This window comes from Citrobacter amalonaticus (assembly GCF_002918555.1).
Lineage (GTDB): Bacteria > Pseudomonadota > Gammaproteobacteria > Enterobacterales > Enterobacteriaceae > Citrobacter_C > Citrobacter_C amalonaticus_A.
Genome location: NZ_PQMB01000001.1, coordinates 172,481 through 633,853 on the forward strand (window position 1 = coordinate 172,481; position 461,373 = coordinate 633,853).

At 51.3% G+C, this 461,373-nt stretch carries 432 protein-coding genes, 9 tRNA genes, 10 pseudogenes, 2 riboswitches and 1 other annotated feature (2 of these 454 only partly in view); of the genes and pseudogenes, 172 read left to right on the plus strand and 279 right to left on the minus strand.

Annotated features, from left to right (window positions below):
- From yebS to C3432_RS00885, 6 genes are all read left to right on the plus strand, one after another.
- Window positions 1-460, plus strand: the end of a protein-coding gene (gene yebS, locus C3432_RS00860; protein ID WP_103774822.1) for a membrane integrity lipid transport subunit YebS. The gene continues 824 nt to the left of window position 1, outside the view; the window shows 460 of its 1,284 coding nt (coding positions 825-1,284); its start codon lies off the left edge, out of view; the stop codon is at window positions 458-460.
- On the plus strand, window positions 429-3,062 hold the full coding sequence (locus C3432_RS00865) for a PqiB family protein (protein ID WP_103774823.1): 2,634 nt from the start codon (window positions 429-431) through the stop codon (window positions 3,060-3,062). The genes yebS and C3432_RS00865 overlap by 32 nt, the downstream gene beginning before the upstream one ends.
- Window positions 3,063-3,315: 253 nt before the next feature.
- Window positions 3,316-4,710 (plus strand): 16S rRNA (cytosine(1407)-C(5))-methyltransferase RsmF, encoded by a 1,395-nt coding sequence (gene rsmF / locus C3432_RS00870; RefSeq protein ID WP_219816715.1) that lies wholly within the window; start codon window positions 3,316-3,318, stop codon window positions 4,708-4,710.
- 115 nt (window positions 4,711-4,825) lie between these two features.
- Window positions 4,826-5,062 carry a DUF1480 family protein gene (locus C3432_RS00875; RefSeq protein WP_103775604.1) on the plus strand — a complete coding sequence of 79 codons (237 nt, stop codon included), beginning with the start codon at window positions 4,826-4,828 and terminating at the stop codon, window positions 5,060-5,062.
- Window positions 5,063-5,166: 104 nt separating this feature from the next.
- Complete coding sequence (locus C3432_RS00880; protein WP_103774825.1) at window positions 5,167-5,358, plus strand: YdfD/YebW family protein; 192 nt, start codon at window positions 5,167-5,169, stop codon at window positions 5,356-5,358.
- A gap of 726 nt (window positions 5,359-6,084) precedes the next feature.
- Entirely contained in the window at window positions 6,085-6,276 is a 192-nt protein-coding gene (locus tag C3432_RS00885) for a DUF3950 domain-containing protein (RefSeq protein ID WP_103774826.1), read from the plus strand.
- 276 nt (window positions 6,277-6,552) lie between these two features.
- Here C3432_RS00885 and C3432_RS00895 read toward each other — a convergent pair.
- The 4 genes and pseudogenes from C3432_RS00895 to yobA form a co-directional block, all read right to left on the minus strand.
- A pseudogene (locus C3432_RS00895) lies at window positions 6,553-6,752 on the minus strand (hypothetical protein); the annotation flags it as partial.
- Window positions 6,753-7,276: 524 nt separating this feature from the next.
- Complete coding sequence (locus C3432_RS00910; protein ID WP_181012872.1) at window positions 7,277-7,618, minus strand: YebY family protein; 342 nt, start codon at window positions 7,616-7,618, stop codon at window positions 7,277-7,279.
- Window positions 7,619-7,631: 13 nt separating this feature from the next.
- The gene (copD, locus tag C3432_RS00915) at window positions 7,632-8,504 is read right to left on the minus strand and encodes a copper homeostasis membrane protein CopD (protein ID WP_103774830.1); all 873 of its coding nucleotides are present in this window, start codon (window positions 8,502-8,504) and stop codon (window positions 7,632-7,634) included.
- 2 nt (window positions 8,505-8,506) lie between these two features.
- Window positions 8,507-8,881 (minus strand): CopC domain-containing protein YobA, encoded by a 375-nt coding sequence (gene yobA, locus C3432_RS00920; protein WP_103774831.1) that lies wholly within the window; start codon window positions 8,879-8,881, stop codon window positions 8,507-8,509.
- A 137-nt stretch (window positions 8,882-9,018) separates the two neighbouring features.
- Here yobA and C3432_RS00925 point away from each other — a divergent pair, with 137 nt between their 5' ends.
- The 3 genes from C3432_RS00925 to exoX all read left to right on the plus strand — a co-directional run bounded on the left by C3432_RS00925 (window position 9,019) and on the right by exoX (window position 10,698).
- Entirely contained in the window at window positions 9,019-9,249 is a 231-nt protein-coding gene (locus C3432_RS00925; protein ID WP_103774832.1) for a DNA polymerase III subunit theta, read from the plus strand.
- Between the two features lie 106 nt (window positions 9,250-9,355).
- A complete protein-coding gene (locus C3432_RS00930; protein WP_103774833.1) occupies window positions 9,356-10,012 on the plus strand; it encodes a carbon-nitrogen hydrolase family protein in 657 nt (218 codons plus the stop codon).
- Window positions 10,013-10,035: 23 nt separating this feature from the next.
- The gene (exoX, locus tag C3432_RS00935) at window positions 10,036-10,698 is read left to right on the plus strand and encodes an exodeoxyribonuclease X (protein WP_103774834.1); all 663 of its coding nucleotides are present in this window, start codon (window positions 10,036-10,038) and stop codon (window positions 10,696-10,698) included.
- On the opposite strand, the gene ptrB is transcribed toward exoX, so the two are convergent.
- The 4 genes from ptrB to yebG form a co-directional block, all read right to left on the minus strand.
- A complete protein-coding gene (gene ptrB / locus C3432_RS00940) occupies window positions 10,695-12,755 on the minus strand; it encodes an oligopeptidase B (protein WP_103774835.1) in 2,061 nt (686 codons plus the stop codon). The genes exoX and ptrB overlap by 4 nt on opposite strands.
- Before the next feature lie 75 nt (window positions 12,756-12,830).
- Window positions 12,831-13,490, minus strand: coding sequence for a tellurite resistance TerB family protein (locus tag C3432_RS00945; RefSeq protein WP_103774836.1), 660 nt, complete (start codon window positions 13,488-13,490; stop codon window positions 12,831-12,833).
- A 94-nt stretch (window positions 13,491-13,584) separates the two neighbouring features.
- Complete coding sequence (yebF, locus tag C3432_RS00950; protein ID WP_103774837.1) at window positions 13,585-13,941, minus strand: protein YebF; 357 nt, start codon at window positions 13,939-13,941, stop codon at window positions 13,585-13,587.
- A gap of 68 nt (window positions 13,942-14,009) precedes the next feature.
- The gene (gene yebG, locus C3432_RS00955; RefSeq protein WP_103774838.1) at window positions 14,010-14,300 is read right to left on the minus strand and encodes a DNA damage-inducible protein YebG; all 291 of its coding nucleotides are present in this window, start codon (window positions 14,298-14,300) and stop codon (window positions 14,010-14,012) included.
- A 132-nt stretch (window positions 14,301-14,432) separates the two neighbouring features.
- On the opposite strand from yebG, the gene purT reads away from it, so the two are divergent.
- A complete protein-coding gene (purT, locus tag C3432_RS00960; protein ID WP_103774839.1) occupies window positions 14,433-15,611 on the plus strand; it encodes a formate-dependent phosphoribosylglycinamide formyltransferase in 1,179 nt (392 codons plus the stop codon).
- A gap of 74 nt (window positions 15,612-15,685) precedes the next feature.
- Here purT and kdgA read toward each other — a convergent pair whose 3' ends face one another.
- The 4 genes from kdgA to C3432_RS27360 all read right to left on the minus strand — a co-directional run bounded on the left by kdgA (window position 15,686) and on the right by C3432_RS27360 (window position 20,435).
- On the minus strand, window positions 15,686-16,327 hold the full coding sequence (gene kdgA / locus C3432_RS00965; protein WP_103774840.1) for a bifunctional 4-hydroxy-2-oxoglutarate aldolase/2-dehydro-3-deoxy-phosphogluconate aldolase: 642 nt from the start codon (window positions 16,325-16,327) through the stop codon (window positions 15,686-15,688).
- Between the two features lie 245 nt (window positions 16,328-16,572).
- Window positions 16,573-18,384 (minus strand): phosphogluconate dehydratase, encoded by a 1,812-nt coding sequence (gene edd / locus C3432_RS00975; RefSeq protein ID WP_103774842.1) that lies wholly within the window; start codon window positions 18,382-18,384, stop codon window positions 16,573-16,575.
- Between the two features lie 233 nt (window positions 18,385-18,617).
- Complete coding sequence (zwf, locus tag C3432_RS00980; protein WP_103774843.1) at window positions 18,618-20,093, minus strand: glucose-6-phosphate dehydrogenase; 1,476 nt, start codon at window positions 20,091-20,093, stop codon at window positions 18,618-18,620.
- A 105-nt stretch (window positions 20,094-20,198) separates the two neighbouring features.
- Window positions 20,199-20,435, minus strand: a complete 237-nt coding sequence (locus tag C3432_RS27360; protein WP_146050893.1) for a hypothetical protein — start codon at window positions 20,433-20,435, stop codon at window positions 20,199-20,201.
- A gap of 14 nt (window positions 20,436-20,449) precedes the next feature.
- Here C3432_RS27360 and hexR point away from each other — a divergent pair, with 14 nt between their 5' ends.
- Both hexR and pyk read left to right on the plus strand, forming a co-directional pair.
- A complete protein-coding gene (hexR, locus tag C3432_RS00985; protein WP_103774844.1) occupies window positions 20,450-21,319 on the plus strand; it encodes a DNA-binding transcriptional regulator HexR in 870 nt (289 codons plus the stop codon).
- 123 nt (window positions 21,320-21,442) lie between these two features.
- Window positions 21,443-22,885, plus strand: coding sequence for a pyruvate kinase (pyk, locus tag C3432_RS00990; protein WP_103774845.1), 1,443 nt, complete (start codon window positions 21,443-21,445; stop codon window positions 22,883-22,885).
- Window positions 22,886-22,931: 46 nt separating this feature from the next.
- On the opposite strand, the gene lpxM is transcribed toward pyk, so the two are convergent.
- From lpxM to znuA, 3 genes are all read right to left on the minus strand, one after another.
- A complete protein-coding gene (gene lpxM / locus C3432_RS00995; RefSeq protein ID WP_103774846.1) occupies window positions 22,932-23,903 on the minus strand; it encodes a lauroyl-Kdo(2)-lipid IV(A) myristoyltransferase in 972 nt (323 codons plus the stop codon).
- Between the two features lie 118 nt (window positions 23,904-24,021).
- Window positions 24,022-25,344, minus strand: coding sequence for a murein DD-endopeptidase MepM (gene mepM, locus C3432_RS01000; RefSeq protein WP_103774847.1), 1,323 nt, complete (start codon window positions 25,342-25,344; stop codon window positions 24,022-24,024).
- Between the two features lie 15 nt (window positions 25,345-25,359).
- Window positions 25,360-26,304, minus strand: a complete 945-nt coding sequence (gene znuA / locus C3432_RS01005) for a zinc ABC transporter substrate-binding protein ZnuA (RefSeq protein WP_146050894.1) — start codon at window positions 26,302-26,304, stop codon at window positions 25,360-25,362.
- Window positions 26,305-26,382: 78 nt separating this feature from the next.
- Here znuA and znuC point away from each other — a divergent pair, with 78 nt between their 5' ends.
- Both znuC and znuB read left to right on the plus strand, forming a co-directional pair.
- Window positions 26,383-27,138: a zinc ABC transporter ATP-binding protein ZnuC gene (znuC, locus tag C3432_RS01010; RefSeq protein ID WP_103774849.1), complete on the plus strand. Its 756-nt coding sequence runs from the start codon at window positions 26,383-26,385 to the stop codon at window positions 27,136-27,138.
- On the plus strand, window positions 27,135-27,920 hold the full coding sequence (gene znuB / locus C3432_RS01015; protein WP_103774850.1) for a zinc ABC transporter permease subunit ZnuB: 786 nt from the start codon (window positions 27,135-27,137) through the stop codon (window positions 27,918-27,920). Before znuC ends, znuB begins: the two co-directional genes overlap by 4 nt.
- A gap of 43 nt (window positions 27,921-27,963) precedes the next feature.
- Here znuB and ruvB read toward each other — a convergent pair whose 3' ends face one another.
- Both ruvB and ruvA read right to left on the minus strand, forming a co-directional pair.
- A complete protein-coding gene (gene ruvB, locus C3432_RS01020) occupies window positions 27,964-28,974 on the minus strand; it encodes a Holliday junction branch migration DNA helicase RuvB (RefSeq protein WP_103774851.1) in 1,011 nt (336 codons plus the stop codon).
- A gap of 8 nt (window positions 28,975-28,982) precedes the next feature.
- Window positions 28,983-29,594 carry a Holliday junction branch migration protein RuvA gene (ruvA, locus tag C3432_RS01025; RefSeq protein WP_103774852.1) on the minus strand — a complete coding sequence of 204 codons (612 nt, stop codon included), beginning with the start codon at window positions 29,592-29,594 and terminating at the stop codon, window positions 28,983-28,985.
- 288 nt (window positions 29,595-29,882) lie between these two features.
- Between ruvA and C3432_RS27880 the strand changes: the two are divergent.
- Window positions 29,883-30,122, plus strand: a pseudogene (locus C3432_RS27880) (hypothetical protein); the annotation flags it as partial.
- Between the two features lies 1 nt (window position 30,123).
- Here the strand turns inward: C3432_RS27880 and ruvC are convergent.
- From ruvC to aspS, 4 genes are read right to left on the minus strand one after another with little or no spacing between them, the layout of a single operon-like run.
- Window positions 30,124-30,645, minus strand: a complete 522-nt coding sequence (ruvC, locus tag C3432_RS01030; RefSeq protein WP_000022509.1) for a crossover junction endodeoxyribonuclease RuvC — start codon at window positions 30,643-30,645, stop codon at window positions 30,124-30,126.
- A 34-nt stretch (window positions 30,646-30,679) separates the two neighbouring features.
- Window positions 30,680-31,423, minus strand: coding sequence for a YebC/PmpR family DNA-binding transcriptional regulator (locus tag C3432_RS01035; RefSeq protein WP_103774853.1), 744 nt, complete (start codon window positions 31,421-31,423; stop codon window positions 30,680-30,682).
- A gap of 27 nt (window positions 31,424-31,450) precedes the next feature.
- A complete protein-coding gene (gene nudB, locus C3432_RS01040) occupies window positions 31,451-31,903 on the minus strand; it encodes a dihydroneopterin triphosphate diphosphatase (RefSeq protein WP_146050916.1) in 453 nt (150 codons plus the stop codon).
- On the minus strand, window positions 31,896-33,668 hold the full coding sequence (aspS, locus tag C3432_RS01045; RefSeq protein ID WP_103774855.1) for an aspartate--tRNA ligase: 1,773 nt from the start codon (window positions 33,666-33,668) through the stop codon (window positions 31,896-31,898). The genes nudB and aspS overlap by 8 nt, the downstream gene beginning before the upstream one ends.
- A 263-nt stretch (window positions 33,669-33,931) precedes the next feature.
- Here aspS and C3432_RS01055 point away from each other — a divergent pair, with 263 nt between their 5' ends.
- The 5 genes from C3432_RS01055 to cmoB all read left to right on the plus strand — a co-directional run bounded on the left by C3432_RS01055 (window position 33,932) and on the right by cmoB (window position 37,662).
- Window positions 33,932-34,498 (plus strand): hydrolase, encoded by a 567-nt coding sequence (locus tag C3432_RS01055; protein ID WP_103774857.1) that lies wholly within the window; start codon window positions 33,932-33,934, stop codon window positions 34,496-34,498.
- Window positions 34,495-35,313, plus strand: a complete 819-nt coding sequence (locus tag C3432_RS01060) for a DUF72 domain-containing protein (protein ID WP_103774858.1) — start codon at window positions 34,495-34,497, stop codon at window positions 35,311-35,313. Before C3432_RS01055 ends, C3432_RS01060 begins: the two co-directional genes overlap by 4 nt.
- Window positions 35,314-35,516: 203 nt before the next feature.
- Window positions 35,517-35,912: an MAPEG family protein gene (locus tag C3432_RS01065; RefSeq protein ID WP_103774859.1), complete on the plus strand. Its 396-nt coding sequence runs from the start codon at window positions 35,517-35,519 to the stop codon at window positions 35,910-35,912.
- A gap of 41 nt (window positions 35,913-35,953) precedes the next feature.
- Window positions 35,954-36,697, plus strand: coding sequence for a carboxy-S-adenosyl-L-methionine synthase CmoA (gene cmoA / locus C3432_RS01070; protein ID WP_103774860.1), 744 nt, complete (start codon window positions 35,954-35,956; stop codon window positions 36,695-36,697).
- On the plus strand, window positions 36,694-37,662 hold the full coding sequence (gene cmoB, locus C3432_RS01075; RefSeq protein WP_103774861.1) for a tRNA 5-methoxyuridine(34)/uridine 5-oxyacetic acid(34) synthase CmoB: 969 nt from the start codon (window positions 36,694-36,696) through the stop codon (window positions 37,660-37,662). Before cmoA ends, cmoB begins: the two co-directional genes overlap by 4 nt.
- A gap of 156 nt (window positions 37,663-37,818) precedes the next feature.
- On the opposite strand, the gene cutC is transcribed toward cmoB, so the two are convergent.
- Window positions 37,819-38,565, minus strand: a complete 747-nt coding sequence (gene cutC / locus C3432_RS01085; RefSeq protein ID WP_103774863.1) for a copper homeostasis protein CutC — start codon at window positions 38,563-38,565, stop codon at window positions 37,819-37,821.
- Between the two features lie 2 nt (window positions 38,566-38,567).
- Window positions 38,568-39,137, minus strand: a complete 570-nt coding sequence (locus C3432_RS01090) for a VOC family protein (RefSeq protein WP_103774864.1) — start codon at window positions 39,135-39,137, stop codon at window positions 38,568-38,570.
- A gap of 238 nt (window positions 39,138-39,375) precedes the next feature.
- Between C3432_RS01090 and argS the strand changes: the two genes are divergently transcribed.
- From argS to C3432_RS01115, 5 genes are all read left to right on the plus strand, one after another.
- Window positions 39,376-41,109 carry an arginine--tRNA ligase gene (argS, locus tag C3432_RS01095; RefSeq protein WP_103774865.1) on the plus strand — a complete coding sequence of 578 codons (1,734 nt, stop codon included), beginning with the start codon at window positions 39,376-39,378 and terminating at the stop codon, window positions 41,107-41,109.
- Between the two features lie 182 nt (window positions 41,110-41,291).
- A complete protein-coding gene (gene mrdA, locus C3432_RS01100; RefSeq protein WP_103774866.1) occupies window positions 41,292-43,133 on the plus strand; it encodes a penicillin-binding protein 2 in 1,842 nt (613 codons plus the stop codon).
- A 385-nt stretch (window positions 43,134-43,518) separates the two neighbouring features.
- The gene (locus C3432_RS01105) at window positions 43,519-44,709 is read left to right on the plus strand and encodes a hypothetical protein (protein WP_103774867.1); all 1,191 of its coding nucleotides are present in this window, start codon (window positions 43,519-43,521) and stop codon (window positions 44,707-44,709) included.
- 80 nt (window positions 44,710-44,789) lie between these two features.
- Window positions 44,790-48,713: an RHS repeat protein gene (locus C3432_RS01110; protein ID WP_181012857.1), complete on the plus strand. Its 3,924-nt coding sequence runs from the start codon at window positions 44,790-44,792 to the stop codon at window positions 48,711-48,713.
- Between the two features lie 54 nt (window positions 48,714-48,767).
- The gene (locus tag C3432_RS01115) at window positions 48,768-49,991 is read left to right on the plus strand and encodes an RHS repeat-associated core domain-containing protein (protein WP_103774869.1); all 1,224 of its coding nucleotides are present in this window, start codon (window positions 48,768-48,770) and stop codon (window positions 49,989-49,991) included.
- A 155-nt stretch (window positions 49,992-50,146) separates the two neighbouring features.
- Here C3432_RS01115 and C3432_RS01120 read toward each other — a convergent pair whose 3' ends face one another.
- The 22 genes from C3432_RS01120 to flhD all read right to left on the minus strand — a co-directional run bounded on the left by C3432_RS01120 (window position 50,147) and on the right by flhD (window position 74,339).
- Complete coding sequence (locus C3432_RS01120; protein WP_103774870.1) at window positions 50,147-50,989, minus strand: LysR family transcriptional regulator; 843 nt, start codon at window positions 50,987-50,989, stop codon at window positions 50,147-50,149.
- Between the two features lie 322 nt (window positions 50,990-51,311).
- Window positions 51,312-52,451, minus strand: coding sequence for a beta-galactosidase BglB (bglB, locus tag C3432_RS01125; RefSeq protein WP_103774871.1), 1,140 nt, complete (start codon window positions 52,449-52,451; stop codon window positions 51,312-51,314).
- Between the two features lie 4 nt (window positions 52,452-52,455).
- Entirely contained in the window at window positions 52,456-54,039 is a 1,584-nt protein-coding gene (locus tag C3432_RS01130; protein WP_103774872.1) for an MFS transporter, read from the minus strand.
- A gap of 416 nt (window positions 54,040-54,455) precedes the next feature.
- Entirely contained in the window at window positions 54,456-54,848 is a 393-nt protein-coding gene (gene flhE, locus C3432_RS01135; protein ID WP_103774873.1) for a flagellar protein FlhE, read from the minus strand.
- Complete coding sequence (gene flhA, locus C3432_RS01140; protein WP_103774874.1) at window positions 54,848-56,926, minus strand: flagellar biosynthesis protein FlhA; 2,079 nt, start codon at window positions 56,924-56,926, stop codon at window positions 54,848-54,850. Before flhA ends, flhE begins: the two co-directional genes overlap by 1 nt.
- Entirely contained in the window at window positions 56,919-58,067 is a 1,149-nt protein-coding gene (gene flhB, locus C3432_RS01145; protein WP_103774875.1) for a flagellar biosynthesis protein FlhB, read from the minus strand. The genes flhA and flhB overlap by 8 nt, the downstream gene beginning before the upstream one ends.
- A 146-nt stretch (window positions 58,068-58,213) precedes the next feature.
- Window positions 58,214-58,858, minus strand: coding sequence for a protein phosphatase CheZ (gene cheZ, locus C3432_RS01150; protein WP_103774876.1), 645 nt, complete (start codon window positions 58,856-58,858; stop codon window positions 58,214-58,216).
- A 10-nt stretch (window positions 58,859-58,868) separates the two neighbouring features.
- A complete protein-coding gene (cheY, locus tag C3432_RS01155; RefSeq protein WP_103774877.1) occupies window positions 58,869-59,258 on the minus strand; it encodes a chemotaxis response regulator CheY in 390 nt (129 codons plus the stop codon).
- Between the two features lie 17 nt (window positions 59,259-59,275).
- Complete coding sequence (locus tag C3432_RS01160) at window positions 59,276-60,325, minus strand: protein-glutamate methylesterase/protein-glutamine glutaminase (protein ID WP_103774878.1); 1,050 nt, start codon at window positions 60,323-60,325, stop codon at window positions 59,276-59,278.
- Window positions 60,322-61,188 (minus strand): protein-glutamate O-methyltransferase CheR, encoded by an 867-nt coding sequence (cheR, locus tag C3432_RS01165; RefSeq protein ID WP_103774879.1) that lies wholly within the window; start codon window positions 61,186-61,188, stop codon window positions 60,322-60,324. The genes C3432_RS01160 and cheR overlap by 4 nt, the downstream gene beginning before the upstream one ends.
- Window positions 61,189-61,380: 192 nt before the next feature.
- Window positions 61,381-63,042, minus strand: a complete 1,662-nt coding sequence (tar, locus tag C3432_RS01170) for a methyl-accepting chemotaxis protein II (protein ID WP_103774880.1) — start codon at window positions 63,040-63,042, stop codon at window positions 61,381-61,383.
- Window positions 63,043-63,123: 81 nt separating this feature from the next.
- Window positions 63,124-64,086 (minus strand): Csu type fimbrial protein, encoded by a 963-nt coding sequence (locus C3432_RS01175; RefSeq protein ID WP_103775605.1) that lies wholly within the window; start codon window positions 64,084-64,086, stop codon window positions 63,124-63,126.
- The gene (locus tag C3432_RS01180) at window positions 64,086-66,476 is read right to left on the minus strand and encodes a fimbria/pilus outer membrane usher protein (protein WP_103774881.1); all 2,391 of its coding nucleotides are present in this window, start codon (window positions 66,474-66,476) and stop codon (window positions 64,086-64,088) included. Before C3432_RS01180 ends, C3432_RS01175 begins: the two co-directional genes overlap by 1 nt.
- Window positions 66,452-67,207, minus strand: coding sequence for a fimbrial biogenesis chaperone (locus C3432_RS01185; protein ID WP_103774882.1), 756 nt, complete (start codon window positions 67,205-67,207; stop codon window positions 66,452-66,454). Before C3432_RS01185 ends, C3432_RS01180 begins: the two co-directional genes overlap by 25 nt.
- Window positions 67,208-67,222: 15 nt before the next feature.
- A complete protein-coding gene (locus tag C3432_RS01190) occupies window positions 67,223-67,699 on the minus strand; it encodes a Csu type fimbrial protein (protein ID WP_258041587.1) in 477 nt (158 codons plus the stop codon).
- Between the two features lie 75 nt (window positions 67,700-67,774).
- Window positions 67,775-68,344, minus strand: coding sequence for a Csu type fimbrial protein (locus C3432_RS01195; protein ID WP_103775606.1), 570 nt, complete (start codon window positions 68,342-68,344; stop codon window positions 67,775-67,777).
- 559 nt (window positions 68,345-68,903) lie between these two features.
- Window positions 68,904-69,407: a chemotaxis protein CheW gene (cheW, locus tag C3432_RS01200; RefSeq protein WP_103774884.1), complete on the minus strand. Its 504-nt coding sequence runs from the start codon at window positions 69,405-69,407 to the stop codon at window positions 68,904-68,906.
- Between the two features lie 21 nt (window positions 69,408-69,428).
- Window positions 69,429-71,453, minus strand: coding sequence for a chemotaxis protein CheA (gene cheA / locus C3432_RS01205; protein WP_181012874.1), 2,025 nt, complete (start codon window positions 71,451-71,453; stop codon window positions 69,429-69,431).
- Window positions 71,454-71,463: 10 nt separating this feature from the next.
- Window positions 71,464-72,393, minus strand: a complete 930-nt coding sequence (motB, locus tag C3432_RS01210; protein WP_103774886.1) for a flagellar motor protein MotB — start codon at window positions 72,391-72,393, stop codon at window positions 71,464-71,466.
- Window positions 72,390-73,283 (minus strand): flagellar motor stator protein MotA, encoded by an 894-nt coding sequence (gene motA, locus C3432_RS01215; protein ID WP_103774887.1) that lies wholly within the window; start codon window positions 73,281-73,283, stop codon window positions 72,390-72,392. Before motA ends, motB begins: the two co-directional genes overlap by 4 nt.
- A gap of 124 nt (window positions 73,284-73,407) precedes the next feature.
- The gene (gene flhC, locus C3432_RS01220) at window positions 73,408-73,986 is read right to left on the minus strand and encodes a flagellar transcriptional regulator FlhC (protein WP_181012873.1); all 579 of its coding nucleotides are present in this window, start codon (window positions 73,984-73,986) and stop codon (window positions 73,408-73,410) included.
- 2 nt (window positions 73,987-73,988) lie between these two features.
- The gene (gene flhD, locus C3432_RS01225; RefSeq protein WP_103774889.1) at window positions 73,989-74,339 is read right to left on the minus strand and encodes a flagellar transcriptional regulator FlhD; all 351 of its coding nucleotides are present in this window, start codon (window positions 74,337-74,339) and stop codon (window positions 73,989-73,991) included.
- Window positions 74,340-75,340: 1,001 nt separating this feature from the next.
- On the opposite strand from flhD, the gene uspC reads away from it, so the two are divergent.
- Window positions 75,341-75,769 carry a universal stress protein UspC gene (uspC, locus tag C3432_RS01235; protein ID WP_103774890.1) on the plus strand — a complete coding sequence of 143 codons (429 nt, stop codon included), beginning with the start codon at window positions 75,341-75,343 and terminating at the stop codon, window positions 75,767-75,769.
- Here the strand turns inward: uspC and otsA are convergent.
- The 6 genes from otsA to C3432_RS01270 form a co-directional block, all read right to left on the minus strand.
- Window positions 75,766-77,187, minus strand: a complete 1,422-nt coding sequence (gene otsA / locus C3432_RS01240; RefSeq protein WP_103774891.1) for an alpha,alpha-trehalose-phosphate synthase — start codon at window positions 77,185-77,187, stop codon at window positions 75,766-75,768. The genes uspC and otsA overlap by 4 nt on opposite strands.
- On the minus strand, window positions 77,162-77,965 hold the full coding sequence (gene otsB, locus C3432_RS01245) for a trehalose-phosphatase (RefSeq protein WP_103775607.1): 804 nt from the start codon (window positions 77,963-77,965) through the stop codon (window positions 77,162-77,164). Before otsB ends, otsA begins: the two co-directional genes overlap by 26 nt.
- A gap of 176 nt (window positions 77,966-78,141) precedes the next feature.
- Window positions 78,142-79,122, minus strand: coding sequence for an arabinose ABC transporter permease AraH (araH, locus tag C3432_RS01250; RefSeq protein WP_103774892.1), 981 nt, complete (start codon window positions 79,120-79,122; stop codon window positions 78,142-78,144).
- A 14-nt stretch (window positions 79,123-79,136) separates the two neighbouring features.
- Entirely contained in the window at window positions 79,137-80,651 is a 1,515-nt protein-coding gene (gene araG / locus C3432_RS01255; RefSeq protein WP_103775608.1) for an L-arabinose ABC transporter ATP-binding protein AraG, read from the minus strand.
- Window positions 80,652-80,728: 77 nt separating this feature from the next.
- Entirely contained in the window at window positions 80,729-81,718 is a 990-nt protein-coding gene (gene araF, locus C3432_RS01260) for an arabinose ABC transporter substrate-binding protein AraF (protein ID WP_103774893.1), read from the minus strand.
- A 318-nt stretch (window positions 81,719-82,036) separates the two neighbouring features.
- Entirely contained in the window at window positions 82,037-82,594 is a 558-nt protein-coding gene (locus tag C3432_RS01270) for a DJ-1/PfpI family protein (protein ID WP_103774894.1), read from the minus strand.
- A 512-nt stretch (window positions 82,595-83,106) separates the two neighbouring features.
- Here C3432_RS01270 and C3432_RS01275 point away from each other — a divergent pair.
- Complete coding sequence (locus C3432_RS01275) at window positions 83,107-83,610, plus strand: non-heme ferritin-like protein (RefSeq protein ID WP_103774895.1); 504 nt, start codon at window positions 83,107-83,109, stop codon at window positions 83,608-83,610.
- A gap of 307 nt (window positions 83,611-83,917) precedes the next feature.
- Here the strand turns inward: C3432_RS01275 and C3432_RS01280 are convergent, their stop codons facing one another.
- Window positions 83,918-84,169, minus strand: a complete 252-nt coding sequence (locus tag C3432_RS01280; protein ID WP_103774896.1) for a DUF2766 family protein — start codon at window positions 84,167-84,169, stop codon at window positions 83,918-83,920.
- 121 nt (window positions 84,170-84,290) lie between these two features.
- A complete protein-coding gene (azuC, locus tag C3432_RS01285; protein ID WP_103774897.1) occupies window positions 84,291-84,374 on the minus strand; it encodes a stress response protein AzuC in 84 nt (27 codons plus the stop codon).
- Between the two features lie 212 nt (window positions 84,375-84,586).
- Between azuC and C3432_RS01290 the strand changes: the two genes are divergently transcribed.
- Window positions 84,587-86,005 carry an MFS transporter gene (locus C3432_RS01290; RefSeq protein ID WP_103774898.1) on the plus strand — a complete coding sequence of 473 codons (1,419 nt, stop codon included), beginning with the start codon at window positions 84,587-84,589 and terminating at the stop codon, window positions 86,003-86,005.
- 46 nt (window positions 86,006-86,051) lie between these two features.
- Here C3432_RS01290 and C3432_RS01295 read toward each other — a convergent pair whose 3' ends face one another.
- Window positions 86,052-86,690: an RpiB/LacA/LacB family sugar-phosphate isomerase gene (locus C3432_RS01295; RefSeq protein ID WP_103774899.1), complete on the minus strand. Its 639-nt coding sequence runs from the start codon at window positions 86,688-86,690 to the stop codon at window positions 86,052-86,054.
- A gap of 251 nt (window positions 86,691-86,941) precedes the next feature.
- On the opposite strand from C3432_RS01295, the gene yecR reads away from it, so the two are divergent.
- Window positions 86,942-87,277 (plus strand): YecR family lipoprotein, encoded by a 336-nt coding sequence (gene yecR, locus C3432_RS01300; protein WP_103774900.1) that lies wholly within the window; start codon window positions 86,942-86,944, stop codon window positions 87,275-87,277.
- 175 nt (window positions 87,278-87,452) lie between these two features.
- A complete protein-coding gene (gene ftnA / locus C3432_RS01305) occupies window positions 87,453-87,950 on the plus strand; it encodes a non-heme ferritin (RefSeq protein ID WP_103774901.1) in 498 nt (165 codons plus the stop codon).
- 33 nt (window positions 87,951-87,983) lie between these two features.
- Here ftnA and C3432_RS01310 read toward each other — a convergent pair whose 3' ends face one another.
- Window positions 87,984-88,223 (minus strand): YecH family metal-binding protein, encoded by a 240-nt coding sequence (locus C3432_RS01310; RefSeq protein WP_103774902.1) that lies wholly within the window; start codon window positions 88,221-88,223, stop codon window positions 87,984-87,986.
- Between the two features lie 204 nt (window positions 88,224-88,427).
- Between C3432_RS01310 and tyrP the strand changes: the two genes are divergently transcribed.
- Window positions 88,428-89,639: a tyrosine transporter TyrP gene (gene tyrP / locus C3432_RS01315; protein ID WP_103774903.1), complete on the plus strand. Its 1,212-nt coding sequence runs from the start codon at window positions 88,428-88,430 to the stop codon at window positions 89,637-89,639.
- Window positions 89,640-89,670: 31 nt separating this feature from the next.
- On the opposite strand, the gene C3432_RS01320 is transcribed toward tyrP, so the two are convergent.
- The 8 genes from C3432_RS01320 to C3432_RS01355 all read right to left on the minus strand — a co-directional run bounded on the left by C3432_RS01320 (window position 89,671) and on the right by C3432_RS01355 (window position 100,628).
- Entirely contained in the window at window positions 89,671-90,336 is a 666-nt protein-coding gene (locus C3432_RS01320) for a YecA/YgfB family protein (RefSeq protein ID WP_103774904.1), read from the minus strand.
- Window positions 90,337-90,769: 433 nt separating this feature from the next.
- Window positions 90,770-91,951 carry a restriction endonuclease gene (locus C3432_RS01325; RefSeq protein WP_103774905.1) on the minus strand — a complete coding sequence of 394 codons (1,182 nt, stop codon included), beginning with the start codon at window positions 91,949-91,951 and terminating at the stop codon, window positions 90,770-90,772.
- A 103-nt stretch (window positions 91,952-92,054) separates the two neighbouring features.
- Entirely contained in the window at window positions 92,055-93,182 is a 1,128-nt protein-coding gene (locus tag C3432_RS01330) for a PD-(D/E)XK nuclease family protein (RefSeq protein WP_101827225.1), read from the minus strand.
- 103 nt (window positions 93,183-93,285) lie between these two features.
- A complete protein-coding gene (locus tag C3432_RS01335; protein WP_071698775.1) occupies window positions 93,286-93,777 on the minus strand; it encodes a hypothetical protein in 492 nt (163 codons plus the stop codon).
- Window positions 93,778-93,818: 41 nt separating this feature from the next.
- Entirely contained in the window at window positions 93,819-94,574 is a 756-nt protein-coding gene (locus C3432_RS01340; protein ID WP_103774906.1) for a M48 family metallopeptidase, read from the minus strand.
- Window positions 94,571-97,855, minus strand: a complete 3,285-nt coding sequence (locus C3432_RS01345; protein WP_103774907.1) for a type I restriction endonuclease subunit R — start codon at window positions 97,853-97,855, stop codon at window positions 94,571-94,573. The genes C3432_RS01340 and C3432_RS01345 overlap by 4 nt, the downstream gene beginning before the upstream one ends.
- A 21-nt stretch (window positions 97,856-97,876) precedes the next feature.
- On the minus strand, window positions 97,877-99,115 hold the full coding sequence (locus C3432_RS01350; protein WP_103774908.1) for a restriction endonuclease subunit S: 1,239 nt from the start codon (window positions 99,113-99,115) through the stop codon (window positions 97,877-97,879).
- Window positions 99,105-100,628: a type I restriction-modification system subunit M gene (locus tag C3432_RS01355; RefSeq protein ID WP_103774909.1), complete on the minus strand. Its 1,524-nt coding sequence runs from the start codon at window positions 100,626-100,628 to the stop codon at window positions 99,105-99,107. The genes C3432_RS01350 and C3432_RS01355 overlap by 11 nt, the downstream gene beginning before the upstream one ends.
- 306 nt (window positions 100,629-100,934) lie before the next feature.
- Here C3432_RS01355 and C3432_RS01360 point away from each other — a divergent pair, with 306 nt between their 5' ends.
- From C3432_RS01360 to C3432_RS01395, 8 genes are all read left to right on the plus strand, one after another.
- On the plus strand, window positions 100,935-102,167 hold the full coding sequence (locus C3432_RS01360) for a hypothetical protein (protein ID WP_308457663.1): 1,233 nt from the start codon (window positions 100,935-100,937) through the stop codon (window positions 102,165-102,167).
- Window positions 102,168-102,666: 499 nt separating this feature from the next.
- Window positions 102,667-103,797, plus strand: a complete 1,131-nt coding sequence (locus tag C3432_RS01365; protein WP_103774911.1) for a hypothetical protein — start codon at window positions 102,667-102,669, stop codon at window positions 103,795-103,797.
- A 143-nt stretch (window positions 103,798-103,940) separates the two neighbouring features.
- Entirely contained in the window at window positions 103,941-105,071 is a 1,131-nt protein-coding gene (locus tag C3432_RS01370; RefSeq protein ID WP_103774912.1) for a tyrosine-type recombinase/integrase, read from the plus strand.
- A gap of 150 nt (window positions 105,072-105,221) precedes the next feature.
- The gene (locus C3432_RS01375) at window positions 105,222-105,422 is read left to right on the plus strand and encodes a helix-turn-helix transcriptional regulator (RefSeq protein WP_000281555.1); all 201 of its coding nucleotides are present in this window, start codon (window positions 105,222-105,224) and stop codon (window positions 105,420-105,422) included.
- Window positions 105,412-106,050 carry a hypothetical protein gene (locus C3432_RS01380; RefSeq protein WP_103774913.1) on the plus strand — a complete coding sequence of 213 codons (639 nt, stop codon included), beginning with the start codon at window positions 105,412-105,414 and terminating at the stop codon, window positions 106,048-106,050. The genes C3432_RS01375 and C3432_RS01380 overlap by 11 nt, the downstream gene beginning before the upstream one ends.
- A 46-nt stretch (window positions 106,051-106,096) precedes the next feature.
- Window positions 106,097-108,697 carry a hypothetical protein gene (locus C3432_RS01385; protein ID WP_103774914.1) on the plus strand — a complete coding sequence of 867 codons (2,601 nt, stop codon included), beginning with the start codon at window positions 106,097-106,099 and terminating at the stop codon, window positions 108,695-108,697.
- Window positions 108,698-109,462: 765 nt separating this feature from the next.
- Complete coding sequence (locus tag C3432_RS01390; protein ID WP_103774915.1) at window positions 109,463-110,365, plus strand: helix-turn-helix transcriptional regulator; 903 nt, start codon at window positions 109,463-109,465, stop codon at window positions 110,363-110,365.
- Between the two features lie 62 nt (window positions 110,366-110,427).
- Window positions 110,428-111,246, plus strand: a complete 819-nt coding sequence (locus C3432_RS01395) for a DUF726 domain-containing protein (RefSeq protein WP_103774916.1) — start codon at window positions 110,428-110,430, stop codon at window positions 111,244-111,246.
- Window positions 111,247-111,858: 612 nt separating this feature from the next.
- On the opposite strand, the gene C3432_RS01400 is transcribed toward C3432_RS01395, so the two are convergent.
- The 4 genes from C3432_RS01400 to C3432_RS01420 all read right to left on the minus strand — a co-directional run bounded on the left by C3432_RS01400 (window position 111,859) and on the right by C3432_RS01420 (window position 114,871).
- Window positions 111,859-112,293, minus strand: coding sequence for a DUF2787 family protein (locus C3432_RS01400; RefSeq protein ID WP_103774917.1), 435 nt, complete (start codon window positions 112,291-112,293; stop codon window positions 111,859-111,861).
- Between the two features lie 87 nt (window positions 112,294-112,380).
- A complete protein-coding gene (locus C3432_RS01405; RefSeq protein ID WP_045889625.1) occupies window positions 112,381-112,896 on the minus strand; it encodes a hypothetical protein in 516 nt (171 codons plus the stop codon).
- Window positions 112,897-112,921: 25 nt separating this feature from the next.
- Window positions 112,922-113,293 carry a hypothetical protein gene (locus C3432_RS01410; RefSeq protein WP_258041579.1) on the minus strand — a complete coding sequence of 124 codons (372 nt, stop codon included), beginning with the start codon at window positions 113,291-113,293 and terminating at the stop codon, window positions 112,922-112,924.
- Window positions 113,294-113,668: 375 nt separating this feature from the next.
- Window positions 113,669-114,871, minus strand: coding sequence for a site-specific integrase (locus C3432_RS01420; RefSeq protein ID WP_103774919.1), 1,203 nt, complete (start codon window positions 114,869-114,871; stop codon window positions 113,669-113,671).
- A gap of 80 nt (window positions 114,872-114,951) precedes the next feature.
- On the opposite strand from C3432_RS01420, the gene C3432_RS01425 reads away from it, so the two are divergent.
- The gene (locus tag C3432_RS01425; protein WP_103774920.1) at window positions 114,952-115,692 is read left to right on the plus strand and encodes a hypothetical protein; all 741 of its coding nucleotides are present in this window, start codon (window positions 114,952-114,954) and stop codon (window positions 115,690-115,692) included.
- Window positions 115,693-115,935: 243 nt separating this feature from the next.
- Here C3432_RS01425 and C3432_RS01435 read toward each other — a convergent pair.
- The 6 genes from C3432_RS01435 to uvrY all read right to left on the minus strand — a co-directional run bounded on the left by C3432_RS01435 (window position 115,936) and on the right by uvrY (window position 119,488).
- Window positions 115,936-116,022 (minus strand) — tRNA-Leu (locus C3432_RS01435).
- Between the two features lie 12 nt (window positions 116,023-116,034).
- Window positions 116,035-116,108 (minus strand) — tRNA-Cys (locus C3432_RS01440).
- Between the two features lie 53 nt (window positions 116,109-116,161).
- Window positions 116,162-116,237 (minus strand) — tRNA-Gly (locus C3432_RS01445).
- A gap of 151 nt (window positions 116,238-116,388) precedes the next feature.
- Window positions 116,389-116,937, minus strand: coding sequence for a CDP-diacylglycerol--glycerol-3-phosphate 3-phosphatidyltransferase (gene pgsA, locus C3432_RS01450; protein WP_103774922.1), 549 nt, complete (start codon window positions 116,935-116,937; stop codon window positions 116,389-116,391).
- A 56-nt stretch (window positions 116,938-116,993) separates the two neighbouring features.
- Entirely contained in the window at window positions 116,994-118,835 is a 1,842-nt protein-coding gene (uvrC, locus tag C3432_RS01455; RefSeq protein WP_103774923.1) for an excinuclease ABC subunit UvrC, read from the minus strand.
- The gene (uvrY, locus tag C3432_RS01460; RefSeq protein WP_103774924.1) at window positions 118,832-119,488 is read right to left on the minus strand and encodes a UvrY/SirA/GacA family response regulator transcription factor; all 657 of its coding nucleotides are present in this window, start codon (window positions 119,486-119,488) and stop codon (window positions 118,832-118,834) included. The genes uvrC and uvrY overlap by 4 nt, the downstream gene beginning before the upstream one ends.
- A gap of 336 nt (window positions 119,489-119,824) precedes the next feature.
- Between uvrY and C3432_RS27885 the strand changes: the two genes are divergently transcribed.
- A complete protein-coding gene (locus tag C3432_RS27885; protein ID WP_445432935.1) occupies window positions 119,825-119,929 on the plus strand; it encodes a hypothetical protein in 105 nt (34 codons plus the stop codon).
- Window positions 119,930-119,948: 19 nt separating this feature from the next.
- Window positions 119,949-120,173 carry a DUF2594 family protein gene (locus C3432_RS01470; RefSeq protein WP_103774926.1) on the plus strand — a complete coding sequence of 75 codons (225 nt, stop codon included), beginning with the start codon at window positions 119,949-119,951 and terminating at the stop codon, window positions 120,171-120,173.
- 69 nt (window positions 120,174-120,242) lie between these two features.
- Here the strand turns inward: C3432_RS01470 and sdiA are convergent, their stop codons facing one another.
- The 9 genes from sdiA to C3432_RS01515 all read right to left on the minus strand — a co-directional run bounded on the left by sdiA (window position 120,243) and on the right by C3432_RS01515 (window position 129,007).
- Window positions 120,243-120,968 (minus strand): transcriptional regulator SdiA, encoded by a 726-nt coding sequence (gene sdiA / locus C3432_RS01475; RefSeq protein ID WP_103774927.1) that lies wholly within the window; start codon window positions 120,966-120,968, stop codon window positions 120,243-120,245.
- 219 nt (window positions 120,969-121,187) lie between these two features.
- Window positions 121,188-121,940 carry an L-cystine ABC transporter ATP-binding protein TcyN gene (tcyN, locus tag C3432_RS01480; protein ID WP_103774928.1) on the minus strand — a complete coding sequence of 251 codons (753 nt, stop codon included), beginning with the start codon at window positions 121,938-121,940 and terminating at the stop codon, window positions 121,188-121,190.
- Window positions 121,937-122,605 (minus strand): cystine ABC transporter permease, encoded by a 669-nt coding sequence (gene tcyL, locus C3432_RS01485; protein ID WP_103774929.1) that lies wholly within the window; start codon window positions 122,603-122,605, stop codon window positions 121,937-121,939. The genes tcyN and tcyL overlap by 4 nt, the downstream gene beginning before the upstream one ends.
- Before the next feature lie 14 nt (window positions 122,606-122,619).
- Entirely contained in the window at window positions 122,620-123,606 is a 987-nt protein-coding gene (dcyD, locus tag C3432_RS01490) for a D-cysteine desulfhydrase (protein WP_103774930.1), read from the minus strand.
- A gap of 107 nt (window positions 123,607-123,713) precedes the next feature.
- Window positions 123,714-124,514, minus strand: a complete 801-nt coding sequence (tcyJ, locus tag C3432_RS01495) for a cystine ABC transporter substrate-binding protein (protein WP_103774931.1) — start codon at window positions 124,512-124,514, stop codon at window positions 123,714-123,716.
- 165 nt (window positions 124,515-124,679) lie between these two features.
- A complete protein-coding gene (gene fliZ, locus C3432_RS01500; protein WP_103774932.1) occupies window positions 124,680-125,231 on the minus strand; it encodes a flagella biosynthesis regulatory protein FliZ in 552 nt (183 codons plus the stop codon).
- Between the two features lie 56 nt (window positions 125,232-125,287).
- Window positions 125,288-126,007 (minus strand): RNA polymerase sigma factor FliA, encoded by a 720-nt coding sequence (locus C3432_RS01505; protein ID WP_103774933.1) that lies wholly within the window; start codon window positions 126,005-126,007, stop codon window positions 125,288-125,290.
- 195 nt (window positions 126,008-126,202) lie between these two features.
- Window positions 126,203-127,408: a flagellin lysine-N-methylase gene (gene fliB, locus C3432_RS01510; RefSeq protein ID WP_103774934.1), complete on the minus strand. Its 1,206-nt coding sequence runs from the start codon at window positions 127,406-127,408 to the stop codon at window positions 126,203-126,205.
- A gap of 78 nt (window positions 127,409-127,486) precedes the next feature.
- Window positions 127,487-129,007, minus strand: a complete 1,521-nt coding sequence (locus tag C3432_RS01515) for a FliC/FljB family flagellin (protein WP_103774935.1) — start codon at window positions 129,005-129,007, stop codon at window positions 127,487-127,489.
- A gap of 256 nt (window positions 129,008-129,263) precedes the next feature.
- Here C3432_RS01515 and fliD point away from each other — a divergent pair, with 256 nt between their 5' ends.
- From fliD to amyA, 4 genes are all read left to right on the plus strand, one after another.
- Entirely contained in the window at window positions 129,264-130,667 is a 1,404-nt protein-coding gene (gene fliD, locus C3432_RS01520) for a flagellar filament capping protein FliD (RefSeq protein WP_103774936.1), read from the plus strand.
- Window positions 130,668-130,682: 15 nt separating this feature from the next.
- Window positions 130,683-131,090 carry a flagellar export chaperone FliS gene (fliS, locus tag C3432_RS01525; RefSeq protein ID WP_103774937.1) on the plus strand — a complete coding sequence of 136 codons (408 nt, stop codon included), beginning with the start codon at window positions 130,683-130,685 and terminating at the stop codon, window positions 131,088-131,090.
- On the plus strand, window positions 131,090-131,461 hold the full coding sequence (fliT, locus tag C3432_RS01530; RefSeq protein ID WP_103774938.1) for a flagella biosynthesis regulatory protein FliT: 372 nt from the start codon (window positions 131,090-131,092) through the stop codon (window positions 131,459-131,461). Before fliS ends, fliT begins: the two co-directional genes overlap by 1 nt.
- A gap of 69 nt (window positions 131,462-131,530) precedes the next feature.
- On the plus strand, window positions 131,531-133,018 hold the full coding sequence (gene amyA, locus C3432_RS01535) for an alpha-amylase (protein WP_103774939.1): 1,488 nt from the start codon (window positions 131,531-131,533) through the stop codon (window positions 133,016-133,018).
- A gap of 39 nt (window positions 133,019-133,057) precedes the next feature.
- On the opposite strand, the gene yedD is transcribed toward amyA, so the two are convergent.
- Window positions 133,058-133,471, minus strand: a complete 414-nt coding sequence (gene yedD / locus C3432_RS01540) for a lipoprotein YedD (RefSeq protein ID WP_103774940.1) — start codon at window positions 133,469-133,471, stop codon at window positions 133,058-133,060.
- Between the two features lie 164 nt (window positions 133,472-133,635).
- Here yedD and yedE point away from each other — a divergent pair, with 164 nt between their 5' ends.
- Both yedE and yedF read left to right on the plus strand, forming a co-directional pair.
- Window positions 133,636-134,862 (plus strand): selenium metabolism membrane protein YedE/FdhT, encoded by a 1,227-nt coding sequence (gene yedE, locus C3432_RS01550; RefSeq protein WP_258041588.1) that lies wholly within the window; start codon window positions 133,636-133,638, stop codon window positions 134,860-134,862.
- On the plus strand, window positions 134,859-135,092 hold the full coding sequence (gene yedF, locus C3432_RS01555; RefSeq protein WP_000790504.1) for a sulfurtransferase-like selenium metabolism protein YedF: 234 nt from the start codon (window positions 134,859-134,861) through the stop codon (window positions 135,090-135,092). Before yedE ends, yedF begins: the two co-directional genes overlap by 4 nt.
- A 193-nt stretch (window positions 135,093-135,285) precedes the next feature.
- Here the strand turns inward: yedF and fliE are convergent, their stop codons facing one another.
- The gene (gene fliE / locus C3432_RS01565; RefSeq protein WP_103774942.1) at window positions 135,286-135,600 is read right to left on the minus strand and encodes a flagellar hook-basal body complex protein FliE; all 315 of its coding nucleotides are present in this window, start codon (window positions 135,598-135,600) and stop codon (window positions 135,286-135,288) included.
- Window positions 135,601-135,816: 216 nt separating this feature from the next.
- On the opposite strand from fliE, the gene fliF reads away from it, so the two are divergent.
- The 14 genes from fliF to rcsA all read left to right on the plus strand — a co-directional run bounded on the left by fliF (window position 135,817) and on the right by rcsA (window position 147,362).
- Window positions 135,817-137,514 (plus strand): flagellar basal-body MS-ring/collar protein FliF, encoded by a 1,698-nt coding sequence (gene fliF, locus C3432_RS01570; RefSeq protein ID WP_103774943.1) that lies wholly within the window; start codon window positions 135,817-135,819, stop codon window positions 137,512-137,514.
- A complete protein-coding gene (gene fliG / locus C3432_RS01575) occupies window positions 137,507-138,505 on the plus strand; it encodes a flagellar motor switch protein FliG (RefSeq protein ID WP_103774944.1) in 999 nt (332 codons plus the stop codon). The genes fliF and fliG overlap by 8 nt, the downstream gene beginning before the upstream one ends.
- A complete protein-coding gene (fliH, locus tag C3432_RS01580) occupies window positions 138,498-139,211 on the plus strand; it encodes a flagellar assembly protein FliH (RefSeq protein WP_103774945.1) in 714 nt (237 codons plus the stop codon). Before fliG ends, fliH begins: the two co-directional genes overlap by 8 nt.
- Complete coding sequence (gene fliI / locus C3432_RS01585) at window positions 139,211-140,581, plus strand: flagellar protein export ATPase FliI (RefSeq protein WP_103774946.1); 1,371 nt, start codon at window positions 139,211-139,213, stop codon at window positions 140,579-140,581. The genes fliH and fliI overlap by 1 nt, the downstream gene beginning before the upstream one ends.
- A 21-nt stretch (window positions 140,582-140,602) precedes the next feature.
- Window positions 140,603-141,046: a flagellar export protein FliJ gene (gene fliJ, locus C3432_RS01590; protein ID WP_103774947.1), complete on the plus strand. Its 444-nt coding sequence runs from the start codon at window positions 140,603-140,605 to the stop codon at window positions 141,044-141,046.
- A complete protein-coding gene (fliK, locus tag C3432_RS01595) occupies window positions 141,043-142,269 on the plus strand; it encodes a flagellar hook length control protein FliK (RefSeq protein ID WP_103774948.1) in 1,227 nt (408 codons plus the stop codon). The genes fliJ and fliK overlap by 4 nt, the downstream gene beginning before the upstream one ends.
- 104 nt (window positions 142,270-142,373) lie before the next feature.
- The gene (fliL, locus tag C3432_RS01600; RefSeq protein ID WP_103774949.1) at window positions 142,374-142,841 is read left to right on the plus strand and encodes a flagellar basal body-associated protein FliL; all 468 of its coding nucleotides are present in this window, start codon (window positions 142,374-142,376) and stop codon (window positions 142,839-142,841) included.
- A gap of 4 nt (window positions 142,842-142,845) precedes the next feature.
- Window positions 142,846-143,850: a flagellar motor switch protein FliM gene (fliM, locus tag C3432_RS01605; protein ID WP_103774950.1), complete on the plus strand. Its 1,005-nt coding sequence runs from the start codon at window positions 142,846-142,848 to the stop codon at window positions 143,848-143,850.
- Window positions 143,847-144,260 carry a flagellar motor switch protein FliN gene (gene fliN, locus C3432_RS01610; protein ID WP_103774951.1) on the plus strand — a complete coding sequence of 138 codons (414 nt, stop codon included), beginning with the start codon at window positions 143,847-143,849 and terminating at the stop codon, window positions 144,258-144,260. The genes fliM and fliN overlap by 4 nt, the downstream gene beginning before the upstream one ends.
- Window positions 144,261-144,262: 2 nt before the next feature.
- Window positions 144,263-144,637: a flagellar biosynthetic protein FliO gene (fliO, locus tag C3432_RS01615; RefSeq protein WP_103774952.1), complete on the plus strand. Its 375-nt coding sequence runs from the start codon at window positions 144,263-144,265 to the stop codon at window positions 144,635-144,637.
- Complete coding sequence (gene fliP, locus C3432_RS01620; protein WP_103774953.1) at window positions 144,637-145,374, plus strand: flagellar type III secretion system pore protein FliP; 738 nt, start codon at window positions 144,637-144,639, stop codon at window positions 145,372-145,374. The genes fliO and fliP overlap by 1 nt, the downstream gene beginning before the upstream one ends.
- A 9-nt stretch (window positions 145,375-145,383) precedes the next feature.
- Entirely contained in the window at window positions 145,384-145,653 is a 270-nt protein-coding gene (gene fliQ / locus C3432_RS01625; protein WP_103774954.1) for a flagellar biosynthesis protein FliQ, read from the plus strand.
- Window positions 145,654-145,662: 9 nt separating this feature from the next.
- Window positions 145,663-146,457, plus strand: a complete 795-nt coding sequence (fliR, locus tag C3432_RS01630; protein ID WP_103774955.1) for a flagellar biosynthetic protein FliR — start codon at window positions 145,663-145,665, stop codon at window positions 146,455-146,457.
- 281 nt (window positions 146,458-146,738) lie between these two features.
- Window positions 146,739-147,362: a transcriptional regulator RcsA gene (gene rcsA, locus C3432_RS01635; RefSeq protein ID WP_103774956.1), complete on the plus strand. Its 624-nt coding sequence runs from the start codon at window positions 146,739-146,741 to the stop codon at window positions 147,360-147,362.
- A gap of 45 nt (window positions 147,363-147,407) precedes the next feature.
- Here the strand turns inward: rcsA and dsrB are convergent, their stop codons facing one another.
- Window positions 147,408-147,596: a protein DsrB gene (dsrB, locus tag C3432_RS01640; protein ID WP_003030419.1), complete on the minus strand. Its 189-nt coding sequence runs from the start codon at window positions 147,594-147,596 to the stop codon at window positions 147,408-147,410.
- A gap of 134 nt (window positions 147,597-147,730) precedes the next feature.
- Between dsrB and yodD the strand changes: the two genes are divergently transcribed.
- Window positions 147,731-147,958: a YodD family peroxide/acid resistance protein gene (yodD, locus tag C3432_RS01645; RefSeq protein ID WP_103774957.1), complete on the plus strand. Its 228-nt coding sequence runs from the start codon at window positions 147,731-147,733 to the stop codon at window positions 147,956-147,958.
- A gap of 283 nt (window positions 147,959-148,241) precedes the next feature.
- On the opposite strand, the gene dgcQ is transcribed toward yodD, so the two are convergent.
- The 3 genes from dgcQ to C3432_RS01660 all read right to left on the minus strand — a co-directional run bounded on the left by dgcQ (window position 148,242) and on the right by C3432_RS01660 (window position 151,217).
- Window positions 148,242-149,930, minus strand: a complete 1,689-nt coding sequence (gene dgcQ, locus C3432_RS01650) for a cellulose biosynthesis regulator diguanylate cyclase DgcQ (RefSeq protein WP_258041580.1) — start codon at window positions 149,928-149,930, stop codon at window positions 148,242-148,244.
- 110 nt (window positions 149,931-150,040) lie between these two features.
- Complete coding sequence (locus C3432_RS01655) at window positions 150,041-150,223, minus strand: YodC family protein (RefSeq protein ID WP_103774959.1); 183 nt, start codon at window positions 150,221-150,223, stop codon at window positions 150,041-150,043.
- A gap of 76 nt (window positions 150,224-150,299) precedes the next feature.
- Window positions 150,300-151,217 (minus strand): DUF808 domain-containing protein, encoded by a 918-nt coding sequence (locus tag C3432_RS01660; RefSeq protein WP_181012875.1) that lies wholly within the window; start codon window positions 151,215-151,217, stop codon window positions 150,300-150,302.
- Between the two features lie 170 nt (window positions 151,218-151,387).
- Here C3432_RS01660 and yedA point away from each other — a divergent pair, with 170 nt between their 5' ends.
- Window positions 151,388-152,296 (plus strand): drug/metabolite exporter YedA, encoded by a 909-nt coding sequence (gene yedA / locus C3432_RS01665; protein ID WP_103774961.1) that lies wholly within the window; start codon window positions 151,388-151,390, stop codon window positions 152,294-152,296.
- Window positions 152,297-152,299: 3 nt separating this feature from the next.
- Here the strand turns inward: yedA and C3432_RS01670 are convergent, their stop codons facing one another.
- Genes C3432_RS01670 through drpB form a run of 4 tightly spaced genes read right to left on the minus strand, consistent with a single transcriptional unit; the run spans window position 152,300 to window position 155,249 of the window.
- Window positions 152,300-152,767 carry a very short patch repair endonuclease gene (locus tag C3432_RS01670; RefSeq protein ID WP_103774962.1) on the minus strand — a complete coding sequence of 156 codons (468 nt, stop codon included), beginning with the start codon at window positions 152,765-152,767 and terminating at the stop codon, window positions 152,300-152,302.
- Window positions 152,748-154,178, minus strand: coding sequence for a DNA cytosine methyltransferase (locus tag C3432_RS01675; protein ID WP_103774963.1), 1,431 nt, complete (start codon window positions 154,176-154,178; stop codon window positions 152,748-152,750). The genes C3432_RS01670 and C3432_RS01675 overlap by 20 nt, the downstream gene beginning before the upstream one ends.
- Window positions 154,179-154,228: 50 nt before the next feature.
- Window positions 154,229-154,927 carry a phosphohydrolase gene (locus tag C3432_RS01680; RefSeq protein WP_103774964.1) on the minus strand — a complete coding sequence of 233 codons (699 nt, stop codon included), beginning with the start codon at window positions 154,925-154,927 and terminating at the stop codon, window positions 154,229-154,231.
- Between the two features lie 52 nt (window positions 154,928-154,979).
- Entirely contained in the window at window positions 154,980-155,249 is a 270-nt protein-coding gene (gene drpB, locus C3432_RS01685; RefSeq protein WP_146050917.1) for a cell division protein DrpB, read from the minus strand.
- Between the two features lie 678 nt (window positions 155,250-155,927).
- Here drpB and ompC point away from each other — a divergent pair.
- On the plus strand, window positions 155,928-157,028 hold the full coding sequence (gene ompC / locus C3432_RS01690) for a porin OmpC (protein WP_103774966.1): 1,101 nt from the start codon (window positions 155,928-155,930) through the stop codon (window positions 157,026-157,028).
- Between the two features lie 98 nt (window positions 157,029-157,126).
- Here ompC and C3432_RS01695 read toward each other — a convergent pair whose 3' ends face one another.
- Window positions 157,127-157,636 (minus strand): DedA family protein, encoded by a 510-nt coding sequence (locus C3432_RS01695; protein WP_103774967.1) that lies wholly within the window; start codon window positions 157,634-157,636, stop codon window positions 157,127-157,129.
- A gap of 755 nt (window positions 157,637-158,391) precedes the next feature.
- Here C3432_RS01695 and C3432_RS28215 point away from each other — a divergent pair.
- Together C3432_RS28215 and C3432_RS01705 are read left to right on the plus strand one after the other, a co-directional pair.
- Window positions 158,392-159,453 (plus strand): methyl-accepting chemotaxis protein, encoded by a 1,062-nt coding sequence (locus tag C3432_RS28215; protein ID WP_181012859.1) that lies wholly within the window; start codon window positions 158,392-158,394, stop codon window positions 159,451-159,453.
- A gap of 86 nt (window positions 159,454-159,539) precedes the next feature.
- Entirely contained in the window at window positions 159,540-160,136 is a 597-nt protein-coding gene (locus tag C3432_RS01705; protein ID WP_103774968.1) for a dienelactone hydrolase family protein, read from the plus strand.
- A 350-nt stretch (window positions 160,137-160,486) separates the two neighbouring features.
- Here C3432_RS01705 and dcuC read toward each other — a convergent pair whose 3' ends face one another.
- The 3 genes from dcuC to C3432_RS01720 form a co-directional block, all read right to left on the minus strand.
- Entirely contained in the window at window positions 160,487-161,848 is a 1,362-nt protein-coding gene (gene dcuC, locus C3432_RS01710; protein ID WP_103774969.1) for a C4-dicarboxylate transporter DcuC, read from the minus strand.
- Window positions 161,845-163,101 carry a peptidase T gene (gene pepT / locus C3432_RS01715; protein WP_103774970.1) on the minus strand — a complete coding sequence of 419 codons (1,257 nt, stop codon included), beginning with the start codon at window positions 163,099-163,101 and terminating at the stop codon, window positions 161,845-161,847. Before pepT ends, dcuC begins: the two co-directional genes overlap by 4 nt.
- 1,097 nt (window positions 163,102-164,198) lie before the next feature.
- Window positions 164,199-164,288, minus strand: a tRNA-Ser gene (locus C3432_RS01720).
- 93 nt (window positions 164,289-164,381) lie between these two features.
- Between C3432_RS01720 and mtfA the strand changes: the two genes are divergently transcribed.
- Window positions 164,382-165,179: a DgsA anti-repressor MtfA gene (gene mtfA / locus C3432_RS01725; protein ID WP_103774971.1), complete on the plus strand. Its 798-nt coding sequence runs from the start codon at window positions 164,382-164,384 to the stop codon at window positions 165,177-165,179.
- A 100-nt stretch (window positions 165,180-165,279) separates the two neighbouring features.
- Window positions 165,280-165,355: transfer RNA gene (locus C3432_RS01730), tRNA-Asn, on the plus strand.
- A gap of 69 nt (window positions 165,356-165,424) precedes the next feature.
- Here C3432_RS01730 and cbl read toward each other — a convergent pair.
- On the minus strand, window positions 165,425-166,375 hold the full coding sequence (gene cbl, locus C3432_RS01735; RefSeq protein WP_103774972.1) for an HTH-type transcriptional regulator Cbl: 951 nt from the start codon (window positions 166,373-166,375) through the stop codon (window positions 165,425-165,427).
- 101 nt (window positions 166,376-166,476) lie between these two features.
- Window positions 166,477-167,394: a nitrogen assimilation transcriptional regulator NAC gene (gene nac, locus C3432_RS01740; RefSeq protein WP_103774973.1), complete on the minus strand. Its 918-nt coding sequence runs from the start codon at window positions 167,392-167,394 to the stop codon at window positions 166,477-166,479.
- A gap of 327 nt (window positions 167,395-167,721) precedes the next feature.
- Here nac and C3432_RS01745 point away from each other — a divergent pair.
- The 5 genes and pseudogenes from C3432_RS01745 to C3432_RS01760 all read left to right on the plus strand — a co-directional run bounded on the left by C3432_RS01745 (window position 167,722) and on the right by C3432_RS01760 (window position 173,406).
- A tRNA-Asn gene (locus C3432_RS01745) sits at window positions 167,722-167,797 on the plus strand.
- Between the two features lie 145 nt (window positions 167,798-167,942).
- Window positions 167,943-168,044 (plus strand): annotated as a pseudogene (locus tag C3432_RS27900) (Arm DNA-binding domain-containing protein); the annotation flags it as partial.
- A 675-nt stretch (window positions 168,045-168,719) separates the two neighbouring features.
- A complete protein-coding gene (gene shiA, locus C3432_RS01750) occupies window positions 168,720-170,036 on the plus strand; it encodes a shikimate transporter (protein WP_103774974.1) in 1,317 nt (438 codons plus the stop codon).
- 117 nt (window positions 170,037-170,153) lie between these two features.
- On the plus strand, window positions 170,154-171,608 hold the full coding sequence (locus C3432_RS01755) for an AMP nucleosidase (protein ID WP_103774975.1): 1,455 nt from the start codon (window positions 170,154-170,156) through the stop codon (window positions 171,606-171,608).
- Window positions 171,609-171,627: 19 nt separating this feature from the next.
- Entirely contained in the window at window positions 171,628-173,406 is a 1,779-nt protein-coding gene (locus C3432_RS01760; protein WP_103774976.1) for an aminopeptidase P family protein, read from the plus strand.
- A 262-nt stretch (window positions 173,407-173,668) separates the two neighbouring features.
- Here C3432_RS01760 and C3432_RS01765 read toward each other — a convergent pair whose 3' ends face one another.
- Window positions 173,669-174,247, minus strand: a complete 579-nt coding sequence (locus C3432_RS01765) for a MarR family winged helix-turn-helix transcriptional regulator (protein ID WP_103774977.1) — start codon at window positions 174,245-174,247, stop codon at window positions 173,669-173,671.
- 162 nt (window positions 174,248-174,409) lie between these two features.
- Here C3432_RS01765 and C3432_RS01770 point away from each other — a divergent pair, with 162 nt between their 5' ends.
- Window positions 174,410-174,649, plus strand: coding sequence for a thioredoxin family protein (locus C3432_RS01770; protein ID WP_103774978.1), 240 nt, complete (start codon window positions 174,410-174,412; stop codon window positions 174,647-174,649).
- A 147-nt stretch (window positions 174,650-174,796) separates the two neighbouring features.
- On the plus strand, window positions 174,797-175,339 hold the full coding sequence (locus C3432_RS01775) for a redoxin domain-containing protein (RefSeq protein ID WP_103775612.1): 543 nt from the start codon (window positions 174,797-174,799) through the stop codon (window positions 175,337-175,339).
- Window positions 175,340-175,735: 396 nt separating this feature from the next.
- Here C3432_RS01775 and C3432_RS01780 read toward each other — a convergent pair.
- Both C3432_RS01780 and C3432_RS01785 read right to left on the minus strand, forming a co-directional pair.
- Window positions 175,736-175,811 (minus strand) — tRNA-Asn (locus tag C3432_RS01780).
- A 99-nt stretch (window positions 175,812-175,910) separates the two neighbouring features.
- A complete protein-coding gene (locus C3432_RS01785) occupies window positions 175,911-177,398 on the minus strand; it encodes an EmmdR/YeeO family multidrug/toxin efflux MATE transporter (protein WP_103774979.1) in 1,488 nt (495 codons plus the stop codon).
- A 158-nt stretch (window positions 177,399-177,556) separates the two neighbouring features.
- Here C3432_RS01785 and C3432_RS01790 point away from each other — a divergent pair.
- Window positions 177,557-177,632 (plus strand) — tRNA-Asn (locus C3432_RS01790).
- Between the two features lie 190 nt (window positions 177,633-177,822).
- Here the strand turns inward: C3432_RS01790 and C3432_RS01795 are convergent.
- A complete protein-coding gene (locus C3432_RS01795) occupies window positions 177,823-179,286 on the minus strand; it encodes a T3SS effector OspC family protein (RefSeq protein WP_103774980.1) in 1,464 nt (487 codons plus the stop codon).
- Window positions 179,287-179,713: 427 nt separating this feature from the next.
- On the opposite strand from C3432_RS01795, the gene C3432_RS01800 reads away from it, so the two are divergent.
- Window positions 179,714-180,934 (plus strand): ADP-ribosyltransferase domain-containing protein, encoded by a 1,221-nt coding sequence (locus C3432_RS01800; RefSeq protein ID WP_146050898.1) that lies wholly within the window; start codon window positions 179,714-179,716, stop codon window positions 180,932-180,934.
- Window positions 180,935-181,028: 94 nt separating this feature from the next.
- Here C3432_RS01800 and C3432_RS01805 read toward each other — a convergent pair whose 3' ends face one another.
- The 8 genes from C3432_RS01805 to C3432_RS01840 all read right to left on the minus strand — a co-directional run bounded on the left by C3432_RS01805 (window position 181,029) and on the right by C3432_RS01840 (window position 190,998).
- A complete protein-coding gene (locus C3432_RS01805; RefSeq protein ID WP_103774982.1) occupies window positions 181,029-181,280 on the minus strand; it encodes an acyl carrier protein in 252 nt (83 codons plus the stop codon).
- A gap of 18 nt (window positions 181,281-181,298) precedes the next feature.
- Window positions 181,299-183,107: a hypothetical protein gene (locus tag C3432_RS01810; protein ID WP_146050899.1), complete on the minus strand. Its 1,809-nt coding sequence runs from the start codon at window positions 183,105-183,107 to the stop codon at window positions 181,299-181,301.
- Between the two features lie 20 nt (window positions 183,108-183,127).
- Entirely contained in the window at window positions 183,128-183,814 is a 687-nt protein-coding gene (locus C3432_RS01815; protein WP_103774984.1) for a hypothetical protein, read from the minus strand.
- Window positions 183,804-184,955: a hypothetical protein gene (locus C3432_RS01820; RefSeq protein ID WP_103774985.1), complete on the minus strand. Its 1,152-nt coding sequence runs from the start codon at window positions 184,953-184,955 to the stop codon at window positions 183,804-183,806. Before C3432_RS01820 ends, C3432_RS01815 begins: the two co-directional genes overlap by 11 nt.
- A gap of 207 nt (window positions 184,956-185,162) precedes the next feature.
- Entirely contained in the window at window positions 185,163-186,257 is a 1,095-nt protein-coding gene (locus C3432_RS01825) for an IpaC/SipC family type III secretion system effector (protein ID WP_103774986.1), read from the minus strand.
- A 327-nt stretch (window positions 186,258-186,584) separates the two neighbouring features.
- A complete protein-coding gene (gene sctE / locus C3432_RS01830; protein WP_103774987.1) occupies window positions 186,585-188,516 on the minus strand; it encodes a type III secretion system translocon subunit SctE in 1,932 nt (643 codons plus the stop codon).
- On the minus strand, window positions 188,497-189,042 hold the full coding sequence (locus C3432_RS01835; protein WP_258041581.1) for a SycD/LcrH family type III secretion system chaperone: 546 nt from the start codon (window positions 189,040-189,042) through the stop codon (window positions 188,497-188,499). The genes sctE and C3432_RS01835 overlap by 20 nt, the downstream gene beginning before the upstream one ends.
- Before the next feature lie 372 nt (window positions 189,043-189,414).
- Window positions 189,415-190,998 (minus strand): cell envelope integrity protein TolA, encoded by a 1,584-nt coding sequence (locus tag C3432_RS01840; RefSeq protein WP_103774989.1) that lies wholly within the window; start codon window positions 190,996-190,998, stop codon window positions 189,415-189,417.
- 446 nt (window positions 190,999-191,444) lie between these two features.
- Here C3432_RS01840 and C3432_RS01845 point away from each other — a divergent pair, with 446 nt between their 5' ends.
- Window positions 191,445-192,185 (plus strand): hypothetical protein, encoded by a 741-nt coding sequence (locus tag C3432_RS01845; protein WP_103774990.1) that lies wholly within the window; start codon window positions 191,445-191,447, stop codon window positions 192,183-192,185.
- Window positions 192,186-192,332: 147 nt separating this feature from the next.
- On the opposite strand, the gene C3432_RS01850 is transcribed toward C3432_RS01845, so the two are convergent.
- The 23 genes from C3432_RS01850 to C3432_RS27365 all read right to left on the minus strand — a co-directional run bounded on the left by C3432_RS01850 (window position 192,333) and on the right by C3432_RS27365 (window position 213,893).
- Entirely contained in the window at window positions 192,333-194,918 is a 2,586-nt protein-coding gene (locus C3432_RS01850) for a hypothetical protein (protein WP_146050900.1), read from the minus strand.
- Between the two features lie 76 nt (window positions 194,919-194,994).
- Entirely contained in the window at window positions 194,995-195,858 is an 864-nt protein-coding gene (locus C3432_RS01855; protein WP_103774992.1) for a hypothetical protein, read from the minus strand.
- Between the two features lie 120 nt (window positions 195,859-195,978).
- Window positions 195,979-197,076 (minus strand): flavodoxin-dependent (E)-4-hydroxy-3-methylbut-2-enyl-diphosphate synthase, encoded by a 1,098-nt coding sequence (gene ispG / locus C3432_RS01860; RefSeq protein WP_103774993.1) that lies wholly within the window; start codon window positions 197,074-197,076, stop codon window positions 195,979-195,981.
- A 225-nt stretch (window positions 197,077-197,301) separates the two neighbouring features.
- On the minus strand, window positions 197,302-197,967 hold the full coding sequence (locus C3432_RS01870; protein WP_146050901.1) for a response regulator transcription factor: 666 nt from the start codon (window positions 197,965-197,967) through the stop codon (window positions 197,302-197,304).
- 180 nt (window positions 197,968-198,147) lie between these two features.
- A complete protein-coding gene (locus C3432_RS01875; RefSeq protein WP_103774996.1) occupies window positions 198,148-198,471 on the minus strand; it encodes a hypothetical protein in 324 nt (107 codons plus the stop codon).
- A 20-nt stretch (window positions 198,472-198,491) separates the two neighbouring features.
- Window positions 198,492-199,361, minus strand: coding sequence for an IpaD/SipD/SspD family type III secretion system needle tip protein (locus tag C3432_RS01880; protein ID WP_103774997.1), 870 nt, complete (start codon window positions 199,359-199,361; stop codon window positions 198,492-198,494).
- A 104-nt stretch (window positions 199,362-199,465) separates the two neighbouring features.
- On the minus strand, window positions 199,466-200,164 hold the full coding sequence (locus tag C3432_RS01885; RefSeq protein ID WP_103774998.1) for a lytic transglycosylase domain-containing protein: 699 nt from the start codon (window positions 200,162-200,164) through the stop codon (window positions 199,466-199,468).
- Window positions 200,165-200,185: 21 nt separating this feature from the next.
- The gene (locus C3432_RS01890) at window positions 200,186-201,271 is read right to left on the minus strand and encodes an EscU/YscU/HrcU family type III secretion system export apparatus switch protein (protein ID WP_103774999.1); all 1,086 of its coding nucleotides are present in this window, start codon (window positions 201,269-201,271) and stop codon (window positions 200,186-200,188) included.
- Between the two features lie 3 nt (window positions 201,272-201,274).
- Window positions 201,275-202,042 carry a type III secretion system export apparatus subunit SctT gene (gene sctT / locus C3432_RS01895; protein WP_103775000.1) on the minus strand — a complete coding sequence of 256 codons (768 nt, stop codon included), beginning with the start codon at window positions 202,040-202,042 and terminating at the stop codon, window positions 201,275-201,277.
- Window positions 202,043-202,053: 11 nt separating this feature from the next.
- Window positions 202,054-202,314, minus strand: a complete 261-nt coding sequence (gene sctS / locus C3432_RS01900) for a type III secretion system export apparatus subunit SctS (RefSeq protein ID WP_103775001.1) — start codon at window positions 202,312-202,314, stop codon at window positions 202,054-202,056.
- 12 nt (window positions 202,315-202,326) lie between these two features.
- Complete coding sequence (locus C3432_RS01905) at window positions 202,327-203,010, minus strand: EscR/YscR/HrcR family type III secretion system export apparatus protein (RefSeq protein ID WP_103775002.1); 684 nt, start codon at window positions 203,008-203,010, stop codon at window positions 202,327-202,329.
- A 10-nt stretch (window positions 203,011-203,020) separates the two neighbouring features.
- Complete coding sequence (locus tag C3432_RS01910) at window positions 203,021-203,947, minus strand: FliM/FliN family flagellar motor switch protein (RefSeq protein WP_103775003.1); 927 nt, start codon at window positions 203,945-203,947, stop codon at window positions 203,021-203,023.
- Window positions 203,944-204,777, minus strand: a complete 834-nt coding sequence (locus C3432_RS01915; protein ID WP_103775004.1) for a SpaN/EivJ family type III secretion system needle length determinant — start codon at window positions 204,775-204,777, stop codon at window positions 203,944-203,946. Before C3432_RS01915 ends, C3432_RS01910 begins: the two co-directional genes overlap by 4 nt.
- Window positions 204,778-204,833: 56 nt before the next feature.
- Window positions 204,834-205,286, minus strand: coding sequence for a hypothetical protein (locus C3432_RS01920; protein ID WP_103775005.1), 453 nt, complete (start codon window positions 205,284-205,286; stop codon window positions 204,834-204,836).
- Entirely contained in the window at window positions 205,276-206,577 is a 1,302-nt protein-coding gene (gene sctN, locus C3432_RS01925) for a type III secretion system ATPase SctN (RefSeq protein WP_103775006.1), read from the minus strand. The genes C3432_RS01920 and sctN overlap by 11 nt, the downstream gene beginning before the upstream one ends.
- Entirely contained in the window at window positions 206,577-206,981 is a 405-nt protein-coding gene (locus C3432_RS01930; protein ID WP_103775007.1) for an InvB/SpaK family type III secretion system chaperone, read from the minus strand. Before C3432_RS01930 ends, sctN begins: the two co-directional genes overlap by 1 nt.
- Before the next feature lie 11 nt (window positions 206,982-206,992).
- Complete coding sequence (locus C3432_RS01935; RefSeq protein WP_181012876.1) at window positions 206,993-209,056, minus strand: EscV/YscV/HrcV family type III secretion system export apparatus protein; 2,064 nt, start codon at window positions 209,054-209,056, stop codon at window positions 206,993-206,995.
- Between the two features lie 13 nt (window positions 209,057-209,069).
- On the minus strand, window positions 209,070-209,387 hold the full coding sequence (locus tag C3432_RS01940; protein ID WP_103775008.1) for a hypothetical protein: 318 nt from the start codon (window positions 209,385-209,387) through the stop codon (window positions 209,070-209,072).
- On the minus strand, window positions 209,380-210,522 hold the full coding sequence (locus tag C3432_RS01945; protein WP_103775009.1) for an HrpJ domain-containing protein: 1,143 nt from the start codon (window positions 210,520-210,522) through the stop codon (window positions 209,380-209,382). The genes C3432_RS01940 and C3432_RS01945 overlap by 8 nt, the downstream gene beginning before the upstream one ends.
- Window positions 210,523-210,528: 6 nt before the next feature.
- Window positions 210,529-212,289, minus strand: coding sequence for a type III secretion system outer membrane ring subunit SctC (sctC, locus tag C3432_RS01950; RefSeq protein WP_181012860.1), 1,761 nt, complete (start codon window positions 212,287-212,289; stop codon window positions 210,529-210,531).
- The gene (locus tag C3432_RS01955; RefSeq protein ID WP_103775011.1) at window positions 212,261-212,530 is read right to left on the minus strand and encodes a hypothetical protein; all 270 of its coding nucleotides are present in this window, start codon (window positions 212,528-212,530) and stop codon (window positions 212,261-212,263) included. Before C3432_RS01955 ends, sctC begins: the two co-directional genes overlap by 29 nt.
- Complete coding sequence (locus C3432_RS01960) at window positions 212,520-213,266, minus strand: helix-turn-helix domain-containing protein (protein WP_103775012.1); 747 nt, start codon at window positions 213,264-213,266, stop codon at window positions 212,520-212,522. Before C3432_RS01960 ends, C3432_RS01955 begins: the two co-directional genes overlap by 11 nt.
- A 3-nt stretch (window positions 213,267-213,269) precedes the next feature.
- Complete coding sequence (locus C3432_RS27365; RefSeq protein ID WP_146050902.1) at window positions 213,270-213,893, minus strand: hypothetical protein; 624 nt, start codon at window positions 213,891-213,893, stop codon at window positions 213,270-213,272.
- Between the two features lie 50 nt (window positions 213,894-213,943).
- Here C3432_RS27365 and C3432_RS01970 point away from each other — a divergent pair, with 50 nt between their 5' ends.
- The 6 genes from C3432_RS01970 to C3432_RS01995 all read left to right on the plus strand — a co-directional run bounded on the left by C3432_RS01970 (window position 213,944) and on the right by C3432_RS01995 (window position 217,989).
- Window positions 213,944-215,251, plus strand: coding sequence for a PrgH/EprH family type III secretion apparatus protein (locus tag C3432_RS01970; RefSeq protein ID WP_103775014.1), 1,308 nt, complete (start codon window positions 213,944-213,946; stop codon window positions 215,249-215,251).
- A gap of 22 nt (window positions 215,252-215,273) precedes the next feature.
- Window positions 215,274-215,552, plus strand: coding sequence for a type III secretion system needle filament subunit SctF (gene sctF, locus C3432_RS01975; RefSeq protein WP_103775015.1), 279 nt, complete (start codon window positions 215,274-215,276; stop codon window positions 215,550-215,552).
- A 15-nt stretch (window positions 215,553-215,567) separates the two neighbouring features.
- On the plus strand, window positions 215,568-215,888 hold the full coding sequence (gene sctI, locus C3432_RS01980; RefSeq protein ID WP_103775016.1) for a type III secretion system inner rod subunit SctI: 321 nt from the start codon (window positions 215,568-215,570) through the stop codon (window positions 215,886-215,888).
- On the plus strand, window positions 215,885-216,622 hold the full coding sequence (gene sctJ, locus C3432_RS01985) for a type III secretion system inner membrane ring lipoprotein SctJ (RefSeq protein ID WP_103775017.1): 738 nt from the start codon (window positions 215,885-215,887) through the stop codon (window positions 216,620-216,622). Before sctI ends, sctJ begins: the two co-directional genes overlap by 4 nt.
- A 94-nt stretch (window positions 216,623-216,716) precedes the next feature.
- A complete protein-coding gene (locus C3432_RS01990; protein ID WP_146050903.1) occupies window positions 216,717-217,307 on the plus strand; it encodes a hypothetical protein in 591 nt (196 codons plus the stop codon).
- Window positions 217,300-217,989: a hypothetical protein gene (locus C3432_RS01995; protein ID WP_103775019.1), complete on the plus strand. Its 690-nt coding sequence runs from the start codon at window positions 217,300-217,302 to the stop codon at window positions 217,987-217,989. The genes C3432_RS01990 and C3432_RS01995 overlap by 8 nt, the downstream gene beginning before the upstream one ends.
- Window positions 217,990-218,183: 194 nt before the next feature.
- Here the strand turns inward: C3432_RS01995 and cobT are convergent, their stop codons facing one another.
- The 22 genes from cobT to pduF all read right to left on the minus strand — a co-directional run bounded on the left by cobT (window position 218,184) and on the right by pduF (window position 237,508).
- Complete coding sequence (cobT, locus tag C3432_RS02000) at window positions 218,184-219,248, minus strand: nicotinate-nucleotide--dimethylbenzimidazole phosphoribosyltransferase (RefSeq protein ID WP_103775020.1); 1,065 nt, start codon at window positions 219,246-219,248, stop codon at window positions 218,184-218,186.
- Between the two features lie 25 nt (window positions 219,249-219,273).
- Complete coding sequence (gene cobS / locus C3432_RS02005) at window positions 219,274-220,017, minus strand: adenosylcobinamide-GDP ribazoletransferase (protein ID WP_103775021.1); 744 nt, start codon at window positions 220,015-220,017, stop codon at window positions 219,274-219,276.
- On the minus strand, window positions 220,014-220,559 hold the full coding sequence (gene cobU / locus C3432_RS02010; protein ID WP_103775022.1) for a bifunctional adenosylcobinamide kinase/adenosylcobinamide-phosphate guanylyltransferase: 546 nt from the start codon (window positions 220,557-220,559) through the stop codon (window positions 220,014-220,016). The genes cobS and cobU overlap by 4 nt, the downstream gene beginning before the upstream one ends.
- On the minus strand, window positions 220,556-222,076 hold the full coding sequence (locus C3432_RS02015; RefSeq protein WP_103775023.1) for a cobyric acid synthase: 1,521 nt from the start codon (window positions 222,074-222,076) through the stop codon (window positions 220,556-220,558). The genes cobU and C3432_RS02015 overlap by 4 nt, the downstream gene beginning before the upstream one ends.
- A complete protein-coding gene (locus C3432_RS02020; protein ID WP_103775024.1) occupies window positions 222,073-222,888 on the minus strand; it encodes an energy-coupling factor ABC transporter ATP-binding protein in 816 nt (271 codons plus the stop codon). Before C3432_RS02020 ends, C3432_RS02015 begins: the two co-directional genes overlap by 4 nt.
- 11 nt (window positions 222,889-222,899) lie before the next feature.
- Complete coding sequence (locus C3432_RS02025) at window positions 222,900-223,577, minus strand: energy-coupling factor ABC transporter transmembrane protein (protein ID WP_103775025.1); 678 nt, start codon at window positions 223,575-223,577, stop codon at window positions 222,900-222,902.
- Window positions 223,564-223,845: an energy-coupling factor ABC transporter substrate-binding protein gene (locus C3432_RS02030; RefSeq protein WP_103775026.1), complete on the minus strand. Its 282-nt coding sequence runs from the start codon at window positions 223,843-223,845 to the stop codon at window positions 223,564-223,566. Before C3432_RS02030 ends, C3432_RS02025 begins: the two co-directional genes overlap by 14 nt.
- 1 nt (window position 223,846) lies before the next feature.
- Window positions 223,847-224,584 (minus strand): cobalt ECF transporter S component CbiM, encoded by a 738-nt coding sequence (cbiM, locus tag C3432_RS02035; RefSeq protein WP_103775027.1) that lies wholly within the window; start codon window positions 224,582-224,584, stop codon window positions 223,847-223,849.
- Window positions 224,581-225,294, minus strand: a complete 714-nt coding sequence (locus C3432_RS02040) for a cobalt-factor II C(20)-methyltransferase (protein WP_103775028.1) — start codon at window positions 225,292-225,294, stop codon at window positions 224,581-224,583. Before C3432_RS02040 ends, cbiM begins: the two co-directional genes overlap by 4 nt.
- A complete protein-coding gene (gene cbiK / locus C3432_RS02045) occupies window positions 225,291-226,085 on the minus strand; it encodes a sirohydrochlorin cobaltochelatase (RefSeq protein ID WP_103775029.1) in 795 nt (264 codons plus the stop codon). The genes C3432_RS02040 and cbiK overlap by 4 nt, the downstream gene beginning before the upstream one ends.
- A 10-nt stretch (window positions 226,086-226,095) precedes the next feature.
- On the minus strand, window positions 226,096-226,881 hold the full coding sequence (locus C3432_RS02050) for a cobalt-precorrin-6A reductase (RefSeq protein ID WP_103775030.1): 786 nt from the start codon (window positions 226,879-226,881) through the stop codon (window positions 226,096-226,098).
- Window positions 226,878-227,603 (minus strand): precorrin-3B C(17)-methyltransferase, encoded by a 726-nt coding sequence (locus tag C3432_RS02055; RefSeq protein ID WP_103775031.1) that lies wholly within the window; start codon window positions 227,601-227,603, stop codon window positions 226,878-226,880. The genes C3432_RS02050 and C3432_RS02055 overlap by 4 nt, the downstream gene beginning before the upstream one ends.
- Window positions 227,603-228,658: a cobalt-precorrin 5A hydrolase gene (gene cbiG, locus C3432_RS02060; protein ID WP_103775032.1), complete on the minus strand. Its 1,056-nt coding sequence runs from the start codon at window positions 228,656-228,658 to the stop codon at window positions 227,603-227,605. The genes C3432_RS02055 and cbiG overlap by 1 nt, the downstream gene beginning before the upstream one ends.
- Entirely contained in the window at window positions 228,639-229,412 is a 774-nt protein-coding gene (locus tag C3432_RS02065; protein ID WP_103775033.1) for a cobalt-precorrin-4 methyltransferase, read from the minus strand. The genes cbiG and C3432_RS02065 overlap by 20 nt, the downstream gene beginning before the upstream one ends.
- Complete coding sequence (locus C3432_RS02070) at window positions 229,405-229,974, minus strand: decarboxylating cobalt-precorrin-6B (C(15))-methyltransferase (RefSeq protein ID WP_103775034.1); 570 nt, start codon at window positions 229,972-229,974, stop codon at window positions 229,405-229,407. Before C3432_RS02070 ends, C3432_RS02065 begins: the two co-directional genes overlap by 8 nt.
- Window positions 229,964-230,569, minus strand: coding sequence for a cobalt-precorrin-7 (C(5))-methyltransferase (locus tag C3432_RS02075; RefSeq protein ID WP_103775035.1), 606 nt, complete (start codon window positions 230,567-230,569; stop codon window positions 229,964-229,966). Before C3432_RS02075 ends, C3432_RS02070 begins: the two co-directional genes overlap by 11 nt.
- Window positions 230,563-231,702: a cobalt-precorrin-5B (C(1))-methyltransferase CbiD gene (cbiD, locus tag C3432_RS02080; RefSeq protein ID WP_103775036.1), complete on the minus strand. Its 1,140-nt coding sequence runs from the start codon at window positions 231,700-231,702 to the stop codon at window positions 230,563-230,565. Before cbiD ends, C3432_RS02075 begins: the two co-directional genes overlap by 7 nt.
- Window positions 231,699-232,331, minus strand: coding sequence for a cobalt-precorrin-8 methylmutase (locus C3432_RS02085; RefSeq protein WP_103775037.1), 633 nt, complete (start codon window positions 232,329-232,331; stop codon window positions 231,699-231,701). Before C3432_RS02085 ends, cbiD begins: the two co-directional genes overlap by 4 nt.
- Before the next feature lie 12 nt (window positions 232,332-232,343).
- A complete protein-coding gene (cbiB, locus tag C3432_RS02090; RefSeq protein ID WP_103775038.1) occupies window positions 232,344-233,303 on the minus strand; it encodes an adenosylcobinamide-phosphate synthase CbiB in 960 nt (319 codons plus the stop codon).
- Window positions 233,300-234,679: a cobyrinate a,c-diamide synthase gene (locus C3432_RS02095; RefSeq protein ID WP_103775039.1), complete on the minus strand. Its 1,380-nt coding sequence runs from the start codon at window positions 234,677-234,679 to the stop codon at window positions 233,300-233,302. Before C3432_RS02095 ends, cbiB begins: the two co-directional genes overlap by 4 nt.
- A 231-nt stretch (window positions 234,680-234,910) precedes the next feature.
- Window positions 234,911-235,085, minus strand: a riboswitch (cobalamin riboswitch).
- Window positions 235,086-235,573: 488 nt separating this feature from the next.
- Entirely contained in the window at window positions 235,574-236,491 is a 918-nt protein-coding gene (gene pocR / locus C3432_RS02100) for a transcriptional regulator PocR (RefSeq protein WP_103775040.1), read from the minus strand.
- 207 nt (window positions 236,492-236,698) lie between these two features.
- Window positions 236,699-237,508, minus strand: a complete 810-nt coding sequence (gene pduF, locus C3432_RS02105; protein ID WP_103775041.1) for a propanediol diffusion facilitator PduF — start codon at window positions 237,506-237,508, stop codon at window positions 236,699-236,701.
- A gap of 524 nt (window positions 237,509-238,032) precedes the next feature.
- On the opposite strand from pduF, the gene pduA reads away from it, so the two are divergent.
- The 21 genes from pduA to C3432_RS02210 all read left to right on the plus strand — a co-directional run bounded on the left by pduA (window position 238,033) and on the right by C3432_RS02210 (window position 254,825).
- Window positions 238,033-238,317, plus strand: a complete 285-nt coding sequence (gene pduA, locus C3432_RS02110; RefSeq protein WP_050195840.1) for a propanediol utilization microcompartment protein PduA — start codon at window positions 238,033-238,035, stop codon at window positions 238,315-238,317.
- On the plus strand, window positions 238,314-239,126 hold the full coding sequence (gene pduB / locus C3432_RS02115; protein WP_103775042.1) for a propanediol utilization microcompartment protein PduB: 813 nt from the start codon (window positions 238,314-238,316) through the stop codon (window positions 239,124-239,126). Before pduA ends, pduB begins: the two co-directional genes overlap by 4 nt.
- Window positions 239,127-239,144: 18 nt before the next feature.
- Window positions 239,145-240,809 (plus strand): propanediol dehydratase large subunit PduC, encoded by a 1,665-nt coding sequence (pduC, locus tag C3432_RS02120; RefSeq protein ID WP_103775043.1) that lies wholly within the window; start codon window positions 239,145-239,147, stop codon window positions 240,807-240,809.
- Between the two features lie 10 nt (window positions 240,810-240,819).
- Entirely contained in the window at window positions 240,820-241,485 is a 666-nt protein-coding gene (pduD, locus tag C3432_RS02125; protein ID WP_103775044.1) for a propanediol dehydratase medium subunit PduD, read from the plus strand.
- A gap of 13 nt (window positions 241,486-241,498) precedes the next feature.
- Window positions 241,499-242,020: a propanediol dehydratase small subunit PduE gene (gene pduE / locus C3432_RS02130; protein WP_103775045.1), complete on the plus strand. Its 522-nt coding sequence runs from the start codon at window positions 241,499-241,501 to the stop codon at window positions 242,018-242,020.
- A 54-nt stretch (window positions 242,021-242,074) separates the two neighbouring features.
- Window positions 242,075-243,907 carry a diol dehydratase reactivase subunit alpha gene (locus tag C3432_RS02135; protein ID WP_103775046.1) on the plus strand — a complete coding sequence of 611 codons (1,833 nt, stop codon included), beginning with the start codon at window positions 242,075-242,077 and terminating at the stop codon, window positions 243,905-243,907.
- Window positions 243,897-244,247, plus strand: coding sequence for a glycerol dehydratase reactivase beta/small subunit family protein (locus tag C3432_RS02140; RefSeq protein ID WP_103775047.1), 351 nt, complete (start codon window positions 243,897-243,899; stop codon window positions 244,245-244,247). The genes C3432_RS02135 and C3432_RS02140 overlap by 11 nt, the downstream gene beginning before the upstream one ends.
- Window positions 244,248-244,266: 19 nt before the next feature.
- On the plus strand, window positions 244,267-244,542 hold the full coding sequence (gene pduJ, locus C3432_RS02145; RefSeq protein ID WP_004853788.1) for a propanediol utilization microcompartment protein PduJ: 276 nt from the start codon (window positions 244,267-244,269) through the stop codon (window positions 244,540-244,542).
- Between the two features lie 23 nt (window positions 244,543-244,565).
- Window positions 244,566-245,015 carry a BMC domain-containing protein gene (locus tag C3432_RS02150; protein ID WP_103775048.1) on the plus strand — a complete coding sequence of 150 codons (450 nt, stop codon included), beginning with the start codon at window positions 244,566-244,568 and terminating at the stop codon, window positions 245,013-245,015.
- An 11-nt stretch (window positions 245,016-245,026) separates the two neighbouring features.
- On the plus strand, window positions 245,027-245,659 hold the full coding sequence (locus tag C3432_RS02155) for a phosphate propanoyltransferase (protein ID WP_103775049.1): 633 nt from the start codon (window positions 245,027-245,029) through the stop codon (window positions 245,657-245,659).
- Window positions 245,656-246,147, plus strand: a complete 492-nt coding sequence (gene pduM / locus C3432_RS02160; protein WP_103775050.1) for a microcompartment protein PduM — start codon at window positions 245,656-245,658, stop codon at window positions 246,145-246,147. The genes C3432_RS02155 and pduM overlap by 4 nt, the downstream gene beginning before the upstream one ends.
- 3 nt (window positions 246,148-246,150) lie before the next feature.
- Window positions 246,151-246,426, plus strand: coding sequence for a propanediol utilization microcompartment protein PduN (gene pduN / locus C3432_RS02165; RefSeq protein ID WP_103775051.1), 276 nt, complete (start codon window positions 246,151-246,153; stop codon window positions 246,424-246,426).
- Between the two features lie 9 nt (window positions 246,427-246,435).
- On the plus strand, window positions 246,436-247,446 hold the full coding sequence (gene pduO, locus C3432_RS02170; protein WP_103775052.1) for a two-domain cob(I)yrinic acid a,c-diamide adenosyltransferase PduO: 1,011 nt from the start codon (window positions 246,436-246,438) through the stop codon (window positions 247,444-247,446).
- A complete protein-coding gene (gene pduP / locus C3432_RS02175) occupies window positions 247,443-248,828 on the plus strand; it encodes a CoA-acylating propionaldehyde dehydrogenase PduP (RefSeq protein WP_103775053.1) in 1,386 nt (461 codons plus the stop codon). Before pduO ends, pduP begins: the two co-directional genes overlap by 4 nt.
- A gap of 10 nt (window positions 248,829-248,838) precedes the next feature.
- Window positions 248,839-249,951 (plus strand): 1-propanol dehydrogenase PduQ, encoded by a 1,113-nt coding sequence (locus tag C3432_RS02180; protein ID WP_103775054.1) that lies wholly within the window; start codon window positions 248,839-248,841, stop codon window positions 249,949-249,951.
- Entirely contained in the window at window positions 249,948-251,303 is a 1,356-nt protein-coding gene (locus tag C3432_RS02185; RefSeq protein WP_103775055.1) for a 4Fe-4S dicluster domain-containing protein, read from the plus strand. Before C3432_RS02180 ends, C3432_RS02185 begins: the two co-directional genes overlap by 4 nt.
- A gap of 2 nt (window positions 251,304-251,305) precedes the next feature.
- Entirely contained in the window at window positions 251,306-251,860 is a 555-nt protein-coding gene (gene pduT, locus C3432_RS02190; protein WP_103775056.1) for a propanediol utilization microcompartment protein PduT, read from the plus strand.
- Entirely contained in the window at window positions 251,860-252,210 is a 351-nt protein-coding gene (gene pduU, locus C3432_RS02195) for a propanediol utilization microcompartment protein PduU (protein ID WP_103775057.1), read from the plus strand. Before pduT ends, pduU begins: the two co-directional genes overlap by 1 nt.
- A gap of 4 nt (window positions 252,211-252,214) precedes the next feature.
- Window positions 252,215-252,667, plus strand: coding sequence for a EutP/PduV family microcompartment system protein (gene pduV, locus C3432_RS02200; RefSeq protein WP_103775058.1), 453 nt, complete (start codon window positions 252,215-252,217; stop codon window positions 252,665-252,667).
- On the plus strand, window positions 252,652-253,866 hold the full coding sequence (locus C3432_RS02205; protein ID WP_103775059.1) for an acetate/propionate family kinase: 1,215 nt from the start codon (window positions 252,652-252,654) through the stop codon (window positions 253,864-253,866). The genes pduV and C3432_RS02205 overlap by 16 nt, the downstream gene beginning before the upstream one ends.
- A 92-nt stretch (window positions 253,867-253,958) precedes the next feature.
- A complete protein-coding gene (locus C3432_RS02210) occupies window positions 253,959-254,825 on the plus strand; it encodes a GHMP family kinase ATP-binding protein (RefSeq protein WP_103775060.1) in 867 nt (288 codons plus the stop codon).
- Window positions 254,826-254,857: 32 nt separating this feature from the next.
- On the opposite strand, the gene C3432_RS02215 is transcribed toward C3432_RS02210, so the two are convergent.
- The 4 genes from C3432_RS02215 to dacD form a co-directional block, all read right to left on the minus strand.
- Window positions 254,858-255,193, minus strand: a complete 336-nt coding sequence (locus C3432_RS02215) for a DUF496 family protein (RefSeq protein ID WP_024130204.1) — start codon at window positions 255,191-255,193, stop codon at window positions 254,858-254,860.
- 355 nt (window positions 255,194-255,548) lie between these two features.
- Window positions 255,549-256,607: an FUSC family protein gene (locus C3432_RS02220; protein ID WP_103775061.1), complete on the minus strand. Its 1,059-nt coding sequence runs from the start codon at window positions 256,605-256,607 to the stop codon at window positions 255,549-255,551.
- A 101-nt stretch (window positions 256,608-256,708) separates the two neighbouring features.
- The gene (gene sbmC / locus C3432_RS02225; protein WP_103775062.1) at window positions 256,709-257,176 is read right to left on the minus strand and encodes a DNA gyrase inhibitor SbmC; all 468 of its coding nucleotides are present in this window, start codon (window positions 257,174-257,176) and stop codon (window positions 256,709-256,711) included.
- Window positions 257,177-257,298: 122 nt separating this feature from the next.
- On the minus strand, window positions 257,299-258,468 hold the full coding sequence (gene dacD, locus C3432_RS02230) for a serine-type D-Ala-D-Ala carboxypeptidase DacD (RefSeq protein ID WP_103775063.1): 1,170 nt from the start codon (window positions 258,466-258,468) through the stop codon (window positions 257,299-257,301).
- A gap of 230 nt (window positions 258,469-258,698) precedes the next feature.
- Between dacD and sbcB the strand changes: the two genes are divergently transcribed.
- Entirely contained in the window at window positions 258,699-260,123 is a 1,425-nt protein-coding gene (gene sbcB, locus C3432_RS02240) for an exodeoxyribonuclease I (RefSeq protein WP_103775064.1), read from the plus strand.
- A gap of 37 nt (window positions 260,124-260,160) precedes the next feature.
- Here sbcB and tsuB read toward each other — a convergent pair whose 3' ends face one another.
- The 6 genes from tsuB to C3432_RS02270 all read right to left on the minus strand — a co-directional run bounded on the left by tsuB (window position 260,161) and on the right by C3432_RS02270 (window position 265,104).
- Window positions 260,161-260,388 carry a thiosulfate utilization sulfurtransferase TsuB/YeeD gene (gene tsuB, locus C3432_RS02245; protein ID WP_103775065.1) on the minus strand — a complete coding sequence of 76 codons (228 nt, stop codon included), beginning with the start codon at window positions 260,386-260,388 and terminating at the stop codon, window positions 260,161-260,163.
- 16 nt (window positions 260,389-260,404) lie between these two features.
- Window positions 260,405-261,463 carry a thiosulfate utilization transporter TsuA/YeeE gene (tsuA, locus tag C3432_RS02250; protein ID WP_103775066.1) on the minus strand — a complete coding sequence of 353 codons (1,059 nt, stop codon included), beginning with the start codon at window positions 261,461-261,463 and terminating at the stop codon, window positions 260,405-260,407.
- A gap of 211 nt (window positions 261,464-261,674) precedes the next feature.
- The gene (locus C3432_RS02255) at window positions 261,675-263,036 is read right to left on the minus strand and encodes an APC family permease (protein WP_181012861.1); all 1,362 of its coding nucleotides are present in this window, start codon (window positions 263,034-263,036) and stop codon (window positions 261,675-261,677) included.
- Window positions 263,026-263,088, minus strand: a complete 63-nt coding sequence (gene yoeI, locus C3432_RS02260) for a membrane protein YoeI (protein ID WP_099433339.1) — start codon at window positions 263,086-263,088, stop codon at window positions 263,026-263,028. Before yoeI ends, C3432_RS02255 begins: the two co-directional genes overlap by 11 nt.
- 215 nt (window positions 263,089-263,303) lie before the next feature.
- Entirely contained in the window at window positions 263,304-264,233 is a 930-nt protein-coding gene (locus C3432_RS02265; RefSeq protein WP_103775068.1) for a LysR family transcriptional regulator, read from the minus strand.
- A 46-nt stretch (window positions 264,234-264,279) separates the two neighbouring features.
- Window positions 264,280-265,104: an SDR family oxidoreductase gene (locus C3432_RS02270; RefSeq protein WP_103775069.1), complete on the minus strand. Its 825-nt coding sequence runs from the start codon at window positions 265,102-265,104 to the stop codon at window positions 264,280-264,282.
- 160 nt (window positions 265,105-265,264) lie between these two features.
- Between C3432_RS02270 and hisL the strand changes: the two genes are divergently transcribed.
- From hisL to hisIE, 9 genes are all read left to right on the plus strand, one after another.
- Window positions 265,265-265,315 carry a his operon leader peptide gene (gene hisL / locus C3432_RS02275; RefSeq protein ID WP_001364200.1) on the plus strand — a complete coding sequence of 17 codons (51 nt, stop codon included), beginning with the start codon at window positions 265,265-265,267 and terminating at the stop codon, window positions 265,313-265,315.
- Window positions 265,291-265,414, plus strand: a sequence feature (His leader region). Its footprint overlaps the gene before it by 25 nt.
- 68 nt (window positions 265,415-265,482) lie before the next feature.
- The gene (gene hisG, locus C3432_RS02285) at window positions 265,483-266,382 is read left to right on the plus strand and encodes an ATP phosphoribosyltransferase (protein WP_103775070.1); all 900 of its coding nucleotides are present in this window, start codon (window positions 265,483-265,485) and stop codon (window positions 266,380-266,382) included.
- Between the two features lie 5 nt (window positions 266,383-266,387).
- Window positions 266,388-267,692, plus strand: coding sequence for a histidinol dehydrogenase (gene hisD / locus C3432_RS02290; RefSeq protein ID WP_103775071.1), 1,305 nt, complete (start codon window positions 266,388-266,390; stop codon window positions 267,690-267,692).
- Window positions 267,689-268,768 carry a histidinol-phosphate transaminase gene (gene hisC, locus C3432_RS02295; protein ID WP_103775072.1) on the plus strand — a complete coding sequence of 360 codons (1,080 nt, stop codon included), beginning with the start codon at window positions 267,689-267,691 and terminating at the stop codon, window positions 268,766-268,768. The genes hisD and hisC overlap by 4 nt, the downstream gene beginning before the upstream one ends.
- On the plus strand, window positions 268,765-269,832 hold the full coding sequence (gene hisB / locus C3432_RS02300; protein ID WP_103775073.1) for a bifunctional histidinol-phosphatase/imidazoleglycerol-phosphate dehydratase HisB: 1,068 nt from the start codon (window positions 268,765-268,767) through the stop codon (window positions 269,830-269,832). The genes hisC and hisB overlap by 4 nt, the downstream gene beginning before the upstream one ends.
- Window positions 269,832-270,422, plus strand: a complete 591-nt coding sequence (gene hisH / locus C3432_RS02305; protein WP_103775074.1) for an imidazole glycerol phosphate synthase subunit HisH — start codon at window positions 269,832-269,834, stop codon at window positions 270,420-270,422. Before hisB ends, hisH begins: the two co-directional genes overlap by 1 nt.
- On the plus strand, window positions 270,422-271,159 hold the full coding sequence (hisA, locus tag C3432_RS02310; RefSeq protein ID WP_103775075.1) for a 1-(5-phosphoribosyl)-5-[(5-phosphoribosylamino)methylideneamino]imidazole-4-carboxamide isomerase: 738 nt from the start codon (window positions 270,422-270,424) through the stop codon (window positions 271,157-271,159). Before hisH ends, hisA begins: the two co-directional genes overlap by 1 nt.
- Window positions 271,141-271,917, plus strand: coding sequence for an imidazole glycerol phosphate synthase subunit HisF (gene hisF / locus C3432_RS02315; protein WP_103775076.1), 777 nt, complete (start codon window positions 271,141-271,143; stop codon window positions 271,915-271,917). Before hisA ends, hisF begins: the two co-directional genes overlap by 19 nt.
- Window positions 271,911-272,522: a bifunctional phosphoribosyl-AMP cyclohydrolase/phosphoribosyl-ATP diphosphatase HisIE gene (gene hisIE / locus C3432_RS02320; protein WP_103775077.1), complete on the plus strand. Its 612-nt coding sequence runs from the start codon at window positions 271,911-271,913 to the stop codon at window positions 272,520-272,522. The genes hisF and hisIE overlap by 7 nt, the downstream gene beginning before the upstream one ends.
- Before the next feature lie 70 nt (window positions 272,523-272,592).
- Here hisIE and wzzB read toward each other — a convergent pair whose 3' ends face one another.
- From wzzB to C3432_RS02500, 36 genes and pseudogenes are all read right to left on the minus strand, one after another.
- The gene (gene wzzB / locus C3432_RS02325) at window positions 272,593-273,576 is read right to left on the minus strand and encodes an LPS O-antigen chain length determinant protein WzzB (RefSeq protein WP_103775078.1); all 984 of its coding nucleotides are present in this window, start codon (window positions 273,574-273,576) and stop codon (window positions 272,593-272,595) included.
- 141 nt (window positions 273,577-273,717) lie between these two features.
- A complete protein-coding gene (ugd, locus tag C3432_RS02330) occupies window positions 273,718-274,884 on the minus strand; it encodes a UDP-glucose 6-dehydrogenase (RefSeq protein ID WP_103775079.1) in 1,167 nt (388 codons plus the stop codon).
- Window positions 274,885-275,119: 235 nt separating this feature from the next.
- Window positions 275,120-276,526 (minus strand): NADP-dependent phosphogluconate dehydrogenase, encoded by a 1,407-nt coding sequence (gndA, locus tag C3432_RS02335; RefSeq protein WP_103775080.1) that lies wholly within the window; start codon window positions 276,524-276,526, stop codon window positions 275,120-275,122.
- 118 nt (window positions 276,527-276,644) lie between these two features.
- Window positions 276,645-277,727, minus strand: coding sequence for a DUF1972 domain-containing protein (locus C3432_RS02340; RefSeq protein ID WP_181012862.1), 1,083 nt, complete (start codon window positions 277,725-277,727; stop codon window positions 276,645-276,647).
- Window position 277,728: 1 nt separating this feature from the next.
- Window positions 277,729-278,970, minus strand: a complete 1,242-nt coding sequence (locus C3432_RS02345) for an O-antigen ligase family protein (protein ID WP_103775081.1) — start codon at window positions 278,968-278,970, stop codon at window positions 277,729-277,731.
- Entirely contained in the window at window positions 278,971-280,083 is a 1,113-nt protein-coding gene (locus tag C3432_RS02350) for a hypothetical protein (protein WP_103775082.1), read from the minus strand.
- Window positions 280,084-280,138: 55 nt separating this feature from the next.
- Entirely contained in the window at window positions 280,139-281,413 is a 1,275-nt protein-coding gene (locus tag C3432_RS02355) for a nucleotide sugar dehydrogenase (protein WP_103775083.1), read from the minus strand.
- Window positions 281,414-281,429: 16 nt separating this feature from the next.
- The gene (locus C3432_RS02360; protein WP_103775084.1) at window positions 281,430-282,581 is read right to left on the minus strand and encodes a TDP-N-acetylfucosamine:lipid II N-acetylfucosaminyltransferase; all 1,152 of its coding nucleotides are present in this window, start codon (window positions 282,579-282,581) and stop codon (window positions 281,430-281,432) included.
- A complete protein-coding gene (locus C3432_RS02365) occupies window positions 282,568-283,137 on the minus strand; it encodes an acyltransferase (protein WP_103775085.1) in 570 nt (189 codons plus the stop codon). Before C3432_RS02365 ends, C3432_RS02360 begins: the two co-directional genes overlap by 14 nt.
- A 1-nt stretch (window position 283,138) precedes the next feature.
- On the minus strand, window positions 283,139-284,242 hold the full coding sequence (vioA, locus tag C3432_RS02370; RefSeq protein WP_103775086.1) for a dTDP-4-amino-4,6-dideoxy-D-glucose aminotransferase VioA: 1,104 nt from the start codon (window positions 284,240-284,242) through the stop codon (window positions 283,139-283,141).
- Window positions 284,243-284,269: 27 nt separating this feature from the next.
- Window positions 284,270-285,697, minus strand: coding sequence for a lipopolysaccharide biosynthesis protein (locus tag C3432_RS02375; RefSeq protein WP_103775087.1), 1,428 nt, complete (start codon window positions 285,695-285,697; stop codon window positions 284,270-284,272).
- 6 nt (window positions 285,698-285,703) lie between these two features.
- On the minus strand, window positions 285,704-286,243 hold the full coding sequence (rfbC, locus tag C3432_RS02380; RefSeq protein WP_103775088.1) for a dTDP-4-dehydrorhamnose 3,5-epimerase: 540 nt from the start codon (window positions 286,241-286,243) through the stop codon (window positions 285,704-285,706).
- 3 nt (window positions 286,244-286,246) lie between these two features.
- Window positions 286,247-287,125 (minus strand): glucose-1-phosphate thymidylyltransferase RfbA, encoded by an 879-nt coding sequence (gene rfbA / locus C3432_RS02385; RefSeq protein ID WP_103775089.1) that lies wholly within the window; start codon window positions 287,123-287,125, stop codon window positions 286,247-286,249.
- Window positions 287,126-287,177: 52 nt separating this feature from the next.
- Window positions 287,178-288,077, minus strand: coding sequence for a dTDP-4-dehydrorhamnose reductase (gene rfbD, locus C3432_RS02390; RefSeq protein ID WP_103775616.1), 900 nt, complete (start codon window positions 288,075-288,077; stop codon window positions 287,178-287,180).
- On the minus strand, window positions 288,077-289,162 hold the full coding sequence (rfbB, locus tag C3432_RS02395; RefSeq protein ID WP_103775090.1) for a dTDP-glucose 4,6-dehydratase: 1,086 nt from the start codon (window positions 289,160-289,162) through the stop codon (window positions 288,077-288,079). Before rfbB ends, rfbD begins: the two co-directional genes overlap by 1 nt.
- A gap of 377 nt (window positions 289,163-289,539) precedes the next feature.
- Window positions 289,540-290,433 carry a UTP--glucose-1-phosphate uridylyltransferase GalF gene (galF, locus tag C3432_RS02400; RefSeq protein WP_103775091.1) on the minus strand — a complete coding sequence of 298 codons (894 nt, stop codon included), beginning with the start codon at window positions 290,431-290,433 and terminating at the stop codon, window positions 289,540-289,542.
- Between the two features lie 165 nt (window positions 290,434-290,598).
- On the minus strand, window positions 290,599-292,002 hold the full coding sequence (gene wcaM / locus C3432_RS02405; protein WP_103775092.1) for a colanic acid biosynthesis protein WcaM: 1,404 nt from the start codon (window positions 292,000-292,002) through the stop codon (window positions 290,599-290,601).
- A 10-nt stretch (window positions 292,003-292,012) separates the two neighbouring features.
- Window positions 292,013-293,233: a colanic acid biosynthesis glycosyltransferase WcaL gene (gene wcaL, locus C3432_RS02410; RefSeq protein WP_103775093.1), complete on the minus strand. Its 1,221-nt coding sequence runs from the start codon at window positions 293,231-293,233 to the stop codon at window positions 292,013-292,015.
- A complete protein-coding gene (gene wcaK, locus C3432_RS02415) occupies window positions 293,230-294,510 on the minus strand; it encodes a colanic acid biosynthesis pyruvyl transferase WcaK (protein WP_103775094.1) in 1,281 nt (426 codons plus the stop codon). The genes wcaL and wcaK overlap by 4 nt, the downstream gene beginning before the upstream one ends.
- Before the next feature lie 39 nt (window positions 294,511-294,549).
- Window positions 294,550-296,028, minus strand: a complete 1,479-nt coding sequence (gene wzxC / locus C3432_RS02420) for a colanic acid undecaprenyl disphosphate flippase WzxC (protein WP_103775095.1) — start codon at window positions 296,026-296,028, stop codon at window positions 294,550-294,552.
- 9 nt (window positions 296,029-296,037) lie between these two features.
- Window positions 296,038-297,432: an undecaprenyl-phosphate glucose phosphotransferase gene (gene wcaJ, locus C3432_RS02425; RefSeq protein WP_103775096.1), complete on the minus strand. Its 1,395-nt coding sequence runs from the start codon at window positions 297,430-297,432 to the stop codon at window positions 296,038-296,040.
- 56 nt (window positions 297,433-297,488) lie between these two features.
- Window positions 297,489-298,859 (minus strand): colanic acid biosynthesis phosphomannomutase CpsG, encoded by a 1,371-nt coding sequence (cpsG, locus tag C3432_RS02430; RefSeq protein ID WP_103775097.1) that lies wholly within the window; start codon window positions 298,857-298,859, stop codon window positions 297,489-297,491.
- Between the two features lie 190 nt (window positions 298,860-299,049).
- Complete coding sequence (cpsB, locus tag C3432_RS02435; protein WP_103775098.1) at window positions 299,050-300,486, minus strand: mannose-1-phosphate guanyltransferase; 1,437 nt, start codon at window positions 300,484-300,486, stop codon at window positions 299,050-299,052.
- Between the two features lie 3 nt (window positions 300,487-300,489).
- Window positions 300,490-301,713: a colanic acid biosynthesis fucosyltransferase WcaI gene (gene wcaI / locus C3432_RS02440; RefSeq protein WP_103775099.1), complete on the minus strand. Its 1,224-nt coding sequence runs from the start codon at window positions 301,711-301,713 to the stop codon at window positions 300,490-300,492.
- Between the two features lie 125 nt (window positions 301,714-301,838).
- Window positions 301,839-302,312 (minus strand): annotated as a pseudogene (locus C3432_RS02445) (GDP-mannose mannosyl hydrolase); the annotation flags it as partial.
- A gap of 2 nt (window positions 302,313-302,314) precedes the next feature.
- Window positions 302,315-303,280 carry a GDP-L-fucose synthase gene (gene fcl, locus C3432_RS02450; protein ID WP_103775100.1) on the minus strand — a complete coding sequence of 322 codons (966 nt, stop codon included), beginning with the start codon at window positions 303,278-303,280 and terminating at the stop codon, window positions 302,315-302,317.
- A 2-nt stretch (window positions 303,281-303,282) separates the two neighbouring features.
- A complete protein-coding gene (gmd, locus tag C3432_RS02455; protein WP_103775101.1) occupies window positions 303,283-304,404 on the minus strand; it encodes a GDP-mannose 4,6-dehydratase in 1,122 nt (373 codons plus the stop codon).
- A gap of 11 nt (window positions 304,405-304,415) precedes the next feature.
- Complete coding sequence (gene wcaF / locus C3432_RS02460; protein WP_103775102.1) at window positions 304,416-304,982, minus strand: colanic acid biosynthesis acetyltransferase WcaF; 567 nt, start codon at window positions 304,980-304,982, stop codon at window positions 304,416-304,418.
- A gap of 45 nt (window positions 304,983-305,027) precedes the next feature.
- A complete protein-coding gene (wcaE, locus tag C3432_RS02465) occupies window positions 305,028-305,774 on the minus strand; it encodes a colanic acid biosynthesis glycosyltransferase WcaE (RefSeq protein WP_103775103.1) in 747 nt (248 codons plus the stop codon).
- A 70-nt stretch (window positions 305,775-305,844) separates the two neighbouring features.
- Window positions 305,845-307,059, minus strand: a complete 1,215-nt coding sequence (gene wcaD / locus C3432_RS02470) for a colanic acid polymerase WcaD (RefSeq protein WP_103775104.1) — start codon at window positions 307,057-307,059, stop codon at window positions 305,845-305,847.
- On the minus strand, window positions 307,034-308,251 hold the full coding sequence (wcaC, locus tag C3432_RS02475) for a colanic acid biosynthesis glycosyltransferase WcaC (protein ID WP_103775105.1): 1,218 nt from the start codon (window positions 308,249-308,251) through the stop codon (window positions 307,034-307,036). The genes wcaD and wcaC overlap by 26 nt, the downstream gene beginning before the upstream one ends.
- Entirely contained in the window at window positions 308,248-308,736 is a 489-nt protein-coding gene (gene wcaB / locus C3432_RS02480; protein WP_103775106.1) for a colanic acid biosynthesis acetyltransferase WcaB, read from the minus strand. The genes wcaC and wcaB overlap by 4 nt, the downstream gene beginning before the upstream one ends.
- Before the next feature lie 2 nt (window positions 308,737-308,738).
- Complete coding sequence (gene wcaA, locus C3432_RS02485; protein ID WP_103775107.1) at window positions 308,739-309,581, minus strand: colanic acid biosynthesis glycosyltransferase WcaA; 843 nt, start codon at window positions 309,579-309,581, stop codon at window positions 308,739-308,741.
- Between the two features lie 85 nt (window positions 309,582-309,666).
- Window positions 309,667-311,829 (minus strand): tyrosine-protein kinase Wzc, encoded by a 2,163-nt coding sequence (gene wzc / locus C3432_RS02490; RefSeq protein WP_103775108.1) that lies wholly within the window; start codon window positions 311,827-311,829, stop codon window positions 309,667-309,669.
- Window positions 311,826-312,275 carry a low molecular weight protein-tyrosine-phosphatase Wzb gene (gene wzb, locus C3432_RS02495; protein ID WP_103775109.1) on the minus strand — a complete coding sequence of 150 codons (450 nt, stop codon included), beginning with the start codon at window positions 312,273-312,275 and terminating at the stop codon, window positions 311,826-311,828. The genes wzc and wzb overlap by 4 nt, the downstream gene beginning before the upstream one ends.
- 5 nt (window positions 312,276-312,280) lie before the next feature.
- A complete protein-coding gene (locus C3432_RS02500) occupies window positions 312,281-313,420 on the minus strand; it encodes a polysaccharide export protein (protein WP_103775110.1) in 1,140 nt (379 codons plus the stop codon).
- Between the two features lie 935 nt (window positions 313,421-314,355).
- Here C3432_RS02500 and C3432_RS02505 point away from each other — a divergent pair.
- Window positions 314,356-315,939: a TerC family protein gene (locus tag C3432_RS02505; RefSeq protein WP_103775111.1), complete on the plus strand. Its 1,584-nt coding sequence runs from the start codon at window positions 314,356-314,358 to the stop codon at window positions 315,937-315,939.
- Between the two features lie 68 nt (window positions 315,940-316,007).
- On the opposite strand, the gene asmA is transcribed toward C3432_RS02505, so the two are convergent.
- The 3 genes from asmA to udk all read right to left on the minus strand — a co-directional run bounded on the left by asmA (window position 316,008) and on the right by udk (window position 319,197).
- Window positions 316,008-317,861, minus strand: coding sequence for an outer membrane assembly protein AsmA (gene asmA / locus C3432_RS02510; RefSeq protein WP_103775112.1), 1,854 nt, complete (start codon window positions 317,859-317,861; stop codon window positions 316,008-316,010).
- A gap of 21 nt (window positions 317,862-317,882) precedes the next feature.
- Entirely contained in the window at window positions 317,883-318,464 is a 582-nt protein-coding gene (dcd, locus tag C3432_RS02515) for a dCTP deaminase (RefSeq protein WP_103775113.1), read from the minus strand.
- Window positions 318,465-318,555: 91 nt separating this feature from the next.
- Window positions 318,556-319,197, minus strand: a complete 642-nt coding sequence (udk, locus tag C3432_RS02520; RefSeq protein WP_103775114.1) for a uridine kinase — start codon at window positions 319,195-319,197, stop codon at window positions 318,556-318,558.
- A gap of 316 nt (window positions 319,198-319,513) precedes the next feature.
- On the opposite strand from udk, the gene C3432_RS02530 reads away from it, so the two are divergent.
- Entirely contained in the window at window positions 319,514-322,843 is a 3,330-nt protein-coding gene (locus C3432_RS02530) for a diguanylate cyclase (protein ID WP_103775116.1), read from the plus strand.
- Here C3432_RS02530 and alkA read toward each other — a convergent pair.
- Entirely contained in the window at window positions 322,811-323,680 is an 870-nt protein-coding gene (gene alkA / locus C3432_RS02535; protein WP_103775117.1) for a DNA-3-methyladenine glycosylase 2, read from the minus strand. The genes C3432_RS02530 and alkA overlap by 33 nt on opposite strands.
- A 196-nt stretch (window positions 323,681-323,876) precedes the next feature.
- On the opposite strand from alkA, the gene yegD reads away from it, so the two are divergent.
- Window positions 323,877-325,229 (plus strand): molecular chaperone, encoded by a 1,353-nt coding sequence (gene yegD, locus C3432_RS02540; RefSeq protein ID WP_103775617.1) that lies wholly within the window; start codon window positions 323,877-323,879, stop codon window positions 325,227-325,229.
- A gap of 99 nt (window positions 325,230-325,328) precedes the next feature.
- On the opposite strand, the gene C3432_RS28290 is transcribed toward yegD, so the two are convergent.
- Window positions 325,329-325,442 (minus strand): type I toxin-antitoxin system Ibs family toxin, encoded by a 114-nt coding sequence (locus C3432_RS28290; protein ID WP_146050904.1) that lies wholly within the window; start codon window positions 325,440-325,442, stop codon window positions 325,329-325,331.
- Window positions 325,443-325,666: 224 nt separating this feature from the next.
- Between C3432_RS28290 and C3432_RS02545 the strand changes: the two genes are divergently transcribed.
- The 7 genes from C3432_RS02545 (at window position 325,667) to trhP (ending at window position 338,132) form a co-directional block, all read left to right on the plus strand.
- Window positions 325,667-326,914, plus strand: coding sequence for an MdtA/MuxA family multidrug efflux RND transporter periplasmic adaptor subunit (locus tag C3432_RS02545; protein WP_103775118.1), 1,248 nt, complete (start codon window positions 325,667-325,669; stop codon window positions 326,912-326,914).
- Window positions 326,914-330,036 (plus strand): multidrug efflux RND transporter permease subunit MdtB, encoded by a 3,123-nt coding sequence (mdtB, locus tag C3432_RS02550; RefSeq protein WP_103775119.1) that lies wholly within the window; start codon window positions 326,914-326,916, stop codon window positions 330,034-330,036. Before C3432_RS02545 ends, mdtB begins: the two co-directional genes overlap by 1 nt.
- Window positions 330,037-333,114 (plus strand): multidrug efflux RND transporter permease subunit MdtC, encoded by a 3,078-nt coding sequence (mdtC, locus tag C3432_RS02555; protein WP_103775120.1) that lies wholly within the window; start codon window positions 330,037-330,039, stop codon window positions 333,112-333,114.
- Window positions 333,115-334,527, plus strand: a complete 1,413-nt coding sequence (locus tag C3432_RS02560) for an MFS transporter (RefSeq protein ID WP_103775121.1) — start codon at window positions 333,115-333,117, stop codon at window positions 334,525-334,527.
- Entirely contained in the window at window positions 334,527-335,930 is a 1,404-nt protein-coding gene (gene baeS, locus C3432_RS02565) for a two-component system sensor histidine kinase BaeS (RefSeq protein ID WP_103775122.1), read from the plus strand. The genes C3432_RS02560 and baeS overlap by 1 nt, the downstream gene beginning before the upstream one ends.
- Window positions 335,927-336,649, plus strand: a complete 723-nt coding sequence (gene baeR / locus C3432_RS02570; RefSeq protein ID WP_103775123.1) for a two-component system response regulator BaeR — start codon at window positions 335,927-335,929, stop codon at window positions 336,647-336,649. Before baeS ends, baeR begins: the two co-directional genes overlap by 4 nt.
- Window positions 336,650-336,770: 121 nt before the next feature.
- On the plus strand, window positions 336,771-338,132 hold the full coding sequence (gene trhP, locus C3432_RS02575; RefSeq protein ID WP_103775124.1) for a prephenate-dependent tRNA uridine(34) hydroxylase TrhP: 1,362 nt from the start codon (window positions 336,771-336,773) through the stop codon (window positions 338,130-338,132).
- 327 nt (window positions 338,133-338,459) lie between these two features.
- On the opposite strand, the pseudogene C3432_RS02580 reads toward trhP, so the two are convergent.
- From C3432_RS02580 to C3432_RS02590, 3 genes and pseudogenes are all read right to left on the minus strand, one after another.
- Window positions 338,460-338,567 (minus strand): annotated as a pseudogene (locus tag C3432_RS02580) (ogr/Delta-like zinc finger family protein); the annotation flags it as partial.
- Window positions 338,567-338,831: pseudogene (locus C3432_RS27905) on the minus strand (phage baseplate assembly protein V); the annotation flags it as partial. The pseudogenes C3432_RS27905 and C3432_RS02580, both read right to left, overlap by 1 nt.
- A gap of 335 nt (window positions 338,832-339,166) precedes the next feature.
- Window positions 339,167-339,904, minus strand: a complete 738-nt coding sequence (locus C3432_RS02590) for a hypothetical protein (RefSeq protein ID WP_103775125.1) — start codon at window positions 339,902-339,904, stop codon at window positions 339,167-339,169.
- Window positions 339,905-339,983: 79 nt separating this feature from the next.
- Between C3432_RS02590 and C3432_RS02595 the strand changes: the two are divergent.
- Window positions 339,984-340,278, plus strand: a pseudogene (locus tag C3432_RS02595) (tyrosine-type recombinase/integrase); the annotation flags it as partial.
- 131 nt (window positions 340,279-340,409) lie between these two features.
- Entirely contained in the window at window positions 340,410-341,309 is a 900-nt protein-coding gene (gene yegS / locus C3432_RS02600; RefSeq protein WP_103775126.1) for a lipid kinase YegS, read from the plus strand.
- 68 nt (window positions 341,310-341,377) lie between these two features.
- Here yegS and C3432_RS02605 read toward each other — a convergent pair whose 3' ends face one another.
- The 8 genes from C3432_RS02605 to fbaB all read right to left on the minus strand — a co-directional run bounded on the left by C3432_RS02605 (window position 341,378) and on the right by fbaB (window position 349,218).
- Window positions 341,378-342,151: a DeoR/GlpR family DNA-binding transcription regulator gene (locus tag C3432_RS02605; protein WP_219816711.1), complete on the minus strand. Its 774-nt coding sequence runs from the start codon at window positions 342,149-342,151 to the stop codon at window positions 341,378-341,380.
- Window positions 342,152-342,320: 169 nt separating this feature from the next.
- Complete coding sequence (gene gatD / locus C3432_RS02610) at window positions 342,321-343,361, minus strand: galactitol-1-phosphate 5-dehydrogenase (protein ID WP_103775128.1); 1,041 nt, start codon at window positions 343,359-343,361, stop codon at window positions 342,321-342,323.
- Between the two features lie 49 nt (window positions 343,362-343,410).
- Complete coding sequence (locus C3432_RS02615) at window positions 343,411-344,766, minus strand: galactitol-specific PTS transporter subunit IIC (protein ID WP_103775129.1); 1,356 nt, start codon at window positions 344,764-344,766, stop codon at window positions 343,411-343,413.
- A 3-nt stretch (window positions 344,767-344,769) separates the two neighbouring features.
- Entirely contained in the window at window positions 344,770-345,054 is a 285-nt protein-coding gene (gene gatB, locus C3432_RS02620; RefSeq protein ID WP_103775130.1) for a PTS galactitol transporter subunit IIB, read from the minus strand.
- 189 nt (window positions 345,055-345,243) lie between these two features.
- The gene (gene gatA / locus C3432_RS02625) at window positions 345,244-345,696 is read right to left on the minus strand and encodes a PTS galactitol transporter subunit IIA (RefSeq protein WP_103775619.1); all 453 of its coding nucleotides are present in this window, start codon (window positions 345,694-345,696) and stop codon (window positions 345,244-345,246) included.
- Window positions 345,697-345,758: 62 nt separating this feature from the next.
- Window positions 345,759-347,024, minus strand: coding sequence for a tagatose-bisphosphate aldolase subunit GatZ (gene gatZ / locus C3432_RS02630; RefSeq protein WP_103775131.1), 1,266 nt, complete (start codon window positions 347,022-347,024; stop codon window positions 345,759-345,761).
- A gap of 82 nt (window positions 347,025-347,106) precedes the next feature.
- Window positions 347,107-347,961, minus strand: a complete 855-nt coding sequence (locus C3432_RS02635) for a tagatose bisphosphate family class II aldolase (protein ID WP_103775132.1) — start codon at window positions 347,959-347,961, stop codon at window positions 347,107-347,109.
- 204 nt (window positions 347,962-348,165) lie between these two features.
- Window positions 348,166-349,218, minus strand: a complete 1,053-nt coding sequence (gene fbaB / locus C3432_RS02645; RefSeq protein WP_103775134.1) for a class I fructose-bisphosphate aldolase — start codon at window positions 349,216-349,218, stop codon at window positions 348,166-348,168.
- A 251-nt stretch (window positions 349,219-349,469) separates the two neighbouring features.
- On the opposite strand from fbaB, the gene C3432_RS02650 reads away from it, so the two are divergent.
- From C3432_RS02650 to C3432_RS02660, 3 genes are read left to right on the plus strand one after another with little or no spacing between them, the layout of a single operon-like run.
- Window positions 349,470-350,747: a nucleoside permease gene (locus C3432_RS02650; RefSeq protein ID WP_103775135.1), complete on the plus strand. Its 1,278-nt coding sequence runs from the start codon at window positions 349,470-349,472 to the stop codon at window positions 350,745-350,747.
- Window positions 350,744-351,748 carry an ADP-ribosylglycohydrolase family protein gene (locus tag C3432_RS02655; RefSeq protein ID WP_103775136.1) on the plus strand — a complete coding sequence of 335 codons (1,005 nt, stop codon included), beginning with the start codon at window positions 350,744-350,746 and terminating at the stop codon, window positions 351,746-351,748. Before C3432_RS02650 ends, C3432_RS02655 begins: the two co-directional genes overlap by 4 nt.
- On the plus strand, window positions 351,745-352,734 hold the full coding sequence (locus C3432_RS02660) for a PfkB family carbohydrate kinase (RefSeq protein WP_103775137.1): 990 nt from the start codon (window positions 351,745-351,747) through the stop codon (window positions 352,732-352,734). The genes C3432_RS02655 and C3432_RS02660 overlap by 4 nt, the downstream gene beginning before the upstream one ends.
- A gap of 56 nt (window positions 352,735-352,790) precedes the next feature.
- Here the strand turns inward: C3432_RS02660 and C3432_RS02665 are convergent, their stop codons facing one another.
- From C3432_RS02665 to thiM, 3 genes are all read right to left on the minus strand, one after another.
- Complete coding sequence (locus C3432_RS02665) at window positions 352,791-353,537, minus strand: GntR family transcriptional regulator (protein ID WP_103775138.1); 747 nt, start codon at window positions 353,535-353,537, stop codon at window positions 352,791-352,793.
- A gap of 163 nt (window positions 353,538-353,700) precedes the next feature.
- Complete coding sequence (gene thiD, locus C3432_RS02670; protein WP_103775139.1) at window positions 353,701-354,501, minus strand: bifunctional hydroxymethylpyrimidine kinase/phosphomethylpyrimidine kinase; 801 nt, start codon at window positions 354,499-354,501, stop codon at window positions 353,701-353,703.
- Window positions 354,498-355,286, minus strand: a complete 789-nt coding sequence (gene thiM, locus C3432_RS02675; RefSeq protein WP_103775140.1) for a hydroxyethylthiazole kinase — start codon at window positions 355,284-355,286, stop codon at window positions 354,498-354,500. Before thiM ends, thiD begins: the two co-directional genes overlap by 4 nt.
- A 31-nt stretch (window positions 355,287-355,317) precedes the next feature.
- Window positions 355,318-355,415, minus strand: a riboswitch (TPP riboswitch).
- Window positions 355,416-355,857: 442 nt separating this feature from the next.
- Here thiM and rcnB point away from each other — a divergent pair.
- Window positions 355,858-356,196, plus strand: coding sequence for a Ni(II)/Co(II) efflux transporter accessory subunit RcnB (gene rcnB / locus C3432_RS02680; RefSeq protein ID WP_181012863.1), 339 nt, complete (start codon window positions 355,858-355,860; stop codon window positions 356,194-356,196).
- Between the two features lie 513 nt (window positions 356,197-356,709).
- On the opposite strand, the pseudogene C3432_RS02685 reads toward rcnB, so the two are convergent.
- Window positions 356,710-356,916, minus strand: a pseudogene (locus tag C3432_RS02685) (fimbria/pilus outer membrane usher protein); the annotation flags it as partial.
- Window positions 356,917-357,023: 107 nt separating this feature from the next.
- Entirely contained in the window at window positions 357,024-358,133 is a 1,110-nt protein-coding gene (apbC, locus tag C3432_RS02690) for an iron-sulfur cluster carrier protein ApbC (RefSeq protein WP_103775141.1), read from the minus strand.
- Between the two features lie 277 nt (window positions 358,134-358,410).
- Here apbC and metG point away from each other — a divergent pair, with 277 nt between their 5' ends.
- Entirely contained in the window at window positions 358,411-360,444 is a 2,034-nt protein-coding gene (gene metG, locus C3432_RS02695; protein ID WP_103775142.1) for a methionine--tRNA ligase, read from the plus strand.
- A gap of 324 nt (window positions 360,445-360,768) precedes the next feature.
- On the plus strand, window positions 360,769-361,227 hold the full coding sequence (locus C3432_RS02700) for a YehR family lipoprotein (RefSeq protein WP_103775143.1): 459 nt from the start codon (window positions 360,769-360,771) through the stop codon (window positions 361,225-361,227).
- 59 nt (window positions 361,228-361,286) lie between these two features.
- Here C3432_RS02700 and C3432_RS02705 read toward each other — a convergent pair whose 3' ends face one another.
- The 3 genes from C3432_RS02705 to C3432_RS02715 are packed head-to-tail and all read right to left on the minus strand — an operon-like array spanning window position 361,287 to window position 364,199.
- A complete protein-coding gene (locus tag C3432_RS02705) occupies window positions 361,287-361,751 on the minus strand; it encodes a YehS family protein (protein ID WP_103775144.1) in 465 nt (154 codons plus the stop codon).
- A gap of 46 nt (window positions 361,752-361,797) precedes the next feature.
- Window positions 361,798-362,517, minus strand: a complete 720-nt coding sequence (btsR, locus tag C3432_RS02710; protein ID WP_103775145.1) for a two-component system response regulator BtsR — start codon at window positions 362,515-362,517, stop codon at window positions 361,798-361,800.
- Window positions 362,514-364,199: a sensor histidine kinase gene (locus tag C3432_RS02715; protein ID WP_103775146.1), complete on the minus strand. Its 1,686-nt coding sequence runs from the start codon at window positions 364,197-364,199 to the stop codon at window positions 362,514-362,516. Before C3432_RS02715 ends, btsR begins: the two co-directional genes overlap by 4 nt.
- A 222-nt stretch (window positions 364,200-364,421) precedes the next feature.
- Between C3432_RS02715 and mlrA the strand changes: the two genes are divergently transcribed.
- Together mlrA and C3432_RS02725 are read left to right on the plus strand one after the other, a co-directional pair.
- A complete protein-coding gene (gene mlrA, locus C3432_RS02720; protein WP_103775147.1) occupies window positions 364,422-365,153 on the plus strand; it encodes an HTH-type transcriptional regulator MlrA in 732 nt (243 codons plus the stop codon).
- Between the two features lie 59 nt (window positions 365,154-365,212).
- Window positions 365,213-365,320, plus strand: coding sequence for a protein YohO (locus C3432_RS02725; protein WP_003027354.1), 108 nt, complete (start codon window positions 365,213-365,215; stop codon window positions 365,318-365,320).
- Here C3432_RS02725 and C3432_RS02730 read toward each other — a convergent pair.
- The 8 genes from C3432_RS02730 to bglX all read right to left on the minus strand — a co-directional run bounded on the left by C3432_RS02730 (window position 365,301) and on the right by bglX (window position 375,994).
- A complete protein-coding gene (locus C3432_RS02730) occupies window positions 365,301-366,032 on the minus strand; it encodes an ABC transporter permease (protein WP_103775148.1) in 732 nt (243 codons plus the stop codon). The genes C3432_RS02725 and C3432_RS02730 overlap by 20 nt on opposite strands.
- Window positions 366,016-366,963: an ABC transporter ATP-binding protein gene (locus C3432_RS02735; RefSeq protein ID WP_103775149.1), complete on the minus strand. Its 948-nt coding sequence runs from the start codon at window positions 366,961-366,963 to the stop codon at window positions 366,016-366,018. Before C3432_RS02735 ends, C3432_RS02730 begins: the two co-directional genes overlap by 17 nt.
- Window positions 366,956-368,071, minus strand: a complete 1,116-nt coding sequence (locus tag C3432_RS02740) for an ABC transporter permease (RefSeq protein WP_103775150.1) — start codon at window positions 368,069-368,071, stop codon at window positions 366,956-366,958. The genes C3432_RS02735 and C3432_RS02740 overlap by 8 nt, the downstream gene beginning before the upstream one ends.
- A gap of 67 nt (window positions 368,072-368,138) precedes the next feature.
- Window positions 368,139-369,056 carry a glycine betaine ABC transporter substrate-binding protein OsmF gene (osmF, locus tag C3432_RS02745; RefSeq protein ID WP_103775151.1) on the minus strand — a complete coding sequence of 306 codons (918 nt, stop codon included), beginning with the start codon at window positions 369,054-369,056 and terminating at the stop codon, window positions 368,139-368,141.
- A gap of 70 nt (window positions 369,057-369,126) precedes the next feature.
- Window positions 369,127-370,374 (minus strand): MFS transporter, encoded by a 1,248-nt coding sequence (locus C3432_RS02750; protein WP_103775152.1) that lies wholly within the window; start codon window positions 370,372-370,374, stop codon window positions 369,127-369,129.
- Window positions 370,375-370,421: 47 nt separating this feature from the next.
- A complete protein-coding gene (locus tag C3432_RS02755) occupies window positions 370,422-371,978 on the minus strand; it encodes an MFS transporter (RefSeq protein WP_103775153.1) in 1,557 nt (518 codons plus the stop codon).
- 2 nt (window positions 371,979-371,980) lie between these two features.
- Window positions 371,981-373,321, minus strand: coding sequence for a glycoside hydrolase family 28 protein (locus C3432_RS02760; RefSeq protein ID WP_103775154.1), 1,341 nt, complete (start codon window positions 373,319-373,321; stop codon window positions 371,981-371,983).
- 375 nt (window positions 373,322-373,696) lie between these two features.
- On the minus strand, window positions 373,697-375,994 hold the full coding sequence (gene bglX, locus C3432_RS02765) for a beta-glucosidase BglX (RefSeq protein WP_103775155.1): 2,298 nt from the start codon (window positions 375,992-375,994) through the stop codon (window positions 373,697-373,699).
- Between the two features lie 216 nt (window positions 375,995-376,210).
- Between bglX and dld the strand changes: the two genes are divergently transcribed.
- Window positions 376,211-377,947: a D-lactate dehydrogenase gene (dld, locus tag C3432_RS02770; RefSeq protein WP_103775156.1), complete on the plus strand. Its 1,737-nt coding sequence runs from the start codon at window positions 376,211-376,213 to the stop codon at window positions 377,945-377,947.
- A gap of 79 nt (window positions 377,948-378,026) precedes the next feature.
- Here dld and pbpG read toward each other — a convergent pair whose 3' ends face one another.
- Both pbpG and C3432_RS02780 read right to left on the minus strand, forming a co-directional pair.
- Complete coding sequence (gene pbpG / locus C3432_RS02775; RefSeq protein ID WP_103775157.1) at window positions 378,027-378,974, minus strand: D-alanyl-D-alanine endopeptidase; 948 nt, start codon at window positions 378,972-378,974, stop codon at window positions 378,027-378,029.
- 173 nt (window positions 378,975-379,147) lie between these two features.
- On the minus strand, window positions 379,148-379,735 hold the full coding sequence (locus C3432_RS02780; RefSeq protein WP_103775158.1) for a Yip1 family protein: 588 nt from the start codon (window positions 379,733-379,735) through the stop codon (window positions 379,148-379,150).
- Window positions 379,736-379,898: 163 nt separating this feature from the next.
- On the opposite strand from C3432_RS02780, the gene C3432_RS02785 reads away from it, so the two are divergent.
- A complete protein-coding gene (locus C3432_RS02785) occupies window positions 379,899-380,471 on the plus strand; it encodes a DedA family protein (protein WP_103775159.1) in 573 nt (190 codons plus the stop codon).
- A 25-nt stretch (window positions 380,472-380,496) separates the two neighbouring features.
- Here C3432_RS02785 and mdtQ read toward each other — a convergent pair whose 3' ends face one another.
- A complete protein-coding gene (gene mdtQ, locus C3432_RS02790) occupies window positions 380,497-381,936 on the minus strand; it encodes a multidrug resistance outer membrane protein MdtQ (protein WP_103775160.1) in 1,440 nt (479 codons plus the stop codon).
- Between the two features lie 168 nt (window positions 381,937-382,104).
- Here mdtQ and C3432_RS02795 point away from each other — a divergent pair, with 168 nt between their 5' ends.
- Together C3432_RS02795 and yohP are read left to right on the plus strand one after the other, a co-directional pair.
- Window positions 382,105-382,839 carry a class I SAM-dependent methyltransferase gene (locus tag C3432_RS02795; protein ID WP_103775161.1) on the plus strand — a complete coding sequence of 245 codons (735 nt, stop codon included), beginning with the start codon at window positions 382,105-382,107 and terminating at the stop codon, window positions 382,837-382,839.
- Window positions 382,840-382,908: 69 nt separating this feature from the next.
- Window positions 382,909-382,992 (plus strand): small membrane protein YohP, encoded by an 84-nt coding sequence (yohP, locus tag C3432_RS28505; protein ID WP_087855921.1) that lies wholly within the window; start codon window positions 382,909-382,911, stop codon window positions 382,990-382,992.
- Window positions 382,993-383,024: 32 nt separating this feature from the next.
- Here the strand turns inward: yohP and dusC are convergent, their stop codons facing one another.
- The 6 genes from dusC to mhbT all read right to left on the minus strand — a co-directional run bounded on the left by dusC (window position 383,025) and on the right by mhbT (window position 389,014).
- Entirely contained in the window at window positions 383,025-383,975 is a 951-nt protein-coding gene (gene dusC, locus C3432_RS02800) for a tRNA dihydrouridine(16) synthase DusC (protein WP_103775162.1), read from the minus strand.
- A gap of 61 nt (window positions 383,976-384,036) precedes the next feature.
- Window positions 384,037-385,230 carry a 3-hydroxybenzoate 6-monooxygenase gene (locus C3432_RS02805; RefSeq protein WP_103775163.1) on the minus strand — a complete coding sequence of 398 codons (1,194 nt, stop codon included), beginning with the start codon at window positions 385,228-385,230 and terminating at the stop codon, window positions 384,037-384,039.
- Window positions 385,231-385,244: 14 nt separating this feature from the next.
- A complete protein-coding gene (gene maiA, locus C3432_RS02810; protein WP_103775164.1) occupies window positions 385,245-385,889 on the minus strand; it encodes a maleylacetoacetate isomerase in 645 nt (214 codons plus the stop codon).
- A gap of 8 nt (window positions 385,890-385,897) precedes the next feature.
- Window positions 385,898-386,599 (minus strand): fumarylacetoacetate hydrolase family protein, encoded by a 702-nt coding sequence (locus tag C3432_RS02815; RefSeq protein ID WP_103775165.1) that lies wholly within the window; start codon window positions 386,597-386,599, stop codon window positions 385,898-385,900.
- Window positions 386,600-386,613: 14 nt separating this feature from the next.
- Window positions 386,614-387,651 carry a gentisate 1,2-dioxygenase gene (gtdA, locus tag C3432_RS02820; protein WP_103775166.1) on the minus strand — a complete coding sequence of 346 codons (1,038 nt, stop codon included), beginning with the start codon at window positions 387,649-387,651 and terminating at the stop codon, window positions 386,614-386,616.
- A complete protein-coding gene (mhbT, locus tag C3432_RS02825; protein WP_103775167.1) occupies window positions 387,644-389,014 on the minus strand; it encodes a 3-hydroxybenzoate transporter MhbT in 1,371 nt (456 codons plus the stop codon). Before mhbT ends, gtdA begins: the two co-directional genes overlap by 8 nt.
- 126 nt (window positions 389,015-389,140) lie before the next feature.
- Here mhbT and C3432_RS02830 point away from each other — a divergent pair, with 126 nt between their 5' ends.
- From C3432_RS02830 to C3432_RS02855, 6 genes are all read left to right on the plus strand, one after another.
- Window positions 389,141-390,049, plus strand: coding sequence for a LysR substrate-binding domain-containing protein (locus C3432_RS02830; protein ID WP_103775168.1), 909 nt, complete (start codon window positions 389,141-389,143; stop codon window positions 390,047-390,049).
- A 132-nt stretch (window positions 390,050-390,181) separates the two neighbouring features.
- Entirely contained in the window at window positions 390,182-390,580 is a 399-nt protein-coding gene (locus C3432_RS02835) for a CidA/LrgA family protein (RefSeq protein WP_103775169.1), read from the plus strand.
- The gene (locus tag C3432_RS02840) at window positions 390,577-391,275 is read left to right on the plus strand and encodes a CidB/LrgB family autolysis modulator (protein ID WP_103775170.1); all 699 of its coding nucleotides are present in this window, start codon (window positions 390,577-390,579) and stop codon (window positions 391,273-391,275) included. Before C3432_RS02835 ends, C3432_RS02840 begins: the two co-directional genes overlap by 4 nt.
- 277 nt (window positions 391,276-391,552) lie before the next feature.
- A complete protein-coding gene (gene cdd, locus C3432_RS02845) occupies window positions 391,553-392,437 on the plus strand; it encodes a cytidine deaminase (protein WP_103775171.1) in 885 nt (294 codons plus the stop codon).
- Window positions 392,438-392,562: 125 nt separating this feature from the next.
- Entirely contained in the window at window positions 392,563-393,282 is a 720-nt protein-coding gene (gene sanA / locus C3432_RS02850; RefSeq protein ID WP_103775621.1) for an outer membrane permeability protein SanA, read from the plus strand.
- A 73-nt stretch (window positions 393,283-393,355) separates the two neighbouring features.
- Window positions 393,356-393,595 (plus strand): DUF2542 family protein, encoded by a 240-nt coding sequence (locus tag C3432_RS02855; protein WP_103775172.1) that lies wholly within the window; start codon window positions 393,356-393,358, stop codon window positions 393,593-393,595.
- Between the two features lie 45 nt (window positions 393,596-393,640).
- Here the strand turns inward: C3432_RS02855 and mglC are convergent, their stop codons facing one another.
- From mglC to folE, 6 genes are all read right to left on the minus strand, one after another.
- Window positions 393,641-394,651, minus strand: coding sequence for a galactose/methyl galactoside ABC transporter permease MglC (gene mglC, locus C3432_RS02860; protein ID WP_103775173.1), 1,011 nt, complete (start codon window positions 394,649-394,651; stop codon window positions 393,641-393,643).
- 15 nt (window positions 394,652-394,666) lie between these two features.
- Window positions 394,667-396,187 (minus strand): galactose/methyl galactoside ABC transporter ATP-binding protein MglA, encoded by a 1,521-nt coding sequence (gene mglA / locus C3432_RS02865; RefSeq protein WP_103775174.1) that lies wholly within the window; start codon window positions 396,185-396,187, stop codon window positions 394,667-394,669.
- 114 nt (window positions 396,188-396,301) lie between these two features.
- Complete coding sequence (gene mglB, locus C3432_RS02870; protein WP_103775175.1) at window positions 396,302-397,300, minus strand: galactose/glucose ABC transporter substrate-binding protein MglB; 999 nt, start codon at window positions 397,298-397,300, stop codon at window positions 396,302-396,304.
- 491 nt (window positions 397,301-397,791) lie between these two features.
- Entirely contained in the window at window positions 397,792-398,814 is a 1,023-nt protein-coding gene (gene galS, locus C3432_RS02875) for an HTH-type transcriptional regulator GalS (protein WP_103775176.1), read from the minus strand.
- Between the two features lie 142 nt (window positions 398,815-398,956).
- A complete protein-coding gene (yeiB, locus tag C3432_RS02885; RefSeq protein WP_103775177.1) occupies window positions 398,957-400,114 on the minus strand; it encodes a DUF418 domain-containing protein YeiB in 1,158 nt (385 codons plus the stop codon).
- Between the two features lie 11 nt (window positions 400,115-400,125).
- Window positions 400,126-400,797, minus strand: coding sequence for a GTP cyclohydrolase I FolE (gene folE / locus C3432_RS02890; protein ID WP_103775622.1), 672 nt, complete (start codon window positions 400,795-400,797; stop codon window positions 400,126-400,128).
- Window positions 400,798-401,118: 321 nt separating this feature from the next.
- Here folE and fghA point away from each other — a divergent pair, with 321 nt between their 5' ends.
- Window positions 401,119-401,955: an S-formylglutathione hydrolase gene (fghA, locus tag C3432_RS02900; protein WP_103775178.1), complete on the plus strand. Its 837-nt coding sequence runs from the start codon at window positions 401,119-401,121 to the stop codon at window positions 401,953-401,955.
- Between the two features lie 280 nt (window positions 401,956-402,235).
- Window positions 402,236-404,221: a ligand-gated channel protein gene (locus C3432_RS02905; RefSeq protein WP_103775179.1), complete on the plus strand. Its 1,986-nt coding sequence runs from the start codon at window positions 402,236-402,238 to the stop codon at window positions 404,219-404,221.
- Window positions 404,222-404,441: 220 nt separating this feature from the next.
- Here the strand turns inward: C3432_RS02905 and C3432_RS27910 are convergent, their stop codons facing one another.
- The 3 genes from C3432_RS27910 to yieE form a co-directional block, all read right to left on the minus strand.
- On the minus strand, window positions 404,442-404,714 hold the full coding sequence (locus C3432_RS27910) for a hypothetical protein (protein ID WP_258041583.1): 273 nt from the start codon (window positions 404,712-404,714) through the stop codon (window positions 404,442-404,444).
- A gap of 340 nt (window positions 404,715-405,054) precedes the next feature.
- Window positions 405,055-406,530 (minus strand): lysine-specific permease, encoded by a 1,476-nt coding sequence (lysP, locus tag C3432_RS02915; protein WP_103775180.1) that lies wholly within the window; start codon window positions 406,528-406,530, stop codon window positions 405,055-405,057.
- 188 nt (window positions 406,531-406,718) lie between these two features.
- Window positions 406,719-407,582: a DNA-binding transcriptional regulator YeiE gene (yieE, locus tag C3432_RS02920; protein WP_103775181.1), complete on the minus strand. Its 864-nt coding sequence runs from the start codon at window positions 407,580-407,582 to the stop codon at window positions 406,719-406,721.
- 98 nt (window positions 407,583-407,680) lie between these two features.
- Here yieE and C3432_RS02925 point away from each other — a divergent pair, with 98 nt between their 5' ends.
- The 3 genes from C3432_RS02925 (at window position 407,681) to C3432_RS02935 (ending at window position 410,912) form a co-directional block, all read left to right on the plus strand.
- Complete coding sequence (locus C3432_RS02925; RefSeq protein WP_103775182.1) at window positions 407,681-408,730, plus strand: YeiH family protein; 1,050 nt, start codon at window positions 407,681-407,683, stop codon at window positions 408,728-408,730.
- Between the two features lie 227 nt (window positions 408,731-408,957).
- Window positions 408,958-409,815, plus strand: coding sequence for a deoxyribonuclease IV (gene nfo, locus C3432_RS02930; RefSeq protein WP_103775183.1), 858 nt, complete (start codon window positions 408,958-408,960; stop codon window positions 409,813-409,815).
- Between the two features lie 2 nt (window positions 409,816-409,817).
- Window positions 409,818-410,912 (plus strand): sugar kinase, encoded by a 1,095-nt coding sequence (locus C3432_RS02935; protein ID WP_103775184.1) that lies wholly within the window; start codon window positions 409,818-409,820, stop codon window positions 410,910-410,912.
- Window positions 410,913-410,936: 24 nt separating this feature from the next.
- Here C3432_RS02935 and C3432_RS02940 read toward each other — a convergent pair whose 3' ends face one another.
- Both C3432_RS02940 and rihB read right to left on the minus strand, forming a co-directional pair.
- Entirely contained in the window at window positions 410,937-412,187 is a 1,251-nt protein-coding gene (locus tag C3432_RS02940; protein ID WP_103775185.1) for a NupC/NupG family nucleoside CNT transporter, read from the minus strand.
- A 105-nt stretch (window positions 412,188-412,292) separates the two neighbouring features.
- The gene (gene rihB, locus C3432_RS02945; RefSeq protein WP_103775186.1) at window positions 412,293-413,225 is read right to left on the minus strand and encodes a ribosylpyrimidine nucleosidase; all 933 of its coding nucleotides are present in this window, start codon (window positions 413,223-413,225) and stop codon (window positions 412,293-412,295) included.
- A gap of 129 nt (window positions 413,226-413,354) precedes the next feature.
- Between rihB and C3432_RS02950 the strand changes: the two genes are divergently transcribed.
- The gene (locus tag C3432_RS02950) at window positions 413,355-414,053 is read left to right on the plus strand and encodes a transcriptional regulator YeiL (RefSeq protein ID WP_103775187.1); all 699 of its coding nucleotides are present in this window, start codon (window positions 413,355-413,357) and stop codon (window positions 414,051-414,053) included.
- A gap of 34 nt (window positions 414,054-414,087) precedes the next feature.
- Here C3432_RS02950 and C3432_RS02955 read toward each other — a convergent pair whose 3' ends face one another.
- The 6 genes from C3432_RS02955 to fruB form a co-directional block, all read right to left on the minus strand.
- On the minus strand, window positions 414,088-415,338 hold the full coding sequence (locus C3432_RS02955) for a NupC/NupG family nucleoside CNT transporter (RefSeq protein ID WP_103775188.1): 1,251 nt from the start codon (window positions 415,336-415,338) through the stop codon (window positions 414,088-414,090).
- Window positions 415,339-415,434: 96 nt separating this feature from the next.
- Entirely contained in the window at window positions 415,435-416,370 is a 936-nt protein-coding gene (locus C3432_RS02960; protein WP_103775189.1) for a pseudouridine-5'-phosphate glycosidase, read from the minus strand.
- A complete protein-coding gene (locus tag C3432_RS02965; protein WP_103775190.1) occupies window positions 416,358-417,299 on the minus strand; it encodes a pseudouridine kinase in 942 nt (313 codons plus the stop codon). The genes C3432_RS02960 and C3432_RS02965 overlap by 13 nt, the downstream gene beginning before the upstream one ends.
- Before the next feature lie 288 nt (window positions 417,300-417,587).
- On the minus strand, window positions 417,588-419,276 hold the full coding sequence (fruA, locus tag C3432_RS02970) for a PTS fructose transporter subunit IIBC (RefSeq protein WP_103775191.1): 1,689 nt from the start codon (window positions 419,274-419,276) through the stop codon (window positions 417,588-417,590).
- A 16-nt stretch (window positions 419,277-419,292) separates the two neighbouring features.
- The gene (gene fruK / locus C3432_RS02975; RefSeq protein ID WP_103775192.1) at window positions 419,293-420,231 is read right to left on the minus strand and encodes a 1-phosphofructokinase; all 939 of its coding nucleotides are present in this window, start codon (window positions 420,229-420,231) and stop codon (window positions 419,293-419,295) included.
- Window positions 420,231-421,361 carry a fused PTS fructose transporter subunit IIA/HPr protein gene (fruB, locus tag C3432_RS02980; protein ID WP_103775193.1) on the minus strand — a complete coding sequence of 377 codons (1,131 nt, stop codon included), beginning with the start codon at window positions 421,359-421,361 and terminating at the stop codon, window positions 420,231-420,233. Before fruB ends, fruK begins: the two co-directional genes overlap by 1 nt.
- Window positions 421,362-421,730: 369 nt before the next feature.
- Here fruB and setB point away from each other — a divergent pair, with 369 nt between their 5' ends.
- Window positions 421,731-422,912 (plus strand): sugar efflux transporter SetB, encoded by a 1,182-nt coding sequence (gene setB / locus C3432_RS02990; RefSeq protein WP_103775195.1) that lies wholly within the window; start codon window positions 421,731-421,733, stop codon window positions 422,910-422,912.
- On the opposite strand, the gene C3432_RS02995 is transcribed toward setB, so the two are convergent.
- On the minus strand, window positions 422,909-423,163 hold the full coding sequence (locus C3432_RS02995; protein WP_103775196.1) for a YkgJ family cysteine cluster protein: 255 nt from the start codon (window positions 423,161-423,163) through the stop codon (window positions 422,909-422,911). The genes setB and C3432_RS02995 overlap by 4 nt on opposite strands.
- 142 nt (window positions 423,164-423,305) lie before the next feature.
- Here C3432_RS02995 and yeiP point away from each other — a divergent pair, with 142 nt between their 5' ends.
- Entirely contained in the window at window positions 423,306-423,878 is a 573-nt protein-coding gene (yeiP, locus tag C3432_RS03000) for an elongation factor P-like protein YeiP (protein ID WP_103775197.1), read from the plus strand.
- A gap of 56 nt (window positions 423,879-423,934) precedes the next feature.
- On the opposite strand, the gene torD is transcribed toward yeiP, so the two are convergent.
- The 3 genes from torD to torC are packed head-to-tail and all read right to left on the minus strand — an operon-like array spanning window position 423,935 to window position 428,198.
- On the minus strand, window positions 423,935-424,567 hold the full coding sequence (gene torD, locus C3432_RS03005) for a molecular chaperone TorD (protein ID WP_103775198.1): 633 nt from the start codon (window positions 424,565-424,567) through the stop codon (window positions 423,935-423,937).
- On the minus strand, window positions 424,557-427,055 hold the full coding sequence (gene torA / locus C3432_RS03010) for a trimethylamine-N-oxide reductase TorA (protein ID WP_103775199.1): 2,499 nt from the start codon (window positions 427,053-427,055) through the stop codon (window positions 424,557-424,559). The genes torD and torA overlap by 11 nt, the downstream gene beginning before the upstream one ends.
- Window positions 427,056-427,058: 3 nt before the next feature.
- Entirely contained in the window at window positions 427,059-428,198 is a 1,140-nt protein-coding gene (gene torC, locus C3432_RS03015; protein ID WP_103775200.1) for a pentaheme c-type cytochrome TorC, read from the minus strand.
- Window positions 428,199-428,364: 166 nt separating this feature from the next.
- Here torC and pdxR point away from each other — a divergent pair, with 166 nt between their 5' ends.
- The 10 genes from pdxR to yejF all read left to right on the plus strand — a co-directional run bounded on the left by pdxR (window position 428,365) and on the right by yejF (window position 441,784).
- Entirely contained in the window at window positions 428,365-429,837 is a 1,473-nt protein-coding gene (pdxR, locus tag C3432_RS03020; RefSeq protein ID WP_103775201.1) for a MocR-like pyridoxine biosynthesis transcription factor PdxR, read from the plus strand.
- A 290-nt stretch (window positions 429,838-430,127) separates the two neighbouring features.
- Window positions 430,128-431,594, plus strand: a complete 1,467-nt coding sequence (locus C3432_RS03025) for a mannitol dehydrogenase family protein (protein WP_103775202.1) — start codon at window positions 430,128-430,130, stop codon at window positions 431,592-431,594.
- 118 nt (window positions 431,595-431,712) lie between these two features.
- Window positions 431,713-432,699 carry a CobW family GTP-binding protein gene (locus C3432_RS03030; protein WP_103775203.1) on the plus strand — a complete coding sequence of 329 codons (987 nt, stop codon included), beginning with the start codon at window positions 431,713-431,715 and terminating at the stop codon, window positions 432,697-432,699.
- 37 nt (window positions 432,700-432,736) lie between these two features.
- Window positions 432,737-433,450 carry a phosphatase PAP2 family protein gene (locus C3432_RS03035; protein WP_374755459.1) on the plus strand — a complete coding sequence of 238 codons (714 nt, stop codon included), beginning with the start codon at window positions 432,737-432,739 and terminating at the stop codon, window positions 433,448-433,450.
- A gap of 414 nt (window positions 433,451-433,864) precedes the next feature.
- A complete protein-coding gene (gene mepS / locus C3432_RS03045) occupies window positions 433,865-434,431 on the plus strand; it encodes a bifunctional murein DD-endopeptidase/murein LD-carboxypeptidase (RefSeq protein WP_103775205.1) in 567 nt (188 codons plus the stop codon).
- 190 nt (window positions 434,432-434,621) lie between these two features.
- Window positions 434,622-436,178 carry a cyclic di-GMP phosphodiesterase gene (locus tag C3432_RS03050; protein WP_103775206.1) on the plus strand — a complete coding sequence of 519 codons (1,557 nt, stop codon included), beginning with the start codon at window positions 434,622-434,624 and terminating at the stop codon, window positions 436,176-436,178.
- Between the two features lie 80 nt (window positions 436,179-436,258).
- Entirely contained in the window at window positions 436,259-438,073 is a 1,815-nt protein-coding gene (locus C3432_RS03055) for an extracellular solute-binding protein (RefSeq protein ID WP_103775207.1), read from the plus strand.
- Window positions 438,074-439,168 carry a microcin C ABC transporter permease YejB gene (locus C3432_RS03060; RefSeq protein ID WP_103775208.1) on the plus strand — a complete coding sequence of 365 codons (1,095 nt, stop codon included), beginning with the start codon at window positions 438,074-438,076 and terminating at the stop codon, window positions 439,166-439,168.
- Window positions 439,168-440,193 (plus strand): ABC transporter permease, encoded by a 1,026-nt coding sequence (locus C3432_RS03065; protein ID WP_103775209.1) that lies wholly within the window; start codon window positions 439,168-439,170, stop codon window positions 440,191-440,193. The genes C3432_RS03060 and C3432_RS03065 overlap by 1 nt, the downstream gene beginning before the upstream one ends.
- A 1-nt stretch (window position 440,194) precedes the next feature.
- Window positions 440,195-441,784 carry a microcin C ABC transporter ATP-binding protein YejF gene (gene yejF, locus C3432_RS03070; protein WP_103775210.1) on the plus strand — a complete coding sequence of 530 codons (1,590 nt, stop codon included), beginning with the start codon at window positions 440,195-440,197 and terminating at the stop codon, window positions 441,782-441,784.
- 3 nt (window positions 441,785-441,787) lie between these two features.
- Here the strand turns inward: yejF and C3432_RS03075 are convergent, their stop codons facing one another.
- The 3 genes from C3432_RS03075 to rsuA form a co-directional block, all read right to left on the minus strand.
- Window positions 441,788-442,132: a YejG family protein gene (locus C3432_RS03075; protein WP_103775211.1), complete on the minus strand. Its 345-nt coding sequence runs from the start codon at window positions 442,130-442,132 to the stop codon at window positions 441,788-441,790.
- A 329-nt stretch (window positions 442,133-442,461) separates the two neighbouring features.
- Complete coding sequence (locus tag C3432_RS03085) at window positions 442,462-443,652, minus strand: Bcr/CflA family multidrug efflux MFS transporter (RefSeq protein WP_103775212.1); 1,191 nt, start codon at window positions 443,650-443,652, stop codon at window positions 442,462-442,464.
- Between the two features lie 44 nt (window positions 443,653-443,696).
- Window positions 443,697-444,389: a 16S rRNA pseudouridine(516) synthase RsuA gene (gene rsuA / locus C3432_RS03090; protein ID WP_103775213.1), complete on the minus strand. Its 693-nt coding sequence runs from the start codon at window positions 444,387-444,389 to the stop codon at window positions 443,697-443,699.
- Window positions 444,390-444,546: 157 nt separating this feature from the next.
- Between rsuA and C3432_RS03095 the strand changes: the two genes are divergently transcribed.
- On the plus strand, window positions 444,547-446,307 hold the full coding sequence (locus C3432_RS03095) for a DEAD/DEAH box helicase (RefSeq protein WP_103775214.1): 1,761 nt from the start codon (window positions 444,547-444,549) through the stop codon (window positions 446,305-446,307).
- Window positions 446,308-446,431: 124 nt separating this feature from the next.
- Window positions 446,432-446,716: a 50S ribosomal protein L25 gene (gene rplY, locus C3432_RS03100; RefSeq protein ID WP_103775215.1), complete on the plus strand. Its 285-nt coding sequence runs from the start codon at window positions 446,432-446,434 to the stop codon at window positions 446,714-446,716.
- A 142-nt stretch (window positions 446,717-446,858) separates the two neighbouring features.
- Here rplY and yejK read toward each other — a convergent pair whose 3' ends face one another.
- Window positions 446,859-447,866: a nucleoid-associated protein YejK gene (gene yejK, locus C3432_RS03105; protein WP_103775216.1), complete on the minus strand. Its 1,008-nt coding sequence runs from the start codon at window positions 447,864-447,866 to the stop codon at window positions 446,859-446,861.
- A gap of 172 nt (window positions 447,867-448,038) precedes the next feature.
- On the opposite strand from yejK, the gene C3432_RS03110 reads away from it, so the two are divergent.
- From C3432_RS03110 to C3432_RS27385, 5 genes and pseudogenes are all read left to right on the plus strand, one after another.
- A complete protein-coding gene (locus C3432_RS03110; RefSeq protein WP_103775217.1) occupies window positions 448,039-448,266 on the plus strand; it encodes a YejL family protein in 228 nt (75 codons plus the stop codon).
- Window positions 448,267-448,285: 19 nt separating this feature from the next.
- On the plus strand, window positions 448,286-450,046 hold the full coding sequence (gene yejM / locus C3432_RS03115; RefSeq protein WP_103775218.1) for an LPS biosynthesis-modulating metalloenzyme YejM: 1,761 nt from the start codon (window positions 448,286-448,288) through the stop codon (window positions 450,044-450,046).
- 73 nt (window positions 450,047-450,119) lie between these two features.
- Window positions 450,120-450,196 (plus strand) — tRNA-Pro (locus C3432_RS03120).
- A 209-nt stretch (window positions 450,197-450,405) separates the two neighbouring features.
- Window positions 450,406-450,519, plus strand: a pseudogene (locus tag C3432_RS27380) (DinI family protein); the annotation flags it as partial.
- A gap of 322 nt (window positions 450,520-450,841) precedes the next feature.
- A complete protein-coding gene (locus C3432_RS27385; protein WP_146050906.1) occupies window positions 450,842-451,141 on the plus strand; it encodes a hypothetical protein in 300 nt (99 codons plus the stop codon).
- Between the two features lie 4 nt (window positions 451,142-451,145).
- Here C3432_RS27385 and C3432_RS03125 read toward each other — a convergent pair whose 3' ends face one another.
- Window positions 451,146-452,540: a colicin-like pore-forming protein gene (locus C3432_RS03125; RefSeq protein WP_103775219.1), complete on the minus strand. Its 1,395-nt coding sequence runs from the start codon at window positions 452,538-452,540 to the stop codon at window positions 451,146-451,148.
- Between the two features lie 280 nt (window positions 452,541-452,820).
- Window positions 452,821-452,976: pseudogene (locus C3432_RS03130) on the minus strand (transposase domain-containing protein); the annotation flags it as partial.
- A 266-nt stretch (window positions 452,977-453,242) separates the two neighbouring features.
- Between C3432_RS03130 and narP the strand changes: the two are divergent.
- Window positions 453,243-453,890 (plus strand): nitrate/nitrite response regulator protein NarP, encoded by a 648-nt coding sequence (gene narP, locus C3432_RS03140; protein WP_103775220.1) that lies wholly within the window; start codon window positions 453,243-453,245, stop codon window positions 453,888-453,890.
- An 87-nt stretch (window positions 453,891-453,977) separates the two neighbouring features.
- Here the strand turns inward: narP and C3432_RS03145 are convergent, their stop codons facing one another.
- The 10 genes from C3432_RS03145 to napB form a co-directional block, all read right to left on the minus strand.
- On the minus strand, window positions 453,978-455,027 hold the full coding sequence (locus C3432_RS03145) for a cytochrome c-type biogenesis protein CcmH (RefSeq protein WP_103775221.1): 1,050 nt from the start codon (window positions 455,025-455,027) through the stop codon (window positions 453,978-453,980).
- Window positions 455,024-455,581, minus strand: a complete 558-nt coding sequence (dsbE, locus tag C3432_RS03150; RefSeq protein ID WP_103775222.1) for a thiol:disulfide interchange protein DsbE — start codon at window positions 455,579-455,581, stop codon at window positions 455,024-455,026. Before dsbE ends, C3432_RS03145 begins: the two co-directional genes overlap by 4 nt.
- Window positions 455,578-457,521: a heme lyase CcmF/NrfE family subunit gene (locus C3432_RS03155; protein ID WP_103775223.1), complete on the minus strand. Its 1,944-nt coding sequence runs from the start codon at window positions 457,519-457,521 to the stop codon at window positions 455,578-455,580. The genes dsbE and C3432_RS03155 overlap by 4 nt, the downstream gene beginning before the upstream one ends.
- Window positions 457,518-457,997, minus strand: a complete 480-nt coding sequence (ccmE, locus tag C3432_RS03160; protein ID WP_103775224.1) for a cytochrome c maturation protein CcmE — start codon at window positions 457,995-457,997, stop codon at window positions 457,518-457,520. The genes C3432_RS03155 and ccmE overlap by 4 nt, the downstream gene beginning before the upstream one ends.
- Entirely contained in the window at window positions 457,994-458,206 is a 213-nt protein-coding gene (gene ccmD, locus C3432_RS03165) for a heme exporter protein CcmD (protein WP_103775225.1), read from the minus strand. Before ccmD ends, ccmE begins: the two co-directional genes overlap by 4 nt.
- On the minus strand, window positions 458,203-458,940 hold the full coding sequence (locus C3432_RS03170) for a heme ABC transporter permease (protein WP_103775226.1): 738 nt from the start codon (window positions 458,938-458,940) through the stop codon (window positions 458,203-458,205). Before C3432_RS03170 ends, ccmD begins: the two co-directional genes overlap by 4 nt.
- A 40-nt stretch (window positions 458,941-458,980) precedes the next feature.
- The gene (ccmB, locus tag C3432_RS03175) at window positions 458,981-459,640 is read right to left on the minus strand and encodes a heme exporter protein CcmB (RefSeq protein WP_103775227.1); all 660 of its coding nucleotides are present in this window, start codon (window positions 459,638-459,640) and stop codon (window positions 458,981-458,983) included.
- Window positions 459,637-460,257 carry a cytochrome c biogenesis heme-transporting ATPase CcmA gene (ccmA, locus tag C3432_RS03180; protein ID WP_103775228.1) on the minus strand — a complete coding sequence of 207 codons (621 nt, stop codon included), beginning with the start codon at window positions 460,255-460,257 and terminating at the stop codon, window positions 459,637-459,639. Before ccmA ends, ccmB begins: the two co-directional genes overlap by 4 nt.
- Before the next feature lie 20 nt (window positions 460,258-460,277).
- A complete protein-coding gene (gene napC, locus C3432_RS03185) occupies window positions 460,278-460,880 on the minus strand; it encodes a cytochrome c-type protein NapC (protein WP_103775229.1) in 603 nt (200 codons plus the stop codon).
- A 156-nt stretch (window positions 460,881-461,036) separates the two neighbouring features.
- On the minus strand, window positions 461,037-461,373 hold the 3' portion of the coding sequence (gene napB, locus C3432_RS03190; protein ID WP_103775230.1) for a nitrate reductase cytochrome c-type subunit. It continues 113 nt past the right edge of the window; only the last 337 of its 450 coding nucleotides appear in the window; its start codon lies beyond the right edge, outside the window — the gene reads right to left on this strand; its stop codon occupies window positions 461,037-461,039.

Genomic DNA, 461,373 nt, shown 5'->3' on the forward strand with positions numbered 1-461,373 from the left:
CTTCCTTTTACCTGCTAATCTGATGCCAATTTCTATCATTTACGTCAACGGTGGACGTCAGGAAGATACGATCTTTTCCGGGATTATGTCACTGGCAAACAGCAATATCGCCGTTGCCGCCGTGGTATTTATCGCCAGTATTCTGGTGCCTTTTACCAAAGTCATTGTGATGTTTACTCTGCTGCTCAGTATTCAGTTCAAATGTGAGCAGGGTTTGTCTACGCGTATACGACTTCTGCGGCTGGTCACCTGGATTGGTCGCTGGTCAATGCTGGACCTCTTTGTTATTGCATTAACAATGTCGCTGATAAACCGCGACCAGATACTCGCTTTTACTATGGGACCGGCTGCGTTTTATTTCGGCGCAGCGGTAATATTGACTATTCTTGCTGTGGAATGGCTGGACAGCCGCTTACTTTGGGATGCACATGAGTCAGGAAACGCCCGCTTCGCAGACTGAAGCGCAAATTAAAACCAAACGTCGTATTTCACCTTTCTGGCTGTTACCGGTTATCGCTTTGCTGATTGCGGGCTGGCTGGTCTGGAACAGCTATGAAAATCGCGGCAATACTGTAACCATTGACTTTCAGTCTGCCGACGGCATCGTGCCGGGACGTACCCCTGTTCGCTACCAGGGCGTTGAAGTCGGCACGGTGCAGGATATCAGCCTGAGCAAAGATCTGCGCAAGATTGAAGTCCGCGTGAGCATCAAGTCGGATATGAAAGATGCCCTGCGGGAGGAGACGCAGTTTTGGCTGGTCACGCCGAAGGCATCACTGGCAGGCGTTTCCGGACTGGATGCGCTGGTCGGCGGGAACTACATCGGTATGATGCCCGGTAAAGGCGAAGAGCAGGATCACTTTGTGGCGCTCGATACCCAGCCCAAATACCGTCTGGACAACGGCGATCTGATGATTCATCTGCACGCGTCGGATCTTGGCTCGCTCAACAGCGGCTCGCTGGTCTATTTCCGTAAAATTCCGGTAGGTCGGGTTTACGACTACGCGATCAATCCGAATAATCAGGGTGTCACTATTGATGTGCTGATCGAGCGGCGCTTTACTAATCTGGTTAAAAAAGGTAGCCGTTTCTGGAACGTCTCCGGGGTGAATGCGGATGTCAGCCTCAGCGGCGCAAAGGTGAAGCTTGAAAGCCTGGCCGCGCTGGTCAATGGCGCAATTGCCTTCGACTCCCCCGACGACTCCAAACCTGCCGCGGCGGATGATGCGTTTGGTCTGTATGAAGATCTGGCCCACAGCCAGCGCGGCGTCATCGTTAAGCTTGAGCTGCCGAGTGGCGATGGTCTGAAAGCGGACTCCACTCCGTTGATGTATCAGGGGCTCGAAGTAGGTCAGTTGACGAAGATAGACTTAAATCCGGGGGGAAAAGTCACTGGCGAAATGACGGTTGATCCCAGCGTGGTCACTTTACTGCGCGACGGCACTCGCATTGAATTGCGTAGCCCGAAACTTTCTCTCAGCGATGCGAATATCAGCTCACTGCTAACAGGTAAAACATTTGAACTGGTCCCGGGCAAAGGTGAACCGCGCAGTGAGTTCATCGTGGTTCCCGGCGAGAAGGCTCTGCTTCATGAGCCGGAAGCAACCACATTTAACCTGACCGCCCCGGAAAGCTACGGTATTGACGCCGGACAGCCGCTTGTGCTGCACGGAGTGCAGGTCGGACAGGTTATCGAGCGCAAGTTAACCAGCAAAGGCGTGACTTTTCTCGTTGCTATCGATCCCCGGCATCGGGCGTTAGTCCAGGGTGACAGCAAATTTGTTGTTAATAGTCGTGTTGATGTCAAAGTTGGTCTTGATGGCGTGGAGTTCCTCGGCGCCAGCGCCAGCGAATGGATTAACGGTGGGATTCGGGTCCTGCCGGGTACAAAAGGCGAGATTAAACCCAGCTATCCGCTATATGCCAATCTGGAAAAAGCGGTTGAAAACAGTTTGAGCGATCTCCCGACCACCACGCTCAGCCTCAGCGCCGACACGTTACCTGACGTCCAGGCCGGTTCCGTTGTGCTGTACCGCAAGTTTGAAGTGGGTGAAGTGATATCCGTTAAGCCGCGTGCGGACGCCTTCGATATCGACCTGCATATTAAACCGGAATATCGCAATCTGTTAACCAGCAACAGCGTATTCTGGGCGGAAGGAGGCGCTAAAGTTCAGCTTAACGGGAGCGGCCTTACCGTGCAGGCCTCTCCGTTGTCGCGCGCGCTGAAAGGTGCTATCAGTTTCGATAATCTCAGCGGCGCCAGCGCCAGCCAGCGTAAGGGTGATAAGCGGATTCTGTATGCCTCAGAAACGGCCGCACGTGCGGTAGGTGGCCAGATCACGCTGCATGCGTTTGATGCCGGAAAGCTGGCGGCGGGTATGCCAATCCGCTATCTCGGGATCGATATTGGTCAGATTCAGACGCTTGAATTGATTACCGCCCGCAACGAAGTACAGGCTAAAGCGGTCCTGTATCCAGAGTATGTGCAGACCTTCGCCCGTAGCGGCACCCGTTTCTCAGTGATCACTCCGCAGATATCCGCTGCTGGTGTGGAACATCTTGATACTATTCTCCAGCCATACATCAACGTTGAACCTGGCCGCGGCAATCCGCGCCGCGACTTTGAGCTGCAGGAAGCCACCATCACCGATTCGCGCTATCTCGACGGGCTGAGCGTCGTTGTGGAAGCGCCAGAAGCGGGTTCACTGAGTATCGGGACACCGGTGCTGTTCCGGGGAATCGAAGTGGGAACGGTAACCGGCATGACGCTGGGGACGCTGTCTGACCGCGTGATGATTGCCATGCGCATCAGCCAGCGCTACCAGCACCTGGTGCGCAATAACTCTGTTTTCTGGCTGGCATCGGGCTACAGCCTCGATTTCGGCCTGACGGGTGGCGTGGTTAAGACCGGGACCTTCAATCAGTTCATCCGCGGCGGTATCGCTTTTGCAACGCCTCCCGGTACGCCGCTGGCACCAAGAGCTCAGGCAGGTAAACACTTCCTGCTTCTTGAGAGCGAACCCAAAGAGTGGCGTGAATGGGGAACCGCTCTGCCACGCTAATGTTCCCGCTCCGGCGTGCTCGCGCCGGAGCATTTAGCCCCGTCATACGTCAAAATGCCTGAGCGTTGGCGTTGTCACTCAGCACTGCGGGACCGCTGCAAGCCGCGTTCTAATCTGCTCACGACAGATTTGTCCCCCACTGAAAACCGCCTTCCTGCAACTCGAATTATTTAAGGTATATGCTACACTGCGCGCCTGTTTTATTGCCGGTGATACACAAGTGGCCTATTTCCCCGATGCCTTCCTGACGCAAATGCGTGAAGTCATGCCTTCTGCGCTCTCTTTTGATGATTTTCTCGCAGCCTGCCAGCGCCCACTGCGGCGTAGTCTTCGCGTCAACACATTGAAAATTTCTGTAGACGATTTTCTCGCATTAACGTCCCACTACGGATGGTCGCTCACACCGATTCCCTGGTGTGCCGAAGGTTTCTGGATCGAACGCGACAATGACGCTTCGCTCCCGCTGGGCAGTACCGCAGAGCACCTGAGCGGCCTATTTTATATCCAGGAAGCCAGTTCAATGCTGCCAGTTGCCGCCCTTTTCGCCGATGATACTTCTCCACAGCGGATTATGGACGTCGCGGCTGCTCCGGGATCTAAAACCACGCAGATCGCTGCCAGAATGGGCAATCAGGGGGCGATTCTGGCCAACGAATTTTCCGCCAGTAGGGTGAAGGTTCTGCATGCCAACATGAGTCGCTGTGGGATCGGCAACGTAGCGCTGACTCATTTTGACGGGCGCGTCTTTGGCGCAGCCTTACCAGAAATGTTTGACGCGATCCTGCTGGATGCGCCCTGTTCTGGTGAAGGTGTGGTACGCAAGGACCCGGACGCCTTAAAGAACTGGTCCGTCGAAAGCAACCTTGAAATTGCCGCCACGCAGCGCGAGTTGCTCAATAGCGCGTTCCACGCTTTGCGTCCGGGCGGCACCCTGGTCTATTCCACCTGCACGCTCAATCGGGATGAAAACGAATCGGTCGTGGAATGGCTGCTGGAGACCTGGCCGGAAGCTGTCGAAATTTTACCATTGGGCGATTTATTCCCGGAAGCAGAACGCGCACTCACCGACGCGGGATTCCTGCATGTCTTTCCACAGATTTATGATTGCGAAGGTTTTTTCGTCGCTCGTCTGCGTAAGACGCAATCCATACCTCCCCTGCCGGCACCAACATACAAAGTCGGCAAATTCCCCTTCAGCCCGATGAAAAATCGTGAAGCAGAAAACATCATCCTGGCCGCAAATGCGGTTGGCATACAGTGGAATGAAAATCTCCACCTCTGGCAACGTGACAAAGAGGTCTGGCTGTTTTCAACAGAGATTGAACCCCTTATCGGCAAAGTTCGTTTTTCCCGCCCCGGCATCAAACTGGCGGAGACCCATAACAAAGGCTATCGCTGGCAGCATGAAGCGGTGATTGCTCTGGCCAATCCTTGTCACGACAACGCATTTGAGCTTTCCTCGCAGGAAGCCGAAGAGTGGTATCGCGGGCGCGACGTCTACCCACAACGTTCGCCAGCCACCGACGATGTGCTGGTTACCTTCCAGCATCAGCCCATCGGACTGGCAAAGCGGATCGGATCGCGACTAAAAAACAGCTACCCCCGTGAACTGGTTCGCGATGGCAAACTGTTCACCGGTAATGGCTGAGACGTATAAAAATACCGCATTTTTTTACTGGCGCTTTTGCCTGCGTTGACTACGCTGAAAAATGGACAACCTAACTGGTCATACCACAATCAGCGAATAAACGGAGAGCACGATGATGAAAACCAGTGTGCGCATTGGCGCCTTTGAAATCGACGATGCCGAGTTACGCGGCGAATCGCCGGGAGATCGAACGTTAATTATACCCTGTAAATCTGACCCGGATTTATGCATGCAGCTGGATGCCTGGGATGACGAAACCAGTATTCCCGCCCTATTGAATGGTGAACATTCCGTCCTGTTCCGTACCCACTACGATCAAAAGTCTGATGCCTGGATCATGCGTCTTGCCTGATTCAAAAAGAACCCGTCGCCCTGGCGGGTTATTTACTCCTCTGATTTCCCGCTTACGCTAACCTCTCCTACACTATCGGTATGGCAGTACAATTTGAGGATGGAATGTTCACGCTGGTACTTTTTGTTTGCTATCTGGATGGGGGTTGTGAAGACATCGTGGTGGATGTTTACAACACGGAGCAACAGTGTCTGTACTCAATGGAAGATCAGCGAATTCGCCATGGCGGCTGTTTTCCGGTAGAAGATTTTATTGATGGATTCTGGCTTCCCGCACAGCAGTATAGAGATTTTTGATGCCTGTAGCTGCGCCAGCCTCAGCTTTTTGCCCAAAACAGCAGGTGTCAGGATATGGGGTTAGCTGAAAAACTTACAGAAGACCTCCCTTTGAATACCGCAGCCAATAACCAACCAGATAAAGTCTGTCATGACGTCAATTTATACCAACTAATATGTACTCTAAATAATTCGAGTTACAGGACAAGACGCGTAGTCGTTTTGAACAGCGCTTGCGCTGGCCCCGCAGGGGCGAGACCCAGGGTTCGGCCGGGTAATAAAGCCAGCGCATCTGCAACTTGAAGTGCGACAAGTATAGACTGGCGATGACTTGCAAACAGGATAGAGCCGATGGCATTCCTGTGGTAACGGTATTATCAATTCTAAGAATACAGCAATATCAATACTCTTCGTGCGTCCTTTGCTTATCTTTCCTGGTTGTCTCTCCAGACTCATTTTGATATATATTAGTTAATCGACATTTATCAGAAAAATATGCTATTAAAATTAATTTAGTTAACGTTTTTGTCTGTCTGCGACAGGTTAAAAAAATTAAACAATGCAGAGAACGCTCTGAACATGAACAATATTCAGCAAGTCATTATGCAGGCATTTATTGTTGCGACGCAATTCACAACCAGGACAACCACTCACCATCATTGTTGATTTCATTGATATAAATCAATTTTCTTTACATTCAGTTACGCGAAAGTAACGACAGTGTAAATGGGTTGCGGAAATTATCTTATGTCGTTAAAAAATCTCACTGGCAAGACAGTGATAAAAAATATCCGATTTTCATACACTTTACTCAAACAAATTGAGCAAGTCATGGAAAAGGAGAATACCCGGAACTTTTCTGCATGGGTTAAAGAAGCATGTCGTGAAAAAGCCCTGCAATGCAATAGTTCCAGAGAAGTAAAGAAAACAAAAAATTAACTATTTATAGCTGTGATTAAAATGAAAAGAAGCATATTTGTTAGTAAGTACACCTTTATCCTGATATCACTTGGGAATGTTATCTATTTCATTTTGAACTATCATTTTTTGGACGCTGTATTGATCACCCTATTCTATGTCGCACTGATTTTTACTCCCGTCATTCTTATCCTGCGAGCCTTTTCTACACAGCATGAGTAAGTCATTACCTTAACACCCTCATGCACAACTGAGATAGCCCACCAGGTGGGCGGAGTATTCATTGACAAAGTAAAATCATGACACAAGCATATAAAAATCAAAGGTACGAAATATTTCTGAAAGATTAAATTTTTATACACATTTTCTTTTATATTGCCATTGGATATCATTTTATTTATTTCGATAACAAAATAATTAATGTCATCACATTTGTTATTGTCAGGTAAATCAGGGCAATTATAATTCCACCACTTTATTTTTAATAACACTGATACCGTCTTATACGGTAACTGTGGCCTGTCAGCGACTGGGGCTGGCGAGGTGTCCAGGCGATTGAGGTGCACCCGGTATCGCGTCCATACAACCAGTGGTTCACGCGGAGAGGAATTTGCTCAGAAAAACCAGATGCCACGGCGCTGTGATTTTTTTGTTTTTAAAATGTTAAATTATTTTTTGTTGTGGTATAACGGAAAACGATCGGATACGCAAATTCGAGAGTTTCGGGAAGATTTCTGTAAGCATTTGATATGGCTTACAAATAAAAAGAGACCGAATACGATTCCTGTATTCGGTCCAGGGAAATGGCTCTTGGGAGAGAGCCGTGCGCTAAAAGTTGGCATTAATGCAGGCTAAGTCGCCTTGCCCTTTAAGAATAGATGACGACGCCAGGTTTTCCAGTCCACTACGAAAGCGGTCGGAAAAAAAGGACGATTGTCACTCACTGATACGTCAAAACCGCAAGATCTTCGGCCTGAAGCTTGCGGTTTTTTATTGGAAATCAAAAGGATATTTCTGGTAATTAACAGAGCTTTTCCGCACGTTCAATAAACGACGTCAGGCTCATTTTTTCGCCGGGTTTAGCCGGGTCGTCGATCTGAATGATCGAGATGGGTTGAGCGTTCGTTTTACCGCTTTCAACCTGCTGCTGCGCAATGTCATTAAGCGGATATTGCACCAGAGTGCCTGGGTTAATCACATACAGCGCCTTGCCCGGTCGACAGGTTAGCATCACCTCTTCGCGATTAAACGCCCACTTATCTTTACCCACTTCAAAACGGCTCACGGTAATAACCTGAGGCGCGGCCAGCGCGGCGCCGGAACTTGCCAGCAGTAGCAGAGAGAGAATAATTTTTTTCATAATTTATGCTAATCCATCAAAACGGCTCCAGGGTCGCGAGCAAACTGATCGTCACTAACACCACGGCTCCGATGCTCCATTCGAGCTTTGTCATCCAAATAAAATAGAGATTTGCGCGCCGACTATCCTGACGCATGCGTGGTACGAGAACATACCGATTCATAAGCGCAATTGCCACCATTAGCGCCACAAGGACACATTTGAGCAAAAGCAGCGCCCCCCACGTGGTGTGCCAGAAGGGAGAAAAGCCACGAATAAAGACAACGTTGGCAATGCCGGTGAGTAATACCCCCGCAACAGCAAAATGGCCATAGCGGGAGAATCGCATCATGGTGTAGATTGCCTGCTGGTGCCAGCGGCCTTGCGCCATTCGCATGCACCAGATAACCGGCAGCAGACCACCAAACCAGGCAGCCGCGCAGATAAGATGCAAAGCATGATTTATCTGCTGAAAGGCCCCAACAACCCCCACATTTAGCGTTGCATGCCCTACCCCTGCCAGCACGATAAATTGCGCTATGGAAAGCATCAGCAACAGACGCGGCAGGCTGCGCGGCACAATTAGCGCCGCCGCCAGCGTCACCAGCGCAAGAACAATCTGCCATATCCAAACGGCACCAAACCGGGTTTGCAGCACTGCCCCCCAGACTGAAACGGAGAAAACATCCGTCCAGCCCGATCCCATAAGCCCTCCCTGTATTGCCAGCATCACCAGCGCACTGATAAAACTCCAGCAGGCAGCATGTTGTTGCAAACGCAGGAATCGGCGCAACATCAAACGGCGCATTGATACAGGCGCCAGCCAGGCGCTGTAAAGCGCGCAGCCGAATAGCAACATCAGCGCGATGAAATGGATGAACCGTAGCGCAATCCAGGTTAACGTCAGCATGATCACTTCACGCTAAAAGTATATTGTCCTTTCGTTTTGTGCCCGTCGACAGACACCACGTACCAGTCAACCGTATAACTCCCCGAATTAAGCGATTCATCAAGGGGGATTATCATTTGCGTTTCGTCCTGTTGATTACGCTTTGCTGGCTGCGTTTTAATCTTTTCCTGCTTTGGACCGGTGATTGTCGCACCGCTAAATCCAGGTTCAATCCCTTCAGAAAAATTTAACGTCAGAGCCTGAGGAGCAGAGCTGACCTCCGCTTTAGCCGCGGGATATTGGCTCGTGAGATGCGCATGGGCCCAGGCAACAGGTGCCGTCATGGTGGCTGCGAGGGCCAGGATTGCATAGCGTAAAGAATGTGCAGTGAAAACCATATTAACTATTCCTTTTTGTTATGTCTTAGTTACAGAGAATAACCTTCTATAATGAACGAGTCGAGAATCATCATTTCCGGCTTGCCATTAAGGCGTACTCTTAGTAACTTTTGCCCGCCATTGAAAAGGAGAAGCGCATGAAAACAAATCTGGCTCAACTTGAACAAGCTGAAATGGATAAGGTAAACGTTGACCTGGCCGCCGCGGGCGTGGCGTTTAAAGAGCGCTACAACATGCCGGTAGTTGCGGAAGTGGTTGAGCGTGAACAGCCGGAACATCTGCGTAGCTGGTTTCGTGAGCGCCTGATTGCCCATCGGCTGACGTCCGTTTCCTTGTCTCGCTTGCCTTACGAGCCGAAACTTAAATAACACTGATATAAAGTTACACTTTCTTACATATTGGATGCTACTGCATAAGCGGATTCTTAATCTATGCTTAAGAGAGGATTGTAGACAATATGAAAAGGAAGTCATTATGTCGCACTGGAAAATTGCTGCTGCACAGTACGAACCACTAAACGCCACCCCAGCCGAGCATGTCGCGAACCACCTGCAATTTATAGAGGTAGCCGCCAGCCAGGAATGCGAGCTGTTGGTTTTTCCATCATTGTCGCTAATGGGGTGTGGCGATCTGAAGCGTTCTCTCCCTGCCCCGCCCGATGAGTCTCTGCTGCAACCTTTGGCCTATGCCGCGGCTTCTTGCCGCATGACAATTATTGCCGGTCTGCCTGTTGAACATAACAACCGTTTTGTCAGGGGGATTGCTGTATGCGCACCATGGATGACCTCCCCACGTCTTTTTCATCAAAGCCATGGCGCCTGTCTTGCCAGGCATCTGAAAGCCATCAGCGTCGTTGACAAGCAACCTGAAGGTATCGATATGGACCCGGCCTTCTCTCTGTTTACCACCTGTCAATGCGTCGCAGAGCCGGAGTTGCTCGCCTCAACGTCAAAATTACAAAGTTTCTCACATCAGTATGCCATCGCCGTATTGATGGCCAACGCCCGGGGCAGTAGCGCCTTATGGGATGAAAGAGGGAGACTTATTGTGCGTGCCGACCGCGGTTCACTGTTATTGACAGGTCAGCATACGCCTCAGGGTTGGCAAGGTGATATCATTCCATTACGCTAGTCGTTTTCGGTCTGGAGCTTGTCATGTTGCGCATTATCGATACAGAAACCTGTGGCCTGCAGGGCGGCATCGTAGAAATTGCCTCTGTGGATGTGGTTGACGGTAAGATTGTTAATCCCATGAGCCATCTGGTTCGACCCGATCGCCCTATCAGCGCGCAGGCGATGGCAATTCACCGCATTACCGAAGCCATGGTCGCCGACAAGCCGTGGATAGAAGAAATTATTCCGCACTACTACGGTAGCGAATGGTATGTGGCGCACAATGCCAGTTTTGACCGTCGCGTTTTGCCGCAAATACCTGGCGAATGGATTTGCACTATGAAGCTCTCGCGGCGCCTGTGGCCAGGGATAAAATACAGCAACATGGCGCTGTATAAATCACGCAAACTCAGCGTCCAAACGCCCCCCGGTTTACACCATCACCGCGCGTTATATGACTGCTATATCACGGCGGCATTGCTGATTGATATCATGAACACCTCTGGCTGGACCGCGCAGCAGATGGTCGATATTACCGGTCGTCCCGCATTGCTCACCACTTTTACCTTCGGTAAGTATCGCGGTAAAGCGGTGTCAGAGGTTGCTGAGCGAGATCCGGGCTATCTGCGCTGGCTGTATAACAACCTTGACAGCATGAGCCCGGAGCTGCGCTTAACGCTTAAGCATTATCTGGATAATAATTAAGACTCAGCCTGCCCTGGCAGGGTTCCCTGGGCAAGAGCAATGAGGAAGGTATATTCCAGCGCCACGCCTTCATATGACTTAAAGCGTCCTGATTTTCCGCCGTGCCCGGAGTCCATATCGGTACACAGTAGCAGCAAGTGGTTGTCCGTTTTCAGCTCACGCAGCTTTGCGACCCATTTTGCCGGCTCCCAATACTGAACCTGGGAGTCATGTAACCCCGTGGTGACCAGCAGATGCGGATAAGCCTGCGCTTTTACGTTATCGTACGGGCTGTAGCTTTTCATATACGCATAATATTGCGGATCCTGCGGATTCCCCCACTCCTCAAATTCTCCTGTTGTGAGCGGAACAGATTCATCCAGCATCGTGGTGAGCACATCCACAAACGGCACCTGGGCAATGATACCGTGAAAAAGCTCAGGGCGTTCGTTCACCGCTACCCCCATCAACATCCCGCCGGCGCTGCCCCCCATCCCGTAACAGAATGAGGGCGAACCATATCCCTGATTCAGCAGGACATCGCAGGCATCGAGGTAGTCGTTAAAGGTATTTTTCTTCTTCAGGAATTTGCCATCTTCATACCACTGTTGGCCCAGCTCACCACCGCCGCGCACGTGCACAATAGCGTAAACAAAACCGCGATCCAGCAGACTCAACCGGCTGCTGCTGAAGTCCGCGTCCATACTGGCACCATAAGAACCATAGCCGTAAACCAGCAGCGGATTTTGCCCACGGCGAAAATGTTTCTGGTGATACACCAGTGAAACGGGAACCTCAACACCGTCGCGCGCCACAATCCACAGATGTTCACTGCGATAGTTAGCGGCATCAAATCCGGGAACCTCAGTCTGCTTAAGTACACGACGTTCACCGGTATCCATATCAAGTTCAAACAACGTATCCGGGGTCGTCATCGACGAGTATCCATAGCGAAGACGGGACGTTTCCGGCTCTGGATTATAAGCAAGCCAGGTGACATAAGCGGGATCGTCGAAGGCAATCCCCACCACTTCACGCGTTTTACGGTTAATTTGTCGCAGGCTGGTGAGTCCGCGTTGACGTTCTTCCACCACCAGCCAGTCGGTAAAGAGCGTAAACCCTTCCAGCATAACGCTCTCTCTGGGTGGAATCAGCTCTTCCCATTGCTGCTCGTCGCGCACGCGGGTGCGGTACAAACCAAAGTTTTTCCCATTACGGTTAGAGCGCAGATAAAATTTGTGTTGATAGTGATCCAGACTGTACTCGTGATCTTTCCGTCTCGGCAGGAAGATCAGTGGCTCAGCATCCGCCAGCTCCGCGTCCAGGAGTCGCGCTTCACTGGTGGTGGCGCTGGCCAGATAGATCACGACATAGTGCTGCGAAGTGGTCTTATGTAGGCTGACGTAAAAGGTGTCGTCTTTTTCTTCATAGACCAGCTCATCACGGGTAAACGGCGTGCCGACAGTATGCCGCCACACCTGATACGGCAACAGCGTGACGGCGTGCTTACGCACGTAATAGAACGTTTGTGAGTCATTTGCCCAGACCAGTTCCGGCTCTACATTATCCAGCAGTTCCGGATACCAGTTACCGGTTTCCAGATTACGAAAGCGGATCCCATACTGACGGCGGGACAGATAATCCTCCGCCAGCGCCATGATGGTGTTATCCGGAGAAATCGCCAGCCCACCCAGGGTATAAAACTCGCTGTGCGCCGCCCGCTGGTTGCCATCCAGCAATGTCTCCCATTCATCCCACTCTTCACTGAGCGCCGACTGGCGCTGCCAGACGGCATATTCGCACCCCGGCTCATAAATATGCCGATAGCGATAGCCGTTCTTCACATAAGGAGCGGAGACTTCTCTGGGCGGGATACGGTCGATAATCTCCTTCAGCACGCGATCCTGTAGCGCCTGCTGCGAAGCCATCACCTGATGTCCGTAGGCATTTTCCTGTTTCAGATAGTCAAGAACGTCAGGCTGCGAACGGGTATCGTCCCGCAGCCAGTAATAGTTATCGACACGTGTATCGCCATGAAAGGTCATGGTGAAGGGAATACGGTTAGCTTTTGGTAGCATCTCTTTGTTCTTTTGCTCAAACATTCTTTAATGGTGGCAAAAGTCAGTCATGATGCAAGCGAAACATGCTCTCCGCTATTCTGACAAGGTGAGTTTTTGCTGCTTCAGATCCTGTTCAATACCGTCGCGAACATCCTGAGGGATCTTCAGCGCATCGCCCAGCGCATTCAGATAACTTCGCTCCATAAAGTGGTCAATCTCAATCGCCGCGCAGCTCAGGAAATAAATTTCCAGCGCCTCTTCTTCGTTGCGGATCCCCTGTGCCAGACGCTGCGGGTCAAGCGGTTGTTCAATAGCCTGCTCAATCAACGCACGCCCCTGCTCTTCCACTCCCGCTTCACGCAGTTGCTGCTCGATGGCCGCACGCTCTTTTGCATCAATATGACCATCGCTTTTCGCTGCAAAAACCAGCGCAAGGATCAGTCGTTCCGTACGTACGTCCAGTGGCGTACTTTGTGCACCAAACTGCGGTTCATCCTGATGTGCTGCACGCACCTTATCCTTGTATTTATTCCACAAAACGGTACCCGCTACCGCGCCGCCCCCCACCAGCAGCGCACTGGTGCCATATTTGGTCAGTAATTTACGTGAAGATTTATTGGCAACCAGTAAACCGGCCAGGCCACCTAACGCACCGGGCACCAGCAGTTTACTTAATCCTTGTTCGCCTGAAGATGATGAAGAAGATCCTTTCTGTCCGAGAAGAGATTGTAATTGATTCAGCCAGCTAGCCATTTTGCCCCTCGAGTAATGACGATGAATCGTCAAAGCATACCCGAGGGGATGTCAAAAAGTGTCTGCGTTGGCAAAAGATGCGAAAATAGTGCGGCTAGCGGGGCTGATACTCCGCCGTGCCTGCCTTACAGTCGACCTTCACCTGATAATGAATATCCGCGCTTTTCCCACGAACGGTAAGCGGCACCGTCCATTGGTCATCTTTGCCGGTGATATCCCTGGAAGTAACCCACACAACGGGATCGACCTGACCGACCCGCTTTTGATCGTCTGCCCAGCGGACAATGCGATTCTGTTGATAATCGCGTTTCACACTCGCGGCAATACCATCCGCATTCAGGCCCTCACAGCCAGGAAATTTAACCGTCTTACTTTCCGTATTTGCAGCAAAGGCCGATACGCTGGCAGATAACAGCATCAGGCTCCACAGAACGCCACTTGTTTTATTCATACTTTTTTCCTTTAGCACAATGATTCAGGAAAAAGCATGGTACAAAACGTCAGGAGCGCAAGTCTGGGTCAGGCAGCCTGGGTATCTTCGTCATCAGAGCGTTCATTTTCAACAACCTGGGGCGATGGGAGCTTACCGGTTTTAAGAATAGAGCTCAGTACATCTTTCTGTTCAGCCAGCCACAGAGAAAGCGCTTCACGCTGTTCGTCTTCCATCGCGACGGGGGACTGTTCCAGCCAGGTGTCGAGCAGATCTGCCGTATCAAGCATTTTGTCGTAAGCATCGGCTTCCTTTTTGCTGGTAAATGACATCTTTTCCTCACCTTCCCGAATGACTACGTATTTAACTTCAACCGCCATTTTGCAGCCTCACAACATTACTGTATTTATGTACAGTATATTACTTTTCAGGCTTTAAATCAACCTGGCAATAAAGACAGACGCAAACGTTTTCGTATATACTGCCGCCGAATTTATCAGGGGATACTTTTTATGACGTTATTAGGCACAGCGCTGCGTCCGGCAGCGACGCGGGTGATGTTATTGGGCTCAGGTGAACTGGGCAAAGAAGTGGCCATTGAGTGCCAGCGTCTGGGCATTGAGGTGATCGCGGTGGATCGTTATCCCGACGCCCCGGCCATGCACGTAGCCCATCGTTCTCATGTCATTAATATGCTCGATGGCGAAGCGTTACGTCGTGTGGTTGAACTGGAAAAACCGCATTATATCGTGCCGGAAATTGAAGCTATCGCCACGGACATGCTGGTTACGCTGGAGCAGGAGGGTCTGAATGTCGTGCCCTGCGCCCGCGCGACTCAACTGACCATGAATCGTGAAGGCATCCGCTGTCTGGCCGCCGTTGAGCTGGGCCTGCCGACGTCCAGCTTCCGCTTTGCCGATAGCGAGGCAAGCTTCCGCCAGGCTGCGGCTGAAATTGGTTTTCCCTGCATTGTGAAACCGGTGATGAGCTCTTCCGGAAAAGGACAGAGCTTTATCCGCAGCGCCGAACAGCTGTCACAGGCGTGGGATTACGCCCAACAGGGCGGCCGTGCGGGCGCAGGCCGCGTGATTGTGGAAGGTGTGGTTAAATTCGACTTCGAAATTACCCTGCTGACCGTCAACGCCGTCGATGGCGTCCATTTCTGCGCGCCGGTTGGACATCGCCAGGAAGACGGTGATTATCGTGAATCCTGGCAGCCGCAGCAGATGAGCGCACTGGCGCTGGAGCGGGCACAGGATATTGCCCGTAAAGTGGTGCTGGCTCTCGGAGGTTACGGGCTGTTTGGCGTTGAGCTGTTCGTGTGCGGCGACGAGGTTATCTTTAGCGAAGTCTCCCCGCGACCGCATGATACTGGCATGGTCACACTGATTTCGCAGGATCTCTCAGAGTTTGCCCTGCACGCGCGGGCGTTTCTTGGCCTGCCCGTTGGCGCCATCCGTCAGTATGGCCCTTCTGCCTCCGCCGTTATCCTGCCGCAGCTCACCAGCCAGAATGTAACGTTTGATAACGTGCAGCACGCGTCAGGCGCGGGTTTACAAGTGCGTTTATTCGGTAAGCCAGAGATCGACGGAAGTCGTCGCTTGGGCGTCACGCTGGCGACCGGAGAGAGCATTGATGAGGCGGTTAAGCGTGCGAAGAGAGCTGCCGGACAGGTGAAAGTCTCCGGATAAAAAAAGCCCGGTGATGCTGTGGCATACCGGGCCTGCAAACGCAATGCCCGATATTATTATCGGGCATTTTTTGCTTACTGCTTCGCGCCTTCTACCGCTTCGCGAGCCAGCTTAGTGATGCGATCGTAATCGCCCGCTTCCAGCGCGTCAGTCGGAACCAGCCAGGAGCCGCCAATGCACAGCACGCTTTTCAGCGCCAGGTAATCACGGTAGTTCGCCGGGGAGATACCGCCAGTCGGGCAGAAACGTACCTGAGAGAACGGACCCGCAATGGCCTGCAGCGCTTTCGTACCGCCGTTAGCTTCTGCCGGGAAGAATTTAAATTCTTTCAGACCGTAGTCCATACCCAGCATCAGTTCAGAAACGGTGCTGATACCCGGAATCAACGGAATGGTACCTTCCGTAGCCGCTTTCAACAGAGGCTCGGTCAGACCTGGGCTGATTGCAAATTGCGCGCCCGCTTCTGTTACTTCCGCCAGCTGTTGTGGGTTCAGTACGGTACCTGCACCCACGATCGCGTCCGGCACTTCCCTGGCGATCGCACGGATAGCATCCATCGCGCATGCGGTACGCAAAGTCACTTCCAGTACACGCACGCCACCTGCAACCAGCGCTTTTGCCATTGGCACCGCGTGTTCCAGTTTATTTACCACAATCACCGGGACAACCGGGCCGGTGGTCAGGATTGCTTCTGCACTTGTTTTCCAGTTTTTCATCAGAGTTTTTCTCTCGCCTGATTACAAAATCGAGCCTATTCAGGTAGGCATTATTGGTGCAGCCAGTCTGGACACGGACAGCGCGAAACAACCGCCACGTACACGCAGTACGTGAGGATGATTCGCAGCGCTCACCCTTCAGGCCGCCGCAAGCGGCGTTCAAAACTCCGTCGGGTTTTGTGTGAGCACTGCCCAGGTTCAAAATGGCAAACAAAGTCGCCTGATGAAACAGGCTCTTGTTCGTCTTAAAAAGTGATACAGGTCGCGCCCTGTTCCGCACCGGACAGTTTCTCGCGCAGCGCGCTGAACATCTCACGGCCTGTACCTACACGCGATGCGCTCAGATCAGGAATGTGAGGCTGGCGAGCGGCAAGTTCCGCTTCATCAACCAGTAGCGTTAATTCACCTGTCTGTCCGTTCACACGAATGATGTCGCCATCGCGTACTTTCGCCAGCAGCCCACCATCGTAGGCTTCTGGTGTTACATGGATTGCTGAAGGTACTTTACCTGAAGCACCGGAAAGTCGTCCATCGGTAACTAACGCAATTTTGAAACAACGGTCCAATAATACACCAAGAGGCGGCATGAGTTTATGTAATTCTGGCATTCCGTTCGCTTTTGGTCCCTGATGCCGCACCACCACGACGCAATCTTTGTCCAGCAGACCCGCCTCAAAAGCGGGCAACACGTCATGTTGACTTTCAAAGACGACGGCTGGCGCTTCAATCACCTGATTTTCAACCGGAACGGCGGAGGTTTTCATCACCGCACGTCCGATGTTGCCGCTCAGCACTTTTGTTCCGCCATGGTGTGAAAACGGTTTATCAAAGGTGGCTATGACATTGCTGTCCAGCGATTTCGCGGCACCTTCACGCCAGTCCAGTTCCCCGTTGTTCAGCCAGGGTTCAGAGGTGTAGCGAGAAAGCCCAAATCCGGCCACGGTATTGACATCCTCATGCAGCAAACCCGCATTCAGTAGCTCACGCATAAGAACCGGCACACCGCCAGCCGCCTGGAAGTGGTTGATATCGGCCGGACCATTCGGATACAAACGCGCCATCAGCGGCACCACGTCAGACAGATCGGAGAAGTCATCCCAGTTGATCAGAATGCCCGCTGCACGCGCCATCGCCACCAGGTGCATGGTGTGGTTGGTTGAACCACCGGTCGCCAGCAGTGCCACAATACCGTTGACCACTACTTTCTCGTCGATCATTTTGCCCATCGGCATCCACTCATTACCGTTACCGGTCAGGCGGGTGACCTGGCGGGCGGCGGCGGCGGTCAGCGCTTCACGCAGCGGCGCATCCGGATGAACAAAGGAGGAGCCAGGCAACTGCATCCCCATGAACTCCACCACCATCTGATTGGTATTCGCCGTACCGTAAAAGGTACAGGTTCCCGGGGCATGGTAAGAGGCAGCTTCAGACTCAAGCAGCGCCTGACGGTCTACTTTACCTTCCGCATAAAGCTGACGGATCCGTACTTTCTCTTTATTGGGTAAACCGCTCGCCATCGGACCAGACGGAACAAAGATGGATGGCAAATGACCGAATGACAGCGCCGCCATTGCCAGCCCAGGAACAATCTTGTCGCACACGCCGAGGAACAGCGCGCCATCAAACATATTGTGTGACAACCCTATCGCCGCAGACATGGCGATCACTTCACGGCTAAGCAGGGAGAGTTCCATCCCGTCCTGCCCCTGAGTGACCCCATCGCACATCGCAGGAACGCCGCCCGCGACCTGGCCGACAGCGTTCACGGAATGCAGCGCTTTACGGATGATATCCGGGTAATGTTCGTAGGGCTGGTGCGCAGAGAGCATGTCGTTGTAAGAGGTGATGATCCCAATATTGTTACGCAACATGCTTTTCAGCGATGCTTTGTCGTCAGGCTGACAGGCGGCAAAGCCATGCGCCAGATTGCCGCAGGCCAGTTGCGAACGATGAACGGTCGACGTTTTCGCTTGCTCAATTCGGGCGAGGTAGGCTGAACGAGTTTGATGTGAACGTTCGACAATGCGTTTTGTTACGCGTAACAAATCTGGATTCATAAAGGCTCCTGAAATTTATCTGTCAGCGCTGCCGTTTAACAAAGAGTTTCAGGAAAGTTAAATATTACTGAATCGCCTGTTAGCTGGTGCGCCGGGGCAAAATCGCTTCAGGCAGTGTAATAAAAAAAGCCTCGCGGGTGAATCCACACGAGGCTTAAAAGTGCAAAAATTGTTCTACAATCTGTGTTAGATCATGTTACCGGTAAAATAACACATCAGGAGTAGATGAAATCTTACTCAAACTCGTTCCAGGAACGACCATCACGGGTAATCATCGCCACAGACGCAACGGGTCCCCACGTGCCCGCCTGATACGGTTTCGGCGCATCGTTGTCCATCGCCCACGCTTCAGTAATGGAGTCAACCCACTTCCATGCTTCTTCCACTTCATCGCGGCGAACGAACAGCGCCTGAATACCACGCATGGTCTCAAGCAGCAGACGCTCGTAAGCGTCGGCAAGGTGCGTTTGATTGAAGGTTTCGGAGTAGCTCAGATCCAGTTTGGTGATCTGCAGGTTGTGCTTATGATCCAGCCCCGGCACTTTGTTAAGCACCTGGATATCCACCCCTTCATCAGGCTGCAGACGGATTGTCAGCTTATTCTGTGGCAGATCCTGCCATGACTCTTTGAACAGGTTCAGCCCTGGCGTTTTGAAGTAGACGACAACTTCAGAACATTTAGTCGGCAGACGCTTGCCGGTACGCAGATAGAACGGTACGCCAGCCCAGCGCCAGTTGTCGATATCCACGCGGATCGCCACAAAGGTTTCGGTGTTGCTGCTCTTGTTTGCGCCCTCTTCTTCCAGATATCCCGGCACTTTTTTGCCCTGAGCGAAGCCGGTGGTGTACTGACCGCGCACGGTTTTTTCACGCACGTTAGAGCGATCGATGCGCCGCAGTGATTTCAACACCTTCACTTTCTCATCGCGAATACTGTCGGCGGTCAGGTCAGACGGCGGCGACATTGCGATCATGCACAGGATTTGTAGCAGGTGGTTCTGGATCATGTCACGCATCTGACCTGCCTGGTCAAAATAACCCCAGCGGCCTTCAATCCCGACCTCTTCTGCCACCGTAATTTCTACATGATCGATCGTGCGATTATCCCAGTTGTTCACAAACAGAGAGTTGGCAAAGCGCAGCGCCAGCAGGTTGAGTACCGTCTCTTTACCCAGATAGTGGTCGATACGGTATACCTGGCACTCCTCAAAATACTCGCCAACCTGGTCGTTAATTTCACGGGACGTCGCCAGAGAGGTGCCCAGTGGTTTTTCCATCACTACGCGTGCCGGTTTGGCGTTAAGCTTCGCCTCGCCCAGCCCTTTACAAATCGCACCGAAAGTGCTCGGCGGCATTGCAAAGTAGTTGATGGTGGTACGGTTTTTTTGGTCCAGCATTTTGCCCAGACGGGTGAATGCGGCGGTATCGTTAACGTCCAGATTGCAAAACTCCAGGCGACCGCTCAGGGTATCCCACAAACCTTCATCAATTTTTTCTTTCATGAACGTTTCGAGCGCTTCGCGAACCACTTTGGTGTAGGCATCTTTATCCCAGTCGGCACGCCCTACCCCAATGATGCGGGTTTCCGGGTTGATCTGACCGGCTTTTTCCAGTTGATACAGGGAAGGCAGCAATTTACGACGCGCCAGGTCGCCTTTCGCGCCGAAAATGACCAGGTCACATGCCTGGGCTGTTTGCGTTACCGCCATGTCATTCTCCTTAGTTAGCTAACCCGGTACTTATGCCTGGGTATACTTGTAATTTTATTACAGTGCACTGTACTGCTTTTACGTAATTCCGGAAACAGCAAACGCTTAACCGCCCGTGCTGTTACGGAAAACAGCGTGTTTTTCGGCGCAAGACAGCGCAAAATGGATAAAAAAGCGGTCGTTTTTGTACAAATGATCACCTGCCAAAATCAGACAGCGATCATGTAATGAAAAAAAACAACGGCTATTGTGTCCATTTTGCCCCACAGGCGGACCTCCGGAGGTAATATCTACCAAAATTGCCTCTCGATTTCCTGTATTACTGAAATCGTCGTTACCCATGAGTTATCGACATCATGAATATGCTGGAAAAAATCCAGGTACAACTGGAACATTTAAGCAAGTCAGAACGCAAAGTCGCCGACGTCATTCTTGCCTCTCCCGATCGTGCTATTCATTCGAGCATTGCCCTGCTTGCCCAGGAAGCTAACGTTAGCGAACCTACTGTAAACCGCTTCTGTCGCAGCATGGAAACCCGCGGGTTCCCTGATTTTAAACTGCACCTGGCACAAAGTCTGGCAAACGGTACTCCTTATGTTAATCGTAACGTGGATGAAGATGACAGCGTAGAGTCCTACACCGGGAAAATCTTCGAGTCCGCGATGGCCACTCTTGACCATGTTCGCCAGTCGCTGGATAAATCTGCGGTTAACCGCGCCGTCGATCTGCTGACCCAGGCGAAAAAAATTGCCTTCTTTGGCCTGGGTTCTTCCGCCGCCGTGGCCCACGACGCGATGAATAAATTTTTCCGCTTTAATGTACCAGTGATCTACTCCGATGATATCGTCCTGCAACGAATGAGCTGTATGAATTGTAGTGATGATGACGTGGTTGTGCTCATTTCTCACACCGGCAGAACGAAAAGTTTAGTGGAACTGGCACAACTGGCGCGCGAAAACGATGCGATGGTCATTGCGCTCACCTCCGCCGGTACTCCACTGGCGCGTGAAGCAACGCTGGCAATTACGCTCGACGTACCGGAAGATACAGACATTTATATGCCTATGGTCTCTCGACTTGCTCAACTGACCGTGATAGATGTGCTGGCAACTGGATTTACTTTACGCCGCGGGGCAAAATTCAGAGATAACTTGAAGCGTGTCAAGGAAGCGCTCAAGGAATCGCGTTTTGATAAAGAATTACTCATTAAGAGTGATAACAGCTAAAAGCAATAACAATGTTCTACCCTTTTCCTCATCCGGGTGCGTTCATTTACTACCGTTAAGGTCTCAGAACGACCGGATCAATGTTCACGCAACACCAAGTTGTTTCAGTCAACGGAGTATTACATGTCCAGAAGGCTTCGCAGAACCAAAATCGTTACCACGTTAGGCCCGGCAACTGACCGCGATAACAATCTTGAGAAGATTATCGCTTCGGGTGCCAACGTTGTACGGATGAACTTTTCTCACGGCTCGCCTGAAGATCACAAAATGCGCGCGGATAAAGTTCGTGAAATTGCCGCAAAACTGGGGCGTCATGTGGCGATTCTGGGGGACCTCCAGGGGCCTAAGATTCGTGTTTCGACCTTCAAAGAAGGCAAAGTATTCCTGAATATCGGGGACAAGTTCCTGCTGGACGCTAACCTGGGTAAAGGTGAAGGCGACAAAGAGAAAGTGGGCATCGATTATAAAGGCCTGCCGGCAGACGTTGTTCCTGGTGACATCCTGCTGCTCGACGATGGTCGCGTGCAGCTAAAAGTCCTGGAAGTTCAGGGGATGAAAGTCTTTACCGAAGTCACCGTTGGCGGCCCGCTTTCCAACAATAAAGGCATCAACAAGCTGGGCGGCGGCCTTTCTGCTGAAGCGCTGACCGAAAAAGACAAAGCGGATATCCAGACTGCTGCGCTGATCGGCGTTGACTACCTGGCCGTTTCCTTCCCGCGCTGCGGCGAAGATCTGAACTACGCCCGTCGTCTGGCGCGCGATGCGGGCTGCGATGCAAAAATCGTGGCTAAAGTCGAACGAGCAGAAGCTGTCTGCGATCAAAATGCAATGGATGACATCATTCTCGCGTCTGACGTGGTGATGGTGGCGCGTGGCGACCTCGGCGTTGAAATTGGCGATCCGGAACTGGTTGGCATTCAGAAAGCGCTGATCCGCCGCGCTCGTCAGTTAAACCGTGCCGTCATCACGGCGACCCAGATGATGGAGTCGATGATCACCAACCCGATGCCGACGCGTGCAGAAGTTATGGACGTGGCGAACGCCGTGCTGGATGGTACCGATGCGGTAATGCTCTCGGCAGAAACGGCGGCGGGTCAGTATCCGGCTGAAACCGTTGCGGCAATGGCGCGTGTGTGTCTGGGTGCGGAAAAAATCCCCAGCATTAATGTCTCTAAACACCGTCTGGATATTCAGTTCGACAATGTCGAAGAAGCCATTGCAATGTCCGCGATGTATGCAGCGAACCACCTGAAAGGCGTGACCGCAATCATCACCATGACCGAATCTGGTCGTACCGCCCTGATGACCTCCCGCATCAGCTCCGGGCTGCCGATTTTCGCGATGTCGCGTCATGAGCGCACGCTGAACCTGACCTCACTGTACCGTGGCGTGACGCCGGTTCATTTTGACAGCGCGGTTGACGGTGTGGTTGCAGCCAATGAAGCCGTCAACCTTCTGCGTGACAAAGGCTATCTGGTATCCGGCGACCTGGTCATCGTGACTCAGGGCGACGTGATGAGCACCATTGGCTCGACTAACACCACGCGTATTCTGACCGTTGAGTAATAAACAGAAACGGTAAACCAGGAGCCTCTCTTTCGAGAGGCTTTTTTTATTTGATGGGGTATAAGTCTTTACGCTTGTACGGCTGGATCTCTCCGGGCCTGCGGGTCTTAAGCAGCTTTAGGATCCAGGTATACTGCTGCGGATGCGGGCCGACAAAAATCTCTACCTCTTCGTTCATCCGTCTGGCGATGGTGTTATCGTCCGCCGTCAGTAAATCGTCCATTGGCGGGCGTACCTGTATAGTCAGTCGATGCGTTTTACCGTCATAGATCGGGAAAAGCGGTATCACCCGGGCGCGGCACACTTTCATTAACCGGCCAATCGCCGGTAGGGTTGCTTTATAAGTGGCGAAGAAATCCACAAACTCGCTGTGTTCCGGGCCGTGATCCTGATCCGGCAGATAGTATCCCCAGTATCCCTGACGTACCGACTGAATAAACGGTTTGATACCATCATTGCGCGCATGCAGGCGACCACCAAAGCGACGACGCACCGTATTCCAGACATAGTCAAATACCGGATTCCCCTGATTATGAAACATTGCCGCCATCTTCTGACCTTGAGAGGCCATCAGCATTGCCGGAATATCAACGCCCCAGCCGTGTGGCACCAGAAAGATCACTTTCTCGTTATTGCGTTGCATCTCATCAATAATTTCACGCCCCTGCCAGTCAACTCGTGACTGAATTTTCTCCGGGCCACGCATCGCCAGCTCTGCCATCATCGCCATAGCCTGCGGGGCTGTGGCAAACATTTCGTCAACGATAGCTTCGCGTTCCGCTTCACTGCGCTCAGGAAAACATAAAGACAGGTTAATCAGCGCCCGACGACGTGAGCTCTTCCCCATTCGTCCGGCAATTCGGCCCAGTTTAGCCAGCAAAGGGTCACGAAAGGACGCCGGTGTCAGCGCAATCCCCGCCATCGCCGCAACACCCAGCCATGCGCCCCAGTAGCGCGGATGGCGAAAGGATTTTTCAAATTCAGGGATATATTCAATATTATTTTTTTTGGTTTCCATGCTTACCCGGTGCCTGATGACGCAAAAATAAATCTGTTGATAGTTTAGCGGCGCACTCCACGACGCACAAAATAAAAAAGCCGGCACACATCGCGTACCGGCTTTAAAAGCGTATTAATTAATCAAAGCGTAATTGCGGCAGAACTTCTTTCACCTGCGCCAGATAATCACGACGATCGGAACCAGTCAGCCCTTCGGTACGCGGCAGTTTCGCCGTCAGAGGGTTAACCGCCTGCTGGTTGACCCACACTTCATAGTGCAGATGCGGGCCGGTTGAACGTCCGGTGTTTCCTGAGAGCGCAATGCGATCGCCACGCTTAACCTTCTGACCCGGTTTCACCAGCAGCTTACGCAGGTGCATATAGCGGGTGGTATAGGTTCGACCATGACGAATAGCGACATAATAGCCTGCTGCGCCGCTGCGCTTCGCCACCACGACTTCACCGTCGCCCACGGAAAGCACTGGCGTTCCCTGTGGCATCGCGAAGTCCACACCTTTATGCGGCGCAACGCGCCCCGTGACCGGATTCAGGCGACGCGGATTAAAGTTGGAGGAGATGCGGAACTGTTTCGCCGTCGGGAATCGCAGGAAACCTTTCGCAAGGCCAGTACCGTTACGATCGTAAAACTTACCGTCCTCAGCGCGGATTGCGTAATAGTCTTTACCGTCGGAGCGCAAACGCACGCCGAGCAACTGACTTTGCTCCCGCCTGCCGTTCAGCATTTCACGGGACATCAGCACAGAAAACTCATCGCCTTTTTTCAATTTGCGGAAGTCCATCTGCCATTGCATCGCCTTAATCACTGTGCTGATTTCAGAACTGGTCAATCCGGCATCTATGGCGCTGGAAACAAAACTCCCGCCAACCGTGCCTTTCATCAGGCTGTTGACCCAGTCGCCCTGCTGCGTTTCGCTGCTCATCTTAAAGCCGTTAGCGGCCGTGCGATCGTAGGTGCGCGTTTCGCGACGGGACATTTCCCAGGTCAGACGCTGTAAATCACCATCAGCCGTCAGTGTCCAGGAGAGCTGTTGACCAATTTTCAGGTTACGCAACTCTTTGTCCGCTGCGGCCAGCTGGGCGATATCACCCATGTCAATACCGTACTGATTAAGGATGCTACTTAGCGTATCGCCTGTGGAAATAACATATTCATGCACCCCCGCCTCACCTGAGGTTTTATCATCCAGCTCATCTTGCGGAATTGCTTCATCTTCTTGCGCAGCCTGATCGATTGGCTCACTGGCCTCAGGTAGCAGAGAACGAATTTCGCTTTTTTCCAGCTCAATAGTTTTAACAATAGGGGCTGCGTCGGGATGGTAAACATATGGCCGCCAGACGGCGACGGCCAGGGTGAGAACAGTAAGCGACCCCAGCATAACGCGGTGGGGTCTGGGCAGATTATTAAACGCCAGGGCGACAGAGCGGGCTATCTGTTGCACGTAATCACTTCCTCATTAATCTCCTTTCAGGCAGCTCGCATACTGGTTCGCTAATTGAGTCAGAAACGCCGGATAGCTCGTTTTTCCCAGTTTGATGTTCGTCCCGAGGGGATCCAACGTTCCCATTCGAACGGATGTCCCTCTCGCAACGGCTTCAACGACCGCTGGCCTGAACTGTGGCTCAGCAAAAACGCAGGTTGCTTTTTGCTCAACCAACTGTGTTCTTATTTCATGTAAACGCTGCGCACCAGGCTGTATCTCAGGGTTGACGGTAAAGTGACCGAGTGGGGTAAGTCCGTAGTGTTTTTCGTAATAGCCGTAAGCGTCATGAAAAACGAAATACCCTTTGCCCTTGAGCGGTGCGAGCTCGTTACCTACCTGTTTATCGACTGCGGCTAATTGTGCCTCAAAATCCTTCAGGTTGGCGTCAAGTTTGGTTCGACTTTGCGGCATAAGTTCCACTAATTTTTGATGGATTGCAACCGCTGAGGCCCGCGCTATCTCTGGGGAGAGCCAAAGATGCATGTTGTAATCACCGTGATGGTGATGTACGTCACCTTTTTCGCTATGCGCATCACCGTGATCGCGATCGTCATCATCATCGTCCCCCCCTTTCATGAGCAACGGTTTCACGTCCTGTAACTGCGCAATCGTTACCTGTTTATTCTGGGGGATATTGCTGACTGACTTCTCCATGAACGCTTCCATTTCCGGGCCGATCCAGACGACTAAGTCCGCGCCCTGCAAGCGTTTTACATCAGATGGGCGTAATGAATAATCATGTTCTGAAGCCCCATCCGGCAGTAACACCTGGGTATCAGTTACCCCATCAGCAATCGCCGAAGCGATAAAACCAAGAGGTTTAAGAGAGGCAACCACAGCGGCACTGGCAACCTGTGTTGCGCTCCCCAGGAGAGCGGCGGATAATGCTGCGAAAAGAAACGTTTTATTATGTAACATAATGCGACCAATCATCGTAATGAATGCGAGAATTGTGATATTATAACATCCTATAACTTCTGCAAGACTAAAATTGACATGACGACTTTGGTTTCACTGGAAAACGTCTCGATCTCTTTCGGCCAGCGCCGCGTCCTGTCTGACGTTTCGCTGGAGCTCAGACCTGGGAAAATTTTAACGCTTCTCGGCCCTAACGGCGCAGGAAAGTCAACGCTGGTTCGGGTCGTTCTTGGGCTGGTAGCCCCCGATGAAGGCGTGATCAAGCGTAACGGCAAATTGCGTATCGGTTATGTTCCACAGAAGCTTTACCTTGATACGACGCTGCCGCTTACCGTCAGTCGTTTTCTGCGCCTGCGTCCCGGCACGCATAAAGACGATATTATTCCGGCCCTGCAGCGCGTGCAGGCCGGACATCTGAATGATGCTCCCATGCAAAAACTGTCAGGAGGGGAAACGCAGCGCGTTCTGTTGGCCCGTGCGTTACTTAATCGGCCGCAGCTACTGGTGCTTGATGAACCAACGCAAGGCGTGGATGTTAACGGCCAGGTCGCCCTGTACGATCTTATCGACCAGCTACGCCGCGAGCTAAACTGTGCCGTATTGATGGTTTCTCACGATCTGCACCTGGTAATGGCGAAGACCGATGAAGTGCTGTGCCTGAATCACCACATCTGCTGCTCCGGAACGCCAGAAATTGTCTCTATGCATCCGGAATTTATCTCCATGTTTGGCCCTCGAGGGGCGGAACAACTGGGTATTTATCGCCATCATCATAATCATCGCCACGATCTCCAGGGTCGTATTGTTTTACGTCGGGGAAATGGTCACTCATGATTGAATTACTACTGCCCGGCTGGCTTGCCGGGGTCATGCTGGCCTGTGCTGCTGGGCCGCTGGGTTCGTTTGTCGTCTGGAGAAGGATGTCTTATTTTGGCGATACGCTGGCGCATGCTTCCCTGCTGGGTGTTGCTTTTGGGCTGTTGCTGGATGTCAATCCGTTCTACGCCGTTATCGCCGTCACGCTGCTGCTGGCGGCAGGCCTGGTATGGCTGGAAAAGCGCCCCCACCTCGCCATTGATACACTGTTAGGTATTATGGCGCATAGCGCTCTGTCGCTTGGTCTGGTGGTTGTCAGCCTGATGTCCAACATCCGGGTGGATTTGATGGCTTATCTGTTTGGTGATTTGCTGGCCGTAACGCCGGAAGATCTGATCTCCATTGCTATCGGCGTGGTTATCGTGCTGGGTATTTTGTTCTGGCAATGGCGCAACTTACTGTCAATGACCATCAGCCCGGATCTGGCGTTTGTCGATGGCGTGAAGCTACAGCGCGTTAAACTACTGCTAATGTTAGTGACGGCATTAACAATCGGAGTGGCGATGAAATTTGTGGGGGCGCTGATTATTACGTCATTGCTGATTATTCCTGCCGCAACTGCGCGTCGGTTTGCCCGCACGCCGGAGCAGATGGCAGCCGTCGCCGTAGCGGTGGGCATGATTGCAGTGACTGGCGGACTGACGTTCTCTGCCTTTTACGACACCCCGGCGGGTCCGTCAGTGGTACTGTGCGCTGCACTGCTGTTTATCTTCAGCATGATGAAGAAACAGGCGAGCTGAGGATATCTTGCCCGGTAGCGTAATGCTTTCCGGGCAAATATCATCACGGCATTTCCGGAGGAGTGATGCCAAAGTGGTTCCACGCACGGACCGTAGCCATTCGTCCACGCGGCGTACGCTGAAGAAACCCCTGCTGAATCAGATAGGGTTCTAGCACATCCTCGATGGTTTCACGCTCTTCACCAATCGCCGCCGCAAGGTTATCTAATCCAACGGGTCCGCCAAAGAATTTATCAATCACCGCCAGCAACAGCTTGCGATCCATATAGTCAAATCCTTCAGCATCGACGTTAAGCATATCCAGCGCCTGAGCGGCAATATCCTCTGAAATGGTGCCGTCGTGCTTCACCTCAGTAAAATCACGTACTCGTCTGAGCAAACGGTTGGCAATACGCGGCGTACCGCGCGCGCGGCGGGCGATTTCCAGTGCGCCCTCTTCACTCATCTCCAGCCCCATAAAGCGGGCGCTACGCCCGACAATATGCTGAAGATCGGGCACCTGGTAAAACTCCAGACGCTGAACGATACCGAAGCGATCGCGCAGTGGCGAGGTCAGAGAACCTGCACGGGTAGTTGCGCCAATCAGGGTGAAGGGCGGCAGATCAATTTTAATCGATCGCGCCGCTGGCCCTTCGCCGATCATGATATCCAGCTGGTAGTCTTCCATCGCCGGATAGAGCACTTCTTCCACGACCGGCGAAAGACGATGGATCTCATCAATGAACAGCACGTCATGAGGTTCAAGGTTGGTGAGCATGGCGGCCAGGTCACCCGCTTTTTCCAGTACCGGGCCAGAGGTGGTGCGCAGGTTCACCCCCATTTCGTTTGCAACGATATTGGCAAGTGTTGTTTTACCCAGACCCGGCGGACCAAAAATCAGCAGATGGTCGAGCGCGTCACCGCGCAGTTTTGCCGCCTGAATGAAAATTTCCATCTGCGAGCGCACCTGAGGCTGACCAATATACTCCTGGAGCATCTTCGGGCGAATGGCGCGATCGGCAACCTCTTCCGCGATAGTGCTGCCTGTTGAAATCAGACGATCTGCTTCTATCATCCTTTACCTCATAACGCGGCGCGGAGCGCTTCGCGAATCAGTGTTTCACTGCTGGCGTCAGGACGAGCGATTTTGCTCACCATGCGACTGGCTTCCTGAGGCTTATAACCCAGCGCCACCAGTGCCGCAACGGCTTCCTGCTCGGCATCGTCCGTTGCCGGGCTGGCCGGAGACGTAAGTACCAGATCGGCTGCTGGCGTAAAGAGATCGCCATGCAGACCTTTGAAGCGGTCTTTCATTTCGACAATTAAACGCTCAGCGGTTTTCTTACCAATGCCCGGCAGTTTCACCAGTGCGGCGGGATCCTCCCGCTCAACGGCATTCACAAACTGCTGCGCCGACATACCGGAAAGGATCGCCAGCGCCAGCTTCGGGCCGACGCCGTTGGTTTTAATCAGCTCTTTAAACAGGGTTCGTTCCTGCTTGTTATTAAAGCCGTACAACAGTTGGGCGTCTTCGCGCACCACAAAGTGGGTGAAGATAATCGCTTCCTGCCCGGCTTCCGGCAGCTCGTAAAAACAGGTCATCGGCATATGCACTTCATAGCCTACACCGCCCGTCTCCAGAAGAACCAGTGGGGGTTGTTTTTCGAGAATGATGCCTCTGAGTCTGCCTATCACACGACGCTCCTGCGTTATGGCTTATGATATAAGCGTGTATCATAAAAAAATGCTGGATAGATATCCAGCGAGATTTTTGCAACACCAACGATTCTCGAAGCTGTACGCAATTTTACCTTTCTGTTTCTTCTGTTATTGCGACTTATACGCACTGAGCAACAAATACTCTAAATAATTCGAGTTACAGGACAAAACGCGAAGTCGTTTTAAACAGCGCTTGCGCTGGCCCCGCAGGGGCGAGGCCCAGGGATGAGCCGGATAATAAAGCCAACGCACCAGCAACGTGAAGTGTGGCGAATATATAAAGAGGTATTATCAATTAATATTGGTTCGGTCGAAACATTCAATGAATTATTGAATAGCAATCCTGATGCGAAATGACGTTTCCGGAAGCGTTGGTTTCTGGGTAACATTCTCCGGGAAAGGCCAGCAAGTTTGTGGCATCACAACGCATTGTCCCTAGTACAGGCGAGCCATCCCGAAGAGATGATTCAGCCGCAGAACGCAACTGCGGCTGAAACGGTATGACTTAACGTAACCTTCCGCGTGCCAGGTTGAGGCGGCTTTCGCTCATCTGCATCGCGTTCTGGCTGACGTGGCAATGGGTAATCGCAATCGCCAGCGCATCTGCTGCGTCTGCTTGCGGATTGGCAGGGAGCTTGAGCAAGGTTCGCACCATATGCTGAACCTGGCTTTTCTCCGCACTACCGATCCCGACGACGGTCTGCTTTACCTGTCGCGCTGCGTACTCAAACACAGGGAGTTCCTGGTTTACCGCAGCGACAATCGCCACACCGCGTGCCTGCCCCAGTTTAAGAGCGGAATCCGCGTTCTTTGCCATAAAGACCTGCTCGATGGCAAAGTAGTCCGGCTGGAACTGAGTGATGATTTCCGTCACCCCGGCGTAGATGAGCTTCAGGCGGGAGGGTAAATCATCCACTTTGGTACGGATACATCCGCTCCCCAGGTAGGTCAGTTGCCTGCCCACCTGGCGGATGACACCATAACCGGTGATGCGCGAACCTGGGTCAATGCCGAGGATAATAGACATTACGCGTCTCCGGTTATAACAGGTTTAAACCACGTCATTCTAACGTAGCCGCTACCTCATCAGAAATCTCACCGTTGTGGTAGACTTCCTGCACATCGTCACAGTCTTCCAGCATGTCGATCAGACGCAGCAGTTTTGGCGCCGTTTCGGCATCCATATCCGCTTTCGTCGACGGGATCATGGAAACTTCAGCCGTATCCGCTTTCAGTCCGGCCGCTTCCAGCGCATCGCGCACTTTACCCATCTCTTCCCACGCGGTGTATACGTCAATCGCACCATCGTCGAAGGTCACAACATCTTCGGCACCCGCTTCCAGCGCGGCTTCCATGATGGTGTCTTCATCGCCCTGCTCGAAGGAGATCACCCCTTTCTTGCTAAACAGATAAGCCACCGAGCCGTCGGTGCCCAGGTTACCACCACATTTGCTGAACGCATGACGAACTTCAGCAACGGTACGGTTACGATTATCAGACAGGCATTCAACCATTACCGCAGTACCACCAGGACCGTAACCTTCATAGATGATGGTTTCCATGTTCGCATCATCATCACCGCCAACACCACGCGCAATCGCACGGTTCAGAGTGTCGCGGGTCATGTTGTTGGCCAGTGCCTTATCCACTGCCGCGCGCAGACGCGGGTTAGCATCCGGATCGCCACCGCCCAGCTTGGCCGCGGTCACCAGCTCACGAATGATTTTGGTGAAAATTTTACCGCGCTTAGCATCCTGCGCCGCTTTACGATGTCTGGTGTTGGCCCATTTACTATGACCTGCCATAAATATTTCCTCAAAAAGCACGCCCTCTCAGGCGATGTTAATTACAAATTCTTCAATCGCCTGCCGGTTGCTCCACGACTTAGTAAGCGCCGCCGCAGCAGGTGCCTCAAGCCATTGGTACGTCAGATGCTCAGTGAAGACCACCTGACGCTCGTGCGGCAGCGCAAGACAGAACCAAAATTCTGTATTACGCGTCACACCCGGCGCATAGCGATGACGTAAATGTGAAAAAATCTCAAACTCCACCGTGCGCTGACAGTCGATTAAGGTCAGTTGCTCTGATGCAACGTCGATGGTGACCTCTTCCTTTACTTCACGCATGGCGGCCTGCGACGCGGTTTCCCCCTCTTCAAGGCTGCCGGTGACCGACTGCCAGAAATCAGGATCGTCGCGTCGCTGTAACATCAGCACTCTCCCGGTGTCCTTTGCATAAATCACGACTAACACCGAGACAGGCTGTTTGTATCTCATATCAGTTATTCTCGGCCTTCTTAACAACCTGAATGCTCAGTTCCGCCAGCGCTGCTTCGTTAGCAAAGCTTGGCGCTTCGGTCATCAGACACGCCGCAGCGGTAGTTTTCGGGAATGCGATTACGTCACGGATGTTGTCGGTACCGGTCAGTAGCATAGTCAGGCGGTCCAGGCCAAATGCCAGACCGGCATGCGGCGGCGTACCATATTTCAGGGCATCCAGCAGGAAGCCGAATTTCTCACGCTGCTCCTGTTCATTGATACCCAGAATGCCGAACACGGTCTGCTGCATGTCGCCATTGTGAATACGCACAGAGCCACCGCCCACTTCGTAACCATTGATAACCATATCGTAGGCGTTGGCGACCGCATCTTCCGGCGCGGCTTTCAGCTCAGCGGCGGTCATGTCTTTCGCAGAGGTGAACGGGTGGTGCATCGCGGTCAGGCCGCCTTCACCATCGTCTTCAAACATCGGGAAGTCGATAACCCACAGCGGCGCCCATTTGGACTCGTCAGTCAGGCTCAGGTCTTTGCCCAGTTTCAGACGCAGCGCACCCAGCGCATCCGCAACCACTTTCTTGTTGTCGGCGCCGAAGAAAATCATATCGCCGTCTTGCGCAGCGGTACGTTCCAGAATCGCTTCCACAATCTCCGCGTTCAGGAATTTCGCTACCGGGCTGTTAATCCCTTCCAGACCTTTCGCACGCTCGGTGACTTTAATGTAAGCCAGGCCTTTCGCGCCGTAGATTTTAATAAAGTTGCCGTAGTCGTCGATCTGTTTACGGCTTAAGCTGGCGCCACCCGGCACGCGCAGAGCCGCCACGCGTCCTTTCGGATCGTTCGCCGGGCCAGAGAAGACCGCAAACTCTACGGATTTAAGCAGGTCGGCAACGTCCACCAGCTCCATCGGGTTACGCAGATCCGGTTTATCTGAACCGTACCGACGTTCAGCCTCAGCAAAGGTCATGATGGGGAAATCGCCCAGGTCCACGCCTTTCACTTCCAGCCACAGATGACGGACCAGCGCTTCCATCACTTCACGCACCTGCGGTGCGGTCATGAAAGAGGTCTCGACGTCAATCTGGGTGAATTCAGGCTGACGGTCAGCACGTAAGTCTTCGTCACGGAAGCATTTCACGATCTGGTAGTAACGATCAAAGCCAGACATCATCAACAGCTGTTTGAAGAGCTGCGGAGACTGCGGCAGCGCGTAAAATTTACCTTTATGAACGCGCGAAGGCACCAGGTAGTCACGCGCACCTTCCGGCGTGGCCTTAGTCAGCATCGGGGTTTCAATGTCGAGGAAACCGTGATCGTCCATGAAGCGACGTACCAGGCTGGTGATCTTCGCACGGGTCTTCAGTCGCTGCGCCATCTCCGGACGACGCAGATCCAGATAGCGGTACTTCAGACGCGCTTCTTCAGTGTTGACGTGGTTGGAATCAAGCGGCAGAGAGTCTGCGCGGTTGATGATAGAAAGGGAGGACGCCAGCACTTCGATTTCACCGGTCGCCATCTCGCTGTTAATGTTTTTTTCGTCACGCGCACGCACGGTGCCCGTAACCTGGATGCAGAACTCATTACGCAGTTCAGAGGCCAGCTTTAACGCGTCCGCACGATCCGGATCGAAAAATACCTGCACAATACCCTCGCGGTCGCGCATATCGATAAAGATCAGGCTACCAAGATCACGACGACGGTTGACCCAACCACACAGAGTCACCTGCTGCCCCACGTGGGACAGACGTAGCTGTCCGCAATATTCTGTACGCATGAGATATCCCTTAACTTAGCTGCAGGCGGATGTCGCCTGCCTCGCAGGTGACGAAGTCGCAGCTTTAGCTGAATGTCACAACTGAATGAAAAAAGGCGGCTATTATACTGGAAATTCTGCCGCACGATAAGTCCGGTACTGACTGTACGCCTGTTTCCTGGACGGGCATTGCGTATTCTCACAAAAAATAACAAAAAAAGTCGCCCCTTTCACACAGAATCGCGATTAAGGTGTAACGGGATACATTCTTTATGGGAGTCAATATGCTGCAACTTAACGCTAAAACAACCGCTCTGGTGGTGATCGATCTCCAGGAAGGGATCCTGCCCTTCGCCGGAGGCCCCCATTGTGCGAAGGATGTGGTTGCCCGTGCTGCGCGCCTGGCGGAAAAATTTCGGGCCAGCGGTTCTCCTGTCGTTATGGTACGTGTGGGCTGGTCTGATGATTACGCCGACGCGCTGAAACAGCCGGTTGATGCACAGGCTCCGGCAAACGCGCTGCCAAAAAACTGGTGGGACTATCCGCAAGCGCTGGGTAAAACGGACGGCGATCTGGAAGTCACCAAACGCCAGTGGGGCGCTTTCTACGGCACCGATCTGGAACTGCAGCTGCGCCGCCGCGGTATCGACACCGTGGTGCTGTGCGGGATCGCGACGAATATTGGCGTAGAGTCCACGGCGCGCAATGCCTGGGAATTGGGTTTTAGCCTGATTATTGCTGAAGATGCCTGCAGCGCCGCCAGCGCTGAACAACATCAGGGGAGCATGGAGCATATTTTCCCGCGGATTGCCCGCGTGCGCAGCGTGGAGGAGATTGTCAGCGCATTATGATTTATCTGGGTCTTCCACAGTGGTCGCACCCCAAATGGGTACGCCTCGGTATTACAAGCCTTGAAGAGTATGCCCGCCACTTCAACTGTGTGGAGGGTAATACTACGCTGTACGCGTTGCCGAAAGCGGAGATTGTCGAGCGCTGGCAGGCACAAACGACAGACGCGTTCCGCTTCTGTTTTAAATTCCCGGCAACGATTTCTCATCAGGCCGCATTGCGCAACTGCGACGATCTGGTGCAAGAGTTTTTTACTCGCCTGTCGCCGCTGGAAAACAGAATCGGTCAGTACTGGTTACAGCTGCCTGCCGCATTCAGCCCGCGCGATCTTCCTGCCCTGTGGGCTTTTCTCGATGCGCTACCCCCCTCTTTCACCTATGGTGTAGAAGTACGCCATCCGGTTTTCTTTACCAAAGGGATCGAAGAACAGCAGCTCAACAGCGGTTTACATCAGCGCGGGGTAAACCGGGTGATACTGGATAGCCGTCCGGTTCATGCTGCCCGCCCGCATAATGAGGCGATTCGCGAGGCGCAGCGTAAGAAACCTAAAGTCCCCGTCCATGCGGTAGTCACCGCAAAAAATCCGATGGTACGCTTTATCGGCAGCGACGATATGCGCCAGAATCAGGCTTTTTTCACCGACTGGCTTAAAAAACTACCGCTCTGGGAACAGAACACCACGCCATATCTTTTTTTACATACGCCGGATATCGCTCAGGCCCCGGAGCTGGTTGATACCTTATGGAATGGTCTGCGCGTCGTGTTGCCAGCGCTCGGATCTGCACCGTCTATTCCACAACAATCTTCTCTTTTCTGAAATTGCCACCTATCATAGTCGGTGCTATCAGCCATTTTGTTCACTCCGTCATTCGGGTTGCAGGAAGGCGGCAACGGAAAGACAAATTCGACAGCAACGAATTTGAGCAGCCGGAGACAGTCTTCGGTGGGGGCACGGACGACCCGAATATCAAACAGCCAACGCACAAGCAATTTAAAGTATGACGAGTAAAGGGAGTTTGTATGGTAAGCGCGCTTTATGCCGTTTTGGGTGCGTTGTTATTGATGAAGTTCTCTTTTGATGTTGTTCGCCTGCGGATGTTATACCGCGTTGCTTATGGCGACGGCGGGTTTAGTGAACTCCAGAGCGCAATTCGTATTCACGGCAACGCGGTGGAATACGTTCCCGTTGCATTAGTGTTGCTGCTTTTTATGGAGATGAACGGCGCTGAAACATGGATGGTGCATATTTGCGGCATCATTCTGATCGCCGGACGACTGATGCATTACTATGGTTTTCACCACCGTCTGGTCCGCTGGCGACGTTCCGGCATGAGCGCCACCTGGTGCGCATTGTTGCTGATGGTGCTGGCGAATCTCTGGTATATGCCCTGGGAGTTGGTTTTCTCCCTGCATTAGCGCACAATACGCCACTTTATTTTTCCCGGATTTTTAACGTTATGTCTCACCGCGACACGCTTTTTTCTGCGCCAATCGCCAGTCTGGGCGACTGGACCTTCGATGAACGGGTAGCTGAAGTCTTCCCGGATATGATCCAGCGCTCCGTTCCCGGCTACTCCAATATTATCTCCATGATTGGCATGCTGGCCGAACGCTTTGTACAACCCAATACGCAGGTTTACGATCTGGGCTGTTCTCTGGGCGCGGCGACGCTCTCGGTGCGTCGCAACATTCATCATGACAATTGCCGGATTATCGCTGTCGACAACTCTCCGGCGATGATTGAACGCTGTCGCCGCCATATCGACGCTTATAAAGCGCCGACCCCGGTTGACGTTATTGAAGGCGATATTCGCAACATTACTATCGAGAACGCCTCGATGGTGGTGCTGAATTTTACCCTGCAATTCCTTGAGCCACCTGAGCGCCAGGCGTTGCTGGATAAAATTTACCAGGGGCTGAATCCCGGCGGCGCGCTGGTGCTGTCTGAAAAATTCAGTTTCGAAGACGCTCACGTTGGCGAGCTGCTGTTCAATATGCATCACGATTTCAAACGCGCCAACGGCTACAGTGAACTGGAAATCAGTCAAAAGCGCAGTTTGCTGGAAAATGTCATGCTGACCGACTCTGTCGAAACCCATAAGGCGCGTCTGAGTCAGGCGGGTTTTGAACACAGCGAGCTGTGGTTCCAGTGCTTCAACTTCGGTTCTCTTGTGGCGCTAAAAGCTGAGGCTGCCGCATGATTGATTTTGGTAACTTTTATCAGCTGATCGCGAAGAACCACCTCTCCCACTGGCTGGAAACCCTGCCAGCGCAGATCGCCACCTGGCAGCGCGATCAGCATGGCTTGTTTAAGCAGTGGTCAAATGCCGTCGAGTTTCTGCCCGAGCTGACACCGCATCGCCTGGACTTACTGCATAGCGTTACCGCCGAAAGCGATGAGCCGCTCGGCGAAGGCCAGCTTAAGCGTATTGATACCCTGATGCGCAACCTGATGCCCTGGCGCAAAGGTCCATTCTCCCTCTATGGCGTCAATATTGATACGGAATGGCGTTCAGACTGGAAATGGGATCGCGTGCTGCCGCATCTGTCCGATCTGACCGGTCGTACCATTCTGGATGTCGGCTGCGGCAGCGGTTACCACATGTGGCGCATGATCGGCGCAGGGGCGCATCTGGCCGTCGGTATTGACCCCACCCAGCTGTTCCTGTGTCAATTTGAAGCGGTGCGTAAGCTGCTGGGAAACGATCAGCGAGCGCATCTGCTGCCGCTGGGTATCGAGCAGCTTCCGGCGTTAAATGCGTTTGATACCGTCTTTTCGATGGGCGTGCTTTACCATCGTCGCTCTCCGCTGGAACACCTCTGGCAGCTGAAAGATCAGCTGGTGAAGGACGGCGAACTGGTACTGGAAACGCTGGTAGTGGAAGGCGATGAAAACACCGTGCTGGTCCCCGGAGACCGCTATGCGCAGATGCGCAATGTCTACTTTATCCCTTCCGCGCTGGCGTTGAAAAACTGGCTGGAAAAATGCGGATTTGTTGATGTGCGGATTGCTGACGTGTGCGTTACCACCACTGAAGAGCAGCGTCGTACTGAGTGGATGATCACCGAATCGTTGGCCGATTTTCTCGATCCAAACGACCAGAGTAAAACGGTTGAAGGTTACCCCGCCCCGCTGCGCGCCGTGCTGATTGCACGTAAACCGTAGTCTTTTTTACCGGTTAGCACTGTTTCTCCAAAATAGTTCAGGTTGCAGTTGCAGACCGAAATATGCAGGAGAAAGATAAAAAAAGGCCCCTGTTGAAATGGCAGGGGCCTGGTACGAGCAAGCATCATATTGGGCGACATGATGCAACGGTAAAAATCAGTTGGCCTGATGGCGTACGATCGCTCCTTTCATTTCAGCCACCGCCGCGCCATCGACTCTGTAGCGGGAATATTCATCCGCCTGCACGTCTGCTGACATCGACAACCCAGGGTTACGATAACGCATCGGCGAAGCGAGGAAGGTTCCGGCGGAACTGTGTACTTCCTGTACCCCGGCATCCAGGAAATTCTGCAGGTTGCCTGCACGAACCCCCGCTCCGGCCATAATGATTGGAGCATCGGCCTGCGCAATAAGTTCCATAATTTTTGCTAAACCTTGCACAGCGTCAGATTTTTGCCCTGACGTCAGCACCCTGGCGACCCCCAAATCGGCCAGATTCTTGAGTGCAGTTAATGGATTAGCACACATATCAAAGGCACGATGGAAAGTGACGGCCAGAGGACCCGCAGCGGCCATAACCTGCGCCATACGGGGCATATCTACGTGCCCCTCAACGTCTAACACCCCCGTAACCAGCCCAGGAAAGCCCAGCTCCCGGACGGTGCGGATGTCTTCCAGCATGGCGGCAAACTCACCCTCGCTGTAGCAGAAGTCCCCCCCACGCGGACGGATAATAGGATGCACGGGAATCGAAACATGCTGGCGTACTGAGCGTAGCACGCCCAGTGAAGGGGTTAACCCCCCTTCTTTCGGCGCCGCGCACAGTTCAATGCGATCCGCGCCGTTTTGCTGCGCCGTCAGCGCACATTCCATGCTGTAACAACAGATCTCCAGCAACGTCATCTTCACTCCTTTTGCTGTTCGCTGGCCACAATGTCTTCAATTGACCAGGGATGAAACTTAATGGTGACCTGACCGTCGGTAACGGCCAGCGTCGGATTGGGTAAACGCTCGCGCTCCCCGTGCGGCGAACTGGTTTTGACGAAAATCCCCGGCTGACTAAGCCCCTCATCGGAAAGCAGCGCCAGTGCGCGGGCATTTAACGTGTCAGGCTCCCCCGGCAGAACAATTTCAATATGCTCCCACCCTTCATGAGGATAGCGCTTCTCCCCCGGCCACGGTAATTCAACAACGGAAAACGACCAGTGCTCAACACAAACCGGCGCATGCAGTTTAAACAGGCAGATCGGCCTGCCGTTGATGATGTTTTCTGACAACAGCTCAGCGCACTGTTCAAAACCACGACGCCAGCGCTCTGCAGTCGCATTCTGATGACAGCGCAAAGAAATGTGATCGGCGTCAAGTTGTGCGAAATCCAGACCGAGACGGGTGGAAAGTTCTCTTAACGCCAGGGTGAATCGCGGTAAATCTGCGGAAATATCATGCAGTTCGTCGATGGATTGCCAGTTCGCCATACGGTGGACTCTTATTGCTGTTTAAAGCCGCTAATTTACTCTGTTGGCCTCCGGCAACCAACCGCAGATTTCAGGATCTGCTGAATGCATGTTTATGCACTCTTTCTCCGCTTATTTTCTGCGCGTTCTACAGGCCCCGCGATGCTGACGCCCGCGGGCATTTGCAGTATACTCCCGCCCTAAATTCTTAAACTGGTGCGGTGAACGACGACCCGCTTCATAAACGTAAGGTATTCCGGTGAATATTCAGGCTCTTCTCTCAGAAAAAGTCAGTCAGGCCATGATTGCTGCAGGCGCGCCTGCAGATTGCGAACCACAGGTTCGCCAGTCAGCAAAAGTACAGTTCGGCAACTATCAGGCCAACGGCATGATGGCAGTTGCCAAAAAACTGGGTATGGCCCCCCGACAACTTGCAGAGCAGGTGCTGACTCATCTGGATCTCAACGGTATTGCCAGTAAAGTGGAAATCGCCGGGCCTGGCTTTATCAATATTTTCCTGGAACCGGCATTTCTGGCCCAGCACGTTGAGCAGGCGCTGGCCTCTGACCGTCTGGGCGTGGCAAAACCGGCGAAACAGACCGTGGTCATCGACTACTCTGCCCCTAACGTGGCAAAAGAGATGCACGTCGGCCACCTGCGCTCGACCATCATCGGCGACGCTGCGGTGCGTACGCTGGAGTTTCTTGGTCACCACGTGATCCGCGCTAACCACGTCGGCGACTGGGGTACCCAGTTCGGTATGCTGATTGCGTGGCTGGAAAAACAACAGCAGGAAAACGCCGGTGAAATGGCGCTGGCTGACCTCGAAGGCTTCTACCGTGATGCCAAAAAGCATTACGACGCCGACGAAGCGTTCGCCGAGCGGGCGCGTAACTACGTGGTGAAACTGCAGGGCGGCGACCCGTACTTCCTCGATATGTGGCGTAAGCTGGTCGACATCACCATGACGCAAAACCAGATCACTTACGATCGTCTGAACGTCACGCTAACCCGCGATGATGTGATGGGTGAAAGCCTGTACAATCCGATGCTGCCGGGCATTGTTGCCGACCTGAAAGCAAAAGGCCTCGCCGTTGAGAGCGAAGGCGCAACCGTGGTGTTCCTTGATGAATATAAAAACAAGGAAGGCGAACCGATGGGCGTCATCATTCAGAAAAAAGATGGCGGCTATCTCTATACCACCACTGACATCGCCTGTGCGAAATACCGCTATGAGACGCTGAATGCGGACCGCGTGCTTTATTACATTGATTCCCGCCAGCACCAGCACCTGATGCAGGCCTGGACCATCGTACGTAAAGCCGGTTACGTCCCGGATTCCGTACCGCTGGAACACCACATGTTTGGCATGATGCTGGGTAAAGACGGCAAGCCGTTTAAAACCCGTGCGGGCGGTACGGTGAAACTGGCCGACCTGCTGGACGAAGCGCTGGAGCGCGCGCGTCGTCTGGTGGCGGAAAAGAACCCGGATATGCCGGCGGATGAGCTGGAAAAACTGGCCAATGCCGTAGGTATCGGCGCAGTGAAATATGCGGATCTGTCTAAAAACCGTACCACTGACTACATCTTCGACTGGGACAACATGCTGGCGTTTGAAGGTAACACGGCACCCTATATGCAGTATGCCTATACCCGCGTACTGTCCGTGTTCCGTAAAGCCGATATTGAAGAGAGCGCCCTGGCTGCCGCCCCGGTTATCCTTAGCGAAGATCGCGAAGTCCAGCTGGCGGCCCGTCTGTTACAGTTTGAAGAGACGCTGACCGTTGTTGCGCGTGAAGGGACGCCGCACGTGATGTGTGCTTACCTGTACGACGTTGCCGGTCTGTTCTCCGGCTTCTACGAGCACTGCCCGATCCTGAGTGCAGAAAACGAAGAAACGCGTAACAGCCGCCTGAAGCTGGCGCTGCTGACGGCCAAAACGCTGAAGCTGGGTCTGGATACGCTGGGTATCGAAACCGTAGAACGCATGTAAGTTTACCCTTAGATTGGGCCTGAGCCGGAATACGGTCTCAGGCCTTTTTTATTGGCGTAAACCATCCTCTGTAACAACTCACAAGGAATGACACATTTCCGTAGAGAGATGGAACATCTTTTGCCTGTCATATCGTTGCCGTCTCCGTATCATAATGCGGCAAATTAATCGGGTACGGGCCAATGACATTCAGAGATTTCGAGGCGGAAGAAAAGCTCTTCCACAGACGCGTAGTGGTGGCCTTTGGCCTGGTGGTCATCTGCTTTGGCATCCTGATTTACAATCTCTACAATTTACAAATCCGTCAGTATCAGTATTACGCAACCCGCTCGAATCAAAATGACATCAAGATGCTGCCGGTGGCACCGACCCGCGGCATAATCTACGATCGCAACGGTATCCCGCTGGTGCGTAACGTCACCTGGTACGATATCTCTGTGATGCCGTATAAAATCCACGATATGAACGCCCTGCTGCGGCAGCTTGCCCCTGTCGTTGACCTGAGTGCAGATGATATCGATCGGTTTCGCCATGCCCTGAAGGCTGGCAGCCGCTATCGTCCGGTCGTGCTAAAAAACGCGTTGACCGATGTCGAGATTGCCCGTTTTTCTGTCAACCAGTTCCGCTTTAGCGGCGTCACCATCAGCAGTTATGAAGACCGCCAGTATCCCTATGGCGCTGAACTGGCGCACGTCCTCGGCTATGTCTCAAAGATCAACGACAGCGACCTGAAGGTGCTGGATAAAAAAGGAATTGCCGAAAACTATGCCGCTGACCACAATATCGGTAAGCAGGGGATTGAACGTTATTATGAAAATGAGCTGCACGGGAAGACCGGTTATCAGGAAGTGGAAGTGGATAACCACGGACGTATCATCCGTCTGCTCAAGGATGTTCCTCCTGTCGCCGGGAAAGATATTCATCTGACGCTGGATCTGCACCTGCAGGAATATATTGAAAGCCTGTTGGTGGGACAGCGCGCAGCGGTGCTGGTGGAAGATCCCCACGACGGCGCTGTGCTGGCGATGGTGTCCAATCCCAGCTACGATCCCAACCCGTTTGTCAAAGGCATCAGCTATCAGGACTACAACACGCTGTTGCAGGATAAAGACCTGCCGTTAATTAACCGGGTGACTCAGGGACTGTATCCTCCCGCTTCAACCGTTAAACCGTACATGGCAATGTCGGCTCTGCTCAACGGCGTCATCACGCCCAAAACCACCTTCTTCGGTGCGCCCACCTGGACGCTACCGGGAACCAGGCGCCATTACCGTGACTGGAAAAAAACCGGCCACGGGATGCTGGATGTGACCAAAGCCATTGAAGAATCAGCCGATACCTTTTTCTACCAGGTCGCGTATATGATGGGGATCGACCGTATTAACACGATGCTCAGCCAGTTTGGATACGGGAAACCTAGCGGTATCGACCTTAATGAAGAATACAACGGCCTGTTGCCCAGCCGTGACTGGAAACAGCGGGTACACAAAAAGATGTGGTATCAGGGCGACACCATTTCCGTCGGCATCGGTCAGGGATACTGGATTGCCACGCCAATCCAGATGGCGAAAGCGATGGTGGCGTTAATTAATAATGGAAAAGTGATCTCTCCTCACCTGCTGAAGGATGTGGAGTCGGGGAAAATAATTATCCCCTATCACCCCCCCGTCGCCCCGGCGCAAATTGCTAATCCTTCTTCACCATACTGGGGGCTGGTACGCCAGGCCATGTTCGGGATGGCCAACGCAGCAAACGGTACCGGCTATAAATTCTTTCATACCGCCCCGTATGGGATCGCCGCCAAGAGTGGCACATCGCAGGTATTCAGTCTGAAAGAGAACCAGACCTATAACGCGAAGATGATCCCCATTCGCCTGCGGGATCATGTTTTCTACACCGCCTTTGCCCCCTACAAAAATCCGCAGGTAGCCGTGGCGCTGATTCTGGAAAATGGCGGCAGCGGCGGTGTCACCGCCGCGCCGGTCATGCGACAAATCCTCGATCATCTGTTTGCCACTCAGTGAGAGAACAGCATAAAATCTCAGGTTGAGCCTGCCAGCCAGACTCTGCGGTAATTATCAATCAGCTGAGTCGCCGCATGTCAGTGGCAGTCTCAGCGCCGAACCGCTCACCCAATATATAAAACATAATCCTTAGTCGGTTCGTCTATCCGCATAGATTTTAGGCCTGGATCACTACGCCTTCGTACAAGAGCAATTGTTCAACGGGCATTATTTGCTTCACTCAGAACGGAAAAATTTAGTGCCCATTGTTGAGTCTCTACGTATCAATAATGCACATATACAACATCCCAGATAGTGATATATCTATTAACGTACAGTGCATGGATATTTTTAAGCATCACTGAAATAATAATTTTCACATTCTTTAATAATAAACGGGGTGAATATGTTAATTTATAAAGATGAAGTAACCAATAACTGGGATAATGTCGCCAGTGTATCTGCGGTTGCCATTTTAAGTAATAATAACACGACAAACTATGGAACACTTTTTTTGAATGAAAATCATCGATTACCCGTGACGGTTCTGCTCTCATTTCAACTCAAGAACACCAGTTTATCCGGGCCAACAGAACAGGAGATAGAGGATGCGCTAACCTTTATAAACTATGTTGATGAATCCGAGATCGCAGACCTCTCATTCTACACAGAAAATAGCGAGGATTTTGATTCCACGTATAATATGTATTACTATCAGGATGCGGAGAGTGTTTCCAGGAAAGCTACCCCCAATACTGCATATCAATATGAAATCAGCTATCAAATAGTACCTGTAGCCAATATTATGGTGGGTGAGCGTTACAGGTTAGCCATTAAATTAGTCGCAACAAAATCTGATGGTTCAACATTTACTTTTAACTCCGGTTCTGGGGCCAGTTCAGTTCAGGCAGAGTACGATCTTAATTTTGTGCCTGAAAAAGTCTATTTAAAGCCTGTGGATGGTGCAGTATCAACACTTTCATACCATTATCTAAAATGGCAGGAGGCAAAAAATATTCCGTCCATGTTCACTAAATATGGTAATCCAGACTTCAATAATCTCACCGCAGATTTATATCATATCACCATTGATCCGGCATTTATTGATGGATTCTCATTTCATTTTAATGATTTTTTTGAAATTAGTGGTTTTAAAGTATTAAGCACTTCAGAATGTAGCAACTCCTGGTTTCTCCCAAGCTATCATACAAATAAAAAAGAAAGTGTAGAATTCAATGATTTTTTAGAATTAATTTTCTGGACGTATGAAAACAAATACCGGGGGGATATAAATAACATTATGCTCACAAATAAAGGAATAAATAATGGAACTACTATAGCATCGATCATAATCATTAATAAAGATGGATATTGTAAATATGCAGGATATGTAACAGTCACGGAAGATATTCCTGCCCCAGATTATAATTTCACGCTAGTACACACAGCCACAGATTTCCAGCATACGGGTGATACCAGAGCAACATTTGGCGATAGCCAATATACCGTTCCGCTGATTGATAACTATGGAAATAACATTAAAGTTACTGTTGGTATAAATTCAGACGCGTCAGCTTTCATTCAGGAAGTAAACTAATCTCCACTATGCATGTAAAATAAAAGTCGCTTCAGGTATCTGAAGCGACCGTTCTACAATGGATGCTTCAGAGGCTTATCATGTCAAAAAACTATTACACTCACACCCCAAATTTTATCAGTTCCGCGTCTGAAGATGTTGATCCACGAACTCGTTTATTTGGATTTCAGCATCACCTTGGAATAGTCACTGGTAATAACGGAATGGGTCCTGAATTAGAGTTAACAATGAGTTACTCGCCAACCACGTCGAAGGATTATTATTTACTTGGCATTGGCGTTTCGCCTGGACTAACAACATACGACAAAAATAGTTTCACACTCAATATTAACACTGGTGAACAATACATAACCAGTGAGAATGTTGATTCAGATGATGATTATTTTGAAATAAAGCAGTGCAAGATAAAATCATTCATCGCAGAAAAACTGGACAAAAATAATTATCGCATTATTGACCATGATGGTAACACAACCAATCTGCAGGACGTGAGTAGTGGTGTATGTCTACCTGTCAGCATTTACTCCCCTCTTGGTCGGGGACTTTATCTGGAATGGAACTATGATGATTACGGACGTATTTATCTGCAAAGTGTTACGGATGATAATAGTGATACGCTTTATTATTCTGAATATGACAAGAATAACAAAGGGCTGATAATTAAATTTTTACCCGAAAGTCAGGAACACGATGAGAGCTATACATTAACATTCTCTACCAGTAACGGATATCTGACTCATGTGGCTCATTCTGCGCTCTCATATAACACGGGCTGGAATTACACATATACCGATGTAGGCGTCAGTGGTTTATTAACGCTGACCAAAATTCAAACCCCAACGGGTTTAACAAAAGAAGCTGTTTACAACGGGGGATTAACCAACTGTATTATGATGTTCCCTGATGGGTCCGGGCAGGCTCCCTTACCGGCAGTTACACAGCTTACCGTTACACCTGGATTCAATCAGCCACCGCAAATTACCACCTTCGCCCCGGTCGAAGGCCCATTCAAGAACTATCTTGGATGGGGTGGACAGATGGGAGCCGCCTGGTCTCCCGACAGCGATAATTTGTATAATGTCCTGGATGAGAATTATCAATACCAGACAGTAGAAACACTTGTATCCGGAGATCCTGACGAGGCGGACATCGTCACCACCTACATTTACAATAGCTATCATCTGTTGCTCTCCAGGGTTACGACGCAGGCAGAAACGACCTATCAAGTGGATCTGACTTACTACGCTTTGCCCGGAAACAGTTTTGATCAGCAACCACCGCAGTTTCAGTTCCGTAAATTACAGAAAGAAACGTGGTCAAACGATGAGGGCTCTTATAGTAAATATACGGGTTCCACGTACGATGAAGACGGTAACCTGACTAAAAAAATTGACTTATGCGATGCCGACGGCGCGGCTACGGTTAACAGCACTATCACCGATTCAGTTTACTATAGCGTCAATGGAGAAAGTGATAGTGCCGATATGTCCGCGGGTTGTCCGGCTGATCCCGTGGGCTTTCCTCGCTGGTTAAAAAGCGAAACCATCACCTCCCCGGTAGTGAGTGGTTATGATGATGTCCCAGTTATCACCACCCTGTATCGCTATCAGAAGTTTGACGTTCTCAGTAGTGCTATACCGCTAAGCTACGCTATTTTTCCTGTGCAAGAAACGCACACCAGTTCTGCAGCCCCCTCTCCATCTGGGCGTTTATTGAGCAAAATCATGTCGTATTATGCCGATTCATCATCATCAGATTATGGACGTCCGCTTCAGCAGCAGCTAAATACTTACGACATTAATGATAACAGTGGCAACACATACTACAGCCAGGCTATCCATTTCAGTTGGCAGATAACGGGAGATATGCTCAGCCAGAGTCAAATTATCACTACACATGACGGCAATACTGTTACCAATTCAATGACCAGTTCGCGTTTAACACAACGCGTATGGTCTGTTACTGATGCAGCAAAAAATATTACTGAAATAACCTATGACCCGTTGGGTCGGGTGATTTCTGAAGTTCGCAATAAGGGGACTGAATATGAATCAATCAATACCTCTTCATATTATCTTGAAACCCTGAATAACAGTATCTCTGCGATTTATACCATCAAGAGTGACGATCTCGGAAATGCTTCCCGTATTGATCATGACAGTATGGGACGGCTGATTAAACATCAGCGAAATGCACCTGATTTTAATGCACCTGATACCTGGAGCATTATCAGTACCACAAACTGGGATAGTTTTGGACGTCAACACGATTCGACCAGTCAGGACTATACCGATCCCAGTATAGACAATATTAATGCAAACTATAGTGTGACGGCTCAGGCTCAATTCGATCACTGGGGGCAACAGTCACTTACTATACTCTCTACCGGGCAAAATCAGTTCAGCGCTAACAACCCGGTATTAAGATCCACTCGTTCACAACTTCAGGTTGCTGACCAAAGCCTGCTCCTGGGTTCTGCCCTTTCAGAATATAATGTTTTCGACACCTTATGGAGACAAAGTACTCTGGATAGCAGTGGAAAAGTTTATGCACAATCTATTTACGAATATGACGGACTGGGTCAGCTACGAAAAGAAACGGATCCGCTACAACGAGTAACAACTTACACCTACGATCCTTTTGGTCGAATAGCGACGAAGACATTACCAAATGGTGATGTTCTGGGATGGACTTACGAACCTTTTTCTTACGCCGCACTTGCAAATCAAATTAAACTTAATAACAGAGTTATGGGATCGCGGACATTTGATGGGCTGGGACGGATATGGAATACAGCCAGCGGCGGTCGTCAGAATTCTGCAACCTATAGTGGTGAAAAGACGGTTCCGGACACCGCGACCAACGCCCTGGGGCAGACACTTAGTTTTTCCTATATCAGTGAACTCAATAATTCACTTCATACGGTCAATGGCGCAACGATTTCTCAGAGCTACGCCTATGAAAAGAAAACTGGCCGTTTGCAGGCAATGAAAGAATCAGGTAGTCGAAGCAACACATTCAGCTGGTATCCTTCGGGACAAGCATATGAACCCACGTTTACCAATACTGCTGGCGTCGTTCGTTCAACCTCCACCAAATGGACATTGATGGGGCAACCTCTCAGCTATCGGGATGTTGGTCTCAGGGAGTCATCGTTGCACTATGACGACTTTGGTCGTCTGCACGTTTATGAGGATCCTCAGGTTACGATAACGTTGACGCCAGATCCTGCAGGGCGTTTATCCACGCAGAAGGTGGAGGCTAAAAATAATTCTGATTCACTGCTTACGACCCTTTACTGGGATGATTTCAGCCGCGAGCAAGGACGAGAAATTAAGCCATCTTCAGGAAGCACTCTTTATATTGGGCAAACCTTTTATCTTAATAATCAGCTTGAGACCCGCACGATCACGTTAAAAGGGGAAACTGAAAAGGACGATATTATTCTGCGCAATGAGAGCTTCCTTTACGATGAAAGAAGTCGTTTGACTAAATATACCTGCATCGGCAGCGAACTACCGGTAGATGCTTACGGTAATTCTTTTACTGAACAACATTTTGAACTGGACAGTTACAGTAATATTTTGTCATGCCTGACCACACTTAGTGATGGAAGTGTTGATACCGCCATATTTAATTATGAAAATGAGAAAGACCCCTGCCAGCTAACATCAGTCAGCCATTCACTTTCCGGTCTCTATCCTGATTATGTTGAACTGCATTACAACGATGCGGGTTACATGACTACAGATGAAGCGGGACGAACACTAACTTACGACGAAGCTGGACGACTGACCAGCGTCACGGGAACTGACGGAGGTAGTGAATATGCTTACGATGCGTTTAACCAGCTGGTGATGCAGTCTCTGGGTAATCAGGATATTTGTGAATTGTATTACAATGGTGAACGATTAATGAGCGAAATTAATACCAACAAAAATCAGATCACCCGCAATATTCCAGGCGTGTCAGGAACATCAGCCATTAGCACAGAACCATTATAATGTTCTGTAATCCAGGGCTGCCGTAAGTCGGCCCTCAAAGACGAGGAATATATTATGACATTGCAATTAACCGGGAATTATTCCCTGGGTAGCCCGTTGCTTTCCCTCTCTGGAGGCGTCAGTACCCGATTTAGCTGGAGCCCATTTGGTGAAACGGCTCAACGGGACGGCGACGCAACAGCATTACCCGGGTTCAACGGGGTGCGTGCTGACCCACTCACCGGGGTTTCCCATCTGGGGAACGGCTACCGGGCTTATAGCCCTGCCCTGCATCGCTTCACCTGTCCGGACAGTGAGAGTCCATTTGGGGTTGGCGGTATCAACCCGTATGCCTATTGCGAGGGGGACCCGATTAATAATACTGACCCGAGCGGACATGGCCTGATCACGCTGATGCTGCGTATCATTACCCGCGTGGCGGTACGTCTTTCCTGGATGCTGGAAACAACAGCCGGAACGGTGGTGAGTACGTCTCTGAAGATAGAAACCGGACTGGCCTTAGCCAGCCTGGCGACAACGGGTATTGCTGCCGGCGTGGCGAAAGCACAAGGTCACACGAAAGTGGCTCAGTCTCTGGGATGGTCGGTACTGGGACAAGTTGGTGGTTTCGTTGTCGGAGCAACACTGGGGCATTTGTTTCAAAAGACATCCGGACTCATCAAAAAGGTTGTCAGACCCGCCTCCACAATTAGTGATCCAGAAAACTTCAGACTCCGTCAGAAACTTTTTTGCTTCGAAAATATTCCGGGACTCGATCCTGATATCGAACTTACACGGTTTACTAAATTGGCGAATGATTTTAATGGAGAGGGTTCGTCCTTACTCGATCTTCATGGGACTTTAACTGCTGATGGAAAGTCTGCTCAACTTTTTGAACATCCAGTTTTTAAGGAAAAAAAAGGGGCTACTGGTATTGATGATATTTTGGATATACTGGAAACACTGGCTATAGATCTTGCTGAGAATAGAGGACAACTCGATATTGTCACATGTGAAGCTGGAGGATTTACCCAGGATATCCCGACGCTGGGGGATGAACTAAGTGCAGGATTTGACAGGACAGTCATTACCTATGGAACTCGCGGAAAAAATGCATCTGTGGGTGTTATAGAACGTGCCGTATTGACATTTCTTCACAAAGGTTTAAACAAAAATATTTTTCGGGTGCGAATGTTGAACAATGAGCTTCCACAGAATAAAGTCAATGCGTTAAAAAATAAACACCATCCGGATCGGTCAAGGGACAGATTATCACGAATGATTTATAATCGGGTTTAGTGTCATCGGTAATATAACATGCTGAGGGCTGCCGTAAGTCGGCCCTCAAATATGAGGAACATAGCACCTGCCAGAGGGGGAAACCGGTAAGAAATAAATGGGTAAGATATATGGATGATCATCTCCATCGATAAATAAATTTATAACGTATATATTTACATTACGCAATTCGTGATGAGGCCACAAATTAATTGACTGATGTTTTTTCCTGCGGTCCTTTTTCTTAACAGATACATAGTCATTTTATGTGTCATAAAATAGCTTATTTTAATATTATCATTTATTTTCAGGACATCCAGAAAAGAACGGGTTGCGATCAAGGCACCATGCCCTTGATTTACCTCATCAATAATATTTATTATATTTTTATAATCTATTTTCACATGTTCTTTTTCTGGAAATTGACAATTCAGTTTCTCATTAATATATTTATTATACTGGAAATTATGATAAATCACGGTAATGCTTTCGAAACTGTTGGAATCATCAGGCTTTGATACTAAAAAAATATCAAAATCATAATCCTGACTGTATGCGTTATCTATTTCAAGATCGGTAATGGAGAATAATATATCATAAAAATTTTTAAATGATGTAAAATTCTCAATATTATCAAGATCAATAAAGCCAACACTCACATCAATATCATTATTTATAAAAATATTTTTAATACTATTAACCATAGAGACTGGAATGTCTGCCGAAAATGCTACCCTGTGTATTTTCCTGTCTATTTCCTCCCTGGCATTTCTTTCTATTTCCAGCAGTTCTTCATACAGAGGAGCGATTCTGTTATAGAGTTTTGTACCTTCTTCACTGGGTATCATTCCCGCTTTACTTCGAATAAAAAGCTCGAAACCAAGATAAAACTCTAAATCTGCAATGGCTCTGCTCATCGGTGTTCTGGATATATTTTCCTTTTGCGAGGCACGTGAAACGCTACCTTCAGCCATTACAGCCATAAAATATTTCAACTTAGTTGAGATAAAAACATTCATTTCCCTCTCCACATTGAATTTAACCGTATTTATCTATCCTGGCAAAAATAGTAAAACGATAAAACAATAAATATGTGTTTTTTTGTAACAGCTAAAACTTAGTGGAAATGAAAAATATAATAAAGCTCGAATGATCACATATCAAAAAATAATAATAAAAAGCATTACAAACAGGAGGCGCTGCGTTTTTTGCCCGATGCAGCAGCCGCCTGTTGGCGGACGTTTTCAAAGGGAGTTTTCCAGTCGGACTGAAGATGTCAGTCGGAGGCGGGTTGAATCTGCCCTGAGAGAACCTGATGCAGGTTCTCTCAGGGTATAGCCATCAAAAATACTTACGCAGATACTCGGTCAGGCAAAGCATCGCCATCGCCTGGCCGTACGGCATTGAGGTCAATGGGATATTGCGGTAGAAATCGAGATCGTGCCCCATCCCCGTACCAAATGAGGTTTGCAGCAGTTCACCTTCCGGCGAAATGTGTTTAACAATACCTCTGATGGCCTTTTCTGCGACCTCCGCGTATTGCGGGTCCACATAGCGTTTGCGCACAGCTTTCAGGATACCGTAAGCAAAACCCGCCGTTGCCGAGGCCTCCAGATACGACTGAGGATCGTCGAGCAGCGTATGCCATAATCCGCTTTCATCCTGACCGTTTGCCAGCGCGGCGATTTGCGCATTGAGCACCTGGAGCAGATAACGGCGCACCGCGCTCTTTTCTGGTAAATCAATCAGTTCCAGAAAATCCGGGATCACAATGGTGAGCCAGCTGTTGCCGCGCGCCCAGCGCGCGTTGGCAAAGTTATGGTGTCCATCGTAGCTCCAGCCGTGGAACCACAAACCGCTCTCTTTATCCATCAGATTCTGCACGTGCAGCAAAAACTGATAAGTCGCCTCTTCCACATAATCCGGGCGGTTGAGCAACTTGCCAATTTTCGCCAGCGGCAGCACCGTCATCATCAGCGTGTCATCCCACATTTGCTGATGATTCTCTTCCGCCAGCGTGATGTGCTGCATTCCGCCATGATCGGTACGCGGCATCTCATTCATCGCCCACTCGGCCCATGTGTCGAGCCACGGCAGATATGCCGGATTACGCGTCTCTTCATAACGGTACGCCAGGGTCAGAAACGGCGCCATGGTGTTGACGTTTTTGGTGGTCGCGCCTTCCGCAAAACGATCCGTAAACCAGTTGTCGATGATATCGCGCATCGTCTCATCACCGGTCTGCTGGTAGTACTGATACATCCCATACAGCCCCACACCGTGCGTCCACTCCCAACCGGCCCACCCTTTGGTATCAATCACGCGGCCATCATCCAGCCGTAGCAGAAATTGACCACTCTCATCCCTGATGTTCACCAGATTGTTCGTCACCGTCTGAATCAATTCTTTCAGCGCTTCCCGGGAGATAAAACGCTCCGGCTGACGTAATAATGGGCTATGTTTGACGGGCCAAACTTTCATCTCTTTAACCTCTGTTGTATGTCGAATTCAATGTTGCGCCCTGCTTCAGCGAAGGTGCAGCAGGTTTATTACGGTTCAGGTAACCAATATTGTTGTTACCCCACAGCGATTCATAAGGCATCCCGGAGAGCATCTCGACGGTGGCACGCGCCTGGGGCGTAATATTTTCCGGCATGACGTGGCCTGATTCGCGCATTTTTGCCGTCTCTTCGCGCAGGGTGCTGTGAGTGTGTAAATTCAGTTTGAAGCGCAATGAAACCAGGAAGCCACAGGCCAGAACCAGCAGCGTACCGCAGCTTAAAATCAGCAGAATGGTATGGCTGACCGATTCAGGTTGCGTACTCTGTCCCGACACGAAGCCCGACATCTGCATCACAATCCCGACCAGCATCACCGCGCCAGCCTGAGACGCTTTACGCGTCAGGGTCATGATCCCCGCAAAAATCCCTTCACGGCGTTGACCGGTGATCACTTCATCCACATCGGCGATATAGGTATAGGTGTTCCATGGAACATAGTTGATCCCGCCGCGTCCCAGTCCTGCAACGGCAGACACCAACAGCAACAGGGAATAGATATCACTCAGCCCCGCATAATAAAGAACGGCATAAGAGAGCGAGCTCAGACCAAACAGCACCACCACCATTCGGTAAGACGGCGCAGGCCCAAAACGAATACAGAGTGGGATCATGGCGATAACCGCGATGAACTGGAAGATAGCCATCGTTCCGAGCAAATTTGACGCCATAGAGGCTTCCTGCATCAGGACAAAAACGACGTAATAGGTGAAGACCGCGTTGAATACGTCCTGGGCAATATATCCCCCCAGATACATCCCCAGATGCTGGCGGAAGATTTTGATGCGTAACGTTGAGCTAAGCTCCACGAACAGACGGTTCATACTCTGTTTAAACGTCAGGTTCTTCTTCTCTTCTTCGGCACGCAGCGCCGCTTCCGTCCACTCTTCACGCGGGCGTTCCCAGGTGAAGAACCACACAAACGTCAGCATCAGCGCACACAGCACCGAAAACACGATACTGGCGTAGAAGAATGAGATCGGGTTGTCTTTACCAAACGCGGTCAGCAGGATCCCCGGCAGGAATGAGGCCAGAATGGCGGACATCTGCGCCATGCCGATGCGGGCGCCGGAGAATTTGGTCTTCTGTTTGAAATCATCGGTCATTTCCGGCACCAGCGTCTCATAAGGCACCAGGATCATGGTATAGACGATATCAAACACCAGATAGGTCAGCAGGTAGTACCAGAAGCTCATATCGCCAACCCACATCAGCGAGTAGCTAAAGACGCACGGAATACCCAGCAGAATAAAGAACTTGCGACGACCAAAGCGTTTGCCCAGCCATGTCGAACCAAAGTTGTCGGTCAGAAAGCCCATTAGCGGACTGACAACCGCATCCAATACCCTGGCCGCCGCGAAGATAAATGTCGCCTCGATAGGCGTCAGCCCGCAGAAGGTTGTATAAAAATAGAGTAGCCATGCCGCCGTCAGGGCCGTCGTTCCGGCCCCTAAAAAGTCGCCTGAGCCATAGGCGAAATAATTCACTAACCCAATTTTCCGTGATTTCATTGCTCTTAACCCTGCAAATTGTTGGGCCCCTGACATCCTGGTTTCGCCAAAGGGAGTTTTTACACGGCTACAGTAAAAGCATCAGGAAAGTGAAACCTTTTCTTTTTTGCCACCTGCGAACGTGAAATGGCAAAAATGCAAAGAGTCCGGCAACACGTGTCACTGATTTATAAAACAGTGTTTCTATTCAATCAAAAGCACAGGTCAAAAATGCGAATCCGCCAGCAATTTCCTCTGTGTTCTCCATAATTCAGGTTGCGGGACACGCTTGTCAGGAACGAATTTGAACAGCCAAAGGCTGCCTTTGGTGAGGGATAAGGATGAGGCGGGTCACAGAACCAACGTCCCCACCGCCTGAAGTATGACGAGGATGCTGGCTGTACGAATGGTGGAGAGTTAGCGAGAGTCAGAGATAGTTAGCGATAGTTCACAATCACCTGATTACTCAGGACTTTCAGTGCCGGGATCAGGCGACCACCGCCGGGAACTTCCCAGATAAAGTGCATGGGTTCTACCGCAGGAACATGACTGAAAGCGAGGGTGGTGCCACTCTGCCCGTCCAGCTCCACGCAGCGAGACTGCGAGCATAAACGCACCCGTAACCCCGCCGGTGTCGGGCCAATTAGCTCATAGCGCCAGGCCACCAGCGTCATCAAGCCGGAAACCGGCTGGCCGGGTGAGAGTGGCGATGAAGACATTGATTCACCGCGATAATTGAGGGTAACGCCCGTACTGCTGGCCTGCCACGCGCCATCTTCCGCGGCGTGTGCTGCAAGCGGCAACAGTAACAGCCAAACAAACTTACGCATTATTTACCTCCAATGGTCGCCGTCATACGAATGTTACGGTTATCGGAAAGCTCCATATTCGACAGCACCGCCAGCTGCGGCAGGCTCCGGCGGAGAAAGCGCGACAGCAGTGGACGCAGCGCATGGTTAACCAGCAGCACCGGCGGCGCCCCCAGCATCTCCTGGCGTGACAACGCTTCCTGCGTCTGCGCCAGCAGGCGATCGGCCAGACCAGGCTCCAGGCCGCCACCGCCCTGCAACGCCTGGAGCAGCAAACGTTCCAGCGACGCGTCGAGGCCAATGACGTTCACTTCTTCATTGCCGGGGAACCATTGCTGAGTGATGGCTCGCCCCAACGCAACGCGCACCACGGCAGTCAGTTCATGCGGATCGCTTTGCAACGGCGCATGTTCCGCCAGCGTTTCCAGAATCGTACGCATATCGCGGATTGGCACTTTTTCACCCAGCAGGTTCTGCAATACCTTATGCAGGGTGGTGAGCGTAACGACGCCCGGCACCAGATCTTCCGTCAGTTTCGGCATCTCCTGCGCCACCCGGTCCAGCAGTTGCTGCGCCTCCTGACGGCCAAACAGCTCTGCGGAGAACTGACCGATGAGATGGTTAAGATGCGTTGCCACCACCGTACTGGCCTCCACCACGGTAAAGCCCTGAATCTGCGCCTGCTCTTTCAGGGCGCTCTCGATCCAGATCGCCTCAAGGCCAAAAGCCGGATCGACGGTTTGCTCGCCGGGCAACGTCCCCGCCGCCGTGCCCGGATTGATTGCCAGCCAGCGCCCTGGATACGCATCGCCACTGCCGATCTCCACCCCTTTCATCAGGATGCGGTAGCGGGCAGGCTGTAGATCCATATTGTCGCGAATGTGGACGACGGGGGGCAGGAAGCCCATATCCTGGGCGAATTTCTTGCGGATACTACGAATGCGGCCCAGCAGCTCGCCATCCTGCTGAAAATCCACCATGGGGATCAGACGATAGCCAACCTCCATCCCCAGCGAATCCTCCAGCTGAACGTCATTCCACGTTGCTTCCACCACCGAATTATTTTCCGGCATTTTCACCGGTGCTGGCTCAGCAGACGCTTTTTGCTCACGCCCGCGCACCCACCAGGCCAGGCCTAATAACGCAGCGGTAAACAGCAGGAAGACCAGGTTGGGCATCCCCGGAACAAGCCCCAGCAGACCCAGGACTGCCGCACTAAGCAACATCACTCTGGGGTTACTGAACAGCTGCCCGACCATCTGCTCGCCCACATCCTGGTCAGTACTGACGCGGGTTACGATAACGCCCGCGGCGGTGGAGATAACCAGCGCCGGGATCTGCGCCACCAGGCCATCACCGATGGTCAGCAGGGTATAACTTTCCGCAGCATGTCCCATGCTCATACCGTGTTGCAGCACGCCCACTAACAGGCCGCCCACCACGTTAATCACCATGATTAAGATCCCGGCGATGGCGTCACCACGCACGAACTTACTCGCACCGTCCATAGAGCCGTAGAAATCGGCTTCCTGAGTGACCTCCGAGCGGCGTTTTTTCGCTTCGTCTTCACCAATCAGACCGGCATTCAGGTCGGCGTCGATCGCCATCTGTTTACCCGGCATCCCGTCGAGGACGAAACGTGCGCCCACTTCCGCGATACGTCCGGCACCTTTGGTGATCACCATAAAGTTAATGATCACCAGAATCACAAACACCACGATCCCGATAGCAAAATTACCGCCGACGAGAAAGTGACCAAACGCTTCGACGACCTTACCCGCCGCCGCCGCGCCGGTATGCCCTTCCATCAGAATGATGCGGGTAGACGCCACGTTCAGCGCCAGGCGTAATAAGGTGGTAAAGAGCAAAATGGTCGGGAAGGCGGCAAACTCCAGCGTCCGTTGGGTGAACATCGCCACCAGCAGGACCATGATCGACAGGGCGATATTGAAGGTAAACAGCAAATCGAGGATGAACGCGGGCAGCGGCAGCACCATCATCGACAAAATAAGCAGGATGAGGATCGGCCCGGCAAGAATTTGCCATTGCGTGGATTTCATGTTGCCGGGCAGGCGCAGCATCGCGACCAGATTAGCCATCAGTATTCTTCTCGTTCATAAAATCCAGTGCGTCAGGCACAGGAAGATTTGCAGGTTGCGGTGGACGTTGACCGCCGGCGAGTCGCCAGCGTTTAAGTTGCCAGACCCAGGCCAGGACTTCCGCCACGGCGGCATACAGTTGCCCAGGAATTTGCTGACCAATCTCAGCGTGTCGATAGAGCGCCCGCGCCAGCGGGGGCGCTTCCAGCGTGGGGATCCTGTGCTCTGCCCCAATTTCGCGAATACGCAGCGCCACCAGCCCCGCGCCCTTGGCCACCACTTTTGGCGCACTCATTTTGTTTTCGTCATATTGCAACGCCACCGAATAGTGGGTCGGGTTGGTGACAATCACGTCGGCTTTGGGGACATCGCCCATCATGCGCCGCCGCGCCGCCGCCCGCTGCATCTGTCGGATGCGCCCCTTAACGTGTGGATCGCCCTCGCTCTGCTTAAACTCATCGCGAATATCCTGACGTGACATACGCAGCTTTTTCAGATGGCTGAAGATCTGGAAGAAGACGTCAAATCCCACCATTGGAAGAACGCCCAGCACCACCAGCAGTGCGCATAATCCGACCAGATCCAGCGCATTTCCCATCGCCGCTCTGGGTGATTCCGCCATCAGTCGCATCATCTCCGGCCAGTTATGCCAGAGATAAAAACCGGTCACGCTGCCGACCAGCGTCGATTTCAGCACCGCTTTGAGCAGCTCGGCGCCGGTCTGCGCCGAGAATAAACGTTTGATACCCGGTAGCGGATTCAGTTTTGAAAATTTCGGCTGCAGCGACTTACCGCTGAAAATGAGCCCGCCAAGCAGCACCGGAGAGATCAGTGCCACCAGCACCACGCCGGTGATAAGCGGCAGGAGCGCCAGCATCGCCTCTTCAATCAGCAAAATAATCTGCCCGAGGATCAGATTCGGGTCGTTGACCAGGCTGTGATCAAACCGTAACCCCGCAGAGAGCATGGCGGATAACCTGCGCGCCAGCGACTCACCGCCAATCCAGATAATGCAGACCCCCACCAGCAGTATCAGCATTGAGGTAAGCTCTCTGGATCGGGGGACCTGCCCTTCTTCCCTGGCTTTCTCAAGTCGATGGGGGGTGGGGGCTTCGGTTTTGTCGTCGTTCTCTTCAGACACGCATCAGTTCCTGAGCAGGCACATAAGCAGGAATGATGCCAGAACCGCAATGGGTCAATGGGCAGAGTAAACGGTAAAAAAGGCGGGGTTTATGGCTTTAAGGCAGACAGCCGGAGGGCGGCGCGCGCCCTCCGGCAAAATGAACATCAGAACCCCAGGCTGTCCAGCAGATCGTCGACCTGGTCCTGACTGGCTACCACGCCCGCTTTGGAGGTGTCCACCTGCGGGCCGTTGAGCAGGCTTTCGTGCTCGCGTTTCGGGCGAGCCCCCTGTTCGGGGATATTTTCCAGCAGCACCATCAGGAGCTGACGTTCAATTTCCTGAATAACATCCATCATGCGTTTGATCACCTGACCCGTGAGGTCCTGAAAATCCTGCGCCATCATGATGTCCAGCAACTGCGCATTGGTGAAGCTGGTATGCCCCGGCACGTCGCCAAGATATTTGCGCGTATCGGTGACCAGTTCGCGGGCATCGGAAAGCGCAATCGGGTTTTCAAACCACTCATCCCAGCGTTTGGTCAGCGCCTTCGCCCCTTTTTCCATTTCATCCTGGTGCGGCTGCGAGGCTTCCACGCTGTTGAGCGCACGCTCGGCCGCCTGCGCGGTCATCTGAACCACGTAATCCAGACGGTCCCGGGCATCGGGAATCGCCTCCGCGGCTTCGGCAATCGCCTGATCCAGCCCCAGTTCACGCAAACTGTCGCGCAGCATTCGGGTCAGACTGCCGATGCGCGCAATGATGTCTCCTGCTGAACGCTCATCAACAGGCTTTATTTGTGGTTGCATCATCATAAGCCCCTCACATGCCCAGTTTTTCAAAGATTTTGTTGAGCTTCTCTTCCAGCGTCGCCGCCGTGAACGGTTTGACCACATAACCGCTGGCGCCCGCCTGAGCCGCGGCAATGATATTCTCTTTCTTCGCTTCCGCGGTCACCATCAGTACCGGCAGCGAAGCCATGCCACCGTTCGCACGAATGGTTTTCAGCAGCTCAAGACCGTCCATATTCGGCATATTCCAGTCAGAGATGACAAAACCAAAGCCCCCCGTCTGGAGCTTGTTCAGCGCGTCAACCCCATCTTCCGCTTCTTCAACGTTGTTAAATCCCAGCTCTTTTAGCAGGTTACGCACGATGCGCCGCATGGTGGAAAAGTCATCCACAACCAAAAACTTAAGCTCTTTATCCGCCATCTAAAATTACTCCCGATTCAAATACGTATTGCCTGTCCGGCACTGATTTTCGCCAGCATCTGCTGGCTTACCTGGCTAAGATCGACCACTTCGCTCACACCACCCATATTGATGGCCTCGCGCGGCATGCCGAACACTACACAACTTGCTTCATTTTGCGCGATGGTCCAGGCTCCGGCCTGATACATCGCTAACATACCGGCCGCGCCATCGTTGCCCATCCCCGTCAGGATCACCCCAACGGCGTTGCGCCCCGCATGTTTCGCTACCGAATGAAACAGCACATCAACCGATGGCCGGTGCCGGTTAACCGGCGGACCATCGTGAATTTTGATTTGATAGTTCGCCCCGCTGCGCGCCAGCTCCATATGCTTATCGCCCGGTGCAATGTAGGCGTGACCGGGGAGGACACGCTCACCGTCTTCTGCCTCTTTTACGCTAATCTGACACAGTTTGTTCAGCCGCTCGGCAAAAGAGCGGGTGAATCCCGGCGGCATATGCTGGGTGATGATCACCGCCGGACTGGAGAGCGGTAGCGGTTGCAGCACGTGTCGAATCGCCTCGGTGCCACCGGTGGAAGCGCCAATCGCGATCAGCTTTTCTGAACTGAGCAGCGGCCCGGCCTTTAACGTCACGGGAGCCGCCACAGGCTTATGCGCCGTCAGACGCGCCCGTGACGCCGTGCGAACTTTCTCGGCGATCGTCTCGCTGTAGGCCAGCATCCCTTCACGGATCCCCAGCTGCGGTTTGGTGACAAAATCGATGGCGCCCAGCTCCAGTGCCCGCAGCGTCACTTCGGACCCCTTCCCGGTCAGTGAGGAAACCATCACCACCGGCATGGGGCGCAGACGCATTAATTTTTCAAGAAAATCAAGGCCATCCATCCGTGGCATCTCAACATCGAGCGTCAGCACGTCTGGATTGTATTTTTTGATTAAGTCACGGGCCACCAGCGGATCGGGCGCGGTGGCGACCATCTCCATATCGCTATGGCTGTTAATAATTTCCGTCATGATCTGGCGCATCAACGCAGAATCATCGACCGACAACACCCTGATTTTACTCATGCTTTATCCTTACTTAGCGCATACACCGTCTGTCCGCGCAGGCTAAAGTCGCGCACGAGGTTGCTAAAGTTCTCTGAGTGACCGGCAAACAGCAGTCCATCAGGCTTAAGGAGAGGAACAAAACGATGCAGAATGTCCTGCTGCGTCGTTTTATCGAAATAGATCATTACGTTACGACAAAATATTGCGTCAAATGGCCCCGGTACGTTGTACTGCTTGTCGAGCAGGTTGACGCCAGAGAATTCAACGTGGCTGGTCAACTCCTGACGCACGCGCACCAGCCCTTCATGCGGCCCGGTCCCGCGCATGAAATAGCGCTGTAGCTGCTGTGGCGACAGCGTTTTCAGCTCGCTAAGGCGATAAATTCCGCTGCGCGCTTTCTCCAGCACTTCGGTGTCGATGTCGCTGGCAAACACTTTCCAGCGTCCCGCCCCCGTCCCGAGCGTGTCAGCCAGGGTAATGGCAATGCTGTAAGGTTCCTCTCCGGTTGACGCCGCCGCGCTCCAGACGCGGTACTCCCCTTTGCAACGACGCGCATGTTCGGCCAGCACCGGAAAGTGATGGCCTTCGCGAAAAAAAGCAGTCAGGTTCGTGGTCAGCGAGTTAATAAAAGCCTGCCACTCCGCACTGCTCTGGTTAGCTTCCAGGATGCTGAGATAGCGGCCAAAGTCATCCAACCCCAGCGTTCGCAATCGACGCACCAGGCGGTTGTAGACCATATCCCGCTTGTGGTCCGCCAGCACGATCCCCGCCCGCTGGTAGATTAACTGACATATCCGACGAAAGTGCGCGTCGGACAGCGCAAGGCGCTGGGTCATCTGTAACAATAATGACGTTTGCCCTGTAGGCAGAGATGAAGTCATGGCGCCTTCTTTATCACTTTCATTGTACAACTGACGCGGCCTGCGGCTGCGTCGATTCTGGTTGTGTTACGGCCTGTTCTTCAGGCTTAAATATCGTCTCTGTTTCGCACCCGGCGCGGTGGCGGCTTGCCGGGCCACCGTCATCCACGTTTGACGATCATCAGGCGGCGAAGGCCGCGCGAACGATGACGGTCAGAATGTTTCCCAATGGGTATCGTGCGGCGTGTTTACCGATGGATTCGGTAAGGGGCGCGGCGCATCCGCGACGGGACTGACTCCCCGTGGTTTTATTGCCAAAGGACGTGCGGCAAGGCGAAACGCAGACACGGCCTGGGTTAAACGGCTGGCCTGTTCTTCCAGCGCGGCGGCGGCAGTGGCAGACTCCTGAACCAGCGAGGCGTTCTGTTGTGTCACGCGATCCATTTCTGAAACCGCCAGCGCCACCTGATCGATACCCCGGCTTTGCTCATCAGACGCAGAGGCGATTTCGCCCATGATGTCGGTTACGCGGGTCACGGCATTCACGATGTCGTTCATGGTTTCACCGGCGCTTTCCACCAGCACCGAACCGGTATCGACGCGGGAAACGGAATCTTCAATTAATGCTTTAATCTCTTTTGCCGCCTGGGCGCTACGGCTGGCGAGATTACGCACCTCCCCTGCAACCACGGCGAATCCACGCCCCTGCTCACCGGCTCGCGCCGCTTCAACCGCCGCGTTCAGCGCCAGGATATTGGTCTGAAAGGCAATCCCGTCAATGACGCTGATAATGTCGGCAATTTTCTTTGAACTGTCGGCAATCTCGTGCATCGTTTTCACCACGCCGTCTACGACTTTGCCGCCATGCTGGGCGGTATCCGACGCGCTGCGGGCCAGTTGCGACGCCTGACGGGCGTTATCCGCATTCTGTTTCACGGTTGCGGTGAGCTGTTCCATGCTGGCGGCGGTCTCTTCCAGCGCCGAAGCCTGCTGCTCGGTACGGGATGAGAGATCGGTATTTCCTGCCGCTATCTCGCTGGTGCCGGCGTAAATCGCGTCGGATCCCTCCCGTACCTGCGTCACGGTATCAATCAGCGAACGCTGCATATGATCAACGCTGCCTGCCAGTTCACCGATCTCATTACGTCCGGCAACGGTCAGCTTGTTGGTCAGGTTGCCGCCGGCGATTTCACGGATATGCGCAATAACCCGGGCCAGTGGATTGAGCAACATCTGGCGAATGCCGTACCACACCACCACCAGTATCGCGACCAGCACCACGGCCAGAATAGCCAGCTGCCACTGGGCGAAGCGATAATCCCGCGCGCTTTGATCGAATGCTTTGCTGTAGAGTTTTTCGCTCACGCTGGCATATTGCCCTAACGCTTCCCTCATCGCGTTCTGCATCCCCTGGGTTGGCTGTGCAAAGTACGCATCCATGTTGCCGTTTTCCAGAAACTGAATCAGTTCGGTCAACGCGGCAAAGTACTGCTGATATTTCTCATCCACCGTGGCGCTGGCCTGCGCCATTTCCGCCAATGGCTCTATCGCTTTAAAGTTTTTGTAATGCCCGGCGGCCTGCGCCAGCGTGCTTTTCGCATTTTTCAGCAGCTCATTTTTGGCGCTACTCTGCTGGTTAGAGGCATCCATGATCATGCGCACCGAAGAGCGGCTCAGGTTGATGCGCGTCTGCAACATGAGGTCCCATGTTGAGGTCAGTTCACTCTGCTGCTGGCGTAAATCGTTTGAAATAACAAAACTTTGTTGGTTCTGCTGTAATGACGAAAATAACAGACCACCGGAAACAAGCTGTAGCAGTGCGAAAACCCCCAGCACCATCATCAGCATTGTGACAACGCGGATACGGTTAAACATAAGGCACCTTCCTGAAAACGAGTTATCAACGTTATCGGCACCCTGGATGAGAACTTTACATTTGCGAAAGGGAAAAAAGATTCAGAAGGCGATATCCACTACCACGGTATCGGTATAGGTTCCGGCGGGGGGCGTTGCCTGAGTTTGCAGGATCCGGGCGGTGTAGTTGTAGGTCCGCATCAGGCCATCGGAGCTGACTGATGATGCGCCACTGCTGGCCCAGCGCTCGCTGCCAATGCTGCCCCAGCGGCTGGTGGTGCTGGCTTTATAGATTTCATAACTTAATCGATTACTGCCGCTGGCCATATTTCTGACATTGCCGCTGGCGTAACTACCGTTGTTAATCCCGATGGTATAGTTGCTGCCTTTGGTGCAGGTCACTGAAACCATCTGCGAGATGGACGGAAAATTTTTCACTAACGGCGCGCTGCCGAAGTTCACGTCCGGTGCCGTGATGGTAATGCAATCGTTGGTTACCGTGAGATTGAGTGGCAACGTTGCCGGCAGCGTACCGGTTTGCGGCGTAATGCAGGCCCCCAATAACCCAACCTGACAAATATTGTAAGCGACGCTGAAATTGAGTGTGACCTGATACGGCCCGGCACTGACGTTTTGTCCGGTGACGGTGCGAAAATAGAGCGGTAGCGTGTAGCGTGATGAGCCGAGCAGCGCCAGCAACGTGCTGCCGCTCCAGGTATAGCTGCCGTTAATCGCAATTTCACTATTGCTGGCGCAGCCTGACTGCGAACACATCCTGACCGGGATGGTGTCCGGTACGCTGGTATCGTCGGTCCGCTTCAGCGTGGCCCGGCTGCTGGCCTGCACCGTAGCGCCGGTGTAAGTCAACGTCACGGTGTCGTTGTTCAGTAGCCCCAGTACAACGTCACACTGCACCACCAGGGTGGCGCTCGTCGCCTGCTCCGTGCTGTTTACCGTAAAAGAAGAGACGCTGCCAAACGCGCCGCTGGTGGTACTGACGGAACACGCCGCCCACCCTTTTGCGGACAATATGAGTAAAATCAACAGGTACAATACTCGCCGCATCATACGCCATCCTCGCGGCAGACCAGCGGCCCGTACGTTTTCAGCTTATGAGCCGGATTGGGCGTCAGGGTTAACGTGACCCGACAGCGTTTTCCCTCCGGTGTGACGACCTGCAGCGGATTGACAGCATCAAGATTTTCCAGCCAGACAATCCCGTCATACCCCACCACGGCGGTTCCTCTCTCCCCGCGCATCACCTGGCTGGCGACGGGTAATACCCGTCCCTGTTCATCATGCAGAATGAGACTGGCCACCTGCTCCTGCTCCATGGGGAAATCAACGAGATAGCCGCTCAGACGTCGCAGTGCGACCTTGCGTTCGGTCTCTTTCAGACGGGTGTCGGCAGGCAGGTTAAGCGTATTGATACTGTAGCGGGCAGGATAATAGGCAGAGACTCCGCTAATTAACAAATACCCGTGTTCGTTGGTTTTCCCCACCGGCTGATTTTCATAATTGACCGGGACATTGGCCTGCCCATCGGTACTGACCACAACAAACGCATCGTTAATCTTATTGGCGGCAAACAGCTGGTTATCCATCAGCACCAGCGAGCCCATCGCCTCCCCCCACCAGGTCATCTGGTCGCTTTCACCGTAAGTCCCCCCCTGAAGTTCAATACTGTTATTGCGCCAGCCCAGCGTCGCCTGTTGATAGTTACTGTCCTGTGACTGTCGCGCCCAGGCCAGATTCCAGCTCAACCCACCGTCTGTCGGCATGGAGTGGTTGTAGTTGATGCGCTGAGTCTGTCCCGCGTCCGGCGTTTTTTCCATGCTGAAGGCGGCACTGTCCCGCTCGCCCAGCGGAATTTGCACCGACATCGCCAGCGTCCAGTCGCCCTGCTGCTGGTCACGGCTGGCCGCCAGATAGAGGCTGCTGCTTCCCCACAGGTTGCGGCTCCAGGAGAGGTTCAACAGCTCTGTTTTTTGCGCATCAAAACTGCGGATGCCAATCCAGGCCGCGCCAATATTGCCGAACGTCCCCATATTCACGGTCAGCGAATACTGATCGCTTCGCTGGCTGAGCGACGCCAGAGGCTGATTATCGTCATCCGTCATCGCCGACCGATCGTACAGCGCCAGATTGCCAAAACCGCGCTCACGCCGGGTGTGCTGCGTCGCCACGCTGAATGCCGCCGTGTTGTACTGATATCCCCAGTTGATCTGGTTGCCGCGGTTACCGCGCATCCGGCTTTCACTCCATGCGCCGTTCACCACGCCAAATTGCCCCAGTTTAACCAGCGCCCCGCCCCCGCCCAGCGCCAGGGCTTCGGCACCTTCGCCGTGTCCTTCGAGCGTCAAAAAATCCGTCGCGCCATAGCGATACGTTGCACTTCCCACCGCCGGGCCGTAATCAAAATTCTCAATGCCATAGTTGCGTCGCAGGCTGCCAACCGTCAGCGCGCCATCGCTGATGCCGGACCTGAGCAGATTGCTGGCGACATAGAATGGCAACGTGGTGCTCACCTGCCTGCCCAGTGCATCACGGGTAACCAGCACGGCATCACCCGCACCGTTAATATAGGGCAGATTGGTCAGTGTAAAAGGGCCGGGCTGTAAGTTGGTTGACCCCGCACGATAACCGTTGATAAACAGATCGGCTGCCGTCGGTACTGCCGCCTCACCGGAGAATTCCGGCAGCGGCCAGGTCACCAGGTCGGGACGGAGTGTGAAATCCCGCCCCCAGGAAAGACCGCCGACGCGCACGCTATTGCTCCAGCTCAGCGCGTCGCTTATCACATCACCTGCCCGCCACTGGGTGGCATTTTCTTCTTCTGTCACGGTAAAAACCGTGTCATAGCGGACATACCCCTCCTGCTGAGTGTCGCTCCCCGCCAGATTCTGGCGCACATATCCTGTCGAGGAGAGCGAACCGGCATCATTGAAAACGCGCAGCTCATGCCAGAGTGAAGCCTGCCCCTCTCCCTGCTGCGTATGGCTGGTATAGAAGTCATAGTTGAACAGCGCGCCGCTACCGTTTTGCGCGACGCTTTCCGCGGCTTCGCCGCCAAAGGGGGTAATGCGCGCCGGGAGCCAGTCACGCGGGACGGTCAGCAACAGTCGCTGACCGCTGCTGTCATACTCAGCCTTAACCTGCGCCATCCGCGAGAGGTTTATCTCTCCGGGCGGCAGCTTATCCGCGGGCAATCCGGCCTGCTTAAGATCGGCGCTGGCAACAATATAATCGCCGTCTCTGTGGATAACCGATATCACCTGCTGCGTATCGTAATGGTTAACGATTAGCCCCAGATGAAAGACCGCTTGTTCATTGATGCTGCGGGCATCAGGCGGCGGGGGTAACGCATCATCCCCCGGTTCTGCACGGCAAAGCGTGGTGCTGGTTAATAGCGCTGTCATCACCACGCCGCTCAATTGGCGGGACCAGACTGCCATTTGCCATCCTGAGAGTTAATGGCAGCGGTTAGCCCATCGGGACGGGTCGCGCCGGTCGGCAGCGGCCAGCGCCGGAAACTGCCCGGCAGAACATAGCCCAGCAGCCCATCTGCCATGGTATGCCGGGAACCGCCCTGGCGCAGCGAGACTTCGCTCAGCCGGACATGAACATCGCTCTGATTACTGACCTCCAGCTGCGGTTTGCCATTCTCCTGCACCACGCGCCAGTGCAGCTGAGAGGCGTTGACTCTGGCGTGATGTTCACCTTCCTGCCATGTCGCAATCCCCTGACCGTAAACAAACAGCGGCAGCGAATAGCGCATCTGTACCTTCAATCCCATCTGCGCCTTATCGGGACTGCCCGTCTGCGGAATTTCATCCACAATAATCCGGTAAGCCTGTTCAATGCCGGTCGGCACGGCAGACTGTTTAATCAGCCGGATCAGTTGCTTACTGCCCTTATCAATGCGGACAATGGGCGGGCTGGCAACCACATCCTGTTGGTTTTGATAGCGTTCAAAACCGTCATTTTGTTGCCAGCGGACGATTCTCACCTGCATCGTTGCAGGCTCAGTGCCTTCATTCTGGATCCACAGCTCCGTGGCGTGACTGTCGGCCGCAAGCCACGGATCGATAGGCCAGAGTAATACCGTGGCGGCCCCCTGCGCTCCCGTGGAAAAGAGCGTCCCGGCAAGCGTGAGCAGCGCAAATGATGACATCATTTTTTTCATCGCAATTCTCCCTGACTACCATGACAACGTCACGGTAAGCTGATCTGAATAACTCCCTGCCGGGCTGAACCCGGTCAGAAACGCGGCGCCAAACAGCGGTATTGCGATATTGTTGCTGTCGCTATAGAGCACCGAAATTGTCTGGTTAACGCCTATCTCACTGTTCGCCGCCAGTGAGGCGGTGCGATACAAACGGTATGCCACCCGTTCCGTTCCGCCAGCACGAACCATATTGCGCACCGTGGTGTAGTTGCGTCCGCCGTCAATGCTCATACTGAGCGCCACGCCCGGAGTACAGGCCAGGGACAGCGCCGCGTTCGGCACGAAACTGGTATTAACCTGCTGCGTCACCACCCCGCTGTAGCTGCCGAAGTTAAGGGTTCCCAGCGCGCCGCCGCTGCCGGTGGTTACCGAACATCCCGGCGTAATCGTGGCGCTAAGCTGGAAAGATTGGGTGGTCACCGCCTGTAGCGGAAATACCGCGCAAGCCATGACCGCGAAAAAAAGACGTAGCCGTCCCCCGCTCCCGCTCAGGAAGCCCGCTGGCTGGTTGCTCATCGGTTGTTGTCAGTAAATAACGCTGACGTTGATGGTATCGGTATAGGTTCCGGGCACCACGGTGACGCTGTTGCCTCCGCCCTGAATCCGACCGTAGAGCGTGTAACTGTCCACGCCCCCGCTGGTGGAGGCTTTAGGGATTGGGGTGTTGTTGCTGATGATGTTGCTAAATCCGCCGTCGCTGTACAGGCTGTAGGCCACCCCTTGCGTGGCATCGGTTGAACTGATCAGATAGCGGCCCGGCGTACCCGGCGTGCCGACAACGGTGCCGGGGGCTGTGGCGTTAGTATTGCCCGTAATTTGCACCGTGTAGCTGGCGGTGGTGCATTGAATAGTAAAGCTGTTTCCACCGCTGGCACCGGTGAGCTGGGTGGTCAGCGTGGCGAAGGTGGCGGGATGCGTGCCGAAATCGAGAGTACCAAAGTTAATCCCGTTTTGGCTCGGTGAACCGTTAATCAGGCAGCCATTGGTTAACGTTAGCGTTGCGCCAATGGTACCGCTGCTGGTCACGGCAAATGCCACAGGCGCAGGGAGCAGTAATGCGCCGATCGTACCCAGCAGCAGGGATATTTTGTTCATCATGCCACCTCCAGAAATCGCAACTTCCGACAACCTTCCTGACCGCCTGCAGACGGTCTAAAGGCGCAGACAAGATATAACGAACTGATATCCTGAAATTTAGATTACGCCAGAGAAAACAACCACTGCCGCCGTGTTCAACCATACGGGTGGGTGATTGACATAAAAAGATTATGTACATCAAAACGTTAACATCATTTATTTGCTAAACCTGCGCAATTTCTGGAGGATATATTCATTCTTATGTGATCTAAGTCACATATTCATGCCCGATGGACACAACAAAAGCGCTAATTAATTAAAAATTCTGCATCCCTTAAGACATTAATGGAATGGTGAACCTCCAGGACCTGGGGATCCGCAAGAAACGGCTGAAGCCAGCTTCACGGTGGCTAACAGGTGTCTGAAAGGTTTTTCCCCGTATTGCAGGGCGACGGTGAACAGCGGAAATCATGAAGGGTTGCCCGATGCGGGTCATCAGCAAGCGGCGTCACCGCAAACGGAAGCCCAGGCGTAAAACTTACCGGATGGGGAGAGCGCCACCATCCGGTAAACAGACTTATGCGACGTGAGAGGCGGCAACGTCCAGCAGCGCCATTTCGTCGCTGTTGAGTAATTTTTCAATGTTAACCAGAATCAGCATCCGCTCGCCAAGTGCGCCCAGCCCGGTCAGATATTCCGTAGAGAGGGTCACGGCAAACTCTGGCGCCGGACGGATCTGCTCTGCGGTCAGTGACAGCACGTCAGAGACGCCGTCAACCACGATGCCCACCACGCGCTGTCCCAGATTCAGGACAATCACCACGGTGTTGTCGTTGTAGTCCACGTCGCCCTGGCAAAACTTCACGCGCAGATCGACAATCGGGACAATCACGCCGCGCAGGTTGGTCACCCCTTTGATAAATTCAGGCGTGTTGGCAAGGCGCGTGACCTGATCGTAGCCACGAATCTCTTGTACTTTCAGAATGTCGATGCCGTACTCTTCATCCCCCAGCGTAAACACCAGGAACTCCTGTCCTGACGGCTCGCCGGCCAGTTTGGTTACATTAGTCATACCGGTCATAATTTACCCTTTCTCACTCAATCAGGCGGCGGTGATCGCCATACGTTGTTCGCGGTTTAAGCCCTGAAGTGCGGAGACGTCCACAATCAGCGCCACGCTGCCGTCACCCAGAATCGTTGCGGCGGAGATGCCAGGAACCTTGCGATAGTTGCTCTCCAGGTTCTTAACCACCACCTGGTGCTGACCAATCAGCTGATCGACCAGCAGCGCGTAGCGACGTCCGCCACTTTGCAAAATCACCACGATGCCCTGGGTGGCCTCCGTTTTCGCCCCTTCCACATCAAAGACTTTCCACAACTCCACCAGCGGCAGGTATTCGCCGCGAACCTCCAGCACGCGTTCGCCCCCGGCCAGCGGGTGCAGATCGTCTTCGCGCGGCTGCAACGATTCCATTACCGCGTTCAGCGGCAGAATAAACACCTCGTCCGCCACGCGAACCGACATGCCGTCGAGGATCGCCAGCGTGAGCGGCAGCAGGATACGAATGGTGGTGCCGGTCCCCTGTTTTGACTGGATCTCAACGTGACCGCCCATCTCCTGGATATTACGTTTCACCACGTCCATCCCTACGCCGCGACCGGAGACATCGGTCACCTGTTCGGCAGTGGAAAACCCTGGCGCAAAGATCAGCATTCCAACTTCGTCATCGGTCATGTTTTCATTGACCGCCATGCCCTGGGAGATGGCCTTCGCCAGAATCCGTTCACGATTCAGACCGGCACCGTCGTCAGTCACCTCAATGCAGATGTTGCCGCCCTGATGCTCTGCGGAAAGGATCAGATTCCCGACGCTATTTTTGCCGGATGCAAGACGCTTTTCCGGTAGCTCAATCCCGTGATCGAGGCTGTTACGCACCAGATGGGTAAGCGGATCGATAATGCGCTCGATCAGGCTCTTGTCGAGTTCCGTTGAGCTACCGACCAGCGTCAGCTCGACCTGTTTATCCAGCTTGCCCGCCAGGTCACGCACCAGCCGCGGGAAGCGGCTGAAGACGTACTCCATCGGCATCATTCGGATTGACATCACCGACTCCTGCAAATCGCGGGCGTTACGTTGTAACTGCCCCATGCTGGTGATGAGATCGCCATGATTTACCGGGTCGAGTTCACTGGAACGCTGCGCCAGCATGGACTGGGTGATCACCAGTTCACCCACCAGGTTGATAAGCTGATCGACCTTTTCCACCGCCACGCGAATACTGGTGGACTCGCTGGCACGAGCCGGTTTTTCACGTTCGGCGCGCCCGCCATGCGCTTCGTTAGCCGCCGCTTTGGTCACCGGCGCGACAGCGACCGGCGGTGGCGCGGGAACCACTGCGGGTGCTTCATCGCGTACGGCTGGGGCTGGCGCCGTCACTCTCTCGAAGGCGATTTGATCGGCTTCAATCACGAAACAGAGCACCGCGATAATGTCGTCTTCCGAAATGCTGCCATCGAGGGTTGCCGACAGCGAGTCGCTGCCTTTTACCACCTCCGTCAGCGTCGCCAGATTGGCTAACTCCTCTTCCAGCAAACCCACTTCATTTGCCTTCAGACGGGAGAGCACGATGCGCAGTTTGCTCTCTTCCGGGCGGGTGTCTTCTGTTGCGCGCTCCTCTGCTTCAGCACTATCCACCACGCTCAGTTTGGCCGAATTCACCACCACTGGCGCCGTTTCACCTTTCGCTTCCAGAGCGAGCTGGCGTAACGCATTGCAGATATATTCAAAGCTTGCGGCATCCGGCTCTTCCGAGCTTTTATAGGCGTCGAGCTGTTCCTGCATAATATCTTTCGTTTCCAAAAACAGGTTGATAATGTCGGTATTGAGCTGCATCTCACCGCGCCGGGCCTCATCAAGAAGATTTTCCATCAGATGGGTGGTTTCCTGCAGGATGGTAAAACCAAAGGTGCCCGCGCCGCCTTTTATGGAGTGCGCCGCACGAAAAATGGCATTCAGTTGCTCAGAGTCTGGCGCCTCAGGCACCAGGTCCAGCAGATGTTGCTCCATGTCAGCCAACAGTTCGTCAGCTTCATCAAAAAATGTCTGATAAAAATCGCTAATATCCATGCTCACGCTATCACCTCGGATTGGCTGGTGGCGATGTGGGAACGCTCGCCTGCGGGTTCGCCTCAGGCTGTTGTAATACACTTACCGGCTCATTCTGGCTTTCAGCGTTTTCATGCAAAATGGCCTGTTCCGCCTGCCTGTTCAGCACGAGCAGGCTGATGCGGCGGTTGATGGCGTCATCAGGTCCCCGGTCGCCGAGACGCATCGTGGCGGCCATGCCGACCACCCGTAATACTTTCCCTTCATCCAGGCCGCCCTGCACCAGTTCACGGCGCGACGCGTTGGCGCGGTCGGCGGACAGTTCCCAGTTGCTGTACCCCTTTTCACCGCTGGCGTAGGGATAATCATCCGTATGCCCGGAAAGACTCACGCGGTTAGGAATACCGTTCAGCACCGGCGCAATTGCCCGCAGAATGTCGCGCATATAAGGCTCAACGTCGGCGCTACCGGTCTTGAACATCGGGCGATTCTGGCTGTCGATAATCTGAATTCGCAGCCCTTCCTGCACCAGATCAATCTTCAGGTGCGGGCGCAGCGCCCGCAGCTTCGGATCGGATTCAATGAGCTGGTCGAGATCGCCGCGCAGTTTGCTCAGGCGATTTTGTTCCATCCGTTTTTTCAGCTCATCGATGTTCGGTTGCTTATTCACTTCCCCCTGCTGCTGGGTGTAGTCATCCCCGCCGCCGGGAATGGGACTCTGGCTGTTTGAGATCCGGTTTCCGCCCGTTATCGCCGTTGCCAGGGGGGTACGAAAATATTCGGCAATCTGAATCAATTCTTTAGGGCTGGAGATAGAAATCAGCCACATCACCAGGAAGAAGGCCATCATTGCGGTCATAAAGTCGGCGTAGGCAATCTTCCACGAGCCGTGCGCCCCGCCTTTGTGCCCTTTATGTTTCCGGCGTTTTACGATAACGACAGGATGCGCCTGATTCTTCATGCTTCCTCGGTGGTCGTCTGCTGTTGCTGGTTCGGATTTCTCACCGCCCGGACATGCTCTTCCAGTTCAAGGAACGAGGGGCGTTCGCTGGAGTAAAGTGTCTTACGACCGAATTCGACGGCGATCGGTGGCGCATAGCCGTTCAGGTTCGAGAGCAGCGTGACCTTGACGCACTGCATCATTTTGCTGGTTTCGGCGCTCTTCTGGCGCAGCACGCTGGCCAGTGGGGAAATAAAACCGTATGCCAGCAGAATCCCCAGGAATGTCCCCACCATGGCATGCGCAATGAGCGCGCCCAGTTCCGCCGCAGGACGGTCAGCAGAGGCCAGCGCGTGCACCACGCCCATGACCGCAGCCACGATGCCAAATGCGGGTAAAGAGTCGCCCACCGCCGCCAGGCTTTCAGCCGGGACTTCCGCTTCCTGCTCATGGGTCTCGATTTCTTCGTCCATCAGCGCTTCAATTTCGAAAGTATTCATGTTGCCGCTGATGATGAGACGCAGGTAGTCGACGATAAATTCGAGCATCGTCGCATCGGCCAGGATCCGCGGATAGCTGGCAAAAATCTCACTCTCTTTCGGGTTTTCAATATCGCGTTCCAGCGAGAACATCCCCTGCTGGCGGGACTTCGCCATCAGGCGATACAGCAGCGCTAACAGATCCATGTACATGGTTTTGGTGTATTTCGACCGACGAAACAGCAGCGGAAGCGCCTTCAGCGTCCCTTTAATCGCTTTACCGTTATTGCCGACGATAAATGCCCCAATACCCGCGCCACCGATAATAATCAGTTCTGATGGCTGATAGAGTGCTCCCAGGTGTCCGCCGGTCATGACATAACCACCGAGCACTGTACCAAGAACGACCAGGTAACCTAATACGATAAGCACGACATCATCCTTCCACTGTTGACCATGACAGGATGCGCAGTCGTGGGTTAACGCGAACGCGGGGTAAAAAAAAGCAGCGGTAATCGCTTACCGCTGCTGGAGTGTTTCACCCACACCGTGTCGGTTAAACAGCCTGTTCGATCTGTTCATCCAGCAGTTGTGGGATAATATCGGCAGCATCCTGGGAAAGTTTACGTCTTTTTACGGCGCGAGAAGGCGGCTGACATAAACTACAGGCAAAGCTGCCAGGAGGCTGGTGGGCGTGGGTAATGAAATTTCCGCCACAGCAGCTACAGCTCGACAACTGAAGCAATCCGCTCTCAACAAAACGCACCAGCGTCCAGGCTCGGGTCAGCGCCAACAGCGGCCCCTCTTCCGGTTGCGGACACTGTTCAAGGTACAAACGATAAGCCTTAATCACCGCGTCCACGCCGCTGCACAAACCGGTTTTAAGTAAAAACTGCCAGGCATTGCAAAACATGGAAGCATGGATGTTTTGCTCCCAGGTCATAAACCAGTCAGTAGAAAACGGCAGCATCCCTTTCGGCGGAGGGCTGCCGCGTAGCTCTTTGTATAATTTGATGAGACGACCACGACTGAGCTGTGTTTCGCTTTCAAGCATTTGCAAACGGGCACCCAGAGTGATCAATTCCATCGCCAACTGGATATCACGAGCTTCCTGAACAATGCTTTTTTCACTCATCATCAAGCCCTCTTCTTGCGGGATGCTTCATCAGCCTGGTTAACATCGTTTAACAGGCGTGTTGAAAGCATAATGCCAGTATGGATTTGCTGAAGATCGTCGACCCGGGAATCCTGAGTCAGACGGGTGATTGTCTGATGGCTGTCAAAACGGAAGTGGCACACAAGTTGGTTCGTTTCGGCCAGTTTGACCATCTGAGGTAAGGTCAGCGCACCCAGAGAATTGGCCATCTCTTCGTTGATGCCGAGACGAAACATGGCGGACGCTTTGTCCTGAACAATCAGACGTTGTGCGAGGAGTAAATATGACAAATTGATGTCATAAATGTGTTTCAGCAACTCGGATGTATGCATTATTCCCATCCAGAATAACCAACTTTATTTTTATGCGGCGAAACCGCACCCCGTGATGTCGCCGGGAATACCCGGTAAAAAAAACCCAAAAGGTCAAATACATAGCCGCACTCAGGCTCGGAAACGCACGGTTTAAGCCTTCCTGTACAGGAGGCTATACCGTCAACACGTTTACATGGTTTCTTACAAATACCTAAGATTTTTCCTAATTCGACGCAACTCTACTCGTCAGTCCCATCACATACAACAAACCCACGTAGCGATTTTGAAAAATATGTGATCAACATCACATAAATTAACCTAATTATTAACATTAATCCATCAGTTGGGCTTTTATTTTGGTGGGTTATTGAGCATCAAATCAGAATGCGCATTTTCTGAGCAGTACGAGTTCAGAGAAAAAATACCAAAAAAAATAATTCCACAATCTAAAAATAACGGGATGAAAAGATAAGTGAATTATAAATTTCTCATTTAGAAACAGAATTAAATAATTTAGTTAAAACAATATGTTAAAAATTAAAACTTTAAATTTTATAAAGTAAAATATTCATAGCATGTTATTAATAACGCTAATGAATTTATTAAACGTTTATTTTATTGATCGTATAATTTGATTTAAGTACCGCGTAATTGCCTATAAAACCAGAAATACCGCCCCGAAATTAATAAGCATGATTTATATATGTGTATATTTGTTTTTACATTATTGTAATATTAAGAGTCTGGTCCGATCGCCGTAACTGATGCAGACAGTTTAAGCACGGACAGAACAAAGCAACAGGAGCGTACACGGCATACGTGAAGATGATTCGCAACGCTCACCTTTCGGACCGCCGCAAGCGGCGTTCAAAACACGGTTGAGTTTTGTGCGAGTGCGGTCCTGGTTTAAAATGGTAAGCAAAATAGTTTCATAAGCCAGGCGCTAAGCATTGCAGTCGCAACACGATCGGAGTAATGCTGAAGTTCCCTCTCATACTCTTGCAAATAAGGAGCGAGTTATGAGTTACACCAACATACTTGTCGCCGTCGCCGTCACTCCTGAAAGCCAGCGGTTGCTGGCAAAAGCCGTTTCTATCGCCCGTCCGGTCAATGGTCGCATCAGTCTGATCACCCTCGCCTCCGACCCGGAACTCTATAATCAGTTTGCCGCGCCCATGCTGGAGGATCTGCGTGCGGTAATGCATGAGGAGACTCAGGATTTTCTGCAGCACTTAGCCGCCCAGGCAGACTATCCGATTGAGCACACATTCATTACCTACGGTGAGTTGAGCGAACACATTCTGGACATCTGCCGCAAGCACAAGATGGATTTAGTGATTTGCGGCAACCATAACCACAGCTTCTTTTCGCGAGCCTCCTGCTCAGCGAAAAGTGTGGTTGGCGCAAGCCAGGTCGATGTGTTACTGGTGCCACTGGCGAGAGATTAAGCCAGCTTAGGGAACGTCGCCACTTTCTGGCGTTGCTGACTTTCAGCGCTCGCAGGCGTGATGGCTTTCAGGTCGCTAATAAAGCGCTCCTGCCAGTGGTTGATGTCGTTTTTAACGATGACTTCCAGCATCTCTGCGTGGCGAGAAATACGCTCAGCAAGCGGCATGGTTAGCGCACGATCCATCGCGGCAGCAACCTCATCCCGATCGTAAGGATTGACGATTAACGCCGAAGTCAGCTCATTGGCCGCACCGGCGAACTGCGACAGGATCAGCACCCCGGGGTTGGCAGGATCCTGAGCGGCAACAAACTCTTTCGCGACCAGATTCATACCATCGCGCAACGGCGTAACCAGGCCAACGTCTGAATAGCGAAACACCTTCATCAGCAGTTTGCGATCGAAATGCTGATTGAGATAATAGAGCGGCGTCCAGCCCAGCTGCCCATATTTGCCGTTAATTCTCCCTGCTTCGGTTTCAAGCTGATGACGAATATCCTGATAGGCCTGGACGTCGCCACGGGAAGTGGGCGCAATCTGCGTATAGCGAATTTTACCGTGATGCCGGGGATAATGTTCCAGCAGCGCCTCATAAGCCTGAAAACGTTCAGGCAGCCCCTTAGAGTAATCCAGGCGTTCCACGGAAAAGATGTTCTGTACATTCTTCAGTTCGGCTTTCAGTTGCGCCAGTTTAGGGGGCAACGGGCCAGCAGCCTGTTGTGCAATCTCAGCAGGCTCAATACCGATAGGATAGACTTCAGTGTGAAACGCTTTGCCGTACGCCGTGTGGCTGCGCGTGCCGCGCGTCGTCACCCGGGTCTGTCCGGCCAGGCTGTCGAGAAACGACAGGCGATCGTTTTCCGTCTGGAATCCCAACAGGTTGAAATCGCAAAGCTGTTCCAGCAATACGTCCGACGGCGGCAAAGCGTTGAAAATCTCCGGCGTCGGAAAAGGGATATGCAGAAAAAATCCGATACGGTTATTCACGCCGCGCCTGCGCAGTTCGCTGGCAAAGGGCAGCAGGTGATAATCATGCACCCAAATCATGTCATCATCTTTAAGCAGCGGCAGCAGCTTGTCCGCTAACAGGGCGTTGACTCGCTGATAGCCCTCCCAGGACGAACGCTGAAAGTCCACCAGATCCAGACGATAATGGAATGCCGGCCATAATACGGCGTTGGAGAACTGGTTATAGTACTCTTCATGATCTTGTTCACTAAGATTAAAAGAGGCCCAGGTGATGTTCCCCCTGGTCACTTTTTTTAGCGGTTTATCTTCGTCACCCAATTCGCCACTCCAACCAAACCACAGCCCACCGGCGGCTTTCAGCGCGCCCAGCACACCGACCGCAAGGCCGCCAGCGCTGGTTTTATTGTCCGGGGGAGCAATTCGATTAGATACTACGACTAAACGACCCATAGCCATCTCTCCTGTCACTCATTACTTTTTGTTTTTGTTGTCGATTATTGATATTTTCCAGCCAGCGCCAGACGGCAGGTACGTCCGCCAGCCGCCATCTGGCCTGGGTTTCGCCCGCGCCGATTTTTATACTTAGCCCACAGGCCTGGTTCACCACGTTAAAACCCGACTCATCGGTCAGGTCATCCCCCAGAAATACGGGAATACGTCCCGCAAAGGGGGCTTCTTGCATAAACGCGGCAATCGCATCCCCTTTGCTGATCCCCTTAGGCTTGATCTCCACAACGCATTTCCCTTCCTGTAACGCCAGCTGAGGCCAGGTCTGGATAATGCGGCGGGCCAGGTTAAGCAGCGCGGCTTCATGCTCCGGCGCCTGTCGATAGTGCAGCGCAAAAGCCATCCCTTTGGTTTCAAGCTCCGCTCCCGGCAAATTCGCCAGGGCGGTACTGAGCTGGAAGCGAATTTCACGTTCAACCGCCTCAGGCAGATGCACGATATGCGTCTTACCGTTGATGTCACGGCGCTCTGCTCCGTGTACTCCAGCCAGGGGGAAGTGAAAGGGTTTCGCCAGCGCATCCAGCTCAATCATTGAGCGCCCTGAAATCAATGCCAGAGCACCTGCATTGTGCTCTGCAAGATTGTTGAGTAACTGCAGGATTGCCTGCGGAACGACGACCTGGTCCGGGTGCGGCTTTATCTCCGCCAGGGTTCCATCCAGATCGAAAAAGTAGGCATAGTTTGCTGACAACTCAGGGATTACAGTTAACGGCTCAGCCACCCTGTTATCCTCCTTATCACTGTTTTTGCGCCGCGCGGATCGCGTCGCATAAGCCATGTAAGTATAGACAGTGTGACATCGCTCGCCATTTAGAAACGTCAACGCCAGCCAAAGTAGCGGCTGGCGTTGATAAGAAACTAGACTTAAAAGTTGGGTTTAAATCATGAAACGCTATGCTACACGGTACGCTTCGCTTTTTGCTTGTAACGGTCAAAGATCACCGCCGCCAGCAGGATTAACCCGCGAACCACATACTGCGCAAACGGAGAAATATTCAGCAGGTTCATCGCGTTCTCGACGGTGCCCAGAATGAGTATCCCCGCCACCACATATGAGATTTTTCCGATGCCTCCTTTAAGGGAGACCCCCCCCAATACGCAGGCGGAAATCACAATTAACTCATAACCGATCGAGGTCATTGGCTGTCCGCTCGTCATCCTGGAGGCAAGAATAATCCCTGCCGCAGCAGAAACCAGACCGGAGAGAACAAAGATAATGATTTTGGTTCGCACCACCGGCACACCGGCGAGCCGCGCCGCCTCTTCATTACCGCCGATCGCCAGCGTATTGCGGCCAAACGTGGTTTTGTTGAGCAGCAAACCAAAGATGATAAGGCAGGCCACCGTCAGCCAGATTGGCGCAGGCAGACCAAACCAGTTAGCGTAACCCAGAGCAAAGAAGCGTTCATCCTCGATCCCTACCGCTTTTCCGTCAGAGATGATGTAGGCCAGCCCACGGACAATCTGCATGGTGGCAAGCGTGGTGATTAACGCATTAATTTTTAAGCGCGCAATCACAAAACCATTGACCAGGCCGCAGAGCACGCCCAGTAACAGCCCGGCCCCAATGCCAATCCACAGGCTTTCCGTCACGTTGATAACCACCGCCGTTGTGACCCCGGCGCAGGCAATCACGGACGCGACGGAGAGGTCAAAATCGCCGGAGGCCAGACAGAACAGCATCCCGCAGGCCACCATACCCGACATGGAGATGGCAAGCCCTAACCCCTTCATATTGATGAACGAGGCAAAGTTTGGCACAAAGATCGCACAGGCCAGAAACAACACAGCAAATACCACCAGCATGCCGTACTGATCCCAGATACGACCCAGGCTTAACGGCGACTTCGTTGCGCCGGATGTAGTTACAGAAGACATCATAGACTCCTTACTCAGGCGACAGCCTGGCTGACTTTAGGCATTGCGAGGCTCAGCGCCTGGCGTTCATCCGCCTGTTCATGAAGCAATTCACCGGCGATCTCGCCTTCGCGCATCACCACAATACGATCGGCAACGCCGAGGACTTCCGGCAGGTCGCTGGAGGCAAACAGCACCGCCACACCGCGCGCCGCCAGGGCGTAAATCACGTTATAAATTTCGTGCTTCGCGCCAACGTCAATCCCACGCGTGGGTTCATCCAGTAAAATGACCTTCATCTCTTCCGATAACCAGCGCCCCAGAATCGCCTTCTGCTGATTACCGCCGGAGAGATTCATAATGAGCTGCTCAGCGCCTGGCGTTTTAATATTCAGGGAACGGATATGGTGCTCGGCATTTGTCTCCTCCCAGCCGTTGTTGATCACGCAGCCCCCCAGCAGATGCCTGCGCCGCGCGCTGATATTGATGTTATCGCGCACCGAGTGCACCGGAATGATGCCTTCCGCTTTCCGGTCTTCCGGGCACAGCATCATCCCCGCCGCGATCGCATGACCGGGTTTACGAATGTCGATCGCGTTTCCATCGATATACACCTGCCCTTCCGTGATACGCGTGCCGCCAAACAGCCCCTTCATCAGTTCACTGCGTCCGGCACCGACCAGGCCAAACAGCCCGACAATTTCCCCACCCCGCACTGAAAGGCTAACCGGCGTGCGCACGCCCGGCGCTTTCACTTCGTGCAGGCGCAAACGCTCGCTCCCGTAAGGGCGGGGCTGCCAGCCGTATATATCACCCAGATCGCGTCCGACCATCGCCTGCACCAGCGTGTCGTGGTTTACCTGCGCCATATCAGAAAACGTTTTGACGTAGCGACCATCTTTAAAGACGGTGATGGCATCACTCAGGGCAAAGATCTCTTCCATACGGTGCGAAACATACAAAATGATCCGTCCTTCTTTGCGCAGTTCGCGGATCACCCGGAACAGATTTTCAATCTCCCTGGCGGAGAGTGAGCTGGTCGGTTCATCGAAGGCGATAATTTTGGCATTCCGCGCCAGCGCCTTGGCGATTTCCACCATCTGCCACTGACCAATAGAGAGATATTTCAACGGCGTATCCGCTGGTATATCCATTCCCAGATGTTGTAACTGCAAACCCGCTTCATAATTGAGTAGCGTACGGTTCACAATCCCGCCTTTATGCGGGAGCTGGCCGAGATAGATATTTTCCGCGACGGTCATTTCCGGCACGAGATGCAGTTCCTGGTAAATAATCGCGACACCGGCATTCAGCGCAGCCGTGGTGTCCGCAAAGGAGACCTCCTGCCCGCGAATGACCAAAGAACCCGTGGTTGGCGCATAGTTACCGCTGAGAATTTTTAAGAGTGTCGATTTCCCGGCGCCATTTTCCCCCATCAGCGCATGTACCTGACCGGCATAACAGTCGAAGCTGATATCCGAGAGCGCCTTAACTCCAGGGAAAGTTTTTCCAATGCCGCGAAATGAGAGATACGGGGTAGACTGTTGCATAACGTCTCCGTGAATCAGAATCATTCAGATTGTTTGCCGAATGGCCTGACGCCATCCGGCATGTCACGCCTTGCCGCCTACTTGCCGCCTAAGCCTTTCTTCGCCAGCTCTTCTTTGAAGTTGTCACGGGTGATCAGTACCACGTCGGTCACTTCGGTGAATTTTGGCGGTTCCGCGTCTTTGGTTACCCAGTTGTAAAGCATTTCGCTGGATTTATAGCCATGCACGTCCGGGCTTGGCAGCAGGGAGCCGTAGAAACCGGTGGCCTGTGCCTTCGACAGTTCACTCACCGCATCAACCCCGTTAATGCCGATACCGATAACGTCCGGCGCTTTAAAGCCCTGCCCTTCCGTCGCACGTACGCCGCCGAGTACCGTGTTATCGTTCATGCCGACAATCAGCCAGTGTTTCACTTCCGGGTGCTGAACCAGCATGGAGTTGGCCGCATCGAATGCGCCCGGAATATCGTTGGATTTCGTTGGTACCTGGTAGATCTGTTTTTCCGGGAAGCCCGCGGCTTTCAGCGCTTCCATTGAGCCAGAAGTGCGACGACGCGCCGTATCCAGTTCGTTGGAGGTAATCGCCATGACGGCGCTCTCTTTCACATCCCAACCGCGTTTTTGCATCTCTGTGTACAGTTCCTGCCCCTGACGTTCGCCAATTTTGGTCGCGGCCATCATGACCAGCGGCACGGTATCCATCGGGTTACCTTTGGCGTTGACGAACTGATCGTCAACGGCAATGACTTTCATATCGTAGCCACGCGCTTTCGCGACAATGGCCGAACCGAGTTTCGGGTCTGGCGTACAGATAACAAATCCCTTCGCGCCGCTGGCGGCCAGGCTGTCGATCGCATTCAGGGTCTTTTCACCATCGGGTACAGCAATTTTTATCACCTCAAAGCCCAGGTCTTTCCCGGCTTTATCGGCGAATTTCCATTCCGTCTGGAACCAGGGTTCCTCCGGTTGTTTCACTAAAAAACCCAGCTTCATGTTTTCGGCGATAGCGGATTGCGACATAACAGCAGCCAGACCGATGGCTGCCAGCGCTTTAGTAAATTTATACATAGTTAACTCCAGCTTTAACGTCATTTTATGTAGGGTAAAATCGGACGCTCATTTGTAATTCAGACGAAAAACAAGGCATTACCCTTTTTCGTCAGATAATTTCTAATGCTGGAATACGTTTTAGCGGGAAAATGATTCTCCATAGGAGAGCAATATCACATCGCAGAATTACAGTAATTGCGTACATAAATTCAGTGGAAAATGACATAACAGAAGCGGTAATTGTCAGACAAATAGGCAGGGGAATAGCAGATTAATCCATAACGTCAGCCCGCAAATCCTGTTCCCCGAATACCCGCGTATTCGGGGAGCGGTTATTTACCAGGCATAATAAATATGGTCGGCGTGATCGCGAACAGGGGTTTCGTCCCCAATAAGTCGGGCAGAGAGGGTCAGCGCAAAATCAAAAACATGTCCTAATCCCTTGCCACTGATCAGATTGCCGTCTTCAACCACTGGCGCATCAACATATTCGCCGTCGTTCACATTCTGCCAAAGGTCGCCAGAACAAACGTAGCGACGCCCCTTCAGCAGTCCGTTGCCACCGAGTACGCGCGCAGCGGCGGAGCAGATCGGGCAAATCAATTTACCTGCGCTGTCATGGCGGGAGACAAAATCAATCACCTGCGCACTGGCAGCCAGATTCACACTCCCCTGCGGCCCCCCCGGTAAAACAACGGCGTCGTACAGCGTATCCAGACGCCCTGTCAGAGTATTATCCGCCACCATCGGGATATCGTGATAACTCACCACGGCACGAGATTCGGCACAGGCCAGCGTTTCAACTTCAATATGCAGTCGGCGCAAAATATCGATCGTGACAATGGCTTCAGCTTCCTCAAAGCCTGGCGCCAGCAGAACTGCTACCTTTTTCATTTACCACTCCTCGGTTCACTCGTCCCCATCACACCAAAATAAACATGGGTTTCTTCGGTGAGATATGAATATTCACTAATATGATCTGGCGCAAGTATTGCGGATAATTTGGTCAGAATAACGTTGCCAGATAATTATTTTTTCAATTCAGAGATGATTATCGAAAATTCGATTCTAACACGTAAAATGATCCATTTTTGTGATATGAAACATCATTTCAAAATAATATTATGTTGTTAAATCCTATAGAATCAATCAGATATATGGATATCTATTATATTAGCGAACTTGCACACCGAATCCACTTCCATAAGTAAAGTGTAAAAAAATATAAACACATAAAGTTAAGGATTTTCTCATTAAAAGATTACCACTATGCTTATTTCGCAAGAGTCAGGAATTGACTACTGGATCACATAAAGGACCGGCAGAACGGATTTACTCTGCTAACAGTATTGATTGTGCGGACAATCGTCACGCACATCATCTTTTCTGGAAATAAGGATATTGGTATGGCTGCATCAGGCATTGTCTATAAACTAAACACCTCAATGAATCTTGAGTTTTATGCTTCCAATCTCTACCTTCATCTGAGTGAGTGGTGTTCCGAGCACAGCCTGACGGGCACGGCAACGTTTCTGCGAACCCAGGCTCAGGGCAACATCACGCAAATGATGCGCATGTTCAATTATATGAAAAAAGCAGGCGCCAACCCTGTCGTTAAAGCCATCGATGTGCCGGGCGATGAACTCAATTCACTGGAAGATCTGTTTCAAAAGACGCTGGAAGATCACCAGCAGCGTTCCAGCACGCTTTCGCTTCTGGCAGATGAAGCCAAAGCCGTGAATGATGCGCCAACCATGGATTTTCTCAATACCCTGGAAAAAGAGCAGCAGCAGGATGGCCTGTTATTACAAACCATCCTTGATGAAGTGCGCAGTGCGAAACGCGCAGGACTGTGCATGGCGCAAACCGACAAGCATTTGCTTAACGTTGTCCACTACCAGCAGCACTAAACACCGTGTCGCCGGATGACGCTGCGGCGCCTTATCCGGCTGACAGGCGCATCATATTGCCTGCTTTATCACTGGCGGGCTCCACATTAATCGCTTCCTGAGGCTTAACGTCTCCTGCGGAAAACCCGCAAGTACGTCACGATACCTGCGGCACCCACCTCACCGTCTGGCGACAGGGACACGTTCGTCACCTGACGCTTCCTTCGCCTGAAGACGCACAGCCGGATATCCTCGCCTGGAAAGATGCCTCCCACTTTTGGGAGGCATCATAAAAATTTGTTTCTATTATCTGAAACAACGGTTTATTTTAATGAGCTTCGCCCTGCGGCGTGAACTTCAGTTCAATGAGCGCGATCGCTTTTTGGATGGCACGCCGAGTGACAGGATCGGACGCGGCGGGATGACTGGAGAAATCGATACTTTTTAGCTGACTGGACATTTTTTCACGTACTTCGACGGGGGCAATCACGTCGATAACATCCAGAATTTGTTTGATAACCAGCTGGCAGGCGACAACATCAGAGACCAGTTCCTGATCGGCATTCAATGGCTGGGACATGCTAAGCTCCTGAAAAAAGAGAAAGGTTGCAATACTACAGATTCAGGCGCAAAAACGATAGCCGCACAGCGGGCAGTGTGAATTGCAGACATAAAAAAACCTGCCGAAGCAGGTTTTTTTATCAGAACATAGCGCCTGGCGGTACGTCTTTGAAAGTTTTGCAATAATTTTCAAACATGCTTTTCAGGATTTTGCGCAGTGTCATAGCAGGACTCCAGTTTTTTGTTGTGCAGGTGTTATTGCCTATGCGCATATAATATGACAATCATCACAAAAAACAACCATTATGTGATATACATCACACTTTAAAATTAACAAATTTTTTCCATTTACACCTGTTTTTCTGCTAAATCAGCTAGCTACATCACTATCAGTTCCAGTAAATTTTTATAATTTTTTTTGAATGGCAAGCAAAAAATGAGCGAACACGTAGCAACAGAGAGCAAGCGGGGCGTTTCCCCCGCCGCATTGCTCGTCGCCGGTGCCTTCTTCATGGAGTTTATTGACGGAACGGTCATCGCAACCGCCCTGCCCGATATGGCCAAAAGTTTTGGCGTGCAGGCGGTCGATCTCAATATTGGTATCAGTGCCTATCTGATCACGCTGGCGGTATTAATCCCCGCCAGCGGTTGGATTGCCGATCGCTTTGGCGCCCGTAAAGTTTTTACCCTGGCGCTGGCGATATTTACCCTGGCATCGATCTTCTGCGGTCTGTCCACCAGCCTGGAGGCCTTTCTGTCGATGCGTATTTTACAAGGCGTCGGTGGTGCGCTGATGGTGCCTGTAGGACGTCTGGCAGTGCTGAGAACCACGCCAAAACATCAATTGATTACGGCTATCGCCACCTTAACCTGGCCCGCGCTGGCCGCGCCGATTATTGGTCCTCCGCTCGGCGGGTTCATCACCAGCTACGCAAACTGGCGCTGGATTTTCTTTATCAACGTCCCGCTCGGTTTGCTGGCTATGGTGCTGGCGCTGCGTATTATCCCGAACATTAAGGATGATGAGCGTCGTCCGTTTGATTTACCCGGCTTTCTGGCGACGTCTGTCGCAATGGTCAGTCTGGTATATGCAATGGAGTTACTGGGAGCACAGCACCCCCAGGGCTGGCTGACCGCTGGGCTGTTGGTTACTGGCGCACTGACCTTCCTGTATGCCCTGCGTCATTTCCGTCGGACGGCTTTTCCGATGATTCGACTGGATGCCATGCGCGTCCCGACGTTTCGCGTCACAATGTACGGCGGGTCGCTGTTTCGCGCCTCTATCAGCGCAGTGCCTTTTCTGCTGCCGCTGATGTTCCAGGTCGGTTTTGGCATGAATGCGTTTCAGGCGGGTTCATTAGTGCTGGCGGTGTTCGTTGGGAACCTGACGATCAAACCGGCGACCACGCCGCTAATACGCTGGCTGGGATTTAAAAAATTACTGCTGATTAATGGCGCGCTGAATGTGCTGGCGCTGCTGGCCTGCGCACTGCTTACTCCCGCCACCCCAGTGTGGATGATTTTACTGGTGCTGTACCTGGGCGGCGTATTCCGCTCTGTTCAGTTTACCGGTATCAGTACCCTCGCCTTTGCTGACGTTCCTGCCGCGCAAATGAGCTATGCCAATACCCTGTTCAGTACCGCGACGCAGCTGGCTGTTGGGCTTGGTATCTCATTGGGGGCGATTGGGATCCGCATTGGCGCAGATATCAGCGAATGGCTGAATATCACCGCAGTTCCGGGCATTAGCTTCCGTCTGGCTTTCGTGGCTATTGCGCTTATTTGTCTGGTGGGAATGATTGATACATTAAGGCTGGCGGGCAATGCCGGTCATGCGGTATCGACCAAAAAGTGATTTGCTAATGCCGGATGACGAGCGCCACCCGGCACAGACTCATAAATTAAGCGAGGATTTCGCGTACAAACGCTTCAATCTCTTTGTTCTGGCAGTTTTCAAAGAAGCACTGCTGGAAGCGCGGACCAGAAACTGCGGTTTTCACGAGCTCCGGATCGATCGCACGCAGCGTATCCAGATAGTTCTCTTTCACCACAGCGGCTTTCACCTGATTGAGGATCCCGGCGTTACGTACCTGCGGCTCTTTACGCTCTGGCGGATAACCTTCACCATTACGGCCGGTAAACGCTTTTTCAAAAATGAAGCGGACGTTCAGCTCTGCCCCCCAGCCAAAACCTTTCGCAAACGGCAGCGACAGCGCGTTACCGTTGTTGATCTGGGCGAACAGGAAGGCATCAGCAGGATCAATGCAGTAACCGCACACCACGCCAGGGTGAATGTTCAGCGACATCAGCGCACCCTGCCCGGTACCGCAGCCGGTCACAACAAAATCAACCGCTTTGGAATTCAGCAAAATGCTGGCCATGATGCCAAGATGAATATACGTCAGGTGGTGGTCATTCTCGTCGCTCATCCCAACGTTGAAAACCGGGAATCCTTTTTCATCAGCGACCGCTTTTAGCTCATTATGAATGATGGCGTTTTTGCTGGCCTGGCTGTTTTCCATCATCAGTGCAATTTTCATTCTATATTCTCCTGAATGCGATGCGGGTACTCCCGCCGTGAGTCAATGACGTTCAGGTAACATTACTACTTAACAAACATACTTTCAAATTAATTGAAAAATGGTTTTAAAAAATTGAGATAGCTTCACACTTTTACCGAATGGCCACGCGTCGTTGTGATTAATCAGCGTGGATCTGTAACCTATTCAGGCTATTGAGTATCTGCTACATCCATTAAGATAATCCATCACCGAACTTGCAGAGCGATATCATGAAGACCTTATTCCTTACCCTCTCACTGATGCTCCTGACAGGATGCAGCGTCACGCGGCAGGCTCAGGTTAGCGACGTCGACACCGCGAATGGGGTTGTCCGTCTCAGTTATGGCCAGGCTATATTGCAAAACGCGCATACGGACGGCTATCTCGCCCAGGGCACCGCAAATCGTGAATGTCAGCAGCAGGGCTATGCCACAGCCATCAGATTCGGTCAGCCAGTCGAGACCTGCAGCGTTTTCGCGGGTTCACTATGCCTGAACACTAATATCACGATTTCTTACCAATGCCAGGGTGTGGCGGTCGTGCAAAGCGCTTCCTACTCTTATTAATTCTCCAGGCCAGCTATTACGACTGGCCTGAAATTCACGACAATAGCGTTAATGCGTTTTATTCCCATTCGTATTTTTAATAATTAAATTTATTATTTTACCTTTTGCAAATAATTAAATAACAAATTATAGTGGCGCCACAACAACATATCACCAACGTTCGTGGAGCAGAACCATGCTGAAAACAGAAATGATTGATAAATTGAATGAGCAAATGAATCTGGAATTATATTCTTCTCTGCTCTACCAACAGATGAGCGCGTGGTGCAGCTATCATAGTTTTGAAGGGGCGGCAGCATTCCTGCGCCGTCACGCACAGGAAGAGATGACGCACATGCAGCGCCTGTTCGATTATCTGACCGACACGGGCAGTCTGCCACGCATTAATAACGTTGCCTCTCCATTTGCAGAATATGATTCTCTGGATGCGTTATTCCGTGAAACCTATAAACACGAGCAGTTAATTACCCAGAAAATTAACGAACTGGCCCACGCAGCAATGACCAGCCAGGATTATCCAACCTTTAATTTCCTGCAGTGGTATGTTGCGGAACAGCACGAAGAAGAGAAATTATTTAAATCTGTCATTGATAAATTAACGCTGGCAGGGAAAAGCGGTGAAGGTCTGTACTTCATCGATAAAGAGCTGTCGACTCTTGATACGCAAAATTAATTTCAAACGGTGAGGCTTGCCCTCACCGTTTTCTTAATGACGGCAGATCTTGCTTTCATGTGTAGAAAATCCGTCATCCTGCGCAATAAACTTCCCTTTTGCCGCCAGAAAAGCCACCAGCTCTCCGGCTGTCATATCCGACGCCGAGCAGGTATGAAAACGCGTCTCTTCACCAAAGCGCGCTTTAATCGCCGCCTCCAGGCTGGCCTTAGAATACTTTTCGCCAGACTCAATCATCATCTTCAGTACGTTATGACCGTGGACAGATTCCATCGTTCCTCCTCAATAAAGTTCATAGCCTAATGCGAAGAGGTGAACGCTGCTTTGCGCTAACGCAGGTAACTGCTATACCTCACCTTCACTAAACTCGTAAAGATAAATATACAAGCATTGTAACGGTCATTTGACGAAAATAGCGTAATGCCTTAACCTGCGCCGCAGATATAACCTTTGAATATCTCTGGGGCAGTAGAAAGCGTGAAAAACAGAACTCTGGGAAGTGTTTTTATCGTGGCGGGAACCACTATTGGCGCAGGTATGCTGGCAATGCCGCTTGCTGCCGCCGGTGTCGGATTTAGCGTTACGTTAACGTTGCTGATTGGGCTGTGGGGGTTGATGTGCTATACCGCACTGCTGCTTCTGGAAGTGTATCAACACGTTCCGGCGGATACCGGACTGGGCACACTGGCAAGACGTTATCTTGGACGATACGGGCAGTGGGCGACCGGCTTTAGCATGATGTTTTTGATGTACGCCCTGACGGCTGCCTACATCAGCGGCGCTGGCGAGCTACTCGCCTCCAGCATCAGTGACTGGACCGGCACAAACATGTCACCCACAATGGGGGTTCTGCTGTTCACTATTGTTGCCGGCGGCGTGGTTTGCACAGGAACTTCGCTGGTCGATCTCTTTAACCGCTTTTTGTTCAGTGCAAAAATCATTTTTCTGGTGGTTATGCTGGCATTGCTAATGCCACACATTCACAAAGTTAATCTGCTCACCCTTCCGCTGCAACAAGGGCTGGCGCTTTCCGCGATCCCAGTGATTTTTACCTCTTTTGGTTTTCACGGCAGCGTTCCCAGCATCGTCAGCTATATGAGTGGTGATATTCGCAAGCTGCGCCGGGTATTCATCACTGGCAGCGCGATCCCCCTGGTGGCCTATATTTTCTGGCAGTTGGCAACGCTTGGCAGCATCAACTCAACGACCTTTATGGGACTTCTGGCCAACCATGCCGGATTAAACGGTCTGCTACAGGCGCTGCGGGAAGTTGTCGCCTCGCCGCACGTGGAGCTGGCCGTGCATCTGTTTGCCGATCTGGCACTGGCAACATCATTTCTCGGTGTTGCGCTGGGACTTTTTGATTACCTGGCAGATCTTTTCCAGCGCCGCAATACGGCCTCGGGACGTCTGCAAACCGGCGCAATTACCTTTCTGCCTCCGCTGACCTTCGCCCTCTTCTATCCGCGCGGTTTTGTGATGGCATTAGGTTATGCAGGCGTCGCGCTGGCGGTTCTGGCGCTGCTTATTCCTTCGCTGCTGGCCTGGCAAAGCCGTAAACACAACCCGCAGAGTGCGTATCGTGTCGTGGGCGGCGCTCCGGCATTAGCGCTGGTATTCCTGTGCGGGATTGTGGTGATCGGCGTTCAATTCTTTATTGCCGCCGGACTGCTGCCCGAAGTGGGTTAAAAAGAACAAAGGGGCTTAACGCCCCTTTCTTTTAGTGCAGGCAGCACTGCTTAAATTTCTTACCGCTTCCGCACGGGCAGGGATCGTTACGTCCGACCTTCACGTCGGCTTTTACCGGCATTTGTACCGGTGTCTCCTGCGGATGCGCCATCCAGTAAGCATGTAAATCCAGCGCCGCAAGACGAATTGCCTCCACGCTCTGTTCAAACTCTTCCGGAGACAGTTTTTCAACGATCTCAAAGTTTTCTTCAGTGCCGTGCAGAGCGATGACATCCAGCGCTGGCCGTAGCGTATCCGGCAGCGCGGACCAGTCAGAAAGCGCCACGCCGCGCATGTAGCCAAAACACCACTCTTCGACGATGGTCAGTTCATGTCCATCGATATCACGCAACCCAAACAACGGTTCAAACTGTTCAGGAAAATCATTGAGCCGGTCGGCGGTGTCGGCCATATGCTGAAACGCAAGGTTCATAAAGCGCGTCATCTCCTTCTCAGAAGACCAGCGAGGAACGTGCTGCGCCCCACCCCAAACGGCCACCAGCCACTGCTCTGGCTCAATTTCACGCGGAGAACTCAGTACCGCTGTCAGCAGCCCATCCAGCTCCGACACATCCAGAATTGCATGATCGGTGTTGTACTTGGTCAGCACATCATCCAGCCATTCCAGTTCGCTTTCGTTTAACGGTCCCGTTTTCATTTCGCTCTTCCTCAGTGAACACCCACTATCGTTGACCATCTTACATGGTGAATGGGGTGACGGATACTTCCGGGGGGATGAGCAGTTCACAAAACCACTCAATTGAAATATCAGAAATAACAGGCACAAAAAAACCACCCGTAGGTGGTTTCACGACACTGCTTATTGCTTTGATTATTCTTGTCTTTCCCATGGTACCCGGAGCGGGACTTGAACCCGCACAGCGCGAACGCCGAGGGATTTTAAATTCTACGCAGGATCAATGAGTTACATAGCAGTGCATTGCGAAACTTTGCTGTAATTGTTTACTCATTTTACTGTAATTGGCAGTAAATAGATAGACTTGGATAACTTTGAGGACAGAATCTGCACAGGTAAGTCCCCCTCTCACGGAGGCCTACCTGTCCTTTGCTATATCTATATGGCTGCAAAGTTACGAGTTTGACTGGAAATCTTCAATTATCTTCTGATTGTAATCATCCAGATACTTTTGCAGTTCATCCCTGTCGATCAAACGTACCAAGGCTGATTCAGCTAATTCTTTGGCAGAGCGTGTGAAGTAGGAATTAGTCACTACCATCGCCTCATCACAACCATAGAACGTTTTAGCCGAGATCACCTGCTGCACCGCCGAGTTACCTACAGAACCAGAATAATTTTTCGCCTGAATAACCATATCCTTACCAAATCGAGTGACGAAAAGATCTGCACCCTGATCTTGCGTTCTCTTGGTTTCTTTGACGTCATAACCCATAGTCTGGAATATTTCCACAAGGAAATCTTCGAACTGGAAACCATCCATTGCATCAACTAAATACATGGTGACGAATTTATTAGGGTTAAAATGCTCAAGGCGTGTAGCTAATCTATCAACCAGAATATCAAAATAAATACGTTCGCACACTGCCAAGTATTTTTTAACTTCCTCAAATAAAACCAAAGGGACACCAGGCGTGGCCTCTGCTTTTTCATTGAATTCTACTGATGAGAACTCTATATTATTACTCCATATATAGAATAGAAATAATGAAAGATCTGCCCGAAAAGTGGTGCCCGCTTCCTCAATCCATGACTTCAAGGATTCAGTAAGTGTAGATTTAATATGCCGTTTAACTTCCTTAGCGAAACCATAATAAAGAGCGTTAAATGACGTGGTAAGGAGTAATTTATCTAATAGCTCAGGTAACTCCTCAAGCTCATTGAACCCTTTTCTGACCAACACCTCACGGAAAAGTTGTAATTCGGAGTATGTGCCATTATCTGTTGAGAAATCTGCTTCAGATTTATTATTATGTGAGAATCTGGAAGTGTAAATGAAGTTAGTAAAATATGGATCTTTTAAATTGGAGTATTTTTCGAGAACATTTTCAAGCAATTGATTAAGCTGAGTTTGTTCTTTCTTTTTCCCAAATAGATCTTTAAGAACACCCTTTGAACGATACTGAAATTCGGGATAAAACGATGGATTCAATGGTGTCATACGTTGTATATCTATTGCTTGTGAGGTCGATGATGCTGAACCCCATGCAGACGTTTTTACAGGCGAAACTCCACTACACCATGGACAATTAATCTCAAAAGTCGTTCTACTGCAAGTATCACACTGATAAATCATTTGAATATTCTCCTTTTATTCCAATATCTGTCTATTCGGCGCTTCAATTACCAGCCTAATAATCCACAATTTAAAAAAATCGTCATCACTCAGTCATATTACTTTATGTTCTTATTTTTGAGTCCATCCACTTAGTCATATCCTTAAGAAGAACCAGTGCATCTTTTTTGCTTCTCGTATTCCCCCAAAAACTCAGTTCAAGCACTTTCCCCTTCCCAGTAATTGATACTTCATAGTCCTCAGGGCTAGCTGTTGGAATGAAATCTCCAGCACTTAAAGCAACTCTTATTTCTTCTTTTAGTGCATTAACTTCAGGGTAATCATCTGAATGTATCCATCCATATACGTAGAACTCAGCTTCATCTCGTCCATCCTCTGAAGGGCGATAAACTAACGTAATTCCTGTTTTACCTTGCCCCCAGCATCCCGGCATCAGATGAATTGCTTTATAGTAACCCTTCCAGTTATTAATACCTGTTGCAATATGAATATCAGGCAATACCTCTGAGACAACCGATTTAGCTTCCTCGGTGATAGCATTTTGGTACATTTCCAGCAGTTGAACCGATTTTATCAAAGCTGAGAAATTTTCAGTGACAAACTCCACATTTTTATCAGATACCTTATCCATACTAACCTCACTCAATTTTTTAAGATGACTTAAAAACTCCTGATAAAAAACAGTCCACTTGCTGAACTCTTGATTCATCATCTCCAACCCCAGACGTCGAATGGCGGTTTCCAGCAGCAGTGAATAATTGATCAGTTGCCAACCGTCTACGCCTTTAGCACTGTTACCGTCAGGCTTTAATATACAGCGAAATAGATTTTGATTGTTGCCGCCGTAACTATCAATGAGACTTACATAGCTGGGAAAAGGATTATATGTATCAGCCAAAACTTTATGCTCAATACCTATGATGAATTCATCATGTCTGATAAGAATATCAAGATATTTCCCATCCTCTGTTCTGGCCTCTCTCATTAATTCCAGAGAGGTGAAATCAATTTCATCAACATCGAGGGAATCATCCAGGCAACATAACAATGCTTTTAGCAACCATGGCGGCACCATTTTCTGGGCTCCCATAAACAAAGCCATCAAATCCGTTGTTGGGTTTTCGAGATATCCGGAACCTCCCAATTCAAAAAAATTGAATTCAACATCATCCTCAACCGAGATGCCTTTCAGTTGTTCAATAAATTCGATAGCCAACGCTTCAGAATGCAATTCAACCTCCCTTTAACAATCATGTTTACTATGCCATTTGTTTGATATTTTAGTTATTGAAAACTGTCACTGTTAATCAATATCCATGCAGAAAACTCAAACATTATTCATTAATCCTCTTGCGGGCAATATCTATCTCTATCGCCATTTTAATTTCATCTTTCTGGGATTCTATAATCCTGATATCTTTTTCCATACTTTCAATTAAAGCATTAAGTGTTTTTCTTTTTTCAGGGTCACTTTCATATTTTAACTTTACCTCCGGCTCAATCATTTTCATTCTTATTGCATGAATTTGTTCGTTAAGAGGTTTTGTTTTTTCATTTATGATTCTGTTTTTCTCATTGAACCAGTGCATGCCTTCATTAAAACGTTCCAGCCCGACATTTGTATCATTGAGCACCCTGGCTACAACATTTGATACTTCTCCTGATTTACTCTTTCTTTTACCGAGAAGTTTCATTAATAATCCAGAAACAACAATCACCGGAATAGCCACATAAGTTAAATAGACACCAACATAGCTGACAGTTAGTAATGTCAGGACATAAAGAATCAGAGTGGTATAAAAAACATACTTCGATAGCGAATACATAACTTCCCCGGTTAGTTTCTAAATGAAAATCAGCCCCAAAATCACATATCCGCCAACAACATCCCAGCCATACCATCCAGTCGCTTCTTAACCTTTTCCCAGCCCGGCATAACCTGCCCCATCAGACGGTAAAACTCCTCGCTGTGGTTGTGCTCAGCCACATGGCATAACTCATGCAACAAGACATAATCGATGCATTCTGAGGACGCTTTCACCAACCACGGATTTAAGGTCAGACAGCCTTTTGCAGAACAGTTACCCCATTGCGTTTGCATCGCCCGCAAACGTATCGGCGGACGCTCATTAACCCAAAGGGTCTGCGGTATCAGTAAATCTAGCCTGCGCTGAAAGACATCTCTGGCACGATCCCGATACCATTCAGCCAGCAATGCTTTAACTTTTTCAGCCGATTTGTGTCTGACAGTCACTTCCAGACGCCCACGCAACATTTTCACTTGTTGCGGTACATTAGCGTCTTCTGTCACTTTCAACTGATATTGTTTACCGAGATAATAATGACTTTCTCCGCTGACATACTGACGCGGAACAATGTGCGTCTGTTGCTCCCTGAAATCACGCAGTTGCTGATATATCCAGCGCCCTCGTTTTTTCAGCGCAGACAACACCTCGCGCTCAGGTGTTTCTGGTGGTACAGAGGCAACAACACGACAGTCCGGATGCACCTTGATGAGCACCCTGCCCTTAACGACCTGACGCGAAACACACTGTACGACGATGACCTCATCACCATAGACAATGCGTATTGCTTTCATTGCTGGCGACTCTTTTTCACTCATGATTTCATTAAACCAACGCGCAGTATCTGGATGATAGTTTCCACAATACGGTTTACCTGGTTCATTCCGGCACCTATTTCCCGGCAGGCCGTAAACAGCAGCGGTAAGAGATTTGTCTTGACTGCTTTCTCGATATCCTGAGGGTTCAGGGAGTTTTCTTCCACTGCTTTCACGATGATACTGTCCAATTCAAAAGCCAGCTTCGTCCACTTCTCCTGCACCTGAATGTCGTTAATCGCAAAAACCTCCGGTAGCTCTTTTTTAAATACACCGTAATACGCCTGAGCATGCTTGTTTACCGCCAGTGCATCCGGGATATCGCTGAGCTTACGGGCTTCAACTTTTTCTTCAAACTCACGGAATAAGAGATACTGTTTCAGTGGGTGGTCGAATAGTTTTTCGGCCTCTTCGATAGCAATACGCAGGAGTTTTGAAAAAGCCTCCTGAGCATACGGGTCATCACGCAACTCCTGCTCAATCATCTTCGTCACACGGGTTTTAATGATGTCGGTTTCATTGCGGGTTTTATTGTTGTCCCACTCTTCGGGCTTTTCGCTCTTGCCCATTTTACCGACTTCATACACACCATCCGGTTCACGAACCTCAACGCCGGTGACATGCTTATCCAGCAGTTTTTTCACCTGCTCAGCGTAGTCGTCATAATTGACCTGCTCTCCACTTACCTGCATCGCCCACTGGCGAAGGCTGGACATCTGTTTTACGGTTTCTTTATAGAGATTTCGGTCTTGTTCCGTAAAACTCTTGTCGGTGAAGAAGGTGGCGGACTGTAGTGCTATTTTCAGACACCCGGCAAAGGCCGTTAACGCCTCGAAGAAATCATCACGGGTTTTCTGATGGATATCGACCATCTCTCCGTCACGTTCTTCCATTTTTGGCACCAGTACTGCACGTAATTGCTCAGTATCATTCTTGTTTTTGACACCGGCAAATATGGCCCACAGCTGGGTATACAGATGCGGCAGCCGCTTGTATTCAGAACTCATCGCGCTGTACAGCCCGTCAATATCCTTGATGTCGTATCCTCCCTGCGTTCGGGAGGCGAGATCCTGATATTTACCGATCGTCGTGTCCAGTTCAGCAAGAATGCCGCGATAATCAATCAGCAGGCCAAACTTTTTCAGTGGATGCAGTCGGTTTACCCGGGCAATCGCCTGGATAAGATTATGGGATTTAAGCGGTTTGTCGATATACAGCACGGTATTTTTCGGTTCATCAAACCCGGTGAGCAGTTTATCGACGACAATCAGCAATTTAAGTTTATCATCGGTATCGAAACGACTGATGATATTGCGGGTATACACAGACTCCTCCTGCGTGCCGACATTATCCTTCCACCATTTCGTCACTTCCGGCAGTTTGCTTTCATCCACCTCGGTATTCCCTTCGCGGGTATCCGGCGGGCTGATAACTACAGCTGACTCAAACAACCCAGCTTCATCAAGATACTTTTTATATTTGATGGCGGAGATTTTGCTGTCGCAGGCAAGTTGCCCTTTCAGCCCCTCATCAATATTTTTCGAGAAGTGTGTGGCAATATCGAGTGCGATAAGTCGGATGCGGTCATCTGCACTGTAGACCTCACCTTTACGGGCATATTTACGTTTAAGGTCGGCTTTTTGCGCTTCGCTTAATCCATCGGTAATACGGTCAAACCAGGCATCTATTGCCCGATCGTTAACCTCAAGGTCAGGAATACGTTCTTCATACAGCAAAGGTGTAACGGCTTTATCTTCTACCGCTCGCTGCATGGTATAAGCGTGGACAATCGGCCCGAATTTATTGGTGGTCTTATCTTCTTTTAGCAATGGCGTACCAGTAAATGCCACAAAGGCGGCGTTCGGCAGTGCCAGTTTCATTCGCACATGGTTCTCACCACCCTGGCTACGGTGTCCTTCATCAATCAGTACGATGATATCGGGGCTGGTATTGACGCATTCAGGCAATTTTGTCGCTGAGTTAAATTTCTGGATAAGGGTAAAGATTATACGTTCTTTACCAGAGCCAATCTGCTGTGCCAGTTTCTGACCTGAGGTCGCCATCGCTTTGGCCTTATCATCCTTCCCGGCCAGTTCGCCACCTGAGGCAAAAGTGCCGCTGAGCTGCCCTTCAAGGTCCACACGGTCCGTCACCACCACAATACGACACTGCTTCAGGCTGTCATGAAGAATCAGCGCCTTGCTGAGGAACACCATGGTATACGATTTACCTGACCCCGTGGTATGCCAGATCACCCCACCTTCCCTGCCCCCATCCGGCCTACGAGTACTGATGCGTTCCAGCAGTCTTTTAATGCCGAACACCTGCTGATAGCGAGCGACTATCTTCCCGGTCTTTTTATCAAACAGGGTGAAGAAGCGGGTCATTTCCAGCAGACGTTCCGGCGACAGCAGGCTGATAAGCAGTTTATCCTGCCCGCTGACGGCCAGTTCACCAGCGGCGATTAACTGCTGATACCAGTTGAGATCGCCTGCCGGGCGATGCTCAAACAACGCATCAATTTGTTCAGTCGATAAATGACGGTTACGCAGAGCATACATCTGCGCGTCAGTAATATCTTCTTCACGCCATGCCGCCCAGAATTTCATTGGCGTATGGCAGGTACCGTAACGCCCGTCATGCCCGTTAATCGACAGCAATAACTGGCTGTAGGCAAACAACTGCGGGATTTCATCGTTGAGCTGGTTGCGGATACTCTGGGATATCCCTTCGTCAATGGTTGGCCCTTTCTTACCGTGACCTGCAGGGCTTTTCGCTTCAATGACAGCCAGCGGAATACCATTAACAAAACAGACAATATCCGGTCTGCGGGTTTCGACACCGCCTGATCGCAATACCGTAAACTCTTCAGTAAAATGGAACTGGTTATTTCCCGGGTGTTCCCAGTCAATCAGCGCAATGGTAGGGTTCACCTTCTTGCCATCGACAAACTCGGTGACGGCAATACCGTAGAGCAGATGGTTGTACATCCGCTCATTGGCTTTCAGCAACCCTTCATTCAGTGCCGGTGAACAGACCTGTGATATCAGGTTATCCAGCGCTTTTCCCGATAACTGGCAGACTTTACCACCCGCCATAAAGGAACGCTTCGACAACTCCTCACGGAGAACCGGACGCAGTATTACCTCATCCTGTTTATAGCCCCGGTAATCCATAATCTGTTTCGGGGGTATAAACGTCCAACCTAGGCTGGACAGTAGCGTCAGCGCCGGGATTTTGGCGCTGTATTCTTCCTGGAATTTTGGCGTGTACGTCTGGTTCATTGGCTTTCCTTGTCCTTCACATTAAGCGCTAACAGATTCTTTTTCTTCCACTTTTACTGGCACGGAGACACGACGTTTGCCGGTCAGCAACTGCTGCATCAGGGCTTTTTTCTCGTCTTTCAGGCAGGCGAGTTTTTTCTCCAGCGTAGAGATTTCGGCGTCAGCAGCGGACAAGACGGCGGCGATCTTTTGTTGTTCTTCAAAGCCAGGAACCGGAACTTTTAATGAAAAAAAGTCCGAAGGTTTTACATTTAACAAGCCATGAGCCCGACCACCTTCATGAGCGATTTGAGACAAACTGTTATTCAAAAGGCCTGACTCAAAATAATGCTCCCAATAGTCACCGAATGATTCTTTGGGTGTAGAAAGTTCAAAACATATATACAGAGTTGTTACTACTCCCTCTGGGTATCGATTTAATCGTTTTATTGCGCCCATCGGATAACCATTAGAGTAACTTTTATTATATGCAAACTGTCCTTTTTTTAATAAGAAATACCCATCAAGGGTATCTGATGCCACTGTTTTCTTGAAAAAATCCTCCTGCTTAATCAAACCATGTTGTCCAGAAATGGTTACAACATTAGTGCTCTTTCCATTGTTTTTGGTCGTAACTCTCTGAAATAATTTCGATAAGGCATACAATCCCCAAATTTCAGAAAACCTTGTACCATTATCATCCAGCAAGCGTTTCTTCCCGGTAAGCAATTGCTGCATCAGAGCTTTTTTCTGCTGCTGACTGTTGGCAAGAAACTTTTCCGTCACCGAAATCGCCTTATCCCAGGTTGATAGGATTTGGGCTATTTTCTTTTGTTCAGCAACAGGCGGGGTAAGCACAAATTGATTATCAATGTCTTTTTTTTGAACATGTAATAATGTTGATTTGAAACCATGAGCCTGCGCTTCAATTTTTTGAGTTATATGCAATAAAGCTAAATACAGCCAGTGTCCATGAACATTTTCATTTGCAAATACCTTGTAGATATGCTGATTCAAAACACCTTTTGGCCCATTCCAAATGAAAGGACCGAAGGATACACCTTTTGTACCTGCCCAGGAAAATAGTAACTGCCCTGGTTCAACCAACCATTTATCCTGAGGAACACCTGAAAAATAGTTATAATTATCGCTTCCATTCAAATTTTGAATTCGAATGATAGGGAGACCTTGTGTATCCCACTCATGTGGCTTGAAACTATTACCATTTTGTAACTTACAAATATCTGACACTTGGAGAAGCGTCCACCCCTTAGGCACCATAACCCAACTCCTTCAGATAACCCGCCATCTCCGTTTCCAGATTCGCCAGTTCCACCTTCAGTTGCTCACGTTCAGCACGCACGGCCAGTAAATCAATCTCGTCTTCTTCCTCGAAAGTATCAACATAACGTGGAATATTAAGGTTGTAATCGTTGTCCTGAATTTCCTTCAGGCTCGCAAGATAGGCGTATTTCTCGACGTTATCGCCATCGCGATAGGTGTTAACGATCTTCTGGATATTTTCTGCGCTGAGCTGGTTCTGGTTTTTGCCCGCCTTAAATTCACGGCTGGCGTCGATAAACAGCACCTTGTCATCCACTTTCTGTTTTTTGAAAATCAGAATCGCAGCAGGAATACCTGTACCGTAGAACAGTTTTTCCGGCAGGCCAATGACGGCATCCAGCAGATTTTCATCAACCAGCTTCTGGCGAATTTTACCTTCGCTGGAACCACGGAACAGCACACCGTGTGGCACCACCACGCCCATCCGACCCGTTCCCGGTTTAAGGGTTTCGATCATATGCGAGATAAAGGCGTAATCTCCTTTAGTCTTCGGCGGTACACCGCGACGAAAACGGCCAAACTTATCGTTCTCGGCCTCGTCATGGCCCCACTTATCGAGGCTAAACGGTGGGTTAGCGGTCACGATATCAAACAGCATCAGGTCGCCATTTTTATCGAGCAGCTTCGGGTTACGAATGGTATCACCCCACTCGATTTTATGGTTGTCTTCCCCGTGCAGGAACATATTCATTTTCGCCAGCGACCACGTGGAGCCAATCGCTTCCTGACCGAACAAAGCATAGTTACGGCTGTCATGCCCGGAGACAATCTTACGCCCACACTTCATTAACAACGAGCCAGAACCACAGGCAGGGTCACAGATGGTGTCACCCGGTTGCGGATCAAGTAGTTCAGCAATCAGGTCCGAGACCTCCGGAGGGGTATAGAACTCACCGGCCTTCTGTCCACCGCTGGCAGCAAAGTTTTTGATCAGATATTCATAGGCATTACCAATGACGTCCAGCGTACCGACACGGCTCGGCTTCAGGTTGAGATCTTCACCGGCAAAGTCTTCCAGCAGCTGACGCAGGATGGTGTTCTTCTGTTTTTCTTCACCCAGACGGTCAGTGTTAAACGAAATATCCTGGAACACACTTTTCCCAGCATCTTTCAGTTTGGTGCCGTTGGCTTCTTCGATTGCATGCAGCGCCTGATCGATACGCTCACCGTTACCCGGCTCATGACGGCGCTCATAAAGTGCGTAAAAACTGGCGCTTTTCGGCAACACGAAGCGCTCATTCGCCATCATGGCTTCAATCAGCTCCGGCGCATCACCATACTGTTCTTTATAATCATCATAGTGATCCTGCCAGACATCTGAAATGTACTTGAGGAACAGCATGGTAAGGATAAAGTCTTTATAGGTATCAGCACTGATGGTGCCACGGAACGTATCACACGCGGCCCACAGGGCTTTGTTGATCGTGTCCTGACTGATTTTGTCGTTCATGAATCATCCTGGTCTAAAGAAAAAGCTAGCGATGCAGGGCTTTGCATCTTAAAAATTGCGGTAAATGATACCGTAAGATGCCTCCCCTGACACGCCAATATCGCAGCATTCACGTTTGCATCATCCCCGTAATATCGACATGAGACAGACTGACACAACCTGGCTCGTCACTCGCTAAAAACCAATTATCTTAGTAAGATAGCATCCATATTAGCCATGGTGTAAAACTGCCGTTGGGGTAATGATGATCCATATATCACCCGTTCTGGTGTGTGAAGCTGACATGATCCATAATCGGCAACGTTGATGCCCTTTGATTGTAATGGTGGCCGTCAATGTGATTCCCTTGTTGACTGGAGGTCTCCGGATAGTATGAGTATTGCTAATTGCGTTATCGGCCCACTTTACGATGAGCAAATAAAAAAAACACTCATGTATGCTGACCATAAATTCAAGCGGCTAGTGAATACACGAATCTCGTTACTCGAACATTTATCACCCCACTATGACTTATCTTCCATGTTCAGCTATGAGTTGGAGGGAAGAGTTTTCCGGATTAAATTGATCAAGCCTGAGATTAAATTATCTCGCCAGCAGTTAATCTTCTCCTCACATTTTTTAGAGCCGGACTTTCTAAAAGAATATAAAAAACACATCTCAAACACCCTACAAAAAACAATTAAACAGTGCATTAAAAAATACAAACAAAAGATCAAAGTCGAGCATTCCATTTTAGATTACATATCAGCATCGCCACGCAATACTTCGAGTTATGTATTACATGAGATAGTTTCTCAATGTGAACATTGCGATGAAATTCGCAGTATTAAAAATGATATATTGCTTGATGAACTAACGTTGAATAGCCGGATTACAAACATCTCTAGATACATTAAAAATAGCCAAGACAAAATCGTCGAACATATAGAGTTCTGCACTCATAAATTTGTCAATATAAGCCGTAAGAATCGTCACATTTTCAACAGCACCACAATCTCTGGCAGAAAACCTAACATCACTGGTGTTTTACTTTGCCTTTCAGAATTGATAAGCAACCTGAATATTTACCCGACTGAAATCAATAATATAAGCAATGCCATAATATTAAGCATTGTATACTTTGTACTTCAACATCTTCAATCCGGAAGAGAAACAGAAAAAACCATAACCTCTCCAGCACTGGATTTTATCCCCACCATCATCGCACCTCATGTTTTCTATCTGGCAAAACGCGAGAAATCCTCTCAATATAAATACATTGAGAAAGAGTATCTCCTCGGCCAGTTACTCATATTTTTGATGTATAAAACAGTTTACTACTCGATTCATAACATCAGGGTAAGCCATAAGCACTTCTATAACGATATAAAACCAAAATTAATGGCATTAAAAAAAGAAAGCTTATTAAGCACCAATTTCATGAAAAATCGAAGTGAGATTAGAGGTGAAGTCTTTGGTGATGTTGGTAGTATTGAGGCTGATTTGAGGGAAGTCAGCACATTGATTCATCGGCGGAAGGCATTATTTATTTCCTTTTAACTTTAAAACGATAAAATACAAATTAGAGACTGAATAAATTTCAGCCTCTCATATAGTTAATGAGTTTCAACTTTAACATGTGAGAAATCATTCAATCTGGGCCTTGTGGACATTAATCCTCCTGGCAACATACGACTTCAAGTTTCAGCCTTGTATAGGCATCATCAATAATACAGGATTGTGTGCTGCTCGCATGTATCATTCTGTTATTAATACCGCTCATCAGGGATAACTCGTATTGAATTTAAAAACCATCAAATCTCAAATTGTTCATATTTTGACCATAAAAATTAATCGGTTATTATTCGCAAATAATGATTATAACACATTGATTTTAAACACCTATAATCATTCCAACTACAGATAACTAGCTTTTATTTATGGTATATGTCCAGGCAGAATCAAGCTTGCGCCCTCTGCCACTCACGATTTAGGATTTCCTCGCTAACACAGTATGTTTCGTTATCAACCCATGTATTAATTCAAATGAGGATAAACAATGTTCGAGAAAATGAAAAACAATATAACCCGTGCACCAGGGAATTTAACCATACTTCATCAGTACCAAAAAGACATTGATCACCTGTCTAAATTATATTCTGAACAGTCATTACTAGATCTAATGACGATTACCGATCCCAATCAAACATTGCAAATGAAACCTGCTGTAGACATTCTCCATGTACTATCACCATCAGCAGCTACCGCTAACCATATTAATTTCTTTCAGCACATTCCTGTGTTAAAAAAATGGTTAAAAAAGGAATGTGCTGATTTTTATCTACTGGCTGTATATTTCTATGCACGGCAATCCCGTAAAAATGTCATTCCGAAAAAAATCTGTAGACAACTGGATGCATTTATTGAAACTGAACTTTCATCTACGGTTAATGGTAATAATAATGCCGAACTCCTTTCTTGTTTTCTAAACACGCTGGATAAAATGTGCAATACTTTAACATTTATAGACCCCGCAGTTACGGAACAATCAGGTCAAGTAGCAATGCTTGATTTCAGCGCAAAAATATGTACATACACTGCAGAAATCAGAACTTTTTTGAAGTCTGAATACTGGCTAAACAAACTACCTAAGGATATTAACATTCCAGCCATTGATCTATCCTGGCTTGTGTTTTGCTATTTTTGCAGTGAATATCTCTTTGTATTTATCCAAACGACTATCAATAAAATGAAAGCCGAGAAGATCATTCAGGAGGATTACCTCTATCATCCTAAAATGATTGCATTGGTCATTTTATCTATGCTGCCTTATGAAGTCATTCATAACGATGGATCACTGAATAAGTTTAAAACGCCTTTAACCAGCCCTGATGAGTTCATAATCAAATCAATTTGCATTAAAGATAAGCAAAACACTACGGGGCATAAAAAAGATATCGAACAATTGCTTCGTAAGACATATATCTACATTGCATTACTCTTAAACCCTGAGTGGGCACCATCTTCCAAGGAGTTGATTTCCTTTTTATCAGGAAAGTCCACAGTGATAAGTGGTTCACTGAACTTCCAGTCAACGTCCAGTGGTCTGGGTGTTCAAACTAATAATATAACTCTTCTTAAGAATGAGGTTTATTTCGAAAAAATAACGAGTAAAGTCGTGAAGTCGTAATTCATTAATATTATGGCAGCATGGCATCGTGTTGCCATTATATCAGAATCTGCGTTTTTTCACCTGATGAACTGTGAAAGCTGTAACTGGCAGACTATAACCTCACATCGTATTTTTCCAGTGTCATTTACAGGAGAAATACGATGCCTATTCTGGATCTGCGTTTCAGCAACAAATCACTTCACCAACTTCCCCATCCCCTCACGGGTTGTCAGGAATACCGTGATATTCAGTACCAAAACCTGCGTGCACTGGTATATCCAAAACGAATCACGCTGGCCTTTCGCGCCACCATCAACAATCAACGTATATATGAAACACTGGGTGAATTCCCTCATCTCTGCATTGAGGATGCCCGTCAGCATGTGATGAACCTGCTTGCCGATAAAAATCGCCTTGCTGTTCAGTCCCGTAGATATACTATTGAACAGGCCATCAATGATTTGTGGCTACCGGATTTGCAGTTGTATAAAAAGAGTCCTCAATCAGAGCTTTCAAAACTCAACCTTTACGTTCGCCCGTTCTGGGGCAAGCGGCAGCTTCGCGACATCACGGCAGGGGAAATAGAACAATATGCTGCTGGCTTACGGGAAAAATTACGTCCGTCAACAGTAAACCGTATCCTCGCAATATTGTCCAAAATATGCTCTCTGGCAGTACGTGCTGGATGGATCACACATTCCCCGATGACACATGTCCGCTATCTGAAAGAAAATAACATTCGCTATCGCACACTATCAGCGACAGAAATCCCGCGCTTTATTGACGCGGCAACAGCGCTGCAAACACCGGCAGCTGATTCTATATTGCTTGCTCTTTATACCGGGATGCGTATTGGAGAGGTATGTACCCTGAAATGGGAGTACTGGCACCCGGATATGCATCAACTCATACTGCCTGATACAAAGTCCGGACACCCTTTCACCTGCCCACTTGCACCTCCAGCCATTGCAGTTGTCCAGTGCCAGCAAGACCTGATGCTCAGCAAAACTTACATTTTTCCACAACTAACCGACAATGCCCGCCCTCTGGCATATCCGCGTGCAACCTTTGCCCGTATTTGTCGGGATGCCAACATTGATAACCTGCGGATGCATGACCTGCGCCGTACCTTTGCCACACGGGTACTACAGGCGACCGGGGATATTGCAATCGCTTCCCATCTGCTAAATCACCATTCACTCACGGCGACCCGTCGCTACGCTTTTCACAATGCAGCGACATCGCACGCAGTGGTTTCTCAGGTCATAGAAAGTTATGACACGAAAAAATGAACCTATGATCTGTGATTCGTGATTGATGCAACACTCGTTTAAGGACGGTATTGTCATTGCATGCTTCTGCAGGGCCCTGCATTAAGTCATCACAGAATGTGGATTGATATTAAATCCGCGTGGCTTCTTCTTCTCTGAAACCGGAGGTTTATGTATTTAACCATTAAGCAGTTTGCGGAAAGATTTAATCTTTCCGCATCCACGGTTGCGTCAGATATATCGCGCAACCCAGGAAAACTCCCGCCCTTCATCAGAATTGGGCGGGCTATACGATTCTCTCTTGACGATATTGTTGAGTGGGAAAATGCACATCGTCAAAACAAACTTAAAGGTGATATAAATGGTTACTAAGAACACAGCAAATAATGCTAATAATGCACTGAATATTCTTCCTGAAGCAGCAAACACAGCTGTAGACAACGATGAAAAGTATCTAACCTTTTTATTAGTTTTCGCTATCACGATTATGGGCAACTTAGTAAAGCTCATCGGTACAGATGGCTTTATACTACACACCTACACCCTGCAGGACACTGCTACTGCTCGTGCTGTTTTTAATGAATTAGACAAGCGTCTCAAAAATTTCAGTCGTCAGGAGGAGATCTACACCACCGACGCCCTCGCCTTTCGAATGAAACACATATACGGTGTTACCTTGTTCGAACATGATGGTAAATCTATCCTCAGCCTTTTTGATAAGAAGGGCTATCCGGTATTGAGTGAATCAGGAGAACCAGGTTCTCTTGATGATATGTATAATGAAATTAAAGCCCGACTGCATGGCGGCTACGCCTCAAAAAAGTTTCTTCAGTTACATGAAAATTGTCTGTTATCTGCACGCGTCACCCCATCTGTGGAAAAGACGCAACGTGGCATCCTGATTAAAGCAGGCAGGAACCTCGTTTCATTTATCCATGCAGATGATGAATCACACAAAACCGATATTTTCAAATCTGTAGTAAATGTTATTAAATCTTGATTCTTTATGCCGGGACACAGCTCCCGGCATTTTTTCGGAGTTAACTATGAGCCATAATTTGCAGGATATCCTCGCTGCCGCCTCGGGGTATCAGTCCGTGACTTCAGAGCCAGCGCTCAATCTTAAAAGACCTAAAACACTTGATGATTATCCTGTGATGCCACCTGCATCAAAAAACGTGTCTGTGATTTCAAGCGACCTGACGCTCCATATCGGTTTTGATACCGAATATGTTTTCAACCCTGAAACACGACAGAATGATATTCTGTCATATCAGAGTTATGTCGTCTTACCCGATAACACTGGTATATCGAACATTATCTATCCACCTGACTCACAGAAAAAATCCCGACTGTCTTTTAAGGATTTTCTCTTTCAAACGATTGCTCCACTTCTTGAAACGGGTGTGATTACAGAATGGCCTGGTACAATTAATATATATGCGCATTTCATTCGTGCGGATATCACCTCCTTTACCAATTTCTGGTCAGACTACAAAATTCTTCTGAAAGGAATACGCGGTACTGTCAGCAGCTTCAAAAATCGTTACGGCATCGATTTCGATGAACAGCAGGAACGTCGCGTAAAGACTGAACAGATAATGTTTGACAAACGAACTTCCCCTCCGCGTTGCAGTAACGTAGCTTTCATCGATACACTGCTTATCACTCCCGGGGGTATGGGTCTGGCTGAATGTGGTGAATTACTGGGACTTTCCAAACTCACCATTCCTGCACCTTATTCCATAACCAATATGCGTGAATATCTTCTGGGCGACAGAGCAGGGTTTGAAGCCTATGCTCTGCGGGATGCCGAGATTGCGGTTCGTTATGCTTTACAGGTACGCAATTTTTGCGTCCGGGAGCTGATGATTGATCGTGTCCCCGCCACCATCGGGGCGATGGCAGTTTCACGGTTCACCAAAACACTTAAAGAAAACAATATGTCTCCTGAAGTCTGCCTTGGGACACACATTAAAACCCGTGAACTCTGGCTCACGGAGAAACAGGCATTCCGGACGATTAAAAACCCCGCCAGCGTTCCTTCAAGAGAGTTGTTTGAAACGTTCCCGATCAACTGTTACCACGGCGGACGCAATGAGTGTTTTATGATGGGGGTTACACCGTCAGATCACTGGTATGACTACGATCTGGCTGGAGCGTATACCACCGGGCTATTAGATATCCTCACACCCGATTACGGGAACATCCGCCTCAGTAAAAATCCGGACGATTACTGTGGGCATGTGATGGGATTTGCGCTTGTCACATTTCGGTTCCCGGAATCAGTTCCCTATCCCAGCCTGCCGGTTCGGACCGATCAATATGGGTTATTCTTTCCATTAAGTGGCGAATCATGGGCAACGGCACCTGAAATCGAACTTGCTCTGTCGCTCGGGGCAGATATGACGATCCATAATGGGATCATCGTCCCCTGGATCTGTGCCACCTCAGCACATAACTGCGAATCAACATCGGTGTTTCTTCCCTTTGTTCAACAGGTCCGTGAGAACCGTAATCGCCATATTAAAGGTTCTCTGGAGGAGAAATTCTGGAAAGAAATTGGCAACTCGCTTTATGGCAAACTTGCTCAGGGTCTTCGCGCCAAAACCGCCTTTGATACTGCCCGTGGATTAAACAGATCCCTCCCACCATCATCGGTTACTCAGCCATTCTTTGCTGCGCATGTGACGGGATTTATCCGCGCCGTTGTCGGGGAACTCATGAATACTTTGCCTTCTGATTCATCGGTTGTCAGCGTCACAACCGATGGCTTTTTGACAAATTGCCCACTTAACAAGATAAACATGAGCGGTCCACTGTCTTCCCGCTTCCAGTCGCTGTGCGATATTGTTGATCCGGGTTCATCAATGTTGACATGTAAGCATGAGGTCAGCCAGCTTATCGCCATGAAAACCCGGGGGCAGTTAACCTATAGAGCTATTCAGGGAAAACCGGTTGTTCATGCCAGGGCTGGCGTTAAACCTCCTGCCGATATTCCACGCAGTGACTATAACGACTATATGGTAGATCTTTACCTTAATCGTTTACCCGGTCAGACGTTATCCCGAAGTACGTTGATATCAACGCGTGAGATGTGGCTGTCGGAAAGCGATCTGATATCCCGTGAACAGGATATCCGTCTTAATCTGGAATTCGATTTCAAACGCCAACCCGTACAGCCCGCCATGAATGAAGGGCATTTACTGATGTCTTCCCGCCCGTGGGATAATATGGAAGAGGCTCTGCAGCAACGCTCCCTTTTCGACGACTGGCGGCAAACTCATACACTGAAGACCCTGGCTGACTGGGATGACTGGTGTGATTTTCTCTATTGCCGGACGGTGTTTTCTGATATGAAACTAAAAGTCGGAAGCAAACGTAGTGATGATATTTTAGTCAGACTATTTCTCCGGGCGCTGACTCAGTGCCAATGGGGGCTGATGCTGAAAGATAAAAAAAGTTATTCCTGTAAAGAGGTTGCTGAATGGCTGACGTCAGAAGGTTATTCAGTAACGGTGTCTGATGTAAAAAATGCGGTAAGAGCAAAAATACCCCAAATAAAATTTAGTTCTGTAACATCGCGAATGAAGTCACTGATTGATACCATAGCCCGTAAATATCCGACATTCTGTCTTCCAGTGTGATAACCGTTAAATCACCCCCAACTCCTTTAACAGAAGTTGGGGGCTTAATCATAGGCAATCGGTATCAAAACAGTGAAATAACTGCCGCGCGTCAGGATGGCCATTTACATGATAGATCCGCATGGCATGACAGGTGATACTCTGGAGATTAGCCGCTAGCCTTTTCCCCATATTCACCAGTATGCCGTGTGGTATTTTACTGCTTGTACTGTTTACTGTCAGAGTAAAACAACATGTTTCAACGCTGACCTCAATAAAATCATTCCCAAATAATGTACTGACAACCTGCCTGATTGTTTCTTCATAATCTGTCAAATCAATAATATCACGCCATCTCGCATGTACGAGTTGATACTTTCTGATATGTAAATACATAGAATCACCTTTATGTTATTTCAACTAAAATGATGTTCTCCTACATTATGAAAATAATAATCACCATTATAATTGTTGATAACCTCTCATCACAGACTGCAACCTTCGTATATTACGTGTCCCCTTGCCTCTCCGACTTGATGGCAAAAGTGCATGGTCAAATATGCAGCAAAAACAGGTCATGTAGAGGTCAGGATGATAATCATCACCCTGAACGTAAAAATACACATGGACAGTATGAGTCCACATACTATTCAATAAGGTCAGTCATGCTTTAATATATTGATAATTAATGATTTAATTTTTTTCTTCACCGCGGTAAAAGTGGACTCATCCTGTCCGTTGCTTTGCTGAAAATATACCCTTCGCTGGCATTAACCGGATAAACAAATGGGTAAGCACGATAAACTTGGATATCGACTTGGATTGATTTTAACTCGCCTGAACAATGGTGAGTCACTAGCCGTCCGGGAGTTATCTGAGGAATTTAACGTTTGCGAAAAAACTATCCGTCGTGATATTACTCAGCGTCTGTCCTACCTTAGTCTGATTCGACAAAATGGTCGCTATCGCCTGTCTGACGGTGTTCTCGGTCAACGCAGCAATGCTGATTTACGTCATTTTACGCGCATCCTGGGTATTGAAGGGCTGTTCCCTCGCTGGGATGACAGACTACTGAGTATTTTGTTAGGCAACACGAAAAACAATCCGTTTCTGATAAAACAACGCCCATACGAAAACTGCGGATCATTCATGTCAATTCTGAATGTATTATCCGACGCCATCCTGTCACAGAAGAAAATAAATTTTATTTACAACGATAAAGAGTTTCGGGCTGTTGAGCCATACAGGCTGGTTAATGACAAAGGATTGTGGTATCTCGCTGCCTCCCATGAAAGTACATTAAAAAGCTTTGTTATCTCATCTGTCAAAGACGTTTGCATGAGTAATATCGCTTTCAGGATAACCCCCGAAATTAATGAAAAAATAGAAAAGACAGATGGTATCTGGTATAGCGAAGACCTTATCGAAGTTCTCATTTCAGTTTCCGCACATGTTGCTCCGTGGTTTACCCACCGTCATCTATTGCCAGGACAGGAAATAATTCATACTTCCCGGTCTGGCGATTTACTGGTGATATCGCGTGTAACACACACAGATCAGATAATGCCTTTAATGAAATACTGGATACCGGATGTCGAAGTAATACAACCTGCCTCAATCCGTCAACAACTTGCTGAAGATATACAATCCGCACTGAAACGTTACACCCAGCCAAGTAACGCCCCGTAATGACACGGATAATATAATTTTCATTGAGTGCTATTTTTGTAAGCTAAAAAAATGGAGTTACCATGAAAAAATGCCCGGTTCTTCTTGTTGTATCAGGGTTTCTGACCGAAAATGATATGTCATGGTTTAACCGAATTAAAGAAGGGTGTGGCCTTGATGTCAGATACTATAAATGGGAATCGGCAAATCTACTATCCATATTAAGTTCTGACATAGCGAAAAAGTGGGGGTTATATACTCTCCTCCCCCTGAGAATATCTCCTTTATTGTCATCAATCTCCATCCCATTTAAAGCGCGTCAGGCCTGGTATAATGCAACGAAAGCAGCAGTTAATAACAGAGAAAAATTAGCACGCGTAATAAACGAGATATACGTTGAAGAAAAGCGTAATGTGATCATAATGGGTCATTCTTTAGGGACTCGATTAATAAACAATACATTACCCTATATTAAGAATGATAATATTCTCTTAACAATCTCTATGGCCGGAGCCACCCCAATAACATGTTATACAGAGAACATAATGAAAATGGCTTACGGTTCAAAAATGGGGCATTTAAATATCTACAGTGAACATGATAAAGTGCTTAACACGATATACCCTCTCGTTGAGTCAGTAACACCAATTGGGGTTCGGGAGGTGAGATTCAGACCTGCTCGGATAATCAACTGGAAGTGGGATGTTGGTCACACTGAATATATTACTTCAAACAGAATTGATTCATTAACACACTGGTTAAATGTTACCTGTGCCGATTTAGCTGATCCAGCCGTAGAAATCACTGACGACGACATGAAATCATTTCATGATATTATTAATCTTGCGAATTCAACACATCATAAAAACACTATCGTACCCAAATTAATATCACTTGAGTAGTTATAAAAAAGATTGCATTATAACGGGAGTGTATATTAACTCCCGTTACGTTTCATATTTTATAGTATTGATATGGATTCGATTAAAAATTTCGTCTAACTCGTTCCCTTATCAAACTTGCCAGCCTTACCCTTCCAGGTGAAATAGTTTCCGTTACAGTTTCAACTCTCAACAAATCACGCTGTCCGGTTCGGCGACTGACCGCGAAACGCTGACATATATCATTAACCGATACCGTATTACCGGTATACAGTTGAAGTAATATCCAGCACAGCCTTTCTGCGATCCTTTCACCGCGAGCTTTATACATCTGTGAAACCTTAAGTTATCGCCAACGCATGACATAAACCACATAAAAATAAACATAACTGACTGTATTTATGAACATTTCTTACCGGTGTAATACTGCCGTTGGGGTAATGGATTAACCGTTATCACCCTGCTACTGGAGAATGCTCCATAGGGGGCAAAAACCACGAGGAATCTGAGATCCCCCGTGTCTGCACATGTTTATGCGAACAGTCCGGTAAAATAAACATCATCCCCATGCTGTGATGCACGCCACATGCAGAAGATTACAAAGCCGCCCGCTTTCTTCCTGTTCATAACGGGTCAACAACTTTCCACAGTTACCGTTACCCGGTAAATCCCCATAGAGAGATATTCCATAAAATTACTCTCCCACAGGGACCAGAGTTCATTCTTCTCAGATGCCAATGAAATATCTCCAATCAGATAATGGGAGACGTAATGACCCGACCAGCAAAAGTCTATTTCTTTTTCCAGTTCCGGGTAAACTCGCCCCATGTAACTAAAGTCTGTGACATAATCGAAATACCATTCGTTATCCTGACGGATGAATCGCATTTCAACCGGATGAAATCCGCCGGATTCTGCACTGTAGTCCGGGTCAAGAAAATTAATGACCACTGTCCTTACCGATGTTTGCTGAGATTGTTCTGCCAGAAGCGTAGCGATGTGCTGCTTAAATAATTTGGTGACAGGCAGAGTTAATCCTGCCTGTATTAAGACATACTGGGTTTGCATAATGAATATTCCTGAAAAAGATGAATGGTGGTGAGTAGCTGTTTCTGGTTGTATGAACGTACGGATAAAGAATTAATCCTCCTTGATCTATTCTCGATCACCAATTTTGCTGAGTGTTTTCAGTCTTACCCGCCAGTCAGCATATAAAACATGCGTAAATAATTTCTCCGGATGCGCCTCCAGCAGGCATATATCTGGCGAGCGTAGAACAGCAGCCAGAAAACCAGCATTATTGGCACTAGCCCCTTTAAACAGCGGTCTGAATACACCAGATGTGAAGCCCGTCGTTGGTTGTACTTCGAGCACACTTTCAATTTTAGAAAGTGAAATCCAGTCCTTAGAGAACAATCCTCCGCTGCCATTTGCCAGAAGACGCAGATAAATTTCATTATCCGTTTCAGACATTGCCAGTTGCCATGTCAGCATACCACTGGCTTTAGGACTAATTTTTTCCGCCTGTCCTGATTCAATGAGCAGCTTATAACTCTCTTCAGGTAATATTTGCTCATCTTCAGTGCTCCCTTTTTCAACATCACCTAAATCATTATTCAACTCCAGCTCATCGTGTTCATTATTATTTTTTCCTGACTTTGCTTTTCTCATTTTCTTCTCCTGATTTTAATCTGATTTATAGACGGGATTCCGCCATAGGCATTAATGCACCAATCCCGCCCAGAGAACAACTGGGATGAAACAACAGATAAATACCATTTCCGTTATCTTCTGTAATAGATAGCATCAAGTAATATTCATCTGTCAGACGGACCACGAACTCGGGGTTTGCAATTAAATGATGAATTACATCCAATACGTGTCGATTAATATCTTCAGTAACATCCCCGGGTTCAATGTACATTAATGTCACACCGACCTCTCCCCAGAAATTCATTGCGGAAGATTCATCATCAAATGGGAGTATCAGCTCTTTTCTCAGGACAGTCATAACTGAATCGGGAAGTAATAGCGACGGCAGGTCTTGCCAGTTGGAGACAAATTTCATTGAACAATCCTCATAAACAAAAACCCCGATACGTTTTAAGTATCGGGGTTATACAGACAGAAAAATAATTTGGAATTTCCTTCAGAGACCATCTATATCCGCTCATAATATCCACACGATTTACAGACCAGCACTGGTGCATTATTTCTCTCTCGCTGCTCCAGGAATCCGAAGATACGTTTTATTGCCCTGATGATGTCTTTGAGCAATTCCGCCAGTTGTTCCGGGCTGATATAACCCGCTGACGTTGTCAGGAACCGATCATCGTGAGTCAACGCATCTATCTTTCCGGCTGTTTCTGTAACTATGTTTCGGCTACCGCACTTAGGACATTTTAACGGCATAATCATTCTCCACGTTTTAGGGGTGCTAAAATCACTGTTCTTTACCGGTAGTAACGGTGTTCAAAAGAAGGTCTGTTACGCCCTGTCCGGTCTGCCGCATACGCTCTGGTGTCAATTTTGCGTAGCGCTCCGTGCTTTGAATACTCGCATGTGCCAGCTGGGCTTTAACGTCATACAGACTGTACTGCCCACTTGAGACAAGTAATGATGCGACAGAATGGCGCGTGGTGTGGAAACAGACTTCACTTTTATCTATCCCGCACTCTGCCAGTATTTTTTCATAGGCCCAGCGGGGTTCAGATATCGGTTTTCCATTGTCCTTTATGGCGAACAGATAGGGATTACTGCCAACCCGTGGGATCGAATCAATAATTGATAATGCGGCTTCGCTAAGATATACAGTCCGGCTGCGACCATTCTTTGTATAAGGAATGAACAAGGACCTGTTATCTCGATCAACATGTTTGTGCATGACGTTAAGCATTTCTGATTTGCGGGTACCGGTTAACAACAGCATCGCTATCAGTCCCCCAGCAGCCTTATTGGGATATCGTGCCGCAGCGTCGAGGATTCTCCTGATCTCATCAGCGTCAAAAAAGCGCGTCCGCTGATTATTCTCCTTTAGCAAAGGGATCTTATCGGCTTCATTCTTCTCCAGGACATCCTGTCGTAGCGCATAACGCCCCATAGTTTTCAGAATAGCCAGTGCCCTGTTACAGGTAGACGGTGCATACTGCTGGCCGTGAATACGGCCCTCAAGCATGTCAAAAAGCACCTGCTGGATCTCCCGGGCCCGAAGGTCGCAGTAACGTATCTTCCCCAGACGAGGTTCAATGTATTGCGTGAAACGCTGAACATCCTTATCCCAGGACTTTTTATGGCGTTTGATGAACGGAACATAGGTCTGGTGAAAAAACTCACTAAGTGTTGGCATCGCACGATAATTATCGCGTTCTGCTTTAGGGTCATGTCCCAGTGCAATCGCCTCCTTGTGACGACGAGCTATCTGACGGGCTGTCCCCACATCGATTTCAGGGAATCTGCCAATACTGATACTTTTTTTGGTACCGTGGAATGTGTAGCGCAGGAGGAAACGTTTGTTACCCGTTCGACCTGAGAGACATTTGAGGCCAATAACTTCGGTATCAGATACCTCAAGCTCTGTAGATCTGGTATCTGTGTTTGCCGGAAGGGCCTTGATGGATGAATTGGTGAATCGGAAGGATTTTTGCATATTTATCCTCATGTATCTGATTGATATCATAAAAATAATATATATCTGAAAGTGTATTTATTACGGGATAGGATTGAAGAATGGAAAAGCTATTAGACGCGTACAAACGGATATTGCAGGAAGTTGACGCCCAGTCATTTAACCTGAATGAGGATAAATACTCAGGCGTATTTTTACCCGTACCCTTTGAAGAATACTGGCACTCACCGGTAAAAATCATGCTGGTTGGACGTGAAACCGCTGGCTGGAATACGCTGAATGGTAAGAATACGATATCACGGATGCTGGGACTTATACCTGACGTCACCATCGGGCAGGTGGTTGAAGAGGCTTTAGATCGTTACAGGAAACATCTTCCGGTACAAAGTGATGGCACCACGAACCTCAAATCACGTAGCCGCTTCACGCAGTATCATTTCCGGCTGGCCCGGGAGCTTAATATTCCTCCTCAGGCTATCGTGTATGCCAATCTACTGGCGTGGGATTACGATGGGCTGACCCCTCTCACCCGACCTGTAAATGAAGTGCAGGAAGTCATATTAGCCTCACTGAAACTGCTGGCGGTACAAATTAAACACCTTGAGCCTAATTTCATCATCTTTGCATCTGGAGCCCAGAGAACAGACTACATCATAAAACAAGTGCTTACTGAGCTAGGCGGCTATGAGACTTCTTCAGTCATTCCGGGGAAGCTATGGGAGTTCAAAACAGGTAATGCAATCTGTTTCAGAATTGCCCATCCAAGGGCTATGCGCGGACACCAGAAGTACAGAGATGAGGTGATTGCACGAATTAAGCAACTTTGTACTCAGGGTGGCTAGAGCATTACAGCTTGCTCAGCAGGGCCCCCTTCTCCCGGAAGAGTACCGGAAAACAGGCAAAGCGGCCTGGTTCTCTATGCTGGAGGCGACACGTTCGATTCGGCATTGCCAGGCTGGAGATTGCAGCTCATTGCACCCCGTGAGCACAGGATATGCACAGGACGTGAATTTCAGGCACAAAAAAACCACCCGTAGGTGGTTTCACGACACTGCTTATTGCTTTGATTATTCTTGTCTTTCCCATGGTACCCGGAGCGGGACTTGAACCCGCACAGCGCGAACGCCGAGGGATTTTAAATCCCTTGTGTCTACCGATTCCACCATCCGGGCTCGGGAAGAAAGTGGAGGCGCGTTCCGGAGTCGAACCGGACTAGACGGATTTGCAATCCGCTACATAACCGCTTTGCTAACGCGCCGAATTCTTCAGGCTTTTCAGCCGGACACCCGCATAATGCCGGTGTTTTTAATTTGGAGCGGGAAACGAGACTCGAACTCGCGACCCCGACCTTGGCAAGGTCGTGCTCTACCAACTGAGCTATTCCCGCAATCATCAAGGATTAAGTTAATCACTTGATTTCATTATCGTCTGGCAATCAGTGCCGCCGTTCGATGCGTTGCATTCTACTTACCTGGCGCAATGAGTCAATGATATTTTTCGCCGCACACGTTCGTTTGCTGAAATTTGCGGCGAAACGATCACTGTTCAAGCAAATCCCCGCGCGCGGCGCTCAGATACTGAAACATTGACCACAGCGTCAATACCGCAGCCACGAAGAACAGGGCGATCCCCGCGTACTCAACCCAAATATTCGGACGCCACAGCAGCCACGCCAGCGCCGCCATTTGCGACGTTGTTTTTACTTTACCGATCCAGGAGACCGCCACGCTGCTGCGTTTGCCGAGTTCGGCCATCCATTCGCGCAGCGCAGAAATGATAATCTCACGGGCAATCATCGTCGCGGCAGGCAATGTCACCCACCAGCTGTGGTAATGCTCCGTGACCAGCACCATCGCAATGGCCACCAGCACCTTGTCAGCAACCGGATCGAGGAACGCGCCAAAACGCGTACTCTGGTTCCAGCGACGCGCCAGAAAACCGTCAAACCAGTCGGTCACGGCCGCAATACAGAAGATAAGCGCAGTGACAAAAGGAGCCCAGGTAAATGGCAGATAAAACACCAATACAAAGAATGGGATCAGAATGACGCGAAACAGCGTGAGCAATGTAGGGATATTAAATTGCATAGTGACGGGTAACTATCTGTTGTCAGAGAAATTACCCCTATGTTGCTACAGAGACCTCAATGTTTCAACGAGTAGAAGATCTTTTCTGCCAGACCTTGCGAAATACCTGGCACTTTTGCAATTTCCTCAACGCTTGCGTTACGTAATCCTTGCAAACCGCCCATATATTTCAACAACATTTGTCGACGTTTTGGACCAACGCCTTCGATAGTCTCCAGCGTGCTGGTGTTTTTCACCTTCGCCCGTTTTTTACGGTGACCGCCAATGGCATGATCGTGCGACTCGTCGCGAATGTGCTGGATAACGTGTAGCGCGGGCGAGTCCGGCGGCAGGCTAAAGCCCTCCCCCTCCGGTTCAAAAAACAGCGTTTCCAGACCGGCCTTACGGTCGGCGCCCTTTGCAACGCCCAGCAGCAGAGGATGGTTTTTATCCCACGGCACATCCAGTTCAGCGAATACGGTCTTCGCCTGCCCCAGCTGTCCCTTACCACCATCGATCAGGATCACGTCCGGAATCTTACTTTCTTCAATCGCTTTACCATAACGCCGACGCAGTACCTGATTCATCGCCGCGTAATCATCACCCGGAGTGATACCGGTAATATTATAACGACGATACTCTGCACGCAGTGGACCATTGGCGTCGAAAACCACACAGGAGGCCACCGTCTGTTCGCCCATCGTATGGCTGATATCGAAACACTCCATCCGCTTAACCGCCGGAAGTTTCAGTACCGTCGCCAGCGCGATCAAGCGCTGGGTGATGGTTGAGTGCTGGGATAATTTGGTTGTCAGCGCCGTCGCGGCATTCGTGCGTGCCAGTTTCAGATAACGCGCGCGATCGCCGCGCGGTTTGGTCTGCACATTAATGCGTCGTCCCGCCAGCTCAGACAATGAATCGGCAAGCAGTGTCTTATCGCTCAGATTAAAATCAAGCAGGATCTCGCCCGGAAGCGTCCGCATCTGACTGCCCTGCAGATAGAACTGACCAACGAAGGTTTCAACCACTTCACCCAGTTCTGTTCCACCAGGCACTTTCGGGAAATAGCTGCGGCTTCCCAACACTTTCCCCTGCCGGATAAACAACACATGCACACAGGCCATTCCGGCATCAAAGGCCACGCCAATCACATCCAGATCGTCCCCGGTATTAGAGACAAACTGTTTTTCCGTCACCCGACGTACGGCCTGGATCTGGTCGCGTATGCGTGCGGCCTCTTCAAACTCGAGACTCTGGCTGGCCTTTTCCATCCGCGCGATCAGCTGGGTCAAGACCTGATCGTCTTTACCTGATAAAAACAGCCTGACGTATTCCACCTGTCGTGTGTATTCGTCCTCACTGACGAGCCCGGCCACACAAGGGCCAAGACAGCGACCAATCTGATATTGCAGGCAAGGACGCGAGCGATTGCGGTAAACGCTGTTCTCACACTGGCGGACGGGGAAAATTTTCTGCAGCAGCGCCAGCGTTTCGCGCACAGCGTAACCATTAGGGAACGGGCCAAAGTATTCGCCTTTGGCATGCTTCGCACCACGATGCATCGCCAGACGCGGGTGGGTATCGCCGCTGAGAAAGATAAAGGGGTAAGATTTGTCATCGCGCAGTAACACGTTGTAGCGCGGCTGATATAACTTGATGTAGTTATGTTCCAGCAGCAGCGCTTCGGTTTCGGTATGCGTCACCGTTACGTCTATCTGTCGAATGAGCGCAACCAGCGCTTCCGTTTTACGCGATGCCAGATTACTGCGAAAATAGCTGGAAAGCCGTTTTTTAAGATCTTTGGCTTTCCCGACATAAATAACCGTACCACCGGCATCATACATACGATAAACGCCGGGTTGGCTGGTCACGGTTTTCAAAAACGCTTTTGCGTCAAACTGATCGCTTACTTCACTCACTGGCTTGTCAACGTCTCCGCATTACACAGGCCGTGGCGAATTGCCAGGTGAGTCAACTCAACGTCACCATGAATGTTTAGTTTACTGAACATACGATAGCGATAGCTGTTCACCGTTTTAGGACTGAGATTCAGCTGTTCCGAGATCTCATTAACCTTCTGGCCTTTGGTGATCATCAGCATAATCTGCAACTCACGCTCAGACAAACTGGCAAACGGCGTTTCCGTTTTTTCAGGTTCGATCTGACTCAACGCCATCTGCTGAGCGATGTCTGACGCAATGTATCGCTGCCCGGAAAAAACCGAACGAATTGCGCTAACCACTTCCTGGGGCGCGGCGCCTTTACTCAGATAACCTGCGGCTCCGGCCTGCATAACTTTAGCGGGTAACGGATTTTCAGTATGGACGGTCAACATAATCACTTTAATATCGGCCGTTGAGCGGGCAATTTTACGCGTCGCTTCCAGACCACCGATACCCGGCATGTTCATGTCCATCAATACAACATCGACGGCGTTTGCGCGACACCATTTTACTGCATCCTCGCCGCAGCATGCTTCGCCGACAACTTTAATACCCTTTATGTCTTCCAGAATGCGTCGTATCCCTGCGCGCACCAGTTCGTGGTCATCAACAAGAAGAACGTTGATCAAAGGAATATCTCCAGAATAGGGATAACGCTACTGATAGTGAATCGACCATATATTAGCGGTTTTTATCTCAACTTTAAAACGTAAAAAATGCCAGTCTTCCGATTTCGCTCTCGTTTTTGGAAATTAGACTGTACATTTTGTGGAAACCTCCACTACTTGCAGCAAGTTACGTTCGCAATTATTGGTAAGGCGTTTCAGAATAGTGACAAAAAATTCACTTGCATTTCCCTAACTGATAAATAGAAAAGCAATTTTGTAACAATAATTAACGATTCAAACAGATGAAATACGCCTCGACTGCAGGAATTATATCCACTTAACGCATTGTTTATTTTCATGCCGTCGGCGCAATGCGCGAACAAAAAACAACCAGTGCTATTTTTAGCATTGCTTATGGTATACTCCGCCGCCTTAACTTTCGTCATCGCACATTTTCAATGAAACACAACGAGGAAAATAAATGAGTACGCCTGATTTTTCCACCGCCGAGAATAATCAAGAACTGGCTAACGAAGTCAACTGCCTGAAAGCCATGTTAACGCTGATGCTGCAGGCGATGGGGCAAGCCGATGCAGGACGCGTGATTCTTAAAATGGAAAAACAGATCGCGCAGATTGAAGACAACGCGCAGGCCGCAGTATTTTCCAGCACTGTTAAGCAAATTAAACAAGCTTACCGCCAGTAATAAAAACCGGCTGGAAGCGACAGCGCTCTCAGCCGGTTTTTGCGTCTGACACGCAGAACGTTTACCCTTTCAAATCAGCCCTGTCGCCGCCGCATAGCAGGCAATCTGCGTCTTATTTGGGGCATTAAATTTCTTCTGCATATTCTTCTGATGAAAGTTGACGGTGTTTTCCGATATCGACAGAATCATCGCGATTTCAGACGATGTTTTTCCTTCTGCGGTCCATTTCAGGATCTCTTTTTCCCTCTTACTGAAACGCATTTCCGGCGTCATCACCATGTCGTCTTCCAGCCGCAGCAGAACGGCCAGGCTTTCACGAACCAGCAGCTGCAGCCTCAGTTCCACCTCATCAGGCGTGAACGGCATTCTGCTCTGTGTGCCCGCACGTGAGACGGAAAGAAATCCCTGTGCCCGGTTTGCTAACATGACACATTGTGTCACCCCCTTGCGCAAGCCATGCGCACGGGCCGCATCCCACATCACCTGCGCTTCGCTAAATAGCGCATCGTTCCACGGTAAATGGCCCTGACGAAAGTTTTCCGGCTTTAATACCGGGTCAATCGTAAAATAGTTCTCGGCTTGATAATGGGCAATCCATGCGTCGGGATAGGTCGAACGCAGGGAAATTTTGGGTCGCGTAAACGGCACGGGATGACGGACACAGAGCGCGTAATAATCAAATTCCAGCCGTTGAGTCTGACGCTGTAATTCACTGTAGACATCCCCTGCCGTCAACATTTCCTGGAAACGCAGCAGCATCGTCCGTCGCCAGGTAAAAAAGTCATTATCCTGCATACTGATAAGTCACGCCCCTGAGAGTGATAATCATTATAATGAATAAAACAAACTAACACATAAACATAATTTATCTATACAAAATATCTGTCAGAGATTTGAGCCATTTCAGGGACACGACCAGCGGCAGACGATAAGCGTAATAACCATGCAGAGCCTGTCCATAATTATGCAAAATCATCCGAAACGAATCCATTCCGGATGATTTTGCAGGCTTATTTATTGCAACAGAAATTTCTCCAGAAACTGACGCGTTCTCGGTTGTTGAGGATTGGCAAATAATGCTTTTGCCGGTCCATGTTCCACAATTCGGCCCTGATCCATGAATATCGCCCGATCTGCCACATCGCGGGCAAAGCTCATCTCGTGCGTTACGATGACCATCGTGCGTTTTTCCTCTGCCAGCTGTCGGATGGTGCTCAGTACCTCCCCCACCAGCTCAGGATCGAGCGCAGAGGTTGGCTCATCAAACAGGATAACCTCCGGACGCATCGCCAGGGCGCGGGCAATCGCCACCCGCTGCTGCTGCCCGCCGGACAAGCGACGTGGGTAGCTGTTCTCTTTCCCTGCCAGACCGACCTTCGCCAGCAACTCACGCGCACGGGCTGTCGCCCCCTCTTTCGCTTCGCCTTTGACAATGACCGGACCTTCTATGATGTTCTCCAGCACCGTCCGGTGAGGGAACAGGTTGAAGCTCTGGAACACAAATCCCACATGCTGGCGCAGCTGGCGAATCAACCCTTTTTGCTGACTGAGCGAACGCGCAGTGTCGATGGTAATCTCTCCCACCTTAATGGTTCCGGCTTCCGGCTGTTCCAGCAAGTTGATGCTGCGCAGCAGCGTTGTTTTGCCCGAACCACTGGGACCGATAATCGCCACAACCTCACCGGGTTTCACATCCAGATCGATACCATGCAGGACGGTCTGTCCATGAAATTTTTTCACCAGGTTTTTCACTTCGATAGCACTCATTTCGGCTCTCTCTCCTGGCGGTTAAGTTGATTTTCAAAGTAGTTTTGCAGCGACGACAGCACCGTTGCCATAATCCAGTAAATCAGCGAAGCCGCCAGATACATGGTAAAGACTTCCAGCGTGCGCGAGGTGATCAGCTGCGCCTGCCGGAACAGTTCCGGTACCTGAATGGTTGCGGCCAGCGAAGTATCTTTCACCAGACTGATGAAACTGTTACTCAGCGGCGGTAACGCCACGCGAGCCGCCTGGGGCAAAATGGCGCGCCGCATTGTCTGCCACGGGGTCATCCCGATACTGGCTGCCGCTTCCCACTGGCCTTTGTCGATGGAAGAAATGGCCGCACGCAGCGTCTCTGCGGCATAGGCTGCCGTGTTCAGTGACAGACCAATCATCGCAGCCGGGATCGGATCCAGCTCGATACCAAACTGCGGCAGACCGTAATAGATCATAAACAGTTGGGCGATAAGCGGTGTGCCGCGAAAGACGGAGATATACAAACGCGCCAGCCAGCGAACCGGCAGCAGCGGCGACAGGCGCATCAGGGCGAGGATAAACCCCAGCAGCAGGCCGAAAAACATCCCGCCAATACTCAACTGAAGGGTAAATACCGCGCCTTTGAGCAAATATGGCAGAGAATCAATGACCAGTTGGATACTTTCTTGCATGAGCTTATCCGTGATTACACGTGAGGATGGTAGGCAAACAGCGCTGGCGCCCCGCCGGTATGAACAAACAAAATCGGCCCTTCATCTTTAAAGCGCTTCTGACTAATCCCCTCAATCAGACCGGCCATTGCCTTCCCGGTATAGACCGGATCGAGCAGAATACCCTCCAGGCGCGCCAGCAGCTTCACGGCTTCCATCCCCTCATCGTTTGGCGTACCGTAACCCGGTGCAAAATAGTCGTCCCACAGCAAAATATCCGCCGTGGCGGTCAGTTCAAGCGCGTTTGCGACGGCCTGTTGCAGGGTGACGACCTTCGGCTTTTGATCGGCAACCTTTCGCGACACGGTCACGCCAATCAGTTCCACATCCGGCATCAGTTGTTCCAGCCCCACCGCCAGTCCGGCATGCGTCCCGGCGCTGCCGGAGGCAACCACTACCGAAGAGAGCGCGACTGCGCCTTCACACTGCTGTGCAATCTCCAGCGCGCTTTCCACATATCCCAGCGCACCTAAAGCATTCGAACCGCCCACCGGAATAACATACGGACGATAACCCTGTGCTTCGATGCGGGTCGCCAGTTCCTGAAGCTGTGCATCCGGTTCGTTCAGCGCATCGCACATCTCGATTTGCACATTGAACAGATCCAGCAGCAGCCGGTTACCGTTGGTCAGATAGTTTTGCGCAGTGGTGCCAATCGGGTTTTCCAGCAGCGCGACGCAATGTAAACCCAGCTTCGCCGCCACGGCCGCGGTCTGTCGGACATGGTTAGACTGAATCGCCCCGGCGGTAATCAGCGTATCTGCGCCTTCACGCAGGGCGTCCGCCGCCAGAAACTCCAGCTTGCGCAGCTTGTTGCCGCCCATTGCTATTGGCGTGACATCATCGCGTTTAATAAAAATGTCGCGCCCCAGATAGTCAGAAAAGCGTGGCAGATATTCGAGTGGCGTCGGAGCACCGATAAATTCCAGGCGTGGAAAGCGCGTTAAGTTATGCAGTGGCATGCAACCTCCGTTATTCATTGTTGTGATGCTCTTGTTATTATGCATGTACAAAACAGATGCAATAAAAAAGGCGCTAATTAAAGCGCCTTTTTTTGTCATTCAGCGGATTATTTGGTCACATCCGCCCCAAACCATTTCTCAGACAGCGCCTTCAGGGAACCATCTTTCTGCATTTCAGCAATGGCCGCATCCACCGCCTTCAGCAGATCGTCGTTGCCTTTGCGCAACGCCACGCCAGACTCCTGACGGGAGAAGGCTTCCCCCGTCACCGCCAGCGTGTCTTTGGTTTTCTTCACCAGATCCAGCGCAGCCAGACGATCGACCAGGATCGCATCGATACGGCCTACGCGAAGATCCTGATATTTCGTCGGATCGTCATCGTAAGTGCGGATGTCCACGCCGTCTACATTCTGGCGCAACCACTCTTCATAATTGGTTCCCAGACCGACGCCCACTTTTTTGCCTTTCAGGTCTGCCGCCGTTTTAATGGTTCCTTCATTGCCTTTTTTTACCAGCGCCTGAATACCGGAAACCGTGTACGGGGTAGAGAAATCATATTTCTTCTTACGTTCGTCAGAGAGGGTGACCTGGTTGATGACCACATCAATACGTCTGGAGTCGAGAGAAGCCAGCATACCGTCCCATTTGGTGGGCTTCAGCGTTGCCTTAACCCCCAGATGTTTTGCCAGCGCTTCGGCGAATTCCACTTCAAAACCCGCCAGCTTGCCATCATCGCCCTGGTAGCTGAACGGAGGATACGTTCCTTCCACGCCGACCAACAGCGTGCCGCGCGCTTTAACTTTATTTAACAGGCCTTCATCGGCAAAGGTCTTCACGCTCATTCCCGCGACAAGTGCAACAGCCATCATCCCCATCAACGCCTGACGTCCCAGAAGTGCTAATTTCATAGTTACCCCAAAATATTGTCATTAATGATTGTATTGTAGAGGGTTAATTCGCATTCACAAACACGACTCCGTTATATCTTATACCCTAAATGACAGGCGTTGCAGGACAAAACGACCACGCCGTTTTGTCCCGCAACGCGAATTAGTGAGGGTATATATTCATTTTTAATATATATCAGAAGTCGCCGTAAAGGAGGATTTCAGTATCAGTTCGGGATGCGTATGCGCCTTATACTGTTCGTACTTACGCAACGCAATGCGATAGTTGTTAGTGCTGGTTTCTGGTAACCATGGAGCCAGGTTTTCATCCAGAAATCCCTCTTCCAGCAGGTCATGGGAGATCTTTTGTTTACTAAGATGGTTACCCAGACGGCGCAAACGAACAACATATTCACGCACGGTGCCGTGGCTCATTTCGGTTTGTTCGAACAGGAATTGTTTGAAGCCGACAATATCAAAGAAGTCGCACTGCTCTTTGCAGTGCAGATCGCCGCAGAAACGGCACAGCGCGACCCACTCTTTGCGCTCCTCTTGCCATTGCGCTTCATCCATCAGCGTATCCAGCCGGGAAATCGCAATCTTGTTCACAATTTTTCCCTTGCGTACTAACGTGATGCGGTCGAGCTGCTTCTGGCAATGGGCGCAATGCGTCTGGCTGTGTTTAAAATCTTTAAGGTAGCGGCTTAGTGGCCGTCTTTTAGATTGCTGCACCGTCATGAGAACTCCTGGTATTCAATACGTTGTGCGGCATTTTTCAGCGACGACAAAGCCGCCTATAGCTTACCCAGTTTAATGCGTAACCGTTTTATGGCCTGACTGTGCAACTGGCTGACCCGCGACTCGCCCACTTCCAGCACCGCGCCAATCTCTTTGAGATTGAGCTCTTCCTGGTAGTAAAGCGTTAGCACCAGCTGTTCACGTTCGGGAAGTGCTTCAATCGCATCCATCACGCGCTGGCGTAAATTGCTCTCAAGAAGCTGTTGCAGCGGGTTTTCCTGCTGATTTTCGTCCGTCACCAGCTCGATACTATCGCCATGCTCTTCCCGCCACTCGTCGTACGAAAAGAGCTGGCTGTTATTGGTATCGAGCAACATCTGACGATACTCTTCAACAGGGATAGCCAGACGTTCCGCCACTTCAGTTTCCGTTGCGTTACGCCCTAACTCCTGCTCCAGTTGTCCCATCGCCTGCGCCACTTCGCGGGCATTTCGCCGGACGCTACGCGGAACCCAGTCCCGGCTGCGTAGTTCATCCAGCATCGCCCCACGAATACGCTGCACTGCGTAAGTCGTAAATGCCGTTCCTTGCAGAGCGTCATATCGGTCGACTGCATTCAATAACCCGATGCCGCCCGCCTGTAGCAGGTCGTCCAGTTCTACGCTCGCAGGCAAGCGCACCTGCAGGCGCAATGCTTCGTGACGCACCAGCGGTACATAACGCTGCCACAGCGAGTGTTTATCCATTACACCTTCAGCGGTATACAGTGAATTCACGATAAACAGCCCTGCGTTAAATGAGTTATCGGCATGATTATCCGTTTCTGGAGGGCGTTCTATCGGAGGAATAAGGCTATAAAAGAAGGGTTATTTTACTTATGTAGCCAGACACACTTTTCTAATGAAAAAAAAGGACGATAGAGATCAGAGAGATAGCAGGCAGGGAGGCACTTCTGTGCCTCCCATACAAAATTATGATAATAAATGAATCATCGACAGATCGTCCCCTGATCTTACCGTCTCGATATACTGGTGGAAATGCGCGGCCACTTCGCGGTTGTGCTGACTGCGGGAATGGAAGCTGTAAACAATGTTTGTCACATCATCCCACTCCAGACGTCCGCGCTCGCGGGCGCTGGCGGCGATGAGCAATTTAATAAAGGCGTATTCCGCCACAATCATATACAGAGCGCGTAATGGCTCAACCTCTGGCTGGTTGGGGAAGTTATTTTCCCAGATCTTATAGAGGATAAAATTTCGCAGAGCATAGGCACTGTGCTGCCGATCTTCCTGTAGCAGTTTTTCCAGCCGCCTTTCCGTTTCGCTGACGCGTTGCTCCATCGCAACGCCCTCTTCTGCCGTGAGCGTACGCAATAAGCACTGGATGTATTGATCCAGGATGACGCTACCGCGGCTGAGCGGCAGGGAACGGAAGTAATTCTGCATCTGCAGGACCAGCGAGACTTTGACTTTACCGTCGGTGTTAATTCCGCGAAGTTCCTGCGCCAGCTCGCCGGACCGGAGCTGTTCAACCAGCGTGACATACACCTGCTCAAGTTCGGCGAGGGCGTCATCATCGATTCGGGTGAACTTCTGCGTCACCATCATAAATTTGATCAGCGCGTAGAGCGCAGCCTCCGGGTGAACTCCGGCGTGGTTAATGATGCTCAGACAAAACAGATTCAGCAGTTTCTGCTCGGGCTGAAATACCGGTGCGGTATTGAACTGGGGTTGAATCACCGTTTTATCATTAATGACCATAGCATCGGGATCGTTCAGGATCCGCGAGGTCACTTCCGGACAGGCGAGACTGAGGGTATTTCTGACTTCATGTTTATAGATATGCTGAGCGCGTGGAAAAACCGAGCAGGTCCGGCTCAGCGCTTTTGCCCCCAGCGTTTTTTGTACCAGACATAAACGCTCCTCATCCAGATAAGGACAATTTCCCAACGTTGACGGCAGTTTTATCTCGCCCCAGTGATTCACATTTTTTTTAAGCAGGATGATATTTTCTTTGGCGATTTTACGAATCGTCTCGTTTTTACTGGATACGTATTTATTGGCCGTCGCCTTATCCAGCGTAATTTTCCAGCCCTTACAGCAGTGGTCCCGACATGAGGAACCACTACAGGAAAAGGTGGTGACAAAGTGGGGTTCGGTGACGGTAATTTCTTTCATTGCACAGGCTCCTGAATTAAAAAAGGCAGCTTTCGCTGCCTTAATTGTGTACGACTTCCTGATACGTTAATCGCTTGATTAACGCAGTAAAGACAGTACGTTTTGTGGAACCTGGTTGGCCTGAGCCAGAACAGAAGTCCCCGCCTGCTGCAGGATCTGCGCGCGAGACATGTTGGACACTTCGGTCGCGTAGTCGGAATCTTCGATACGGCTACGTGCTTCAGACAGGTTGTTTACGGTGTTGCCCAGGTTGGTGATAGCAGAGTTGAAACGGTTCTGTACCGCACCCAGATCGGAGCGCAGTGCGTCAACCTGTGCCAGAGCGGCGTCGATTTTCTGCAGCGGGTTATCGGTGGTTTTAGCCGCGGCTTCAGCCAGTTCAGGCTGGGCTTTAAAGTCATGACCCGCAGCCTTGCTCGCGTTATAGGTTTTACCATCAACAGTGATAACTTCCGTTTTACCGTCTACGCCACCCAGCTGGTTTACAGCCGTTTTAGATGTTCCGTCTGCGGCAACATAGTTAGTCACTTTGGCTGAAATCGCACCGGTGGATTCGTTGTAATCTGCGGCATAATATTTATCACCCGCTTTCAGGGCATAGCCACCATCAATTGTCTTACCGTTTTTGTCGGTATAAGACATCTTGACGAGTTCTGCCGCATCCGCATCCGCAGTGGCAACGCCGCCCGCTTTCAATGCATCTTTAGCAGCAGCGGAGACGGCGACAGGTGTTTCAGTTAATGCCTGAACTTCAGTTTTGGTTGTCGCGCCGGCAGGCATTGTCGTTGGAGTCGCGCCAGTAGCCAGAGAAACGGTACCATCGTTTGCCACCGTGACTTCATAATCACCGTTTTTGGCAGTATCACCACCAGTGAAGCCACCGATCGTAACAAAATATTTATTACTATCCGCGTCAAACTTAACTGCACCACCTGTAACAGTCGCGGTCCCTGTTGTACCACCTGTCGCCGCTTTAATAGCCGCATCATCAAGACCAGTTGCGTCCAGAGCGGTACCATTGTTGGCGTACGTTTTGGTCGTTACGCCTTTACCTTCCACATCATAGGCTTTCTGCACGTTCAGTGAATCCAGACCCAGGGTCTGAGAGTTGATCTGTTTCAGATCGATATCAATGGTTTCACCGTCGTTAGCGCCAACCTGGATGGTCAGGGTATTGTCTTTCGCCAGCACTTTTACGCCGTTGAACTGAGTCTGACCGGATACACGGTCGATTTCGTTCAGACGCTGGGTAATTTCCGCCTGGATGGAGTCCAGGTCAGACTGGGAGTTGGTGCTGTTCGCGGACTGAACGGCCAGTTCACGTACACGCTGCAGGTTGTTGTTGATTTCGTTCAGCGCGCCTTCAGTGGTCTGCGCGATAGAAATACCGTCGTTGGCGTTACGGGAAGCCTGAGTCAGGCCTTTGATGTTGGAAGTGAAGCGGTTAGCAATCGCCTGACCTGCAGCATCATCTTTTGCGCTGTTGATACGCAAACCAGAAGACAGACGCTCGATGGCGGTGCCCAGTGCGGACTGAGATTTGTTCAGGTTATTCTGGGTCAACAGCGACAGGCTGTTTGTATTAATGACTTGTGCCATGATCTTTTCCTTATCAATTACTACTTGATGTTATTGGGCTGTTGCCCACGGTTTCTCACCGTAACCCTTGTATCGGCACCTTAAATTCGAACTTTAGATAATTTTTAGCTTCCGCTGACTTTTTTCTTAGCCCACGAAATAACCACTTTATTAGCCATTAATCTGCGCATTATTTTCACGAAATTATCATTAAACTTTGCCATCAGATTGCCGATAAAGCGCTTATCTACTGTTTGCAATCATAAGGAAGAAGGCCATGGCTTCAATTTCATCACTGGGCGTCGGATCTAACTTACCGCTGGACACGCTGCTGGCTAACCTGACCACCTCTGAAAAAGGACGTTTAACCCCTATCACGACACAGCAGAGCGCAAACACTGCAAAGTTAACGGCCTACGGCTCGCTAAAAAGCGCGTTAGAAAAATTCCAGACCGCGAACACCGCGTTAAATAAAGCCGATCTGTTTAAAACCACGGTCGCCTCCAGTACCACCGAAGACCTTAAAGTTAGTACAACCGCAGGGGCGGCTCCGGGGACGTATAAAATTACGGTCAATAATCTTGCCGCAGCACAATCCCTGGCAACCGATGCGACCTTCGCCACCACCAAAGAACAGCTTGGCGACACCTCGGTTTCCTCACGCACCATTAAAATTGAACAACCAGGACGCGAAAAACCGCTGGAGATTAAGCTCGATAAAGGCGACACCTCCATGGAAGCGGTTCGTGACGCGATCAACGATGCCGATAGCGGAATTTCCGCCAGTATCGTGAAAGTCTCTGAAGATAAGTATCAACTGGTACTTACCGCAGCCAGCGGCACTGACAACACGATGAAGATTTCTGTTGAGGGGGACAGCAAACTTAACGATTTACTGGCCTATGACAGCACCACCGGCACCGGCAATATGAAGGAGCTGGTAAAAGCGGAGAACGCTGAGCTTAACGTCAACGGGATAGACATCGTTCGTCAGAGCAATACGGTGACGGATGCGCCGCAGGGTCTGACGTTAAATCTGACGAAAAAAGTGACGGATGCCACCGTGACCGTCACGAAAGATGACGCGAAAGCAACCGAAGCCATTAAAGGCTGGGTGGACGCCTATAACTCTCTGGTTGATACCTTCAGCACTCTGACAAAATACAATGAAGTCGAGCCCGGCGAAGTATCCAGCGATAAGAACGGCGCGCTTCTCGGCGACAGCGTGCTGCGCACCATTCAGACCGGCATTCGCGCTCAGTTTGCTAACAGCGGCAGCAACTCTTCGTTCAAAACAATGGCTGAGATTGGCATCACTCAGGACGGAACGACCGGTAAGCTGAAAATTGATGATGATAAGCTGGCTAAATCCCTGAAAGACAACACGGCATCCGTGCGCGAGTTGCTGGTCGGCGATGGCAAAGAGACCGGGATCACCACCAAAATTGCGACCGAAGTGAAAGGTTACCTGGCCGATGACGGCATTATCGATAATGCGCAAGACAATATTAACGCCACGCTGAAAAGTCTGACCAAACAATACCTGTCGGTCAGCAACAGCATTGATGAAACGGTCGCTCGTTATAAAGCCCAGTTTACCCAACTGGATACCATGATGAGCAAGCTCAATAACACCAGTTCTTATCTCAGCCAGCAATTTTCGGCGATGAGTAATTCCTGATAACACGAGGTAGACATGTATTCCGCGAGCGGTACTAAAGCGTATGCGCAGGTTGGCGTGGAGAGCGCCGTGATGAGTGCCAGTCCACACCAGCTGATTGAGATGTTATTTGACGGCGCAAACAGCGCCTTAGTACGCGCTCGTTTGTTTATGCAGCAGGGTGAAACCACCGCCAAAGGCGAAGCCATAAGCAAGGCGATCAACATTATCGACAACGGCCTTAAAGCCGGTCTGGATCAGGAGAAAGGCGGTGAGATAGCCGCCAATCTTTCCGATCTTTACGACTATATGGTTCGCCGCTTGTTGCAGGCTAACTTGCAAAATGACATTCAGTCGCTCGAAGAAGTTGAAGGGTTACTCAGCAACATTGCAGATGCCTGGAAACAGATCTCACCCAAAGCATCTTCCCAGGAGTCTCGTTAATGACCTTAGACGTGGAGTTTATCAACCGTTGGCAGCGCATCGCGCTGCTGAGTCAGTCGCTGTTAGAGCTTGCACAGCGTGGTGAGTGGGACCTACTACTGGAACAGGAAGTTACCTACTTACAAAGTATAGAAACGGTCATGGAAGCACAAACTCCACAGGGCATTACGCGAAGTGTCCAGGATCTGGTTGCTGGCTATATCAAGCAGACGCTGGATAATGAGCAGATCCTCAAAGGCTTGCTACAACAGCGCCTCGACGAACTGAGTCATTTGATCGGCCAGTCAACCCGCCAGAAATCGCTGAATAACGCTTACGGTCGCCTCTCCGGTATGCTTCTGGTACCTGACGCGCCAGCCGCACCACAATAATGTCCCGCCACGTTGCAAAAAATCTTCCATACTCCAGAGGTCGGCTTGTCGACTTCTGGAGCAAGGAAGATGAAAAACCCCACGTTGTTGCAGTACTTTCACTGGTATTACCCCAATGGCGGCAAACTCTGGTCTGAACTGGCTGAGCGCGCTGATGGCCTCAATGATATCGGTATCAATATGGTCTGGTTACCGCCTGCTTATAAAGGGGCGTCGGGCGGGTATTCAGTCGGCTACGACTCATACGATCTGTTTGATCTGGGTGAATTTGATCAGAAAGGCTCCGTCGCCACCAAGTATGGTGATAAAGCTCAGCTGCTGGCAGCAATCGACGCCCTGAAAAGAAATGAGATCGCTGTACTACTTGATGTGGTGGTGAACCACAAAATGGGCGCCGACGAAAAAGAGGCGATACGGGTTCAGCGAGTCAATGAAGATGACCGCACGCAAATCGATGACGAGATCGTGGAGTGCGAAGGCTGGACGCGTTACACCTTCCCCGTTCGCGGCGGGCAATACTCACAGTTTGTCTGGGATTTTAAGTGCTTTAGCGGGATCGACCACATTGAAAATCCGCATGAAGATGGCATCTTCAAAATCGTCAACGACTACACCGGTGAGGGCTGGAACGATCAGGTTGATAATGAACTGGGTAATTTCGATTATCTGATGGGCGAGAATATTGATTTCCGCAACCATGCGGTAACCGAGGAGATAAAATACTGGGCGCGCTGGGTGATGGAGCAAACCCACTGCGACGGTTTTCGTCTCGACGCCGTGAAGCATATTCCGGCGTGGTTCTATAAAGAATGGATCGAGCACGTTCAGGAGGTTGCGCCAAAACCGCTGTTTATCGTTGCCGAGTACTGGTCGCACGAAGTGGACAAGCTGCAAACCTATATTGACCAGGTTGACGGCAAAACGATGCTGTTCGACGCCCCGCTACAGATGAAATTCCACGAAGCCTCCCGCCAGGGACGCGACTACGATATGAGCCAGATCTTTACCGGCACGCTGGTAGAGGCCGACCCGTTCCACGCCGTCACGCTGGTTGCTAACCATGACACCCAGCCGCTACAGGCTTTGGAAGCCCCCGTTGAAGCCTGGTTTAAGCCACTGGCCTATGCGCTGATTCTGTTGCGGGAAAACGGCGTTCCGTCGGTTTTCTACCCGGACCTCTACGGCGCGCACTATGAAGACACTGGCGGCGACGGCGAGACTTATACCATCGACATGCCGATCATTGAACAACTTGATGAACTGATCCTTGCCCGCCAGCGCTTCGCCCACGGCATACAGACGTTGTACTTCGACCATCCCAACTGTATCGCCTTTAGCCGCAGCGGCACGGATGACGATCCCGGCTGCGTGGTGGTGCTCTCCAATGGGGATGATGGCGAAAAAACCATTAATCTCGGGGAAAATTATGCCAATAAAACCTGGCGTGATTATCTGGGGAATCGGGAAGAGAGCGTGGTTACCGACGAAAACGGAGAGACGACATTCTTCTGCAACGGCGGCAGCGTCAGCGTGTGGGTGATTGAAGAGGTCATTTAACAAAAACCCCGGCAGTAACATCCTGTCGGGGTAGCCTTTTTACGGCAGCGGCGTCGCCAGCGGCGCTTTTTCTAATGCAGCGGCGCATTCTACCGTTGGGCGATCCACACGCTGCAGGGTCATGCCGTCATACTCAATCGTATTCCCTTCGCGTTCGATCTCATAAAGCTCACGCTTCATTGTTACGTTCGTCAGATCGCCGGAGAGCATGGTGAGTTTTCCCGGCAGCGCAATAACGCGCTGCCATTGACGACAGTCAAGCGTATCGCCCTCTTTGGTTACCACCAGACTGGCGATGGCTTCAGGACTCACCAGCTTGCGCTGCGGACCCGTGGTCTGCCAGTAGCCTTCCAGTCCTGCCGGTGCCGGCGTCTTCACAACATCTTTATAATTTTCCACCTCGGCGCAGCCGGCTAATACCAGTAGCGCGCCCACGATTGCTAATTTTTTCATCATTCATCCTGCATGCGAAGAAAAGTGGATTGTGGCATTAAAGCCCTGATGTCGCCAGCCTTTACAGAAACCGGCCTCAATTGATCCATCCGGTATTACCGCTTATTAGTAGTGGGGCAAAACCGGTGGGCGGTGTAATATTCGCACTTCTTATTTCACACCTTCTGAGTTCAGAGGCTAAACACATGTCATGGCAACACTTCAGGCAGGCCTGGTTAATCAAATTCTGGGCGCCAATCCCTGCGGTTATCGCGGCGGGCATTCTCTCCACTTACTATTTTGGCATCACCGGCACCTTCTGGGCCGTGACGGGTGAATTTACCCGCTGGGGCGGGCAAATCCTGCAACTGTCTGGCATTCATGCCGAAGAGTGGGGGTATTACAAACTGATTCATCTGGAAGGAACACCGCTGACCCGCATCGACGGGATGATGATTATTGGCATGTTTGGCGGCTGCTTTGCCGCTGCGCTGTGGGCCAACAACGTCAAACTGCGCATGCCGCGTAGCCGTATTCGTATTATGCAGGCGATTGTTGGTGGCATGATTGCCGGTTTCGGCGCACGCCTGGCGATGGGCTGCAACCTCGCCGCTTTCTTCACCGGGATCCCGCAGTTCTCTCTGCATGCGTGGTTCTTTGCGCTGGCCACCGCCATTGGCTCATGGTTTGGCGCACGTTTCACTCTGCTGCCGGTGTTCCGTATACCGGTTAAAATGCAGAAAGTCTCCGCCGCCTCGCCGCTGACGCAGAAGCCTGATCAGGCGCGCCGCCGCTTCCGTCTGGGGATGCTGGTCTTTATCGGCATGATCGGCTGGGCGTTATTGACGGCCGTGAATCAACCGAAGCTGGGGCTGGCAATGCTGTTCGGCGTCGGGTTTGGTCTGCTGATTGAACGCGCGCAAATCTGTTTCACCTCTGCCTTCCGCGATCTGTGGATCACCGGCCGCACCCATATGGCAAAAGCGATCATCTTCGGGATGGCGGTGAGCGCAATAGGTATTTTCAGCTACGTGCAGCTTGGAGTGGAAGCGAAAATCATGTGGGCAGGTCCTAACGCGGTCATCGGCGGTCTGCTGTTTGGTTTTGGCATCGTGCTGGCGGGCGGTTGCGAAACCGGCTGGATGTACCGCGCCGTAGAAGGCCAGGTACACTACTGGTGGGTAGGATTGGGCAACGTTATCGGCTCGACCCTTCTGGCGTACTACTGGGACGACTTTGCCCCCGCGCTTGCCACCAACTGGGATAAAGTGAACCTCCTCAACACGTTTGGCCCGCTGGGCGGCCTGCTGGTCACCTACCTGCTGCTGTTTGCCGCGCTGATGCTGGTAATCGGTTGGGAAAAACGTTTCTTCCGTCGCGCCGGGTTGACCCCTGCTAAGGAATCCGCATGAAAAATATCGTTCCTGATTATCGTCTGGATATGGTTGGTGAGCCCTGCCCCTACCCGGCCGTCGCCACGCTGGAGGCGATGCCACAGTTGAAGAAAGGTGAAATTCTGGAGGTGGTGAGCGACTGCCCGCAGTCAATTAATAACATCCCGCTGGATGCGCGCAACCATGGTTATACGGTGCTGGATATTCAGCAGGACGGACCAACCATCCGCTATCTGATTCAGAAGTAAACCGCATCTCCCGCGACCGCTGGCCGCGGGAGAGAATACCGGCTGACTAAGCGCCTGGTCCTCCAGGCGTCATTGGCGCAGGCAGTTTGAACACGGACAGCGCGGAGCAACCGGAGCGTACACGGAGTACGTGAGGATGGCGAGAACTGCCCAGTTTCAAAATGGCAAGCAAAATAGCCTGATGGGCCAGACTCTAAACCTGCATGGACATCACTTCCTGATACGCTGACACCAGCTTGTTGCGCACCTGAATTCCCATCTGCATCGACACCGAGGCTTTTTGCATATCGGTCATCACATCGTTGAGCGCTATACCGGGTTCACCCAGGGTAAACTTTTCCGCCTGCACCCGCGCCGCATTCTGCGTGTCGCTGATCCTTCCTAACGCCGCATGAAGCTCACCGGCAAAGCTCACGGTCGGTTGCGGTAATGCCTCTTGCGTCCGGGCGCCCGTTGCCGTCGCCTGGAGCTGACTGATAACGCCTTCGATCCCCTGTATTGCTGACATGCTTATCCCCTGGATGGTTTTTTACACAGCAGAGACTACCAGCTTGTCAATGAGATAAAGGCGCTAAATAACGATAAAAAACCACGGTTTTTAGCGCATAGAAAAAATCGAAACCGCAAATAATGAAACCGTCTATTTTTTGAGTTTGCTGACCCGGGAGTGAGTCTTGTTCCACTTTGCAAAAAAAGCCGTCCACAATCGGTCACGAGGTGCGAGATGAGTGCGACTGCATCAACTGCAACCCAAACTAAACCTCTCGAGTGGCTTAACCGTCTGCGCGCGAATCCCCGAATTCCGCTGATTGTGGCCAGTTCTGCTGCCGTTGCTATTGTTGTGGCGATGGTACTGTGGGCGAAATCACCTGACTACCGCACCTTGTTCAGTAATCTGTCCGATCAGGATGGCGGCGCCATCGTGACCCAGTTGACCCAGATGAACATTCCTTATCGCTTCGCTGAGGGGAGCGGCGCGATCGAAGTCCCCGCGGACAAGGTGCATGAATTGCGTCTGCGCCTGGCCCAGCTTGGGCTTCCAAAAGGCGGCGCAGTGGGCTTTGAATTGCTGGATCAGGAGAAGTTCGGCATTAGCCAGTTCAGCGAACAGGTAAATTACCAGCGCGCCCTGGAGGGCGAACTGGCCCGCACCATCGAGACGCTCGGCCCGGTAAAAAGCGCCCGCGTGCATCTGGCGATGCCGAAACCGTCCTTATTTGTACGTGAACAAAAATCCCCTTCGGCTTCCGTCACCGTGAATCTGGAACCCGGTCGCGCGCTGGATGAAGGGCAAATCAGCGCGGTTGTGCATCTGGTTTCCAGCGCCGTCGCCGGTTTACCGCCGGGTAACGTTACGCTCGTCGATCAGAGCGGTCATCTGTTAACCCAGTCAAATACTAACAGCCGCGATCTGAACGACGCCCAGTTGAAATACACCAGCGATGTTGAAAGCCGCGTCCAGCGTCGTATCGAATCGATCCTGTCGCCCATCGTCGGCAACGGTAACGTTCACGCCCAGGTGACCGCGCAGCTGGATTTCGCTAACAAAGAGCAGACAGAAGAGCAGTATCGTCCAAATGGCGATCCCTCACAGGCCGTGCTCCGTTCACGCCAGCTTAACGAAAGTGAACAATCCAGTTCGGGTTATCCCGGCGGCGTACCTGGCGCACTGTCAAACCAGCCTGCCCCTGCTAACACCGCGCCGATCGCCATACCGCCGACGAATCAACAGAATGCGCAGAACGGACCAAACGCCCAACAGCAACAGCAAACGACCAGTAGCAATAATAATAACGCCGGACCGCGCAGCACTCAGCGTAACGAAACCAGTAACTATGAAGTCGACCGTACTATCCGCCACACCAAAATGAACGTGGGCGACGTACAGCGCTTGTCGGTAGCTGTCGTGGTTAACTACAAAAACCTGCCGGACGGCAAACCGTTGCCGTTGACCGCCGATCAAATGAAGCAGATTGAAGATCTGACCCGCGAGGCGATGGGCTTCTCTGACAAGCGTGGCGATACCCTGAACGTGGTGAACTCACCGTTTAGCGCAGCAGATGATACTGGCGGCGAGCTGCCATTCTGGAAAAAACAGGCCTTCATTGATCAGCTGCTCTCCGCAGGTCGCTGGCTGCTGGTCGCGCTGGTGGCCTGGCTGCTGTGGCGCAAAGCGGTTCGTCCACAGCTGACTCGCCGTGCTGAAGAGGCGAAAGTCGCGCAGGAGCGGGCGCAGATTCGTCAGGAGACAGAAGAAGCAGTGGAGGTTCGTCTCAGCAAAGATGAACAAACCCAGCAGCGCCGCGCTAACCAGCGTCTGGGGGCTGAAGTCATGAGCCAGCGTATTCGCGAAATGTCAGATAACGATCCGCGCGTCGTGGCGCTGGTCATTCGCCAGTGGATGAGTAACGATCATGAGTAATACCCTTACCGGCACCGATAAAAGCGTCATCCTGCTGATGACCATTGGCGAGGACCGCGCGGCGGAGGTCTTCAAGCACCTCTCTCAGCGTGAAGTCCAGTCCCTGAGTGCGGCAATGGCCAACGTTCGTCAGATCTCCAACAAACAACTAACCGATGTGCTGTCAGAGTTTGAGCTGGAGGCTGAACAGTTCGCCGCCCTCAACATTAATGCCAACGAATATCTGCGTTCCGTACTGGTGAAAGCGTTGGGTGAAGAGCGCGCCGCCAGCCTGCTGGAGGATATTCTCGAAACCCGCGATACCGCCAGCGGCATTGAAACGCTCAATTTCATGGAGCCGCAAAGCGCCGCCGACCTTATTCGCGACGAACACCCGCAGATCATCGCCACCATTCTGGTACACCTCAAGCGTGGCCAGGCGGCCGATATTCTGGCGTTGTTCGACGAACGCCTGCGCCACGATGTGATGCTGCGTATTGCCACCTTCGGCGGCGTACAGCCTGCCGCGCTCGCGGAACTGACCGAAGTTCTGAACGGTCTGCTCGACGGTCAGAATCTCAAGCGCAGCAAAATGGGTGGCGTAAGGACGGCAGCGGAAATTATCAACCTGATGAAAACCCAGCAGGAAGAAGCGGTCATTAGCGCCGTGCGCGAATTCGACGGCGAGCTGGCGCAGAAGATTATCGACGAAATGTTCCTGTTCGAAAACCTGGTGGACGTGGACGACCGCAGCATCCAGCGTCTGTTGCAGGAAGTGGATTCCGAATCGTTGCTGATCGCTCTGAAGGGGGCGGAACAGCCGCTACGCGAGAAGTTCCTGCGCAACATGTCGCAACGTGCCGCCGATATCCTGCGCGACGATCTTGCCAACCGTGGCCCGGTGCGTCTGTCGCAGGTGGAAAACGAACAGAAATCGATTCTGCTTATCGTGCGTCGTCTGGCAGAAACCGGCGAGATGGTGATCGGCAGCGGCGAGGATACCTATGTCTAACGAGCTGCCGTGGAAAATCTGGACCCCGGACGATCTCGCGTCTCCCCTGGCAGAGTTTATCCCTGCCGGACAAAGCGAAGCGCTGACAGAAACAGAAGAGGAAGGCGACGAGCCGGAATTGAGCGCTGAACAGCAACTTGAGCTACAGCTGGCGCAACTGAAAATCCAGGCTCACGAGCAGGGCTATAACGCCGGTCTGGCGGAGGGCCGTCAGAAAGGCCATGAACAGGGCTACCAGGAAGGCATCGCGCAAGGTCTGGAGCAAGGGCAAGCGCAGGCACGCTCACAGCAGGCGCCTGTTCATGCCCATATGCAGCAGCTGGTAAGCGAGTTTCAGAACACCCTTGATGCGCTGGACAGCGTAATCGCTTCACGCCTGATGCAAATGGCGCTGGAGGCGGCGCGTCAGGTGATTGGACAGACGCCTGCGATAGACAACTCGGCATTGATTAAGCAGATCCAACAGCTGTTACAGCAAGAACCATTGTTCAGTGGTAAGCCTCAGCTTCGCGTTCACCCTGACGATCTCCAGCAGGTGGAAGAGATACTCGGCGCCACACTCAGCCTGCACGGCTGGCGTCTGCGCGGCGACCCGACGTTGCATCACGGCGGCTGCAAAGTCTCTGCCGATGAAGGCGATCTGGACGCCAGCGTCGCCACCCGCTGGCAAGAACTCTGCCGTCTGGCAGCGCCTGGAGTCGTCTGATGACCTCACGCCTGACCCGCTGGTTGAATACGCTGGATAACTTCGAGGCAAAAATTGCGCAGCTTCCGGCGGTACGCCGCTATGGACGCCTGACCCGCGCCACCGGGCTGGTACTGGAGGCGACGGGTTTACAGCTGCCGCTCGGCGCTACCTGCGTGATTGAGCGCCAGGAAGGTACTGAAACCCACGAAGTCGAAAGTGAAGTCGTGGGTTTCAACGGTCATCGACTGTTTTTGATGCCCCTGGAAGAGGTGGAAGGGATTTTGCCTGGCGCCCGCGTCTACGCCAAAAAAATCGCCAGCGAAGGACTGCAAAGCAGTAAACAGCTGCCGCTCGGTCCGGCACTGTTAGGTCGGGTACTGGACGGCAGCGGTAAACCGCTCGACGGACTGCCCTCCCCCGACACCGGCGAAACGGGCGCGCTGATCACCCAGCCGTTTAACCCGCTCCAGCGCACGCCGATTGAGCATGTTCTTGATACCGGCGTGCGTGCGATCAACGCCCTGTTGACCGTGGGACGCGGCCAGCGCATGGGGCTGTTTGCCGGTTCCGGGGTGGGTAAAAGCGTCCTGCTCGGCATGATGGCCCGCTATACCCGTGCCGACGTCATTGTCGTGGGGTTAATTGGCGAGCGTGGACGCGAAGTCAAAGATTTCATCGAAAATATTCTCGGTGCGGACGGGCGTGCACGTTCGGTCGTCATCGCCGCTCCGGCTGACGTCTCTCCCCTGTTGCGTATGCAGGGTGCGGCGTATGCCACCCGAATCGCGGAAGATTTTCGCGATCGGGGGCAGCACGTGCTGCTGATTATGGATTCCCTGACCCGTTATGCGATGGCGCAGCGTGAAATCGCCCTGGCGATCGGCGAGCCACCGGCAACCAAAGGTTACCCGCCTTCGGTGTTTGCCAAACTCCCGGCTCTGGTTGAGCGTGCCGGGAACGGCATTCATGGCGGCGGCTCGATCACCGCCTTTTACACGGTGCTGACCGAGGGTGATGACCAGCAGGATCCGATCGCCGATTCCGCGCGTGCGATCCTCGACGGTCATGTTGTGCTGTCACGCCGTCTGGCCGAGGCCGGGCATTATCCGGCGATTGATATCGAAGCGTCGATCAGCCGCGCAATGACCGCGCTCATCAGTGAACAGCACTATGCCAAAGTACGCCATTTTAAACAGCTGCTGTCGAGCTTCCAGCGTAACCGCGATCTGGTCAGCGTGGGGGCATATGCCAAAGGCAGCGACCCGATGCTGGACAAAGCCATCGCGCTCTGGCCGCAGCTGGAGGCGTTTTTACAGCAAGGGATTTTTGAACGGGCAGACTGGGAAGATTCTCTCCAGGCACTGGATCTCATTTTCCCGACGGGGTGATAACCCACAGGAGTCATCGTCATGGCAGAACATGGAGCACTGGCAACACTCAAAGATCTCGCCGAAAAAGAGGTGGATGACGCCGCGCTGTTATTAGGTGAAATGCGCCGCGGATTTCAACAGGCTGAAGAGCAGCTGAAAATGCTGATCGAGTATCAAAATGAGTACCGGACTAACCTGAATACCGATATGAGTCAGGGAATTGCCAGCAATCGCTGGCTCAACTATCAGCAATTTATCCAGACGCTGGAAAAGGCGGTCGAACAACATCGCCAGCAATTAACGCAGTGGACGCAGAAAGTTGATGTTGCGCTTAACGGCTGGCGTGAGAAAAAACAGCGGCTACAGGCATGGCAGACTTTACAAGACAGACAAAGCGCGGCGGCCCTGTTGGCTGAAAACCGCCTGGACCAGAAAAAAATGGATGAATTTGCTCAGCGTGCTGCAATGAGGAAACCTGAATGATCACTTTGTCCCAACTGCTTACCCCTGATGCAGAGCTTACAACCGGCCTTCAGGCCGGTAAATCAGCGGATTCGGCGCAGGATTTTCTGGCGCTGCTGGCTGGCGCACTGGGTACCGGCGATGTCCAGGGGAAAGATGCCCCGCTGTCGTTTGCCGATCTGCAGGCGGCCAGCAGTAAACTGCAAAAGGGTTTGCTGAAACAAGATGGCAACGCGCCGCATAGCCTTACGCTCAACGACCTGCTGGCGGCTCAGGACAATCCCCCTGATGCGGTGCTCAAGGGGCTGGGTGACGCACAGCAACTGCTGTCGACGCTGACGCCGTCGCAGAAGAGCAGCGCCCTAACCGCGCTGAACAAATCCGTGCAACAGGATGAACAAAATAGTGCGCTCAGCGATGAGGAGCTCGCCAGCCTGAGCGCATTATTTGCCATGTTGCCCGGCCAGCAGCCTGTTGTGCCCGCAGATAAAAGCCTGGTCACCGGGGGCAGTGCTTCTCTGACTACGCCATTGCGCCCTGCTCCGAAAGCCGCCTCGCCAGACATGGCCGACACGCTGACAACGGGCGACTCAAGAAAAGGCAAAACGGATACAGCCCTACCGGGCGTAGCGACGGATACCGCTTATGGTCAGCCATCAGCCCCTGCAGTGGCTGCCGTGGCCGTCGCTGCAACCCATGCTGAGACAGAGAGCACGCCCGCTCCGGTGACGCAGGGTGTGGCTATGACCAGCGTTGGCAGTCAACCAACGCACGCGCAGCCGCTGCCAGCCGCCCCCGCGCCGGTATTAAGCGCCCCGCTGGGCAGCCATGAATGGCAACAGTCGCTCAGTCAGCACATTACCTTGTTTACCCGTCAGGGCCAGCAGAGCGCCGAGCTGCGTCTGCATCCGGAAGATCTGGGCCAGGTCCATATCTCCCTGAAGCTTGATGATAACCAGGCTCAGTTACAGATGGTTTCCGCTCACAGCCACGTACGCGCCGCGCTGGAGGCCGCCCTGCCGGTTCTGCGCACACAGCTTGCTGAAAGTGGGATCCAGCTTGGACAGAGCAATATAAGCAGCGAGAGTTTTGCCGGACAACAGCAGTCCTCATCCCAGCAACAGCAAACGGCCCGCACGCCTGCCCAGGAAACGCCGTTAGCTGACGGCGATATCGATCTGGCCGTTCCTGCCTCATTGCAGTCTGCGGCGCGCGGCACTGGCGCGGTCGATATCTTCGCCTAACGCCAGAGGTAGCATGATTATCCGCGTCTTTTCCACGCTTTGCCGTGGATAAGACACGGGATAATCAGCCAATAAGCTGTACCGAAACAGGAAGCCCGTATCAGATGACTGATTCCGCGATGAGCAAAAAGAGTAAGCGCAAAATTTGGATCCCGTTGCTGGTGTTAATCACCCTCGCGGCCTGCGCCACCGCAGGCTATAGCTACTGGCGCCTGCAACAGAAGGCCGACGCCCACGTCAAAGCGGAACCGCCCCCCCCACCAGCGCCGGTATTCTTTGCACTGGATACTTTCACCGTTAACCTGGGCGATGCGGACCGGGTGCTGTACGTCGGCGTGACGCTGCGCCTGAAAGATGAGGCGACCCGTTCCCGCTTAAGCGAATATCTGCCGGAGGTGCGCAGCCGTCTTTTGCTGCTGTTTTCTCGTCAGGATGCCGCCGTGCTGTCCACCGAAGAGGGCAAGCAAAAGCTGATCGCGGCAATCAAAGAGACGCTTGCCACTCCGCTCGTTGCCGGGCAACCCAGGCAGGAAGTCACCGACGTTCTGTATACAGCTTTTATTCTGCGGTAAAGACATGGGCGATAGTATTCTTTCTCAGGCTGAAATAGACGCGCTGCTCAATGGAGACAGCGAGACTAAAGACGAACCGACTCCGGGTATTGCTGGCGAAAGCGATATTCGCCCTTATGACCCCAACACCCAGCGCCGCGTGGTGCGTGAACGTTTGCAGGCGCTGGAGATTATCAATGAACGCTTTGCACGACAGTTCCGCATGGGGCTGTTTAACCTGCTGCGCCGCAGCCCGGATATCACCGTTGGCGCGATCCGCATTCAGCCCTATCACGAATTTGCGCGTAACCTGCCGGTACCGACCAACCTGAACCTGATCCACCTGAAGCCGCTGCGCGGTACCGGGTTAGTGGTGTTCTCACCGAGTCTGGTATTTATCGCCGTGGATAACCTTTTCGGCGGCGACGGTCGTTTCCCGACCAAAGTAGAAGGCCGCGAATTTACCCATACCGAACAGCGCGTGATTAATCGCATGCTGAAGCTGGCGCTTGAGGGCTACAGCGATGCCTGGAAAGCCATCAACCCGCTGGAAGTGGAGTATGTGCGTTCCGAGATGCAGGTGAAGTTCACCAACATCACCACCTCGCCGAACGATATTGTCGTCAACACGCCGTTCCACGTTGAGATTGGTAACCTGACCGGTGAGTTCAATATCTGCCTGCCGTTCAGCATGATAGAACCGCTGCGCGAGTTGCTGGTCAATCCCCCGCTGGAAAATTCGCGCCATGAGGATCAGAACTGGCGCGATAACCTGGTGCGGCAGGTTCAGCACTCAGAACTGGAGCTGGTTGCCAACTTTGCCGATATTCCGCTGCGCCTTTCTCAGATTTTAAAACTCCAGCCCGGCGATGTGCTGCCGATAGAAAAACCTGACCGCATTATTGCTCATGTGGACGGTGTGCCGGTGCTGACCAGCCAGTATGGCACCCTTAACGGTCAGTACGCGCTACGCGTGGAACATTTGATCAACCCGATTTTGAATTCGCTGAATGAGGAACAGCCCAAATGAGTGACATGAATAATCCGTCCGATGAAAACAATGGTGCATTGGACGATCTGTGGGCTGACGCGTTGAACGAGCAAAAAACGACTCCGGCGAAAAGCACCGCTGACGCGGTATTCCAGCAGCTTGGCGGCGGCGATGTGAGCGGTACCCTGCAGGATATCGACCTGATCATGGATATTCCGGTAAAGCTGACCGTTGAGCTGGGCCGCACCCGGATGACCATTAAAGAATTGCTGCGCCTGACGCAGGGTTCTGTCGTTGCTCTGGACGGTCTGGCCGGTGAACCCCTGGATATTCTGATTAATGGTTATCTGATAGCCCAGGGTGAAGTGGTGGTCGTTGCCGATAAATACGGCGTGCGGATTACCGACATCATCACGCCGTCCGAACGTATGCGTCGCCTGAGCCGTTAACCATGAAACCCCAGGCCACAGTACAGCAGCCTTCAGCCGTACCCGACTCACCGCTGATGCAGGTGAGCGGCGCGCTACTGGGGATCATCATCCTGATTCTGGCAGCGGCCTGGATAATTAAACGTCTGGGCTTTGCGCCCAAAAACGCCAGTACGCGTGGTCTGAAGGTATCCGCCAGTACGTCACTGGGGCCACGTGAACGGGTGGTGATTGTCGATGTGGAGGATGCGCGGCTGGTGCTCGGGGTTACGACAGCACAAATCAATGTGTTGCATATCCTTCCGCCTGCGCCCGCTGAGGCTGAACCGCTCCCCCCTTCCCCCGGGGATTTTCAGTCCATCATGAAAAATTTGCTTAAGCGTTCCGGGAGATCCTGATGCGTCGCTTGCTATCCCTTACGCTTACCGGGCTGTGGTTGCTCAGCCCGGCCGCATTCGCTCAACTGCCAGGTCTGGTAAGCCAGCCGCTGCCAGGCGGCGGTCAGAGCTGGTCGCTCCCGGTGCAGACCTTAGTCTTTATCACCTCGTTGACCTTTATCCCCGCCATTTTGCTGATGATGACCAGTTTCACCCGCATCATCATTGTTTTTGGCCTGCTGCGTAACGCGCTGGGGACACCTTCCGCGCCGCCAAATCAGGTCCTGTTAGGCCTGTCCCTGTTCCTGACGTTTTTCATCATGTCGCCGGTCATTGATAAAATCTACGTCGATGCGTATCAGCCCTTCAGCGAAGACAAAATTTCAATGCAGGATGCGCTGGAGAAAGGCGCGCAGCCGCTGCGCGAATTTATGCTGCGTCAGACGCGCGAAGCTGACCTCGCGCTGTTTGCCCGTCTGGCAAATAGCGGCCCGCTACAGGGACCGGAAGCCGTACCGATGCGTATCCTGCTCCCCGCGTATGTCACCAGTGAACTAAAGACCGCATTCCAGATAGGCTTCACCATTTTTATCCCGTTTCTGATTATCGACCTGGTGATTGCCAGCGTACTGATGGCTCTTGGGATGATGATGGTTCCCCCGGCCACCATCGCACTCCCCTTCAAACTGATGCTGTTTGTGCTGGTTGATGGCTGGCAGCTGTTGGTCGGTTCCCTTGCACAAAGTTTTTACAGTTAGAGGGACAAGATGACTCCTGAATCCGTCATGATGATGGGCACCGAAGCGATGAGAGTCGCCCTTGCCCTCGCCGCACCTCTGCTGCTGGTCGCCTTGATCACCGGTCTTATCATCAGCATTTTGCAGGCCGCCACGCAGATAAACGAAATGACGCTTTCGTTTATCCCTAAAATCGTGGCGGTGTTTATCGCCATTATCGTTGCCGGTCCATGGATGCTTAGCCTGCTGCTGGACTATGTGCGCACCCTGTTCAACAACCTGCCTTATATCATCGGGTAATCCAGGCCCATGCTACAGGTGACAAGCGTAGAGTGGCTCCACTGGCTGAGCCTGTATTTCTGGCCATTATTGCGGGTACTGGCGCTCATCTCCACGGCCCCCATCCTGAGCGAGCGATCGGTTCCCAAACGCGTTAAGCTGGGGCTTGGGATTATCATCACAATCGTGATCGCCCCGTCACTGCCGCCAAACAACGTGCCGATTTTCTCTTTTGACGCCCTGTGGATGGCGATGCAGCAAATCCTGATTGGCATCGCGCTCGGTTTTACCATGCAGTTTGCTTTTGCCGCAGTGCGAACGGCAGGCGAAATTATCGGGCTACAGATGGGGCTTTCCTTTGCGACATTTGTCGATCCGGCCAGCCATCTGAACATGCCGGTGCTCGCCAGAATCATCGACATGCTTGCCATGCTGCTGTTTCTGACCGTTAACGGCCACCTGTGGCTAATCTCGCTACTGGTGGACACTTTCCACACGTTGCCCATTGGCGATAATCCGGTCAACAGCAACGCGTTCCTGGCATTAACGCGCGCGGGGGGGATGATTTTCCTCAACGGGCTGATGCTGGCGCTGCCGGTCATCACCCTGCTGCTCACGCTCAATCTGGCGTTGGGCCTGCTAAACCGGATGGCACCCCAGCTCTCGATATTTGTCATTGGCTTCCCGTTGACGTTGACGGTTGGCATTTCGCTGATGGCGGCGCTGATGCCATTAATCGCGCCTTTCTGTGAACACTTATTTGGCGAGATTTTCAATTTACTGGCAGATATTGTAAGCGAGCTGCCGGTTAATAATAGCCCATAACTTTTGTCATGTTTTCCTAAGGATTATCTTAAAAATAAATAATCAAAACATCTACCAGAATATATCTGCCGCGCCTTATTAGTTTTTACTCTACTCACATAACGCAACATTTACTTTACTTTAAGATAATTCCAGGCAAATTATATGTAACTTTACGGGATAGTAAGTCCGCCTTAAAACTCGCGAAAGCGTTACCCAGGGCGATTAATAGTATTCCGTTTAGTTTTGAAGAATTATTCAGGCAAGGGGAATTATCGTTACGCATTGAGTGAGGGTATGCTATGTCAACGATTATCATGGATTTATGCAGTTACACCCGGCTGGGGTTGACCGGGTATCTGGTAAGCAGGGGGGTGAAAAAAAGGGAAATCAACGACATTGAAACCGTTGACGAACTCGCTGTCGCCTGCGATGCACATCAACCTGATGTGGTGTTTATTAATGAGGACTGTTTCATCCATGAGCCATCTAACAGTCAGCATATAAAGCAGATCATTAATCAGCATCCCAATACGTTATTTATTGTTTTTATGGCGATTGCCAATGTCCATTTCGATGAATATTTATTAGTAAGAAAAAACTTATTGATCAGCTCAAAATCAATCAAGCCGGAATCCCTCGATGACATTCTTGGTGATATCCTGAAAAAAGAGGCTGATATTGCCAGGATAGTTAATTTACCCACGTTATCTTTAAGCCGAACGGAATCGAGCATGTTACGTATGTGGATGGAAGGCCAGGGAACCATTCAAATCTCGGATCAAATGAATATTAAGGCGAAGACCGTATCCTCCCACAAAGGAAATATAAAACGAAAGATAAAAACGCATAACAAGCAAGTTATCTACCATGTTGTGCGTCTGACGGATAATGTGACAAACGGCATTTTTGTCAACATGCGCTGAGACAACCTGACGGGTGGACTGTCCACTCGTCAGGTTTAAACCGCGTTACTCTACCTTTTCCACAAAGATACCATCCTGATGCCCTGACTCATTAAAGAACCAGATCCCGAGCGGGTAATCTTCCAGCGAAACCAGGTACATAGTGCCTTCACTAAACTCTTCGATTGCCAGTACCACGCCTGGGCGACGTGGACCGCCGTCCGTTTTGACTGTGACCCGATCATTCACCTTCATTGTTATCCTCCTGTGGCTTTGTGCCAGTGTAGAACAATTTTTCTGTGCTGACAGCGCCCACCGGGTGTGAATGGTGGTTTTCTCTACGGTCTATACTTAATAAATATCCGTAACGGGTAAATGAGGTGTTGAGGATGAAAACCGCGAAAGAGTATAGCGATACCGCCAAACGCGAAGTCAGCGTCGATGTTGATGCACTGCTGGCAGCGATTAATGAGATCAGCGAGAGCGAAATTCACCGTAGCCGCGACGACCCGGAAAGAGTCAGCGTTGATGGCCGCGAGTACCATACATGGCATGAATTGGCAGATGCGTTCGAGCTGGACATTCACGACTTTAGCATCACAGAAATTAATCGCTGAATGCCAATAAAAAAATCCCGACTCCGCAGGGAGTCGGGATCAAACTTGCTTATGCAAGAAGCACTTGAAAATTCGTTACACCAGGAAATCTGATGTGCGGACTACCATATACGCTATTTTTTGCTCAGACAAGTGAATATTTTTGTGCTGAATGATTAAGACCACTAATGGTTACGTCATCCATTGAACCGGTTTCAGCGATAACCCCACGTCCTGTCGGGATCGGTTCCACGCATCCCACGTGTTATGCGTCATCCTGGTTTAGGATTATTCCTGGAAAAAGTTATTCATCCCGACTGCAAACACGGTTACGTCCTATCTGTTTTGCCTGATACAACCTGCTGTCTGCGATTGACTGTAACTGTTCAAAATCATAATCGTCAGTTTCCTCCGCCCCGCTCACGCCAAGCGACGCGCTGACACGTATCGTGGTGCTTTTTGCCACCAGGATCTCTTTATCATTCAGTCGCCGACGGATGCGTTCTGCAATACGTTCGGCCTGAGCCAGCGAGGTTCCCGGCAGGACAACGCAAAATTCCTCGCCCCCAACCCGTCCGGCAATGTCCTGGGAACGCAGCGTGCCGCTGATTAAGCCCGCGGCATGAGAGAGGACGCGGTCGCCAGCCTGATGCCCAAAGCGGTCGTTGATACTTTTAAAATGGTCTAAATCAATCTGAATCACCGAAAACGGCTGATGCTGTGTCCGACAGCGCGCGGCCTGCGTGCGTGCCTTTTCAAACAGCGCCCCCCGGTTGTAGAGACGAGTCAGCGGATCGTGCCATGCCTGCCACTGCAGCGAGCTTTGCAGCACAAACATATTGCTCACCATATGGCGGATTACCGCCCAGGAGATCAGCAACATCGCGGTAAACAGTACCCAGAGCAACGACAGCGCAATACTGATACTGCCGAAATCCCCCTGAACCCCTTCGCTTAATGTGTGCACACGCACCAGTATGCCGTCAAAATGATCCAGCCGCTCCCAGCTGATATAGCGACTGCCCATGCGGGTACCGCCCTGGGTATCATGCTCGATATCGTTTGCCAGCTGCGCCAGCTCGCGCTCATCAAAGATGTTAACGTTACGCTGCTCTGGTGTGGAGGTTGTCAGCAATTTGAGTTGGCTGTCATAAAGCTGGTACTCCCCTTCAATATCTTTATCAATGGCATCTTCCAGAAATCGCTTCATTGAAGAGACGGGGATTTCCAGCGCCAGCACGCCGTACCAGTACTGGTTATTATCCAGCGGTACGCTCACGATGACCTGCGGCTGTTCGCCGCTCTGAACAGGCAGGGAGGTGAACCAGCGGACGCCGCGCATCCGGTTCTGCCGCTGCGACTGGCCGCTGAACCATGGCTGAATAACAAAGTGGTAATACCGATTGAGAATTTCACTGTCATAGGCGCCAGGCTGTGTGGAGACATAAAATCCAGAACGCGAGATATACATCGCCTGCGAGGCCAGCGATACAGGAGACTGCGCCAGACGCAACAGATAGCCTACCTCCATAGCGGCGATCAGTTCATTGTCTAACCTGTCGATGTCGCGGGAGAGGAATTTCGCTTGCTCGACAAAAGCATCAGACACTCCGTACAGCGGCAAAGTGCGGCGCGTATCCAGCTCAAGACGCCAGAAATGCTCCTTCCGCACCTGCTGGAAATGCGTTACCGCCTGTTGCAGAACGGAGAAATCGAGCGGCGTCACCAGCGCTTCATGCATTCCGTTACGTAAAAACAGCAATTTATCGACATTGAATTGCAACTGCTTATCGAGGGCGTTAGCGACATTTTCCAGATGATTACGCTGACTGGAGATATAAGCCTCCTCCAGCACCACCACTTCACGCCAGGTAAGCAGCGTTGAAAAAACCATCACCACAACAAAACAGATATTTACAACGTGACCGGGTCCAAAACGTCGAGCCAGCCTTTTCAGCCAGCGCCAGTTTTCCATCGTTGTCTCGTACGGCACTCTGACGACTCCCTGGGAGTTATTGTTTTAATCCTGGCATAACGCAATCGCTACGCGGCAGTAATTTTATGAATAACAAAACGCCCGGCCAGAGCCGGGCGTTTTGTTATTCAGGCATCGTCCCGAGAACGCCTGCTATCTCCGGCAACAAGATCGCTCTCATGGAAGGCTTCTCGCTTAACGCCAAAACCATCGTACCAACGACATTCAACCATGCCGCTGGCATAACCCGTGACAATCATACGCGGACCACCCTCTTTGGTGGTAACTTCCTCACTGACCATAAAGACCATACCTGCCTCCTGTATCGAGTGAACTTTTTCACCTTAGCCGAGGATGGCCGATTTTGCATTAGGAGCCGAATGGCATTTAGTGCGATATCCCACGAATTCTCGTAACCACTTTCACTAACCCAACGACCGCGAAACCAATGATAAATCCCAGCACCAGGTTGAGAAGCGTCGGCAACATAAATGCGATAGCACCGCTCTGCTGCTGGGCAAAATCGCCTATCGCGTGATGCAATGGCGCGATACCGTGGACGACAATCCCACCGCCGACCAGAAACATCGCCAGCGTACCAATCACGGAGAGCGATTTCATCAGCCACGGCGCAACAACCAGCAGCCCCTTCCCTAACGCCTGGGCCATCACGTTGGCTTTATCCGCCAGCCAGTAACCCATGTCATCCAGCTTTACAATAATCCCCACCAGGCCATACACACCGATAGTAACCAGTATCGCAATACCTGACAAAACCAGTACCTGATTCAGCAACGGCGCATCTGCAACTATCCCAAGCGTGATAGCCACAATCTCAGCCGAAAGGATAAAGTCGGTTCGCACCGCCCCTTTCACTTTATCTTTTTCAAAGGCAAGGGGATCCTTCGCCGCCAGCGCCTCCAGACGCTGCTGGCGCTCTGCCGGATCTTCCTTGTGCTTGCGAGACGCCAGCGTATGCAGCACTTTCTCTACCCCTTCAAAGCAAAGAAACGCGCCACCCAGCATCAGTAACGGCGTAATAGCCCAGGGGATAAAGGCGCTGATCAGCAGCGCCAGCGGCACCAGAATGACCTTATTGATCAGTGAACCTTTCGCCACGCTCCAGACCACCGGCAGTTCCCGGTTTGCCCGAACCCCGCTGACCTGCTGCGCATTCAGCGACAGATCGTCGCCTAAAACCCCTGCCGTTTTTTTCGCTGCCAGTTTCCCCATAACGGAGATATCGTCCAGAAGTGTGGCGATATCATCCAGCAACGTCAGTAAGCTACTTCCTGCCAAAATAATTCCCTCAGTGTTTTTCTTTTTGAAGTGTAAGTATGAAGTAAAAAGCTCACATCGGAAATGGGCTGCGTGCGTCAACAACTATTTAACATCATCAGGTAATTATAAATCTCGCAAGCCCTGGCGTTTTGACGTTTACTATGTTGCATCTTTTATGTCGACCGTGAGGGATTATGCGTTTCAGGCAGTTATTACCCCTTTTCAGCGCACTGTTCTCCCTGTATATCATTTGGGGTTCAACCTATTTTGTCATTCGTATAGGGGTGGAGAGTTGGCCGCCGTTGATGATGGCCGGAGTGCGTTTTCTGAGTGCAGGCGTTTTATTAACAACTTTCTTACTTCTTCGCGGACATAAGCTCCCTCCTCTGCGTCTGCTACTCAACGCTGCGCTGATTGGCGTTTTGCTGCTGGCCGTAGGAAATGGGCTGGTCACCGTCGCCGAGCATCAAAATGTCCCCTCCGGCATCGCGGCGGTCGTGGTGGCGACGGTTCCGTTGTTCACGCTCTGTTTCAGTCAATTCTTTGGCATCAAAACCCGCAAGCTGGAATGGCTGGGGATTGCGACTGGACTTGCGGGTATCATCATGCTCAACAGCGGTGGCAACTTAAGCGGTAATCCGTGGGGCGCGCTCCTTATCCTGATCGGTTCAATAAGCTGGGCATTTGGTTCCGTTTATGGCTCCCGCATAACGTTACCGGTTGGCATGATGGCGGGTGCCATTGAGATGCTGGCCGCTGGCCTTGTGCTGATGTGCGCCTCGTTGCTGAGCGAGGAAAAACTGACCACGATGCCATCGCTGTCGGGTTTTCTGGCGGTCGGCTATCTGGCGCTGTTTGGTTCGATTATTGCCATCAATGCCTATATGTACCTGATCCGTAACGTCAGCCCGGCGCTGGCAACCAGCTACGCATATGTCAATCCGGTGGTTGCCGTTCTTCTGGGAACAGGCCTGGGCGGCGAGCGGCTGGTATTGATCGAATGGCTGGCGTTAGGGGTGATCGTTTTCGCCGTCGTGCTGGTGACGCTGGGGAAATATCTGTTCCCAGCCAAACCGGCACTCTCCAGCACCAGAGCAGAATAAAGCCTACAGTAAATGAATGCCCTGAGAGTCGATCTGCGCCGTATTTCCACCGCCGCAGATCCACTCCTCCAGCCGCTCTGCCAGGGCCTCATCGGCCAGTTTTTCCCGACCGCGTAGCGCACATTCCCAGACGACTAAGATGCGCCAGCCAAGCTCGCGTAATCGCAGCGTATCGCGCCGGTCGCGCTCGACGTTCTTACCAATCTTTTGCAGCCAGAATTCGGTGCGCGTTGCCGGAACCTTAAACAGATAGCAGCAATGGTGATGCCAGAAACAGCCATGCGTGAAAATAACACAGCGATATTCATCCACCACAAAGTCCGGACGACCGGGAAGCGTCGCATCCTGAACGCGAAACGCGATTCCCAGTTCCGTCAGCACGCTGGCGAGACGTTTTTCAATCGCCGTATCGCGCGTCGCAATGGCGCGCATGTTTTTGCTGCGCGTGGCCTTATCGTGAACGTCCGCCATGCTGACTCTCTTGCTGGCGTCGCGCAACGACCTGGTTAATCTTAGGTTCCAGCAGTTTTGCCACTGCGGCAAACACCGGAACGACAACAGAGTTACCAAACTGACGGTAGGCCTGCGTATCTGAAACCGGGATGCGGAACCGATACGCCTGCGGCGACTCGAACCCCATCAGCCGCGCGCACTCTCTTGGCGTTAAACGACGCGGACGATGCTGTTGATTCAGCGGGTCGTCAAAATTCATCTCGCCGACCGCCATATTCCAGCCGCGATCGATCAGGATTTCCGCGCCATCTTTGTAATAGCGTGCCGACAGCGTCCGCGTCACGCTCTGCGGATTTTGGGGATAAACCATTCCGTAACCAAATCCGTTCCCCCTGGCCTGATGCTTTTTGGCATAGCGGTACAAATACTTCCACAGTACCGGCGTCAGCACATATTTTGCGTCAACCTCAGGTTCGAGCAGCTCTGCCAGCGTAACGCGACGCTCAGGATAGCAAGCGGGAATATCACGCAGCGTAAAGTCCTGTTTCAGGTTGAGATCGCGCCGGAACCCCACCAGGACAATACGTTCACGGTGTTGCGGTATGAAATATCGACCATCAATGATCTTCGGATCGTCCGGCCCGTTATCCGCGGCGTCCGCCACGTCATAGCCCAGCTCATCCAGAGTTTGCATGATGATACGGAACGTTTTGCCCTGATCGTGACTCTTCAGGTTTTTGACGTTCTCAAGAACAAAAATGGGGGGACGTCGCGCATCAATGATCCGCACGACGTCAAAAAATAGCGTCCCCTGCGTGTCGCAGGCAAAACCGTGCGCGCGTCCCAGGGCATTTTTCTTCGATACCCCCGCCAGCGAAAAAGGCTGACAGGGAAAACCGGCCAGCAGCACATCGTGTTGAGGAATATGCTGGCGAATGTGTTCCGCCGCCTGTTGATCGCTGACGCCTTCACGGTGGCTCAGCGTAATATCACGGATATCGTCATTAAAGTGGTGTTCAGCCGGATCGCAATAGTAGTTGGCTTTATAGGTACGAACCGCGTGCTTATTCCATTCGCTGGTAAATACGCACTGGCCGCCGATTGCCTCAAAGCCACGACGAATGCCGCCAATACCGGCGAAGAGATCGACAAAGCGAAACGCGTAGTGCGGATGATGCGCGGGCGGCTCAGGTAACAACGTCCTCAGATGTGCCAACTCATTCTCGCTAACGCGGTGCCACACGGAGGCGGCAACCACACGTTTCAAGATAGCCGGACTCCAGTGATTCTCTCCAACCCCATTCAGCTGCGCCACCAACGTTTTCACGTCATAGATTTCCAGTAATTTACCCAGCATCGCCTGAACTGCGACTGCGGTATTGTCTGCTGTCAGGTCATGGGAGCCTGTGACTGAAAGATTTTGCTGCATATATTCAACCAGCTAAAAGAGAGTGCCGTCAGGTTAACATAAAATAGGGGTCACGAGGGGTCAGGGGTAAAGGTATGAATGACTGACCGATCCAGCCCTGCATACTCACCTTTTAATTCTGCGCTGAGTTTCGCCATAAAGGTGACCAGGAATTGCGCATTGTGCCGGGCTAATGCTTTTCCGCGCTCAGTTTTCATGGTTTTCGGTAACGTGAGTAACTTTGTCTGAAAGTGATCGAGGGCAAACTGTTTATCGTTAAGCTCTCGTTGTGTGGCAAACGGATCTTCGGCATCAAACAGTCCAGCGCCTAATGCTCCGGAGATGGCAAAGACGCGTGCCAGCCCGATAGCGCCCAGCGCCTCAAGCCTGTCGGCATCCTGGACAACTTTTGCTTCAGGCGTAACAGGAGGAATATTCGCGCTAAAGCTATGTGCCTCAATCGCGTGACTAACCGCCTGCAGGCGGTCATCCGGAAAAGCAGGAAATTCATGGGTTAATATGCGCCAGGTTTCCGCTGCGGCCAGCGATGACGAGCGGTGACGTTCAGGATGATTTTTCGGCAGACTGACAATGTCATGAAAATAACATGCCGTCAGGACCACCAGCCAGTCGATATTTTCATCAGCACTCAACTGTTGGGCAGTTGCCCAGACGCGACGAAAGTGAAAAATATCATGAGCTGCATCCTGTTGTTGATGATTCTCCTGCAGCCACCGCTCAAATTGCATTTGCCAGTGTTTAAGATCCACATTGCCTCCTGTCCGCTAAGGAGCGTTACAGTAGCAACTTACGCTCATCCTTTCACCCATGATTGTTGCGAGGCCGCGTGTACCATGCGATGCCACCGAGCATCACTCCGACAACCCCCAATACCATAAAGCCCAACAGGGCGCCTAACCACTTCCCGGCGGTCGATCCTAAATCACTTTCAAATCCGGCAACGGGAACGGCATTAAGGAAGCTAACCACCCACGCGTAACGAACCATTGCCCAGACAAAGTAGCCGCAAAAAGCGTAGAAAACCCACAATGCCAGTTTGCCTCCCAGGCTACGGGTTGCTTTTTCTTCCATAGTGGTCAAACGTAACTCCATTTTTGTGATGTAACTCAAACGACATAATTTCATACATTATGTGATTTTTATCACATTTTCACGCGTAACGTGTCACTGTTCAACACATACTCATTTATTCTGCATATAGTTTGATCTCGGGCAAAAGGACTCAGCTTCCCGAAATCACCGGGTATCTTGCCAGCAGGCCGGGAATACTTCTGTTTTTCATCACAGAAGCATTCCTGACACTAATAACACGAAAAGTCCGCAATACGAATGTTCCTTTTATTCAGGCTGTGTCATTATCACACCGTTATTAGCCTTTTATCGTCAACTACTTATTTTTACCCTCATTTACCGGCATTTTGCCGGTTTTTTTTGCCTTACCATCAGCAACACAAATGAATTTTAATAATTTATTTCAAAAACAAATTATATTATCACCTTAAATAAATAAAACTGAATACATACAAAATTGAAATAAAAAACATCAATAAGATGAATGCATTGAAATCAATACATATAAAATGAATTACAAATTATCGTTTTGAAACATTCTGAAATACTTTAAATTCATTTGTTACATGTTATTTTTAAAATAATATGAACTTAATAGAATAGTATCCAAATGTGCTCTTTTGGATAACAGCACTTATTCATACATTCATGAAATTTATTGTCATAAGGGAATACATAATGAAAAGAAAAGTACTGGCAATGCTTGTCCCGGCGTTATTAGTTGCTGGCGCGGCAAATGCGGCTCAAATTTATAACAAGAACGGCAATAAAGTAGACATCTACGGTAAAGTTACCGCCCTGCATTACTTCTCTGATGACGCCGGTGATAATGGCGACAAAACCTACGCTCGTCTGGGCTTCAAGGGTGAAACTCAGATCAATGACCAGCTGACCGGTTACGGTCAGTGGGAATACAACTTCAACGGTAGTAATCCTGAAAGCGCTCAGAAAGGCGACAAAACCCGTCTGGCGTTTGCTGGTTTGAAATTCGCTGAATACGGTTCTTTCGACTACGGTCGTAACTACGGCGTAGCTTACGACGTTGGCGCATTTACCGACGTTCTGCCGGAGTTCGGTGGCGATACCTGGACTCAGACAGACGTGTTCATGACCGCTCGTACCACTGGCGTTGCTACCTACCGTAACACCGACTTCTTTGGTCTGGTTGACGGCTGGAACTTTGCCGTTCAGTACCAGGGCAAAAATGACAGTGCTAGCCCTGCTTTCCCGAAAGGACGTGATGTAATCAAATCCAATGGTGATGGTTTCGGCCTGTCCACCAGCTACGAGTACGAAGGTTTCGCTGCTAGCGCCGCTTACGCAAAATCCGACCGTACTGATGGTCAGGTCACTTATGGTAACAACCAACTGAACGCATCCGGTGACAATGCAGAAGTATGGGCTGCAGGTCTGAAATACGATGCGAACAACATCTACCTGGCAACTACCTACGCTGAAACCCAGAACATGACCGTATTCGGTAATGATCACATCGCTAATAAAGCGCAGAACTTTGAAGTTGTGGCTCAGTACCAGTTCGACTTCGGCCTGCGTCCTTCCATCGCTTACCTGAAATCCAAAGGTAAAGATATGGGTCGTTTCGATGACCAGGATCTGGTTGAATACGTTGAGGTCGGCGCAGCCTACTACTTCAACAAAAACATGTCCACCTACGTTGATTACAAAATCAACCTGCTGGATAACGATGACAAATTCTACGAAGACAACGGTATTGCTACCGACGATATCGTCGCTGTTGGTTTAGTCTACCAGTTCTAATCACCATAACCTGTAGCGTAGCCCGTCGAAATACGGGTTACGCTACAACAAGCCTGAGTTCAGCTTATATACTGCTCAGAGCCAGCTCTTTTCTGGCTTCAGGAAAAGAGAGGAACCACAAGGCGAAGCCCTCCAACATACAGCACAGACCATGCCCCCGCAGAAAGTAAACTCACTGAATACACCATCGCAAGGCGAAGTCGTAACATCCCCGCCACCAGCGGAACAATGTAGCGTAATACAGCAATGAAACGGGAAGTAAACAGGACCGGCACAGCCCCGTTATGCAGTCGACGGCGAATGCGCACCATGTTATCGGCATGACGGGACATTGCGCGGCCAAGCCAGGGAATGTGCGCCATCATCATACCAAGATGATAACTGACAATACTGCCGCTCCATGCTCCAGCCATAATTGCCCCCCCTGTCACCCAGGAAGGAAGTGTCGCCTGACTCAGAGAAATGCCTGCAATGAGCATCACCGATGCTGGCGGTAATAGCGACGATATCAGGAAAGTTGATTTCGTGAACGCGATCGCGAAAAGAAGCGCCCCCAGGCTGACTGGATGAAGCGCAAAATGATCCATCAGGGCGTTAATCCACTCCATCAATCCTCCGACACCGTTTCACCACCAGGCGCTATTTAATCGCAAGGAGGCTCAATCGCACCTCAACACTGGCGCAGGTATTACGATAAAAGTGATGGCGGATAGCTCCGCTTCAGCGCTAACTGCCTGAACTATCGCGAGGAGAGGATCGCGAACGCTTATAGATGCTGCGACCTGACGCAAGTGCAATTCAGAAAATATTAATAATATTTGATGGTCCTCTTCTCAGAAGAGTGACTTAACGTTCTGAAAAAACGTAACAAAGATACACTCTGATTTTAGCTAAAGCCGCTATGCTCTCCATAGCTGATGAAAACAATAATGAAGTTAGATTTAAAATAATTCTCATGTTTTTTCCCACCTCCAGCAAAAAAGAGAGGCATTTACATATCATTTGTATTAAGTCGGCATAATAAACCTCCCTAATGAAATTTAAATCCGTCACTCCCCGTATAAAATAACTTCCCTGATATCCTGCGGTAACCCTTAATCGTAACACGCATTTTTATTACAACCAGTCCGCCACCTGACGCGGAGAAATCAGACAAACAAAATATAATCATTAAATTGATGCAAATCAAATTGGTCCGGGAATAATAACTCAATTATGTAATAGTCATTTATTTAACTATTCAGTAAAAATTACAAATGGCGCAAGTGAATAAAAAACACTATTGACATCAATTGGAATGCGGTTGATAAGATATATATAAAATAGCAACCTTTTAACATGATAAATGTGACGGATAAAAATCATGATCAGACGCCTTATTACAAAAATAACAATGTTTGCGGCAAAAAGTGAAGAGAATCAGAGCAACCCAACCCAGTCCGGCATGGCTCATGTAACACCCCCTACGCAGGAGGTAAGCTATGATCCTCAAAGTCACATTTTATGCAGTAGCATCGTCTCTGGTATCTCAACACTAAAGCTAATAAGAGAATCAATCATTACCACGCATGAGAAACTCAGCGTCGAAAAAGACAAAATCACAGAGTTAAACAAACAAAACAGTCTGGCAATGCATTCCGTTGAATCACTGGCTGTTGAAATTAATAATGCGGGAACAAAGTCATCCGAAATAAAAGATAAAATGACTGAATTTAAATCTTCATTACAACAGATAAATAATCATATAAAAGACATACAAAAAATAGCCAATCAAACCAATTTAATTGCGATTAATTCAGCGATTGAGGCCGCCCGCGTCGGTGAATCAGGAAGAGGATTTAGCGTCATATCAAAAGAGGTGCGGGAACTGGCTGAGAATGTAAAAATTTGCACCGATCAGATTTTTTCCCAGACGGAAACCCTGCAAAAAAATGGCCTCAGTGTAGATGTTTCTATAGAAAGCCAGCTCATCATTATTACTAACATCGTTAAGCATATTAATGAAGTTGTTTACTCCATAAAAATTATAATTGAAAAATCAGCTGCGATGAAATCCATAATCGATTACATAAGCAACCTGCTCTTTCTCAGTATCATAAAAATGGATCATGTCATCTGGAAAATGGAACTATACAAGAACCTCACGAATAAAAATTACGCGGAAGAAATGACGTCATACAGTAAGTGCAGGCTGGGCCAGTGGTATTACAGTAATGATGGAAGATGTTTCTCCCATTTGATGGGATACAAAAGCCTTGAATCTCCTCATCAAATGCTACATGACTCCGGAGTGCTTGCTCTTGAATATTCTCAGTCCGGGGAGCATGAGCTTATGTCTCTTGCGTTGAAAAGAATGGAACAGGCCAGCGATGAAGTGATGAATCAACTAGAAATTCTCGGTGTCGATATGTTCAGGGAACTATAAAAAGTACCATACAGCAGTTTATGAAAAAAACGTTTCATATCAGATTATCGAAAACGAAACGATGAAATATTCAAAGGAGATTATTAGTGTTTACACTTCTGGATAAAAATGACAATGCAGTAATCGTACTACATGAAATTTATGGAATAAATAATCATATAAAAAGTTTTTGTGAAGAATATCATAAATCAGGATTCGATGTATATTGCCCAAACTTTTTGAATCGTGAAGAACCCTTTTCATACGATCAGCATCCGCAGGCTTTCGATTACTTTATGAAATTCTGCGGGTTCGACACATCAACTGTCTTTAAACTGATCGCTGAACTGAAGGAAAAATATAAAAAGGTCATCATCGTTGGATTCAGCGTTGGTGGCACAATCGCCTGGCTTTGCTCTGGCAATACGCTGTGCGATGGTGTTGTCAGTTTTTATGGCAGTCGAATTCGTGACTATACTGACAACATCCCTGTCTGCCCTACCCTTGTGATTCAGGCGAAGTATGAAGAGGCATATGATCCATATTTTCTTCAGCATAAACTAAGTCAGTACTCGTTAGCATCTTTCCATATATTCAACGGCTACCACGGATTTTGTGATGCATGCAGTAAAACATTTAATCCACAGGAGGCGGAAAAAGCCATAGCCCTTTCTCATGAGTTTATAAACTCAATCATTAAATAAACCGGTTAATATTTCATATAATAAAATCACTACATTTTTAAACAGCTAAAAAACGATCGGTGTAACATTTGTGTAATGGGGTCTGTTACTCATTATGCAAATGCAAAACATAAACTTTTATACCTGTATAAGAGATGCGCTATGTTGCTTCACGTTCCTGCTGTATACACAGACACTCTCTCTATTGGATTTAATTTATAAAGTTCAAACAATCAGGCATAACACTCATAACATACCTGAAAATAATACCAGGCATCCCTGGTATTTTATTTTTGATATCTGAAATATTAAATTTCAGCGCAGTTAAACTTTCGGGTTTACAGATCGAAGGTTTAACTTTTTACAAATGGTTAATAGAAAATGCCGATAATCATAGTATGAAAAATAAAGCCAACAATGAGTGGCAGGGCTGTACGTTTAACCACTTCGAACGGAGCAATATTTGCTCCGCTGGAAACCGCTATCACCACGCCGGACACAGGTGATATCGCCCGCCCCATATGGGAGGCCTGTTGCATGGGCAGGATCATTGCAATGGCATTAGCTCCCATACTGGCAGCTATCTGAGGGATTAGTTCAACAAAAGCCAGAAACGGTGCATTGCCCGATCCCATAATGACTGCGGCAGCCAGCGTCACCAATGCAAATACAACAGCCATCGCAAACGGCGGTAACCCAACATGCTCTGCCATCATGATCAGTTGATCAATTGCGCCTATAGCTTTAATCCCATGCGCAAACACGCCTGCAGCGACCAGTAACCCAACCACTCCGGTAAAGGCCGTTCCCATTCCTTTCAGAAAATGGGTAAAACCATCACTTACTGCTTTCAGATCAAAATTTCTGCACCATTCAACCATCATGCAGATAGCCATTGAGATCAGGACAATCGTGATGATATTCAGATTAATACCACTGGCAAACATTTCTGATGATCCTACAGCCATCAGTATTGGCAGCATTGGGAGTAAGGCATAATAAGCGGGCGCCTTTCCTGAATCAGTGACCGCTGTTGTACCAATTTCATGAGGTAATGTTCCAGCTTTACGATCACAGTACTGCTGCCAGAAAAAATGGCAGATACCGACCACCACCACAGTTGCCAACGCAGCAGGCCCCTGATGGTATACAACGTACTCCACCACATCCATATTGACAGCTTCCGATCCCCGGATGGCATCAATAGCCGTAGGGGTATATGCCACCCCAAGCGAAGTGGCGATCACCCCTGCAGCAGAGGCCGCAGAAAGCCCTAATCCGAGCATAATAGGGAACATTGTGCCCATCAATAAAACGGCAAGCCCGGTAGCGGAGGGGATGGCCAGCTGAAGGAGACTGGCGAACAGATAAGAGAAAAAAAGCAAAATATAAGGGGAACGTAACGCCCCCAATGGACGGGTCACCACCCGAACGACCGCTTCATTCGCCCCGATATGATCCATATAATGAGCGAATCCCATCAGCGCCATAATCATCAGCCCAAGATCAGCGGCTCGGGTACTGAATAAGTTACGCATTACTTCGAAAGGATCGAGAAAAGCAATCCCTGTGCCAGCGACCCCCTTCGGTAGTACAGTGCCCCATCCTGTGAGCCAGGTACATAACATCAGTACAAGCCCCGCAATGAAAAGCACCGGTTCAGCACGATATCCTTTCAGAATTAAACGAGCGACCATCACGATAACAAGCAGGGCAATAAAAACCTGAATCATGACTGACGACTCCCGGCAGCAAACTCATCAAAAGTTTCCTGAACGACAGCAACGACCACGTCACTGGCGGCCTGGAGGGAACGCACCGGAAGATATTCATAAACAGAATGGAAATTATGAGCCCCGGTAAAAATGTTCGGGCAGGGTAAACCTTTTTGTGAAAGAACGGCACCGTCATACCCCCCGCGCATCGCCACGGGTGCCGGAACGATCCCACATCGCTTATAGGCACGTAAGGCTATATCAACAGGATAATGGGCCTCTCCCTGAAGGCTATTGAACACATTTGCATATCGATCGGTCAGATGGCAGACCACGCTACCCTCCCCCCAGAGTGCACACGTGCTTTCTGTCAGCTGGCGAATAAATACCATCCGGGACTGATAGCCTTCTTCACTGAAATCCCGTATATCAAGTTTGAGTACCGTTCGGGCACTGTTTCCCTGTAACTGCTTGACCCAGTAGTAACCCTCGCGGCCTTCCGTATACTCCGGCGCTTCTCCCCCCGGTAGCATAGAAATGAATTTGTGCGCCATCAGGAGAGAATTCTTAAGCTTGCCTTTCGCTGACATAGGATGTGCAGACTGACCGGTGAAAATTATTTCAGCGTCACCGGCATTCCAGTTTTCATAAACGAATTCACCAATACCACAGCAATCAAGGGTGTAACCAAAATCAGCACCAAAACCAGAAACATCGAAGGCTTTTGCACCGCGTAATCCCTGCTCCTCATCCGGTACAAAGCCGACCTTCACTTCACCGTGTTTTATATCAGGATGCGAAATCAGGTACTGCAGGGCATTCATGATGGCAGCGATAGCCGCTTTATCATCTGCCCCCAGAAGACTGGTGCCATCGGTCACAATAAGGTCATCGCCAATATAATTTTTCAGCTCCGGAAATTCACTCTCACGCAGATAAATGTTCAGTTCCGGGTTCAGACATAGATCTCCTCCTTTATATGGCTTTCGCTGTGCTTTTGTATCTGCAGCCTGTTCAGCACTGGTATCCAGATGACCAAAAAAAGAAACGATGGGAATGTTTTCGTCCGTGTTCGCAGGGAGAGAGGCCGTAACAATAGCGTTATCCCTGAGGATAATGTCCTTCATTCCTAATGCTTCGAGTTCGGAAACCAGTAGCTGCGCAAGAACCATCTGACCGGGTGAAGATGGCATAATCCCATTGGCACCATTTTCACGCGAAGTGGTGGTGTTGATTTTTGTATAATTAATAAACCGTTCGACAATATCCATTGTGATATTTCCTTCGATATTCGATTGAAGTCTGTTGGTTCAGAGTGATGTGTACACTCCGTTTGGATCAGAGAATAGTTAAAAACTAGTGGTCATCCATGAACACTAGTTTAGTAACATAGGTATTGATAACGAGAAGAGGTATTTAAACAGGCATTTTTTCTTTTAAATCTCGGGCGTTCTCCTTGATTTTCATGTTTACAGTTAACTCTATGGCGCCAACTTAATCAAGTGACAAGAAAAGTACAATATAACAACTGATTAAAACACGCTTCGCTTACTATTCTCAGAGCTAAAATTAACCATGCAGGAACAGAAAATCCATGATCCATCTCACATTAACTCAAATATTTTATTTTTTGTTAATGCACATATTTTATAAAAACATTACATCATCTTCATTATTCAGAGCTGTATTTAAAAATAAACCAATAATTCGCACACCAATAACCACTTAGCGTTAATATAGATATCTGGCTATCACAGCACTGACTAATAAAAATCATCATCCGGATCCTGCATCATCCACCATGCTTTATATTAGCAATGCTAATGCCAAATAATTACACTAATTAAAATGAGAAACTGTTCGCGAAGACTGGTCATACCAATAAAGGTTGACTCACATCAATAAATACAACGCTATACCTTTATTTATTTTTTGCACCTTGTTATAGATACAATCATAATAACAATAACTCTCCTGTCTGCTGTGTATTAAGCAGCCCTCTTAACAGAGAGGCTGCTTTTATTTTTCGCACCTCTAAAAGTGATATGAAATTTAGAATAAGGCAGATTAATACTGTTAACATATGCCATTAATCTTTACATAATGCCTGACTGCGCATTCCATGACCTTAAAACGAAAAACATTTCAGATTACCAGGTCTGAGGTCAGAACATCAGAAACTCAGTAGTCATTAGCCCGAATCTCAGGTTGGGGTGTATGGCCGGAAGGTACAAATAAGTCCTGCACTGAAGCGAGAAATGTGATTTTAAACGTAGCGCCAGGTGTCTGTCTGACGCTATTTTTTCTTATCAGATTTTCTCAACGGGACTTAGGTCACTGATAAAAGATATGGTAAGTGCTTGAATAGTGGCGGAGAGAGGGGGATTTGAACCCCCGGTAGAGTTGCCCCTACTCCGGTTTTCGAGACCGGTCCGTTCAGCCGCTCCGGCATCTCTCCGTTCTGGTAGTTGCCATGATGCCAGGTAATTTGGCATTTTAACAGACCCTGTCCCTTCAATTTTGTTCAAGTGACGAGTTTGCGAGCAAAACGATGATTAAGTGGCCCTGGAAAGCACAAGATACAACGCAAAATGAACTCTTCCCCTGGGAGGAAGCCTTTGCTATTCCCCTTCTGGTGACGCTTAATGCGCAGGAGCAAGCCCGATTAATCGCACTGGCCGAGCGGTTCTTACAGCAAAAAAGACTGGTCGCACTTCAGGGGTTCGAACTCGATCCGTTAAAAAGTGCGCGTATTGCGCTCATTTTTTGTCTGCCAGTCCTTGAGCTCGGCATCGAATGGCTTGACGGCTTTCATGAAGTGCTTATCTATCCTGCGCCGTTCGTGGTTGATGATGAATGGGAAGATGACATCGGTTTAGTGCATAACCAACGTGTCGTTCAGTCAGGTCAAAGCTGGCAACAGGGTCCCGTCATCCTGAACTGGATCGACATTCAGGACTCCTTTGACGCTTCAGGATTTAACCTGATCATTCATGAAGTGGCGCATAAACTGGATATGCGTAATGGCGATCGCGCCAGCGGTATTCCGTTTATTCCACTGCGTGACGTTGCGGGTTGGGAACACGATCTGCATGCGGCCATGAATAATATTCAGGATGAAATAGATCTCGTCGGCGAGACCGCATCCAGTATAGATGCGTACGCTGCCAGTGACCCGGCGGAGTGTTTCGCCGTGCTGTCAGAATATTTTTTCAGTGCGCCAGAGCTGTTTGCACCACGTTTTCCTGCACTGTGGCAACGGTTCAGACAGTTTTATGATCAGGACCCGCTACAGCGACTGCGGGATAATCAGGAAGAAGATAATCAGCAGTCATCTCAGGTACACTAATTCGCTGTTTTGAGGATTAATTAACCACTTGAAATAGAATGCTAATTTTACTGTTGACACCGTGTATTGAGGTCAGTATTATGCGCCTCGTTCAAACGATTCCTCTGTAGTTCAGTCGGTAGAACGGCGGACTGTTAATCCGTATGTCACTGGTTCGAGTCCAGTCAGAGGAGCCAGATTCAGAAAAGCCCGCTTTTTAGCGGGCTTTTTGCTTTCTACGACTGACAACTAAATGTGATTATCCGTCAAATTTGATAATCAATTGCGGGTTCATCCGACTCCATCACCTGACGTTTTATCTCATCGACTGACAGCCCCGCATTGCATAATTCAATAAAGCGCCAGACATAATTACGTTGAAGCTGCCCGCGTTTCAGCCCAAGCCAGACGGTATTGGCGTCAAACAGATGCCGGGTATCCAGTCGAACCAGAGAGCCATCCTCATACTCGCCGCCAGATTGCTCAGCGACTAACCCAATTCCCAGCCCAAGTGCGACATAGGTTTTAATCACATCGGAGTCCTGAGCGCTTAATACAATATCCGGCTGTAGCCCCTTACGCGCAAACGCCTCATCAATACGCGAGCGCCCCGTAATCCCCTGTCGATAGGTAATCAACGGCCATTGTGCGATAGATTCCAGGGTTAACGGAGAAACCTGAGCAAGCGGATGATCCGCAGGGACCAGCAAGCTGTGGTGCCAGCGAAACCAGGGAAAGGCAACCAGAAGCGGCTCGTTGCTCAAACGCTCACTGGCAATGCCGATATCTGCCCCACCGTTTTGCAGCAGTACCTCAATCTCTTGCGGCATCCCCTGGATCAACTCCAGGCGCACCTCGGGAAACAACTCGCGAAATGCCTTGATTACGCCAGGCAGACTGTAACGCGCCTGCGTATGCGTCGTCGCAATTGTCAGCACGCCGGTTGTGTCATTGATAAATAAATCGGCAAGCCGACGAACATTGCTGACCTCGTTCAGAATACGTTCGGCAATGACCAGTAACGCTTTACCTGGCTCTGTCATCCCGAGCAGGCGCTTGCCCCGTCTGATAAATATTTCGATGCCAAGCTCATCTTCAAGCTCACGGATATGGCGGCTTACTCCCGACTGTGAGGTATAGAGCATGTTCGCAACTTCCGTCAGATTGAACTCCCGCCGGGCTGCTTCACGGATAATTTTTAGCTGCTGAAAATTCACTCTTCGCTCCGGATCCATCAGACATTACGCTATTGTTAAAGTCTGATGTCCGGCATAACAAATAATAAAAACCTGCATCTTATTCCTCTAAGGAATAACGGCTAGCTGACCAACTGCAGCGCACGATTCTCAACGGCCGGGCTACCTACCAGAGACAGCAATATCTCTTTTACCGCCTGCGCCTGCGGCGATAAGCTACATCTGGCCGACATATTTAAAGATAGCGACAGACTCATGGCTGGCGTGGTGATGCGCGCCATCCAGCCGTTTGCCGCCCCGCATAAAGAACGCGCGGCCGATTCAGGCAATACGGTAACGCCCATTCCACTGGCAATGGCCGCCGTTAACGTCGCAATCGACTCAATTTCACCAATCACTTTTGCCGTTAAGCGACGTAATGAAAAAGCTTCATCGACGCGCGAACGAACCGCGCTGTATTCCCGCGGGAGGAACAGATTCATCTGCGCTATCGTGGTGAGATCTACACTCGGTCCAGGGCACTCGGACGTCCCGACAAGAAAGAGATCCTCTTTCAGTAATGGTTGACTGCTGATCCCGGCAACCGGAGAACGTTCATAAAGTACAGCCATATCCAGCTGACCATTCAGTAACTTCTCGTTTAACCCAGCCCCACTGTTCTCATGCAGATAAACCAGCACGTCCGGCAGTTCTGTACGCACGGCCTGGAGCAGCGGCATCGTCACGGAGGACGCGGCGGTACCCGGCGCAAGACCAATCGACACTTTCCCGCTTAATATTTGCCCCGCATTGTTGACGGCCAACTGCGCCTGCTCACATTGCCGGAGGATCGCCCGTGCATGGGTATAGAGGATTTTTCCTGCTTCAGTCGGCATGACGCCACGTTTGGTGCGAATCAGCAGTTGCTGATCGAGTTCTCCCTCCAGTGTCGCAACCTGCTGGCTCAGCGCGGGTTGTGCAATGTGCAACACTTCAGCAGCCTGAGTCAGGCTACCAATATCGACAATTTTTACGAAGTATTTCAGACGTCTGAAGTTCATACTGCCTCCTGTCCCGAATGCCAGAACCAATGCTGGCAGTTATCTCAGAAAGGAGTAGCAAAATACTTGCCAGTTTCAGTGCTGCACTGTTTTTAACGCTAATTCCCCGTCAAATAAGAGATTATAATTACTGAACCCCCTGCCCCTTCGCACCAGCACTTTCCAGGCTGCCCCATCAGAGATAACTACGCACTATTATGGGGCGTGATTATCAGAAGATCGAAAGTTCGCCGCTTTGCTGATTTTGTCAGCAAACGAACGCACAATCGCATTTCCCCCTTTGACAACCCCCATCTCCATCGCTAATATGCGCCTCGTTCAAACGATTCCTCTGTAGTTCAGTCGGTAGAACGGCGGACTGTTAATCCGTATGTCACTGGTTCGAGTCCAGTCAGAGGAGCCAAATTCCGATTCTTACGCTTCCCTGTGTGTCTTTATTCGATTTAGATTCAACAGGTTAGCGTAGAAATCTTTCCCGATGCGTATTCAGTTTTCCCTCCGCATCCGGTTGATTGGGGTCAGGCTGTTTCAATTATGGAATGCCCCATATCTCCCTTAATGATTCAAAAATCCACAGTTTAAAACCTTCTTCCAGACCTATAAAACGCTCCCATTCGCACAATCTGTTCAATCCTGGCAGTTTACGTATCTGCCCAAAAAACCAAAACCTGATACCGCTTTCCCCTGCACGCCGATAGCCCCTGAGTTTTGTCGGGCCTGCAACGATACCTGAGCGCCAGGGCGTTAGCCGTTGAGGTGTCGTGTGGCTGCAGTTGTGCTTTCTGAATAATCCCCCAACTACATCAATGGGCTGGTACCGGTCGAAAGGGCTGCTTACAGGCTGGAGCTTACTTCATGGTAAAGAATGCAGATTAGAGGAAACTATACGATTAGCTGACCGGCTTGCGGAGCGGTCAAAGAAAAAAGGGAGCATGGTTGATGTACACAGGCGCAGGCAGACGAACAACATGCCATTAACGACACTATCGCTGCGATGCCGGATTTAAACACAGGAATTCCATTTCCAGTTATGCCAACTGACCAGGCCATGAGATAGATTCAGTCAGGCTCAGCTGATGATTTTAGATAGCGCCCTTTATGATGTGACTGGCGTAATCAGGCATATAAACTGATGGGATATTCTGAAAATTCCCTTCGCCCACCCCTGGGTGTAAAATATTCATTGCACTTCCCATTTGGGCAAAAAATCGTTTCCTCTTTGCGCCAGTCGCGGTAGTCTCATAAAAGCTGACAGAGTGCCAGCCGCAATGTGTACAATTTTATTTCCATTCTAATAACTAAAAATGAGTACAGACAGGATAACTATGGACTCCACTCTTATCTCCACACGCTCTCAGGAGGAGACCCCTTCGCTTGGCCGTGCCCGACGCGCGGCGCTGGGCAGTTTTGCTGGCGCAGTCGTCGACTGGTACGATTTTCTGCTCTACGGCATCACCGCTGCGCTGGTCTTTAACCGTGAGTTTTTCCCCCAGATTAGTCCGGCGATGGGGACACTTGCGGCATTTGCCACGTTTGGCGTTGGATTCCTGTTCCGCCCACTCGGTGGCGTGATTTTTGGTCACTTCGGCGATCGACTTGGCCGTAAACGCATGCTGATGCTAACGGTCTGGATGATGGGCATCGCTACCGCCTTAATTGGCATTCTGCCCTCCTTTGCCACCATAGGCTGGTGGGCGCCAGTGCTGCTGGTCACACTACGGGCTGTTCAGGGATTTGCCGTCGGCGGTGAATGGGGTGGTGCGGCCCTGCTATCGGTGGAAAGCGCGCCGGAGAATAAAAAAGCATTCTACAGCAGCGGCGTCCAGGTCGGCTATGGCGTAGGTCTGTTGCTCTCTACAGGACTGATTTCACTTATCAGCATGACGACCACCGACGAGCAATTCCTGAGCTGGGGCTGGCGTATCCCGTTCCTGTTTAGCATTGTGCTGGTTCTGGGCGCGCTGTGGATCCGTAACGGCATGGAAGAGTCAGCCGAATTTGAGCAGCAACAGCAGGAAGATAAGCCCGAGAAACAACGCCTGCCGGTGATGGAAGCGCTTATCCGCCATCCGGGCGCGTTTTTAAAAATCATCGCCCTGCGCTTGTGTGAGCTTCTGACGATGTACATCGTCACCGCTTTTGCACTTAACTATTCCACGCAAAATCTTGGGCTACCGCGTGAGTTATTTCTCAATATCGGATTGTTGGTCGGCGGACTTAGCTGTCTGACCATCCCCTGTTTTGCCTGGCTGGCCGACCGCTTCGGGCGTCGCCGCGTCTATATTACCGGCGCACTGATTGGCACACTCAGCGCATACCCGTTCTTTATGGCGCTGGAAGCACAATCAATATTCTGGATCGTTTTCTTCTCAATTATGCTGGCCAACATCGCCCACGACATGGTGGTCTGCGTGCAACAGCCGATGTTCACGGGCATGTTTGGCGCGGGATACCGTTACAGCGGTGCAGGTGTGGGGTATCAGGTTGCCAGCGTGGTTGGCGGTGGGTTTACGCCATTTATCGCTGCTGCCCTGGTCACCTTCTCGGGTGGAGACTGGCACAGCGTTGCCATTTACCTGTTAGCTGGCTGTCTGATTTCGGCCACCACCGCATTAATGATGAAAGATAAGCAACACGCTTAACCTCTGTGCGAAGGCCATTCGGTCTTCGCACTTTCTTCCTCAACGTCTGACTTTTGTTTCATATTCCTGTGACATATTATCGGGAAAGCAGTACATCTGTGGAACAAGGAGACAGACATGCAAAACAAGGGCTCCAGCCTGACCCCTGCACAGGCGCTGGACAAACTGGACGCACTGTATGAGCAGTCAGTGACTGCTCTGCGTAGCGCCATTGGCAAGTATATTGAAAAGGGGGAACTCCCCAACGAAACAGCCCGCAATAACGGTCTTTTTGTTTACCCATCGCTTTCTGTCACCTGGGACGGTAGCGCGACGAACCCACCCAAAACCCGGGCCTACGGGCGCTTTACTCATGCGGGTTGTTACACGACAACCATTACACGCCCGGGGCTGTTCCGCCCTTATCTGGAAGAACAGCTGACGTTGCTTTATCAGGGTTATGGCGCACATATTTCCGTGGAACCTTCGCAGCATGAGATCCCCTACCCGTACGTGATTGATGGTTCAGAACTGACGCTGGATCGCTCAATGAGTGCCGGATTAACGCGCCATTTCCCCACAACTGAACTGTCGCAAATTGGTGATGAAACCGCCGACGGCATCTATCACCCGGTCGAATTTTCACCGCTGTCGCATTTTGACGCCAGACGCGTTGATTTCTCGCTGGCGCGCTTACGACACTATACGGGTACTCCGGTAGAGCACTTCCAGCCTTTTGTCCTGTTCACTAACTACACCCGCTACGTGGATGAATTTGTGCGCTGGGGATGCAGTCAGATCCTGGACCCGGACAGCCCTTATATTGCGCTCTCCTGTGCGGGTGGGATTTGGATAACCGCAGAAACGGAAGCGCCGGAAGAGGCCATCTCCGATCTGGCATGGAAAAAACACCAGATGCCTGCGTGGCATCTGATCACCGCTGACGGTCAGGGAATTACCCTGGTCAATATTGGTGTCGGTCCATCAAATGCCAAAACCATTTGCGATCACCTGGCGGTACTGCGCCCTGATGTCTGGTTAATGATTGGTCACTGTGGCGGCCTGCGCGAAAGTCAGTCAATCGGCGACTATGTGCTCGCCCACGCTTATCTGCGTGACGACCACGTGCTGGATGCGGTTCTTCCGCCGGATATTCCTATTCCGAGCATTGCAGAAGTTCAGCGTGCCTTGTATGACGCCACTAAAATGGTCAGCGGAATGCCTGGCGAAGAGGTCAAGCAACGTCTGCGCACCGGGACGGTCGTCACCACCGATGACCGCAACTGGGAGCTACGCTACTCTGCTTCCGCATTGCGCTTTAACCTGAGCCGGGCCGTGGCCATTGATATGGAAAGCGCCACGATTGCCGCTCAGGGATATCGCTTCCGCGTTCCTTACGGCACGCTGCTGTGCGTCTCAGACAAACCTTTGCACGGTGAAATCAAACTGCCTGGTCAGGCCAACCGTTTTTACGAAGGCGCAATCTCTGAACATCTGCAAATTGGTATTCGGGCGATAGACCTCTTGCGCGCCGAAGGTGAGCGCCTGCATTCCCGTAAGTTACGCACGTTTAACGAACCGCCGTTCCGATAAGGCCTGAATGAAGGTATCTATGAATAATACAACGCCCCTTTCCGCCCTGCGCAGCTTGCTGCTGGCACAGGGACTGGACGGAATGATCGTGCCACGCGCCGATGCTCACCAGAGCGAAGACTGTACGCCGCACGACAATAAACTGGCCTGGCTGACCGGCTTTTCCGGCTCTGCCGGACTGGCACTGATATTACGCGACCGCGCGCTGATTTTCGTTGATGGCCGCTACCAGGTGCAGGTTCGCGCAGAGGTTGACCTCCACGATTTTGAAGTGCATCACCTGCATGATGAGCCTCTGGCTGATTACCTGCAGGAGCATGTTTCTGCGGGTTCCCGTATCGCTTTTGAACCACTATTGATGGTCAACAGTCAGTACGAAGCGCTTGCAGCCACTCATTGCAAACTGATTGCCCTTGAGAACGATCCGTTTGACGAGGTGTGGAAAGACCGCCCCGCAGCGCCCTGTGGCCCCATCCGCGAGATGCCAGTTGACATAAGCGGCGAAAGCAGCGCGCAAAAACGTCTGCGCGTCGCCGCTGAACTGGCAAAACATCGGGTTGATTATCTGGCAATTACGCTGCCGGATAATATCGCCTGGCTGCTGAACGTCCGGGGTTCGGATCTCGCGATGGTTCCTGTCCCGTTCTCCTTTGCCCTCCTCCACAGCACAGGCGAGCTGGAATGGTTTGTCGACAGCAGAAAAACTGAGTCATTATCTGACACGCTCCTGAGCACGCTGACTCTCTCTTCACCGGAAAACTTTCTCCCACGCTGCCAACAGTTGGCTAACGGAAAACGATTCCTGGTGGATAAGGACTATGCACCTGTCGCACTGCGTTTCGCCATTGAGCAACAAGGGGGCAACGTTGTCTGGTCACCAGACCCAATCACCCTGATGAAAGCTAACAAAAACGAGATTGAGCTGGCCGGTTATCGCGAATGTCACGAGCAGGACGGTGCTGCGTGGGTCAATTTTTTAGCCTGGCTGGCGCATGAGGTTCCGCTGCGTGAAGCCGCGGGTAATCCTGTTACCGAACTGGAAGCCCAGGCAAAACAGTTAGCTTTTCGTCAACAACAGCCCGGATTTCTTGAGCAAAGCTTTGGCACAATATCCGCTGCCGCAAGTAACGCCGCTATGTGCCACTACCACTCAAGCGAAAAAACCAACACGCCTATTACCACGCAGGCGATGTATCTGAACGACTCAGGTGGTCAGTATGAGAACGGCACCACGGATACGACCCGCACCATCGCCTTTGCTCCGCAACACGCGCAGCGTCGGTTGCATTACACCGCGGTGCTTAAAGGCTTTTTATCACTGATATCGCTGCAATTTCCGAGCGGAAGTCAGGGGCATCAACTGGATGCCTTTGCTCGTCGGGCGCTGTGGGAGCTGGGGTTGGATTTTGATCATGGTACCGGGCATGGCGTGGGGCACCAGCTACTGATTCACGAACAGCCGCATCGCATTGCGAAAAAGGTCAATCAATGGCCTCTGACCGCGGGTAATATCATCACCATTGAGCCGGGATACTATCTTGCCGGGCAATATGGTATCCGCATTGAAAATCAGGTTGAGATTATCGAAAGCCGCCCTGGATTCTGTCAGTTTTCGTCGCTGACCCTGGTCCCTATCGACTTAAGCCTTGTGGAGCTGCATTTACTGAGCGAAACAGAGAAACAGTGGATTGACGACTATCACCAGCAGGTGCGAGAAACATTGTCTCCGCGGGTGAATAGCGACGCACGTCCGTGGCTGTTCGCCGCAACAGCCCCCATACGCGTCCAGGTAAACTGAACAATCGCAGAAAAGCCAGGAGTAAGACAGTGCCATATGCACACCTCAGGGTGGTATTGCAATAAGCGGTGCAGAAGGAGGCGACGTGAGCAGGTAGTCGCTTAAATCGGGCGGATTATTGCGTAAAACAGCGGCTCCCCGCAGTGGAAGCCGTTGTCATGCCGCCCTTTAAGAACGCGTAGCAGAACAGCTTTAAATCGGACACCTCTGACGGGGTGTCCGATTGATTGAATGTTAACGGACTTCGGGATCGAAGCGCGAATTAGGCCGGGTGGGACAGTCTCGTGGGACCGGAATCAGGCTCTTCAAACTCACGACAAATCAGAGTGATGTTCTCCACTGGGATAGGTTCTTTCGTTAACCCACACCAGGGCTGACCATCCTGATGCTGATGAAAGCGACAGAAACGGCACTCGCCGAACATCCGTACTCCCTTACATTTCTGAAGCTGGCGCAAAGCATCGAGAAACCCGTCTCTGAGCTCTGCTTCTGGAAAAGGTAATCCCCGCAGCACATCCATCTGATTCCCGGGTTTTACTTCACGCATAATGTCTGCGGCGTGGGGAGTAAGCACAAGATGAACGACGCGTTTGTCCCTGATATCACTCTCTTTTCGTATCCAGCCTTCACTTTCCAGCTTGCTCAGCGACTGTGACACTGTGCCTTTTGTCAGGCCAAGATATTCTGCCGTAGCGATTGGCGTATTCGAATAACCATTACATTGTGCCAGATAATGGAGGATCTGGACCCAGATGCCGGGTAAGCCTTTCAGTTGCGGATGTTCCTGCATGGCCCTCATCTGTAGGGTCACCAGCCGTTCAAGAATATCAAATAGTGTCATAAAACCTGCTGCATTCGCGTAAAGCCTGCCAATGAAAGTTCTCATTAACGCCGGATATAAATAGTATCGATTCAAAACAATATTGACAAGTCTGAGAAGCTTCACTTAGAATCAAGTGGTATCGAATCGATACTATATAATTTTAAAACATGGAGAGTCATCATGAGTAAAAAAGCAATTTTCTTCCACGCAGGTTGCCCGGTATGTGTAGATGCAGAACAGCAAATCGCACTGGCGTTGGATCCCGCTCAATACGTTGTTGATATCGTTCATCTGGGTGAAGACAAAGCACGCCTGGAAGAAGCCATTGAAGCAGGCGTGAAATCCGTTCCCGCACTGTTGCTGGATGGCGGCATCCCATTACACATCAATTTTGGCGCGTCGATCGAAGAGCTGCGTTAAGAGAAACGGATGAACTGGCCGGCGCGGATCATACGCCGCTGCTTTGCGTCAGGGCGTTTCCAGCGTGGTATCAGGAAAACGAAAGCTGTCAGGTAACGTTAATTAATAAAAATAACCCGCATTGAGATGCGGGTTTGGGAATCTATCATGAACGATATCCGTTACCCCAGGGCTCCAGCCCTGAATGTTGAACACTGGTTCAATACCCCGGATGACATTTCCCTGGAATCGCTGCTGGGAAAAGTTGTGGTTATTGAGTCTTTTCAGATGCTGTGTCGAGGTTGCGTCTCGCATGGGTTACCCCAGGCTTCACGCGTCTATGCGCAATTTCCACAAGATAAAGTTGCGGTTATTGGACTGCACACGGTATTTGAACATCATGATGTCATGACGCCCCCGGCGCTGCTGACATTTATCTCGGAGTATCAGATTCCATTTCCTGTTGCTGTAGATATGCCCTCCCGGACGAGCGATATCCCTCTAACGATGCAGGCTTACGCCATGCGCGGTACTCCAACGCTCACGATTATCGATCAGCAGGGCTATATTCGGCAGCAATATTTCGGTCAGGTCAGCGATCTGGCGCTGGGGGCAGAAATTGGCGCACTCCTGAATCAATCACCGTCCACGCTTGAGACACATAAAAATAGTACGCCTTCCGGATGCAGCGATGGTCAATGCATCATCTGACCGGTAAAAAATGAACGAACACTCTGAGCATTTTATTCAAAAACGAATAGCGCATTTTAGATTCGTAAGCATTGTCCACTTACTCTAAAAAAGAGATCCACGACGACCCAATCGCTGTTTTTATCACTCTACAGGATGTTTATTCGCAGAAACATACGAAAAGCCGTTGCGACCGCATATTGCGCAAGAGGTTTGGGAGAGCAATTACTAGTCAGGGATTGGGGACAGAATGCCCGGTAATTGACCCTCTCCGGTTAAGCCACCAAAAACGAGGGATATCAAAAAGCCCGTTGGGTATGCCGGTGAGAGTTAGCGCACGCCAGACTGAGATCTGAATTCCGTGTGCTGGTCAGGAAGAAAGCAAAAAGCCCGCTAAAAAGCGGGCTTTTCTGAATCTGGCTCCTCTGACTGGACTCGAACCAGTGACATACGGATTAACAGTCCGCCGTTCTACCGACTGAACTACAGAGGAATCGTTTGAACGGAGCGAATATTAGCGACGCTCAATCCCGTTGTCAAAGCCTGATTGCACAATCACGATCGTTTGCCGAAATATTCTTCATTTCGCCGCTTATTCAGACACAACGGACTGTTTTATGCACTTTTCATGTTCAGGACGTGGGTACTTCCACAGCCACTTACCCGTGACCATTCGCCAGTAAAATAGTCCAGCACGTACCGCCCAGTCGAAGAACATTCCCAGCCAGACTCCCACAACGCCCCAGCCGAGCAAAATCCCTAATGTGTACCCCGCCACCACGCGACAGCCCCACATGCCAAGCATTGAGACCCACATTGCATAGCGGGCATCGCGCGCGCCTTTAAAACCAGCGGGCAGAACCCAGGAAGCAGCCCAAATCGGCATAAATGCGGCGTTAAGCCAGATCAGGATGACAACCACATCTTTTACGTCCTGATCGTGGGTATAAAATGACGCCATCAATCCGGCGAACGGTGCGCTAAGCCAGGCAATCGCGGTTAAACCAATTGTTGAGAGCCAGAACACGTGGCGTAACTGAATTTCAGCCTGCCCGACCTGCCCGTTCCCCAGTCTTCTACCGGTGATGATTGTTGAGGCAGAACCCAGCGCATTTCCCGGCAGGTTGATCAACGCAGCAATAGAGAAAGCGATAAAGTTACCGGCAATCACGCTGGTCCCCATCCCCGCGACAAACATCTGCGTGAGCAGCTTCCCGCTATTAAAGAGGACGGATTCGATACTCGCGGGGATACCGATCCCCATCACTTCCCAGATGATGGCAAAGTTGAGCGGCCTGAAATAGCTCTTCAGGGGAATACGCAAAGCAGGATTAAAACCGATCGTCAGGACACCGATAATTGCAACGGCACCAATGTAGCGTGAAATTGTCAGACCGAGCCCTGCCCCAACAAAACCAAGTCCTTGCCAGGAGAAAACTCCGTAAATCAAAATGCTGCTGATAATGATATTCAGGATATTCATCCCGCCATTAATTAGCAGGGGAATTTTGGTGTTCCCGGCCCCGCGCAGCGCACCGCTCCCAATCAACGCTATCGCCGCTGCCGGATAGCTTATCACCGTCAGTTCCAGATAGGTCAGCGCTAATGCTTTGACTTCCGGCGTCGCCTCACCAGCGACAAAATCAATAATTTGCTCACCAAAATAGTGAATCACTACCGCCAGTATGATGGCAAAGAGCGTCATGATCACCAGAGACTGTCTGGCCGCCGCTCTGGCACGGCGTCGATCGCGCTTGCCCAAACTGAACGCCACCACCACGGTAGTCCCCAGATCGATTGCGGCAAAAAAAGCCATGATAACCATATTAAAGCTATCGGCCAGCCCCACGCCGGCCATTGCCTCTTTCCCCAGCCAACTGACGAGGAAGGTACTTAACACTCCCATCAGCAGCACACAGGTATTTTCCAGAAAGATAGGTACAGCAAGTGGGGTGATTTCACGCCAGAAGAGAACTTTGTAACTCTTGCGTTTAGCGTACCAGGGCGTACGGGCGACGGCCTGACGTAGGGCTGCGGAGACGTTCAAAGTGGACCTTAGAGAAAAAAGTTGAAACCTCATTTCAAATTATCAAGGAGAATGCGAAAAGCTGCAAAGTTTTTCCATAAAAAATGTCCGGAAATGCAACAAACTGTTGAGAGAAGCACCAATTACGCCGAATAAAAGAAATCGGGTTTGACAAAAGATTTTTCGCCGCTAAGATAAGCCTCCACAACGATTCCTCTGTAGTTCAGTCGGTAGAACGGCGGACTGTTAATCCGTATGTCACTGGTTCGAGTCCAGTCAGAGGAGCCAGATTCAGAAAAGCCCGCTTTTAGCGGGCTTTTTGCTTTCTTCCTGACCAGCACACGGAATTCAGATCTCAGTCTGGCGTGCGCTAATCCTCACCGGCATATCCCAACGGGATTTTTGATATCCCTCGTTTTAGGTGGCTTAATCGGGAGCCCCACGGTTCGCAGAGAAAATGGTGCCCCCAGCTCTGGCGTTAACCAATATCGCTATCCGCAGGATCAATCTCACCTTCTTTTCCAGTCACTGCACCAAAACTGAGTAATACATTAATCATTTCCTGGTTTTTATATTTTATTGCATTGTCCAGCATGGTACTCCCTTTGTTTGCTTCCACGAATGTTTTGTTAGGATCGATCAGCCCTCGCGCCAGAAATTGTTTTAATACAGAAGCATCAGCGGAATAATCACTTAACATGTATTCCAGATCATAAACATCAGAATATGGTGAAATTTTCATCACATCTTCACGATTAATTTCAAAATTTGAAAAAATATATTCAGCAATATCTGGCTTACCATAATAAATGACCCAAAACAGGGCGCTAATTGCATCATCCTTGCTATTTATATGGGCGGTAAGCACCCGCATATTAGATGCGCCGATCGCTTCTTTTACACTTATCTCTCTCAGTTTGACCTCTTTAAAGTGCGTTGTACTTACCATTCTGGGTACATGGAATTCAGGCTGAAACACAAAATTAAGAACCCTGTCCAGGCCCTTACTATCCAGATTCTCATTCAACGCAAAGCGTTTAAAACTGACATCACGACTCTGTCTCAAAAAATCGATAAGATGCAATCCCAGGGCGAACTTCATATCTTTAGTGCTATACATGGGAACATCAAATACACCTTTTTCTCCATGTACTTTACGGTAAGTCTCACTTCTCACTTCGGAAAACCGGGAAACAAATCCTGCATGTTCATGCTGAAATGCAGGCGGTATTGTATTATCAAAATGATCAGTTAATGTCAGATATCCATAAGGAAACTGGTCATCAAGAATATAGGCATTAGCACCAAAATCAACATCTGTATGCCGGGTATTAAGCGGAAGTTGTGCCTCATCATTAGAAAACTCAACGCCAAAAAACACAAAATCATTATTTGCCAGACACTTAATATCTTGTGGCTTAGTATTTCCCCCGGTAACCACCCCGTCATATTTTAATTTTTTTTGCGACAAAATATTCAGATGCCCATCAGACAAATTTGAATTACTCTGGTGTCTGAAGTGCCATTTTGCATCAACAACTTTTCTCAATAGTTCTTTTTCATCCGGCGTTAAGTTGTGCGTTTTCTCTTTTATTTTCACCAGATAACTTTTCGAGATATTGTCAAGATGATGAAGTGTACTCAATGGGGCTTTATCTGCTGTTGGCTTTGCAAGATCGACGCCTAATTTTTTAAAATTAGCGCCTTCAGAGAACATATGGTTATAGCTCTGCGCAGCTATAGTTTTTTTAAAGAAATCTTTGATAACATTAGAGGCATGTACAGCGGAATCATTCTGCAATGAAATATTCCCCTGTGAATTATGCACGGAAGTACAATCTTTAAGAATATGTCCCTGCTCTCTCTGTGCTGTATTTCCTGCAGGGTGGAAGTGAGCAAAATTATTATGGGGAACATTTTCCAATGGGCGTGTTGGTTTCATTATTTTTGAGTCCTGTGTAAAAGTCATTTTTACAGCCATTATTCATAAGTAATGGAAATAAACTTCGAGCATTAGTTCCTGACCAGCTATAATTCATTGCCAGCATAAATTTTTAGTAGTAGTTTAAAATAAATCCAGATTAAGTAACATAAAGATTTTCTTTATTTTCTGCCCTCTGTCCATATTTCATATCTACGAGCATTTTTTGGTAGTTATTGTTCTCAGATATACAATACCATTGGTAATTAATCACCAATCGTCCATTTTCCATACCCTTAATAATTTAAGTTGCAGGACATAACGCGTAGTCGTTTTGAACAGCGCTTGTGCTGGCCCGAAGGGGCGAGGCCAAAGGCCGAGTAACAAAGCCAATACGCATAAAGCATGAGAAGTATAAATATTTTTTAATTTACCAGAGGATATAAATATGGCCATAAGTTCAGTCAACACCAATTATTACTCAAGAATATCTGTACCATCCACTCAGACAGAAAAGGATGAGTTAAATTGCCATAGTAAGCAGATAAAAAAAGAGATCAGAACCGTTAAAAATTCGTTAATCCAGACAGGCAGTGCTATAAGATCGGTGAGCGAAGCCATTAAAACCGATACTTCACTGTTGAAGAACTTACAATCTGTCTCTGTAGAGCATGGTAAAGATGCTTCCGTACGTCTCAAAGATGGCAAATTTAAGTACGGTCAGGCGAGTAATTTTCTGAAGAATATATTACATGGAAGTCGTTACCAGACTGAACGTGAAGACGCGGCAACAAAACTTAATATCCGTAAAAATGATGTTTCAGTTTCTGCCGCCACATCAATCCTGAAGGAAAAAGTAAAAAACGAGAATGAAGAATTGCAAGTTCTGAAGCAGAGTCTCAGACTTGATGAAACGAAGCTAACCCACCTCCAGGATAAGAAATATGAGATCGGCGATAAACTGGAAAATATCGCTAAAAATGAATTTAACGCGGTAAAAGCTAAAGAGAAAGCGAAAAGTACAATAGAAGTTTTCTCTGCTATTTACCAGAACAAAGAGGGTTGTAAAGCATTAATTTCTGAATCTCGCGTACAGTCGGGTTATCAGACCACCGCAAGCGACCTGAATGGCAAAAAAATCATCTCTGAATGTAAAAAGATTCATGGTGATGACATCTTTAGCCGCGGAAATAACGCGCTAAAATTCTCCATTCTGACAGGAGCCAGCGATATTCCAGAACTTGTTAAAAAAGCGGAGAAAGCCTTCTATACCCCAACGGACAAAAATATTGTTACTTATCGCGGACAGGGAATGACTGAGAAAGGTATCAGTACATTAATCCAGCAGTTTGACATGAATAAAGAGAACAACAAGGAGAGCATTTACAAGTCTGGACAATTTTTTTCCACTTCCAGAGATCATAACCTTGCCCGTGAATATGCAGACAACAGTCAGGACAAAGTTAAAGTCATGTTCAAAGTGAAGGGAAACAGCAGCACCGCGTTATCTGTCCCAGGTGGACTGTCTTTTCACAGCAATAAAAATGAAAGTTTATACTCCCCTCTGGCTCATTTTAAAGTGACAGGCATCGCCACAACCTCTGGCATCTACAATATTACCTTAGAAGAAGTTGCCGGGATGAATAACGCCCCTCTGTTGCCATATTAACATCAGGCTCCAGTAAAAAATAGCGACGGGTTAATGATAAACCCGTCGCTATTTCAAAATTGACGCTTCAATAGCCGATATGAAGATCTTACCATCAGGCCATATTACTATAGTGCATAATTACCCGGGAAATAGATGAAAGAGTGGTAAATTTCTCCAGCTCATCATCATCAATAGCGACATGGAGATCCTCTTCAATTGAGGTCAGAAGATCAATCAGATCGACAGAATCAAAATAGAGGTCATAGAGAATATGGCTGTCAATGGTGAATGATCCTTGCGGCAGCGATTTTATCTTTGCCACCTCGGATAATAAATACTGATTTACTTTTTCTATGCTGTTCATTTACTTGTCCCTGATAAATTAACGTGGTACGCGACGATGTAAACCATCGACTGTTAGGGTGACAGGTGATTTAGGGTGGCCATTTTCATCCAGATAAGGGCTGTATGGTCTGGTTCTCCTGACATCAGATACGCTTTGTGGGCCAGTCTCTTCCTTGCCTGATGCGGATGATATCGCATTATTTACAACAGTCTGTTCATTACGAACAGCCTGTGTATCTCTGGTTCTGTCATCAGAAGTCGCAATCCGATCGCGCACGACACCTGATATTGCACTTTCACTTAACGCATTTACAGATGAGGTATTAATCTCCACTTCCCGCACCACCGATGTTTTTACCAGATTCTCCGACTGAGACTCTTCCGGCAAAGCGTTTACGCCGCGTTTTTGCTGACGTCGCGCGACAGCATTATTAAATTCCAGCTCCCTGTTACGCTGATTAAGCATAATCGAGGCGGTAGAAATAAACGTCTTCGTCTCTTCTGCATTATCAGACAGCGGAAGTTCGCTGGTTTCCGGTAGTACAGGTGCCAGCTGGCTTTTCGGATTAGCCGGTGTTCCCGTCGTCCGCGTTAATTGCGCTGCCTGGCGGGTAAATGACGCCGAATCACTGCCAACGCGATTTGGGCGAAGTAGTCCACGCTGGCTTAACGTAACTGGACCTCCGCTACGTTCCTGTTTTGCAATGAATGTGTCGACAGGAGGAACGGGCCTTGTTGACACTGGGATCGCCTGTAGTCCCGCAGGGGTTTGCGCATTATGACTGCCGATGCGCTCAGAGAACTGTAAACGATTGTCGAGCGATGTTGAACGCGCGAACAACGGTTGCAGGCTGTCGGTGACGGTCACGCCTGCCGGCCCATTGTTGCTGCCAATTGTGATATTGCCGTCGGTACTCTCTTCCGCTTCATTCACCGACGAACCGGAGACAACCGTGCTGTTACGCACATTATTCGTATTCGCGTATATGTTGATGTTATTGCCGTTGTGCGCGTTATCTGTTGCCACAGTATGGGGTGAGGCTGGATTTCCCGGCTCCTCTGCCGCTTCAGGATGCACAACCGATGAGGGACCGCGTGCTCCGTCCGGCTCATCAGTAGCGCCAGAAGGCAGCAGGTTCGCCGGCGGTTCACTCACATCAGCGCGGTCATCAATATCCGTAATGTTAACGATGTCCCCAGCGCCATCTACATCTCTGATGTTAACAACATCGGTAACGTTAACAATATTGGCATTATCGCCAGGTCTGGAGACTGTCACGCCAGCCATTTCTGGCACCGGGCGTGGTAATCCCCCTTCCGGAGGAAGGCCGGAACCAGAATCAGTACGGGCGTGACCTGCGCCCATTATCAGTATCTGGACATTATGCGGCTGCGCTGAACTCCCCTGAGCATGCTGACAAGTGTGAATATTGAAATGGTAGTCATTATAAATATGGTAAACGTTATTAGCATCTTTTATTATTTGTTCAAACCTGCCGCCAGGTTGATTAGCAAATTTATCAGCAAGTTTGTCGGCAAATTTATCCGCAACCTGCTCAAGTTTGTCCCCCAGATCTACATGTACTATCGGATTACCGATATTACTCAGATTTATAATCGGTGCGGTTCCTGCCGGAGGGAAAGGACCATTGGTATTATCTGGTGGCATTACGGGATCGGCCGGAATATCAATATTCTCCGGTCGCACTGGCGGCAGAGCATTATTTCCTGGCGGTACTGGCGCATCAGGTGTATCTGCCGCCGGTTTTCCCACCTGACTTAAAATCTCACGCAGATAGTTGGGGAAATTCAACGTTGAATTGACATGAACTGTTACTATCTTCAAAAAATCAAGTCCTTCCTTACCTAGCGAAGAAATATTTTCGGCAGCAGCACGCATATTTTTTCACCCTTGAATGCGCTCTCATCCAAAAATTCAGGGTCCGCCGAAATATCAATGCCAAAATGCGCTAACACCTCGGCACATCGCTTATCGACGTCTTCCTTAGCTATTTTAGCCAGCGCTTTTGCTGTCTTAAATTCCTCTTTTATAAGCAGCATCAGTTCGTTAACGGCTTTCAGGTAATTATTGCGCTCTTTGTTTTTATGGTTAACTCTTGTATTCTGTTCAAGAGTAAATTCGCCACGGGGATTTTTGTTACCCTCTTTTATTGCATGAAGCCAGTTATTGACCCGTTCCTTCAATTCACCCTGCCGTGGGCTTTCAGGAGCGAGGCCAAGATTTGCCAGATAGACTACTGTGGCAACGTTTTCCAGATTCTTCTTTTGCGTCTTGTCTCCCTTGTCATAAGCCGTTTTAAAATCATCGCTTAATGCTGACATGACATTGATAGCAACACTTTCACGATACCGGTCGCGATACTCGAGCAAACCAAACTTAGGCGTATCACCTTCCGCTTTTGCGGGCCTAATCTCAGGGGCCGTACCAACGGCCCGCAGGCTACGGGCAAGCCCGGTAAGATCTTTACCAGGAGCAACTGGCTGGTGTACAACCTGGTCAACTGGGGCAGGACGGCTTAACTTACATGACATCGCATTCACCCTTAACAAAGATTTTATCAATAAAACTATCAGGTATTGGGAACGTATAAGCGTTCAGGAGCAGGCGACCAGCAGCTCTGATGAATTCCGGGGTAAATGTCCCACGGTACGCATGCGAAGTCGTCGGATGGAGGAGACGTTTTATCCTCAAGGTGCCTTTAGGAAGGTCAGAATTTAAAATTTCACATGCAAATAAATCTCTCTTTAGTTCTTTTGCTCGCAGCTTAAATTTCCCGTAACTCAAGTCATCCTTAAAAGTCGCCAAAGCCTGCTCACGCGACAGAGAGGTAGAAAATTTTTCAGCCGCCTCAGCAATGATAAGAGAACAAATCTCCTCCCTGAATCGAGAAGTGACAGTATCGTGATAATTCACTAATACCTTTGCAGAATTATCATATTCGGCCTCCCTAATTGATTCGAGTAAGTACCGTTCACCTGCTTTTAGCATTAACTCTTGTTGCGCTTTTGTTGTTGTCTCTGAAAGGGTTTTATCATAGCTTGAGGAATACATATGTTTCGTTATCCGGGCAAACTTTTGGGAATGATGATTACCTTCACGCTGGCTGGTGATATCATGAATGCCATCCCAAACCACGTTTTTCGAATCACTAAAAAAATCCGATGCCCAGCGCGGGATCATTATACCGCTATTAACACCATTCCAGTTTTTGATATCGGAGATAAAGAAGGATAACGCGGCAAAGGCATCCTGGGCCGTGATCTTGACATAGCGTTCATCTTTGATAAATTCCCCCAGGAGGCTTTCAATGACTTTTTTGGCAGGCTCCGGATTATCGCCATTCAGGTATTCCATAACAAACACTGCCAGTTTTTTATTCAACGAATTTAAATTATCCTGAAGTGTCACTGGGGTTCCACCAATAATCTTCTCTAAATTATGTTGATGGTAAACAGGTTGTCGGAATGAACTCGATGTTTCCGACGCCATGCCAGAGAACATCAAAGATGAATTAGAAACCTGCCTGAAAGGCATAGGCGCAATATTGGTTGTTCTTAGCGTCCTCTCCATACCCGCTGGCGCCCCTGCGTTTGACATATACGACGTGGCGCCCGAATAATCGTTTCTGTAAACGGGTAGCGCGTAGCTGGATACGTCTCTGATATCATTCATGGTGACTCCCTAAGGCAAGATTTATCAAATTCTCTTTAAAGCACCTTCAGTGCCAGAAATTTATAGCTGAAAATCATAAAAATACGCATCAGGTATAAATTAAAAAACCTCAGAAAATAGTTATTCTGAGGTTTATGAATCATCAGCCAAAAACGAACAGAATGAAATTAATAAAAATTTATACTATCGATTTATACTATCGTGGCGTTATGCTTTCATATTACTTGCAAAAGCACCCGCCAGCTCGGAATCAGTACGACGAAGTTCATTCAACAGGTTCATCATATTAGCCAGCAACTGCTGTGATTTTTGTGCCTGCTGACGTGACATTTCAACAGCACCGTCCATGACTTTAGCTTCTGAACGCTCTTCGGTCTCTTCTTTCTGCTCAATATTGTGCGCAAGGCTACCTGAGCCATCCGCGATATTGGCGCTCGTCGTACCAATGGCGCGCTGCGCGTCAATCTGAGCGGTTGTCAGACGAGTACGCGCTTCACCCTGCAAGAATGCGGTGTTAAAGGCATCGCGATTGCTGATGGTTTCATCCAGGTTGCGAGCCGCTACCGCCTGATGTTCAGCTTTCATGGTGCGTTCGTGACGTTGCAGTTCAGCAATGCTGCCATCTGCCTTTTTCACCGTAGTAGACGATGCCGCGATATCGCTCAGATCCAGGCGATCGTTTTTACTGGCGTTCAGTGAGTTTTGCATCTGACGAACCTGAAAATCGGCTTCGTGCATACCTTTCAGGTTATCATTAATATTGACCTTGGTGGCAGAATAGTTATTAACCGATTTTTTCGTCGCATAACCGGTGCTGGCCATATTGATCGAAGAGGAAATAATGCTCTTAGAGAAAATAGCCAACCCTTGCGCTTTTTGCGCTTGCGCCGCATTCATGCTGCTGTTTTCACTCATGATGCCAAAAGTGCTGCTCAGTTCGATATCAGCAATTGATGCCTGATTCGCTAATTCAATGAGCATACAAATCAGACTGGCCTGCTGAGAGCTTTTGGGTAAAACCATGTTTACCGTCGCCGGGTCGCCAGGCTTTGCCAGCGCGGTTTCAAGAACCTGCTGCGAATCATTAAGCAATTGCTTAAACTGCGGACTGCGCACACCAGAAAACATATCAATATCGTTGCTGCTTCCTTTAAGGCTTCCAGAAAGATGCTGAGTAATGTAATCAGAGATTGCGGAGTCGGTTACGCGTAATCCTTTAATCTGGGCGCTGTCGGCCTCCGTCGTTTGCCCTGTTAAGGGAATATTAAGCGAAGGGAAAAGATTATTGATGGTCGTATTCATTATTTTGTCCTTATTCGATATTCTGAGTCATCTCAAATATAATATCCGTCATACTTATAGTTGCAGGCGTGTTGGCTTTATCTCTCGCCCCAGCTTTGTGCCTGGCCTCTTTGGGGCCACTGCCAGCAGCTTCGCCGCCGTCCTGCAACTCTAATTATTTAGGGTATACACTGATAATAAGATTTCCCTGGCGTTAACCCTGAAAAAAGCACAACCGCAGCGTTGCACTTTTATACTCGTCATACTTCAAGTTGCAGGTGCGTTAGCCTTACTGCAACTCGAATGATTTAGAGTATATTCACAATAAAACGAGTAAAGCGTTAATCATTAAGCTCTGGTATGAGAAAATATGAAGCGGCCTACCTGCTGCTCTTCACCTGCCATATCCGCCGCCGTCGTCATGAGCATATTCATATTTTCGATAGAACGAGTGTATGAATCAGTTACGCTGTCAGTGAAAAGCTTCATACTCGCCGAAGCCGAAAGCATTCTGGTAATATCAGCCATCATTTCACTTACACGTTTTTCCAGGGTTCCGGCGGCAATATTACCGGAAGAATCCACACTCACATCGACAAGTCTGAGAATATCTTCAGAGAGATTAAATTTATTACCAAGCGTTTTAATATTGGCTTCATCGCTGAAAAATTCTTTCATAACGTTGAGTTTTGATTTCGCCTGGTTGCCCACTAACTGATTCAGGGCGTTAGAGACTGATTTCATCACTTTAGAAAGTTCAGCACCAATATCATCGGCAACATTCTTGACGCCAGAAATAATCGGCTTAGCCGCCTTCGCCAGCGCGCTGATTACCGTATTAATAACTTTCTTAAGCATCGCGCCAATAACGTTCATCAGTTTATCTATTGGCAGCTTCTTCGCCACCACCGCAGCAGCAACCGCCGCAACGATCAGTACAACGATAGCTATCACGGTAGCAATGATTTCAGCAATATCGTTTTTAATACCCAGTTTCTCAAGCACTTGTGAAACAGCATTCGTGATGGCCTGGATAATCGGCATTAATACGTGTTCGACAATAGGTTTGAGCGCCGCGGCAATAAAGGATTCGTTACCCGTGACTTTCTGATAAACGGTATCTGCCACCATTAATGCGATACCAATTGCAGCAAGCGCCAAAGACGCCCCGCCGGTGAAAACCGCAGCAACTGTAGCGACGATAGTGACGATCGCACCGATAATCTTACCGATACAACCCATCGTTTCTTGCATGCGTTTTGATTTTTCCTGCTGCTTCTCAACTTCTTCAGCGTCGTTTGCCAGTTTTTCCTGCTGCGCAGCCTGAACTTTCTGTGAGAACTTCAGGTTCAGTTCCATCGTTTCTTCTGTTGACTCGCCAATAATCGCGATCAGCTGCGCCATCAGCAGAGCTGGCGTTCCTGCGGCTGTTTTTAAAGAAGTATTGAGACTGGCGTTAACGGCGGCCGCATTTTTGTTAAGCGAATCCAGGTAATTAAGGCTCAACTGAAGCTGAGCGGATTTTTGCATCAGATCTGTTGTCGCCACGCCCAGTTTATCTTGCGCAACTTTCAGATTAGCCTGTTGAACGCTAAGAGAAGATTGCTTTTGTGAAATCTGTGAATTAACACTGTTCAGCTGTGATTTCAATTTCGCAGCATCTTCAGCTGATGTACGGGGATCGTTGAGTTGTTTCTCAATCTCAGCTCTGGACTGCTGAAGTGAGCGAATTTCCTGGCTAAGCTCGGCGATGCGCGACTCTGCGGCATTGACGTCCTTCATTGCTTCAGTTTGAGCAATTTTTGATTCCGTATACGCTTGCTCTTCTGACTCAATATGATTCAGAACTTCGTTGCTGGCAGTCGCATTTTCTTTACTGTACTTCGTGTACATTTCAGCACGAGCTTGTAACTCGTCGATACTTTGTTCACCCAGCAAAACGATCAGATTTGCCATCAATTCGTTATAGGTCTCCAGTGACCCCTTTTTTTCAGTTTCAAGGCCTCCGCTGACCGTATTTTGTGCCGACGACGTTAATGCCGGCGTTGTCGCAGAAGATGTCCGGAGTGGTGCACGCAAAGATGGCTTCAGCGTATCGCTGCTGTTCTGTGATTTGTCAAACTGAGTAATAACTTTATTTTCAACGATCTTGCGCGCAGCATCCATCTGATCGCTGCTTAATTTTACCGCTTCGGTTTTCGCCGCTGCGCTGATATCCTGCTGGTCGATATTGTTAGAATACGCAGACCGGGGAAGTGGGTTATTTGTTATTCCATTCATTATCTTCACTCTCTTCTTTTGCGATGACTTCGCTGAGATTTTTTATACAATCAATCGATTCCAGATACGCTTTCGCTTTTTCGACTAATTGCACATCCTGTTCATGCTCAATAACCAACTCAAAGCATTTTTTTGCTCTGCCAATATACCGTAATTGCATATTGCATTGCCCTGCCTCAAACATACACCGGTAATCGTCTTTGCTGAGTGCAAAAGCAACAGCATATATATCAAGCGCTCGTTGGTATTGTTCTTTCAGCTGGTAAACTGCTCCCAAACCAAAGGCATAGTCAGCATTGTAGAGATCATACATAAAAAGAAATTTAAAAAACTGCTCCGCCAGATCCAGTTTCCCCTGGGCGTAGTAATCATAAGCGCAGGTATAGAACCCTTCCATGAGGTTTTCAGGGAGCGCATGCATCTGCTTCCTTGAAGCCCCCGTTTTCATAAACTCCATCAATAGCTCATCGCTATCTCCGATATTAAAACTGTTCAAAAGCTCTTCAGGGCTAACGTCTTTATTCACAACTGCTCTCCTTCCCCACACGATCATTCATGACAGACTCACTTTCTCACTCAATGCCTGGAGTGATGATAGGCCATTAGCGCTACGCCTGTCGGTCTTACGCAAGTTGCGTAATATGTTGAAAACAACTACGTTGTTTTGTCCTGAACTCAAATTATTCAGGCGATAGTGCCCGTCCCGTTAACGAAACCAACGGGACATTATTTCTGCTTATGCAGATATTCATATAAATAAAAATTCACTTGAGCTTCAGGAAGTGCACATCCATGTGCTGAGTGTTCAGGCATTTAAAATATTACGGGTAAATTCACCGTGGATGAGCCTGCCATTAATAGCTATTAATGGCAGACAAAAAATCGAGATATCTGATGGTTAGCCCATGACAGGCGGCAAAGGCGGTGGAACAGGGATCCCTTTGCTATCGCGTTTAACCTTCGCCTGGGCCTGTAATTCTTCCGCTTTAACTTTCTCCAGCGCCTCTGCTTTAGCCTTCTCCTGAGCCTCAACTTTAGCTCTGTTTTCTTCCTCCTGCTTTTTAATCCTGGCCTCAGTGCGGGCATTCAGATTTGCCTCAGCTTGCTTGTGAAGTTCAGCACCGTTCTTGCTATCCGCTTTCCACCTGGCAATATCCCCCTGGCCAGGAAGGCTATCAGACCCTTCGCCCGGCGTTCCATTTCTCCTGCTGGCTATCATCTCATGAAATAGCTTCAACTCATCAGCCAGAGATTTTGTCGCCTTGATTATTTCTGTTTTAGGTTCCTCCGCAATATTAGCCGCAGGTTTGTTCAGCGGTGCGGTGGGCATCATAGGCGGTGGCAGAGGAATACCTTTCTTGTCGAATTTAAGTTCGGCCACAAAACTCTTTGCTTTTGCAGCCTCAGCTTCCTGCTGCGCAAGCGCGGCCTTTTTCTTTGCATCCGCCTCTGCTAGTGCGGCCTTATTCTTATGAATTACCTCTAGTTCTGCGTCAAGCCTGGCTTTACTTTCCTTTCGTTCTTGTACGGCTTCTGGGCTTACGTACTGCTTTTTCGCCTCAGCAATTTCTCTGGCAACTCTATACTCTGAGCTGTTGTCCGGCTGACCAGGCATATCATTTTTACCCACAATGCCAACGCGTCTTTCCCCAAGCCTGTCTCTTAAAACCTTCATAAGCTCGCTGGGAGCGTCTTCTTTAGATGGTAAGCGTTTATACTCTCTATCTCCTGTTGGTTGCAGGGGTTTTGCCTTTTTTATTGCCTCTGCTATAGATGCCCATGCTTTGTTATTGACAGCATCCTGCTGCTGCTCGGCTTTCGGTGCAACTTCCTTTGATGAAACGTCAGAAGTACCATTCTCCTGTATCTCTGCGGTTGCTGGTGATTTTGCTGGCTGAGACGGCGGTTGCAGAGCAGATCCCTGCTGATTGTTCTGTGCATTTTCCGATCGCAGTGGCGTGGATTCGGTTTTAGCTGGCGCGTTGTCCACTGGCGGCTGTGGCGCTGGCCCCTTGTTATGTTGCGGCGCATTTGCCGGGCGCAGAGGTGTGGATTCGGTTTTAGCAGGCGCGTTATCCACTGGCGGCTGTGGCGCTGGCCCCTTGTTATGCTGCGCTTTGTTTGCTGACGGCGATGATGAGGCAAGCGGCGTGACCGAACCAACGCTCTCACGGAACGGCACGTTATTCGCGGTTTTACGCTCAGCCAGACCATTCGAACTGACATTTTTGTGCGCCGAAGTTTCTGCCCTGGTCGGGGACGAAGGAGTTATCTGAGATCGGATCGCGGTAATAAATTGCAGCAGAGCACGAACCCCTCTGGTGACAAAATCTTGATTTTTATGAGGTGTCTTTGCGTTTTGCTTGACATCTTTTAGGTCTTCGCTAAATTTTGTTGCGTTCGTTTTTGTTGATGCTTCATTTTGTATCTTTGTATTTGTCAGTAAACCAGGATCTACTGCCATAGTTTGATGTATTTTCACCTTGCCATCCTCGCTCGTTAAATTCCTATACTGATTAAGGATAACGCTTATAAAGATTATTACGATTCCAAAAAATGCTCCTGAAGAAAGGTATTATCAATTAATAAAAGTCAATATAAATATTCTTTTATGGCAATACAAGAAAAAACAAATTATTTCTTACAATCCAAATTTTCACACCACCAGAATCATTAGAGGCGGAGAAAATATATAATCATCCGCGGTTCAGACAGAGTCAACATAACCCACAAATAAGCGTTCCTTCCGGACTAATGAATTCATAAGCACTATTCTGTGCGCTAATATCTTTAAAGTAAAAACAGATGAGCGATATATATAAATCATTTCTCTTATTTTATGCTATGCTACGTCTGGATTGTGAGGACTTGTCATGCTGAAGTGCTTATAATCATTGCGATGATATGGCTAGTCTAGGAAGGTAAAACATGATCTCGGTTAATAAATCTTTTCTTCGGTCAATACAGGATAATGCACTTACCTCGACTGAAAAAGATGTTGAATCTGCAAATGACAGATCATCTGTCTCTGTAAAAAATACGTCGCTCCGCGCTGAGTTATCAGATGTGAAAAACGTATTTAAATCATATAGTAGTGCCTCTTCCCAGGAGTCTTTGCGTACAACAAAGGGGCTTCTCGCTGAAGATTTTCAGAGCAAAAACATTTCGCCGGCTAGTGATACCGTGGCCGCCAGCGGCGAACAGTTGCACATCAATGCTCAAAAACGCATTGATGATATTGTTAAAGTACTGCTGCCTGAGATTGATGTTTCATATCAGGTTGCCCGCACTGCCTGTGATAACATCGACACTAATGATTTATCAAAACTTGATAAAATGAAAAAATATGTTACGACGGCTTATGAGCAGAAGCGGAATTTGCAGGATGAGGCAATCTCCTTGTTTCTACAGATGAATGTCGTGACTAATGATATCAATCATAACCCTGACGCGGAACAGTCTACACACAAACTCTTCGCTTTGATCTTCAATTTGTCCTGTTCGTATGATGATGTCGTTAAATTGCTTGATAGTGCAAAGGTTACAGACTCTTTTTTAAAATTTGCCAGTGACGAAAGTAATCAGTCTGAACTTACTGATTTGTATGGGGCGTTTGGAAAAAACAGTAGCAATTCATTAGAAAATGAAATCATGCAGACCATAAAATAGAAGTTAAAAATATATCATTGATATCTTCCGGGCTGGACAAGCAAAAAGGTGACTATATAGTCACCTTTTTATTGCGTATCCTGTCCGCATAAGGGCATAAAAATTGCCTGCAAAACGATTTACAGGCAATATTAAAACTACTTGTTATTATTTTCCGAATGGAGAAAGCACTTTGCGGATAATGTTCTTTTGCGGCTTAGCAATATTTCCAGGGGTTAACGCACTTCTGAATAACGCATCCGTTGTCTCTTTATGCCATTCCATCAGAGTGACCAATCCTGCAAGTCCTTTATCAAAATAACGTTCATCATGCCGGGTGGAGAGGATATCCGATCTAATCTGCTTATAATCACTCCAGAGCTTCTCCCTTTCTGATTCAGGCGTCTTATCGTGTTTCTCCTTAAATAGTAAGTCGAGTTCACGATTACTGCTTGTCCCAGGAGTGAGCACATTTTTCATTAATGATAATAAATTACTACGATTCTCATGGACGAAACGTTGCCAGACCGGCTGCTCCTCTGGCTTTCCGCAGAAATAGTTAAAGCGCAGCATGAGATAATTCAGGGTATCGGTTCCCATTTTTTGCGCCAGCACATCGGTTCGGCTGACTCCGCCCCCCAGGCTGATACCGCCGCCAACGATCCCTGATGTGCCTGACAGATTCGTCGTCACATTTGCACTCTTCAGGGACTGCAAATATGTCACCTGGTGCGTATAATTCCGCTTTTTCTCATCGCCATTCGACCAGTCCGGGGAGAAGTAACGCACAAGGATCTTTATTCCCTGGCTGGCATCAGCTGTCGAGCTGAAAGCATTGGCCACCGCAGAATGCAAGTCTGACAGCGCAACTCCCGCATTACTGGCAAACTCTTTTGTTAGCTTGTCCAGTAAATTTGCCAGTGTGACGTTTCCTGTCAGCGTAATTTCAATATCCCGATATTCCCCGGCACGTATACGATAGGGGTTATCGACATGCTTATTAATGACAGCAAGGCTAACTTTTCCACCGCCGCGTATAGTGCCATTCCCCAGGCTGGCGTTAAGATCTGCGGTGACGGTATGGGAATGGTTGTTAATAGTCACGACGTTGGCGAATGAGAGTAACGGCGCTAACTTTCGTTTATCATAAGTAAACTCTGGATTAGCGATTTTATTATTAACCTGCGACATCAATTGCCGGATTTCAGCAGTATCGCTGTCAGCAACGTCTCCGGAAGGAAGTCGGGTAGCCAGCGTTGCCAGGATCACCTCTGCACACTGAAGAAAACCGTACCGCCCGGACTCTTTAACACCCCAGGCCTGCTCAAACGTGTGCTTGTTCTTGCCCTCAGAGTTCTTACCGGCGCAATATTTTTGCACACACTGGCTATATTCCTGCACTGTTTTATTCAGTGAGTTCACCGCATGACGGATATCATCATTCGACAACGTATCGCTGATTTTTTTACCTTTTAACTGCTCGCTATTGTTGAATACTGCTGAGAAAGCCTTTGAATAACGCTGACTCAGTGTGTTCAGATTTTCGATATGCTGAGCTTCGCATTTATTGCTGGTAATATGCGTAAACATATTTTTGAGAAAATCGACTTCTATCGCATTTTTTATAAAATCATACTGCAAGCGGGCACCGGCGCTCGCTAATGATGAAAATTGCGCATTGGCTCGTATATTAGCACTATAGCCTGTCGCATTAATCCGTTTAGGGATCACGTCAGCCTGGAATGGCATCGGGCTTTTGCTTTCAACTTTTTTACCTGTCAATGCTCCCCAACGTTGTTCAAACAGCGTCTGGTTATTTTGCGCCTGTCGCTGATGATGAAGCAGAGTGTGTTTACGGGCAAAAATCGCATCTCTGATACCCTGATTTTTATAGGTAAATAATTTATGCGAAAATTTTTCCCGGCAATACGCATGGGCACCGCCGGTGTAGTTTATCCCCGTGGAGACCATTTTTTTGGCAGAAACTTCACTCCCGAGCTGTACCGCGATTTCGTCTGTGCACCCTATCTCAGCATTAACACCCAGTGTCACCTGATACTTATTTTCTTTCGTGAAGCCAACAATACCCTCATCATCCGTGTCGGTGGTACAGGTGCGCGTGTAGCCCAATTTCCCCGAACCTTTGATCGCCGTGATGTTATCAGCAATACTGCATCCGCAGCTAATCTGCACTCCGGCTGAGACACTTTTATTCTGCGCAGTGCCTGGATTGGAAAATGTTTCGATTTCCCGCTTATAAACCTGTGAGTAATTTTTCAAATTCTCGGTTAATAAGCAAGAGTATATCAATTTTTCAAGATAGCGTATGGCTTTTGCCGCTTCATTCTTTTTGCCATCCGGAATAGTTTTACGCAGGTTATACAGATCGTTTAGTACCTGCTTCGCTTCCTGCCTGTCAATATATACGCCCTTGTCAGAAGCATTAATCCGTTCAATTAATGATGCTAACTTCGTCTCTGCTGCACCATGAACAAGGTGTGTCGCGCTGGACAATAACTCCTGCACCCCAGTACGAAATATTTTCTCGCCATCATTAATGACCAGCGAAATCCCTGAAGACTCAGAAGGAGTAGTCGCGACATAGGGGTGCTTTGACTGGCTTATAGCAGTAATATTTTTGCTAACCAGAGAATCGTCTTTATGCCTGTAAGGAAGCGCGACTACGGCTTCTGGAGTATCTATCCGGAACTTACCTGGTGTGAAGGTGTTTCTGTTTGAAAGTATCTTGTTCATGAAATCTCCTGCAACAAGTTAATTATATTAAATAGGCGCGCCTCTTTTGCTAATCCATACTTACTTCTATGGTTAACTATGCGTAATTCTGGCGCAATAGCTCCATAAATTTCCCAAGATTATCATCACCAGGATACTTAGCCTGAACATTATCCAGGTAATTATCACAAAGATCCTTGAGCTTTTGCTGCTCATCTCTGGTAAAAATTACACAATTATCTGTTTCTTTATTTGCCTGCGTGATACGTAAAGCAAAAAGATTGACGTTATTATCTTTTGATACAACAAAATAATTTGCGCCAGACAGATTATCGGGTAAGGGAACCCCGGAACATAACGAGTAAAATTTGCTTTTATCGGGATGGGCAAGACAAACATCATCATATACATTCTGATCCACCGGGTTTTCTCGCTCCTGCGAATAGATGGAACACAAATTGACCGAAGGATGGTTGAGTAATGCTGGAACGGTATGCACCCGCGATATCACAGTGTCATAACTTCCGGCATCGCTGGCAACAGAGTTTGATAGCAAAGACGGCGTGCGCAGAGCATCCGAATGGCAAAGCGGCGTCGGGGGATTGGCGGTGGTAAAAATAATATCGGCGCGCGCCACATCACCTGATTCAAGCGAGCTTAACAGTGCCTCCTCAAAAATACCCTGTAGCCCTACCGCCACCGGCCGGATCGATCGGTCGTCTTGCTGACACGCCCAGTTCCCCGTCTTTTCCACGGCATCCAGACATGTCAGCAAATTATTACGATGCTTCTGAATATCTTCTGGTCGTGCATCCGCTGGGATACCCGGCAATTTATGCAGGTTTTCAGTCAACTCCCTGGCTTTATTGATTACCGGATTGTTACTTTGCAGAACAACGGATGGCGCATGAGAACGATTGATTTGTGATACATATGCGCCAGAATTTATCGCCGCTAACATGTGAAGTTTCTCCTGTTCATTTTACATAAAGAAGTAAAACCATCTTGAGCAGGAGCAAGATAACAATAAGTAAGCAGGTTATATATTAGACAAATATTTAGTTAGGTTAACTTCTCTTCACTAATCGGTTTCACGAATCGTTTGTACTTTCTGGCGTATCTCCTGCTCCAACAATTCTATGATATTCTCATTGCTGAAACGTTCTTTCTGCCTGACCCCATCGCGGTAAAATGCGCTTTTATTCTTCCCACCGGCGACGCCCAAAGATGAAATCAGCGCCTCACCTGGGCCGTTTACTACACATCCGATTATCGAGACATCCAGTGGCGTAATGATATCCTCAAGGCGCTGCTCCAGTTCATTGACCGCATTGATAACATCGAACTCCTGCCGGGAGCAGGTCGGACATGCTATAAAATTAATCCCTCTGGAGCGAATACGTAACGACTTTAATATATCAAAGCCGACTTTTACTTCTTCAACCGGATCGGCCGCCAGCGACACCCGCAGCGTATCGCCAATTCCTTCGGCCAGCATCATGCCGATGCCTATCGCCGATTTTACCGCTCCGGCACGAAGCCCGCCCGCTTCCGTAATCCCCAGATGAAGCGGCTGCTCGATTTGTCTGGCCAGCAGGCGATACGACTCTACCGCCAGGGAGACGTCAGAAGCCTTAACGCTAACCTTAAAATCCGGGAAGTTATTGCGGTCAAGGATATCGACATGGCGCATCGCTGACTCCAGCAATGCCTGCGGCGTAGGTTCGTGATATTTCTCCTGGATATCCCGTTCGAGGGATCCCCCGTTAATGCCAATACGGATGGGTATGTTCTTATCGCGGGCGCAATCTATCACCATGCGAATGCGCTGTTCATTGCCGATATTTCCAGGATTGATACGCAGACAATCAGCGCCGTACTCAGCCACTTTAAGTGCAATACGATAATCAAAATGAATGTCGGCAACGACGGGTAAAGTCACTCGCTGGCGAATGACCTTAAATGCTTCGGCAGCATCCATCGTCGGGACAGAAACTCTGACAATATCAACACCAACACGCTGTAGCGCCAGGATCTGATTAACGGTAGCGTCAACATCACAGGTTGACGTATTGGTCATTGACTGCACGCTGATTGGCGCATCGCCACCGACGGCAACCGTCCCTACCTGTATTTTCCTCGACAGCCTGCGCTGACGAATAGTGCTCTGATGATGCATAATAGTCTCTCATAAATAATCTATACCCTAAATAATTCGAGTTGCAGGACAAAACGCGTAGTCGTTTTGAACAGCGCTTGCGCTGGCCCCAAAGGGGTGAGGCCCAGGGATGGGCCGGGTAACAAAGCCAACACATCTGCAATTTGAAGTATGACGAGTATAAATAACGCAAGGCGATCTCCCGCGCTTACGCGAGGGAGATCCATAAATAAAATTCTGTTCTGATCAGGCGTCCAGACTTTTAACGTAAGTGACAAGCTGGATATTATTCGTGATATTTAGCTTCTGCATTGCGTTGTGTTTATGAACGGCAACCGTTGCGACGGAGCGGCAAAGTTTTTCGGCGATGTCTTTGAGGCGTAGTCCGGCGACATACAAGCGGATAACCTGAAGCTCTCTTTCCGTGAGTTCCGCCATTACAGGCGAATGCGTAGACTCTGTCTCCGCCCTGGCGAGTAGCATTTCAATGTAAGGTGATAACCAGGTTTTATTGCGTCTGGTCGCAGATATTGCAGAGGTGATCTGCTCTGCAATATTATCTCGTTTGCTCAACAGACAAGATACACCTAGCTGTAGCAACTTTTGCAATGTCCAGGCACAGCGAACATCAGTAAAAATAAAAATATTTTTTACTTTTCCTGAGTCGATGATTTTTCTGACAAGTCGAAAGCTGTCATCGTTGGATCCTTGCGTAAATGAAAAATCAGTGAGCAAAACATCCAAAAGCTCTTTATTCTTACTGAGCATCTTGAGTAGTTCATCTCCGGAGGAGCAACACTGAACCACTTCAACATGCTCAATACTGGCAAGAACGGTCCGCAACCCTATTTGAACCACCGGTTGTTCATCTGCGATAGAAAACCTGATTTTTTTATTTTCATCCTGAAACATAACTTGCACGCCCTAGCCTTGATAAAACACTGGCAAATATTCTATTGCCACAATAAAAAATACAAGAAAAATGTGAAATAAAAATAAAATATCACTATAGCTCATGAATTTTGCGCATATAAAAATGAACAACCTTTACTAAGCAACAAAATTTAATATATTTTTATAGGTTATATGTCCTTACCACTCAGGAGTATACATTGGACTGCTCGGATCAGTTTTATCACCCAGCATAGCTTGTATGCGAAACTGAGAAATCATTATAGACATGACACCATTTCTGGCTGCAATCTCTTTTTCTGTCAACTCTTTCTTCTTCTCAACAGTTTCATCGCTGCTGGTGGTTTCATCGGTTTTAGCCGCTTCATCTGTCCGAGGTGCTTTATCGGCTTCAGCAGTCAGAACTTTTGAAAGATCGCATAATTCACTTAATGGCTTTACAGCGGTGATATCGGAATTTTGATTGCTCACATTTGTACATACTGGAACGGCTGCGACACGCATAGTATTTACCTTAGGGACGATTAACGCAGGAATTCTTTATCAGTCTGATAAAGCGCATCCATCGTAGAGGACAGAATTTTGGCTAAGTTATTAAACACGGTATTCGCCTGTGAGTATTTTTGCGCAATAATCTGCGTATCACTTTCAATGGTACTGCATGAGCTATTTACACCATTTTGCCACTGGTTGAATCGTGCTGTACTTACGCTTGAAGGTAACTGACTGGTAGAATTGAGGATATCGTACATTGGTGCCAGATTAGCGTAAAATGAATACCCGCCACCGGTTTGCGAATAAGGTAAACCAAGTTGCTCCTGCCAATATTCAGCCTTTTCCTTTGTATCGACAGTCAGTATGGGCGTAGTACTCCATTTATTAATTACTTTATTGATCTCAGTCTTAATAGCAGGAATGTTAAGCTTAATCTCATCATCACTACTACTCATGTTGTTAGTCAGAGAGGCTTTAAACGAGTTAACGTCCTGCATATAAAGCTGATATTGCTCTGTGACCTGAGCATAGATGTCCATATAATTGGTCTGCATATAACCGAGTGCTTTACAGACTTCATCATAGATTTCCCAGTCAGTGAGCACATCATCTGAGTATTTTTGCGGATTGTTGCCGGATGAAGCAAGCAGAGGCTGGGCCGCTTTCAAAACGGTCTGCGCCGGAGTCGTATCAATCATCACGCCCAGAGACTGCTGGGAAGCACGCCAGTTCTGAGCATAGGTCTGTAAATCCGAGGCTAATTTTTCACATACCTGATTAATATTATTTACAGATGTTTGCTTGCTGACTTCCGCTGCTGCTGCGTTTGCCTCTTTTCCATTGGTTGCATTTGAAAAAAATGCCTGCCGACCTACATTTAATCCCGTTGTCATCGTCATCAGTTATAATCCTTTCGTTTATACAATGCCGTTTGTATAAGGCGCGTTTTTTACCAACCCATATACCAGAGCGAAAAACTAACATTCTCCTGATATTATTGCTTTCAGAAATCGCTCTTACCGCATGATAAATGATTACTGTTATAGCGACATGTAACATTCCGTACATAACGACGAGTTGACTTAAATGGCGGAACCTTATTGTCATACTGCGCCACATTACCTATACCTGCATGATAGGCCGCCAGCACCAGCTCCAGATTGTTATCATATCGGTCACCCAGCTCAGCCAGATATTTCACGCCCAGACTAATATTGATCTCAGGATCAAATAAATGCTCGCGTTTAATATTCAGTCTCTCACCTTTTGCCAGCTCTTTTGCGGTGGCGGGCATCAATTGCATAAGTCCAAGCGCGCCCTTAGATGAGACAGCATTTTGCTTATATCCCGACTCTTCTGAAATAATGGCATTAACAAGATGTGGATCGACATTATAGCGCTCAGCCTGCTCTCTTACGTAACGCGTAATTTCAGGCCTATGCATTACATTTGATTTTTGCCCACGCGTTCCGGGCTTACCGGCAACTCTGATGGCAGAGTCTGCTTTTTTCTTCATCTTCTTCCGGATACTGGCCGCAAGAGATGAGGGAACCATGCAAGGCTTATATTCTGGACCTCTTTTCATTGTCGAAATCCGGATAATCTTTTGCGGATCGGTGTAGCAGTACGACTTAGCCCATGCGAGGTTGCTCATAGCCGGCATGGTTGCCAGCAGGATAAAAATCCATCGCGCTATAGACATAACACGTCCTTTTGTTAATTTTTAGTTACTATTTTCTGTCCCTGAAGTCTCAGTATCTTGAGGAGCCTCTGGCTCTATTTTACCCGCATTCTCAACTTGTTCCAGCCAATTTATAATCTGCATGAGAGAAACCAGATGGGTATTCTCAACCAGCATGAACGGCTGCGCAGTCTTATAGATAGCCCTGGCTAATGAGATATTCCTTAGTACAGGTACATTATTCGCTTCTGCATATTTTATTACGGCAATCGCTTTGGCATTTTTCTCAACCAATGAAATAAACGGCGTAGCCATAAATCCGCTATGATAGAAAATACCAATAGCAATATGCGTCGGGTTTGCCAGAATGAATTTAGATCCACGGATATCTGACTTCGTTTGTTCAGACAGCATCTCCTGATGCACTTGCTTACGTTTGCTTTTTATTTCCGGATTGCCTTCATTATTTTTATACTCTTGCTTGATTTCCTGCTTAGTCATCATCAGATCTTTGATGTACAAAAAGAACTCTGCCAGGGCATCAAAGGCGATGACCACCAGGATGGGGATCAGCATATAGAGAACAAGTAAAGGCAGCAGACCACGCCAGATAGCGATAAAATGGGTCAGGTCGCTATACGGCAAAGAAAATATTCTTTGATGGTACTTTATAACAAAAATAACGATGCCGCATACCGCCATAAACAGGAACATAATAGATTTTATGCTATCTTTAAGCGATCGCATGCTGAATATTTTTTTAAATCCAGAAACAGGATTAATACTGGAGAAGTCGATACGGATAGCTTCTGATGCAAAGTGAAAACGTGTTTGGATCATCGTTAATAAAACGGCAAGAAAGATCGAAACGCCAACAATAGAAGCGATGATCCGTAGTGCGGTGATGCAAACCATCTTTGTATATTCTTCCAGCGATAATTCTACAAAGCCGGTACTGAATATATCAAAATAAAAAGTCAGGTCGTCACCAGAAAGTGTCAGGTAAACAAAACCCGCGATCCCCATCAAGGACAGAAAGCCGACAAAATCCCGGCTAATAAAAATCTGCCCCTTTTTAGCCGAGTCTTCTTTTTTCTTCTCTGTGGGTAGTTCGGTTTTCTGTTCCATATATTATTGCACGGTCATTCTGAGGAAAGATAACAATTTCATCTCCAGCAACCTGGGCGTCAGCACTGATGTCATATAAATGAGTAAGACCAGGAAGGCAATGAAGCTTTTTATTGATAATGCCACTGAAAAAGCATTCAACTGTGGTGCAAAACGCGACAGTACGCCAATTGAAATTTCTATCAGAAAAAGGGAGACAACAACAGGGCCAACCAGGATCACTGCCGACGACATCAGGGTATTAAGTAAGGAAATTATTTTTACAACCAGGGACCATTTGAACGCGAACATTTCATTAAGAGGAAAAATAGTATATGTTTCATAAACGGCTTTGACAATAATTGCCATCCCGTCATTAATAACAAAAATGGCTGAAAAGTAAAAGTTCATAAAAGAGGCCATGAACGATGCATCCACACCGATGCCAGGGTTCATGGTACTACTGATTGTCGCGCCACGCTGGTTATCAATGATTTCCCCGATGGCCAGAACAATCCAGAAAGGTATTGCAAAACAAAATCCGCACATCAGGCCGACAATGATCTCTTTGAATACGACCGCAAGGAAGGGCATATCGATAATATCTGCATACTGCCCTGCCAGAAGGGGCAAAAAGCCGATGACGATAAAAATGATGATCACATTTTTTACAATCATTCCCCCCAGCATTTGGCTGTTTAAATAGGGTAGCAGCAGGAATATTGGCAATAGTCTTGCCATCCCATAGATGGTCGTAATAATTATCAGATGAAAGTCAGCGTAATAATTCAAGAAAATAATTCCTAGCGAACCTTGAAAGCCAGACTGAGGACTTCAACTGCGTAATTTCGCATGGTTGAAATAAACCAGGGCGCCGTCATAAACAGGCAGCAACAAACGACCAGTAGCTTAACGCCAAACGGCAACGTTTGTTCCTGAATATGCGTAATTGCCTGTATTAATGCAACCAATAGCCCAACGCCGGTCGCCACGAGGACCGGTAGCGCTGATAATAACAGGATCAGATACAGTCCTTTATTACTGATATAAAAAATCATATCCATGTTTACTTTACCCTAACCTTTCCATAAACTTGAATATTGCATGACCATCCCGGTTGCAACTTTTGACCAGCCGTCAATAGCAACAAACAATATCAGCTTAATAGGCAATGATATTGTAACGGGGCTCATCATCATCATTCCCAGCGCCAGCAAAATATTAGAAACAACCAAATCCACAACAATAAAAGGCAAATAAATATAGAAACCAAGGATGAAGGCATCTTTGATTTCACTTAACGCATAGGCCGCCAGCAAGGAAAAAATGGATGCGCTTTCCGCCGTGAGCTTCTCAGGCCCTTTCCTGTCTTCGCCCGCTATCTTCTTCTGCTGGGTATAGATATCATCAAAGAATTTCAGCAGGGGTTTATCTGAGAATTTGAATAAATAACGCTTGTAGTCGCTTAACCCTTCATCAACAAAGTTTCGTACCGAGTCAACCTGATGAAAGTCCACCCCCTCCGTGACAGCGTAATCGTATACTTTTGTCGCAATGGGAAACATAACAAACGCAGCCAGCAGCAGTGCAAGCGAGTTCAACGTGAGTGTTGATGGCACCTGCTGCAAGCCAATCGCATTTTTAATCAATGAGAAAACGATCGAAAACTTAATAAAGCATGTACCGCCAGCAATCAAAAAGGGCAACAGCGTTGCAAAACTGAGCATACCTATTAAGGCAATATCATTTGTTCCCCACATGATACTCCCCTTACACCGTTCCGTTTATGCTGTGTATTTCTACGGCCAGTTTGTCATCCACACGGACCAGTTCGCCATTCGCTATAACATGCTTGCCAACGCGCAGACTCACGTTAACCTGCGAGCCATCGCTATGCAGTGGTAAACGTGAATTCACTTGCATATTCTGGAGTTCTGCCAAAGTCATGCTGCGTTCTTCAAGGAAGAACGTCACCTTTAGTTCAAGGTTATCAACCGCCAGGTGACTCGCTTCAATGAGTGTTGTATTATCTTCCACTCTTTCTGTATCGTATTCATCCATTGATTCAACAATCATATTGTCCTCTTCGATTACAAATTCCATGATTAATTTATTCGCCACGATAATATTAAAAGTGGGTATATCCAGTATTAACAAGTCGCCGCAGTTTAAGTTAACGATATCTCTGTAATGAATTTCGGTATAACCCAAAATAATTTGTGCCTGTAATTCAAGATTCGACCAGTTTGCTTCGTTTTCTTTCTGCGGTAATGCCGGTACATCAATATCCGTAAGCCCGGCCCAGATAAATGCTTCGGTTGGGGCCATAGAGACCAACGGATAAGCAATCTGCCTGTTATCCACAATTTCTTGTACGGTAAAATCCCTGACAGGTTGTAAAGATACCGGCATCGATAATTGATGACTGAAAAAATAACGCCGCGCTAATCCAACAAGCAGGGTTTTATCAATTATTTCTACAGGCAGAGCCTCTACGCCTGCTGAGCAATGGCGTAAAAGATTATCCACATCACAATACAAATTCACGACGCGATCGTTTAATGTTGCTGCAATATGAATCAATGTCTGTTGAGGTGGCGATGTCAGCGTCAGATAACTTTTTCCCGCAGCCTGAGCATATCTTTTTAATGACTCTTCGCGAGTGCTCACTTCACGTAGCGTAAGGGAACTCATCATTCGCTCTCTTCTTCATCATTATTCTGCTGCGAATTCTGGCCCTGCTCCTGATCCTGCGAGGTTGCCCGCTCTATCTGCACGTAAGATAATCCATCCTGTTGCTGTTGCCTGGTTAATGCGCTGTGAACAGTCTCGTTAGACGGAATAATCGTAACCTCGTTGGTTGACGACATGACATCGTGGAAAACCAGCTTAGCCGTATGCGTGTTATTGTCTCCCCAGCTTTTAAAATGCCAGGTCATTTCTGAGCGCGAAATATCGCCATTATTCATCACGTTTTCGGCAGGAGAATTGCCGTCTACCGTCGGCTGTCCCTGAAGCATCGCCTGCGTAAAGGGGGTTTCTCGCCTCAGCGTGCCGTCATGGTTATTTATCGCGGGAATCGTCTGTAATATTCCTGCCTTGTCGCGGTCGGAGAATAGCTGACCAAACGTATTCCCCTCCGCTTCAGGGATCTTCATATCGGATTCCCGCGATTCGCCTTGCAGTTCCGCAGCTGGCGTAGCCAGATTTTGTGCAGATGCGCGCTCGCTGGCGAGTGCGTTCGCCTTTGCCGCCACCGCTGATGCAGCTACTATTTCTGTCAGCTTAGAGGAATCTGTTGTTCCTTCCGCCTGCTTTATGCGTGTTGCCGTTATTACCGAATCGCTATTTAGCGACATCGCTGGCGTTGTGAGCAACTTGCCCTGTACAGCCTGCTGCATCCGCTCAGAGACCGGCTGCATCGACGGCAACGAAGCCAGCCCTAATCCGCCAGCAACAATATCTTCATCTTCCTGGGCGTGCTGATCTTTTTTGAGCTTATTGCCGCAACGCTCTGCGAGAGACACGACAGGTTCATTATCCTGATCGCCCAATCTACAATATTCAGAAGCCAGTTTAATATTTATTGAATTGTCCACGTCGCACACTCTTCAGCCGCTTTTTCATCTCTATGGATATCTTTTCTGATGCGCATTTTTTTCGCGTTATCGGACATCCATTCCCATTTCTTTTTTTTCTTCTCATAATGCAAACGCAGTTTAATAAAATCGTCGCGTCTCTCGGTCAGTTGCTCCATCGAACTGGTTGTTTCCTGCACCTGGAGTTGTAAATCTTCATGACGCGACAAAATAAGCGCTTCTTTACGCTTTAGCGTATATATTTCCCGTTGCGCTACCGCTTTACCGAACGTTTCCGCCCACATCATTCTGAGCTGTCGCTGCATATCTTGTGCTTGTTCATGCATATTAAGCAGTTGTTCTTTTAGCTCTGTAAGCCTTTTTTCACAGACGGTGATTTTGGCAATAGTGCGGCTACAGTGCTCATCGTAAAAGCGTACCAGGCGTTTAGATTGCATATAACAGCTCCAGCATCTCGTCAAATTCGCTACGCTCGCTCATCGCCTGCTTAACAAATCGCTCAATCACCGGTCGCTTATTAATGACCTCATCCGTTTCCGGGTTTTCGCCCGGCGTATATTCCCCTAAATCGAGCATCAGCTGAAGCTCATCCAGGCGTGCAACATATTCACGAATCTTTGCCGCCTGCCGTAACAGGCGCGGATCGCAAATAGAAGAAACAACCCGGCTGGCGCTGCGAAGAACATCAATTGCCGGAAAATGGCCTTTACCGCTCAGCTTTCGTGACAGATAAATATGTCCGTCGAGAATGGAACGAATTTCATCGCCTATCGGATCAACATCGTCTTCTTCTTCAAGCAGCACGGTATAAAATGCCGTAATGCTCCCCTGATGCGTGGCTCCGCTGCGTTCAAGGATCCGGGGTAACTCTTCAAACACAGAGGCAGGATATCCCCGGCGGGCGGGCATCTCACCGGCAGAGAGCGCCACGTCGCGCAATGCACGCGCATAGCGGGTCATAGAATCCACCATCAGAACCACCGATTTGCCATTATCACGGAAATATTCGGCAATGGTCGTCGCGATCAGCGCAGCGTTACGCCGCTCTACCGCCGGGCGGTCCGAGGTGGAATAGACAACAATGGTACTGGCGCGTTTTTCAGGAGGGATCCCTTCGGCCAGGAATTCGGTCACTTCACGTCCACGCTCCCCCACCAGGCCGATAATATAAACATCGGCTACCGAATGGTTGATAATCATCGACATCAAAGAGGTTTTACCTGCGCCCGCGCCGGCAAAGATGCCGATACGCTGACCAACGCCGCAGGTCAGCAGGCCGTCAATCACGCGAATGCCCGTCTGGAAGATCTCCCTGATAGGCCGACGTTCACTGAAATCTGGTGGAAAACTGACGATAGGTCGCTGCGTGGAAAAAGCCGGTGCGGCTTCCGACTGTTCGCCAAAACGCTGACGCACGTTGCCTTCACAGTCGATCACGCACCCCAGCAGCGAGTCATTCAAAGGAACCGAAAACGAGGTCCCAGTAGGGACAATAATGTCAGACGTGGAGATGCCGCCCGGCGATCCCAGCAGGCTTAATGTCACACCTTCATGACCGAGACCAATAGTCTCGGCCTGACCGATCGGCACGCGGGATTGCAGAGAACGATAGAGGTAGCAGCGCTCACCGACAAAAGAAAGCTTCAGCGGCGCAGTAATAATGGAACCAGTCACTGTTGATATTTTTGCATTGCAAGTGAAAAAATCGTGAATGGTCAAATCATCCATTATTTTAATACCTCATAGTATCCTTTCATTATTTCAAAGAAACTTTCCAGCGCGATACCAAATCTCTCACCGTTTTCCATAAATTCAGGATTAACAATAGCGCGCAGTTCATACCATTCCGCACCCGCAACCAGATGGAGCTGACCATTAGCTGCCCATTGATATTCAGCAACTAAAGACTCAATAATCCTGGGTGCGCATGCAACCAGCACATCAGGATTAACGGGAGCCAGCTGGCTCCATAAAATGACATTATCGTCAACAAACGATATTAGTAGCGTTGGCGAAGAATCAAACGTCAGCTCAATAGTTGAATGGTGATCGATGTCCGCGATAATACTCGGATCGCATCCCAGATAGTCTAAAGCTTCTTTTAGAATTTTCACTAGTTCGACCTGGTACATTACATACTCCTTTATAGTGTTTTAACGACGTTGATCTTCACTGAGTCAGAAATCTCACCAAAAGAGAGCACCTCTAACTCTGGGTACTGTGCATCCAGTAATCGCCTGGCATAGCGGCGAATATCGACGGCCGCCAGGACAACTATCTCTTTTAACGGATAGTTAATAGACTGTATGCCCTGATTAAATGCGTTCATAACATACTCATTATCTTCCGGATCAAGATTGATAAATGAACCTGTTGACGTATTACGGATACCTTTACGGATCCGGCTTTCTGTTTCCGGAGACAAGAGCAGAACCGACAGATGGTTATTGACAGCGAATTTATCTGAAATATAGCGCGCCAGTGCGCCGCGCACATGCTCTACAAGCAGTATGGTATCGCGCTCTTTACCCGCCCATAATGCCAGCGCTTCGAGAACAACTTTCATATTGCGAACGGAAATTTTTTCTTTCAGCAGTCGCTGGAATACCTCAGCAACACGCTGTACCGTCGCGTGACGATAAGTCTCTTTGAGCAATTCCGGATATAACGCTTCCATCTTATCAAGTATATTTTTCGTTTCCTGTATGCCGAAAAATTCCGCGATATTTTGTGAAATAATGGACTGAACGCACAGGCTCAGCTCATTTTCTGCCGTGCGTGTCATCAGATTCAGCGCCTGCAACTTAGGCAGGTCCTCATTTTTCACCCAGTGACTCTGTATGTTTGAAGAGGTGAAGACTTTGATATCAACATCCATCATCTCTATCGCACTGTTCCACTGGAGAATCTTGCTATAGCCAAAGGCAATAGCAAACTCGCTTGCCAGAACTTCGTTAATGAGCAGATTGACGCCATCGCTGCGATCGCCCGCCATTGCATTAATCCTGATATCCGGCAACTGAATACCAAAGTTAACGTAGAAATCACGCTTTAGCATTCCGGTCAGAGATTTGACCTTTTTCTCATTAAATATCTCTTGCGGTACTAAAATGAGAATTGGCAGGGTTTCCGGAAGCACATTGTCCAGCTCAAGAAATTCACTGTCACTGCCATCCTCTTCACCCTGGCTACGTGAAAATGGCGCCATAAAGGAAGTGTTTCCGGCGGCGAGTTGCTGCTCCGCTTTACGCTTATAGGCACGGTAGCCGTAGAGACCGAAAAATAATAATGATAACGTGAAAAATACCGTCAACGGGAAACCGGGCAACATCCCCATTAGCAGCGTAATTACGCCCGTCACCAGCAGGACAAAATCACGGCTAAAGATCTGTTCAATGATATTATTGCCCAGGTTTTTGCCATCCTCACTCACGCGGGTAATAACAAAGCCGGTACCAATGGAAATTAACAACGCCGGGATCTGCGCGACCAGCGCATCACCGATGGTCAGAATAGTATAGATATCGGTAGCGTCGGAAAAGGACATCCCCAGGCGTCCCATACCGATTGAGATACCCCCTAAGAAGTTCACAAAGATGATAACAATGCCAGCAATAGCATCACCTTTGATGAATTTCATCGTCCCGTCCAGCGCACCGAAAAGCTGGCTCTCTTTTTCCAGTATTGAACGGCGTTGCTGCGCTTCTTCCGGCGCGATGGTTCCGGCGCGCAGATCGGCGTCGATACTCATCTGTTTTCCCGGCATGGCATCAAGAGAAAAACGGGCGCAAACTTCTGCGACGCGTTCAGAACCTTTCGTGATAACGATGAACTGAAAAAGGGTAATGATGGAAAAAATGATCAGGCCGACAATGATATCACCGGCGATAACAAAATTACCAAACGTATTTATAATATGACCGGCATCCGCCTGGATCAAAATCATCCGGCTGGTACTGATCGACAACGCTAACCTGAAGAGTGTCGTAATTAACAGCACTGAAGGTAGTGCTGAAAACTCAAGCACTCTTTGGATGTAAAAAGTACCGATAAACAAAAGTATTGAAATACTGATATTCACCGCCAACAGGATATCTATTAACCATGTTGGCAATGGAATAATAAGCATAGCAAGGATAACGACCATCAAAATTACCAGAAACAGTTCTGGTCGTTGTGATAATTTATTAAGCATCTTCGCAAACATATTCATACTTGCCTTACTGATATGCCATACTGCATTTAACTGCGGTATATGCACAATTCATGAGGTTACTAAAGTCTATATTTTTTATAAATAAGCAATAATATACTTTATTGTGATATACAAGATATTGTTCATTTTCCTGCAAATCATACTGTTTCGCCTGGATAAAGTCATAAAACCGGTCAGGGGAAATCCATGTCTCCACAAGGGCCATGTACATACCATGAACCGAACTCACCCACATGACCATGCCGCAGCACTCAAGCTGTAATTGCCCGCCATCATATAATTTTTCAAACTGCTGTCTGAATGCGGCATCATCATCATTCATAGCTAATATTCTCTCTCGATGTCGCCGTAAATTTGCTCATGAAAATACTCAATTCCTGATCAACGGCATTTTTGATTGCCGTGCAATCCTGCACCGTATTAGAAAAAAGAAAATGAGGTAGTGCGCGTACAAGTCCTTGCACCACATGCAGGAAATTCACCTTATCTTCTCTGCTGTGATATTTCATACAGCGCTGCATAAAATCAGCGGTAAGGCCACCACACTCATCCGTATTACTCATTATTGAGATAAAGTAATCCAGCACTATCGGCTGTGATTTTTCCCAGGTCGCATTCAGTATGCCAATATTTCTTATCCCGCGCATAAACGAAATATCAGCTGATTTGATTACGCTCAGGATGAATGACGTATCCAGCAGCGCACCAAACTCCTGATAAGAGCATGACGGATCGTGCGAATTAATATCGCAGTGCAAAGCCTTAACAACATATTCCAGCGCCATGTGACGCTTTTCAATACCGGCTTTTTCAATCAATTCTTTATAGATATCAACAGGCTCCATATCCTGGGAGATAAAATCTCGATACAAGTTACGCATAATTTCTGCGTTAAGATTCAGCAATGAACCATAGGCATCTGTTTGTTGCTGAATATTTAACCCGGATTTTGCTTTCTTCTTTTCCGGCCCGGACATCAGAAGTTGATACGTATCTTCCAGCAGAGTCAGTGAAACATCTACTAATTCATCTTCAACTTCAACGCCGCTGTCAGACGCTTTTTTCTTCTTCTGAATAAATGCCTGTAATAATAAAGCCACATCCGTGGGATCGTTGTACATCTGTGACAAAACAAACAGCAATTGCTTAGCTGTCATACAGGCATCTTTAGCATAGCTAATGATTTTTTTAATACTCTCTGGCTTTTTTTCTTCCAGCACACTGGCATATTTTTTTTCCGTGTCGCTGCTGGTTGCGGTATTTTTATCAGTGCGGCGGTTCTGAAGCATTGAACTTAATAAAGCGGATAGATCGTCCGCCATAGCCAGCGCAACGGAAGTAGTTGAATAATTTGCTTTTACTTCAACATTATCTTGCATTCTGACTAAGTCATCAACAAGTTCATTTACGTTTGCAGTTGCTGCAGATTGTGATAATGCTGAAATATTTATAGCCATGATATGTTACCTGACGCTGCTCTGCGTGCTTTTGCCCGGATTAACAATGTTATAGTTGGCATCAAACTTATTGATGGCGTCCCAACCTTCATTGATATATTTATTAAGATCGCTGTTTTCACTATCGAGATCGTTCAGGACTTTCGGCTGAATAAGAAAAATGCGAACCGTCTTACTGACCGTATTCGAGCTGTTTTTAAACAAATTTCCGACAAAAGGAAGATCGCCTAATAGCGGAATTTTCGAGACGCTATACTGAACCTGATCGCGGGTATAGCCGCCGATCATCAGGCTCTGCCCTTCCGTCACTCGCGCCACCGTGTTAATCGTTGTATTACCCACCACCGGAAGATTATCCACGACCTCTGTCGTACCATCCTGCGAAACGCTGGTACTGCCATCCATAATCTCAAGAGCCATCTCAATAATTTTATTATCGTCAGAGATCATCGGTGTGACGTTAATCGTTGTGCCGTAAGTCACTGTTTGCAGGTCAACATTGTTTTCACCCGCCAGCCGGACATAAAAGTTTTTGCTATTGTCAAACAACGCAGGCATATTTTCCTGCGCTAACAGAAAAGGCCGCGAAACAATATTTGCCTTATTATTCTGACTTAACGCCGAAACCTCAGCGAGAAAAAAATTCTGTTGTGCCGAAGAGATAATGCTCCCGGTATTGAATAACCCGGCAATTTCATCACCGATCTTAAACTGTCCGCCCCAGTTTACGCCCATCGAGTCAAGATCGTCCTTGCTGATATCCACAATCCATAGCGACATCTCGATTTGCTTGCGAGGAACGTCTAACGACGCAATCAAATCTTTGATCATATTGACTTGCGCACGCGTCCCTTTCACTATCACACTATTACGCCCGGTAAAAGCAACCACCTTTACGTTATCATTCAGTTCATCATAATCTGAGCGTTCAAAGCGCGCACTTTGACCTAAAGGCGCAGAGGACGTCCCCGTCTCAGAATTATTTTCCACTGACTTACGGGCCGCTGCAATTTCCTTTGGTTTATTAGAGCTCGACAGCATCGTATTGATGACCGTTGCAATACCCGGCACCGTAATATTACGCTCGCGATAGGCATAGCCCCGGTCATCAACAAAAGCATGACGCAGTTTGATCGTTTCAATGACCTGCTGCTGGAGATCCTCATCCGGATTATCCTGCATCAGGCTGGCAATCGCCGTAATAATATCGACATATTTGGGTGGCCCGGAAATATAGAGCGACTCCGCATTGTAGTTCATTCTCAGCGGATAGCGGCTATCGTACAGCGAGTTCTGACGTAAAAAACTGACTAAATCACTAAAGTTGCGTCTGGAAAGCTGGACTACGGCAGTCGTGGCTTCAGATGCCTCATAGACATAAAAAATTGAACCGTCAAAATAGGATATCAGTCCCAAATCAGCCGTAACCCTGGTTAACGCTTCTAACGGTTTGGCCAGATCGAAATTACCGGTTACAGAATATTTTTTTGCCTTAGCGCTGGCAATAATCGGCTTTTGCAGCTTTGATGACAGCGCCTTGAAAAGATAATCAACGCCTTTATCTCTGGCGACATAGGTATTTTCGCCAGCTTTCTGATTCTGCGTCTTCGTTGTTGTCGCCGCTTCCGTCGGCGCCAGCGGTGCCGCCAGTGTTGTTACAGCTCCAGAACCTTCGCGGGCATGGATTAGACTACTTTGGCAACTACAGAAGACAACCAACCCGCCTAACAGGCCCAATTTATATTTTCTGGAGATTTGTGAAAACATTCCTGACTTCATCCATATAAGTGTTTAATATCACATCCCTGTCCTGCGCACTGGTGAACAGACGGAGAGCCACATTATCATTCGTTATAACGATGGTGACGATCTTAAGCTGTATAAGCCTCGCCCATATTGCTGACAACGCGCTGTATTTCGTTAAGAAATCAGGATCGTGTAATGAGAAAAGCGCGATCTCAATAACATCCGCATCATCAGCTATAATGCCCATACCGTCATTTTCCATTCATTTTCCTGATTGCATAGGGTGAAATACCCAGCACTGACTTAAATGTTGAACAGACATGTGCGGACGACGAATAACCATTTTTTAATGCGATATCCGTGATACTACTGTCATCTTCAATAATATCTAATATAGTCTGCGCCAGACGCCATTCGGACATTTTTGTCTTCGCTGAAGAACCAAGATACCGTTTAGATATTTTGCGAAAATAAGAGTAAGACAGCCCATATGTCTGGCACAGCGTGTTTATCTTTTCATTAGAGCATCGGTTCTTAATGAGATAACTGGTCAGGAAATAGGACTCCTGCCTGCGAATGTGCGCCAGCAACTCTGGATAATCATCCCGTGCATTACCCATTAAATAGCAACAGATAAACCAGTAGATAAGCTCATCATAAGAGGTAATATCAGCGTTGAGGAAAAATTCTTTATCTTTATTATCTCCCGGCACCTGCTGACTTTCGTCTAAAAAAGCCATGATTTCACACAGCGGATGCATAGACAAACAGAGATACTGTACATCCTCAGGAAATGACAGCCAAAGTTGTTTCTCCGTAAATACCAGCGAGATAACCTTCCTGTGAACAGCGGTGACACAATATCTGGCACCGTTTTTTGTCACATATTGGGTTATCTGCTGATGTTGTTCCGTTGAGGAGGCTTTTACAAGCAACAGGCTATCAGCATTAAGTTCAACTTTTTCAGATGTGTTCTGCCAGCTAAATGCTTTTTCCATCAATTACACTCCTTTGCTGGAAACACTTATGCTGCCAGTGTCTCTATCTTTACCAGCATAAAACTCTCCGGCGCATATTTTCATATAAGCCGCCAGATCGGCGTCCGTAGACTGGTAGGACACTTGTTGCTTATCAGCATTGAAACTGACGCTTAAATTATCACTCTTCTCAACCGCGATGGCATATTGCGTTACGCAGGCGCTCATTTTTTTCTTTAATGCTTTCAGTTGAGGCTTAGCCAACTCAGACGAGGTACCGGAAGACAGCGTCCCTTCAGTTTGCGGCTCGGTGTTATAATGCGTAACACAGCTACTTAACAGAAATGCTAATGAAGTAACTGTCAACGCACGCCCTAAAAAGGTTACTGCTGTTTTGATTACATACATGTTGTCATCCCTGCATCGTTTCGCGACATCCTGCCACGTCAGTGTTTCCGGCGCTCTCATCCAATGATTTCGCGGCGTATTTGTGCGCTGATAATATTTTATTCGTACATAAGGATCTCTAAATAAACTTTTATTAACTCGACCTGTACCAGTGGCTAAACTTGCGCTTTCATTGCGGTCATTACGGCGCGAATCGTTCTCGATGCAATACGCCAGCGGATCACGATAGTAGCGTAGCATATTGCTATTCCTGATATTTTGGACGACGTGGCACAGGTCATATTTAACTTATGCAACAAGATATTGTTTTAAAGATCCTTTCCGGGCCGATGTTTGGTGTTGACGTCGAACTGCCGGATGATAATGTTCATCTCTTTTTTTGCGATAGTGACGCCATTGAACAAAGCAATGCCGGAAGCGTTTATCAATACGCGATAAATACGCTGCTGATCCCCTGCGCTAAAGGGGCTAATGAAAAAATTCTTTTACGCCTGAGCAAACAAGAAAGTGACGATCACACTGATGGCGTTACGGAAGCGACAGCGCAGCGGATACCGCCCGAAGACCTTCAGACAGAGGCAGCAGTCAGTGAAATCGCCGCAGATGACGACAGCGATATCGTCGGTGAAAACAGCAAACTGAATGCTGATAGCCAGCGTGTCGATATCATCCCGGTGCCCCTGAACCAACCGGTAAATATTGGTCATGCGGTAATTGCCCTGAAGCCGGCTTGCGAAGAGTGGAGCAAAGAAGTCACACAATATTATTACCCTGTATCTGCGCAGAATAATGATGCCCAGGCGCAGGTTATACCGGTTCCGGTAGCAGAACAAAAACGGCGGTTTGCATTCAAATATGCGTTCGGTGGTCTGATTTGTCTGGCTGGCGCAGCGGTGCTGTTTGCACTTTTTACACCGAATAAAGTAGGGACGCTCAAAGAGACGCTCAGCCCAATCAACCCGGGCATCAGTCAGCATAAAAGTGGCAAAATCTATGTTCTGACCCAGACTCAGCCGGAAGCAGTATGGGCAGAAAAAGCTTTACGCAAAAGTAATCTGTCGGCCAGCAATATCAATGTTATTGCAGAAACCGTTGAGCTGGCGCGAATGAAACGCATACTTTCAGAACACGTTATTCCCTTTTTTAATGTGAAATACAACGCGTCGACATTTACGCTCAACCTGCAACTGAGCCAGGAGCGCAGCGCCGGCAGGCAGCACATTGATAAAACAGTTCGGGATTTACTGATTAAAGAGTTCCCCTATCTGACGACGATTAATATACAGCGCATTTCTGATAATGAAGTTCTCGCAAATGCGGCGGAGCGCCTGAAATCAATGGGGCTTTATAGTCAGAAAGACATTGCGGCAAATCATGTCACCTTCAGCATAAGTGGCGAAGTGGACGATGTGCAGCTGGGTACTTTACGCCGTCAGGTGAATGAATTTTACGATCAATATGGCGACCAGTATGTAAAATTTGTCGTCAATTTAAATGAAGATCCGCTACGCAACCGGACATTTAAAACCGGTGTCGATAGCTATGTGGTTATCCCTGGTAACCATTGGTTATATTCAGATATTTTTACAACCCGTTAATATAAAGAGTGAGGTATTCATTATGGCAGTAACAAAAACTCCCGTCATTACGCCAGTTGATGGTGGCGAAAACAACCGTTATATCGAGCAGACGTCCAACAACTTTGAAAAGGGCGTTGTCTCCCTTCAGGAAAAACTGACCAATGCGCTGACCGCCCTGCAGGCAGACGCTTCCGACCCGAAATTACTGGCAGATTATCAGTCGGCGCTTTCGGCTTATACGCTCTTCCGTAATGCTCAGTCAAACGTAGTAAAAGCGTTCCGTGATATTGATCAGGCGATTATCGCTAACTATAAATAATCTCTGGAGCTAACTATGTCATTCAGCCAAATAAATGCTATCGGGAGTCTGGATCGATATTCTGCCGACACTCGAATAGCAGAGGCGGAATTTCCCAGTGTTTCAATTGTTTCCCTGGAAGATCGATTCAAAGAGGCGATTTCAAATCAGGCGGTGACAAATCAGTTTACACGGGACAAAATTTATTCTGCTCTCAATGATCCTAATGTCACCAGCGATCCGGCAAAACTGGCTTACTGGCAACAGCAACTTTCTGTCTATACACTGGACATCAACTTATGTAGCACGCTGGCAAGAAAAGGTGTTGCTGCGATTGAAACTTTGGTTAAGACATGATCAGAAAGCTGTATCCCAGAGTTTTTCTCATTCTTTGCCTGTTCATATTAAGTGGATGTGATTCGGAGCTGGTATCAAACATCTCCGAACGCCAGGCGAATGAGATCATTGCGCTTCTTGAGCAAAACAACATAGATGCGCAAAAAATTAAAGGCGATAAAGGCGTTTTTTCCGTCCGCGTTGACAAAGGTTATATGAGCGATTCGATAGAATTGCTCAATACCTATAATTTGCCATCCGCTGACCATGTTGAAATTGCCGGACAGTTCCCTTCAGACTCGATGGTATCAACCCCATTAGGAGAGAAAGTACGCCTGATTTCAGCGATAGAACAAAGACTGGGACAGACGATTCAGGAGCTGGATAACATTACTACCTCCAGAGTTCATCTCAGTTATCCGCTCAAGGGAGACTCTGATGAAAGTCTGATACCGCCATCGGCATCCGTGCTGCTTATCTATAAAAATGCCATCAACGAGGCAGAGTATATTGATAAAATTAAACGGCTGATTAAAAACAGCCTGAGCACGATTCAATATGAAGATATTTCCGTTGTTATCTTTAAGAAAGGTGATGCTATCAGGCCCAGTAAAGCAGCGCAATCAACGCCAGAATGGGTATTTGCTGTGGCGGGGTTGTTAGCTGTTTCTGTCTGCGTATTTTTTGCTTTGTTTTTATTCCGCCAAAGAAAAACAATCGCGCACGCCAAAGACAGTGACGGTAAACCAGCGTGACTGGGCATAAAAGTCTATTTTCTCTGCATTAAGAACCTGGTCCCGTCAGGCCTGCTGGACCAGGTTCTGAAAGCCTGACCCATCAGGCTCTAAGTTGATATCTGATAAGGGACTCATCATGCGCCACTACACAACGTTGATTGATATTATCTATAATCCAGCCAGCTATTGCGATAATAGCTGGCTGGATTTTCCCGGCAATCCTGCCGCAGATATCAACGCCTTACCTGCTTATTTAAAAAATCATTTGCTCCTGGCTCATTCAGAGCGACGCGCGCTGCCGGAAAACGCGACAGAAGAGACGCAGCCTGTCACTCTTTTCATTCAGAACTGGAACAAAATACAGCGTGCCGCTTATATGACAGGCCTGAAGCTGTTTTCTGCCCATATCCTTAACGCCCCTTTGTACATGAGAAAATTGACGCATAAAGAGAGAGCATTTCTTTGTCTGCCGCTCTCCTTTTCAGTCCCCGTGAGCAATTACGTCCAGACTGAACTCAGCGATGAGCATATCACTCAGGCAGGGGCCAATTTTATTTACTCCCTCGCCGCAGAGGTACTACCGTCCATTTTAATTGAGCGGTTACCGCTAATTTTCCCTTCATCATTTAGCTTTGAAAAAGTGTCATGTGGAAACCCTTACAGGTCGCTTTCGGCATTAAAATGGGCTTTTGATTATGCTTAAAAAAATTACCGTCAGGAATATTCCGGGTGTCAGTGCCGGAAAAATCATTAAGAACAGAGATATCATCAGCTATCAGACATTTAATCAGATCTACGATCACGCTCAGCGCCATGCCCGCACAACCATACGGGATGCGGAAGCTGTCGCTAACGATCTTCACAGTCGCGCATGGACGGAAGGTTATGTCTCAGGTATGACGTTTGCGATTCAGGATCTGGCAAAGTTTGTTCATGACCATGAAAATAACAAGAATCATCTTATTACCAGCGCGCTGGAAACCGTAACGGTCAAGCTGAAAGAATTCTTCGATCATGAAGAATCGATTTGCCAGTTGTTGAATGTTCTGGTCGAACGCCTGACAAAAGAACTTCAGGATCCCGGCAGGGTTATCGTCACGGTTCCGGAAAAATTGCACCCGCACAGTCACAAAGTTAAGCATATATTTGATAATGCCGGGCTTGCTGCTGAAATAAAAAAATCCCCGCACGCGACTATTGTGGTTGAGTATGGTAAAGAGATCTGGACTTATGACCTGAACCAGGTTGCAGATAATCTGGCGCGCACGGCGATAAAAAAAGCATTAGACTCCAGCCAGCTTAATGAAGAGTGTGTCGTGAGCAGTCTCGATGCGCTACAAAACATACGCGATACCCTGGATTCTTACCTGAGCAGCTCAAGATAGTCAGTCTGTCGTAAACGGGATACGCATACCATCACGTCAGGGCTTCCCCGGCTTGATGGTTATTCCGAACCTGTGTCCAGGCTATCTGCACCGCCAACGCAAGCGGAAAGCGCGTTGCACAGATAGTGCGACTTGCGCTTTTTGCGGCGAGCATCGCAGAAAGGAACCCCGCCAGTCAGCGGGGTTGAGGCAGGTCAAACTTCCTTACCGTCCGGCAGTACGATGTTGCTGGCGGCTAATTGCCCCATATTGTGATACATCGCGCAGGCAGCTTCGACAACTGGCATGGCCAGTGCGGCGCCGCTGCCTTCCCCCAGACGCATCCCCATGTTGAGGTAAGGGTCCAGTTCCAGATGCGCCAGCGCAATCTTCGCGCCCTTTTCTGCCGAGAAATGCGAAGGGATCAGGTATGGTTTGATTTCTGGTGCAATCTGGCACGCCGCCAGCGCGGCGGAATATGAGAGGAAGCCATCCAGCAGCACCGGTAATCCACATGAAGCGGCCCCTAATAACACGCCCGCCATTCCCACCAGATCAAATCCACCGACTTTCGCCAACACGTCAACACCGTCATGCGGATTGGGCTGATTCACCGCGATAGCCCTGCGCACCACATCCACCTTATTGCCAACACGAGAAAGCGGCAGATTCGCGCCAATACCGACCACGTCCCCGGCATCGCTCCCGGTCAGCACGCTGACGATTGCCGCCGCTGGCGTGGTGTTTGCCATGCCCAGCTCCCCAACGCCAAACAGCGTAACTCCGCTCTGCGCCAGTTCACGAGTATAGCGAATGACTTCCAGCAACAGCTCTTCTGCCTGGGTACGGCTCATGGCCGGACCGGTGGCAATATTTCCACAGCCGCGGGCCACGCGCATATTCACGACGCCAGGAACAGGATCGGCATCGATACCGACGTCAATCACATGCACTTTTGCTCCGGCCTGCGCGGCAAGAACGCAGACCCCCGTCGTACCGCGGGTCATATTCGCCACCTGAATAGCGGTGACTACCTTAGGCGAAACCGCAACCCCTTCATCCCAGACGCCGTGATCGGCGCACATCACCAGCATCGCTTTCTTGCCAACGTGCGGCTGCCCGTTAAGACCCGGCATCCCCGCCAGTTGAACGGCAAGCGCCTCCAGCCTTCCAAGACTTCCCGGTGGTTTTAATAAGCCATCGATATGTTGCTGTGCACGAGCCATCGCCCCACCGTCCATCGGCGGAATTTCGCGGAGTAAAGAGGTTAACGTCTGCATAAGGGTTCTCATTATGTTGGCTGACTCAAAGCAGAGCCAGCAGGAATATCAACTCGCCAAGTTCTATTGCCGCACCCAGCGTGTCGCCGGTTTGCCCACCTAATGTGCGTTTTAACAATTGCCCAAGAATAAAAATCACCGCCAGGGTGACTACCATCGCCGCCACACCATGCATGCCAGGCAACAATACCGCCGCCAGAATTGCCGCAAGGCCCAGCGTAAAGCAGGTTTGTTTGCCGTTGACATGACCAATAAACACGTTACCCAGACCCTCTTCGCGGGCATAACGATGTCGATACATCAACAGAACAGCGGTACCCCGACTCACGGCACACGCGGCTGCCAGCGCAGCCAGCATCGGCGTGCCGCGTAATGCCAGCTCACTGATAACCAGCACCTTTGCCAGCAGCACGAAAATCAGCGCCAGTCCACCGTGGGTGCCCAGACGACTGTCGCGCATAATCTCCAGCATGCGCTCCCGGCTACGGGCAGAAAACACGCCATCGCAGGTATCCGCCAGACCGTCGAGATGAAATCCTCCTGTCATCAGCGCCAGCGCTAAAACAGTGAACAATGCCGCCAGCGGGAGGCCGCACCAGGAATGGAAAATCATAAACACCAGCCCGCCCAGCGAGCCAAGCAGCAGCCCAATGACAGGAAAGGTGATAATACCGCGTGAATACTGTTCAAAATCCAGCCCCTGGGACCAGCGATGGGGAATGGGCAAACGCGTGATAAAAGAGAGCATCGCCCAGAACAACTGACTCATTTAATTTTGACTCCAATACCCGATACCACCAGCCAGACCTCGTCTGCCGCCGCCGCCAGACGCTGATTCACGCGTCCGGCGATATCCCGGAAATGCCGCGCAAGGCGATTTTCCGGCACTATGCCCATCCCCACCTCATTGGTCACCAGCACCACCGTTGCCGGGCAGCGCTGACAGGCCGCAATCAACGTGCGGATCTCACCCTCAATCGCCTTTTCCATTGCCGCGTAATCCCAGCTATCCGGGTCACTGTCGCCGCCAGACGCAAACAGCAGGTTAGTGACCATCGTCGTGATGCACTCCAGCAAAATGGCTTCTTCTGGGTGATTATCTGCCGTTATCAGCTCATCAAGATGCTGCCAGCGCTCGGCGGTACGCCAGTGCGCGGGACGACCATCGCGGTGATGCTGAATTCTTGCAGCCATCTCTTCATCAAAAATCTGTGAAGTGGCGATGTACAGCACCTGCGGCGCATCAGCGATCAGCGCCTCAGCATGACGGCTCTTACCGCTGCGAGCGCCGCCGGTAACCAGAATCATCATACGGGCTCCCGGTACTGCTGCATGATGGTATAAATTTTCTCAATATCGATGTGTTGCCGCATCGCATCCGCCAGCAGATCAAACTGCTGCAATTTATATTGCGCGTAATGAAAATCAGAATCCAGCGGCGTCAGTCCCTTACGAACACGCAGCCCGTTCACCAACGCACGCGTAAACTCATCGCTGTCGAACAGACCGTGAAGGTAGGTTCCAAACGCCAGGCCATCCGCCGTCACCGCGCCATCGGCAATGCTCTCTCCATTTTTCTGCAGCTGCATCACTGACTGGCAATCCTCGCCCGGCGTCGTTTCCCCCATATGGATTTCATAACCCCGGACCGGCAGCCCTGAAGCAGCAGAGAGCCATGCGGGCAATGCAGAGGACATTACGGCATTAACCTGGGTGGTGGTTTTGGACTGCGCGAAATGGGTCACGATACTGAGCAGCCCAAGTCCCGGCTGCGTACCCAGCCCCGACTCCACTTCATCGATAATGGTGTCGCCCAGCATCTGATACCCCCCGCAGATCCCCACGATCGGTACATTCTGCCGGTGGGCCTGCAATACGGCGTGAGCCATCCCGCTTTCACGCAGCCAGACCAGATCGCCCAGCGTATTTTTGCTGCCCGGCAGGATCACCAGATCGGCGTCGGCCAGCTCCTGTGGATGACGGACATAGCGTACGCGGACGTCCGGCTGCGCCGCCAGCGCGTTAAAATCGGTGAAATTGGAGATGTGCGGGATCTGCACCACCGCAATCGTGATGTCGCGCTTCTCTGTGCGCAGGTATTTCCCTTTTTGCAGCGCCACGCCATCTTCATCTTCGAGATCCACATCCAGCCACGGCATCACACCCAGCACCGGTACGCCGGTCAGATTTTCAATCTGCTCAATGCCGGAGTAAAGCAGCGCCACGTCACCGCGGAATTTGTTGATGATCACCCCTTTCACCCGCGCCCGTTCGCTGTCGTGCAGAAGCGCCAGCGTGCCGTAGATAGACGCAAAAACGCCCCCTCTGTCGATATCCGCCACCAGGATCACCGGGCATTGCGCCATTTCGGCCATCCCCATATTGACGATATCGCGATCGCGCAGGTTAATCTCCGCCGGGCTGCCCGCACCTTCGAGGACCAGCACATCGTGTTCCTCGGCCAGACTGTTATAGACCTTCAGGATCTGCTCACGCAGCTGCGGCTTATACTCGTGATAGCTGACGGCATCCATATCGGTCGCCACCTGTCCCATCAGCACCACCTGGGCTTTGCGGTCGCTGGTCGGTTTCAGCAGCACCGGATTCATCCGCACATCCGGCGTAATTCCCGCCGCTTCAGCCTGGAAAATCTGCGCCCGCCCCATCTCTTTACCCTCCGGCGTGATGCCCGAATTGAGCGCCATATTCTGCGACTTAAACGGTGCCGTCCGCAGGCCATCCTGATAAAAAATGCGGCACAGTCCCGCCACCAGCATGCTCTTGCCGACGTCAGACGCCGTTCCCTGCAACATAATCGCCTGCGTCATGAGATCTCCTTTATTGCTTCATTTCTCATACAACTGAAAAATTCATTTTCTGTTTTACATAACGGCAGACCCAGCTGCACGTGCAGTTTCACCAGCCAGGGCTGAGTCAATCCGGCCTCTTCAATCAGTTCAGTACGGGTAAAGACCTCGCCCGGCGAGCCATGCGCCAGCACTTCTCCATGACGCAGAACATAAACAGCATCGCTGACTTCATAAATCAGATCGATATCGTGGCTGGAGATCACCACGTGGTTCCCCTGCGCTACAATTCGCCTGATGATCTCAATCATCTGCGCGCGCCCTGAAGGATCCAGCCCCGCCGTGGGTTCATCGAGCAACAGGTATTTCGCCCGCAGTACCAGCGCCCCCGCAATGGCCACCCGTTTTTTTTGCCCGTGACTTAAGCACTGGATTGGCTGCTGGCGAAAATGTTGCGCATCGACCAGCGTCAGCGCATCGTCCACGCGCCGGGCAATCTCATCCTCCGCCACGCCTAAATTACGCAGACTGAAAGCAATATCACTGTCGATATCGGTATAAAAGATTTGCTGATCGGGATCCTGAAACACCGTCGCCACCTGCTGGCGTAGCGCCAGCAGGCCGCGCTTACTGTAATCCAACGGTTTTCCCTGCCACAGAACCGCGCCCTGCTGCGGGCGCAGCAATCCACTCAAATTCATGAACAGGGTGGATTTTCCACAGCCGTTGGCTCCCACAAGTCCGGTGACGGCATAAGGGGTGAAATCCAGCGTCAACCCTTTGAGTACCTGCGCATCCTGATAACGAAACCAGAGATTGGTGGTGGCAAGCATGGTGCAATTCCTTAGAGGTGAAAATCACCCTGATACAGTTTGATATCCAACGTGGTGACCATCTGCTGATAGCGAATAAGCACCCGGGTAAAAAGTAATCCAACCAACATCGCCAGAGAGCGGTAACTTTTTGGCAGGCTACGATAACCAAAACGCAGCGTCTGCGCGCGATGAATAGCCAGCGCTTCATCCAGCAGAATAAAAATAAAACGCCAGGTGAGCAGGATCTGCTCGGTCAGCAGTCGCGGCACGTGCGCCCGTTTAAGCAGCACAATCAGCTGCGGAAACGGTAAATTCAGCACCAGCCAGAACGTCGCCGCCAGCGCGGCAAGGCTGCGCCAGAAGGTTTCATTGGCGGTGACCCATCCTGAAGAGGAAATGCCCAGCCAGTAATGACCTATCGGGAAGCTCGCCACCAGGGTGTGCGGGTCGCGGCTTATGCTGAAGAGAATGGTCAACACCCCCACCAGCAGAAAGCCAACCGGCAACGCCATCCAGCGACACCAGCGTAAAAAAGAAATACGCAGCAGCCAGCAGGTTAGCGTTGCGGTAAAAGCCAGCTCAATGCCCTGCCCTGTCGGGGGCAGGGTAAACGCCAGGATCATCAGCAGCAGCCAGAACAGAAATTTGCGCTCCGGGGCGACGTGAAACCAGCGGCTCTGGTAGCTAAGCCTGTCAAGCCCGGTCATCACGGCGTTGTCTGCCTTTGGTATAGCCAAGAATATAGAAAATTACCGCCGCGCCAAATGAACCCTGCAAGGTAAACAGCAGGCTTTCAATTTCACCACTGGCGGGTTCGTACAGCGGCTGGAACCACGGTTCATAATGAGGCGCTACCACCTGAATTTGGCTTTCCGCCTCACCATCCGAACCACCAAACTCGCCACCGTGATCGATAAAGAACGGCAGGATCACCAGGGCTATTACCATCGCGAGCAGCATCAGCGTCTTTTTCATCTTAGTGTCCTTGTGCGGTTATCAGCTGGCGTTTGGTCAGTTGATCGTAAATCATCACGGTTAACAGTCCCTCAGCAATAGCAATCGGAATCTGTGTCAGACAGAAAATGCCCATAAATTTGACGATGGATCCCATCATGCCCGTTCCGGGATCCGGGAAGGCGATCCCCAGCTGCACAGAGGTCACAAAGTAGGTGACCAGATCCGCCAGCATGGCACAAAGGAAAACCCCGACATCACGGCGGATCCCCGCACGGCAGGCCATTTTCCACACCATATAGCCGACAACCGGTCCGATTACCGCCATCGACATACCGTTAGCGCCCAGGGTGGTTAAGCCTCCGTGCGCCAGCAGCAAGGCCTGAAACAGCAGGACAACCGCGCCGAGGATCGCGACGACACCAGGCCCAAACAAAATCACCGCCAGCCCGACCCCGGTCGGATGCGAGCAGCTTCCGGTCACAGACGGAATCTTCAGTGCCGACAGCACGAAAATAAACGCCCCGCACAGTGCCAGCAGCACCTTCTGATGGTTATCTTCCTGCACAATGCAGCGAAGGCGCACCAGCCCGTACCACAAGCACGGTAAAAAGAGCAGCCACCATGCCAGCGCCCACATCGGCGGTAAAAAACCTTCCATGATGTGCATCGCAAACGCCTGCTCCGGAACGACCATCAGCAATAGCGCCGCGGCCAGGCCACTGAAAGACAGCTTTTTCAGCTGTTGTTCGAGCTTCATTGTGCATACTCCCACTGTTTGTTGACCAGAATGGTCGAGAAATAAGGCAACGGCAGATCGTCGCTAACCTCGTTCAGATGCCGCCAGCACTGCTCGCCGGGGAGCGTCGCTTCTGACATCATCAGCGCGCAGCCCAGTAAACCGGCCTGTTCCAGTAACGCTTTGATGCGCGTAAACCGGCCATAGACCTTCATCAGCACCAGGCTGTCGTGATGTTTTAGCGCCTGTGCAATCTCAGCTTCCGGCGCAGTACAGGAGATCACCGCCAGCGACTGCTGTTCCATCGCCAGCGGCGTTTTTGAACGTGCGGCAATGGCGGCAAAAGAGGTTACTCCGGGAACGATCTCCAGCCATTGCGGATTGCCGATACGCTGAAGCAAGAACACCCAGGTGCTGAACAGCATGGCGTCGCCGAGCGTGATAAATCCCACCTGCTTACCGGCCTCAACCTCGCTGACCAGCGCAGCGGCCACTTCGTCCCAGACCGCTTTTTTTTCAGCGCTGTCGGCGCTCATCGGAAAATGACAGCAGCGAACGTCTGTTTGTTCGCCAACATATTCACGCACGATAGAGAGCGCCAGGCTATCCCCTCCTTTCCGCCCTGCCGGGGCGTAAAGAATATCCAGCGAACCGAGGATCCGCGAGGCGCGGACGGTAATCAGATCGGCCGCCCCCGGTCCGGTACTCAGGGCATACAGTTTGCCGCTCATGCCGCTTCCTCCATCGCCATGCTCAGCGCCTGCTGCAAATGGGCGACAAACATGGCGCGCACCGCCGGATTTTCCCCCAGCCCACTCAGCCACGGCGTCGCAGAGATCCCCGCGGCGTTGAACAAGGTTTTCCAGGAGTCCTCCTCATCCGAGGCCATGTCATTGATGGCGTGATCGCCCGCCACCAGCATCAACGGCATCAGATGTACGGCGGTGATGCCCTCCTTCCAGAGGCTTTCAATCAGGACATCGACCTCCGGGTAGCTCTCCACCGCGCCAACGCGAGCCGGAAAACCCTGCGCCATCATCATATGATCAAGGCAGGCATAGGCCGCAAAGGCGTGATGGCTGGCGCCGTGGCCCATAAACACCACTTTTTCCGTTGCCGCAAGCGTCGGCATCTGCTGTTGCAATGCCAGCATCAACTGCGCGTAATCATCGTGACTGCTCAGTAGCGGTGCACCCAGCGTCAGGCGGGTGAACAGCGGTCGCATACTCTGCACTTCGCGGACGATTTTTTCATATTCATCGCCGTTAATAATGTGCAGAGACTGAATCGCCACATCCTGATATCCCTGCTCTGCAAGCTTTTGCAGCGCCTGTAGCGGTGTATCAATCTCAATGCCGTCGCGCTGTTTAAGCTTGCGAATGATCATCCCGGAGGTAAATGCCCGAAACAGCCTGCGATCGGGGCAACTTGCCGCCAGTTCACGCTCGCAGGCCACAATGTTCTTCTCGCAGGTATCGTGATAGCTGGTGCCAAAGCTGACCACCAGAAGCGCCTTTTTCATCTCTGACTCCTTAAGCAGCGGCCTGCCAGCGTGCTAAACGCTCGGCAAATGCGGCCTGACTTTCCAGTAACTCTTCTCCCGTCACCAACGGCGCCGGGCGTGTAATCACGATGCAGGGGATGCCTGCATCCAGACAGGGTTGGACCTTTTCCTGATAACCGCCTTCCGCACCGGAAGCTTTGGTAATCATCACGTCAGCCCGACACTGACGATAAAACGCGGCATTAAACGCAGCGCTGAATGGCCCGCACATCGCGAAGATCTGTCCGACGCCAAGGCCAAGCCCGGCACACTGTTCAATCACATCGGGTACAGGCAGCACGCGGGCAAGCAGCGTTTTCTCCGGCAGCCCCGCGCACCAGCGCGGCAGATCCTTACTGCCAGTGGTCAGCAGCACGCGCTCGCCGAACTGCCTGGCGACGTCGCAGGCCGCTTCAATTCCCGGCACCTTATAGAGCAACGGATGCGTCAGTCCGCTGAGCTGTTCGGGGCGCTGATAGCGGCTTAGCAACACGCCTGTCGCTTCGCAGGCCATCATGATGTTGCGACTCACCACTTCGGCGTACGGATGCGAAGCGTCAATGATCCAGCGTGTCCTGTTCTCCCGTAGCCAGGTAACCATCTGCTCCTGCTCCATGCGGCCACAGCGCACCTGCCCTTTAATATCGCCAGCCAGCCGCAGCCCGGTCGGGGTCGCCACCGACAGGGTATAGGCCACATTTGCCGCGTCCAGCTGCTGGCAAAGCGCGCGGGCATCGCTGGTGCCGCCCATGACCAGCACGTCGCCCTCATTCACAGCACGTAACCCCGAGGGGTGATCATCAGACCATCCTGCACGTAGGTGGCTTTGTTGCCGACGATCACCAGGCTGGTCATATCCACCGGTTCAAAATCCATTTCACCCAGCGTGGTCAGCCATTTTTCCTGTTTTTTCCGACCGGCCGACTTCACGACGCCCACTGGCGTTTGTGCGAGTTTACTGGCGGAGAGTAGTTCAAAAGCTCGTGCCAGATGGCCTTCACGACCCCGGCTGCGCGGGTTATAGAAGCAGATCACAAAGTCCGCTTCCCCGGCGGCGAGGATGCGTTTTTCAATAACCGGCCACGGCGTCAGCAGATCGCTCAGGCTGATGTGGCAGAAATCGTGCATCAGCGGCGCACCGAGCAGAGACGCCGCAGCAATACTGGCGGTCATGCCGGGAATCAGTCGAACTTCAACGTCCAGCTTCTGTTTGCTGACCAGTTCCAGCACCAGCCCCGCCATGCCATAAATACCGGCATCACCGCTGCTGATAAGCGCCACGTTATGCCCGGCCTGCGCCAGTTCAATAGCCGCGTGACAACGTTCAATCTCTTTACACATGCCGGTTTTGATCACCTGCTTGTCGCCGGTAAAGGCTTTCACCAGATGGGTATAGGTTTTGTAACCAACCACGATTTCTGCCGCCTGCAGCGCCTCTACGGCTTCCATGGTCATCATGGCCTGCGAGCCTGGGCCAATTCCAATTACGGTTAACATCAGTGTGAAACTCCCAAAGTAATAGTGACGCCCTGCTCACGCAGGGTTTCGCCTGATAGTTGCCCATGACTCAGCAGCCAGGCTGCCGGACCGGAGACGCTCCCAACCCCAACCGTCTTGCGGACAAACGATGACGTGGGGAAACGATGTTCGTGCTCGCGCAGCACGTCAGCGGTAAAGGTTTCAAACGGTACGCGCCAGCAGGAGGCAAGCTGGATCAACCCCTCTTCGTCTTTTTTCAGCGAGACGCTACCGATCGCCTTCAACGCCAGCGGATCGAACCGCTGGGCTTCAAGCTGACGCGCAAGCAGCGCAGCCAGTAACGGGAACGGGGTATCGCGTCGGCAGCCAATTCCCGCCACCACGCGCTGGGGCACCAGCTTCCAGTGCCGGACCGGAATTTCAGGTAATTCATTGCGCAGCGTAATACACACCAGCGCGTCCAGTTCGGGAAGCTGTTGCAGATCGGTCACGGTAATAAATCCCCGTCGATCGCAATGGCTGACATCTTCTGTCAACGCCTCATCCCACCACAGACCCACCCGCTGCTGGCTTACCAGCATCTGGTTGACGATTTTTACCGCCGTGCGGAAGTCGGTCATTCGGGCATTCAACTGGAATGCGAGGGTATCCAGCGCCGCCATCTCATTAACGTCAGTGGCGGTGGTGATCACCGGATCGGCTCCCAGCATCCCCGCCAGATAGCGGGTCAATGCGTTCGCACCGCCGGCATGACCAGAGAGCAAACTGATGACATGCTGACCACGTTCATCAATGACCACGACCGCCGGATCGCTGAATTTGTCATTAACCAGAGGAGCCAGCACGCGCACGGCAATCCCGGTGGCGCCAATAAAAATCAGCGCGGAATAGGTCGCGAATGCCTCGCGGGCTGCCCGGGCAAATCCACCGTCAAACGACGTGAAACCCTCTTCCAGCAGTTTTTCACTGGTAAAACAGGTTAACGGCAGCATCGCCGACAGACGCTTCGCAAGCTGCACGCCGCCGGGAGTCAGACAAAACAAAGCTATGGATTCAGGCTTTACGGTATTCATGGCTAAAGTCCGCCGCATAGAGTTTTGAGTAGTGATACTCATCCCCAAGGAAATTCCCGACCAGAATGAGCGCTGTTTTACGGATCCCCGCGTCGCGCACCTTGTCGCCAATATCGGCAAGCGTGCCGCGCACGGTCTGACTTTCAGGCCAGGTCGCTTTATAGATAACGGCCACTGGCGTGGTTACCGGATAGCCGCCTTCGATCAGCCGTTCCGCCACCCGATGAATGCGCTGAACAGAAAGGTAAATCGCCATAGATGTCTGATGGCTGGCGAACGACTCCAGTTGCTCACGCTCCGGCACCGGCGTACGACCTTCGAGGCGGGTAATAATCAGACTCTGAGAGACTTCAGGAACGGTATACTCGACCCCAAGCTCCGCCGCTGCGCCAAGGAAGGCGCTGACGCCAGGGACCACCTGCCAGGCGATTCCGCGTTTGGTCAACTCCTCGCCCTGCTCACGTACGGAACCGTAGAGTGAAACGTCCCCCGTTTGCAGACGCACAACCGTTTTTCCGGCTTTGACTCCTGCTTCCATCAGGGAGAGGATCTGCTCCAGATGCAGTTCCGCACTGTCGTGGCACTCCGCCCCTTCCGGGCAATACTCCAGCAGTTCGGTGTTGATCAGCGAACCGGCATAAATAACCACCTGCGCCTGTTGCAACAACCGGTAACCCTTGAGGGTAATCAGCTCACGGTCACCAGGACCTGCGCCGACAAACCACACGCTACGGGGATCAAACGTCTCAGACATGGTGTTCTTCCTTCTGACAGGCAATAACAAAAACGGGATTGTTCGGTTTGAAGTAGTGGCCGGTGCCAAGCGTGGCGAAGGTTGATATCTGCATTTGCAAACAATCCACCCCCGCTACGCCAGCCTGCTCCAGGTGGGCCAGCGCGGTATTCAGGTTTTCCAGTAAGATAAAGGTCATCACCAGACGACCGCCGGGGTGTAACTGGCGCATGGACCAGTCGATCAGCTCGTTAAGATGACCGCCGCTGCCGCCCATGAATACCGCATCGGCTTTTTCAGTCATCATCATCGGCGCAACGCCCGGCAGAATGTCGATGTTGCTACAGGCAAAATGTTGACGGTTTTCATCGAGCAATCGCAACGCCGCAGGATTACGCTCAATTGCCGTCACGTGCAAAGAGGGAAACTGCAGCGCGGCTTCAATCGACACGCTCCCGGTACCGGCCCCAACGTCAATCAGATGACTGGCACGGTGCAGCTCAAGTTTTGAGAGGACAAGCGCACGCACCGCCTCTTTGGTCATAGGGACTTTCTCACCGCGCAAAAAAAGCTCATCTTTCATCGAGGATCACCACTGCGTTCATCTCATATTCGGCACCGACCTCACTGACGGGCAGCCAGTGGAGTCGTTCGTTTTCCATCGCCAGGTTTTCGCCTATCACCATCCAGCGATATCCTTTTCCGCGCGCGACCAACTGCGCGGCGATCTCTTTCGGTCCACACTGGCCGTCAGTGACCATCGCCACTTTGTTATGGCGCGCCAGTTCATCAAAATTAACGCTGCGCCCGTGGCTGCTGGTGAGCCACATCTCGTTCATATCGATTCCCGCCTGCGCGCACAGATACTGCACCGCGCTGATCCCAGGAATGATACGTACGCGCTCAAGCCCAAAATGCGCCACCATCCGCGTGCCAATGCCGTAAAACAGCGGATCGCCGGAGGCCACAATCACCACGTTTTTATCCTGCCGGGATTCAATCCACGCCAGCAGTTCAGGAATGTTGGCGCCAAGAGCAAATTTCTCGCCGCAAAATGCCGGAAACTGCGCCAGATGGCGTTTACCGCCCACCAGCGCATCCGCGTTCTCAACGGCATCGCGTGCGGCGGGCGTCATCAGGTGCAAGCCCGCAGGTCCCATTCCGACGACCGTTAACATTGCATCTCCCGGACGATCGCTTCGAGCGGGCGATTGCTCCCCAGCACCTGGTTATCGAAAGAGAACATGATGGCGTCGCAGGTCGGCGGATTTTTGGTAAAGCGCAGCATCTGCATGACGCGCTGGCAGATACGCTCCGCAAGATGGTCGTAGATATGCTGAAAACCGTATGCGTCGATATGCTCCATTGCCGCTTCGGTGGTATCGCAGTCGCTGACTAAGGCCAGTAATTCCAACGGCGCACCGAGCAGCGCCAGATGTGCCACCAGCGTTTCCATGCGCGCATCGGCAATATGGCTGTGAGTATGAAAAATCCCGGCGGCAATTTTGATGAGTTTGCCCGGATGCCCCACCAGTACAACCTGGCGATAACCCATGCGCACCGCTTCTTCAATCATGTAACCGACGAAATTACTCATGGTGACGACAGCATCGCTCCCGATGCCCATCTGTTCGCGAACAAAACGTTCGCCATGATTCCCCGGCACCAGCACCACCCGCTCCAGCCCGGCGGCGCGTTTAATCTCAAGCTCCAGAGAGAGCGAACGCTTCCAGCTCTCCTCTGACATCGGCGTCACAATACCGGTTGTGCCGATAATCGAAATCCCGCCCAGAATGCCGAGGCGTGAGTTATAGGTTTTCTGCGCTCGCACCTCACCTTCAGGGGCAAAGATTTCAATGTCAGCCCCTCGCGCAGGACCTATCGCCTCACGGACGGCGGATTCGATGGTGTGACGGGGGGTACGGTTGATGGCCGCGCTGCCGACGGGCAGCCCAATTCCTTTACGCGTAACGGTGCCCACGCCTTCACCACCCAGTAGCGCTATTTCACCGCTGTCATTAAGCGTCACGCGGGCAAAAATCAACATACCGTGCGTGGCGTCGACATCGTCGCCACCATCTTTACGGATGGCGGCGATGGCCTGCTGCCCTTCGATATGCGGCGACTCAACGTTCAGGCACAGCGTGACGCCGGAAGGCGTCACAATGGAAACCTGATGGATGAGATGCTGGCGTAGCACCATCAGCGCGGCGACTTTGGCCGCCGCAGTGGCGCAGGAGCCGGTGGTGTAGCCTTTACGCAACGCTTTCCCGTTATGCCATACCGGGGCATCGAAGGTCTGATCGCTCATCGTGCCCCCTGCAGGTGATAAAGCATGGCGTTAACAATCGCCGCCGCCACGTTGCTACCGCCTTTGCGCCCACGTGCCGCGATGGCGGGCAAATTGCTGTGCGTCAGCGCCTCTTTCGATTCCTCCGCCCCTACAAACCCCACCGGCACGCCCACCACACCGTTGACGGCAACATCATGCTCAAGCAGGCGGAACAGCGCCGTTGGTGCATTGCCAAAGACAAACACCTTCTCACTTTCTTCCGTCACCGCGATGTCCACCGCCGCCATCGACCGGGTGATGCCCTGCGCTTTCGCTTGCGCCACCACCCGCGGATCGCTGATGTAGCAGCGACATTCGCCGCCAAATTTGGCCAACAGCGTTTTGTTGATCCCGGAAAGCGCCATCGTGGTATCGGTATAGATAACGGAGGGGCGGCTCAGCGCCAGACAAAGCTTTTCCAGCACATCGTCGGAAAACCAGAGAATATCCAGCCAGTCAAAATCAGCGGTGGTATGAATCACTCGCTTGATAATCGCTTCATGCAGCGGACTGACGAACTGATACTCCGGGCGCGTTTCACGAACGATCTCGCCAATGATGTCGAAACTTATGGCTTCAATCGCCTGGGGTTGCTGGATGTATTGCATTATCTTTTGTCCTCAGGCCAGCCCCACCATCAGCCAGCGCACAGCAATAAACAGCGCCAGAGCCAGGGTGGAAGCGACCCACATCAGTCGAATCGTTTGAGAAATGTCATCTACAGAAATCGTGCGCTGCGCATCGCCAATCCAGGGTTTTTCCACGCGCTCGCCAAAATAGTCGTTAGGTCCGCCAAGGCGAATGCCTAACGCACCGGCAACGGAAGCCTCTGCCCAGGCGCAGTTCGGACTGCTGTGGTTGTAGCGGTCGCGCCAGCCAACATGCAGCGCCCGGAAACCCTCTTTGCGACACAAAAACGCGGCGGCGCTCAGCAATAACCAACTGAGACGTGCAGGAATGTAGTTCGCCACATCGTCCAGGCGAGCGCTGACCATGCCAATCGCCCGGTATTTTTCATGTTTGTAGCCAACCATTGAATCGAGGGTGTTAACGGCTTTATATGCCATCGCCAGCGGGGCGCCACCCAGCATGAGGAAAAACAGCGGCGCAATGATGCCATCGACGGTGTTCTCCGCGACGGTTTCCACCACCGCCCGGTTAATCTGTTCGGGCTGAAGTTGCGAGGTATCGCGACCCACTATCCAGGAGAGTTTTTCACGGCTCTCATCGAGGGAACCTGCGCGCAGCGGCCGCTCAACCTCCTGTGCCGCTTTCGCCAGGCAGCGTCCGGCCAGCACGGTGAAGATCATCCAGACTTCAACCGCCCAGCCCAGCCACGGATGAATCATCCCCGCCAACGCCAGAACGCCCCATGCGACGATCCAGGTCATCCCCACCACCACCAGCCACATCACGCCGCCGCCAATACGTAGCGCTTGCTCGCTATGGCAGTAGCGACGAACAACGCGCTGCACGGCATTGATAAGATGACCCATCCAGCGTACCGGGTGGGGCCAGGTTTGCGGGTCGCCGATAATGAAATCGAGCAGCCAGGCGACACACCATGCAAGCAGAGTCATAACGCCTCCTTTGCCGCCGCCAGCCAGCGATTTAACATCCGGGGACGCTGTACAAAATGAACGTGCAGATAGCTGGCGAAGGTATTGCCAACCTGCCAGCCGCCGGACCACTCCTGTAGCGTAAGTCCATCTCTTACTTTACGGCACGCCAGTACCGCTGGCGTTTCGGGGGTAAAATCAGAGTAGTGGAATTCATGTCCGCGCAGCACTTCCCCCGTATCCGCCAGCAGCGTTGGCTGGCAAGCCTGCGCTTCACAGTAACCAAAACGGGTCAGTCGTTTACCCATTTTGCTGTGACCGGGAATGATATTTACCATGCGATGCGTTTCACCCTCGGCATCTTCAAGCGAGCTACCGAGATACATCAGCCCGCCACACTCCGCGTAAATCGCCACGCCGCGCTGATGCGCCGCGCGCAGGCTTGCCAGCATCGTCGTGTTTTGCGCCAGCATTGACGCATGCAGTTCCGGGTAACCGCCGCCTAACCACACCATCTGGCAGTCAGGTAATTGACGATCGCGCAGCGGGCTAAAACGAACAATATCAATGCCAGTTCGCGCCAGCAGCGCAACGTTATCCGGATAATAGAAGTTGAACGCTTCGTCATCCGCCAGTGCCAACGTCAGACCTTTACCCGCTTCTTTTTCCGGTAATTCTGGCCATGTTCCGCGCGGGAGAGTCTGCAACCGACTCAACGCCAGCAGCCGATCGATATCCAGCGTACGCTCAAGGGTTGCGGCAAAATCCTGCCAGGGTTGCGCCTTCACAACAGATTCGCGGGCGGTGACCAGCCCCAGATGGCGCTCAGGCAGAGAAACACCCTCGGTGCGTGGAACATAGCCGAGCACGGGAACCAGGCAGTATTGTTCGATAGCGGTTTTGAGAAGCTGAAAATGTGATTCGCTGTTGACGCGATTAACTATCACGCCTGCAATATTCAGAGAGGGATCAAAATGCTGAAACCCCATTACCGTGGCGGCAATCGAGGTGGAAACGGCTTTCCCATCAACCAACAGGATCACCGGACAGCCGAGCTGTTTTGCCATCGCGGCGGTGCTGCAATAATTCGGATCGGTGCCGTAGCCGTCATACAGCCCCATCACACCTTCGATAACCGCAATATCCGCCTGCTGCATCAGTTCGCAAAACAGCGCATTGAGTATCGGTTCTGCAAGCATGAAGCTGTCGAGATTACGGGAGGCGGTACCGCTGACTGCCGTATGCCAGCCAGTATCGAGATAGTCAGGTCCGACTTTGCACGGTTGAACGTGTAAGCCACGCTGCTTTAACAGACTCAGCAAGCCCAGTGTTACCGTGGTTTTACCACAGCCGCTTCCGGTACCTGCCAGAACAAACGCGTACTGCTTTGCCGCCATGACCCTGATCCTGTTCAGGGTGGTAGGGTATATACTCGTCATATTCAGGTTGCTGGCGCGTTGGCTTTGTTACCCGCCCCATCTGCGGGCCTCTGCAAGCAGCGGCTCCCCCCACTCACCTGACTTCAGTACACTCCTGGGGTCACTGCTTTGCCGCCTTTGCGCAACTCAAATTATTCAGAGTATAGATGCATGAACATGCATCAAAACAACCCACTTCCCACCGAAGTTGTTGAACGTGACCGACAGGTAGGTCTTCTGGCTTAGCGTCCTCCTCGCCCGCCCTTCCCAATCTTGCGATCAGTGGTCTTCACGGGGTCGTCAGCATCACAGCAGCGGGGGCTGCGGGGGATTTTCACCCCCTTCCCTGACACAAATGTGTCAAACCTGTCGGCTTAAATTATGAGCGATCGGAATCCCTCATAATTACAATTAAATTTTAATGACTATGTGCTGTTTATTACACTATCGCAATAAACTACTGGCGTATATTTGCTATGAGGAAGATTAATAAAAATCACTCACAACGACACTGTATCTCATCACAAAAATAAAAACTGGTGCAGTTTATCCTGCAAATGACATTATTTTGTTGCGCTATGACAATTTATTGCACTGCCAAGTGCTTTTTTCATTTTATAATGACTGACATAGATAAATATATCAAAAATCGGCAATAACAAAATATTGCTATTTAAGAGCCTGACCACCAGGCGTAATTGGCGCAGACCGGTTGAACACGGACTGCGCACAGCCACCGGAGCATACACGCAGGACGTGATGATAATCGGTATTCTCATCCTTCGGGCTGCAGGCGGCGCTCAAAAAGCTCGCGTTTTGTGCGAACCCTGTCCAGGTTCAAATGGCAAGTAAAATAGCCTGATGGGCCAGGCTCTAAGCTGATTCGGTCGGCAAATTTTCAATAACCTGTTGGCGATACGCCTGCGGTGTCACCTGATAAGTTTGACGAAACACCTTGCAGAAATAACTGGTTTGCGAAAAACCTAAATTACGCGCAATGCTGGCAATACTCCAGTCGCTGTGACAAAGCAACTCTCTGGCGCTGGCCATACGCTGTTGATTAACCCAGGCATTGAAACCAATACCCTGATATTTCTTGAACAATTTGCTGAAATAATAAGGGCTGAGGTAAACATGAGAAGCCACATCTTCCAGGCGCAGTTCATCCGACAGATGTGCATCAATGTAGCGCAGCGCTTTCTTCATTTTGCTGTCATGGGGGTTGGGTCCACGACTCGGACGAGCGGATTCCGCCTGCTGGACCGTATCTTTTATAACAACAAAATTAAGCTGTTTTTTCAGACAGTTTTCCACTATCAGCTTCAGCAGGTCAGCAGACGCTATCACGCGAGAATAGTCCATCTCGGGGACATTTCGGAACTCATTAAGCAGTTCCGGATCCGCCTGCCAGCGGTCATCGACGCTCAGAATATCTACCAGGTCAACATCGCTGTCGTCACGTAAGCGTACCTGACCACACAAAACGAACCCGACCAGATGACCGGCAATAACAAGAGGGATAGAGAAATCGGTTAACCCTGCGTGGCAGCGGTAAATACAGGGCTGATCTGATTTTGACGCTTCAAGTCCTCCGCAGCGATCGCTCATACGGCATCGCGTACTGTGCTGAGGATGTTGACGCATCAGCTGGCAGAAGGGTGTGAAATTAAACAGCTCAGAAATTTCATCACCGTGAATATTGACGACCACAACCGCCAGACTGGTGGCTTGTGCAAAATCCTGTGCGATTTTATTAATGAGTTCTGAGTTCAGTGTGCTCGCAGAAATCATGATAAAACCCCTCAGTTAATCCATAGTTGTAATAAAAACATTTTTTTTACATCTGCCTTTTCACATCATTATTCATCCCTGGTAATAATGACTGGCATGAAGTGACAATATCAAAAGTCTCCCACCTGCGGGAGACTTTTTAGCCAGTTCGGAAAGCAGATCACGAAATAAAAATAACTAACGTGATAATAGCGATCCGTACGATCTTTATGCGTCTTTTTCCTCAATCTTACAGGTATTACAGGGTAAATTTTTACCGATTAAGTAACGATAAATTGCAGCACCGGCACAAGCACCAATAACAGGAGCAACGATCGGTACAATAAAATAGGGAATATCCCGTCCTCCGGTCATCGCAATGTCACCCCATCCCGCCATCCATGCAAACAGCTTGGGTCCAAAGTCACGCGCCGGGTTCATCGCAAATCCGGTAAGCGGGCCCGTTGATGCGCCAATAACGGCAACCAGAATCCCGATTAATAAAGGTGCCAGCGCGCCTTTTGGTACCCCATTACCATCATCCGTCAGCGCCATAATCAGGCCCATCAAAATAGAGGTGATCACAATTTCGACCATTGCCGCCTGCCATACGCTGAGCGCTGCGGCAGGATAGGTACTAAAAATGCTGGCCAGGTGCAGGCTTTCCACACTCCCGCGCACCATGTTTTGCGCTGCTTCATACTCCGTAAATAAACTACCGTAAAGCAGGTATGCCAGAGCCGCACCGCCGAAAGCACCGGCAACCTGTGCGATGGTATAAGGTAATACTTTGCGCCCAGGAAAACAGGCAAACAGCCATAACGCGACCGTGATCGCCGGGTTCAGGTGCGCGCCGGAGATACCGGCCGTCAGGTAGACAGCCAGGGAAATCCCAAGACCCCAGATGATGCAGATCTCCCATAATCCCAGGCTCGCTCCCGCAACCTTCAGAGCGCTCAGGCAACCGATACCGAAAAACAGAAACAGTCCGGTGCCCAGAAACTCGGCAATACATTGCGCTTTAATTGAATCATTCATTGTGACACCTTCTTAGAAGAGTTCGTGTCTTGACCAGCAGACTCCATGCTGGCAGTAGAGTACAACGGTCACTACTATAAAAAGACCCGTCCGCAAATTGTTGGCGAACTGAGTAAAACGCCCTCTGAAAAATCGTGCTGGGATAGTAAATTCTTGTCATCAATTTATGAGTCAGAACAAGAGCGGCGGGTCATCCGGTTATTAAAATACGATCGCCATAATAATAAATTATTGTCATGAGCATATTTTCATTTTCAAATCAGCATCACATAATCATTTTTTGCGCGTAACAAAAGACTTTTCCTTTGTCACCCACAAAAATGTAAATATGGAATATCAATCGCCAAATAATCACATCACAATAAAATAAATTCACCTTTAAAATCATAGCAATAAAATAAAAAATAGCAATTTTATACTATTACCACTCCACTATTTTCTCCTGTTTAACATCAAGTCAGCCATTCTTTTTCCTCGCTTCTTTCTATAGTCATGAATATCGGGAAAACCCAGGCGAGGTCTTTATGCAACAAGAAGCGTTAGGAATGGTAGAAACCAAAGGCTTAACTGCCGCCATAGAGGCCGCAGATGCAATGGTGAAGTCGGCCAATGTCATGCTGGTCGGCTACGAAAAAATTGGTTCAGGGCTGGTGACCGTCATCGTTCGCGGTGATGTTGGCGCAGTAAAAGCAGCGACAGATGCAGGTGCCGCCGCCGCGCGTAACGTGGGAGAAGTGAAAGCCGTACACGTCATTCCGCGCCCTCATACCGATGTAGAAAAAATCTTACCGAAGGGAATTAACCAATGAGCAGCAATGAACTGGTGGAACAGATCATGGCGCAGGTGATCGCCCGTGTGGCGACGCCAGGGCAAACGGTCATCCCTGATACCCCCCATCCAAAACGAGAGACGGCTATGGCAGAGAAGAGCTGCAGTTTAACGGAATTTGTAGGCACCGCAATTGGTGACACCGTCGGTCTGGTGATCGCGAATGTAGACAGCGCCTTACTGGAAGCAATGAAGCTTGAAAAACGCTATCGCTCCATTGGCATCCTGGGCGCACGCACCGGCGCAGGCCCACATATTATGGCTGCGGATGAAGCAGTCAAAGCAACCAACACCGAAGTGGTCAGCATTGAACTTCCTCGCGATACCAAAGGCGGCGCGGGTCACGGTTCGCTGATCATTTTAGGCGGCAACGATGTCTCTGACGTGAAGCGCGGAATCGAAGTTGCGCTCAAAGAGCTCGACCGCACCTTTGGCGACGTGTATGGCAACGAAGCCGGACACATCGAGTTGCAGTACACCGCCCGCGCCAGCTATGCACTGGAAAAAGCGTTTGGCGCACCGGTTGGCCGCGCCTGCGGCGTGATTGTCGGCGCTCCGGCTTCTGTAGGCGTATTGATGGCGGATACCGCGCTGAAATCCGCCAATGTTGAAGTGGTGGCCTACAGCTCTCCGGCCCACGGGACCAGCTTTAGCAACGAGGCCATCCTGGTTATCTCTGGCGACTCCGGCGCGGTACGTCAGGCGGTGATCTCCGCGAGAGAAATTGGCAAGACCGTTCTTTCGACCCTTGGTAGCGAACCGAAAAACGATCGCCCGTCCTACATCTGATATCCGTGAGGCTGATTCATGAGATCGAAAAGATTTGAAGCACTGGCGAAACGCCCTGTGAATCAGGACGGCTTCGTTAAAGAGTGGATCGAAGAAGGCTTCATTGCGATGGAAAGCCCGAACGACCCGAAACCGTCGATTAAAATCACCAACGGTACCGTCACCGAACTCGACGGCAAAGCGGCTGGCGAGTTTGACCTGATCGACCACTTTATCGCCCGCTACGGTATTAACCTGGCGCGCGCCGAAGAAGTCATGGCGATGGACTCCGTAAAACTCGCCAACATGCTGTGCGATCCCAATGTGAAACGTAGCGACATCGTTCCGCTCACAACGGCGATGACACCAGCCAAAATTGTCGAAGTGGTTTCGCACATGAACGTGGTTGAGATGATGATGGCGATGCAGAAAATGCGCGCCCGTCGTACCCCTTCTCAGCAGGCGCACGTCACCAACGTCAAAGATAACCCGGTACAGATCGCCGCCGACGCCGCTGAAGGCGCATGGCGTGGGTTTGATGAGCAAGAAACGACCGTTGCAGTGGCGCGCTATGCCCCCTTCAACGCCATCGCTCTGCTCGTCGGCTCCCAGGTCGGTCGTCCAGGCGTATTAACCCAGTGTTCACTGGAAGAAGCGACTGAACTGAAGCTTGGTATGCTGGGTCACACCTGCTACGCCGAAACCATTTCCGTCTATGGCACTGAGCCTGTCTTTACCGACGGTGACGATACCCCGTGGTCAAAAGGTTTCCTGGCCTCTTCCTACGCCTCCCGCGGGCTGAAAATGCGCTTCACTTCAGGTTCAGGCTCAGAGGTACAAATGGGTTATGCCGAAGGCAAATCCATGCTTTACCTGGAATCACGCTGCATTTACATCACAAAAGCCGCTGGTGTTCAGGGTCTGCAAAATGGTTCCGTAAGCTGCGTGGGCGTACCGTCCGCCGTACCGTCTGGCATTCGCGCCATCCTGGCGGAAAACCTGATCTGTTCTGCGCTGGATCTGGAATGCGCCTCCAGTAACGACCAGACCTTTACTCACTCCGATATGCGCCGTACTGCGCGCCTGTTGATGCAGTTCCTGCCGGGTACCGACTTTATCTCTTCCGGTTACTCTGCGGTGCCGAACTACGACAACATGTTTGCCGGTTCGAACGAAGATGCCGAAGACTTTGACGACTACAACGTTCTCCAGCGCGACCTGAAAGTTGATGGCGGGCTGCGTCCGGTGCGTGAAGAAGACGTTATCGCCATTCGTAACAAAGCCGCTCGCGCACTTCAGGCCGTTTTTGCGGGTATGGGCTTACCGCCGATCACTGATGAAGAGGTGCAAGCCGCGACCTATGCTCACGGTTCAAAAGATATGCCGGAACGTAACATCGTTGAAGATATCAAGTTTGCACAGGAAATCATCAATAAAAACCGTAACGGTCTGGAAGTCGTGAAAGCGCTGGCCCAGGGTGGATTTACCGATGTCGCTCAGGACATGCTCAACATCCAGAAAGCCAAGCTGACCGGGGACTATCTGCATACCTCCGCCATTATCGTCGGCGACGGACAGGTGCTCTCTGCGGTCAATGACGTCAACGATTATGCCGGTCCGGCAACAGGTTATCGCCTGCAGGGCGAACGCTGGGAAGAGATTAAAAACATCCCTGGCGCACTTGATCCCAACGAGCTTGGCTAAGGGGTGAACAATGGAAATTAATGAAAAACTGCTGCGTCAGATAATTGAAGATGTTCTGTCCGAGATGCAGACCAGCGATAAGCCAGTCTCATTCCGCGCCCCGGCATCGGCGGCACCTGCCGCACCCGCTGGCGAAAGCTTTCTGACCGAAATCGGTGAAGCAAAGCAAGGCACCCAGCAGGACGAAGTGATCATTGCAGTAGGCCCGGCGTTTGGTCTTTCCCAGACGGTCAACATTGTCGGTTTATCGCACAAAAGCATTCTGCGTGAAGTGATCGCGGGTATTGAAGAAGAAGGCATTAAGGCACGCGTCATTCGCTGCTTTAAATCCTCCGACGTGGCGTTTGTCGCCGTTGAGGGGAATCGCCTGAGCGGTTCCGGCATCTCTATCGGCATCCAGTCTAAAGGCACCACGGTTATCCACCAGCAAGGGTTGCCGCCGCTGTCAAACCTGGAGCTGTTCCCGCAGGCACCGCTGCTGACGCTGGAGACCTATCGCCAGATTGGTAAAAACGCCGCGCGCTATGCGAAGCGTGAATCACCACAGCCAGTACCAACGCTGAATGACCAGATGGCACGCCCGAAATATCAGGCGAAATCCGCCATTCTGCACATTAAAGAGACGAAGTATGTCGTAACGGGCAAAAACCCGCAGGAACTGCGCGTGGCGCTTTAATAAGGATCCCTTTATGAATACCGATGCAATTGAATCGATGGTTCGGGACGTGTTGAGCCGCATGAACAGCCTGCAGGGCGACGCACCTGCCCCGGCTGCGACAGTGAGCAGCTCAACGCATACCGCAAAAGTAAGCGACTATCCGCTGGCGAATAAACATCCGGAATGGGTCAAAACAGCGACCAATAAAACGCTGGATGAACTCACGCTGGAAAATGTCCTCAGCAACAAAGTGACCGCCCAGGATATGCGTATCACGCCGGAAACGCTGCGTATTCAGGCGGCGATCGCCAAAGATGCAGGACGTGACCGTCTGGCGATGAACTTTGAGCGTGCGGCAGAGCTGACCTCCGTGCCTGACGACCGGATCCTTGAAATCTACAACGCCCTGCGCCCGTATCGTTCCTCAAAAGAAGAGCTGATGGCCATTGCGGACGATCTGGAAAGTCGTTATCAGGCGAAGATTTGCGCAGCTTTCGTGCGTGAAGCGGCAATGCTGTATGTCGAGCGTAAAAAACTCAAAGGCGACGATTAATTTTCTCCCGATAGTCTGAAGTTAGTCTGAAGTACGACGAGAAAAGGACGGATTATGCGATATATAGCTGGCATTGACATTGGCAACTCATCCACAGAAGTCGCGCTGGCGACGCTTGATGAGGCTGGAGCGCTCAACATTACCGGTAGCGCACTGGCAGAGACCACCGGAATTAAGGGCACATTGCGTAACGTGTTCGGCATTCAGGAGGCGCTCACGCTGGCGGCAAAAAATGCAGGTATCAATGTCAGCGATATTTCGCTCATCCGCATCAACGAAGCCACACCGGTGATTGGTGACGTGGCGATGGAGACCATCACCGAAACCATCATCACCGAATCCACCATGATCGGCCATAACCCGAAAACGCCGGGCGGGGTCGGTCTGGGCGTGGGTGTAACCATTACGCCGGACGAGCTGCTAACCCGTCCGGCGGACACGCCTTACATTCTGGTGGTGTCATCGGCATTCGATTTCGCCGACGTCGCCACCATGATTAATGCTTCCGTGCGCGCGGGTTATCAGTTAACCGGCGTTATTCTGCAACAGGATGATGGCGTGCTGGTCAGCAATCGTCTGGACAAACCGCTGCCCATCGTTGACGAAGTGCTTTATATCGACCGCATTCCGCTGGGTATGCTGGCCGCGATTGAGGTCGCCGTTCCCGGGAAGGTGATCGAGACACTTTCCAACCCTTACGGGATTGCAACGGTTTTTAAGCTCAATGCGGAAGAAACCAAAAATATTGTTCCCATGGCGCGGGCATTGATTGGCAACCGTTCCGCCGTGGTTGTGAAAACACCGTCGGGTGATGTGAAAGCACGCGCCATCCCCGCCGGAAATATTGAATTGCAGGCGCAGGGCCGCACCTTGCGGGTCGATGTCGCCGCAGGTGCCGACGCCATTATGAAGGCCGTCGGCGAATGCCCGAGGCTGGACAACGTGACCGGTGAAGCTGGCACCAATATTGGCGGTATGCTGGAGCATGTTCGTCAGACAATGGCGGAGCTGACCAACAAACCGAGCAACGAAATTTTTATCCAGGATCTGCTGGCCGTCGATACCTCGGTTCCCGTCAGCGTGACCGGCGGTCTGGCCGGTGAGTTTTCGCTTGAACAGGCCGTGGGCATTGCCTCAATGGTCAAGTCCGATCGCCTGCAGATGGCGATGATCGCCCGCGAAATCAAACAAAAGATGGGCGTTGACGTTCAGGTTGGCGGCGCTGAGGCCGAAGCGGCAATTTTAGGCGCGTTAACCACGCCGGGAACCACCCGTCCCCTGGCGATTCTGGATTTAGGCGCAGGCTCTACCGATGCCTCCATCATCAACCCGAAAGGGGACATTATCGCCACCCACCTTGCAGGCGCTGGCGATATGGTCACGATGATCATCGCCCGCGAGCTTGGGCTGGACGATCGTTACCTGGCTGAAGAGATCAAAAAGTACCCACTGGCAAAGGTGGAAAGCCTGTTCCATTTGCGTCACGAGGATGGCAGCGTCCAGTTCTTCCCCACCCCACTGCCGCCAGCGGTATTTGCCCGCGTGTGCGTAGTGAAACCCGATGAACTGGTTCCCTTGCCTGGCGATTTAGCGCTGGAAAAAGTCCGCGCCATTCGCCGTCGCGCCAAAGAGCGAGTGTTCGTCACAAACGCCCTGCGCGCGCTGCGCCAGGTAAGCCCAACCGGCAACATTCGCGATATTCCTTTTGTTGTTCTGGTCGGCGGCTCCTCTCTGGATTTCGAAGTTCCGCAACTCGTCACGGATGCGCTGGCACATTATCGGCTGGTGGCGGGGCGTGGAAACATTCGCGGTACCGAAGGTCCGCGAAACGCGGTCGCAACAGGCCTGATCCTTTCATGGCACAAGGAGTTCGCCCGTGGACAGTAATAACAACACGCCGGCAATTGTCATTTTAACCATCGGCGACAGCATCTCTGCCTGGAATGACGTCCTGCTCGGTATCGAAGAAGAAGGCATTCCCTTCGTTATCCAGCCACAGACGGACAGTGATGTGACCCGGTGCGCCTGGAAGGCGGCACGTCAGTCGCCGCTGCTCGTCGGCATTGCCTGTGACAAAGAAAAACTGGTTGTGCATTACAAGAATTTACCCGCATCAGCGCCGCTTTTTACGCTGACGTATCGCCAAAATAGCCTTGACCGACGGAGTACCGGAAACAACGCGGCAAGGTTAGTCAAAGGGATCTCTTTTCGGGATCTGAATAGCTAAGCAACAGGAGAATCGCAGTATGAATAACGCACTGGGACTGGTTGAAACAAAAGGGTTGGTCGGGGCGATTGAGGCCGCGGATGCCATGGTGAAATCCGCCAACGTGCAGCTGGTCGGCTATGAAAAAATCGGCTCCGGCCTGGTGACCGTGATGGTTCGCGGTGACGTTGGCGCAGTAAAAGCAGCCGTTGACGCAGGCAGCGCGGCAGCAAGCGCGGTAGGGGAAGTGAAATCCTGCCACGTTATTCCGCGTCCGCACAGCGACGTTGAGGCCATTTTACCGAAGTCAGCCTAAAGCGAGCACAGAAGGAGCACAGCGTGAAGCAATCACTGGGATTACTTGAAGTTAGTGGTCTGGCATTAGCCATCAGTTGCGCGGATGTCATGGCGAAAGCCGCTTCCATCACGCTGGTTGGCCTCGAAAAAACCAATGGTTCAGGCTGGATGGTGATCAAAATCACCGGTGATGTGGCATCCGTGCAGTCCGCCATCATCACCGGTGCCAGTTTTGCCGACCTGCAAAATGGTCTGGTGGCACAAAAAGTCATCGCCAGGCCTGGAGAGGGGATCCTGTCCCGAGCGACGGTAGTTGAGCCTTCGCCCGCGCCTGCCCCAGTCCAGGAGCCTGAAGCTGAAGTCGTTGTAGAAGAGTCAGTACCGGAAGCAGAGCCTGAAAACCGGATCATCAGTTGCAATCTGTGTCTGGATCCGGCCTGCAAACGTCAAAAAGGCGAACCCCGGTCACTGTGCCTGCATTCAGGTTTATGAGGTGACGCGTAATGGATAAACAACTTCTGGAAACGACAGTCAGTAAGGTACTGGATGAAATGCGGGAACGCCCTATTCCGTTGGGCGTTTCCAATCGTCATATTCATCTCAGCGCTGAAGACTATGCGTTGCTTTTTCCAGGTCAACCTATCAGCGAGAAAAAAGCGCTACTGCAGCCGGGACAGTATGCCGCTGACCAGACCGTCACCTTAGTGGGGCCAAAGGGTCAGTTAAAAAATGTCCGCCTGCTGGGACCGTTGCGTAAATCCAGCCAGGTTGAAATCTCCCGTACCGATGCCAGGACCCTGGGCATCGCAGCGCCGCTGCGGATGTCCGGCGATCTGGAAGGAACGCCGGGCGTACGTCTTGTCAGCCCGTTTGCCGAACTGGATTTAGCCTCGGGCGTGATTGTCGCCCAGCGCCATATTCATATGTCGCCGCTGGATGCGCTGATTCTGCGCGTGGCACACGGTGACAAAGTCTCTGTTGCCATTACGGGCGATGAGCGTCGGCTGATTTTCGATAACGTCGCCGTTCGCGTCTCGCCGGATATGCGTTTTGAGATGCATATCGACACCGACGAAGCCAATGCCGCGGGTGCTGATAACCCACAGGCGTTCGCCACACTGGTGGCATCGCGATGAACGGCGAACTGTTGCAGCGAATTGTCGGGGAAGTGGTCTCCCGTCTGCAGCGCCGTGCCGAAAGCACGGCCACGCTCAGCGTCGCGCAACTGCGGGAAACGGATCCCCGATCCCTGTTTTGCCGGTATTCATCTCTGCGCATCCTGCAGGTTGACCTGCCTCTGCTTGAGTCCATTGCCCGGTGTGATTCAACAGATACTGCAGCGGCAATCCTGCACGAAGCGCTGGCATCTGGACTCTGTATACAGCTGTCGGTGCAGCGTCGTTTGCTACCAATGCTACCGGTAAAAAAACTTGCCCGCTTGCCCCTGGCCTTCTTTGATGAACGGGGACAGGCCATCATTCTGCATCCGGTCAGGTTGTTAAGTTATGCCGATGTCGCTCGCCTCCACGAAGGAGCGTTGGTGCTGCACCGCAAATGTGTCGTTACCGCCCTGGCACGCGAGGCGGCAGCCGCGCGGAATCTTCAACTCATTAAGCAGGAGTGAACCATGCATCTGGCTCGCGTTACAGGCGCGGTGGTATCCACGCAAAAATCATCTTCCCTGGTAGGGAAAAAACTTCTGCTGGTGCGTCGGGTGAGCGCTGACGGAGAGCTTCCGGCGAATCCAACAGCCGGAGACGAAGTCGCGGTTGATTCCGTTGGCGCTGGCGTTGGCGAACTGGTGCTGCTCAGCAGCGGTTCCAGCGCCAGGCACGTTTTCTCAGGGCCGAACGAAGCCATCGACCTGGCCGTGGTCGGCATTGTCGACACGCTTTCTCGCTAAGGGGGGGTTATGGCAATTTATACCCGTACGGGCGATGCTGGCACAACCGCCCTCTTCACCGGACAACGCGTCAGTAAAACACATCCGCGCGTTGAAGCCTACGGTACGCTCGATGAACTCAATGCCGCCCTGAGTTTGTGCATCTGCGCCACAACCTGCGAACAACATCGCACTCTGCTGGAATCTATCCAGCTACAAATATTCTGGTTCAGCGCCGAGCTTGCCAGCGAAAGCGAAGAACCTGCGCCCGATCGGCGCTATATCAGCTCGGAAGAGATCGCCGCCCTGGAAGCCGCGATTGATACCGCTATGGGTCGCGTTGCGCCACTGCGCAGTTTTATCCTGCCAGGACGCTGTGAAGCCGCCGGTCGACTGCATTTTGCCCGCACGCTCGCCCGTCGCGCTGAGCGTCGCCTGGTCGAGCTCTCAACGGAAGCCTCCGTCAGACATGTACTGATGCGTTATATCAATCGACTCTCAGACTGTCTGTATGCGCTGGCACGTGCCGAAGATCACGACGCCCACCAGAACAACATTATTCGGGAGGTCACGAAGCGTTATCTGGCTTCGAACGATCGCTCCCCATCGGTGAAGGAATCCGCAATGTCCCTCTCTTTTCAGGATCTCCATCAGTTGACCCGTTACGCCGTGGAGCGGGCGCAAATATTACAGGTTCCGGTTGTCGTCAGCATAGTGGATGCCAACGGAACCGAAACCGTGACGTGGCGTATGCCTGACGCTCTGCTGGTTAGCAGTGAACTGGCCCCAAAGAAAGCATGGACCGCAGTGGCAATGAAAACGGCCACGCATGAGCTTGCTGCAGCGGTACAGCCAGGCGCGCCGCTTTACGGACTGGAAAGCCATATGCAGGGGAAAGTGGTCACCTTTGGCGGCGGCTATCCGCTGTGGCGTGACGGATTGCTGATTGGGGGTCTTGGCATCAGCGGAGGAAGCGTTGAGCAGGACATGGAAATTGCACAAGCCGCAATCGCGGCAATTAACGTGAGAACACATCAATGAATACTTCTGAACTGGAAACCCTCATCCGTAACATTTTGAGCGAACAGCTGGCTCCCGCCAATGCGGAAGTCAAAGGGAACGGTATCTTTCAGTCCGTTGGTGAGGCGATCGATGCCGCTCACCATGCCTTCTTACGTTATCAGCAGTGCCCACTTAAAACCCGCAGTGCCATCATTAGCGCCATTCGCGAAGAGCTGACGCCTCATTTGTCTGCGCTTGCCGCTGAGAGCGCGGCAGAAACGGGAATGGGCAACAAAGAGGATAAATTACTTAAAAACAAAGCGGCGCTGGATAACACACCGGGCATTGAGGATTTGACCACAACCGCGCTGACCGGCGATGGCGGCATGGTGCTGTTTGAATACTCGCCATTCGGGGTGATAGGTTCCGTGGCGCCGAGTACTAATCCGACAGAAACCATTATCAACAATAGCATCAGCATGCTGGCTGCCGGAAACAGCGTTTACTTCAGCCCACATCCGGGGGCAAAAGTTGTCTCACTCAAACTGATTGCGATGATCGAGGATATCGCTTTCCGCTGCTGCGGAATTCGTAATCTGGTGGTGACCGTTGCCGAGCCGACATTTGAAGCCACCCAGCAGATGATGGCGCACCCGAAAATTGCCGTTCTGGCGATTACCGGCGGTCCGGGTATTGTGGCTATGGGTATGAAAAGCGGGAAGAAAGTCATAGGCGCTGGTGCGGGCAATCCACCGTGCATCGTCGATGAAACGGCCGATCTGGTGAAAGCGGCGGAAGATATCATCAACGGCGCCTCCTTTGATTACAACCTGCCCTGCATCGCGGAGAAAAGCCTGATTGTTGTAGAGTCCGTGGCAGAGAAGCTGATTCAGCAAATGCAAAGCTTTGGCGCACTGCTTCTTAATCCGGCAGAGACAGAAAAACTGCGCGCTGTCTGCCTGCCTGAAGGCCAGGCCAACAAGAAACTGGTTGGCAAAAGTCCCTCAGCCATGCTTGAAGCAGCCGGAATTGCCGTTCCGGCAAAAGCGCCGCGCCTGCTCATTGCCGTGGTAAAAGCAGACGATCCCTGGGTTACCAGCGAACAGTTGATGCCGATGCTGCCCGTAGTCAAGGTGCCGGATTTTGACAGCGCGCTGGCGCTGGCGCTGAAAGTTGAAGAAGGCCTGCACCATACCGCGATCATGCACTCACAGAACGTTTCACGCCTGAATCTGGCCGCCCGCACTTTGCAAACCTCCATCTTTGTGAAGAACGGTCCATCCTATGCAGGCATTGGCGTCGGCGGCGAAGGTTTCACCACCTTCACCATCGCCACGCCTACCGGTGAGGGCACCACGTCAGCGCGAACTTTTGCGCGTTCTCGCCGCTGTGTGCTGACTAACGGTTTCTCAATCCGCTAACGAGGTAGTGATGAAAACCTTTTCACTGCAAACACGTTTGTACAGCGGATCAGGAAGCCTGAAGGTGCTTGGCCGTTTTACGAATAAACATATCTGGATTATCTGCGATGGATTTCTGGCGCGTTCTCCACTGATCGACACGCTGCGCGATGCGCTGTCGACGGACAACCGCATCAGTATCTTTAGCGAGATTACCCCAGACCCAACGATCAATACGGTGGTTCAGGGAATTGCGCAAATGCAGTCCCTGCGTCCTGACGTGGTGATTGGCTTTGGCGGTGGCTCGGCGCTTGATGCGGCAAAAGCGATTGTCTGGTTCAGCCGTCAGTTTGGCATCGAAATCGAAACCTGCGTGGCGATCCCCACCACCAGCGGAACCGGTTCGGAAGTCACCAGCGCCTGCGTCATCAGCGATCCGGATAAGGGGATTAAATATCCCCTGTTTGATAATGCGCTTTATCCGGATATGGCAATCCTCGACCCCACGCTGGTGGTCAGCGTTCCCCCGGCGATCACTGCCAACACCGGCCTGGACGTGTTGACTCACGCGCTTGAAGCCTATGTTTCTTCGCGCGCCAGCGACTTTACGGATGCGCTTGCAGAAAAAGCGGCCCAGATTGTCTTTCAGTATTTACCCGTGGCGGTGAATAAAGGTGACTGTCTGGCAACACGAGGCAAAATGCACAACGCCGCGACGCTTGCCGGGATGGCCTTTAGCCAGGCGGGACTTGGGCTGAATCACGCAATTGCACATCAGCTGGGCGGACAGTTCCACCTGCCGCACGGTCTGGCGAATGCCCTGCTGCTCGCTTCGGTGATCCGCTTCAACGCCCACGATCCGCGAGCGGCAAAACGCTATGCCCGATTCGCCAAAGCCTGTCATCTGTGTCCGGACAGCGCAAATGAAGTAGCCAGCGTGAATGCGCTAATTCAGCACATTGAAAAACTTAAAAAAGCTTGCGCGATCCCGACGCTGGCCGACGCACTGAAAGAAGGTAAGCTGAGCTGGTCGCAACGCATTCCGGCGATGGTTCAGGCGGCGCTGGCCGACGTAACGCTGAAAACCAATCCACGCACCGCAGATGCGAATGCTCTTGGGGAACTGCTTGAGGAGTTGTTATGAATACGACCCTGAATACAGAATCCCCTCATTATGATGCGCAGACCATTCGCGATGCGGTTCGCGCCGCGGGTGTGGTCGGTGCCGGAGGGGCTGGTTTTCCTGCGCACGTCAAACTACAGGCGCAGGTCGATACCTTTCTGGTCAACGCCGCTGAATGTGAACCGATGCTGAAAGTCGATCAGCAACTGATGGTTCAGCAGGCTACCCGCCTGGTTCGCGGGGTACAGTATGCGATGACGGCAACGGGCGCCAGTGAAGGCATCATTGCGCTCAAAGAAAAATATCAGCCTGCTATCAGCGCCTTAACCCCGCTCCTGCCTGCACATATCAGACTGCATATCCTGCCTGACGTTTACCCGGCTGGTGACGAAGTGCTGACTATCTGGATGGCAACGGGTCGTCGCGTTCCGCCTGCCGCACTCCCCGTCAGCGTGGGCGTGGTGGTCAATAACGTCCAGACCGTGCTCAATATCGCCAGAGCCGTTGAGCAGCAGTATCCGGTTACGCGCCGGACGCTCACGGTCAACGGGGCGGTTGCGAAGCCGCTAACGCTGACCGTGCCTGTCGGGATGTCCCTGCGAGAGGTTCTGGCGCTGGCGGGCGGAGCAACCGTGGACTCCCCTGGATTTATCAACGGCGGCCCTATGATGGGCAGTCTGATTACCTCGCTGGATAGTCCGGTGACGAAAACCACCGGCGGCCTGCTGGTTCTGCCGAAATCGCATCCTCTGATACAGCGTCGTTTGCAGGATGAACGCACCATACTGTCGGTAGCGAAAACCGTGTGCGAGCAGTGTCGTCTGTGTACCGACCTCTGCCCGCGCCATCTCATCGGTCATGAGCTATCACCACATTTGCTGGTACGCGCCGTCAATTTCCAGCAAACCGCCACCCCGCAACTGCTGCTCAGCGCCCTGACCTGCTCGGAATGCAACGTCTGCGAAAGCGTGGCGTGCCCGGTGGGTATCTCACCAATGCGGATTAACCGCATGCTTAAGCGTGAACTGCGGGCGCAAAACCAGCGCTATACAGGACCGCTCAACCCCGCCGATGAAATGGCGAAATATCGCCTGGTGCCAGTTAAGCGGCTGATTGCCAAACTGGGACTTAGCCCGTGGTACCAGGAAGCACCGCTCTCAGACGTCGAGTTCACCACGGAAAAAACGACATTGTTACTGCGCCAGCATATTGGCGCCAGTGCCGTTCCCTGCGTGCAAAAAGGCGATCGCGTTGTTCGTGGTCAATGCGTTGCCGACATGGCGCCGGATGCGTCAGGCGCCCCTGTTCATGCCAGTATTGACGGCATTGTCAGTGACATAACAGAACTGGCCATCACCGTTGTAAGAGGTTAACCATGTCTCAGGCTATAGGTATTTTAGAACTCACCAGCATCGCCACAGGGATGGAAACCGGCGATGCAATGCTGAAAAGCGCCAACGTTACCCTGCTGGTCAGCAAAACGATTTGCCCGGGTAAATTCCTTATCATGCTGGGAGGCGACGTCGGTGCCGTTCAGCAGGCCATTGAAACCGGCACATCGCTTGCCGGAGAAATGCTCGTCGACAGCCTGGTGTTACCCAACATCCATGCCAGCGTGCTGCCCGCAATCAGCGGTCTGAATAACGTTGAGCAGCGTCAGTCCGTGGGGATCGTCGAAACCTGGAGCGTAGCGGCCTGCATCAGCGCGGCTGACCGGGCGGTGAAAGCCTCAAACGTCACATTAGTGCGCGTACATATGGCGTTCGGTATTGGCGGCAAATGTTACATGGTGGTCGCCGGAGATGTCTCTGATGTAAACAACGCCGTTATCGTTGCCAGCGAGAGCGCGGGTGAAAAAGGATTACTGGTCTGGCGTTCCGTAATTCCACGTCCGCATGAAGCCATGTGGCGTCAGATGGTGGAGGGATGATGGAAAGACAGCCACCCACGGATCGCATGATCCAGGAATATGTTCCGGGTAAACAGGTCACGCTGGCGCACCTGATCGCCAATCCGGGGAAAGATCTGTTTAAAAAGCTGGGATTGCAGGATACGGTTTCCGCCATTGGCATCCTGACGATTACGCCGAGTGAGGCGTCTATCATCGCCTGTGATATTGCCACTAAGTCGGGCGCTGTGGAGATCGGCTTTCTCGATCGTTTCACCGGCGCGGTGGTATTGACGGGCGACGTCTCCTCTGTCGAATACGCACTGAAACAGGTCACCCGAACGCTGGGTGAAATGATGAGCTTTACCGCTTGTCCTGTCACACGGACCTGACGCCATGAAACGTATGATGTTAGTTGGCCCAAGCCAGTGTGGAAAGACATCGCTCACCCAGTGTATGCGTGGGGAATCGCTTCACTACCAGAAAACGCAGGCGATCGTCTGGTCGCCAGCCACCATTGACACTCCGGGTGAGTATATTGAAAACCGTTGCCTGTACAGCGCGCTGCTGGCAAGCGCCTGCGAGGCAGATATTATCGCTCTGGTGCTTAACGCCGACGCCCCGTGGTCGCCTTTCTCTCCCGGATTCACTGGCCCGATGAACCGGCCGGTTATTGGTCTGGTCACCAAAGCGGATTTAGCAAACACAAAACGTATTTCACTCGTGGCAGACTGGCTGGCGCAGGCCGGCGCTGAAAAAGTCTTCATCACCAGTGCGGTGACGAACAGCGGATTTGATGAAATATTCTCCTTTCTGAATTCAAAGGAATCTCCATGTCTCACAAAATAATGGCCATTAACGCGGGCAGTTCATCCCTTAAATTTCAGTTACTGGCAATGCCGCAGGGAAGTGTAATCTGCCAGGGACTGATTGAGCGTATTGGCATGTCTGACGCGCAGGTTACCATCAAAACGCCAGCACAGAAGTGGCAGGAGACATCCCCTGTCGCCGACCATCGTGAAGCGGTAACCCTGTTACTGGAAAAACTGCTCGGTTACCACATCATTACCAGCCTGCAGGAGATCGACGGCGTGGGCCACCGCGTGGCGCATGGGGGGGAAACGTTTAAAGACTCTGTGCGCGTCACCGATGAAACGTTAGCGGAGATCGAGCGCCTTGCTGAACTGGCTCCGCTTCACAATCCGGTCAACGCGCTCGGCATCAACGTGTTCCGCCAGCTATTACCCGACGCCCCCGCCGTTGCCGTTTTTGATACCTCTTTTCACCAGACGCTGGACGAGTCCGCTTATATCTACCCTCTGCCCTGGCGCTATTATGCAGAACTGGGTATCCGTCGCTACGGCTTTCACGGCACCAGCCACAAATACGTCAGTACCACTCTGGCAGAAAAATTAGGGGTGCCGCTCAGCGCCCTGCGCGTGGTGTGTTGTCATCTGGGTAATGGCAGCAGTATTTGCGCCATCAAAGGTGGGTGGTCAGTTAATACCTCAATGGGATTCACCCCGCAGTCCGGCGTGATGATGGGAACCCGCAGCGGTGATATCGACCCCTCTATTTTACCGTGGGTTGCCCAGCGTGAAGGCAAAACCCCTCAACAACTTAACCAACTGTTAAATAATGAGTCTGGGCTGTTAGGCGTTTCTGGCGTATCGTCTGACTACCGCGACGTTGAACAGGCCGCAGCGAGCGGAAACCGCCGGGCAGAACTGGCTCTCACGCTGTTTGCTGAACGTATCCGCGCAACCATCGGCAGCTATATTATGCAGATGGGCGGTCTGGATGCGCTGGTCTTCACCGGCGGTATTGGTGAGAACTCAGCTCGTGCCAGGGCAGCAATTTGCCACAACCTGCATTTTCTGGGGCTGGCCGTTGACGAGGAGAAAAACCAGCGTAACGCCAACTTTATCCAGGCAGAAAACGCGATGGTCAAAGTCGCCGTCATCAATACCAATGAAGAATTAATGATTGCCAGAGACGTAATGCGTATCGCCCTGGCGGAGACGGAGACGCTGGCCGTTTCGGCCTGATACTGCCACACCGCAAATTGCGGTAAATCATGGCAATAGCGCAATCGCCATGACACTATGCGCCAAGGATTGCTGACCAGAAAGGTGAAAACGTGGCTGTTGCGCAGTGTCCCGCATCATGCGGAGAACTCATTCAGGGCTGGATTTTGGGCAGTGAAAAACTGGTCTCCTGCCCTGTCGAATGGTACAGCACCGTTGAAGTCTGCAACGGTTCACCGCGGGCTGATGAGCGTCCCCTTTCACGTGCTATGGTCAACCGGTTGTTACAGCACTGGCACTATCCGGCGCAGATGACCCAGGATATTCGCATTGATGTCCATTCAACGATCCCTGTTGCTAAAGGGATGGCCAGCAGTACAGCGGATATTGCCGCCACCGCTGTTGCCACTGCGCACCATCTGGGCCATCCGCTGGATGAAAGCACGCTGGCTGCGCTTTGCGTTTCGCTTGAGCCCACTGACAGCACCGTGTTTCGCCAGTTAACCCTTTTCGATCATAACGACGCCTCCACACAAATTGCCTGCGAAGCGCAGCCCGAACTGGATCTGTTAGTGCTTGAAAGCCCGGTGACCTTACGTACGGCGGATTATCATCGTATCCCGCGTCAGGCGGGGTTACATGCGGGCGCCCCCGCACTTAAACGGGCCTGGGAAAAGGTTCAGGAAGCCTGCATCAGCCAAAATCCTTACCGAATGGGAGAAGCGGCCACGCTGAGTGCGATCGCCAGCCAGGCGCTGTTGCCGAAGCCAGATTTTGATGCCCTGCTGTCATTAATGGAAGAATGTGATTTATACGGGGTAAACGTGGCGCACAGCGGCAGCGTTGTCGGTCTGATGCTGGACAGAAATCGTCATGACGTTGAGTACGTCCAGTGGCTGCTGGCACAGAAGAAACTCAATGAACACTGGCCTGAACAACATTTGTTACGGATGGTTTCTGGCGGGGTTGACGTCCTGTAAGGGGGACATTTCCCCCTTATTTTCAGGAAACGTTACTCTGCTTTCGCATCGCCGTTTTTCATTTCGCCCATCGCTTTCAGCTTTTTAGAGATGTCGCGGCGTTCTTTGGAGATCTCAGCATTTTTGATGATGTAATCATCAACGCGATCTTCATAGTCGCTTTTCATGCTGGCGATGATGCCCTGGATCGCTTCCACGCTCATACCCGGCTTAATGTAATCGCTCAGATTGTCCAGCAGCAGTACGCGCTTCTGGTTGTCACGGATCTTTTTCTCAACGTCCTGGATTTCGCGTTGCAGCTTGTTCTTACGACGGAATAGACGAACAAATTCCAGCACGTCCTGGAAAGATGGTTTGTTAGTTTCCATTTATACACCCCTGATAATGTGAGATTCGGATTCGTTTAAACAACGTATAAGTGATGGTTTACATTACTTTTTGCCGCTGCCGATGACAATGCTTTTATACCCGTCATACTTCAAGTTACCTGTGCGCTGGCGGAGCGCCCCGGCCCATCGTTGAACCTCGCCCTTACGGGCCGTTGAAATCTGTTCCAGACAGACCTGGCGTTCATTCCTGTCACTTACAGATGTAAGCGTCAGGGTTCGTCTCACTTGCCGCTTTCCCGAAACTTGTATTATTAAGGGTATTTCCTTGCGTCCATCATACCCTTAATCCTTGCTGAATCGAAGCAGCCGCTATGCCATCCCTCTCGTCTGCTGTTTATTTGCGCAACGCCCGGCAGATTAAATGCGACAACAGCTCAAGTTGCCGCGCTGTTTCCATGCTCAACCAAACATAGCCATGTATCGGCGTTTCAGCGACATTGATTTCACGATACTCACCGATCAACTGGCGCAGCTCTTCCACGGTGTCATTTAGTTTTTCTGTATTAGCGAGAATCGGTTGCGGATTCCCCTCATACAGCGCATGAACAATCGTCAGCAATGTCTGCTGCGTCATTTGCTGAGTTTCACGCAGAGTATGGGCGTTCAGCATGACGAAATGGCTGGCGCGCGTAGCCCAGTGGGCATTGATTTGCAGCTCAAGCATACAGACCAGATTACGGTTAATCGTCTGAATGGCTTCAAAAATGGATTTCTGAATATGTGTCTCTTTGCTTGCCGGGGTGATTAACCCGCGCATTTTAACCACATCGCCCAGCAGCTTTTGCAGATGTTTGTCCAGTCGGGGCCGTTCCAGCAAATTCGGCGAAAGCGCCGCCTGATAGACGCGGTTGTATGCCGCCATGCAGTTCGCCAGCTGAATACGCCAGTGCAAAAATGCGCGCTGAGGCCAGATCCCGGTAAAGAGCATCGCCAGCAGCGAACCAAGAATGACATCTCCCCCGCGCCATAACGCCGTGTTCATGTCGCCTGCCGGCGCGCCAACCACAACGGCAAGGGTGATACCGATGAGCAGAGCCTGATAAGGTTTTTTACCTAATGCCAGCCAGCCACACAGGAACATAGCTGCGGCGCACCAGATGAGCATCAGCGGTAATGAGAAGAGTTCCAGACGCAGCGCCACCAGCCCCAGTGCTGACCCTAAAATCGTGCCGCCAATTCTCTCAAAGGCACGCGGCACTACATTTCCCCAAAAGGAGATTGGCCCCATGATCACGACCAGCGTAATGAGCGGCCATGTACCTTCAGGAATATTAAACAGACGAACCAGCAGGAAAGTGAGGATAAACGCCAGCGCAATGCGGATGCCATGCACAATACGATAATGGCGGTATAAACGAATTTCAAAAGGGCTTAGCGACTTGTCTGCACGCACCTGGGCACTCCGTCAGAAGGGCAAAACACAAATTGTACCCACAAGTGACAGCGGAGCAAACAGGACATCAACCCCGCCCACTCCGGTTACTGAGACAATGGTTATTTCGGCTCTACAGCGATGTACATTTCAAGATCCCAGTACCCATCTTTTGAGCCATCGTTAAGGTAAACCTCAAAGCAAGGCTTCATTGACATCTGGTACTGACTGTCTTCCATCAGGCTATTAAAAAATGCGTGCCAGGGCGTCGCAAAATCATGGTTTTCAACACGAGCAATGGCGACCGCATACTGACCGCCAGCAATTTCACCGCGCGTCACTCCTTCGCTGTTTTCCGGAATGACAAAATCGTCCGGTACAGATACAACCGTATCGCAACGCAGTTTTTCAGCCGGGACTTCGTCCGGATTGTCATAATACACAGCAATCCACTCCTGCGGGACAATCTGCTTATTACCGACCCACATCATGAGCTGTTCAAAACCCTGCTTCACCGTCTGTTCCCAGGGACCGACCAGGTGAAAACCCGCGGTTGTGCGTCTGTCTGCCTGTTTAATCTCGTAGTTCATATTGCCTCCACTATTACACTGTATTTATATACAGTGTAATTCAGCCCTTACGACAGCCACAAGGAAATCATGATTATTATGTGAGCAGACCCGCACTCCTGCCAGTCTGCTGTCAAAGATAATCAGGCTTTGTGATGGAAGTAATCACTGAGTCGGGAGAACATTCCTCCCTTGCCAATCGCTTCCAGCGTTACCAGCGGCCAGTGCGCGACCAGCTTGTCCCGGTCATAGAGTTCAATCTCCCCTACCCTCTGGTGCGCGGCAATCGGCGCGTTCAGTTCTTTGGTATCAAGAACATATTTTGCTTTGATATTCGGGATCTCCGCTTTCGGCAGCACCATCCAGAAATCCTGCCCGGTCCCCAGGGCAATGTTCTCTTTATCGCCATACCAGATACGCTCAGCGCCTACCTGCTTGCCGCTGCGCAATATTTGCACCGTATCGAAGTTTTGCTGTCCCCACTGCAGCAGTTTCCGCGCCTGGTCCTCACGGCCTTTTGAACTGTTAGCCCCCATAACGACCGCAATAAGACGTCGCTGACCGTCAACCGCTGAAGCAATCAGGTTAAAACCGGCACCGGAGGTATGTCCTGTTTTCAGGCCGTCAACATTCATCGTTTTATCCCACAGCAACCCGTTACGGTTTTGCTGGGTGATCCCATTCCAGGCAAGACTCTTCTCGCTGTACATATGATAAAACTCAGGTTCACCGTGGATAATGGCACGAGAAAGCACGGCCAGATCGTAAGCAGAGCTGTGTTGTCCCGGCGCATCAAGCCCGTGCACCGTTTCAAAATGCGTATCCCGCAGGTTTAACTTTTGCACATAGCTGTTCATCAGCGCCACGAACTGTGGCTGCCCACCTGCGATGTAATCAGCCAGGGCCACGCAGGCATCATTGCCGGAATCAATAATCAGTCCGCGGCTGAGATCACGAACGGAGACACGCTCCCCTTCTTTGAGAAACATCAGAGAAGATCCGACGAACACCGGGTTGTCTTTCGCCCATGCGTCGCGGCCTACCGTCACCATATCGTCAGGGCTAATACGATGACTGTCGATGGCGCGATCGACGACGTAACCCGTCATCAGTTTGGTCAGGCTCGCCGGATTACGCTGCTGATGTTCATTACCGGCGGTAAGGATCTGCCCTGTGGTGTAATCCATGAGCACCCACGAACCCGCTTCAATCATGGGAGGTTGTGGAGAAAAACGAACAGCCTCAGCCGCGGAAGCGGAAGAAAGAGTCAAAGCGAATAAAGAAGCGGCAATAAACAGACGGCGTTTCAACAGCGTATCCTCTGGAGTGTTAAACAGGGGTTCTTTTTACGGAAATCCTGATAAACGAACAGGGATAAATTGCAAGGAAATGTGACACAGAGCACACATCCATAATACCCTGTTGATCGTCTCACCTTTGCCATCCGGTGATTTGTTATAACGCCAATGAAAGCCGACCTGATATTTGGTACTCTTAAACGTTCTGGCGCGCGTTAACAGAGAGTAACGGAATTAGCATATCTATGAATGACGGTAAGCAGCACCCCACCTTCCTGTTCCATGATTATGAAACCTTTGGCACCCACCCGGCGCTGGACAGACCCGCACAGTTTGCGGCCATTCGTACCGATAGCGATTTCAACCTTATCGGTGACCCTGAGGTTTTTTACTGTAAACCCGCTGACGACTATCTGCCGCAGCCGGGAGCGGTGCTCATTACCGGCATCACCCCGCAGGAAGCACGGGAAAAAGGAGAGAATGAGGCCGCGTTTGCCGCTCGTATTCACTCACTGTTTACCGTGCCGAAAACCTGCATTGTGGGTTACAACAACGTTCGCTTCGATGATGAAGTGACGCGCAATGTTCTCTACCGAAACTTCTACGATCCCTACGCCTGGAGCTGGCAGCACGATAATTCCCGCTGGGATTTACTGGACGTCATGCGCGCCTGTTATGCACTGCGTCCGGAGGGGATCAACTGGCCGGAAAATGACGATGGGCGGCCAAGCTTCCGTCTGGAACATCTGACAAAGGCTAACGGGATCGAGCACAGCAATGCACACGATGCAATGGCTGACGTATATGCCACTATTGCGATGGCGCAACGGGTAAAATCGTGCCAGCCCCGCCTGTTTGATTATCTTTATACTCACCGTAACAAACACAAGCTGTCCGCGCTGATTGATGTCCCGCAGATGAAGCCACTGGTGCACATTTCCGGCATGTTTGGCGCATGGCGCGGCAACACCAGTTGGGTTGCGCCGCTGGCCTGGCATCCGGAAAACCGCAACGCGGTGATTATGGTGGACCTGGCCGGCGATATTTCCCCCCTGCTTGAGCTGGACAGCGATACCCTGCGTGAAAGGCTCTACACTGCCAAAGCCGATCTTGGCGATGACGCAGCAGTTCCGGTAAAACTGGTGCACATAAATAAATGTCCGGTGCTGGCACAGGCGAATACATTGCGTCCGGAAGATGCCGACCGTCTGGGTATTAACCGCCAGCATTGTCTTAATAATCTGAAAGTCCTGCGCGAGAACCCGCAGGTCCGCGATAAGGTGGTCGCTATTTTTGCCGAGGCGCCCCCTTTCACACCATCCGATAATGTGGATGCCCAGCTCTACAACGGCTTCTTTAGCGATGCTGACCGGGCGGCCATGAAGATCGTGCTGGAAACTAACCCGCGCAATTTACCCGCGCTGGATATCACCTTTGTTGATAAACGCATTGAGAAACTGTTGTTCAACTATCGGGCACGTAACTTCCCCGGCACGCTGGACGAAGCAGAGCAACAGCGCTGGCTGGATCACCGCCGTCAGGTCTTCACGCCTGAATTTTTGCAAAGTTACGCTAACGAGCTGCAAGCGTTATCCCAGCAATTCGCTGATAACAAAGAGAAGTTAACGTTGCTAAAAGCGTTATGGCAATACGCCGAAGAGATTGTCTGACCGTTAATCCCTCCGCCAGCAGGCGGAGGGTTCGCATTTACGCTTTCTGTACCGTGATACTCCAGGCCGCATCACCGACCTGCTGGTAATCGGTTATGGCATGTCCCTCTTCAGCGGCCCATTGCGGAATAGCTTCGGTTGCCTGGGTACAGTCAAATTCAATCACCAGTTCATCGCCGCTGGCCATTTCAGCCAGCGCCGCTTTTGCTTCAATAAGTGGAAACGGACAAACCTGCGTCACCACATCCAGTTTTCTAATCGCCATAATTCAATCCTTACGCTTAATTTGCCGCAGCAGCAGTCAGTCTGGCCCTGCGCTGTGGTCTGACATACACAATCCATGACGCGGTCCAGACACCAAGAATCATAAAGACCAGGCCGATCCAGCCTTGCCAGGTCATCATCGCCGTCATCACCAGACCGTTACCGATTGAACAGCCCCCGGCAATGCTCGCACCAAACCCCATCAGCAGCCCGCCAAAACCGCTGCGCAAAGTGGTTGCCGCATCGGCAGCACGAACGCGGAATTCCCGGCTGGCTTTCGCCGCAATGAACGAACCGAGGAAGATGCCCAGTACCAGGAACACCCCCCAGTTAAGAAACTTACTGTCGCCTGCCACAAGGAATTGCAGAATGTTCGCAGTAGGTGATGTGATACCCAGCCCAAACATCCGCCCGGTGGCCTCGCTCAGTGGCCATGCCAGCAGGGCAATCAGACCAATCAGAACGGCGGTGACAAACGGATGCCAGCGCTTTTCAAACAGAATATGCGCCAGACCGGTACGACGCGGCGGCAAGGTGGCGACGTTCAGCTTTGGTTTTCTCAGCTCTTTCGCCACCACCCACAGCGTCACCACCAGCAGGACAGCAATGAGCGGCCACACGGACAGATTCAGCGTGTCAGCAATGGAATTATGTTCAGTACTGTAGATTTTCAGGGTCTGATTCAACCCGCTGGCATGCGAAGAGCGCATCACCGCACTCATCACCATGTATGTAAACAGCGCAATCCAGCTGCCGATAAGTCCTTCCCCCGCGCGATACCAGGTACCGGTGGCGCAACCGCCCGCATAAACAATCCCGATGCCAAAGACATAGCCTCCCGCAACGGTTCCCAGCCACGGAAACGCACCCGCATCATAGCTGAGCAGTCCCATCTGGATCAGGCCGAACACGCCAACGCTTTGCACAGAAATTGCAATCAGCAACGCATAAAACATACGATTGTTCTTCGCAATATACATGTCACGAAAACCGCCGGTCAGGCAGAATCTTCCTCGCTGCATGACAAAGCCAAGCAGCGCGCCGCAAATGAGCCCGCTTATAATCATTGAAAACATAAATTAATTAGCCAGAAGTCTATTAGTCAGGAAATTATTCATGACTCACTGGCTCAGAACCAATAACCAAATTCTCTAATTTAGAACTAACGGTTATTACTATTGGCTGGAAATAAAACGGAGATATAAAAAAACCGGAGAACAGGTCTCCGGTTGGGAAGCTTGCCGGATGGCGACACCAGCGCGTCATCCGGCCTACAGCCATTCGCAATTACTGCGCGATATCTTCGTACTGCGGTACCGGATTGCGGAAGCTTTTGGTCACGCAAGCCAGATACACCAGACCAATACCCGCCCAGATCAGCCCCAGAACCATTGAGCTTTCTTCCAGGTTGATCCACAGAGCGCCGACGGTCAGCGCACCACAAACCGGCAGAACCAGGTAGTTGATGTGGTCTTTCAGCGTCTTGTTGCGTTTTTCACGGATCCAGAACTGTGAAATCACAGACAGGTTCACGAAGGTAAACGCCACCAGCGCACCAAAGTTGATAAGCGCGGTTGCCGTAACCAGGTCAAATTTAATGGCCAGCAGAGCAATGGCCCCCACCAGCAGCACGTTCCATGCCGGAGTACGCCATTTCGGATGTATATAGCCGAAGAAACGCGTCGGGAACACACCGTCACGGCCCATCACGTACATCAGACGCGAAACACCTGCATGCGCTGCCATACCGGAAGCCAGCACAGTTACGCTGGAGAAAATCAGGACGCCCCACTGGAAGGTTTTACCCGCCACGTACAGCATGATTTCCGGCTGCGACGCGTCCGGATCCTTAAAGCGAGAGATATCCGGGAAGTACAGCTGCAGGAAGTAAGATGCACCGATAAACACCAGACCACCAATCAGCGCCGTCAGGAAGATCGCCTTTGGAATCACGCGTTCGGCGTCTTTGGTCTCTTCAGACAGAGAAGAGATCCCGTCAAAGCCGAGGAACGAGAAGCACAGGATCGTCGCGCCGGTAATCATCGGCACCACATGCGCGCCTTCAGACCAGAACGGACGCGTACTGGTCAGCGTACCAGCACCTTCGCCGTGTGCAACGCCATAGATAATCAGCCCAACGATAACCGCCACAATCCCCATCTGCAAAATTACGATCAGGGTGTTGAAGTTCGCTACAGTCTTGATACTGCGCAGGTTAGAGATGGTCATAAAGGCCACCAGCGCGACAACAAAGATCCACGACGGAACCGACGGAACCAGGGCTTCAAAGTAAATTTTCGCCAACAGAATGTTGATCATCGGCATGAACAGGTAGTCCAGCAGTGATGACCAGCCCACCATAAAGCCAACGGTCGGGCTGATGGATTTCTGGGCGTAGGTATACGCAGAGCCAGCGGACGGAAAACGGCGTACCAGTTTACCGTAGCTCAGCGCAGTAAAAAGAATCGCGATCAGCGCAAAGGCGTACGCCGTTGCAACATGACCATCAGTGAGGCCCGAAACGATACCGAACGTATCGAACAGCGTCATCGGCTGCATATAGGCAAGACCCATCATTACAACCGGAATCAACGTAAGCGTTTTACGTAATTCCACGCGAGAGGTGTTTGGAGTAGCGTTATGCGACATGGTCATTCCCCTTCACGGCGAATGCCGTCGCGTAAGCAAAAAATTGCCCCATTTTCTGGATTCCTCAGCGACAACAACTGTCGGTTTTTAGTAAATATCTATCCGGTACGAAGCCCGGCCTCTTTATTGAATGATTGGTTTGATGCAAAAAAATAACCGACGCGTATGAAAACGTCGGTTAATCTCATTTTTTGCAAGCGGCGCATTGTGCACCAAACTGGAGCCAAATGACAAGAGAATGAAGGCCTTGTCGTTAAAAATTTTTTCTTAACCGCTTGATTTACCAGCAACGGATTTTGTATAGACCGCAGCAATAGCACTATTTGCTAAAACCGCATCCCGCCACCAGACGTTTGCAAGCCCGGAGGTCTGTTCATTCCAGCCAATCCACACCGGTTCAAACAGAATTTGAGCTTCGACATTCTTCTCAATCAGCGCGCCGCTTTCAAGGAACCGTTGTGCCAGATAACGCGGCAAATATCCGCATCCCAGCCCGCTGATCTGTAGCTCCAGCTTGGTCTTAAAATCAAAAACCGTAATGGCCTCCTGATCGTCAAGAAGCTGGGATGCCGTCGAACAGGCCGGATGGGCGCTGTCTCCCACGACAATGGCGCGAAAGCGTTTAACCGTTCGGCGGCTCAGCGGCTCCTGTTCCTGCGCCAGCGAGTGGTGCGGCGCCACGGCAAAAACCAGCTCAAGGTAACCAAGACGGGCAAAACCAAAATCACTTGAGGAAGGCGGTTCGCGCATCGCGCCAATGATAATATCCGCCCGTCCCTGCGTCAGCGCTTCCCAGGAGCTCCCCAGCACACCATTAATAAACTTCAGACGCGTAACGCTGTGATGCTGATAGAAGGATTCAATAAGAGGGGCAAGGAGTGAAAAAGGAAAGGTATCATCAACGCCAATAACCAGCTCATTCTCCCAACCTGCATGGAGTTTAATGGCCTGCTTTTCCAGCTCATGGACGCGGTGCAGAACTTCCCGGCCTTTCTCTAACAGCATCTGACCTGCCCGGGTGAATTTGGCGCGGTGTCCGCTACGATCCAGTAATTGAATATTAAGATCGCTTTCCAGCCTGTGGACGGTATAGCTAAGGGCCGACGGCGTCTTGTACAATTTTGCTGACGCCGCCGCAAAGCTGCCCTCTTTCTCTAATGTGTCAAGAATGATCAAAACGTCCAGCAGTGGTTTCATACACGCCCCCTTCCGGTATGTGGCGGTATCCTGCTGGCATCGCCCCTCATTCCATCGGCATCACCAGCGGATCGGGATACTGGTATTCAAATCCCAGTTCATTACAAATCCGGCTGCCATCAATAATCTTACCTTTACCGTTGTCCGCGTCATCAAGGAATTGCGGCGGCTCCATTCCAAGCATTCGCGCCATTTGCGGGTAGAAAACCTTGCGTGCAGGATGCACAGGCGCACATATATTATAGATGTGTCCCCCTTTCGGTGCCTGTAACAGCAATTCAATGGCGGAGATCACATCCTCCAGATGGACAAGATTGACACCATGTTCACCATCAGGCGCAGTTTTACCCGCAAAAAAGCGTCCCGGATGACGTCCCGGCCCCACCAGCCCGGCAAGGCGCAGAATATCAACGGATGTCCCCGGCAAATTATGTAACCAGTCTTCAAGCTCTTTCAGCACGCGACCGCTGGCCGTAACCGGCTGACATGGGGTGGACTCTTTAATCGTCCCCTGGGCTTTGCCGTATACGGAGGTGGAGCTGGTGAAGATAATTCGCGGGATACGATACGCCAGCGCACTGTTAATCACTTCCTGCACTGCCTGCAAATAAAAATCCTCACCGGGACCGCTGCGCCGGGCGGGAAGCGTCACAATCAACGCATCCACGTCCATGAGTGCATCAAGGTCGTCCACTTCACACACCAGTTCCGGCTCCAGGCGGAGCGGATAGCTTTCGATGCCGCTCATGCGGGCCGCTTCCACCCCATCGAGCGTGGTTTTGCTGCCGGTAACCTGCCAGCCTCTCGCCGTCAGCGACATCGCCAAAGGCATGCCTAACCAACCTAAACCGACAATTGCGACCTTTTTCATCCTTTCTCTCCTGGCTTATGCGTCATATATAAGGCTACGCCAGCCTGCTATGCCTGACAATTCATACTATAAATATGAATTAAAAAAAGCGCTTGCTTTATGTCGCTAAAGTGGTTTAGGTTAAAAGACATCAAATGAATAAGCATTCATCGAGAATTTTATGACACGCGTTCAATTTAAACACCACCATCATCACCATCATCCTGACTAGTCTTTCAGGCGATGTGTGCTGGAAGACATTCAGATCTTCCAGTGGTGCATGAACGCATGAGAAAGCCCCCGGAAGATCATCTTCCGGGGGCTTTTTTTTGGGTGCGCGATTCAGACCGGTTCAGACAGGAAATAGCCTGATGGACCAGGCTTTAAGAGGAAAATAAAATGTTAGACAATACCCGTTTACGCATAGCTATTCAGAAATCAGGTCGTTTAAGCGATGATTCACGCGAATTACTGGCTCGCTGTGGCATTAAAATTAATTTACATACTCAACGCCTGATTGCGATGGCGGAGAATATGCCCATTGATATTCTCCGCGTGCGTGATGACGATATTCCGGGCCTGGTTATGGATGGCGTCGTCGATCTGGGGATCATCGGTGAAAACGTGCTGGAAGAAGAACTGCTGAACCGCCGCGCTCAGGGCGAAGATCCACGTTATTTTACCCTGCGTCGCCTCGACTTTGGCGGCTGTCGCCTTTCCCTGGCAACCCCGGCTGATGAAGCCTGGGACGGCCCGGCAGCCCTTGATGGTAAACGCATTGCGACCTCTTATCCGCATCTGCTTAAACGTTACCTCGACCAGAAAGGGGTCTCTTTTAAATCCTGCCTGTTAAACGGCTCTGTTGAAGTCGCACCGCGTGCGGGACTGTCTGATGCCATTTGTGACCTGGTCTCAACCGGCGCCACCCTGGAAGCCAACGGTCTGCGTGAAGTTGAAGTAATCTACCGCTCTAAGGCCTGCCTTATCCAACGTGATGGCGAAATATCTGACGCTAAACAACAGCTTGTCGACAAATTACTGACCCGTATCCAGGGCGTTATCCAGGCTCGCGAATCGAAATACATTATGATGCATGCGCCTGGCGATCGTCTGGAAGAGGTGATCGCTCTGTTGCCTGGCGCTGAACGCCCGACGATTCTGCCGCTGGCAGGCGATCAGCAGCGCGTGGCAATGCACATGGTCAGTAGCGAAACCCTGTTCTGGGAAACAATGGAAAAACTGAAAGCGCTTGGCGCCAGCTCTATTCTGGTGCTGCCCATTGAAAAGATGATGGAGTGACGACCATGAGCTTTAGCACAATCATTGACTGGAATAGCTGCAGTGCTGAACAGCAGGATGAACTGCTGATGCGCCCGGCAATTTCAGCCTCAGACAGCATCACCCGAACCGTTAGCGAGATCCTGGACAACGTCAAGGCCCGCGGGGACGACGCGTTACGCGAATACAGCGCCAGGTTTGATAAAACAAATGTGGCAGCGCTGAAGGTAACCGCTGAAGAAATGGCGGCCGCCGGGAGTCGTCTGAGCGACGATCTTAAACAGGCGATGGCCGTCGCGGTTAAAAATATCGAAACTTTCCACAACGCACAAAAACTGCAAACGGTAGATATTGAAACGCTGCCAGGCGTGCGCTGCCAGCAGGTAACCCGCCCGGTGAAATCCGTGGGTTTGTATATTCCCGGTGGTTCAGCCCCACTCTTCTCCACCGTCCTGATGCTGGCGACACCAGCACGCATTGCCGGTTGTGAGAAAGTGGTGCTGTGCTCGCCGCCGCCAATCGCTGATGAAATCCTCTATGCCGCGCAGCTGTGCGGCGTGCGGGAAGTGTTCAACGTCGGCGGCGCACAGGCCATTGCCGCCCTGGCTTTTGGCAGCGAGTCGGTTCCAAAGGTGGATAAGATTTTTGGCCCCGGCAACGCATTTGTGACGGAAGCAAAACGACAGGTGAGTCAGCGTCTCGACGGTGCTGCTATTGATATGCCTGCAGGCCCTTCTGAAGTGCTGGTTATTGCCGACAGCGGCGCAACCCCCGATTTTGTTGCCTCTGACCTGCTTTCCCAGGCGGAGCACGGCCCCGATTCGCAGGTGATTTTACTGACGCCGGATGCCGATATCGCCCGCCGTGTCGCGATAGCCGTTGAACGCCAGCTCGCAGCGCTACCGCGCGCAGAAACGGCGCGTCAGGCGCTGAGCGCCAGCCGTCTGATTGTGACGGAAAATGTAGCACAGTGCGTCGCCATTTCTAACGTGTACGGCCCTGAGCACTTAATCATTCAAACCCGGAACGCCCGCGATCTGGTGGATGAGATAACCAGCGCTGGTTCCGTATTTCTTGGCGACTGGTCACCGGAGTCCGCTGGCGACTATGCCTCCGGCACCAACCACGTCCTGCCAACCTATGGTTATACCGCTACCTGCTCCAGTCTCGGGCTGGCCGATTTTCAGAAGCGAATGACCGTCCAGGAACTGTCGAAAGAGGGCTTTGCCGCCCTGGCGTCGACCATTGAAACACTGGCGGCAGCCGAGCGTCTGACCGCCCACAAAAATGCCGTCACCCTGCGCGTTAACGCCCTGAAGGAGCAAGCATGAGCACTGAAAATATTCTCAGCGTCACCGACTTAGCCCGTGAAAATGTTCGCAATCTGACACCGTATCAGTCCGCCCGCCGACTGGGCGGCAACGGCGACGTCTGGCTGAATGCCAATGAGTTCCCGACTGCGGTAGCGTTCCAGCTCACACAGCAGACGCTCAACCGTTATCCGGAGTGCCAGCCCAAAGTCGTTATAGAGAATTACGCTCAATACGCCGGAGTGAAGCCAGAGCAGGTTCTGGTCAGCCGGGGCGCGGACGAGGGTATTGAGCTGCTGATTCGCGCCTTCTGCGAACCCGGTAAAGATGCGATCCTCTATTGTCCTCCAACTTATGGCATGTACAGCGTCAGCGCGGAAACCATCGGCGTCGAATGCCGCACCGTTCCTGCGTTAGCAGACTGGCAACTGGATATGCAAGGCATCTCTGACAAACTGGACGGCGTGAAGGTGGTTTATGTTTGCAGCCCCAATAATCCAACCGGTCAGCTTATCAATCCACAGGATCTGCGTACGCTTCTTGAACTCACCCGCGGCAAAGCCATCGTGGTGGCTGACGAAGCCTATATTGAGTTTTGTCCACAGGCGACGCTTGCCGGCTGGCTTTCTGAATATCCGAATCTGGTTATCCTGCGCACCCTCTCCAAAGCCTTCGCGCTGGCGGGGCTACGCTGCGGATTTACCCTGGCTAACGAAGAGGTGATCAACCTGCTGCTGAAAGTAATTGCCCCTTACCCGCTTTCCACGCCGGTTGCCGACATCGCCGCTCAGGCACTCAGTCCTCAGGGCATTAATGCGATGCGTGAACGTGTGGCGCAGATCCTGGCTGAGCGTCAGTATCTGGTTAACGCGCTGAGCGATATTCCCTGCGTGGAGCAGGTGTTCAGTTCAGAAACGAACTATATTCTGGCTCGCTTCACCGCCTCCAGTTCTGTATTTAAATCTCTGTGGGATCAGGGCATTATCTTACGTGATCAGAATAAACAACCTTCTTTAAGCGGCTGTCTGCGTATCACTGTTGGAACCCGCGAAGAGAGCCAGCGCGTCATTGACGCCTTACGTGCGGAGCAAGTATGAGCCAGAAGTATCTCTTTATCGATCGTGATGGAACCCTGATTGCCGAGCCGCCGAGCGATTTTCAGGTGGACCGATTTGACAAGCTCGCGTTTGAACCGGACGTAGTGCCCGTTCTGCTGAAGCTGCAAAAAGCCGGCTATAAGCTGGTGATGATCACTAATCAGGATGGATTGGGTACGCAGAGCTTCCCACAGGCGGATTTCGACGGCCCCCACAACCTGATGATGCAGATTTTCACCTCTCAGGGCGTGTTGTTTGATGAAGTGCTGATCTGCCCGCATCTGCCTGCGGACGAGTGCGACTGCCGGAAACCGAAAGTGAAGCTGGTTGAACGCTATCTGGCTGAACAGGCGATGGACAGCGGCAACAGCTATGTCATTGGAGATCGCGCCACCGACATCCAGCTTGCAGAAAACATGGGGATTACCGGTTTACGCTATCACCGCGAAACGCTGAACTGGGCAACTATCGGCGAACAGCTGACCAAACGTGACCGCTATGCCCACGTGGAGCGCAATACCAAAGAGACGCAGATTGACGTTAAAGTCTGGCTGGACCGCGAAGGCAGCAGCAAAATTAACACCGGCGTCGGTTTCTTTGATCACATGCTGGATCAGATCGCAACCCACGGCGGCTTCCGTATGGAGGTCTCCGTGAAAGGCGATCTCTATATAGACGATCACCACACGGTTGAGGATACCGGTCTGGCGTTGGGTGAAGCATTAAAACTGGCGCTGGGCGACAAGCGCGGAATTAATCGCTTTGGATTCGTGTTGCCAATGGACGAATGCCTGGCTCGCTGCGCGCTGGATATCTCCGGTCGCCCACACCTTGAATATCGCGCTGAGTTTACCTACCAGCGCGTGGGCGATCTCAGTACCGAGATGGTCGAACACTTCTTCCGTTCACTTTCTTATACCATGGGCGTGACCCTGCACCTGAAGACCAAAGGCAAAAACGATCACCACCGCGTGGAGAGCCTGTTCAAAGCGTTTGGTCGTACCTTGCGCCAGGCGATTCGCGTTGAGGGCGATACCCTTCCCTCCTCGAAAGGAGTGTTGTGATGAACGTGGTGATCCTCGATACCGGCTGCGCCAACCTGAACTCGGTGAAATCTGCCGTGGCGCGTCACGGTTACGATCCGGTGGTCAGCCGCGACCCGGAGATTGTTTTACGGGCAGATAAGCTGTTTCTGCCTGGCGTTGGCACGGCACAGACGGCGATGGATGAGTTACGCGCACGCGATCTGATTGAGCTGATTAAGGCCTGTACCCAGCCGGTACTGGGTATTTGCTTAGGAATGCAGATTCTTGGTCGTCGTAGCGAAGAGATGAATGGTGTTGACCTGCTGGGTATCATCGACCAGGACGTGCCGAAGTTGACCGACGTTGGCCTGCCCTTGCCACACATGGGCTGGAACCGCGTCTGTCCGCAGGCCGGAAATCGCCTTTTCCAGGGCATTGAAGACGGCGCCTGGTTTTACTTCGTCCACAGCTTCGCCATGCCGATCAATCCCTGGACCATCGCCCAGTGCCATTATGGTGAACCGTTCACTGCGGCGGTGCAAAAAGATAATTTCTTCGGCGTGCAGTTCCACCCGGAGCGTTCGGGTGCCGCAGGCGCGCAGTTGCTGAAAAACTTTCTGGAGATGTGATGATTATTCCCGCTTTAGATTTAATCGACGGCACCGTGGTGCGTCTCCATCAGGGCGATTACGGTCAGCAGCGTGATTACGGCAACGATCCGCTACCGCGCCTGCAGGATTACGCCGCTCAGGGTGCCGACGTATTGCACCTGGTTGATCTGACTGGCGCGAAAGATCCGGCCAGACGGCAGATCCCACTGATTAAAACCCTGGTGGCCGGTGTGGACGTGCCGGTGCAGGTTGGCGGAGGCGTACGTACGGAAGGCGATGTGGCAGCCCTTCTGGAGGCTGGCGTTGCCCGCGTGGTGGTCGGTTCCACGGCGGTAAAATCACCTGAAATGGTGAAAGGATGGTTCGGGCGTTTTGGCGCCGACGCACTGGTGCTGGCGCTCGATGTACGCATTGACGCGCAGGGCAATAAGCAGGTCGCGGTCAGCGGCTGGCAGGAAAATTCAGGTGTCTCGCTGGAAGCGCTGGTGGATACCTATCTGCCGGTCGGCCTGAAACATGTCCTGTGTACCGATATCTCCCGGGACGGCACGCTGGCAGGCTCCAACGTTTCGCTGTACGAAGAAGTCTGTGCGAAATACCCTCAGGTAGCGTTTCAATCCTCCGGAGGAATTGGCGGAATTGAAGACGTTGCAGCCCTGCGCAATACCGGGGTACGCGGAGTGATCGTCGGGCGTGCGCTGCTGGAAGGGAAATTTACCGTTAAGGAGGCTATCCAATGCTGGCAAAACGTATAATTCCTTGCCTGGACGTTCGTGATGGCCAGGTCGTGAAAGGTGTACAGTTCCGTAATCACGAAATTATCGGCGACATCGTCCCGCTGGCTAAACGCTATGCCGAGGAAGGCGCAGATGAGCTGGTGTTTTACGATATCACTGCCTCCAGCGATGGTCGCGTGGTGGATAAAAGCTGGGTGTCACGCGTGGCGGAAGTCATCGATATTCCTTTCTGCGTGGCGGGCGGGATTAAGTCGGCGGACGACGCCGCTAAAATCTTGTCCTTCGGGGCGGATAAAATTTCTATTAACTCCCCTGCCCTGGCCGACCCCTCGCTGATTACGCGACTGGCTGAGCGCTTTGGCGTACAGTGCATCGTGGTGGGCATTGATACCTGGCATGATGCAACAACCGGCAAATACCATGTCAATCAGTATACCGGTGATGAAAGCCGCACCCGCGTGACCACTTGGGAGACCCTCGACTGGGTTTCAGAGGTGCAAAAACGCGGTGCCGGGGAAATCGTTCTCAACATGATGAACCAGGATGGCGTGCGTAACGGCTACGACCTGGAACAACTGAAAAAAGTGCGTGAGGTTTGCCACGTGCCGCTGATTGCGTCGGGCGGCGCGGGAACTCAGGAACACTTCCTTGAAGCCTTCCGCGATGCCGACGTCGACGGGGCGCTTGCCGCCTCCGTCTTCCACAAACAGATAATCAATATTGGTGAATTAAAAACGTACCTGGCAACTCAGGGCGTGGAGATCAGGTTATGTTAACAGAGCAGCAACGCCGCGAACTGGACTGGGAAAAAACCGATGGACTGATGCCGGTTGTTGTCCAGCATGCGGTATCCGGGGAAGTGTTGATGCTGGGATATATGAACCCGGAAGCCCTGGATAAGACCCTCGAAACCGGTAAAGTGACGTTTTTCTCACGCACTAAACAGCGCCTGTGGACCAAAGGTGAAACATCCGGCCATTTCCTGAAGGTGGTCAACGTTGCGCCGGATTGCGATAACGACACGCTGCTGGTGCTGGTTAACCCGATTGGCCCGACCTGCCACAAAGGCACCAGCAGCTGCTTTGGCGATACCAGCCACCAGTGGCTGTTCCTCTACCAGCTTGAGCAACTTCTGTCTGAGCGCAAAACTGCCGATCCGGCGAGCTCCTATACCGCAAAACTGTATGCCAGCGGCACCAAGCGAATCGCGCAAAAGGTAGGGGAAGAAGGCGTGGAAACTGCGCTGGCTGCGACGGTGAACGACCGCTTTGAGCTGACCAACGAAGCCTCTGACCTGATGTACCATCTGTTAGTGTTGTTGCAGGATCAGGAGCTTGACTTAACCACCGTGATTGAGAATTTGCGTAAGCGCCATCAGTAAACATTCTGACGTAAAAAAACCGGGCGATGCCCGGTTTTTGTCAGTCGGAAAAACGGTGTACAACAGCCAATTAATTCGCTTTCGGCTTGTAATTGCGCAACGCGTTTCGTCCCAGAACCACACCGCTACCAACCATCCCGCCCAGCAACACAGCCAGAATAAGCGTAATCGCCTTTTTCGGGCTATCACGACGGATCGGCAACGTCGGCTTCATCACGTAGCGATAAGCGTGAATGGAATCGGTATCAACTTTCAGGGTGTCAATATCCAACAGGTTTTGTTTGGTCTGGAAATAGTTCTGTGAAAACACCAGCGGTCGCGTGGATTCATGCTCAATCATTGACTTCAGCGCCTCGCTACCCAGCAGGAACAGAGTGTCCTGGGTAACATCCTGAGTTTGCTGCACCTGAGGTTTAGTGATATTCGCCTGTACAGCAAACTTCAGCGCTTCCTGAATCTGTTTAATACGCAGCGCTTTCTGTTCCTGCGACACCGCCTCCTGCGTTTTCAGGGAATCAGTCAGCGTGCTGGTTTGTAATTTGATGTTGTCCGTAAGGTCAGTCTTCAGCTCTTCAGAGACATTTTCATCAACCTTTTGAATATATTCAGAAAGTTGTCTCTGCGCGCCTTCAGCTGTTTCTCCCACATAGGAGACGACCAGAGGCAACGATTGACCTTTTACTGACTGCTCAATGGTCAGTTTCTCTGGTTTTTCCTGATTATCCAGCGTTTCAGCTAATGCTGAAAACGTCGTACTAAACCGGCCGATAAAGCTGGCCTGCACATCGGTAACCTTAGGCGCATTGTTACCGTATAGCACGCTCACCGCATTATTATAAGTAGCGATTTGCCCGACATCGGGTTGTGTGATAATTGCTGTCGAGGTCCATTTCTCTTTTGCAATTGCCAGGTAACCTACAGCCAGTGCAAGAGCAACGATAATGCATACAATAATTGTCACCTTACCACGCCACAACTGGATAATTAAATCAATCAGATCAATCTGTTCCGGATCATTATTGCCCCCGGTAATATTACGACTTTCCACTCTCATCAGAACCTTAAAAAGAAGATTACAACCGGGTACAGTGTAGTCATAAACGCTCTTAAAGCTATAGGATTAATGATAATATTTAAGGAAAGTTGCAAAAATTTTAGCTACGGGGTAAGGCTATTTTATCGGGCCAAAAACAGCTTAATCACTGCCAAAGAGATCCCGGGTATACACTTTATCCTGAACGTCCTGAAGCTCAGTAGCCATCCGATTTGAGATAATAACGTCGGCCTGTCGCTTGAATGTGGTTAAATCTCGCTCAAGTCGGGAGTTAAAAAAAGCCTCAGCGTCCAGTACTGGTTCATAAATAATCACTTCAACGCCTTTAGCCTTTATACGCTTCATAATCCCCTGAATCGAAGAGGCGCGGAAGTTATCAGAACCACTCTTCATAATAAGGCGATAAATCCCAACCACCTTCGGTTTTCTGGCGAGAATCGCATCCGCGATAAAATCTTTACGGGTGCGGTTAGCATCAACAATTGCGGAAATAATGTTGTTAGGCACTGACTGATAATTCGCCAGAAGTTGTTTGGTATCCTTCGGCAAACAGTAACCGCCATAACCAAACGACGGATTATTGTAATGGTTACCGATACGTGGATCGAGGCATACCCCTTCAATTATCTGGCGGGTATTTAATCCTAAGCTTTCTGCGTAACTATCAAGTTCATTGAAATAAGCAACGCGCATTGCCAGGTAAGTATTAGCAAAGAGTTTAATCGCTTCTGCTTCGGTCGAATCGGTAAACAATGTCGGGATGTTCTGTTTTATCGCGCCTTCCTGCAATAAAGCAGCAAATTTTTCTGCACGCCCGGAGCGCTCGCCAATCACAATACGCGACGGGTGCAGATTGTCATAAAGCGCTTTACCTTCCCGCAGGAACTCCGGAGAGAAAATTATATTTTTCGTTTTAAACTTCTTACTCATTGCCGCTGTAAAACCAACGGGCACCGTAGATTTGATGACCATCACTGCATCAGGATTGATTTCCAGTACATCGTGGATAACGGACTCAACGCTGGAAGTGTCAAAATAATTTGTTGTTGGATCATAGTCGGTTGGCGTTGCGATGATGACGTAATCAGCATTTCGGTAAGCAAATTGCTTATCAATAGTAGCCTTGAAGTCGATTTTTCCTGACGCCAGAAATTGCTGAATTTCTTTGTCAACAATAGGAGAGATCCGATCATTCAACTTCTCAACGCGCGCAGGAATGATGTCTAACGCGACAACCTCATGGTGTTGAGCGATAAGCAGTCCATTTGACAGACCAACATATCCGGTTCCAGAAATGGTGATTTTCATTTCACGCTCTCAGAATTAACTTAATTATGAATCATGATGTTTTCGCATCCTGATAAGGAATAAAAGTTTTAACGCCCCGATGAATACAGGTCAACGAAGGTGAAAACAATTCAGATTTTCTTTATCAGGATAGACTAACTTTATTAAGTTAAGATTAAGCAATAGAAATAAATCAATAAGAATTGAGACAAAAAAAAGCCCGGTTAAAAAACCGGGCTCATCAGCTTTTGAAGAATTAATCCATCCATTCAGTATGGAAAACACCTTCTTTATCAGTGCGCTTATAGGTATGTGCACCGAAGTAATCACGCTGCGCCTGGATCAGGTTCGCAGGAAGAACTGCTGCGCGATAGCTGTCGTAGTACGCCACTGCCGCAGAGAATGTCGGTACCGGGATACCATTCTGCACTGCATACGCCACGACATCACGCAACGCCTGCTGATACTCATCGGCAATGTTTTTGAAGTATGGATCCAGGAGCAGGTTGGCAATGCCCGTATTTTGAGCATAAGCATCGGTGATTTTCTGCAAGAACTGGGCGCGGATAATGCAACCAGCACGGAAGATCTTCGCAATCTCACCGTAGTTCAGATCCCAGTTGTACTCATCAGAGGCGGCACGTAGCTGTGAGAAGCCCTGAGCATAGGAAACAATTTTCCCCAGATACAACGCGCGGCGAACTTTTTCGATAAATTCTACTTTATCAGAGGCTAACTGAGCTTTCGGCCCTGAAAGAACTTTGGATGCGGCAACGCGCTGATCTTTCAAAGAAGAAATATAGCGAGCAAACACTGACTCGGTGATCAGGGACAGCGGTTCACCGAGATCCAGAGAACTTTGGCTGGTCCACTTACCGGTGCCTTTATTGGCTGCTTCATCAAGGATCACGTCAACCAGATATTTACCGTCTTCATCTTTCTTAGTGAAGATATCTTTGGTGATGTCGATCAGATAGCTGCTCAGTTCACCGTTATTCCACTCGGTAAAGGTGCTGGCAAGCTCTTCATTACTCAGATTCAGGCCACCTTTCAGCAAGGAATAAGCTTCAGCAATCAACTGCATGTCGCCGTATTCAATGCCGTTATGCACCATTTTCACATAATGGCCCGCACCGTCGGCACCAATATAAGTCACGCAGGGCTCACCATCTTCAGCAACGGCAGCAATTTTTGTCAGAATCGGCGCAACCAGCTCGTAGGCTTCTTTCTGACCACCAGGCATAATGGAAGGCCCTTTCAGCGCGCCCTCTTCACCACCGGAAACCCCGGTACCGATAAAGTTAAATCCCTCAGCAGAGAGTTCACGATTACGGCGAATGGTGTCCTGGAAGAATGTGTTGCCACCATCGATGATGATGTCACCCTTATCCAGATACGGTTTCAGGGAATCAATAGCAGCATCAGTGCCCGCCCCGGCTTTCACCATTAACAGGATACGACGGGGCGTTTCGAGAGATTCAACAAACTCTTTTACCGTGTAATAAGGTACCAGCTTTTTGCCTGGATTCTCGGCAATCACTTCTTCAGTCTTTTCACGGGAGCGGTTGAAAACGGAGACGGTATAGCCACGGCTTTCGATGTTGAGCGCCAGGTTGCGCCCCATCACAGCCATACCGACGACGCCGATCTGTTGCTTGGACATTACATACTCCTGTCAGGGTGTGGTCACCGCACGACTTGTGCGCGGCTTGAATGTGACTTAGATGTTAACTCATGAGCGAAGTAGATGGATAGCACTTAAATGTACAAATAACTAATAATCAATTCATGGCATGCAGATATTGCTGACGGACGATACTCCATCGATAACGTCTGGTTGCAATTTCAAGCATTTTTTCGCCGATATCATCTGGGAAACAAGGTTCACAGATGACCTGAATAAGTGAGTCAACATTCTGGAAGTAGAGAGCCTGCTCTTCCGTTGTGGCACGATTATAAGCACAATCAAAGCATAATATTGGCTTTGAAAAATGCATCATTTCAACTAAAGAAGGATTCGTTCCTCCCGCTGAGTGCCCATGAACATAAAAACGACACTCACCACGAAGTACAGACAGTTTATTGATATCGTAAATCGGATCCAGAATAGTTATATTTTCGAACGTTGAATATTTTCTTTTCAACATACGTCCATATTCGCTTGAATCCCAGTTACCTACAAACACAAGTTTCACATCGGTTTGCGAGAAAGATTTAAGTATAAGATGAACATTATTTTCTGGTTCAATACGACATAATGCGAAAGCAAAGTCTTTTGCATCTATGTTGGCATTAGATTGAGAAACCGCATGATCACCACCATAAGCGATAACCAAGCTTTCTTTGTTATACTCCTCTCGAACATAATCCGCGATAGCTTTGTTATCGGAAATAACGACGTCAGAAAACTTGACAGCTATACTTTCAGATAATTTGAGGAACCGCCTCGCAAATTTCCCCCACTTCGCTCGCCGCCATTCCAGTCCATCAATGTTTGTAACAACTTTGCCACGATAAAAAAGTTTGAGAACCGGCATAAAGATTGCACCAGAAACACCTAGTACTAATATTGCTGCTGGGCGATAAAAAAGGCACATTATCAAACATAAAATATCATAGATTATACTATGAATCCCATTTGCATTAAGCGGTACATATGCTAATTTTGCATTTTTATAAGATTTTATCTTTTTCTCATATGCTTTACTTGAGCAAAAAACCAAAAAATCCTGACTAGATTTTTCATTACTCGAGTTATTGTCTTCTGATACTAAATTTTCAACTAACGTTTCAAATCCACCATAATTTGCAGGAACCCCCACAACGCCAACAACAGCATACTTAGGCCTAATACTCATTTCCATTTTATTTTTCCACTTTGTCATAGCCATACACTATGCCAATTAATACAAAAAAGAACAAAGATAACTTAGGTACTTCAAATAGTGGACCGCTTAGAAAGTAAAACGGCGACAGAATAAAGAACCAGTAACATGCCTTAAAGAAAATTTTCTCTTTGAAAGAAATATCCCAGTGCAAAATAACATTAACTTTCTTAACCAGAAAGTATAATGCTACAAAATAAAAGACTAGCCCCGGCACTGCATATTTATAAAGTAAGTACGCATACAATGACTCAAGATAGATATCTTTACCAGAACCAACGCCTACAAATGGGTTATCATGAATTTGTGCGATACTAAATAAGATTTGGTTAATTCTGGTATTAAATGAACCAATACCATCGCCAGAAAAATCAAGCTGACCTGACAACAAAAAATCAACGCCATAAATAATATAATAAAATTTTGTTGCAAATGTATCCCAAAATGAAAAAATCGCCCCACAAACGATGATGGCTACAATTGCAAGTGATAGCAATATATTTGGTTTATTTATCCTTTTCAGCATGAGGATGCTGACCAAAAATATTGAAATTAGAGCAGACATCATCACAAACATGCGACTTTGAGTCAGAAGAATCATAGAAAATATCGCCAGCATCATTAAAAATACTGAAAATAGTTTCGTATCAGATGGGTTTTGCAGAGAAGAAATAAATTTCTGAAGATAATATAAATAACCAAAAAAAAGAAAAAAAGCCAGGTGATAGGTGGTGTTAAAGATAGATGATAGTTTGTCGTCGAGAATCTCCATTGATTCTCTTTTATAAAGCAAGTAACTTATCGAAGGTACCGTTAGTTCTATTATCCCGACTATAATTGAAACGATAACTAACCAAAAATATGTTTTATAAAAAGACTCTACACTTCGGTTTGAGCATCTCACATAAACATACCCCATTAAGATATAAACACCAAAATACAATACTTTTAATGAGGATGTAAAGGAAGAAAAATTGACATTATCTTCATTAGCTAATGCAATACTTGTCATCATTAAAACAATAAAGAATGATAACATAAAACTTAAGAGAAATTGAATTTTCATCTTAAGAACCCATGGTAACATTACTGCAGGAATTAGACTGATGAACAACACATGGTACATCATTCCGCCAGTAGTCCCGGGGAAAATTGGCGCTGCTATTGAAACGAAAAAGCATGCAAGAAAGAGCGAAGAATATATTTTTTGAACAGTTGCCATTTAATTAATCCGTTTGATGAATAAATCAAATACGGAGGAGATTTTATGTTTTAAAAAACTATCGACAGGTAAAGTTTCATGAATATTACTATTCCCGGAACACTCAATCAGTCTTTTTATATTTTCATTTAAATCATTAGTGGAATTATAATTTACAACATATTCACATGAGAACTCATAATCAATAGAAGTTAAGCATGGTTTATCATTTTTAATGTATTCGTACATTTTAAGAGGTGAACCATCATGGCTTCTTTCAGCTAAGTATGGCAACAACCCAATCTTAAAGGTACTGATGAGCTGAGGTAGTTCAGAGTAATTAAATTTACCATGAAATACCACCCCCAATTTGGAGAGTTCTTCGACAACAGACTTGTTATACGCTTCTCCATATATAATCACAGAATGATTTTTTACTAATTTTTGAACAAAATTCACATCAAATTTATCGGTTATAAAGCCGACAAATCCAAAGTCATAGATATGGTTATCAGAGATACTTTTTGAGATCTTATCTGAAAATCGACTAGTAAATACTCCGTTCGAAATTACTGCAGATTCAATTTTGCTATATCTGGTAATTGCTTTACTAGCTTCAATAGTTACAGATGTCATAAAATTGTAATATTCAGCCACATACTTATATTTATCATCAACTAATTTTTTGTCCAACTGGCTATAACAATTATGCTTGGTAAAATTATCAATCATATCATACCAGTAATAGACCTTTTTATCCTTGATGACAGGAATGAGTGCCATTGGAGTAAAGTCGATAACCAACAATGGCAAAGCCTTAGGATCTTTTAAGTAATCGTTAATATAGTCATTAACATTATCAGTATAACAATTGACTGTCCATGCTCTTTTTTTCAATGGGCCAAATAAATCAAAGCTTGTTTTATCAATGACATTGATATCCGGGTAATTATTTATTTTTACTCTTTTATTTAGAATTCTTTCATAAACACTAACCGGTCTATTTAATACAGTAATATCTTTAACTGATTCAAAACGTGAAAATATTTCAAGAAACTGAAGATCACGAACAGCTGAGCCAAACTCATGCCAAAAATATAAATCGCGATAAGGTATATAAAGTATGTTAATCATCTCAATTCTCAAAAACATGATGCTATTGGCAATTTGCAAACAGCATCACAAAAAACTAAAGTGTAATAACCTTAATTCCATCGATATCAGTAAGTTTTGATTTCAAATCGTATACAAACCCATTAGGTTTAATTCTTGTAATCAGAGAATTATCACTCAAGAATGTCTTGTGAGGAACAATCAAAGCGACAACATCGTAAATATCATTAGTTTTAGAAGAGAGCACATTCATGTGATATTCTTTAAAAAACTCCTCAGCATCAATAAGAGGATCATAAATATCGATTTCAATGTTATATTTCTGAAGCGCTTTTACAAGCTCAACCACTTTTGTGTTTCTGATATCAGGACAATCCTCTTTAAAAGATGCTCCTAAAATGAGTAATTTTGATTTTGGCACATCTATAGAGTTCATCGCCATATGATCAATAATTTGCGAACAAACAAACCCAGCCATACTGTTGTTTATTTCTCGAGCCGATCGCATCATATCAGGCGCATAATTATATTCATTTGCTTTCTGAAGTAGATAATAAGGATCAACACCGATGCAGTGACCACCAACGAGACCTGGCTGTAGCTTTATAAAATTCCATTTAGTTCCTGCAGCTTCAAGCACATCAAATGTGTTAATGTTCATTTTATTGAACATCATAGCAAATTCGTTCATCAAAGCAATGTTAACATCGCGCTGCGTGTTTTCAATGACCTTTGCTGCTTCCGCAACACGGATGGATGTTGCTGGAAAAGTGCCAGCTTGAATAATTGATTTATAAAGTTCATCAACAATTTTTGCAATTTCATTTGTTGAACCAGAAGTTACTTTTTTAATTGTTGTTAAACGATTTACTTTATCACCGGGATTAATCCTTTCCGGGCTATAGCCTGCAAAGAAATCTTCATTGTATTTAAGCCCAGAAGCGCGCTCAATTTCAGGAATACAATCATCTTCTGTTGCGCCTGGATATACTGTTGATTCATAAATAACAATATTGCCTGGTGCGATTACCTTACCTAACATCTGACTAGCTTTGATCAAAGGTGTTAAATCAGGTTTGAAATGTCTGTCGACAGGAGTCGGAACTGTAACTATATAGATATCTGCAGCTTTAATATCATTCAAATCCGTTGTGTATTTGAGTCTGGAAGCTTGCTTCAGTTCTTCAGAAGTACATTCCTTTGTGACATCAACGAATTCTTTCAGCTCACTAACACGATTAGCATCGATATCAAAACCTGCTGTTTCATACAACTTTCCAAACTCAACAGCTAACGGTAAACCCACATAGCCCAGACCAATAATAGCTATTTTTTTATCAGATAAATTCATTCCAGTCTCCATGATTTTATTTCTTTCGCATTGCTGCATTGTGAGTAATCTCAACTAGCTTTCGCGTCTTCTCAGCAATCGCGGATATTGACCAAATTTTTGTAATTTCTGCTTTATTACTAACTTTATCAATAGTCGACAAAGTTTTTACGTTGATGTTTTGATCCAAGGTTAAATAACTAATATTATTCTCATCGAGCCACATGCACAGAGGGTTTTTTTTATTTAAAAGAATAAATTTCTCCATTGCCAGGCCAGCAATAATATTCCCTAACGCCTGCTGTCTGATATGATTAAATATTAGCAGCTCACAAGATGATAAAATCTCATTGTATTCTTTTTTATCCAGAAAAGTCATTAATGGTATGAAATTTTCACCAAAGAAGGCAACACCAATATCTTTTATTTTTTTCGCATATGCGAGATCGCCATAGCTAAGCGGACAATATATCTTCCGGAATTGCCAATCTATATTCGACTGAATAAATTCAAATGCCTCAATATGGTTATTTTCCGGTGTTGCACTATTGCCAACAAGTATATTACAAGAATGAAATATTTCATGGCTACATGTGTTATAATCTTCCTCTAATGTACCATAACTCCAGGATAAAAATTCACACGAAAACCATGGATTAGCGTCACGTATAAGAGAAAACTCAGTGCTGATTACCGGAACGAAATAATCAATGTATGTGGTAATTCTTCGAGGAGGGTAGATTTTATTTAAAAATTTTCTCCTTGCAACTCTATATCCCCCTTTTAACAATTCCATGATAGTTATGTTTTTTTTCTTTTTACTATCGTTAAAAACCGACTTTGTATGATTGAGAATCATTCCATGTGGATAATATTTTGACAGAAAGTATGAGTAATAATCATATCCCCATCCACACCAGACAACAACTAAGTCACGAGGTAGTTTAGTTAAGATAAATTTATCTAATAAAGAATGGAATATTACAATACTAATGTCATGCGCCTTGATATAAATATTTAAATCATTTTTTTTTATCGTATCAGGCTTCCAACCCTTGATATAATTAAAATTATCAGGGTTCTCAAAGCAGATATATTTGTTATTTATCCCAAACCTTTCGAAATCACGATGCACCATGTTTGAGAACTTATCGTCAGGAACAACATGTAGAGTGTTAAGACTTTCCATTTTCTTCCATTTTTATCTGCAAACTGAGGAGATCTCTTTTTCGATATTTGACAACCTTTGCAGGTTGACCTGTGCAGATTACAAATTCAGGCATGTCATTCTTGACAAGAGATAATGCTCCCACAGCGACACCTTTTCCAAGAGTGATACCTGGTAAAATTATACTACCTGAACCAAGTAGGACATGTTCATGCAATATTACAGATGCAGAATAAACATTAGTGTATTCGCTGGGGATAGTAGGATTAGACATGAATTCACCAGAAAAATCATCACTACTAGAATAAATTGACACTCGAGAAGAGATATTACAATAATCTGATACTATAATACTTCCGGCACCTATGAGCGAAGAATAGACTGCAATATGAACATTTTTACCAATTTCTATGCCACCGAGGCCTGCAGAGAAAACACAGAAATCATCAATTCTTACATTATCACCAAGAGAAATTTGTTCAGTTTTATAAAAAGAAGCTTTGGTTGATACCTTTACATTTTGACCTACAGATTTAAACCCCAAAGACTTGAGTTCTGCGTCTGAGTAGTATCCCATATTAACCCCGGAGTAATCTAATTATAAAATCTTGCTCTTCAGTGGTCATACTAGCAAATATCGGTAGACATAGTATGCGGTCAGAAATATGATTTGCCACTTGCAAGTTTTGTATAACTGAAGATTTTATTCCACGATACATTGGCATGTTACTGATTAATGGATAAAAATATCTACGAGATAATACCCCATGATTTTTCAGATGGGCATATAGCTCATCTCTGGACTGAAAATATTCATCTTCAATAATGACTGGAAAATAAGAGTGATTGCTATTTGACAAGGCAGATAATTCAGGAACCTTTATGCCCTTGATCCCTGCAAGTTCACGACGGTATTTTGAATCAATTTTATGGCGTGCAGCCATCGCTTCTGAAATATGTTTCAACTGCAACAAACCAAATGCGGCATTCACTTCACTCATTTTGCCATTTATACCAGGTGCAGTGACAGTGACTTCATCAGCAATACCAAAGTTTTTTAACCTGTCAATTCTCTCTTTAGTTTTGATATCATGAGAAATAATAGCACCACCTTCAAAAGTATTAAAAACTTTAGTTGCATGAAAACTCAGGATTGATAGGTCACCAAAATTCAGCAAACTGTCACCTTTGTAATTAATGCCAAACGCATGCGCAGCATCATAGATCACACGTAAACCGTAGTTATCAGCAATTTTCTGAATACGCTCTACATCACACGGATTACCGTAGCAATGTACAGGCATAATTGCAGTTGTTTCAGGAGTTATAGCTTGCTCAATTTTATCTGGATCAATGTTGAAAGTCTTCTCATCTATATCAACAAAGACAGGCTTGAGGGAATTCCACATAATTGAATGACTGGTTGCGACAAATGAATATGGTGTTGTAATGACTTCCCCTGAAATACGTAGTGCTTGTAACGCTGTAACTAAAGCGATAGTCGCATTGTTAAATAAAGAGATATATTTAACCCCAAGATATTTGCACAATTCTGCTTCAAGTTGCTGATGGAACGGACCATTGTTAGTCAGCCACTGATTTTCCCAAATTTTTTCGAGATATGGTATAAATTCATTGAGTTCAGGCAAAAATGGTTTTGTTACTGGAATTTGCTTTGACATTATAACTCCTGACAATAATTTAAATAATCAGATTTTATGCTTTTTTAAGGTCATAATAGATTTGATATTTTCTTTCTGATAAACTGCCAAATATATTATATAAATGAAAACAAAGGCACTTAGAATGACAATATTATTAAATAATCGTAGCTGCCCATCATTAACTAACACCAAGGATATGATAAAACTTATACTTATCAACCATGATGGTAATAACGCCTTCAACTGAACGCTAAAACCTATAGCAGATAACTTCCCAGTATAGTATAAATTGATAAAAAGAGCACAATAGGAATTAATAGCTATCCCATAACATAGCGCTGTTACGCCATGCGGCAAGGTAATTAGCAATATAATTGTAGCTATTATTTTCTTAATAATCTCGAGTTTTAAAAACAAATCAGATCTGCCTTTGACCTGCAAGAGATTAAGATTTATTGCATGTAACGGATAAAGTAAATATCCAGCACACAAAATAGAAACCATTACGCCTGCTGGCTGCCATTTTTCCCCAACGAGTAAATTTAGCAACGGTGTTGCCACAATTGCCAACACTGTCATTACGGGGAAAACGATAAGGCATGATATGCGGATAATATTAAGATATTTCTTCTCAAGTTCATCCACGTTATTTTGAATATTACTCAGCAATGGATACGATACACGCTGTATAATATTTGTCATGGTCATAGCAGGAACACTTGATAACTGATTGGCTTGAGAGTAATGACCTAAACGGGTAGCATCATACCATTTACCAATAATTAATGGATAAATGTTTGCATATATTGATTCAAGAAGAGAAGATAGCAACAATTTATACCCAAAACCAAAAAGCATTTTAAATGAGTCAACGGAAAAGCCTGTTTTTGGTACCCAAGGGGCTAAAATATTCAATAATAATACATTTATTATTGAAAGCATTAATGTTTGTGATACTAAGGCCCATACCCCAAAATCAAAGTGATATGCTAAAATAATTGCAATGATGCCGCTAATCATTGCTGCAGTAATTGATGCTTTTGCCTGTGCCTTGAAATTAAGTGAAACACTGAGTCTCACCCTTTGTACTACACCTAGCGAATTTATTGGAACGACAAGACCTAACCAGCGTGTTAGCGACGTTAACTCAGGTTTGTTGTAAAACTCGGCAATTAAAGGTGCGGTTCCCCACAGAATACCATAGCAAATTAAAGCTATTATTCCGTTAAAGATAAAAACCGTCGAGTAGTCGGATTCATTTCTGTCGGTTTTCCTGATAATCGCTGAACTGAATCCACTATCAACAAAAACCTGGCTGATGGCAATAAAAACAGCCAACATACCAATTAAGCCAAATGCCTCTGGACCTAATCTTCTGGCTAATACCAACATAATCCCTAGCTGTACTACTTGAGTAATTATGCGGTCAATCGCGCTCCATATAAAACCGCTCTTAACAGACTGAGTTTTCATTAAATATTATCTGAGGCTGCTAAAGAAAGGTAACATTTTGTCTTTCTCTGAGAGAACAATATTGCCAGTCTCGCGCCAGGCGATTTTTAGATCAGGATCGTTCCACAAAATCCCTCTTTCGCTATGAGGGTGATAGTAATTCGTCGTTTTATAGACAAATTCAGCACTCTCGCTCAGCACCTGAAATCCATGAGCAAATCCTTCAGGAATCCAAAGCTGTCGCTTGTTTTCTGCGGAGAGATTAATTCCTACCCATTGCCCAAAGGTGGGTGATGTTCTACGAATATCAACTGCAACATCATATACTTCACCGGCAATACAACGGACTAACTTTCCTTGGCAGTAAGGTGCGAGTTGATAATGAAGACCGCGGACAACACCTTTTGTGGATTTTGAATGGTTGTCCTGTAGAAATCCAACATCACGTCCTACGATTTCAACAAAAGTTTGCTGATTAAAACTTTCAAAAAAGAAACCTCGATCATCACCAAACACTTTTGGTTCGAGAATCAATACATCTGGAATATCAGTTCTTACTACATTCATTGCCTAGTAACCTTTGACCATTTTTAACAGATATTGCCCGTATGCATTTTTTTTCAGCGGCTCTGCCAATTTCTTGACCTGTTCTGCCTCAATGAAACCTTTACGATATGCAATCTCTTCCGGGCAAGATACTTTTAACCCCTGACGCTCCTCGATCGTTGCAATAAAATTACTTGCCTCAATTAAACTTTGATGAGTACCTGTGTCAAGCCAGGCATAACCACGCCCCATGATCGCAACAGATAAATCTCCTTGTTCCATGTAGATGCGGTTAATATCGGTAATTTCTAATTCCCCGCGGGCCGAAGGTTTTAATTTTTTTGCAATTTCAACAACACTATTATCATAAAAATATAAGCCTGTAACTGCATAGTTACTTTTCGGCTCCAGAGGTTTTTCCTCAAGACTGATTGCAGTCCCTTGTTTATCAAATTCAACAACACCATAACGTTCTGGATCGTTGACATGATAAGCAAATACGGTTGCACCACTTTGCTGATTAACTGCAGCGTCCATTAATTTTGGCAAGTCATGACCATAGAATATGTTATCACCTAGCACTAAGGCACAATCATCATTGCCAATGAACTCTTCACCAATAATAAATGCTTGTGCTAATCCATCAGGACTCAGTTGCACTTTATATTGAAGATTCAATCCCCATTGGCTACCGTCACCCAAGAGTTGTTCGAACCGTGGCGTGTCCTGTGGTGTACTGATGATAAGGATGTCCCGAATTCCCGCCAGCATAAGTGTAGAGAGCGGATAATAAATCATAGGCTTATCATAAATGGGCAAAAGTTGCTTACTAACGGCCATTGTAACTGGATAAAGGCGAGTGCCTGAGCCACCAGCTAAAATAATCCCTTTACGCATTTTCATATAATCATCTCTTTGTGAACTTAATACCCGGCGCCGGGAATTAAAACAAGCATCAATCTTTAGTAAGTGTAAACAATTCCATAAGCATGCGCTTTACACCAATATCCCAATGGGGTAATACCAGTTCAAAACTATTCTGGAATTTTTCCGTGTTCAAACGCGAATTACATGGTCGTTTTGCTGGGGTAGGATAGGCACTGGTTGGCACCGCATTTAGTCTATTGAGAGACAACTCAATACCTGCTTTTCTTGCTTCATCAAAGACAAGAGAAGCATAGTCATACCATGTCGTTGTTCCACTTGCTACAAGATTATACAACCCCGCGACAGAAGGATTTTTTATCGCTACACGAATCGCATGAGCAGTCGCATCGGCCAACAACTCTGCTCCGGTGGGTGCACCATATTGATCGCGGATTACAGATAATTCAGTACGCTCTTTCGCCAGACGCAGCATCGTTTTAGCAAAATTATTACCTTTTCCGGCATAAACCCAGCTTGTGCGGAAAATTAAGTGGTTAGAGCAATGCTCCTGTAATGCTTGCTCACCCGCTAATTTGGTTTCGCCATAGACATTCTGCGGTGCAGTAGCATCCGTCTCACGCCACGGACACTCTCCTGTTCCCGGGAAAACATAATCCGTTGAATAATGTACCACCAATGCGCCAATTTCAGCAGCGGCTTTGGCAATTGCCTCAACGCTGGTTGCATTGATTAATTGTGCGAGCTCAACCTCTGATTCCGCTTTATCTACTGCAGTATATGCAGCCGCATTGACAATCACGTCGGGACGAAGTGTATGGACTGTTTTTGCCACCGCTTCGGGATTACTGAAATCTCCGCAATAGTCGGTGGAATGGATATCCAAAGCGGTCAGGTTACCCAACGGTGCAAGTGCGCGTTGTAATTCCCATCCAACTTGTCCGGTTTTCCCAAAAAGAAGTATATTTATCACTTACGCTCCCCGTAATTCTGTTTAATCCATGTTTGATAAGCACCATTTTTAATATTTTCAACCCATCGGGTATTTGCCAAGTACCATTCAACCGTCTTCCGAATCCCGCTTTCAAACGTTTCTTCTGGTTTCCAATCTAGCTCCCGACTTATTTTATCTGCATCAATGGCATATCGACGATCATGGCCAGGGCGATCTGCTACATAGGTAATTTGCTCCCGATAGGAATTTGCTTTAGGTACGATCTCATCTAACAAATCACAAATAGTATATACGACATCGAGATTTTTCTTCTCATTATGACCACCGATATTGTAGGTCTCACCTGGGGTGCCCTGAGTAACCACGATATATAAAGCACGGGCGTGATCTTCAACATACAGCCAGTCGCGAATCTGATCGCCTTTGCCATAAATTGGCAATGGTTTTCCTTCCAGGGCATTAAGAATGACCAGTGGAATTAATTTTTCCGGGAAATGATAGGGGCCGTAGTTATTGGAGCAATTCGTAACAATAGTTGGTAATCCATAAGTGCGCATCCATGCGCGGACTAAATGATCGCTGGAAGCTTTGGACGCAGAATAAGGACTACTTGGCGCATAAGCCGTTGTTTCTATGAAAAGCGGTAATTCTGCATCATCAGCCATTTCATCCGGATGCGGTAAATCACCATAAACTTCATCTGTGGAAATATGATGAAAACGGAAATAAGATTTTTTCTCATCATTTAGTGAATTCCAGTAATTTTTTGCTGCTTCAAGCAAGATATAAGTGCCAACTATATTCGTTTCAATAAAATCTGCTGGCCCAGTAATTGAGCGGTCAACGTGACTTTCCGCCGCCAGATGCATCACAGCATCTGGTTTGTACTGTTTGAATATTCGTGCCATTTCTGTAGCATCGCAAATATCAACATGCTCGAAAAAATAACGATCGCTACCTGAAATTTCGGCAAGAGATTCAATATTACCCGCATAGGTTAATTTATCGATGTTAACTATGGTATCGCTGGTATTCTTTATAATGTGACGAACAACGGCAGATCCAATAAAACCTGCGCCACCAGTAATAAGTATTTTCACATTTTATTCCGAATAATATTAAGAGCAGCGTAACTTTTGCTGGTTCTCAAATTGAATGTTCGAGGTATTACGCACGCTACCGCCCCTGGCTCTACAGCTACCAGTGCACTGTGTACATGTCAAAAATGTAGGAAGTATACTCCGAAGAACAACCTTCAGAATCTTACTCAAACGCTAATTGTCTTACCAAATGCGGTCAGAAACAAGAAGAAATGCCACAAATGAGTGACTAAATTTAGTGATTAACTGCTTGTTATTATTAGAATTCTATAAATAAAAACGACAGGAACATTCTTTGCACGTAGCCCTGACTAAGTGCAAAGAATGTCCACTGCCGTTCTCATTTTATCGCCTGACTGCAAACGCTCAGTTAAAGTTTACTCGTTAAGCAGCTTCTCTATCCCTTTACGGAACTTCGCTCCTTCCTTCAGATTGCGTAGCCCGTACTTCACAAACGCCTGCATGTAGCCCATTTTCTTACCGCAGTCGTAGCTGTCGCCCGTCATCAGCATCGCGTCAACAGACTGTTTTTTCGCCAGCGCAGCTATGGCATCCGTCAGCTGGATACGGCCCCAGGCACCGGGTTCGGTTCTTTCCAGTTCTGCCCAGATGTCTGCCGACAACACATAGCGACCTACCGCCATCAGATCGGAGTCAAGCGTCTGCGGCTGATCGGGTTTTTCGATAAACTCAACAATGCGACTGACTTTACCTTCATTATCCAACGGTTCTTTAGTCTGAATAACAGAATATTCTGAAAGATCGCCCGGCATGCGCCTGGCCAGCACCTGGCTACGGCCCGTTTCTTCAAAACGCGCCACCATCGCGGCAAGGTTATAACGCAGAGGATCGGCACTCGCGGTGTCGATAATGATATCAGGCAAAACAACCACAAACGGATTGTCACCAATCGCCGGGCGGGCACAAAGAATAGAGTGGCCCAGGCCCAGAGGCTGCGCCTGACGCACGTTCATAATAGTGACGCCCGGAGGGCAGATAGACTGTACTTCTGCCAGCAGCTGGCGCTTAACGCGCTGCTCAAGAAGAGACTCTAACTCATAGGAGGTGTCGAAGTGGTTCTCGACGGCGTTCTTGGACGCATGTGTTACCAGGAGGATTTCTTTGATCCCTGCAGCCACAATCTCGTCAACAATGTACTGGATCATTGGCTTATCGACGATCGGTAACATCTCTTTAGGGATTGCCTTGGTGGCAGGCAACATGCGCATCCCCAGACCAGCTACCGGTATAACTGCTTTCAAATTCGTCATTATTTCATCCACCTGTAAAATGGTTGCTGAATTATAGCTCTTTCACTTGTTTTATCCAGCATGAATTACATAGCTACTGTACGACGGATCCTACGCTTCTAAGTTACAGATTGCAGTAGTATTAATCTTAAGTACGGTTTCATTTCGCCAGGTATGGTTACAAAATTATCCCCTCCCCTCCGGTAGCCGAAAGTTGATCGTATCCACATTCACTACCTGGTGGTTAACTCTGTCGATGTCAACCGAACTTTGCCCTTTCTCATTGACAGCGTGGACATTTGCCAGCGACAGCAATGTGCCCTGTTTAGCCATAAACTTACCGCGCACATCTTTACGCAGATCGAAGTGCATCGTCAGCGCAGGCCCCACAGTAGAATCCTGCATTACCTTGATATTGCGCAGAAAAAGATGTTGCGGCTTATTATGAAGCTCAAGCGTCGCCCGCTTCATTTCGATATTGGTCAGCGCGACAAACGAGGTTGCATTGCCGGATGAAATTTGGATGCCGCGCAGTTTATATACAAGATGTGTGTTATCCAGATGAATATCATTTAATTTAAAATTCTGCGGGATAGATAAATATTTCCCTTTCACGACGCCATAACCGATTAACATTCCTGCACTGTTAACCATATCGATATTTTCAATCACAAAATTATCGCAGCCATAAATGGCAACCGTGGCGTTGTCGATACCGGCTTTTTTACTGAAATCCGGTGTGATATTGCGCGCTTTAACATTACGAATGATAAAGTGTTTCCCGTTCTCCACGTGCACCAGTTGTCGACAATCCGTGCCGGTGATATTCGCCACCACGAAGTTCTTTACGGTCTGCCGTTCGGGATAAGTGTTATCGTAGGTGCTCCCTGCCAGGCCAATGCCAATTCCCCAGTTGACCTTGCCATTGGTACAGTTGATACGCTCAATCACATGGTCAGATATCAGAATATTGCTGTCGTTTATCGCTACATTCCACTCAATGGCATCCCCCTGCAGGTCGCTGAAACGACTGTTGGTGATATGCGCACCGTCCACCTGGTTGTGGAAGCCCTGGCGTAAAATGGCGTAGTTCGCCTGAGTGACGGTGATGTCATCTATCACCAGATTTCGCATCACCCTTGGCTTCTTACCGCCAATGTAGATCTGCGTTACCGGGCCAAAACCGCTCATCGTCAGGCTTTTAATTACACAGTCTGACCCCCGCACATCCAGCGTGATATTATGCAGGCTCCCCCCCTTCGCCCCTGTCACTTGGCAACCGTCCTGCAAGACAAATCGTCCACGCCCGTTGCCGCTCAGACGACCCCGCACCTGCAACGTTTTTCCAGCCGGAATGAAGATACCGGTGTTAATGTTCTCACAGACCAGTCCGGCAGGAATCACGACGGTTTGCGCCTCGTCAAAGGCCTGTTTAAATGACGCAATCCAGTCTTTGGGATTGTAGTCCTGAATATTAACCGTTTTGCCAGCCCCAAGCGCTCGGGCGAGGGGAGAATGGAAGAGAGGAAGAGTGGCAAGCACAGAGCTTGCCGTCAGGAAGGTGCGTCGGGAGAGTTTATTCTCTGGCATACAACCTCATTCAAATTGTTTGCAACAGGCAAGCCAGCCGTTTATTGATCACCTGCTGGTTAAAATCGTGTTCAACTTTTTCGCGGGCGCGCAGCACCACCGGTTTCAAGGTTTCGCTGTCGATATGGCTGAACGCCACCAGCTGTGCCGCCAGCGCCTGCGCGTCGTTCTCCGGCACCAGCCAGCCGCTTTGACCGGCATCCACCAGTTCGGGAATACCGCTGTGTACGGTAGAAACCACCGGGATGCCCACCGCCATGGCCTCCATTAGCGCGACGGGGATCCCTTCCATATCGCCATCAGCACCGGTAACCGAAGGCAACAGGAAGAGATCGGCCTCTTCCAGCATCGCCTTCACCTCGTGGCTGGGCCTGAAGCCAGGCATCTCGATAACATCGTCCAGCAGGAACTGCTCGATCAGCGTGCGTAAACGCCTCTCCCACGGGCCAATCCCCAGGATGCGATAACGGAATGCAACCCCCTGCGCCTTCAGCTGGCGGCAGGCTTCAATCGCCACATGCAGCCCTTTCTTCTCGGTAAGGCGCGCAACAGAGATAATTTCCAGCAGCGTCCCCGGCGCTTTAACCGGACGATGGGTGAAACGCGTCATATCCACCCCCATCCGCGAGACGGCGATCTTCTCAGGCGGACATCCCATCCCTTTCAGTCTTGCCGCCCATAAATCGCTGATGGGCAGCATCAGATCGCCACGCCGAAAGAGCTGCTGATACTCTGGCGTGTAGTGGTTAAGCACTTCCCGGCTGGAAATATCAATACCATGGAAGATGGTGGCAATTTTGCCCTTAAGCACCCCCAGCTCGCGCAGTTTTGCTGCCGTTACCCCCGCCGGGCCAAAATGGGCGATAAATACATCCGCACGAATGGGGTCAGCCACCTGCCCACAAATGGAAGAAAGGATCAGATTGCGCGATTCGTCGCCATAACGAGAGACATTCAGCGCCTTCCAGGTTGCGATACGATGGAGTCCAGGCAGCGTTTTGACCGCGCGATGGCGAAGCTTTGCCAGCCGTCCCGATGGCTCATCCTGCAACCAGCGGGTTTTTGCCTCCAGCCCATATTTTGTCCACGAGGCGTGAGTATGGTGCAAATCCCCCTTCTGCAACGCGATAATCTCCACCTCAAATCCCATATCAATAAACGCGGTGATTTGATTCAGTACGAAGGTTTCCGACGACAGCGGAAATTTCAGTAAAAAAAAGCTGACCTTCATTTCCCCTCCCTGATACGCGTCAATACGGATTGCACCATCTGCAAACCTTGCGCCCGTTCACGGCTGACAGCATCCCACATCCGCTCGCTTAGCGCAGGTAGCTGGCCCAGCGTATCGGCAACCATCGAGTCCAGGCTCCCATCCAGAAGGTGGCGAATATCGATAGCCATTTCCGGCATTCCCAACTGCTGCATGATCCCTGCCGATTTATGCTCATAGTTAATCGCAATAGCCGGTGTATCAAAATTCATTGAGATAATGGCGGAATGCAGACGTGTCCCCACCGTCAACGCACAGGCTCCCAGAATTTTCCCCATCTCCAGGTCATTAAACTCATCCATCACCACGTGGTAGCGTGACGAATCGCTGACGTGTTGACGTAAATTCAGCGCCACCATGCGGTCGTCTTTGTTATAGCTGTCAATGCCGGTACAGGTGGAAAGCGCAATCACCTGGTAGCCTTCGTCCAGAATACGATTAACCACCCCGGCAAACGCTTTCTCATAAGCTTGCTGAGTGGTTCCCAGGCGCTGATCAAATGGCGCCAGCTCACGCAGGGTAATCGCCACCGTTCTCTGTTTTGCCGCCACATCCAGCCAGTGCTGCACCGCATAGCCCGACTCAACGTCATCACGGTGATGGTCGACCAGCCACGCGGTATCAATGCCGTGTTCTACCTTTGCGGTAGTGATATCGCTACGCTTCATCAGCTCCAGGCTGACGGGTTCGCGCAGAATCAGCGCGTCGCAGTGACCAAAAACATAGTTCGCCAGCTTATTGAACTGCGCGTCCTGGAAAGGACCAACGCTGTGCCCCATCATGTACAACGGTTTTTTTGCCATAAAGGTACACAGGGCATGTTCAAACTGCGGAACACCGTAAAGATCGACAAAGAACGACCCGCCAACCTGGATGATGGCGTCATAGCCCGACAGCAGCCGGACAAAATCAGTGAACCCCTGTGCAATAGCGATATTGCGCAGTTTACCGGTATCCGTAACGCGGGAGAGCAGCACCTGATGTTGATAGCGACGACGCAGCACCTTTTTCACCCGCCCCATCATGCCGGCAGCATTGTGATGCCGTTTCATCTGTAAAAAGAGCGGGTCGCCCATCACCGGGCGATTTAAAAGCCAGGAAGAACTCACCGGATAACGGCTCATCACGTCCACTTCCGCATCTGGCTCAAGGTGGTTAATTGCATCCAGGAGGCCACGTAAAATAGCGCTGTCGCCACGGTTGCCACAGGTATGGTTGCCCAGAATGAGTAATTTCATCATAACCTCAGAAGTTTAAAATTGTTGCCGTAGGGACAATTAGCTGGCTCGTAAAAGGGTTTTCATTTTTTCGCTGCGGCAAAACTGACGCTTTACCTCCACCACCAGCGGATGGCGCGAGAGCACAATCATCACGGCAAAGGCCAGTGCGCCTGCGGCAATCTGTACGGACAGCAGCCACCCCAGCGGCAAATGCCCCTGGAGGGCGATACCCAGACCGTAGCTCACCGCGAGGGTGGGAAGAGAGAGATAAAACGGCAGCCACAGACTGAGGATGTACTGCCGATAGCTGGAGCCCAGCACCGGTTTAATCATCACGAAGTAGCTCAGAATGGTGTTAACGATCTGCACCAGCAAAAAACCCAGCGTCACGCCAGTTGCGCCAGCCAGATGTCCGCCCACAATAATGGCCGGAATAAACAGAAACGTTTTGAAGACGTTAAATTTGAAGCTGATATCCACACGCGCTTTCGCCATCAGCAGCGAGCCAATCGGGTTGCCGACGGCACGCAGTAACCCCACCACGCACAGCAGTTGCAGTACAGGGATAATACTGTTCCACTTTTCACCAAAAACCAGCGGCACAACGTTATTGGAAACCACCATCAGCCCGAGCAGTGCCGGGAAGTTAATCATCCCCACCACAGACAGCAGCTTGTAAAAGTTAATGCGCAGCTTCTCTGTGTCATCCTGAATTTTGGCAAAGGCCGGAAACAGCACGCGGGTGATGATGGGGTTGAGCTTCATCGGCGGCACCACCGCCACGTTATACGCAAGGTTGTATCCCCCGGCGACGCCCGCGCCGAGAATACGCGCCAGCACCAGCGTCGACAGGTTAGTGTTAACGTAGTTGATGATACTGTCCGCCGTCAGCCATGCGCCGAAACGCAGATTGGATGAGACGGACGCCAGTGAAAAATACAGTCCCGGACGATAAATTTTGCGCCCAAAGTAGCCAAACAGCAGCGTGCGCACCGCACTGTTAACCAGATAGCCAAGGATCGCCGTCATCGCCAAAGGCCAGAAATGGGCGCTGACCACCGTAAAGGTAAATCCCGCCAGAACTGAAGAGGTCTCAATCATCCCAATCTTGTTGAACTCCAGCTCCTTTTGCATCAGCGCCCGGAACTGCTGTCCGTGAGGGATCACCACAAAAACCAGCGACAGCGTTTTGATCAGCGGCGCCAAATCGGGGTTATGCAACACGCTCCCGATAAAATCGCTAAGCAGAAACACGCCCGCACAAACCACTATGCCGAGACCGACGTTCAGCCAGTACAGCGTGGTAAGTTCAGGATGGCTAATCTCTTTGCGCTGAATAATTGAGTTGGCGATCCCAAAGTCCGATAACGTGTCAGCCAGCGCAATAATCACCAGCGACACGGTCAACAGACCAAACTGGTGATTGTCGATAATGCGGGCCAGAACGGTCATCTGAATCAATCCAAGACCGATGATGATCGCCGTGGCGATGGCGGACCATTTCGCGCCGCTGATGGTTTTTTCTCGTAAACTCATGATCGTTCCTTAATAGGCCGCTTTGTTAACAAAGCCTTTGAACACCGTCAGAAAAACGATCCTGATGTCAAACCACAGGCTCCACTCGCGGATATACTCCAGATCGAACTCCACCCGCTTTTCCATTTTCTCCAGCGTATCGGTCTCCCCGCGCCAGCCGTTGATTTGCGCCCAGCCGGTGATCCCTGGTTTTACCTTGTGGCGCAGCATGTATCCCTCAATAAGCTGACGATACTGCTCGTTATGCGCCACCGCATGCGGGCGTGGACCGACGATAGACATGCCACCGGTCAGCACATTGATAAACTGCGGAAGTTCATCCAGCGAGGTGCGACGCAGAAAATTACCGACTCGGGTAACGCGCGGATCGTTTTGCGTCGCCTGGGTGACCACCCTGTCGTTCTCCATCACCTTCATCGAGCGGAACTTCCAGACCTTGATCGGCTTCCCGTCCATGCCATACCGGGTCTGGCGGAAAATAATCGGTCCCGGCGAGCTGAGTTTGACCGCCAGCGCGATACCGCACAGCACCGGGGAAATCAGCAGCAGAATCAGCGAGGCCAGCACAATATCTTCCGCCCGCTTCAGCAGGCGATTGATCCCCGACAGCGGCGTGTCATACAAAGGAACCACCGGTACGCCGCTCACCTCTTCAATGCGGGAATGCAGAATGTTGAAAGTGAACACATCGGGAATGAGGATCACCGAACAGGTGGTGTCGGCCAGTTCACGCACCAGTTTTTTCACCTGCGCACCGTCACACATCGGCATTGCGATATAGACGTTATGAATGCGTGAGGCTTTGGCGTCTTCAATCAGCTGTTCAAAGTTGCCCGCCCAGTCTGATGTCACGCCACCGGGTTTCGGATCGTGATACACCCCTACCACCTCAAAACCCAGCCAGGGCTCATTGCGGAAGCTGTCCAGCAGCGCCTGGCCCGCGGGTAAATCCCCCGCCACCGCCACGCTACGTTTGTTATACCCACTGTTACGCAGCCAGCCAGCGCCATAGCGAATAAACGAGCGACAGAAAACTAACCCCAGGCTGGAAAGCAAATACCACGCCAGCCAGGTGGTGAGGCGGTTATCGAAATCCTTATTGAACGCGACCAGCCCTGCGCTGAATACCAGGCTCAGCGTCCAGTTTTGCAGGAGCAGCGTCAGTTCAGTGAAAATTTTGACGCCGCGCCAGGAACGATAAAAATCGGTCATGCCGCCCAGCATCTGAAAGACAACCAGCGTAATCAGCGCCACCAACAGGTGCATGTACAGGAAGGGCAGTCCACTTATCTTGCAGACAATCCACAGCCCACCAAACATGATGGTGATATCTGAAAAGCGTTGCACCATAGAGATTAACGATGCATTGGTTTTGGTTCGCTCGCGCTTTTTTAGATTAGTCATCGTTGTTCCTGTTATTAACCCCCCTTACCCGCTGGCGGGTAAGGGAAGAGCTGATCTTACTGATTCAGCAACGTCAGCAGAGTGCGCGTTCGCGCTTCCATCAGCGGAATATCACCGCGCGATTCCACATTCAGGCGCACCACCGGCTCGGTGTTGGAAGAGCGCAGGTTGAAACGCCAGTCAGCAAACGACATGCTGATGCCATCGGTTCTGTCCACCGCCAGCGCGTCACCGGCAAAGTGCTGCTCCACGCGCGAAATCGCTGCCGCAGGCTCGTCCAGCTTGCTGTTGATTTCCCCGCTTGCCGGGAACGCCGCCATCCGGTCGCGTACCAGCTCACCCAGCAACTGCCCTTTCAGACACACCAGCTCCGCCACCAGCAGCCACGGGATCATCCCGCTGTCGCACCAGGCAAAATCACGAAAATAGTGATGGGCGCTCATCTCGCCGCCGTAGATGGCCCCCTCTGACCGCATTCTCTCTTTAATAAAGGCATGACCTGTTTTGGACATGATGGGGATCCCGCCAGCACGCTCGACGATCTCAACTGTGTTCCAGGAAAGACGCGGATCGTGGATAATTTTGGCTCCCGGCTGTTTTTCGAGAAACGCCTCCGCCAGCAGCCCGACAATGTAGTAGCCCTCGATAAACTGGCCTTTTTCATCAAACAGGAAGCAGCGGTCGAAATCGCCGTCGAAGGCAATCCCCATATCCGCCCCGTGCTCGATCACCGCATTGCGGGTATCGGCGCGGCACTCCGGCAACAGCGGATTCGGGATCCCGTTCGGGAAGTTGCCGTCCGGCGTGTTGTGGACTTTGATGAACTCAACCGGCACGCCCAGCGCCTTAAAGCGCGCTTCGATGGCATCCACCACCGGGCCGGCCGCGCCGTTGCCGGAGTTAATGACCAGCTTCAGGGGAGTGAGGTTTTTAACGTTGATGTAGCCCAGCAGGTGGTCGATATAAGTTTCACGCAGGTTGATCTGTTTGTAGCCACCGCGTTTTGCTTCGCTGACGGGAGGGAAGTCATTGGCTTCCGCCAGCCGCTGGACGTCGCGCAGACCGGTATCCCCGCTGATGGGACGCGCGCCCTCACGCACCAGCTTCATGCCGTTGTAGTCCATCGGATTATGGCTGGCGGTCACTTCAATACCGCCATCAACGCCCAGATGGAAGGTGGCAAAATAGATCTCTTCGGTACCGGACATGCCAATATCCAGCACGTCGACGCCCGCATCCTGCAACCCCTTCGCCAGCGCCAGCTTCAGCGGCTCGCTGGTCAGACGCACGTCACCGCCGAGCACGATGGTTTTTGGTTTCAGGAACTCGCCATACGCACGGCCAATCCGCCACGCAATCTCTTCATTCAGCTCTTCGCCTAGCCTGCCGCGAATATCGTAGGCTTTAAAACAGGTTAATTTCGTCATGTTTTTACCCTTCTTCAGGCAACAGTTGGCCCTCTCCTTACTGGAGATATTTTTAATAAAGTTGATAACCATTAGATTTCGCGTCGCAGGAAGGCGGCGACTGGATGCATCCCCGGGAGCTTAGTTAACTAAGTGACCGGGTGCGCAAAGGAAGCCAACGCATCTGCGGCGCGAAAGAGGGTGGTTAGCGTTAAACCCGCCCGTAGCGATCCTGAAATCGCACCACATCATCCTCTTCAAGGTATGAGCCGGAGCGCACTTCAATCAGGTCGAGTGGAATTTTTCCTGGATTCTCCAGGCAGTGCGTTGCGCCCAGAGGAATATAGACAGACTCATTTTCACCAAGCAGTCTGATATCGCCGTCAATGGTGACTTTTGCCGTCCCCGCCACCACCACCCAGTGCTCGGCGCGGTGATGATGCATCTGTACGGAAAGCCCCTCGCCCGGCTTAACGGTAATGCGTTTGACCTGGTAGCGTTCGCCCGCGTCGATAGAGTCATATTTCCCCCACGGGCGGTAGACTTCGCGGTGGATATGGTGCTCATGACGGCCATCAGCTTTAATCTGCTCCACCACTTTTTTCACATCCTGTACCGCATTCCGATCGGCGATCAGCACCGCATCTTTGGTCTGTACCACGACCAGATCTTTTACGCCGACGGTGGTGACCAGCCCGGATTGCGCATAAACATAGCTGTTTTCGGTCTTATGGCTAATGACGTCCCCGTGATGCACGTTTCCCTCTGCGGTGTGGGCGCTGATTTCCCACAGCGAAGACCAGGAGCCGACGTCACTCCAGCCCGCGTCCATCGGCATCACGACGGCGTCAGCCGTACGCTCCATCACCGCGTAATCCACCGACTCTTCGGGACAGGCCAGGAAGGCGTTCTCATCTACGCGGATGAAATCAAGATCCGGATCGACCACGCTCATTGCTTTTTCGCAGGCGGAGAGAATATCGGGACGGTACTTTTTCAGCTCTTCCAGATAACGACCGGCGCGGAACAGGAACATCCCGCTGTTCCAGTAATAATCACCGCTCGCAACACAGGACTGTGCGGTTTCCAGATTGGGTTTCTCAACAAACTGCGCCACGTTAAACGCCACGGCATCCTGCTCGCCGGGGCTGACATCGCCGCGGCGAATATAGCCATATCCGGTTTCCGGCAGATCCGGGACGATGCCAAAGGTCACCAGCTTACCCGCTTCAGCGTATGGCATCGCATTACGCACCGCATCCCGGAATGCTTCTTCGTTGGCGATGATGTGGTCAGCCGCCAGCACCAGCATTAGCGGATCGCTGTCCGGGTTGTGTCGCTTGGTCGCCAGCGCGGCCAGGGCAATGGCTGGCGCGGTATTCCGTCCCGCCGGTTCCAGAATGATGTTTTCGGTCAGTTTATTAAGCTGACGCAGTTGCTCAGCCACAATAAAACGGTGCTGCTCGTTGCAGATCACCACCGGGCTTTCGCACTCCACGCCGTTCAGACGACAAATCGTCGTTTGCAGCATGGAGAGATCCCCTTTCAGGCAGAGGAACTGTTTTGGATAGAGCACGCGGGACAGTGGCCACAACCGGCTACCAGAGCCACCTGCCATCACGACCGGATACAAAGTGGTTTGACTCATGATTTATCCCCGTATATCTGCAATAAATTGGCTCAGCACGTTCTCTTTCTCGAGGGTGCGTTCGGCATATTCACGTGCCACCGTGTTCTCTTTTGGCATGGCGAGCGCCTGTTCGATTCCGCTCACCAGCGCAGAAACCGATTCAGGCTCCACGCAAACGGCAATTCCCGGATAGCTGTCGCACAGCTGGCCTAATTCTGTTTCGGCTTCCGCCGTAATCACCGCGTTTCCGCCCACCGCCAGAATGTTAGTCAGCTTGGACGGCAGCACCGCATCCGCCGCGCCGCGCTTTTGCACCACCAGATGGCAATCGCCCATCTTCAGCAGCGCAGGCAGTGCCTCATAGGACTGAAGCGGGAAGAATTTCACGCTGCTCAGGCCGCGTTCGCTGACCATCTTCTCCAGCCGCGCTTTGCCGCCGCCCTGCCCGACAATCACGAAAATAAGCGGTTGGGCGCTGAGCTGAACGGCCGCGTCAATAACATTTTCCAGTCCCTGCTTTTCGCCAATATTGCCGGAGTAAAGAATGATTTTTTGATCGGCAGGCAGGCCGAGCTGAGCGCGTAGCGCCTGCGCGTTACCTTCGGTCACATCACGAAAACGTGCCACTTCCGACCAGTTAGGGAAGAAAATCAGTTTTTCCGCCGCCACGCCCTTCTCCTGCGCTTTATTCATCATCGAACGCGAGATGGTCGAGACGTAATCGACGTTATGCAGGCCGCTGCGCTCAAAGCCGCTGGCCAGTTTCGCCACCTTACCGCCCTTGCCTTTGCCCGCCATCCCCAGGCCAAGCATCGCGTCCACTTCATAATCCTGAATGTGCAACAGCGTACGCGCGCCGGAGAGTTTGCCGAGCAGGCGCATACCTGGCGTGCAAAACAGTGTCGGCACCACGCCGATAATGCGATCCGGCTTCCAGCGACGCTGCGCCATCAGCGGGAAAAAGCTGCTCAGGGCAAAGCTGCCCAGATGCAGTAATCTTTTCAGCGTGGACGGCTGTTTCGGGACATACAGCGGACAGCGCCAGACCGTCGCCACGCCGTCTTCACGGCGATAGCGCCAGCTGGAGTAGCGCTCGCCCACCCTCCACTGCGGGTAGTAAGGCGGCGCGGTAATGACCCGCACGTCATGCCCCTGGCGCGCCATCCACTCGACCATTTCGCCGGTGTATTTACCGATACCGGTGAGTTCAGGCGAATAGTTGATTCCGTACACCAAAATCTTCATACACTTCATCCTTCAGCCTGATTCTGCGTTGGCGGCGTCTGCTCACCCCAGTCACTTGCTTCAGCAAACGCCTGGGGATTCCCGGACTTACCGCCTTGATTCAGGCTGAATGATTTCGTGTAACATCCCGGCGCCCCGGCCTGATGCTCCGCGAGGAAATAGGCCCGACTGTTGTCATGGACGCTGTCGCTTGCCAGTAACGCCTCAGGCGTCAGCCAGCGGTAGTCGTCATGCTGAGAATCAGGCAGACGCAGGTCTGCTTCACTCACCTTCAGGCGAAAACCGAGCACCACATAGTGAGTGGTGAAATCGGTGCCCGAAAAGTTATCGTCATAGAAGTGCTGCCAGACCCCAAAAAACTGGCCTGCTGCCATCGGCAGTCGCAGGCCCAGTTCCGCCAGAGTGAGACGTTCAAAGGCCGTTGCCAGCGTCTCATCCTTCTGCACGCGCCCGCCGGGCACAAACCAGTAGCCCTGCGCCGGGCGGTTGGTTCGTTTCCCCAGCAAGAACTCGCCGCGCTCGTTCTCCACAATCAAATCGATCGAGATGAGCGGCGCGGAACGCACTACCGTGGCAAAATCTTCCTGACGTAAAAACATGCTTACCCCCGGAACCGGTGCTGATTCTCAAGGAACCACTGGTACGTGCTGGCCAGGCCAGCCTCCAGCGAAATTTCGTGATACCAGCCGAGCTGATGCAGACGGGTGACATCCAGTAATTTGCGCGGCGTGCCGTCCGGTTTGGTTGCGTCAAACACCACGCGGCCTTTGTAGCCCACCACCTGTGCAATGGTCTGTGCCAGCTCGCGAATGGTGCAGTCCACGCCGGTGCCAACGTTAATGTGCGAGAGCATCGGCTGGGTGTTCTCCTGCCAGACTTCACGATCCAGCTCCATCACGTGGATGCTGGCCGCCGCCATATCGTCCACGTGCAGGAACTCGCGCATCGGCGTGCCGCTGCCCCATACCACCACGTCCGGGGCGTTCTCAACCGTCGCCTCGTGGAAGCGACGCAGCAGCGCCGGGATCACGTGCGAGTTGCGCGGGTGGAAGTTATCGTATGGCCCATACAGGTTAGTCGGCATGACCGAGCGGTAGTCGCGGTCATACTGGCGGTTATAAGATTCGCACAGTTTGATCCCGGCAATCTTGGCAATGGCGTACGGCTCGTTGGTCGGCTCGAGCGTGCCCTGTAACAGTTCGCTCTCCGCCATCGGCTGTTGCGCCAGCTTCGGGTAAATACAGGATGACCCCAGGAACAGCAGCTTGTTCACGTTGTGCCGGTGCGCCGCGTGAATGATGTTGCTCTCGATCATCATGTTTTCGTAAATAAAATCCGCCGGGTACGTGTTGTTGGCGACAATACCGCCCACTTTTGCCGCTGCCAGATAGACCTGATCGATACGCTCCGCGGCGAAGAATTCGTGCACCGCTTTGCCGTCGAGCAAATTCAGCTCGTCGCGGGTACGTAATACCAGCTCCACGTCGCCGCGCTGCTCCAGCTGGCGCCTGATTGCAGAGCCCACCATCCCGCGATGACCGGCAATAAAAATACGTTGTCTGTTCATTCTCAGGACTCCAGCGCGATGGCGACCTCGTAGCCGTGCGACCTCAGCAGAGAGTGCTTCTTCGCCGCTTCCAGATCTTTTGCCACCATCTCAGACACCATTTCCGAAAGCGTGATTTCCGGCTTCCAGCCCAGCTTTTCATGCGCTTTGCCCGGATCGCCCAGCAGGGTTTCCACTTCGGCCGGACGGAAGTAGCGAGGATCAACGGCGACAATCACATCACCCGGCTTCACGCCCGGCGCATCATGACCGGTCACAGAGACCACGATCCCCTTTTCTTCCACGCCTTCACCTTCAAAGCGCAGTTTGATACCCAGCTGCGCCGCCGCCATTTCAACGAACTGACGCACGGAGTACTGCACGCCGGTGGCAATCACAAAGTCTTCCGGCTGTTCCTGCTGTAACATCATCCACTGCATTTTGACGTAGTCTTTCGCATGGCCCCAGTCACGCAGGGAGTCCATGTTGCCGAGATACAGGCAGGACTCCAGCCCCTGAGCGATATTGGCAATCGCACGGGTGATTTTGCGGGTCACGAAGGTCTCACCACGGCGCGGAGACTCGTGGTTGAACAGAATGCCGTTACAGGCGTACATCCCGTAGGATTCGCGGTAGTTCACGGTGATCCAGTAAGCGTACAGTTTGGCAACGGCATACGGAGAGCGTGGGTAGAACGGGGTGGTCTCTTTCTGCGGGATCTCCTGCACCAGGCCGTACAGCTCAGAGGTGGAGGCCTGATAAAAACGGGTTTTCTTTTCAAGGCCGAGGAAGCGGATCGCCTCCAGCAGGCGCAGCGTCCCCATGGCATCGACATCGGCAGTATATTCCGGGGATTCAAAGGAGACCGCCACGTGGCTCATCGCCCCCAGGTTGTAGACTTCATCCGGCTGCACTTCCTGCAAAATACGGGTCAGGTTGGATGAATCGGTCAGATCCCCGTAGTGAAGATGGAACTTCGGATTGCTGGTATGCGGATCCTGATAAATGTGATCCACGCGTTCGGTATTGAACGAAGACGCACGACGCTTAATACCATGAACTTCATACCCTTTTTCCAGCAGAAGTTCTGCCAGGTAAGAACCATCCTGCCCGGTTACGCCAGTGATGAGAGCGACTTTTGACATTTTATTACCTCTTAATTGATCCCATTAGGGTGTAACGTTTTAACGCGTTCACGCGTTGCCACTGCGGGATTGCCACGGCAAATCACATTTGCCGGTAGCGATTTAAAAACACTGCTTCGGGCGCCGACGACGGTGCCATCACCGATTGAAACGCCAGGCGCAACGAATACATCCGTCGCCAGCCAGCATTTCTCGCCAATCACAATGGGCGCGGCGTTAATATCAAAATGAAGGCTGGCGTGATCGTGACTGCCGGTGCACAGATAACTTTTTTGTGAAACCACCGAGTGCGCACCAATCGTAATATCACCTAACGTATATAAATTGACGTCATCTCCAACCCATGCGTAATCACCCAGGGTTAATTTCCACGGATAGGTGATTTTTACCGACGGGCGAATTACGACGTTTTTTCCTATTTTTGCGCCAAATAAACGTAGCAAAAAAGCGCGCCAGCGATACAGTATCTGCGGCGACCAGGCAAATAATGTCGCCTGTACCGCCCACCATAATTGTACTTTTATTGCATTGCCGCCCCGGAATCCTTCAGGCACGGAGAAACCGCTGAGATCCTGCATCATTCATCCTTATTTACCCTATGAATTTCAAAACCCGACGGACGTTCAGACTTTGTTATATAAGGTTTTGCTTTTGCTGGTCGTGCGCAGACGTAAATACCATGACAGCTCGGCAAAAAATCCCGGCACACGTAATATCTGACGCTGAACTTTTTTCGCATCCCGGCATAATTCCAGATTATTCGTTGTAGACACGCCACCCATTGAAAATTCAGAAACCATACCGTTTAGTTTTTTAAAGGCATATCCCGCTTTATACATTCTGGCCGCCAGGGCGTAATCGGAAGACACCTTGTACTGCAAATCGTATTGCCAGACTTTCAGTCCCGTCACAGGGAAAAATATTGCCTGATGACTTGCCGGCAGGCTGTGATAAATATACCAGCCAGGTTTGGCGCTACGCTTAATTTTATGGCCATCGCCAAAATCGAGTAACGCATCGCCGGTCACCATAACGTCATCATTCTGTGTTCGTAGCTGACGCACAAAGCGCGCAGCCTCGGGATGGAAAATATCGCCTGAATTGAGAAACAGGGCGAACTTACCGCGCGCCATTTCAATCCCTTTGTTCATCGCATCATAGATGCCGTTATCCGGCTCGCTGACAAAGCGTAAGTGATACTCGCCATTGAGATTGTCAAGAAACGCCCGGGTGCCATCGTTTGAACCACCGTCCACCACGATCCATTCAAAATCGATGTCGCTCGCCTGCGCCAGATGCCTTAATGAGGCGTGCGTTTTGATGATTCCCTCAAGGTTACGAAACGCGACGGTGATAATGCTGAGTAACATGTGAATTACCTCGTGATACCCGTCATACTTCAGGTTGCAGGTGCGTTGGCCTTCCTGCAACTCGAATTATTCAGGATAAATTCAGCGCTTTGCGCAAAATAAATGGACAAACGATTAAAAAAGCATATTCCGGGCTAAATATTGAACCGGTAAAAAACAGCGAGACCGGCGTAAAAAGATAGAGCTGCACCCGAAAATTCTGATTATCGCCAAACGCATTCAACGTCATTTTTAGGACTTTCCACATGTACCACAACGTCAATATCACCGCGAACCATGAGAAATAAATAATCAGCAGATACAATCCATTGTCTATGGTTTTCCCGACATCCGCACCGTTAAAAATTCCGAATGATGCGACATATTCATAAAGTGAGCCAAATCTGACAACGCCATCAATATGGGTTAAAGAATACCCCACCATCACCAGCGGACCGATAATACGATAATATGATGATGACCCTTCCGTCCCTAAATCACCGAGTCGCGTGGAGATATAAGGAAAGGCAAATATCATCCCTGTTAAAAATACGGCTAATGAGATTATCGCCAGCGGTAACTTTTTCTTGATCGCATCCTTATTCAGATACTGAAACGCCCACTCCAGGAGAGCAAACAGGATAAAGGTCATAACACCTGAAAACGATCCCGACAATATTATCCCTGCCAGAATCATAGCATCGGCTTTAGGCGTTTTGATACCAAACTGTTTTATACTGAGCCAAATTGAGATTAATGCCAGAGCGAAGAATGCGGGTTCAAAATAGAGTGCGGTGGTTCGCTTACCGCCAAATTTAATAAAGTTCAGCACATAGCTGTTACTGTAAATAAGATATTTCGAAATTCCTTCCATCAGGCTGCTGCCGCCGGTCAGGATAATCTGCGCCATCTCGGCGGCGGCCAGCATCACCACCAGCGTCACCACCAGATAGAAAAAGCGCAGGATCTTACGGTAGTTATGCGGCGAGATGGTCCTGAAACGAATACTCCACACCATGCCGATGATAATGACAATATAGACAAACAGCATGGTTGAGGTGACGTATTTACCGGCATCCAGTGACTGACCAAACAGATAATTAAATGCCGTCAGCGCCGCGCCCACCCCCAGCGCAATCATCAGTTTTTTGACGCTGATACGTTCAAGGAACAGCAGCAGCAGAACGGGAAGAAAGGTGACGATAGTGATGGGAAAACTTTCACCCAGTTGAGCAATTTTGACGTTGACCAGTAAGTAGATCAGCGGTAGCAGCAGGTAGCTACAGATTCTGATAGAACGAGACATACTCCTCCAGCATCTGTTGACCGCTGTACGCCGCGCGACTCCGCTCGCGAAACGCGGTAAGCGTGGTGTCAAAAACGGCCTGGGCAATTTCCGCTTTTTTCAGCTTTACCAGTTGCAGTACCTCATCCTCGGCAAATGTTTTTCCTCCCGACTTGCGCAGCACCTCGCGTGCCGCCTCGCTATGGGTGGCAATCACCGGAACGCCAATTGACAAGGCTTCACACAAAATCAGCGGATAGTTATCGACCCTGGAACTGAACACCAGCGCGTCCATCTGATTAAGCGCGCTCATTAATTTGCGTTTATCGGTTTCAAAGCCGTGGTTGATAACGTTTTCCCCGGCAAACGGAGAGAACTTGCCGAAAGTATGCAGCTCCACTTTCTCACCCGCCGCCACGATCTCGCGTACCAGCTGCGGGTTTGTTTTGCCGTCATAACGCAGATCGTGCGCTACCACCGCAATTTTCGATTTGCCCTGACTTTCACTCATCGGGGCCAGCTCGGCCAGAATCGCTTCGGTCGCCACGTCAATCCCGTTATTAACGATCCGACAGCGACCGGCCCCGTACAGGCTGTTAAATGCCTCTGCCACATGCTGGCTCGGCGAGATAAACTGACAGCCCAGTGCCAGCATATTGCGGAACAGCTGACGTTTTCCGCTAACCAACTGATGCGCCCTGTCCACCTTCACCGGCGGATAGTTGCTGAGCGTCGGGCACGTCTGGCAGCCGCTTTTCCAGCCCTCACACCCATCGGTAAAGGCGCAGCGCCCGGTCACGCTCCAGTGATCGTGCAGCGTCCAGACCAGTTTTACGTCCCGCTTGTGGTTTTTAACCCGTTCGCAGAACGTCACAACGTCGGCCAGGTTCAGCCAGTAGCTGTGCAGTACATGAAAATGCAATACCAGAGGACCCGGCGTGCGGGTGACCGTGCGATACAGATTATTGAGGTTGCCAAACAGATCGCGGTTGAAAAGACGAAATAGCGCAATATTCGCCGCCGACGTCAGACGCGGCGTTTGCCTGATGACGTGCGGATAATGGTTGTGACTCTCGCTTTTCTTTCCGCCCTTGCCGTACCCGTAGACAAATTGTGAATTCAGCCCTTTTTGCAGCGCGCGCTGATGCAGATCCAGTGCCACCCCTGCCGCACCGCCTTCCGCCAGCCGCACGTTAAATTGTAAAATATTCATTTAATGACCTTTACCCGCGCTTTTTCGCCCACCACCAGCGCATTATCCGGGATGGTGTCGAGCACCACGCTGCCTGCACCAATCGTGACGTTATTACCCACGGTAATGTCGCCAATGATGACCACGTTGGCCCCCAACTCCACGCCGTTGCCAATCACCGGACAGTCCAGACTGTCCGCCCCCCGATTACCAATCGTAACGCCGTGACGGATAGTAAAATCATCCCCCGCGACCACGTGTTTATTGATAACCACCGCATAGCCATGATGGATGGTGAACCGACGACCAATGGTCGCCGCCGCCTGAATTTCATAGCCGAAAAAGCATTCGGTCATGATGCGATACAGCACCAGCACCGGTGCCGCCCAGAGATTGTTCAGCGCGCTCTTTTTGCGCCAGACGGAGCAAAAATGGGCAACGCGATACGCCAGCACCATGCAGCACGGGCGCAGACTCCAGCTGTTTGCGCGCAGATCCTCCAGCATCCTTAGCGCCCCCGTAATCCGTCAGCCAGGCGCTTGCCATTACGCACTGAGAAGAGCGTCAGCAAAGTGCGCCAGGTCATGCGTTTGTTGCGGATCTGATAGAGCGTAAACAACTGGTACTTTTTACTGCCCCGATCGAACTTATCTTTGTGTTTACGGTAGAAGTGGAAGTAGCCGGAGAATTTTTTCGGCGACGAGGTGATCTGCATTTCGCCATGATTGATATGCAGGATCTGGGTTGCCTCGTCCACCTTCCAGGGTTCACCGTACTCCACGACCATACGTAAAAAGATGTCATAATCCTGAGCCGCAGAAAGGGAGGTATCGAACAGACACTCTTTGAAGCGCCACGCCCAGGTAAAAACCTGGTTGCCAATAATGTTGCGCTTGTAGAACAGACGGCGGGAATACGGTGATTTCGGATACAGCGGCAGGCTGGCTGGCTGTGAATAGACTTCCCCTTCGCACACATAGTCATTGGCATACAGAAACGCATGGGTGACCAGCTGCTGCTTATGCTCCAGAAAGATGCTCAGGCGGTCTGGCGTCCATTCATCATCATCATCAATTCCAGTGATGTACTGCCCACGGGCCTGCATAATGGCCTGGTTACGCACCGCGCAGGCGCCGGAATTCACCGCGTTATGGGTGTAGCGCACGCGCGGATCGTTCAACCCTGTCACAAACTGCTGCAATTGTTCATACGAAGAGGAGCAATCATCAACGATAATCATCTCCCAGTTCGTATAGTCCTGACGCAGGACCGATTTAATCGCACGGATCGCCAGCTGTTGCCTGTTCCAGGTTGGCATATAAATTGAGATCAATGGATTGTCTGTTGTCATGCTTATTTCCCGGATAGTGCCGGATGGCGGCCTGCAGTCACCCGCAATCTTGTCGGCTCTGCAGGCCTGATCATCAGGCAAATTATTATTTGGAGTCTGATTGGTATTCGTACTCGTAGTACCCGTAATCCTGGTACCCGGTGGCGCGACGGAAGATGGAGTTGAGGATCACCCCTTTGACCTGGATACCGTTTTGTTCGAAGCGGCTGAGACTGGTTTCCACCTCTTTGAGGGTGTTAACCGCATAGCGCGCCACCATCAGCGTGGTTCCGGCATGGCGGCCCACAATCGCCGCATCGGTAACGGCCAGAATCGGCGGCGTATCAATCAGCACCAAATCGTATTGGCTGCCTGCCCAGCGGATCAGCTCGCCAAAACGCTCGCTCATCAGCAGCTCAGAAGGATTGGGCGGTATCTGACCGCGGGGGAGCAGATCAAAATGGGGAATGGAGGTCGGTTTTGCACAGGCGGCAATATCGCCTTTACCAATCAGAATTTCGGACAGGCCGTTGACGTTGTTGGTGCCCAGCAGTTCGTGGGTATACCCTTTGCGCATATCGCAGTCGATAAGCAGCACGCGTTTATGAGTCTGGCTGATCACCGCCGCGAGGTTGGCACAGACAAAAGTCTTGCCGATCGAGGGGCTAACCCCGGTAAGCATGAGCACATTATTTGGCGCCTGCATCATGGCAAAGTGCAGGCTGGTGCGCAGGCTACGTACCGCTTCAATCGCCAGATCCGTCGGATTCCCCACCGCCAGCAGCTGGCTCTGCTTATAGCGCTTAACCCCCTTAATGGTTTTGACATTGTCACGCGCCTTCTGCCACTCGGAAAGCGGAATACTGGCGTAAACGCTGATGCCGTTCTCTTCGAGCACCTGTGGACTTTCAATTCCGCGATTCAGCAGTGAGCGCAGCAGTACGCCAACCACAGAGAGCATCAGACCAAGAATAATACTGCCGAGGATGATTAACGCTTTCTTCGGCTTCAGCACGCCAGGCTGGGCAATCGCCGGGTCAACGATGCGCACATCGCCGACGGTGCTGGCCTCGGTGATTTTCAGCTCCTGCTGTTTGTTGAGCAGCTGCATGTAGACCTGCTGACCTGATTCCACGTCACGGGTGAGACGCACGATCTCCTGCTGCGTTTTCGGCATCGCCGTCACACGCCCGTTCAGTTTGGCTTTCTCATCCTCCAGCGCTTTACGTTTTTCCAGCAGCGTGCGGTAAGCCGGATGCGCTTTGGTGTACAGCTTGGAGATTTCAGCCTCTTTAAAGGTCAGTTCGTTAAGCTGAGCATCAATATTGACCATCGAATCCAGCACCGCTTTGGCCTCAAGCGGTAAGTCCACCGAATCCTTATCCTGACGAAAGGCGTTCAGCTTATTTTCCGCGACGTCCAGACGGTTACGCACCTCCGGCAGCTGCTGAGCCAGAAACGCCAGGCTTTTCGCCGCTTCCGCAGATTTCCGCTCAACGTTCTGCTCCAGATAATTGCGGGTGATGCTGTTGAGAATGTCACGGATCTGATCCCTGTCTTCACCGGTGAACGTCAGGCTTAACACGCCGGTATCTTTCCCGTTTTCTGTGACGGTAAGGTTGTTTTGCAGATTATTGATCATCCCTAGCGTGGAGAATTTGGCGACGGTGAATTCACTGTTCGGGCTGGCATGGATACCGCTGACCGTCATTGTCACGCCATCTTTATTCAATAATTGCCCGACCTGACCACGAGCGCTAAAGCCGCCATCACTGGTCAGTTCATAGCTTTTGTCATTCAGCACCTTAAGCGTGAAGACCTGCTCGTTCATCTCCTTTGGACGGGTGAACGTTGTCACTTTTACCGTGTCGTTCTGACGCCCCATCAGCCGATCCCAGCCTGCACCAAACAGCGGGAAGGTGTTTTTGGTCACGGAGATATCAAGGTCGAGATCGTCAACGGTTTTGCCAAGCACGAGTCGCGACTGAATCAGCTGAATTTCCGCCTCTGATGCTGGCGGTTTGTTCGCCAGCGCGGAGCCAATATCCTGTACCAGTGAGTTACCGGAGTTTTGTTCAATCTGTACCAGCGCATCGGCGCTGTAGATTGGGGTGGCGAAGAGCGTATAAACCACCGCACACAGGGCAAAGACGCAGGTAATCCCCAAAACCCACCATCGCGCCTCGATAACGGTGCCGACCAGACGACCGATGTCGATTTCATCACTGCCCGTTACCGGAGCGGCAAGCTGTTTTACTTTTTCTGTCATTGTTTTACCTGCTCTGCGTTCAATGCCTGCGCCCACTGGCGAGCAGACCTTTCAAGTAATGTGTACACCGCTTCAAACGCCTCGCGACTTTTGCGATACGGATCGGGTATTTCACGCTCGCTGTCCCAGTGGCCGAACAACATCACTTTCCCGCGCATCTCTGGCGCCATTGCACACAATTTGTCGATATGGCGTTTTTCCATCGTCAGGATCAGGTCATAGTCGCGACACATGCGTCCCGATATCTGGCGGGCGCAGTGTCCTTCAAGCGAGAGGTTGTGCGCAGCCGCGACGTTGGCTGCCGACGGGTCAGCGCCTTTCCCCACCAGCGCGCCCAGCCCCGCGGATTCAACCGTCAACTCCGGGTGATAACTTTTCAGCAAACGCTCTGCCGTCGGGGAACGACAAATATTCCCCACGCAGACCACCAATATTTTGTTAAACATGATGATTACCAGGTATGAATGTCGCGTGCCGTATCCGTCATATAGCGAACACCGCTAATGGTCGGCAGCAACTGATTGATCAAACGATTCCAGCGGGCAACCGGTGCGGTCGTGACATACACGACGTCATACGGCTGGAGACGGAATTCCGTCGCCATTACCAGAGAAGTAGCATCGGACATATCAAGCTGATAAATATTGGCAATCTTGCCGTCGCGTCCCCCCTGGCCTTTCAGAGGACGGATCACAAAGATGCCGCTGGCATTGGAGGTGGTCAGATCGATGCCTTCAGCATTACCCAGGGCTTCGGTCAGCGTCATACCGCTAAAGTCCATTTTGAGGGTGCTCTGTTTCTTCACTTCGCCCATCACGAAGACTTTCAGATCGTCATTGCGCGGTACGAACAGAATATCGCCCGGATAGAGCAGACGGTTCTGGCTAAGGTCGCCGTTTTGCATCAGCGCCTGCAGGGAGATACGTTGTTCCTGGCCATTATGCGTCAGCACCACGTTGCGCCAGTCAGCGGCTTCAGTCAGCCCACCGGCAGCATTAATGGCATCCAGAACGGTTAACGGTACGTTGGTAATCGCCTGCTGGCCGGACTTATTCACCTGCCCGGAGACATATGTCTTCTGCGAGCGGAAAGCGGCGATATTAACGTCTACCTGCGGGTCGGCGATGTACTTCGCTAAGCGGCCGGTAATATCACTGCGAATTTCACCCAGCGTCTTACCGACGACGCTGACTTTGCCGATGTAGGGATAAAACATCGTGCCATCCGGCTGAACCCAGTTGCCGGCATCGCTGGAGCTGCGGTACTGACCGGCTGGAGTGGTCAGTTCCGGATGGTCCCAGACGGTCACGTTGAGAACATCGCCCGGCCCTACGCGATACTGATAATCTGAGATCTCCCTTTCCAGTGACATATTAGGCTGTGCCACATTAGGTCGCGGACGTAATTGCTCGACCAGACGTGGCGTCAATGGATAAACATTCACCATCCGGTCAAGGTCGAAATTAGCGTCCTGCTGCTTAATCACATCTTTCCCTGAAGTGGACATATTGCTACCCGGAAGAACGGTGCAGCCGCTTATCAAGCTTACCGATACCAATAATGGCATCAATTTCATTTTGGATTTCATCATTGATTATTTATCACTTTGGCAGAGTAATTATCCTGTGCAATTTAAATAGCGACTTCGCCGTGCACATTTATACCCGTCATACTTCAGTTTACAGGTGTGTTTGTTTCCCGACCCATTCCTGGGCCAGCGCAAGCGTTGTTCAAAACGAGGATGCCGTTTTGTCCCGTAACCCGAATTATTTTGGCTATACATTGCAGTTAATTGAAAAGAAATTTAACTGGCATCAGTCCTAAAAAAATTGAATTCATCCGCAGGCTATTGACAGAATAATTTATGCTCATCTTCAGGTGGTCAGACACGCTACCGCCCCTGGCTTTTTAGCTACCAGTACACTGATTAATTAAAATTTTTATGCAGCCCATACGCTACTCTTTCCGATAAAGACAGATACGATGGGGTACCAGGGAGTCATACAATAATAGTCTGACCTAAATTCACAGTTTATTTTTACCACCATTAATGCTGAAAGAATTGTTACAGCTAACGTAATAGCAGGCAAGGTAACAAACCTGCTATTATCTGTTTTTAAGAATAATATTAAGCCTGGTAAAATACATTTTTTAGGAATTACTTGATGTTGACAAAAAATATTTAAGACACCTGCCCTGCGATATATCCGAAATATATTTATCGCTAAAAATCGTTCCTGCCAGAAACTATAAGGCTATTTTTATCAGCTCATGACGCTAACAGGCTGATATAAAAGAGAGGAAAATTCGCCCCTGGCATTGCATTTTCCGTCAGCTTTATCCATGATCGAAATGTGACAATTTTCATGTAGACTCTTAATAATTCGGGTTGCGGGACAAAACGGCGTCCTCGTTTTGAACAGCGCTTGCGCTGGCCCTGAAGGGGCGAGGCCGAAGGTTGAGTCACGCGGCAACGCACCAGCAACCTGAAGTATGACGAGTATAACCAAAGGTATTGCACTTACTATGGAATGGATTGCCGATCCATCAATCTGGGCCGGGCTGATCACGCTCATCGTGATCGAATTAGTCCTCGGCATTGATAACCTGGTCTTTATTGCCATCCTCGCGGAGAAACTGCCTCCCGGCCAGCGCGATCGCGCGCGCGTCACCGGGTTACTGCTCGCCATGATTATGCGCCTGCTGCTGCTGGCATCCATCTCGTGGCTGGTAACACTGACCAAACCGCTCTTTAGCGTCCATGAGTTAAGCTTTAGCGCACGCGATCTGATTATGCTGTTCGGCGGCTTCTTCCTGCTGTTTAAAGCCACGATGGAGTTGAACGAACGGCTGGAAGGTAAGGACAGCGATAATCCGACCCAGCGCAAAGGGGCGAAATTCTGGGGTGTCGTCGCGCAGATCGTGGTGCTGGACGCCATCTTCTCTCTCGACTCGGTGATTACCGCGGTCGGGATGGTCGACCATCTGGCGGTAATGATGGCTGCGGTGATTGTGGCTATCAGCCTGATGCTGCTCGCCAGCAAGTCCCTCACCCGCTTTGTCAACGGTCATCCAACCATCGTCATTCTCTGTCTCAGTTTCCTGCTGATGATCGGCTTTAGCCTGGTGGCGGAGGGGTTTGGTTTCCATATTCCGAAAGGTTATCTGTACGCAGCCATCGGCTTCTCGGTCATGATCGAAGCGTTAAATCAGCTGGCAATCTTTAACCGTCGTCGTTTCCTGTCTGCCAACCACACGTTGCGCCAGAGAACGACGGAGGCGGTCATGCGTCTGTTGAGCGGACAAAAAGAGGACGCCGAACTGGACGCTGAAACAGCCTCTATGCTGGTGGATCATGATAACAGCCAAATCTTCAATCCGCAGGAACGGCGAATGATTGAACGGGTGCTGAATCTTAATCAGCGTACCGTCAGCAGCATCATGACCTCCCGGCATGATATTGAGCATATCGACCTCACCGCACCGGAAGAAGAAATCCGCGCGCTGCTGGAAAAAAACCAGCATACGCGCCTGGTCGTAACCGGTGGGCACGATGAGGAAGATCTGCTGGGCGTGGTCCACGTTATCGACCTGCTGCAACAGTCGTTACGCGGCGAGCCGCTCAATCTGCGGGCGCTGATTCGCCAGCCGCTGGTGTTCCCGGAAACGTTGCCGCTGCTCCCGGCGCTGGAGCAATTTCGAAATGCGCGCACCCACTTTGCTTTTGTCGCGGATGAATTTGGTTCTGTGGAAGGCATTGTGACCCTGAGCGACGTGACGGAAACTATCGCCGGTAATCTGCCGAATGAAGCGCAAGAGATTGATGCGCGCCATGACATTCAGAAGAACCCGGACGGCTCCTGGACGGCGAACGGCCATATGCCGCTGGAGGATCTGGTGCAGTTCATACCGCTACCGCTTGATGAGAAACGGGAGTATCACACCATCGCCGGCCTGCTGATGGAGTATCTGCAGCGCGTGCCAAAAACAGGTGAAGAGGTTCAGGTGGGAGATTACCTGCTGAAAACGTTGCAGGTCGAGAGTCATCGCGTGCAGAAGGTGCAGATTATTCCATTGCACGATAAAGAAGAGTTAGATTACGAAGTGTGATTAAGCGCCTGGCCCACCAGACCTAAGTGATGCCGGATGGCCTTAAAACCGCCATCCGGCCATAACGATCAGAGTTTATCCAGCAACGTCTTCACATCTTTACCGTTACGGGTGTCTTTATTACGATCCGCCCAGTCATTCAGCCGACGTTTTGCTTCATCCTGAAGATGCTTACGCAACAGCTGATCGACCTGCAAGTTGTAATTCAGCGCCTCCCAGTTTCCGTAAACCCGTAGCGGCACCGGCGTCTCTTTCAGGAAATCAATCAGCTTACCTTCCCCTTTCCAGCCGTCCAGCACGCGCACGTTAAACCGGGTATCACAGTTTTGCTCAACCAGATTCAGGGTGCCTTTACCGGTCAGCGCCAGCAGCGCAGACTCACCGGACATATTGTCCAGGGTCAGATCGCCGTTATCCAGCACCACATCGGTCGTAAAGCGATCCAGACGGGTGGCGTTGTCGAAGTTTTGCATCGACTCCACGTCGCCGCCGCTGCGCGACACCGCCTGCTGCACCAGCTGCTGGAAGTTCATTCCTTCCATCCGCGTGTCTTTCATTTCAACATGCGCCTGGCCCTGCCAGGTCTGGCGGAACGCCTGCGCATCAATGTCTGCGCCAGAGAAATCCCCCGCCAGCGACATCTTACCGGTCAGTGAGATCGGATAATTGAAGGCCGTCAGAATCGAACCGATCTCGACATCTTCAAGGCGTGGATGAAACTCCACACGCGGTTTGACCCGGGTGGCATCCAGTGTCCCCGGCAGCGAAATGGAACCGCCGTCCAGTTTGCCCTGCAGTTCAGCAATCTCCAGCAGCCCGGACTGGTTGGTCATCCGGGTGGAAACCTGGGAAAAGTTCATCCCCCGCCAGCGAACGTTGTTCGCCTGTAGCGAAATATCCGCCGAGAATCCCTTCAGTCCCTGATAAGCAGGTTCATCCATGCGGGATGAGATAACCGGACGCGGGAGCGACGCCTGGCTCTGCCCCTGCTGCACTGTACCATTAGCCCCATTGAGACTTTCATCGTGCGCAATAAGGTTATCCAGATTTAACTGGTCAAACGTCAGCCTGAACAGCCATTCTGGTTTGTCCGCCAGCGTCACCTGCGCCTGTCCGGTCAGCGTGCTGTCATTCGCGGTTAAGTTAAGCTGATTGAACGACAGTTTTTTTTGTTCTTCCTGCCACTGGGCCTGTAGCTGCCCCTGGCCCTGGATCCCCTGCTTTGGTAAATCGGCGCCCTGCAGATGCCAGCTCAGCTGCTGAATCCCCGCAGTGAGGTTATGCGGGTAGTCGGAGGCATCAACCGTGCCGTTCAGCGCAAGGGTGAGGTCACGCTGATCGCGGTTAACGCGTCCTGAGAATTCGAAGGAACCACGATGCTGCTGATCCTGCTCCATTTGCAAACGGATATCACGAACGGTCACCTGCTCATCGTCTTCATGCTGGAACACCAGCACGCTGTCCGCCACGCGCAAACTGACAATATCAAACGACCAGCCGCGGTCTTCGGCAACATCCGGCAAGGTATTGTCCTTCGGCGCAACGGGCGCGTCTTCGCTGCGTACCGCCTCGGTTTGCGGCGTCAGCTGGATCACCGCCCCTTTAAGCATTACCTGCTTAACGCTGAGCTGATGGCTCAACAGCGGCCACAGCGCAACGTCGAGACGCATATTATCAGCACGAACTAACGGTTCGCTGGCGCCCTGCGCCGTTAATACCATGCGACCGGAGAGAATACTCAGCTGAGGCCACACATGCCAGCGCAGGGGACCGTCAAGCTGCAACTGATATCCGCTGCGCGCGGCGACCTGCTGTACCATATAGGTACGAAAGTCGTTCGGATTGACTAACAATACTAACGCGGAGAAGCCGGCCACCAGCACGACCAGCAAAATCATCAGCGTCGTCAGAAATCGTCTCATTCTATCCCCAGTGGAGCAGACTCAGTCTTTATCAATCCGGCTGGCGACGGCGCCCTGCTGATCGCGGTATTTCGCATCCTCACGGCGGTTGTACGGCCGCGCCGCAGGACCCGAAAGCGGTTCAAAACTCAGCGCGCCAATCAGCATACCGGGGCGCAGGGCCAGCGGTAATTTTCCGGAGTTATAAAACTCAAGCACGATGCAGCCCGACCAGCCCGGATCGATACGGTGGGCGGTTACGTGCACCATTAAGCCCAGGCGTGCCAGCGAAGAGCGACCATCCAGCCAGCCGACCAGATCCGCCGGAAGGGTGACGGACTCATAGGTCACGGCCAGCGCCAGTTCACCCGGATGAAGGTAAAACGCCTCGCCATCCTTAAGCACGATCTCGTCGCTCATCACGCGATCGAGTGCGGCGCTGACTTCATGCTTCGGCCCGCTCAAATCGATAAATGCCGCCGTATGGCCGCTGAAAGTGCGAAATTTATTGCCAAGACGCACATCCACCGTCGCGCCGTTGATTCGCTCTACGGGCGGACGAGGGTTGATCGACAAACGGCCTTCATCAATCCAGGCTTCAATATCTCGGTCACACAGACGCATGGCACTTTCTCCTTTCGGGCATCATTTTCTTAACGTATTGTCCGTTAAGGGCAATCCAGGTTATCACTGAACGGTACACAATTTGCCGGGCTTATTCAAAGAACTGACTGATTTTCGCTTTCAGAATATCGATAGCGATGCGGTTTTTACCCCCGCGCGGCACAATAATATCCGCATACTGTTTGGAAGGTTCAATAAACTGCAGGAACATTGGCCGTACCGTTTTCTGATATTGCGCCATCACGGAGTCCATCGAACGACCGCGCTCGTTAACATCCCGTTTGATACGGCGCATCAGGCAGATATCCAGCGGCGTGTCGACAAAAATGGAGAAGTTCATCGCCTCACGCAATCGCGCGTCCGTCAGCAGCAGGATACCTTCCAGAATGATGACTTTCTTTGGCTCGACGCGAACAGTCTCTTTCATGCGAGTATGTTCTACATAACTGTAAACCGGAAGTTCAATTGCGGTTCCGCTTTTCAGCGCTTGCAGATGCTGAAACAGCAGGCTGTGATCCATTGCGTTCGGATGGTCATAGTTGGTTTTGACGCGTTCTTCCATCGACAAATGGCTTTGATCTTTGTAATAGCTGTCTTCGGGAATAACGCCAATATGTTCGTCACCGACTTGTTCACGTAACTCGCGATAAAGCGTACTGGCAATAAGACTCTTGCCGGAAGCCGATGCGCCAGCAATACCGATAATGACGCACTGATGAGACTGATCAGTCATAAATTTAGCGACCTGAATAACCTGGATGTTAGGAAGGGCGACGCCGAAGCGTCAAACGCCGGCAATTATACACAAATTCACTCAAGATGCATCGAGGTGAAATGGCAGTCCGTCAATTCCCTTTCGCAAATTAAAATGGTCATTTTTAAGGCGACTGCGGAATTTCTCCCCGGCAACGGGAATTAATCGCCAGATAACGTCAAATTATGAGCAACCAGGATATAAATTGTAAATTGTTTGTACTAGCATAAACAAAGACCAACACTGACGCGTCCTGGTTTACTGTGACGTTCCCGGCCATTCGGATACAGCGGTAATGAGTAAACAATTCCAACATGTTTTAGTTACCCTGCCTCATCCTCTACTGCGTCTGGTCAGTTTAGGACTGGCGGCATTCATCTTCACCCTGTTCTCGCTGGAATTGTCGCAGTTTGGTTCGCATCTGGCTCCGCTGTGGTTTCCGACATCGATTATGATGGTGGCGTTTTATCGTCATGCCGGGCGCATGTGGCCGGGGATTGCGCTGGCCTGCTCGCTCGGAAATCTCGCCGCCTCTTATGCGCTTTTTTCTGCCAGTTCGCTCAATTTAACCTACACCACCATCAATGTTATTGAAGCGGCTGTTGGCGCGATTTTGTTGCGGAAGTTACTGCCCTGGTACAACCCGCTGCAAAATCTCAATGACTGGGTTCGACTGGCCTTCGGTAGCGCCATCATTCCACCGTTAGTCGGCGGCATCCTTCTCTGGCTGGTGTCAGGCGAAGAAAACCCGCTGCGCGCATTTTTGATTTGGGTGCTGTCAGAATCGATTGGCGCGCTGGCGCTGGTGCCGCTGGGCCTGTTGTTTAAACCCCATTACCTGCTTCGTCATCGCAATCCACGCCTGTTACTCGAAACAATACTGACGCTGATTATCACCCTCGCCCTCAGCTGGTTCTCCATGAAATACGTGCCGTGGCCATTTACCTTTGTCATCGTGCTGCTGATGTGGAGCGCGGTGCGCTTACCGCGGATGGAGGCTTTTTTAATCTTCCTCGCCACCATCATGATGGTGTCGCTGATGATGGCGGCAGACCCAACGCTACTGGCTAGCCCAAAAGCGCATATCACAATGAATCTGCCGTGGCTGCCCTTTTTAATGATCCTGCTACCCGCCAATATCATGACTATGGTGATGTACGCCTTCCGCGCCGAGCGCAAGCACATCACCGAGAGCGAAGAACGTTTTCGCAACGCCATGGAGTATTCCGCCATCGGGATGGCTCTGGTCGGTACGGAGGGACAATGGCTCCAGGCGAACAAGGCACTCTGCCATTTCCTCGGCTACAGCCAGGACGAGCTTCGCTCACTCACCTTTCAGCAGCTAACGTGGCCTGAAGACCTGAACAGCGACCTCGAACAGCTGAACATGTTGATACGTGGCGACATTAACAGTTATTCGCTGGAGAAGCGTTACTACACTCGTCAGGGAGAGGTAGTCTGGGCGCTGCTTGCGGTTTCACTGGTTCGTCATTCTGACGGGACACCGCTCTACTTTATTGCCCAGATTGAAGATATCAACGATCTCAAGCATACCGAGTGGGTCAATAAACGGTTGATGGAGCGCATTACGCTCGCCAACGAAGCGGGCGGTATCGGTATCTGGGAGTGGGAGCTCCAGCCCGACGTGATCAGCTGGGACAAGCGCATGTTTGAACTTTATGACGTCGCCCCGCATATCAAACCCACCTGGAAAGTCTGGTACGACTGCGTCATTCCGGAAGATCGCGAACATGCAGAGAAGGTGGTCCGCGACTCGCTGGCCGCTCGCCTCCCTTTCAAGCTTGAGTTCCGCATTGCGGCAAAAGACGGCATTCGCCACATTCGCTCGCTGGCAAACCGGGTACTGAATAAAGAGGGCGAAGTGGAACGCCTGCTCGGTATCAATATAGACATGACCGAAGTTAAACAGCTCAACGAGGCGCTGTATCAGGAAAAAGAACGCCTGCATATTACGCTCGACTCCATCGGCGAAGCGGTGATCTGTATTGACGTTGATATGAATATCACCTTTATGAACCCGGTCGCCGAGAAGATGAGCGGCTGGCAACAGGCGAACGCCATCGGCGTGCCGCTGCTATCGGTACTGCGTATTACCTTTGGTGATAACGGTCCGCTAATGGAAAATATCTACAGTGCGGATATGTCACGCTCGGCGATTGAGCAGGATGTGGTACTCCACTGTCGCAACGGCGGCAGCTACGATATCCATTACAGCATCACGCCGCTCAGTACCCTGGACGGCGGCAACATTGGATCGGTCCTCGTCATCCAGGATGTCACCGAATCACGTAAAATGCTGCGCCAGTTGAGCTACAGTGCGTCACACGACGCCCTCACCCATCTTGCGAACCGGACCAGTTTTGAAAAACAGCTAAAACAATTACTGCATACGGTCAGTACTTCACGCCAGCGTCATGCCCTGGTATTTATCGATCTCGATCGTTTTAAGGCGGTAAACGACAGCGCGGGCCATGCTGCTGGCGATGCGCTGCTACGCGAGCTGGCATCGTTGATGCTCAGTATGCTACGTTCCAGCGACGTACTGGCGCGTCTGGGGGGCGATGAGTTTGGCCTGCTGCTGCCAGAATGCAATATTGAAAGCGCCCGCTTTATTTCTACGCGCATGATCAATGCGATCAATGATTATCATTTTATGTGGGAGGGGCGTCTGCACCGCATTGGTGCCAGCGCCGGGATCACGTTGATTGATGAAAACAACCATCTCGCCACCGAGGTTATGTCGCAGGCGGACATTGCCTGCTATGCCTCTAAAAATGGCGGGCGTGGCCGCGTCACCGTCTATGAACCGCAGCAAGAGGCGCAACATACCACGCGTGCCATGATGTCGCTGGATGAACAGTGGCACATGATTAAAGATAACCACCTGCTGATGGTCGCCCGAAGCGTGGCGTCGCCGCGTATTCCTGAGACTTGCAGCTTCTGGCTGGTTTCGCTACGTCTGTGGACCAGCGAAGGCGAAGTGATGGAAGAGCAGGCGTTCCGCGCAGGCTTAGCCGACCCGGCGCTTGACCACGCGCTGGACCGTCGCGTCTTCCATGAGTTTTTCCACCATGCGGCAGCAGCCGTCGCGAGTAAAGGGCTGAGCCTGGCCCTGCCCCTTTCTGCCGCCGGGTTGAGCAGCACAACGCTTATTGATGAGCTGCTTAATCAGCTGGAACGCAGTCCGCTGTCAGCGCGTCTGCTGCACCTGATTATTCCGGCTGATGTCATTATTTCGCAAGCGACCGAGGCCGTACCTGGGTTGCAAAAGCTGCGTCAGGCGGGCTGCCGGATTATCCTCAGCCACATTGGGCGGGACCTGCAAATCTTTAACCATCTGACCCCTGGGATGGCCGATTACCTGCAGCTCGACGGCGAACTGAGCACCAGCATTCAGGGTAATTTGATGGATGAAATGCTGGTGTCGATCGTTCAGGGTCATGCCCGGCGGTTGGGGGTAAAAACCATCGCGGGACCGATACAGACCCCGCTGGCGATGGACGCCCTTTCCGGGATCGGGGTGGATCTCATCTATGGCGATATTATCGCCGATGCGCAACCCCTGGATCTGCTACTGAACACCAGCTATTTCGCCATCAACTGACGGCTGCCAGCCGTCGGTGTACCAGATATGCAATAACGCGTATGAACGCCAGGGCTTCCAGCGCTCAGCGTAGCGACGAATCTGCGCCGGCGTCATGCCGGGAAAACGTTGCTTGATCAGGTAATCATCCGGCAGAAAAACATCCTTCGCCTGCCAGCCGCGAAGCGCAAAATAGCTGGCCGTCCAGCGCCCGATTCCCGGAAAGGACTGCAATGTCTTCATTCCCTGCTCGATGTCCGCAGGGGCGGTAAAGGTAAATTCGCCATTCAGCGCGGCTTGCGCCAGATGGATGAGGGCTTCAGCACGCTTTACCGGCATCCCCAGCGCTTTTAACTCAAGCGGATTGGCATTGACCAACTGCTGCGGCGTGGGAAAACAGACATACTCTGGCGCATCCGCAAGCACGTCGCCATAGCGGCTGGCGACTTTAGCGGTCAGCTTCGCCGCCATCGATACGCTCACCAGCTGGCCTAAAATCGCCCGGACGCCCTGCTCGAATGCATCAACCGAGCCGGGCAAACGTAATCCCGGACGTGCCGCGCCTAAGTCGCCCAGCGCCTGAGTCACCCGTAACGGATCGCAACCTAAATCAAATAAGCGTTCAACTTTTTCCAGGCAATGGTGCGCAACGGGCAGCAGCCCCTCGGTTAGCGTGACGTTGAGCGTCTGGTTTTGCAGGTCGGGCATAACGGTTACCCTTCCACGATGTTCGCCAATGGCCAGGCTTCGCGTGTAGTGCAGTTCGCCAATCGTCTCAACGCCCTTTACGGCACGAGCCGCGAGAAAACCCAGCATCCACGGCCAGTCATACGGCGGTTGCCAGCTCAAAGTAAACATTCCGACTCCTTTTCAATAATTCTTTCGCCTGTACCCTGAATAATTTAAGTAGCAGGAGTGCCAACGCGCCTGCAACCTTAAACATGATTGATATACGTTAATCTAACAGGACGCCTTGCCTTTATATTCCAGTTGTCGCCCGGATGACATTTCGTTAAAGTCTCGCCCCTTCTTCACCGGCATGGGGATTATTAAAGTGTTTATTGGTTTTGACTACGGTACGGCCAACTGTTCGGTTGCCATCATGCGTGACGGACAACCTCAGTTACTCAAAATGGAAAACAACAGTACGCTGTTACCTTCAATGCTTTGCGCACCGACGCGTGAAGCCGTAAGCGAGTGGTTGTATCGCCATCACAACGTCCCGGCAACGGACGCAGAGACCCAGGCGCTGCTGCGTCGCGCAATGCGTTATAACCGCGAAGAAGATATCGACGTCAACGTCAACAGCGTGCAATTTGGTCTTTCCTCTCTCGCGCAATATATTGACGATCCGGAAGAAGTTTACTTCGTTAAATCACCGAAATCGTTCCTGGGGGCCAGTGGTCTTAAACCACAACAGGTTGCATTATTCGAAGACTTAGTCTGCGCAATGATGTTGCATATCCGTAATCAGGCACAAAGCCAGCTGCCAGAAGCCATAACCCAGGCGGTCATTGGGCGCCCAATCAACTTTCAGGGTTTAGGTGGCGAAGAGGCCAACAGCCAGGCGCAGGGCATTCTGGAGCGTGCGGCAAAACGTGCCGGTTTTCAGGATGTGGTGTTCCAGTATGAGCCCGTCGCCGCCGGTCTGGACTATGAGGCAACCTTACAGGAAGAGAAACGCGTGCTGGTCGTTGATATCGGCGGCGGGACCACGGACTGCTCGCTGCTGCTGATGGGCCCCCGGTGGCGTCAGCGCGAAGATCGTGAATCCAGCCTGCTCGGACACAGCGGCTGTCGCGTTGGCGGCAACGATCTGGATATCGCACTGGCGTTTAAAACCCTGATGCCACTGTTGGGCATGGGGGGGGAAACCGAAAAAGGTATCGCCCTGCCCGTATTACCCTGGTGGAATGCGGTGGCGATTAACGATGTCCCGGCACAGAGTGATTTCTACAGCAGCGCAAACGGTCGCATGTTAAACGATCTCGTCCGCGATGCACGTGAGCCGGAGAAAGTGGCGCTGCTGCTTAAAGTCTGGCGTCAGCGCCTGAGTTATCGTCTGGTGCGAAGCGCGGAGGAGAGCAAAATTGCCCTGTCTGCACAGCCCGAAACAACCGCCACGCTGCCCTTCATCAGCAATGCGTTAGCCACCGCCATCAGCCAGCAGGGGCTGGAAGCGGCGCTCGACCAGCCGTTGACGCGTATTCTCGAACAGGTACAGCTGGCGCTGGATAACGCTCAGGAAAAGCCGGATGTGATCTATCTGACCGGCGGCAGCGCCCGTTCACCGCTCATTAAAAAAGCGCTCACCGCGCAGCTGCCTGGCATTCCCATTGCCGGGGGCGATGATTTCGGTTCCGTTACCGCCGGGCTGGCGCGCTGGGCGGAGGTTGTTTTCCGCTAAGCGGCTCGCAAGCGCAGTCGCTGCGAATTGACATTAGTCAGAGCGTGGCTTATTTTCAGGAGCGAGGGTAAGGGAGGGGTCCCCCCTCCCCCTGGTGTCTTAGTAAGCGGGTAGGCTAATGACTAAGAGTATCACCAGTCTGATGACGTACTTCATCATAACCCTTTCCTTATTTTGGCCCCTTCCTCGGGAGGGGCTTTCCCGTATCAGCATCCTGCTGAAATTTTTGGCTTACCTCCGTATTGCCATGCCGCCACTCTAACGCACTCTTCAGCCTTCCTCATTTTCACCGATAATCGTTGCGTAACGCCTCGCAAAGCCCGTCAGCATTCAGACGAATCCAGACAGTGTTTCATAATTCCTCCATTTTTCTCCCTTGTTGCCTGACTAAACTAGTATCATTCCGCGAAACGTTTCAGGATGAGAAACTCATAACGATGAAAGGCAGTGATAAATCCCGCTGGGTGATAGCAATCGTGGTAGCCGTGGTGGCTGTCGCGGCATTCTGGCTCTGGCACAGCCGCAGCACTCCAGAAAGCAAAGCGCCAGGTGCGAGCGGGCAGGCACAGCAGCCTGCCGGTGCGGGTCGTCGCGGTATGCGCTCCGGCCCACTGGCGCCCGTCCAGGCCGCTACCGCCGTTCAACAGGCCGTTCCTCGCTATCTGACCGGGCTGGGTACCATCACCGCCGCCAATACTGTCACCGTGCGCAGCCGTGTGGACGGTCAGCTTATGGCGATCCATTTCCAGGAAGGGCAGCAGGTTAAGGCGGGCGATCTGCTGGCCGAAATCGATCCCAGCCAGTTCAGAGTGGCGCTGGCTCAGGCGCAGGGGCAGTTAGCGAAAGACAAAGCCACGCTGGCGAATGCCCGGCGCGATCTGGCGCGGTATCAGCAACTGGTAAAAACCAATCTTGTCTCCCGTCAGGAGCTGGACACCCAGCAGTCGCTGGTCAGCGAAGCTGAAGGCACCCTAAAAGCGGATGAGGCAAGCGTCGCCAGTGCGCAATTACAGCTCGACTGGAGCCGTATCACCGCCCCGGTGGACGGTCGGGTGGGTCTGAAACAGGTGGATATCGGTAATCAGATCTCCAGCGGAGATACCACCGGTATTGTGGTTATCACGCAAACGCATCCCATTGATTTGATCTTCACTCTGCCGGAAAGCGATATTGCCACCGTAGTGCAGGCGCAAAAGGCCGGTAAAACGCTGGTTGTTGAAGCCTGGGACCGGACCAACTCACAGAAACTGAGTGAAGGCACCCTGCTGAGTCTGGACAACCAGATTGACGCCTCCACCGGCACCATCAAAATTAAAGCGCGTTTCAATAACCAGGACGATACGCTATTCCCGAATCAGTTTGTGAACGCCCGAATGCTGGTGGATACCGAACAAAACGCGATAGTCATCCCTGCCGCCGCACTGCAAATGGGCAACGAAGGCCACTTTGTCTGGGTGCTGAACAGCGAAAACAAAGTCAGCAAACACCTGGTGAAACCCGGGATTCAGGACAGCCAGAAGGTGGTGATTAGCGCCGGGATTTCCGCGGGCGATCGCGTGGTCACGGATGGTATAGACCGCCTGACGGAAGGGGCAAAAGTGGAAGTGGTGGAAGCACAAACGGCAACCGCAGCGGAAGATAAAACCCCTGCCCGCGCTCCCGGCCAAAAAGGAGCGCGCTCCTGATGCAGTTGTTACCTCCTGGCAGCACGGGCGGCCCGTCCCGCCTGTTTATTATGCGTCCTGTCGCCACCACGCTGCTGATGGTGGCGATTTTACTCGCCGGGATTATCGGCTATCGCTTCCTGCCCGTTTCCGCCCTGCCGGAAGTGGACTACCCCACGATTCAGGTCGTGACGCTGTATCCGGGTGCCAGCCCGGATGTGATGACCTCCGCCGTCACCGCCCCGCTTGAGCGTCAGTTCGGACAGATGTCCGGCCTGAAGCAGATGTCGTCGCAAAGTTCCGGCGGCGCATCCGTGGTGACGTTGCAGTTCCAGCTTACCCTGCCGCTTGATGTGGCTGAGCAGGAGGTACAGGCAGCCATTAACGCCGCCACCAACCTGCTGCCGGGCGATCTGCCTAATCCCCCCGTTTACAGTAAGGTAAACCCTGCCGATCCGCCGATCATGACGCTCGCCGTCACTTCGAGCGCCATGCCGATGACGCAGGTAGAAGATATGGTGGAAACCCGCGTAGCGCAGAAGATTTCCCAGGTCTCCGGCGTCGGGTTAGTTACCCTTTCCGGTGGGCAGCGCCCGGCGGTACGGGTGAAGCTCAATGCCCAGGCCATCGCCGCCCTCGGTCTGACCAGTGAAACCGTCCGTACGGCCATTACCGGTGCTAACGTTAACTCAGCAAAAGGCAGCCTTGACGGTCCGGCCCGTGCGGTGACGCTCTCCGCAAACGACCAGATGCAGTCTGCCGACGAGTATCGTCAGCTTATTATCGCCTGGCAGAACGGTGCGCCGGTACGTCTGGGTGATGTCGCCACCGTTGAACAGGGCGCGGAAAACAGCTGGCTCGGCGCGTGGGCGAATAAAGAACAGGCCATTGTGATGAACGTCCAGCGCCAGCCCGGCGCCAACATCATCTCTACGGCAGACAGCGTTCGGCAGATGCTGCCGCAATTAACAGAAAGCCTGCCAAAAACCGTTAAGGTCACCGTGCTTTCTGACCGCACCACCAATATTCGCGCGTCGGTGAGCGACACTCAGTTTGAGCTGATGCTGGCCATTGCGCTGGTGGTGATGATTATCTACCTGTTTCTGCGCAACGTTCCCGCCACCATTATTCCGGGGGTTGCCGTCCCCCTGTCGCTGATTGGTACCTTTGCGGTAATGGTATTTCTCGATTTTTCAATCAATAACCTGACGTTAATGGCGCTGACTATCGCCACCGGTTTCGTGGTGGATGATGCGATCGTGGTTATCGAGAACATTTCACGTTACATCGAAAAAGGCGAGAAACCGCTGGCGGCGGCGCTTAAGGGCGCTGGCGAAATCGGCTTTACCATTATTTCCCTGACCTTATCGCTGATTGCGGTACTGATCCCCTTGCTGTTTATGGGCGACATTGTCGGACGATTGTTTCGTGAGTTCGCGGTTACCCTGGCGGTGGCTATTCTGATTTCCGCCGTGGTATCGCTGACCCTGACGCCGATGATGTGCGCCCGTATGCTCAGCCAGGCGTCGCTGCGTAAACAGAACCGCTTCTCCCGTGCGTCGGAAAAGATGTTCGAACGGACGATCGCCGGATACGGTCACTGGCTGGCAAAAGTGCTCAATCACCCGTGGCTGACGCTGAGCGTGGCGCTTGGCACGCTACTGCTGAGCATTATGCTGTGGGTGTTTATTCCTAAAGGGTTCTTCCCGGTTCAGGATAACGGCATCATTCAGGGCACATTGCAGGCTCCGCAGTCCAGTTCATTTGCCAGCATGGCGCAGCGCCAGCGTCAGGTCTCCGATGTCATTCTCGGCGATCCGGCAGTGGAAAGTCTGACCTCGTTCGTCGGCGTGGATGGCACGAATCCGGCGCTGAACAGCGCGCGTCTGCAAATCAACCTTAAGCCACTGGACGAGCGCGACGACCGCGTGCAAAAGGTGATAACCCGTCTGCAGGCCGCGGTGAGTAAGGTTCCCGGAGTCGAACTCTATCTGCAGCCAACGCAGGATTTAACCATCGATACCCAGGTGAGCCGCACCCAGTATCAGTTCACCTTACAGGCCACCTCGCTGGATGCGCTCAGCACGTGGGTACCGCAGTTAATGGAAAAACTGCAACAACTCCCACAGCTTTCTGACGTCAGCAGCGACTGGCAGGACAAAGGGCTGGTGGCCTGGGTGAACGTTGATCGCGACAGCGCCAGCCGTCTGGGGATCAGCATGGCGGATGTCGATAATGCCCTGTATAACGCCTTTGGCCAGCGGTTGATCTCTACGATTTATACTCAGGCCAACCAGTATCGCGTGGTGCTGGAACACAACACCGAAAATACGCCAGGGCTGGCGGCGCTGGATACCATTCGGTTAACCAGCAGCGATGGCGGAATTGTGCCGCTTAGCGCGATCGCCAAAGTGGAGCAGCGCTTTGCCCCGCTCTCGATCAACCACCTCGATCAGTTTCCGGTGACCACGATTTCGTTTAACGTGCCGGACAACTATTCGCTGGGTGACGCAGTACAGTCGATTCTCGATGCGGAGAAAACGCTCAACCTGCCGGTGGATATCACCACGCAGTTCCAGGGCAGCACCCTTGCCTTCCAGGCGGCGCTGGACAGCACCATCTGGCTGATTGTCGCGGCGGTGGTGGCAATGTATATCGTGCTTGGCGTGCTGTATGAAAGCTTTATTCACCCCATTACCATTCTTTCTACCCTGCCAACGGCCGGGGTCGGCGCTCTGCTGGCATTGATGATTGCCGGCAGTGAGCTGGATGTGATCGCCATTATCGGCATCATTTTGCTGATTGGTATTGTGAAGAAAAACGCCATCATGATGATCGACTTTGCGCTGGCCGCCGAGCGCGAGCAGGGGATGGCGCCGCGTGAGGCTATTTTCCAGGCCTGCCTGCTGCGTTTTCGCCCGATCCTGATGACCACCCTGGCGGCCCTGCTGGGCGCGCTGCCGCTGATGCTGAGTACCGGCGTCGGGGCGGAATTGCGCCGACCGCTGGGGATAGGCATGGTGGGTGGCTTACTGGTCAGCCAGGTGCTGACGCTGTTTACCACACCGGTCATTTATCTGCTGTTCGATCGTCTGTCGCTGTATGTGAAAAGCCGCTTCCCACGCCAGGAAGAGGAGGTGTAAATGAAGTTTTTCGCTCTCTTCATTTATCGCCCGGTGGCGACAACGTTAATTTCTATCGCCATTACCCTGTGCGGCGTGCTTGGATTCCGGCTGCTGCCGGTCGCCCCGCTGCCGCAGGTCGATTTCCCGGTGATTATGGTCAGCGCATCGTTGCCGGGCGCATCGCCGGAGACGATGGCGTCGTCGGTTGCGACCCCGCTGGAGCGCTCGCTGGGGCGCATTGCCGGCGTCAGCGAAATGACGTCGAGCAGCTCACTTGGCAGCACGCGCATCATTCTCCAGTTTAACTTCGACCGGGATATCAACGGCGCGGCGCGTGATGTGCAGGCAGCGATCAATGCCGCGCAAAGCCTGCTGCCGAGCGGTATGCCAGGCCGTCCAACTTATCGCAAAGCCAATCCCTCCGATTCGCCAGTTATGATCCTGACGCTGACATCGGAGACGTATTCCCAGGGCGAACTGTACGATTTCGCCTCCACCCAGCTAGCGCAAACCATCGCGCAGATCGACGGTGTCGGTGATGTGGATGTGGGCGGTAGCTCCCTGCCGGCGGTGCGCGTGGGCCTGAACCCCCAGGCACTGTTTAATCAGGGCGTGTCGCTGGACGACGTTCGGACCACCATCAGCAATGCCAACGTACGTAAACCTCAGGGCGCCCTGGAAGACAAAACCCATCGCTGGCAGGTACAGACCAATGACGAACTGAAAACTGCGGCGGAATATCAGCCGCTGATCGTGCACTATAACAACGGCGCGGCGGTACGTCTGGGCGACGTCGCCTCTATTGTCGATTCGGTACAGGACGTGCGTAACGCCGGGATGACCAACGCGAAACCGGCCATTCTGCTGATGATCCGCAAACTGCCGGAAGCCAATATCATCCAGACGGTGGACAGCATCCGGGCAAAACTGCCGGAGTTACAGGCAACGATCCCCGCGTCAATCGACATGCAGATAGCCCAGGATCGCTCCCCGACGATCCGCGCCTCGCTGGAGGAGGTGGAGCAGACCTTAATTATTTCCGTGGCGCTGGTCATCCTGGTGGTTTTTTTATTCCTGCGATCCGGGCGTGCAACCCTGATTCCTGCCGTGGCGGTTCCCGTATCGCTGATTGGCACCTTCGCGGCAATGTACCTGTGCGGCTTCAGTCTGAATAACCTGTCGCTGATGGCGCTCACCATCGCCACCGGTTTTGTGGTAGATGACGCCATCGTGGTACTGGAAAATATCTCCCGTCATCTGGAAGCGGGAATGAAACCATTGCAGGCAGCGTTGCAGGGTACGCGGGAAGTGGGTTTCACCGTACTCTCAATGAGCCTTTCGCTGGTGGCGGTATTCCTGCCGCTGCTGTTGATGGGGGGATTGCCCGGCCGGTTATTACGCGAGTTTGCCGTGACTCTCTCCGTTGCCATTGGCATCTCCCTGGTGGTTTCGCTCACTCTGACCCCGATGATGTGCGGCTGGATGCTCAAATCCAGCAAACCGCGCGAGCAGACGCGCAATCGCGGCTTTGGTCGCCTGCTGGTGGCGCTGCAACAAGGGTACGGTAAGTCGCTGAAATGGGTACTGAACCACTCCCGTATGGTGGGCCTGGTGCTGCTTGGCACTATCGCATTAAATATCTGGCTCTACATCTCGATCCCAAAAACCTTCTTCCCGGAGCAGGATACCGGCGTGCTGATGGGCGGCATTCAGGCCGATCAGAGCATCTCCTTCCAGGCGATGCGCGGCAAGTTGCAGGACTTTATGAAGATTATCCGCGAGGATCCTGCCGTGGATAACGTTACCGGCTTTACCGGCGGTTCACGCGTCAACAGCGGGATGATGTTTATCACGCTGAAACCACGCGCAGAACGTAACGAAACGGCCCAGCAGGTTATCGACCGCTTGCGGATAAAGCTCGCGAAAGAACCGGGCGCGAATCTGTTTCTGATGGCGGTGCAGGATATTCGCGTCGGTGGTCGCCAGGCCAACGCCAGCTATCAGTACACGCTCTTATCGGACGACCTTGCCGCGCTGCGCGAATGGGAACCGAAAATTCGCAAAGCGCTGGCCGTTCTGCCCCAACTGGCGGACGTAAACTCTGACCAGCAGGACAACGGCGCCGAGATGAATCTTGTCTACGATCGCGACACCATGTCGCGTCTTGGAATTGACGTTCAGGCCGCAAACAGTCTGCTGAACAACGCCTTTGGGCAGCGGCAAATCTCCACCATTTACCAGCCGATGAATCAGTATAAAGTGGTGATGGAAGTCGATCCCCGTTACACCCAGGACATCAGCGCACTGGATAAAATGTTTGTCATTAACAGCGACGGTAAAGCCATTCCGCTGTCGTATTTTGCGAAGTGGCAACCCGCCAATGCGCCGCTGTCGGTGAATCATCAGGGATTGTCCGCAGCATCGACCATCTCCTTTAACCTGCCGACCGGCTCCTCGCTTTCCGAAGCCAGCGACGCGATAACCCGGGCGATGACCCAGCTTGGCGTGCCCTCAACCGTACGCGGCAGCTTTGCAGGAACCGCGCAGGTTTTCCAGGAAACCATGAACTCACAGGTGATCCTGATTATTGCGGCGATCGCCACGGTCTATATCGTGCTGGGCATTCTGTACGAAAGCTACGTGCACCCACTGACGATTCTGTCCACGCTTCCCTCTGCCGGGGTGGGAGCATTGCTGGCGCTGGAACTCTTCGATGCCCCGTTCAGCCTGATCGCCCTGATAGGGATCATGCTGCTCATTGGCATTGTGAAGAAAAATGCCATCATGATGGTTGATTTTGCGCTTGATGCGCAGAGGCACGGTAATCTGACGCCGGAAGAGGCCATTTTTCAGGCATGTCTGCTACGTTTTCGCCCGATAATGATGACCACCCTGGCCGCGCTGTTTGGCGCGCTGCCGCTGGTGCTGTCCGGTGGGGATGGCTCTGAACTGCGCCAGCCGCTCGGGATTACGATCGTCGGCGGTCTGGTAATGAGCCAGCTTCTGACACTCTATACCACGCCGGTGGTTTACCTCTTTTTTGACCGTCTGCGGCTACGTTTTTCACGTAAACCAGGAGAAACGGTAACAAGTTAAATGACAGAACTTCCCAACAGCACCCGCTGGCAGCTTTGGATAGTGGCATTCGGCTTTTTTATGCAATCGCTGGATACCACTATCGTTAACACCGCCCTTCCCTCGATGGCGACAAGTCTCGGGGAAAGCCCGTTGCATATGCATATGGTCATTGTGTCGTATGTGCTGACCGTCGCGGTCATGCTCCCGGCCAGCGGCTGGCTGGCTGACAGGGTCGGCGTGCGCAATATCTTCTTCACCGCCATTATTCTGTTCACGCTCGGTTCGCTGTTTTGCGCCTGGTCCGGCACGCTTGATGAACTGGTGATGGCGCGCGTGCTACAGGGGGTCGGCGGCGCGATGATGGTGCCAGTCGGCAGGCTGACGGTCATGAAGATCGTCCCGCGCGAGCAGTATATGGCGGCGATGACTTTCGTCACGCTGCCCGGTCAGGTTGGTCCCCTGCTCGGCCCGGCGCTGGGCGGGATCCTGGTTGAATACGCCTCATGGCACTGGATATTCCTGATTAATATTCCGGTGGGCATTATCGGCGCCATTGCGACGTTAATACTGATGCCCAACTACACCATGCAGACCCGGCGTTTTGACCTCTCCGGCTTTTTGCTGTTGGCTTTCGGCATGGCGTTCCTGACGCTGGCGCTGGATGGCAGTAGAGGTACAGGGTTGTCGCATCTCGCCCTTGCCGCGCTGGTTGCCGCCGGTATCGTGGCGATCCTTCTGTATCTGCTACATGCCAGAAATAACGTCAGGGCGCTGTTCAGCCTGAATCTGTTTCGCACGCATACCTTTTCGCTTGGTCTGCTTGGCAGCTTCGCCGGACGCGTCGGGAGCGGCATGTTGCCGTTTATGACACCGGTTTTCCTGCAAATTGGCCTTGGCTTCACACCATTCCATGCCGGGCTGATGATGATCCCGATGGTGTTGGGCAGTATGGGGATGAAACGGATTGTGGTGCAGGTGGTAAACCGCTTTGGCTATCGCCGCGTGCTGGTAGCCGCCACTCTGGGCCTGTCGCTGGTGACCCTGTTGTTTATGACGACCGCACTGCTCGGCTGGTACTACGTTCTGCCCTTCGTTTTGTTCCTGCAGGGAATGGTTAACTCAACGCGTTTTTCATCGATGAATACCCTGACGCTGAAAGATCTACCGGACGAATTCGCCAGCAGCGGCAACAGTCTTCTGTCGATGATTATGCAACTGTCGATGAGTATCGGGGTGACTATCGCCGGGCTTCTGCTGGGCATGTTCAGCCAGCAGCACGTTGCCGTTGCCAGCGACAGCACGCACACGGTCTTTATGTACACCTGGCTTTGCATGGCGTTGATCATCGCACTACCGGCAATCATTTTTGCCCGAGTGCCCAACGACACGCATAAAAACGTTGTCATTTCGCGACGCAAGAGGAGCTCGTAATGAAGTTCTGGCGACCCGGTATCACCGGCAAACTGTTTCTGGCGATTTTTGCCACCTGCATTGTGCTTCTCATCAGCATGCACTGGGCCGTTCGCGTCAGCTTTGAACGTGGCTTTATCGATTACATAAAACACGGTAACGAACAGCGGCTACAGCTGCTCGGAGACGCCCTGGGCGAACAGTACCAACTGCACGGTAGCTGGCGATTCCTGCGTAATAACGATCGCTTTGTTTTTCAGATCCTGCGTTCGCTGGAGCACGACGGCGACAGTGATAAGCCTGGTCCAGGTATGCCGCCACACGGCTGGCGCACCCAGTTTTGGGTAGTTGACCAAAGTGGCAACGTGCTGGTCGGCCCGCACGGTCCGGTCCCTCATGATGGAACGCGCCGCGCCATTAACGTCAATGGCAATGACGTGGGCGCGGTGATTGCCTCCCCCGTTGAGCGTCTGACGCGCAACACGGATATTAATTTCGACAAACAGCAGCGACGTACCAGCTGGCTTATCGTCGCGCTCTCAACCCTGCTGGCGGCGCTGGCCACTTTTCCCCTGGCGCGCGGATTACTGGCTCCGGTCAAACGCCTGGTGGAGGGTACCCATAAGCTGGCGGCGGGCGACTTCACCACCCGCGTGACCCCAACCAGTGCAGACGAGTTGGGCAAGCTGGCACAGGACTTTAATCAGCTCGCCAGCACGCTGGAAAAAAACCAGCAGATGCGCCGCGATTTTATGGCCGATATCTCCCATGAGCTGCGCACCCCGCTCGCCGTGTTACGCGGCGAACTGGAGGCTATCCAGGACGGCGTGCGTCAATTTACACCAGAATCTGTGGCCTCCCTGCAGGCGGAGGTCGGCACGCTGACCAAACTGGTGGACGATCTGCATCAGCTTTCAATGTCTGATGAAGGTGCGCTGGCATATCAAAAAACCTCAGTGGATCTGATCCCTCTACTGGAAGTGGCAGGCGGCGCATTTCGCGAGCGTTTCGCCAGCCGCGGGCTGACGCTGAAGTTTTCACTGCCGGACAGCGCGATCGTGTTTGGCGATCCCGATCGTCTGATGCAGCTTTTTAATAATCTGCTGGAAAACAGTCTGCGCTACACCGACAGCGGTGGCAGCCTGCATATCAGCGCCGGACAGTCAGATAAAAAGGTCTTGTTAACCTTTGCCGACACCGCACCTGGCGTGAGTGACGAGCAGCTGAATAAATTATTCGAACGTTTTTACCGTGCAGAAGGTTCCCGCAACCGGGCCAGCGGCGGATCGGGCCTGGGACTGGCCATTTGCGTCAACATCGTACAGGCGCATAATGGCCAGATCCGGGTAGCCCATTCGCCTTTTGGCGGCGTTAGCATTACAGTAGAGCTACCGCTGGAACACGACTTACAGAGAGATGTATGACTGAGTTACCCATTGATGAAAACACGCCGCGCATCCTGATCGTGGAAGATGAACCCAAACTGGGACAGTTGCTAATCGACTATCTGAAAGCCGCGAGCTATGCTCCAACGTTAATCAGCCATGGCGATCGGGTACTGCCGTATGTGCGACAGACCCCACCCGACCTGATCCTGCTGGACCTGATGCTGCCAGGCACTGACGGTCTGACATTATGTCGGGAGATCCGCCGTTTCTCCGAAGTGCCCGTGGTAATGGTGACAGCAAAAATCGAAGAGATAGATCGCCTGCTGGGGCTGGAAATTGGCGCTGATGATTACATCTGCAAACCTTATAGCCCGCGCGAAGTTGTCGCCCGCGTAAAAACCATTCTGCGCCGCTGCAAGCCACAGCGTGTCCTGGAGCAGATGGACGCCGATAGCCCGCTGATTATCGATGAAGGCCGCTTTCAGGCCTCCTGGCGTGGGAAACTGCTCGATCTCACTCCAGCGGAGTTCCGTCTGCTTAAAACGCTTTCTCATGAGCCAGGGAAAGTCTTCTCCCGCGAGCAGTTGCTCAATCATCTCTACGACGATTATCGCGTGGTGACTGACCGCACAATTGACAGTCACATCAAAAACCTGCGCCGCAAGCTGGAATCTCTTGACGAAGAACAGTCGTTTATTCGTGCGGTGTATGGCGTGGGATATCGCTGGGAAGCCGATGCCTGTCGGATTGCCTGACGGTACTTCCCTTTACCTCTCCCCCCCACGGCGCTACAATGCCCGCCCTTAATGTGGGGGCACTCCCCTAACCGCTTCATCAGGTGAAGCGGATCTGACCTGTCATCAGAACGAGAAAATTATGTTTAAACCGGAACTCCTTTCCCCGGCGGGAACGCTGAAAAATATGCGTTATGCTTTCGCGTATGGCGCAGATGCCGTCTATGCGGGCCAACCGCGTTACTCTCTGCGCGTGCGCAACAACGAATTCAATCACGAGAACCTGCAGCTCGGCATTAATGAAGCCCATGAGCTTGGTAAAAAATTCTACGTGGTGGTCAATATCGCGCCGCATAACGCAAAGCTGAAAACCTTCATTCGCGATCTCAAACCGGTAGTGGAAATGGGGCCCGATGCGCTGATCATGTCCGATCCGGGTCTTATCATGCTGGTGCGTGAAAACTTCCCGGATATGCCGATTCATCTCTCTGTTCAGGCCAACGCGGTAAACTGGGCAACGGTTAAGTTCTGGCATCAGATGGGGCTGAGCCGTGTGATTCTCTCACGTGAACTGTCGCTGGAAGAGATTGAAGAGATCCGCCAGCAGGTACCCGATATGGAGATTGAGATCTTCGTTCACGGCGCATTGTGTATGGCCTACTCCGGCCGCTGCCTGCTCTCCGGTTATATCAACAAGCGCGACCCGAACCAGGGAACCTGCACCAACGCCTGCCGTTGGGAGTATAAGGTGCAGGAAGGGAAAGAAGATGTGGTGGGCAACATCGTTCATAAATACGAACCGATTCCGGTGCAAAACGTTGAGCCGACGCTGGGTATCGGCGCACCAACCGATAAAGTTTTCATGATTGAAGAAGCCCAGCGTCCGGGTGAATACATGACCGCGTTCGAAGATGAGCACGGCACCTACATCATGAACTCGAAAGATCTGCGAGCAATTGCCCACGTCGAACGTCTGACTCAAATGGGCGTACACTCGCTGAAGATTGAAGGCCGTACTAAATCCTTTTACTACTGCGCGCGCACCGCTCAGGTCTATCGAAAAGCCATTGATGATGCTGCCGCAGGTAAACCCTTTGATACCAGCCTGCTCGAAACACTGGAAGGTCTGGCGCATCGCGGTTACACCGAGGGCTTTTTGCGTCGTCATACCCACGACGATTACCAGAATTACGAATACGGCTACTCAGTATCCGAACGTCAGCAATTCGTTGGGGAATTCACCGGTGAGCGTAAGGGCCTCCTTGCCGCCGTCGCCGTGAAAAACAAATTCTCGCTCGGCGACAGCCTGGAGCTGATGACCCCGCAGGGCAATGTGAATTTCACCCTGGAACAGATGAATAACGCCAAAGGCGAGCCGATGCCCGTTGCGCCTGGTGACGGTTACACCGTCTGGATCCCGGTACCGCAGGATATGAATCTGGATTATGCGTTGTTAATGCGCAATTTTTCAGGTGAATCGACGCGTAATCCCCACGGTAAGTAGTTAATCCGGGTTATTTTTTACAATGGGATGATTCTTAGAAATTGATCACATACCGCTTCGTTTAATGAGGGTATTATCCATCCTGCTGAAAAACATAACCCATAAATGCTAGCTGTACCAGGAACCACCTCCTTAGCCTGCGTAATCTCCCTTACGCAGGCTTATTTTTTCCTGTAATCCACTGAAATAAATGGATTTGTTTCAGGTCACGTCCACATATTGACCACATCGAATAAAAGAAACCACGCAATATCGGGGGCTCTTTTTTCACATCAAGAGCTGTTGTTGCCTTGCCCAGGTCGGGTGAGGTAAAACCAGAACTACTTAGACCGGCTTCACAATGAAGTGCTCGACCGTCTTGGTCGTGACGAACGTGCAGCTACAATTAATATTTGTGTACTGGTGATAACGCTCCTTTGTCGTATCGGTAATCAGCTTGTGGGTGCAGGATGGTCATCAGAGAAAATGGCAGGCAGCACAAACGTGGTATCAACTCACAAACCTGCTCGTCAACGGAAGGAACCCACCAGATGCGTGAACGCCTGGCACGGGAGAAGCCAGTCGGTGACAATCCCACCGGACTGCACACGGCAGCGACCCGCATCAAGATCAGTCTCGATGATGACGCCAGTGCAGATCGGTGCGGATCAGATAGTGCAGCAGGCGGGCCATATCTTGCATTTTTTTCAATGTGTTCATGAAAAAGAGAATGCAATTGATGGGGATCGATAGCCAACCCATTAGTTGGTCAGAGAGTTAGTACAACATGATATGAAACCATCGAAAAAATAATGCAATATCCCAATAGATTAAATTGAGGTCCAGGGATGAGAGTCTGTAAATGTTAATGGGGGGAATAATAGCATCATGTGTTAAGCTTTAATAAAGTTGACTGCGACAGAAATTTGTCAAAGTTTTTAAAAGATATCATCTAACTGCCATGTTGCCAGATAATGTATTCCGTCAATTCAAGACTTGCCATCAGTGCCTGTGATGACAAATCCATAGAAAAATGAAGTATCTCGCCCTATATATTACTTTCTATTTCTATTGACTTGAGATAGTAATTGAGACAGGGAAGGGAATTTTCTTCTAAGATTTTTTAGCTCATCATTTGAGAATGTTATATCTGGTAATGGGTCAGTGTAGTCTTCATTCCATTCAATAAACTTGTGAATGGCATAGATTGATGATTCTGCGATAGGCTCACGATCAAAAATATTCCATGAGTTGAATTTTTCAACCCCATCGCAGTAGTAACTCCATGCAAAATCTTTGATCAGATTTCTAAACTTAGATCTCCAATATTCTTTTTCCTCAAGAAATGATTCTTTGTGTGAGTCCATAATGATCTTATTGCCTAATCGTTCAGCTATTCCAATGAGTCTGGCTGCTGTCAACCATGTCATTCTGTCATTTGGTGGAGCTTCCTGTCCATTTTTAGGCTCAAAAGTTTCAAATGCGCGCTTCAAATACTCTTTGGCATCCTTAAAATAGTCCTCAGACATATGACGTCTTAAATTATAAATCAGCGTGGTAAGGGTTGCCATTGCTGCTAACAGAGCCACAAAACCAACGTAATGATCGCCTTCGGCATTTATGAATAATCTGACTAAGAAGAAAGCAAAAAAAGCAAGGCAAAATAAACAAAAAAAGTAAAAAATGATATTTATAAATGAAAAGGGCCTTAGCCATCGCACCATCTTTTTAAATTTTTCATAAAACTGGCTATCAACAAAATCATCCGCCATATTTTCAAATAACTCACGCATATTAGCTATGTCTCTCCGTTAAGTTCTCTAAGGATGATATCGGCAATCATTCTAGTATCTTTACTATTAAAGTCCATTGATGAAGGAAATGAAACCCGATCTACCGGCAGGACAGGCAACGCATACATTACGTCACAGCTTCGCCACCCATTTCATGATCAACGGGGGAGCATCATCACCTGCAACGAATCCTGGGTCATTTGCGAATTGTGCAGACAATGATCTATGCGCACTTTGCCCCGGAATACTTGCAGGGCACGATCTCACACAATCCTTTGAGGGGTGGCCTTGAGGCCCAGAGTGTCCACCGACGGGTCACTAAATATGGCTTTCAATGGTCTTATGTGCCTCACAAACCCGCATTGCACCATTGAAAGCCAGTACCGACAAGGGGCGTACACGCCCTTTTGGATAAATATTCATTTTTCAGCCTGTTCTGACCCCTCTTTTCCCGTTCTGCTATACACTTTCTTCTTATCTGACAAAAACATAAAGGCATAGAAGGATGGCTAATTTCCCCGCCAGCTTACTGATTCTGAATGGCAAAAGTACCGATAACCAACCCCTGCGCGATGCCATCACGCTTTTGCGCGATGAGGGGATGGAGATTCACGTGCGTGTCACCTGGGAAAAAGGCGATGCCCGACGCTACGTTGATGAGGCGCGCCAGCTTGGCGTTGCGACGATCATTGCGGGGGGTGGTGACGGTACCATTAACGAAGTCTCCGCAGCGCTGATTCTGTGCCAGGGGGAGTCTGTTCCAGCTCTCGGCATTCTGCCGCTCGGCACCGCTAATGATTTCGCCACCAGCGCAGGTATTCCGCAGGAGCTGGATAAGGCTCTGAAGCTTGCCATTGCCGGAAACGCCGTTGAGATTGATATGGCTCAGGTCAACGATAAAACCTGCTTTATCAATATGGCAACGGGGGGTTTTGGAACACGGATCACCACCGAAACGCCTGAAAAACTGAAAGCTGCCCTGGGCGGCGTCTCCTATTTGATCCACGGATTAATGCGGATGGACACCCTGAAACCTGACCGCTGTGAAATCCGCGGCGAGAACTTTCACTGGCAAGGTGATGCGCTGGTGATTGGCATTGGGAATGGGCGCCAGGCCGGAGGAGGTCAGCAGCTCTGCCCGGAGGCGTTGATCAATGATGGATTGCTGCAATTACGCATTTTTACCGGCGAAGAACTTCTGCCCGCGCTGTTTTCCAGCCTGAAACCGCAGGAGGAAAACCCCAATATTATCGACGGGGCTTCATCATGGTTTGATATTCAGGCTCCACATGAGATCACCTTCAATCTGGACGGGGAGCCGCTAAGCGGACAGTCATTTCATATCGAGATCCTGCCCGCCGCGCTGCGCTGTCGGTTACCCCCGGACTGCCCGCTGCTGCGTTAATCCCCTCGTCATACTATTCATCCCGCTCTCCCGCGCGCTTTCGCGGGAGTCACGCAGATTGCCGCGAATTAAACGACAATTAACTGGATATGCGTATTTATTAACGACGCTTTATCCCGCTCGCTAATCGCGTCATCCGTAATAACGCAATCAATCTTCTCTATTGGCAGAACCTGGTTGTACCCGCGACGGTTAAATTTGGTCGAATCCAGAACCGCAACAACGTTATTCGCGGCGCAAACCATAGCGCCGCTGATGGAATACCCTTCGTTGAACGTGGTTATACCATTAACCGCATCAATACCATCAGCGCCAACAAACATGATATCGGCATTAATATCCTGCAAAGAGCGTTCAGCAATAGCCCCATGCATGGAACGCGTTTTATGGCGTACCGTTCCGCCACACACAACCAGGGTAATATCTTTATTTTCTGATAACGCAAAGGCCGCGGGCAGACTATTCGTAATAACGGTGATATTTTTTGCCGTCATTAACTCTTCAGCAATTAGCATCGTTGTACTGCCGCTGTCGAGAATGATGGTCATCCCTTCATTGATCATTTTTAACGCGGCCTGGGCAATTCTGTTTTTTGGCGCACTGGCTAACTGAAACCGCTCCTTAAACCCGATCTCCTGCATTTCCGTCTCGACATTGCCGGTCGTTATTTTTGCGGCCCCGCCGTGAAAGCGCGTCACTACCCCTTTTTTTTCAAGAAAGCGCAAATCGGCGCGGATCGTCGCTTCAGAGGTGGAGTAAATGTTCGAAAGATCCTGAACCAGCACCGTGCCCTGTTCGTTCACCTGCTGAATAATCTTGTTCCTTCGTTCGAATGAATTCATTGTGATTTACCCATTTTCAATTGCGCATAGTGTAAACGAAGGGAGGCTAATGGTGAATGATGAATGGTTTGTTTTGGCTACCCTGAAGAGTTCGGGTCACAAGATAGCCAACGCACCCACAACCTGAACGATGACGAGTGCAGGGCCGGCGTGATACCGGCCCGAACCGTTACGGAATAAGGAGTACCTTGCCTGGCATCGGATTGTGCGCGATCTCCTGTATCTCCTGCACAAAACTTTCAAACCCACCCTGATGAGCGATCAGCGGCTCAAGGTTTAACCGACGCCCGGCCAGTAATTGCGTCGCCGTCTCCCACTCCACGCCCGGCCAGGGCTGAGAGTAGTTCATCCAGCTACCGATGAGGGTTAACTCTTTACGCAGGATTTTACCAAACGTGGTCGGACTCAGATTCAGATCCTGATGTAACGTGCCCACCAGCGCCAGTTGCGCATGAGGTCCCGCCAGTTCGACGGCAAGCGATACCGTTTGCGGCACGCCGGCCGTTTCCAGAATCAGCTGATCGAAACGTATTTCATGCAATCCCGCCTGGATCTCACTGACGGCCTGTTCCCGGGAATTCCAGGTGTGCGTTGCGCCCAGTGACTTCGCCAGCGTGAGCTTTTCGGGATTGATATCAATCGCCGTCACGCTTCGCGCCCCCAACGCCGCGGCACATTGCACAGCCAGCAGACCGATGGTTCCGGCCCCGACAATAATCACGTTTTTATCCTTACAGCCCTGCGCGAGGTGAAAGGCATGTAATCCCACGGTGATGGGCTCAATAAAAGCGCCCTCTTCAATCGGCATATCAGGGGGCAGGACAAATAAATTTTTGCGATTAACCACGATATATTCAGCAAATCCGCCATCCCGCCGTGAGCCGATAAAATCATATTTCACGCAAAGTGAGTAAAAACCTTTCTGGCATTCAGAACATTCAAAACAGGGTAATAGCGGAACGCAGGCAACGGCATCACCAGCGTGTAAATCTGTCACACCCGCCCCCAGTTTTTCGACAGTCCCGCTGAATTCGTGCCCCAGCGTTATGGGATAATAATGAGCCCCGTTTTTAAATAAGCGCGGGAGATCGGAACCACAGACTCCTGAGCTGGCGATTTTAACCAGCACATCATCCTCGTGGTTAATTTCAGGCATGGGCCGTTCTTCAAGGCGAACGATGCCGTCAGTATCATTAACAACTGATTTCATTGACAACTCCTGAGATATTAAGGGGGAGACTTTCCCCCTTATTTAACGATTATTTTGCGGTAGTCATTTTCTCTTGCGCAATAAAGCCACGGGCACGCCGCCAGGTCATCAGAATTCCGACCAGATAAATTGCGCCGATGATGATAAAGCCGGGAATATTTTGCGGTGAAAATATCTGAATTAATAACCAGGTTACCGGAGAGCCGCCCTGATCCAGCGATGCGACCATCCCCCCGGCTTTCAGCGTACCGGCATTTGCCGCCAGTTGTGTATGCAGGCCGATGGTTTGCGTTGCAATCCACAGCGTCATGCTCATGATGATAATGCCCGATATCAACGTACGGAACAGATTGCCCCGATGCACACCGACCGCCATTGCGACAAAGAAACCGATGGTCGCCAGATCGCCAAAGGGCAATACCTGGTTACCCGGCACGCAGACCGCAATCAGAATGGTCAAGGGAATAAAAATCAGGCTGGCAGAAACAACGGCGGTATGGCCCAGCAGCAGGGCCGGATCGAGACCAATTAAGAACTCCTGGCCGCCAAATTTCGCCTGCAAGCGGCTTCGCGCCTGTTTAGCAATCGGCGTCAGTCCATCCATTATCGGTTTAATCACGCGAGGCATAAGCAGCATCACCGCTGCCGTTTTAACCGCCAGTTGCAAAACGCCCTTAGCGTCATACCCTGCAAGAACCCCGATGATCAGCCCCATCACAAAACCCACGGTAACAGGTTCACCGAACGGACCAAACTTACGCTGGATATCATCGGCGCTGAACTTAATCCGGTTAACGCCGGGTATTTTTTCGATAATGGCATCCACCAGCACGGCTATCGGGCCAAGATATGCCGAGCTACCGTGCGGAATGGCAATACCATCAAGTTCAAAATAATCCCGCGTATCGCGGGCAAACCAGTCACCCAGCTTGTATACAAAGGCGGCATGAATAACGACACCGAGAATACCCACCAAATAAGAGCCGGTAGCAAGATGGAGCATTGCGCCGGTGAAGGTCATATGCCAGATATTCCAGATATCGACATTAACCACTCGCGTCATGCGGGTCACGAGCATGAGAATATTCACACCAATTGCCACAGGTATGGCGATCAGGGCAATCTGCGACGCCCAGGTCATCGGCGAAGAGCCAGGCCAACCGATATCCACAACATGAAGATTAAGGTCAAAATTTTCCGCCATCGCCTTTGCTGCCGGGCCGATGGAGTCCAGCATCAGGCCAATAACCAGCCCAATCCCCACAAACCCAATCCCGATATGCAGCCCGGATTTAAAACAGTCCCCGATTTTCATTCCCAACAGTTTTGAGAAAATGATGATCACGATTGGCAACATGACCGTTGGGCCGAGATCGAGGATATAGCGCATTACGTCCGAAAACATAGCTCACCCCTGTAAGATATCCAGAATTTTATTCTGTAATGCTTCTATGCCCACACCAGAAATAAATGGCATCCCGTGTACTAATGGAATATCGCCAAACGCGCGATCAACCCTTGCGGTAGTACAAATGAGATGAGCGCCATCCATATAGGTTTCAATTTCATTTACCCGACACTGGATAAGATCAATATCAATACCGTGGGCACGACATAACTCTTTTATCTCTTCTGCGGCCATCGTCGAAGTGGCAACCGCCCCGCCGCAGGCAACTATTATTTTGCGTTTCATGGAAATTCCTTTTTATACTTTAAATAATTCAGGTTGCGGTAAGGCGGCAACGCAGGGTGAGGCCCGGATTACAAAGAGAATGCGTCCGCAATCTGAAGTATGACGAGTAGATATATTTCGTCCTTCAGTCCTCACCTGCTGCCCTGATGCTTCCTGAATAATTTTGTGTATATATTGAAGGTAGATGTTCTATTTATCAGTAAGTAAAACATTGTCTCTGAAGTACGTCAGTAATTCTTTTTCTGGTAATGTAATCAGGGTTTCAACCACCTCCGTTTGTTGTAGTTTGCCAAACAAACATCGTAATAATGTTAATTGTTCCGTCGGATTTTCAACAATGAGTGCGATAATTAAAGAGACTGCGACTTCATTGTCATCATCCGCCTGTTGAAAGTAGACCGGTGTCTCTGTCCTTATCAGATAAATAGCCGGTGACCTGGCGTGAATCGCTTCACAATGAGGGATCGCAACCGCATAGTTATCCAGCATAATACCGGTTGGATAACGCGCTTCCCGCGCAATAAGCGCAGCAGGATACGTTTCATGTACGACGTTCATTTTCAGCATTTCATCGCCAATATGCGTTAATACCGCCGTACGATCGGCAAAGGTTATTCCGGTACGAATAAATAAATGAGTCATAAGCATCTCGATTATACTCGTCATACTTCAAGTTGCTGGTCGCGTTTCAGCGCAGCCTTGTTTTAGTCAAGCGTACATCCATAACGATAAGCACGTAATACGTCATAAATCTTGTCGGTAATCAGTGCATGAGGCGTCTTCTGTAACTCTCCCGCCAGAACACGTTCAAATTGTTTAGGCAGATATTGGCTAAGCATCCCCAGGGGGATATCAACGTCATTCAGCCGGGTAATCATCGTATCCATACACTGCTTAATGCGACTATGCGGCCAGTAATAACGAATGCGATCCGAAAGGCTGTAATGAATATCGCGTAACGATTCGCTGAACAGCGGATGATAATATTTTTTCCAGTACTGAGGCTCATTCAACATCACTTCATCAATTACCTCCAGACTGCCGCTGCGGTGTTCCGGGGCAATAAGCTCATTTTCAATTTTCGCCAGTGCAAAAATCGCTTCGCGTAAAGCGAACGTTAGCGCAGGTCCTGTTTTCAGAATGGCAAAATGATCGCGAACTAATGACCGGTAGGCGTCTCGCGTTTGATAATCCGTTGAATGCGCTTCGAATACCATTTTTGTCCCTTCGATCCAGGCAGAAAGTTCAAGGGCGGCCTGTGGGACATAATGGATAACCTTGCTGTGATCAAACTCCACGCCAGGCTGTACAACAATGGCAATGACCCGGGATAACGCCTCAGCTAACCCGGCTGCGATAAACGCTTTCTGATGCGTACGCAATGTATTTGCCGCATCTTCCGCACGGGTGACATGAACGGCGTCAATTGAACTGGACTCACCGCCGGGTACCGGCACTTCGGTACCAATGATGTAAGTGAGTTGCTCCCGGTGCGCGTTTGTCGCGACCTCCTCTGCCGCTTTGCACAGTATGGCGGCACGTTGCGCAACGGTTTCAGGAGCCAGCGGAACCGGGTCGCCCAGACAAGACATCGAAGCATCCAGATGAATTTTGCAAAAACCCGCGGCCACATACGCTTTCACCAGATCGACAGACTTTTCCATCGCCGACTCAGCGCCTTCATTTTGCCAGCAGTTAGGGCCAAGATGATCGCCCCCAAGAATTATCCGTTCACGCGCAAAACCCACTTTATCCGCAATCGCGTAGACAAAATCGCGAAAATCCGCAGGCGTCATCCCGGTATAGCCGCCAAACTGGTTTACCTGGTTGGAAGTTGCTTCAATGAGCACGTTGCGGGAACTGACAAGATCAAATGTCAGCGCAGCTTCGATCACCAGGGGATGGGCTGAACACACGGAGCAGATCCCAATGTGCTCACCCGCTTTATGACGCGCAATAAGTTCTTTCATCATTTTTTCCTTGTTAAATTAAACAGAGACTCTAAATAATCCGCGTTGCGGGACAACGCGACGACGTCGTTTTAAACGGCGCTTACGCCTTCCCCTCGCAGCCGCAATCTGCAATAACTTTTTCCACCACCGCCGTCATGGCCTGTTTGGCGGGTTGCAGATAGTCCCTGGGATCGGTGGCCTGCGGGTTATCCTGTAAATAACCTTTCAGAGAGGACGAAAACGCGTTTTTTAATTCCGTGGCAACATTGACCTTGCAGATCCCTGAATCAACCGCTTTACGAATGGCTTCTGATGACAACCCCGAAGCGCCATGCAGTACCAGCGGCACGCTAACCCGCTCGCGAATCGCATCAAGGCGACCAAAATCAAGCGCCGGTGCTGCCGCATACATTCCATGAGCAGTGCCAATCGCCACGGCCAGCGAATCAATGCCGGTCGCCAGCGCAAAGTCGCCGGCCTGTGAAGGCGATGTGTATAAAGCCTCCCCGCTGTCGACGTACAGATCGTCCTCCTGCCCTCCAAGCTGACCGAGCTCAGCTTCAACGCTGACGTCATAGCAATGGCAAAACGCCACGACCTTTTTCACGATCGCCACGTTGAGCTGATAGGCCAGGGATGACGCATCGATCATGACTGAGCGCACGCCCTGGCAAACCTTCTGTGCAATATCTTCATGGTCGGTGTGGTGGTCGAGATGAATAGCCAGAGGGTGATGGAAATGCCTTGCCATTGCGGCGGCCAGCGCGACCAGATTTGCGGTTCCGGCATGCCTGAAGGTGCCGGGGGTTCCCGCAATAATAACGGGCGCACGGAGTCGGGCTGCGGTTTCCGCCACCACCTGCATGGTTTCTAAGTTGTGAATATTGAACGCCGGGACGGCATATCTGCCACGCTGTGCTTGCTTAAGCATCTGGTTTGTCGATATCACATACATAAACTTTCATATCCTATCGATTACTTTCGAATTCAAAATATATTGAAAGCATTTGTTTATAAATGTCGTGATTTCGATCATAAAAATGAACATGCGAAAAAAGTGGCGTGCTTCAGAAAGGAAAACGCATGAGCGCAGATGCGGATAAGGGCAAAAAAAACGGCTTCCGTTTCGGGAAGCCGCTGGGGATGGAGAGGAATGCGGTCAGGCGATAGTGACTTTGCTGTCCAGATAGACATCCTGAACGGCATTAATTAATTTCACACCTTCGGACATCGATTTTTTGAAGGCCTTGCGCCCAAGAATCAACCCCATGCCGCCCGCACGCTTGTTGATAACCGCGGTACGCACCGCATCGCTGAGGTCAGTTTCTCCGCCTGCGGCACCTCCCGAGTTGATCAGCCCGGCACGGCCCATGTAGCAGTTGGCTAACTGGTAGCGCACCAGATCGATAGGATTCTCGCTGGTCAGTTTGCTGTACACCCGATCGTCGGTATAACCGAAATTAACCGCTTTGTAGCCGCCGTTATTTTCCGCCATTTTCTGTTTGACAATGTCAGCGCCAATCGTCGCCGCCAGATGGTTAGCCTGCCCGGTCAGATCGGCAGATACGTGGTAATCCACGCCGTCTTTTTTAAACGCCGGATTACGCAGATACGCCCATAATACGGTAACCATCCCCAGTTCGTGCGCCCGCTCAAAAGCAGCGGAGATCTCCTCTATCTGGCGGCGAGACTCTTCCGAGCCAAAATAGATAGTCGCCCCTACCGCCACCGCGCCAAGATTAAACGCCTGTTCGACGCTTGCATACAACGTCTGGTCGAACGTATTGGGATAGCTCAGGGTTTCGTTGTGGTTGAGTTTCATCAGGAAAGGAATGCGGTGCGCGTAGCGACGGGATACTGATGCCAGCACCCCGTAGGTGGAAGCCACACAGTTACAGCCCGCTTCAATGGCCAGTTCGACAATATTCTTCGGATCAAAATAGAGTGGATTTGCCGCAAATGAGGCACCCGCGGAGTGTTCCACCCCCTGATCAACGGGCAGAATGGACAGATAACCTGTTCCCCCCAGACGGCCCGTGTTATACAACGTCTGCATATTACGCAGTACCGTCGGCGGACGGTTATTATCGATCATCACACGATCAACGTAGTCATGTCCGGGAAGGTAGAGCTGGTCAGAAGGAATGGTCATACAACGATGCTGTAAAAGGCTGTCGGCGTCTTTGCCAAGCAACTGCGCAATATCAGTCATAGCTATGCTCCCGTAATTTCCGCTTGAAAACCGGAATGTGAATTGTCCTGACCCGCTTTTGCGGGCAGCAATAAGCCTGGTACCGACCGCCCCTTTTTTCCAGGTTTAGCGCACTTTTCAGCGCTCTCTGCTGGCACGATTCACTGACAAAAAAGTGTTACACCGGTCAAGATTTCACCTTAAAGGTATTTAAAAGGTATTATTAAGTAGTACTGTCGTGACATACCTTACCTGTCATGAAGGATTTAAAGATGAAAACTACAGTGAAACTGTCGTTCATGATGTTCGTTGAATGGTTTATCTGGGGCGCATGGTTTGTTCCGCTATGGCTCTGGCTGAGTAAAAGTGGCTTTAGCGCAGGCGAGATCGGCTGGTCCTACGCCTGTACCGCCATCGCCGCCATCCTTTCACCGATCCTCGTTGGCTCGCTGACCGACCGCTTTTTCTCGGCGCAAAAAGTCCTGGCGGTGCTGATGTTCGCCGGCGCCGTGCTGATGTATTTCGCCGCGCTGCAAACCACGTTCGCCGGATTCTTCCCGCTGTTGCTGGCCTATTCACTCACCTATATGCCAACCATCGCGCTGACCAACAGCATTGCTTTCGCCAACGTGCCGGACGTTGAGCGCGATTTCCCGCGCATTCGCGTCATGGGTACTATCGGCTGGATTGCCTCCGGTCTTGCCTGCGGATTTCTGCCGCAGATGTTGGGCTATAACGACATCTCACCGACCAATATCCCGCTATTGATTACCGCAGGCAGCTCTGCGCTGTTGGGCGTATTTGCCTTCTTTTTGCCGGACACGCCGCCAAAAAGTACCGGCAAGATGGATATCAAAGTGATGCTGGGGCTGGACGCGCTGATCCTCCTGCGTGATAAGAACTTCCTCGTCTTTTTCTTCTGCTCGTTTCTGTTCGCTATGCCGCTGGCGTTTTATTACATCTTCGCCAATGGTTACCTGACAGAAGTCGGCATGAAAAATGCAACCGGCTGGATGACTCTCGGCCAGTTCTCTGAAATTTTCTTTATGCTGGCTTTGCCGTTCTTCACCAAACGTTTTGGTATCAAAAAGGTATTGTTACTTGGTCTTATCACCGCAGCGATCCGTTACGGCTTCTTTATCTTTGGCGGAGCGGAAGAATACTTCACTTACGCCCTGCTGTTCCTGGGGATTTTGCTGCACGGCGTCAGCTACGACTTCTATTACGTCACGGCCTATATCTATGTCGACAAAAAAGCACCTGTGCATATGCGTACTGCGGCACAAGGGCTTATTACCCTCTGCTGCCAGGGGTTCGGTAGTCTGCTGGGTTACCGTCTTGGCGGGGTGATGATGGAAAAAATGTTTGCTTATAAAGAGCCGGTTAATGGTCTTACCTTCAACTGGGCAGGCATGTGGACATTCGGGGCGGTGATGATCGCCGTGATTGCCGTGTTGTTTATGATTTTCTTTCGCGAATCTGACAAAGAGATCGCTGCAATTAACGTGGACGATCGCGATTCTGCGTTGACACAAGGGGAAGTAAAATGAAAGCAGAACGTATTCTCGGTGCTCTTTACGGGCAGGCGTTAGGGGATGCGATGGGGATGCCATCGGAACTGTGGCCTCGATCCCGCGTCAAGGCACACTTTGGCTGGATTGACCGCTTTCTGCCGGGGCCAAAAGAGAATAATGCGGCCTGCTACTTTGACCGCGCGGAGTTTACTGATGACACCTCAATGGCGCTCTGTCTGGCCGATGCCTTGCTGGAGCGCGAAGGCGAGATTGACCCAGACCTGATTGGTCGTAATATTCTGGACTGGGCGCTGCGTTTTGACGCCTTCAATAAAAACGTTCTTGGACCAACGTCGAAGATCGCGCTTAACGCCATTCGCGACGGTAGACCGGTTGCGGAACTGGAGAATAACGGCGTGACCAACGGAGCTGCAATGCGCGTCTCGCCGCTGGGATGCCTGCTCCCGGCACGCTGTGTGGACACCTTCATCGACGATGTGGCCCTCGCCTCCAGCCCAACGCACAAATCGGATCTGGCTGTCGCGGGTGCCGTCGTGGTGGCATGGGCCATTTCTCGCGCTATCGACGGCGATGCCTGGTCAGAGATAGTGGATTCACTGCCGGCCATCGCCCTGCACGCACAGCAAAAGCGGATCACCACCTTCAGCGCTTCGCTTTCGGCACGTCTTGAGATCGCCCTCAAAATTGTGCGCAATGCAGACGGAGTCGAAACGGCCAGCGAACAGCTGTATCAGGTGGTCGGCGCGGGGACCAGCACCATCGAGTCAGTTGCCTGCGCTATCGCCATGGTTGAACTGGCGCAAACGGACCCCAACCGCTGCGCCATCCTCTGCGCCAACCTCGGCGGGGATACCGATACTATCGGGGCGATGGCGACCGCGATTTGTGGCGCATTGCACGGCATTCGTGCCATCGATCCGGCCTTAAAACAGGAGCTGGATACCGTGAACGCGCTTGATTTCACACGCTATGCTACCGCGCTGGCGCGCCTGCGCGAGCAACGGGAGGTCTTATGAGCGCTTCACGTTTACCCGATCTGTTGCCAATACTGACGACCCGCCAGCCGGTGACGGTGGTTGGCGCTGCGGTCATCGACGTGATTGCCGATGCTTACGCCCTGCCCTGGCGCGGCTGCGATATCGAGCTTAAGCAGCAGGGTGTCAACGTCGGCGGCTGCGCGTTGAACATCGCCGTGGCGCTGAAACGCCTTGGTATTGAGGCCAGCAATGCGCTGCCGCTTGGTCAGGGCGTATGGGCAGATATCATCCGTAACCGCATGGCGAAAGAGGGATTACAGAGCCTGATTGATAACGCCGAAGGGGATAACGGCTGGTGTCTGGCTCTGGTGGAGCCGGACGGCGAGCGAACGTTTATGTCCTTCAGCGGTGTAGAAAATCAGTGGAACACCGACTGGCTGGCACAGCTGGTGGTTCCGCCCCGCAGCTTCATCTATTTTTGCGGTTATCAGCTTGCTTCACCGTGTGGCGAGCTGCTGGTGCAGTGGCTGGAAGGGCTGAACGAGGTCACGCCGTTCATCGATTTTGGTCCGCGGATCGGCGATATTCCGGAGGCCATGATGACACGCATCATGGCCTGCCAGCCGCTGGTCTCGCTCAATCGTCAGGAGGCTGAAATTGCTGCCGAACGCTTCGGCTTAAGCCGCGACGTGGAACAGTTTGGTCCGCAGTGGGTGAAACGGTTCTCGGCACCGGTAGTGGTGCGCCACGACAAAGACGGCGCATGGTATTTCAGTGCTCAGGCGTCGGGCTGCGTTCCCGCATTCCCCACAACGGTGGTCGATACTATCGGTGCAGGAGACAGTCACGCTGGTGGGATGCTGGCCGGACTGGCGTCTGGCTGGTCACTCGAGGACGCCGTTCTGCTGGGAAATGCAGTGGCATCCTGGGTGGTGGGACATCGCGGCGGCGACTGCGCGCCGTTTCGCGAGGAGCTACTCTTCGCACACGGAGACATACAGGTCGCCGCGACACGTACTCAATAAGCCGTTGCTGGTGGTCAAGCGCCACCAGCCTGATTGCCTCTGAGCTTAACCGCCAGCTACTCTTCGCACACGAAAACGTACAGGTCGCTGCGGCAATAGCTGATGCTGTACTCAATGGGTCGTTGCTGCTGGTCAAGCGCCACCTGCTTGATCACCAGTACCGGCACTTTATTGTCCATCTGAATATGTGACTGGAACTCGGCATCCGGCATCCGCGCACTGACGCGAGAGCGTGTGCGCTGTGGGTTAATATTCTGACTGCGGAAATAGTCGTACAGCGAGATGCCGATGGCATCCGCATCATGAATGAGATGCGCCGGAACCCACGACTCTTCAATCGACACCGCATCTTCATCGACATAACGAATGCGCTTGAGCAGAAAAACGTCGCTTCCTGCGTCGACGGCCAGCTGCTCCGCCACCTCATCCGGGCACTTCACTACCCGTTTGTTAACCCACAGGGTATCCGGCTTTTTCCCCCGCAAAACAACCTGCTGAGAAAAACCCCGCGCCTCTTTGAGCGAATATTCGAAGATATTGTTGATCTGCGTACCGTAGCCCCGGGCGCGAGTAACGACGCCCTCCTCTTCCAGCGCCTGCATCGCTTTACGCACTGTAATACGCGAAACGCCGGTCAGCTGGCTCAGGTCACGCTCGCCGGGCAAAATATTGCCATGCTCAAGGCTCCCACTGCGCACGGCATTCTTTACCGTCTCGGCAAACTTAATATAAAGCGGCGTATTATCACCCGCAGAAATACGTTCGTTCAGTTGCGCGATAAGCCGGGTATGTGCTTGTTCCATGAGTATTTTTCCTGACTGCAAGACTACAACCAGTATATACGCAAAATCATTCGACATGCATCGCCGCGGCAGGCGAATAAGCCCCGGGGCGTACAATGCATACGTGACAGGGCTGAATAGCATCTGCAATTCGCAAAAAGACCGCGTTAAAGAATAAGAGGAATTACCACCACGCGTGGAAATGATGGACAGGTCCAATCCCCTGCCCAACCTCCAGCGTATCTGCCTGGGACAATGCGGCGGATAACCACATTTTCGCCTCCTGTACGGCGTCAGCCCAGTTCGAATGTCGTGGACGCAGTGCCGCCAGCGCGGCTGATAATGTACACCCGGTACCGTGAGTGTTTTTGGTCATCACTCTCGGTGCCGTAAAACGCTGTTCTCCCTCACGGGTAAACAGCCAGTCCGGGCTGTGTGCATCATCCAGATGACCGCCTTTCATCAGCACCGCGCCACATCCCATTGTCAAAAGCTCACGGCCCTGCGCTAACATCTCTTTTTCCGTACGGGCATGAGGCGCGTTCAGCAGCGCCGCGGCCTCCGGTAAATTAGGGGTGATGATCGAAACCAGCGGCAACAAACGGCTTCGCAACGTTTCAACCGCAGACGGAGAAAGCAGCGGATCACCGCTTTTCGCCAGCATGACCGTATCGAGTACCACATTTTGCACCCGGTGACGCTGCAACCGCTCTGCTACAGCTTCCACAATATCTGTTTCCGCCAGCATACCTATCTTGGTGGTATCGATGCGAACGTCGCTGAAAACGGAATCAAGCTGAGCGGCAACAAAGTCAGGTTCAATGCGATACACAGACTGCACGCCACGCGTATTTTGCGCGACCAGCGCGGTGATGACAGAGCATCCATAGGCTCCCAGCGCTGAAAAGGTTTTCAGATCCGCCTGAATGCCTGCCCCACCGCTCGGATCGGTACCTGCAATGGTTAATGCGTTAATCCGCGTCATGCCGCCACCTCTCTGTCCAGGTTGTAAAGCGCATCAAGAAAAGCCGGAATAAAGCTGCCCGGCCCCTTGCTGTCTTCGGTTGCCCGCAGTCCGGCCTGTTTCATCCAGCTACAGGCTGAGGCCACGTTATCCAGCGTATTTCCGGGAATTGCGCAGCTTGCGGCTACAACGGCCGACAGCGCGCATCCGGTGCCCACCACACGGGTCATTAACGGATCGCCTCCCGCAATGCTGACGGTCCGTTGCCCGTCCGTCACGTAATCCACCTCTCCGGTAACGGCCACGACGGTTCCCACCTGACGCGCAAGCGCCTGTGCGGCGGGTAAGGCTGCCGTCACCGTGTCGGTCGTATCAACACCTCTGCCTCCGGCTGACATGCCCGCCAGCGCAAGGATTTCTGAGGCGTTACCGCGTATTGCGGTCGGTTGAAATGCCAGCAGTTCCAGACAGAAGTGGCGGCGGAAATCGAGCGCTCCAACGGCGACCGGATCGAGCGTCCAGGGCGTGTGGACAGAATACGCCCGCTCCACGGCCTGGCGCATCGACCGGGCGCGCCCAGCGGTGAGTGTCCCGACGTTGATTAGCAGGGCGTTGGCCATCCCGACGAACTGAGCGGCCTCTTCAGGTTCAACCACCATGGCGGGCGAAGCCCCCAGAGCCAGCAGGGTATTCGCTGTAAAGCTTTGTACGACATCGTTAGTCATACAGTGAGTTAGCGGGGAGAGCGTGCGAAATTGTTGCAAGGCATGTGTCGCGAGTGCGCGACTGTGCAGGTCAGGCTGCATAATTAAGCTCCTGCCCGCGCGAAGAAGGGACACGAGCAGTGTCAGACTTCCCTACGCTGGCATTATCCAGATCAGGTAATACGGGTATGTCTCAGCCCTTACTTAAAAGGGGCACCCCGAGTCAAATCACATAAAAACAAACATTTACATGGAGATGTTTGTAATAAATTAGTTTAACCATGCCTGGAACCCGGACGCAAGAAGTTTCGAACCATCCCGCTATAAACGACAGGCCATCCTTGTCCCGATAAGAAACGTTTCCCGATCGTCCACTTCCGACATTGCTGATAAAACATCGCCGTTTATAGCCTTTCTGAAGGAGTTAATTTTCAATGTTCAGATATAACACTTCAGAAACAGCAGCCTCCGTGGGTTCTGCTGGATGCGGCGTCCGTTACCTGACGTTCAGTTGTCAGTGACGGGTAGCCAACGCGATGCCGTTTGCTCACATTTATGTTTACATTTTTTACGAAATCACGGGAACACTAACAAAATTGTGCTTGTCAGACGTATTATGCGATGGGAATGATACATGACTGTTTTTTTGATGACCCGGATAAGTGGAGAGAACATGGGTATGAAGAATAAGATATTGCTGAGTGCACTACTGCTTGCGACCAGCACGGTCTGGGCGGCGCCAGCCACCACGGATTCGGCAAATACCTCGGGAATATCGCAGTACGAGTTAAGCAGCTTTATTGCTGATTTCACCCATTTTAAACCCGGAGATACCGTTCCGCAGATGTACCGTACCGACGAATACACTATCAAACAGTGGAAACTGCGAAATCTGCCGGCACCGGATGCCGGAACACACTGGACCTATATGGGCGGTGCCTATGTGCTGATAAATGATACTGACGGTCAGATCATTAAAGCTTATGACGGTGAAATTTTTTATCACCGCTAAAAAAAGCCCCCTCGCTCCGGAGGGGGAAATGCAGACATTTTTAGTTTTATTATAATAAACCTCGCATGGATTCTTAATTAGTCATATTTCACATAAATTAATGCCACCGCTCCGGGATTGCCCGGTTTGACTTTTTTTATCGTAGACATAATAACTGGCAACGATGGGGATCGTGACGGTATTATTATTTACTTCCCCGCCCACTTTATCGACTTTCAATAGCGCTGATGCGGTATTCTGTTCAGCCACACGCGAAATATTCACAACTTTATTGTCATTCTCCCGTATAAACCCAACACCATTATTCTCATTACCGCGTAAAATAAAATTACTGCTGGAGAGATAAACAGGCATTTTTCGCGATGTCTGTTTACGATCGCCAAAAAGATTATCGCATTGTAACCGAATACTCTCTGCCGAATTTTTATTTGTCACTTTCCCGGGCGCGGAGAGTTCTGATAATGCTATATCGGGCAGGACAATATCAAGGTTTTCCGGTTTACAGGTCGTTTGTTTCCGGTTACCCCGCAATTCGGTTTCACTTTTACTTTGTGAAACATCCAGCATCAGGTGATTTTCACGATATGGCGTCAAATTATCGTAAACCACGGTTCCTTTTGCGTTAGTGGTCCGATATTTTTGTTCATTGACATATGCCCCTTCCAGACCCGGCGCTTGCATAATCGCGAAAGTATCAGACAGCCGGCTGAACAGGTTCATCTTCTTTTCAGAAAGCTGCCTGTAACAATAAAAGAAGTTTAATTAATTTTAAAAAATTAAGTATATTCACCGCATCAATATACATTAATGCGGTGAAGCGTGAGGACTCAGACAGCGCGGAAAGCAATTTCCCCAGGGATAACTTCCCCCTGCCAGTAAAGCTGCGCTGCGACACGGTCTGCCAAATCACGGTAAATTGCCGTGAATTCGCTATCAGGACGGCTGATAACGGTCGGCGTGCCGCGATCGAGGTCTTCACGCAGGCTAATATGCAGCGGCATTTGTCCCAGCAGCTGAGTGCGATACTGCTCAGCCAGTTTCTGCGCGCCACCGGTGCCAAAAATCGGCTCATGGTGACCACAGTTGCTACAAATATGCATACTCATATTCTCGACAATCCCCAGAACAGGGACGTCAACCTTCTCGAACATGACAATGCCTTTTTTAGCATCGATCAGCGCAATATCCTGCGGCGTCGTCACCACGACGGCCCCGGTTACCGGTATATTCTGCGCCAGCGTCAGCTGAATATCGCCGGTTCCTGGCGGCATATCCAGAACAAGATAATCCAGATCCGGCCATAGCGTCTCCTGCAACATCTGCATCAGCGCCTTGCTGGCCATCGGACCACGCCAGACCATCGCGTTATCATCGGTCACCAGATAACCAATGGAGTTAGTCGCCAGACCGTGGGATACGATCGGCGCCATATGCGTACCGTCCGGAGAGGTCGGTCGCTGGTTTTCAGCGCCAAGCATCGTTGGGATAGACGGGCCGTAAATATCGGCATCCAGAATCCCAACCTTTGCGCCCTCTGCCGCCAGCGCCAGCGCCAGGTTGACGGCGGTCGAAGATTTACCCACGCCGCCCTTGCCGGAGCTGATGGCAATGATGTTCTTCACACCATTAATACCAGGCTGGTTTTTGACACGTTTAAGCGTGGCGATATTATGCGACAGTTTCCAGTCGATGGCTTTTGCCCCGGTGATACGCAGCAGGTCGGCGCTACATTGCTCTTTTAACACCTCAAATGCGCTGTGCCAGACGAACGGCATCGTCAACTCCACGTGCAGGGTGTCATCCATCCAGGCAACGTGGTGCAACGCTTTCAGCGTCGTCAGGTTATGCTTCAGGGTTGGGTGCTGAAAATTCGCCAGCGTCCCGGCAACCATCGCGCGCAGGGTCTCTGGTGTTTTGGCCTGGGATTGTGGGTTCATCCCGACTCCTTTTTTGTAGTTCTGAAAAATACGATATGAGGTTCTGGTTTACCCCAGCAGTAACGATTATTCATTTATACTCGTCATACTTCAAGTTGCTGGTGCGTTGCCGCGTTACCTGGCCTTCGGCCTCGTCCCCGTGGCGCCGCTGCAAACAGCGTTCGCCCAACCCGAATTATTGAGAATCCAGGGATTAATGCCCTTAATTCTTGGCGTAGTTATGCCCTTTCAGGTAACATCATAGCCCCCTTTTAACAGAGAAGAAGTAATACCTACTATGACTCAAGTCGCGAAGAAAATTCTGGTAACGTGCGCGCTGCCGTACGCAAACGGCTCTATCCACCTCGGCCATATGCTGGAGCACATCCAGGCTGATGTCTGGGTCCGTTACCAGCGAATGCGCGGCCACGAGGTTAACTTCATCTGCGCCGACGACGCGCACGGCACGCCAATCATGCTGAAAGCTCAGCAGCTTAGCATCACGCCGGAGCAGATGATTACCGAAATGAGTCAGGAGCATCAGACTGATTTCGCAGGTTTCGACATCAGCTATGACAACTACCACTCCACGCACAGCGAAGAGAACCGTGAGCTGTCCGAGCTGATTTACACGCGCCTGAAAGAGAACGGGTTCATCAAGAACCGTACTATCTCTCAGCTCTACGATCCGGAAAAAGGCATGTTCCTGCCGGACCGTTTCGTGAAAGGCACCTGCCCGAAATGTAAGTCTCCGGATCAATACGGCGACAACTGCGAAGTCTGCGGTGCGACCTACAGCCCAACCGAGCTTATCGAGCCAAAATCCGTCGTCTCTGGCGCAACCCCAGTGATGCGCGACTCTGAGCACTTCTTCTTTGATCTGCCGTCCTTTAGTGAAATGCTACAGGCCTGGACCCGCAGCGGCGCGCTGCAGGAGCAGGTTGCGAACAAAATGCAGGAATGGTTTGAGTCCGGCCTGCAACAGTGGGATATCTCCCGTGATGCCCCCTACTTCGGCTTTGAAATTCCGAATGCGCCGGGCAAATATTTTTACGTCTGGCTGGATGCGCCGATTGGCTACATGGGTTCTTTCAGGAATCTGTGCGATAAACGCGGTGACAGCGTCAGCTTTGATGAATACTGGAAGAAAGATTCCGCCGCCGAACTGTATCACTTTATCGGGAAAGATATCGTTTACTTCCACAGCCTGTTCTGGCCGGCCATGCTGGAAGGCAGCAACTTCCGCAAACCGACCAATCTGTTCGTCCACGGCTACGTGACGGTTAACGGCGCGAAGATGTCTAAATCCCGCGGCACCTTTATTAAGGCCAGCACGTGGTTGAAGCATTTTGATGCTGACAGTCTGCGCTACTACTACACCGCGAAGCTCTCTTCCCGTATTGATGATATCGATCTGAACCTGGAAGACTTCGTGCAGCGCGTCAATGCGGACATCGTTAACAAGGTGGTCAACCTGGCCTCCCGTAACGCTGGTTTCATTAATAAGCGTTTTGACGGCGTTCTGGCCGCTGAACTGGCCGATCCGCAGCTCTATAAAACGTTCACCGACGCAGCGGCTGTCATTGGCGAGGCGTGGGAAAGCCGTGAGTTTGGCAAAGCCGTTCGCGAAATCATGGCGCTGGCCGACGTCGCTAACCGCTACGTTGACGAACAGGCGCCGTGGGTGGTGGCGAAACAGGAAGGGCGCGATGCCGACCTGCAGGCGATCTGCTCTATGGGCATCAACCTGTTCCGTGTACTCATGACTTATCTGAAACCGGTTCTGCCAACCTTAACGGAACGTGCTGAAGCGTTCCTGAACACAGAACTGAACTGGGATGCGGCAGAACAGCCGTTGCTGGGTCACAAGGTCAACACCTTCAAGGCACTGTATAACCGCATCGACATGAAGCAGGTTGAAGCGCTGGTTGAAGCCTCAAAAGAAGAAGTCAAAGCGATGGCGGCTCCGGTTACGGGTCCCCTTGCTGACGATCCGATTCAGGAAACCATTACGTTTGACGATTTCGCGAAGATCGATCTGCGCGTGGCGCTGATTGAAAACGCCGAATTCGTTGACGGTTCCGATAAGCTGCTGCGCCTGACGCTGGATCTGGGGGGCGAGAAGCGTAACGTCTTCTCCGGTATTCGCTCCGCCTATCCTGACCCGCAGGTGCTGATTGGACGTCACACGGTCATGGTCGCCAACCTTGCACCGCGTAAAATGCGTTTCGGCATCTCTGAAGGTATGGTGATGGCAGCAGGTCCGGGTGGAAAAGATATCTTCCTGTTAAGCCCTGATGAAGGCGCGAAGCCTGGTCAGCAGGTGAAATAAACATGCCATTAAGCGCCGCACTCGCGGCGCTTTTTTTATGCCCTGCGCATTCGCTCAGCTGAATTCAATTCCACTTTCAGATTGTTTAAATATCCTTATACCCTTTACCCTGAATAATTCGAGTTGCAGGACAAAACGCGTAGTCGTTTTGAGCAGCGCTTGCGCTGGCCCCGCAGAGGCGAAGCCCAGGGATGGACCGGGTAATAAAGCCAACACACCTGCAACTTGAAGTATGACGGGTATCTATCCTGTCGCTCTTCTGCCTGACCTGTACGCTGTGCATTATTTTTCGGACATCAGATTTTTCATAAAATGGAGTTTTACATGAAAGTATTAAATACGTTTTTTTCGGTCGTCCTGGCATCAGTTCTCGTATTCTCTCTGGCTGGATGTGGAGATAAAGAAGAGAGCAAAACATTCAATGCCAGCATTAACGGCACCGAGATCTCAATCACCTATACCTACAAGGGTGACAAAATTCTCAAGCAGACGTCTCATAGCAAAATCAACTACGCGTCCGTAGGGGCAAAAACAAAAGAAGAAGCGGCGAAGATCCTCGATCCCCTCAGTGCAAAGTACCAGAACATTCCCGGCGTGGAAGAGAAGCTGACCTACAAAGATAGCTATGCTGAGGAAAACGTCTCCGTTGATATGGCGAAAGTTGACGTTAAAGCTCTGCGGAGCGTAATGGGCGCGGCGGTTTCTGGTGATGACAGCAAAGAAATCAGCATGAAGCAAAGCCAGGCGGTTCTGGAAAGCGCTGGCTTTAAAGAAGTGAAATAATCACACGGCGACCAGGCATGGTGCGTGGTCGCCTTTCCTCTTCAGGTTCAGAACCTTTCTTACTTAGCGTGCTCACGCGCCGCCAGTCCACGCAGGAAATAGCGCAGAAACTGGTCGCCACATTCGCGGAAATTTTTATGTTCCGGTCCACGCATCATCGCCGTAATCTCCGGCATTGAAACGCGGAACAGCTGCCCGGCGAGAATAGCCAGAATATCGTCAGTCTTGAGTGAGAACGCAATACGTAACTTTTTCAGCACGATGTTATTGTTAATACGACGCTCCGGCTCAAGCGCGGGCGCTGACTCATCCCTGCCCCGTTTTTCGTAAATCAGCCCGTTGAGGAAACAAGAAAGAATGATATCCGGGCAGCGCTGAAAGCCCTCTTCCTCTTCTTTACGTAACCAGATGGCAATTTGTTCCGCCGTGGCTTCGGCATTACCCAACGCCAGGATACGGACCAAATCGTTATTATTTGCTTTCAGGATGTAGCGCACGCTACGCAGAATGTCGTTACTCAGCATGGGGCCTTCGACTGTTGATGAGGCAAAACGCCATTTTAGCAGTCTTTTACAACCCAATCGCCTCTTTTAAACTTTTCAGATAGCGACGACTCACCGGAACCGTCAGTCCGTTGCGTAAAATCAGCTCAGCCTGACCATTATCTTCCAGCCTAATCTCCTGCAGATGCGCCATATTAACCAGATACTGACGATGGCAGCGCAGCAGCGGCGTCCGGCTCTCCAGCGTTCTGAGCGTCAGTTCCGTAAAGCCTTCCTTACCTTCATGGCTTGTGACATAGACGCCACTCATCCGGCTGCTGACAAACGCCACGTCATCCATTTGCAGTAACCAGATACGGCTATGCCCGCTACAGGGGATAAATTTCAGCGCCTGCTGGTTTTCCGGCAATACCGAAATATCCTGCTTGCTGCGCTCCTGGCGCAGTCGATGGAGGGTTTTCTCAAGCCGGTGTTCTTCAATTGGCTTGAGCAGGTAATCAAACGCATGTTCCTCGAAGGCTTTGATGGCATATTCGTCGAACGCCGTCAGAAAGACGATCCAGGGACGGTGTTCCGGATCCAGCATTCCCACCATCTCCAGCCCGCTGATGCGCGGCATCTGGATATCCAGAAACAGCACATCCGGACGCAGTTTATGCACTGTGCCAATGGCTTCTACCGCATTCGAACATTCACCAACGATTTCAATGTCGCTCTGTTCCTGTAACAGGATCCGCAGATTTTCCCGCGCTAACGGCTCGTCATCCACAATCAGCACTTTAATCATGCGTTTTCCTCCAGGGGAAGTCGTAAGGTTATACGGGTAAAGAGATCGGGTTCACAAGCCACGCAGATACCGTAATCATCGCCAAATCGTTCGCGCAGACGCTTGTCCACCAGGCTCATGCCTAATCCGCTGGCGTTAGTGACAGGCTGATACAGACCGGCGTTATCCTCAATCTCCAACATCAGATGCTGCCCCTCCTGCCGGGCAGTAATCGTCACAACCCCCGTTCCCAGCAGCTGCGAAGTGCCATGTTTAATCGCATTTTCCACAATCGGCTGGAGGGTGAACGCGGGGAGATGTTGGTGCGAAAGCGCTTCAGGGATGTTTAACATCATCTGCAACCGCGACTGAAAACGCGCCTTTTCAATCTGCAAATAGGCGTTAACGTGCTCAATCTCGTCGGCGAGCGTCACAATCTCTGAAGGGCGCTTTAAATTCTTACGGAAAAAAGTGGAGAGATACTGCACCAGTTGACTCGCCTGGTCGCTGTCCCGGCGAATCACCGCTTTAATAGTGTTGAGGGCGTTAAACAGGAAATGCGGATTTACCTGCGCGTGTAAAAGTTTGATCTCCGACTGGGTCAACATGGCTTTTTGCCGCTCATATTGCCCGGCCAGGATCTGCGCCGACAGCAGCTGAGCGATACCTTCCCCAAGCGTACGGTTAATGGAGCTGAACAGCCGGTTTTTGGCTTCGTAGAGTTTAATCGTCCCCATCACTCGCTGATTCTCCCCACGCAAGGGGATCACCAGCGTGGAACCCAGTTTACATTGCGGATGCAGAGAGCAACGATAAGGCACTTCATTGCCATCGGCATAGACCACTTCGCCGGTTTCAATTGCCCGCAGCGTATAGCTTGATGAAATGGGTTTGCCTGGCAGATGATGATCGTCGCCGATGCCGGTAAATGCCAGCAGCCGCTCGCGGTCAGTGATCGCCACCGCCCCGATTTCCAGCTCCTGATACAACACCTGTGCCACCTTCATACTGTTCACCTCGTTAAAACCCTGACGAAGGATACCTTCGGTCGAGGCCGCCACTTTTAACGCGGTTGCGGAAAACGCTGACGTATATTTTTCAAACATCGCACGTTTGTCGAGCAAAATACGCATAAACAGCGCGGCGCCGACGGTGTTGGTCACAATCATCGGGGCGGCAATATTGCTGACCAGGTTGAGCGCATCCTGAAACGGTCTGGCGATCAGCAGGATAATCAGCATCTGCACCAACTCTGCAACGAAAGTAATGGCCCCTGCGGTTAACGGGCTGAAAACTTTGTCGGTGCGACCCCGACGCGTCAGTACGCTATGGACCAGCCCGCCCAACAGCCCTTCGACAATGGTCGATACCATGCAGCTAAATGCGGTCATCCCTCCCATAGAGTAACGATGCAAGCCGCCGGTTAAACCGACCAGCCCCCCGACCACCGGCCCGCCGAGCAGACCGCCCATCACGGCGCCAATGGCACGCGTATTGGCAATGGAATCCTCAATATGCAGACCAAACCAGGTGCCCATGATGCAAAAAATAGAGAAGACGATATAGCAGAGGAATTTATGCGGAAGTCGGACGGTAACCTGCATCAGGGGTATGAACAGCCGCGTTTTGCTCATCAACCATGCGATAACCAAAAACACGCACATCTGCTGAAGCAGCAGCAACACCAGATTAAACTCGTACATACCCACAGACCACACTTTGATTAAAACCGCGTAACATACATTGAGTACGCCAGGCTTTCCTTGACGTGTTGTAAAAAATTACGATTTCGTGAAGCTGATCGCGTAAAAGCCTTCCGTCAGGGCTGACCTTCACCGCGCAATGATTAAAAAACAGGCAAAACTACCTGGTTCGCAAAAGAGCGTCTAAAGTAAAACTGGGACCGCGCGAGCAAGGGTAAAAACATGGCGCTTTACACTATCGGTGAAGTGGCTTTGCTTTGTGATATCAACCCTGTCACATTACGTGCGTGGCAGCGGCGTTACGGATTATTGAAGCCACAGCGAACAGACGGCGGACATCGCCTGTTTAATGATGCAGATATTGACCGCATCCGCGAGATCAAACACTGGATTGATAATGGTGTCCAGGTCAGCAAAGTGAAAGTGCTGCTGAGTAATGAAAATGTCGATCTGCAAAATGGCTGGCGGGAGCAGCAGGAGACACTGTTGCACTATCTGCAAAACAATAATCTGCACAGCCTGCGCGTCTGGCTCAAGGAGCGCGGTCAGGATTACCCTGCCCAGACGCTCACCACACACCTCTTTGTCCCCCTGCGACGCCGCTTACAGTGTCAGCAGCCGACCCTTCAGGCTCTGCTCGGTATTCTGGACGGCTTACTGATTAACTACATCGCGCTCTGTCTCGCTTCCGCGCGCAAAAAACAGGGTAAAGATGCCCTGGTGGTGGGCTGGAATATCCACGATACCACCCGCCTGTGGCTGGAGGGCTGGGTCGCCAGTCAACAAGGATGGCGCGTTGATGTGCTGGCGCATTCGCTAAACCAGCTGCGTCCGGAGCTGTTTGATGGTCGGACGCTGCTTATCTGGTGCGGAGAAAACCAGACGCCGGCCCAGCAGCAGCAGTTGAATACCTGGCGCGCGGAAGGCCACGATATTTTCCCACTTGGCATTTAATGGTTCATTAACAGCTGTGCTTCTCTGTATAATGTTTTCGTTAACATAAGGAGCACAAAATGAGCGCAGCGAAAATCGGGGTCATCACTCTCTTCCTGCTGATGGCGATCGGCGGTATCGGCGGCGTCATGCTTGCCGGATACACTTTCATTTTACGTGCCGGGTAAGATGCTGAACTAACCGTTCAAACAGGCGATCCACAATGATTGCCGCCAGCGCCACCAGCAACGCTCCCTGAATCACATACGCGGTGTTAAATCCGCTGAGTCCAATGATGATTGGGGTGCCGAGCGTACTGGCTCCGACCGTAGAGGCAATGGTGGCCGTACCAATATTAATAATGACCGAAGTGCGGATCCCCGCCAGAATTACCGGCGCGGCAAGGGGGAGCTCGACTTTGCGTAACTGCTGCCAGCCGCTCATTCCCATGCCGCTGGCAACAGACATCACGCTGACAGGAATCGCCCCCAGCCCCGCCAGCGTCGCCTGCAGAATCGGCAAAATACCGTATAAAATGAGCGCAACGATCGCCGGTTCCTGACCAAACCCCATCACCGGCACCGCAATGGCCAATACCGCGACGGGCGGAAACGTCTGACCAATGGCGGCGACGGTTTCCACCAGCGGGCGAAACTCGGCTCCTTTTGGTCGGGTCACCGCAATCCCGGCGCTGACGCCAATGACGACAGCAAACACGCTGGACACCCCCACCAGCCAGAAATGAGCCAGCGTGAGCGCCAGAAAGCTCTCCTGCTGATACACCGGACGCGGCAGCTGCGGGAACAACGCGCTAAACAGCATCTGGCTATGGGGCAACACGGCGATCAGCACCACAAACAGCATGATTAGCCAAAGTAACGGATCACGTAATTTTTTCATGCGTTAAGGTCGGTGAAAGTAAATCGTGAAAGTGAAGCGTCCCGCAGGAAACCCCTTGCTGGTTGACCACAGGCAGTACGTCGCAACCGCAAGCGACAAAAACGGACAGCGCATCACGCAGCGTCATCTCTTCCATCAGCGCCTCGCCCTCCGTTTGCTCATGGCGACGCACATACTCAGCCACGCTGCGCAGCGACAGCAGCCGCACACCCAGCTCGCTGCGGCCAAAAAAGGTCCGCACAAAGTCGTTAGCCGGAGTCGTCAGCATCGCCAGCGGCGTTCCCTGCTGCACCACTTCGCCGCCGTCCATCAACACCAGATGCTCCGCCAGCCGCAACGCCTCGTCAATATCGTGGGTTACCAGCACAATGGTACGTCCAAGCAGACGGTGAATGCGGGTCATCTCCTGTTGCAGCGCCTGGCGGGTCACCGGATCCAGCGCGCCGAAAGGTTCATCCATCAACAATACCTGCGGATCGGCTGCCAGCGCCCTCGCCACCCCCACACGCTGCTGCTGCCCGCCGGAAAGCTGGTGCGGGTAGCGAGAGCGTAATCCCGCCTCCAGCCCCAGCAGCGCCATCAGCTCCTCCACGCGGTCGTCGATTCGCGCTCCGGGCCACTTTTGCAGTTGCGGTACGGTGGCAATGTTCTGCGCCACCGTCCAGTGCGGAAACAGCCCAATCGACTGAATGGCATACCCCATCCGGCGACGCAGTTCCAGCACGGGCAAACTGCGGATCTCCTCGCCGGCAAAGCGGATCTGCCCGCTGTCGTGCTCCACCAGCCGGTTGATCATTTTCAGGGTGGTGGATTTTCCCGATCCCGACGTGCCAATCAGTACCGAGAAACTGCCCTCACGAAAGTGCAGGTTGAGATCGCTCGCGGCCATTTGTCCGCCAAAGCGTTTGCTGACGTGGTTAAATTCAATCATTGTTATTCACCTTCAGCAGGGCTATCCATAAATCAAACAGCGCATCAATCAACACGGCCAGCACAATCACCGGGATCACCCCCAGCAGCACCAAATCAACGGCACTGCTGAGTAGCCCCTGAAACACCAGCGCGCCGAAGCCGCCGGCCCCGATCAGCGCGGCGATGACCGCCATCCCTGTCGTCTGTACCATCACCACGCGCAGGCTACGTAAAAATACCGGCAGCGCCAGCGGTAGCTGTACATGCCAGAAGCGCTGACGCGCACTCATCCCCATCGCCCTGGCGCTTTCCAGGACGTCGCGCGGAACCTGATTCAGTCCCGCTACCACCCCGCGCACCAGCGGCAGCAGGGCATACAATACCAGCGCGATCAGTGCCGGAGTCATTCCGGTTCCCGCCACGCCAAGCGTCCCCAGCCAGGGGAGCGCCTTGACCAGACCCGCAAGCGGGGCAATCAACAGGCCAAACAACGCCACGGAAGGGATCGTCTGGATGACGTTCAAAATCGCAAACACCGGTCCCTGACGCGCGGAGGAAAAATAGCACCAGACGCCCAGCGGCACGCCAGTCACCAGTGCAGGAATGACGGTGCCCACCAGCAGCGTCAGATGCTGAACCAGGGCGTCGTCAAACACCGCCTGACGATTCGCGTACTCTTTAAGCAGGGAGAGAGCGTCAAATGTTCCGCTAAACAGCAGCACCAGCGGCACGATGGCAATTTGAACATGCAGGATCCAGCGCCACAGCGGCGACCGGACGATACGCCTGATAGCATCGCTACAGGCCAGCAGGGCAAGCGCCAGCCCGAGCCAAAGCCCGCTTCCCAGACTGGTGCGAGCCAGGGGAGAGCCGGTTTGCGCCAGAGATGTCGCCGCTTTACCCGCGCTCCAGAACAAAATAAGGGTTAATAACTGCGCCAGAATAAGCGCCAGCATGGCGCCTTTTTTCCCCGGAATAAAACAGGCCGTACACAGTACGCACGCCGCACACACCAGCATCCACACGGTTTCCGGCCAGATATCCCAGAGCTGACGCCCCTCCCCCGTCACCAGCCGGTTTGGGGCATAGTTCACGAAGGGCAGCGCAGCGGCGACGGCCATCAGCATAACCAATAGCAGTAGCACGGGATTAACAGTAATTTTTGTCACACTACCAGGCCTTACGTCAGTTCCGTTACTTCACCCATCCCTTTTGCTTCAGATAATCTGCCGCAACTTTTTTCGCATCCAGCCCCTCAACGGCGATACTGGCGTTAAGCTGTTGCAACGTTTTCTCATCAAGACTGGCAAATACCGGCTGCAACCATTCGGCCATCTGTGGGTATGCTTTCAGTACCGCTTCACGGACCACCGGCGCTGGCGCATAGATAGGCTGAACGCCCTTCGGATCGCTCAGGGTTTGCAGGCCCAGCGCCGCGACCGGGCCATCGGTACCATAAGCCATCGCCGCGTTCACGCCAGAGGTTTGCTGCGCAGCCGCTTTGATGGTGACCGCCGTATCGCCGCCGGCCAGCGACAGCAGCTGGCTCTGGTTGAGTTTAAAGTCGTAGGCTTTTTCGAAAGCGGGCAGCGCATCCGCACGTTCGATAAACTCTGCCGACGCTGCCAGCTTAAAGGTACCTCCCTCTTTCAGAAAGCGCCCCAGATCGGCAAGAGAGGTGAGCTTATTTTTTTCGGCGAGATCGCGACGTACCGCAATGGTCCAGGTATTATTGGCTGGCGCAGGCGTTAACCAGACAAGCTTATTCTGCTCCGCATCCAGCTTTTTGACTTTCGCAAACCCCTCTTTCGCGTTTTTCCACACCGGATCGTTTTCATCTTTGAAGAAGAAAGCCCCGTTGCCGGTATATTCCGGGTAGATATCCAGCTCACCTGACGTGATGGCCCCGCGCACCACCGGCGTGGTCCCCAGTTGAACTTTATTGACCGTTTTCACACCGTGGCTTTCCAGCACCTGCAAAATGATGTTGCCGAGCAGCGCGCCTTCGGTATCAATTTTTGAGCCCACTTTTACCGCTGATGCGGCCTGTAAAGGCAAGCTCACCGCCGCCAGTAACGCCAGCGAGCCTCCCCAGAATGTTGAGATTGTCATGCTGCTTTCCTCATTCTTTTATATCCCTTTTCAGAGACTTGAGGGAAAAGCATAGTTGAAGAGTGCGCGTTTAACCTGGGAAATCGCGATTTTCTGGCAACCTCAATGGGACCGTCAGCAGGCTGGCGGTAAAATAGAGGATCGCAATCACCCACAGCGTTCCCTCCACGCCCAGCGGCCCGACGCAAACCGTGACGATAAATGGCCCGGCGAAATTGCTCAGGCCAGAGCCCAGATTCAGACAGGAAATGGCGGCACCTTTATTCTGCGGCAGCAGAGAAGGAATTAGCGCACTCAGCGGACCAAATGCTCCCAGACCAATAGCGTAAATGGTTAGCGCCAGGAACAATGCCACTTCGCTGTGACCAAACAGCTTCGGCGCATAGCACACCGCCAGTGACGCCACGCCGCACAGCGTACCGGAAAACCACATCACCGTATTGCGCCAGCCGATGGTGTCCCCCAGCCAGCCAAACAGATAGCTGGAGAAGATGTTCACCACGTTCACCATCCCCCAGATCGTCAACCATTCGGCGATACTGAAGCCAAAGCGGGGTAGATAGACCGGCATCAGGATCACCAGCGAAAACTTGCCAATGTCGTTAATGGTTTTCACCACCACCGCCAGACGCATTTTTGGTTCACGTGCCAGCACCACCGCCCCTTCCAGCAATGCCGCGCCCAGCGCCTGGTTCTGTTGCTGGCAGGGGCGATCGCGATTGAGCACCAGCGCGCAGAACGCACCGCACAAAACGAAGACAAACCCACTCAATAGCGTGGTCGTTTCACCATAACGGGCAATCATCAGGCTGGAATACCAGGGGCCAACAATGGTCATACCGACGCCAAAGGCTATCCAGAACCAGGAGACGGCGCGCCCCAAAATACGCGTCTCGCAGCGTTGGTTGATCCAAACCAGAAACGAGTATGCAAACAGCGGATACGCCACCCCGCGCAACGCGTAGCTGGCGACCATCAGCGGGTAGTTGTTCTGCGGCAGCGCGACGAAGATAAACGGCAGGGAGCCAATAAAATAGACCGCCGTCGCCATCCACATCAGGCGGCGCAGACCCAGCACGCCCGCCCCGATGCCGGAAAACCAGGAGACAACCGCCACGCACAGGCCAAAAATCGAGGAGAGCAGGCTGATGTCAAACGGTGAAAATCCCCGCTGCTGTAGCAGTGAGGCCAGCCAGCTTTGTTCAATCGTTGCTCCGGTAATAAACAGAAATACGCCAACGAATCCCCAGCACAGCTCGCGAGGTAATCCCATCCGCGCCCATAGCCCTTGTTGTATCACCAGGCTTTGTTCACTCATGTTGTTCTCATCCAGTATCGGGCGGGCATGACGGCCCGCCCCATTATTCAGGCGTTATGCAGTTGTACAGATTGCTGCTCTTTCAGGTGGCGAAGATTGACGTGCCCCACCTCGTTTTCTCCCCAACACTGCTCATACGGCAGGCCGGTCAGACTTTCGATTACCGCTTTGTTTTCTGCGCTAACGCTCTCCTTGCTTTCACCCCGTTTCAGGCGGGCGACCTCTTCATTGAGGATCGCATGAGTCCGGCCATTGACCTTGAACTGAAAGGCCGACCAGATCCCCCACAGCGTCAGAATCACCGGCAGGACAATCATAATTATCATGATCATGTTGATGGCGGACTCGGGCTGGCTGTTCTGCCCGGAGACAAAGCCCGACATTTGCAGCGCGGCGCCCACCAGAAAGATCGACAGTGCCTGCGAGGCTTTACGCAACAGACTCATAAAGCCTGCGAAGATCCCTTCACGACGATTACAGGTGAGGATCTCATCCACATCGGCGACAAAGGTGTAGTTGTTCCACGGAATGGCATAAATACCGCCCCGCGCCAGACCGGCAATGCCGGCCGCCAGGTAGAGCAGCACGATGCTAGTTGAACCGCTCATCCCGACAGCAGCGAACAGAGCGAAGGCCAGCAGCGCCAGCGCCCCCTGGGTGGCGAACGCTCGCGACGGCGAGAAACGCAGCGTCAGCCAGGTTGCCAGCCCCACGCCGAAAAACTGCAGGCCGTTGATCATTCCTAGCAGGTTTGACGCCATTACCGACGACGTCATCAGCGCGAAGACCACAAAATAGGTGAACACGGAGTTGAAGATATCCTGCGCCACCGATCCCCCCAGGTACATCCCCAGATGCGAGCGGAAGGTTTTGATTTTCAACGTCGAGACAAAGTCGTAGTAGATATCGTAAATCCGGGTCGCCAGCGGCGGTTTTTCCTGGCTATCGATTTTGCGCTCGTTCAGTTCAATCTCTTCCAGCGAGCGTTCCCAGGTTCCGAAGTAGACAAAAAACAAAACGACCATAAACGAGACGGTAAAAATCGCGCCGGCATAAAAGAATGAGTCAGCGGAGTCGGAGCCGAAATAAGAGACCAGTCGGCCCGGCAGAAACGCGGCGGCGAAACCGGCCAGCTGGGCAATGTACATGCGGGCGCTGGTCAGCTTCGAGCGTTTAGTGAAGTCAGAGGTCATCTCCGCAGAGAGCGTGTCATACGGGATGATAATCATCGAGTAGACCACTTCGAACAGAATATAGACCAGCAGATACATCCAGTAGTTAAAGCCTTCCACCCACAGCAGGCTGTAAACCGACACCAGCGGAATACTTAACAGCAGAAAAAAGCGACGGCGGCCAAAACGACGCCCCAGGCGGGTTTTGTGGAAGTTGTCAGAAATATAGCCCATCAGCGGACACATGATGACATCCACAATCCGCGCCACGGCAAACAGCGATCCGGCCTCAATGGGCGTCAGTCCGCAAAAAGTGGTCAAAAAGAACAACAGCCATGCGCTCACCAGCGTAAACGCGCCGGAACCGATGACATCCGCAAGGCCATAACAGACGTAGTTGTGCAGCTTTATATCCCGTGTTTTTTTTATCATTTTTATCCCCAGTGACTGATGATGACGGTCGCGTCCGTGTTCCAGTCCGCGGGTAGCGGCTGCGGACGACGAATATGGATGGCAGATAGCTGAAGCTCGCAGACGCCGCGGGCATAGAGGGCAGGCAGACCACCGGGATAGCGCTCAACGCCATGAGCACGACCGGTCTGCGGGTTCACGTTGTAGGCGTTATCCAGCCCCATTCCGGTGGGACGTTCAGGGTTGCAGGGAGGGCGGATGTCATAAAGCCCCTGCTCTGCGCACTCGCTGAGACATTGCTCAAAACACAGGCCATTGAACATGACATCGCGGATTTGCCCCGGCGTCTCGCAGTGCAGGTTGATGGCCCCCTCCGCACGACCGGAAAGATGACTGAAAGTCACCTGCTGGATAACGCCTGGCTCCACCTCTGGCGCACGATGGCGAACCGAGACAAACACCGGATCGGCTTTCCCCCAATGGCAGGGATGGGCATGGAGACAGTCAAACTGAATGTTGCTGAACGTCAGCTGCCGGAAGCGCCCGCCGTCACGTGATACCAGACCAATTCCACGGTTGGACTCAAACAGCGTGCAGTTGCTGACGGTGACCTGTTCAATATCGTCAAACGTCTCGGTGCCAATCTTGATGGCGCAGCTTCTGGAACGAATGATGCAGTTGTTCACCACCACATTGCGGATCGGCTGTCGCAGCGAAGCGGGTTTGCGGGTCGTCTTCAGGCAGATGCCATCATCCGCAGCGCTGAAATAGCTGTCGCTGATATGGACATGCTGGCAGCCGTCAATATCAAGGGCATCGGTGTTCGGCAGGGTCAGAGAGTTATTGATAGTGAGGTTATGGATAAAGACGTGGCGACAGCTCACCAGATGGGCGGTCCACATTGGCGAATCGCACAACGTGATATCGCGGATCCGGATCTGCTCGCAGCCTTCCAGCACCAGCAGCCGCGGTCGATGGTCTTTTGGCTGGCGATAGCCCTGTTCGTCGGCTTCGCGGCTAAACCATTCGGCAGCGACGCCGTCAATGTGCCCTTCTCCGCTGAGCGTAATGTGATGTCTGCCATGTGCATAAATTAGCGCCATCCGTGACAGTTCTGCGACCGTCATCGTTTCCACTTTTTGATAATCGGCGACGTTCGTGCTGGCACGCAGGCAGGCCCCGGCTTCCAGGTGCAGGGTAAAGTCAGAAGGAAGGATCAGCGTGCCGGTACAATAAACGCCGGGCGTAACCGTCAGCGTTCCCCCACCCGCGCGGTCAATTTCATCAATCAACTGTTGAAGCGTTGCAGTAACAACCGTATTTCCGCTGCGATCGAGCGAGACGTTATCTAAAGAGAGTTTCATAGCCATACCTGTCGCGAGAACAATGGCTGGCATTTAACGAGGTTTTATCGACAGGGGCGCGCGGTCAAATCCGGCTTTTTGGCGTAACAGTGAAGCGGTTCACGTCCAGTGGGCCAGGCGCGATTCAGACGTGACGGGACGCACAGAATGCCGGGGCTCTCTGCTGGCTATCGTGATGCAAGGCACATTTTTCGATGACCGGATAACAAAACTAACGCCGGTCCGGAAGAGGTCGCCAGAGGAGAAAATGAATATTGAGAAACGTCACATTTCACCCATTTTCAGGTTAAAACGTGCTTGCAAAACAGGGCGTATTGCCTACGCCCTGTTTCACCGGATAGCGTCGCAAGCGACTTATCCGGCCGGAAAACTGCGTTACAGCAGCTCGAATTCACCCTGCTTCACACGCGCGGAGTCAACGCCAATAAAGACGTTAAACTTGCCCGGCTCCGCATCGTACTTCATCTGCTGGTTCCAGAACTTCAGCGCCTCAATGTCAATGGGGAAGCTGACGGTTTGCGTTTCACCCGGCTTCAGTCTCACCTTCTCAAAGCCTCGCAGCTGTTTCACCGGACGGCTCATTGAGGCCGTCACATCCTGTACGTACATCTGAATGACCGTTGCCCCTTCACGTTTACCGGTGTTGGTGACCTGCACGCTGGCGGTCACCGTCCCGTCACGCTTCATCGTGGGTGCGGAGAGCTTCACATCAGAGACGCTGAACGTGGTATAGCTCAGACCATAACCAAACGGATACAGCGGGCCATTGGCTTCGTCAAAGTAACGCGACGTGTATTTGTTCGGCTTGTCGGCATTGTACGGACGCCCGGTATTAAGATGGCTGTAATAGACCGGGATCTGCCCGACAGAACGTGGGAAAGACATCGGCAGTTTGCCCGACGGGTTGTAATCGCCAAAGAGCACATCCGCGATGGCATTCCCGCCCTCTGTACCCGCAAACCAGGTCTCCAGAATCGCATCGGCCTGCTGGTCTTCTTTCACCAACGCCAGTGGACGACCGTTCATCAACACCAGCACCAGCGGTTTGCCGGTCGCCTTCAGTGCGGCTATCAGGTCACGCTGGCTCTGCGGAATGGTGATATCCGTTCGGCTGGAGGCTTCGTGCGCCATGCCCTGCGCCTCACCAACAACCGCGACAACCACATCAGACTGCTTCGCGGCGTTAACCGCCTCATCAATCATCGCCTGCGCAGAACGCGGATCCACTTTCACCGCCTCTTCATACTGGTTGAGGAAATCAACGATGCCCTTATCGTGAGTCACGTTTGCACCTTTGGCATAAATCACTTTGCCATTCTCACCGAGCGCGTTTTTGATCCCCGTCAGCACCGTCACCGACTGACCGGCAACGCCTGCGGCAGACCAGCTGCCCATGACGTCCCGCTGGCTGTCGGCCAACGGTCCCACCACCGCGACGGTACCCGATTTTTTCAGCGGCAGCGTGTCGAGGCGGTTTTTCAGCAGCACCAGACTTTCACGGGCCACGTCTCGCGCCTCTTTGCGATGCAGGCGACTTTCGGCATTGGTATCAACCGGATCGGACTCTTTCGCGCCCAGATGGCTGTACGGATCGTTAAACAGCCCCATATCATATTTCACGTTCAGCACATGACGTGCGGCATCGTCCAGTTCTGCCATGGTCACCTTGCCCGACTTGACCAGCCCCGGCAGATACTTGCTGTAATACTCATCGCTCATGCTCATGTTGATACCGGATTTGAGCGCCACGCGCACGGCATCTTCAGGATCGGCGGCGGTACCGTGCTTAATCAGCTCTTTTATCGCGCCGTGGTCGGAAACGGTGATCCCTTTAAAGCCCCACTTATCGCGCAGAATATCTTTAAGCAGCCAGCCGTCCGAGGTCGCCGGGGTGCCGTTGAGCGAGTTCAACGCGACCATCACCGCGCCGCTACCGGCATCCAGCCCGGCTTTGTACGGCGGCATATAATCGTTAAACAGGCGCTGTGGGCTCATATCCACGCTGTTGTATTCTTTACCGCCCTCCACTGCGCCATAAGCGGCGAAGTGCTTCACGCTGGTCATAACCGAGTAGCGATCGGCCGGGCTTTTCCCCTGCATCGCTTCAACCATCGTTTTACCCATCGTCGCGGTCAGATACGTATCTTCACCAAAGCCTTCAGAGGCGCGGCCCCAGCGCGGGTCGCGCGAGACGTCCACCATCGGCGCCCAGGTCATATTCAGGCCATCATCCGCCGCTTCATAAGCAGAAACGCGCCCCACGGTTTTTACCGCTTCCAGGTTGAACGAAGAGGCCAGGCCGAGGCTGATAGGGAACACGGTACGCTGTCCGTGCAGCACATCGTAGGCAAAAAAGAGAGGAATTTTCAGGCGGTTAAGTTCCATCACCTGATCCTGCATTTTACGGATATCCTGACGGGTGACCGTATTAAAGATCGCGCCGACCTGCCCGTCTTTAATCATCTCGCGGATCGCCTCTTTCGGGTTATCCGGACCGACGCTGATTAAACGCAGCTGGCCTATTTTTTCATCAACGGTCATTTTCTTGAGCAATTCGGTTACGAACGCGTCACGCGCTTCGGGCGTCAGCGGATGGTTGCCGAATAACGTCTCAGCCAGCGCTGGCTGCATTACCAGCCCTGCCGCGACACTTACAGAACATAGCCATTTCATGTTGCTTCTCTCTTTATTGTTAGCCCGATGTGGCGGCGAAAATATAACAAAAACCGAAGTTTGCCATAAGCCTAAACGCGAGGGGAGCAGAAAGCGAAGGTTATTCTCTGAATTTTCAATGCGGTCAACGCAGAGACAAGATGAATGAGAAAGCGTATTGTCATCCCAGGCGCTATGCTTACTGCTGATATTTTGTCCCACCACAAGGAGTGGAAAATGTCTTCCATTACAACAACTGATAATAAAACGTTCCTGAATGAGCTTGCCCGCCTGGTAGGCCATTCACACCTGCTCACCGATCCCGCAAAAACCGCCCGCTATCGCAAGGGCTTCCGCTCTGGTCAGGGCGATGCGCTGGCCGTCGTTTTCCCCGGCTCGCTGCTCGAACTGTGGCGCGTGCTGAACGCCTGCGTCACGGCTGACAAAATTATTCTGATGCAGGCCGCGAATACCGGGCTGACCGAAGGCTCCACGCCGAGCGGGAATGATTACGACAGGCAGATCGTGATCATCAGCACCCTGCGTCTCGACAAACTGCACGTTCTGGACAAAGGCGAGCAGGTGCTGGCTTATCCGGGTACAACGCTCTACTCACTGGAAAAAGCGCTAAAACCGTTTGGTCGCGAACCCCATTCCGTGATCGGTTCTTCCTGTATCGGCGCATCGGTTATCGGCGGGATCTGCAATAACTCCGGAGGTTCTCTGGTACAGCGCGGCCCGGCATATACCGAAATGTCGCTGTTCGCCCGCATCGACGAACAGGGCAAACTACAGCTGGTGAACCATCTGGGAATTGACTTAGGCCAGACGCCGGAACAGATCCTCAGCAAGCTGGATGACGAGCGCATCAGAGAGGAGGACGTCCGGCACGACGGGCGTCATGCGCACGATCATGACTACGTGACCCGCGTGCGCGATATCGAGGCGGATACCCCTGCCCGCTACAACGCCGATCCGGATCGCCTGTTTGAATCCTCCGGTTGCGCCGGGAAGCTGGCGGTCTTCGCCGTCCGTCTGGATACCTTTGAAGCGGAAAAAAACCAGCAGGTTTTCTATATCGGCACGAATCAGCCGGAGGTGCTGACCGAAATTCGCCGCCATATTCTGGCAACGTTCGAGAATCTGCCGGTTGCAGGCGAATATATGCATCGTGACATTTACGATATCGCCGAAAAATATGGCAAAGATACCTTCCTGATGATCGACAAACTCGGCACCGACAAAATGCCGTTTTTCTTCACGCTGAAAGGCCGCACCGACGCGATGCTGGAAAAAGTAAAAATTTTCCGCCCACACTTTACCGATCGCGCGATGCAGAAGTTTGGTCATCTGTTTCCGGGCCACCTCCCGCCGCGCATGAAGAACTGGCGCGACAAATATGAACACCATCTGCTGTTGAAAATGGCCGGGAACGGCGTGGCAGAAGCCCGGAGCTGGCTGACGGAATTCTTTAAAAGCGCCGAAGGTGACTTCTTTGCCTGCACGCAGGAAGAAGGCAACAAAGCGTTCCTGCACCGCTTTGCGGCAGCAGGTGCGGCAATTCGCTATCAGGCGGTTCATGCCGATGAGGTAGAAGATATTCTGGCGCTCGATATCGCCCTGCGCCGCAACGACACCGAATGGTACGAGCATCTGCCCACGGAAATTGACAGCCAGCTGGTGCATAAGCTCTATTACGGTCACTTTATGTGCTACGTCTTTCACCAGGATTACATTGTTAAGAAAGGGGTGGACGCCCACGCGCTGAAAGAACAGATGCTGGAATTGCTACGCCAGCGCGGGGCGCAATATCCCGCCGAGCATAACGTTGGGCATCTGTATGAAGCGCCGGAAACGTTGAGGCGTTTTTATCGTGAAAATGACCCGACCAACAGCATGAACCCCGGTATCGGTAAGACCAGCAAGCAGAAGTTCTGGAAAGAGCCTGAAGACGACCAGGCGCGACCGGCGTAACGCGAGGGCGTGACGCTGACTGGCCTGCGGGATAATCCCTGAGGCCAGGCAAGGCGTTCACGCCACCATCCGACGCGGTTTAATCGTTCTGTGCGGTTTGTTCTCCTGCCCCTGTGCCGTTAGCCGCCATCTGCGCGGCTTTCTGCTTTTTATAGCTCAGCGCGGCAGCCGGAACAGGCATCACTTTGCCGGTTTCTATCCACGTACGTAAGCGGCTGGCATCGGCAAAATGGGTGTATTTGCCAAAGGCATCCATCACCACCAGCGCGACCGGTTTATTGTTAATCAGCGTGCGCATCACCAGACAATGACCCGCCGCGTTGGTGAAGCCGGTTTTGGTCAGCTGAATATTCCAGTTATCGCGATAGACCAGATGATTGGTATTGCGAAATGGCAACGTGTAGGCAGGGTTCGCAAAGGTTGCCATATCTTCACGGGTGGTGCTCAGCTGACCAATCAGCGGATACTGTTTGCTGGCAATCAGCAGCTTCGTCAGATCGCGTGCGGTCGATACGTTATGAATCGACAGCCCCGTCGGTTCTACGTAGCGGGTGTGGGTCATTCCCAGCGCGTTGGCTTTGGCGTTCATCGCCTTGATAAAGGCGCTATAGCCGCCGGGATAATGGTGCGCCAGGCTTGCCGCCGCACGGTTTTCCGAGGACATCAGGGCCAGCAAGAGCATATCTTTGCGGCTGATTTCACTGTTCAGGCGCACACGCGAATAGATGCCCTTCATTTCCGGCGTCTGGCTGATATCAACCTTCAGTTTTTCATCCAGCGGCAGTCGTGCATCCAGCACCACCATCGCCGTCATTAATTTGGTTATTGACGCAATCGGACGCACCAGATCCGGATGGTTCGAGTAGATCACCTTGTTGGTGTTCAGATCAACGATCATTGCACTACCGGAAGCAATCTCCGGTTGAGACGCCGTCGCGGTGGTCGCCGCTTTCGCCACGGCCTGCGGCGCAAAAGGAACAGCCAGCATCAGGGCCAGGCTAAGGAATGAAACTCGGAATTTCAGCATGATGAGATTTCAGAAAATGATTCACACGCGTACAACGCGCACCGCCAGAGTCAGACTTTACTCAAGCTAGCTCAGGGATCATAGCGAGCTAATGACATTGCCGCCATAAGAGAATCGTGAGGAAATGCTGCACTGCCGATTTTTAAAACAGCAGTGCAGCCGGTTTACGTCCCTTAGAACAACCGGTATCCATATCCCCACAGGATCACGGTGAGTGCAAGCAGTACCTCCAGCACCAGTACACCAATGGCCAGCGTCGAACTGGAAAAGCTTAACCCTTCCTCTTTATTGATGCTCAGGAACGTTGGGATCCCCAGATACAGCAAATACCCGGTGTAAAGCAGCGCGAGGGTTCCTACCAGAGCGCACAGCCATACCAGCGGGTAGAGCGCCACCAGGCCGCTGAGAAACAGCGGTGTCGCGACATATCCGGCAAAAACCATACAGCGCGTAAGCGAAGGACGCTGCGGGTATTTTCGCGCCATCCACCAGATAACGCGCCCCATAATGGCAACCCCGCCCAACATCATCCCATAAAACAGAATTGCCAGGGCAAAACCGGTAAACAACGATAACGTCAATATGTTGCCATCGCCAAAATTCCAGCCAATCTGCGTGGTGCCAATAAAGGCGCAAACCACCGGAATCGCCGCCATTAGCAGGACATGGTGAGTATAGTGATGCGAGAGAGTTTCGTTCTCTCCTTTAATCACCTGCATTTCACGATCGGGATGGGAAAAAAGCCCCCAGACATGGTTCATACCGCCCCCTTGTTGTCATCTCCAGACCTTAACAGTTCAAGTATAATCCAGCTTTGGTTTATTTTTTGTACAACCGCAAAAATGACCCACCGCTAAATGTGCCGTGAACCTCCAACGATGATTCACAAGGTGTATGCTTAATATCAGGAGGTCATCCAGATTTATGGATATAAACAATCTTATTGCACATTATGGTTATGCCGCGCTGGTCATCGGCAGTATGGCCGAAGGTGAAACCATTACCCTGCTGGGCGGCGTGGCGGCACATCAGGGATTACTTAAATTTTCTCTGGTGGTTATCTCTGTGGCGCTGGGCGGAATGATTGGCGATCAGCTGCTTTATCTGCTTGGGCGTCGTTACGGTGGCAAAATTTTGCGGCGTTTCCCGAAGCATCGCGACAAAATCCGTCGGGCGCAGAAAATGATCCAACATCGTCCGTACGTGTTCGTGATTGGCACCCGGTTTATGTACGGTTTTCGCGTGATTGGGCCGCTGTTGATTGGCGCAAGCCATTTGCCGCCCAAAATTTTTCTGCCGCTGAATATCGTTGGCGCACTGGTGTGGGCACTGATATTTACCACCCTGGGCTATGTGGGGGGAGAAGTTATCGCACCGTGGCTGCACAATCTCGACCAACACATTAAGCACTGGATATGGCTGATTCTGGTGATTGTGCTGGTTGTGGCCGCCCGCTGGTGGTTGAAAAAGCGCAGCAGCAAAAACGCGGCCCGGTAGCGCGGTTGTCCACCGGGCGTACGCGTTAAGAAGAGCGATAACCGCCGCCGAGCGCACGGGTAAGCTGAATGGACGCATCCAGCCACTGCCCTTGTAAAATCAGGCCGTTACCCTGTTCGCGAAGCGCCGGTATTTTTGCCTGACTGACCCGGGAACCGGCAATAATTCCGGCATTAAAACGCGCCTGCGCCAGCACCACCACGCGCCGGGCATCGTTCTCAATCTGCTGCTGATGCTGATTCTTCCGGGCGAGAGTCCCGACCTGGCTTGCCGCACGCGCAACCTCGTTCACCGCATCCACCACCGCTTTGTTGTAGTTGGCAATCGACAGATTGCCCTGCGCTTGCGCCATATCCAGATTCGCGTTCAGTCTGCCGCTGTCGAAGATCGGCAGCGTAAGTCCGGCCGTCACCCCCATTTGCTGAGCGGAACTGCGGAACAGGTCGCTCAGATGCAGCGCGTCCTGTTGCAGAAAGGCCATCAGGTTGATATCCGGATAAAATGCCGCTTTTGCCGCATCGATGCTGCTGAGCGACGATTCGATATACCAGTGTGCCGCCTGCAAATCAGGTCTGCGCGCCAGTAATGAATAACCCAACCGGGCTGGTAACTGACTGGCAACCGCAGGCAATGCCACCTGATGCAGCGTCAGCGACGCGGACTGGGTATTCGTCAGGGCACTGAGGCGCGCCTCAATCACCGTCATTTTTCCGGCAACATCATTCAATTGTTGCTGAGTTTTACTGTCGTCAATATCGGTTTCAACCCCTTCCACGGAGGAGGTAATGCCGTTCTGATACAGCTGGCGATCGGTCGAGATAACGTTCTGCTGTTCTTTCTCAATCTGCCTGAGCACGTCACCCAGTGCGGCCTGCGTCTGCCACTCCCAGTACAAACGGGTGACGCCGCAGGCCAGCAGCTGAAGGGTCTGTTCACGCTCGGCTTCCCGCGCTTTCACGGCACCAATCCGGGCAGTCACCTCGGCGCGATTTTTGCCCCACAGATCCAGATCCCAGCCAGCGGTTAGGCCAAAAGTCCCGTTGGTATACCAGGGACCGGTTGTTCCCGTCGCGGGATCGCTGGCAGCAAACGGTCCCATCACACCTTCCGCCGACATTTTCTGGCGTTCCGCATTGGCAGAAAAATCAACCTGTGGGCCGTCCTGCGCCTCCACCGCTTTGGCCTGCGCCTCTGCCAGTTGAATACGTTGTTCTGCCACCTGCATATCAGGAGAATGGGCCAACGCGCTGTCAATTAAGCCATTCAGCTGGGGATCGTGATATTCCTGCCACCACTGACTGTCCGGCCACCCGTTCTTCAGTGCCGCCGGTAGTGCAGTATCAACCTGCGAAGCAGGCGTTTGCGGCGTCAGCGCCTGCCGGGTATCGTGCATTGGGGCACATCCCGCCAGCAGAATAAAAAGCGGAAAGTACGCTTTCACAGCGTGAAAAGAGTAACGATTCATGGGGGGTTCTGATAAGAAAAGGTGTGCGGAGATTACCCGTTATCGGCGATTATTTTTTAGTTACGCGTGGCAATACACCGGTGGAAATTAAAAGACACAACCAGAAAAACATATATTATATAAATAATATAATTGTGATTATTTTATTTAATTATGAATGGAGGCACGATGTCACAAAATATTTATGATGATCCGCATTTCTTCGCCGGTTATGCCACCCTGGATCGTTCGGTTAAAGGGCTGGACGGTGCGCCGGAATGGCCGTCGATTCAGGCAATGCTGCCTGAACTTGCAGGGAAGCGGATCCTGGATCTGGGCTGCGGCTACGGCTGGTTTTGCCGTTATGCCCGCGACAACCATGCGGCCCATGTTTTAGGGGTAGATCTCTCTGAAAAAATGCTGGCCCAGGCGCAAAGCATGACCAGTGGTGACGGAATTGATTATCGGCGTGAAGATCTGGAGACACTGGCTCTGCCACCTGCATCTTACGATTTGATCTACAGTTCGCTGGCACTGCACTATCTGCGCGATATCGATCGTCTGTTCGCCACCGTTTATCAGGCGCTAACGCCGGGCGGTATGCTGGTCTTTTCTGCGGAGCACCCGGTTTATACCGCACCGCTGACGCAGGGGTGGATCATCGATAAGACGCAGCAAAAATCCTGGCCCGTTAACCATTACCAGCAGGAGGGAGAACGCCTGAGTAACTGGTTTGCCGAAGGGGTGAAAAAGCAGCATCGCAAACTGGCCACCTGGATTAACGCGCTGATTACCGCCGGATTTGAGATTGTCCATCTTAACGAATGGGGCCCCACTGATGAACAGATCGCGGCAAACCCGGCGCTGGACGAGGAGAAAGAGCGTCCGATGGTATTTTTAATCAGCGTGCGCAAGCCGAAATAAGAGGATGTGCAGGCAGGTTTTCAGAGGCTTTCCTATACTTAATCTGAACTTACCAAAAAAGGAAAGCTGATGAAAATTTTACTCTGGATCATTTTAATTATTTTTCTGATTGGATTATTGGTGGTGACTGGCGTCTTCAAAATGATTTTTTGAACAAACGGCCACTCCGGTGGCCGATGTGTTCGCTAACGCAATTTAGCAATATCAATTGCCTGAATCGCCCGTGCGATATCCGGTGAATTATTTAACCCACGGATCTGCTGAAATAACGCAGTCGCTTCGCGGTATTCCTTGCGTAAATACCCCAGCCACTGCTTAATTCGCGCCACGTGATACAGTCCGGTATCCCCCTGCTTTTCCAGACGGGTATATTTCTGCAACAGCGCAACCACCTCCGGCCACGGCATCCGCGGGTCGTTATATTTCACCACCCGGCTGAGATTAGGGATATTCAATGCTCCGCGTCCGATCATCACCGCATCGCATCCGCTGATAGCCATACAATCCTGGGCGCTTTGCCAGTCCCGGATTTCGCCATTCGCGATAACCGGAATGGTAAGCCGCTGGCGGATTTCCCCAATCGCCTGCCAGTCAATGTACTCTGCCTTATAGCCCTGCTCTTTTGTGCGGCCATGCACCACCAGCTCGCTGGCGCCCGCCTGCTGAACGGCGTCGGCAATTTCAAATTTTCTGTCGCCGCTGTCCCAGCCCAGTCGCACTTTCACCGTCACCGGCAGATGCGCAGGCACCGCCTCGCGCATGGCTTTTGCCCCCTGATAGATAAGCTCAGGATCTTTGAGCAACGTCGCCCCACCGCCGCTGCCGTTCACCATCTTTGACGGACAGCCGCAGTTTAAATCGACGCCACAGGATCCCAGCGCCACCGCCCGGGCCGCATTCTCCGCCAGCCACTGCGGAAACTGTCCCAGTAGCTGCACGCGCACCAGGGTGCCGGAGGGCGTCCGGCTATGGTTATTGAGTTCCGGGCAGAGTCGATGAAACACTTTTACCGGCAGGAGCTGATCCACCACGCGGACAAATTCGGTGATGCACAGATCGTAGTCGTTCACTTCCGTCAGGAGCTCGCGCACCAGCGAGTCGAGCACACCTTCCATCGGCGCCAGTAAAACACGCATATCGTCACCCGTAAAAAAAGAGGCGCTATGGTAGCGCCTCCGTGCGGGAGATTAAAGTGGCTCAGCGCGGAAGAAGACAGTTATCTTCTTTCCAGCCGTACAGCCATTCCATGGCGCGGTAAAATTCCGCCTGGGATTTCCCTTTCCACAGCAGATTACGCACCTGACGCTCCACGCCTGCCGCGTGATAAACGCGCCCCATTTCGCGGGTAGACCAGACGATACGCGCCGTACGCGGAATGCGCACAGACTCATACAGGGCAAAGGCATCTGCCGCATCGCCATCGCACTCCTGTAGCGCCTTGCCCAACGTCACCGCGTCCTCCAGTGCCATGCAGGCACCCTGCGCCATATATTGCGCCACCGGGTGCGCGGCATCCCCCACCAGCGTGATGCGATCGGTGCCCCATTTCTCAACCGGCTCACGGTCGGCGGTTGACCAGCGACGCCACGACGTGGGTTTATCCAGCATCTGGCGCGGACGCGGGTGGATCCCGGCAAAATAGGAGAGGACTTCCTCTTTACTGCCATCCTTCACGCCCCACTCCTCCTGCTGGCGACTATGGAAAGTCACCACCAGGTTGTACTGTTTGCCTCCGCGCAGCGGGTAGTGTACCAGGTGACAGTGCGGTCCGGCCCACAGCACTGGGGCGTTAATGCGCAAATCTTCCGGCATCTCATCGCAATCAATCACGGCCCGGTAGACCACGTGTCCGGTAACGCGTGGCGCATCGCCAATCAGACTCTGACGCACCACCGACCTCACGCCGTCGCAGCCCACCAGGATATCCGCCGTCCAGCTGTTGCCCTGCTCATCAAACACCGTCACGTCATCCGCCGTCTGGCGAATATCCACCACGTTGGCAGACGTGCGATAGTCAACATTGGGGTGAACCAGCGCCGCCTCCCAGACCGAAGCATGAATATCAACCCGGTGGATCACCGCATAAGGACCGCCAAAGTGCTCGCGAAACGCCTGTCCGGTTTCAATGCGTACAACCTCTTTCGCGTTTACCGCATCCATCAGGGTGATGTGATCGGTAAAAACGGCGCGCGCCCGGGCAACCTCTCCCACGCCAAGACTATCCAGGGCAGAAAAGGCGTTCGGCCCAAGCTGAATACCCGCACCAATTTCACCAATCTCGTGCGCTTTCTCCAGCAGCATCACTTTAATCCCCTGGCGGGCCAGCGACAGCGCGGTCGCCGCGCCGCCAATCCCACCCCCCACGATAATTGCGCGAGTCACTTTAGCCATTGTTATTCTCCTTATCAGGCGGAAATTTTGTCTTGCTGATTTTCGGGCGCCGCGGCGATAAATGCCGGAAGCGAGATACAGGCGTCATAGACCGCTTTGCAGCGCGGGTATCCGCTCAGATCGCAGCCCATACGTAACGCGTTCGCCCACTGCGGGATCAGACAGCAGTCTGCCAGCGTCGGCGCATCCCCCACGCAGAAAGATCCCGAATGACTCTGACGCAGCAACTGCTCCACCGCGCTTAGCCCTTGCTGGATCCAGTGCGCATACCAGCGTTTTTTATCTTCTTCACTGACCTTTAACTCTTCGCTCAGGTAGCGCAGTACCCGCAGATTGTTCAGGGGATGAATATCACAGGCGATGGCATAGACAATTTCCAGCACCCGGCTGCGCGCCGGGAAGTCGGCGGGCAGAAGCGGCGACCGGGGAAAATGACAATCCAGCCAGTCAGTTATCGCCAGAGACTGCCCGAGCGACTCCCCGTCGTCGGTGACCAGCGTCGGCACCAGCCCGACCGGGTTCATCCGCCGATAGGTCAGCTCGTTTTGCTGACCGATGCGAATATTGACGCCCACCGTCTGGTAACCGATACCTTTTAGTGCCAGTGCGATACGCACCCGGTACGATGCTGAGCTATTAAAAAAACTGTACAGCTTCATCATCCACCTCAGACAATCTTCACAGCGATGGGGGTTAAACCGTCCACATTTCCGGTGATCACATCACCTTTCACCACTGCGCCCACGCCCTCTGGCGTACCGGTGAAAATCAGATCGCCCGGTTGCAGTTCGAAAAAACCGGACAGATAGCTGATAGTTTCATTGACTGACCAGATGAGATGACGGATATCGCTGCGCTGGTGGTCGACGCCGTTTACCTGTAACCAGACAGGGGCATGGTTCACATCCAGGGTTTCGCTGACTTTATGCAGTGGCGCAATCGGTGCGGAGATATCGAACGCCTTGCCAATCTCCCACGGACGCCCCATCTGGCGCATCTCCATTTGCCGATCGCGACGGGTCATATCCAGACCGGTGGCATAGCCCCAGATATACTCGTGGGCTTTTTCGGGCGGAATATCGCTGCCCTTTTTCCCGATCGCCACCACCAGTTCAATCTCATAGTGATAGTTGTCGGTCTGCGACGGGTATGGCAGCTCCAGCGTCTGCCCCGCCGCCACCGGCACCACCGCATCGGCAGGCTTACAGAAGAAGAACGGCGGTTCGCGATCCGGATCAAACCCCATTTCACGGGCATGTGCGGCATAGTTACGACCAACGCAGTAAACCCGGCGTACGGGAAATTGTTCATCACCGCCAACCACCGGAACGGTAACAGGCGCTTGTGGCTCGAATACGTATTGCGTCATTTTCTTTCTCCCAATTAATAACGTGCTTCACGGAACAGCCCCAGGGCTTCCTGAACCGGTCTGTCCGAAAAACTGAATAAGACGGTATCTTCAGTGGTCTGGAACGACACGCCATGCCAGGTCGGCGCCACGAAGACATCTTTGGCGGAAAAGTTAAAGGTTTCGTTGCCAACGGTGACCTGCCCGCGCCCTTCCACGACGTGGTAGATGGTGCTGTCCGTGGTGCGCGCCATCCGTGAGGAAAAGCCTTTCGGCAACAGTTGCAGGAAGGTGCCCATTGATGGCATCGGATAACCGCCGGTGACCGGATTGACGTAGCGCATCTTGTAACCGTCCCACTCGTCGGCTTCGCCCATGCGGGTCAGGTCATGCAGCGCTTCCCGGCTGCGATCGTAGCGATAGTTGAAAATCGGCGATGAGTTACCTTTCTGATGACGCAGCGGCAGCATATTGGCCGCATAGCGCGGTAAATAGTCGCCCTCCTGACGCGTTACCGGCTGCTGATCCTCCGGATAGTCCTCCGCAAAGCCGCAGCCCAGCAGATTCACCAGCGGCAGATCCAGACCGTCCAGCCACACCACGGGATCGGTGCCTGGGTTGCCGTGATCGTGCCAGCGCCACTGCGGCGTCAGAATAAAGTCGCCTTCGTGCATCCAGGTGCGTTCACCATCCACTGCGGTAAACGCCCCTTTCCCTTCGACAATGAAGCGCAGCGCAGACTGGTTGTGGCGATGGCTCGGTGCCACCTCGCCCGGCATGATCAGCTGCAATCCGGCATACAGCGTCGGGGTGATTGAAGAGTGCCCGCGGAGCATCGGGTTTTCCAGCACCAGCACGCGGCGAATCGCCTCTTTGGCGCCAATCAGGTCGCCGCTTTCCAGCAGCAGCGGGCGGATCTCCTGATAGTTCCAGTATGCAGGCGCGCAGTTTGCATTCGGCGTTTGTGGTACCAGCCGGTGCAATGACTCCCACAGCGGGGTCAGGTTCTGCCCGGAAATGTGCTGGTAATACTGCTGGCGGCTGTGTTTAACATCCTGATTGAGTTCAGACATAGTGATTCTCCTTAACGACGCCTGCGAGAGGCAAGGCGTCCGGGACAGAGGCCGACTGGCGAACAACAACCGTCAGCAGGGTTAGCATCACCGCGCTGATGGCCGCCGGGACGGCGATAATGAAAAACAGGTTATCGAATGAGAAATTCATCGCCATCATCACGCCGCCGGAAAGCGAGCCGACAATCGCGCCACAGCGGCCAATGGCATTGGACCAGCTGACGCCCGTCGCCCGGCTTTGCGTGGGATAGAGCGTGGCGGTTAAGGCATTCAGGCCCACCTGCGAACCGCTGATACCGATACCAGTGCCAAAGATAGCCAGCGCCATCAGCCACAGGCCGTTTTCGCTCAGGCCAATCATGACGATACACACCGCGCCCAGCGCATAGCTCACCGCCAGTACCCGGAACGGATTGTATTTATCCATCAGCACCCCCAGCGCCAGCGCACCCAGCGTGCCACCAATCTGAAAAGCAGCGGTAACCCAGGAGGCATGTTGCAGGTCAATCCCGCGATGGTTAAGCAGCGTTGGCATCCAGCTTGAGAGCAGATAGATGATCAGCAGGCTCATGAAGAACACGACCCATAGCATCAGGGTTATGGGCAGCTGTCGTCCGGCGAACAGCTGGCGAATACTGCCTTTGGCAATAGCGGCGGCTTCATTGAGATAAAAATGGCTATCCTCGTAGCGTTCGCGGGTGATGGCGCTGACCGTTCTGGCAATGACGCTTTGCGGCAGCTGGCGACGAACCTGCCAGCGTGGGGATTCCGGCAATGCAAACAGCAGAGCGACAAAAAGCATCAGAGGCAACACTCCGCCAACCGCCAGAATGCCGTGCCAGCCAATCACCGGCACCAGCTGTGCGCTGACAATGCCGCCCATTGCCGAGCCCAGGGTAAAACCGCAGAACATCAGGGTGACCAGCGCGCCGCGCCGCCGCGCTGGCAGATATTCCGACGTCATCGTGATGGTGTTTGGCATCGCGCCTCCCAGCCCGAGTCCGGTGAGGAAACGTAAAATGACCAGCGTTTGCAGATCCGGCGAGAAAGCGGAGAGCAGACTCAGCGCGCCGAACAGCGCCACGCAGAGTTCTATCACCCGTTTGCGACCAAAGCGGTCAGAGAGGGGGCCGCAAAGCAGTGCGCCTGCGGTTAATCCCAGTAATCCAGCGCCAAACAGCGGCGCCAGATCGCTGGCGGTCAGCTGCCAGTGAGTGCGAATATCGGGTGCGATGAAACCAATGGCTGCGGTATCAAAACCGTCAAGCATGACCACCAGAAAGCAGCAGATGATAACGCGCCACTGCGTTTTGCCGACTGGGGCGGCGTCGATCAGTGCTTGTAGATCACGTCGTTGAATCATAGTGAATGCCTCGGTGCAGGGAGAGTAGATGTCTCTATTGTTTTAGGTATGTTACGACTTTGTATGTTCGTCGATAAAATGTACAATGGCTTTTCATGCAGAGACATAACCTGGGGGTTATTGCAAATGGCAAACTGGGCGCAGAAACTGAAACTGCATCACCTGCAAATGCTGGTCGCACTGGGCGAACAGGGGAATCTGACCCACGTTGCCCGGATGATGAACATCACCCAGCCCGCCCTGTCAAAATGGTTATCACAGCTCGAAGATGAGATTGGGATCACGCTCTTTGAGCGGCACAGTAAAGGGCTGCGCCCCTCTGAGGGCGGCAAACTGTTACTTCAGCACGCCCAGCGTTTGATCAATGATATGGAACGTTCGCAGTATGAAATTGCCCGTTTCAAGCAAGGCGGGCTGGTGGGAAGCCTGAAGATTGGCTGCTCACCCGTGGCGACCGACTGCGTTTCCCAGGCCATTCTGCATTTGCTCGATGAAATGCCGACTCTGCATCTGAATATCGAAGAGAAAGTGATGAACCCGCTGCTGCACGATTTACTCGCAGGCTCTGTGGATGTGGTGGTGGGTCGCGTCGGTGGCCGGGCGCTACAGCTGCCGCTCAGCTATCAGGTGCTCTACACCGAACCGGTCTGCTTCGTCGCCCGTCCTGACCATCCCCTGGCGCAATATCCACTCCTCACCTGGAACGATCTCGCCGACTGGCGCTGGATTGTCTGGCCGACCGGAACGCCTATCCGTATCAGTATTGATAACGCGCTGGTCGATAATGGCGTCATGCTGCCGGAAAATACCATCGAATCGGCATCAATGAACGTCAGCACTAACCTGCTGCAAAGCAGCGATATGATCTCTATTCTTTCTCTACGGCTGGCACTGCGTTATGCCAGCCAGGGGCAACTGGTGATCCTGAATCTGCCAAAAATAGAGCAAAAAGGTAGCGTCGGCGTTTTCTGGCGAAATAATGAAACCCCGTCTGCCGCCCTGAACCGCTTTTTGCACTATCTGGCACGCGTTTAGCACTACCGATTTTGCACATTGCCTGATGTTCCCGTTGTCTATTTCCACTATGCTCAGAATTCATGATGTGATCGGTAGCACGTTTTTAAGTTTAATTGTATGATGAATAAAAACTCATCAAGGGTTTCAACTATGAGCAAAACACTGAATATCATCTGGCAATATCTACGCGCTTTCGTGCTGATTTATGCCTGCCTGTACGCGGGTATTTTTATCGCGTCCCTGTTGCCTGTCGCCATCTCAGGCAGCATCATCGGCATGCTGATTCTGTTCGTTTTGCTGGCGCTGCAAATCATTCCCGCCAAATGGGTCAATCCGGGTTGCTACGTGCTGATTCGTTATATGGCGCTGCTGTTTGTGCCAATCGGTGTGGGGGTTATGCAGTATGTTGACCTGCTGCGCGCGCAGTTTGGCCCGGTGGTAGTGTCCTGTGCAATCAGCACGCTGGTGGTTTTTCTGGTCGTGAGCTGGAGTTCACATCTGATTCACGGCGAGCGTAAAGTGGTTGGTCAGAAAGGATCAAAAGAATGATGGCGTATATCTGGTGGTCACTGCCGCTGACGCTGGCGGTTTTCTTCGGCGCACGTAAACTGGCCGCGCGTTATAAATTCCCCTTATTGAATCCGCTGCTGGTGGCAATGGTGGTGATTATCCCCTTTTTGCTGCTGACCGGGATTCCTTACGACCACTACTTCAAAGGCAGCGAGGTGCTAAACGACCTGCTGCAACCCGCCGTTGTGGCGCTGGCCTATCCATTGTACGAACAGCTCCACCAGATTCGCGCCCGCTGGAAGTCCATCATCACCCTCTGTTTCGTCGGTAGCGTCGTCGCGATGGTAACCGGAACCGGCATCGCGTTAATGATGGGCGCAACCCCTGAAATCGCGGCCTCAGTACTGCCAAAATCTGTCACCACGCCAATTGCAATGGCGGTGGGCGGTAGTATCGGCGGGATACCGGCAGTCAGCGCGGTGTGCGTGATTTTCGTCGGTATTCTCGGTGCCGTATTTGGTCACACGTTGCTCAATGCCATGCGCATTCGCACCAAAGCGGCCCGCGGCCTGGCAATGGGGACCGCCTCTCACGCCCTGGGCACCGCCCGCTGCGCGGAGCTGGATTATCAGGAAGGAGCATTCAGTTCACTGGCGCTGGTAATCTGCGGAATTATTACATCCCTGATGGCACCGTTCCTGTTCCCCCTTATTCTGGCGGTGTTCAACCACTGAGTACCGGGCTTCTCAGGCTATTTTGCTTGCCATTTTGAACCTGGACAGTGCTCGCCATCCTCACGTACTGCATGTACGCTGCGGTGGCTCCGCGCTGTCCGTGCTGAAATGACCTCCGCCAGTGACGCCCACTGGAACCGGATGCCAAAATTTGCGATTTGTCGCACATTTTTCGACAACGTTTCATAAGTTGCACAATTGATGAGATGTAGATCACATATAAAGCCGTATCAGGCCCGTAAACTACGTTTCCATTACATTGTTATGAGGCAACGCCATGCATCCACGTTTTCACACTGCGTTTAGCCAACTTGCGGATAATTTGCAATCAGCGCTGGCACCGATTATCGCAGATACGCATTTTCCCGCTTTGCTGACCGCTGAGCAGGTCTCTTTGCTCAAAGATGCAACGGGACTGGACGAAGACGCGCTGGCATTCGCTCTGCTGCCGATGGCGGCGAGCTGTGCACGTACTCCGCTGTCTGACTTCAACGTTGGCGCTATCGCACGCGGCATCAGCGGCATCTGGTATTTCGGTGGGAATATGGAATTCCCTGGCGCAACCATGCAGCAGACCGTTCATGCGGAACAAAGCGCAATCAGCCACGCCTGGCTGCGCGGTGAAAAAGGCCTTGCCGCTATCACCGTTAACTACACTCCCTGCGGGCACTGCCGTCAGTTTATGAATGAACTGAACAGCGGGCTGGATCTGCGTATCCATTTGCCGGGACGCCCACCGCATACGCTGCGCGACTATCTGCCGGACGCGTTTGGGCCGAAAGATCTGGATATTAAAACGCTGTTGATGGATGACCAGAATCACGGCTTTGCGTCAGAAGGTGATGCGCTGACCCAGGCGGCGATTGCCGCAGCTAACCGCTGCCATATGCCTTACAGTCGCTCGCCATCCGGTGTGGCGCTGGAGTGCAAAGACGGGCGTATTTTCACCGGCAGCTATGCGGAAAACGCCGCCTTTAACCCGACGCTGCCTCCGCTACAGGGCGCATTAAACCTGCTTAGCCTTAACGGGTATGATTACCCGGACATTCAGCGCGCTATTCTGGCGGAAAAAGCCGATGCCGCGTTGATTCAATGGGACGCCACCGCCGCCACGCTGAAAGCGCTGGGCTGCAATAACATTGACCGTGTGCTTCTCGCCTGATCGCTGACTGCGGGCAAAATGCCCGCTAACGCCTAAAATCCCCCCAATCAGACGCCTGTTTCTTGCGCTTCGACAGCGGGTACAGTAGCCTGATTGAAATTTCATCCAGCTATCGAGTTTTCTGCATGGTAAAGCGTGTTTTCTACAGCCTGTTAGTCCTGATCGGCTTACTGCTGTTGACTGCGCTTGGGCTTGACCGCTGGATGAGCTGGAAAACCGCCCCCTATATTTACGATGAGTTGCAGGATCTCCCCTATCGCCAGGTGGGTGTGGTGCTCGGCACCGCAAAATATTACCGAACCGGCGTGATCAATCAGTACTACCGCTACCGTATCCAGGGGGCGTTAAACGCCTACAACAGCGGAAAGGTAAACTATTTATTGCTCAGCGGTGACAATGCGTTGCAGAGCTATAATGAACCCATGACGATGCGTAAAGACCTGATTGCCGCCGGCGTTGACCCCGCGGATATCGTGCTCGATTACGCCGGATTCCGCACGCTGGATTCGATAGTACGCACCCGCAAAGTGTTTGATACCAACGATTTCATTATTATTACCCAGCGGTTCCACTGTGAGCGCGCGCTTTTTATTGCGCTGCATATGGGGATCCAGGCCCGGTGTTATGCGGTACCGTCTCCGAAAGATATGCTGACGGTTCGGGTCCGCGAATTCGGCGCTCGCTTTGGCGCGCTGGCTGACCTGTACCTTTTCAAACGCGAGCCCCGCTTTTTGGGCCCGTTAGTTCCCATCCCCACCATGCACAAGGTTCCGGACGATGCTCAGGGTTACCCGGCGGTAACCCCGGAACAACTTTTAGATTTGCAGAAAAAACAGGGCAAATAAGCGACAGGGGTCAGATCTGCAACCTGAAGTATGACGAGTCTATACGAACGCCTTTGATGACAGGATATTAAGAATGAATGACAAAACAATTTTTATTGCAATCGGCGTACTGATGATCGTTGCCTGGACCTTCCGCGAAGGAATGAAAGCCTTGCGCTCCGGCACAGTGGAGAAAACGGTTAAGGGAGCCAAAGAACCACTCATCATCTCCCGGACGACACAAGCAAACCTTTACTGGAGCTATGTCATCACCTGGTTTGGTGTCTCAGTTGGCACGCTGCTCGCCGGTATCTGGCTCGTGTTTATTAAATAAAAAACCGGCACAGACTATCCCGTACCGGTTTTTTGTCATGATGAATTACTTCTTACGCGCGTACTTCAGGGAGTCCAGCGCCACGGCAAAGATAATAATGCCGCCCTTAATAATGTACTGCCAGTAAGGGTTCACGCCAATATAGGTCAGCCCGTAGTTGATGACGGTGAAGATAATCACACCGGTCACCACGCCAAAGACCGTTCCGACGCCCCCGCTGAACGACACACCGCCCACCACGCACGCCGCAATCGCATCCAGCTCATACATAAAGCCGAGGTTGTTGGTGGCCGAGCCGATACGTCCGGCCTCCAGCAGCCCGCCGAAGGCATAGAACACGCCGGACAGCGCATAAATCACCAGCAGGTTTAATGCGACGTTAACACCCGAGACTTTCGCCGCCTCCGGGTTGCCGCCGATAGCGAAAATGTTTTTACCAAAGCGGGTTTTATTCCACAACACCCAGACAAACGCCACGGCAATCAGCGCATAGAAGGTGATATAGGAGAGACGGAAACTGCCTAACGCAATAAAGCCCTGGGCAAAGGTCGAAAATCCGCTGTCAAAACCAGAAATAGGCGAAGCGCCGACAAAATCGTAATACAGCGAGTTGATCCCATAAACGATAATCATCGTGCCGAGCGTGGTGATAAAGGGAGTGACGTTCAGATAAGCAATGATGATGCCGTTAACCAGACCGATAATGGCGCCAATAACGCAGACAATCAGGATAACCACGAAAATCGGCATCGTCGCCATTTCCGGAAACACCTTATTGGCGTTTTCCATCGATTGCAGCAGCGTCGCGGCCACCACCGCCGCCAGCCCCACCTGACGCCCGGCGGACAGGTCGGTCCCCTGGGTGACGATAAGCCCGGCGACCCCCAATGCGATAATAATACGCACCGATGACTGGGTCAGAATATTACTCAAGTTGAGCAGACTTAAGAACGTAGGGTCCTGGAAAATAATAATCGCCAGCAAGACTAAAAGAACGACGTAAATACCGCCCTCTTTCAGATAAGTCAGAAAACTTTTCTTATTTAACGCACTCATGAGGAGCCCCTGATCTTAAAGGTGCAAAGACGCAAGACGCAGAATTTCGTTTTGCGTCGTTGTTTTGGTATCAACAATTCCGGCAACAAGACCGTTGCTCATGACCAGAATACGGTCTGTAATCCCTAACAATTCCGGCATTTCCGAAGAGATGATAATAATTCCCTTCCCTTTCTTCGCCAGCTCCGCGATCAACTGATAAATTTCAAATTTCGCGCCGACATCAATTCCGCGCGTGGGTTCATCGAGCATGAGGATTTCCGGCTGGGTTAACAGCCAGCGACCAATAATCACCTTCTGCTGGTTGCCGCCGGATAGCGAGCCAATTTGCGTCCGATGGCCCGGCGTTTTTACCCGCATAGAATCAATGACCCATTGGGTGTCACTCTTCATGCGAGAATTATCCAGCAGACCCACTTTATTTTTGTAGTTGTGGATATTAGAAATTAAGGAGTTAAAACCAATATCCAGATACGCATAAATCCCCGTTGAACGACGCTCCTCCGTCACCAGTGCGAAGCCGTGGTTAATGGCTTCATTCGCATTATGGTTATTAATCTTTTTGCCGTGCAGCGTAATGGTGCCCGATGATTTCTCACGAATACCAAACAATGTTTCCACGATATCGGTGCGTTTTGCGCCAACCAGACCCGCAATACCGAGAATCTCACCCTTATGCAGATCAAATGAGATATCGCGAATCGACGGCTGACGTAGCGATGTCAGGTTACGCACTTCAAGAATCACCTCACCGGGCTTATTTTCCTTATCCGGGAAGCGCTGGTTCAGCGAGCGGCCAACCATCATGGCGATGATCTTATCCATATCCAGCCCTTCCAGCGGCTGCGTGGCAATCCACTGACCGTCGCGCAACACCGTGACTTCATCGCACAGCTGAAAAATCTCTTCCATTTTATGCGAGATATAGACAATCCCACAGCCACGCTCTTTCAGCTTACGAATAATAGTGAAAAGATGATTAACCTCTTTCTCCGTTAATGACGAAGTCGGTTCATCCATAATCACAATTTTAGCGTTATAAGAAAATGCTTTGGCAATTTCAATCATCTGCATTTGCGAGACGGATAAAGTCCCAACGCGCGCACGCGGATCGATATCAATATCCAGCTCGTCAAATATCGCCCTGGTATCACGATACATTTTATCCTGATCGACAAACATTCCTTTGGTGGGATAACGTCCCAGCCACATGTTATCCATCACGGATCGTTGTAATACCAGGTTTAATTCCTGGTGAACCATCGAAATCCCATTCTCCAGCGCTTCTTTAGCAGAATGAAAGTCGATCTCTTTGCCCTGAAATAAAATACTGCCGGAATCTTTTTGATAAATGCCGAAAAGACATTTCAATAATGTCGACTTACCCGCGCCATTCTCTCCCATTAAGGCATGAATTGAGTGCGGACGGACCTTTAAATTGACATTATCAAGTGCCTTAACGCCAGGAAAGGACTTGTTGATGCCGCTCATTTCCAACAAATATTCGCCTGACGACTGACCTTGAGTGCTGACCATAATGATACTTGGCCTCTTTAGTATTGCTGATAATCCACAGGCCAAATCAGGCTTGTGGATCGCAGCCATTTCACGGTTTAAGGGCGCAACAGAATTGCGCCCGCAGACACAGACTTATTTATTGGTGAATTCAGCCAGGTTGTCTTTATCCACACCAACATACGGAACGCGAACAATCTTGTTCTCGATTTTCCACTGAGTGCCATCCGCCGCACCCTTGCCTTCCGCCAGGTTTTTCGCCAGATCGAAAGTGGCTTTCGCCTGGTTGTTAGCATCGTTAAGCACGGTACCCGCCATCGCCCCCGATTTCACCAGCGCCAGCGCTTCAGGTAGCGCATCCACGCCAAACACCGGAACGCTGCTCTTATTGTGGGCTTTCAGCGCCTCTACCGCCCCCATTGCCATCGCATCGTTATTGGAGATAACCACTTCAATTTTGTTCGCATTTGGACCGGAGAGCCACGCGTCCATCTTGTCTTTCGCCTGAGCGGTATCCCACATTGCGGTATCTAACTGGAGTTGCTGAGTTTTAATGCCTTTATCATTCAGCTCTTTGATAACGTAAGTGGTACGGGCTTCGGCATCCGGATGGCCCGGTTCACCTTTGAGCAGCACATACTGAATCTGACCATCTTTATTCAGATCCCAGCCCGCATTCGCCGCCCAGTGTTTAGCAATCAGATCGCCCTGGATAATGCCGGACTCTTTTGAATCCGTACCGACGTAGTAAGCCTTGTCATAGCTGTCCAGCGCTTTGCGGGAAGGTTCTTTGTTAAAGAACACGATCGGCACATTCTGACCACGCGCTTTCTCTATTACCGTCCCTGCCGCAGCCGGGTCAACCAGGTTAATGGCCAGCGCTTTCACGCCTTTTGCCAGCAGAACGTCAATCTGGTCGTTCTGTTTGGACTGATCGTTTTGTGAGTCATTCATCAACAGCTGAACGTCTGGTGCTGTCTTGCCGTCTTTTTCAATCGCCTTACGCACCACGGACATAAAGTTATCGTCATACTTGTAGATTGTTACACCAATACGGGTATCAGCAGCGTGCGCGGTCGCGCCGAATAACATGCTTGCCATCACAGCTGAAAGGGTCAACACCTTCTTATTCATGGTATCTCCGGTTTTATTATGCAGGGTAGTGCTTGAGATAAACGCCCGGCGGGTTGCTCGTCATACTTCAACTTACAGGTGCGTTGACTGCGCTCGCTCACCGAAGACTGGCTCTGGCGGTGTAAATTCGTGCCAGACGAATTTGTCACTCCATTACCGCGTGATTCGGCCTCACCCCTTCAGGGTCAGCGCAGACGCTGTTCAAAACGTCATAGCGTTTTGTCCTGTAATTCGAATTATGGAAAGCACGCAACGTTAAATAGATGTTACTTCTCGCCAAAGCTCACTTTAAAAAATCGGTCTTCCGTGGTTGGGTAACGCTCCAGAATCGGGCTTAAATTATCGTTTAATGCGCGTAAACCTCGGTAAAAGTGATTATTCACTGTTACATAGTAGTTACAGCGCCGCAAACGCTGCCATCATAGCGACGACAATGTTAATAAACTGTGAATTTACTCACAGATTGAAAGCGGTTACATCCCGTCATTTGATCAGTTAGTGATCGACGCCGCATTCTGCTTTAGCGCGACAGAATGACGCCGCACAAGCGTTGGCATAAAACAGTGCGTCGCCGATAAATCCAGCGTCCCGGCAGCGCCCTGTAGCGCCAGCTCCGTCGCCATTTTTGCCATAGAAGCAATGGGATAACGCACGGTTGTCAATTGCGGATCGGTGTAGCGCGCAATGGGGATATCATCAAAACCAATGATAGAAAGGTGTAACGGAATGGCAATGCCATTGTCTTTTAACGCCGTAAGGGCGCCTGCGGCCATACTGTCGTTGTAAGCGAAGACGGCGCTCAGCTGCAGGTTACGTCCCAGCAGCTCAACCATCGCCGACTCGCCGCCCTGCATGTCCGGCGTCCCGGTGCCAACCCAGCTTTCTGCTGGCACAATTCCCTGCTCTTTCAGGGCGCTCAGCCAACCTTCTCTGCGCATGTCGTCATCTTCTATGCCGTGGCTGGAGGCCAGATAGCCGATGCGCTGGTGCCCGTTATTGAGCAGCATGCGGGTGGCCATTTTTGCGCCACTGATGTTATCCAGACAGACGCAGCGGTGGGCATAACCCGGCACGATACGGTTGATCAATACCATACCGGGAATGTGATCCATAAAGTCGCCAAGTTCGCGATCGCTCAAGGCTTTGGAGTGAACAATCAACGCGTTACAGCGCTGGCGGATCAATACCTCAATCGCATGGCGCTCCTTTTCCGCTTCGTGATAGCTATTGCCAATCAGCACATATTTCTGATGCTGTTGGGCAACCAGATCCACCGCCTTCACCAGCGCGCCAAAGAAGGCATCGGAAACATCCATCACCACGACGCCAATGGTATCGCTCACCTGCGTTGCCAGCGCCTGGGCATTTGCGTTCGGGCGATAGCCTAACCGCGTAACCGCCTTCATTACCGCTTCACGCGTATCGGGGCTGACCAGCGGGCTATTGTTCAGCACGCGGGAGACGGTCGCCACAGAGACGCCAGCCTGACGTGCCACATCACGAATGGTGATCATATTCACTACCCTGTTTGAAATTGCAGTGGCTCACTGCACGACTGGCGGCTATTTTGTCAGCGCATGGGGAAGGACTACGTGAGTATGGTCACAAGGATGGAAACGTTTACATCCGTTTTGTTAATGATTGTGATCCAGATCGTTATCTGGATGTATTGGATAATGATACCCCTGAAGCACGCAGGGTTAACTGACGCCACAGCCACTCTATCGGTCCCTGCCGACAGAAACGCAGCCAGATGACAGAGAAAAGAAGGTTTGCCAGCCAGACCGGAACCACAAATAGCAACAGCTCCGGACGATCAAATTTCATGAATAAACCGAACGAATAAAATAGCGTGGTGCAGATGAGAGTCTGGAGCAGATAGTTGGTAAGCGCCATTCGCCCAACACAGGCGATGGCCAGAACGATTTTCAACCGGCTAAGCTGCGGCCAGAAACCAAACATTAATGCCGCATAGCCAATCGACTGAAACGGCGCGCCAAGTTCGCGCGGCGCCTGCAGCAAAAATGCACACCAGCGGTATGCCCACCCCAGATGCCACTGGGCAATCACCGCGGGCAGATTGATTAGCAGACCAACGGCGACCAGCAATACCCCCGTCCGGCGGTAGTGTTGCAGACTGTACTGCCCTTTCAGCCAGCCGCTGCGCATCAATGCCGCACCCAGCAGCATCATGCCCGCCAGCTGCCAGCCGTACTGCGCCCCGATGGCCAGCAAACTGTTGGACAACGCATCAACACGATTGCTGATGGCCTCCACCCCGCCATTCACTTTCCAGTATTTTTCGTACAGCAACGCGGAGGCATCAGGCGTCCAGGCGCGGCTGGTTTCGCCACCCGAGATTGTCCCAAGCAGCAACAGCACGCCAATGCCCACCAGATAAAGCAAGACGCCCGTATTAAACAGGCTCTTCACCGACGGCGCGTCACGCACCAGTCGCCAGCAGATAAGTCCAACCAGGCCATATGCCAGCAAAATATCGCCATCCCAGAACAGCAGAGCGTGGATAAAGCCCAGCAGCACCAGCAGCGTGAGCCGCGACCGGATCCAGCGTTTACCTCGCGGCAGCAGCATTTGCAGGCCAGCGCCAAACAGCAGCGCAAAAAGGGTGAGAAATTTAACCTGGGCAAAAACATCGAGGATCGCCCATGTCCAGGCATCCTGCGAAGTGATTGCGCCATACCAGGCCGGATTAAGGTAAGCGGCCTTTGGCAAACCAAAGGCGCTGATATTCAAAAGCAGAATACCAAGGATGGCAACGCCACGGACAAAATCCAGCGTGACATTACGCTCCATAGCTTCCGGCCTTATGAGTTGTGGTGACGCACGGCGCGCAGGAACTCCTGGCGTGTATTCTGGCTGGATTTGAACAGTCCACCCAGAGAGGTTGTCGTGGTGGCGCTGGTCGCATCGCGAATGCCGCGCGCTTTCACACAATAGTGCACCGCGTCGATAGAGACCGCCACGTTATTGGTACCAAGCAGCGTTTGCAGCGCGGTCAGGATCTGCTGAGTCAGACGTTCCTGCACCTGCGGACGCTGGGCAAAGAACTGCACAATGCGGTTAATCTTCGACAGCCCAATCACCGAATCTTTCGGAATGTAAGCGACCGTGGCCTTACCGTCGATCGTAACAAAGTGGTGCTCGCAGGTGCTGGTCAGCGTGATATCGCGCACCGTCACCATTTCATCGACCTTCATTTTGTTTTCAATGACGGTGATCTTCGGGAAGTTGGCGTAGTCCAGGCCGGAGAAAATCTCATCGACATACATTTTGGCGATACGATGCGGCGTTTCCATCAGGCTGTCATCGCTCAGATCGAGATTCAGCAGCTGCATGATCTCGGTCATATGGCCGGAGATGAGGCGTTTGCGCGTTTCGTTATCCATCTCATGCACGGGCGGGCGCAGCGGCGTTTCCAGCCCCCGGGCAACCAGCGCCTCATGAACCAGGGCCGCTTCTTTACTCAGTGATGGCATTTCTTCTTCTCCTGCAGGTGTGACGCCTCTGCCCTGCATGGGGCAAAGTTATTTGACTGGATGACTGCCTGATTATTGTGCGTGAGCCCGCGCACATAATCCAGTATTCACAACGATAATTATTGAAATTGTCGCTGCCTTTCAGCGTACGGATTTTACTCGCTGTCCGGGAGGATGAATCAGAGTGTTAAGGTAAAGTTGTGCAGATGATGCAGCATGTCAGACTAATGCGGAAGTGAAAGTTACTCACGACACCATGAATTATCTGTATTATGGGGAGTTTGCGAACACATTCAGGTTCAATACAACAAGGAGCCCCGCATGGAAATGCTCGAAGAGCACCGCTGTTTTGAAGGCTGGCAGCAGCGCTGGCGACACGCCTCCGCCACGCTGAACTGCACCATGACATTCAGCATTTTTCTCCCGCCTCCGCGTGACAACACGCCGCCCCCGGTGCTGTACTGGCTTTCCGGGTTAACCTGCAATGACGAAAACTTTACTACCAAAGCGGGTGCGCAGCGGATTGCGGCAGAGTTGGGGATCGTCCTGGTCATGCCTGACACCAGCCCGCGCGGCGAGCAGGTCGCCAATGATGATGGTTACGATCTGGGCCAGGGTGCCGGATTCTACCTTAACGCGACGCAGCAACCCTGGGCGGCTCATTACCGGATGTACGACTATCTGCGTGATGAGCTTCCGGCGCTGATTCAGTCCCGGTTTAACGTCAGCGATCGCTGTGCGATTAGCGGACATTCGATGGGCGGTCACGGGGCGCTGATCATGGCGCTGAAGAATCCAGGCAAGTACGTCAGCGTGTCGGCCTTTGCCCCGATTGTGAATCCAGGTCGCGTGCCGTGGGGAGAGAAAGCCTTCACCGCCTATCTCGGTAGCGATAAAACCGCGTGGGCCGAATGGGATAGCTGTGCGCTGATGTATGCCAGCAAACCAGAACAGGCCATCCCAACGCTGGTTGATCAGGGCGATAGCGATCAATTTCTGGCCGATCAGCTACAACCTGCCGTGCTGGCAGAAGCCGCGCGCCAGACTACGTGGCCAATGACGCTGCGAATTCAGCCTGGTTATGATCACAGCTATTACTTCATCGCCTCCTTTATTGAGGATCATCTGCGTTTTCACGCGCAGCATCTTTTGAAGTAAAGTCGGGGGGCATCTGCCCTCCTTTTCTCCTTTATTTCTTCATGTTTTCTTCATCTTTTCTTCAGATTTACACTTACCTATCCCATTGACTTAAAAGGTTTTCCCTTACAAACAAACTAAACACAAATGATTTCAATTATCATTTGTGTTTACAAAGATTCATTCTTTTGTACAATTCCCCCCGCTTCATTACCGCAAAGAATACTTAAAAGACAAATACATACACTTGTCATGGCTTTACACATGACGCGAAGTTTGACTCATTTAACGGAATGACAAAATGACTATACCTCACGTTAAGGCCGTTGCCGTCGCAGTTTGCACGGCATGCCTCCCATCGCTCGTTCATGCTGCCGATCAGGATACCGTTGTTGTGACCGCTACGGGATTTGAGCAGAAAATTCAAAACGCCCCTGCTTCCATCTCCGTTATCACCAAACAGCAGCTTGAAGATAAAGCCTACCGCGATGTTACCGATGCGCTGAAAGATGTGCCCGGCGTAGTGGTGACCGGCGGCGGTAGCAGCAGCGATATCAGCATCCGCGGGATGGCGTCACAGTACACGCTATTCCTGGTCAACGGTAAACGCATCAGTACCCGCGGCACGCGTCCGAACAGCGACAACGCCGGGATCGAACAAGGCTGGCTGCCGCCGCTGGAGTCTATCGAACGCATCGAGGTTATTCGTGGCCCGATGTCATCGCTCTACGGTTCGGATGCGATGGGCGGCGTGATTAACGTGATCACCAAAAAAGTTTCTAACACCAAAGGCTGGACCGGCTCATTGCATGGCGATGCCACCTTCCAGGAAGACCGGGATTCCGGTGATTTATACCAGACCAACGCTTATGCCTCTGGCCCACTGATTGATGGATTACTGGGGGCAAAAGTCACCGGACTCCTGTCTCGCCGCGCGGAAGACAAAATCGTCAATGGTTACAACGAGCAGCGCCTGCGCAACGGCGGCTTAACGCTTAACTTCACGCCGGATGAGAAGAATGATATTGACTTCGATATCGCACGTGAATTGCAGGATCGTGACAGTACCCCTGGCAAGTCAATGGCGGAAGAAAGCTGCCGCAACGGTAGCTGTAAGCCAAACAGCAAAAGCGAAAACCGCTATGAGCACACCACATATTCACTGACCCACAGCGGCTATTACGACGACTTCAATACTACCAGCTACGTTCAGCAGGAAGAGACGAACAACCCTGGTCGCCAGATGAAGTCTTACAACACCATCTTTAACAACCAGAACCAGATCTTCCTCGGCGCGCATACCCTGACGTTGGGGGGTCAGTATCGTTATGAAAAACTCAGCGATAACGGTAACCAGCTGAAAGCCTACGAAGATGTGAACAAGCTGACTCGCTGGAGCTGGGCGCTGTTTGCTGAAGATGAGTGGGCAATGACCGACAGCTTTACGCTGACCGGGGGTATCCGTATGGATAAAGATGAAAACTACGGTGACAACTGGACGCCACGCGGTTACGGCGTCTGGCACCTGACCGATCGGTGGACCTTAAAAGGCGGCGTCTCTGCGGGTTACCGTGCGCCGGACCTGCGCCAGTCCTCCCCGACCTGGGGCCAGGTAACCGGCGGCGGTCGTCTGAACGGTATTATTGTGGGGAATGCAGATCTGAAGCCAGAAAAGAGCCTGAGCGAAGAGCTGGCCCTGTTGTGGGATAACGGCGACAACCTCAACGCTGGCGTGACGCTGTTCAATACCGATTTTAAAGATAAGATCACCGAAGTGCGTCGTTGCAACAGCAGTTCAGACCCTGCGTGCACTATCGGCGGAGAAACCTATGACTTTGTCAGCGACCGCGTCAACGTTGATAAAGCCAATATGCGCGGCGTGGAATCCACCTTTGGCTGGAAGATAACCCGCGATCTCAACTGGACGGCGAACTACACCTATACCGAATCTGAGCAGAAAAGCGGTCAGTTCTCTGGCAAACCGTTAAACAAAATGCCGAAGCACATGTTTAATACCACGCTGGACTGGCAGGCAATGCAGGATGTGGGCTTCTGGAGTCGTTTGAACTTCCGCGGCAAAACTTCCGAATATCTGAGCCGTACGTCCATGTCTCAGGGAACGCCTTCTTACACTCAGGTTGACGTGGGTGTTCGCTATAACGCCTACAAGGATCTGCTGTTAACCGCAGGTGTCTACAACGTTCTGGATAAACAGATCGACTACGACACCTATGACACTATTCTCGATGGCCGCCGTTATACCGTTGGCGTAACCTGGAACTTCTAAGTTCAGCACCACGACAAAAAGCCCCGAGACAACAAATTTCGGGGCTTTTTATCCCCTTTGCCGGACTCTGGCAGCTGGCGCTGATGCGATGCCGCTGCGTTAAAGAGGCTGCCGCCCGGAAAATCAACCAGGAACAGGCAGGGATCGCTCAACGACAATCCCGTAATTTTGCTGGCAATATGTCCACATTTTCGCCCGGCATAAATTCCGGAGCATGCAGTTATTGCTGCTCGCCAATCATCATTCTGGCCGAATCAAAAAGTGCCAGTACGTGTGAATATCCAGCTGCCGCTCTTCCACCATCATCAGGGCAATAATGTCCCCCCAGCAGAAGCAGTGACTGTTCAAACAAACTGGCCATTGGCTGTTGCGAGACAATTTCATCCGGTAAGCACAATTTGCTGGTCACCGGAATACGTAAAAAGTGGTCACAAACCGCTTTCATTGAGCTGTCAGGATTAGCGCCAATATGAACAACGGCGGCCTTAAACATTTTGGCTTTTCTGGCAATTCCCAGCGGAAACCATGTCTCACCGCTACCGGAGCCGACAATGAGCAGATCATTCTCCGTGATGGCAGGCTCGGTAATTTGTCCGACAACAACGGTATTGATTCCCGGATGAGCCAGACGCTTTGCAATCGCCTGTAGCGATAAAAGTACCGGAGAACTTACGTGCGGTTTCGTCTCCGGGCGGTCATGGGGTGAGACAGCCCTGGATGATTAACTCACGGGATATGACGCTCGGCGAAATTTCCCGATAAAGCGCAATGAACCATAAAAAAAAGCCAGTCCGCTGCGCCGCGGACTGGCTTCTTTTATTCAATCTGCGTTTTTAATGCGTCTTCTTCACGCGCTCAGGGAAGTGCATTTCACTGTAGCGAACAAAGTGTGTTCCCTTCGTCAGCTTGTAGCCAAACCAGATAATCAGGAACAGCGGAATACCGATATAGGTTGCCGCAACGCCACCCCAGTCGATGGTGTCTTTCAGAAACGCTTCATAGTTCTGACCCAGTGTGATGATCAGGCACAATACGAAGGCGAAAATCGGTCCCAGCGGGAAGAAACCGGAGCGATATGGCAGTTCACTCACGTCGCGCCCCTGCAGCACATAACCCCGACGGAAACGATAGTGGCTAATGGCAATCCCCAGCCAGGCGATAAAGCCCGTCATACCCGAGGTGTTCAGCAGCCACAGGTAGACGGTCTGGTTACCAAACATAGAGGTCAGGAAGCACAGACCAGCAACCACCGTCGTGGCATACAGCGCATTGCGTGGAACGCCGCCACGCGACAGTTTAGAGAAAATACGTGGCGCTTTGCCATCGCAGGCCAGGGTGTAGAGCATACGGGTTGAGGCGTACATCCCGGAGTTACCCGCCGACAGCACCGCCGTCAGGATAACCGCGTTCATCACCGCCGCAGCGGAAAGCAAACCCGCATGCTGGAACACCAGGGTGAACGGGCTGACGCTGATGTCTTTAACATCGTTACGCAGCAGACTCGGATCGGTGTAAGGAATGATCAGGCTGATAATCAGGATCGCGAACACGTAGAACAGCAGAATTCGCCAGAAAACCTGACGCACGGCACGCGGAATGTTCTTCTCTGGATCTTCAGACTCACCCGCAGCAATACCGATAAGCTCGGTCCCCTGGAAGGAGAAGCCGACAATCATCGCCACGCCAATCATCGCCGCAAAGCCGCCGGCAAACGGCGCATCGCCCGTCGTCCAGTTGCTCCAGCCCACCGGCTCCACGCCTTTAAAGATGCCGATAATCATCATCACGCCAACGACGATGAAGATAATGACGGTCGCCACTTTAATCAGTGAGAACCAGTATTCGGCTTCACCAAAGCCTCTGACCGAAATGTAGTTCAGCAGGAAGATCACGCAGAGGAATAACGCACTCCAGATCCAGCCCGGCGTGTCGGGGAACCACCAGCTCATCACCAGCTGCGCCGCTACAAGGTCAACGGCGATCGTTACCGCCCAGTTGTACCAGTAGTTCCAGCCCAGCGCGAAGCCAAAACCTTCTTCAACATAGTTCTGACCGTAGGTGGCAAACGAACCGGATACCGGCATGTATGCCGCCAGTTCGCCGAGACTGGTCATCAGGAAGTACACCATCAGGCCAATCAGAATATAAGAAAACAGCGCGCCGCCCGGACCCGCCGCAGAAATAGTTGCACCAGATGCAACAAAGAGACCCGTACCAATGGAGCCGCCAATGGCAATCATTGTCAGGTGACGCGCCTTCAGTTCACGACGTAGCGTGGGCGCTTCTGTGGTTTTAGTTTCGGAAACCATGTGAAAATGCTATCCATCCAAAAAATGAGGCAAGATTGTAGCAGACGAAACGCGTTCCTTCCGGCACAAATACGCTGTTATAAGAGACCTTCATGACTGGCCGCGGATTATAAGTAACGTGTAGGCCGGAGAAGACGTTTTAACGTCATCATCCGGCAAAGGCGCGATGCCTTATCCGGTCTGCGAAGTTATTCGCAGTAACTCAGGAAACGCTGTAAAGCATTGGAGAGATGTTTTTGGCGATGATGAATACGCCATAGCGTACGAACCAGACGCGGGAGCGGCACCGCAACTTCACTTAATGTCCCGGCCTGAAGCTGTTCTTCAATCACGCGCCGTGACAAACAGCTGATACCCAGTCCATGACGAACGGCGTGCTTAATGGCCTCAGAGTTTCCCAACTCCATCGCCATCTGAAACTTCGGCAAATGCGACAGCAGCAGATAATCGACAATTTCACGGGTGCCGGAACCGCGCTCGCGCAGGATCCAGGGGGCGGCGGCCAGTTGCTCAAGCGTTACCGGTCCCTGCGCCAGCGGCGAAGACGGCGCGGTCAACACCACCAGCTCATCTTCCAGCCAGGGTTCGGAGACAATTTCCGTATTGTGGCACGGACCTTCTATCAGGCCGATATCCACCCGAAAATCGAGTACCGCATTGATGACATCCTGGCTGTTACCCACGCTCAGCTCCAGCGGCAGATCAGGATAATCATGACGATAGCGGGCAATAACGCCAGGTAACACGTAGTTTCCGATGGTGCTACTGGCATAGACCCGAATAGCGCCATTATCTTTGCGAAACAGCTGTTCTATCTCAACAGTCTGCTCCAGCAGCGCCAGCGCACGCGGATACAATAAACGCCCATGTTCGTTAACCACCAGCCGTTTGCCGACGCGGTCAAACAGCTGTACGCCGAGCTGCCCCTCCAGATCGGTAAGCGCGGCGCTGACGGCAGATTGCGACAACGCGAGCATAACCGACGCCTGAGTCGTCGAACCACTTTTGAGGACTTCCGTAAACACTTCTAGTTGTCGCAGGGTGATGTGCATTGTCGCTTACCACTTATAAAGATTAATTATAAATATATAATCAATTTTATTTTTAAACCAGTTCGCCGTAACATTTTGCCCATATAAAGGAGAAGGTTATGACAGAACTCACTTTACAGAACCATCGTCGTACAGTGTGGCATTTTATTCCGGGGCTCGCCCTGAGTGCAGTAATTACCGGGCTCGCCCTGTGGGGAGGCTCCATTCCCGCCGTGGCGGGGGCGGGATTCAGCGCCCTTACCTTAGCCATTTTAGTCGGAATGGTTATTGGCAATACCGTCTATCCACACATCTGGAAAAGCTGTGACGGCGGCGTGATCTTTGCCAAACAGCACCTGCTGCGCCTGGGGATCATTCTTTACGGTTTTCGTCTGACTTTCGCACAGATTGCCGACGTCGGCATCAGCGGGATCGTAATTGACGTTCTGACGCTTTCCAGCACCTTTATGCTGGCCTGCGTCCTCGGGCAGAAGGTGTTCGGTCTGGATCGCCATACCAGCTGGTTGATTGGCGCGGGCAGCAGTATCTGTGGCGCAGCGGCGGTGCTGGCAACAGAACCGGTGGTAAAAGCTGAAGCCAGTAAAGTGACGGTCGCCGTGGCTACCGTTGTTATCTTCGGCACGCTGGCTATCTTCCTTTATCCTGCAATGTACCCGTGGCTTTCGCACTGGTTCAGCCCGGAAAACTACGGGATTTACATTGGTTCAACCATGCATGAAGTGGCGCAGGTGGTCGCTGCCGGTCACGCCATTAGCCCGGATGCAGAAAACGCGGCGGTGATTGCCAAAATGCTGCGCGTGATGATGCTGGCGCCGTTCCTTATCCTCCTGGCGGCACGTGTCAAACAGCTCTCACCGGCAACCGGCGCAGAAAAAAGCAAAATCACCATTCCGTGGTTTGCCGTGCTGTTCATCGTCGTGGCGATCTTTAACTCGTTCCACCTGCTGCCGAAGGCCGTCGTGGACATGCTGATTACGCTGGATACCGTACTGCTGGCGATGGCGATGGCCGCACTGGGACTTACCACTCACGTGAGTGCGCTGAAGAAAGCCGGGGCGAAACCGTTGCTGATGGCGCTGATGCTGTTTGCCTGGCTGATTGTCGGCGGTGGCGCGATTAACATCCTGATTCACCACCTTATTGCATAATTAGCTACATCCCTGACCTGTTAACCCGTTATTATTGGCAAGTATCAATTTCCGCATCCGCAAAATTTTTCAGGTTGTATCAAGGCGGCAAGTGAATGACGAATTTGTCGCTGCGTTGCCGCGTAACCCGGCCTTGTGGGGCCAGCGCAGGCGCGGTTCAAAACGACGACGCGTTTTGTCCTGCAACTCAAATTATTTAGCGTATAGCGGGTTAACAGGAGTCTTTCATGAAATACATCGGAGCGCACGTTAGCGCTGCGGGCGGACTGGCCAATGCCGCCATTCGCGCCGCTGAAATCGACGCAACTGCATTCGCGTTATTCACTAAAAATCAGCGTCAATGGCGCGCCGCGCCGCTTACTACTCAGATCATTGATGATTTTAAAGCCGCCTGCGAAAAATACCACTTTTCGTCTGCGCAAATCCTCCCGCATGACAGCTACCTGATCAACCTCGGCCATCCGGTTCAGGAAGCGCTGGAAAAGTCGCGCGAGGCCTTCGTTGATGAGATGCAGCGCTGCGAACAGCTCGGTTTATCCCTCCTGAACTTCCATCCGGGCAGCCACCTGATGCAAATTTCCGAAGACGAGTGTCTGGCGAAGATCGCAGAATCGATCAATATCGCCCTCGCTCAAACTCAGGGAGTGACCGCCGTCATTGAAAACACCGCAGGTCAGGGCAGCAATCTCGGTTTCAAATTCGAGCATCTCGCCGCCATCATCGACGGAGTGGAAGACAAATCTCGCGTGGGGGTCTGTATTGATACCTGCCATGCGTTTGCTGCCGGTTACGATCTGCGCACCGCCGACGAATGTGAGAAGACGTTTGCCCATTTTGAGCGCATCGTTGGCTTTCAGTATCTGCGCGGGATGCACCTGAACGACGCCAAAAGTACTTTCGGCAGTCGCGTTGACCGTCACCACAGCCTGGGTGAAGGTAACATTGGTCATGACGCGTTTCGCTGGATCATGCAGGACGATCGCTTCGATGGTATCCCGCTGGTGCTGGAAACCATCAATCCGGATATCTGGGCAGAAGAGATTGCGTGGCTGAAAACCCAGCAAACAGAAAAGGTGGTTGCGTAATAATGAACGACAGGGAAAAACAGATACTCAAGATCCTGCGCCGCAATCCGCTGATTCAACAAAACGAAATTGCCGATATTTTGCAGATCAGCCGCTCGCGCGTGGCGGCCCATATCATGGACCTGATGCGTAAGGGGATGATTAAAGGCAAAGGCTACATCCTCACCGAGCAGGAATACTGCGTGGTGGTGGGGGCAATCAACATGGATATTCGCGGCGTGGCAGATATTCATTACCCGCAGGCCGCCTCCAACCCTGGCAGCATTCACTGTTCGGCTGGCGGCGTGGGGCGCAATATCGCCCACAACCTGGCGCTGCTGGGGCGCGATGTTCATTTGATCTCTGCCGTTGGCAGCGACTTTTATGGCGAGACGTTACTGGAACAGACCCGTCAGGCTGGCGTGAATATCTCCAACTGTATTCGCTTGCACGGACATAACACCTCCACCTATCTCTCTATTGCCAATCAGCAGGAAGAGACGGTCCTGGCGATCAACGACACTCACATCCTGCAACAGCTAACGCCGCAGCTGCTGAACGGTTCGCGGGATTTGATTCGCCACGCGGGCGTGGTGCTGGCGGACTGCAACCTGACGCCGGAAGCCATTGAGTGGGTCTTTACCATTGCCGATGATATTCCGGTGTTTATCGATACCGTTTCCGAGTTCAAAGCGGCGAAAATGAAGACCTGGTTTTCGCGTATCCACACTCTGAAACCCACGCAAAAAGAGCTGGAGATCCTTTGGGGTCAGCCCATCGCTTCTGATGCCGATCGCGTTCAGGTAGTGAACGCCCTGCATCAGCAAGGCGTACAGCAAATCTTTGTCTGTCTGGAAGATGAGTCTGTCTTTTGCAGCGAGAAAAACGGCGAGCAGTTCCTGCTCACGCCGCCTGCGCATACGGTGATTGACAGCTTTGGTGCCGATGATGGTTTTATGGCAGGTCTGATTTACAGCTTTCTGGAAGGGAGTAATTTTCGCGACAGCGCAAACTTCGCGATGGCCTGTGCCGCGCTTTCTCGCGCCAGCGTCAGCATTAACAACCCTACTCTCTCTGTGGATAACGCTATCTATCTGCTGCAAACGGCCCAGGCGTAATGCCTGGGCACACCATCGTTCCGGCTACGCTAAACCAATAAAGAATCCGGCTATCGTGGCGCTCATCAGATTAGAGAGCGTCGCCGCGGCCAGCGCCCGCAGCCCCAGTTGCGCAATCTCTGGGGCGCGGTGTGGGGCAACGGCAGAGAATGCCCCCACCACCACGCCGATGGAACCAAAGTTGGCAAAACCACACAGGGCAAACGAGATTATCGCAATGGTCTTCACATCCAGCGTGCCGCCCGTCTGTAAATAGGGTGAGAAGTTGAGATAAGCCACAAACTCGTTAATCGCCAGCTTCTGCCCTATCAGGCTGCCTGCCAGCGTCGCGTCGCTCCAGTCCACGCCCATCAGCCAGGCCAGCGGCGCCAGAAGCCAGCCAAAGATCCCTTCCAGCGTGGCGTGACCAAAACCAAACCAGCCGCCAATCCCACCGATAATCCCGTTGATCATCGCAATAATAGCGACAAACGCCATCACCACCGTCGCCACGCCGGCGGCGATTTTCAGGCCGGTCATCGCGCCGCTGGCTGCCGCTTCAATGATGCTTTTTGGCGGCGTTTCGGTAAATGACAGGTTTTCAAAAGTTACCTGCGTTTCCTCCGTCGCCGGACTCAGCATACGGGCAAACAGAATACCGCCGGGGATCGCCATTAAGGATGCGGCCAGCAGATATTCAATGGGCACGCCCAGACCCGCGTAACCGATCATTGTGGAACCGGCGATTGAGGCCATCCCGCTGCAAATGGCGGTAAACAGCTCATTACGGTTAAGACGATCGATAAACGGTTTTACAATCGCCGGGATCTCGTTTTGCCCGAGAAAAATGGTGGTGACCGCAACAAACGATTCGATCTTACTGATATTCAGCGCTTTCTGGAAAATGCCGCCGAGAATGCGGATGAGCCCTCCCATTACGCCGATGTAATACAACAGGCTCACCAGTGCGGTAATAAAAATAATCGCTGGCAGTACGCGAAAGGCAAACACAAATCCGGCACCATCAAAAACCTGATCCATTTTCGGTCCCACCAGCGAACCAAAAATAAAGGCGCTTCCCGCGTCGCTATAGGTCATCACCTTGTGTACCCCCAGCGCCGCCTGTTCGGCCAGCCATTTGCCCGGTGGAAAGTAGAGCATCACACCGCCAATGGCAAATTGCAGCACCAGCGCCGCTCCTACGGTACGCAGGCTGATACGTTTTTTATTTACTGACAGCAGGAACGCGATTGCCAGTAATACCGCCATTCCCAGAACACTTCTCATTATATCCATAATGATCTTCCCGTCATGCCAGGTCTTAACGCGTTATGGGCGACCGCTCACTGCCCATCAGATTTTCATAGGCCTGTGCCGCGACGGCACGGGCCTGTCGTGGCGTCAGATATATTTGCACACACACTCTTCCACTAAATCCCAGAACCATGCGGTATCAATCGTGATACCCACCTTCGCATTCGCCGGTTTTCCTGACACGCCCAGCTCGTCGCAAACCGTGCGGCCATAGCACGGGCCGCTGTTGACATCGACTTCGACATACATGTCCTGGGTTTTGATCCCCTGGGGATTGATGAGATAACCGATACAGGTGGCATCGTGCACCGGGCCACCGGCCAGACCGTAATTTTCAAACTGCGTTTTAAGGGTAAAATTCATGATATCGCTGAATAACTGACCTGCCGGACCTCCCACCTTTTCCATCCGGGCAATAATATCGGCGGTACAAACGGTCTGATTGGTCAGATCCAGCCCCATCATCACCAGCGGCACCCCGGAGGTGAAGACCACGCGGGCCGCTTCCGGGTCGGCGAAGATATTGAACTCGGCGGAAGGGGTAAAGTTGCCGGTACCGTATGCGCCGCCCATCAGGACGATCTCACGGATTTTCGGCACAATTTCGGGCTGCATACGCATCGCTACGGCAATGTTCGTCAACGGTCCTACCGGAACCAGCGTGATGTCGCCATGACTTGCCATCAGCGTGTCGATAATATATTTCACCGCATGGGTAGTCTCCGCTTTACGGGTCAGCGGTTCAAATACCGGGCCATCCAGACCTGACTCACCGTGGATATTGTCCGCCACAATCTGTTTGCGCATAATCGGTTGCGGCATTCCGGCATAAACCGGCACATTAATATTGAGCTTCTGACAAACATTTAATCCGTTAACTAATGTCTTATCCAGCGTCTGGTTTCCGGCAACAATCGTAATACCCAGGAGATCAATTGCCGGATGTCGGGCCGCCATCATCATGGCAATAGCGTCATCATGGCCCGGATCGCAATCCAGAATTATTTTTCTTTTTTCCATTTTTTATTTCCTCTGTTCGCTGTTACGTTATTTTTTTCTTATCAAAGAAAACCAAAGCGGGTCGTTGATTGAATCATAACGACAGAAAACGTATGCTGAATATGAGAAATCTCATACCGGGAAACCATTGTGAAAGAAATCCAAAATGACGATCTCAGGCAGCAGCTGATAAGCAATTCTGGCTATACAAAATGCTTTTCTGTTGATGTCGCGCATGATACCCGGTTGTTTCATGTGGCGGCCGGAGACTACATTGTGCGGGAAGGAAACCGGCCAGCCTGGCTGTTTTATCTGGTTCGCGGTCGCGCCAGGCTGGACGCCACGTTACCGAACGGGCGCGTGTCGTTAATCGACTTTTTTGGCGCGCCCTGTTTTATTGGGGAAATTGAATTAGTTGATGCCGATCACGAACCGCGCGCCGTCCAGGCCATTGAAGAATGCTGGTGTCTGGCGCTACCGATAAAACAATATCGTCCATTGTTATTAAACGATGCGACTTTCCTGCGTCAACTTTGTGTCGCATTAAGTCGTAAAAATTATCGAAATATTGTCTCACTGACCCAGAATCAGTCATTTCCGCTAATTAATCGTCTGGCCGCTTTTATTTTACTGACACAGCATGGTGATATTTATCACGAAAAACATACTCAGGCGGCGGAATATATGGGCGTGACCTACCGTCATCTATTATATGTCATCGCACAATTTACGCGGGAAGGTCTGCTGTTAAAACAAAAGAACGGCTATGCCATTAAAGATAAAAAGCGCCTGACTGCCCTGGCGCTTGAGATGGATCCGGAAAATAGTTTTACCCGTTTATTGCACTAACCGGTGCGCCAGCAAAACCTGGCGCACCGCTATTTCAGGCAAGACCAATAAAGAATCCGGCTATCGTGGCGCTCATCAGGTTAGAGAGCGTCGCCGCGGCCAGCGCCCGCATCCCCAGCTGGGCGATTTCCGGCGCACGCTGCGGCGCAATCGCCGAAAATGCCCCCACCACCACGCCGATGGAACCAAAGTTGGCAAAACCACACAGGGCGAACGAGATGATCGCAATGGTCTTCACATCCAGCGTGCCGCCCGTCTGTAAATAGGGTGAGAAGTTGAGATAAGCCACAAACTCGTTAATCGCCAGCTTCTGCCCTATCAGGCTGCCTGCCAGCGTTGCGTCGCTCCAGTCCACGCCCATAATCCAGGCCAGCGGCGCCAGAACCCAGCCAAAGATCCCTTCGAGCGTGGCGTGACCATAGCCGAACCAGCCGCCAATCCCGCCGATAATCCCGTTGATCATTGCGATAATGGCGACAAACGCCATCACCACCGTCGCCACGCCAGCGGCGATTTTCAGGCCAGTCATCGCGCCACTGGCTGCCGCTTCAATGATGCTTTTTGGCGGCGTTTCGGTAAATGACAGGTTCTCGAAAGTGACTTTTGACGCTTCCGTCGCCGGACTCAGCATACGGGCAAACAGAATACCGCCAGGGATCGCCATTAAGGATGCGGCCAGCAGATAATCAATCGGTACCCCCATCCCCGCGTAACCAATCATCATCGAACCGGCAATAGAAGCCATTCCACTACAGATAGCGGTAAACAGCTCGTTGCGGTTAAGACGATCGATAAACGGTTTTACAATCGCCGGGATCTCGTTTTGCCCAAGGAAGATGGTGGTGACCGCAACAAACGACTCGATTTTGCTGATGTTCAGCGCTTTCTGGAAAATACCGCCAAGAATACGGATGAGCAGCCCCATCACACCGATGTAGTAAAGCAAACTGATAAGCGCAGTCACAAAGATGATGGCGGGCAGTACGCGGAAGGCGAAGATAAATCCGGCGCCGTCAAACAGCACATCCATTTTTGGCCCCACCAGCGAGCCAAAGATAAATGCACTTCCTGCGTCGCTATAGGACATCACCTTATGCACGCCGAGGGCGGCCTGCTCCACCAGCCATTTCCCCGGCGGAAAATAGAGCATGATCCCACCGATGGCAATTTGCAGCACCAGCGCCGCACCGACGGTACGCAAACTGATTTGTTTTTTATTTACTGACAGCAGGAACGCGATTGCCAGTAATACCAGCATACCCACAACACTTCTCATTATATCCATAATGATCTTCCCTTCATGCCAGGAAACCCGGCGTAAACGCCAGGTTTTGGTATGGTTGATGTTCGCGGGCGACCGCTCTCTGCCCGTGAGGTGTAATCACGCGAGGCGTTGGTACTCCTTCGCAATCTCGCAGGCCAGTACGGCGTTATTAAACACCAGTTGGATGTTGGACTTCAGGCTGTCGCCACCGGTCAGTTCTGCTACACGCGCCAGCAGGAACGGCGTGCTCTCTTTGCCCACGACGCCCTGCTCTTCGGCTTCCTTCACGGCCTGGTCGATCGCGGCATTAATTTTCTCTTCCGCCATCGCAAACTGTTCCGGGATCGGATTGGCCACAACCAGACCACCGTTCAGACCGGTCTGCCACTTCACCGCCATCGCGCGGGCGATTTCTTTCGCGCTGTCCAGACGAATGCTGACGTCAAACGGACTGGTGCGGCAGAAAAATGCCGGAAGCGCTGTGGTTTGATAACCAATGAGCGGCACGCCGAAGGTTTCCAGATATTCCGTGGTTAACCCGAGGTCGAGAATAGATTTCGCACCGGCACAAACCACGGTGACATTGGTATGCGCCAGCTCCTGTAGATCAGCAGAAATATCGAACGTGTGTTCCGCACCGCGGTGTACCCCACCAATACCACCGGTCGCAAAAACCGTAATTCCGGCCAGTGCGGCAATAATCATGGTGGATGCAACGGTAGTCGCACCATTTTTTCCGGCAGCAACAACAAACGGTAAATCACGGCGACTGACTTTAGTTACGCTATGTCCTTCACGACCTAATAATTCAATCTCTTCTTTACTCAGGCCCACTTTCATTACGCCGCCAATAATGGCAATAGTTGCCGGAACAGCGCCATGCTTACGAATAGTTTCTTCAACTTCAATTGCCGTTTGCGCATTCTGCGGGAATGGCATACCGTGGGAAATAATGGTAGATTCCAGGGCGACAATGGGTTTTTTACTGTTTAAAGCTTCCTGTACTTCTGGCGAAATTTGTAATAATTCAGAGGAAAGGGTTAATTCAGACATTCTGTGTTCTCCACTAACGATGTAACATTCGCAACAGACAAATCAGGGTTATTGGTATATTCACAGGCAAGCGCCATTGATGAACAACCCTGCGCAAATCGAACCGAATCTATAAACGGCAGACCGTCAACCCAGCAGGCAGCAAGCCCCGCCATCATGGCATCACCGGCGCCGGTCACATTAATGACGTTGGTTTTAAAAGGTCGCGACCAGCCGTTTTCGCCGTTAATATCGCTGTAATACACGCCGTCGCCTCCCATGCTGAGAACCAGGCGATTCAGACCATGTTCATGGAACCACGCGGCGACCTTTCCGACATCATCACGCCCGGAGAGAGCAATGCCGCTGAGGGTTTCCGCCTCCAGACGGTTAGGCTTCAGGGTATGGATGTTGCCAAGCCGCTCGCGTATTTTGACGCACTTCCACGCCGAAACCGGATCAACAAACACCGGAACATCGCCCGCATTTTCCAGCACCCAGGCCAGCGCTTCTTCACTGATATTGCAGTCAGCGACAATCACCTTCGCACCGCGGATAAAATCCGTATGCTGCGCTAAAAATTCCGCCGAAATGTGTTCGGTAATACTCATATCATTGATAGCCACCAGCATTTCGCCAGTATTATCGAGCAGGGATAAATAACTTGATGTATTTTCCCCTGGCACAATCAGACATTTATCAACATGTACACCGGACTGGTTTGTTTGCGCCAGTAATGACTGCCCATAGAAATCACTGCCGACGGCGGTCAATAACCATGAATTTTTTCCCAGCAGCGCCAGATTATGCGAAATATTACGTCCCACGCCGCCCGGAGTGAATTTAATCTTTCCCGGATTCGAATCTGCATAATTTAAAGAAGCATGCGAATACCCGGCAACGTCCATATTGGCAGAACCAATAGTTACTATGTATTCCTTTTCACGCATAGCACGTCCTCTGGCAATAAATTGCCATAACAAAGAGTTCGTTAACAATAACTCCCGGCACAACCGGAATTATTAGAGCACATGTTCACTATCAAACATGTGTTCATGATATGCCTGTTTTTGACAAAGTAAATCCATTCGCAAGCGTCAAAGCGAATAGATATGAACAGAATCACAATTTTTTATAGATACAGTTTGCAACGGAGGAAAAAATTGAGAGGGAGGACACAAACCTGGGAAATAAAAAAAGGGCAGAGATCGCTCTCTGCCCTGGGGATGAACCTGAACTTATGCCGCTTTGCCGACGACGTCCTCTTCCGGACGCTTCAGGAAGGCATACGCCAGACCAGCAACCAGCGTACCGGCAACAATCGCCAGCAGATATCCCAGGACCGGGGTAATCGCCCCAGGGATCAGCAGTACAAACAGACCGCCGTGCGGCGCCATCAGCTTCGCGCCTACCGCCATAGAGATAGCCCCCGTCAGCGCGCCACCGACGATACAGCACGGCAGGACACGCATCGGATCACGCGCCGCGAACGGGATAGCCCCTTCGGTAATGAAGCACAGCCCCAGTACCAGCGCGGCTTTGCCCCCCTCCTGCTGCGCCTTGTCGAATTTACGACGCGCAACCAGAGTGGCCAGGCCCAGCGCCAGCGGTGGCACCATACCTGCCGCCATAATCGCCGCCATCGGCGCATAGGTCTGGGTACTCAGCAGGCCGACGCCAAACGCATATGCCGCTTTGTTCACCGGGCCGCCCATGTCGGTACACATCATACCGCCGAGAATTGCGCCCAGCAGAACCGCATTCGCCGTACCCATTGTTTGCAGCCAGTGGGTCAGCGCTTCCAGGATGCCCGCAACGGGTTTACCGATGAGATAAATCATTGCCAGACCCACCACCAGACTGGAGATCAGCGGAATGATCAGGATCGGTTTCAGGGCCTCCATACTCTGCGGCAATTTCAGCTTCGTGCTGATCATCTTCGCGACGTAACCGGCAAGGAAACCGGCGATGATGCCGCCGATAAAGCCAGACCCCGTGCTCACCGCCAGCATACCGCCGATTAGACCAGGCGTCAGGCCAGGACGATCCGCAATGGAAAAGGCGATATAACCGGCCAGCACGGGCACCATCAGCGCGAAGGCCGAACCGCCGCCAATCTGCATCAGCGCCGCCGCCAGCGTCCCCTCTTCTTTAAACGCTTCAATACCAAAAGCGAAGGAGAGCGCGATACACAGACCGCCGGCAACCACCATCGGCAACATGTAGGATACGCCTGTCAGCAAGTGACGATAGGCTCCCGCACTCTCTTTTTTACCGTCAGCCGTCGCCGTCTGCGCTTTGGCTGAAGGTTGGTACAGCGTCGCTTCAGCCACCGCTTTGTCCAGCTCCTGCGCCGTTTTCTTCAGCGCCAGGCCCGTTGAGGTGCGGTACATCGGCTTACCGGCAAACTTCGCCAGATCCACTTCAATATCCGCCGCCACAATCACCAGATCCGCTTCCGCTACCTCTTCCGGGGTGATGGCATTGCCAGCCCCGACGGAACCACGGGTTTCAACTTTCACCCACCATCCGCGTTTTTTCGCTTCGGTTTCAATCGCTTCAGCCGCCATAAAGGTGTGCGCCACGCCGGTCGGACAGGCGGTTACCGCGACCACGCGTTTTGGCCCCTTGCTGGCGACAGACGCCGCAGCCTGCGGTGCGCTATAAGGTGTAGCGTGACCTTTCGCTTCGCTGAGGAACAGTTCAGGATGAGCAACCGCACGTGCGATGTCGCCCAGCCAGACTTTTTTCCCCTTCAGCGCGCTATCGTCAGGAATGGCGTTGCCCAGCACAATGGCCAGCTCCGCGTCATTCGGATTGTCGATGATTTCCAGATTTGCTTTCTGTGCCGCCACGCCGAGCAGGGTCTTCGCCATGTAGGCGCGAGCCTGGCCGAGGTTAGCGTCAATAATCAGCAGCGTTTTCATTATGCCTCTCCTGCTGTCAGTTAAACGGTTTTAAGTCGACGCGCGCCATCATCGCGGCCAACTGAGGACGATCGGTAATGCCGACATTACTCTGGCTCACCGCAAGAGCAGCAACCGCAGTCGCCAGACGCAAAGTATGTTCACTGGATTCACGCATCAGCAGACCGTAAATCAGACCGCCAACCATAGAGTCCCCCGCGCCTACGGTGCTCACCACATCAACAGAAGGAGGTTTTGCAAGCCATTCACCCGAAGCGTTGACCCACAGCGCCCCTTCAGCACCCAGCGAAATCACCACGTGGGCAATCCCTTGTTCACGCAGCGCGTGCGCCGCTTCGATCACATCTTTCATTTCCGGCAGCTTACGACCCGCCCAGATTTCCAGCTCGCGGCGGTTCGGTTTCACCAGCCACGGCGCTGCTTTCAGACCTGCCACCAGCGCTTCACGGCTACTGTCAAAGATAATACATGGGCACTGACTGCGCAGACGCGTCATCCAGTCGGTAAACGCTTCCGGGCTGACGCCGGTCGGCAAGCTGCCGCTGACACAGACCATATCGAACTGACCGAGCCAGCTCAGGGAATCATTAACAAAACGCTCCCAGTCAGCAGGCGTAACGTCAAATCCAGAGAAGTTAAAGTCGGTCACTTCCCCATCTTTTTCAGTCAGCTTGACGTTAATACGGGTACGGCCCTGCACAACCTGAAAACGGTTGGCAATGCCCAGCTCGCTGAACAACTGCTGGAAACCATCCTGGTTGTCTTTGCCCAGGAAACCGCCAACCGTCACATCGATCCCCAGATCTTTTAGTACTTTAGCAACGTTGATGCCTTTACCCGCCGCATGCAGACCGGTGGTTTTCACCAGGTTCACTTCGCCGCGTTCAATTTCCGGACAAAAACCCACCAGATCGTAGGCCGGATTCAGGGTGATAGTTGCAACACGTCTGCTCATTACGCGCCCTCCCCAAGACCGGAAACAATCGCGTCGCCAATGGCTTTCAGCGCCTGTTCAGCATCAGCACCCTGGGCGGTAAAGCGCAGGCGATGGCCTTTCTTCACGCCCAGCGCCACCACTTTCATCAGGCTACGTCCGTTTGCCGGTTTGCCTGTTCCATCAAGGTTTGTCACGGTTATTTCACTGTTAAATTGTTTAATCGTATTGACCAGCATGGTGCCCGGACGGGCATGCAGGCCGTGCTCATTACGCACGACGAACTCAGCGTTCAGCACATCGTCAGTCAGCGCATCATCACTGGTCAGCAACGCCAGCACGGTAGCGGCATCGGCTTTCAGCAGGCGGTCAGCTTTATTGTCCAGCAGCAGACCGCTCAGGCGTCTGAGCACCGCAACCGGTTGATCATCATTCATTGCCACGGTGACCAGCATCGCGACCTGCTCGCCTTGTGCATCAAACGCGCTTACCGCACGGCTAACCGCAACGGCGCTGCGCAGGTTGCCTGCCGCGCTGTCGTTCAACCAGATCCCCTGGCCCAGATTCATCGGCTGCTCGTTGATCGCTTTAGTGACAAACTGAACGTCAACGGCGCCCACTTCTTTCAGACGTGCAGCGTTGTGCGCCTGTAGCGTCACCAGATCGGTGGCGACAACATCCAGCGTCAGCGTCTCGTTATCCAGCTTCAGCTGTTCGCTCTGTTTCTCACCCATCAGCAAAGCGCGCAGCTCTTCGGCGGTGGTGGCAGATTTCAGCTGTTCAGCGACGGAGTCGTCGCTCAGCACATGCGTCAGCTGACGTAACAGCCCGAGATGCTCATCGGAGCTGGCAGCAATGCCGATAGCGACATAGGCCACCTGCCCTTCCCCCCAGGTGACGCCCTGCGGGAACTGAAACACCTGCACGCCGGTCTTAAGCACCTGATCGCGGGTATCGGTCGTTCCGTGCGGAATCGCGATGCCATTGCCGAGAAAGGTGGATGTCTGCTGCTCGCGCGCCAGCATGCCGTCTACATAGCCATCCGCCACGTTGCCCGCCTGCACTAATGCAGCGGCGACCTGCCGAATAGCCTCTTCTTTGTTTCCGGCCTGCTCGCCCGGATGAATGTCCTGAACAGATAACTGGAACATGGTTCTCCTCTCTTGCCGAATTGAAACGATTCAGCTTCTATGAGAAAAAATGCGCTGATCTGGGTCATAACTGATAACAAGACAGCGCTGAAACGTTTCAAGAAGTCTTGCTCTTTCTGCTTCAGCACGCAAGGAAAGTCGTAAAATTGATTGCAAAACTTAGATGTAAAGCACATTTTTTCTCCGGTAATCCTTCAATGCTGACGCTCTGAAAATCTTCAGCCGTTGAGTTTCAGCAGCGTCAGCATCCCTGATTAAGCGGAATGAAATACGATTTTGATTTTTCGTGACGATTTTGATTTGGATATCTGTTTATTTTCTGACAAGCAGCGTAAACTCCGCGTCTCTTCAAATCACTGATATAGAAACATGCATAACGCCCCCGTTGCCGCTACGCCAAAAACGTTTGACCTGACGTCCACTGCGTTCTTGATCGTCGCATTTCTCACCGGTATTGCCGGTGCGCTGCAAACGCCAACCCTCAGTCTTTTTCTGACTGACGAGGTACACGCCCGGCCAGGAATGGTGGGGTTCTTCTTTACCGGTAGCGCGGTGATCGGCATTCTGGTCAGCCAGTTTCTGGCAGGCCGTTCGGATAAAAAAGGCGACCGCAAAAAGCTGATCGTCTTCTGCTGCATCCTGGGGATGCTGGCATGCCTCCTGTTCGCATGGAATCGAAACTATTTTATTTTGTTGTTCATTGGCGTCTTCTTGAGTAGCTTCGGCTCAACGGCAAACCCGCAAATGTTTGCCCTCGCCCGCGAACATGCCGATCGCACCGGTCGCGAAGCGGTGATGTTCAGCTCAATTCTGCGTGCCCAGGTGTCGCTGGCATGGGTAATTGGCCCGCCCCTGGCCTACGCGCTGGCCATGGGATTCAGCTTTACGGTGATGTATCTGAGCGCGGCGGTGGCCTTTGTAGTCTGCGGCGTGATGGTGTGGTTCTTTTTACCCTCCATGCGCAAAGACGTACCGCTTGCCGCCGGAACGACAGAAGCGCCGCGTCGTAACCGTCGCGATACGCTGCTGCTGTTCGCAATCTGCACCCTGATGTGGGGCACCAACAGTCTGTACATCATTAACATGCCGCTGTTTATCATCAACGAACTGCATCTGCCGGAAAAACTGGCCGGTGTGATGATGGGCACCGCTGCCGGACTGGAAATTCCGACCATGCTTATCGCGGGCTATTTTGCGAAGCGTCTGGGTAAACGTCGGTTAATGTGTATTGCCGCAGCCGCCGGGCTCTGTTTCTATGCTGGTATGCTGTTCGCCCACTCCCCTGCGGTGCTGTTAGGTTTACAGCTGCTGAACGCCATTTACATCGGCATTCTTGGCGGGATTGGCATGCTTTATTTTCAGGATCTGATGCCCGGTCAGGCAGGCTCAGCCACCACCCTGTATACAAATACGATTCGCGTGGGCTGGATCATCGCCGGAACGCTGGCTGGTATCGCGGCGGAAATCTGGAGCTATCATGCGGTGTTCTGGTTTGCACTGGTGATGATCGTTGCCACGATGCTCTGTCTGGTACGCATCAAGGATGTTTAGGGTGCCGTCAGCGCTTCCAGTTCAATAAGATACGTCATCGCCTGCGCTCTCGTCTGTCCGCACATGTCACGGGCTGGCTGTAATCCGGCGCAAACCTTCGGGCGAAGCGCGGAGCCAAACAGTTTACAGCGCTGATGCTCGTCAAGCTGAATACACGGCGTATTGGCCGGCTTGCCGCCAGGCATACCGGGGATAGGTGTAGAAATAGAAGGGGCGGTGCAACACGCCCCGCAATCCGGACGGCATTCCATAAAGGTATTTTCCTGGTTATTCACCATCGGACTGTAGGGAACGATCAGTATACACAAAAGCATCAATTCCGCTTGCCTGAATGACCCGGCGCGAGTAGTTTGACGCGATATTTTAGATAATCTCCACAACAGGATCTTTTCGATGCCAAGAGCGAACGAAATTAAAAAAGGTATGGTACTGAATTACAACGGCAAACTGCTGATTGTGAAAGATATCGATATTCAGTCGCCAACCGCCCGTGGTGCCGCAACGCTGTACAAAATGCGTTTTTCTGATGTCCGTACCGGTCTGAAAGTTGAAGAGCGTTTCAAAGGTGACGACATCGTTGACACCGTAACCCTGAGCCGCCGTGGCGTTGATTTCTCCTATATCGATGGCAACGAATACGTGTTCATGGATAAAGAAGACTATACCCCGTATACCTTCACCAAAGACCAGATTGAAGAAGAGCTGCTGTTTATTCCTGAAGGCGGAATGCCGGATATGCAGGTACTGACCTGGGACGGCCAGCTGCTGGCGCTGGAGTTGCCGCAAACCGTCGATCTGGAGATCGTGGACACTGCACCGGGCATTAAAGGCGCATCCGCCAGTGCGCGCAACAAACCGGCCACCCTGAGCACCGGTCTGGTGATCCTGGTTCCCGAATACCTGAGCGCCGGTGAGAAAATTCGCATTCACATCGAAGAGCGCCGCTATATGGGCCGCGCAGACTAACTTTTCTGCTGCGACACCGGTGAAAAGGGACAGCATTTGCTGTCCCTTTGTTATTTTCAGCCCAGGCTGCTGAGGTAAAAATCATCCACCAACAGAGATTCCAGATACAGCTCATCCTCACGCATAAAATGCGTTATGACGTTAACCGCCTGAGGATAAACCCCCTCTTCGTCCCGGTGTAAACAACTTTCCCGTAGCAGGGGTGCCCAGCACATAATGTGATGATGCAAAAAGTAATATTGCGCCGACAGCGTCTCCTTTTTGGCAACCATTCTCGCCATCAGTGCCAGCTGTACAGCAATATGGTCGACAGGCTCATTGTTCTGCGGTGTCAGCCCATACTCGACTAACAGCACATTCATTTCCCTGCGTTCTTCAGGCGCCGTCGTATGCGGATAATGCCCCGCATAGGGAGAAACGCCGCCGGGAGGTGCCAGCAAAAACAACGAGGCATAATCCGCCGCCAGCTCCAGCTGTCGGCTTTCACGGCGCAGCGCCCGAACGAGACTACGTTCCAGGTTTTTGACATCAACGGACAGCCCTGGGATAGCCGTCAGCGACGCCAGCCACTTTCGGCTTTCCCCACTTTCCAGGCGGGTGAGCTGCTCCTCGTCCAGCTCGCGGAACAGCAGTTGCGAAAACCACTGGTACACCGCCGCCCGCTGTTGATGAATGTGATTATGCTGCACTTGCCCCCTCCTCTTTCACAACCTCCGGCCCGCCGAAGCCCGTGACCTGCGGGGCATTCTCCTGGTACCGCTCTACCTCGACCAGCACCGTATGCGCTGAAGGCCCCTGCGCCAGTTGTGATGTCCCGATATCCGCACTCAGCACATTCGGATCGCCATAAGTGCATAATGTGCCCGCTTTCCCGCCTTCCTGCGGCGAATACCACGCGCCTTCGTGAATCCGGACGACGCCAGGCGCGTAATCCAGACTGATCGCCACCCCTGCCAGCACCTGGCCTCTGGCGTTAAACACGCGCGCGATATCCCCGGCTTTCAGGCCACGTGCGCGGGCATCCGACTCGCTCATGTACAGCGGCTCTCTTCCTGCCACCACCCAGGTGTTGCGAAACGCATCGCTGGAGCAGAGCTGGGAGTGCAGACGCTTATCCGGATGGCAGGACTGCAGATGCAGTGGATACTTATCTTCCTTGCCAGAATGACTGCGCTCAAACGGCTCCATCCACACCGGATGTCCGGGACAGTCCTGATACTGGAAGCCCGCGATGGTTTTGCTGTAAATTTCAATCAGACCAGAGGGTGTTCCTAACGGATTGATATCCGGCTGCTCGCGAAATTCTCCGTGACGCACCCACGGCTTCCCGGCAGGATATTCAATGTATCCTTCGCCCTGCCAGAAGCTCTCGAAGTTCGGCATACTCACGCCAAGGGACGCTCCCGTTTTCGCGCCCTCATCATAAATGGCTTTTATCCACTGCATTTCATCCCGCTTTTCGCGGTATGCCTCTTCCTGACCAAAGCGTTTGCACAGACCGGCAAAGACATCAAAATCATGTCGCGCCTCAAACTGCGGTTTAACCACCTGACGTATCGCCATCAGCCCTTTATTCGAGTGTGTACCGAACTGCTCAACGTCATTACGCTCAAAGCGCGTGGTCACCGGCAGGACGATATCTGCAAAACGACAGGATGCTGTCCACTGATGATCCAGAACCACCACGGTTTCCAGCTTCTTCCACGCCTCGATCATCCGGTTACGATCCTGCTGGGCATGGAACGGATTGGCGGCGCTGAAAATCGCCATTTTAATATCAGGGAAAGTTAATGTTTCACCGTTGAAAGCGATCTTTTTGCCTGGCGCCAGCAGGCAATCGATCATCCGCGAGGTAGGAATATGCTCTGAAGCGCCGCGGAAATCCGCTTTGTATTTAGCGGCCGGGGGGTTGTTGATGCTCCCGAGGCCGGACAGGACGGGACCGGCAGAGGTGACCGTCCCGCCCCCGTTATAGTGCCAGCCAAAGCCCACACCGCCGCCAGGCAGACCAATTTGTCCGGTCATGCAGGCCAGCACCACCAGCATCCACGGATATTGTTCGCCATGGTGCATACGCTGCACGCACCAGCCGCCCATAAATTGCGTGCGCCCCTTCACCAGCAGGCGGGCAAAATCGCGGATTTGTTCCGCCGTCAGACCGCAGATTTCCGCCGCCCATTCGGCATTTTTCGGCTGCTTGTCGCTTTCTCCAAGCAGATACGGCAAAAACTGTTCAAAGCCCACGGTATAATCGTTAATGAACGCCACGTCGTACAGTTTTTCTTCGTACAGGGTATGCGCCAGCGCCAGCAATAACGCGACATCGGTTTGTGGACGCAGCGCCAGCTGCTCACAGCCAAGATAGTTTTGCGACTTGCTACGCACTGGATCGACGCTGATAACGCGCATCTTACCCTGCGCAACCGCCTCTTTAATCTGCTGCCAGTAGCCAAACGCATCGTGATCGGGAACCAGGAACTCGATCTGCAGATTCTTGATCGGATCGCAGCCCCACAGCACGATGGTTTGGGTATTTTCGATAACCAGCGGGAGCGACGTTTGCTGTTCATAGACTTCAAGCGACCCTATTACGTGAGGCAAAATCACCTGCGCCGCGGCTGCCGAGTAGTCGCCGACGGTCGTCACATAGCTACCGTGCAAGCCGAGTCCCCGATCCATCGCGCCGCCGGCCTTATGATATTTGCCAACGATTTGCCAGTCCGCCAGCCCGGTAAAGACGCCTGAAGATCCGCAGGTCTTTTGTACACGCTCCAGCTCTTCATAGAACAGATCCAACGCCTGATCCCAGCTCACACGGACAAAGCGGTTATCGCCGCGCTGGTTGCGATCTGACTTTTCACGCTTGCGCAGCCAGTCCAGCCGCACCATCGGGTAGCGCACGCGCGATGGGTTATAGACCACCTCCCGAACGGCATTGAGCATATCGCAGGGGTATTTATCGTGTTTGAAAGGGCGGGTATCGACCCATTCACCGTTCACGACTTTGGCTTCAAAAGCGCCAAAGTGCGAGCCTGACTGGATCCATTGCTCCGGGTTTTCACCTGCTGCCCAGACCTTTGAGATCAGTGGATTCGGCCCTAAAGCGCTGGCGGCACCGACTGCCAGCATTCCGCTTAAAAACCGTCGACGTGACGGATTAAAATCATGAATATCCATAAATTATCCTTCTGGATTGGTAGATTGAGGTACATCGCTGGCGTGTGTCTGGAGATATTTCAACAACGTACGGTCTTCCACCGGATTAAGCCGGTAGTAGGTGGACATGGATTTCAGTCCGGCGATCCAGCCATTCGCGGAATAGCGGGTCGGCGGCGGCGTGCTGTGGCAGGCGCTACAGGTGGATTGCAACATCTGATCGGCATATTGCCAGAGGGGGTCAATATTGTCGGTAAAACCCTCCGCAGAGCTCCAGGCCATTACGCTGACCTGCTGCCACTCCTGATGTGACTCCGGATCAACCTGAGTTTGCTGAACCTTCACGTTGCTCATCAGCGAGGCATCTAATACGGCAGCGAAAACGCGTTTACCCATATACTGGGTAATCACCCGTCCACGTCCTTTGCTTTCCCGCCAGCCGGTCAGCTCTATCTGAACGTTTTTCCCTTCTCTTTTCAGCACACGCACTTGTGTTGCCGGGTACAGCATGGCTTTACCTGCCGGACTCTCTGCTGTCGCAGTCAGTGATTTTTCGCCTAACGAATACAGCGTCGTCGCCGTGGGTAACTGCTCACCCTGACGCTGCAGCTGCTTGTAACGATCGCGAAAACCGCTGCTCATATCGGGTTTGTGATGGGCAATGCCTTTGTGGCAATCAATGCAGTTACTGTCTTTTACCGCCGCCGCGGTCATTTGTGCCGCCGCATTCGCAGACTGTTTAGCGTGGTCCATCGCTTCATAGCGGTGACACGATTTACAGGCGGCAGAATTATTGGCGCTCATCCGCGCCCATTCCCGCTGCGCCAGTTCCGCACGCTTAAGACTGAATTTTTCAGGTGTCTCGATCGACGGTGAGATAAGGGTGTGGTACAGATCGTTTAACGCTTCTGTCTTACGCACCAGGGTCGGAACAATACCCGGTGGAATGTGGCAATCCTTACATTCTGCGCGAACGCCAGAGGCATTCCGGAAATGCACGCTGGTTTTATATTCCTCCCCCGCCGTCCCCATCGAATGGCACGATAAACAAAATTCAGTCGTGCTGGTGTAATGTACGCCCTGCCACGTTCCCCAAATGGCGATGGCCATTGCGACTGCCCCGCCGAATGCGCCCCAAAGTGCGCTTTTTCTTATCCACGACATACTTGCCTCCATTATTTTAATAGCGACACGCTAAGGGATATTAAAAATCAAAAATAGAGACACTGAAGGCGGGTTGTAGGAACAGCACCTACTCTATGAGGCGCATCAAAATAGTGGCAAACAGAAAGTCGTAATATGCCGACACTATTTTAATAAGGAATTTCTCATGCTGGCACTGTCTCTCAACAGAGAAAACCGCACTCCACTGCAATTGCAGATATTCCAATTTTATTTCCAGGCTATTCAGCAGGGAGATTTGCTTTGCGGGGACAAACTTCCCTCTATCCGTGAGCAAGCACAGGCGTTAAATGTCGCCAAAATTACGGTGATTATGGCGTATGAAAAGCTTATGACGGCAGGTTTTATTAAGAGCCGACAGGGTGTCGGCTACGAAGTGATCTTTACGACGCCTGTGCGCTGTCCACCAGTACACGTATCTGCTGCAGAAGGCTCTCCGCCAGCAAAGCCCAGACCTGCGGGAGCTTCCACCGATGTCTACGGTGAGATGGGCCGGGAGGTCTATTGCCGGATGGGCGTTCCCGATCCCAATGCCTTCCCCTGGTCAAGCTGGCGTAAATGGAATAATGCCCCCAGCGTCCTGAAGGAACAATTATTGACTCGTTATCATTCACCAAATGGATTGTTTTCATTGCGTGAGCAAATGGTCAGATATCTTAATTTGTCCCGGGGCATTATTACCCGCGCAGAGAACATTATTATTACTAATGGGATTCAGGAAGGGTTATCGCTGCTCAGCCAGATATTTATTATTCATCATGCGGTATCTCAGAAAAAAAAGTGTCATGTTGTGACCGAGTCCCCTTGTTATTCTGGCGCATGGCACTTGTTTAATTATTACGGCGCAGATATTACCCCCGTGGCAGTAGATAACCATGGGCTACGCACAGATAATTTACCAGAGCATGAAACCCAGCTTTGCTATGTGACGCCAGCGCATCAATATCCGATGGGGAATGTCCTTTCGTTAGAACGGCGAAAGTCATTACTGACGTGGGCACAGCGCGTTGGCGCCTACATCATTGAAGATGACTATGACGCCGTGTTTACCTACGGAGCGAACCCCCTTCCGGCACTGAAGGCCATGGATTATCACAATCGGGTTATCTATATGGGGACATTCTCAAAAACGCTGGGACCGGGAGTGCGTCTTGGCTATCTCGTTTGCCCTGATGAGCTTCTGTCAGCCGTCCAGAATATGAAAGCGCTCAATAACAACGGCAGCCAGTGGTTATTACAGCAGTTTTTAGCCGAACTCATGCAAAACCAGGTGTTTTATACCCATCTTGGCAAGCTGGTCTGCAACTATGCAGCACGTCTTACGCTATTGCGCGATGGCCTTTCCGCTCTGTTTCCTGAGGGGAAAATCAATGGCGCGACGGCGGGTCTGCATCTCTCCTTACGCCTTGCCAGATCCCCTGAGGCGATCGCGAAATGGCAAGCGCACTGTCTGCAGGCAGGTATTCGTTTTGACACGCTACAGGATATTGAAAACGGCTCAGAAGACGCCTGGCGGAAAGAGAACCGCGACGCAGTCATGTTTTTCGGCTTTGGCGGGTTGCAGATACAGCAGATAAGCAGGGTGCTGACGGTACTGGAGCAGGCATTATTACAGCCCTGACGATGAACAGGGATCGAGCCTGCCGCTCAATCCCTGTTGGCGACATTACAGCAGATCGCGGTACTCCGTTTGCTTCAGTTTTGTTTCGTCTCACCTTATAAGTTGTTATACCAGACAGGCATTAATTCAGGACGCTCACCCTCCAGCCTTTCACTCTCCGCCCGGCGAAAGCGAGAAGATTGATTGATCCAGGTCACACTCCCCGGATAAATACGGCACACCAATTCAATTTGTTGTCATATAACTTTACACTGGCATTGTTAATTATTGGTTAATCAGGTGTGTATTTAATGACAACAATTGCCTCAGCAACGCTGCCGAAAGACGTACAAACTCCACGCTACGACCGCCAGCAGCTGCAAACGCGAATCGTACACTTTGGCTTTGGCGCTTTTCATCGCGCCCATCAGGCGCTACTCACCGACCGGGTACTGAACGCACAGGGCGGCGACTGGGGCATTTGCGAGATCAGCTTGTTTAGCGGCGCCCCGCTGATGAGCCAGCTTCGCGCACAGGATCATCTGTATACCGTGTTAGAGAAAGGTGCCGACGGCAACCAGGCCATTGTTATTGGTGCGATCAATGAATGTCTGAATGCAGAGCTGGATTCCCTGGCGGCGATCGTGGAAAAATTCTGCGAGCCGCAGGTGGCGATTGTTTCTCTGACCATCACCGAGAAAGGCTACTGCATTGACCCGGCAACAGGCGCGCTTGACCTCACCAACCCGCGTATCATCCACGATCTCCGGCATCCGGACGCGCCTCACTCAGCGCCGGGGATTCTGGTGGAGGCGCTGCATCGTCGCCGCGAGCGGGGATTATCGCCCTTTACCGTCCTTTCCTGCGATAACATTCCGGATAACGGGCAGGTGGTTAAACATGCCGTACTGGGAATGGCGGAGCAGCGCTCACCCGAACTGGCCGCGTGGATCGAAAAGCACGTCAGCTTTCCGGGTACCATGGTTGACCGTATTGTCCCGGCCGCCACTGAAGAGTCTCTGCAGGAGATTGCCCGTGAACTTAGCGTTACCGACCCCTGCGCCATCAGCTGTGAGCCCTTTATCCAATGGGTCGTGGAAGATCGCTTTGTCGCCGGTCGACCGGCATGGGAAGCAGCTGGCGTACAGATGGTCAGCGATGTCTTACCGTGGGAGGAGATGAAACTGCGTATGCTGAACGGCAGCCACTCTTTCCTCGCGTATCTGGGCTACCTGGCCGGATTCCGGCATATTAACGACTGTATGCAGGATAGCGCCTTTTGTGAAGCGGCATACCGCCTTATGATGCAGGAGCAGGCGCCCACCCTGCGTATCACCGGAGTAGATATACCGGGATACGCAGAAAGCCTGATCGCCCGCTTTACCAACCCGGCGCTGAAACATAAAACCTGGCAAATTGCGATGGATGGAAGTCAGAAACTCCCGCAGCGAATGCTCGCGGGTATCCGGATCCATCTCCAGCGTCAAAGCGAATGGCCGCTGTTGGCATTAGGGGTTGCGGCCTGGATGCGTTACGTCAGCGGCGTGGATGATGCGGGCGTAGTTATTGATGTTCGCGACCCGCTGAACGACAAAATTCGTGCCATCGTCGAAACCAGCAGTGAACACGATCGCGTTGCTGCCCTGCTCTCCCTGCAGGAAATTTTTGGCACTGATTTACCACAAAACCCACAATTTGTTCAGGCCATTATGCTGGCGTGGCAGCGTCTTACTCAGCATGGCGCTTACCAGGCGATGGTTGAGACGTTAAAAATTTAACAATTTCTGCTATTAACACGGACGAAGTTCTTCTTCGTCCGCCCTTTCCTTCTCTTTTCTGCTATTTTTAGCCAGGATTATCCGCAACGTTACTGTATTACTCTCTTCTGGAGCAGATGTGACTAAAACTAACCTCATTACCGGTTTCCTCGGCAGCGGTAAAACAACCTCAATTCTGCATCTGCTTGCTCATAAAGATCCGGCGGAAAAATGGGCGGTACTGGTTAATGAATTTGGCGAAGTGGGTATTGATGGTGCGCTACTCGCTGACAGCGGCGCTCTGCTCAAGGAGATCCCCGGTGGCTGCATGTGCTGCGTCAACGGGTTACCGATGCAGGTTGGACTTAATACCCTGTTGCGTCAGGGAAACCCCGATCGTCTGCTGATAGAACCAACCGGGTTGGGTCATCCCAAACAGATCCTCGACCTGCTGACCGCCCCCGTTTATGAGCCGTGGATCGACCTGCGCGCGACGCTGTGTATCCTCGATCCGCGTATGCTGCTGGATGAAAAAAGCGCAACTAATGATAACTTCCGCGATCAGCTTGCTGCGGCCGATATCATTGTCGCGAATAAATCCGATCGCGCCTCGGCAGAAAGCGAAAGCGCCCTGCAACGCTGGTGGCAACAATCTGGTAATAATCGCCAGCTGATCCATACCGTGCAGGGCAAAATTGACGGTCAGTTGCTGGACCTGCCGCGTCTGAATCGGGCTGAACTTCCGGCAAGCACCGCACATTCTCACAGCCACGCCGAAAAAAGAGGGCTTGCCGCACTGAGCCTGCCTGCGCAACAGCGCTGGCGTCGAAGCCTGAACAGCGGTCAGGGCCATCAGGCATGCGGCTGGATTTTCGATGCCGATACCATATTTGACACGATTGGCCTGCTGGAATGGGCGCGCCTTGCCCCCGTCGGGCGGGTGAAAGGTGTGATGCGTATTACTGAAGGACTGGTGCGTATTAACCGCCAGGGCGATGACCTGCATATTGAGACGCAAAACGTCGCACCGCCGGATAGCCGTATCGAACTCATCTCCAGTACGGACATCGACTGGAACATGCTGCAATCCGCACTGTTGAAGCTTCGTTTAGCTGATAACGCGTAAGGTTGCCTGCGATTAATTCATCGACGATATGACTGATATGAAAACCCGGCTACCCCTGATACTTCTGCTCAATATTGCAGGTCTGGCACTGTTCCTTTCCTGGTATATTCCCGCTAACCACGGATTCTGGTTTCCTGTCGACTCAGGGATCTTCTACTTCTTTAACCACAAACTGGTCGAGAGTCCGTCTTTTCTCTGGCTGGTAGCTATCAGTAACAACCGGGCTTTTGACGGCTGCTCGCTGCTGGCGATGGGCTGCCTGATGCTGAGCTTCTGGTATAAAGAGACGCCCGTTGGTCGTCGGCGGATCGTCATTATCGGTCTGGTCATGCTGTTAACGGCTGTGGTGATTAATCAGCTGGGCCAGGCACTTCTTCCGGTGAAACGCCCCAGCCCGACGCTGACCTTTGAGAATATCCATCGCGTAAGCGAACTGCTGCATATTCCCACGAAAGATGCTTCCAGAGACAGTTTTCCGGGCGATCACGGGATGATGTTGCTTATTTTTTCCGCGTTCATGCTGCGTTATTTCGGAAAAACAGCAGGCCTTATCGGCCTTATTATATTTGTGGTTTTCGCGTTTCCGCGCGTGATGATTGGCGCACACTGGTTCACTGATATCGTAGTCGGTTCACTGACCGTCGTGCTGATTGGTTTACCCTGGTGGTTGATGACACCATTAAGCGATCGCTTAATATCCTTCTTCGACCATTACCTTCCGGGTAAAAACAAACAAATTTTAAACAAATAACGCAGAGAAATTAACATCGCCATCCTGACTCATTCTGAAATCTGATGGCGATTTAAAGCAAATAATCACTTTGATTGTCATTTTTTGTCATCAAATTCATGATAAAAATGAATGAATTGCATATTTTCTCGCCTTTTTGTACTTAATTTAACCTTTGCCGTTTTTTTACTTTTCGTATCACATTTTCTTATAAAAAATCAGGCAAAATCACTCGCAATGGCAGGAACGATAGGGTAATCTCAAACACGTTTTACCTCGCCGGGTAATTATTCTCAATGCGAATAAATTTGTGCGTTCTGCCACACTTTTGCGCTTCAGGAATTGTCTCTTCGCGCGCGGGTAATTAGTCTCGTCACGTTTGGCAATTTTTATAACGATATTTATCGTTAAGGACTTCAAGGGAAAACAAACAACATGGTCAAATCTCAACCGATTTTGAGATATATCTTGCGCGGAATTCCCGCGATAGCAGTTGCGGTTCTGCTTTCTGCATGTAGCACGACGAACACCGCAAAGAATGTGCATTCTGAGACGCATGCTGTGGTTAAAGATAACTCTTCACTGCAAGCCTCTCAGGATGAATTTGAAAATATGGTGCGTAATCTCGATGTCAAATCGCGGATTATGGATCAGTATGCTGACTGGAAAGGTGTGCGTTACCGCCTGGGCGGCAGCACCAAGAAAGGTATCGATTGTTCCAGCTTTGTGCAACGTACCTTCCGTGAACAGTTTGGTTTAGAACTACCGCGTTCAACTTATGAACAGCAGGAAATGGGAAAATCCGTTTCGCGCAGTAATCTGCGTACGGGCGATCTGGTTCTGTTCCGCGCGGGCTCAACCGGACGTCATGTCGGCATCTATATTGGCAACAATCAGTTTGTCCACGCCTCAACCAGCAGCGGCGTCATTATCTCCAGTATGAGTGAACCTTACTGGAATAAACGATATAACGAAGCGCGACGGGTTCTGAGCCGTAGTTAATCGTCAAATTGCTATCCCTTGGCTATCCTTGACGAGCGAAATACGAGAGCACTGTTTTTCAGCAGTGCTTTTTTCCGTTGTATACCTGATACCCCGCAGAAAAGTATGACTACACGAAGTAATCCAGGCTATAGTCTTGTAAATTAATCAGTTTAACGCCAGTAGCCCGTTCAGGATAAATCCAGCAATCATGCTCACAGCCGCCTCGCCTTCCGGTCGAAAAATCTTGCTCACCTGCATTCTTTCGGGGGTCGTGATTGCTTTAATTGTTAGCAGCTTACAGTTTTTCGTGTCGTGGCATAAGCGAGAGGCAAAGTACGATACCTTAATTACCGATCTTCACCATTATCTGGACAGCTATTTCGCGGACCTCAAAGCAACCACCGACATTCTACAACCGCTGACCTTCAATACCTGTGAACAGGTTTCTGCTGAACTTACCTCTCGCGCGGCATTCAGTCTCAATGTCAGGGCTTTTTTGCTGGTAAAAGATACCCGGGTATTTTGCTCATCCGCCACCGGACCAATGGATACGAAGTTAAATGAACTGATCCCCATCTTTGATATCAACAAAGCAATCGATATGGCGATCCTGTCCGGTACGCCAATGATGCCCGATAAACCCGCGATGGTAATCTGGTATCGCAATCCGCTGCTCGTCAGGAGCGGAGTATTTACCTCGCTGAACATCAATCTGACGCCTTATCTTCTCTATACATCCCGGCAGGAGGATTTTGACGGCATCGCACTGATTGTCGGTAATACCGTGCTGTCAACCTTCTCTGACCACCTGCTGACCGTTGATGAACTGCCCACCCAGCCTGCGCGTGAGGCGAAGGTTGCCGGCGTTCCGCTCACCATCAGACTCTATGCGACAAACTGGATTTGGTCTGATTTATGGTACGCCCTGCTGCTGGGGGGAATGACCGGTACGATTGCTGGCCTGCTCGGTTATTACATTCTGACCACTCGCCTGCGACCCGGCAGAGAGATCCTGATGGCTATCAAGCGCGAGCAGTTTTATGTGGTGTATCAGCCAGTGGTGGACACCCGATCGCTGCAGGTGACAGGACTGGAAGTGCTGTTACGCTGGAAACACCCGACATCCGGCGAAATCCCACCGGACGCGTTTATCCATTATGCAGAAGCGCAGCAGATGATCGTGCCGTTGACACAGCACCTCTTTGAGCTGGTGAGCCGTGATGCCCCCTCGCTGCAAAAAGTACTCCCTGCCGGAGTGAAATTTGGTATCAATATCGCCCCTGACCATTTGCATAATCCCTGTTTTAAAGAAGATGTACGGCGCTTAAATGACGCATTACCGGCAAATTATTTCCAGGTTGTTCTGGAAATTACCGAACGCGATATGCTTAAACAAAATGAAGCGTCTAAGCTCTTTGAATGGTTACATTCCGCGGGCTTTGAAATTGCGATTGATGATTTTGGCACGGGTCATAGCGCTCTTATCTATCTGGAACGTTTCACGCTGGATTACCTGAAAATTGATCGCGGCTTTGTTAATGCAATTGGTACAGAGACGGTGACCTCTCCGGTACTGGATGCCGTACTGACGCTCGCAAAGCGCCTCAATATGCTGACGGTGGCTGAGGGGGTGGAAACCCCCGAACAGGCCAGATGGCTTCGCGAGCACGGGGTGAATTTTCTCCAGGGCTACTGGATTAGCCGACCGCTTCCCCTTGATGATTTTGTCACCTGGCTTAGTAAACCACACGCTGTGAAGTGGTAAGCCATGCGCACATCCCTTATGATTCAGGCATGACATCGACCTGACGGCGTCAGGTGATAACAAAAGGAATAACCTTGCAGATGATCGCGCGCGTAATGCTGCTGTTTCTTGCTCTGTTCACTTTCAGTGTCCAGGCCCAGGCAATCAAGGAAAGCTACGCCTTTGCAGTATTGGGTGAACCAAAGTACGCCTTTAATTTTGATCACTTTGATTACGTTAATCCTGCCGCGCCAAAAGGCGGTCAAATAACGCTGTCTGCGATTGGCACCTTTGATAACTTTAACCGTTACGCGATGCGCGGCAATCCCGGCGCGCGTACCGAACAACTGTACGACACGTTGTTTACTACCTCCGACGACGAGCCGGGCAGCTACTATCCCCTGGTGGCCGAAAGCGCACGTTACGCCGATGACTATTCGTGGGTCGAAGTGGCTATTAATCCTCTCGCACGATTTCATGACGGCACCCCTGTTACCGCCAGCGATGTGGCCTTCACCTTCCATAAATTTATGACCGAAGGCGTCCCTCAGTTTCGTCTGGTCTACAAGGGCACCACCGTCAAAGCGATTGCCCCGCTCACGGTACGCATTGAATTAGCCAAACCAGGCAAAGAAGATATGCTCAGCCTGTTCTCGCTCCCCGTCATGCCTGAGAAATACTGGAAAGACCATAAACTCAGCGATCCGCTGGCGAAGCCGCCTCTGGGCAGCGGGCCGTACCGCATCAGCCAATGGAAAATGGGGCAATATATTGTCTATTCGCGCGTAAAAGACTACTGGGCGGCCAGTCTGCCGGTGAATCGTGGGCGATGGAACTTTGACACCATCCGTTATGATTACTACCTCGACGACAACGTGGCTTTTGAAGCGTTCAAAGCCGGTGCCTTTGACCTGCGCCTTGAGAACGATGCCAAAAACTGGGCAACGCGTTACACCGGGAAAAACTTCGATAACCATTACATTATCAAAGATGAACAGAAAAATGAGTCGGCACAAGATACACGCTGGCTGGCCTTTAATATTCAACGCCCGGTCTTCACGGACAGACGTGTACGTGAAGCGATAACGCTGGCATTTGATTTTGAGTGGATGAACAAGGCGTTGTTTTACAATGCCTGGAGCCGGGCAGACAGCTATTTCCAGAACACCGAATACGCGGCAAGGAATTATCCCGATGCGGCTGAGCTGATGCTGCTGGCGCCAATGAAAAAGGATCTGCCGCCGGAGGTCTTCACCCGGATCTACCAGCCGCCGGTGTCAAAAGGCGACGGTTACGATCGCGAAAACCTGCTCAAAGCCGATGCTCTCCTGAAGGCTGCCGGCTGGGAGCTGAAGGGACAGCAACGAATCAACACCGCCACCGGTAAACCGCTGAGCTTCGAACTGCTGCTCTCATCAGGCGGCAACAGCCAGTGGGTTTTACCGTTCCAGCATAACCTGCAGCGCCTCGGCATCACGATGAACATCCGTCAGGTTGATAACTCACAAATCACCAACCGTATGCGCAGCCGCGACTATGACATGATGCCAAGGCTCTGGCGCGCAATGCCGTGGCCCAGCTCAGATCTGCAAATCTCATGGGCCTCCGAGTACATTGACTCCAGCTATAACGCCCCCGGCGTGAAAAGCCCGGTGATTGATAAGCTCATTGCGCAGATCATCGCCGCTCAGGGCGATAAAACAAAACTGCTTGCGCTTGGCCGGGCGCTGGACCGGGTGCTGACCTGGAACTACTACATGCTGCCGATGTGGTATATGGCTGAAGATCGGCTGGCCTGGTGGGACAAATTCGCTCACCCGGCTGTTCGTCCTGTTTACAGCCTCGGTCTGGACACCTGGTGGTATGACGTTAACCGGGCGGCAAAACTGCCCGCATCCAGACGACAGGGAGAATAAATGGGCGCCTATTTGATCCGCCGCCTGCTGCTGGTGATCCCAACGCTGTGGGCCATTATCACTATTAACTTCTTTATTGTGCAAATTGCGCCAGGCGGCCCGGTCGATCAGGCGATTGCCGCCATTGAGTTTGGACAAACCGGCGCGTTACCAGGCGCTGGCAGTGAAGGAATTCGCGCCAGCCATGCGCAAACCGGCGTTGGCAACATCAGCGACAGCCATTATCGCGGCGGCCGGGGTCTCGATCCAGAAGTCATTGCCGAAATCACTCAACGCTATGGGTTTGATAAACCCCTCCACGAGCGCTACTTCAGGATGCTGTGGGACTACGTTCGTTTCGATTTCGGCGACAGTCTGTTCCGCAGCGCTTCGGTACTGAAATTAATCAAGGACAGCCTGCCCGTCTCCATCACCCTGGGACTGTGGAGTACATTAATCATCTACCTGGTGTCGATTCCGCTCGGGATCCGCAAGGCAGTGCATAACGGTAGCCGTTTTGACGTCTGGAGCAGCGCATTTATCATCATCGGCTATGCCATCCCGGCGTTCCTGTTCGCCATCTTGCTGATCGTCTTTTTTGCCGGGGGCAGCTATTACGATCTCTTCCCTTTGCGTGGACTGGTTTCGGCTAATTTTGACACTCTGCCGTGGTATCAGAAAATCACCGACTATCTGTGGCATATCACCCTGCCGGTGCTGGCCACGGTCATCGGCGGCTTTGCCGCATTAACGATGCTGACCAAAAACTCATTTCTGGATGAGGTCCGCAAGCAGTACGTGGTGACCGCGCGCGCCAAAGGCGTCAGTGAAAAGAATATTCTGTGGAAACACGTGTTTCGCAACGCCATGCTGCTGGTGATCGCAGGCTTTCCCGCCACCTTTATCAGCATGTTTTTCACCGGTTCGTTGCTTATCGAAGTGATGTTCTCGCTCAATGGGCTGGGATTGCTGGGCTATGAAGCCACTGTCTCACGTGACTATCCGGTGATGTTCGGCACGCTGTATATCTTCACCCTGATTGGCCTGCTGCTGAATATTCTGAGCGATGTCAGCTATACGCTGGTCGATCCGCGTATTGATTTTGAGGGACGCTAATGGCGCGATTAAGCCCCGTCAACCAGGCCCGCTGGGCCCGTTTTCGTCATAACCGTCGAGGATACTGGTCCCTGTGGATTTTCCTGGTCTTGTTTATCCTGAGCCTCTGTTCCGAGCTGGTGGCGAACGACAAGCCGCTGCTGGTGCGTTATGAAGGAAGCTGGTACTTCCCACTGGTAAAAAACTACAGCGAAAGCGATTTTGGCGGCCCGCTGGCAACCAAAGCGGATTATCAGGATCCGTGGTTACAGAAACAGCTTGAAAATAACGGCTGGATCCTCTGGGCGCCGATTCGTTTTGGCGCCAGCAGCATTAATTTTGCCACCGATCAGCCGTTCCCTTCCCCGCCTTCGGCACAAAACTGGTTGGGTACGGATGCGAACGGTGGCGACGTTCTGGCAAGGATCCTCTACGGTACGCGAATTTCTATCCTGTTTGGTCTGATGCTCACGCTGTGTTCAAGCGTGATGGGCGTGCTGGCGGGTGCATTGCAGGGATATTACGGCGGCAAAGTGGATCTTTGGGGACAACGCTTCATCGAAGTCTGGTCAGGAATGCCCACCCTGTTTCTGATTATTCTGCTTTCCAGCGTCGTACAGCCCAACTTCTGGTGGCTGCTGGCGATTACCGTGCTGTTCGGCTGGATGAGTCTGGTGGGGGTGGTGCGCGCTGAGTTTTTGCGTACCCGTAACTTCGATTATATTCGTGCCGCCCAGGCGCTCGGCGTCAGCGATCGCAGTATTATCCTGCGGCACATGCTGCCTAACGCGATGGTCGCCACGCTGACCTTCTTACCGTTTATCCTGTGTAGTTCCATCACCACGCTGACATCGCTGGATTTCCTCGGGTTTGGTTTGCCGCTGGGCTCGCCTTCTCTGGGTGAACTGCTCCTGCAGGGGAAAAATAACTTACAGGCGCCCTGGCTTGGGATCACCGCCTTTCTGTCGGTAGCCGTTTTACTCTCTCTGCTGATCTTTATCGGCGAAGCGGTACGCGACGCATTCGATCCCAATAAGGCGGTGTAAGATGACGCAACCTTTGCTGAATATAGAAAATCTGTCGGTTGGATTTCGCAAGCAGGACAACGTGCGTACCGTGGTGAACGATATCTCTCTGCGCGTTGAAGCTGGTGAAACGCTGGCGCTGGTAGGCGAATCCGGCTCAGGGAAAAGCGTGACCGCGCTGTCGATCCTGCGCCTGCTCCCTGCGCCTCCGGCGGTGTATCTCGCCGGAGACATTCGTTTCCACGGCGAATCACTGCTCCACGCCAGCGAGCAGACGCTGCGCGGCGTGCGGGGAAATAAGATCGCGATGATCTTCCAGGAGCCGATGGTTTCATTAAACCCCTTGCATACGCTGGAAAAACAGCTCTACGAAGTGCTGTCGCTGCACCGGGGTATGCGCCGGGAGGCGGCGCGGGCGGAAATCCTGAACTGCCTGGATCGCGTCGGGATTCGTCAGGCGACAAAGCGTCTGGGTGACTATCCGCATCAGCTTTCCGGCGGTGAACGCCAGCGCGTGATGATCGCGATGGCTTTACTGACGCGTCCGGAGCTGCTTATTGCTGATGAACCCACTACCGCACTCGACGTCTCGGTCCAGGCGCAAATTTTGCAACTCCTGCGTGAACTGCAAAATGAGCTGAACATGGGGATGCTGTTTATCACCCATAACCTCAGTATTGTGAAAAAGTTGGCGGATAGCGTCGCCGTGATGCAAAACGGCCAGTGCGTGGAGCAAAATCGTGCCGCGCCCTTGCTCGCTGCCCCTGCACATCCTTACACGCAGAAATTGTTAAACAGTGAGCCTTCCGGCGATCCAATCCCGCTGCCGACTGAACGGTTGCCGCTGCTGGAGGTCAATCAACTGCGCGTTGCGTTCCCGATTCGTAAAGGAATATTAAAGCGAATTGTTGATCATAATGTTGTGGTCAAAGGTATCAGCTTCAGCCTGCAACCCGGCGAAACGCTGGGGCTGGTGGGAGAATCCGGGTCGGGGAAAAGTACGACCGGGCTGGCGGTGCTGCGACTGATCGCCTCACAGGGCAGTATCGTTTTTGACGGTCAACCGCTGCAAAATCTCACTCGCCGCCAGCTGCTGCCGGTCCGTCACCGTATTCAGGTGGTGTTTCAGGATCCGAATTCTTCTCTGAATCCACGGTTAAGCGTGCTGCAAATTATTGAGGAAGGATTGCGTGTCCACCAGCCTGCCCTGTCAGCCGAACAGCGTGAAGCGCAGGTCATCGCGGTAATGCACGAGGTGGGGCTGGATCCCGACACGCGCCATCGCTATCCGGCAGAATTTTCCGGCGGCCAGCGCCAGCGCATCGCCATCGCCAGGGCGTTGATTTTAAAACCGTCACTGATTGTTCTTGATGAGCCAACCTCATCGCTGGACAGGACCGTTCAGGCCCAAATCCTGGCGCTGCTGAAGTCGCTACAGCAAAAGCACCGGCTGGCTTATATCTTTATCAGCCACGACCTGCACGTGGTGCGATCGTTATGTCATCAGGTGATTGTGCTGCGGCAAGGCGAGGTAGTGGAGCAGGGACAATGCGCGCGCGTATTTACCGCACCGCAACAAGAGTATACGCGTCAGCTGCTGGCGCTAAGCTGACGCTCAGAACGGGTTGTTATTGGAAAAAGGTTCAGCGATTGCGACACCAAAATTTTTCAGGCGACAGGTTGCGGCGAACTCATCCTGGCGATTCACAAACAGGCAAGGCTCACCTTCACATTCCAGCACCGAGCAAGGCACTTCAATATCGCTGAGCGCCTGACTGAGCTTGTGCATCACCGGCCAGGCACTGTCGCCATCCGGACTCAGCAGTTTTAACGCTACCAGGCTGTTTTCGACACCCTGACCGTTTTGCGGAATCGGTTCAACCTTTGAACCCGCAAAACCCGCTGACCAGCGATAGCACTGCGGTAAGCGATGAACGATTGAGAGTTGTACTGTATTCACTTTTTTTCCCCGGAAGCAAAATCACTTCACAATTTATTTACATCAATTTTAACACATCATCAACAATCCGTCCTTAAACAGATTCCAAACGCTGATGTATTGCCCCACGCAGCCTTTCTGGCATTTCTTAAAATAATGTTTAGGCGTGAACACATTGGCGGCTATATGTACCCGTTTCTGCGATCTAACTCAACCTTTTTAACTACAATGATGTGACTTTTTACATAAATTGATTTTACATAAAATAAACATATATCGAAGAAAAGAAGAATTCGACGTTGATATACGTCAACAAAGGAAGCCTTCCGGCTTCCATGTTGTGTATTTGATCACCGTTTTTTCGGGCGAGTGGCGTACAGACAGAAGAGAATGGAGCTGGCGGCACAAAATGCAATCGACCAAATCATCGGCCAGGCCGAGTTAAAGGTCGCCAGCGACAGCAGCGCGCCGACAATGGCGCCAATACCAAAACGGAAAGTCCCGGCGAGCGAAGATGCCGTCCCCGCCATATGCGGAAACTCATCCAAGATAACAGCCATCGCATTCGATGAAACCATTGAGACACAACCGACAAACGCGGCAACGCCCACCACCAGCGCCCAGAAACCAAAACCAAACCACGCGCTGAGCACCATCCAGATAGCCATCGCGAACTGGATCCACAAGCCTGCGCGAAACATGTTCAGCGCCCCAATGCGACGCACAAATCGGCTGTTGAAAATAGTCATCACAAACAGAAACACGATATTCAGCGCGAAGTAATAGCCAAAATCCTCCGGCGCAACGTGGTTAATCTCAATGTAGACAAACGGCCCGGCGCTGAGGAACGAGAACATCCCGGCAAAGCTAAAGCCGCTCGCCAGCATATAACTCAGTACACGTTTATGGCGAAACAGCGAGGCAAAATTTCCGATTGTGGTGCGAAGATGAAACGGTTGGCGGCGCTGGGGCGGCAACGTCTCTTTAATCAGGGTAAAAATCATGACCGAAGCCAGGATTGCCGCCACGGCCAGGATCCAAAAGATATAGTGCCAGCTCAGCCACACCAGCACCCATCCGCCAATAATCGGTGCCATTAATGGCGCAATAGTCGTCACCAGCATGACAAACGACATCATGCGGGAGAACTCTTCCTTCGGATAAATATCCCGCATCAGGGCGTTGATCACCACGCTTGCCGCCGCTGCCGCCAGGCCGTGGAAGAAACGCATAACGATCAGCTGTTCGATAGTCTGGGACAGGGCACAGGCCACCGCTGCGGCGGCAAACACCAGCGTCCCGCCGAGTATCACCGGCTTACGTCCAAAGCTGTCCGCCATCGGGCCATACAGCAGCTGTCCCAGCGCGAATCCCAGAATATAGGTGCTGAGGGTCATTTGCGCACTGCCCGCAGGGACCCCAAACTGTTCGGAGATCACCGGCAGCGCCGGAAGATACATGTCAATCGACAGCGGCATGAGCATGGCCAGCAGGCCAAGAATAAAGACAATGGCAAATGAAGAGTGCTGCCGGGTGGTCACAAATGGGCTCCTGAATTTAGTCAACTGGAGGTTAAAAACCTGGGCTAAACGCTGGCAATTTCTGCTTCGGTCAACGGGCGATACTCCCCAGGAGCGAGGTCATCATCAAGGATAATTTCGCCGATACGTTCGCGGTGCAGTTCAACAACGTGATTTCCCACGGCAGCAAACATACGTTTGACCTGATGGTAACGCCCTTCGCTGATGGTCAGACGTACCTGCGTCGGGGTTATCACCTCCAGCACCGCGGGTTTGGTCAGATCTTTCTCGTTGTGCAACTGCACGCCTTTGGCAAACTGCGCAGCGGTATCTTCCGCTACCGGTGATTCCAGAGTGACCAGATACGTTTTTTCGCAATGATGACGCGGGGAGGTGATCCGGTGCGACCACTGACCGTCATCGGTCATCAGCACCAGGCCGGTAGTGTCTATATCCAGACGCCCTGCGGCATGCAGCTTATGCGCGACCGGTTCATCAAGAAACCAGATAACCGTCGGATGATCCGGGTCGTCCGTTGAGCAGACGTAGCCCTGAGGCTTGTTCAGCATGAAGTAGCGCGGGCCGTGTTGCTGAACCAGCGTGTTACCGTCGTATGCCACATCATGTTCTGGCAACAGTTTGAACGCGGTGTTTTTGACGATGTCACCATCCACGGTAACACGATTAGCGCGGATTTCACGCCCGGCAATAGCACGGCTGACGCCGAGTTGCTGAGCGATAAATTTATCAAGTCGCATGAGTTTGATTTTGCCTGTAAAAATACGAGAATCGGGAATATGTCCGAAAAGTGGGGCTGCAAGCCGTCCAGTATAACGGGCTGACAACATCCCTCAAGGAAAAATGATTCGTGGCATACTATAACGCGAATCCAGGATTATCCATCATCGTGAGACCATGATTTTTACACTCCGCCCCTATCAGCAAGAAGCCGTGGACGCCACGCTCAACCATTTTCGCCATCATCGCACACCTGCGGTTATTGTTCTGCCGACCGGGGCGGGCAAAAGCCTGGTTATCGCCGAACTGGCCCGCGTGGCGCGTGGGCGCGTGCTGGTACTGGCACATGTCAAAGAGCTGGTCGCGCAAAATCATGCGAAATATCTTGCGCTGGGCCTTGAAGCCGATATTTTTGCCGCAGGGCTGAAGCGCAAGGAGAGCCACGGGAAAGTCGTATTTGGCAGCGTCCAGTCAGTCGCGCGTAATCTGGATGCCTTTCAGGGGGAATTCTCTCTGCTGATTGTTGATGAGTGCCATCGCATCGGCGACGATGAAGAAAGTCAGTATCAGCAAATCCTTACGCACCTGACCAAAGTAAATCCCCACTTACGTCTTCTCGGCCTGACGGCCACCCCTTTTCGTCTGGGTAAGGGTTGGATCTATCATTTTCACTATCACGGCATGGTACGCGGCGATGAAAAAGCGCTGTTTCGCGACTGCATCTATGAGCTACCGCTACGCTATATGATTAAGCACGGCTATCTGACCCCGCCGGAAAGGCTCGACATGCCGGTGGTGCAATATGATTTCAGCCGCCTGCAGGCGCAGAGTAACGGTTTGTTCAGCGAGGCTGACCTTAACCGGGAGCTGAAAAAACAGCAGCGCATCACCCCGCATATCATCAGTCAGATTGTCGAGTTCGCGCAGACGCGCAAAGGCGTGATGATATTCGCCGCCACCGTTGAGCACGCAAAAGAGATTACAGGTCTGTTGCCTGCCAGTGATGCCGCGCTGATTACCGGCGAAACGCCCGGCGCCGAGCGGGACGAACTCATCAAAGCTTTTAAAGCGCAGCGTTTTCGTTATCTGGTAAACGTCGCGGTGCTGACCACCGGCTTTGATGCCCCGCATGTCGATCTGATTGCCATTCTGCGTCCGACCGAATCAGTCAGTCTTTACCAACAAATTGTTGGTCGGGGCCTGCGTCTGGCCCCCGGTAAGACCGATTGCTTAATTCTGGACTACGCCGGTAACCCTCACGACCTCTACTCACCGGAAGTCGGCAGCCCGAAAGGCAAAAGTGATAACGTCCCGGTGCAGGTTTTTTGCCCCGCCTGCGGTTTTGCCAACACGTTCTGGGGAAAAACGACGGCTGACGGTACGCTGATTGAACATTTTGGCCGCCGCTGTCAGGGCTGGTTTGAAGATGATGAAGGCCATCGCGAGCAGTGCGACTTCCGTTTTCGCTTTAAAAATTGCCCGCAGTGTAATGCGGAAAATGATATTGCCGCCCGCCGCTGTCGGGAATGTGACACCGTACTGGTCGATCCGGATGATATGCTGAAAGCCGCGCTTAAGCTCAAAGATGCGTTAGTGCTGCGATGTAGCGGCATGACAATGCAATACGGTCACGACGACAGAGGCGAATGGCTGAAGATCACCTACTACGACGAGGATGGCGCAGATGTCAGTGAGCGCTTCCGCCTACAGACGCCCGCCCAGCGTACGGCGTTTGAGCAGCTGTTTATCCGACCACATACCCGCACACCCGGCATTCCGCTACGCTGGATTACGGCAGCCGACATTCTGGCGCAGCAGCCGCTGCTACGGCACCCGGATTTCGTTGTCGCCCGAATGAAAGGTCAGTACTGGCAGGTACGCGAAAAGGTATTTGATTACGAAGGCCGCTTTCGCCGGGCACATGAATTACGTGGTTAATCGTACTTTTGATTGATGTAGCGGCCGTTTGCGTATAGAATCTCGACCGCTTTTGCATACGCAAAGCAGATCACTTACCTGTTGCTGGGTCGCCTGTAGCAGGAATTATTAAAGAGAGATTTTAATGTTTACTATCAACGCAGAAGTACGTAAAGAGCAGGGTAAGGGTGCGAGCCGCCGCCTGCGCGCCGCTAACAAGTTCCCGGCAATCATCTACGGTGGCAAAGAAGCCCCAATTGCTATTGAACTGGATCACGACTCAGTCATGAACATGCAGGTTAAAGCTGAATTCTACAGCGAAGTTCTGACCATCGTTGTTGACGGTAAAGAAGTAAAAGTTAAAGCTCAGGCTGTACAGCGTCACGCTTTCAAGCCGAAGCTGAGCCACATCGACTTCGTTCGTGCGTAATCGCTGACGAGTTGAAGAAAACCCCGCTTCGGCGGGGTTTTTTTATGTTTTATGGCTGTCGCCTGCGCCTGCATCCGGTACCTCTGCGGCTGTGGCGCCACGCTTATCAGGTCGGCGGCGACATACCACCGACCGTAGCCCGTTAATTTCCGCCTGAAGTCCGACGTTGCAGCTGATCGCGCAGATTCGGCGGCGTGCCTTTAATGGTGAGCGTATCCGTCGCCGGATCCCAGAAAATCCTCTCGCCTAATAGCATGGCGTCAAAATTTATGGTTAACCCACCACCGCTGCCCGCATACCTGGTTAGCTGACGCAGCGTGCTACGGTCAGCCGGGAAGCTCTCTTCCAGCTCATAGCCCTTTTCCGCGGTAAATTCGCTGAAGCTCACCTCGCTGACGCCGGAAAGCTCTTTCGACAGCGATTCCAGTTCAATCTCTTCACCTGCCTGTAGCTGCTCGTTGCAGTAGCTGTATACCTGCTGGCGCACATTCTGACGCTCTGCTTTATCAAGCTGCGCTTCGGTAGTGAAGTCATCAACCGCCTGTAACAGACCCCGGTTTTGCGCTTTCGCGTTCAGACCTTCGCTGGCGCCGAGGAAATCCATAAAGAAGTCGGCCACTTTGCGCCCTACCCGCCCTTTCAGGAACGTCAGATAGCGGGTAGATTCCGGGTTCGTTTCCCATTCCGTCAGATCGATACGCGCCACAATATCGGCGTGATTGATATCCAGATAGTGCGTCGGGTTGATATCCAGGTTCTCATTCACGCGCATGCTGCTTAAGTTATTCAGCACCGTCACCAGCAGATACTCCACCGCCAGATAACGATAATGACAGAACAGCACAATGCCGCCATCCGCGAACGGATATTTAGCCAGCTCATCGCGTAAACGCCCGGTCGCCGCACGACTAAAGGCAAGAAAATCTTCCTCGCCCTGACGCTGCAACCGCAGCGCTTGCGCCAGTTCACTCTCTTCGCTGAACAGGCCGTACGCTTTGTTTTTTGCGCTGTAAACCCGATGTAGCTCAGCAACCATATCGACAACGGTGTTTGTCGGCTCCAGTAATGAATCGCGCAGGACCAGCTCAAGGTTTTGCTCATCACGCTTGATAAGCTGGTGCAGGGCAATCTGGTTGATATCCAGACTCATGATAAACTCTCCTTTAAGACCGGGCGGTATTCAACCACCACCCGCGAAGCGGCGCAACAGATACTGCACGTGATAAGCGGGCTGAATCCCCTAATTATTAGGAAAAAATGCAGAAAAAAAACTGTTGCTACGGTAATATGTTGCCCTTTCATGAACAAACTGATTCCGATTTATGCCACAAATCTCCCGCTATAGTGACGAACACGTTGAACAACTGCTCACCGAGATGCTCAACGTACTGGAAAAACATAAGGCCCCGACCGATCTTTCCCTGATGGTGCTGGGAAACATGGTCACCAACCTTATCAATACCAGCATTGCCCCGGCTCAGCGCCAGGCGATTGCGAACTCTTTTGCCCGCGCATTGCAGTCCTCGATTAACGAAGACAAAGCGCATTAAGGGGAACAAACAGAAGTTTATGGTAACTCATCGTCAGCGCTACCGTGAAAAAGTCTCCCAGATGGTTAGCTGGGGACACTGGTTTGCACTGTTCAACATTCTGCTGGCTATTGTGCTCGGCAGCCGTTACCTGTTTGTCGCAGACTGGCCGACAACGCTTGCGGGGCGAGTTTACTCTTACCTGAGCATTGTCGGGCACTTCAGTTTTCTGGTGTTTGCCACCTATCTGCTGATCCTGTTTCCCCTGACGTTTATCGTCATGTCCCAGCGGCTGATGCGTTTCCTGTCAGCTATTCTGGCGACGGCGGGAATGACGCTGTTACTGATTGACAGCGAAGTCTTCACCCGCTTCCACTTACATCTTAATCCTGTCGTCTGGGAACTGGTGATAAACCCGGACCAGAACGAAATGGCGCGTGACTGGCAGCTCATGTTCATCAGCGTGCCGGTTATCCTGCTCATTGAAATGCTGTTTGCGACATGGAGCTGGCAAAAACTGCGTAGCCTGACGCGCCGTCGCCATTTCGCCAAGCCGATTGCGGCCTTCTTTTTTGTCTCATTTATTGCTTCGCATGTGGTGTACATCTGGGCCGATGCCAACTTCTATCGTCCGATCACCATGCAGCGCGCGAATTTACCGCTCTCTTACCCCATGACGGCGCGCCGCTTTCTGGAAAAACATGGCCTGCTGGATGCGCAGGAGTATCAGCGTCGTCTGGTTGAACAAGGCAATCCTGAAGCAGTTTCGGTGCAGTATCCGCTGAGCGAGCTGCGGTATCGCGATCTGGGAACTGGTCAGAACGTCCTGCTGATTACCGTGGACGGTCTGAACTATTCGCGCTTTGAGAAGCAAATGCCACTGCTTGCCGGATTCGCCGGGCAGAACATTTCGTTCACGCGGCATATGAGTTCAGGTAATACCACCGACAACGGTATTTTTGGCCTGTTCTACGGCGTCTCGCCAGGCTATATGGACGGGATTCTGTCTACCAGAACGCCAGCCGCGCTGATCTCGGCGCTGAATCAGCAGGGTTATCAGCTGGGTCTGTTCTCTTCAGACGGCTTTAACAGCCCGCTCTACCGTCAGGCGCTGCTGTCAGACTTCTCAATGCCGAGCGTACAAACGCAGTCGGACAAGCAAACGGCCGATCAGTGGATCAACTGGCTGAAGCGCTATGAGCAGGAAGATAACCGTTGGTTCTCGTGGGTCTCTTTCAATGGCACCAACATCGACAACAGCAACCAGAAAGGTTTCGTCAGGCAATACGCACGCGCCGCTGGCGGCGTCGATATGCAAATTGGTCGGGTGCTCGACGCGCTGCGCGATTCCGATAAGCTGAAAAATACGGTCGTGATTATTACCGCTGGTCGCGGCATTCCGCTGACGCCGGAAGAGAACAACTTTGACTGGTCGCGCGGACATCTCCAGGTACCGTTAGTGATTCACTGGCCGGGTACGCCAGCACAGCGCATTAACAGTCTGACTGACCATACCGACGTGATGACCACGCTGATGCAGCGCTTGCTGCACGTCAGCACGCCTGCCAATGAATACTCACAGGGTCAGGACGTGTTCAACGCGAATCGTCGTCACTACTGGGTAACCGCAGCAGATGGCAGCACGCTGGCGGTGACAACGCCGGAAATGACGCTGGTGCTGAACAATAATGGTAAGTACCAGACGTATGATTTGCACGGCGAGAAGATTAAAAACGAGAAGCCTCAGCTCAGTCTGCTGCTACAGGTACTGACTGACGAGAAGCGTTTTATTGCTAACTGATTAATTATAAATCAGTTAGCAAAGTGTCCCCTTGCATTCGGTGTGGAAAGCGGTAGTATTAGCACCCACAAGTCGGCACGTAGCGCAGCCTGGTAGCGCACCGTCATGGGGTGTCGGGGGTCGGAGGTTCAAATCCTCTCGTGCCGACCAAAATTCCCCAAAAAAACCAACCACTTACGGTTGGTTTTTTTATGTCTGTTTTTTATACGGGGAATTACCGGGGATAAACTGGGGTAAAACTCTGTCAAATTATCCCCTCAACCTGTCCGTAAACCCTTTCCTGAATTCTTTGGCTTTTTATCAGAACGCCTAAAACGATGCCCTGGAACTGGTTATATACACAGTAAAAAGATATAGCTATGTTTGTCGAACTCGTTTACGACAAGCGCAATGTAGAAGGTTTACCAGGGGCAAAAAACATTATCCTGAATGAACTTACCAAACGGGTACACCAGATCTTCCCTAAGGCGCGTCACTACCTGGCATTTGTATAACTTCTGTTACTTACTGCCCGCACGCGCTGCGCCTTCTTAATCGCGATATTTCAGTGAGCGTCACAACTACTCTGACTGGTTTTACTTCTGCGGACAACCATCAAACTCCCCTGCGTGATTCGAAAGTCATTAATGACTGATTCATCAAATTCCAGCCATCATTAATGATAATAGTTCTCATCCGATAAGGTCTTGTGATAGAGTCTTGCCGTAGAAATGCGTTTCAACTACTCAAGGTTACACGTCTTTAGGGTTTACTCATTTATTGCTATTAGCACTTGGCTTTCGATAAGGACAGATAATGACCAGGAGTTTCTTCTTCAGCAGAATTCTTCATGCAGCATTATTTTTAGGGGTGATCTATATCTTTTCTGCATATCCAGGCTACGATGACATTTATTACAATTTATATTATCCAGTATATGCCATCCCAACCATCATGCTATATTCTCTTTCAGTTAAATGTGCCGAGTGGATTGCTCCGGGAATATCAAATCGAGCAAGCTGGAACTGGGGCGCTGGATTGATCTGCTTACTTCTGGCCATTCCAATCGGCATCATTTATCTTGTGGCTTCATTCATATCAAGAAAAAATGATTAGTTCCTTAAAGGAATAATTTGTCATGTAATGTTCTCATTAGTTTGTCATCAATCAACGCCCCTGTAAGGAACATTATCAAGCTGAACCCAAGTATCCCCAAAGGACTGGCAGTAAGCGCCGCAAAAGTAAAAGCGACAAATGCTGATGCAGCCATTCCCGCGCCCAGGACCTCTGCTTTCACAAAGAATTGTCTCCAGTCACCCGTTTTATTTGAATTAATAAATGCATTAACTAATCCCATTTCATCGATGAAGTAACTTACACCAGCAAGTCCTTTACTAAATTTTGCCAGGCTACTCGCCATTAGATTACGATCAATTGATTCCAGAGCTTTACCAATGGCCTGGCGATCCTTGACGCTGAATTTTTTATCCATGGATGCTTTATACTTATTGAAGGCTGCCATGGCTTCATCCGCACTGCGGATTCGTTTTCCTTTCGCGCCATCAGCTAGCTCCAGAGCAATTTTTGACTGCTGTTCTCCAAACCGCTTTGCTAACTCTTTATAGAAATCGGCAGTCGCTTTAATGGCTTTTTGAATTTCATCATTGGCTTTTTTCTCAGCATCATTACGTTTAGCCAATCCATCAGCGGTAAGAACTCTGGTGAAAGAAACATAAACAGGAGTGCGGTTGCTGCCCTTAGGGAACCAAACGATAATATCATCTGTTCGTTCTCCGACCGTAGCCCCTGACTGTCGTAATTGACCGTTCTCAGAAGAGGCCAGATAGTATTGTTGTTGTTCTGTAACACTGCCATTATTAATATAGAATTCTAAAAATCCCAGCAGTCCAGGCATCCGACCAACATAGAAATTTTTACCTCGTTGTTTTGCTTGAATGACAGGAAGATTATATGAATTCCCCTTTGCTCCAACTACTGAAAGAAATTGTTTACCATCATGTACGTCATCAAGGATACGTGAATGTACCTTGATGCTTTTCGGCGCAGCCGAATTAATGTTCATCTTTGTCCCCGTCATCAACTCAGCAGGTAAAATTGTAACTACTGGGTTAATAGATGTAAATTCTGTAACTTCAGATGGAGCTACCTTGAATGACCAAAAATCTACACTAAGGAGGATATCTGGTTGGCCTGCATTAACACCATTTTTAATTTTATTCACTGCATTAATAGTTTCTTTTCTTGCTTTCTGAGGAGAAAACTCCCACATTCCATCAACTGATGGCTTCCATCCATTACCAGTTAATGGATCAAATTTTCCGCTTTCAGTAATTAATTCTATATAGTTCTGGATAGAACCATTATTATTTTTTGGCCAAACTGTCAAAGTATCATTTCCCCAACTTCCATTTGTCGGCCATCCCCATGAAACCCCACTCCATACAAGGCCAGTCTGAGGTGGAACACCATTATTATAGTTCGTTTCATCTACCATAATTAATCTCCTTTTATACAACACATTATTAATATTGCCGGGTGTTTATAGCGGAGTAATTTATTAACGTGTCTAATTTAACCAGTGTAAAAAATGAATACGTATCAGCCAAAAAGTCTAAATGTTAATTTTTACTCTAATCCGGCCCATGAAACTGTATATAAATACATATGTACACTTATACAGCAAAAACAGAATCACGTCAACAGAAATGAGAATCGTTATCAATTACTTTTTTAGTAAACGAGATTGAGACTGTGTTAATGGATATAGTCTGCTACACAAGTTCTGCAGGGAGTTTACGCTTACGGATACTCGCTTTCTGAGTGGTATCAAGAATCAGAGAAATCCACTCAAGAGAAATAGCACGCTGAAAGCAGGAAAACGAAGCAGGTTCAGCCCATGTACGGGTATTGTCAAGCCAGGTCGAAAGCATAAAAAGCCCCATCAGATAATTGATGAGGCTAATGTCGTCTACCTGCCGGATCGTTCAACCAATCATTTTGCTTAACCGATCGGTGTTAACCGTAAGGTTGGTTTTTTTATACCTGAACATCTCTTCCGGCACCGCATCTTCCACAGGTTTTACTACGTACCCATGCACAAATTGGGGTAAAATTTACTCTCTCATCAACGCAGTGAATCTGATCGATTTTCGCGTTGAAAACAATAACGATACTAATAAGTAGTCAGGAGACTAATATGCCTGAAGCAACGCCTTTTCAGGTGCTTATTGTGGATGACCATCCGCTTATGCGGCGCGGTATTCGTCAATTACTGGAACTGGATCCAACCTTTGATGTCGTTGCCGAAGCGGGCGATGGCGCCACCGCGATCGATCTGGCAAATCGCCTCGACGTTGATGTGATCCTGCTTGATCTGAATATGAAAGGCCTGAGCGGGTTAGATACTCTGAATGCACTGCGTCGGGATGGCGTTACCGCGCAAATTATCATCCTGACCGTCTCAGATGCTTCCAGCGATATCTACGCGCTTATCGACGCGGGCGCTGACGGCTATTTACTGAAAGACAGCGATCCAGAAGTACTGCTGGAGGCAATCCGCACAGGTGCAAACGGCGGTAAAGTATTCAGCGGCCGCGTCAGTGAATATCTGCGTGAGCGTGAGCTGTTTGGGGCAGAAGAAGATCCATTCAGCGTATTGACCGAACGCGAGCTTGATGTCTTACACGAACTGGCTCAGGGACTGTCAAATAAACAGATTGCATCGGTGCTGAACATTTCGGAACAGACGGTGAAGGTGCATATTCGCAACCTGCTGCGCAAGCTCAACGTGCGTTCCCGCGTGGCGGCTACCATCCTGTTTTTACAGACCCGCGGAATGCAATAGATTGCAGGATGCCTGAATGATTTTCGGGCCTGATGCTCACGTCAAACATCAGGCCCGATAAACGCAGCGTCGTCGGCAATCAGGCGCTTACTCTGCCTGTGGCGACAGTTGCTGCATCGCCTGCGCAATACTGCGTTCAATCACCGCCCGACGGGTATCGTTGGCGGGCAGTAGCTTCAGCATCATCTCCCACGCGGCAACCGCTTCGCCAAAACGTTGCTGCTCAAAAGCATTAAACGCATACATACTGAGCACCCGAACGTTGGCATGGTCGCTTCTCACCAGCTGGCGCAATAACTCGCCACCCAGACGGTTGTCATTCGGATCGGAGGAGCGGGTGAGCGCTTCCGCGTAGCCCAACGCGGCGTCGCTATTTTTCGGATCCAGCCGGTAAGCATTGGCGTAGGCTTCCGTCGCCGTGCTGGCGTTACCTAATACCATTCCGACACGACCAAGCATAATCCAGCCTTCAACGTTGCCTGGTTCGTTTTGCAGACGCGTACGCAGGCCCAGCGCCAGACGTGCCATCTCCTCCTCATTAAGCGGCTGCGCCTTCGGATCCAGCGCGCGCTCCAGCAGCATCGGCGTCTGGGCAGTCGCCTGCTGCCAGATTTTTACCTGCTTATAGTTACCGGTTTGATAGTAGCTTACCGCCCCAACGATAAGAGCAATCACGATCCCCGGAATGTAAATGCCGAACCCGGCATGTGTTCCGTCAGCAGGGACGTCATCAGGGAATTCTTCCTGCTTCAGCCGCACCCGGCGGCGAGAGCGGGCGAAAATAATCCAGCCGCCGGTTACGATGGCAGCCACTGGCAGCACCCACAGCAGAATAGTCAGCGGGGTTAGCGGCGGATCGTAGGTGACGAAGTTGCCGTAGCGCGCCACCATGTAATCGACGATCTCTTTATTGTTTTTCCCTTCCTGCATCAGTTCGTATACCTTCTGACGCAGGTCGGTAGCAATCATCGAGTTGGAATCGGCAATGCTGTTGTTCTGGCATTTCGGACAGCGCAGTTGCTCCGTCAGCTGGCGGAACTGCTGTTCCTGAGCTTCATCCTTAAACTGCATTACGTCAATGGTCGCCAGCGCCGAACTGGAGAGCAGCAGCATCAGTACACCCAGTAAGAATCTCATTGTGCAGCCTCCTTACTGTATTTTTCCCATAATGGCCTGATTTCTCCCTCCCATACCCGATCGTTGAGATCGCCGGCATGGCGATAGCGAATGATCCCGTTCCCGTCGATCAGGAAGGTTTCCGGTGCGCCATAGACGCCTAAATCCAGCCCCAGCATACCGTCACCATCAAACAAACTCAGCGCGTAAGGATTACCCAGTTCTTTGAGCCAGGTAATGGCTTTCTGACGATCGTCTTTGTAATTCATCCCCACCACGCGAATTCCCTGCGCGGAGAGCTTATTCAGGTACTGATGCTCTGCGCGGCAGGTAGGACACCAGGTCGCCCAGACGTTCAGCAATACCGGCTTGCCCTGGGTCAAAACATCGGCCTGATAATGCTGGCCAGGGTTTTCCAGCGACTCAAGCCGGAAGGTCGGCACCGGCTTGCCGATCAGCGCCGACTCCAGGTTGGTAGGATCGTCCCCTTCCGCGTTCCGCGCCAGCTGCCACAACAGCGCTGCGGCAATCAGCAGGAAGATAATAAAAGGAATCAACAGTACGTTGCGCTTCATACAGCCTCCGGCGCCTTGTTCTGGGAAGTGGTTCGTCTGCGATAACGCGGATCGCACAGGCATAACAGCCCGCCCAGCGCCATCAGTAAGCCTCCTGCCCAAATCCAGCGGACAAACGGTTTGTAATACAGGCGTACCGCCCACGCCCCGTTCTCCAGTTCTTCACCAAGCGCCGCGTACAGGTCACGAGTGATCCCACCATCGATCGCCGCTTCCGTCATCATTGAACTGGTGCTGTTGTAGAAGCGTTTTTCCGCGTGCAATACCGCCTCCGGTTTACCGTCTCGCGTCACGCCGATAACCGCCACGCCGCCACGATAGTTTGGCCCCGTAATATCTTTCACTTCGCGGAAGGTGAAGCGATATTCATGAATATCCACGCTATCACCCGCTTTCATGCGAACATCTCGCTCAACGCTGTAGTTCTGGCTAAACGCGATACCGACGATGGTTACCGCCAGGCCAACGTGACCGGCGACCATGCCAAAATAGCTGAGCGTCATTTTCGTTCCGCGCGAAACGCGCTGTGCGACTTCAGCCATTGCCAGTACAAATACCCAGCTGGCCATCGCCAGGCCGACCACCGTCATCGCGACAATCTTGTTCTCAAACAGCCACGGCAACAGGAGCGACAGCACAAATGTACTCACCAGCGCAATAATCAGCAGACGTTGCAGCTTACGTGGGCGATCGCGCCCCCAGCGCACCAGCGGACCAATCCCCAGAAGCAGCGCAAACGGCGCCATCAGCCAGGTAAACATGGTATTAAAGAACGGTTCGCCAATGGAAATACTGCCCAGCCCCAGCTGTTTGTGTACCAGTGGCAGGAGCGTACCGAGCAGCACCACCAGCATGGCGGCAATGAGCAGCACGTTGTTGCCAAGCAGCAGCGATTCACGCGACCAGAGCGCATTATTCACCCGCGAGCGAACCTTGTGCCCGCGGGTGGCGAACAGCAGCAGCGAACCGCCAATCACCAGCACCATAAAAGCGAGAATAAACATCCCACGCGAAGGATCCGAGGCGAAAGCATGCACCGAAACCAGTACGCCGGAACGCACGAGGAAGGTCCCCAGCAAACAGAGTGAGAACGCGCTGATTGAAAGCAATAGCGTCCACGCTTTAAAACTGGCGCGCTGCTCCGTGACCGCCAGCGAGTGTACCAGGGCGGTTCCGACCAGCCACGGCATGAACGAGGCGTTCTCTACCGGATCCCAGAACCACCAGCCACCCCAGCCCAGTTCGTAATACGCCCACGCTGAACCCAGCACAATCCCCAGCGTCAGGAAGATCCAGGCGGCCAGCGTCCAGGGGCGAGAAAAACGGGCGAAGGTGCTGTCCAGACGCCCACTGAGCAGTGCGGCAATCGCAAACGCGAACGCCACCGAGAAACCAACGTAACCCATATACAGCAGCGGCGGGTGGAAGATCAGCCCCGGATCCTGCAACAGCGGGTTCAAATCGCGCCCTTCAATGGGGAAATCAGGCAGCGTTCGCGCGAACGGGTTGGAGGTAAACAGGATAAACAGCAGAAAGCCAACGCTGACCATCCCCATCACCGCCAGCACGCGGGCGACGATATCCAGCGGCATTCGTTGACTGAATACCGCCACGGCAAACGTCCAGCCGCTCATCAACAGCACCCACAGCAGCAGAGAGCCTTCGTGCGCCCCCCAGGTTGCCGCCACGCGATACCAGACCGGTAGCTGCGTGTTGGAGTTGCTGGCAACGTAAGTTACAGAAAAATCGTTTACCACAAACGCATGAATCAGCACCAAAAAGGCGCCCATCACCAGCACAAACAGCAGCCAGGCAAAGGGCCGTGCCGAAGCCATCATCCGCGTATCACCACGCGCCACGCCCCAGAGTGGGTAAACGGAGAGCAGAAGCGCCACGCCGAGCGCCAGGCACAGCAGCCCGTTGCCAATTTCAGGCATCATGATGATTTATCCTTATAAACGCTTTCCGGACGACGGTGATTTTCCTGCATCGCTTTTTCCACTTCTGGCGGCGTATAGTTTTCATCATGCTTGGCGAGCACTTCTTTGGCCTGGACATGATTTTTTTCGCCAAGCTCACCCTGTACCACGACGCCCTGCCCTTCGCGGAACAGATCCGGCAGGATGCCTTCGTACGTCACATCCACCACGCCTTCCGCGTCATAGATGCTGAAATTCACCTTCAGGGAGTCCGAATCGCGCTTCACGCTGCCCGGCATCACCATGCCGCCGACGCGCAAACGCTGGCCCACTTCCGGCAGCTGATGCGTTTCACGCTTACCGTAGAGAATCTCGCCCGGGGTATAGAACAGATCGATATTGGAGCGCAGCGCATACAGCACCAGCGTCACGGTCAGGGCCAGACCCGCCAGCACCGCGAAGGCGACCCATAAACGATTTTTTCGCCGGATATTCATGCTGCCTCCTGCTGCGCCTGCGCCGCACGCATGCGGGCTTCTCGCGCACGTTGCTGCGCAATATCACGTAAAATCGCACGATGCTGCATCGTACTTTGTACCACCAGTATTGCCATGGGAATAACGGTCATCGCGACCGCCAGCCAGACATAAAAGGCGTAGCCGCCCATAGCAAAGAAATCACTCCAGGATGCAAATGCGCTGGTCATTGGCGGCCTCTTTTTAAAATCAGTTCACTCACCCACGGGCGACGTTTTTCCATTATCAGAATCAGGTTACGCATACGCATCAGCGTCAGCGTGATAAACAGCAGCAGGCAGCCGATGATCGCCAGGCGCAGTGGCGTGCGCATCGCCGGATCAATGCTTTGCTGCATTCGGGTAGACCCCTGATGCAAGGTGTTCCACCACTCTACCGAGTAGTGAATAATCGGTAAGTTAACCACGCCAATCAGCACCAGAATACCCGCTGCGCGCCCGGCGAGACGACGATCGTCAAAGGCGTGCCACAGCGCAATCGCGCCGACATAGAGAAACAGCAGCACCAGCTCAGAGGTGAGTCGGGCATCCCAGACCCACCAGGTTCCCCACATCGGTTTGCCCCAGGCAGAGCCGGTTACCAGCGCAATAAAGGTAAACACCGCCCCCACCGGCGCCATCGCCGCCAGCGCCAGATTGGCCATTTTCATCTGCCAGACCAGACCAATGAACGCCGCGACGGCCATTGAGGCGTAGATCCCCATAGACCAGATCGCCGCCGGGACGTGCAGATAAATAATGCGATAGCTGTCCCCCTGCTGATAATCCGCAGGCGCAAAACCGAATCCCCAAATCCAGCCCGCTGCCAGCACCGCTGCACTGGCAACACCTAACCACGGGATGAACCAGCCGCAGATCTGATAGAGCCGCGAGGGAATCGCCAGTTGATGAAGTGTTTTCCACATATTCAGTCACCAGACTCAAACAAAACGAATGTAAACTGCGCTACTGCAAACTGATGCGTAACGCTGCCGCCGTCGCAAAAGGACTTAACGTTGCGCTGCCGACCAACAGCGCGCCCAGAATCGCCATGTACCCCTCAACGGGCAGGTGCATGGAGGCCGCATCCATCGCGGCGGTAGCAAAAATCAATAACGGGATAGTCAGTGGTAACACCAGAACGCTCAGCAGAACGCCGCCGCGTTTGAGTCCAACCGTTAATCCAACGCCCGGCGCCCCGAGAAAACCCAGCGTCGGCGTGCCCAGCAATAAGGTCAGCGCCATAATTTTCCAGCCGTACACGTCCATTCCCAGCAGCAGCGCCACCAGCGGGGAGAGGACCAGCAGCGGCAGCCCGGTCACCATCCAGTGAGCCATCACCTTCGCCAGCACCACGGCCGGTAACGGTAAGGGCAGCAGCATCAGCTGTTCGAGACTGCCGTCCTGCAGATCGTCGCGGAAAAGACGCTCCAGAGCCAGCAGTGAGGAGAGCAACGCAGCGACCCAGATAATACCGGGAGCAATACGCGCTAACAATTGCGGCTCCGGCCCAATGCTCAGCGGAAACAGTGTAATAACAATCAGGAAGAACCAGAGCGGATTAGCAATTTCCGCACTATGACGGAATGCAACCCGCAGTTCGAGACGGAAAATTCGCCACATCATTGCCCTGCCCTCTCGCTGGTCAGCGCAATGCGGCGGATTTTGTCCGTTGCAACGTTCATCGGCTGGTGAGTGGTCAGGATGACAATCCCGCCCTGCTCAGTGTGCTGAGCCATACGCTGCGTCAGGCGCTCCACGCCGTTCACATCGATGGCGGTAAAAGGTTCGTCGAGGATCCAGAGCGTAGCGCGGGTGAGCCAGAGACGTGCCAGCGCCACGCGACGCTGTTGTCCGGCTGAGAGTTGATTAACGGGAATATCTTCATATCCGGCAAGTCCAGCCTGCGCCAGCGCCTCCAGACACCGTGCGGTATCGCCGTCCTGATGAAAAAAACGCAGGTTCTCCAACGCCGTCAGCCGGGTTTTAATCCCCGGCTGATGTCCAATCCACAACAAATTTTGATGGTAGCTGTCCCGTACGTGATGCAGCGGTTGCTCCTGCCAGCATACGTCCCCGGCGTCAGGGCGAGCGAGCCCGGTGAGCAACCGCAACAGGGTGGTTTTCCCTGCGCCATTGCCCCCGGTGATTTGCACCCATTCCCCCGCTTTCACGTGGAATGACAAACCACTAAACAATATTCTGTCATCTCGCTCACAAAGTAATTCTCTGGCTTCAAGCATACCTGATTATCGACATCCTGTTAAAAGCCTGGTTTGACTTCTCGCATATCCGGGAGCTTATGCGCGATCCCTTTATGGCAGTCAATACAGGTCTGGCCGTCTTTCACTGCCTGATCGTGCATTTTCGCCGCGACGGTTTTTTGGGCAGTTAAATCCATAAACTCGAAGTTATGGCAGTTACGACACTCCTGAGAGTTATTATCTTTCATTCGTCGCCATTCATTCTGCGCCATTGTCAGACGATGGTCTTCAAATTTCTGTGGTGTATCGATCAGACCCAGCGCTTTTGCATACAGTTCTTTGCTGGCTTTAATCTTACGGATCATCTTCGGACCGAACTCATGCGGTACGTGACAATCAGGGCAGGTTGCACGCACGCCGCTACGATTGTTGTAGTGTACGGTTTCCATGTATTCCTGGTAGACCGTATTACGCATTTCGTGACAGCTGATGCAGAACTCTTCGGTGTTGGCCTTTTCCATCCCGGTGTTGAAACCGCCCCAGAAAATTATGCCGCCAACGAACCCGATTAACAACAGCGTACCCAGCGCCAGGCGGCTGGGGCGACGCCACCACTGCCAGATGCGCTTAATCCAGCCTGGTTTACGGTTAGAATTTTCCAAAATGACCTCCCGAGCCTATTCCAGTAGGCGTACATTGTTGCAACCAGCCTGGACGCGGACAGCGCGGGACAATCAGAGCGAACTTGCAGTACGCGAGGATTGTGAACATTGTCCAGGTCCGGAATGGCAAATAAAATAGCCTAATGGGACAGGCTCTCATTTCCCGTAACCTTTCGATGGAGTAAAGGTATTACCCACAATCGGCGCGGCGTCAGCCTGCGGTACGTGGCATTGCAGACAGAAGTAGCGACGCGGAGCCACTTCGGCCAGCACTTTGCCATCGCTGTCCATAAAGTGCGTCGGGCTGATGCGAGGCGCGCCGGTAGTACGGTAGCTCTCCACACCGTGGCACTGCAGGCAGCGGTTGGTATTGGTAGTCACCTGATAACCATCAACGCTGTGCGGGATCATCGGCGGCTGGTTAACATAGTTCAGCGGCATACGTTCCTGCTCTTTCTGCATGCGAATCGCCCCTTCCTGCGTTCCGGAGACT

Bases quoted from the DNA above. Each gene is read 5' to 3' on its own strand.
- C3432_RS01655 (WP_103774959.1), bottom strand. From the start codon at position 150,223: ATGGTCTTTATGGTCAGTGAGGAAGTTACCACCAAAGAGGGTGGTCCG.
- rsmF (WP_219816715.1), top strand. From the start codon at position 3,316: ATGCGTGAAGTCATGCCTTCTGCGCTCTCTTTTGATGATTTTCTCGCA.
- C3432_RS02020 (WP_103775024.1), bottom strand. From the start codon at position 222,888: ATGCTTGCCACCACCAATCTCTGGTTTCGTTATCAGGATGCGCAGGTA.
- C3432_RS01880 (WP_103774997.1), bottom strand. From the start codon at position 199,361: ATGACGATGACAACGGGATTAAATGTAGGTCGGCAGGCATTTTTTTCA.
- wcaD (WP_103775104.1), bottom strand. From the start codon at position 307,059: ATGTCTCGTTCTATCAGAATCTGTAGCTACCTGCTGCTACCGCTGATC.
- C3432_RS01955 (WP_103775011.1), bottom strand. From the start codon at position 212,530: ATGGAAAATGACGGTATGGGCATTATAGCTGATGATGCGGATGTTATT.
- kdgA (WP_103774840.1), bottom strand. From the start codon at position 16,327: ATGAAAAACTGGAAAACAAGTGCAGAAGCAATCCTGACCACCGGCCCG.
- C3432_RS01325 (WP_103774905.1), bottom strand. From the start codon at position 91,951: ATGATTTATCAGTGTGATACTTGCAGTAGAACGACTTTTGAGATTAAT.
- gatD (WP_103775128.1), bottom strand. From the start codon at position 343,361: ATGAAATCAGTTGTTAATGATACTGACGGCATCGTTCGCCTTGAAGAA.
- wcaM (WP_103775092.1), bottom strand. From the start codon at position 292,002: ATGCCAGAGAATAAACTCTCCCGACGCACCTTCCTGACGGCAAGCTCT.
- C3432_RS01350 (WP_103774908.1), bottom strand. From the start codon at position 99,115: ATGGTGCCTAAGGGGTGGACGCTTCTCCAAGTGTCAGATATTTGTAAG.
- purT (WP_103774839.1), top strand. From the start codon at position 14,433: ATGACGTTATTAGGCACAGCGCTGCGTCCGGCAGCGACGCGGGTGATG.
- C3432_RS02365 (WP_103775085.1), bottom strand. From the start codon at position 283,137: ATGGGATACTACTCAGACGCAGAACTCAAGTCTTTGGGGTTTAAATCT.
- C3432_RS01120 (WP_103774870.1), bottom strand. From the start codon at position 50,989: ATGAATGTTTTTATCTCAACTAAGTTGAAATATTTTATGGCTGTAATG.
- C3432_RS01160 (WP_103774878.1), bottom strand. From the start codon at position 60,325: ATGAGTAAAATCAGGGTGTTGTCGGTCGATGATTCTGCGTTGATGCGC.
- C3432_RS02055 (WP_103775031.1), bottom strand. From the start codon at position 227,603: ATGTTAACCGTAATTGGAATTGGCCCAGGCTCGCAGGCCATGATGACC.
- mdtC (WP_103775120.1), top strand. From the start codon at position 330,037: ATGAAGTTTTTCGCTCTCTTCATTTATCGCCCGGTGGCGACAACGTTA.
- exoX (WP_103774834.1), top strand. From the start codon at position 10,036: ATGTTGCGCATTATCGATACAGAAACCTGTGGCCTGCAGGGCGGCATC.
- C3432_RS01105 (WP_103774867.1), top strand. From the start codon at position 43,519: ATGTTAATTTATAAAGATGAAGTAACCAATAACTGGGATAATGTCGCC.
- zwf (WP_103774843.1), bottom strand. From the start codon at position 20,093: ATGGCGGTAACGCAAACAGCCCAGGCATGTGACCTGGTCATTTTCGGC.
- otsA (WP_103774891.1), bottom strand. From the start codon at position 77,187: ATGGGTCGTTTAGTCGTAGTATCTAATCGAATTGCTCCCCCGGACAAT.
- flhA (WP_103774874.1), bottom strand. From the start codon at position 56,926: ATGGCTAATCTGGTCGCGATGCTGCGCCTGCCCGGCAACATGAAATCC.
- osmF (WP_103775151.1), bottom strand. From the start codon at position 369,056: ATGACAATCTCAACATTCTGGGGAGGCTCGCTGGCGTTACTGGCGGCG.
- yebF (WP_103774837.1), bottom strand. From the start codon at position 13,941: ATGAATAAAACAAGTGGCGTTCTGTGGAGCCTGATGCTGTTATCTGCC.
- C3432_RS02135 (WP_103775046.1), top strand. From the start codon at position 242,075: ATGCGATATATAGCTGGCATTGACATTGGCAACTCATCCACAGAAGTC.
- galF (WP_103775091.1), bottom strand. From the start codon at position 290,433: ATGACGAATTTGAAAGCAGTTATACCGGTAGCTGGTCTGGGGATGCGC.
- C3432_RS02805 (WP_103775163.1), bottom strand. From the start codon at position 385,230: ATGGCTAAAGTGACTCGCGCAATTATCGTGGGGGGTGGGATTGGCGGC.
- fliD (WP_103774936.1), top strand. From the start codon at position 129,264: ATGGCTTCAATTTCATCACTGGGCGTCGGATCTAACTTACCGCTGGAC.
- C3432_RS01055 (WP_103774857.1), top strand. From the start codon at position 33,932: ATGCTGCAACTTAACGCTAAAACAACCGCTCTGGTGGTGATCGATCTC.
- araG (WP_103775608.1), bottom strand. From the start codon at position 80,651: ATGCAACAGTCTACCCCGTATCTCTCATTTCGCGGCATTGGAAAAACT.
- ruvB (WP_103774851.1), bottom strand. From the start codon at position 28,974: ATGATAGAAGCAGATCGTCTGATTTCAACAGGCAGCACTATCGCGGAA.
- cobT (WP_103775020.1), bottom strand. From the start codon at position 219,248: ATGCAGACGTTAACCTCTTTACTCCGCGAAATTCCGCCGATGGACGGT.
- yedF (WP_000790504.1), top strand. From the start codon at position 134,859: ATGAAAAATATCGTTCCTGATTATCGTCTGGATATGGTTGGTGAGCCC.
- C3432_RS02205 (WP_103775059.1), top strand. From the start codon at position 252,652: ATGTCTCACAAAATAATGGCCATTAACGCGGGCAGTTCATCCCTTAAA.
- C3432_RS01115 (WP_103774869.1), top strand. From the start codon at position 48,768: ATGACATTGCAATTAACCGGGAATTATTCCCTGGGTAGCCCGTTGCTT.
- C3432_RS01175 (WP_103775605.1), bottom strand. From the start codon at position 64,086: ATGCGGCGAGTATTGTACCTGTTGATTTTACTCATATTGTCCGCAAAA.
- C3432_RS01400 (WP_103774917.1), bottom strand. From the start codon at position 112,293: ATGCAAACCCAGTATGTCTTAATACAGGCAGGATTAACTCTGCCTGTC.
- wcaA (WP_103775107.1), bottom strand. From the start codon at position 309,581: ATGACAACAGACAATCCATTGATCTCAATTTATATGCCAACCTGGAAC.
- pyk (WP_103774845.1), top strand. From the start codon at position 21,443: ATGTCCAGAAGGCTTCGCAGAACCAAAATCGTTACCACGTTAGGCCCG.
- C3432_RS02785 (WP_103775159.1), top strand. From the start codon at position 379,899: ATGGATATAAACAATCTTATTGCACATTATGGTTATGCCGCGCTGGTC.
- C3432_RS01945 (WP_103775009.1), bottom strand. From the start codon at position 210,522: ATGGCTATAAATATTTCAGCATTATCACAATCTGCAGCAACTGCAAAC.
- mlrA (WP_103775147.1), top strand. From the start codon at position 364,422: ATGGCGCTTTACACTATCGGTGAAGTGGCTTTGCTTTGTGATATCAAC.
- btsR (WP_103775145.1), bottom strand. From the start codon at position 362,517: ATGATTAAAGTGCTGATTGTGGATGACGAGCCGTTAGCGCGGGAAAAT.
- sctI (WP_103775016.1), top strand. From the start codon at position 215,568: ATGTCATTCAGCCAAATAAATGCTATCGGGAGTCTGGATCGATATTCT.
- C3432_RS01675 (WP_103774963.1), bottom strand. From the start codon at position 154,178: ATGCAGCAAAATCTTTCAGTCACAGGCTCCCATGACCTGACAGCAGAC.
- C3432_RS02835 (WP_103775169.1), top strand. From the start codon at position 390,182: ATGAGCAAAACACTGAATATCATCTGGCAATATCTACGCGCTTTCGTG.
- hisH (WP_103775074.1), top strand. From the start codon at position 269,832: ATGAACGTGGTGATCCTCGATACCGGCTGCGCCAACCTGAACTCGGTG.
- C3432_RS02095 (WP_103775039.1), bottom strand. From the start codon at position 234,679: ATGGCGGCAAAGCAGTACGCGTTTGTTCTGGCAGGTACCGGAAGCGGC.
- cmoA (WP_103774860.1), top strand. From the start codon at position 35,954: ATGTCTCACCGCGACACGCTTTTTTCTGCGCCAATCGCCAGTCTGGGC.
- C3432_RS02345 (WP_103775081.1), bottom strand. From the start codon at position 278,970: ATGGCAACTGTTCAAAAAATATATTCTTCGCTCTTTCTTGCATGCTTT.
- C3432_RS01090 (WP_103774864.1), bottom strand. From the start codon at position 39,137: ATGGCGAACTGGCAATCCATCGACGAACTGCATGATATTTCCGCAGAT.
- asmA (WP_103775112.1), bottom strand. From the start codon at position 317,861: ATGAGACGATTTCTGACGACGCTGATGATTTTGCTGGTCGTGCTGGTG.
- flhD (WP_103774889.1), bottom strand. From the start codon at position 74,339: ATGCATACATCCGAGTTGCTGAAACACATTTATGACATCAATTTGTCA.
- C3432_RS02030 (WP_103775026.1), bottom strand. From the start codon at position 223,845: ATGAAAAAGACGCTGATGCTGCTCGCGATGGTAATAGCCCTGGTGATC.
- C3432_RS02665 (WP_103775138.1), bottom strand. From the start codon at position 353,537: ATGGAACAAGCACATACCCGGCTTATCGCGCAACTGAACGAACGTATT.
- C3432_RS01345 (WP_103774907.1), bottom strand. From the start codon at position 97,855: ATGAACCAGACGTACACGCCAAAATTCCAGGAAGAATACAGCGCCAAA.
- amyA (WP_103774939.1), top strand. From the start codon at position 131,531: ATGAAAAACCCCACGTTGTTGCAGTACTTTCACTGGTATTACCCCAAT.
- C3432_RS00885 (WP_103774826.1), top strand. From the start codon at position 6,085: ATGTCGTTAAAAAATCTCACTGGCAAGACAGTGATAAAAAATATCCGA.
- ccmE (WP_103775224.1), bottom strand. From the start codon at position 457,997: ATGAATATCCGGCGAAAAAATCGTTTATGGGTCGCCTTCGCGGTGCTG.
- yobA (WP_103774831.1), bottom strand. From the start codon at position 8,881: ATGGTTTTCACTGCACATTCTTTACGCTATGCAATCCTGGCCCTCGCA.
- C3432_RS02530 (WP_103775116.1), top strand. From the start codon at position 319,514: ATGAGTAAACAATTCCAACATGTTTTAGTTACCCTGCCTCATCCTCTA.
- cbiK (WP_103775029.1), bottom strand. From the start codon at position 226,085: ATGAAAAAGGCGCTTCTGGTGGTCAGCTTTGGCACCAGCTATCACGAT.
- C3432_RS01755 (WP_103774975.1), top strand. From the start codon at position 170,154: ATGCAAAACAAGGGCTCCAGCCTGACCCCTGCACAGGCGCTGGACAAA.
- fruA (WP_103775191.1), bottom strand. From the start codon at position 419,276: ATGAAAACGCTGCTGATTATTGACGCTAACCTCGGCCAGGCTCGCGCC.
- znuC (WP_103774849.1), top strand. From the start codon at position 26,383: ATGACGACTTTGGTTTCACTGGAAAACGTCTCGATCTCTTTCGGCCAG.
- C3432_RS01785 (WP_103774979.1), bottom strand. From the start codon at position 177,398: ATGAGGTTTCAACTTTTTTCTCTAAGGTCCACTTTGAACGTCTCCGCA.
- ccmB (WP_103775227.1), bottom strand. From the start codon at position 459,640: ATGATGTGGCGAATTTTCCGTCTCGAACTGCGGGTTGCATTCCGTCAT.
- C3432_RS01795 (WP_103774980.1), bottom strand. From the start codon at position 179,286: ATGAAACCAACACGCCCATTGGAAAATGTTCCCCATAATAATTTTGCT.
- mglB (WP_103775175.1), bottom strand. From the start codon at position 397,300: ATGAATAAGAAGGTGTTGACCCTTTCAGCTGTGATGGCAAGCATGTTA.
- C3432_RS01320 (WP_103774904.1), bottom strand. From the start codon at position 90,336: ATGAAAACGGGACCGTTAAACGAAAGCGAACTGGAATGGCTGGATGAT.
- sbmC (WP_103775062.1), bottom strand. From the start codon at position 257,176: ATGAACTACGAGATTAAACAGGCAGACAGACGCACAACCGCGGGTTTT.
- mhbT (WP_103775167.1), bottom strand. From the start codon at position 389,014: ATGATTCAACGACGTGATCTACAAGCACTGATCGACGCCGCCCCAGTC.
- udk (WP_103775114.1), bottom strand. From the start codon at position 319,197: ATGACTGATCAGTCTCATCAGTGCGTCATTATCGGTATTGCTGGCGCA.
- C3432_RS02755 (WP_103775153.1), bottom strand. From the start codon at position 371,978: ATGATAAAAAAAACACGGGATATAAAGCTGCACAACTACGTCTGTTAT.
- lysP (WP_103775180.1), bottom strand. From the start codon at position 406,530: ATGGTTTCCGAAACTAAAACCACAGAAGCGCCCACGCTACGTCGTGAA.
- C3432_RS00930 (WP_103774833.1), top strand. From the start codon at position 9,356: ATGTCGCACTGGAAAATTGCTGCTGCACAGTACGAACCACTAAACGCC.
- C3432_RS02015 (WP_103775023.1), bottom strand. From the start codon at position 222,076: ATGACGCAGGCGATTATGTTGCAGGGAACGGCGTCTGACGTCGGCAAG.
- mdtB (WP_103775119.1), top strand. From the start codon at position 326,914: ATGCAGTTGTTACCTCCTGGCAGCACGGGCGGCCCGTCCCGCCTGTTT.
- C3432_RS03170 (WP_103775226.1), bottom strand. From the start codon at position 458,940: ATGTGGAAAACACTTCATCAACTGGCGATTCCCTCGCGGCTCTATCAG.
- C3432_RS01425 (WP_103774920.1), top strand. From the start codon at position 114,952: ATGGAAAAGCTATTAGACGCGTACAAACGGATATTGCAGGAAGTTGAC.
- cobU (WP_103775022.1), bottom strand. From the start codon at position 220,559: ATGATGATTCTGGTTACCGGCGGCGCTCGCAGCGGTAAGAGCCGTCAT.
- wcaF (WP_103775102.1), bottom strand. From the start codon at position 304,982: ATGCAGGATCTCAGCGGTTTCTCCGTGCCTGAAGGATTCCGGGGCGGC.
- pbpG (WP_103775157.1), bottom strand. From the start codon at position 378,974: ATGCTGAAATTCCGAGTTTCATTCCTTAGCCTGGCCCTGATGCTGGCT.
- flhE (WP_103774873.1), bottom strand. From the start codon at position 54,848: ATGCGTAAGTTTGTTTGGCTGTTACTGTTGCCGCTTGCAGCACACGCC.
- C3432_RS01035 (WP_103774853.1), bottom strand. From the start codon at position 31,423: ATGGCAGGTCATAGTAAATGGGCCAACACCAGACATCGTAAAGCGGCG.
- rcsA (WP_103774956.1), top strand. From the start codon at position 146,739: ATGTCAACGATTATCATGGATTTATGCAGTTACACCCGGCTGGGGTTG.
- C3432_RS01275 (WP_103774895.1), top strand. From the start codon at position 83,107: ATGGCTGCATCAGGCATTGTCTATAAACTAAACACCTCAATGAATCTT.
- mtfA (WP_103774971.1), top strand. From the start codon at position 164,382: ATGATTAAGTGGCCCTGGAAAGCACAAGATACAACGCAAAATGAACTC.
- pduJ (WP_004853788.1), top strand. From the start codon at position 244,267: ATGAATAACGCACTGGGACTGGTTGAAACAAAAGGGTTGGTCGGGGCG.
- rcnB (WP_181012863.1), top strand. From the start codon at position 355,858: ATGGGTATGAAGAATAAGATATTGCTGAGTGCACTACTGCTTGCGACC.
- C3432_RS02715 (WP_103775146.1), bottom strand. From the start codon at position 364,199: ATGTACGAGTTTAATCTGGTGTTGCTGCTGCTTCAGCAGATGTGCGTG.
- C3432_RS01410 (WP_258041579.1), bottom strand. From the start codon at position 113,293: ATGAAATTTGTCTCCAACTGGCAAGACCTGCCGTCGCTATTACTTCCC.
- C3432_RS00875 (WP_103775604.1), top strand. From the start codon at position 4,826: ATGAAAACCAGTGTGCGCATTGGCGCCTTTGAAATCGACGATGCCGAG.
- C3432_RS02635 (WP_103775132.1), bottom strand. From the start codon at position 347,961: ATGTATGTGATATCGACAAACCAGATGCTTAAGCAAGCACAGCGTGGC.
- C3432_RS27885 (WP_445432935.1), top strand. From the start codon at position 119,825: ATGCCGTCGGCGCAATGCGCGAACAAAAAACAACCAGTGCTATTTTTA.
- fliS (WP_103774937.1), top strand. From the start codon at position 130,683: ATGTATTCCGCGAGCGGTACTAAAGCGTATGCGCAGGTTGGCGTGGAG.
- C3432_RS03025 (WP_103775202.1), top strand. From the start codon at position 430,128: ATGACAACAATTGCCTCAGCAACGCTGCCGAAAGACGTACAAACTCCA.
- pduO (WP_103775052.1), top strand. From the start codon at position 246,436: ATGGCAATTTATACCCGTACGGGCGATGCTGGCACAACCGCCCTCTTC.
- C3432_RS02270 (WP_103775069.1), bottom strand. From the start codon at position 265,104: ATGAAAAAGGTCGCAATTGTCGGTTTAGGTTGGTTAGGCATGCCTTTG.
- C3432_RS02815 (WP_103775165.1), bottom strand. From the start codon at position 386,599: ATGACGCAATACGTATTCGAGCCACAAGCGCCTGTTACCGTTCCGGTG.
- C3432_RS02155 (WP_103775049.1), top strand. From the start codon at position 245,027: ATGGATAAACAACTTCTGGAAACGACAGTCAGTAAGGTACTGGATGAA.
- pduC (WP_103775043.1), top strand. From the start codon at position 239,145: ATGAGATCGAAAAGATTTGAAGCACTGGCGAAACGCCCTGTGAATCAG.
- edd (WP_103774842.1), bottom strand. From the start codon at position 18,384: ATGAATCCAGATTTGTTACGCGTAACAAAACGCATTGTCGAACGTTCA.
- C3432_RS02855 (WP_103775172.1), top strand. From the start codon at position 393,356: ATGAATGACAAAACAATTTTTATTGCAATCGGCGTACTGATGATCGTT.
- C3432_RS01195 (WP_103775606.1), bottom strand. From the start codon at position 68,344: ATGAACAAAATATCCCTGCTGCTGGGTACGATCGGCGCATTACTGCTC.
- cbiM (WP_103775027.1), bottom strand. From the start codon at position 224,584: ATGAAGCTCGAACAACAGCTGAAAAAGCTGTCTTTCAGTGGCCTGGCC.
- yebG (WP_103774838.1), bottom strand. From the start codon at position 14,300: ATGGCGGTTGAAGTTAAATACGTAGTCATTCGGGAAGGTGAGGAAAAG.
- tsuB (WP_103775065.1), bottom strand. From the start codon at position 260,388: ATGGCGATTAGAAAACTGGATGTGGTGACGCAGGTTTGTCCGTTTCCA.
- C3432_RS02700 (WP_103775143.1), top strand. From the start codon at position 360,769: ATGAAAGTATTAAATACGTTTTTTTCGGTCGTCCTGGCATCAGTTCTC.
- wzxC (WP_103775095.1), bottom strand. From the start codon at position 296,028: ATGAGTTTACGAGAAAAAACCATCAGCGGCGCGAAATGGTCCGCCATC.
- ompC (WP_103774966.1), top strand. From the start codon at position 155,928: ATGAAAAGAAAAGTACTGGCAATGCTTGTCCCGGCGTTATTAGTTGCT.
- C3432_RS02660 (WP_103775137.1), top strand. From the start codon at position 351,745: ATGAGCGCTTCACGTTTACCCGATCTGTTGCCAATACTGACGACCCGC.
- C3432_RS01940 (WP_103775008.1), bottom strand. From the start codon at position 209,387: ATGAATGATGATGATGCCGCATTCAGACAGCAGTTTGAAAAATTATAT.
- pduF (WP_103775041.1), bottom strand. From the start codon at position 237,508: ATGAATGATTCAATTAAAGCGCAATGTATTGCCGAGTTTCTGGGCACC.
- nac (WP_103774973.1), bottom strand. From the start codon at position 167,394: ATGAACTTCAGACGTCTGAAATACTTCGTAAAAATTGTCGATATTGGT.
- shiA (WP_103774974.1), top strand. From the start codon at position 168,720: ATGGACTCCACTCTTATCTCCACACGCTCTCAGGAGGAGACCCCTTCG.
- ftnA (WP_103774901.1), top strand. From the start codon at position 87,453: ATGCTGAAAACAGAAATGATTGATAAATTGAATGAGCAAATGAATCTG.
- C3432_RS03110 (WP_103775217.1), top strand. From the start codon at position 448,039: ATGCCACAAATCTCCCGCTATAGTGACGAACACGTTGAACAACTGCTC.
- cobS (WP_103775021.1), bottom strand. From the start codon at position 220,017: ATGAGTCAGTTGTTCTGGGCGATGCTCTCTTTTATCACGCGTTTGCCC.
- C3432_RS01180 (WP_103774881.1), bottom strand. From the start codon at position 66,476: ATGGCAGTCTGGTCCCGCCAATTGAGCGGCGTGGTGATGACAGCGCTA.
- C3432_RS27385 (WP_146050906.1), top strand. From the start codon at position 450,842: ATGACCAGGAGTTTCTTCTTCAGCAGAATTCTTCATGCAGCATTATTT.
- C3432_RS01390 (WP_103774915.1), top strand. From the start codon at position 109,463: ATGGGTAAGCACGATAAACTTGGATATCGACTTGGATTGATTTTAACT.
- hisD (WP_103775071.1), top strand. From the start codon at position 266,388: ATGAGCTTTAGCACAATCATTGACTGGAATAGCTGCAGTGCTGAACAG.
- thiM (WP_103775140.1), bottom strand. From the start codon at position 355,286: ATGCAGCCTGACCTGCACAGTCGCGCACTCGCGACACATGCCTTGCAA.
- fliG (WP_103774944.1), top strand. From the start codon at position 137,507: ATGAGTAATACCCTTACCGGCACCGATAAAAGCGTCATCCTGCTGATG.
- C3432_RS02655 (WP_103775136.1), top strand. From the start codon at position 350,744: ATGAAAGCAGAACGTATTCTCGGTGCTCTTTACGGGCAGGCGTTAGGG.
- C3432_RS02750 (WP_103775152.1), bottom strand. From the start codon at position 370,374: ATGAGTGAACAAAGCCTGGTGATACAACAAGGGCTATGGGCGCGGATG.
- C3432_RS02340 (WP_181012862.1), bottom strand. From the start codon at position 277,727: ATGGAAATGAGTATTAGGCCTAAGTATGCTGTTGTTGGCGTTGTGGGG.
- C3432_RS03155 (WP_103775223.1), bottom strand. From the start codon at position 457,521: ATGATGCCTGAAATTGGCAACGGGCTGCTGTGCCTGGCGCTCGGCGTG.
- wcaL (WP_103775093.1), bottom strand. From the start codon at position 293,233: ATGAAGGTCAGCTTTTTTTTACTGAAATTTCCGCTGTCGTCGGAAACC.
- C3432_RS01815 (WP_103774984.1), bottom strand. From the start codon at position 183,814: ATGTCATGTAAGTTAAGCCGTCCTGCCCCAGTTGACCAGGTTGTACAC.
- C3432_RS00925 (WP_103774832.1), top strand. From the start codon at position 9,019: ATGAAAACAAATCTGGCTCAACTTGAACAAGCTGAAATGGATAAGGTA.
- C3432_RS02065 (WP_103775033.1), bottom strand. From the start codon at position 229,412: ATGTCTGAGACGTTTGATCCCCGTAGCGTGTGGTTTGTCGGCGCAGGT.
- C3432_RS02265 (WP_103775068.1), bottom strand. From the start codon at position 264,233: ATGAAACCACTGCTGGACGTTTTGATCATTCTTGACACATTAGAGAAA.
- dcyD (WP_103774930.1), bottom strand. From the start codon at position 123,606: ATGCCACTGCATAACTTAACGCGCTTTCCACGCCTGGAATTTATCGGT.
- yejK (WP_103775216.1), bottom strand. From the start codon at position 447,866: ATGAGTCTGGATATCAACCAGATTGCCCTGCACCAGCTTATCAAGCGT.
- C3432_RS02925 (WP_103775182.1), top strand. From the start codon at position 407,681: ATGACAGAACTCACTTTACAGAACCATCGTCGTACAGTGTGGCATTTT.
- fghA (WP_103775178.1), top strand. From the start codon at position 401,119: ATGGAAATGCTCGAAGAGCACCGCTGTTTTGAAGGCTGGCAGCAGCGC.
- C3432_RS01825 (WP_103774986.1), bottom strand. From the start codon at position 186,257: ATGAATACGACCATCAATAATCTTTTCCCTTCGCTTAATATTCCCTTA.
- tar (WP_103774880.1), bottom strand. From the start codon at position 63,042: ATGTTTAACCGTATCCGCGTTGTCACAATGCTGATGATGGTGCTGGGG.
- fliL (WP_103774949.1), top strand. From the start codon at position 142,374: ATGACTGATTCCGCGATGAGCAAAAAGAGTAAGCGCAAAATTTGGATC.
- dcd (WP_103775113.1), bottom strand. From the start codon at position 318,464: ATGCGTCTGTGTGACCGAGATATTGAAGCCTGGATTGATGAAGGCCGT.
- wcaI (WP_103775099.1), bottom strand. From the start codon at position 301,713: ATGAAGATTTTGGTGTACGGAATCAACTATTCGCCTGAACTCACCGGT.
- C3432_RS01395 (WP_103774916.1), top strand. From the start codon at position 110,428: ATGAAAAAATGCCCGGTTCTTCTTGTTGTATCAGGGTTTCTGACCGAA.
- C3432_RS01370 (WP_103774912.1), top strand. From the start codon at position 103,941: ATGCCTATTCTGGATCTGCGTTTCAGCAACAAATCACTTCACCAACTT.
- yejF (WP_103775210.1), top strand. From the start codon at position 440,195: ATGACGCAACCTTTGCTGAATATAGAAAATCTGTCGGTTGGATTTCGC.
- C3432_RS01310 (WP_103774902.1), bottom strand. From the start codon at position 88,223: ATGGAATCTGTCCACGGTCATAACGTACTGAAGATGATGATTGAGTCT.
- cbiD (WP_103775036.1), bottom strand. From the start codon at position 231,702: ATGAGCGATCAGACCTTCGATGCCCCGGTATGGCATAACGGGAAAGCG.
- sanA (WP_103775621.1), top strand. From the start codon at position 392,563: ATGGTAAAGCGTGTTTTCTACAGCCTGTTAGTCCTGATCGGCTTACTG.
- uspC (WP_103774890.1), top strand. From the start codon at position 75,341: ATGAGTTACACCAACATACTTGTCGCCGTCGCCGTCACTCCTGAAAGC.
- C3432_RS02375 (WP_103775087.1), bottom strand. From the start codon at position 285,697: ATGAAAACTCAGTCTGTTAAGAGCGGTTTTATATGGAGCGCGATTGAC.
- yeiB (WP_103775177.1), bottom strand. From the start codon at position 400,114: ATGGAGCGTAATGTCACGCTGGATTTTGTCCGTGGCGTTGCCATCCTT.
- C3432_RS01190 (WP_258041587.1), bottom strand. From the start codon at position 67,699: ATGGCTTGCGCGGTATTTCCGCTACAGGCGGTGACCACCCAATCTTTC.
- hisIE (WP_103775077.1), top strand. From the start codon at position 271,911: ATGTTAACAGAGCAGCAACGCCGCGAACTGGACTGGGAAAAAACCGAT.
- C3432_RS02075 (WP_103775035.1), bottom strand. From the start codon at position 230,569: ATGTTAACGGTCGTCGGAATGGGACCTGCGGGCTTGCACCTGATGACG.
- C3432_RS27365 (WP_146050902.1), bottom strand. From the start codon at position 213,893: ATGCTACGCTACTATCGTGATCCGCTGGCGTATTGCATCGAGAACGAT.
- fliJ (WP_103774947.1), top strand. From the start codon at position 140,603: ATGGCAGAACATGGAGCACTGGCAACACTCAAAGATCTCGCCGAAAAA.
- hexR (WP_103774844.1), top strand. From the start codon at position 20,450: ATGAATATGCTGGAAAAAATCCAGGTACAACTGGAACATTTAAGCAAG.
- C3432_RS02605 (WP_219816711.1), bottom strand. From the start codon at position 342,151: ATGAATTCATTCGAACGAAGGAACAAGATTATTCAGCAGGTGAACGAA.
- folE (WP_103775622.1), bottom strand. From the start codon at position 400,797: ATGCCATCACTGAGTAAAGAAGCGGCCCTGGTTCATGAGGCGCTGGTT.
- nfo (WP_103775183.1), top strand. From the start codon at position 408,958: ATGAAATACATCGGAGCGCACGTTAGCGCTGCGGGCGGACTGGCCAAT.
- C3432_RS01360 (WP_308457663.1), top strand. From the start codon at position 100,935: ATGCCCTTTGATTGTAATGGTGGCCGTCAATGTGATTCCCTTGTTGAC.
- C3432_RS28215 (WP_181012859.1), top strand. From the start codon at position 158,392: ATGATCAGACGCCTTATTACAAAAATAACAATGTTTGCGGCAAAAAGT.
- copD (WP_103774830.1), bottom strand. From the start codon at position 8,504: ATGCTGACGTTAACCTGGATTGCGCTACGGTTCATCCATTTCATCGCG.
- cheR (WP_103774879.1), bottom strand. From the start codon at position 61,188: ATGACTTCATCTCTGCCTACAGGGCAAACGTCATTATTGTTACAGATG.
- gtdA (WP_103775166.1), bottom strand. From the start codon at position 387,651: ATGTCTGAACTCAATCAGGATGTTAAACACAGCCGCCAGCAGTATTAC.
- C3432_RS01805 (WP_103774982.1), bottom strand. From the start codon at position 181,280: ATGAACAGCATAGAAAAAGTAAATCAGTATTTATTATCCGAGGTGGCA.
- C3432_RS01995 (WP_103775019.1), top strand. From the start codon at position 217,300: ATGCTTAAAAAAATTACCGTCAGGAATATTCCGGGTGTCAGTGCCGGA.
- pduT (WP_103775056.1), top strand. From the start codon at position 251,306: ATGTCTCAGGCTATAGGTATTTTAGAACTCACCAGCATCGCCACAGGG.
- C3432_RS01270 (WP_103774894.1), bottom strand. From the start codon at position 82,594: ATGAAAAAGGTAGCAGTTCTGCTGGCGCCAGGCTTTGAGGAAGCTGAA.
- fliO (WP_103774952.1), top strand. From the start codon at position 144,263: ATGAAACCCCAGGCCACAGTACAGCAGCCTTCAGCCGTACCCGACTCA.
- C3432_RS01130 (WP_103774872.1), bottom strand. From the start codon at position 54,039: ATGAAATCACGGAAAATTGGGTTAGTGAATTATTTCGCCTATGGCTCA.
- C3432_RS02740 (WP_103775150.1), bottom strand. From the start codon at position 368,071: ATGCTGATGGCCGTCGCCGCTGCGCTGCCCTTCGTGAACTATGCCCCA.
- ruvC (WP_000022509.1), bottom strand. From the start codon at position 30,645: ATGTCTATTATCCTCGGCATTGACCCAGGTTCGCGCATCACCGGTTAT.
- C3432_RS02935 (WP_103775184.1), top strand. From the start codon at position 409,818: ATGAACGACAGGGAAAAACAGATACTCAAGATCCTGCGCCGCAATCCG.
- hisG (WP_103775070.1), top strand. From the start codon at position 265,483: ATGTTAGACAATACCCGTTTACGCATAGCTATTCAGAAATCAGGTCGT.
- cheW (WP_103774884.1), bottom strand. From the start codon at position 69,407: ATGACCGGTATGACTAATGTAACCAAACTGGCCGGCGAGCCGTCAGGA.
- hisF (WP_103775076.1), top strand. From the start codon at position 271,141: ATGCTGGCAAAACGTATAATTCCTTGCCTGGACGTTCGTGATGGCCAG.
- rfbC (WP_103775088.1), bottom strand. From the start codon at position 286,243: ATGAATGTAGTAAGAACTGATATTCCAGATGTATTGATTCTCGAACCA.
- C3432_RS02255 (WP_181012861.1), bottom strand. From the start codon at position 263,036: ATGTCGCATAACGCTACTCCAAACACCTCTCGCGTGGAATTACGTAAA.
- C3432_RS02215 (WP_024130204.1), bottom strand. From the start codon at position 255,193: ATGGAAACTAACAAACCATCTTTCCAGGACGTGCTGGAATTTGTTCGT.
- gatZ (WP_103775131.1), bottom strand. From the start codon at position 347,024: ATGAAAGAACTTATTGCGCGTCATAAAGCGGGTGAGCACATTGGGATC.
- C3432_RS03055 (WP_103775207.1), top strand. From the start codon at position 436,259: ATGATCGCGCGCGTAATGCTGCTGTTTCTTGCTCTGTTCACTTTCAGT.
- C3432_RS03050 (WP_103775206.1), top strand. From the start codon at position 434,622: ATGCTCACAGCCGCCTCGCCTTCCGGTCGAAAAATCTTGCTCACCTGC.
- mrdA (WP_103774866.1), top strand. From the start codon at position 41,292: ATGACATTCAGAGATTTCGAGGCGGAAGAAAAGCTCTTCCACAGACGC.
- C3432_RS01845 (WP_103774990.1), top strand. From the start codon at position 191,445: ATGATCTCGGTTAATAAATCTTTTCTTCGGTCAATACAGGATAATGCA.
- C3432_RS01280 (WP_103774896.1), bottom strand. From the start codon at position 84,169: ATGTCCCAGCCATTGAATGCCGATCAGGAACTGGTCTCTGATGTTGTC.
- C3432_RS01060 (WP_103774858.1), top strand. From the start codon at position 34,495: ATGATTTATCTGGGTCTTCCACAGTGGTCGCACCCCAAATGGGTACGC.
- pduD (WP_103775044.1), top strand. From the start codon at position 240,820: ATGGAAATTAATGAAAAACTGCTGCGTCAGATAATTGAAGATGTTCTG.
- wzzB (WP_103775078.1), bottom strand. From the start codon at position 273,576: ATGAGAGTGGAAAGTCGTAATATTACCGGGGGCAATAATGATCCGGAA.
- cheA (WP_181012874.1), bottom strand. From the start codon at position 71,453: ATGGATATTAGCGATTTTTATCAGACATTTTTTGATGAAGCTGACGAA.
- C3432_RS28290 (WP_146050904.1), bottom strand. From the start codon at position 325,442: ATGCTGATACGGGAAAGCCCCTCCCGAGGAAGGGGCCAAAATAAGGAA.
- C3432_RS02725 (WP_003027354.1), top strand. From the start codon at position 365,213: ATGAGCGCAGCGAAAATCGGGGTCATCACTCTCTTCCTGCTGATGGCG.
- C3432_RS01405 (WP_045889625.1), bottom strand. From the start codon at position 112,896: ATGAGAAAAGCAAAGTCAGGAAAAAATAATAATGAACACGATGAGCTG.
- C3432_RS02995 (WP_103775196.1), bottom strand. From the start codon at position 423,163: ATGGAATGCCGTCCGGATTGCGGGGCGTGTTGCACCGCCCCTTCTATT.
- fruK (WP_103775192.1), bottom strand. From the start codon at position 420,231: ATGAGCAGACGTGTTGCAACTATCACCCTGAATCCGGCCTACGATCTG.
- fliP (WP_103774953.1), top strand. From the start codon at position 144,637: ATGCGTCGCTTGCTATCCCTTACGCTTACCGGGCTGTGGTTGCTCAGC.
- C3432_RS00880 (WP_103774825.1), top strand. From the start codon at position 5,167: ATGTTCACGCTGGTACTTTTTGTTTGCTATCTGGATGGGGGTTGTGAA.
- baeS (WP_103775122.1), top strand. From the start codon at position 334,527: ATGAAGTTCTGGCGACCCGGTATCACCGGCAAACTGTTTCTGGCGATT.
- wcaC (WP_103775105.1), bottom strand. From the start codon at position 308,251: ATGAATATTTTACAATTTAACGTGCGGCTGGCGGAAGGCGGTGCGGCA.
- tcyN (WP_103774928.1), bottom strand. From the start codon at position 121,940: ATGAGTGCTATCGAAGTGAAAAACCTGGTGAAAAAATTTCATGGACAG.
- wcaE (WP_103775103.1), bottom strand. From the start codon at position 305,774: ATGTTACTCAGCATTATCACCGTCGCGTTTCGTAACCTTGAGGGAATC.
- dsbE (WP_103775222.1), bottom strand. From the start codon at position 455,581: ATGAAGCGCAACGTACTGTTGATTCCTTTTATTATCTTCCTGCTGATT.
- pgsA (WP_103774922.1), bottom strand. From the start codon at position 116,937: ATGCAATTTAATATCCCTACATTGCTCACGCTGTTTCGCGTCATTCTG.
- metG (WP_103775142.1), top strand. From the start codon at position 358,411: ATGACTCAAGTCGCGAAGAAAATTCTGGTAACGTGCGCGCTGCCGTAC.
- hisB (WP_103775073.1), top strand. From the start codon at position 268,765: ATGAGCCAGAAGTATCTCTTTATCGATCGTGATGGAACCCTGATTGCC.
- znuA (WP_146050894.1), bottom strand. From the start codon at position 26,304: ATGTTACATAATAAAACGTTTCTTTTCGCAGCATTATCCGCCGCTCTC.
- cheZ (WP_103774876.1), bottom strand. From the start codon at position 58,858: ATGATGCAACCACAAATAAAGCCTGTTGATGAGCGTTCAGCAGGAGAC.
- C3432_RS01820 (WP_103774985.1), bottom strand. From the start codon at position 184,955: ATGAATGATATCAGAGACGTATCCAGCTACGCGCTACCCGTTTACAGA.
- C3432_RS01515 (WP_103774935.1), bottom strand. From the start codon at position 129,007: ATGGCACAAGTCATTAATACAAACAGCCTGTCGCTGTTGACCCAGAAT.
- C3432_RS01800 (WP_146050898.1), top strand. From the start codon at position 179,714: ATGGCCATAAGTTCAGTCAACACCAATTATTACTCAAGAATATCTGTA.
- C3432_RS02500 (WP_103775110.1), bottom strand. From the start codon at position 313,420: ATGATGAAATCCAAAATGAAATTGATGCCATTATTGGTATCGGTAAGC.
- cdd (WP_103775171.1), top strand. From the start codon at position 391,553: ATGCATCCACGTTTTCACACTGCGTTTAGCCAACTTGCGGATAATTTG.
- C3432_RS01295 (WP_103774899.1), bottom strand. From the start codon at position 86,690: ATGAAAATTGCACTGATGATGGAAAACAGCCAGGCCAGCAAAAACGCC.
- narP (WP_103775220.1), top strand. From the start codon at position 453,243: ATGCCTGAAGCAACGCCTTTTCAGGTGCTTATTGTGGATGACCATCCG.
- gndA (WP_103775080.1), bottom strand. From the start codon at position 276,526: ATGTCCAAGCAACAGATCGGCGTCGTCGGTATGGCTGTGATGGGGCGC.
- cutC (WP_103774863.1), bottom strand. From the start codon at position 38,565: ATGACGTTGCTGGAGATCTGTTGTTACAGCATGGAATGTGCGCTGACG.
- C3432_RS02615 (WP_103775129.1), bottom strand. From the start codon at position 344,766: ATGTTTTCGGACGTAATGCGCTATATCCTCGATCTCGGCCCAACGGTC.
- C3432_RS02070 (WP_103775034.1), bottom strand. From the start codon at position 229,974: ATGAAAGATGAGCTTTTTTTGCGCGGTGAGAAAGTCCCTATGACCAAA.
- fliM (WP_103774950.1), top strand. From the start codon at position 142,846: ATGGGCGATAGTATTCTTTCTCAGGCTGAAATAGACGCGCTGCTCAAT.
- C3432_RS03095 (WP_103775214.1), top strand. From the start codon at position 444,547: ATGATTTTTACACTCCGCCCCTATCAGCAAGAAGCCGTGGACGCCACG.
- sctE (WP_103774987.1), bottom strand. From the start codon at position 188,516: ATGAATGGAATAACAAATAACCCACTTCCCCGGTCTGCGTATTCTAAC.
- C3432_RS03145 (WP_103775221.1), bottom strand. From the start codon at position 455,027: ATGAGATTCTTACTGGGTGTACTGATGCTGCTGCTCTCCAGTTCGGCG.
- C3432_RS02965 (WP_103775190.1), bottom strand. From the start codon at position 417,299: ATGCGTGAAAAGGAATACATAGTAACTATTGGTTCTGCCAATATGGAC.
- fcl (WP_103775100.1), bottom strand. From the start codon at position 303,280: ATGAACAGACAACGTATTTTTATTGCCGGTCATCGCGGGATGGTGGGC.
- C3432_RS02545 (WP_103775118.1), top strand. From the start codon at position 325,667: ATGAAAGGCAGTGATAAATCCCGCTGGGTGATAGCAATCGTGGTAGCC.
- sctJ (WP_103775017.1), top strand. From the start codon at position 215,885: ATGATCAGAAAGCTGTATCCCAGAGTTTTTCTCATTCTTTGCCTGTTC.
- wcaK (WP_103775094.1), bottom strand. From the start codon at position 294,510: ATGAAATTACTCATTCTGGGCAACCATACCTGTGGCAACCGTGGCGAC.
- C3432_RS01770 (WP_103774978.1), top strand. From the start codon at position 174,410: ATGAGTAAAAAAGCAATTTTCTTCCACGCAGGTTGCCCGGTATGTGTA.
- fliB (WP_103774934.1), bottom strand. From the start codon at position 127,408: ATGAAAGAAATTACCGTCACCGAACCCCACTTTGTCACCACCTTTTCC.
- C3432_RS27360 (WP_146050893.1), bottom strand. From the start codon at position 20,435: ATGGGTAACGACGATTTCAGTAATACAGGAAATCGAGAGGCAATTTTG.
- pduU (WP_103775057.1), top strand. From the start codon at position 251,860: ATGGAAAGACAGCCACCCACGGATCGCATGATCCAGGAATATGTTCCG.
- C3432_RS02730 (WP_103775148.1), bottom strand. From the start codon at position 366,032: ATGAAAAAATTACGTGATCCGTTACTTTGGCTAATCATGCTGTTTGTG.
- pduE (WP_103775045.1), top strand. From the start codon at position 241,499: ATGAATACCGATGCAATTGAATCGATGGTTCGGGACGTGTTGAGCCGC.
- C3432_RS03060 (WP_103775208.1), top strand. From the start codon at position 438,074: ATGGGCGCCTATTTGATCCGCCGCCTGCTGCTGGTGATCCCAACGCTG.
- araF (WP_103774893.1), bottom strand. From the start codon at position 81,718: ATGTATAAATTTACTAAAGCGCTGGCAGCCATCGGTCTGGCTGCTGTT.
- C3432_RS01375 (WP_000281555.1), top strand. From the start codon at position 105,222: ATGTATTTAACCATTAAGCAGTTTGCGGAAAGATTTAATCTTTCCGCA.
- sctN (WP_103775006.1), bottom strand. From the start codon at position 206,577: ATGGATGATTTGACCATTCACGATTTTTTCACTTGCAATGCAAAAATA.
- C3432_RS01905 (WP_103775002.1), bottom strand. From the start codon at position 203,010: ATGTGGGGAACAAATGATATTGCCTTAATAGGTATGCTCAGTTTTGCA.
- aspS (WP_103774855.1), bottom strand. From the start codon at position 33,668: ATGCGTACAGAATATTGCGGACAGCTACGTCTGTCCCACGTGGGGCAG.
- mglA (WP_103775174.1), bottom strand. From the start codon at position 396,187: ATGGTCAGCACTCAAGGTCAGTCGTCAGGCGAATATTTGTTGGAAATG.
- pduN (WP_103775051.1), top strand. From the start codon at position 246,151: ATGCATCTGGCTCGCGTTACAGGCGCGGTGGTATCCACGCAAAAATCA.
- C3432_RS01930 (WP_103775007.1), bottom strand. From the start codon at position 206,981: ATGTACCAGGTCGAACTAGTGAAAATTCTAAAAGAAGCTTTAGACTAT.
- rihB (WP_103775186.1), bottom strand. From the start codon at position 413,225: ATGGAAAAAAGAAAAATAATTCTGGATTGCGATCCGGGCCATGATGAC.
- cheY (WP_103774877.1), bottom strand. From the start codon at position 59,258: ATGGCGGATAAAGAGCTTAAGTTTTTGGTTGTGGATGACTTTTCCACC.
- sctS (WP_103775001.1), bottom strand. From the start codon at position 202,314: ATGGATATGATTTTTTATATCAGTAATAAAGGACTGTATCTGATCCTG.
- C3432_RS01960 (WP_103775012.1), bottom strand. From the start codon at position 213,266: ATGGAAAAAGCATTTAGCTGGCAGAACACATCTGAAAAAGTTGAACTT.
- dsrB (WP_003030419.1), bottom strand. From the start codon at position 147,596: ATGAAGGTGAATGATCGGGTCACAGTCAAAACGGACGGCGGTCCACGT.
- C3432_RS01290 (WP_103774898.1), top strand. From the start codon at position 84,587: ATGAGCGAACACGTAGCAACAGAGAGCAAGCGGGGCGTTTCCCCCGCC.
- wcaB (WP_103775106.1), bottom strand. From the start codon at position 308,736: ATGCTGGAGGATCTGCGCGCAAACAGCTGGAGTCTGCGCCCGTGCTGC.
- dcuC (WP_103774969.1), bottom strand. From the start codon at position 161,848: ATGATTCAGGTTTTTATTGCCCTGCTTGTTATCGTGATGGTCGCTCGT.
- torA (WP_103775199.1), bottom strand. From the start codon at position 427,055: ATGGATATTCATGATTTTAATCCGTCACGTCGACGGTTTTTAAGCGGA.
- fliF (WP_103774943.1), top strand. From the start codon at position 135,817: ATGAGTGCGACTGCATCAACTGCAACCCAAACTAAACCTCTCGAGTGG.
- dld (WP_103775156.1), top strand. From the start codon at position 376,211: ATGTCTTCCATTACAACAACTGATAATAAAACGTTCCTGAATGAGCTT.
- mepS (WP_103775205.1), top strand. From the start codon at position 433,865: ATGGTCAAATCTCAACCGATTTTGAGATATATCTTGCGCGGAATTCCC.
- rplY (WP_103775215.1), top strand. From the start codon at position 446,432: ATGTTTACTATCAACGCAGAAGTACGTAAAGAGCAGGGTAAGGGTGCG.
- fbaB (WP_103775134.1), bottom strand. From the start codon at position 349,218: ATGACTGATATTGCGCAGTTGCTTGGCAAAGACGCCGACAGCCTTTTA.
- pduB (WP_103775042.1), top strand. From the start codon at position 238,314: ATGAGCAGCAATGAACTGGTGGAACAGATCATGGCGCAGGTGATCGCC.
- C3432_RS02355 (WP_103775083.1), bottom strand. From the start codon at position 281,413: ATGAATTTATCTGATAAAAAAATAGCTATTATTGGTCTGGGCTATGTG.
- C3432_RS00865 (WP_103774823.1), top strand. From the start codon at position 429: ATGAGTCAGGAAACGCCCGCTTCGCAGACTGAAGCGCAAATTAAAACC.
- ugd (WP_103775079.1), bottom strand. From the start codon at position 274,884: ATGAAAATCACCATTTCTGGAACCGGATATGTTGGTCTGTCAAATGGA.
- C3432_RS03035 (WP_374755459.1), top strand. From the start codon at position 432,737: ATGAAAACCCGGCTACCCCTGATACTTCTGCTCAATATTGCAGGTCTG.
- sbcB (WP_103775064.1), top strand. From the start codon at position 258,699: ATGAATGACGGTAAGCAGCACCCCACCTTCCTGTTCCATGATTATGAA.
- cbiB (WP_103775038.1), bottom strand. From the start codon at position 233,303: ATGACTCTGCTTGCATGGTGTGTCGCCTGGCTGCTCGATTTCATTATC.
- wzb (WP_103775109.1), bottom strand. From the start codon at position 312,275: ATGTTTAACAAAATATTGGTGGTCTGCGTGGGGAATATTTGTCGTTCC.
- C3432_RS01110 (WP_181012857.1), top strand. From the start codon at position 44,790: ATGTCAAAAAACTATTACACTCACACCCCAAATTTTATCAGTTCCGCG.
- C3432_RS27910 (WP_258041583.1), bottom strand. From the start codon at position 404,714: ATGTTTAAGGCCGCCGTTGTTCATATTGGCGCTAATCCTGACAGCTCA.
- C3432_RS02735 (WP_103775149.1), bottom strand. From the start codon at position 366,963: ATGATTGAATTTAACCACGTCAGCAAACGCTTTGGCGGACAAATGGCC.
- gatB (WP_103775130.1), bottom strand. From the start codon at position 345,054: ATGAAACGCAAAATAATAGTTGCCTGCGGCGGGGCGGTTGCCACTTCG.
- znuB (WP_103774850.1), top strand. From the start codon at position 27,135: ATGATTGAATTACTACTGCCCGGCTGGCTTGCCGGGGTCATGCTGGCC.
- C3432_RS02360 (WP_103775084.1), bottom strand. From the start codon at position 282,581: ATGGAAAGTCTTAACACTCTACATGTTGTTCCTGACGATAAGTTCTCA.
- yecR (WP_103774900.1), top strand. From the start codon at position 86,942: ATGAAGACCTTATTCCTTACCCTCTCACTGATGCTCCTGACAGGATGC.
- yegS (WP_103775126.1), top strand. From the start codon at position 340,410: ATGGCTAATTTCCCCGCCAGCTTACTGATTCTGAATGGCAAAAGTACC.
- C3432_RS02840 (WP_103775170.1), top strand. From the start codon at position 390,577: ATGATGGCGTATATCTGGTGGTCACTGCCGCTGACGCTGGCGGTTTTC.
- C3432_RS02960 (WP_103775189.1), bottom strand. From the start codon at position 416,370: ATGTCTGAATTAACCCTTTCCTCTGAATTATTACAAATTTCGCCAGAA.
- yeiP (WP_103775197.1), top strand. From the start codon at position 423,306: ATGCCAAGAGCGAACGAAATTAAAAAAGGTATGGTACTGAATTACAAC.
- pduP (WP_103775053.1), top strand. From the start codon at position 247,443: ATGAATACTTCTGAACTGGAAACCCTCATCCGTAACATTTTGAGCGAA.
- thiD (WP_103775139.1), bottom strand. From the start codon at position 354,501: ATGACGCGGATTAACGCATTAACCATTGCAGGTACCGATCCGAGCGGT.
- hisC (WP_103775072.1), top strand. From the start codon at position 267,689: ATGAGCACTGAAAATATTCTCAGCGTCACCGACTTAGCCCGTGAAAAT.
- cpsB (WP_103775098.1), bottom strand. From the start codon at position 300,486: ATGAGTCAAACCACTTTGTATCCGGTCGTGATGGCAGGTGGCTCTGGT.
- hisA (WP_103775075.1), top strand. From the start codon at position 270,422: ATGATTATTCCCGCTTTAGATTTAATCGACGGCACCGTGGTGCGTCTC.
- tcyL (WP_103774929.1), bottom strand. From the start codon at position 122,605: ATGCAAGAAAGTATCCAACTGGTCATTGATTCTCTGCCATATTTGCTC.
- C3432_RS01970 (WP_103775014.1), top strand. From the start codon at position 213,944: ATGCAACAAGATATTGTTTTAAAGATCCTTTCCGGGCCGATGTTTGGT.
- C3432_RS01935 (WP_181012876.1), bottom strand. From the start codon at position 209,056: ATGTTTGCGAAGATGCTTAATAAATTATCACAACGACCAGAACTGTTT.
- sctC (WP_181012860.1), bottom strand. From the start codon at position 212,289: ATGTTTTCACAAATCTCCAGAAAATATAAATTGGGCCTGTTAGGCGGG.
- C3432_RS02180 (WP_103775054.1), top strand. From the start codon at position 248,839: ATGAAAACCTTTTCACTGCAAACACGTTTGTACAGCGGATCAGGAAGC.
- C3432_RS02780 (WP_103775158.1), bottom strand. From the start codon at position 379,735: ATGAACCATGTCTGGGGGCTTTTTTCCCATCCCGATCGTGAAATGCAG.
- C3432_RS02350 (WP_103775082.1), bottom strand. From the start codon at position 280,083: ATGATTAACATACTTTATATACCTTATCGCGATTTATATTTTTGGCAT.
- tcyJ (WP_103774931.1), bottom strand. From the start codon at position 124,514: ATGAAATTAGCACTTCTGGGACGTCAGGCGTTGATGGGGATGATGGCT.
- drpB (WP_146050917.1), bottom strand. From the start codon at position 155,249: ATGGAAGAAAAAGCAACCCGTAGCCTGGGAGGCAAACTGGCATTGTGG.
- yejM (WP_103775218.1), top strand. From the start codon at position 448,286: ATGGTAACTCATCGTCAGCGCTACCGTGAAAAAGTCTCCCAGATGGTT.
- C3432_RS00945 (WP_103774836.1), bottom strand. From the start codon at position 13,490: ATGGCTAGCTGGCTGAATCAATTACAATCTCTTCTCGGACAGAAAGGA.
- C3432_RS01470 (WP_103774926.1), top strand. From the start codon at position 119,949: ATGAGTACGCCTGATTTTTCCACCGCCGAGAATAATCAAGAACTGGCT.
- C3432_RS02185 (WP_103775055.1), top strand. From the start codon at position 249,948: ATGAATACGACCCTGAATACAGAATCCCCTCATTATGATGCGCAGACC.
- C3432_RS02040 (WP_103775028.1), bottom strand. From the start codon at position 225,294: ATGAGCGGCAAACTGTATGCCCTGAGTACCGGACCGGGGGCGGCCGAT.
- yedD (WP_103774940.1), bottom strand. From the start codon at position 133,471: ATGAAAAAATTAGCAATCGTGGGCGCGCTACTGGTATTAGCCGGCTGC.
- ccmA (WP_103775228.1), bottom strand. From the start codon at position 460,257: ATGCTTGAAGCCAGAGAATTACTTTGTGAGCGAGATGACAGAATATTG.
- C3432_RS01695 (WP_103774967.1), bottom strand. From the start codon at position 157,636: ATGGAGTGGATTAACGCCCTGATGGATCATTTTGCGCTTCATCCAGTC.
- setB (WP_103775195.1), top strand. From the start codon at position 421,731: ATGCATAACGCCCCCGTTGCCGCTACGCCAAAAACGTTTGACCTGACG.
- pduM (WP_103775050.1), top strand. From the start codon at position 245,656: ATGAACGGCGAACTGTTGCAGCGAATTGTCGGGGAAGTGGTCTCCCGT.
- trhP (WP_103775124.1), top strand. From the start codon at position 336,771: ATGTTTAAACCGGAACTCCTTTCCCCGGCGGGAACGCTGAAAAATATG.
- C3432_RS03125 (WP_103775219.1), bottom strand. From the start codon at position 452,540: ATGGTAGATGAAACGAACTATAATAATGGTGTTCCACCTCAGACTGGC.
- yodD (WP_103774957.1), top strand. From the start codon at position 147,731: ATGAAAACCGCGAAAGAGTATAGCGATACCGCCAAACGCGAAGTCAGC.
- C3432_RS01775 (WP_103775612.1), top strand. From the start codon at position 174,797: ATGAACGATATCCGTTACCCCAGGGCTCCAGCCCTGAATGTTGAACAC.
- dusC (WP_103775162.1), bottom strand. From the start codon at position 383,975: ATGCGTGTTTTACTGGCGCCGATGGAAGGTGTGCTCGACTCGCTGGTG.
- C3432_RS01385 (WP_103774914.1), top strand. From the start codon at position 106,097: ATGAGCCATAATTTGCAGGATATCCTCGCTGCCGCCTCGGGGTATCAG.
- ccmD (WP_103775225.1), bottom strand. From the start codon at position 458,206: ATGACCAGCGCATTTGCATCCTGGAGTGATTTCTTTGCTATGGGCGGC.
- C3432_RS03065 (WP_103775209.1), top strand. From the start codon at position 439,168: ATGGCGCGATTAAGCCCCGTCAACCAGGCCCGCTGGGCCCGTTTTCGT.
- maiA (WP_103775164.1), bottom strand. From the start codon at position 385,889: ATGAAGCTGTACAGTTTTTTTAATAGCTCAGCATCGTACCGGGTGCGT.
- C3432_RS01185 (WP_103774882.1), bottom strand. From the start codon at position 67,207: ATGAAAAAAATGATGTCATCATTTGCGCTGCTCACGCTTGCCGGGACG.
- C3432_RS01890 (WP_103774999.1), bottom strand. From the start codon at position 201,271: ATGGAACAGAAAACCGAACTACCCACAGAGAAGAAAAAAGAAGACTCG.
- C3432_RS02955 (WP_103775188.1), bottom strand. From the start codon at position 415,338: ATGGATATAATGAGAAGTGTTGTGGGTATGCTGGTATTACTGGCAATC.
- galS (WP_103775176.1), bottom strand. From the start codon at position 398,814: ATGATCACCATTCGTGATGTGGCACGTCAGGCTGGCGTCTCTGTGGCG.
- C3432_RS02795 (WP_103775161.1), top strand. From the start codon at position 382,105: ATGTCACAAAATATTTATGATGATCCGCATTTCTTCGCCGGTTATGCC.
- fliT (WP_103774938.1), top strand. From the start codon at position 131,090: ATGACCTTAGACGTGGAGTTTATCAACCGTTGGCAGCGCATCGCGCTG.
- C3432_RS01380 (WP_103774913.1), top strand. From the start codon at position 105,412: ATGGTTACTAAGAACACAGCAAATAATGCTAATAATGCACTGAATATT.
- C3432_RS02025 (WP_103775025.1), bottom strand. From the start codon at position 223,577: ATGACCGGGCTTGACAGGCTTAGCTACCAGAGCCGCTGGTTTCACGTC.
- ispG (WP_103774993.1), bottom strand. From the start codon at position 197,076: ATGCATCATCAGAGCACTATTCGTCAGCGCAGGCTGTCGAGGAAAATA.
- C3432_RS02705 (WP_103775144.1), bottom strand. From the start codon at position 361,751: ATGCTGAGTAACGACATTCTGCGTAGCGTGCGCTACATCCTGAAAGCA.
- fruB (WP_103775193.1), bottom strand. From the start codon at position 421,361: ATGTTCCAGTTATCTGTTCAGGACATTCATCCGGGCGAGCAGGCCGGA.
- C3432_RS01765 (WP_103774977.1), bottom strand. From the start codon at position 174,247: ATGACACTATTTGATATTCTTGAACGGCTGGTGACCCTACAGATGAGG.
- araH (WP_103774892.1), bottom strand. From the start codon at position 79,122: ATGTCTTCTGTAACTACATCCGGCGCAACGAAGTCGCCGTTAAGCCTG.
- apbC (WP_103775141.1), bottom strand. From the start codon at position 358,133: ATGAACCCACAATCCCAGGCCAAAACACCAGAGACCCTGCGCGCGATG.
- bglB (WP_103774871.1), bottom strand. From the start codon at position 52,451: ATGAAAGTTTGGCCCGTCAAACATAGCCCATTATTACGTCAGCCGGAG.
- cmoB (WP_103774861.1), top strand. From the start codon at position 36,694: ATGATTGATTTTGGTAACTTTTATCAGCTGATCGCGAAGAACCACCTC.
- bglX (WP_103775155.1), bottom strand. From the start codon at position 375,994: ATGAAATGGCTATGTTCTGTAAGTGTCGCGGCAGGGCTGGTAATGCAG.
- flhC (WP_181012873.1), bottom strand. From the start codon at position 73,986: ATGAGTGAAAAAAGCATTGTTCAGGAAGCTCGTGATATCCAGTTGGCG.
- C3432_RS01340 (WP_103774906.1), bottom strand. From the start codon at position 94,574: ATGAGTGAAAAAGAGTCGCCAGCAATGAAAGCAATACGCATTGTCTAT.
- vioA (WP_103775086.1), bottom strand. From the start codon at position 284,242: ATGTCAAAGCAAATTCCAGTAACAAAACCATTTTTGCCTGAACTCAAT.
- lpxM (WP_103774846.1), bottom strand. From the start codon at position 23,903: ATGGAAACCAAAAAAAATAATATTGAATATATCCCTGAATTTGAAAAA.
- C3432_RS01065 (WP_103774859.1), top strand. From the start codon at position 35,517: ATGGTAAGCGCGCTTTATGCCGTTTTGGGTGCGTTGTTATTGATGAAG.
- C3432_RS01670 (WP_103774962.1), bottom strand. From the start codon at position 152,767: ATGGCGGACGTTCACGATAAGGCCACGCGCAGCAAAAACATGCGCGCC.
- pocR (WP_103775040.1), bottom strand. From the start codon at position 236,491: ATGATTTCTGCGAGCACACTGAACTCAGAACTCATTAATAAAATCGCA.
- C3432_RS01420 (WP_103774919.1), bottom strand. From the start codon at position 114,871: ATGCAAAAATCCTTCCGATTCACCAATTCATCCATCAAGGCCCTTCCG.
- fliI (WP_103774946.1), top strand. From the start codon at position 139,211: ATGACCTCACGCCTGACCCGCTGGTTGAATACGCTGGATAACTTCGAG.
- C3432_RS01760 (WP_103774976.1), top strand. From the start codon at position 171,628: ATGAATAATACAACGCCCCTTTCCGCCCTGCGCAGCTTGCTGCTGGCA.
- fliR (WP_103774955.1), top strand. From the start codon at position 145,663: ATGCTACAGGTGACAAGCGTAGAGTGGCTCCACTGGCTGAGCCTGTAT.
- C3432_RS01875 (WP_103774996.1), bottom strand. From the start codon at position 198,471: ATGCGTGTCGCAGCCGTTCCAGTATGTACAAATGTGAGCAATCAAAAT.
- pdxR (WP_103775201.1), top strand. From the start codon at position 428,365: ATGCTGGCACTGTCTCTCAACAGAGAAAACCGCACTCCACTGCAATTG.
- gatA (WP_103775619.1), bottom strand. From the start codon at position 345,696: ATGACTCATTTATTTATTCGTACCGGAATAACCTTTGCCGATCGTACG.
- fliK (WP_103774948.1), top strand. From the start codon at position 141,043: ATGATCACTTTGTCCCAACTGCTTACCCCTGATGCAGAGCTTACAACC.
- gmd (WP_103775101.1), bottom strand. From the start codon at position 304,404: ATGTCAAAAGTCGCTCTCATCACTGGCGTAACCGGGCAGGATGGTTCT.
- mglC (WP_103775173.1), bottom strand. From the start codon at position 394,651: ATGAGTGCGTTAAATAAGAAAAGTTTTCTGACTTATCTGAAAGAGGGC.
- ptrB (WP_103774835.1), bottom strand. From the start codon at position 12,755: ATGCTACCAAAAGCTAACCGTATTCCCTTCACCATGACCTTTCATGGC.
- C3432_RS01855 (WP_103774992.1), bottom strand. From the start codon at position 195,858: ATGTTAGCGGCGATAAATTCTGGCGCATATGTATCACAAATCAATCGT.
- fliQ (WP_103774954.1), top strand. From the start codon at position 145,384: ATGACTCCTGAATCCGTCATGATGATGGGCACCGAAGCGATGAGAGTC.
- C3432_RS01365 (WP_103774911.1), top strand. From the start codon at position 102,667: ATGTTCGAGAAAATGAAAAACAATATAACCCGTGCACCAGGGAATTTA.
- C3432_RS01910 (WP_103775003.1), bottom strand. From the start codon at position 203,947: ATGATGAGTTCCCTTACGCTACGTGAAGTGAGCACTCGCGAAGAGTCA.
- C3432_RS02905 (WP_103775179.1), top strand. From the start codon at position 402,236: ATGACTATACCTCACGTTAAGGCCGTTGCCGTCGCAGTTTGCACGGCA.
- tsuA (WP_103775066.1), bottom strand. From the start codon at position 261,463: ATGTTTTCAATGATTATAAGCGGGCTCATTTGCGGCGCGCTGCTTGGC.
- pduV (WP_103775058.1), top strand. From the start codon at position 252,215: ATGAAACGTATGATGTTAGTTGGCCCAAGCCAGTGTGGAAAGACATCG.
- mdtQ (WP_103775160.1), bottom strand. From the start codon at position 381,936: ATGAATCGTTACTCTTTTCACGCTGTGAAAGCGTACTTTCCGCTTTTT.
- rfbA (WP_103775089.1), bottom strand. From the start codon at position 287,125: ATGAAAATGCGTAAAGGGATTATTTTAGCTGGTGGCTCAGGCACTCGC.
- fliH (WP_103774945.1), top strand. From the start codon at position 138,498: ATGTCTAACGAGCTGCCGTGGAAAATCTGGACCCCGGACGATCTCGCG.
- motB (WP_103774886.1), bottom strand. From the start codon at position 72,393: ATGAAGAATCAGGCGCATCCTGTCGTTATCGTAAAACGCCGGAAACAT.
- C3432_RS02650 (WP_103775135.1), top strand. From the start codon at position 349,470: ATGAAAACTACAGTGAAACTGTCGTTCATGATGTTCGTTGAATGGTTT.
- C3432_RS02760 (WP_103775154.1), bottom strand. From the start codon at position 373,321: ATGAAACTCTCTTTAGATAACGTCTCGCTCGATCGCAGCGGAAATACG.
- C3432_RS01885 (WP_103774998.1), bottom strand. From the start codon at position 200,164: ATGTCTATAGCGCGATGGATTTTTATCCTGCTGGCAACCATGCCGGCT.
- C3432_RS01355 (WP_103774909.1), bottom strand. From the start codon at position 100,628: ATGAACGACAAAATCAGTCAGGACACGATCAACAAAGCCCTGTGGGCC.
- wcaJ (WP_103775096.1), bottom strand. From the start codon at position 297,432: ATGACTAATCTAAAAAAGCGCGAGCGAACCAAAACCAATGCATCGTTA.
- fliN (WP_103774951.1), top strand. From the start codon at position 143,847: ATGAGTGACATGAATAATCCGTCCGATGAAAACAATGGTGCATTGGAC.
- C3432_RS01870 (WP_146050901.1), bottom strand. From the start codon at position 197,967: ATGTTTCAGGATGAAAATAAAAAAATCAGGTTTTCTATCGCAGATGAA.
- C3432_RS01850 (WP_146050900.1), bottom strand. From the start codon at position 194,918: ATGAACAAGATACTTTCAAACAGAAACACCTTCACACCAGGTAAGTTC.
- C3432_RS02940 (WP_103775185.1), bottom strand. From the start codon at position 412,187: ATGGATATAATGAGAAGTGTTCTGGGAATGGCGGTATTACTGGCAATC.
- torC (WP_103775200.1), bottom strand. From the start codon at position 428,198: ATGTCGTGGATAAGAAAAAGCGCACTTTGGGGCGCATTCGGCGGGGCA.
- sctF (WP_103775015.1), top strand. From the start codon at position 215,274: ATGGCAGTAACAAAAACTCCCGTCATTACGCCAGTTGATGGTGGCGAA.
- pduA (WP_050195840.1), top strand. From the start codon at position 238,033: ATGCAACAAGAAGCGTTAGGAATGGTAGAAACCAAAGGCTTAACTGCC.
- yohP (WP_087855921.1), top strand. From the start codon at position 382,909: ATGAAAATTTTACTCTGGATCATTTTAATTATTTTTCTGATTGGATTA.
- cpsG (WP_103775097.1), bottom strand. From the start codon at position 298,859: ATGACGAAATTAACCTGTTTTAAAGCCTACGATATTCGCGGCAGGCTA.
- C3432_RS02505 (WP_103775111.1), top strand. From the start codon at position 314,356: ATGGAATGGATTGCCGATCCATCAATCTGGGCCGGGCTGATCACGCTC.
- wzc (WP_103775108.1), bottom strand. From the start codon at position 311,829: ATGACAGAAAAAGTAAAACAGCTTGCCGCTCCGGTAACGGGCAGTGAT.
- yedA (WP_103774961.1), top strand. From the start codon at position 151,388: ATGCGTTTCAGGCAGTTATTACCCCTTTTCAGCGCACTGTTCTCCCTG.
- pepT (WP_103774970.1), bottom strand. From the start codon at position 163,101: ATGGATATTGTCGAACGGTTTATTAATTATACAAAAATCAACACCACC.
- C3432_RS02085 (WP_103775037.1), bottom strand. From the start codon at position 232,331: ATGCAATACATCCAGCAACCCCAGGCGATTGAAGCCATAAGTTTCGAC.
- alkA (WP_103775117.1), bottom strand. From the start codon at position 323,680: ATGTTTACTTTGAGCTGGCAACCGCCGTATGACTGGCCGTGGATGCTG.
- C3432_RS02590 (WP_103775125.1), bottom strand. From the start codon at position 339,904: ATGCGTGAGTTATTTGAAAATATGGCGGATGATTTTGTTGATAGCCAG.
- C3432_RS02560 (WP_103775121.1), top strand. From the start codon at position 333,115: ATGACAGAACTTCCCAACAGCACCCGCTGGCAGCTTTGGATAGTGGCA.
- C3432_RS02830 (WP_103775168.1), top strand. From the start codon at position 389,141: ATGGCAAACTGGGCGCAGAAACTGAAACTGCATCACCTGCAAATGCTG.
- C3432_RS01920 (WP_103775005.1), bottom strand. From the start codon at position 205,286: ATGCAATCTAAACGCCTGGTACGCTTTTACGATGAGCACTGTAGCCGC.
- cbiG (WP_103775032.1), bottom strand. From the start codon at position 228,658: ATGAATACCGTAAAGCCTGAATCCATAGCTTTGTTTTGTCTGACTCCC.
- rsuA (WP_103775213.1), bottom strand. From the start codon at position 444,389: ATGCGACTTGATAAATTTATCGCTCAGCAACTCGGCGTCAGCCGTGCT.
- yieE (WP_103775181.1), bottom strand. From the start codon at position 407,582: ATGCACATCACCCTGCGACAACTAGAAGTGTTTACGGAAGTCCTCAAA.
- fliZ (WP_103774932.1), bottom strand. From the start codon at position 125,231: ATGACGGTGCAGCAATCTAAAAGACGGCCACTAAGCCGCTACCTTAAA.
- sdiA (WP_103774927.1), bottom strand. From the start codon at position 120,968: ATGCAGGATAATGACTTTTTTACCTGGCGACGGACGATGCTGCTGCGT.
- C3432_RS01335 (WP_071698775.1), bottom strand. From the start codon at position 93,777: ATGTATTCGCTATCGAAGTATGTTTTTTATACCACTCTGATTCTTTAT.
- azuC (WP_103774897.1), bottom strand. From the start codon at position 84,374: ATGACACTGCGCAAAATCCTGAAAAGCATGTTTGAAAATTATTGCAAA.
- fliE (WP_103774942.1), bottom strand. From the start codon at position 135,600: ATGTCAGCAATACAGGGGATCGAAGGCGTTATCAGTCAGCTCCAGGCG.
- baeR (WP_103775123.1), top strand. From the start codon at position 335,927: ATGACTGAGTTACCCATTGATGAAAACACGCCGCGCATCCTGATCGTG.